At 64.9% G+C, this 451,290-nt stretch carries 429 protein-coding genes, 4 tRNA genes, 2 pseudogenes and 1 riboswitch (2 of these 436 running past the window's edge); of the genes and pseudogenes, 215 read left to right on the top strand and 220 right to left on the bottom strand.

The genetic code is table 11. The annotated features are described in order from the left end of the window. The 3 genes from P6U31_RS07705 to P6U31_RS07695 all read left to right on the top strand — a co-directional run. Window positions 1-431 carry the final stretch of a hypothetical protein gene (locus tag P6U31_RS07705; RefSeq protein WP_407187626.1) on the top strand. 688 nt of this gene lie to the left of the window's left edge, so the window shows 431 of its 1,119 coding nt (coding positions 689-1,119); the start codon falls outside the window, past its left edge; the stop codon is at window positions 429-431. Beyond that, window positions 428-1,924 carry a sugar ABC transporter ATP-binding protein gene (locus tag P6U31_RS07700; protein WP_407187625.1) on the top strand — a complete coding sequence of 499 codons (1,497 nt, stop codon included), beginning with the start codon at window positions 428-430 and terminating at the stop codon, window positions 1,922-1,924. Before P6U31_RS07705 ends, P6U31_RS07700 begins: the two co-directional genes overlap by 4 nt. Window positions 1,925-2,583: 659 nt before the next feature. Beyond that, window positions 2,584-2,859 (top strand): hypothetical protein, encoded by a 276-nt coding sequence (locus tag P6U31_RS07695; protein WP_407187624.1) that lies wholly within the window; start codon window positions 2,584-2,586, stop codon window positions 2,857-2,859. A 24-nt stretch (window positions 2,860-2,883) separates the two neighbouring features. Here the strand turns inward: P6U31_RS07695 and P6U31_RS07690 are convergent, their stop codons facing one another. The 5 genes from P6U31_RS07690 to P6U31_RS07670 form a co-directional block, all read right to left on the bottom strand. After that, complete coding sequence (locus P6U31_RS07690; RefSeq protein ID WP_407187623.1) at window positions 2,884-5,967, bottom strand: EAL domain-containing protein; 3,084 nt, start codon at window positions 5,965-5,967, stop codon at window positions 2,884-2,886. Between the two features lie 187 nt (window positions 5,968-6,154). After that, complete coding sequence (locus P6U31_RS07685) at window positions 6,155-6,949, bottom strand: adenylate/guanylate cyclase domain-containing protein (RefSeq protein ID WP_407187622.1); 795 nt, start codon at window positions 6,947-6,949, stop codon at window positions 6,155-6,157. 143 nt (window positions 6,950-7,092) lie between these two features. Continuing rightward, window positions 7,093-8,283: an adenylate/guanylate cyclase domain-containing protein gene (locus P6U31_RS07680; protein WP_407187621.1), complete on the bottom strand. Its 1,191-nt coding sequence runs from the start codon at window positions 8,281-8,283 to the stop codon at window positions 7,093-7,095. 109 nt (window positions 8,284-8,392) lie between these two features. Beyond that, window positions 8,393-8,977: a HutD family protein gene (locus P6U31_RS07675; protein ID WP_407187620.1), complete on the bottom strand. Its 585-nt coding sequence runs from the start codon at window positions 8,975-8,977 to the stop codon at window positions 8,393-8,395. Between the two features lie 58 nt (window positions 8,978-9,035). Continuing rightward, on the bottom strand, window positions 9,036-11,126 hold the full coding sequence (locus tag P6U31_RS07670; RefSeq protein ID WP_407187619.1) for an adenylate/guanylate cyclase domain-containing protein: 2,091 nt from the start codon (window positions 11,124-11,126) through the stop codon (window positions 9,036-9,038). Between the two features lie 309 nt (window positions 11,127-11,435). On the opposite strand from P6U31_RS07670, the gene P6U31_RS07665 reads away from it, so the two are divergent. From P6U31_RS07665 to P6U31_RS07650, 4 genes are read left to right on the top strand one after another with little or no spacing between them, the layout of a single operon-like run. Beyond that, on the top strand, window positions 11,436-11,741 hold the full coding sequence (locus P6U31_RS07665) for a DUF2282 domain-containing protein (protein WP_128918654.1): 306 nt from the start codon (window positions 11,436-11,438) through the stop codon (window positions 11,739-11,741). Window positions 11,742-11,784: 43 nt separating this feature from the next. Then, a complete protein-coding gene (locus P6U31_RS07660; protein ID WP_407187618.1) occupies window positions 11,785-12,702 on the top strand; it encodes a DUF692 domain-containing protein in 918 nt (305 codons plus the stop codon). Then, window positions 12,692-13,474 carry a DNA-binding domain-containing protein gene (locus P6U31_RS07655; protein ID WP_407187617.1) on the top strand — a complete coding sequence of 261 codons (783 nt, stop codon included), beginning with the start codon at window positions 12,692-12,694 and terminating at the stop codon, window positions 13,472-13,474. Before P6U31_RS07660 ends, P6U31_RS07655 begins: the two co-directional genes overlap by 11 nt. After that, entirely contained in the window at window positions 13,471-13,980 is a 510-nt protein-coding gene (locus tag P6U31_RS07650) for a DoxX family protein (protein WP_407187616.1), read from the top strand. Before P6U31_RS07655 ends, P6U31_RS07650 begins: the two co-directional genes overlap by 4 nt. Window positions 13,981-14,170: 190 nt before the next feature. Here P6U31_RS07650 and P6U31_RS07645 read toward each other — a convergent pair whose 3' ends face one another. The 3 genes from P6U31_RS07645 to P6U31_RS07635 are packed head-to-tail and all read right to left on the bottom strand — an operon-like array spanning window position 14,171 to window position 16,255. Beyond that, window positions 14,171-15,016 carry an SDR family NAD(P)-dependent oxidoreductase gene (locus P6U31_RS07645; RefSeq protein WP_407187615.1) on the bottom strand — a complete coding sequence of 282 codons (846 nt, stop codon included), beginning with the start codon at window positions 15,014-15,016 and terminating at the stop codon, window positions 14,171-14,173. A gap of 11 nt (window positions 15,017-15,027) precedes the next feature. Then, window positions 15,028-15,579, bottom strand: a complete 552-nt coding sequence (locus tag P6U31_RS07640; RefSeq protein WP_407187614.1) for a carboxymuconolactone decarboxylase family protein — start codon at window positions 15,577-15,579, stop codon at window positions 15,028-15,030. Then, complete coding sequence (locus P6U31_RS07635; protein WP_407187613.1) at window positions 15,557-16,255, bottom strand: TetR/AcrR family transcriptional regulator; 699 nt, start codon at window positions 16,253-16,255, stop codon at window positions 15,557-15,559. Before P6U31_RS07635 ends, P6U31_RS07640 begins: the two co-directional genes overlap by 23 nt. Window positions 16,256-16,419: 164 nt before the next feature. Here P6U31_RS07635 and P6U31_RS07630 point away from each other — a divergent pair, with 164 nt between their 5' ends. From P6U31_RS07630 to P6U31_RS07610, 5 genes are all read left to right on the top strand, one after another. Continuing rightward, window positions 16,420-17,631, top strand: a complete 1,212-nt coding sequence (locus P6U31_RS07630; RefSeq protein ID WP_407187612.1) for an ABC transporter substrate-binding protein — start codon at window positions 16,420-16,422, stop codon at window positions 17,629-17,631. A gap of 3 nt (window positions 17,632-17,634) precedes the next feature. Continuing rightward, the gene (locus P6U31_RS07625; protein WP_407187611.1) at window positions 17,635-18,528 is read left to right on the top strand and encodes an MBL fold metallo-hydrolase; all 894 of its coding nucleotides are present in this window, start codon (window positions 17,635-17,637) and stop codon (window positions 18,526-18,528) included. An 11-nt stretch (window positions 18,529-18,539) separates the two neighbouring features. Further along, a complete protein-coding gene (locus P6U31_RS07620; RefSeq protein WP_407187610.1) occupies window positions 18,540-19,508 on the top strand; it encodes a Bug family tripartite tricarboxylate transporter substrate binding protein in 969 nt (322 codons plus the stop codon). Between the two features lie 114 nt (window positions 19,509-19,622). After that, window positions 19,623-20,159: a VOC family protein gene (locus tag P6U31_RS07615; protein ID WP_407187609.1), complete on the top strand. Its 537-nt coding sequence runs from the start codon at window positions 19,623-19,625 to the stop codon at window positions 20,157-20,159. A gap of 135 nt (window positions 20,160-20,294) precedes the next feature. Continuing rightward, window positions 20,295-21,107: a class I SAM-dependent methyltransferase gene (locus tag P6U31_RS07610; protein WP_407187608.1), complete on the top strand. Its 813-nt coding sequence runs from the start codon at window positions 20,295-20,297 to the stop codon at window positions 21,105-21,107. Between the two features lie 220 nt (window positions 21,108-21,327). On the opposite strand, the gene P6U31_RS07605 is transcribed toward P6U31_RS07610, so the two are convergent. Then, window positions 21,328-22,884 (bottom strand): L,D-transpeptidase, encoded by a 1,557-nt coding sequence (locus P6U31_RS07605; protein WP_407187607.1) that lies wholly within the window; start codon window positions 22,882-22,884, stop codon window positions 21,328-21,330. Between the two features lie 240 nt (window positions 22,885-23,124). Continuing rightward, a complete protein-coding gene (locus P6U31_RS07600) occupies window positions 23,125-24,561 on the bottom strand; it encodes a lipopolysaccharide biosynthesis protein (protein WP_407187606.1) in 1,437 nt (478 codons plus the stop codon). 310 nt (window positions 24,562-24,871) lie between these two features. On the opposite strand from P6U31_RS07600, the gene P6U31_RS07595 reads away from it, so the two are divergent. Next, window positions 24,872-25,939 (top strand): endo-1,4-beta-xylanase, encoded by a 1,068-nt coding sequence (locus P6U31_RS07595; protein WP_407187605.1) that lies wholly within the window; start codon window positions 24,872-24,874, stop codon window positions 25,937-25,939. 12 nt (window positions 25,940-25,951) lie between these two features. Here P6U31_RS07595 and P6U31_RS07590 read toward each other — a convergent pair whose 3' ends face one another. Next, entirely contained in the window at window positions 25,952-26,902 is a 951-nt protein-coding gene (locus tag P6U31_RS07590; protein WP_407187604.1) for a DUF6492 family protein, read from the bottom strand. A gap of 726 nt (window positions 26,903-27,628) precedes the next feature. On the opposite strand from P6U31_RS07590, the gene P6U31_RS07585 reads away from it, so the two are divergent. After that, window positions 27,629-28,360, top strand: coding sequence for a 4'-phosphopantetheinyl transferase family protein (locus P6U31_RS07585; protein ID WP_407187603.1), 732 nt, complete (start codon window positions 27,629-27,631; stop codon window positions 28,358-28,360). 265 nt (window positions 28,361-28,625) lie between these two features. Here P6U31_RS07585 and P6U31_RS07580 read toward each other — a convergent pair whose 3' ends face one another. From P6U31_RS07580 to P6U31_RS07570, 3 genes are all read right to left on the bottom strand, one after another. Continuing rightward, window positions 28,626-29,651: a histone deacetylase family protein gene (locus P6U31_RS07580; RefSeq protein WP_407187602.1), complete on the bottom strand. Its 1,026-nt coding sequence runs from the start codon at window positions 29,649-29,651 to the stop codon at window positions 28,626-28,628. 287 nt (window positions 29,652-29,938) lie between these two features. After that, window positions 29,939-30,880 (bottom strand): SMP-30/gluconolactonase/LRE family protein, encoded by a 942-nt coding sequence (locus tag P6U31_RS07575; protein WP_407187601.1) that lies wholly within the window; start codon window positions 30,878-30,880, stop codon window positions 29,939-29,941. After that, window positions 30,837-32,729 (bottom strand): PQQ-dependent sugar dehydrogenase, encoded by a 1,893-nt coding sequence (locus P6U31_RS07570; protein ID WP_407187600.1) that lies wholly within the window; start codon window positions 32,727-32,729, stop codon window positions 30,837-30,839. Before P6U31_RS07570 ends, P6U31_RS07575 begins: the two co-directional genes overlap by 44 nt. 390 nt (window positions 32,730-33,119) lie before the next feature. Here P6U31_RS07570 and P6U31_RS07565 point away from each other — a divergent pair, with 390 nt between their 5' ends. Together P6U31_RS07565 and P6U31_RS07560 are read left to right on the top strand one after the other, a co-directional pair. Next, complete coding sequence (locus tag P6U31_RS07565) at window positions 33,120-33,353, top strand: DUF6894 family protein (RefSeq protein ID WP_407187599.1); 234 nt, start codon at window positions 33,120-33,122, stop codon at window positions 33,351-33,353. 9 nt (window positions 33,354-33,362) lie between these two features. Next, complete coding sequence (locus P6U31_RS07560) at window positions 33,363-33,539, top strand: hypothetical protein (RefSeq protein ID WP_407187598.1); 177 nt, start codon at window positions 33,363-33,365, stop codon at window positions 33,537-33,539. A 188-nt stretch (window positions 33,540-33,727) separates the two neighbouring features. Here the strand turns inward: P6U31_RS07560 and P6U31_RS07555 are convergent, their stop codons facing one another. Further along, window positions 33,728-34,501: an enoyl-CoA hydratase-related protein gene (locus tag P6U31_RS07555; protein WP_407187597.1), complete on the bottom strand. Its 774-nt coding sequence runs from the start codon at window positions 34,499-34,501 to the stop codon at window positions 33,728-33,730. 128 nt (window positions 34,502-34,629) lie between these two features. Here P6U31_RS07555 and P6U31_RS07550 point away from each other — a divergent pair, with 128 nt between their 5' ends. Both P6U31_RS07550 and P6U31_RS07545 read left to right on the top strand, forming a co-directional pair. Beyond that, the gene (locus P6U31_RS07550; RefSeq protein WP_407187596.1) at window positions 34,630-36,219 is read left to right on the top strand and encodes a gamma-glutamyltransferase family protein; all 1,590 of its coding nucleotides are present in this window, start codon (window positions 34,630-34,632) and stop codon (window positions 36,217-36,219) included. 149 nt (window positions 36,220-36,368) lie between these two features. Then, window positions 36,369-36,593 carry a hypothetical protein gene (locus P6U31_RS07545; protein ID WP_407187595.1) on the top strand — a complete coding sequence of 75 codons (225 nt, stop codon included), beginning with the start codon at window positions 36,369-36,371 and terminating at the stop codon, window positions 36,591-36,593. Between the two features lie 52 nt (window positions 36,594-36,645). Here P6U31_RS07545 and P6U31_RS07540 read toward each other — a convergent pair whose 3' ends face one another. The 4 genes from P6U31_RS07540 to P6U31_RS07525 are packed head-to-tail and all read right to left on the bottom strand — an operon-like array spanning window position 36,646 to window position 40,130. Then, window positions 36,646-37,932 (bottom strand): NAD(P)/FAD-dependent oxidoreductase, encoded by a 1,287-nt coding sequence (locus tag P6U31_RS07540; protein WP_407187594.1) that lies wholly within the window; start codon window positions 37,930-37,932, stop codon window positions 36,646-36,648. Window positions 37,933-37,944: 12 nt separating this feature from the next. Then, window positions 37,945-38,676: an amino acid ABC transporter ATP-binding protein gene (locus P6U31_RS07535; protein ID WP_407187593.1), complete on the bottom strand. Its 732-nt coding sequence runs from the start codon at window positions 38,674-38,676 to the stop codon at window positions 37,945-37,947. Further along, window positions 38,673-39,326 (bottom strand): amino acid ABC transporter permease, encoded by a 654-nt coding sequence (locus P6U31_RS07530; protein ID WP_407187592.1) that lies wholly within the window; start codon window positions 39,324-39,326, stop codon window positions 38,673-38,675. The genes P6U31_RS07535 and P6U31_RS07530 overlap by 4 nt, the downstream gene beginning before the upstream one ends. Window positions 39,327-39,371: 45 nt before the next feature. Further along, entirely contained in the window at window positions 39,372-40,130 is a 759-nt protein-coding gene (locus P6U31_RS07525; RefSeq protein WP_407187591.1) for an ABC transporter substrate-binding protein, read from the bottom strand. Between the two features lie 179 nt (window positions 40,131-40,309). On the opposite strand from P6U31_RS07525, the gene P6U31_RS07520 reads away from it, so the two are divergent. Next, window positions 40,310-40,951 (top strand): helix-turn-helix domain-containing protein, encoded by a 642-nt coding sequence (locus P6U31_RS07520; RefSeq protein ID WP_407187590.1) that lies wholly within the window; start codon window positions 40,310-40,312, stop codon window positions 40,949-40,951. A 162-nt stretch (window positions 40,952-41,113) separates the two neighbouring features. On the opposite strand, the gene P6U31_RS07515 is transcribed toward P6U31_RS07520, so the two are convergent. Both P6U31_RS07515 and P6U31_RS07510 read right to left on the bottom strand, forming a co-directional pair. Next, window positions 41,114-42,379, bottom strand: coding sequence for a D-amino acid dehydrogenase (locus P6U31_RS07515; protein WP_407187589.1), 1,266 nt, complete (start codon window positions 42,377-42,379; stop codon window positions 41,114-41,116). A 70-nt stretch (window positions 42,380-42,449) separates the two neighbouring features. Next, the gene (locus P6U31_RS07510; protein WP_407187588.1) at window positions 42,450-43,778 is read right to left on the bottom strand and encodes an aspartate aminotransferase family protein; all 1,329 of its coding nucleotides are present in this window, start codon (window positions 43,776-43,778) and stop codon (window positions 42,450-42,452) included. A 149-nt stretch (window positions 43,779-43,927) separates the two neighbouring features. On the opposite strand from P6U31_RS07510, the gene P6U31_RS07505 reads away from it, so the two are divergent. Together P6U31_RS07505 and P6U31_RS07500 are read left to right on the top strand one after the other, a co-directional pair. Further along, window positions 43,928-44,476, top strand: coding sequence for a cupin domain-containing protein (locus P6U31_RS07505; RefSeq protein WP_407187587.1), 549 nt, complete (start codon window positions 43,928-43,930; stop codon window positions 44,474-44,476). A gap of 201 nt (window positions 44,477-44,677) precedes the next feature. Next, window positions 44,678-44,830, top strand: a complete 153-nt coding sequence (locus P6U31_RS07500; RefSeq protein WP_407187586.1) for a hypothetical protein — start codon at window positions 44,678-44,680, stop codon at window positions 44,828-44,830. Window positions 44,831-45,262: 432 nt separating this feature from the next. On the opposite strand, the gene P6U31_RS07495 is transcribed toward P6U31_RS07500, so the two are convergent. From P6U31_RS07495 to P6U31_RS07485, 3 genes are read right to left on the bottom strand one after another with little or no spacing between them, the layout of a single operon-like run. Further along, window positions 45,263-47,524, bottom strand: a complete 2,262-nt coding sequence (locus tag P6U31_RS07495) for a xanthine dehydrogenase family protein molybdopterin-binding subunit (protein WP_407187585.1) — start codon at window positions 47,522-47,524, stop codon at window positions 45,263-45,265. Continuing rightward, window positions 47,517-48,572, bottom strand: coding sequence for an FAD binding domain-containing protein (locus tag P6U31_RS07490; protein ID WP_407187584.1), 1,056 nt, complete (start codon window positions 48,570-48,572; stop codon window positions 47,517-47,519). The genes P6U31_RS07495 and P6U31_RS07490 overlap by 8 nt, the downstream gene beginning before the upstream one ends. Further along, window positions 48,569-49,066, bottom strand: a complete 498-nt coding sequence (locus P6U31_RS07485) for a (2Fe-2S)-binding protein (protein ID WP_407187583.1) — start codon at window positions 49,064-49,066, stop codon at window positions 48,569-48,571. Before P6U31_RS07485 ends, P6U31_RS07490 begins: the two co-directional genes overlap by 4 nt. Before the next feature lie 251 nt (window positions 49,067-49,317). On the opposite strand from P6U31_RS07485, the gene P6U31_RS07480 reads away from it, so the two are divergent. Beyond that, the gene (locus tag P6U31_RS07480) at window positions 49,318-49,956 is read left to right on the top strand and encodes a TetR/AcrR family transcriptional regulator (protein ID WP_407189781.1); all 639 of its coding nucleotides are present in this window, start codon (window positions 49,318-49,320) and stop codon (window positions 49,954-49,956) included. 66 nt (window positions 49,957-50,022) lie between these two features. Next, window positions 50,023-50,430 carry a DUF4864 domain-containing protein gene (locus P6U31_RS07475; RefSeq protein ID WP_407187582.1) on the top strand — a complete coding sequence of 136 codons (408 nt, stop codon included), beginning with the start codon at window positions 50,023-50,025 and terminating at the stop codon, window positions 50,428-50,430. On the opposite strand, the gene P6U31_RS07470 is transcribed toward P6U31_RS07475, so the two are convergent. Continuing rightward, window positions 50,427-51,692: an MFS transporter gene (locus P6U31_RS07470; protein ID WP_407187581.1), complete on the bottom strand. Its 1,266-nt coding sequence runs from the start codon at window positions 51,690-51,692 to the stop codon at window positions 50,427-50,429. The two genes, P6U31_RS07475 and P6U31_RS07470, sit on opposite strands and share 4 nt — an antisense overlap. Window positions 51,693-51,867: 175 nt before the next feature. Between P6U31_RS07470 and P6U31_RS07465 the strand changes: the two genes are divergently transcribed. From P6U31_RS07465 to P6U31_RS07430, 8 genes are all read left to right on the top strand, one after another. After that, window positions 51,868-52,281 (top strand): hypothetical protein, encoded by a 414-nt coding sequence (locus P6U31_RS07465; RefSeq protein WP_407187580.1) that lies wholly within the window; start codon window positions 51,868-51,870, stop codon window positions 52,279-52,281. Between the two features lie 76 nt (window positions 52,282-52,357). After that, window positions 52,358-52,633, top strand: coding sequence for a hypothetical protein (locus P6U31_RS07460; RefSeq protein ID WP_407187579.1), 276 nt, complete (start codon window positions 52,358-52,360; stop codon window positions 52,631-52,633). 9 nt (window positions 52,634-52,642) lie between these two features. Beyond that, window positions 52,643-54,070, top strand: coding sequence for a TolC family protein (locus P6U31_RS07455; protein WP_407187578.1), 1,428 nt, complete (start codon window positions 52,643-52,645; stop codon window positions 54,068-54,070). Window positions 54,071-54,083: 13 nt separating this feature from the next. After that, window positions 54,084-55,415: a copper oxidase gene (locus tag P6U31_RS07450; RefSeq protein WP_407187577.1), complete on the top strand. Its 1,332-nt coding sequence runs from the start codon at window positions 54,084-54,086 to the stop codon at window positions 55,413-55,415. Window positions 55,416-55,447: 32 nt separating this feature from the next. Beyond that, on the top strand, window positions 55,448-55,900 hold the full coding sequence (locus tag P6U31_RS07445; RefSeq protein ID WP_407187576.1) for a cupredoxin domain-containing protein: 453 nt from the start codon (window positions 55,448-55,450) through the stop codon (window positions 55,898-55,900). Window positions 55,901-55,915: 15 nt separating this feature from the next. Beyond that, the gene (locus tag P6U31_RS07440; RefSeq protein WP_407187575.1) at window positions 55,916-56,215 is read left to right on the top strand and encodes a copper-binding protein; all 300 of its coding nucleotides are present in this window, start codon (window positions 55,916-55,918) and stop codon (window positions 56,213-56,215) included. Between the two features lie 353 nt (window positions 56,216-56,568). Next, the gene (gene flhA, locus P6U31_RS07435) at window positions 56,569-58,710 is read left to right on the top strand and encodes a flagellar biosynthesis protein FlhA (RefSeq protein ID WP_407187574.1); all 2,142 of its coding nucleotides are present in this window, start codon (window positions 56,569-56,571) and stop codon (window positions 58,708-58,710) included. A gap of 294 nt (window positions 58,711-59,004) precedes the next feature. Continuing rightward, window positions 59,005-59,205 (top strand): hypothetical protein, encoded by a 201-nt coding sequence (locus tag P6U31_RS07430; protein ID WP_407187573.1) that lies wholly within the window; start codon window positions 59,005-59,007, stop codon window positions 59,203-59,205. 1,447 nt (window positions 59,206-60,652) lie between these two features. Here the strand turns inward: P6U31_RS07430 and P6U31_RS07425 are convergent. Next, window positions 60,653-62,086, bottom strand: coding sequence for a DUF1254 domain-containing protein (locus P6U31_RS07425; RefSeq protein ID WP_407187572.1), 1,434 nt, complete (start codon window positions 62,084-62,086; stop codon window positions 60,653-60,655). Between the two features lie 336 nt (window positions 62,087-62,422). On the opposite strand from P6U31_RS07425, the gene P6U31_RS07420 reads away from it, so the two are divergent. Continuing rightward, entirely contained in the window at window positions 62,423-62,752 is a 330-nt protein-coding gene (locus P6U31_RS07420; protein ID WP_407187571.1) for a hypothetical protein, read from the top strand. A 320-nt stretch (window positions 62,753-63,072) separates the two neighbouring features. Here P6U31_RS07420 and P6U31_RS07415 read toward each other — a convergent pair whose 3' ends face one another. From P6U31_RS07415 to fliI, 6 genes are all read right to left on the bottom strand, one after another. After that, window positions 63,073-64,296 carry an NAD(P)/FAD-dependent oxidoreductase gene (locus P6U31_RS07415; protein WP_407187570.1) on the bottom strand — a complete coding sequence of 408 codons (1,224 nt, stop codon included), beginning with the start codon at window positions 64,294-64,296 and terminating at the stop codon, window positions 63,073-63,075. 114 nt (window positions 64,297-64,410) lie between these two features. Continuing rightward, window positions 64,411-65,370 (bottom strand): AraC family transcriptional regulator, encoded by a 960-nt coding sequence (locus P6U31_RS07410; RefSeq protein ID WP_407187569.1) that lies wholly within the window; start codon window positions 65,368-65,370, stop codon window positions 64,411-64,413. Window positions 65,371-65,550: 180 nt separating this feature from the next. After that, complete coding sequence (locus P6U31_RS07405; protein WP_407187568.1) at window positions 65,551-66,603, bottom strand: anti-sigma factor domain-containing protein; 1,053 nt, start codon at window positions 66,601-66,603, stop codon at window positions 65,551-65,553. A 206-nt stretch (window positions 66,604-66,809) separates the two neighbouring features. Continuing rightward, window positions 66,810-67,355, bottom strand: a complete 546-nt coding sequence (locus P6U31_RS07400) for a sigma-70 family RNA polymerase sigma factor (RefSeq protein WP_407187567.1) — start codon at window positions 67,353-67,355, stop codon at window positions 66,810-66,812. A 319-nt stretch (window positions 67,356-67,674) separates the two neighbouring features. Further along, window positions 67,675-68,094 carry a flagellar export protein FliJ gene (gene fliJ / locus P6U31_RS07395; RefSeq protein WP_407187566.1) on the bottom strand — a complete coding sequence of 140 codons (420 nt, stop codon included), beginning with the start codon at window positions 68,092-68,094 and terminating at the stop codon, window positions 67,675-67,677. 121 nt (window positions 68,095-68,215) lie between these two features. Next, window positions 68,216-69,541: a flagellar protein export ATPase FliI gene (gene fliI, locus P6U31_RS07390; protein ID WP_407187565.1), complete on the bottom strand. Its 1,326-nt coding sequence runs from the start codon at window positions 69,539-69,541 to the stop codon at window positions 68,216-68,218. Window positions 69,542-69,958: 417 nt separating this feature from the next. Here fliI and ctrA point away from each other — a divergent pair, with 417 nt between their 5' ends. The 4 genes from ctrA to P6U31_RS07370 all read left to right on the top strand — a co-directional run bounded on the left by ctrA (window position 69,959) and on the right by P6U31_RS07370 (window position 72,802). Next, the gene (gene ctrA, locus P6U31_RS07385; RefSeq protein ID WP_016848562.1) at window positions 69,959-70,660 is read left to right on the top strand and encodes a response regulator transcription factor CtrA; all 702 of its coding nucleotides are present in this window, start codon (window positions 69,959-69,961) and stop codon (window positions 70,658-70,660) included. Between the two features lie 173 nt (window positions 70,661-70,833). Continuing rightward, the gene (locus P6U31_RS07380) at window positions 70,834-71,238 is read left to right on the top strand and encodes a DUF350 domain-containing protein (RefSeq protein WP_407187564.1); all 405 of its coding nucleotides are present in this window, start codon (window positions 70,834-70,836) and stop codon (window positions 71,236-71,238) included. 1 nt (window position 71,239) lies between these two features. Beyond that, window positions 71,240-71,638, top strand: coding sequence for a hypothetical protein (locus P6U31_RS07375; protein ID WP_407187563.1), 399 nt, complete (start codon window positions 71,240-71,242; stop codon window positions 71,636-71,638). A gap of 3 nt (window positions 71,639-71,641) precedes the next feature. Next, window positions 71,642-72,802: a glutathionylspermidine synthase family protein gene (locus tag P6U31_RS07370; protein ID WP_407187562.1), complete on the top strand. Its 1,161-nt coding sequence runs from the start codon at window positions 71,642-71,644 to the stop codon at window positions 72,800-72,802. 54 nt (window positions 72,803-72,856) lie between these two features. Here the strand turns inward: P6U31_RS07370 and P6U31_RS07365 are convergent, their stop codons facing one another. The 7 genes and pseudogenes from P6U31_RS07365 to chpT all read right to left on the bottom strand — a co-directional run bounded on the left by P6U31_RS07365 (window position 72,857) and on the right by chpT (window position 80,359). Next, window positions 72,857-73,282, bottom strand: a complete 426-nt coding sequence (locus tag P6U31_RS07365; protein ID WP_407187561.1) for a hypothetical protein — start codon at window positions 73,280-73,282, stop codon at window positions 72,857-72,859. A 306-nt stretch (window positions 73,283-73,588) separates the two neighbouring features. Continuing rightward, window positions 73,589-74,461, bottom strand: coding sequence for a CheR family methyltransferase (locus tag P6U31_RS07360; RefSeq protein ID WP_407187560.1), 873 nt, complete (start codon window positions 74,459-74,461; stop codon window positions 73,589-73,591). Continuing rightward, window positions 74,458-75,654, bottom strand: a complete 1,197-nt coding sequence (locus P6U31_RS07355) for a chemotaxis response regulator protein-glutamate methylesterase (protein ID WP_407187559.1) — start codon at window positions 75,652-75,654, stop codon at window positions 74,458-74,460. Before P6U31_RS07355 ends, P6U31_RS07360 begins: the two co-directional genes overlap by 4 nt. Before the next feature lie 74 nt (window positions 75,655-75,728). After that, on the bottom strand, window positions 75,729-76,094 hold the full coding sequence (locus P6U31_RS07350) for a PleD family two-component system response regulator (RefSeq protein WP_007600538.1): 366 nt from the start codon (window positions 76,092-76,094) through the stop codon (window positions 75,729-75,731). 73 nt (window positions 76,095-76,167) lie between these two features. Next, window positions 76,168-76,642, bottom strand: a pseudogene (locus tag P6U31_RS07345) (chemotaxis protein CheW). A gap of 83 nt (window positions 76,643-76,725) precedes the next feature. Then, complete coding sequence (locus tag P6U31_RS07340; RefSeq protein WP_407187558.1) at window positions 76,726-79,509, bottom strand: chemotaxis protein CheW; 2,784 nt, start codon at window positions 79,507-79,509, stop codon at window positions 76,726-76,728. Between the two features lie 196 nt (window positions 79,510-79,705). Next, window positions 79,706-80,359 (bottom strand): histidine phosphotransferase ChpT, encoded by a 654-nt coding sequence (chpT, locus tag P6U31_RS07335; protein ID WP_407187557.1) that lies wholly within the window; start codon window positions 80,357-80,359, stop codon window positions 79,706-79,708. 199 nt (window positions 80,360-80,558) lie between these two features. Here chpT and cysQ point away from each other — a divergent pair, with 199 nt between their 5' ends. After that, window positions 80,559-81,389: a 3'(2'),5'-bisphosphate nucleotidase CysQ gene (gene cysQ / locus P6U31_RS07330; protein ID WP_407189780.1), complete on the top strand. Its 831-nt coding sequence runs from the start codon at window positions 80,559-80,561 to the stop codon at window positions 81,387-81,389. Here the strand turns inward: cysQ and P6U31_RS07325 are convergent. Continuing rightward, the gene (locus P6U31_RS07325; RefSeq protein ID WP_407187556.1) at window positions 81,383-81,868 is read right to left on the bottom strand and encodes a YHS domain-containing (seleno)protein; all 486 of its coding nucleotides are present in this window, start codon (window positions 81,866-81,868) and stop codon (window positions 81,383-81,385) included. The two genes, cysQ and P6U31_RS07325, sit on opposite strands and share 7 nt — an antisense overlap. A 139-nt stretch (window positions 81,869-82,007) precedes the next feature. Here P6U31_RS07325 and P6U31_RS07320 point away from each other — a divergent pair, with 139 nt between their 5' ends. The 3 genes from P6U31_RS07320 (at window position 82,008) to P6U31_RS07310 (ending at window position 84,261) form a co-directional block, all read left to right on the top strand. After that, window positions 82,008-82,613, top strand: coding sequence for a DUF1134 domain-containing protein (locus tag P6U31_RS07320; RefSeq protein ID WP_407187555.1), 606 nt, complete (start codon window positions 82,008-82,010; stop codon window positions 82,611-82,613). A gap of 120 nt (window positions 82,614-82,733) precedes the next feature. Beyond that, on the top strand, window positions 82,734-84,026 hold the full coding sequence (locus P6U31_RS07315) for a hypothetical protein (RefSeq protein WP_407187554.1): 1,293 nt from the start codon (window positions 82,734-82,736) through the stop codon (window positions 84,024-84,026). 160 nt (window positions 84,027-84,186) lie between these two features. Beyond that, window positions 84,187-84,261, top strand: a tRNA-Val gene (locus P6U31_RS07310). 304 nt (window positions 84,262-84,565) lie between these two features. Here the strand turns inward: P6U31_RS07310 and P6U31_RS07305 are convergent. From P6U31_RS07305 to P6U31_RS07295, 3 genes are all read right to left on the bottom strand, one after another. After that, window positions 84,566-85,405, bottom strand: a complete 840-nt coding sequence (locus P6U31_RS07305; RefSeq protein ID WP_407187553.1) for a universal stress protein — start codon at window positions 85,403-85,405, stop codon at window positions 84,566-84,568. Window positions 85,406-85,536: 131 nt separating this feature from the next. After that, entirely contained in the window at window positions 85,537-85,914 is a 378-nt protein-coding gene (locus P6U31_RS07300; RefSeq protein WP_407187552.1) for a response regulator, read from the bottom strand. Next, entirely contained in the window at window positions 85,911-89,504 is a 3,594-nt protein-coding gene (locus P6U31_RS07295; RefSeq protein ID WP_407187551.1) for a GAF domain-containing protein, read from the bottom strand. The genes P6U31_RS07300 and P6U31_RS07295 overlap by 4 nt, the downstream gene beginning before the upstream one ends. Window positions 89,505-89,845: 341 nt before the next feature. On the opposite strand from P6U31_RS07295, the gene P6U31_RS07290 reads away from it, so the two are divergent. Then, window positions 89,846-90,619 (top strand): SDR family NAD(P)-dependent oxidoreductase, encoded by a 774-nt coding sequence (locus tag P6U31_RS07290; protein ID WP_407187550.1) that lies wholly within the window; start codon window positions 89,846-89,848, stop codon window positions 90,617-90,619. Between the two features lie 21 nt (window positions 90,620-90,640). Here the strand turns inward: P6U31_RS07290 and P6U31_RS07285 are convergent, their stop codons facing one another. The 4 genes from P6U31_RS07285 to P6U31_RS07270 form a co-directional block, all read right to left on the bottom strand. After that, complete coding sequence (locus tag P6U31_RS07285; RefSeq protein WP_407187549.1) at window positions 90,641-91,318, bottom strand: hypothetical protein; 678 nt, start codon at window positions 91,316-91,318, stop codon at window positions 90,641-90,643. 57 nt (window positions 91,319-91,375) lie between these two features. Continuing rightward, the gene (gene greA, locus P6U31_RS07280; RefSeq protein WP_407187548.1) at window positions 91,376-91,858 is read right to left on the bottom strand and encodes a transcription elongation factor GreA; all 483 of its coding nucleotides are present in this window, start codon (window positions 91,856-91,858) and stop codon (window positions 91,376-91,378) included. 56 nt (window positions 91,859-91,914) lie between these two features. Beyond that, the gene (locus P6U31_RS07275; RefSeq protein ID WP_407187547.1) at window positions 91,915-92,394 is read right to left on the bottom strand and encodes a hypothetical protein; all 480 of its coding nucleotides are present in this window, start codon (window positions 92,392-92,394) and stop codon (window positions 91,915-91,917) included. 268 nt (window positions 92,395-92,662) lie between these two features. After that, on the bottom strand, window positions 92,663-92,998 hold the full coding sequence (locus tag P6U31_RS07270; RefSeq protein ID WP_407187546.1) for a hypothetical protein: 336 nt from the start codon (window positions 92,996-92,998) through the stop codon (window positions 92,663-92,665). 258 nt (window positions 92,999-93,256) lie between these two features. Here P6U31_RS07270 and P6U31_RS07265 point away from each other — a divergent pair, with 258 nt between their 5' ends. Then, window positions 93,257-93,496 (top strand): DUF3551 domain-containing protein, encoded by a 240-nt coding sequence (locus P6U31_RS07265; protein ID WP_407187545.1) that lies wholly within the window; start codon window positions 93,257-93,259, stop codon window positions 93,494-93,496. Window positions 93,497-93,638: 142 nt separating this feature from the next. On the opposite strand, the gene P6U31_RS07260 is transcribed toward P6U31_RS07265, so the two are convergent. Then, a complete protein-coding gene (locus P6U31_RS07260; protein WP_407187544.1) occupies window positions 93,639-94,157 on the bottom strand; it encodes a hypothetical protein in 519 nt (172 codons plus the stop codon). A 181-nt stretch (window positions 94,158-94,338) separates the two neighbouring features. Beyond that, window positions 94,339-95,886, bottom strand: coding sequence for an acetolactate synthase large subunit (locus tag P6U31_RS07255; RefSeq protein ID WP_407187543.1), 1,548 nt, complete (start codon window positions 95,884-95,886; stop codon window positions 94,339-94,341). Window positions 95,887-96,245: 359 nt separating this feature from the next. Between P6U31_RS07255 and P6U31_RS07250 the strand changes: the two genes are divergently transcribed. Both P6U31_RS07250 and P6U31_RS07245 read left to right on the top strand, forming a co-directional pair. Beyond that, window positions 96,246-96,824 carry a L,D-transpeptidase gene (locus P6U31_RS07250; RefSeq protein WP_407187542.1) on the top strand — a complete coding sequence of 193 codons (579 nt, stop codon included), beginning with the start codon at window positions 96,246-96,248 and terminating at the stop codon, window positions 96,822-96,824. A gap of 138 nt (window positions 96,825-96,962) precedes the next feature. After that, on the top strand, window positions 96,963-97,778 hold the full coding sequence (locus tag P6U31_RS07245) for a DUF2927 domain-containing protein (protein WP_407187541.1): 816 nt from the start codon (window positions 96,963-96,965) through the stop codon (window positions 97,776-97,778). Window positions 97,779-97,831: 53 nt separating this feature from the next. Here the strand turns inward: P6U31_RS07245 and P6U31_RS07240 are convergent, their stop codons facing one another. Then, window positions 97,832-98,956 (bottom strand): pyridoxal-phosphate dependent enzyme, encoded by a 1,125-nt coding sequence (locus P6U31_RS07240; protein WP_407187540.1) that lies wholly within the window; start codon window positions 98,954-98,956, stop codon window positions 97,832-97,834. Between the two features lie 312 nt (window positions 98,957-99,268). On the opposite strand from P6U31_RS07240, the gene P6U31_RS07235 reads away from it, so the two are divergent. From P6U31_RS07235 to P6U31_RS07220, 4 genes are all read left to right on the top strand, one after another. After that, window positions 99,269-100,525 (top strand): GTP cyclohydrolase II, encoded by a 1,257-nt coding sequence (locus P6U31_RS07235; protein ID WP_407187539.1) that lies wholly within the window; start codon window positions 99,269-99,271, stop codon window positions 100,523-100,525. A gap of 7 nt (window positions 100,526-100,532) precedes the next feature. Then, window positions 100,533-101,771 (top strand): URC4/urg3 family protein, encoded by a 1,239-nt coding sequence (locus P6U31_RS07230; protein ID WP_407187538.1) that lies wholly within the window; start codon window positions 100,533-100,535, stop codon window positions 101,769-101,771. 174 nt (window positions 101,772-101,945) lie between these two features. Further along, window positions 101,946-102,575, top strand: coding sequence for a uracil phosphoribosyltransferase (gene upp, locus P6U31_RS07225; RefSeq protein WP_407187537.1), 630 nt, complete (start codon window positions 101,946-101,948; stop codon window positions 102,573-102,575). A gap of 67 nt (window positions 102,576-102,642) precedes the next feature. After that, on the top strand, window positions 102,643-102,855 hold the full coding sequence (locus tag P6U31_RS07220; RefSeq protein WP_407187536.1) for a hypothetical protein: 213 nt from the start codon (window positions 102,643-102,645) through the stop codon (window positions 102,853-102,855). 12 nt (window positions 102,856-102,867) lie between these two features. On the opposite strand, the gene P6U31_RS07215 is transcribed toward P6U31_RS07220, so the two are convergent. Together P6U31_RS07215 and P6U31_RS07210 are read right to left on the bottom strand one after the other, a co-directional pair. Beyond that, the gene (locus P6U31_RS07215) at window positions 102,868-103,980 is read right to left on the bottom strand and encodes a M48 family metallopeptidase (RefSeq protein ID WP_407187535.1); all 1,113 of its coding nucleotides are present in this window, start codon (window positions 103,978-103,980) and stop codon (window positions 102,868-102,870) included. Window positions 103,981-103,983: 3 nt separating this feature from the next. Continuing rightward, window positions 103,984-105,129, bottom strand: a complete 1,146-nt coding sequence (locus tag P6U31_RS07210; protein WP_407187534.1) for a DUF898 family protein — start codon at window positions 105,127-105,129, stop codon at window positions 103,984-103,986. A 307-nt stretch (window positions 105,130-105,436) separates the two neighbouring features. On the opposite strand from P6U31_RS07210, the gene P6U31_RS07205 reads away from it, so the two are divergent. The 3 genes from P6U31_RS07205 (at window position 105,437) to P6U31_RS07195 (ending at window position 108,605) form a co-directional block, all read left to right on the top strand. Next, window positions 105,437-106,702: a cytochrome P450 gene (locus P6U31_RS07205; protein ID WP_407187533.1), complete on the top strand. Its 1,266-nt coding sequence runs from the start codon at window positions 105,437-105,439 to the stop codon at window positions 106,700-106,702. Between the two features lie 188 nt (window positions 106,703-106,890). Then, complete coding sequence (locus P6U31_RS07200; RefSeq protein WP_407187532.1) at window positions 106,891-108,165, top strand: cytochrome P450; 1,275 nt, start codon at window positions 106,891-106,893, stop codon at window positions 108,163-108,165. A gap of 5 nt (window positions 108,166-108,170) precedes the next feature. Beyond that, window positions 108,171-108,605: a PaaI family thioesterase gene (locus P6U31_RS07195; protein WP_407187531.1), complete on the top strand. Its 435-nt coding sequence runs from the start codon at window positions 108,171-108,173 to the stop codon at window positions 108,603-108,605. A gap of 107 nt (window positions 108,606-108,712) precedes the next feature. Here P6U31_RS07195 and P6U31_RS07190 read toward each other — a convergent pair whose 3' ends face one another. Then, window positions 108,713-109,633 (bottom strand): LysR substrate-binding domain-containing protein, encoded by a 921-nt coding sequence (locus P6U31_RS07190; protein ID WP_407187530.1) that lies wholly within the window; start codon window positions 109,631-109,633, stop codon window positions 108,713-108,715. 125 nt (window positions 109,634-109,758) lie between these two features. Here P6U31_RS07190 and P6U31_RS07185 point away from each other — a divergent pair, with 125 nt between their 5' ends. From P6U31_RS07185 to mdlC, 4 genes are all read left to right on the top strand, one after another. After that, entirely contained in the window at window positions 109,759-110,928 is a 1,170-nt protein-coding gene (locus P6U31_RS07185; protein ID WP_407187529.1) for an acyl-CoA dehydrogenase family protein, read from the top strand. A gap of 10 nt (window positions 110,929-110,938) precedes the next feature. Next, on the top strand, window positions 110,939-112,042 hold the full coding sequence (locus P6U31_RS07180; RefSeq protein WP_407187528.1) for a CaiB/BaiF CoA transferase family protein: 1,104 nt from the start codon (window positions 110,939-110,941) through the stop codon (window positions 112,040-112,042). Window positions 112,043-112,057: 15 nt separating this feature from the next. Continuing rightward, window positions 112,058-112,909 carry a MaoC family dehydratase N-terminal domain-containing protein gene (locus tag P6U31_RS07175; RefSeq protein WP_407187527.1) on the top strand — a complete coding sequence of 284 codons (852 nt, stop codon included), beginning with the start codon at window positions 112,058-112,060 and terminating at the stop codon, window positions 112,907-112,909. A gap of 139 nt (window positions 112,910-113,048) precedes the next feature. Then, a complete protein-coding gene (gene mdlC, locus P6U31_RS07170; RefSeq protein ID WP_407187526.1) occupies window positions 113,049-114,671 on the top strand; it encodes a benzoylformate decarboxylase in 1,623 nt (540 codons plus the stop codon). A gap of 48 nt (window positions 114,672-114,719) precedes the next feature. Here the strand turns inward: mdlC and P6U31_RS07165 are convergent, their stop codons facing one another. Beyond that, window positions 114,720-115,496 (bottom strand): SDR family NAD(P)-dependent oxidoreductase, encoded by a 777-nt coding sequence (locus P6U31_RS07165; RefSeq protein WP_407187525.1) that lies wholly within the window; start codon window positions 115,494-115,496, stop codon window positions 114,720-114,722. 77 nt (window positions 115,497-115,573) lie between these two features. Here P6U31_RS07165 and P6U31_RS07160 point away from each other — a divergent pair, with 77 nt between their 5' ends. Further along, on the top strand, window positions 115,574-116,026 hold the full coding sequence (locus P6U31_RS07160) for a MarR family winged helix-turn-helix transcriptional regulator (RefSeq protein ID WP_407187524.1): 453 nt from the start codon (window positions 115,574-115,576) through the stop codon (window positions 116,024-116,026). Window positions 116,027-116,213: 187 nt separating this feature from the next. Here P6U31_RS07160 and P6U31_RS07155 read toward each other — a convergent pair whose 3' ends face one another. Further along, window positions 116,214-117,008 (bottom strand): SDR family oxidoreductase, encoded by a 795-nt coding sequence (locus P6U31_RS07155; protein WP_407187523.1) that lies wholly within the window; start codon window positions 117,006-117,008, stop codon window positions 116,214-116,216. 68 nt (window positions 117,009-117,076) lie between these two features. Further along, window positions 117,077-117,772, bottom strand: coding sequence for a hemolysin III family protein (locus tag P6U31_RS07150; RefSeq protein WP_407187522.1), 696 nt, complete (start codon window positions 117,770-117,772; stop codon window positions 117,077-117,079). 178 nt (window positions 117,773-117,950) lie between these two features. Here P6U31_RS07150 and P6U31_RS07145 point away from each other — a divergent pair, with 178 nt between their 5' ends. Next, window positions 117,951-119,420: a YcjX family protein gene (locus tag P6U31_RS07145; protein ID WP_407187521.1), complete on the top strand. Its 1,470-nt coding sequence runs from the start codon at window positions 117,951-117,953 to the stop codon at window positions 119,418-119,420. After that, window positions 119,417-120,445 carry a YcjF family protein gene (locus P6U31_RS07140; RefSeq protein ID WP_407187520.1) on the top strand — a complete coding sequence of 343 codons (1,029 nt, stop codon included), beginning with the start codon at window positions 119,417-119,419 and terminating at the stop codon, window positions 120,443-120,445. The genes P6U31_RS07145 and P6U31_RS07140 overlap by 4 nt, the downstream gene beginning before the upstream one ends. A gap of 346 nt (window positions 120,446-120,791) precedes the next feature. On the opposite strand, the gene P6U31_RS07135 is transcribed toward P6U31_RS07140, so the two are convergent. Then, a complete protein-coding gene (locus P6U31_RS07135; RefSeq protein ID WP_407189779.1) occupies window positions 120,792-122,489 on the bottom strand; it encodes a glycosyltransferase family 39 protein in 1,698 nt (565 codons plus the stop codon). A 398-nt stretch (window positions 122,490-122,887) separates the two neighbouring features. Between P6U31_RS07135 and P6U31_RS07130 the strand changes: the two genes are divergently transcribed. The 4 genes from P6U31_RS07130 to P6U31_RS07115 all read left to right on the top strand — a co-directional run bounded on the left by P6U31_RS07130 (window position 122,888) and on the right by P6U31_RS07115 (window position 127,197). Continuing rightward, the gene (locus P6U31_RS07130) at window positions 122,888-124,621 is read left to right on the top strand and encodes an adenylate/guanylate cyclase domain-containing protein (protein ID WP_407187519.1); all 1,734 of its coding nucleotides are present in this window, start codon (window positions 122,888-122,890) and stop codon (window positions 124,619-124,621) included. A gap of 347 nt (window positions 124,622-124,968) precedes the next feature. Further along, entirely contained in the window at window positions 124,969-126,168 is a 1,200-nt protein-coding gene (locus P6U31_RS07125; RefSeq protein ID WP_407187518.1) for a molybdopterin-dependent oxidoreductase, read from the top strand. A 12-nt stretch (window positions 126,169-126,180) separates the two neighbouring features. Then, on the top strand, window positions 126,181-126,489 hold the full coding sequence (locus P6U31_RS07120) for a cytochrome c (protein WP_407187517.1): 309 nt from the start codon (window positions 126,181-126,183) through the stop codon (window positions 126,487-126,489). A 507-nt stretch (window positions 126,490-126,996) separates the two neighbouring features. Beyond that, the gene (locus tag P6U31_RS07115) at window positions 126,997-127,197 is read left to right on the top strand and encodes a cold-shock protein (protein WP_008563500.1); all 201 of its coding nucleotides are present in this window, start codon (window positions 126,997-126,999) and stop codon (window positions 127,195-127,197) included. Between the two features lie 171 nt (window positions 127,198-127,368). Here P6U31_RS07115 and P6U31_RS07110 read toward each other — a convergent pair whose 3' ends face one another. Next, window positions 127,369-127,830: an Lrp/AsnC ligand binding domain-containing protein gene (locus P6U31_RS07110; protein ID WP_018317238.1), complete on the bottom strand. Its 462-nt coding sequence runs from the start codon at window positions 127,828-127,830 to the stop codon at window positions 127,369-127,371. 114 nt (window positions 127,831-127,944) lie between these two features. Here P6U31_RS07110 and putA point away from each other — a divergent pair, with 114 nt between their 5' ends. Further along, a complete protein-coding gene (gene putA / locus P6U31_RS07105) occupies window positions 127,945-130,956 on the top strand; it encodes a bifunctional proline dehydrogenase/L-glutamate gamma-semialdehyde dehydrogenase PutA (RefSeq protein WP_407187516.1) in 3,012 nt (1,003 codons plus the stop codon). 116 nt (window positions 130,957-131,072) lie between these two features. Continuing rightward, window positions 131,073-132,278, top strand: coding sequence for a CaiB/BaiF CoA transferase family protein (locus P6U31_RS07100; RefSeq protein ID WP_407187515.1), 1,206 nt, complete (start codon window positions 131,073-131,075; stop codon window positions 132,276-132,278). A gap of 188 nt (window positions 132,279-132,466) precedes the next feature. Here the strand turns inward: P6U31_RS07100 and P6U31_RS07095 are convergent, their stop codons facing one another. The 6 genes from P6U31_RS07095 to P6U31_RS07070 form a co-directional block, all read right to left on the bottom strand. Further along, window positions 132,467-132,631, bottom strand: coding sequence for a hypothetical protein (locus tag P6U31_RS07095; protein WP_407187514.1), 165 nt, complete (start codon window positions 132,629-132,631; stop codon window positions 132,467-132,469). A gap of 56 nt (window positions 132,632-132,687) precedes the next feature. After that, on the bottom strand, window positions 132,688-134,226 hold the full coding sequence (locus P6U31_RS07090; protein ID WP_407187513.1) for a hypothetical protein: 1,539 nt from the start codon (window positions 134,224-134,226) through the stop codon (window positions 132,688-132,690). Window positions 134,227-134,319: 93 nt separating this feature from the next. Continuing rightward, a complete protein-coding gene (locus P6U31_RS07085; RefSeq protein ID WP_407187512.1) occupies window positions 134,320-135,309 on the bottom strand; it encodes a hypothetical protein in 990 nt (329 codons plus the stop codon). 394 nt (window positions 135,310-135,703) lie between these two features. Next, complete coding sequence (locus P6U31_RS07080; protein ID WP_407187511.1) at window positions 135,704-136,201, bottom strand: TPM domain-containing protein; 498 nt, start codon at window positions 136,199-136,201, stop codon at window positions 135,704-135,706. 3 nt (window positions 136,202-136,204) lie between these two features. Beyond that, window positions 136,205-137,122 (bottom strand): TPM domain-containing protein, encoded by a 918-nt coding sequence (locus P6U31_RS07075; RefSeq protein WP_407187510.1) that lies wholly within the window; start codon window positions 137,120-137,122, stop codon window positions 136,205-136,207. A 136-nt stretch (window positions 137,123-137,258) separates the two neighbouring features. Beyond that, a complete protein-coding gene (locus P6U31_RS07070; RefSeq protein WP_407187509.1) occupies window positions 137,259-137,867 on the bottom strand; it encodes a LemA family protein in 609 nt (202 codons plus the stop codon). A gap of 247 nt (window positions 137,868-138,114) precedes the next feature. Between P6U31_RS07070 and P6U31_RS07065 the strand changes: the two genes are divergently transcribed. Genes P6U31_RS07065 through P6U31_RS07055 form a run of 3 tightly spaced genes read left to right on the top strand, consistent with a single transcriptional unit; the run spans window position 138,115 to window position 141,326 of the window. Next, a complete protein-coding gene (locus P6U31_RS07065; RefSeq protein WP_407187508.1) occupies window positions 138,115-138,969 on the top strand; it encodes an enoyl-CoA hydratase in 855 nt (284 codons plus the stop codon). Window positions 138,970-138,974: 5 nt separating this feature from the next. Then, window positions 138,975-140,114 (top strand): acyl-CoA dehydrogenase family protein, encoded by a 1,140-nt coding sequence (locus P6U31_RS07060; protein ID WP_407187507.1) that lies wholly within the window; start codon window positions 138,975-138,977, stop codon window positions 140,112-140,114. Window positions 140,115-140,129: 15 nt separating this feature from the next. Next, complete coding sequence (locus P6U31_RS07055; protein WP_407187506.1) at window positions 140,130-141,326, top strand: acyl-CoA dehydrogenase family protein; 1,197 nt, start codon at window positions 140,130-140,132, stop codon at window positions 141,324-141,326. Window positions 141,327-141,430: 104 nt separating this feature from the next. Here the strand turns inward: P6U31_RS07055 and P6U31_RS07050 are convergent, their stop codons facing one another. Next, window positions 141,431-143,755: a xanthine dehydrogenase family protein molybdopterin-binding subunit gene (locus tag P6U31_RS07050; RefSeq protein ID WP_407187505.1), complete on the bottom strand. Its 2,325-nt coding sequence runs from the start codon at window positions 143,753-143,755 to the stop codon at window positions 141,431-141,433. Between the two features lie 220 nt (window positions 143,756-143,975). After that, window positions 143,976-144,851: a dihydrodipicolinate synthase family protein gene (locus P6U31_RS07045; protein WP_407187504.1), complete on the bottom strand. Its 876-nt coding sequence runs from the start codon at window positions 144,849-144,851 to the stop codon at window positions 143,976-143,978. Between the two features lie 197 nt (window positions 144,852-145,048). Here P6U31_RS07045 and P6U31_RS07040 point away from each other — a divergent pair, with 197 nt between their 5' ends. Continuing rightward, a complete protein-coding gene (locus P6U31_RS07040) occupies window positions 145,049-145,915 on the top strand; it encodes a S1C family serine protease (protein ID WP_407187503.1) in 867 nt (288 codons plus the stop codon). Further along, on the top strand, window positions 145,912-146,283 hold the full coding sequence (locus P6U31_RS07035) for a response regulator transcription factor (protein ID WP_407187502.1): 372 nt from the start codon (window positions 145,912-145,914) through the stop codon (window positions 146,281-146,283). Before P6U31_RS07040 ends, P6U31_RS07035 begins: the two co-directional genes overlap by 4 nt. On the opposite strand, the gene P6U31_RS07030 is transcribed toward P6U31_RS07035, so the two are convergent. From P6U31_RS07030 to P6U31_RS07015, 4 genes are all read right to left on the bottom strand, one after another. Then, window positions 146,278-147,348: a sensor histidine kinase gene (locus tag P6U31_RS07030; RefSeq protein WP_407187501.1), complete on the bottom strand. Its 1,071-nt coding sequence runs from the start codon at window positions 147,346-147,348 to the stop codon at window positions 146,278-146,280. The genes P6U31_RS07035 and P6U31_RS07030 overlap by 6 nt on opposite strands. Next, window positions 147,335-148,027, bottom strand: coding sequence for a response regulator transcription factor (locus P6U31_RS07025; RefSeq protein WP_407187500.1), 693 nt, complete (start codon window positions 148,025-148,027; stop codon window positions 147,335-147,337). Before P6U31_RS07025 ends, P6U31_RS07030 begins: the two co-directional genes overlap by 14 nt. Before the next feature lie 100 nt (window positions 148,028-148,127). After that, entirely contained in the window at window positions 148,128-148,559 is a 432-nt protein-coding gene (locus tag P6U31_RS07020; protein ID WP_407187499.1) for a hypothetical protein, read from the bottom strand. Between the two features lie 313 nt (window positions 148,560-148,872). Continuing rightward, window positions 148,873-151,212, bottom strand: coding sequence for a Tex family protein (locus tag P6U31_RS07015; protein ID WP_407187498.1), 2,340 nt, complete (start codon window positions 151,210-151,212; stop codon window positions 148,873-148,875). A 318-nt stretch (window positions 151,213-151,530) separates the two neighbouring features. On the opposite strand from P6U31_RS07015, the gene P6U31_RS07010 reads away from it, so the two are divergent. Both P6U31_RS07010 and P6U31_RS07005 read left to right on the top strand, forming a co-directional pair. Next, on the top strand, window positions 151,531-152,643 hold the full coding sequence (locus tag P6U31_RS07010) for a ring-opening amidohydrolase (RefSeq protein WP_407187497.1): 1,113 nt from the start codon (window positions 151,531-151,533) through the stop codon (window positions 152,641-152,643). Between the two features lie 127 nt (window positions 152,644-152,770). Continuing rightward, window positions 152,771-154,246, top strand: coding sequence for an amidase (locus P6U31_RS07005; protein ID WP_407187496.1), 1,476 nt, complete (start codon window positions 152,771-152,773; stop codon window positions 154,244-154,246). A gap of 120 nt (window positions 154,247-154,366) precedes the next feature. Here P6U31_RS07005 and P6U31_RS07000 read toward each other — a convergent pair whose 3' ends face one another. Both P6U31_RS07000 and P6U31_RS06995 read right to left on the bottom strand, forming a co-directional pair. Then, window positions 154,367-155,587, bottom strand: coding sequence for an LON peptidase substrate-binding domain-containing protein (locus P6U31_RS07000; RefSeq protein ID WP_407187495.1), 1,221 nt, complete (start codon window positions 155,585-155,587; stop codon window positions 154,367-154,369). Between the two features lie 183 nt (window positions 155,588-155,770). Continuing rightward, the gene (locus tag P6U31_RS06995) at window positions 155,771-156,091 is read right to left on the bottom strand and encodes a hypothetical protein (protein WP_172788450.1); all 321 of its coding nucleotides are present in this window, start codon (window positions 156,089-156,091) and stop codon (window positions 155,771-155,773) included. A 136-nt stretch (window positions 156,092-156,227) separates the two neighbouring features. Here P6U31_RS06995 and P6U31_RS06990 point away from each other — a divergent pair, with 136 nt between their 5' ends. Both P6U31_RS06990 and P6U31_RS06985 read left to right on the top strand, forming a co-directional pair. Continuing rightward, window positions 156,228-157,136: a PaaI family thioesterase gene (locus tag P6U31_RS06990; protein WP_407187494.1), complete on the top strand. Its 909-nt coding sequence runs from the start codon at window positions 156,228-156,230 to the stop codon at window positions 157,134-157,136. A gap of 67 nt (window positions 157,137-157,203) precedes the next feature. Next, entirely contained in the window at window positions 157,204-157,596 is a 393-nt protein-coding gene (locus P6U31_RS06985; protein WP_407187493.1) for a hypothetical protein, read from the top strand. A 76-nt stretch (window positions 157,597-157,672) separates the two neighbouring features. Here the strand turns inward: P6U31_RS06985 and poxB are convergent, their stop codons facing one another. From poxB to P6U31_RS06970, 3 genes are all read right to left on the bottom strand, one after another. Continuing rightward, a complete protein-coding gene (gene poxB / locus P6U31_RS06980) occupies window positions 157,673-159,409 on the bottom strand; it encodes a ubiquinone-dependent pyruvate dehydrogenase (RefSeq protein WP_407187492.1) in 1,737 nt (578 codons plus the stop codon). 108 nt (window positions 159,410-159,517) lie between these two features. Continuing rightward, window positions 159,518-160,150, bottom strand: coding sequence for a 2-dehydro-3-deoxy-6-phosphogalactonate aldolase (locus tag P6U31_RS06975; RefSeq protein WP_407187491.1), 633 nt, complete (start codon window positions 160,148-160,150; stop codon window positions 159,518-159,520). Window positions 160,151-160,163: 13 nt separating this feature from the next. Beyond that, complete coding sequence (locus tag P6U31_RS06970) at window positions 160,164-161,078, bottom strand: 2-dehydro-3-deoxygalactonokinase (protein ID WP_407187490.1); 915 nt, start codon at window positions 161,076-161,078, stop codon at window positions 160,164-160,166. 237 nt (window positions 161,079-161,315) lie between these two features. On the opposite strand from P6U31_RS06970, the gene P6U31_RS06965 reads away from it, so the two are divergent. Both P6U31_RS06965 and P6U31_RS06960 read left to right on the top strand, forming a co-directional pair. Further along, on the top strand, window positions 161,316-162,413 hold the full coding sequence (locus P6U31_RS06965) for an LLM class flavin-dependent oxidoreductase (protein WP_407187489.1): 1,098 nt from the start codon (window positions 161,316-161,318) through the stop codon (window positions 162,411-162,413). A 138-nt stretch (window positions 162,414-162,551) separates the two neighbouring features. After that, window positions 162,552-163,106 (top strand): flavin reductase family protein, encoded by a 555-nt coding sequence (locus P6U31_RS06960; RefSeq protein WP_407187488.1) that lies wholly within the window; start codon window positions 162,552-162,554, stop codon window positions 163,104-163,106. Between the two features lie 61 nt (window positions 163,107-163,167). Here P6U31_RS06960 and P6U31_RS06955 read toward each other — a convergent pair whose 3' ends face one another. The 4 genes from P6U31_RS06955 to P6U31_RS06940 all read right to left on the bottom strand — a co-directional run bounded on the left by P6U31_RS06955 (window position 163,168) and on the right by P6U31_RS06940 (window position 170,570). After that, entirely contained in the window at window positions 163,168-165,021 is a 1,854-nt protein-coding gene (locus P6U31_RS06955; protein WP_407187487.1) for a sigma-54-dependent Fis family transcriptional regulator, read from the bottom strand. A 205-nt stretch (window positions 165,022-165,226) separates the two neighbouring features. Further along, a complete protein-coding gene (locus P6U31_RS06950) occupies window positions 165,227-168,532 on the bottom strand; it encodes a carboxyl transferase domain-containing protein (RefSeq protein ID WP_407187486.1) in 3,306 nt (1,101 codons plus the stop codon). A 12-nt stretch (window positions 168,533-168,544) separates the two neighbouring features. Then, the gene (locus P6U31_RS06945) at window positions 168,545-170,266 is read right to left on the bottom strand and encodes an AMP-binding protein (RefSeq protein ID WP_407187485.1); all 1,722 of its coding nucleotides are present in this window, start codon (window positions 170,264-170,266) and stop codon (window positions 168,545-168,547) included. Window positions 170,267-170,327: 61 nt separating this feature from the next. Beyond that, complete coding sequence (locus P6U31_RS06940) at window positions 170,328-170,570, bottom strand: hypothetical protein (RefSeq protein ID WP_407187484.1); 243 nt, start codon at window positions 170,568-170,570, stop codon at window positions 170,328-170,330. 218 nt (window positions 170,571-170,788) lie between these two features. On the opposite strand from P6U31_RS06940, the gene P6U31_RS06935 reads away from it, so the two are divergent. Both P6U31_RS06935 and P6U31_RS06930 read left to right on the top strand, forming a co-directional pair. Beyond that, window positions 170,789-171,289, top strand: a complete 501-nt coding sequence (locus P6U31_RS06935) for a hypothetical protein (RefSeq protein ID WP_407187483.1) — start codon at window positions 170,789-170,791, stop codon at window positions 171,287-171,289. 10 nt (window positions 171,290-171,299) lie between these two features. Further along, window positions 171,300-171,773, top strand: a complete 474-nt coding sequence (locus tag P6U31_RS06930) for a hypothetical protein (RefSeq protein WP_407187482.1) — start codon at window positions 171,300-171,302, stop codon at window positions 171,771-171,773. A gap of 104 nt (window positions 171,774-171,877) precedes the next feature. Here the strand turns inward: P6U31_RS06930 and P6U31_RS06925 are convergent, their stop codons facing one another. Next, complete coding sequence (locus P6U31_RS06925) at window positions 171,878-172,477, bottom strand: TetR/AcrR family transcriptional regulator (RefSeq protein ID WP_407187481.1); 600 nt, start codon at window positions 172,475-172,477, stop codon at window positions 171,878-171,880. Window positions 172,478-172,647: 170 nt separating this feature from the next. Between P6U31_RS06925 and P6U31_RS06920 the strand changes: the two genes are divergently transcribed. The 4 genes from P6U31_RS06920 (at window position 172,648) to P6U31_RS06905 (ending at window position 175,065) form a co-directional block, all read left to right on the top strand. Next, window positions 172,648-173,025 (top strand): tautomerase family protein, encoded by a 378-nt coding sequence (locus P6U31_RS06920; protein WP_407187480.1) that lies wholly within the window; start codon window positions 172,648-172,650, stop codon window positions 173,023-173,025. Between the two features lie 100 nt (window positions 173,026-173,125). Further along, on the top strand, window positions 173,126-173,497 hold the full coding sequence (locus P6U31_RS06915; RefSeq protein WP_407187479.1) for a hypothetical protein: 372 nt from the start codon (window positions 173,126-173,128) through the stop codon (window positions 173,495-173,497). A 1-nt stretch (window position 173,498) separates the two neighbouring features. Further along, entirely contained in the window at window positions 173,499-173,894 is a 396-nt protein-coding gene (locus P6U31_RS06910; RefSeq protein ID WP_407187478.1) for a GFA family protein, read from the top strand. A 100-nt stretch (window positions 173,895-173,994) separates the two neighbouring features. Continuing rightward, window positions 173,995-175,065 carry a linear amide C-N hydrolase gene (locus P6U31_RS06905; protein WP_407187477.1) on the top strand — a complete coding sequence of 357 codons (1,071 nt, stop codon included), beginning with the start codon at window positions 173,995-173,997 and terminating at the stop codon, window positions 175,063-175,065. Window positions 175,066-175,113: 48 nt separating this feature from the next. On the opposite strand, the gene P6U31_RS06900 is transcribed toward P6U31_RS06905, so the two are convergent. Together P6U31_RS06900 and P6U31_RS06895 are read right to left on the bottom strand one after the other, a co-directional pair. After that, window positions 175,114-176,043 (bottom strand): CobW family GTP-binding protein, encoded by a 930-nt coding sequence (locus P6U31_RS06900; protein WP_407187476.1) that lies wholly within the window; start codon window positions 176,041-176,043, stop codon window positions 175,114-175,116. Between the two features lie 3 nt (window positions 176,044-176,046). Continuing rightward, window positions 176,047-177,537 (bottom strand): amidohydrolase family protein, encoded by a 1,491-nt coding sequence (locus P6U31_RS06895; protein WP_407187475.1) that lies wholly within the window; start codon window positions 177,535-177,537, stop codon window positions 176,047-176,049. Window positions 177,538-177,938: 401 nt separating this feature from the next. Here P6U31_RS06895 and P6U31_RS06890 point away from each other — a divergent pair, with 401 nt between their 5' ends. Both P6U31_RS06890 and P6U31_RS06885 read left to right on the top strand, forming a co-directional pair. Beyond that, window positions 177,939-179,069 (top strand): hypothetical protein, encoded by a 1,131-nt coding sequence (locus P6U31_RS06890; RefSeq protein WP_407187474.1) that lies wholly within the window; start codon window positions 177,939-177,941, stop codon window positions 179,067-179,069. 100 nt (window positions 179,070-179,169) lie between these two features. Then, window positions 179,170-180,192, top strand: coding sequence for an alpha/beta hydrolase (locus tag P6U31_RS06885; protein ID WP_407187473.1), 1,023 nt, complete (start codon window positions 179,170-179,172; stop codon window positions 180,190-180,192). Window positions 180,193-180,349: 157 nt separating this feature from the next. Here the strand turns inward: P6U31_RS06885 and P6U31_RS06880 are convergent, their stop codons facing one another. From P6U31_RS06880 to P6U31_RS06850, 7 genes are all read right to left on the bottom strand, one after another. Next, complete coding sequence (locus P6U31_RS06880; RefSeq protein WP_407187472.1) at window positions 180,350-180,643, bottom strand: HdeA/HdeB family chaperone; 294 nt, start codon at window positions 180,641-180,643, stop codon at window positions 180,350-180,352. 110 nt (window positions 180,644-180,753) lie between these two features. Next, window positions 180,754-181,332: a WcaF family extracellular polysaccharide biosynthesis acetyltransferase gene (locus P6U31_RS06875; RefSeq protein ID WP_407187471.1), complete on the bottom strand. Its 579-nt coding sequence runs from the start codon at window positions 181,330-181,332 to the stop codon at window positions 180,754-180,756. After that, on the bottom strand, window positions 181,329-182,495 hold the full coding sequence (locus tag P6U31_RS06870; protein WP_407187470.1) for a glycosyltransferase: 1,167 nt from the start codon (window positions 182,493-182,495) through the stop codon (window positions 181,329-181,331). Before P6U31_RS06870 ends, P6U31_RS06875 begins: the two co-directional genes overlap by 4 nt. 56 nt (window positions 182,496-182,551) lie before the next feature. After that, window positions 182,552-183,361: a glycosyltransferase family 4 protein gene (locus P6U31_RS06865; protein WP_407187469.1), complete on the bottom strand. Its 810-nt coding sequence runs from the start codon at window positions 183,359-183,361 to the stop codon at window positions 182,552-182,554. Between the two features lie 296 nt (window positions 183,362-183,657). Further along, window positions 183,658-185,208: an FAD/NAD(P)-binding protein gene (locus P6U31_RS06860; RefSeq protein WP_407187468.1), complete on the bottom strand. Its 1,551-nt coding sequence runs from the start codon at window positions 185,206-185,208 to the stop codon at window positions 183,658-183,660. An 809-nt stretch (window positions 185,209-186,017) separates the two neighbouring features. Further along, window positions 186,018-186,092, bottom strand: a tRNA-Glu gene (locus tag P6U31_RS06855). A 57-nt stretch (window positions 186,093-186,149) separates the two neighbouring features. Continuing rightward, window positions 186,150-186,494, bottom strand: a complete 345-nt coding sequence (locus P6U31_RS06850; RefSeq protein WP_407187467.1) for a hypothetical protein — start codon at window positions 186,492-186,494, stop codon at window positions 186,150-186,152. Between P6U31_RS06850 and P6U31_RS06845 the strand changes: the two genes are divergently transcribed. Both P6U31_RS06845 and rpoH read left to right on the top strand, forming a co-directional pair. Continuing rightward, complete coding sequence (locus P6U31_RS06845; protein ID WP_407187466.1) at window positions 186,493-187,500, top strand: RluA family pseudouridine synthase; 1,008 nt, start codon at window positions 186,493-186,495, stop codon at window positions 187,498-187,500. The genes P6U31_RS06850 and P6U31_RS06845 overlap by 2 nt on opposite strands. 218 nt (window positions 187,501-187,718) lie before the next feature. Beyond that, on the top strand, window positions 187,719-188,618 hold the full coding sequence (gene rpoH, locus P6U31_RS06840) for an RNA polymerase sigma factor RpoH (RefSeq protein WP_407187465.1): 900 nt from the start codon (window positions 187,719-187,721) through the stop codon (window positions 188,616-188,618). Window positions 188,619-188,779: 161 nt separating this feature from the next. Here the strand turns inward: rpoH and P6U31_RS06835 are convergent, their stop codons facing one another. The 4 genes from P6U31_RS06835 to P6U31_RS06820 all read right to left on the bottom strand — a co-directional run bounded on the left by P6U31_RS06835 (window position 188,780) and on the right by P6U31_RS06820 (window position 192,272). Beyond that, window positions 188,780-189,406: an N-acetylmuramoyl-L-alanine amidase gene (locus tag P6U31_RS06835; protein WP_407187464.1), complete on the bottom strand. Its 627-nt coding sequence runs from the start codon at window positions 189,404-189,406 to the stop codon at window positions 188,780-188,782. A 34-nt stretch (window positions 189,407-189,440) separates the two neighbouring features. Continuing rightward, entirely contained in the window at window positions 189,441-190,643 is a 1,203-nt protein-coding gene (locus P6U31_RS06830; protein ID WP_407189778.1) for a GGDEF domain-containing protein, read from the bottom strand. Window positions 190,644-191,220: 577 nt separating this feature from the next. Further along, complete coding sequence (locus tag P6U31_RS06825) at window positions 191,221-191,832, bottom strand: LysE family translocator (protein WP_407187463.1); 612 nt, start codon at window positions 191,830-191,832, stop codon at window positions 191,221-191,223. Window positions 191,833-191,897: 65 nt separating this feature from the next. After that, window positions 191,898-192,272 (bottom strand): response regulator, encoded by a 375-nt coding sequence (locus P6U31_RS06820; RefSeq protein ID WP_407187462.1) that lies wholly within the window; start codon window positions 192,270-192,272, stop codon window positions 191,898-191,900. Between the two features lie 118 nt (window positions 192,273-192,390). Here P6U31_RS06820 and P6U31_RS06815 point away from each other — a divergent pair, with 118 nt between their 5' ends. Continuing rightward, complete coding sequence (locus tag P6U31_RS06815; protein WP_407187461.1) at window positions 192,391-193,221, top strand: SDR family NAD(P)-dependent oxidoreductase; 831 nt, start codon at window positions 192,391-192,393, stop codon at window positions 193,219-193,221. 266 nt (window positions 193,222-193,487) lie between these two features. Here the strand turns inward: P6U31_RS06815 and P6U31_RS06810 are convergent, their stop codons facing one another. Continuing rightward, entirely contained in the window at window positions 193,488-194,294 is an 807-nt protein-coding gene (locus P6U31_RS06810) for a lytic transglycosylase domain-containing protein (RefSeq protein ID WP_407187460.1), read from the bottom strand. A 174-nt stretch (window positions 194,295-194,468) separates the two neighbouring features. Between P6U31_RS06810 and P6U31_RS06805 the strand changes: the two genes are divergently transcribed. From P6U31_RS06805 to P6U31_RS06795, 3 genes are all read left to right on the top strand, one after another. Next, on the top strand, window positions 194,469-194,978 hold the full coding sequence (locus P6U31_RS06805; RefSeq protein ID WP_407187459.1) for a hypothetical protein: 510 nt from the start codon (window positions 194,469-194,471) through the stop codon (window positions 194,976-194,978). A 211-nt stretch (window positions 194,979-195,189) separates the two neighbouring features. After that, window positions 195,190-195,531: a hypothetical protein gene (locus tag P6U31_RS06800; protein WP_407187458.1), complete on the top strand. Its 342-nt coding sequence runs from the start codon at window positions 195,190-195,192 to the stop codon at window positions 195,529-195,531. A gap of 833 nt (window positions 195,532-196,364) precedes the next feature. Continuing rightward, window positions 196,365-196,601 (top strand): hypothetical protein, encoded by a 237-nt coding sequence (locus tag P6U31_RS06795; RefSeq protein WP_036009587.1) that lies wholly within the window; start codon window positions 196,365-196,367, stop codon window positions 196,599-196,601. Window positions 196,602-196,716: 115 nt separating this feature from the next. On the opposite strand, the gene rpoD is transcribed toward P6U31_RS06795, so the two are convergent. After that, window positions 196,717-198,852: an RNA polymerase sigma factor RpoD gene (gene rpoD, locus P6U31_RS06790; RefSeq protein WP_407187457.1), complete on the bottom strand. Its 2,136-nt coding sequence runs from the start codon at window positions 198,850-198,852 to the stop codon at window positions 196,717-196,719. Between the two features lie 378 nt (window positions 198,853-199,230). After that, the gene (dnaG, locus tag P6U31_RS06785) at window positions 199,231-201,243 is read right to left on the bottom strand and encodes a DNA primase (RefSeq protein WP_407187456.1); all 2,013 of its coding nucleotides are present in this window, start codon (window positions 201,241-201,243) and stop codon (window positions 199,231-199,233) included. 257 nt (window positions 201,244-201,500) lie between these two features. Between dnaG and P6U31_RS06780 the strand changes: the two genes are divergently transcribed. After that, a complete protein-coding gene (locus P6U31_RS06780) occupies window positions 201,501-202,064 on the top strand; it encodes a chlorite dismutase family protein (RefSeq protein ID WP_407187455.1) in 564 nt (187 codons plus the stop codon). 56 nt (window positions 202,065-202,120) lie between these two features. Here the strand turns inward: P6U31_RS06780 and P6U31_RS06775 are convergent, their stop codons facing one another. Continuing rightward, entirely contained in the window at window positions 202,121-202,519 is a 399-nt protein-coding gene (locus P6U31_RS06775; RefSeq protein ID WP_407187454.1) for a gamma-glutamylcyclotransferase, read from the bottom strand. 76 nt (window positions 202,520-202,595) lie between these two features. Here P6U31_RS06775 and P6U31_RS06770 point away from each other — a divergent pair, with 76 nt between their 5' ends. Next, window positions 202,596-203,399, top strand: a complete 804-nt coding sequence (locus tag P6U31_RS06770) for an N-formylglutamate amidohydrolase (protein WP_407187453.1) — start codon at window positions 202,596-202,598, stop codon at window positions 203,397-203,399. A gap of 4 nt (window positions 203,400-203,403) precedes the next feature. Here P6U31_RS06770 and P6U31_RS06765 read toward each other — a convergent pair whose 3' ends face one another. Together P6U31_RS06765 and P6U31_RS06760 are read right to left on the bottom strand one after the other, a co-directional pair. Continuing rightward, the gene (locus tag P6U31_RS06765; protein ID WP_407187452.1) at window positions 203,404-204,024 is read right to left on the bottom strand and encodes a LysE family translocator; all 621 of its coding nucleotides are present in this window, start codon (window positions 204,022-204,024) and stop codon (window positions 203,404-203,406) included. A 289-nt stretch (window positions 204,025-204,313) separates the two neighbouring features. After that, window positions 204,314-205,759 (bottom strand): LVIVD repeat-containing protein, encoded by a 1,446-nt coding sequence (locus P6U31_RS06760; protein ID WP_407187451.1) that lies wholly within the window; start codon window positions 205,757-205,759, stop codon window positions 204,314-204,316. A gap of 115 nt (window positions 205,760-205,874) precedes the next feature. On the opposite strand from P6U31_RS06760, the gene P6U31_RS06755 reads away from it, so the two are divergent. The 3 genes from P6U31_RS06755 to P6U31_RS06745 are packed head-to-tail and all read left to right on the top strand — an operon-like array spanning window position 205,875 to window position 207,161. Then, complete coding sequence (locus tag P6U31_RS06755; protein ID WP_407187450.1) at window positions 205,875-206,189, top strand: ArsR/SmtB family transcription factor; 315 nt, start codon at window positions 205,875-205,877, stop codon at window positions 206,187-206,189. Then, window positions 206,182-206,652, top strand: coding sequence for an SRPBCC family protein (locus P6U31_RS06750; protein ID WP_407187449.1), 471 nt, complete (start codon window positions 206,182-206,184; stop codon window positions 206,650-206,652). The genes P6U31_RS06755 and P6U31_RS06750 overlap by 8 nt, the downstream gene beginning before the upstream one ends. Continuing rightward, window positions 206,649-207,161 carry an SRPBCC family protein gene (locus tag P6U31_RS06745; RefSeq protein ID WP_407187448.1) on the top strand — a complete coding sequence of 171 codons (513 nt, stop codon included), beginning with the start codon at window positions 206,649-206,651 and terminating at the stop codon, window positions 207,159-207,161. Before P6U31_RS06750 ends, P6U31_RS06745 begins: the two co-directional genes overlap by 4 nt. Before the next feature lie 187 nt (window positions 207,162-207,348). On the opposite strand, the gene P6U31_RS06740 is transcribed toward P6U31_RS06745, so the two are convergent. Further along, complete coding sequence (locus tag P6U31_RS06740; protein ID WP_407187447.1) at window positions 207,349-208,122, bottom strand: DUF2189 domain-containing protein; 774 nt, start codon at window positions 208,120-208,122, stop codon at window positions 207,349-207,351. A gap of 245 nt (window positions 208,123-208,367) precedes the next feature. Between P6U31_RS06740 and P6U31_RS06735 the strand changes: the two genes are divergently transcribed. Next, the gene (locus tag P6U31_RS06735) at window positions 208,368-210,596 is read left to right on the top strand and encodes an ATP-binding protein (RefSeq protein ID WP_407187446.1); all 2,229 of its coding nucleotides are present in this window, start codon (window positions 208,368-208,370) and stop codon (window positions 210,594-210,596) included. Between the two features lie 290 nt (window positions 210,597-210,886). On the opposite strand, the gene P6U31_RS06730 is transcribed toward P6U31_RS06735, so the two are convergent. From P6U31_RS06730 to P6U31_RS06715, 4 genes are all read right to left on the bottom strand, one after another. Beyond that, complete coding sequence (locus tag P6U31_RS06730) at window positions 210,887-212,497, bottom strand: acyl-CoA synthetase (protein WP_407187445.1); 1,611 nt, start codon at window positions 212,495-212,497, stop codon at window positions 210,887-210,889. Window positions 212,498-212,709: 212 nt separating this feature from the next. Then, a complete protein-coding gene (locus P6U31_RS06725) occupies window positions 212,710-213,846 on the bottom strand; it encodes an epoxide hydrolase family protein (protein ID WP_407187444.1) in 1,137 nt (378 codons plus the stop codon). 119 nt (window positions 213,847-213,965) lie between these two features. After that, window positions 213,966-214,421, bottom strand: a complete 456-nt coding sequence (locus tag P6U31_RS06720; protein ID WP_407187443.1) for a GatB/YqeY domain-containing protein — start codon at window positions 214,419-214,421, stop codon at window positions 213,966-213,968. Window positions 214,422-214,472: 51 nt separating this feature from the next. Further along, window positions 214,473-215,183 carry an alpha/beta fold hydrolase gene (locus P6U31_RS06715; RefSeq protein ID WP_407187442.1) on the bottom strand — a complete coding sequence of 237 codons (711 nt, stop codon included), beginning with the start codon at window positions 215,181-215,183 and terminating at the stop codon, window positions 214,473-214,475. A 146-nt stretch (window positions 215,184-215,329) separates the two neighbouring features. Between P6U31_RS06715 and carA the strand changes: the two genes are divergently transcribed. After that, a complete protein-coding gene (gene carA / locus P6U31_RS06710; RefSeq protein ID WP_407187441.1) occupies window positions 215,330-216,520 on the top strand; it encodes a glutamine-hydrolyzing carbamoyl-phosphate synthase small subunit in 1,191 nt (396 codons plus the stop codon). A 39-nt stretch (window positions 216,521-216,559) separates the two neighbouring features. Here carA and P6U31_RS06705 read toward each other — a convergent pair whose 3' ends face one another. Next, window positions 216,560-216,775, bottom strand: coding sequence for a hypothetical protein (locus P6U31_RS06705; protein WP_407187440.1), 216 nt, complete (start codon window positions 216,773-216,775; stop codon window positions 216,560-216,562). Between the two features lie 143 nt (window positions 216,776-216,918). Between P6U31_RS06705 and P6U31_RS06700 the strand changes: the two genes are divergently transcribed. Beyond that, the gene (locus P6U31_RS06700) at window positions 216,919-217,440 is read left to right on the top strand and encodes a cupin domain-containing protein (protein ID WP_407187439.1); all 522 of its coding nucleotides are present in this window, start codon (window positions 216,919-216,921) and stop codon (window positions 217,438-217,440) included. A 117-nt stretch (window positions 217,441-217,557) separates the two neighbouring features. Here P6U31_RS06700 and P6U31_RS06695 read toward each other — a convergent pair whose 3' ends face one another. Then, window positions 217,558-218,082, bottom strand: coding sequence for a Dps family protein (locus tag P6U31_RS06695; protein WP_407187438.1), 525 nt, complete (start codon window positions 218,080-218,082; stop codon window positions 217,558-217,560). Window positions 218,083-218,196: 114 nt separating this feature from the next. On the opposite strand from P6U31_RS06695, the gene P6U31_RS06690 reads away from it, so the two are divergent. After that, window positions 218,197-218,898, top strand: a complete 702-nt coding sequence (locus P6U31_RS06690; protein ID WP_407187437.1) for a class I SAM-dependent methyltransferase — start codon at window positions 218,197-218,199, stop codon at window positions 218,896-218,898. Window positions 218,899-218,952: 54 nt separating this feature from the next. Continuing rightward, window positions 218,953-219,028, top strand: a tRNA-OTHER gene (locus P6U31_RS06685). Window positions 219,029-219,203: 175 nt separating this feature from the next. Here P6U31_RS06685 and P6U31_RS06680 read toward each other — a convergent pair. After that, on the bottom strand, window positions 219,204-219,575 hold the full coding sequence (locus P6U31_RS06680; protein WP_407187436.1) for an ArsR/SmtB family transcription factor: 372 nt from the start codon (window positions 219,573-219,575) through the stop codon (window positions 219,204-219,206). Window positions 219,576-219,684: 109 nt separating this feature from the next. Between P6U31_RS06680 and P6U31_RS06675 the strand changes: the two genes are divergently transcribed. The 3 genes from P6U31_RS06675 (at window position 219,685) to greA (P6U31_RS06665) (ending at window position 225,153) form a co-directional block, all read left to right on the top strand. Then, entirely contained in the window at window positions 219,685-220,854 is a 1,170-nt protein-coding gene (locus tag P6U31_RS06675) for an MFS transporter (protein WP_407187435.1), read from the top strand. A gap of 149 nt (window positions 220,855-221,003) precedes the next feature. After that, window positions 221,004-224,468 (top strand): carbamoyl-phosphate synthase large subunit, encoded by a 3,465-nt coding sequence (carB, locus tag P6U31_RS06670; protein WP_407187434.1) that lies wholly within the window; start codon window positions 221,004-221,006, stop codon window positions 224,466-224,468. A gap of 211 nt (window positions 224,469-224,679) precedes the next feature. After that, a complete protein-coding gene (gene greA / locus P6U31_RS06665) occupies window positions 224,680-225,153 on the top strand; it encodes a transcription elongation factor GreA (RefSeq protein ID WP_018643807.1) in 474 nt (157 codons plus the stop codon). A gap of 237 nt (window positions 225,154-225,390) precedes the next feature. Here the strand turns inward: greA (P6U31_RS06665) and P6U31_RS06660 are convergent, their stop codons facing one another. After that, entirely contained in the window at window positions 225,391-225,870 is a 480-nt protein-coding gene (locus P6U31_RS06660) for an Lrp/AsnC family transcriptional regulator (protein ID WP_008135853.1), read from the bottom strand. Window positions 225,871-226,135: 265 nt separating this feature from the next. On the opposite strand from P6U31_RS06660, the gene trxB reads away from it, so the two are divergent. The 5 genes from trxB to P6U31_RS06635 all read left to right on the top strand — a co-directional run bounded on the left by trxB (window position 226,136) and on the right by P6U31_RS06635 (window position 230,035). Next, window positions 226,136-227,101 (top strand): thioredoxin-disulfide reductase, encoded by a 966-nt coding sequence (gene trxB, locus P6U31_RS06655; protein ID WP_407187433.1) that lies wholly within the window; start codon window positions 226,136-226,138, stop codon window positions 227,099-227,101. A 5-nt stretch (window positions 227,102-227,106) separates the two neighbouring features. Then, a complete protein-coding gene (locus P6U31_RS06650; RefSeq protein WP_027575284.1) occupies window positions 227,107-228,030 on the top strand; it encodes a LysR family transcriptional regulator in 924 nt (307 codons plus the stop codon). Window positions 228,031-228,477: 447 nt separating this feature from the next. After that, on the top strand, window positions 228,478-229,386 hold the full coding sequence (locus P6U31_RS06645; RefSeq protein ID WP_407187432.1) for a 4-hydroxy-tetrahydrodipicolinate synthase family protein: 909 nt from the start codon (window positions 228,478-228,480) through the stop codon (window positions 229,384-229,386). 205 nt (window positions 229,387-229,591) lie between these two features. Beyond that, window positions 229,592-229,738, top strand: a complete 147-nt coding sequence (locus P6U31_RS06640) for a hypothetical protein (protein ID WP_407187431.1) — start codon at window positions 229,592-229,594, stop codon at window positions 229,736-229,738. 132 nt (window positions 229,739-229,870) lie between these two features. Next, window positions 229,871-230,035 carry a hypothetical protein gene (locus P6U31_RS06635; protein ID WP_407187430.1) on the top strand — a complete coding sequence of 55 codons (165 nt, stop codon included), beginning with the start codon at window positions 229,871-229,873 and terminating at the stop codon, window positions 230,033-230,035. A 99-nt stretch (window positions 230,036-230,134) separates the two neighbouring features. Here P6U31_RS06635 and P6U31_RS06630 read toward each other — a convergent pair whose 3' ends face one another. After that, window positions 230,135-230,812 (bottom strand): ParA family protein, encoded by a 678-nt coding sequence (locus P6U31_RS06630; RefSeq protein ID WP_025032179.1) that lies wholly within the window; start codon window positions 230,810-230,812, stop codon window positions 230,135-230,137. A gap of 355 nt (window positions 230,813-231,167) precedes the next feature. Continuing rightward, window positions 231,168-231,509: a hypothetical protein gene (locus tag P6U31_RS06625; RefSeq protein WP_407187429.1), complete on the bottom strand. Its 342-nt coding sequence runs from the start codon at window positions 231,507-231,509 to the stop codon at window positions 231,168-231,170. A gap of 481 nt (window positions 231,510-231,990) precedes the next feature. On the opposite strand from P6U31_RS06625, the gene P6U31_RS06620 reads away from it, so the two are divergent. The 4 genes from P6U31_RS06620 (at window position 231,991) to P6U31_RS06605 (ending at window position 236,340) form a co-directional block, all read left to right on the top strand. Next, window positions 231,991-233,157, top strand: a complete 1,167-nt coding sequence (locus tag P6U31_RS06620; RefSeq protein WP_407187428.1) for a CaiB/BaiF CoA transferase family protein — start codon at window positions 231,991-231,993, stop codon at window positions 233,155-233,157. Then, window positions 233,157-234,083 carry an HpcH/HpaI aldolase/citrate lyase family protein gene (locus P6U31_RS06615; protein ID WP_407187427.1) on the top strand — a complete coding sequence of 309 codons (927 nt, stop codon included), beginning with the start codon at window positions 233,157-233,159 and terminating at the stop codon, window positions 234,081-234,083. The genes P6U31_RS06620 and P6U31_RS06615 overlap by 1 nt, the downstream gene beginning before the upstream one ends. A 6-nt stretch (window positions 234,084-234,089) precedes the next feature. Next, window positions 234,090-235,034, top strand: coding sequence for an AEC family transporter (locus tag P6U31_RS06610; protein WP_407187426.1), 945 nt, complete (start codon window positions 234,090-234,092; stop codon window positions 235,032-235,034). Between the two features lie 235 nt (window positions 235,035-235,269). Continuing rightward, entirely contained in the window at window positions 235,270-236,340 is a 1,071-nt protein-coding gene (locus P6U31_RS06605; RefSeq protein ID WP_407187425.1) for a hypothetical protein, read from the top strand. A gap of 173 nt (window positions 236,341-236,513) precedes the next feature. Here the strand turns inward: P6U31_RS06605 and P6U31_RS06600 are convergent, their stop codons facing one another. Beyond that, complete coding sequence (locus tag P6U31_RS06600) at window positions 236,514-236,810, bottom strand: hypothetical protein (RefSeq protein WP_407187424.1); 297 nt, start codon at window positions 236,808-236,810, stop codon at window positions 236,514-236,516. Between the two features lie 214 nt (window positions 236,811-237,024). Next, window positions 237,025-237,258, bottom strand: coding sequence for a hypothetical protein (locus P6U31_RS06595; protein WP_407187423.1), 234 nt, complete (start codon window positions 237,256-237,258; stop codon window positions 237,025-237,027). 613 nt (window positions 237,259-237,871) lie between these two features. On the opposite strand from P6U31_RS06595, the gene P6U31_RS06590 reads away from it, so the two are divergent. The 3 genes from P6U31_RS06590 (at window position 237,872) to P6U31_RS06580 (ending at window position 240,128) form a co-directional block, all read left to right on the top strand. After that, the gene (locus tag P6U31_RS06590) at window positions 237,872-238,264 is read left to right on the top strand and encodes a hypothetical protein (protein WP_407187422.1); all 393 of its coding nucleotides are present in this window, start codon (window positions 237,872-237,874) and stop codon (window positions 238,262-238,264) included. Window positions 238,265-238,388: 124 nt separating this feature from the next. After that, window positions 238,389-239,219 (top strand): hypothetical protein, encoded by an 831-nt coding sequence (locus P6U31_RS06585; RefSeq protein WP_407187421.1) that lies wholly within the window; start codon window positions 238,389-238,391, stop codon window positions 239,217-239,219. A gap of 120 nt (window positions 239,220-239,339) precedes the next feature. After that, window positions 239,340-240,128: an HTH domain-containing protein gene (locus P6U31_RS06580; RefSeq protein ID WP_407187420.1), complete on the top strand. Its 789-nt coding sequence runs from the start codon at window positions 239,340-239,342 to the stop codon at window positions 240,126-240,128. 136 nt (window positions 240,129-240,264) lie between these two features. Here P6U31_RS06580 and P6U31_RS06575 read toward each other — a convergent pair. Then, window positions 240,265-240,341 (bottom strand) — tRNA-His (locus P6U31_RS06575). A gap of 521 nt (window positions 240,342-240,862) precedes the next feature. Continuing rightward, window positions 240,863-241,297 carry a phasin gene (locus tag P6U31_RS06570; RefSeq protein WP_407187419.1) on the bottom strand — a complete coding sequence of 145 codons (435 nt, stop codon included), beginning with the start codon at window positions 241,295-241,297 and terminating at the stop codon, window positions 240,863-240,865. A gap of 714 nt (window positions 241,298-242,011) precedes the next feature. Between P6U31_RS06570 and P6U31_RS06565 the strand changes: the two genes are divergently transcribed. Then, window positions 242,012-245,428: a PAS domain-containing sensor histidine kinase gene (locus P6U31_RS06565; RefSeq protein ID WP_407187418.1), complete on the top strand. Its 3,417-nt coding sequence runs from the start codon at window positions 242,012-242,014 to the stop codon at window positions 245,426-245,428. Between the two features lie 98 nt (window positions 245,429-245,526). On the opposite strand, the gene P6U31_RS06560 is transcribed toward P6U31_RS06565, so the two are convergent. From P6U31_RS06560 to P6U31_RS06505, 12 genes are all read right to left on the bottom strand, one after another. Next, complete coding sequence (locus P6U31_RS06560; protein WP_407187417.1) at window positions 245,527-247,500, bottom strand: methyl-accepting chemotaxis protein; 1,974 nt, start codon at window positions 247,498-247,500, stop codon at window positions 245,527-245,529. Window positions 247,501-247,708: 208 nt separating this feature from the next. Then, window positions 247,709-248,881, bottom strand: a complete 1,173-nt coding sequence (locus tag P6U31_RS06555; RefSeq protein WP_407187416.1) for a thiolase family protein — start codon at window positions 248,879-248,881, stop codon at window positions 247,709-247,711. A gap of 244 nt (window positions 248,882-249,125) precedes the next feature. Next, window positions 249,126-250,715 carry a phosphoglycerate dehydrogenase gene (gene serA, locus P6U31_RS06550; protein WP_407187415.1) on the bottom strand — a complete coding sequence of 530 codons (1,590 nt, stop codon included), beginning with the start codon at window positions 250,713-250,715 and terminating at the stop codon, window positions 249,126-249,128. Between the two features lie 170 nt (window positions 250,716-250,885). After that, window positions 250,886-252,058 (bottom strand): phosphoserine transaminase, encoded by a 1,173-nt coding sequence (locus P6U31_RS06545; protein ID WP_407187414.1) that lies wholly within the window; start codon window positions 252,056-252,058, stop codon window positions 250,886-250,888. A gap of 79 nt (window positions 252,059-252,137) precedes the next feature. Then, window positions 252,138-252,344 (bottom strand): hypothetical protein, encoded by a 207-nt coding sequence (locus P6U31_RS06540; RefSeq protein ID WP_407187413.1) that lies wholly within the window; start codon window positions 252,342-252,344, stop codon window positions 252,138-252,140. Window positions 252,345-252,501: 157 nt separating this feature from the next. Beyond that, entirely contained in the window at window positions 252,502-252,966 is a 465-nt protein-coding gene (locus P6U31_RS06535) for a GNAT family N-acetyltransferase (protein WP_407187412.1), read from the bottom strand. Window positions 252,967-252,980: 14 nt separating this feature from the next. Then, on the bottom strand, window positions 252,981-253,571 hold the full coding sequence (locus P6U31_RS06530) for a glutathione S-transferase family protein (protein WP_407187411.1): 591 nt from the start codon (window positions 253,569-253,571) through the stop codon (window positions 252,981-252,983). Window positions 253,572-253,646: 75 nt separating this feature from the next. Further along, window positions 253,647-254,474, bottom strand: a complete 828-nt coding sequence (locus P6U31_RS06525) for an outer membrane protein (RefSeq protein ID WP_407187410.1) — start codon at window positions 254,472-254,474, stop codon at window positions 253,647-253,649. Between the two features lie 168 nt (window positions 254,475-254,642). Continuing rightward, a complete protein-coding gene (locus P6U31_RS06520; RefSeq protein ID WP_407187409.1) occupies window positions 254,643-255,491 on the bottom strand; it encodes an outer membrane protein in 849 nt (282 codons plus the stop codon). Window positions 255,492-255,717: 226 nt separating this feature from the next. Continuing rightward, window positions 255,718-256,968 carry an MFS transporter gene (locus P6U31_RS06515; protein WP_407187408.1) on the bottom strand — a complete coding sequence of 417 codons (1,251 nt, stop codon included), beginning with the start codon at window positions 256,966-256,968 and terminating at the stop codon, window positions 255,718-255,720. 307 nt (window positions 256,969-257,275) lie between these two features. Further along, window positions 257,276-258,619 carry a phosphoglucosamine mutase gene (gene glmM, locus P6U31_RS06510; protein WP_407187407.1) on the bottom strand — a complete coding sequence of 448 codons (1,344 nt, stop codon included), beginning with the start codon at window positions 258,617-258,619 and terminating at the stop codon, window positions 257,276-257,278. Window positions 258,620-258,843: 224 nt separating this feature from the next. After that, window positions 258,844-259,011, bottom strand: a complete 168-nt coding sequence (locus tag P6U31_RS06505; protein ID WP_407187406.1) for a hypothetical protein — start codon at window positions 259,009-259,011, stop codon at window positions 258,844-258,846. A 102-nt stretch (window positions 259,012-259,113) separates the two neighbouring features. On the opposite strand from P6U31_RS06505, the gene P6U31_RS06500 reads away from it, so the two are divergent. Further along, the gene (locus P6U31_RS06500; protein ID WP_407187405.1) at window positions 259,114-260,250 is read left to right on the top strand and encodes an L-lactate dehydrogenase; all 1,137 of its coding nucleotides are present in this window, start codon (window positions 259,114-259,116) and stop codon (window positions 260,248-260,250) included. A 25-nt stretch (window positions 260,251-260,275) separates the two neighbouring features. Here the strand turns inward: P6U31_RS06500 and P6U31_RS06495 are convergent, their stop codons facing one another. From P6U31_RS06495 to P6U31_RS06465, 7 genes are all read right to left on the bottom strand, one after another. Next, complete coding sequence (locus tag P6U31_RS06495; protein ID WP_407187404.1) at window positions 260,276-260,902, bottom strand: hypothetical protein; 627 nt, start codon at window positions 260,900-260,902, stop codon at window positions 260,276-260,278. 57 nt (window positions 260,903-260,959) lie between these two features. Further along, window positions 260,960-261,799, bottom strand: coding sequence for a shikimate dehydrogenase (locus P6U31_RS06490; RefSeq protein WP_407187403.1), 840 nt, complete (start codon window positions 261,797-261,799; stop codon window positions 260,960-260,962). Between the two features lie 98 nt (window positions 261,800-261,897). Continuing rightward, a complete protein-coding gene (locus tag P6U31_RS06485; protein ID WP_407187402.1) occupies window positions 261,898-263,640 on the bottom strand; it encodes a SulP family inorganic anion transporter in 1,743 nt (580 codons plus the stop codon). 112 nt (window positions 263,641-263,752) lie between these two features. Then, window positions 263,753-264,025, bottom strand: coding sequence for a helix-turn-helix domain-containing protein (locus P6U31_RS06480; protein ID WP_407187401.1), 273 nt, complete (start codon window positions 264,023-264,025; stop codon window positions 263,753-263,755). A 278-nt stretch (window positions 264,026-264,303) separates the two neighbouring features. Further along, window positions 264,304-266,352 (bottom strand): elongation factor G, encoded by a 2,049-nt coding sequence (locus P6U31_RS06475; RefSeq protein ID WP_407187400.1) that lies wholly within the window; start codon window positions 266,350-266,352, stop codon window positions 264,304-264,306. 210 nt (window positions 266,353-266,562) lie between these two features. Continuing rightward, window positions 266,563-267,045: a DUF992 domain-containing protein gene (locus P6U31_RS06470; RefSeq protein WP_407187399.1), complete on the bottom strand. Its 483-nt coding sequence runs from the start codon at window positions 267,043-267,045 to the stop codon at window positions 266,563-266,565. Between the two features lie 168 nt (window positions 267,046-267,213). Then, window positions 267,214-268,416, bottom strand: a complete 1,203-nt coding sequence (locus P6U31_RS06465; protein ID WP_128923638.1) for a pyridoxal phosphate-dependent aminotransferase — start codon at window positions 268,414-268,416, stop codon at window positions 267,214-267,216. Window positions 268,417-269,016: 600 nt separating this feature from the next. Here P6U31_RS06465 and P6U31_RS06460 point away from each other — a divergent pair. The 5 genes from P6U31_RS06460 (at window position 269,017) to P6U31_RS06440 (ending at window position 271,726) form a co-directional block, all read left to right on the top strand. After that, window positions 269,017-269,667, top strand: a complete 651-nt coding sequence (locus P6U31_RS06460; protein WP_128923637.1) for a glutathione S-transferase family protein — start codon at window positions 269,017-269,019, stop codon at window positions 269,665-269,667. A 186-nt stretch (window positions 269,668-269,853) separates the two neighbouring features. After that, the gene (locus P6U31_RS06455; RefSeq protein ID WP_407187398.1) at window positions 269,854-270,030 is read left to right on the top strand and encodes a hypothetical protein; all 177 of its coding nucleotides are present in this window, start codon (window positions 269,854-269,856) and stop codon (window positions 270,028-270,030) included. Between the two features lie 73 nt (window positions 270,031-270,103). Beyond that, window positions 270,104-270,262: a hypothetical protein gene (locus tag P6U31_RS06450; RefSeq protein ID WP_407187397.1), complete on the top strand. Its 159-nt coding sequence runs from the start codon at window positions 270,104-270,106 to the stop codon at window positions 270,260-270,262. A 127-nt stretch (window positions 270,263-270,389) separates the two neighbouring features. After that, a complete protein-coding gene (locus P6U31_RS06445) occupies window positions 270,390-271,199 on the top strand; it encodes a PAS-domain containing protein (RefSeq protein ID WP_407187396.1) in 810 nt (269 codons plus the stop codon). 71 nt (window positions 271,200-271,270) lie between these two features. Continuing rightward, complete coding sequence (locus P6U31_RS06440; protein WP_407187395.1) at window positions 271,271-271,726, top strand: GNAT family N-acetyltransferase; 456 nt, start codon at window positions 271,271-271,273, stop codon at window positions 271,724-271,726. Window positions 271,727-271,999: 273 nt separating this feature from the next. Here the strand turns inward: P6U31_RS06440 and P6U31_RS06435 are convergent, their stop codons facing one another. The 3 genes from P6U31_RS06435 to P6U31_RS06425 all read right to left on the bottom strand — a co-directional run bounded on the left by P6U31_RS06435 (window position 272,000) and on the right by P6U31_RS06425 (window position 275,176). Beyond that, window positions 272,000-272,323, bottom strand: a complete 324-nt coding sequence (locus P6U31_RS06435) for an antibiotic biosynthesis monooxygenase family protein (RefSeq protein WP_407187394.1) — start codon at window positions 272,321-272,323, stop codon at window positions 272,000-272,002. Window positions 272,324-272,411: 88 nt separating this feature from the next. Beyond that, entirely contained in the window at window positions 272,412-273,626 is a 1,215-nt protein-coding gene (locus P6U31_RS06430) for a DUF1501 domain-containing protein (RefSeq protein ID WP_407187393.1), read from the bottom strand. 2 nt (window positions 273,627-273,628) lie between these two features. Further along, window positions 273,629-275,176 (bottom strand): DUF1800 domain-containing protein, encoded by a 1,548-nt coding sequence (locus P6U31_RS06425; RefSeq protein ID WP_407187392.1) that lies wholly within the window; start codon window positions 275,174-275,176, stop codon window positions 273,629-273,631. Between the two features lie 114 nt (window positions 275,177-275,290). Here P6U31_RS06425 and P6U31_RS06420 point away from each other — a divergent pair, with 114 nt between their 5' ends. Next, window positions 275,291-275,503 carry a hypothetical protein gene (locus P6U31_RS06420; RefSeq protein WP_407187391.1) on the top strand — a complete coding sequence of 71 codons (213 nt, stop codon included), beginning with the start codon at window positions 275,291-275,293 and terminating at the stop codon, window positions 275,501-275,503. Window positions 275,504-275,518: 15 nt separating this feature from the next. On the opposite strand, the gene P6U31_RS06415 is transcribed toward P6U31_RS06420, so the two are convergent. From P6U31_RS06415 to P6U31_RS06405, 3 genes are all read right to left on the bottom strand, one after another. Next, window positions 275,519-276,217: a glutathione S-transferase family protein gene (locus P6U31_RS06415; protein WP_407187390.1), complete on the bottom strand. Its 699-nt coding sequence runs from the start codon at window positions 276,215-276,217 to the stop codon at window positions 275,519-275,521. A gap of 261 nt (window positions 276,218-276,478) precedes the next feature. Next, the gene (locus P6U31_RS06410) at window positions 276,479-276,709 is read right to left on the bottom strand and encodes a hypothetical protein (RefSeq protein ID WP_407187389.1); all 231 of its coding nucleotides are present in this window, start codon (window positions 276,707-276,709) and stop codon (window positions 276,479-276,481) included. Then, complete coding sequence (locus tag P6U31_RS06405) at window positions 276,706-277,485, bottom strand: TSUP family transporter (RefSeq protein ID WP_407187388.1); 780 nt, start codon at window positions 277,483-277,485, stop codon at window positions 276,706-276,708. Before P6U31_RS06405 ends, P6U31_RS06410 begins: the two co-directional genes overlap by 4 nt. A gap of 202 nt (window positions 277,486-277,687) precedes the next feature. On the opposite strand from P6U31_RS06405, the gene P6U31_RS06400 reads away from it, so the two are divergent. The 4 genes from P6U31_RS06400 to uvrB all read left to right on the top strand — a co-directional run bounded on the left by P6U31_RS06400 (window position 277,688) and on the right by uvrB (window position 282,358). Further along, on the top strand, window positions 277,688-278,602 hold the full coding sequence (locus P6U31_RS06400; protein ID WP_407187387.1) for a LysR substrate-binding domain-containing protein: 915 nt from the start codon (window positions 277,688-277,690) through the stop codon (window positions 278,600-278,602). A 174-nt stretch (window positions 278,603-278,776) separates the two neighbouring features. Then, window positions 278,777-279,001, top strand: a complete 225-nt coding sequence (locus tag P6U31_RS06395; protein WP_407187386.1) for a hypothetical protein — start codon at window positions 278,777-278,779, stop codon at window positions 278,999-279,001. Between the two features lie 57 nt (window positions 279,002-279,058). Further along, a complete protein-coding gene (locus tag P6U31_RS06390; RefSeq protein ID WP_407187385.1) occupies window positions 279,059-279,289 on the top strand; it encodes a hypothetical protein in 231 nt (76 codons plus the stop codon). 93 nt (window positions 279,290-279,382) lie between these two features. Further along, complete coding sequence (gene uvrB / locus P6U31_RS06385; RefSeq protein WP_407187384.1) at window positions 279,383-282,358, top strand: excinuclease ABC subunit UvrB; 2,976 nt, start codon at window positions 279,383-279,385, stop codon at window positions 282,356-282,358. 185 nt (window positions 282,359-282,543) lie between these two features. Here the strand turns inward: uvrB and P6U31_RS06380 are convergent, their stop codons facing one another. After that, window positions 282,544-282,783 carry a hypothetical protein gene (locus P6U31_RS06380; protein WP_407187383.1) on the bottom strand — a complete coding sequence of 80 codons (240 nt, stop codon included), beginning with the start codon at window positions 282,781-282,783 and terminating at the stop codon, window positions 282,544-282,546. A 280-nt stretch (window positions 282,784-283,063) separates the two neighbouring features. On the opposite strand from P6U31_RS06380, the gene P6U31_RS06375 reads away from it, so the two are divergent. From P6U31_RS06375 to P6U31_RS06355, 5 genes are all read left to right on the top strand, one after another. Beyond that, a complete protein-coding gene (locus P6U31_RS06375) occupies window positions 283,064-283,510 on the top strand; it encodes a nuclear transport factor 2 family protein (protein WP_407187382.1) in 447 nt (148 codons plus the stop codon). Window positions 283,511-283,708: 198 nt separating this feature from the next. Further along, window positions 283,709-284,149, top strand: a complete 441-nt coding sequence (locus P6U31_RS06370) for a nuclear transport factor 2 family protein (protein WP_407187381.1) — start codon at window positions 283,709-283,711, stop codon at window positions 284,147-284,149. A gap of 371 nt (window positions 284,150-284,520) precedes the next feature. Then, window positions 284,521-285,432: a hypothetical protein gene (locus tag P6U31_RS06365; RefSeq protein ID WP_407189777.1), complete on the top strand. Its 912-nt coding sequence runs from the start codon at window positions 284,521-284,523 to the stop codon at window positions 285,430-285,432. Between the two features lie 326 nt (window positions 285,433-285,758). Beyond that, a complete protein-coding gene (locus P6U31_RS06360) occupies window positions 285,759-286,181 on the top strand; it encodes a hypothetical protein (RefSeq protein ID WP_407187380.1) in 423 nt (140 codons plus the stop codon). A 211-nt stretch (window positions 286,182-286,392) separates the two neighbouring features. Further along, on the top strand, window positions 286,393-286,530 hold the full coding sequence (locus P6U31_RS06355; RefSeq protein WP_018648329.1) for a hypothetical protein: 138 nt from the start codon (window positions 286,393-286,395) through the stop codon (window positions 286,528-286,530). Between the two features lie 39 nt (window positions 286,531-286,569). Here the strand turns inward: P6U31_RS06355 and P6U31_RS06350 are convergent, their stop codons facing one another. The 3 genes from P6U31_RS06350 to P6U31_RS06340 all read right to left on the bottom strand — a co-directional run bounded on the left by P6U31_RS06350 (window position 286,570) and on the right by P6U31_RS06340 (window position 287,846). Next, a complete protein-coding gene (locus P6U31_RS06350) occupies window positions 286,570-286,716 on the bottom strand; it encodes a hypothetical protein (RefSeq protein ID WP_174719013.1) in 147 nt (48 codons plus the stop codon). A gap of 198 nt (window positions 286,717-286,914) precedes the next feature. Next, on the bottom strand, window positions 286,915-287,394 hold the full coding sequence (locus tag P6U31_RS06345) for a MaoC family dehydratase (RefSeq protein ID WP_407187379.1): 480 nt from the start codon (window positions 287,392-287,394) through the stop codon (window positions 286,915-286,917). Further along, window positions 287,394-287,846, bottom strand: a complete 453-nt coding sequence (locus tag P6U31_RS06340; RefSeq protein ID WP_407187378.1) for a MaoC family dehydratase — start codon at window positions 287,844-287,846, stop codon at window positions 287,394-287,396. Before P6U31_RS06340 ends, P6U31_RS06345 begins: the two co-directional genes overlap by 1 nt. A 204-nt stretch (window positions 287,847-288,050) precedes the next feature. Here P6U31_RS06340 and P6U31_RS06335 point away from each other — a divergent pair, with 204 nt between their 5' ends. Then, window positions 288,051-288,347 carry a DUF4282 domain-containing protein gene (locus tag P6U31_RS06335; RefSeq protein WP_128923616.1) on the top strand — a complete coding sequence of 99 codons (297 nt, stop codon included), beginning with the start codon at window positions 288,051-288,053 and terminating at the stop codon, window positions 288,345-288,347. Window positions 288,348-288,484: 137 nt separating this feature from the next. Here the strand turns inward: P6U31_RS06335 and ychF are convergent, their stop codons facing one another. From ychF to P6U31_RS06315, 4 genes are all read right to left on the bottom strand, one after another. Beyond that, a complete protein-coding gene (gene ychF / locus P6U31_RS06330) occupies window positions 288,485-289,582 on the bottom strand; it encodes a redox-regulated ATPase YchF (RefSeq protein ID WP_407187377.1) in 1,098 nt (365 codons plus the stop codon). A gap of 135 nt (window positions 289,583-289,717) precedes the next feature. Continuing rightward, a complete protein-coding gene (gene pth, locus P6U31_RS06325; protein WP_407187376.1) occupies window positions 289,718-290,329 on the bottom strand; it encodes an aminoacyl-tRNA hydrolase in 612 nt (203 codons plus the stop codon). 58 nt (window positions 290,330-290,387) lie between these two features. Further along, window positions 290,388-291,104: a 50S ribosomal protein L25/general stress protein Ctc gene (locus P6U31_RS06320; RefSeq protein ID WP_028134400.1), complete on the bottom strand. Its 717-nt coding sequence runs from the start codon at window positions 291,102-291,104 to the stop codon at window positions 290,388-290,390. 338 nt (window positions 291,105-291,442) lie between these two features. After that, window positions 291,443-291,694, bottom strand: coding sequence for an accessory factor UbiK family protein (locus P6U31_RS06315; RefSeq protein ID WP_027575783.1), 252 nt, complete (start codon window positions 291,692-291,694; stop codon window positions 291,443-291,445). 197 nt (window positions 291,695-291,891) lie between these two features. Here P6U31_RS06315 and lgt point away from each other — a divergent pair, with 197 nt between their 5' ends. From lgt to P6U31_RS06290, 5 genes are all read left to right on the top strand, one after another. Further along, a complete protein-coding gene (gene lgt / locus P6U31_RS06310; RefSeq protein ID WP_407187375.1) occupies window positions 291,892-292,737 on the top strand; it encodes a prolipoprotein diacylglyceryl transferase in 846 nt (281 codons plus the stop codon). A gap of 21 nt (window positions 292,738-292,758) precedes the next feature. Continuing rightward, a complete protein-coding gene (locus P6U31_RS06305; RefSeq protein ID WP_407187374.1) occupies window positions 292,759-293,874 on the top strand; it encodes a class I SAM-dependent methyltransferase in 1,116 nt (371 codons plus the stop codon). Then, complete coding sequence (gene pgeF / locus P6U31_RS06300) at window positions 293,874-294,641, top strand: peptidoglycan editing factor PgeF (RefSeq protein ID WP_407187373.1); 768 nt, start codon at window positions 293,874-293,876, stop codon at window positions 294,639-294,641. Before P6U31_RS06305 ends, pgeF begins: the two co-directional genes overlap by 1 nt. A gap of 188 nt (window positions 294,642-294,829) precedes the next feature. After that, window positions 294,830-295,459, top strand: coding sequence for a hypothetical protein (locus P6U31_RS06295; RefSeq protein ID WP_407187372.1), 630 nt, complete (start codon window positions 294,830-294,832; stop codon window positions 295,457-295,459). 192 nt (window positions 295,460-295,651) lie between these two features. Next, window positions 295,652-296,605 carry a ribose-phosphate pyrophosphokinase gene (locus P6U31_RS06290; protein ID WP_407187371.1) on the top strand — a complete coding sequence of 318 codons (954 nt, stop codon included), beginning with the start codon at window positions 295,652-295,654 and terminating at the stop codon, window positions 296,603-296,605. A 111-nt stretch (window positions 296,606-296,716) separates the two neighbouring features. On the opposite strand, the gene P6U31_RS06285 is transcribed toward P6U31_RS06290, so the two are convergent. Further along, window positions 296,717-297,274: a 6,7-dimethyl-8-ribityllumazine synthase gene (locus P6U31_RS06285; RefSeq protein ID WP_407187370.1), complete on the bottom strand. Its 558-nt coding sequence runs from the start codon at window positions 297,272-297,274 to the stop codon at window positions 296,717-296,719. Window positions 297,275-297,351: 77 nt separating this feature from the next. Further along, a riboswitch (FMN riboswitch) is annotated at window positions 297,352-297,510 on the bottom strand. Between the two features lie 405 nt (window positions 297,511-297,915). On the opposite strand from P6U31_RS06285, the gene P6U31_RS06280 reads away from it, so the two are divergent. Both P6U31_RS06280 and proC read left to right on the top strand, forming a co-directional pair. Further along, entirely contained in the window at window positions 297,916-298,416 is a 501-nt protein-coding gene (locus P6U31_RS06280) for a YbjN domain-containing protein (protein WP_128923607.1), read from the top strand. Window positions 298,417-298,647: 231 nt separating this feature from the next. Continuing rightward, window positions 298,648-299,475 (top strand): pyrroline-5-carboxylate reductase, encoded by an 828-nt coding sequence (proC, locus tag P6U31_RS06275; protein ID WP_407187369.1) that lies wholly within the window; start codon window positions 298,648-298,650, stop codon window positions 299,473-299,475. Between the two features lie 110 nt (window positions 299,476-299,585). Here proC and P6U31_RS06270 read toward each other — a convergent pair whose 3' ends face one another. The 4 genes from P6U31_RS06270 to P6U31_RS06255 form a co-directional block, all read right to left on the bottom strand. Then, a complete protein-coding gene (locus P6U31_RS06270) occupies window positions 299,586-299,978 on the bottom strand; it encodes a thioesterase family protein (RefSeq protein ID WP_407187368.1) in 393 nt (130 codons plus the stop codon). 133 nt (window positions 299,979-300,111) lie between these two features. Continuing rightward, window positions 300,112-300,315: a tautomerase family protein gene (locus P6U31_RS06265; RefSeq protein ID WP_025033847.1), complete on the bottom strand. Its 204-nt coding sequence runs from the start codon at window positions 300,313-300,315 to the stop codon at window positions 300,112-300,114. A 129-nt stretch (window positions 300,316-300,444) separates the two neighbouring features. Beyond that, window positions 300,445-301,965 (bottom strand): histidine--tRNA ligase, encoded by a 1,521-nt coding sequence (gene hisS, locus P6U31_RS06260; RefSeq protein ID WP_407187367.1) that lies wholly within the window; start codon window positions 301,963-301,965, stop codon window positions 300,445-300,447. 224 nt (window positions 301,966-302,189) lie between these two features. Next, window positions 302,190-303,272 (bottom strand): branched-chain amino acid aminotransferase, encoded by a 1,083-nt coding sequence (locus P6U31_RS06255; RefSeq protein WP_407187366.1) that lies wholly within the window; start codon window positions 303,270-303,272, stop codon window positions 302,190-302,192. A gap of 337 nt (window positions 303,273-303,609) precedes the next feature. Between P6U31_RS06255 and P6U31_RS06250 the strand changes: the two genes are divergently transcribed. From P6U31_RS06250 to P6U31_RS06240, 3 genes are read left to right on the top strand one after another with little or no spacing between them, the layout of a single operon-like run. Further along, window positions 303,610-304,152, top strand: coding sequence for a MarR family winged helix-turn-helix transcriptional regulator (locus P6U31_RS06250; RefSeq protein WP_407187365.1), 543 nt, complete (start codon window positions 303,610-303,612; stop codon window positions 304,150-304,152). Then, entirely contained in the window at window positions 304,149-304,880 is a 732-nt protein-coding gene (locus tag P6U31_RS06245) for a response regulator (protein ID WP_407187364.1), read from the top strand. The genes P6U31_RS06250 and P6U31_RS06245 overlap by 4 nt, the downstream gene beginning before the upstream one ends. A gap of 15 nt (window positions 304,881-304,895) precedes the next feature. Next, a complete protein-coding gene (locus P6U31_RS06240) occupies window positions 304,896-306,284 on the top strand; it encodes an ATP-binding protein (protein WP_407187363.1) in 1,389 nt (462 codons plus the stop codon). Between the two features lie 39 nt (window positions 306,285-306,323). Here the strand turns inward: P6U31_RS06240 and P6U31_RS06235 are convergent, their stop codons facing one another. Next, entirely contained in the window at window positions 306,324-306,854 is a 531-nt protein-coding gene (locus P6U31_RS06235; RefSeq protein ID WP_407187362.1) for a DUF3617 domain-containing protein, read from the bottom strand. Window positions 306,855-306,896: 42 nt separating this feature from the next. Then, window positions 306,897-307,190 (bottom strand): hypothetical protein, encoded by a 294-nt coding sequence (locus P6U31_RS06230; RefSeq protein WP_407187361.1) that lies wholly within the window; start codon window positions 307,188-307,190, stop codon window positions 306,897-306,899. A 185-nt stretch (window positions 307,191-307,375) separates the two neighbouring features. Between P6U31_RS06230 and P6U31_RS06225 the strand changes: the two genes are divergently transcribed. From P6U31_RS06225 to P6U31_RS06210, 4 genes are all read left to right on the top strand, one after another. Next, window positions 307,376-307,837: a hypothetical protein gene (locus tag P6U31_RS06225; RefSeq protein WP_407187360.1), complete on the top strand. Its 462-nt coding sequence runs from the start codon at window positions 307,376-307,378 to the stop codon at window positions 307,835-307,837. A 118-nt stretch (window positions 307,838-307,955) separates the two neighbouring features. Continuing rightward, window positions 307,956-308,660 (top strand): ribonuclease T2 family protein, encoded by a 705-nt coding sequence (locus P6U31_RS06220; RefSeq protein WP_407187359.1) that lies wholly within the window; start codon window positions 307,956-307,958, stop codon window positions 308,658-308,660. A 167-nt stretch (window positions 308,661-308,827) separates the two neighbouring features. Continuing rightward, window positions 308,828-309,688, top strand: a complete 861-nt coding sequence (locus P6U31_RS06215; protein ID WP_407187358.1) for a 23S rRNA (adenine(2030)-N(6))-methyltransferase RlmJ — start codon at window positions 308,828-308,830, stop codon at window positions 309,686-309,688. Between the two features lie 263 nt (window positions 309,689-309,951). Continuing rightward, window positions 309,952-310,167 carry a cold-shock protein gene (locus P6U31_RS06210; RefSeq protein ID WP_008544396.1) on the top strand — a complete coding sequence of 72 codons (216 nt, stop codon included), beginning with the start codon at window positions 309,952-309,954 and terminating at the stop codon, window positions 310,165-310,167. Window positions 310,168-310,278: 111 nt separating this feature from the next. On the opposite strand, the gene P6U31_RS06205 is transcribed toward P6U31_RS06210, so the two are convergent. Continuing rightward, window positions 310,279-310,902, bottom strand: coding sequence for an outer membrane protein (locus P6U31_RS06205; RefSeq protein ID WP_407187357.1), 624 nt, complete (start codon window positions 310,900-310,902; stop codon window positions 310,279-310,281). Window positions 310,903-311,152: 250 nt separating this feature from the next. Between P6U31_RS06205 and uvrC the strand changes: the two genes are divergently transcribed. From uvrC to P6U31_RS06170, 7 genes are all read left to right on the top strand, one after another. Then, a complete protein-coding gene (uvrC, locus tag P6U31_RS06200) occupies window positions 311,153-313,195 on the top strand; it encodes an excinuclease ABC subunit UvrC (protein WP_407187356.1) in 2,043 nt (680 codons plus the stop codon). Window positions 313,196-313,302: 107 nt separating this feature from the next. Continuing rightward, window positions 313,303-313,920: a CDP-diacylglycerol--glycerol-3-phosphate 3-phosphatidyltransferase gene (gene pgsA, locus P6U31_RS06195; protein WP_407187355.1), complete on the top strand. Its 618-nt coding sequence runs from the start codon at window positions 313,303-313,305 to the stop codon at window positions 313,918-313,920. Then, window positions 313,917-314,168 (top strand): molybdopterin converting factor subunit 1, encoded by a 252-nt coding sequence (gene moaD / locus P6U31_RS06190; RefSeq protein WP_027575806.1) that lies wholly within the window; start codon window positions 313,917-313,919, stop codon window positions 314,166-314,168. Before pgsA ends, moaD begins: the two co-directional genes overlap by 4 nt. A 3-nt stretch (window positions 314,169-314,171) precedes the next feature. Further along, on the top strand, window positions 314,172-314,654 hold the full coding sequence (locus P6U31_RS06185; RefSeq protein ID WP_407187354.1) for a molybdenum cofactor biosynthesis protein MoaE: 483 nt from the start codon (window positions 314,172-314,174) through the stop codon (window positions 314,652-314,654). After that, the gene (gene prmB / locus P6U31_RS06180; protein WP_407187353.1) at window positions 314,654-315,613 is read left to right on the top strand and encodes a 50S ribosomal protein L3 N(5)-glutamine methyltransferase; all 960 of its coding nucleotides are present in this window, start codon (window positions 314,654-314,656) and stop codon (window positions 315,611-315,613) included. Before P6U31_RS06185 ends, prmB begins: the two co-directional genes overlap by 1 nt. 84 nt (window positions 315,614-315,697) lie before the next feature. Next, entirely contained in the window at window positions 315,698-316,285 is a 588-nt protein-coding gene (locus P6U31_RS06175; RefSeq protein WP_407187352.1) for a phage holin family protein, read from the top strand. Continuing rightward, on the top strand, window positions 316,286-317,416 hold the full coding sequence (locus P6U31_RS06170; RefSeq protein ID WP_407187351.1) for a YihY/virulence factor BrkB family protein: 1,131 nt from the start codon (window positions 316,286-316,288) through the stop codon (window positions 317,414-317,416). Between the two features lie 50 nt (window positions 317,417-317,466). Here the strand turns inward: P6U31_RS06170 and P6U31_RS06165 are convergent, their stop codons facing one another. Then, window positions 317,467-318,306: a class I SAM-dependent methyltransferase gene (locus P6U31_RS06165; protein ID WP_407187350.1), complete on the bottom strand. Its 840-nt coding sequence runs from the start codon at window positions 318,304-318,306 to the stop codon at window positions 317,467-317,469. A 119-nt stretch (window positions 318,307-318,425) separates the two neighbouring features. On the opposite strand from P6U31_RS06165, the gene P6U31_RS06160 reads away from it, so the two are divergent. The 3 genes from P6U31_RS06160 (at window position 318,426) to P6U31_RS06150 (ending at window position 322,482) form a co-directional block, all read left to right on the top strand. Further along, window positions 318,426-319,988 (top strand): winged helix-turn-helix domain-containing tetratricopeptide repeat protein, encoded by a 1,563-nt coding sequence (locus P6U31_RS06160; RefSeq protein WP_407187349.1) that lies wholly within the window; start codon window positions 318,426-318,428, stop codon window positions 319,986-319,988. A 142-nt stretch (window positions 319,989-320,130) separates the two neighbouring features. Beyond that, window positions 320,131-321,612, top strand: coding sequence for an EAL domain-containing protein (locus P6U31_RS06155; RefSeq protein WP_407187348.1), 1,482 nt, complete (start codon window positions 320,131-320,133; stop codon window positions 321,610-321,612). A 15-nt stretch (window positions 321,613-321,627) separates the two neighbouring features. Then, window positions 321,628-322,482, top strand: a complete 855-nt coding sequence (locus P6U31_RS06150; protein WP_407187347.1) for a TIGR01459 family HAD-type hydrolase — start codon at window positions 321,628-321,630, stop codon at window positions 322,480-322,482. Window positions 322,483-322,636: 154 nt separating this feature from the next. On the opposite strand, the gene P6U31_RS06145 is transcribed toward P6U31_RS06150, so the two are convergent. Then, on the bottom strand, window positions 322,637-323,032 hold the full coding sequence (locus P6U31_RS06145) for a response regulator (RefSeq protein ID WP_008567674.1): 396 nt from the start codon (window positions 323,030-323,032) through the stop codon (window positions 322,637-322,639). 228 nt (window positions 323,033-323,260) lie between these two features. Here P6U31_RS06145 and P6U31_RS06140 point away from each other — a divergent pair, with 228 nt between their 5' ends. The 7 genes from P6U31_RS06140 (at window position 323,261) to arfB (ending at window position 332,312) form a co-directional block, all read left to right on the top strand. Beyond that, window positions 323,261-324,232 carry a bifunctional riboflavin kinase/FAD synthetase gene (locus P6U31_RS06140; protein ID WP_407187346.1) on the top strand — a complete coding sequence of 324 codons (972 nt, stop codon included), beginning with the start codon at window positions 323,261-323,263 and terminating at the stop codon, window positions 324,230-324,232. A gap of 230 nt (window positions 324,233-324,462) precedes the next feature. Further along, window positions 324,463-327,471 carry an isoleucine--tRNA ligase gene (ileS, locus tag P6U31_RS06135; RefSeq protein ID WP_407187345.1) on the top strand — a complete coding sequence of 1,003 codons (3,009 nt, stop codon included), beginning with the start codon at window positions 324,463-324,465 and terminating at the stop codon, window positions 327,469-327,471. Window positions 327,472-327,481: 10 nt separating this feature from the next. After that, a complete protein-coding gene (lspA, locus tag P6U31_RS06130; RefSeq protein WP_407187344.1) occupies window positions 327,482-327,976 on the top strand; it encodes a signal peptidase II in 495 nt (164 codons plus the stop codon). 96 nt (window positions 327,977-328,072) lie between these two features. Continuing rightward, window positions 328,073-328,798 carry a hypothetical protein gene (locus P6U31_RS06125; RefSeq protein ID WP_407187343.1) on the top strand — a complete coding sequence of 242 codons (726 nt, stop codon included), beginning with the start codon at window positions 328,073-328,075 and terminating at the stop codon, window positions 328,796-328,798. A gap of 182 nt (window positions 328,799-328,980) precedes the next feature. After that, window positions 328,981-330,375, top strand: coding sequence for a M16 family metallopeptidase (locus tag P6U31_RS06120; protein ID WP_407187342.1), 1,395 nt, complete (start codon window positions 328,981-328,983; stop codon window positions 330,373-330,375). After that, the gene (locus P6U31_RS06115; RefSeq protein ID WP_407187341.1) at window positions 330,372-331,736 is read left to right on the top strand and encodes a M16 family metallopeptidase; all 1,365 of its coding nucleotides are present in this window, start codon (window positions 330,372-330,374) and stop codon (window positions 331,734-331,736) included. Before P6U31_RS06120 ends, P6U31_RS06115 begins: the two co-directional genes overlap by 4 nt. A 159-nt stretch (window positions 331,737-331,895) precedes the next feature. Further along, a complete protein-coding gene (gene arfB / locus P6U31_RS06110) occupies window positions 331,896-332,312 on the top strand; it encodes an alternative ribosome rescue aminoacyl-tRNA hydrolase ArfB (protein ID WP_407187340.1) in 417 nt (138 codons plus the stop codon). Window positions 332,313-332,494: 182 nt separating this feature from the next. Here the strand turns inward: arfB and P6U31_RS06105 are convergent, their stop codons facing one another. Further along, window positions 332,495-332,803, bottom strand: a complete 309-nt coding sequence (locus tag P6U31_RS06105; protein ID WP_407187339.1) for a hypothetical protein — start codon at window positions 332,801-332,803, stop codon at window positions 332,495-332,497. Window positions 332,804-333,226: 423 nt separating this feature from the next. Here P6U31_RS06105 and P6U31_RS06100 point away from each other — a divergent pair, with 423 nt between their 5' ends. From P6U31_RS06100 to P6U31_RS06090, 3 genes are read left to right on the top strand one after another with little or no spacing between them, the layout of a single operon-like run. Further along, a complete protein-coding gene (locus P6U31_RS06100) occupies window positions 333,227-333,622 on the top strand; it encodes a VOC family protein (RefSeq protein WP_407187338.1) in 396 nt (131 codons plus the stop codon). Between the two features lie 36 nt (window positions 333,623-333,658). Then, window positions 333,659-334,207 carry a gluconate 2-dehydrogenase subunit 3 family protein gene (locus P6U31_RS06095; RefSeq protein WP_407187337.1) on the top strand — a complete coding sequence of 183 codons (549 nt, stop codon included), beginning with the start codon at window positions 333,659-333,661 and terminating at the stop codon, window positions 334,205-334,207. A 30-nt stretch (window positions 334,208-334,237) separates the two neighbouring features. Beyond that, window positions 334,238-335,806: a GMC family oxidoreductase gene (locus P6U31_RS06090; RefSeq protein ID WP_407187336.1), complete on the top strand. Its 1,569-nt coding sequence runs from the start codon at window positions 334,238-334,240 to the stop codon at window positions 335,804-335,806. Window positions 335,807-336,068: 262 nt separating this feature from the next. On the opposite strand, the gene P6U31_RS06085 is transcribed toward P6U31_RS06090, so the two are convergent. Continuing rightward, window positions 336,069-336,380 carry a ribbon-helix-helix domain-containing protein gene (locus P6U31_RS06085; RefSeq protein WP_407187335.1) on the bottom strand — a complete coding sequence of 104 codons (312 nt, stop codon included), beginning with the start codon at window positions 336,378-336,380 and terminating at the stop codon, window positions 336,069-336,071. A 240-nt stretch (window positions 336,381-336,620) separates the two neighbouring features. Here P6U31_RS06085 and mutL point away from each other — a divergent pair, with 240 nt between their 5' ends. Then, a complete protein-coding gene (gene mutL, locus P6U31_RS06080) occupies window positions 336,621-338,435 on the top strand; it encodes a DNA mismatch repair endonuclease MutL (RefSeq protein ID WP_407187334.1) in 1,815 nt (604 codons plus the stop codon). Window positions 338,436-338,516: 81 nt separating this feature from the next. On the opposite strand, the gene rsmD is transcribed toward mutL, so the two are convergent. After that, entirely contained in the window at window positions 338,517-339,086 is a 570-nt protein-coding gene (rsmD, locus tag P6U31_RS06075; protein WP_407187333.1) for a 16S rRNA (guanine(966)-N(2))-methyltransferase RsmD, read from the bottom strand. Window positions 339,087-339,225: 139 nt separating this feature from the next. Continuing rightward, window positions 339,226-341,217 (bottom strand): pseudouridine synthase, encoded by a 1,992-nt coding sequence (locus tag P6U31_RS06070; RefSeq protein ID WP_407187332.1) that lies wholly within the window; start codon window positions 341,215-341,217, stop codon window positions 339,226-339,228. A 118-nt stretch (window positions 341,218-341,335) separates the two neighbouring features. Here P6U31_RS06070 and P6U31_RS06065 point away from each other — a divergent pair, with 118 nt between their 5' ends. Continuing rightward, window positions 341,336-341,794, top strand: coding sequence for a nucleoside deaminase (locus tag P6U31_RS06065; protein ID WP_407189776.1), 459 nt, complete (start codon window positions 341,336-341,338; stop codon window positions 341,792-341,794). A gap of 140 nt (window positions 341,795-341,934) precedes the next feature. Here P6U31_RS06065 and P6U31_RS06060 read toward each other — a convergent pair whose 3' ends face one another. Both P6U31_RS06060 and purD read right to left on the bottom strand, forming a co-directional pair. Continuing rightward, window positions 341,935-342,837: an alpha/beta fold hydrolase gene (locus tag P6U31_RS06060; RefSeq protein ID WP_407187331.1), complete on the bottom strand. Its 903-nt coding sequence runs from the start codon at window positions 342,835-342,837 to the stop codon at window positions 341,935-341,937. 180 nt (window positions 342,838-343,017) lie between these two features. Next, window positions 343,018-344,301 carry a phosphoribosylamine--glycine ligase gene (gene purD / locus P6U31_RS06055; protein ID WP_407187330.1) on the bottom strand — a complete coding sequence of 428 codons (1,284 nt, stop codon included), beginning with the start codon at window positions 344,299-344,301 and terminating at the stop codon, window positions 343,018-343,020. 344 nt (window positions 344,302-344,645) lie between these two features. Here purD and P6U31_RS06050 point away from each other — a divergent pair, with 344 nt between their 5' ends. Both P6U31_RS06050 and P6U31_RS06045 read left to right on the top strand, forming a co-directional pair. Further along, window positions 344,646-346,181, top strand: a complete 1,536-nt coding sequence (locus P6U31_RS06050; protein WP_407187329.1) for a nucleotidyltransferase domain-containing protein — start codon at window positions 344,646-344,648, stop codon at window positions 346,179-346,181. 184 nt (window positions 346,182-346,365) lie between these two features. Further along, window positions 346,366-346,986 carry a DUF6680 family protein gene (locus P6U31_RS06045; protein ID WP_407187328.1) on the top strand — a complete coding sequence of 207 codons (621 nt, stop codon included), beginning with the start codon at window positions 346,366-346,368 and terminating at the stop codon, window positions 346,984-346,986. A gap of 301 nt (window positions 346,987-347,287) precedes the next feature. Here P6U31_RS06045 and P6U31_RS06040 read toward each other — a convergent pair. Beyond that, window positions 347,288-347,521: pseudogene (locus P6U31_RS06040) on the bottom strand (transcriptional regulator); the annotation flags it as partial. 118 nt (window positions 347,522-347,639) lie between these two features. On the opposite strand from P6U31_RS06040, the gene P6U31_RS06035 reads away from it, so the two are divergent. Then, window positions 347,640-348,407: an IclR family transcriptional regulator gene (locus tag P6U31_RS06035; RefSeq protein ID WP_407187327.1), complete on the top strand. Its 768-nt coding sequence runs from the start codon at window positions 347,640-347,642 to the stop codon at window positions 348,405-348,407. A gap of 112 nt (window positions 348,408-348,519) precedes the next feature. On the opposite strand, the gene P6U31_RS06030 is transcribed toward P6U31_RS06035, so the two are convergent. The 5 genes from P6U31_RS06030 to P6U31_RS06010 all read right to left on the bottom strand — a co-directional run bounded on the left by P6U31_RS06030 (window position 348,520) and on the right by P6U31_RS06010 (window position 352,424). Beyond that, the gene (locus tag P6U31_RS06030; RefSeq protein ID WP_407187326.1) at window positions 348,520-348,708 is read right to left on the bottom strand and encodes a hypothetical protein; all 189 of its coding nucleotides are present in this window, start codon (window positions 348,706-348,708) and stop codon (window positions 348,520-348,522) included. 130 nt (window positions 348,709-348,838) lie between these two features. Next, window positions 348,839-349,420 carry a DUF1349 domain-containing protein gene (locus tag P6U31_RS06025; RefSeq protein ID WP_407187325.1) on the bottom strand — a complete coding sequence of 194 codons (582 nt, stop codon included), beginning with the start codon at window positions 349,418-349,420 and terminating at the stop codon, window positions 348,839-348,841. A 121-nt stretch (window positions 349,421-349,541) separates the two neighbouring features. After that, on the bottom strand, window positions 349,542-350,267 hold the full coding sequence (locus tag P6U31_RS06020) for an SDR family NAD(P)-dependent oxidoreductase (protein WP_407189775.1): 726 nt from the start codon (window positions 350,265-350,267) through the stop codon (window positions 349,542-349,544). Between the two features lie 29 nt (window positions 350,268-350,296). Continuing rightward, on the bottom strand, window positions 350,297-351,472 hold the full coding sequence (locus tag P6U31_RS06015) for an ABC transporter substrate-binding protein (protein ID WP_407189774.1): 1,176 nt from the start codon (window positions 351,470-351,472) through the stop codon (window positions 350,297-350,299). Window positions 351,473-351,620: 148 nt separating this feature from the next. Continuing rightward, window positions 351,621-352,424: an acetoacetate decarboxylase family protein gene (locus tag P6U31_RS06010; RefSeq protein ID WP_407187324.1), complete on the bottom strand. Its 804-nt coding sequence runs from the start codon at window positions 352,422-352,424 to the stop codon at window positions 351,621-351,623. Window positions 352,425-352,595: 171 nt separating this feature from the next. On the opposite strand from P6U31_RS06010, the gene xseA reads away from it, so the two are divergent. After that, on the top strand, window positions 352,596-354,215 hold the full coding sequence (gene xseA / locus P6U31_RS06005) for an exodeoxyribonuclease VII large subunit (protein ID WP_407187323.1): 1,620 nt from the start codon (window positions 352,596-352,598) through the stop codon (window positions 354,213-354,215). A 190-nt stretch (window positions 354,216-354,405) separates the two neighbouring features. On the opposite strand, the gene P6U31_RS06000 is transcribed toward xseA, so the two are convergent. Beyond that, a complete protein-coding gene (locus P6U31_RS06000) occupies window positions 354,406-354,702 on the bottom strand; it encodes a hypothetical protein (RefSeq protein WP_407187322.1) in 297 nt (98 codons plus the stop codon). Window positions 354,703-354,758: 56 nt separating this feature from the next. After that, complete coding sequence (locus P6U31_RS05995) at window positions 354,759-355,583, bottom strand: dienelactone hydrolase family protein (protein WP_407187321.1); 825 nt, start codon at window positions 355,581-355,583, stop codon at window positions 354,759-354,761. Window positions 355,584-355,759: 176 nt separating this feature from the next. Between P6U31_RS05995 and P6U31_RS05990 the strand changes: the two genes are divergently transcribed. Next, a complete protein-coding gene (locus P6U31_RS05990) occupies window positions 355,760-355,984 on the top strand; it encodes a DUF2093 domain-containing protein (protein ID WP_407187320.1) in 225 nt (74 codons plus the stop codon). Window positions 355,985-356,105: 121 nt separating this feature from the next. Here the strand turns inward: P6U31_RS05990 and P6U31_RS05985 are convergent, their stop codons facing one another. After that, window positions 356,106-356,408, bottom strand: coding sequence for a hypothetical protein (locus tag P6U31_RS05985; protein WP_407187319.1), 303 nt, complete (start codon window positions 356,406-356,408; stop codon window positions 356,106-356,108). Between the two features lie 160 nt (window positions 356,409-356,568). Here P6U31_RS05985 and P6U31_RS05980 point away from each other — a divergent pair, with 160 nt between their 5' ends. From P6U31_RS05980 to P6U31_RS05970, 3 genes are read left to right on the top strand one after another with little or no spacing between them, the layout of a single operon-like run. After that, a complete protein-coding gene (locus P6U31_RS05980) occupies window positions 356,569-357,882 on the top strand; it encodes a pilus assembly protein TadG-related protein (RefSeq protein WP_407187318.1) in 1,314 nt (437 codons plus the stop codon). An 11-nt stretch (window positions 357,883-357,893) separates the two neighbouring features. Further along, window positions 357,894-358,397 (top strand): TadE/TadG family type IV pilus assembly protein, encoded by a 504-nt coding sequence (locus P6U31_RS05975; protein ID WP_407187317.1) that lies wholly within the window; start codon window positions 357,894-357,896, stop codon window positions 358,395-358,397. Next, window positions 358,394-358,771, top strand: coding sequence for a TadE/TadG family type IV pilus assembly protein (locus P6U31_RS05970; protein WP_407187316.1), 378 nt, complete (start codon window positions 358,394-358,396; stop codon window positions 358,769-358,771). The genes P6U31_RS05975 and P6U31_RS05970 overlap by 4 nt, the downstream gene beginning before the upstream one ends. Before the next feature lie 851 nt (window positions 358,772-359,622). Here the strand turns inward: P6U31_RS05970 and P6U31_RS05965 are convergent. The 7 genes from P6U31_RS05965 to P6U31_RS05935 form a co-directional block, all read right to left on the bottom strand. Further along, the gene (locus P6U31_RS05965) at window positions 359,623-359,958 is read right to left on the bottom strand and encodes a GYD domain-containing protein (protein WP_407187315.1); all 336 of its coding nucleotides are present in this window, start codon (window positions 359,956-359,958) and stop codon (window positions 359,623-359,625) included. 276 nt (window positions 359,959-360,234) lie between these two features. Next, window positions 360,235-361,251: a tetraacyldisaccharide 4'-kinase gene (lpxK, locus tag P6U31_RS05960; RefSeq protein WP_407187314.1), complete on the bottom strand. Its 1,017-nt coding sequence runs from the start codon at window positions 361,249-361,251 to the stop codon at window positions 360,235-360,237. Next, window positions 361,244-362,590, bottom strand: coding sequence for a 3-deoxy-D-manno-octulosonic acid transferase (locus P6U31_RS05955; protein WP_407187313.1), 1,347 nt, complete (start codon window positions 362,588-362,590; stop codon window positions 361,244-361,246). Before P6U31_RS05955 ends, lpxK begins: the two co-directional genes overlap by 8 nt. Beyond that, complete coding sequence (locus P6U31_RS05950) at window positions 362,553-363,266, bottom strand: lysophospholipid acyltransferase family protein (protein WP_407187312.1); 714 nt, start codon at window positions 363,264-363,266, stop codon at window positions 362,553-362,555. Before P6U31_RS05950 ends, P6U31_RS05955 begins: the two co-directional genes overlap by 38 nt. Further along, window positions 363,263-363,505: a DUF4170 domain-containing protein gene (locus P6U31_RS05945; protein ID WP_024337533.1), complete on the bottom strand. Its 243-nt coding sequence runs from the start codon at window positions 363,503-363,505 to the stop codon at window positions 363,263-363,265. Before P6U31_RS05945 ends, P6U31_RS05950 begins: the two co-directional genes overlap by 4 nt. Window positions 363,506-363,566: 61 nt before the next feature. Continuing rightward, complete coding sequence (locus P6U31_RS05940; protein WP_407187311.1) at window positions 363,567-364,376, bottom strand: 3'(2'),5'-bisphosphate nucleotidase CysQ; 810 nt, start codon at window positions 364,374-364,376, stop codon at window positions 363,567-363,569. Continuing rightward, window positions 364,363-365,766 carry a TldD/PmbA family protein gene (locus P6U31_RS05935; protein ID WP_407187310.1) on the bottom strand — a complete coding sequence of 468 codons (1,404 nt, stop codon included), beginning with the start codon at window positions 365,764-365,766 and terminating at the stop codon, window positions 364,363-364,365. Before P6U31_RS05935 ends, P6U31_RS05940 begins: the two co-directional genes overlap by 14 nt. A gap of 263 nt (window positions 365,767-366,029) precedes the next feature. Here P6U31_RS05935 and P6U31_RS05930 point away from each other — a divergent pair, with 263 nt between their 5' ends. Further along, window positions 366,030-366,548 carry a DUF6101 family protein gene (locus P6U31_RS05930; protein WP_407187309.1) on the top strand — a complete coding sequence of 173 codons (519 nt, stop codon included), beginning with the start codon at window positions 366,030-366,032 and terminating at the stop codon, window positions 366,546-366,548. Window positions 366,549-366,663: 115 nt separating this feature from the next. Here the strand turns inward: P6U31_RS05930 and ubiA are convergent, their stop codons facing one another. Together ubiA and P6U31_RS05920 are read right to left on the bottom strand one after the other, a co-directional pair. Continuing rightward, complete coding sequence (gene ubiA / locus P6U31_RS05925; RefSeq protein WP_407187308.1) at window positions 366,664-367,596, bottom strand: 4-hydroxybenzoate octaprenyltransferase; 933 nt, start codon at window positions 367,594-367,596, stop codon at window positions 366,664-366,666. Continuing rightward, the gene (locus P6U31_RS05920; protein WP_407187307.1) at window positions 367,593-368,255 is read right to left on the bottom strand and encodes a hypothetical protein; all 663 of its coding nucleotides are present in this window, start codon (window positions 368,253-368,255) and stop codon (window positions 367,593-367,595) included. Before P6U31_RS05920 ends, ubiA begins: the two co-directional genes overlap by 4 nt. A 211-nt stretch (window positions 368,256-368,466) precedes the next feature. On the opposite strand from P6U31_RS05920, the gene P6U31_RS05915 reads away from it, so the two are divergent. The 6 genes from P6U31_RS05915 to P6U31_RS05890 all read left to right on the top strand — a co-directional run bounded on the left by P6U31_RS05915 (window position 368,467) and on the right by P6U31_RS05890 (window position 374,406). Then, window positions 368,467-369,222: a 16S rRNA (uracil(1498)-N(3))-methyltransferase gene (locus P6U31_RS05915; RefSeq protein WP_407187306.1), complete on the top strand. Its 756-nt coding sequence runs from the start codon at window positions 368,467-368,469 to the stop codon at window positions 369,220-369,222. Between the two features lie 129 nt (window positions 369,223-369,351). Then, window positions 369,352-370,503 carry an ATP phosphoribosyltransferase regulatory subunit gene (locus P6U31_RS05910; RefSeq protein WP_407187305.1) on the top strand — a complete coding sequence of 384 codons (1,152 nt, stop codon included), beginning with the start codon at window positions 369,352-369,354 and terminating at the stop codon, window positions 370,501-370,503. A gap of 2 nt (window positions 370,504-370,505) precedes the next feature. Further along, on the top strand, window positions 370,506-371,483 hold the full coding sequence (gene hisG / locus P6U31_RS05905; protein ID WP_128923547.1) for an ATP phosphoribosyltransferase: 978 nt from the start codon (window positions 370,506-370,508) through the stop codon (window positions 371,481-371,483). 87 nt (window positions 371,484-371,570) lie between these two features. Beyond that, window positions 371,571-372,608 carry a glycosyltransferase family 2 protein gene (locus P6U31_RS05900; protein ID WP_407187304.1) on the top strand — a complete coding sequence of 346 codons (1,038 nt, stop codon included), beginning with the start codon at window positions 371,571-371,573 and terminating at the stop codon, window positions 372,606-372,608. Next, complete coding sequence (locus P6U31_RS05895; protein ID WP_407187303.1) at window positions 372,605-373,447, top strand: ChbG/HpnK family deacetylase; 843 nt, start codon at window positions 372,605-372,607, stop codon at window positions 373,445-373,447. Before P6U31_RS05900 ends, P6U31_RS05895 begins: the two co-directional genes overlap by 4 nt. Window positions 373,448-373,584: 137 nt before the next feature. Then, window positions 373,585-374,406, top strand: a complete 822-nt coding sequence (locus P6U31_RS05890) for a DUF2076 domain-containing protein (protein ID WP_407187302.1) — start codon at window positions 373,585-373,587, stop codon at window positions 374,404-374,406. Window positions 374,407-374,451: 45 nt separating this feature from the next. Here P6U31_RS05890 and P6U31_RS05885 read toward each other — a convergent pair whose 3' ends face one another. Further along, window positions 374,452-375,279, bottom strand: a complete 828-nt coding sequence (locus P6U31_RS05885) for a L,D-transpeptidase family protein (protein ID WP_407187301.1) — start codon at window positions 375,277-375,279, stop codon at window positions 374,452-374,454. Window positions 375,280-375,592: 313 nt separating this feature from the next. On the opposite strand from P6U31_RS05885, the gene P6U31_RS05880 reads away from it, so the two are divergent. Next, window positions 375,593-376,378, top strand: coding sequence for a protein phosphatase CheZ (locus P6U31_RS05880; RefSeq protein WP_407187300.1), 786 nt, complete (start codon window positions 375,593-375,595; stop codon window positions 376,376-376,378). A 162-nt stretch (window positions 376,379-376,540) separates the two neighbouring features. Here P6U31_RS05880 and P6U31_RS05875 read toward each other — a convergent pair whose 3' ends face one another. Next, entirely contained in the window at window positions 376,541-377,062 is a 522-nt protein-coding gene (locus tag P6U31_RS05875; protein ID WP_407187299.1) for a hypothetical protein, read from the bottom strand. 316 nt (window positions 377,063-377,378) lie between these two features. On the opposite strand from P6U31_RS05875, the gene groES reads away from it, so the two are divergent. The 3 genes from groES (at window position 377,379) to P6U31_RS05860 (ending at window position 380,914) form a co-directional block, all read left to right on the top strand. Then, complete coding sequence (gene groES, locus P6U31_RS05870) at window positions 377,379-377,675, top strand: co-chaperone GroES (protein WP_027525027.1); 297 nt, start codon at window positions 377,379-377,381, stop codon at window positions 377,673-377,675. A gap of 200 nt (window positions 377,676-377,875) precedes the next feature. After that, entirely contained in the window at window positions 377,876-379,507 is a 1,632-nt protein-coding gene (gene groL / locus P6U31_RS05865) for a chaperonin GroEL (RefSeq protein WP_407187298.1), read from the top strand. A 195-nt stretch (window positions 379,508-379,702) separates the two neighbouring features. Further along, window positions 379,703-380,914 carry a hypothetical protein gene (locus P6U31_RS05860; protein ID WP_407187297.1) on the top strand — a complete coding sequence of 404 codons (1,212 nt, stop codon included), beginning with the start codon at window positions 379,703-379,705 and terminating at the stop codon, window positions 380,912-380,914. 126 nt (window positions 380,915-381,040) lie between these two features. On the opposite strand, the gene P6U31_RS05855 is transcribed toward P6U31_RS05860, so the two are convergent. Beyond that, entirely contained in the window at window positions 381,041-381,439 is a 399-nt protein-coding gene (locus tag P6U31_RS05855) for an META domain-containing protein (RefSeq protein ID WP_407187296.1), read from the bottom strand. 239 nt (window positions 381,440-381,678) lie between these two features. After that, the gene (locus P6U31_RS05850) at window positions 381,679-383,343 is read right to left on the bottom strand and encodes an L-lactate permease (RefSeq protein WP_407187295.1); all 1,665 of its coding nucleotides are present in this window, start codon (window positions 383,341-383,343) and stop codon (window positions 381,679-381,681) included. Between the two features lie 314 nt (window positions 383,344-383,657). Here P6U31_RS05850 and P6U31_RS05845 point away from each other — a divergent pair, with 314 nt between their 5' ends. Further along, the gene (locus P6U31_RS05845; RefSeq protein ID WP_407187294.1) at window positions 383,658-385,418 is read left to right on the top strand and encodes an ABC transporter ATP-binding protein/permease; all 1,761 of its coding nucleotides are present in this window, start codon (window positions 383,658-383,660) and stop codon (window positions 385,416-385,418) included. 111 nt (window positions 385,419-385,529) lie between these two features. On the opposite strand, the gene P6U31_RS05840 is transcribed toward P6U31_RS05845, so the two are convergent. The 4 genes from P6U31_RS05840 to P6U31_RS05825 form a co-directional block, all read right to left on the bottom strand. Then, the gene (locus P6U31_RS05840) at window positions 385,530-386,543 is read right to left on the bottom strand and encodes a TorF family putative porin (protein ID WP_407187293.1); all 1,014 of its coding nucleotides are present in this window, start codon (window positions 386,541-386,543) and stop codon (window positions 385,530-385,532) included. A gap of 667 nt (window positions 386,544-387,210) precedes the next feature. Then, window positions 387,211-387,708: a hypothetical protein gene (locus tag P6U31_RS05835; RefSeq protein ID WP_407187292.1), complete on the bottom strand. Its 498-nt coding sequence runs from the start codon at window positions 387,706-387,708 to the stop codon at window positions 387,211-387,213. 15 nt (window positions 387,709-387,723) lie between these two features. Continuing rightward, window positions 387,724-389,046 carry a glycolate oxidase subunit GlcF gene (gene glcF / locus P6U31_RS05830; protein ID WP_407187291.1) on the bottom strand — a complete coding sequence of 441 codons (1,323 nt, stop codon included), beginning with the start codon at window positions 389,044-389,046 and terminating at the stop codon, window positions 387,724-387,726. Next, a complete protein-coding gene (locus P6U31_RS05825; RefSeq protein ID WP_407187290.1) occupies window positions 389,046-390,281 on the bottom strand; it encodes an FAD-binding protein in 1,236 nt (411 codons plus the stop codon). The genes glcF and P6U31_RS05825 overlap by 1 nt, the downstream gene beginning before the upstream one ends. A gap of 227 nt (window positions 390,282-390,508) precedes the next feature. Between P6U31_RS05825 and P6U31_RS05820 the strand changes: the two genes are divergently transcribed. Then, on the top strand, window positions 390,509-390,844 hold the full coding sequence (locus P6U31_RS05820) for a putative quinol monooxygenase (RefSeq protein ID WP_407187289.1): 336 nt from the start codon (window positions 390,509-390,511) through the stop codon (window positions 390,842-390,844). Between the two features lie 274 nt (window positions 390,845-391,118). On the opposite strand, the gene P6U31_RS05815 is transcribed toward P6U31_RS05820, so the two are convergent. Next, window positions 391,119-392,612: an FAD-linked oxidase C-terminal domain-containing protein gene (locus tag P6U31_RS05815; RefSeq protein WP_407187288.1), complete on the bottom strand. Its 1,494-nt coding sequence runs from the start codon at window positions 392,610-392,612 to the stop codon at window positions 391,119-391,121. 228 nt (window positions 392,613-392,840) lie between these two features. Between P6U31_RS05815 and cycA the strand changes: the two genes are divergently transcribed. Beyond that, a complete protein-coding gene (gene cycA / locus P6U31_RS05810) occupies window positions 392,841-393,236 on the top strand; it encodes a cytochrome c-550 CycA (RefSeq protein ID WP_407187287.1) in 396 nt (131 codons plus the stop codon). 117 nt (window positions 393,237-393,353) lie between these two features. Here the strand turns inward: cycA and P6U31_RS05805 are convergent, their stop codons facing one another. Then, window positions 393,354-394,310, bottom strand: coding sequence for an alpha/beta fold hydrolase (locus P6U31_RS05805; protein ID WP_407187286.1), 957 nt, complete (start codon window positions 394,308-394,310; stop codon window positions 393,354-393,356). A gap of 332 nt (window positions 394,311-394,642) precedes the next feature. Here P6U31_RS05805 and P6U31_RS05800 point away from each other — a divergent pair, with 332 nt between their 5' ends. Continuing rightward, window positions 394,643-394,825, top strand: coding sequence for a hypothetical protein (locus tag P6U31_RS05800; protein ID WP_097657477.1), 183 nt, complete (start codon window positions 394,643-394,645; stop codon window positions 394,823-394,825). Between the two features lie 7 nt (window positions 394,826-394,832). Here the strand turns inward: P6U31_RS05800 and P6U31_RS05795 are convergent, their stop codons facing one another. The 3 genes from P6U31_RS05795 to ykgO all read right to left on the bottom strand — a co-directional run bounded on the left by P6U31_RS05795 (window position 394,833) and on the right by ykgO (window position 396,084). Further along, complete coding sequence (locus P6U31_RS05795) at window positions 394,833-395,093, bottom strand: hypothetical protein (RefSeq protein ID WP_407189773.1); 261 nt, start codon at window positions 395,091-395,093, stop codon at window positions 394,833-394,835. A 125-nt stretch (window positions 395,094-395,218) separates the two neighbouring features. After that, window positions 395,219-395,851, bottom strand: a complete 633-nt coding sequence (locus P6U31_RS05790; protein WP_407187285.1) for a tetratricopeptide repeat protein — start codon at window positions 395,849-395,851, stop codon at window positions 395,219-395,221. A 107-nt stretch (window positions 395,852-395,958) separates the two neighbouring features. Next, entirely contained in the window at window positions 395,959-396,084 is a 126-nt protein-coding gene (ykgO, locus tag P6U31_RS05785) for a type B 50S ribosomal protein L36 (protein ID WP_006611362.1), read from the bottom strand. A 312-nt stretch (window positions 396,085-396,396) separates the two neighbouring features. Here ykgO and P6U31_RS05780 point away from each other — a divergent pair, with 312 nt between their 5' ends. After that, window positions 396,397-397,281, top strand: coding sequence for an amidohydrolase family protein (locus tag P6U31_RS05780; protein WP_407187284.1), 885 nt, complete (start codon window positions 396,397-396,399; stop codon window positions 397,279-397,281). 45 nt (window positions 397,282-397,326) lie between these two features. Here P6U31_RS05780 and P6U31_RS05775 read toward each other — a convergent pair whose 3' ends face one another. Next, window positions 397,327-398,061: an SDR family NAD(P)-dependent oxidoreductase gene (locus P6U31_RS05775; protein WP_407187283.1), complete on the bottom strand. Its 735-nt coding sequence runs from the start codon at window positions 398,059-398,061 to the stop codon at window positions 397,327-397,329. A gap of 148 nt (window positions 398,062-398,209) precedes the next feature. On the opposite strand from P6U31_RS05775, the gene P6U31_RS05770 reads away from it, so the two are divergent. Next, the gene (locus P6U31_RS05770) at window positions 398,210-398,581 is read left to right on the top strand and encodes a winged helix-turn-helix transcriptional regulator (protein ID WP_407189772.1); all 372 of its coding nucleotides are present in this window, start codon (window positions 398,210-398,212) and stop codon (window positions 398,579-398,581) included. Window positions 398,582-398,618: 37 nt separating this feature from the next. Here P6U31_RS05770 and P6U31_RS05765 read toward each other — a convergent pair whose 3' ends face one another. Next, a complete protein-coding gene (locus P6U31_RS05765; RefSeq protein ID WP_407187282.1) occupies window positions 398,619-399,845 on the bottom strand; it encodes a glycosyltransferase family 87 protein in 1,227 nt (408 codons plus the stop codon). Between the two features lie 278 nt (window positions 399,846-400,123). Between P6U31_RS05765 and P6U31_RS05760 the strand changes: the two genes are divergently transcribed. The 3 genes from P6U31_RS05760 to P6U31_RS05750 are packed head-to-tail and all read left to right on the top strand — an operon-like array spanning window position 400,124 to window position 402,251. Beyond that, window positions 400,124-400,855, top strand: coding sequence for a haloacid dehalogenase type II (locus tag P6U31_RS05760; protein WP_407187281.1), 732 nt, complete (start codon window positions 400,124-400,126; stop codon window positions 400,853-400,855). 37 nt (window positions 400,856-400,892) lie between these two features. Beyond that, on the top strand, window positions 400,893-401,360 hold the full coding sequence (locus P6U31_RS05755) for a YbaK/EbsC family protein (protein ID WP_407187280.1): 468 nt from the start codon (window positions 400,893-400,895) through the stop codon (window positions 401,358-401,360). A 60-nt stretch (window positions 401,361-401,420) separates the two neighbouring features. Then, window positions 401,421-402,251 (top strand): adenylate/guanylate cyclase domain-containing protein, encoded by an 831-nt coding sequence (locus P6U31_RS05750; protein WP_407189771.1) that lies wholly within the window; start codon window positions 401,421-401,423, stop codon window positions 402,249-402,251. A gap of 66 nt (window positions 402,252-402,317) precedes the next feature. On the opposite strand, the gene P6U31_RS05745 is transcribed toward P6U31_RS05750, so the two are convergent. Next, window positions 402,318-402,656 (bottom strand): hypothetical protein, encoded by a 339-nt coding sequence (locus tag P6U31_RS05745; RefSeq protein WP_407187279.1) that lies wholly within the window; start codon window positions 402,654-402,656, stop codon window positions 402,318-402,320. Between the two features lie 154 nt (window positions 402,657-402,810). Continuing rightward, window positions 402,811-403,797, bottom strand: a complete 987-nt coding sequence (locus P6U31_RS05740) for a Bug family tripartite tricarboxylate transporter substrate binding protein (protein ID WP_407187278.1) — start codon at window positions 403,795-403,797, stop codon at window positions 402,811-402,813. 250 nt (window positions 403,798-404,047) lie between these two features. Between P6U31_RS05740 and P6U31_RS05735 the strand changes: the two genes are divergently transcribed. Further along, window positions 404,048-404,305, top strand: a complete 258-nt coding sequence (locus P6U31_RS05735; RefSeq protein ID WP_407187277.1) for a hypothetical protein — start codon at window positions 404,048-404,050, stop codon at window positions 404,303-404,305. A gap of 50 nt (window positions 404,306-404,355) precedes the next feature. Here P6U31_RS05735 and P6U31_RS05730 read toward each other — a convergent pair whose 3' ends face one another. Next, window positions 404,356-405,291: a LysR family transcriptional regulator gene (locus P6U31_RS05730; protein ID WP_407187276.1), complete on the bottom strand. Its 936-nt coding sequence runs from the start codon at window positions 405,289-405,291 to the stop codon at window positions 404,356-404,358. A 119-nt stretch (window positions 405,292-405,410) separates the two neighbouring features. Between P6U31_RS05730 and P6U31_RS05725 the strand changes: the two genes are divergently transcribed. The 3 genes from P6U31_RS05725 (at window position 405,411) to wrbA (ending at window position 407,691) form a co-directional block, all read left to right on the top strand. Continuing rightward, a complete protein-coding gene (locus P6U31_RS05725) occupies window positions 405,411-406,163 on the top strand; it encodes an SDR family NAD(P)-dependent oxidoreductase (RefSeq protein ID WP_407187275.1) in 753 nt (250 codons plus the stop codon). Between the two features lie 38 nt (window positions 406,164-406,201). After that, window positions 406,202-406,900, top strand: coding sequence for a pirin family protein (locus P6U31_RS05720; protein ID WP_407187274.1), 699 nt, complete (start codon window positions 406,202-406,204; stop codon window positions 406,898-406,900). 191 nt (window positions 406,901-407,091) lie between these two features. After that, complete coding sequence (gene wrbA / locus P6U31_RS05715; RefSeq protein ID WP_407187273.1) at window positions 407,092-407,691, top strand: NAD(P)H:quinone oxidoreductase; 600 nt, start codon at window positions 407,092-407,094, stop codon at window positions 407,689-407,691. Between the two features lie 41 nt (window positions 407,692-407,732). Here wrbA and P6U31_RS05710 read toward each other — a convergent pair whose 3' ends face one another. The 3 genes from P6U31_RS05710 to P6U31_RS05700 are packed head-to-tail and all read right to left on the bottom strand — an operon-like array spanning window position 407,733 to window position 411,407. Then, window positions 407,733-408,869 carry a GNAT family N-acetyltransferase gene (locus P6U31_RS05710; protein ID WP_407187272.1) on the bottom strand — a complete coding sequence of 379 codons (1,137 nt, stop codon included), beginning with the start codon at window positions 408,867-408,869 and terminating at the stop codon, window positions 407,733-407,735. A gap of 15 nt (window positions 408,870-408,884) precedes the next feature. Beyond that, the gene (locus P6U31_RS05705) at window positions 408,885-410,291 is read right to left on the bottom strand and encodes an O-antigen ligase family protein (protein ID WP_407187271.1); all 1,407 of its coding nucleotides are present in this window, start codon (window positions 410,289-410,291) and stop codon (window positions 408,885-408,887) included. Window positions 410,292-410,306: 15 nt separating this feature from the next. After that, entirely contained in the window at window positions 410,307-411,407 is a 1,101-nt protein-coding gene (locus tag P6U31_RS05700) for a glycosyltransferase (RefSeq protein ID WP_407187270.1), read from the bottom strand. Between the two features lie 248 nt (window positions 411,408-411,655). Between P6U31_RS05700 and P6U31_RS05695 the strand changes: the two genes are divergently transcribed. Beyond that, entirely contained in the window at window positions 411,656-412,642 is a 987-nt protein-coding gene (locus P6U31_RS05695) for a glycosyltransferase (RefSeq protein ID WP_407187269.1), read from the top strand. Between the two features lie 15 nt (window positions 412,643-412,657). Here P6U31_RS05695 and P6U31_RS05690 read toward each other — a convergent pair whose 3' ends face one another. Together P6U31_RS05690 and P6U31_RS05685 are read right to left on the bottom strand one after the other, a co-directional pair. Next, window positions 412,658-413,686 (bottom strand): glycosyltransferase family 2 protein, encoded by a 1,029-nt coding sequence (locus P6U31_RS05690; protein WP_407187268.1) that lies wholly within the window; start codon window positions 413,684-413,686, stop codon window positions 412,658-412,660. Between the two features lie 40 nt (window positions 413,687-413,726). Further along, entirely contained in the window at window positions 413,727-413,939 is a 213-nt protein-coding gene (locus P6U31_RS05685; RefSeq protein ID WP_407187267.1) for a hypothetical protein, read from the bottom strand. Window positions 413,940-414,080: 141 nt separating this feature from the next. Between P6U31_RS05685 and P6U31_RS05680 the strand changes: the two genes are divergently transcribed. The 5 genes from P6U31_RS05680 (at window position 414,081) to P6U31_RS05660 (ending at window position 419,928) form a co-directional block, all read left to right on the top strand. Then, a complete protein-coding gene (locus P6U31_RS05680; protein WP_407187266.1) occupies window positions 414,081-414,881 on the top strand; it encodes a class I SAM-dependent methyltransferase in 801 nt (266 codons plus the stop codon). 291 nt (window positions 414,882-415,172) lie between these two features. Beyond that, window positions 415,173-417,548, top strand: a complete 2,376-nt coding sequence (locus tag P6U31_RS05675; RefSeq protein ID WP_407187265.1) for an exopolysaccharide transport family protein — start codon at window positions 415,173-415,175, stop codon at window positions 417,546-417,548. Next, a complete protein-coding gene (locus tag P6U31_RS05670) occupies window positions 417,541-418,344 on the top strand; it encodes a WecB/TagA/CpsF family glycosyltransferase (RefSeq protein ID WP_407187264.1) in 804 nt (267 codons plus the stop codon). The genes P6U31_RS05675 and P6U31_RS05670 overlap by 8 nt, the downstream gene beginning before the upstream one ends. Window positions 418,345-418,363: 19 nt before the next feature. Further along, window positions 418,364-419,356 (top strand): UDP-glucose 4-epimerase GalE, encoded by a 993-nt coding sequence (gene galE / locus P6U31_RS05665; protein WP_407187263.1) that lies wholly within the window; start codon window positions 418,364-418,366, stop codon window positions 419,354-419,356. A gap of 230 nt (window positions 419,357-419,586) precedes the next feature. Beyond that, window positions 419,587-419,928, top strand: a complete 342-nt coding sequence (locus P6U31_RS05660; protein ID WP_407187262.1) for a hypothetical protein — start codon at window positions 419,587-419,589, stop codon at window positions 419,926-419,928. Here the strand turns inward: P6U31_RS05660 and P6U31_RS05655 are convergent. After that, window positions 419,902-424,026 carry a GAF domain-containing protein gene (locus tag P6U31_RS05655; protein ID WP_407187261.1) on the bottom strand — a complete coding sequence of 1,375 codons (4,125 nt, stop codon included), beginning with the start codon at window positions 424,024-424,026 and terminating at the stop codon, window positions 419,902-419,904. The genes P6U31_RS05660 and P6U31_RS05655 overlap by 27 nt on opposite strands. 309 nt (window positions 424,027-424,335) lie before the next feature. On the opposite strand from P6U31_RS05655, the gene P6U31_RS05650 reads away from it, so the two are divergent. Genes P6U31_RS05650 through P6U31_RS05640 form a run of 3 tightly spaced genes read left to right on the top strand, consistent with a single transcriptional unit; the run spans window position 424,336 to window position 427,578 of the window. Beyond that, on the top strand, window positions 424,336-425,388 hold the full coding sequence (locus P6U31_RS05650) for an Ldh family oxidoreductase (RefSeq protein ID WP_407187260.1): 1,053 nt from the start codon (window positions 424,336-424,338) through the stop codon (window positions 425,386-425,388). A gap of 21 nt (window positions 425,389-425,409) precedes the next feature. Further along, the gene (locus P6U31_RS05645; RefSeq protein WP_407187259.1) at window positions 425,410-426,777 is read left to right on the top strand and encodes an LLM class flavin-dependent oxidoreductase; all 1,368 of its coding nucleotides are present in this window, start codon (window positions 425,410-425,412) and stop codon (window positions 426,775-426,777) included. A 15-nt stretch (window positions 426,778-426,792) separates the two neighbouring features. After that, window positions 426,793-427,578 carry a fumarylacetoacetate hydrolase family protein gene (locus tag P6U31_RS05640; protein ID WP_407187258.1) on the top strand — a complete coding sequence of 262 codons (786 nt, stop codon included), beginning with the start codon at window positions 426,793-426,795 and terminating at the stop codon, window positions 427,576-427,578. 134 nt (window positions 427,579-427,712) lie between these two features. Here the strand turns inward: P6U31_RS05640 and P6U31_RS05635 are convergent, their stop codons facing one another. After that, window positions 427,713-428,168: an Lrp/AsnC family transcriptional regulator gene (locus P6U31_RS05635; protein WP_407187257.1), complete on the bottom strand. Its 456-nt coding sequence runs from the start codon at window positions 428,166-428,168 to the stop codon at window positions 427,713-427,715. A 153-nt stretch (window positions 428,169-428,321) separates the two neighbouring features. On the opposite strand from P6U31_RS05635, the gene P6U31_RS05630 reads away from it, so the two are divergent. Then, window positions 428,322-431,771, top strand: coding sequence for an indolepyruvate ferredoxin oxidoreductase family protein (locus tag P6U31_RS05630; RefSeq protein WP_407187256.1), 3,450 nt, complete (start codon window positions 428,322-428,324; stop codon window positions 431,769-431,771). Window positions 431,772-431,800: 29 nt separating this feature from the next. Here the strand turns inward: P6U31_RS05630 and P6U31_RS05625 are convergent, their stop codons facing one another. Next, on the bottom strand, window positions 431,801-432,712 hold the full coding sequence (locus tag P6U31_RS05625; RefSeq protein WP_407187255.1) for a LysR family transcriptional regulator: 912 nt from the start codon (window positions 432,710-432,712) through the stop codon (window positions 431,801-431,803). A 213-nt stretch (window positions 432,713-432,925) separates the two neighbouring features. On the opposite strand from P6U31_RS05625, the gene P6U31_RS05620 reads away from it, so the two are divergent. The 3 genes from P6U31_RS05620 to P6U31_RS05610 are packed head-to-tail and all read left to right on the top strand — an operon-like array spanning window position 432,926 to window position 436,208. Continuing rightward, a complete protein-coding gene (locus P6U31_RS05620) occupies window positions 432,926-434,107 on the top strand; it encodes an HlyD family secretion protein (protein WP_407187254.1) in 1,182 nt (393 codons plus the stop codon). A 3-nt stretch (window positions 434,108-434,110) separates the two neighbouring features. Continuing rightward, entirely contained in the window at window positions 434,111-435,721 is a 1,611-nt protein-coding gene (locus P6U31_RS05615) for an MDR family MFS transporter (protein ID WP_407187253.1), read from the top strand. Between the two features lie 25 nt (window positions 435,722-435,746). Further along, complete coding sequence (locus P6U31_RS05610; RefSeq protein WP_407187252.1) at window positions 435,747-436,208, top strand: carboxymuconolactone decarboxylase family protein; 462 nt, start codon at window positions 435,747-435,749, stop codon at window positions 436,206-436,208. Between the two features lie 154 nt (window positions 436,209-436,362). Here P6U31_RS05610 and P6U31_RS05605 read toward each other — a convergent pair whose 3' ends face one another. The 6 genes from P6U31_RS05605 to P6U31_RS05580 form a co-directional block, all read right to left on the bottom strand. Beyond that, window positions 436,363-437,223, bottom strand: coding sequence for a D-amino-acid transaminase (locus P6U31_RS05605; RefSeq protein WP_407187251.1), 861 nt, complete (start codon window positions 437,221-437,223; stop codon window positions 436,363-436,365). Between the two features lie 159 nt (window positions 437,224-437,382). After that, complete coding sequence (locus tag P6U31_RS05600; RefSeq protein WP_407187250.1) at window positions 437,383-438,114, bottom strand: amino acid ABC transporter ATP-binding protein; 732 nt, start codon at window positions 438,112-438,114, stop codon at window positions 437,383-437,385. 189 nt (window positions 438,115-438,303) lie between these two features. After that, window positions 438,304-438,996 (bottom strand): amino acid ABC transporter permease, encoded by a 693-nt coding sequence (locus P6U31_RS05595; protein WP_407187249.1) that lies wholly within the window; start codon window positions 438,994-438,996, stop codon window positions 438,304-438,306. A gap of 3 nt (window positions 438,997-438,999) precedes the next feature. Further along, on the bottom strand, window positions 439,000-439,731 hold the full coding sequence (locus tag P6U31_RS05590; RefSeq protein ID WP_407187248.1) for an amino acid ABC transporter permease: 732 nt from the start codon (window positions 439,729-439,731) through the stop codon (window positions 439,000-439,002). A gap of 144 nt (window positions 439,732-439,875) precedes the next feature. After that, complete coding sequence (locus P6U31_RS05585; RefSeq protein ID WP_407187247.1) at window positions 439,876-440,787, bottom strand: amino acid ABC transporter substrate-binding protein; 912 nt, start codon at window positions 440,785-440,787, stop codon at window positions 439,876-439,878. Window positions 440,788-440,882: 95 nt separating this feature from the next. After that, window positions 440,883-442,280: a M20 family metallopeptidase gene (locus P6U31_RS05580; protein WP_407187246.1), complete on the bottom strand. Its 1,398-nt coding sequence runs from the start codon at window positions 442,278-442,280 to the stop codon at window positions 440,883-440,885. A 287-nt stretch (window positions 442,281-442,567) separates the two neighbouring features. Here P6U31_RS05580 and P6U31_RS05575 point away from each other — a divergent pair, with 287 nt between their 5' ends. Beyond that, a complete protein-coding gene (locus tag P6U31_RS05575) occupies window positions 442,568-443,947 on the top strand; it encodes an LLM class flavin-dependent oxidoreductase (protein WP_407187245.1) in 1,380 nt (459 codons plus the stop codon). A 115-nt stretch (window positions 443,948-444,062) separates the two neighbouring features. Here the strand turns inward: P6U31_RS05575 and P6U31_RS05570 are convergent, their stop codons facing one another. From P6U31_RS05570 to P6U31_RS05555, 4 genes are all read right to left on the bottom strand, one after another. Continuing rightward, window positions 444,063-445,724, bottom strand: a complete 1,662-nt coding sequence (locus tag P6U31_RS05570; RefSeq protein ID WP_407187244.1) for a thiamine pyrophosphate-binding protein — start codon at window positions 445,722-445,724, stop codon at window positions 444,063-444,065. 119 nt (window positions 445,725-445,843) lie between these two features. After that, window positions 445,844-446,347 (bottom strand): GFA family protein, encoded by a 504-nt coding sequence (locus P6U31_RS05565; RefSeq protein ID WP_407187243.1) that lies wholly within the window; start codon window positions 446,345-446,347, stop codon window positions 445,844-445,846. 164 nt (window positions 446,348-446,511) lie between these two features. Further along, window positions 446,512-447,639 (bottom strand): alkene reductase, encoded by a 1,128-nt coding sequence (locus P6U31_RS05560; protein WP_407187242.1) that lies wholly within the window; start codon window positions 447,637-447,639, stop codon window positions 446,512-446,514. 112 nt (window positions 447,640-447,751) lie between these two features. Next, window positions 447,752-449,248, bottom strand: a complete 1,497-nt coding sequence (locus tag P6U31_RS05555; RefSeq protein WP_407187241.1) for an aldehyde dehydrogenase family protein — start codon at window positions 449,246-449,248, stop codon at window positions 447,752-447,754. Window positions 449,249-449,439: 191 nt separating this feature from the next. Between P6U31_RS05555 and P6U31_RS05550 the strand changes: the two genes are divergently transcribed. Next, complete coding sequence (locus tag P6U31_RS05550; protein WP_407187240.1) at window positions 449,440-450,285, top strand: SDR family NAD(P)-dependent oxidoreductase; 846 nt, start codon at window positions 449,440-449,442, stop codon at window positions 450,283-450,285. Window positions 450,286-450,448: 163 nt separating this feature from the next. Here the strand turns inward: P6U31_RS05550 and P6U31_RS05545 are convergent, their stop codons facing one another. The 3 genes from P6U31_RS05545 to P6U31_RS05535 form a co-directional block, all read right to left on the bottom strand. Next, window positions 450,449-450,655: a hypothetical protein gene (locus tag P6U31_RS05545; RefSeq protein WP_024337446.1), complete on the bottom strand. Its 207-nt coding sequence runs from the start codon at window positions 450,653-450,655 to the stop codon at window positions 450,449-450,451. Between the two features lie 184 nt (window positions 450,656-450,839). After that, on the bottom strand, window positions 450,840-451,115 hold the full coding sequence (locus tag P6U31_RS05540) for a YiaA/YiaB family inner membrane protein (RefSeq protein ID WP_407187239.1): 276 nt from the start codon (window positions 451,113-451,115) through the stop codon (window positions 450,840-450,842). A gap of 40 nt (window positions 451,116-451,155) precedes the next feature. Next, a protein-coding gene (locus tag P6U31_RS05535; protein ID WP_407187238.1) for a PspA/IM30 family protein crosses the window boundary here: on the bottom strand, window positions 451,156-451,290 show its final stretch. Its footprint extends 561 nt past the window's final position; 135 of the gene's 696 nt are visible here — the last part of the coding sequence; its start codon lies off the right edge, out of view — the gene reads right to left on this strand; it ends in the stop codon at window positions 451,156-451,158.

Genomic DNA, 451,290 nt, shown 5'->3' with positions numbered 1-451,290 from the left:
GAAGCGGCGGCTTTTGGCTCACCGCTTTCACCGCGCGCACCCAGCTCGTCGAGTTCGTGCTGCGTGAGCCGGCCTATCGCCGCCGCATGATCGCGGAGATCGACCCGGAGTTCTGGGTCGCGCCGCGTCTGCGCTCCGGCAACTCCTTCAAGGAGCCGCTGCAGGGCGCGCACATCAAGACCATGGGCGTGATGAAGCCCTGGGCGCCGCCGCGATCATACGGCCTCGTGATCCGACTCGGGGCCGACGGCCTGCCACGCTACTCGCTACACAGCCGCGCAGATGGCATCAACCACGGCATCGTGGCCGCGGTCGAATTCGGAGGCGACCTCGTGATGATCGCCAAGGGACCCGGGCGCGTCATCAAATTGCCGCTGGCAACCCTTGAAACACCCCTTGGAACAGCCCTTGACGAGGAGGCCCGCGCATGAACGACCTCGTCCTGTCCCTGTCGAAGGCGACCAAGCTCTATGCCGGCGTGCCGGCCATCGACGGCGTCGATTTCGACCTTCGGCGCGGCGAGATCCACGCATTGGTCGGAGAAAACGGCGCGGGAAAATCGACGCTGACGAAGGTCATGGCCGGCGTCGTGACGCTGACGTCAGGCGGGATGAGCGTCGACGGCGTCGAGGTGACCCCGAGGACTCCGCTGGAGGCGCGCAACCTCGGCATCGCCATGGTATTCCAGGAGAACAGCCTGGTGCCGACCATGACGGTGGCGCAGAACCTGTTTCTCGGCCAGGAGAAGTTCTACAACCGCCTGCGCGGCATCTACATCGCGGCCCAGCAATTCCTGCAATCGCTCAATTTCGACGTGACGCCGACGGCGACGGTGAGCGGCCTCGGCGCGGCCAAGAAGCAGATGGTCGAGATCGCACGCGCGGTGCTGCACAAGGCGAAGGTGATCATCTTCGACGAGCCGACAGCAACGCTGACGCCGGAAGAGAAGAAGTACTTCTTCGATCTGGTCAAAGACCTCAAGAGGCGTGGGGTCTCCATCATCTTCATCTCGCACGCCCTCGAGGAAGCGCTGCTGCTCGCCGACCGCATCACCGTGCTGCGCGACGGCAAGCACGTCGTGACCGACGATGCCTCGAAGTTCGATCGGGCGCGCATCGTCCAGGCGATGGTGGGGCGGGATCTCTCCAACACGCTCTACGGCGCGCGCAAGACGCAGGTCCGCCCCTCGGGCAAGCGGGTGCTGACGGTGCAGAACCTGAAGATGGCGCCGATGGTGAAGAACAATTCGTTGTCGGTGTTTGCAGGCCAGATCACCGGCGTGTTCGGCCTGGTCGGCGCCGGGCGCACCGAGACGTTCAAGATCGTCGCAGGCGTCATGAAGCGCGACTTCTTCCACGGCGGCGAGGTGATCCTCGACGACAAGCCGGTGCGCTACCGCGTCCCAGCTCCGGCCGTGCAGGCGGGCATCGCCTACGTGACCGAGGATCGCAAGGTCGAAGGGTTCTTCGAGACCGCATCGATTGCACGCAACATCTATCTCGGCCTGCTCGCCAAATTTCCCAGGGGACGCGCTTGGCTGTCACGGCGTGAAAGCACAGCGGCCGGAAAGTCCTGGATCGAGCGCCTCAAGGTGCGCGCCATCGGCGACGAGGCCAAGGTCGTCGAGTTGTCCGGCGGCAACCAGCAGAAGGTCGTGATCGCGAAATCGCTAATCCAGGATCCGGAGCTGATCATATTCGACGAACCGACGCGGGGCGTCGATGTCGGAGCGATCGTCGAGATTCACGAGCTGATCAATTCGCTGGCCGACAAAGGCAAGGCGGTGGTCGTGATCTCCTCCTACCTGCCCGAGATCATGGCGCTGTCGGACCGCATCCTGGTTTGCAGGCAAGGCAAGGTCGTGGAGGAATTCTCGGCGTTGGAAGCGACCGAGGAAGCCATCATGTACGCTGCGATCCATTGAGCGCTCCACCCCGCGGCTTGGAGACGGGCTGTCCGGTTCGCTCGTTCAGCAGCCTGCCGGTCGTGCTGTTGACGAAGTGCAGCGACATGCACGCCGGGCACCTCACGACGACATAGCTGTCCGCCGACTCGCAGCTCACGGGCCGCTCGTCGTCGATCCGATGCTGGACGTTCATGCCGGTGCGCGGGCACCTGAATAGGATCTGGCGGTGCATGTCCTTCTACATGCTCCTGAACCGGCGCCGACGAAATTGCGGACGATTCCTTACGGGCCTTCCCTATGGTTTGCGATGGGTCAATTCGGATGGCCTGCCGCCCCCTATGCTCAATATGGGATCGGGCGCAAATCGCACCGATGCCGAACGAAGCCGAAGCCAGGGCTCCTAGGCGCTCCGGGCGCTGCTTCGAAGACAGGGTTCAGCCGACCGCGATCTGGGAGCTGGCTCGGATGAGCGGCTCTGCCTACGGGTTCGATGGAACGAAGGCGAGTACCGCGGGTTAAGTGGCAGCCCTGGACAGAGCAAAGCAATCGGCCCCGGTACTCTCCTGAAACCGGGGCTGATTGACATCGACTGACCGGCTCGACGCAGCCGCCCGGTGCGAACGGCTCGCTGCCGGCCACAGGCTACCATCGGGACCGCCTCGACCAGGAGAGCAGCCATGATGTCCACCGACCTCAAAGATCTGACCGAAGTCGTGCGCTACGCGCTCGAGACGACACGCGCGACCACGGTCTGTCCTTTCCACGACAAGGTGATCATTCGCGTGGGTGACGACGCGGCCGAGAGCCATGCTTACGAACGAGCCAAGCGCATCCTCAAGAGCGACGGCGCAGCCTTCGAGGCAGATGCTCTCAGGGCAGAAATTGGCCATCAGCTCGCGAGCGCCGCGGACGGGCGGTGCCCAAACTGCGACCGGACCGATCCGGCCCGCTAGAGCCCCTCGGCCTGCTTTCGACGTTCAGGAGACCGCTCGCCGGGACACGTTCTTGTGTGACCTCGAGGACAGGAGGCTCTGGGGTCGCCCGATCAGATATCCCTGCATCTCGTCGCAGCCTTCCTGGATCAGGACCGACATCTGCGTGTCGGTCTCAATGCCTTCCGCGAGGACTGGCACCCCAAGCCCGTGGGCGAGGCCGATCACGGCCCGTACGATGGCCAATGATCGCTCGCTCTGGCCGAGCGAGGCAACGAAGGATCGATCGATCTTGATGCGGTCGAGCGGAAACGCTTCGAGATACGACAGCGACGAGTATCCCGTCCCGAAATCGTCGAGTGCAATCAGGAGGCCGAGCGCCTTGAGCGATTGCATCGTCCGCTTGGCGCGCGGCATATCCTCGATCAGGACGCCCTCGGTGATCTCGAGCTCGAGACGCGCGGCCGCGAGCCCGCTGTCCTGTAGCGCCCGGCGGACCTGCCTGTCGAGATTCTCCCGGCGAAACTGCGCCGCAGAGACGTTGACGGCTACCCGGAGCGGCTGATCCCATGACGCCGCCTCCCTGCAAGCCTCCATCAGGACCCAATCGTCGATCAGCGCGATGGAGCCGCTTTGCTCCGCGATCGGGATGAACTCGCCCGGAGGAATGATGCCGCGTACCGGATGCCGCCAGCGCACCAGCGCTTCGTAGGCCATGAGCGTGCCGTCGCGGTGCTGCTGCGGCTGGTACTCCAGATAGAGCTCGCCGCGCTCGACGGCGTTGCGCAAGTCGTGCTCCAGCGCGCGGCGGTCCCGCAGCTGCTGGTCCATCGCGCTGGTGAACAGGCGGATGGCTCCCCTGCCCTCGTGCTTGGCGCGATACAGCGCCGCATCCGCATTCGCCAGCAGTGAAACGGAATTGTCGGCGTCTCTCGGATACAGCGCGACGCCGACGCAGAGATCGATCTTCAGCGCATGGCCGTCAACCTCGATCGGTCGCTGGAATTGAGCCCGCATCCTGGTGGCGAGCAGCTCTGCGGTTGCCGGCAGCGGCAGGCGATCGGTGATGCCGATGAATTCGTCACCGCCGACGCGGGCCACGTAGGATCCTTGCGCGGCTTCCTGCAGGCGCCGCGAAGCTTCGCGCAGCACGGCGTCGCCGACGGCATGGCCGAAACGGTCGTTGATCTCCTTGAAGTGATCGAGGTCGATGCAGAGCACCGCGAAGGCGCTGTCGGTGATCTCCGCCCGTTCGATTGCGGCACCGAGGTACTCGTCCAAGGCCGCCCGGTTGGGCAGTTCCGTGAGGGCGTCATGACGAGCCAGATAGCTCACCCTCTGCTGCGCCCGATTGCGTTCCGTCACGTCGAAGGCGACACAGACATGGGCAGACTGCCCTTCATAGACCAGCGGCCTCGACTCGATCACGACCTCGATCGCCTCGCCATCAGCAGTCCTGTGCAATTCGCAGTCACGTTCGGCTCGCGCTTGCTGCTCGCCATGGGCGAGCTGCTGTTCGGACATCGCGAGGAGATCCTGGCAGGAATAGCCGTAGTGCCGGCACATCGCGCCGTTTACGGCGATGAGTTGACGCGTCTTCGCATCGACCACCCACATCGGAAGCGGGTTCTCTTCGAATAATAGGCGGAAGGAAGCTTCCCGGCGCTTGAGATCGGTGATGTCGATCCTGACCCCGATGCTGCCTCCGTCGCTGGTTCGTCTTTCCTCGACGCGAATCCAGCGGTCATCCGACAGATGCTGCTCGTGCGAGTGGCACGGCAGCGCGTGGTGGGCCAGGCGCTCGGTGAGCCACGCCTCCTCGCGTCCCGCGGCCTCCGGGTACTGCCCAGCGGCCAATCCGGTTCGAAGAATGGTTTCGAACGGCGTGCCCGCCGCAAGGGCATCCCTGCTGGCGGTGTAGAACTCGGCGTATTGATGATTCCAGAGAACCAGACGATCGTCCTTGTCGAAGATGGCAAGACCTTCGGGGACTACGTCCAGGGCTTCGGTCAGGTGGCTGTGAGCGGCGCGCGCGGCAGCTTCGGCCTGCTCCGCCGCGAACTTGGCTTCCGCCAGCGCCATCTCGGTTCGATGGCGCTCGGTGATGTCCTCATGGGTCGCGACCCAGGCCTTCCCCTCCATCGGGCGATGCCGGATCCGCACGATCCGGCCGTTGGTCAATTCCACCGTCGTGTCCGAGTTTTCGGCGATCACCGGCGCGCTGTTGCGCCAAGCCAGGTAATCCTGCTTCGACATCCTCGGTGCGCTGCCGACCGAATATCTAAGCTCGACGATGTCGTCCAGCTTCATGCCCGGCCGGACCAGTTTCGGATCCAGATCGTAGACTTCGAGATATTGCCGATTGCAGACGATCAGGCGTTGATCGTCATCGAAGAAGCAAAGACCCTGCGACATGTTGTTGAGCGCCCTGTCGAAGCGCTCTGCGAACGCGGTCGCGGTCTGCTCTGCGGCCCGCGCGCGATCCCCCTCCCGGGTCAGCCGCTCGTGGGTTTCGACCAGCTTCACGAAGGAGCGGAAATTGGTGTTGATCATCCGGGCGAGCAGGATAAGCAGCGCCAGCAGATTGATCCCGACCGAGACCAGCATCCGGTCGCCGGAGAGCAGCAGGAGCGTGGCGATCGGTGCGCCGGCAATCAGCATCGTCAGCCGGGACGCCGGCGGCAAGCTGCCGAGGCAGTAGGCCGTCCCGACGCAGCCCATGAAGAGCAGCAAGGACACCGACACGCGCAGACCGGGATCGACCACCATGAACAGCGCCAGGATCCAGATCACGAAGCTGGAGCTGAGCACCACCGTGGCGAGACGAGCCCTTCCGAGCTCTCGGTACGCCTCCTCGGCGGTGAAATCGGCCTTCTTCAGCCGGAGCCACTGGGCCACCCGAAACAGACAGGCCGCCAGGAGGACGGCTGGCAGGGCAAATCGCAGCCATGCCGAGACCGTGTTCGGCAGGAGCAGGCCGACGCTGATGCTGTTCACCAGCAGCACGGCGTAAAGAACCGGAACCTGCTCGCGGAGCACGCGGAACTGCTCGACGAGCAGCGAGCGACCGATCGGATCGGTCGTGTCACCTATCGCGAAAGCGTCACGAATCCGCGCGAAGAAGCCCATCGAGATTGTCCCAGCCACGTCGTAGGCTAGGACAGAGAGGCGAAGGACCGGTAAAGGCGCTTGGTGTCTCCGGCCTTAACGGAACTGCTGCGAATGCGAAGAAGCCAATCCCGTCAATGAGTTCGGCGCGACGGCGCCTGCCGTCTCAAGGGCTATCAGGTTCCACCGCCCCTGTTCCACAATCCCGTCAACCCTCGACCCGGTAGAGCCGCCATCGCTCCGGCACGCCCTTGAGCTGATGCATGCCGTGATCCCTGAAGCGGATCTCCGACTGCGCCACCAGGTCCCTGACGGCGCTCGAGACCAGGACTTCGCCGGCTCGCGCCTTGGCCGCGACGCGCGTGCCGATGTGCAACGCGAGACCAACGATCTCGCCTTCGCTCACACTATATTCGCCCGCATGCAGCCCGACCCTGATGTCGAGCCCTAACGTGCGCACGGCTTTTTGGATCGCAGTCGCGCAACGGATGCCGGAAGCCGGCGCCTTGAATGTCGCGAGCACGCCGTCTCCCGTGGTCACCACCTCCTTGCCGCGGGAACTCTTCAGCTCCTTGCGCACGGCGGCGTAGTAATGGCCCATGATCTTGGTCCAGCGCGCGTCGCCGAGCTTGGCCGCCTTTTCGGTGGAGCGGACGATGTCGACGACCAGGATGGTTGCGAGAGCCTGCTTGAGTGCGGCCTCGACGACTGCGGATCGACGTCGCAGCACGATCGGTCCGGTCATCGGTTCGTAGCGATGGCTGCGTCGCCGCGCAATCGCGGCCTTGGTGTAGTCCTGGGCGCGCTGCGCCGTGCCGCAACGAACCGTCTTCTCCTGCGGCGACCGCGACCAGTAGACCTTGCGCCCATCGCCGGCGCCCTCGACCTCTACCGCGCCCCACTTCAGGAAAACCGCCGAGCCCACGCGCCTGACGCACCACGCCTTCGACGTGTATCCGGATACGTTGGACTGATGGACCCCGATGCGGAGGAATTTTGGCATGTACGTGCGGCCGATCGTAGGACCGTTTGGGCTACCGAACGCAAAGCGTAGTGGCCCGCTGCCGCGTTGGCAATACAGCAAGCCCCGGTTGCGAAGCTTGCCTTTGGCCCGCGGCTGCGGCCACCAGACCGCCTTCGTGGGCCTCACCCCTGATACGCAAACAGCTCGATCGGATCGCTGAAGCCGCGCACCTCATGCTTGCCGACATGCTCCAGCTCGAACTTCGGCTGCACCATCTCGGCGAAATCGCGTGACAGCAGCACCGTCTTGCCGAGCGTCTTGGTCAGCGCTTCGAGCCGGGAGGCCATGTTGACGGCAGGGCCGATCACGGTGAAGTCAAGCCGGCTGGTCGATCCGATATTGCCGTACATGACGTCGCCGACATGGACGCCGATGCCATAGTTCAGAGGCGCGCGGCCACTGCCGTTATTGCGCTCGTTCAGGGCGGCCATGGCCTGACGGGCCTCCGTCACGGCATGGAGCAGCTTTGCGCAGGCGTCCGGCGCTTGAAGCGGGAAGATGGCGAGCAGGCCGTCGCCGATGAATTTCAGGATCTCGCCGCCATGGCGCGCGATCGGCTCCGACATCGCGTCGAAATAGTCGTTGAGCAGGTCGATGACGTCGTCCCGCGGCCAATTGTCGGAAATCTTCGTGAAATCCCGCAAGTCGCAGATCATGATCGCGGCGCGCACCGTCGTGCCGCTGCCGCGCCTGGTGGCGCCGGCCAAGATCATCTCGCCGGCGTGCGAGCCGACATAGGTTTCCAGCAGCGTGCGCGCCAGCCGGTTCTTGACCCGGATCTCGCTGACCAGGGCCAGCACCGGCAACAGCTTCTTCAGGCTGGCGACATGCGCATCCATGAAACCGCCGGGCCGATCGGTTGCAAAAGTGACGATGTGCCGTTTGCCGAGCGTATGATAGAGCGGCCAGGCGACGTAGTCGGTGAGGCCCCTGGCCCGCATCTCGTCATAGAGCGCGTGCTTGCGGCCGAGGGATGGGTCCAGGTAGAGCCGCTCGCGCACCTCGGCGGCGCCGTCATGGATCTCGCTGGCGGAGCTGCCGATATATTCGGACCGCTCGCGAACGTCGTAGTCGACCAGCGCAATCTCCGCCTCGCGCATCCCGTCGGACCACATCATGCGGGCTCCCAGCCATTGCGGGTGATTGATCAGGATGTGAAGCGTCGCGCGCTTTACCGGAACGCCGGCCTGCTGCAGGCGGATGCACATCTGCGCGAAGATGTTGTCGATGAAGCGCTCGTCGCGCGTGCCGTTGGTCAGCCAATCGACGACGCCATCGGCTAGCGCGGGGGCATTGTTCTCTGGCGCGTTCATATCCTGCCCCTCAAGCTGTGGTCTGCATCGGGGCAGATATCGTGCCCCGGCTCCGCCGCGTCAACCTAGCCAGTTGCACGGATTGTACGCATCGCACGGTCGCCGCCGCCTAGCCGAGAAGCCGGATCGAGCCCAGCACCACCGGGCCGGACACGAGTGCGAGCTGCGAGGGCTCGGTCGATTCGACCTTCAGCGTGCCCTTCGCAGGAATGGCAAAATCCTCATCGTCGAGCCTGACGCGGCTATCGCCATGCGGTGCGTAAATCAGATGCGTGCCGGCGGCGAGCCGCCGGCCGCCGGGCTCCCGGAGCGCGAGAAGATCGATCTCCGCGGCACCGCGCCGCGCCATCAGGTTGACGACCTCCACCGGACCCTCCTCAAGCCCGGTCACGATCTCGAGCTCGCCTGTGAACCGTACCGTCGTAAAAGGTTCACGTTCGTCGAACTCCTGCGTGGGCGCCCTCAACACCAATCCCCGCCCGCCGACGACCATCTGCAGGCGATCGATGCCGGGCATGTAGGAAAACGGGCCGGGCGCCACGATCGGCGTCGAGGCAAAGCGCCACAGCAGGCTGTTCCAGTCCTTCTGCGGCCCACCGTCCCGATGAGCGTCGGCGATATCGGTAAAGATGCCGCCGCCGTTCCTCCACGGCGAGCGGGTGTAGTGTTCAGATCTAAGCAAGGTGACTTTCATGTTCGGCGATCGCCCGGGACGTTGAGGTTTGTACCCGATTGTAACCCGGATGATGTCGCTATTTGGACGCCAGTGCCGCCACAGGGCGCCAGGTGAGGTCGGGCGCAGCTGCAGCCAGACGACGGCAGCGGTCACGCATCAGCTCGGCCGGACGATCGTGGCCGCGCTGCTTGAGCACCGCCTCGAAATCGGCCAGCGCGTCGGCAAAGCGGCGGGCGCGATAGGCGGCGAGGCCGCGCTCGTAATCCGCGATCCAGCCGATGCGATCGACCGCCGTCTCGTTCACCATCCCGATCAACTCGTGAACGGAGAGTCCCTCCTCCCGTCCGTAGACCGCGATGCTGTCGACCTCCCGCGTGATGACGGCGCCGCGCGCCAGGCGCTCGGTGGTCTCGCCGATCAGGATCTGCGTGCCGTAGGATTTGTTGGCGCCTTCGAGCCGGCTGGCGACGTTCACGGCATCGCCGATCACGGTGTAGTTCAGCCGCAGCTCCGAGCCGATATTGCCGACCAGCATGCGGCCCGAATTGATGCCGATCCGGATATGAAGCGGCTGGCCGAGATCGTCGACCAGGCCGGACTCTTCGACGGCCCTGCGACAGGCGAGTGCGGCGCGGCAGCAGCGCGCGGCATGATCGTCCTGCGGCTGCGGCGCGCCCCAGAATGCCATCACGGCGTCGCCGATGAACTTGTCGATGGTGCCGCCATTGGCGACGATGATCTCCGAGGTGACGTCGAGATAGCGCGACAGCAGCGGCACCACGCGATCTCCGAGCCGCTCGGACAGCCCGGTGAAGCCGGCAATGTCGATGAACATCACGCTGAGCTCCTGGATGCTGCCGCCGGGCCGCGCCTCGACGCCCTGACGCAGCAGGCCGCGCACGAGATCGGCCGGGATAAACTTTCGGAATGCGGAGAGGCCGGCTGCCATCTCGGCGATCGCGCCCGACAGGCTCGCGATCTCCTTGAGCCGCGACGGATGGCGGCGGACCTGCTCGAGCGCGAAGGTTTCGACATGACGAAGCTCGCCGACGACGCGCGACAGCGGCGCGGCGATGACCGAACGCGCCAGCATCGCCGAGGCCAGCGCGGCGAGCACGGCGCCGATGGCAAGGCCAAGGATCAGGCGCCGCAGCGTCGTCTCGACCGGTCCGAGAAACTCGGCCTCGGGAATCACGGTCGCGAGCGACCAGCCTGGAAACGGCAGCGGCGTCAGCGCCACCTCATAGGCCGCACCGCCTGAGGTCAGCCGGCTTCGCCAGGCCTCCTTGCGGCCGGCCTCGCCGGCCTTGTCGAGCGCTGCGCGCGCCAGCGGCAGCAGCGTCGTGTCGCCGCGCGCCGGATGGAGCTCGTCGGCGTCCTTGTCCGGTGCTGCCACGAGCTCGCCGCTGCCATCGACGATGAAGGCGGTGCCGGTGCGCCCGACCTCGAGCTGCGAGAGGAAGCGCGCGAGCCTCGTGTATTCGATGATGACGGCCAAGACGCCTTGCCGCTCCTGGTAGACGTCGATCGGCCCGGCGAACGCGATCGACGGGCGCTCGCCGTTCGCGTGGTCCTCTACCCTGAACCATCGCGGGTCGTCCGCGTCCAGCCCGGCCTTGAACCAGGCCTGATCGGCGACGCGGAATGAGGTCGGCTCGAAGCGGCGATTGGCGAATTCGATGTCGCCGGGCACCACGTCATATTCATCGACGCGGCGCTGGCCTCGATGGTCCGTCAGCGAAATCTCCATCATCTCGAGGCGGCGATCGCCGAGCTTGTGCGCGGCGAAGAAGGAGCCGTCAGGCCAGCCGAAGGCGACCCAGGAGATGGTCGCCTGCGACTGCAATTGCGAGAGAAAGACGAATTCGCGCTTGTCGGCCTCGCGGGTGTCGAGCACGTTCTGGAGGAACAGCGTGCGGATCGCGGTATGCGCGGCGCGCGCTTCGTCGACGATGGCCGACACCTCCTTGCGCACCGCCGCCACGATCTGCTCGTTGATGGTCGAGGCGAGCTGCCGGCTGGTCGCCTCCGCGGTGCGCCACCAGAGCAGGCTGGAGAACGCAGCCGTCAGCAGGATCGCTGCCAACACCAGCGCGGACACCGCAAGGCGAATGCTGACCGTCATCCTCGCGATCGCATGAAGCCGTCGTTCGGGATCAACCTTCATCGCTGTCTTCGCCTGCCGATCCACCGAGCCATCGTCATGCTCTACGCCGCCCGCGCTCGCCCGTTACATCTGGCAGGAAAAGAATACCGGCCGCCAATGCCCGGTCGCTACTGTCTCGATAGACCCTAGGCATTGGCGTTGAGCCGAGGCTTGCCCGCTAATGCCGGACAAGCGCACCGGCTGTGCGCTCGATCCAATCGGTCTCACGGATTCGTGAGCAGCCTTGTGTAACGAAGGCTGCGCGCGCAACGAAGGAGACCATGCGCGCATCGCCTGCAAGGCGATGCCATCTCGAACAGGAGAATTTCGATGTCTGCCAAACATGCCGTCACCTCGCTCGTCCTCGCCGGCGCCGTATCGACCGCGCTGGCGACTCTCGCCGCCGCCGGCCCGCTGACCAAGGCCGAGGCCGAAGCTGCTGTCGCTGCCAAGAAGGAAAAGTGCTTCGGCGTCGCGCTGAAGGGCCAGAACGATTGCGCGGCGGGACCGGGCACGACCTGCCAGGGCACCTCGACCGTCGACTTCCAGGGCAACGCCTGGAAATTCGTGCAGGGCGGCACCTGCACCAGCATCGAGCTGCCGGGCGGCAAAAAGGGTTCGCTCAAGCCGGTCTGACGGCCGGCGCGACGTCGCCCGCAAGCCCGAACGGAGCAGCACGATGAGCACGGTGATGAAACCGATCCGACCAGCAGCCATGCCGCTTCGTTTCGGCCCCCCCATCGGCGGCGTCGCCGGGACGAGCTTCAAGCCCGAGCATCTCCCTGACATCATCGAGGCCGGACCTCGGCGTGGCTTCTTCGAGGTTCACGCCGAGAACCACATGGGCGATGGAGGTCCGCCACATCGCGCGCTGGAGGCGATCCGTCGCGACCATCCCTTGTCGCTGCATGGCGTCTGCATGTCGATCGGCGGACCCCGGCCGCTCGACAAGGCGCATCTGGCGCGCTTTCGCGGCCTGGTCGCGCGCTATCAGCCCGCGCTGGTCTCCGAGCATCTCGCCTGGTCGACCCATGAGACCAGCTTCTTCAACGATCTGTTGCCGCTGCCCTATACCGAAGCGACGCTGGCTTGCGTCTGCGACCATATCGACCAGGTCCAGGAAGCGATCCGCCGTCCGCTGCTGCTGGAAAACCCCTCGACCTATGTTGCCTTTCGCGAATCGTCGATGCGCGAGACCGAGTTCATCCGCGCCGTCGCCGAGCGCACCGGCTGCGGGCTGCTGCTCGACGTCAACAATGTGTTCGTCTCCGCGACCAATCACGGCTATTCGGCGCTGGATTATCTCGCGGATTTCCCGCTGTCGCGCGTCGGGGAGATTCACCTTGCCGGCCATGCCGAGCAGGCCGACGATGAAGGCGAGCTGCTGCTGATCGACAGCCATGACGGCCCGGTCGCGGATGCCGTCTGGAAGCTCTACGAGATCGTCATCGGCCGCCACGGTGCGGTGCCGACGTTGATCGAATGGGACAGCAACATTCCGGACTGGCCGGTGCTGCAGGCCGAAGCCGCTGCAGCACAGGCGATCCTCGACCGTCACCAGTCCACAGCAATGGCAGGAAGGCGCCATGCGGCCTGAGCCCGGCCTGTCTTTCGCTGCTGCGTTCGCGCCGGCGCTGCTGGATCCGGCACGCGAAACGCCTGCGGTCGTGACCGGCCCGAACGGCAAGGCCGCCGGCCGGCGCTACGACGTCTACCGCAACAACGTCACGGTCAGCCTGATCGACGCGCTGGCCGCGGTCTATCCGGCGGTGCAGCGCATCACCGGCACCGAGTTTTTCCGCGCCATGGCGCGCTTCCATGTGCGCAGCAATCCGCCGACCTCGCCGCTGCTATTCGAGTATGGCCGCGATTTTCCGGAATTCATCGAAACTTATGAGCATGCGCAAGATATGCCCTGGCTCGCCGACGTCGCGCGCATCGAGCGGGCCTGGCTCGATGCTTATCACGCCGCCGACACGGCGCCGCTGTCGCCGGCCCGGCTCGCGGCGGTGACACCCGATCGTCTGGCCGGTCTGGTGTTCGTTCCACACCCGGCCGCACGATGCCTGCGCTCGCCATACGCAGCCGTGACGATCTTTGCCGCCAACCGCGACGACGCGTCGGTGCCGCGCATCGATGCCTCCACGCCCGAGGATGCCCTGATCACACGGCCCGAATTCGAGGTCACCGTGCACTGCCTTCCGCCCGGCGGAGGGGTGTTCGCGGCCGGCCTGATCTCGGGACGGCCGCTCGGCGAGGCCGCGGCGGCAGCGCTGGAGGCTGCGTCCGACTTCGACATCGCCGCGAACATCGCCGGGCTGATCGAAGCCGGCGCCTTCATTTCGCTCGCCTGCGGAGACCCATCATGATCACGGACCAACACGTGACCACCGACAGCATGCTGCCGTCGCCCTGGTTACTCGTCGACAGGGCCAACCGCCTGATCCAGACGCTCGCCACGCCCACGCTCGTCCAGCTCGTGCTGCGCCTCGCGCTGGCGGTGCCGTTCTGGCGCTCGGGTCTGCTCAAATGGGGCGGCTTCCTCAAGCTCAACGACACCGCGGTGACGCTGTTCAGCGACGAGTTCATGCTGCATCTGCCGGGCGGGCCCTATCACTTTCCAGCGCCGACGGTGATGGCGTTCCTGTCGGGCTCCGGCGAGATCATGTTTCCGATCCTGCTGGTGCTCGGACTGGGCACCCGGCTGGCCGCGCTCGGGTTGCTCTTCATGACTGTCATCGTCGAGCTCACGGTGCCCGACGGCTGGCCCATCCACCTCACCTGGGCGGCGATGGCGCTCGGCATCATGGCAGGCGGCCCCGGCAACATCTCGCTCGATCATCTGCTCTGTCGCGTACGGTCGCACGGGAGATAGGCACGCACAATGCCTTGCATCCACACGCACGACCGTCATCCTGAGGTGCGCGCCCTTGCGCGCCTCGAAGGATGGGCCGCGGGCGCTTGTGGCCCATCCTTCGAGGCTCACCTTGCGATGCGAATGCATCGCAAGGTGAGCACCTCAGGATGACGTCAGCAGGTGTGGTCTGCAGTAGCCCAGAAAGCACTCACATCCCGCTCAAGCCGCTATCGACCGCGAGCGCCTGCGCGGTGACGTAGACGCTTTCGTCCGACAGGAAGAACAGCACGGCATAGGCTATCTCCCACGCCGTGGCCTGGCGGCCGAACGGGACGTGGCCCTTGCCGCGGTTGGGCCGGCCGGCGCCGGCTTCGCGGCCATTTGGCGTGTCGACAAGGCCGGGGTAGACGAGATTGGCGCGGACGCCGCGGCGCGCGCCGAGATGGGCGATGTTGCGCATCAGGCCGCCGAGCGCGGCTTTCGAGGAATCGTACACCGCCATTTGCGACCCCGCCTTCAGCGCCGCGATCGAGGAGATGAAGACGATGGCGCCGCCATTGTCGAACTTCGGCAGAGCGGCCCGGCAGCACAGCATGGGACCGCGGACATTGACGTCGTAGATCTTGTTCCACTCCTCGGTGCTGACGTTATCAAGTCCGGTCTTGCCGAACGTGCCGATGTTCAGCACCATGCCGTCGAGGCCACCCATGGCACGGTGCGCTTCGTCGATCATGCGCATCACGTCGGCCTCGGACGTGACGTCGGCGGCAATCGCGAAGGCCGCGCCGCCTTCGTCGGCGATACGCTTCACCGTCTGTTCGGCGGAACTGCGGTTGAGATCGGCGACCGCCACCCTCGCGCCCTCGCGGGCGCACAAGATGCTCATGGCGCGGCCGTTGCCGATTGGATCGGTCCCTGCGTCGAACACGCGCTGGCCTCCGCCGACGATGAGGATACGGCGCCCCTGCAGCCGCCCCCTGCCCGGCGCTTCGCCCAACGATTCCGCGCTCGGCGGACGGACATAACGTTCCGGCTTGCTTTCGGTCTCCGACATCTCCGGCCGTCTCACTTCCTGCCGCCGTCATAGACCGTCATGCCGGCGGCGGGATCGAGGTCGGTCTCGGTGGCTTCAGTCAGGCGCGCCATCATCATGTAGAAGCCGAGCGCGACGATGGCCTCAACGATCTCCTGACCGCTGAAATGGCGACGCATGGCAGCGAACGTCGCATCGCTCACGCGGACGTTCTCGACCACCTCGCGGCCGAACTTCAGCAGCGCGCGCTCGGCTTCGTTCAGCGCTTCCGCCTCGTAGTCGGAGCGCTCGACGGCATCGATCTGAGCCTGCGTGCAGCCGACGCCGAGCGCGATCGGGACGTGCTGGCGCCATTCATAGGCACCGCCCTCCAGTTGCGCAGCCTGGAGGATCAGAAGCTCGCGGTTGACCGCGCTGAGCTTCTGCTTGTGCAGGATCGAATTGCCGAGCCGCATCGCCGGGATCATGTTGGCCTCGGCATGGGCCATCATGCGGAAGATGTTGAGCTTGACCGGCATGCGGTCGAACGAGGCGCGGATGTCGCCGCTCGTCGTCTCCGGATCAATCAGGGGCAGCCTTGCCACGGTTCTCTCCCTTGGGCTTGCGTTTCTTGTTGTCGGTATCGTTGCCTGCCGCGATCAGCGATAGGAAGAATGCGAGATAGCGCTCGATCGCCTCGATCACCTTCGGCCGCGGCGAAGGCGTCGCCCCCATCACGTAATGCTCGAGCCGGATATAGATGAGCCCTGCCGCGAACAGCCGCGCGGTCTCGCGCGGATCGGGCGTCGACACCAGGCCAGCGAGCGCAAAGCCGCGGAAATAGTCCGTCATCAGGCTCTGCTCACGCGCGTAGAATTGGTCGGCGAATTTGGCGCGGATGCCGGGCACGCGGTTGCGTTCAGCCGTGATGACCTTCTGGAACTGATGCTCGCGCGGATCGGACCATTGCTCGACGAGATCGAGCGCGAACTGGCGGCAGAACGCGGCGGGCTGGCGGGCGAGTTGCTTGTAGCGCGGCTCCTCCAGCCGGCTCGCCGAGCTCGCAGGGCCGTGCTCGGCAACGATCGCCTCCAGGATCGCAGCCTTGCCGGGAAAGTGGTTGTAAAGGCTGCTCTCGCGGATGCCGACGCGCCGCGCGAGCTCGCGCATCGAGGCGCCGCCATAGCCGCTCTGTGCAAACAGGTTGAGCGCCTCGGTGAGGATGCGCTCGCGCGTCGTGGGCGCAGCCGCTTCTGCCGCGCTTGTGGTGTGGACAGCCATGACCGCTTGACTAACGAACGATCGTTCGCTAGTCAACCGTACGAACGATCGTTCGTCTGCCATTCTGGCGGCGATGGTCGCGGCCCGCAAGCCTGCTTCGGGCGCTGTTCTCGCGTTTCAACTCCGCTCCATCGAGAGGCGGAGAGCAATTTGGGAGACGACCCATGGCGCGCTTCGCCCGCCCCCGCCTTGCTGCGGCCTGCGTCCTGTTGCCGTTGCTCGCGGCCGGCGCCGCCTCTGCCCAAACGGCAAAATACGATCGCGGTGCCGACGACAAGACCATCAAGATCGGCACCACCGCGCCGCTGAGCGGCCCGGTGTCGGCGTTCGCGCAGATCGCGAAATCGGCGGAGGCCTATTTCCGCAAGGTGAACGACGAGGGCGGCGTCAACGGGCGCCGCATCCAGATGGTCATCGCGGATGATGCCTATAGCCCACCGAAGACGGTGGAGCAGACCCGCCGCCTGGTCGAGAGTGAGGAGGTGCTGCTGATCTTCGGCGGCGTCGGTACGCCGACCAACAGCGCCGTGCACAAATATCTCAACGACCGCAAGGTGCCGCAGCTCTTCCTCGGTTCGGGCGCGGCGAAGTGGGACGATCCGAAGAACTTTCCATGGACCGTCGGCTGGCAGCCGACCTATCGCGACGAGGCGATCGCCTATGCCAGATTCATCAAGGCGAGCCACCCCAATGCGAAGATCGGCGTGCTCTACCAGAACGACGATCTCGGCAAGGATTATCTGAAGGCGCTGGAGGAAGGGCTCGGCAGCGGCGAGGCGATCGTCGCCCGCGCGGCCTACGAGACCTCGGCGCCGACCGTCGACACGCAGATCCTGCAATTGAAGACCGCCGGCGCCGAAATCGTGCTGGCGGCGGCGACGCCGAAATTCGCGGCGCAGGCGATCCGCAAGATCGGCGAGATCGGCTGGAAGCCTGTCACCATCATCTCCAACGTCTCGGCTTCGATCAGCGGCGTGCTGGAGCCGGCCGGCAAGGACAATTCCATCGGGGTGATCTCCAGCCAGTATCTGAAGGACGCCACCGATCCAGAGTTGAAGGATGACGCCGGCTACAAGGAATGGCTCGCCTTCATGGACAAATACCTGCCGGACGCCAACAAGAGCGACTGGCTCAACGTCTACGGCTATACCATCGCGCAGACGCTGGTGACGGTGCTGAAGGCCTCCGGTCACGATCTCACCCGCGCCAACGTGATGAAGCAGGCGACGACCATGAAGGACGTACGCCTGCCGATGCTGATCAACGGCACGGCGGTGAACAATTCACCCGAGCGCTACACGCCGATGACGAGCCTTCAGCTGATCCGTTTCGATGGCACGCGCTGGGTGCCGTTCGGCGATCTCCTGAAGAACTAGAGCATGCGACAGGTCAGAATTGGCAGCATGCGGGTCGATCTCGTCAGCGAGATCCCCGCGCTTGCCTTCGACAAGACCTGGCTGTTCGCTAACGTCACCGACGAAGTGATCGCGCAGAACCGCAGCTGGCTCGATCATCGCTATATCGAGCCGGAGACCGGCCGCTTCATTCTCAGCCACCACTCCTATCTCGTCCGCACGCCGCGCTGGACCGCGATCGTCGACACCTGCTGCGGCAATCACAAGAGGCGGCCGCGCGTGCCGGCGTGGAACGAGCTCGACCAGCCTTATCTGGAGAACCTGCAGGCGCTGGGCGTTGCGCCCGAGCAGGTCGACTTCGTGATGTGCACCCATCTGCATGTCGATCATGTCGGCTGGAACACGCGTCTTCTCGATGGAAGCTGGGTACCGACCTTCCCCAACGCGCGCTATCTGATGGGGCGCGAGGAGTACCGGCATTTCGAGGCGGCGCACAATTCAGGGCCGAAGAGTCCGGTGAATCACGGCTCGTTCGAGGATTCGGTACTGCCGGTCGTCGCCGCCGGCCTCGCCGAATTCGTCGAGACCGATCACCGCCTGTTCAGCGATCGCGACGCGGCGTTGCGCTTCGCGCCGGCACCGGGCCACACCGCCGGCAACATGCAGATCCATCTCAACGGTGGTCACGATCACGCGGTGATGTCGGGCGACGTCATCCATCATCCGATCCAGTGTGCCGCGCCGTGGCTTTCGAATGCCGCCGACGTCGATCCGGCCGCGGCGGTCGCGACCCGCATGGCGCTGCTGGAGGAGCTAGCGGATACCCCGAGCTATCTGCTCACCGGCCATTTTCCGGCGCCGACCGCGGGCCGTGTGGTTCGGCACGGCGAGGCCTATCGATTTCGTTTCGAGGATTAGGGAATGCCATCATGATGCTGCGCACCGTCACGCTTTCGCTTCTCGCATTGATGTCGGCGACGCTGCCGTCGCACGCCGAGGATCCCGCCGCCTATCCCACGCGCAAGATCAGAATGCTGCTGCCCTACGCTGCCGGCGGCGGCGGCGATGTGGTTGGCCGGCTGCTCGCAGACAAGATGGGCAAGACGCTCGGGCAGAGCATCTATATCGAGAACCACACCGGCGCGGCCGGCACGCTCGGCACGCAGATGGTCGCGACGTCGCCGAATGACGGCTACACCATCACCGTCGGCGGCATGACCACGCATGTGCTGGCGCCTGCGATCTATCCAAAGCTTCCCTACGATTCGATCAAGGATTTCACGACGATCGGCCGCGTCGGCGTCTCCTCGATCATCCTGGTGGCGACCAAGGACTTCCCCGCCAATGATATCAAGGAGCTGATCGCGCTCGCGAAGAAGGGCCAGCCGATCCAGTATGGCAGCTGGGGCATCGGCTCGACCGGGCAGTTCTGCGCGGAGATCCTGATGCAGCAGACCGGCATCAAGATGGAGCACGTGCCGTTCAACGGCATCGCCAAGCTGGCTGGCGATCTGCTCGGCGGCCACATCTCGCTGGCCACGCTCGATGTCGCCACCGCAACGCCGCTGGTGAAGGATGGCTCGATCAAGGCGCTGGCGGCCTGCGGCGAGCGTTCGCCAAGCCTGCCTGATGTCGCCAGCTACAGGGAGCAGGGCGTTCCGTTCGACCGCAGCTTGTCCTGGGCCATGTATGCGCCGGCGGGCCTCGCTCCACCGATTGCGCAAAAGCTGTCGGTGGCCCTGAAGGACGCGCTCGGCGATGCAGAGGTGAAGCAGAAGCTGCTCGGCCTCGGCATCACCCCGCAATTTGTCCCCGGCGAGGAGCAGCGCGACATCAATGCCCGCGACATCGCGGCCTGGAAACAGGTTGCGAAGGACGCCGGGATCGAGGTGAAGTGAGCGCGAACGCGGCGGGCAGCTCGCGCGTGGCCATCCTTCGAGACGCCCGCCTGTGGCGGGCCCTCAGGATGAGGTCCGGACGGTCATGAATAGTTTGAGAGGAGGAGCGCGGGCATGAGCCGCATCTTCGGCGCGGTGCGCCAGAACGGATATGTGGTGCGGGACATCCAGGCCGCCATGAAGCACTGGATCGAGGTGATGGGCGTCGGTCCCTGGTACTACATGGACCGCGTCAAGACCGACTGGTTCCGCCATCGCGGCCGGGAGTCGGCCGTCGAGATGAGCATCGCGCTGGCCAATTCGGGAGATCTCCAGATCGAGCTGATCCAGCAGCGCAACGACGCACCTTCGCTCTACAAGGAATTCCTGGACTCCGGCCACGAAGGCCTCCAGCACATGTCCTATTGGAGCCATGACTACCAGGCGCTCTACGACAAGGCGATCGGGCTCGGCTACAGGATCGGCCATGAGGGCCAGATCGGCGGCGACAGGGGACGCTTTGCCTATTTCGACACGCAGGCGCATCCGGGCACGGTGATCGAGATCTCCGACGTCAGCGGCACCAAAGGGCCGTTCTTCGAGAAGGTCCGCCAGGCGGCGATGAACTGGGACGGCAGGCGACCGATCCGCGAGGTCGGCGGCCGATCTTAAGGGGTCGATCACCGGCTTGACCTCGCCCAGAGCGAGCGAGACGGTATGGAACGGCTTCAGGCAAATCGTTTCTGGCGCGACAGCGGCCAAACCATGCTAATTTGAGCCTCGTGTCCGAACCTTCAGCGAGGTAGCATGCCCGATACTGACAAGGTTTTCGCCGGCTCGATTCCGAAGATCTACGACGAATATCTCGTCCCGATGATCTTCTCCGTCTATGCGGAGGACATCGCAAAGCGCATCGCCGCGCGCTCTCCCTCCGTGCTGCTCGAGATCGCCGCCGGCACCGGCGCCGTGACGCGTGCCGTGGCGGCGGCGCTGCCGCGCGGCATTCGTTACGTTGCGACCGATCTCAACGAGCCCATGCTCGCCGTCGCCGCGCAGCGTCAGGCGGATGACGATCGCATCGTTTGGCGGCAGGCGGACGGGATGGCCCTGCCCTTCGGCAATGCCGAGTTCGACGTGGTCTGCTGCCAGTTCGGCGCGATGTTTTTTCCGGACCGTGTCAAGGCTTACGGAGAGGTCAAGCGCGTCCTGAAGCCGGACGGCACGTTCGTGTTCAACGTCTGGGATCGCATCGAGGACAATGTGCTCACGCACGAAGCGACACTCGCACTCGGCAAGCTGTTTCCCGACGACCCGCCACGTTTCATGATCCGCACGCCGCACGGTTATTACGACAAGGCCGTCATCAGAACCGATCTCGAACGTGCCGGCTTCCGCGATATCTCGATCGAGACGCGCGCTGAAATCAGCCGAGCGCCGTCGCCCGAATACGTCGCGCTCGCCCTCTGCCAGGGCACACCGCTGCGCAGCGAGATCGAGGCAAGGGATGCCAGCAAGCTTCAGGCTGCGACCGACGTCGTCGCCGAGGCGATCCGGACACGGCATGGAGCCGGACCCGTGGAAGGCAAGATTCAGGCTGTGGTGATCGAAGCGCGCCCGTAGCTGCTAGAGCGGACTCGCCGGCGGCTCGTTCACCTCTCCCGCTTGCGGGAGAGGTCGCGCCGAAGGCGCGGGTGAGGGCTTTCTCCTCTAGGGGATTGTCCCATTGCGGAGAAACCCTCTCCCCGACCCTCTCCCGCAAGCGGGCGAGGGAGCGCACCTGTGTCGTCGCAACGATCAAGCCTCATCCGGTCAGACTTCACGCCGCGCCACGCCCTGCGTCCTACCACCAGCTTCGCTGCATCGGCTGCGTCGACTGATAATATTGGTACTGGCCACGCTGCCGGCGCGGATTGACCGGCTGGACGTAGGGATCGCGCTGATAGAAGAAGCCGAAGCCGTTGCCGCCATTGTCCCAGCCGTCATCGCTCGCGATCATGGCAGGCGCGGTCGGCTTGCGCGTGATGAAGCCGCCTTGCGGCTCGTTGCTCAGCACCACGACGAACTCGGTCCGGTAGTTGGTCTCGCTGCTCAGCGGCTCGTCCGAGATGATGATCGACGAGCGCGGCAATGCGGTCGGCCCGATGCGATCCCACACGTCCTGCGGGATGGTGATGCGATCGAGCGCGTTGCGGGCCTCGTCGCCGTTTTCGATCGTGACCACGCTCCAGCGCAGGCCTGTGTCGGTCTTGGCCATCGCCGTGAAGATATGCGTGCCGAGCGGCTGGTCGGGATTGCGGATCGTGACGGGGACCTCGATGCTGGTGTCGAACACCTCCCCGCCGCCGTCGGGCGCAGGCTTGTGCGTGTTCCGCCGCACATAGAGCTTCTGCGTCGCGCGGCTGATGTAAACCGAGACCGGCTCGCCCGCGAGCTTTGCATCGGTCGCCGCCTTGACGGTCTCAGTCTTTCTGGCCGCAGCGGCCTTCGCAGCTTCCTTGGTTGCGGCCACGGCATCGCGCTTCGGCTGCGCGGCGGCCTTGGCGGTGTCGAGCTCCGTCGCCGCATCGGCGGCTTTGGCTGCTGCCTTCTGCTTCAACTCCTCGGCCTTGGCGCGGGCCTGATCGGTCTTGGCGTTCGCGAGCGTCTTGTCGGCGAAGGCGAGCTCGGCATCTGCGCGCGCCTTCTGCTGCTCCAGCTTGCGCAGCGCGGCAGGGAGCGCGGCAGCCTCCTTCGCGGCAGCGGAAGCAGCCTTCTTGGCCTCGTCCGCAACCCTGGTCGCCTCGTCGGCTTCGGCGGACAGTTTGCTGGCCCGGCTCGGCACCGCCGCGATGGCCTCCGGCTTCGGCACGAACAGCGAGGGGTGAGAGAAGTCGGTCGGGGCCGCGTCGGACGGCGAGATGATCACCCGCATTCCGATATTGGTCTTGTCGAACAGATCCTCGGCAAAGCCGAAGGGCATGCGCACGCAGCCGTGCGAGGCGGCATAGCCGGGCAGCGGCCCGCCATGCAGCGCGATGCCGTTCCAGGTGATGCGCTGCATGTTCGGCATCCAGGCATCGTCGTACATGGTCGAGCGATGGTCCTTGTCCTTCTCGACGATGGCGAAGACGCCGGCCGGCGTCTCGCGTCCCGTGGTGCCGGTCGATACCGGTGCGCGCAGGATCCAGCCGTCGGCATCGTAGAAAGTGACCTGCTGGCTCTTGATCGAGACGATCGCCATGATCGGCTCACCGGCCTGCCGCTGCGCCACCGCTTCGGTCACCTGGCGCGCCTGCTTGGCCGCGCTCGCCGGGACGACCGCCGCGAGGACGGCCATTGCCGCCAATGTCACAATTCCGGAAGGCCCCCGACGCCGCATCGCCTTGGTGGGTTGCGCCATCGTCAGTCGGTTTTTCATGCCATCCTCGGTCGAAATGCCGGCCCGCTCGTGCCGATCATGTATCAGATTGCTGCCATTCAATTAAGAAATCGCAGCCGCCTTACGTTCCGTCTGTGGCGATATTCGGCACGCCGGGCGTCAAATCCCTCATATACGAGGGTCCGACCGAGCGGAAGGTCGGTTGCAGCCGGGGCTGGTCCGAGGCTGGCGGCATTCACTGCGGCAGAATGTCCGCCTCTACCGGCGAGGATACGCCCGTCAGACGCCCAGCGCCTTGCGGTTGAAGCTTCGCAGGAAGCGTAGCGATAGCGTCCGGACATTTGCGACGTTGAGGAGCCAGGCCGTGGCGGCATAAGCCAGGCCGCCGGCGAAACTGACGATGGTGAGTGCGATGAAGCCGGTGCCGCCGACCTGCGAACGCGCAACGAGGATGGCGGCGGCCATCGCCGCGGCTGAAACTGCGACCCCGGCAAGCCGGTTGACGTCGAACGGGACCGGGTGGGCGCGATGCATCAGGACGACGGCGACAAGGAGGCCGATCGCCTCGGTCGCGAGCGTCGCCAGTGCCGCGCCATAGATGCCGTAGCCAGCGACCAGCACCACCATCAGGACCACGCTGACCACCAGCGTGAGAAAGGATTGCGCCGCAAGCATGAAAGGACGCTCGGCGAGCTGAAAGCTGATCTGCACGTAGAACTGGTTGGCAATCCCGAAGAAGCGCGCGAGCACCAGGGTCGGCAGCAATGCCGACACGCCGGCGCGGAAGTCGACGCCGACCAGCGTGCCGGCGACCTGATCCGCGGCGAGCGCGAGCCAGACCGCAACGGGCGTGACGACGACGAGCAGGAGCTCGAGGCTCTCGGTCAGCCGCTCCCGCGTCGTCTCATTGTTATTCTCCGACAATGACCGGAACACCAGCGGCACGGTGGCCGCGGCAACGCTGGACGCGATCATGACCATGAACTGGCGCGGCAGATCGGCGGCGACGCCGAAAATCCCGGCGGCATCCTTGCCGAGCAGATAGGCGACGATGAGCCGGTCACAGGCCGAATAGACCGCAACGGAGAGGCCCGCCAGCGTCAGCGGCAGGCCGTAGCGCGCCAGCTGCATGAACTGGCTGCGCTGAAAGCGTGCGATCCTGGTGCGGTCGCCGACGAGATTGAGAATGATACCGGTGAGCGAGCCCAGCCCGAACGCGGCGAGCAGTCCCAATCCACCCCAGCCGAGCCAGATGGTGAGCAGACCGAAGCCGACGCTCGACACGCTGCGCACGATCGAGATTGCGGCAAATCTGTACGGGCGCAGTTTCGCGCGCTCGAACTCCTGACCGACATCGACGGCGTTGGCCATGATGGCGACGAACATGCTGGCGAGCAGCAGCTCGACACTCACGTCGCTGCGGACGAGGAAGACCAGCGGGGTCGTAGCGCAGAGCACGGCAGAGGTGAGCGCAAAAGCCACCATCGCCGTGCCGCGAAAATCCACCTCTGCCGACATCGCCTGATAGCGGGACACCGACAGCTTGATCCAGGCGAAGAAGATCGCGCCCAGGATGCCGGCGAGGCTGATGCCGACGACATAGACGCCGTATTCCGCCGGCGTCAGCAGCCGCGTATAGGCTGTGACAGCGAAGAAGCCCACCGCCGCAGGCAGGATGTAGGCAACCAGATAGATCGAGAAATGGCGGTTCAGCATGCGAGTTCGGGACCGGCAGCGGTCTTGCGAGTATGACGGCCGTTGATCAATGGGGACCTTGGCTAGGCGAAGGAACTGGGCCGCAGCATCGCGCAAGAGTGTCACATAAGTCTGCAGATCGGCCGGGGAATGCGGCCTTGCAGCCGCTTTCGTGCGTTAGCGTTAAATTTGCCCTTCCGCGACCGGCAATGGGCGACCATGGAAGGAAACCATGACTTGCGGGCGGCAGAAGTTAACCCAACACGGTGAAAGCCCGGCGTCGCCGGGTGCCGCTTGGTACGATAATGCGTTGGTGCGAAAAAGGACTGCCGTGACCAGGCTCGACAGACGCGAATTTCTTCTTGGCGGCGCCGCCGCACTTGCGGTGGGCGCATCGGCATCCGCAGCGCCGGCATCGAAGTTCGCCCAGCGCCGTCCGGGTTTCGGTGCGGCGGCCACGCTCTGGGACCTGCAAGCCGATCCCCGGCTCGGTGAAGCCATCAGCACTTATTGCACGCAGGTGGTGCCGGTGCTCGAGCTGAAATGGCCGATGCTGCGACCGAACGCGCACACATTCAACTTCGAGCGCGCCGACGCGATTCTGGATTTTGCGCGGGACAATGACCTGACCATGCGCGGCCACGCGCTCGCCTGGTATCACGACATTCCCGACTGGACCAAGCAGATCAAGGACACCAAGGGCGTTGAGCGCGCCTATGTCGATCACATCGGCACCGTCGTCTCCTACTACAAGGACAAGCTGACCTCGTGGGACGTCGTCAACGAGCCGATCCCGGACAATCCCCGCAGCTCAAAGGACCGGCGCGACACCTTCTGGACGCAGCATCTTGGTCAGGGCTGGATTCCGCTGGCCTTCCGCACGGCGGCCGCGGCCGATCCCTTCGTCAAGCTCGCGATCAATGAATATGACATCGAGTCGGCCAAGGACTCGTTCATTGCCAAGCGCGCGGCCTATCGCAACCTGATCATGGAACTGCTCGACCAGGGCGTTCCGCTGCACGCTGTCGGCCTGCAATCGCATCTGCATGCCGAGCTCGAGATCGACACGCATGGCCTCGCCGAGTTCGCCACCGAGCTGCGCTCGTGGGGCCTGGAGGTGCTCGTCACCGAGCTCGACGTCGATGACCAAAAGCTGGCTGGAAGTCCGGCGCAGCGTGACGCCATCGTCGCCAAACGCGTCGACGATCTGCTGACGGCGGTCTCGGCCGGCGGCCCGGTGCGCTCGATCCTGACCTGGGGCCTCTCGGATCGCTACAGCTGGATCAACGGCACCTTCGCCCGCGCAGACAAGCAGCCGAACCGTCCCCTGCCGCTCGACGGCGACTTCAAGCCGAAGCCGTTCATGGACGTGATCAGCAAATTTACGAAAGACGCCTGACGGCGCCGAATCTCAGTGCGCCTTCGGCACGACGAATTCGGCCGCGTGATCGACGTGGTCGGGGACAAGGCCCGGCGCCCGGCGATCGCGCGAGGAGAGGCGGAACACGTCGCGGATATCGTCGACCGAGGTCGAAGAATAGGACTGGATGCAGAGCGCGACCTGCGCGGGCGATGCGGCGCGCATCATCGCTTCGATGGCCGGGCGATCCAACGGTGTGTCATCCCAATGCGAGACCGCAATGCTGTCTTCCGTGATCCGGTGGGTGGCCAGATGCGCGGGCGAGTTCGCGACGAAATGGCCGTACATCAAATATTCCGAGAACTTCTTCCTCCGGCAGAGCGCCAGGACCCAGTTCAGTCCGGTGACCGATTTGATGGCGGCGGTCATGGCGCGCGCGGTGTCCCTGTCCCACACCAGCGCATTGCCGACATAATCGTCGGCGGGGAAGGAGCGCTCCGTGATCCCGAGAAGCTGATCGACGGTGCGCAGCCACAGCCCATGCAACGGGTGGTCGGCGCCGATGTCCCGCGGCGTGACGAACAGCGGCGTCTTCTCGGCGCCGGCATATTGGCCGACGTCGAACTCGCGGAAGAACAGATTGTCCGAATCCAGAATGCAGACGCGCTGCTCGGGCGCGTTGAGGACGCCGGCGATCTTGAGGATCTGCTGGATGTGCCAGCCGTGCACTGGTGACGACAGCAGCGACAGCCAGACGCGCCGCTTGCTGATGAACTGCAGCGCCGGCGGCAGCGCGAACAGCCATTTCGGCAAATAGCGCGAGGCCGGAACGATCACCCGCTTGTCGGACGCGAAACGCTCGAACAGCGGCACATCCTCATCGTTAACGAGAACATAATGCCGCGTGTATCCGGTGAGCCAAGTGTCGATGCTTTCGCTGAGCAGCGAAAAGCGTTCGATATCTTTGGCATAGCTGGCAGTCAGCAGTGCAACGGAATGCATGGAGCGCGCTCGAATGGCCATCGAGCCGCACTCATAGCCGCGCCGGGAGACCGGGGAAACTGCCAAACGGAATCAAGGTAAAATGAAACGAAGGGTTAGTCATCCGGCGGCGAGCCCGTACCGCCCGAATCAAGCCTGCGCAGCCGTTCAGTCCGACGTTGGCGCAGCGCTGCCGTTCGATCTCCTGGCCGAGCTGCTCACATCCCGGATGACTACGGGTTCACTCGCCAAAGCTGTGAATGAGCCAGTTGCAGCTTGATTATTTGGTGCCACCGCGCAAGATGGTTCCCGCGTTTTGATTTGGGCGATTATTTTCAACGTGGGAGTGTTATGGGCGTTATCATATTTACCAAGGGTACCTCATTAAGCGGCAAGGACTACAAGATCCTCTAGAAGCCGGGTGCCGAGAAGACGAAGCTCAGTCCGCGCTGAAGGACGTCGATACCAGTCTTTCGGTGCTGGGCGGATCGAATAAAGCCAAGAAGAAGAAGTCGGATTCGTCGGCCGGGACGCCGTGCGAATCATCGCGCTTCCCTTTTCGGAGATGGGCCGCTTGCGTGCCGAGTTGGGGTCTCGCACAAGCTTGCGCCTGTAAACCGGCCTGCAAATCGACAAGAATTCGCCCCGGTGGACCGCTAGAAGCGGTCGGGTAGTTGATTCTTGCTCAGTTGTTTCTTCCGTCGGGACCGGGGATTTGCCCTCGATCTGACGCAAAAGGCCCAATTGATGGCGGACGACAGAATTGAACTCTTCGTCGGACTGATCGAGTCCATTGACGCGCCGGGCGCGGTCGAGACGTGCCGGCGGCTGCTCTCGGTCGACGAACGGGGCCGGGCCGATCGCTTCATGTTCGAGCGGCATCGACGGCAGTATATTTTCGCGCACGCCATGCTGCGCATGGCATTGTCGCAGGTCGCCTCCAATGTCGCACCGTCGGACTGGTCCTTTGGCGCCGGCCGGTACGGGCGTCCGTTTGTCGCAGCGCCCGCGACCTCGACGGCGCTGCACTTCAGCCTGTCTCATGCCGACGGCTGCGTCGCCTGCGTCGTGTCACGGCACGAGACCGTCGGCATCGACGTCGAAACCGTATCGCGGCGGGTGGCGCCGCTGTCCACCGCGCTTCGCTTCTTTGCACCGGAGGAGGTCGAGACGCTGCGGGGACTGCCGGAGCCCGCCGCGATCGAGCGCTTCTTCGACTATTGGACGCTCAAGGAGGCCTATTTGAAGGCCAGGGGCTTTGGCCTCAATTTGCCGCTCGACGCTTTCGCGATGCAGGTGTCGCGCGAGGCCATCGAGATCAGCTTCAAGCCCGATATCGCCGACGATCCCGACGGCTGGCGCTTCTCGCTGTGCTCGCCATCGCCCTCGCATCGTCTCGCGATCGCCGACGGCTCCCGCGCGAACGGAGGCCTTCCCATCAGCCGCAACGCCTGGCCGCTCCAGCAAGCGGCCGAATGACGCCCCGCGGCTGCGCCATCGTTCTCCAACGATGCTGAGATGCAGACCGTCCCGCGACGCTCAGAGCGCGCGCCTCGTCCTTCGAGACGACCGCTCCGCGGTCTCCTCAGGATGAGGCTAAGCAGCCATGGTGCCCGTTGAAACTGGTGTCGCGCACGCAGTCCTCATGAGGGCCCGCCAACGGCGGGCGTCTCAAAGGATGGCCGCAGGCGAAATCGTCCCATATGCTAATTCCCGTGCCGCAGGCGGGGAGAGGTCAAAAACATCACCTCGCCTCTTCGAATCCCGCCAGCACCGAGGTCAGGTTCGCGCCCAGAATGTCGGAGAGGTAACCGCCCTCCTGCACGAACACGGTCGGCAGACCCATCCTGGCAATGGCCTGGCCGATGCGGCGGAAGCCAGGCGTGGTGACGGCCAATCCCTTCAGCGGATCGTCCTCGGAGGCGTCTAAGCCGAGCGCGATGACGAGCGCGCCGGGAGCGAAAGATTCGATGGCCTTGCGCGCAAGGTCCAACGCCTGGATGTAGCCGTCATCGTCCGTGCCGATGGCGAGCGGAATGTTGAGATTGGTGCCGAGGCCCGGCCCTTCGCCGCGCTCATGGGCATAACCCCACACGAACGGATAATAAGCGGTCGGATCGGCATGGATCGAGATCGTGTACACGTCGGGCCGGGCGTAGAAGATGCCTTGCGTGCCATTGCCGTGATGGACGTCGACGTCGAGGATCACGACGCGCTCGTGCTTCTGCCGCAGATGCGCCGCGGCAATCGCACTGTTGTTGAGGAAGCAGAAGCCGCCGGCCATGTCGCGATAGGCGTGGTGACCGGGCGGACGGCAGAGCGCATAGGTTGCGTCCTCGCCGTCCATCACCATCTGCGCGGCGGTGACGGCGACGTCCGTCGCAGCGCAGGCCGCAGCCCAAGTGCCGGGACCGATCGGCGCCGCGGTGTCGGCGGTGTGCCAGCCGAGCTTGCCGACGATGTGGGTTGGATAGGTCGCGGCGTACCGCACCGGATGGATGTTGCCGATCATCTCCGGCCCGGAATCGCCGAGCGCGGTCCAGGCCTCCCAGGCTTCGCTCAGGAACGACAGATATTCCGGACTGTGAATGCGCGCGCGAGGCCCCTGGCCGAACTTGGTCGGCTCGACCAGCTGGTGCTTGCCGTCCCTCAGCCCCTTGAGCAGGCGGTCGGCGCGCTCCGGCTGCTCGGTGGTGCGCTTGACGACACCACGAACCAGGAAGAATTGCGGGTCGTGGCTGCGGTGCAGCTCGGTATGGACGGCTTTCACTCAAACTCTCCGTGCTCGCTCATGACGATGCCACAGATGTCTTGATCCCTGCGGCGGCAGGATGCAAGCAAGAAGAATGCGCACTTGTCGCGCGAGGCTGGATCGTTGCAACGAGCTCGGGTGCACTCCCTCTCCCGCTGCGGGAGAGGGTTGGGGAGAGGGTGTCTCTACAATGGGACAATCCCTAAAAAGAGAAAGCCCTCACCCGGCGCTTCGCGCCGACCTCTCCCGCAGGCGGGAGAGGTGAACCATCCGCGGCAACCGGTTCAACCCCAGGCGATCACGCTCTAGCAGCGCCCGCGCTGGAGACAGTGCTCGCGACCCGGCTGATCAGTGCGGAAGGCTTCGATGAAGCCGCCCTGACGCTGGGTGACGAAGACAGTCTTGCCGTCGCTGCCGCCGAAGGCGAGGTTGGTCGGCTCCTTGGCCTTCAACGCGATCTCGCGTTCGACCGCGCCATTGGGCTTCATCAGCGCAACCGTGCCCTTGAGAATACGCGCGACATAGAGACGGCCGGCAACGTCGGTGCGCAGCCCATCGATCGTGTCGGGCTGAAATGCCTTGACGAGCTTTGCGCTCGTCAGCCCGTTGCCGTTGATCGCATAGGACCAGATCTGACCGTTGCTGGATTCCCCGACATAGAGCGTCTTGCCGTCAGGGCTGAGGTCGATGCCGTTAGTGGTCCCCATAGCGCGCGGTGACGCCATCACCTGTCCCTGCACCGATCCGTCAGCGGCCTTCGCGATGCGCCAGATGTGACCTTCCCTGCCCTTCCAGTTCGGATCGCTCGCATAGATCGTGCCGTCGCGGGCAATCGTGATGTCGTTGGGCTGGTTCATCTCGTCGGAGTGAAACCAGACCATCGGCTCGGTCGCACCCTTGGGGATCGCGAAGATGTTGTGCTTCTTGTAGTCGGCGACGAACATGGTACCGCCGCGATCGAAGCGGATGGCATTGCCGACGCTGCCCTCGGGCAGTGCCGTGAACGGCTCCGACGCCGCGCCGCCCGCAGGCAGCCTGCCGATGGTGCCGGGCTTGCCGAGATTGACCACGAACAAATTGCCGTCGAGGTCCGCCGCAGGGCCCTCGATGCCGAAGGTATATTCCCCGGCGGGCGTCACCTGCGCGCTTTCGAACAGCTTCGTCTCCGCTTGGGCGGGCGCCGCCGCAACAACGAGGAGGACGCTACTGCACAGGCACCAGAAATTCCTGCCGGATGTAATAGCCATCGCCGTCGGTGCACTCGCCATTCAGATAGGGATCGGCCGGCCGGAAGAAGCGGCTGAAGCCGGGTTTGTCTACAGCGCTCCTTTGTGTCACGACAACGACCTTACCAGCCGGTATTTCGCCGCATTCCCCGTTGGTTTTGCCAAAGAACTTGCGCTGCGGCGGGCCTGGCTTGATCCGCATCCGCGTGCCCGGAACCATTTTCGCAACAAGCAGGTCCATCGTGTCGAGCAGGCGCGCGTAGCCGGGTTCAGTCTTCGGCAGGTTTTCGCCGCCCGGCGGCATCAGCTTCTCCGCGCCGATCCCACGCAGCCGCGTGCGCAGCTTGCCGGACGTAGGATCGCCCGGATAGATCCAGCCGTCCTGCGCCAGCATGAAACGGAGCACCGCCCTATCCTTCTCCGCGTCCGATTGACCTGCCTTCAGACCGAAATCCGAATGACAACCGACGCAGTGCTGCTCGACCAGGCCTTTGCGCAGCGTGGTTAGCCGAGCGCTGTTCTGCGCATCTGCGGCAACGAAGGCCGTGAGCTGATCGATCATCGCCTGGCTGCGCGTATCGCACGGCAGCGGCAGCGGCGAATCGCCTGCGGCACGGTCGATGCGGATCACGGTCTGGTTCTTGTCCTCGACCAGCCAGATCGCGCCATCCTCCGCCACCGTCATGCCGACCGGCGCGCCTTGCGGCCGCGCGCCATTGACGCGGTGCCAGCCCGCGATCAGCTCATCGAACGGCGCGGCAGCGACCTCGCCGGCCTCGGTCTGAAAGCTGCGCGTCGGCTCGGCCGCACAGCTGACGTGGTAGCGCACGGGCGGCGCACTCGGCTTGGGGAAACCGTGGTCATCGACGTCGTAGACGAGCAGGCGGCTGCCGGTCGGGCGATAGCCGTGCAGGCCGACCAGTAGCTTGCCCTCCAGCTCCGGAAACTTTTCGCCATGGTAATAGAGCATCGCCAGCGGCGCCCCGTGCGGCGGCATGAGCGTGAGCGGCGGCTTGTAGAGCGCGCCTGCCGTGCACAGCGATTTGTAGACTCCGCCTTGCAGCACGTTTCTGAATTCCGGACTGGGCGTCGACACATCGTAGCAATAGGGCCAGCCATAATGCCTGCCCTGCTCGATCGCGTTGATCTCCTCGTTCGGCTTGAAGACATCGGGCAAGTCGCGGCTGTTCTCGCCCTGCAGGAAAGCATAGCCGGCGTCGGGAAACCTGGGATGCAGCACCAGCGCCATCGAGTTGCGCAAGCCGCGCGCATAGACAATGTGCGGCGGATCGGCATCGCCCGGCTTCAGTGCCGGGAAGACACCGCTCGCGGGCGGCGCGAACAGCCAGATCGAAGCCATGGCGGAGGCGCCCTCCGCTGCCGCGCAGGGCTTTGTGATCGGCGCCGGCGTGATGCAGTCGTCGCTGTGCGAGCCGACATTGACGAACAGCCGCCCGCTCCTGTCGAACACGAACTGCTTGAGCGGATGCGCGCTCTCCTCGAGCCTGGTGCCGTCGGGCAGCGCGATCCGGCGCCCCGGCATATGGCGGATGACGGTTTCGACCGTACCGCGCGGATTGTCGGCGAGGGGATCGAACCGGAAGATCGTCTCGGCGGTCGAGGCGTAGAGCTTTTTGTCCGGACCGATCGCGAGGCCGAACGGATATTCGATGCCCGTCAGAAGCTCTTTGAGCCGCTGCCCTTGCGGCGCGCGCGGATCAAGCAGCAGCAGCCGTCCGTCGGTGTGGCCCCAGCCGCCCATGTCGGCCACCACGAACAGCTCGCGGCCCGGCAATTGGACGATCGACCGCGGAAATTTCAGGCGATCTTCTTCGCTGGCAACGAGCCCGGCGCAAAATCCAGCCTTCATGTCGATCTGAATCCTGGCAAACGCGAGATCGCCATTGCCGCAGGTTTCCGTGCCAATCGCATAGCCGCTCCGGCGGAGCGGCTCGGACGATGCCAACGAAGTGAGCGCCAAGACCCATGCCAGGATCGCCGCACATACGCGCAGCCTTCGGCGTTCGCGCTCCAATGTGAAACAGCTCACGGCGGACTCCCCCCAAACGTCCCGCGAGAATGTGTTCCATGCCGCTCGGACGCAGTCCAGTTGAACATCACCCGCCTGTGATTAAACCTGTAACGACCTTGGTGCCGACCAACCTCCGTAGATTCCCTTACCGGGCTCGACCCGAATGTTTCGCGAATGCTTCGGGTGGTATCGATTTGCCATCCCGGTTGCTCCCGCCAGGAGGCGCATATGGTCCAGGTCTATTTTCACTGCTCCAACACCGAGGGCACGCTGATCGACCACTACGGCGCCGCCGTCTCCAATCTCACCGAGGCGCGCGACCGTGCCGCCCAGATCATGCGGTCGATGATCCTGACGCCCAGCAACGAAGACTGGCGCGACTGGGTGATCCATGTCAGCGATGATGACGGCGAGGAGATTTTTGACCTCCCCTTCACCGCCATGCTCGGCAAGCCGCATTGAGGTGATGCCATGTTGATCGGTTCCCTCAGCCTGCTCCGCCATCCGCTGAGCTTCGTTGCCGCCAAATGGCAGACCCTGATCAGGGTCGCCGGCGATCCCTACCGCCCCGAGCTTCACTATATGCGCGGGCCTGGTCCGAAATGGCGCGCCAAGTACCAGGCGAGCCGGCTCAACCGCCCGCTCTGAGCGCGGGTCCGCCGCTTTCCCACCGATCTCGATCTATTCTTCGTCATAGCCGGGCTCGTCCCGCCTGCGCGGCCGAAGCCACTTCGGCGAGGCGAAGGCCCGGCCATCCACGTTCTTGCAGCCGGGTCCAAAGACGTGGATGCCCGGGTCAAGCCCGGGCATGACGAGCGGAAAAAGCGAGCCCCTTCTCACCTCCCGGTAAACCTCGCCTTGCGCTTCCCGACGAAGGCATTGCGGCCTTCGATCGCGTCGGCGCTCTTGCGGATGCTAGCCTGGAGCTCGATCTCGCGGCGGAACTGCGCCTCATAGGTGGCGTGCTCGCTCTCCTCGACAAGGGCGCGCGTTGCCACCAAAGCGCGCGTCGGGCCCTCGGCAAGCCGGCGCGCCAGCGTGAGCGCCTCGTCCATCAGCTTCGCATCGTCGACGACCTGCCGCACCAGGCCGATCTCCTGGGCACGCTCGGCCGTCAGCGGCTCGTTCAGCAGCATCAGCTCGAGCGCGCGCTGCCGGCCGATCAGCCGCGGCAACAGCCAGGTCGAGCCGAGATCCGGCACCAGCGCGATGCGGCTGAAGACCTGGATGAAGCTCGCCGATCGCGCCGCGACGATGATGTCGCCGGCCATGGCCAGGCTGAAGCCGCCGCCGGCCGCCACCCCGTTCACGGCGACCACCACAGGCACACGGCACTCGCGCAAGGCCTTGAAGGCCGGCCAGTAGAAGCGCATGACGCCGGCGGCGATATCCTCGCCCAGCGCTTCCGACGCCTTCAAATTCTGTCCTGAGCAAAAACCGCGCCCCGCGCCGGTGAGGATCAGGGCTCGAATACCCTCGTCCTGCGACATCTCGCCGATAGCGGCGGCGAGCGCGCCGAGCAGGTCCGGCGTCATCGCATTCAGGCTTGCCGGCTCGTCGAGCGTCAGGATCCCGACCGCGCCATCCCGCGCCTGTTTCACACCAGCCATGTCGCCGCTCCCTTTGGATGTTCTCGTTGGCCGCAATGTGCCATGGTCGACGCGCTCCGCCAATCGCGGAGCTTCGACGTTGGTGCAACGACGCCAAGACAACAGACCGCAAACATCAAGACGACATCATGCCTCACCAATTCAGCCTCAACCAAACCGTCCGCAAACCCGCCGTCACATCCAAGGGCGGCATCGTCGCCTCGCAATCGCGACGGGCGGCCGAGGTCGGGGCGCAGGTATTGGCCGCAGGTGGCGATTGCCTGGACGCGATCGTCGCGACCACTTTCGCCCTGAACGTCCTCGAGCCCTGGAATAGCGGCATCGGCGGCGGCGGCGCGATGGTGCTTTACCGCGCCAAGGAAAATCGCACCGAGGTGATCGACTACGGCATGTGTGCGCCGCAAAGCCTGCGCGCGGCCGACTATCCGCTCAGCGGCGAAGGCGCCGCCTCCGACCTGTTTCCCTGGCCAAGGGTGAAAGACGATCGCAACATTCACGGCCCCGGCTCCATCGCCGTGCCCGGTGTCGTCGCCGGAATGGAAGAGGCGCATCGCCGCTACGCCAAGATGCCTTGGAAGGATCTGGTCGCGCCGGCGGGCAGGCTCGCCGGCGAAGGACTGCTGGTCGATTGGTGGACCACGGCGACGATTGCGGGCTCGGCCGCTGATCTCAGGCGCTATCCGGCGAGCGCGGTCGCCTACCTCAAGGACGGCCTGCCGCCGACCGCGCCGTGGGGCATCAAGGCCGAGACGCGGCTGCCGCAGGACGCCCTGAAGGCGACGCTGTCACATCTCGCCGAGGCCGGCCCGCGCGATTTCTACCAGGGCGATCTCGCCAGGAGCATTGCGTCCGACATCAAGGCCGATGGCGGATCGCTGTCGGTGGAGGATCTCGCCGCCTTCCGCGCCCATTCGCGCGTGCCGCTGGCGATCCCCTATCGCGAGGGCAAGGTCTATGCGACGCCGGAGCTCACCGCGGGGCCGACGATGGCGCATGCGCTGCGCCTCTTGCAGCAGGGCTTGGCGCCCGCAGGCGCGCCGGATGCGGGCGCTTATGTCGAATACGCACTCGCATTGCAGGCCGCCTTCCGCGAGCGGCTCAAGGACATGGGCGATGCCGACGGCAAGCGCTCGCTCGGCGCAGAATATCTCGCGCCCGCCTGCACCACGCATTTCTCGGTGGTCGACCGTCACGGCAACATCGCGGCGGTGACGCAGACGCTGCTCTCGTCGTTCGGCTCGAGATATGTGACACCGCACACCGGCATCACCATGAACAACGGCATCATGTGGTTCGATCCGACGCCGGGCACCACCAACTCGCTTGCCCCCGGCAAGCGCTGTCTTTGCAATTACACGCCCGTCATCGCCGAGACCAAGGACGGCAAGCGCCTCGCGGTCGGCGCATCCGGCGGACGCCGCATCCTGCCCTCGGTGCTGCAGCTCGTATCCTTTGCAATGGACTTCGGCATGGACCTCGACGCTGCCATCCATCAGCCGCGCATCGACGCCAGCGAGGGCGCGGTGGTGATCGGCGACGCCCGCCTGCCCGCGGACGTGCGTAAAGCCCTGGCCGCGCGCTTCGATTATGAAGAGAGTCGCGTGCAGGCCCTGCCGCAGAAATTCGCCTGCCCGAGCGTGGTGATGCGCGAGGGCGACACCAATTCTGGCGCCGTCGAGATCTTCCAGCCCTGGGCCGACGCGGTGGCGGAAGCCTGAGCACACAGATCGAGTGCCAGCGCGCGTTGAGCCCTCGCGCGATTACGCATCCAGGCGAGCGTCACGACTCCTCCACATTCACAGGGAACTTACCCGCCCGGCGTTCGTTCACTGAACGGACAAATGCGCTCGCCCCAGTGGAGGACATCATGAAGAATTTTGCGCTCGCCGCGTCGCTGATCATTGCGGCCGGCCTCACATTTACCAGCCCTGCTCTGGCCAAGGGCGGCCATGGGGGCGGCCACGGTCATGGCTACGGTCATTCGATGGGCCATCATCACTATGGCACGCCGCCGGGATGGTCGCACGGACGAAAGGTCGGCTGGCGGGGTCACGGGTGCCCACCCGGCCTGTGGAAGCAAGGCCGCTGCTAAAAGCCATCGGCAACCCATGCAAGGCGCCGCTCCTGACCGGACGGCGCCTTCTTCAAATGCCGAGCCGGTCCCGTATACGCCCCGCGATCACCGCGGTCGTCACGCCCACCGGCCAGAACGCGTGCATCGGGATCGGCTTGATGCCCGTGATAGGCATGTCGATGTCAGCCTTGGCGCCGCCGATCAGACGGCGCGCGAGCTGAGCACCCATTGCGGTCGCGAGCGCAACGCCGCGGCCGTTGCAGCCGAGCGAGATCAGGATTCCCTCGGCGGGCTCATGCACATGCGGGTAATGATCCCCGGTGATGGCGAGCCGGCTGTTCCAGCCGTGAGTCCAGGAAGCGCCTTTCAGCTGCGGCCACAGCCGCTCGGCATAGCGGATGAGATAGGCGACGTCGTACGGCGACTTGATCCAGCGCATCGGCCCGCGGCCGCCCATCAACAAGCGATTCTGCTGATCGACACGATAATAGACGGTGATGTGGCCACTCTCGTAGAGCACGGGGCGCGTCGGCATGATCGATCGCGCGACCGCATCAGACAGGGGCGCGGTGGCGGCGATCGAGGAAAACACCGGCACGATGGTGCGGCGGAGCGCCGGCCAGAGATCACCGGTAAAGCCGTTGGTGGCGAGCAGAACCTTGTCGGCATGAACCACGGCCCGCGGCGTCTCGATGCGCCAGCGACTGCCATCGCGGCGCAGTGACAATGCCGGCGTCTCGCCATGCACCTTGGCGCCCGCCGAGATCGCGGCGCGCGCGAGGCCGCGGGCGTAACTGAGCGGATGCAGATCGCCGCCGCGCGCATCGAGCATGGCGCCGACATAGCGATCGGTGCCGGTCATCTCGCGGAGCTGCTCGCGGTTGAGATACCTCACCGGCATGCCGCGGCGGATGCATTGCTGCGCCGTCTTCTCGATCGCGGCAGCGCTGGCCTCGTGATAGGCCGCCCGCAGCGTGCCGTTCTGCCGGGCCTCGCACGGGATCTGATAGCGGCGGATCAGATCATGCGTGAAGTTGGTCGTGCCGTAGGAGAACTCGATCATGCGGCGGCCGAGCTCGGCGCCGAAATCAGCCTCGATCTGATCAGGATCGTGCTTCAGGCCGGGATTGGTGTGGCCGCCATTGTTGCCCGAGGCGCCCCAGCCCGGCTCCTGCGCCTCCAGCACCAGGGCTTCGACGCCCTGCTCCGCCAGATGCAACGCGGTGGAGAGGCCGGTGTAGCCGCCGCCGACGATGGCGACCGAAACGGCCTTGTCGACGTCGAGCGGCGGCGTGGCGGCCGGCGCGACGGCGGTGTCGGCATAGAGCGAGGGTGGCAGCGGCAGGCGCGCGGGCATGGCGAGGACCGGTCAGAGCGGGTGCAGCACGCGGCGCAGAAAATCCTGCGTGCGCGGATGCTGAGGTTGGTTGAGCAGCGCCTTGGCCGGCCCCTGCTCGACGATGACGCCGCCGTCGATGAACAGCACGCGATCGGCAACGTCGCGGGCAAAGCCCATCTCGTGGGTGACGACGACCATGGTCATGCCGTCGTCAGCGAGCTTGCGCATCACGCCGAGCACGTCGCCGACCAGTTCGGGGTCGAGCGCCGAGGTCGGCTCGTCGAACAGGATCGCCTTGGGCTGCATCGCGAGCGCACGCGCAATCGCGACGCGCTGTTGCTGGCCGCCGGAGAGCTGCGGCGGATGGGCGTCGGCCTTCTCCGCGAGCCCGACCTGGGCGAGCAGCGCGCGGCCACGCTCGAGCGCGGCGGCCCGCGATTCCTTCTTCACATAGAGCGGCCCTTCCACCACGTTCTCCAGCGCGGTGCGGTGCGGGAACAAGTTGAAGCGCTGGAACACCATCGAGACCTGGGTGCGGATATTCACGATCGACGGCGCATCGCGATCGACCTTCAGGCCTTCAACGCTGATCTCGCCACGGTCGTAGCTTTCGAGCCCGTTGATGCAGCGCAGAATGGTCGACTTGCCGGAGCCGGAGGGGCCGATGATGCAGACCACCTCGCCTTTCTGCACCGACGCATCGATGCCCTTGAGCACCTCGACCTTGCCGAAGCTCTTGTGGACGTCCTTGAGCTCGATCATCGCTTGCCGGCCCGCTTCTCGAAGTGGCGCACCAGCAGGATCAGCGGAATGCTCATGGTGAGATACATCAGCGCAACTAGCGTGAACACGCTGGTGTTCTTGAAGGTCGAGGACGCGATCAGCTTGCCCTGCAGCGCAAGCTCGGCGACCGTGATGGTGGACGCCTGCGAAGAATCCTTCAGCATCATGATCATGACGTTGCCGTAAGGCGGCAGCACGATGCGCACCGCCTGCGGCAGCACCACGCGGCGCATGGTCAGCCACCAGCCCATGCCGATCGACTGCGCCGCCTCGATCTGCCCCTTGTCGATGGCCTCGATGCCGGCGCGGAAGTTTTCCGCCTGGTAGGCCGAATAGGCGATGCCCAGCCCGAGGATGGCCGCCTGCAAGGCCGTCAGCGTGACGCCGAGATCCGGCATCACGAAATAGAGATAGAACAACAGCACGATGATCGGGATGCCGCGGATCACGTTGATCAGGCTGGCACTGAGCATCGACAGCGCCGTGATGCCGGAGACCCGCATCATGGCCCAGATCAGGCCCAGCACCGTCGACAGCAGCAGCGAGCCGATGGTGACGACGATCGTCAGGGCGACGCCGTTCATCAGGATCGGGAAGAACTCGACGGCGTCGCGCCAGAAGCCTTTCATCGGCAAGCCTTCACTAAAGAGCCTTCTTCGATCAGCCTCCCACGATCAGCCCTGCGCCTTCAGGCCCCATTTATCGAGGATCTTGTCGATGGTGCCGTTGGCCTTCAGCTTCGCCAGCGAGGCGTTGATCTTGCCGAGCAGCGCAGCTTCGCCCTTGCGGACTCCGATGCCGACCGAGCCGACGGTGACGGGCTTGTAGCCGTCGACGAGGCGCACCTCGGGGAAGCCGCCCTGCTTCAGATTGTAGGCGAGGATCGGATAATCGGCATAGCCGGCCTTGAGGCGACCGGTATTCACGTCGCGCAGGATATCCGGAATGGTGTCGTAGGCCTTGACGTCCGCGAACAGGCCGGACTTCTTCAGCGCGTCGACGAAGGCGGTGCCGACCTGGGCGCCGACCGTCTCGCCCTTCAGGTCCTCCTGCGTGGCGTAGGCCTTGGTATCGCTCTTCGGCACCACGAGACCCTCGCCATAGCTGTAGATCGGGTCGGAGAAGTCGACGACCTCCTTGCGCGGCGGCGTGATGAACATCGCGGCAGCGATGATGTCGATCTTGCTCGAAGTCAGCGACGGGATCAGTGCCGAGAACTGCATCGGCTCGATCTGGACGTTGAAGCCGGCATCCTTGCCGACCTCCGTGATGAGATCGACCATGATGCCCTGAATGGTGTTGGTCTTGGTGTCGAGGAAGGTGAAGGGAATGCCCGTCGGGGTCGAGCCGACCTTCAGCACCTGTTGCGCCGAGGCCGGCGTCACGACTGCCAGTGCGAGTGCCGCGACCGCGGCCTGAACAAAACGCTTCATCGCATCCCCCTTTCGGTCTGGCCGGTGGCGGCGGCCGCGCATGTCGCGATCAGACGTTGCGGGCCACGCCGTTTCGGCCTATTTTCACCAATATGAAAATTTGGTCACACTTTCGCAGACGATGCAAGCGGTTTTCATGCACATGAAGGAAGCGGTTTGACGTGAGCGGTGGCAAAAGAATGCGCAAACCGGCCGCCGCACGGCCTGCCAGGAAGACGAAAGCCAAAGCCGCCGCCAAGCCGGCGGAGCCGGCGATGGACGTTGCGGTCGGCCGCCGCATCAGGGATCTCAGGCGGGTCAGGCAATTCTCGCTGGAAACGGTCGCCGCGCGCACGGACCTGTCGATCGGCTTCCTCAGCCAGATCGAGCGCGGCCTGTCGTCGCCGTCGCTGCGCGTGCTGGCAACGCTCGCCGACGTGCTCGGCGTCGGCATCGCCGCGCTGTTTGGCGCAAGCCCGAGCGCCGACGGCGCCTCCGATCAGGTGGTGACGCGCGGGCTGCAGCGGCCCGAACTGAAGCTCTGGCGCACCGGCGTGTCGAAACAATTGCTGAGCCCGGCAAGCGGCGACAACAAGCTCAATCTGTTCCTGGTGCATCTTGAGCCCGGCGGCTCCACAGGCGACGAGCTCTACACCCATGACGGCGAGGAAGCCGGCCTCGTGCTCGAAGGCGAGATGATGCTGACGGTGGACAGCCGGACGTGGTCGCTGAAGACCGGCGACAGCTTCCGCTTTGCAAGCAGGCGGCCGCACCGGTTTTCCAATCCGGCGCAGGATGCGAAGGCCGTGGTGCTGTGGGTGAACTGCGTGACGGCGGCGTAAGCCTCTCTCTTCGCGCACACATTCTGGACCCGTCATCCTGGTGAGGCGCCGCTGCATCCACAGCGCCATTGCGAGCGAAGCGAAGCAATCCAGACTGCCTCAAAGGACAGAGTCTGGATTGCTTCGTCGCTGCGCTTCTCGCAATGACGAGGGGATAGAGCTTCACCCAAACCGGTGCTTGTACCGCTCGACCGTCAGCGCACTGACGTCGATCTCCGGCTTCTTGCCCGACAGCATGTCGGCGAGCACGCGCCCCGAACCGCAGGACATGGTCCAGCCGAGCGTGCCGTGGCCGGTGTTGAGGTGGAGGTTGGCGTACTGCGTCGGGCCGATCACGGGCGGGCCGTCCGGCGTCATCGGACGCAGGCCGCTCCAGAACGTCGCCTTGGCGAGATCGCCACCGCGCGGGAACAGGTCGGTCAGCGAATGATCGAGCGTGGCGCGGCGCGCATCGTAGAGCTTGCTCGAATAGCCGGAGATTTCGGCGGTGCCGCCGACGCGGATGCGATTGCCGAGGCGGGTGATCGCGACCTTGTAGCTCTCGTCCATCACGGTGGATTCCGGCGCGCCCGAGGCGTCCTTGATCGGCACCGTGATCGAATAGCCCTTCACCGGATAGACCGGCAGCGAGATGCCGAGCGGCGCGGCCATCTGCGACGAATAGCTTCCGAGCGCGAGCACGTAACTATCTGCCTGCAACAGGCCGGCACTGGTCGCGACGCCGCTGACGCGCGCGCCGTCGGTGACGATGCGGTCGATGCCAGTGTTGAACATGAAGCGGACGCCGAGCGCCTGGGCATGCTTGGCCAGCGCCTGCGTGAACATGTGACAGTCGCCGGTCTCGTCCTGCGGCAAGCGAAGCCCGCCGACGAACTTTTCCTTCACGCCTGATAGCGCCGGCTCCACCGCGATGCAGCCCTCTCGGCTCAGCACCTCGAAGGGCACGCCATATTGCTTGAGCACGGCGATGTCCTCGGCCGTGCCGTCGAGCTGAGCCTGATAGCGGAACAGCTGGAGCGTTCCTTGCGAGCGCTCGTCATATTGAATGCCGATGTCGCGGCGCAGATCGCGCAAGGCATCGCGGCTGTATTCCGCGATCGGGATCATCCGGCTCTTATTGACCGCATAGCGCTCGCTGGTGCAATTGCGCAGCATCTTGAGCAGCCAGACCCACATCACCGGATCGAGCTTCGGCCGGATCACCAGCGGGCCGTGCTTCATCAGGAGCCACTTCACCGCCTTCACCGGCACGCCGGGGCCGGCCCAAGGCGAGGAATAGCCGGGCGACACCTCGCCGGCATTGGCGAAAGAGGTCTCCAGCGCCGGCTCGGGCTGACGGTCGACAACCGTCACCTCATGACCAGCACGTGCGAGGTAGTAGGCAGAGGTGACACCGATGACACCGCTGCCGAGGATCAGAACTTTCACGCTTCGTCAAACTCCCGCGGCATCACGCTCGCCGCTGCAAGGAAACAACTCGCAACGGCGAGAGCAATTATCAGGCCACCTTCTTGATGGCGTCGCCCAGGATCGAGACCATCTGGTCGATGTGGCTCTTCTCGACGATGAGCGGAGGCGACATTGCGAAGCTGTCGCCGCTCATGCGCAGGTAAAGCCCGGTGTTGAAGCAGTCGACCATCACGTCATAGCCGCGCGCGCCGACGACGCCGTCCCGCGGCGCCAGCTCGACCGCGCCCATCAGGCCGCAATTGCGGATGTCGACGACGTTCGGCAGGCCTTTGAGCGAATGCAGCGCATCGCGCCAATATTCGGCCATCGATGCACCGCGCGTCAGCAGGCCTTCGTCCTTGTAGATGTCGAGCGTCGCGATGCCGGCTGCGCAGGCGGTCGGATGCGCCGAATAGGTGTAGCCGTGGAACAGCTCCATCTGGCTCTCCGGGCCGACCATCAGGCCGTCGTGCACCTTGCGGCTCGCGAACACGGCGCCGCAGGGAATGGTGCCGTTGGTGATGCCCTTGGCCGTGGTCATCAGGTCCGGCGTGACGCCGAAGAAGTTGGCGGCGAACGGCGTGCCGAGGCGGCCGAAGCCGGTGATGACCTCGTCGAAGATCAGGAGGATGCCGTGCTTGTCGCAGATCTCGCGCAGGCGCTGCAGATAGCCCTTCGGGGGCGGCAGCACCGCGGTCGAGCCCGGCACCGGCTCGACGATGACGGCCGCGATCGTCTCGGCGCCGTGCAGCGCGACCAGACGCTCCAGATCGTCGGCGAGCTCGGCGCCATGCTCCGGCTGGTCCTTGGCGAAAGCGTTGCGGGTGAGATCGTGGGTGTGGCGGATGTGGTCGACACCCGGCAGCAGGGTCGTGAAGGCGCGGCGGTTGGCGACCATGCCGCCGACCGATGTGCCGCCGAAGCCGACGCCGTGATAGCCGCGCTCGCGGCCGATCAGGCGGGTGCGGCTCGCCTGGCCGGTGGCGCGGTGATAGGCGAGCGCGATCTTCAGCGCGGTGTCGACCGACTCGGAGCCGGAATTGGTGAAGAAGACGCGATCGAGGCCATCAGGCGCGATCTCGGCGAGCCGCTCGGCGAAGTCGAATGCCAGCGGATGGCCCATCTGGAACGAGGGCGCGAAGTCGAGCGTCATCAGCTGGCGCTCGACCGCGGCGGCGATCTGCTTGCGGCCGTGGCCGGCATTGACGCACCACAGGCCGGCCGAGCCGTCGATCACCTTGCGGCCGTCGACGGTGGTGTAGTGCATGCCCTCGGCCGAGGAGAACAGGCGCGGCGCCTTCTTGAACTGTCGGTTGGCCGTGAACGGCATCCAGAACGAGTCGGTCTTGATAGTGTTCGGAATCTGATGAAGGGTCACGGCCGCGCTCCTTTGCTGACGCCATAGCTGAGCCACGGCTTGGAAAGCGCAACAAGTCCTTTTCTGCTCAGCCGCAACCCATTGATTTAACTGAGGCTGCCGGTCCATATTTGCGGGATCCGCAACACCTGCAACACGGGACCAGAGGCATGAGCGTCGACATCGGTGGACGGCTGCGATTCATCCGGGCGCGCCACAAGCTGTCGCAGCGCGAGCTGGCCAAGCGCGCCGGGGTCACCAATTCGACGATCTCGCTGATCGAATCCAACCAGATGAACCCCTCGGTCGGCGCCCTCAAGCGCATCCTCGACGGCATCCCGATGGGGCTTGCCGAGTTCTTCGCGCTGGAGCCAGAAACCCGGCGCAAGATCTTCTACCGCGCGGAGGAGCTGACCGAGGTCGGCAAGAAGCCGATCTCCTATCGGCAGGTCGGCGACAATCTGTTCGGCCGCAGCCTGCAGATCCTGAAGGAACGCTACGAGCCCGGCAGCGACACCGGGCGCGTGCACCTCGTTCATGACGGCGAGGAGGGCGGTATCGTGATCTCGGGCAAGCTCGAAGTCACCGTCGAGGATGAGCGCCGCATCCTCAATCCCGGCGATGCCTATTATTTCGAGAGCCGCCGCCCGCACCGATTCCGCTGCGTCGGCGGCAAACCATGCGAAGTGATATCGGCCTGCACGCCGCCGACGTTCTGAAGCGCGATCTGCCCATCCGCAATCCTACGGGCCACCGGCATCTTACGGGGCTTGAGCCACCTCAAATCCAACGAGCCGAACAGCTATATATTGGCGACGTAGCCGAGCAGCCTGGCGCAAAGGTGCTGGAAAGTGCGAAGCCGTTTTCCGAAAAGATCATGCGCGAACAACTCCGGGGTCGCTTCGTAACAGGGCTCGCAGATGAAGACCGCTCTCGCTGATGCAGAAGCCGCGCTCGAGGAAGTCCAGCGTGACACCGACAAGCTCCACTCGCAGGAGCTGCGCGCCGCCATCACGAAATACATCGAAGCGCAGAAAGAGCAGATCAAGGCTCTCCGCAGGAAGATGAACTGATCGGATCGGCGAGGCGATCGGCATCGCCAGGGCCGTCCTGAACCTCGGCGAGGCAGCACACAACCACGGGCAGGCACGATCCCGCTCCAGCCAAGGGCCGCCGATGTTCGTCCCTTCCGCTTCGCACTTCTCGGCTCGATCCGCTAACGGCACCGGGCGCGGCGCGGGGCAATCGCATGGAGTGAACGATGTGGCGGCATCGGCACTGGGCTCCCTCTCCCGCCTGCGGGGAGGGCTGGGGTGGGGGTGTGTCCGCGTCGGGATTGATTGAGGAGGATGTCCCTGCGTGGCGAGAGCCCTCACCCGTCGCGCTCTGCGAGCGCGTCGGCCTCTCCCGCAAGCGGGAGAGGCGGAGCAAGCCCGCAGACAGTCCTCGTCAAGCCCATATGCGATTGCCCTGGGGCGCGGCGCGGTCCGGTGCCGTGCGGCCGTTCAAGGCTGCGCCAGCAACGCCTCGATCCGGATCGGAAAGCGGCGGACGCGTATGCCGGTCGCATGCCAGACGGCGTTCGCGACCGCACCGGCGCTGCCGGTGATGCCGATCTCGCCGACGCCTTTGATGCCGAGCGCATTGACGTGCGGGTCGTGCTCTTCGACCGTGATCACGTCGAGCGGCGGCACGTCGGCATTCACGGGGACGTGGTACTCGCCGAGATTGGCGTTCATGATGCGGCCGGTACGGCGATCGGTGATCGCCTCCTCGTGCAGCGCGAAGGACATGCCCCAGATCATGCCGCCGAACAGCTGGCTCTTCACCAGATGCGGATTGACGATCCGGCCGGCGGCGAAGGCACCGACCATGCGGGTGACGCGGACCTGGCCGAGCTCGGGATCGACCTTCACCTCGGCGAACACCGCGCCATGGGCATGCATGGCATACTCCTCCATCGCTGCCGGGTTCGGCGCGCCGGTGCCGCGAGCCTCGACTTCGGCGACGCCGGCGCGCGCGAGGATCTCGGCGTAGCTTTCGCTGCGACTCTCATCGTCGCGTCGGACCAGCCTTCCCTCGCGCGCGATCACGCCGGCATTGCCGGCGCCGAACAGCGGCGAGCGCTCATCGTTGGTGGCGAGATCGGCCAGTTTTGCGATCACGGCCGCGCCGGCGCTGTGGATCGCAGCTCCCGCGGTTGCCGTGTGCGCGGAACCGCCGGCGATGCCTGCATCAGGCAAGTCGGACGTGCCGGCCTTGAATGCGACGCGTTCGATATCAAGACCAACAGCATCCGCCGCGATCTGCGCCAGCGCCGTCCAGGCGCCCTGTCCCATGTCGTGTGCCCCGATCTCCATCACGCCTGAGCCGTCGCGCCGGATCGCGGCGCGGGCTTCCGCCTGGAACATCAGCGCCGGGAAGGTTGCCGTGCCCATGCCCCAGCCGACCAGGAGGCCGGCATCGTCGCGCATCTGCCGCGGCTGCAGCGAACGCTTGGCCCAGCCGAAGCGCGCCGCACCCTGCTCGTAGCAGGCGCGCAGGGCTTTTGAAGAGAACGGCTTGCCGCTGATCGGCTCGACCTCGGCGTAGTTCTTCAGGCGGAAGGCGAGCGGATCCATGCCGCAGGCCCAGGCCATCTCGTCGATCGCACTTTCCAGCGCAATCGAGCCGGTCGCCTCGCCAGGCGCGCGCATGAACAGCGGCGTGCCGGTATTGACGCGTACGGCGTCATGCGAGGTGCGGATCGCGGGTGCCGCGTAGAGCGTGTGCGAGGCATCGGCAGCAGGCTCGTAGAAATCGTCGAACGTGCTCGACACGGTCCGCGCATGGTGATCGAGCGCGGTCAGCCGTCCCTCGCCGTCGGCACCGATGCGCAACCGCTGACGCGTCGGCGCGCGATGGCCGACCGGTCCGTACATCTGCTCACGGCGCAGCACCAGCTTGACCGGCCTGCCGACCAGCTTTGCGGCCATGATGCCGAGGACAGGCGGACCGCCCATGAGCCCCTTCGATCCGAAGCCGCCACCGAGGAACGGGCTGCGGATGTGAATCTTGTCGTGCGCAATGCCGAACAGCTCGGCGATGCGCGCGAGCGACAGCTTCAGGCCCTGGGTCGGCATGTCGAGGGACAGCTTGTCGCCATCCCAATGGGCGACGATTGCGTGCGGCTCCATGGCGTTGTGATATTGCGGCGGCGTCTCGTAAGTCGCGTCGATCCGCTTCTCGGCCGAGGCAAGGCCGGCCTCGACATCGCCGCGGTGAATTTCGGCGGGGTTGCCGACGCCGACGACAGGCGGCACGAAACTCTCGCCGGCGTCGAGGCCAACCAACGGAGGCAGCGTCTCGTAGCTCGGCGCCAGCAGTACCGCACCTTCCGTCGCCGCCTCCAGCGTTTCCGCAATCACGACGGCGATCGGCTGGTTGGCGTAGCGGACTTCATTGCTCTGCAACGCCTCCATTCGGAACACGAACGGATTGGTCTTGATCTCCGGATCGATCGCAAGCGGCGGCTTGTGCTCCGGCGTCATGACATCGACGACGCCGGGATGACGTTTCGCGGCAGCGACATCGAGCGACGCCACGCGTCCGCGCGCGATGCTGGAGGTCGCGATCACCGCGAACAGCATGCCGGGCGGATGATTGTCGGCGGCATAGGTCGCCTGGCCGGTGACCTTGAGGACGCCATCACGGCGGGTCAGCGACTGGCCGATGTTCGAGCCGTGGCGAAGATGGGCGGGTGCGCTGGTGAGATTGAGCTCAGGCATGAATGGCTCCGGACGTCGAGGCAAAGGGGGACGCCGGCAGCGCGGGCAGGCGCGCGGGCGTCCCGGCGGCGGCGAGGGTCAGCGCGCGCACGACGATGCGGCGCGCGAGCTCGATCTTGAAGGCGTTGTCGCCGGATGGTTTTGCGCCCTCGAGCGCGCGCCGGGCGGCATCCTGGAATGCTTCCGCCGTCGGCGCGACGTTCCTCAAAACGTCCTCCGCGGCGCGAGCGCGCCAGGGCTTTGCGGCGACGCCGCCGAGCCCGAGCCGCGCCTCCGCTATCGTGCCGTTCTCGATCCGCAACGCCGCCGCCGCCGAGACGACGGCAAAGGCATAGGACGTGCGCTCGCGGACCTTCAGATAGCGCGCATGGGCGGCGAAGCCGCTTGCCGCCGGCGGCAGGCGCACCGCGACAATGAGGTCGCCGGGCTCGAGCGCGGACTCCCGCGCCGGCGTGTCGCCGGGCAGACGATGCAACTCGTCAAGCGCGATCTCACGACGGCCGCCCCTACCCTCGACCTCGACCACGGCGTCGAGCGCCACCAGCGGCACGCAGAAATCGGACGGATGCGTGGCGATGCAGCTCTCGCTCCAGCCCAGCACGGCGTGGCTGCGGTTCTCGCCGTCGCGGGCATCGCAACCGCTGCCGGCCTCGCGCTTGTTGCAGCGGCTGGCGGTGTCGTAGAAATAGGCGCAACGCGTCCGCTGCAAGAGATTGCCACCGACGGTCGCGGCGTTGCGTAATTGGGCGGATGCACCTGAGAGCAGCGCTTCGGCGACGGCGGGATATGACCGTGCGAATTCCGGATCATGCGCAAGATCGGCGTTGCTGACGAGCGCGCCGACACGCAAAGACCCGTCGGCGAGATGCTCTATGCTATCGAGCCCTTCGAGATGGGTGACGTCGACCAGGCGATCCGGCCGGCTGACGCCGCCCTTCATCAGATCGAGCAGATTGGTGCCGGCGGCGAGATAGGTCGCGCCCGGCTGGGTGGCGGCGGCAACGGCCTCGGCCACCGTGGCGGGCCTGAAATAATCGAACGGTTTCATGCGGAGCGCCTCTGGTTAGTTTCGTCGGCGCGGCCTTGTGCGTCGAGCACGGCATCGACGATGCCGGCGTAGGCGCCGCAGCGGCACAGATTGCCGCTCATGCATTCGCGGATGCGTTCGGGATCGCTGCCGGCTTGGCCCTCGCGCATCATGCCGATCGCGCTCATGACCTGACCGGGCGTGCAGAAGCCGCACTGAAAGCCGTCATGGGCGATGAAGGCGGCCTGCACCGGGTGCAGCTGGTCGCCGCGTGCTACGCCCTCGATGGTGAGGATGTCGGCACCGTCATGGCTGATGGCGAGCGCGAGACAGGAATTGATACGCTTGCCGTCGACCAGGACGGTGCAGGCGCCGCACTGGCCGCGATCGCATCCCTTCTTGGTTCCGGTGAGATGGAGGCGCTCACGCAGGAGATCGAGCAGCGTGACGCGCGGATCGTCGAGGACGAAGTCGCGCCGCGCACCGTTCACGGTGAGGCTGATGGAGTGGTTCATACAAGGCTCCGATCAGATTTGGACATGAGTCATCGCGCAGCGCGCCACCGCCGTGGCCGCTGTCGAATACCGCCGCCCGACCACAATGCGGGCCGGCGCATGACCGAAGATACGGAGGCCCCCTCCGCTTAACAAGAGCAGCCGGAAAATATTTGGAATTGGTCAAAAGCCCCTGCGCCACCAACGCGATGCAGCCCTGCACGGGTCCGTCGAGGGTTCAATCTAACCAATTCGTGATCTACATTGCCGGCATGGACGACCACACCGACCAGATTCGGAAGCCCCGCGCCGATGCCGTGCGCAATCGCGAGCGCGTGCTCGAGGCCGCGAAACTCGTGTTCAACGCCGGCGGTCCCGAAGCGAGCCTGGAAGCGGTGGCCAAACGCGCCGGCGTCGGCATCGGCACGCTCTATCGGCATTTTCCGACGCGCGAAGATTTGTTCGAGGCCGTGTACCGGCGCGAGGTCGAGCAGCTCAGCGAGCTCGCAGAGCAGTTGAAGAATGCGAAGGACCCGGTGGACGCGCTCAGGCGCTGGCTGCGCTCGGGGGTCGAGTTTGTTGCGACCAAGAAGGGGATGATCGCCGCGCTGGCGCTCGCGGTGCAGAGCGGGTCGGAGCTGCATGCCTTCTCCTTCGAGCGCCTGACCAAGGCGATCGGCTCGCTGCTGGACCGGGCGGTCGCGGCCGGCCAGATGCGCGCCGACATCAACCCGGAGGATCTGCTGCGCGCCTTCTTCGGCATGTGCTACGTGCACGACCAGCCCGGCTGGCAGGCAACGGCGCTGCGCCTGCTCGATGTGTTCGTCGACGGCTTGCGCGTGCGGCCAGGCGCCACGGTCAAGGCACGAATCGCTAAGCCCGCGAAGCCGGCGGTGAAACGGAAGCGATAGCGCGCCCGTATCTCCCCGAGGTCATGCTAGGATCAGCATCGCCGGGATTTCAACGCGGAGCCTGTCATGCGCATTGCCGCCTTGCTCGTTGCTATCGGGATCATCTTTGGCTCGGCCGCAGCCCTCGCCGACGATGTCGCAGCGGCCCAGGGCGTCATCCGCGCCCAGGAGCAGGCCTTTGCACGGGGCGATGCAGCCGCGGCCTATTCCCATGCCGCGCCGGCGATCAAGGAGATCTTCCCCGCGCCCGACGTCTTCATGTCGATGGTGCAGAACGGCTACGCGCCGGTGTACCGGCACAAGAGTTTCGAGTTCGGCGACAGCAAGATCGAAGGCAGCTGGATCGCGCAGCGCGTCCACATCGTCGACGCCGATGGCGATGCCTGGGTCGCGCTCTACACGCTCGAGCAACAGGCAGATGGCAGCTACAAGATCACGGGCTGCTCGCTCCTGAAGGCGGGCCAGGCGGTTTAGGTCGCGAACCCCGGCCCGGTCCTGGTGGCGTTCATCCGCGACCGAATCAGCAGCAGCACGACGATGCCGATGTTGAGCGCATTCCACGCCACGCCGTTCGCGAACGCCGCGCCGTAGGAGCCGGTGGCATCGAAGATCACGCCCGACACCCAGCCGCCGAAGGACATGCCGAACACGGAGGCGAAGATCACGATGCCGACACGGGTCGCCGCCTCGCTCGCCGGCATCGCCTCGCGCACGATGATGGCGTAGCTCGGCACGATGCCACCCTGGAACAGGCCGAACATCGCGGAGATCAGATAGAGCGAGGCGAGGCTGTCGAAAAACAGATAGAACACCAGCGCAAACCCCTGCGCCAGCGACCCGACCAGCAGCGTGCGGATGCCGCCGATCTTGTCGGCGAGATAGCCCGAGCCGATCCGGCTGATAATGCCGCAGCCCATCATCAGCGACAGCATCTCCGCGCCGCGGGCCACGCCATAGCCGAGATCGCCGCAATAGGCCACGATATGCACCTGCGGCATCGCCATGGCGACGCAGCAGGAGATGCTGGCGATCGAGAGCAGTACGGTCAGCGTGTTGGTCGAAAGCTTGAGATCGACGCGCGGCGGCGGCGCATTGGCATGATCGCGAAGATGGTCGTTGCCCATCTGCGCGCGCAGGACGAGGACCAGAAGCGCCATCGTGCTCGCGCAGACGATGCCGATAGCGACATGCGTATGGCGCCAGCCGATCGTCTCCGTGCCCCAGCTCACGATCGGCGGCCACATCGTGCCGGCGACGTAATTGCCGCTGGCCACGATGGTCACGGCAAGCCCGCGATAGCGCTCGAACCAGTGCGAGGCTTCCGCCATCAGCGGCGCGAACGTCGCCGAGGTGCCGAGGCCGATCAGGAAATAGGCGGCCACGAATTGCCAGAGCTGGGTCGACAGCCCGGCGAGCACATTGGCGACGCCGAGAAACGCAATGCTGATCGCCATCGCGAGAACGATGCCGAAGCGGTCGGTGATCTTGCCGGCGATCACGCCGCCCAGCCCGAACCCGAACATCATCAGCGTGAAGGCCAGCGACACCGCACCGCGCGTGGCACCGAATTCGGTCTGAACGATGGGAATCACGACCACGACGGCCCACATGCCGACGGCGCCGATCGAGCCGATCACAAGTGCAATGACGAGCCGGATCCAAGCCTGACGGGAATCAGGGCTGAATGAACCAGGCGTTTGTCCGGAATGATTTGGTGCGTGCACGGGCAGGAACATGGCCCGCACATCGCCGGAGGGTCAAGCATCGTGGCGCGATATTGGGCATGCGCGGTGCACTGCGGTAAGAAGATGCTTGGCGAATGCAGCTTTTGCCACTAGTTTGCAATCAGCGTGCGCAACATTGCCGCGCGGGGAGCCTATCGGCGGAATGTTGTTGCGATTGTCGCGATCGATGCGGATCAGGGTGGGGCGCCTCGTTGCCCTCGCCTATCTGTTCTGCTTGCTCGCGCCGGCGGCAAGTCTCGCCTTGGGGAGCGGTCCTGCACCGTGCCTCGACGAATCTCTCCTTGCCGCCCTCGTCCCGGCGCATCACCAGAGGTCGGCCGGCCATGGCAGCACCTCGCATGAGCACGCCGGCTCGCATGCGCATCACCAGACCGCGGCGCAGGACGCGCCCACCGCGGATCATCATGGCGGCAAGGGAACGGTGGGACCGTGCTGTGCAATGATGTGCGTCAGCGCGTTGCCGGCCGATCTGCCGGTCGTCGCAACACCGCTCCAGCCGACATCCACCTGCGCGCCCGAGATCGCGGCAAGCCTGCACAGCACGGCGCCGCCCCAGCGCTACCGTCCTCCCATCGCCTGACCTGACACGACGATTTCGGGCCGAGCGCGCGCTCCTGCGCGCGCGGACCTGTGGTCCTTCAGATCAGGGATGAATCATGCTTGCGCTTTCCCAGGCGAAATCCGCCGCATCTGCGGTGGGTCACCGATATTTCAGTTGGCTGCTGCCGGCCTTTGCCGCGCTGGCGCTGTCCGGCTGCACGCCGGCAACGACACAGCTTGCCAGCGCCGATCCCGCCGATCCGGCGGCGAAGGTCGCCCCCGTCGGCTATCGCTCGACCATTGCGCCCTATACCAGCCTGCGGCCGGCGACGCCGGCGCCGTGGCGCAACCGCAACGAGGCGGTGACGCCGCAGCCGAAGCAAGACCGGTAGGAGCGCGCCATGATACGTCAGCTTGCGCGAAGCCTGCTCGTCCTCACTGCGCTCGGGCTTTCCGGCTGCGCCGCCTTCTCGCCCGACGGCGGCATGACTGATGTCTCGGATCTGACGAGCCGGACCATTCATAAAGATGTGGCCTTCGTGCGCTCGGCGGAAGGAGCCGCCGCGATCGATGCCCGCGTTCGCCAACTGCTGGCGCGCACACTGAGCGCAGACGCCGCCGTGCAGATCGCGCTGCTCAACAACAAGGGCTTGCAGGCCGCCTATAACGAGCTGGCCCTGGCCGAGACCGATCTGGTCGAGCAGAGCCTGCCGCCCAATCCCGTGTTCTCGCTCTCGCGGATCTCCGGCGACGGCGGCAGCGAGATCGAGCGCCAGGTGGTCGGCGACATCCTCGCGCTCGCCACCCTGCCGTTCCGTTCCGAGATCGCCCGGGAACGCTTCCGCGCAGCGCAGCTGCGCGCCGCGCTGGCGACGCTGCGGCTCGCCGCCGACGTGCGCCGCGCCTATCTGCGCAGTGTTGCCGGCAACGAGATGGTGGCGCTACTGACCGACGCGAAGGCGACGGCGGAATCGACCGCACAGCTCGCGCTCAAGCTCGGCGAGACCGGCTCGCTCAACAAGCTGGACCAAGCTCGCGAGCAGGTGTTTTATGCCGAGACCACCGCCGATCTCGCAACCGCGCGGCAGGCGGCAACGAGCGCACGCGAAAGGCTCGCGCGCCTGATGGGACTGTGGGACGGCGGTCTCGACTTCCGGCTGCCCAATCAACTGCCGCCCCTGCCACGCCGGCCGCAGTCACTGCCCTCGATCGAAACCGATGCTGTGGCCCATCGCATCGACCTGCAGATCGCGCGGCTGGAGCTGAACGCGCTGGCGAAGGCGCTGAATCTCACCGAGGCGACGCGCTTCGTGACCCTGCTCGATCTCGCCGGCATCTCCCGCCGCACCCAGGATCCGGAGGGCGCACCGTTCCGCGAACGTGGCTTCGACGTACAGTTCCAGATCCCGATCTTCGACGGCGGCGAGGTCCGCGCGCGGCAGGCGGCAGAGACCTACAATCTCGCCTTCAACCGCCTGACCGAGCGCGCGGTCAACGTGCGCTCCGAAGCGCGCGATGCCTACCGTGTCTATCGCTCCGCTTACGACATCGCCGGCCATTACCAGCGCGAGATCATCCCCTTGCGCAAGATCATCACCGAAGAGATGCAGCTGCGCTTCTCCAGCATGCAGGTCGACATCTTCGCGCTGCTCACCGAGGCGCGGCAGCGCCTGGCTGCGCTACGGGGCGCGATCGACGCCCGGCAGAGATTCTTCCTCGCCCAGGCCGATCTGCAGACCGCGATCAATGGCGGCGGCTCGCCTGCAGCCGGCGGCGACAATCCAACCACCATCGCCGCGGCAGCGCCTGCCGATGGCGGCGGCCACTGAGATGGAGGCCAACATGTTTTCCCGCCGAGGATTTTTGGGCAGCGCCGCTCTTGCCGGCGCGTCAGCCATCAGCGGCCGCCTCCAGGCCGCTTCGATTCCGGAAGCCCCTCACATGGACAAGGTGGTGATGCAGCCACCGCTGCATCCGATCGGCGGCCCGGACTATCGCCCCGTGGTGACGCTGAACGGCTGGTCGCTGCCGTTCCGCATGAACGGCGACTGGAAGGAATTCCATCTCGTCGCCGAGCCCGTGGTGCGCGAATTCGCCGAGGGCATGAAGGTGAATCTGTGGGGCTATAACGGCCAATCGCCGGGCCCGACCATCGAGGCGGTCGAGGGCGACAAGGTCCGCATCTTCGTCACCAATCGCTTGCCCGAATACACCACCGTGCACTGGCACGGCATGATCATCCCGAGCGGCATGGACGGCGTCGGTGGACTGAACCAGCCGCACATCGAGCCGGGCAAGACCTTCGTCTACGAGTTCGAGATGAAGAAGAGCGGAACCTTCATGTACCACCCGCATTCGGACGAGATGGTGCAGATGGCGATGGGCATGATGGGCATGGTCGTCGTGCACCCGCGCGATCCCAACTTCCGCGCCGTTGACCGCGACTTCGTGTTCGTGATGAGCACCTATCGCGTCGATCCCGGCACCTACCTGCCGCACGTCAACGAGATGACGGACTTCAACATGTGGACGTGGAATGCACGGGTGTTTCCCGGCATCGATCCGCTGCCGGTCCGAGTCGGCGACAAGGTGCGCGTGCGCATCGGCAATCTCAGCATGACCAACCATCCGATTCATTTGCATGGCCACAGCTTTGCGGTGACCTGCACCGATGGCGGCTGGATTCCGGAGAGCGCGCAGATTCCCGAAACGACCACCGACGTCCCGGTCGGCGCGGTCAGGGTGTTCGACGTGCTCGCCGACAATCCCGGCGACTGGGCGTTCCACTGCCACAAGTCACACCACACCATGAACGCGATGGGACACGACGTGCGCAACCTGATCGGCGTGTCGCGCAAGGATCTCGCCAAGGCCGTCGGCAAGCTCGCGCCTGATGGCATGGCGATGGGCTCGACCGGCATGGCAATGGGCAACATGGAGATGCCGGCGCCCGACAACACGCTGCCGATGATGACGGGGACCGGTCAGTTCGGGCCGATCGAGATGGGCGGGATGTTCACGGTGATGAAGATCCGCGAGGATCTCGCACGCGACGACTATCGCGATCCCGGCCCCTACAAATTCCCGCAGGGCACCGTCGCCTACGAGGTCGCGGCGCCCGATGCGGCACCAGTGCGGCAGCCCGGCCAGCCGGCACACAAAATGAAGATGTGAGCGTTTCGATGAACCACCAACTGGAGATGACGATGAAGACGATCAAACTCGGCCTCGCGCTGGCTGCGCTTTCGCTCGCGCCGGCCCTCGCCCATGACAAGCATGCTCACGCGGGCTTTTCGGCCGGCGAGCCCGGCGACCCCAACAAGCCGGCGCGCACGATCGAGATCCTGCTGAACGAGATGGACTACTCACCCGCCCGGATCGAGGTGAAGCAAGGCGAGCAGATCCGCTTCGTGCTGCGCAATGTCGGCAAGGAGGACCACGAATTTCTGCTCGCCACACCGAAGGAGAATCTCGCGCATGCAGTGGAGATGAAGAAGCATCCGCACATGGAGCATGACGACCCCAACGGCGTGCGCCTCGCCCCGAGCAAGACCGCCGAGATCCTCTGGAAGTTCAGCAAGCTCGGCACGTTCGAATATTCGTGCCTCATTCCCGACCACCGCGAGAACGGCATGATCGGCCACGTCACCGTCAAGTAACGCAGGGAGATTTTCATGAACCGCATCATCCGTATCATCGCCGCGCTGGCGCTGGCTTCGAGCGTTGTCACCGGCGCGCTGGCGGCCGGGGCCTCGATCAGTGGCGAGGTCAAGAAAATCGACGAGGGCGCCGGCAAGATCACGCTGAAGCACGGGCCGGCGAAAAGCCTCGGCATGGATGACCCCATGACCATGGTCTATCGCGTCAAGGACCCCGCCATGCTCAAGCAGGTGAAGGTCGGCGACAAGGTGACCTTCGAGGCCGAGGAGGCAGCTTCGGGGTACACGGTGACCAAGATGGATAAGGCGAAGTAGCACTGCTTCAACTGTCATTCCGGGGCGCACCCCTTGGCGCGAGCCCGGAATCCATGTCTCCACGGCACCTGCTGCACGATGGATTCCGGGTTCGATGCTTCGCATCGCCCCGGAATGACGACCGGGGCTCCGAAACACCCCTGTCCGACCCTCTCCCCACCCCCTCCGTTAACCCTTTGCTAACCATACACCGGGCAAAAATTGCCGGGTGAAGTCGAGTGTCGTCGGCCGCGTAGAACGGGAGGAACCCCGTGGACGCCAGTGCGGTGCCTCACTTTCGGAACGGCGGCCCCTCGGCCGCCGCGCAGACGTTTGGGGCGCGCGGACGGCAGTCGCGCGGGGAGGCAGCTACCATGGTCGACGTCACCGCAGGACAGGGCGTAGGCAACCCGAAGCCCGGCATCCCCTCCCTCAACGACATTGTCACGGTCCTCAAGCGCGGCGACATCGCGCTGGCGCTCGGCATCCTCACCATCCTGGTGGTGCTGATCCTGCCGCTGCCCGCGCTCGTGCTCGACCTGTTCCTGGCGATCTCGATCACGCTCTCGATCCTGATCCTGATGACCTCGCTGTTCATCCAGGCGCCGCTGGAATTCTCCGCCTTCCCGACCATCCTCCTGATCTCGACCATGCTGCGCCTGTCGCTCAACATGGCTTCGACCCGCCTGATCCTGTCGCACGGGCATGAAGGCACGGCTGCCGCCGGTCACGTCATCGAGGCCTTCGGCAGCTTCGTGATGGGCGGCAATTTCGTCATCGGCATCATCGTCTTCGCCATCCTGATCATCGTCAATTTCGTCGTCATCACCAAGGGTTCGGGCCGTATCGCGGAAGTCGCCGCCCGCTTCCACCTCGACGCCATGCCCGGCAAGCAGATGGCGATCGACGCCGATCTGTCCGCCGGCCTGATCGACGAGAAGGTCGCCAAGGAGCGTCGCAAGGAGCTGGAGGACGAGAGCGGCTTCTTCGGCGCCATGGACGGTGCCTCCAAGTTCGTCCGGGGCGATGCCATCGCCGGCCTTTTGATCGTCTTCATCAACGTGGTCGGCGGCATGATCATCGGCGTGGCGCAGCAGGGCATGTCCTTTGCCGATGCGGGGCGCAGCTACACGCTGCTGACCGTCGGTGACGGCCTCGTCACCCAGGTCCCGGCGCTGATCGTCTCGACCGCGGCCGGCCTGCTGGTGTCCAAGGCCGGCGTCTCCGGCGCCGCCGACAAGGCGCTGATGAAGCAGTTCTCGGGGTATCCGCAGGCGCTCGCGATGTCCTCGGCGGTCATGCTGGTGCTGGCGGCGCTGCCGGGCATTCCGACCATTCCCTTCCTGGCGCTCGGCGCCGGCGCCGGCGCGCTGGCCTGGCACGCCCGCAACCACAAGAAGACCGCCGTCAAGGCCGAGCAGGCTGCCATGGCCGCACCCGCTCCGGGGACGCCCGGCGCGCCGGGCGCTGCCGCGGCCGAAGAGCCGATCTCGGCCGCGCTCAAGATCGACGATCTCAAGATCGAGCTCGGCTATGCGCTGCTGCCGCTGGTCAACGGCCCCGACGGCACCGACCGCCTCACCGAGCAGATCAAGGCGCTGCGCCGCTCGCTCGCGATCGAGATGGGCTTCGTGATGCCCGCCGTGCGCATCCTCGACAACGTCCAGCTCGAAGCCAACACCTACATCATCAAGATCAAGGAGGTCGACGCCGGCACCGGCAAGATCTGGCCGAACCAGTTCATGGTCATGGACCCCGGCGGCAGCCAGGTGCAGGTGCCCGGCATCCATACCACCGAGCCGACCTTCGGCCTGCCCGCGACCTGGGTCGATGCCAGCCTCAAGGAGGAGGCCTCGCTCAAGGGCTACACCGTCGTCGACGCCGCGACCGTGCTCTCGACCCACCTCACCGAGCTGCTCAAGGCCAACATGTCGGACCTGCTCTCCTACGGCGAGGTGCAGAAGCTGCTCAAGGAGCTGCCGAAGGAGCAGAGCGAGCTGGTCAAGGACATCGTACCCGGACAGGTCACGGTCTCCGGCATCCAGCGCGTGCTGCAGCTCCTGCTCGCCGAGCGCATCTCGATCCGCGACCTCTCGACCATCCTCGAGGGCATCGCCGACTCGCTGGCCTTCTCGCGCAATCCCGCGACCATGGTCGAGCACGTCCGCGCCCGCCTGGCGCGGCAGATCTGCGCCCAAAACACCTCCTACGCCGGCTATCTGCCGCTGATCGCCCTGTCGGCGAAATGGGAGCAGGCCTTTGCCGAATCCATCATCGGCCAGGGCGAGGAGCGCAGCCTCGCCATGCAGCCCTCGAAACTGTCGGAGTTCATGACCGCCGTGCGCGAAGCGTTCGAGCGCGCCGCCCGCGAGGGCGAGGCGCCGGTGCTGGTCACCTCTGCGGCAATTCGTCCCTTCGTCCGGTCCCTGGTGGAGCGGTTCCGGGCCCAGACCACTGTGCTGTCGCAGGCCGAGATCCACCCTAGGGCGAGGCTCAAAACGGTCGGAAGCATCTGATTTGCCTTAAGAAGCCGTATGTTTTTCAGCCACAGGCAAATGGTTTTTGAGTTCCTGGCGCCTTGTGGACCAACCGCCGAAAAGGCGCTCGGGACGCAGATTAAACGCTTGAAATAATTATAAAAATGCACGATCAAGGGCTATTCTTGATCGCGACCGTTCACGTCCTGTCACGCTCTTGTGATGGCCTCTTGGGAACGAATCCCGCCAATATTAGGTTGTTGGGCACCGGAAGCATGAACCTGCCTGAACAGGCCGGCGACTACTTCGGGTAGATGGCGGCAGGAGGCTTCCATGAACCACTCGATCTACAGCGCAGATCGCGCGACCCATTTGAAAGTCGTGGTCGTCGCCCTCGTCGCAGGGATCGCGTTGGCAGGCTTCGGCATCACGGCACGCACGGGTTCGGACGATGGTCTGACCCAGACCGCCCGCGTCATCAAGGCCGGCAAGCCGGTCGTCATCACCAGTTCGAACGCGTCCCTCGTTCGCTAAGGGAGATCTAACGAGTTTTGTGAATTCACGCGGCTCTTTACCAGCCCCCCAAAGTCGCCACGTGGATATGTAGACGACCCCAACCCCAAGTCGACTACAGAAAGCGCCCGCCCCCCACGGGCGCTTTCTCATGTCTGGGGTGTCCCGTCATTGCAGACGTCTCTGTCTCCAACTCGTTATTGCGGAGTGCGTGGTGACGGCGTCGCTCCATTCATTCGCATCTTCATTGCAGACACGCCTTCGCATCCTCGCGGCTCATCTCGCCCGAGCTTTGCACGATCTCTTCATGAATGAATGGAGAGGGCGCAGGGAAGACCGGGTGCCGGCCGGGCACCCACGGTCCACTGTGCGAAAGATGGCAACAAGAATTTGCACAGCGGCATACAGGTGGGGCCAAACATCCGGCCTTCCCTGCGCAGTGGTTTTACGGCTTATGTCGCGCTCTCCTCGGGGAGCGATGCACTATTGCCCCCGTCGCCTTGCGGATGGCTGATGCGCTTGCCCGGTCGGGCACCCCACATCACCGCAACGCTTGACGCACAGACCCCGGGCGTCAGGACCACACGATTTTGCCGTACGCCGATCGCACCGGTCGTATGCGCGAGGCCCTTCGCTCACGGTTGCCCGCCCTACAAAGCCCTTCGCGCCGATGCAATCAGCGTCCACCGCCGCCCGGCCCGCGTTCGTGACGATCGCGATACGCCCCTCTTCCTTGGGCCGGGTTGCGATGACACATACGCCGTTTCCGAATTTCGGTAAAGCGGAATATTTTCGGCGAGCCGGGTTGACCCGATGATTGGGTGTTTTGCCGTCGAATGGCGCAAGGGCTTGTGTGACTTTCCCTGGGAACTGAGAGCAGCTCCGCGGCACCGCCACCACCGTGCGTGCTGCACGTTGTCAGATTACAAACCGAGAGCTGAGTCTGAGGGCGCGGGGCATCGACGTCAGCGAGTGCCGGCTCGTGGCTTCAGGTCCGGCGCTGTCTCGGCCGTGCGCGCCATCGGGCAGACATGGTAGCTCGCAATGCGTAGCCGCAGACGCCTCCAAGGAGAAATGAGGCGAGCTAATCCCGACCGCGAGATCGAGGTCCGTCCGCTTAAGTCTTGCTCGTATTTTCTGAGCTCGACCGAGCGCGTTGTTGCGAGGTGCCTTTCCTGGCAGTGCTCGGATGGGCAGGAACACCGTCCTTTCCCAAGAGGCGCTGCATTTCCTGTATCACGGCGAGCCGCCGTTCGACTTCGCCAATCGACCTAAGTTGGTCCCTTTGAAACAAAACCTGCGCCGGCTTCTTCATGGGCCCGCCCTCCAGATCGAGAGATTGCCAGATTTTCCCGGTTGCTGTCTCTAACCTAATTTAACGATATCGATTCCGAGAGGTTCGGCACGCTGGGTGGAGCGAACTCGAGAAGGTCTCGAGAAGACCCACCGACTGCATCAAGCAATAGAACTACTGCGTTGCAAGCCCCGGTACCGGCTGGGCACGCACGACTGGCGGCGGGTTCCACTTGCCGATGAGCGCGTCGGCCTGGGGCGCATACATTCGCATGGTCAAATTGAACGCCCCCTTCGGAGCGGGCAGCCAATTAGCCTCTTTCTCCGCGCCCGGGCTTTCGTTCTGGAAGTACAGGTCGAGCGATCCGTCGGAGTTATATTTGAAAGGCATCCAGCTCGAGACTGCAAACCGGTTGAGCGCGTTTGCGACCTGGAAGCCGTCAGTGTCGTAAAGCGTGATGGACCAGAAAGCAGTGACCGGCGGCAGCGCGGCTTTCTCGAAGTGCAAGGTGTATTTGCTTGTACCGTCGAGCGGCTTGCCGGTGTCGTCCCCAAGATTGGTCGGGTAGATAGCGTCCTCTGGCAGGTTGGCACCCAAGCCAAACTGTGCGACGATCGCACGCTTGAGATAGTAGTTGCCGTAGACGCCCATCGTGTCGGTGTTCATGGTCCAGCCGTTCACGACACGTGCGAGGGTCGGGTACTTCCATGCCATCAACTGCCGTCCGGTCTCGGGCGCGGTCGAGAGCGCTCTGCGCACGACGGGATCGGCCTTGGTCAGGTCAAAACTCTTGCCCGGCTCAATGCCGATCTTCTTCAGTTGCGCGAGCATCGGCTCATCAGTGATGTGCGGCGGGTTCACCTTGAGCAGCTCAGCCGCATAAGCGAAGTATTTTTCGGCCGGCATGGTATCGACCTGCGCCTTCGGCGGCGTCTTCATATCCACCGAGGGATCAATGACCACCTTTAGTGGGGCCGGATTCTTGCCCCATTCAGAGAGCGCCGTGATCCTGTATCCGGCCTGGATCTTGTGCACAGCATCGTAGTCCAGCGGGCCGTCGGTCTTTGTGCGGCCAATAATCCAGACGAACGGCGTCGGCGCACTGATGCGCGTCATGTCAGCCGGCACGGTTCCGGCCCAGCCGGGTGGGGTGAGCAGAAAATTGGCGATCTTGGTGCCGGTGGTGCGCCAGCCGGGCGAAGCAAACACGTCGCTCCACATATCCAACATCGGCAGCAGATAGAACCGGCCGTCCGTATCTGGCACGGAAACTACCATCGGCTCCTTCGTGAGATCGGCCCAGACGATGGAATAGAGCGTATCAAAATTGCTTCGCACCACGCCCTTGAAATCGGCTGGTGGATATTCGGGCACGCTGACGAACATGTTCATCGGACCCTTGCCGAACTCCTTCCCGGGCTCAACATTGGTGAACTGCCGCCGCGTGACGTCCATCGAGACCAGCGGATAAAAATAGAGATAGGCGTTGACGCCGATGGCGTGCGCCTCCTGCTCGGAGATTGAAGTCTGAGCGCTTACCGGCACCGCAGTAGCGAAAAGCAGGGATACCGCAGCTCCAAACAGCACCTGCGAGATTGGTCGTCTCATATGCAGACCTCCGTTCCAATAGAAGCTGCAGCAGGCACCGGCTCCCGACCGACTGCATTGAGAAAGATCAACGGAGTAGTCACTTCCATCCAGACCGGATCGCCGTTGTTCGGAATGGGCCACGCCGTCCCGTGTCCGCTCTGCCGTCGATAGCCGACAGCACGTCCGCAATACGGTGGTTCGCCTAAGGTCCCCAAAGCTGGGATTTAGTCGTTCAGGCATGTCCCGAGCCAATCCCTGTCTGATCGCAGCGCTCTTGAAAATAGCGATCGGAATCACGAACGTTGGGAAAAGTGGCGCGTTGAGCGGGATAGGACACTGCATTGGAGAAGAACCATGCGAACCGTAACTCTCGCGATGATTGTAGTTGCCGCAAGCGCAATTGCCTTCCAAGCAAATGCGCAACAGCAAAAGGCCGCGCCTAGCGAGCAAACCAAGGACGAGATGCATACTGACGTAGATAAAGCCCTCAAGACGAGCGAGCCTAACGAGCAGATGCAGCGCGACGCAGACAAAGGGGCCAAGACGCGCAATTCAGGCGCGTCCGGATACGTTGCCGACCAGGACAAGCCGGGCGCCTCTGCGCATCCGCCGGGCCAACCGGGGAGCGAGCAGACGACTGGTTCTGGCAGCCAGACTGGCCCTTCCAAACAAGGCCAGCAGTAATCGTTTGGCCGACCTCGCGCTCACCTTGCGCCACTCGTCATAAGGGAATGCCAAGGGCAGCGGCCGGTCAATTGCCGGCCTCTCGGCAGCAAGCGGCAAAGCGGGCCAAGGAGTCTCGGAGCGGACAAGGCTGGCAGCATCACCTGCAGCCGTTCGCCCCAAGCTCCAACATGTCGGGATGCTGTGGTTCTGAAAGCTTCACGCTCATCTGCCCGCGAGGCTGTTGCAGGGCGGGTGTTCTTCCGCGGTCGTGGCAATTTCAAACATGCGGGCCTGTCACCGCGTTTCACGTTCGGTTCGAAATGGATGCACCGGGCAGGTCAACGATGCGGTCCCCGGTATGTCGGCGGCGGCGCCTGCACCGTCGGCGCAGCCGCGGCGAACAGCTCGTCTCTGCTGCCGGTGAGCGGTGGATAGATGCGCTTGCGGTTGATGGTCTCTTTGGTCGCCTTTGCCGCGGCACCCGTGGCGCGCACCTCGCGATCCCAGCCTTCGGTGTAGAGCGCACCCCAGCCGCCGAGATCGAGCACGGTGACGTACCAGTCGATCCGCAGCGGCAGCATCGGCAAGCCGGCGAGATCGGCGACCACGTTGTGGCCGGCGAAGCGGCCCATGGGACGCGCGAACTGGCACGACATCACCGTCGGATGCAGCCCATCGACCACGCAGGAAGCAACGTCGCCGGCCGCGAACACGCCGCCGACATCCGCCACCCGCATCAAGGGATCGACGAGAAGGCGCCCGAGGCGATCGCGACCGCTCGGAAGGCTTGCGGCCAAAGGGCTTGCACGCATGCCCGCACACCAGATCACCGTCTGCACCGGAATGAACTCGCCCGTGTTCAGGCGCATACCGGCGGCCTCGATCGACGCGACACGCACGCCGAGCCGCGTCTCGACCTCGAGCGACGATAGTGCCGTCTCGATGACGGGCTGCGCATGCGCGCCGATGGTCGCGCCGACAACGGGATTGGGATCGACCAAAATGATGCGGCGGCTGCCGGTGATGCCGGCGCGCGCCAACCGGTCGGGCATCTCGGCCGCGACCTCAATGCCGGTGAAGCCGGCGCCGACCACCACCACCGTTGAACGTCCCGGCGACGGCGCGCTGCGTCCAAGCGAGACCAGATGATCTTCGAGGCGGCGCGCCGCGGCATAGGTGTCGACGTCGAAGGCGTGCTCGGCAAGGCCGGGAATGCCGGGGCGCATCACCTCGCTGCCGAGCGCCAGCACGAGGCGGTCATAGGCCAGCGTCTGATCGCCGCTGCTGGTGACCAGCGAAATTTCGCGCCGCGCGGAATCGATGGCCTCGACCTCGCCGATCCCATGACTGACGCCGACGGGTTCGAGCAATTGCGGCAGCGGTAGCGCGACCTCGCTGAGATCGGCCTCGTAATTGCGCACGCGGATATTGTGATAGGGATTGCGATCGACGAGGTGGATCTCGATGTCGCCGTTCGCGCCGATCTCATCGCGCTTGCGCGCAGCGCCGATGGCCGCCCACAGGCCTGCAAACCCGGCGCCGAGCACGACGATACGCGCCATCTCCGCCTACTGCACTTACCAGAGGAATCCTGAGCCTGCCCGCCCCGACAGATATAGCTCATTCAGCCGGGTCGACCAACTGCGCCACCGCCGCGCGCTGCACAAAATCGCAGCTCACGCCTCGCGCAGTTCCGACGGCGTCGCGCCGAAACGCTTGCGGAACGCACGGTTGAAATAGGACAAATCGGCGAAGCCCGAGGAATGCGCGATGTCGCTGATCTTGCGCGTCCTGGCGCGGGGATCGCTGAGCAGCTTGCGCGCCTGGAGCAGGCGCTGCTCCAGCACGAATTCGGTGAAGGTGGTGCCGGCCTGCTCGAACAGGCGTTGCGCCTGGCGCGGGCTCAAGCCCGAGCGCGACGCGATCTCGGACAGGCAGAGATCGTTGCGGCCGAGCCCAGCCATCACGTCGGCGCGCATGAGATCGAGGCGAGCCGCCGCATGTCCACGGCCGCGCGCAAGACTTGCATGCTCCGCGTCGGTGCCGAGCAGGAGGCCGACGAGATCGATCATATGCTGCGCGGTGAGGCGCTGGCCGACCGCGTCGAGATTCGGCGCGTGATTGGCGGCGAGCGCATGATAGCGGAAGACGGTCTCGGCGACCGCACCGTCGCTGAGGACTTGCGACAGCTTGTCCTCGGCGCGCGGATTGATGTCGAGCAGCGCGCGGCGCGGCATGCGGATGGTTGTGAAACGATCGTCATCGGTGTGGCCGACGGTGCCGGTGACGCCCATGTCGACGAGCACCATCTGCGCGGGCGCGAGTTCCACGGTGTGGCCGTTCTGCCCGACGCGAACGCGGCCTGCGCGCCCGGAGATCAGGACGAGGTCGTCGCTGCCGTCGGCGAGGTGGCTCTGGGTGCGGGAATATTGCGCGGACGCGCCTTCCGGAATGGCGAGCGTGATATTGTCGACCACGCTGACCTGGAGCCGGCAATCGATGGCGGCGCCGCGGCTCGGCCCGATATCGAGGCCGCAAGCTCCGAAGGCCCGCTCGCGCCACTGCTCGAACGCCAGGCCGTGTGGCAATCCCGTGTATTGGTGGAGGAAGATGCCCGGCGTTCTCGCTGCGTCCATTCCTAGCCCCTCATTCGGCTCCGCGATCGGCGGTGCCGACTGCAATTTCCGGGAATTTGACGCTCCGAATTGCGGCGAGGTTCAAATCGGGGGCGGATTCAGCTGGACTTGTCGGGATACGACGGGAAAATGGACCGTGGCGACAGTTTTAACGCGCTATAGCGCTTGTGGCCGACGGCATTACCGCTTCGCAGGCACCTGCGGCTCGGACGGCGGCACGGTCTCGATCAGCTTGCCGGAAAACACGGGGGACGAGGTCGGCTCGCCGTTCGGCGAGCCGCCGGCCTGCTCGACCGTAACGGCGTAGGTTGCACCGCTGACGACCTCGGCATCATAGGAGGCGAGCAGCGGACGGGCGGTGAAATCACCGGTGCCGATCACGCCGAGCGATCGCGGGCGCGGCAGCTTGTCGGAGATCAGCCAGAGCTCGAAGCTCTTGCCCGGCTCCGGCGTCGCACCGACCTTGCGCACCGTGAAATTGCGCGTCGCGCCGTCGACGGTGAGGATGAAGGCGGGGCCGCCAGCCTGGCCCTGCAGCAACGCAACATATTGCGCGGACGCTGCGAGCGGCGCCGCCGGTGTCTTCACTTCGACCGTCTGGATGCGCGGGGCGGGACGCAAGGCGCCCGGCAGCGCGTCGGGCAGGAAAATCTGGAGCGACAGCGTGACGAGCAGCGCGGCCGCGAGCGCGCCGGCGACGGACGCGACCGAGCGCCAGCGCTTCACGCGGCGCTGGAGACGAATCACGTCGCCGTCGTCGGCGGCCGGCGCCGGCGACGGGCGGACCACAGCCAGATCCGGCGCATGGACTTGCGGGATGAATTGCGGCGCGACGTCCGCAGGCGCGTCGGGGGCAGGACGCGAGATCTCCGGTGGCGCGGCCTCGGCAGGCGGTACGGCCGGGGACTGCGCGGCCTCCGTCGCCGGCTCCGCGGTCTCCAAAGCGGGCGGCTCCGGTGCCGGGGGCGGCGTTGCCTCGGCCACCGCGGGCGGCTGCTGCGCCAGCGCCGTAGCCGCGATCTCGGACCTGATGTTCTCCCACACGATCGGACGCGGCTCGACCGAGCCGACCATCTGATTGAGGCCGCCGAGCCGGAAGGACCAGGCCTGCACGATCGCGGCGAACGCCTCGTCCACCGCCATCATGGTCTCGACCTGCGCGCGCTCGTCGGCATCGAGCGTACCGAGCGCATATTCCGCGGCGAGCGCGATATGGTCCTCCGAGTAGGCCATCACATTCCTTCACCGCTCCCATAGGGAGAGGTCGATTTGCCCCGGGGGATGCGCAGCATCGTCCCGCGCAAATCAGGTGAGGGGCTCAGGTCCCATGAGAGAGCGTAACCCCTCACCCGGATTGCACCTTGCGATGCAATCCGACTTCTCCCTGCGGGAGAGGTGAAGCGAGACCGCTGCGCCAGCTTATACACTCTCATCATCCTCTAGAGTCCGAGGCACTCCCGGATCTCCAACATGCTGCGCCGGAGCCACGTCTTCACCGTGTTGACGGGGGCGGCGAATTTCTCGGCCAATTGCTCGCGGCTCCATCCGTTGTAATAGGCGAGGAGCACGAGCCGCTGACGGTCCGGCTCGAGCCGCCCGATGCATTCCAGCAGCCGCTTCAACTCTTCGGTCATCTCCCGGCGCGCCAGCGGGTCGGGACTGTCGGCCGCAACCTCCATCGCCTGAGGCTCTTCCTCGATGGAGAGTTCCGACTTCTTGCGCACGATGTCGATCGCACGGTTGCGCGCAATCGAGACCATCCACGTGATCGGCGACGACAGGGCCGGATTGAACTGGCCGGCGCCGTTCCAGATCTTGACGTAGGTCTCCTGAATGACCTCCTCTGCGAGATCCTGTCGACGCAAGATACGGAGCACGACGCCATAGAGTTTCGCGCGCGTGGCGGCGTAGAGGCGCTCGAACGCGGCCTGATCGCCCTTCGCCACCGCCTCGATCAACCCGACCAGCTCAGCTGGCGTCAGCATTCAGCCCCCTGACACGCGGTCCGCCGCTTGCCTTCACCTCTCCCCGACGGGGAGAGGTCGATTTGCGCAGCAAATCGGGTGAGGGGGCGCGAGGCTAACGGCGGACCGTCACCCCTCACCCGGCGCTCCGCGCCGACCTCTCCCAAGGGAGAGGTGGGCACCGCCGTCGCTGGCACAGCATTCAGCTCCACCACCATAGCGCGCGACAAAGCCGACCACCAAGGGGTGCGGCGCCACACTGTGGACAGCGCATACGAAAACCCGGGCCTTGCGGGCCCGGGTTTTGCGGATCTTTCGGTGGTCTGGCTTGCCGGCGCCGTCAGGCGACCGCACCGATGCGGGCGCGCATCAGGCCGATGCTGTCGAGGTCCGCCTGCTCGCGGGCGTTCTCTTCGGCGCGTTCGCGGGCCTGATCGCGCTCGTCGAGCAGCTCGACCTTCTTCAGCTCCTCGAAGGCCTCGGCCAGCGCAGCCTTGGCTTCGTCGAGCTGGCCCTTGAGCTCGTCGGCCGAGCGGGTCAGGTTCTCGCGGCGCTGGATCGCGGCCTTGGCATAGGTCGGATAGGCGAAGTGCGAGGGATCGTTGATCCCGGCACGCTCCTGCTCGGTCTGGATCTCGCGCTCGAGATCGACCGACATCCGCTGGAAATCGGCGATCATGGTCTCGATCTGGGCGACCCGGCGGCGCTTCTCGTCGACCTGAAACTTCTTCAGGCGAATGAGGGTATCTCGTGACTTCATCGACTCGTACTCCCCAGAAGTCCCCCCGCTGCACGTGGGACGACACCGGTCACCCCACAGGCCCGACGGGGGCCAAGACCGGCTCTGCTACTCTGTGGGATCGGATGATGACCTGACAAAGTTAGCGTTCCGTTTCCAAATTGCCGAGGATTTGCGCCAACTGGCGGTAGCCGTCCGCAAGTGATGCATTTTCGTCCTTGCGCTGGCGCAGGAAGGCCTCCAGCGGCTCGTGCAGGCGGATCGCCTCGTCGACCTCCGGGCTGGAGCCGGCCCGATAGGCGCCAAGGCGGATCAATTCCTCCATGTCGGCATAGGTTGCCATCACCTGGCGCGCCCGCTGAATGACCGGCCAGAACTGGGGATCGGCCGATTTCGGCATGGTCCGGGAGACGGATTTGAGGATGTTGATGGCGGGGTAGCGACCGCGCTCGGCGATCGAGCGCTGCATCACGATGTGGCCATCCAGGATGCCGCGCACGGCGTCGGCAATCGGCTCGTTATGATCGTCGCCGTCGACCAGCACCGTGAAGATGGCGGTGATGGCGCCCTCCCCGAGGCCGGGGCCGGCCCGCTCCAAGAGTTTCGGCAGCTCGGTGAAGACGGTCGGCGTGTAACCCTTGGCCGTCGGCGGCTCGCCGGCGGACAGGCCGATCTCGCGCTGGGCCATGGCAAAGCGCGTCACCGAGTCCATCAGGCACAGCACGTCCTTGTTCTCGTCGCGAAAATATTCGGCGATGGCGAGCGTCAGATACGCCGCCTGCCGGCGCATCAGCGCCGGCTCGTCGGAGGTCGCGACCACCACGACGGAGCGCGCCAGGCCCTCCTCGCCGAGATCGTCCTGCAGGAATTCCTGCACCTCGCGGCCGCGTTCGCCGATCAGCCCGATGACGCTGACGGCGGCATCGACGTTGCGCGCGAGCATCGACAGCAGCACCGATTTGCCGACGCCGGAGCCTGCGAAGATGCCCATGCGCTGGCCGCGGCAGCAGGTGAGGAACGTGTTCATCGCGCGCACGCCGAGATCGAGCGGAGCGCCGACACGCTTGCGCGAATGCGCCGGCGGCGGCGAATTGCGGAACGGCATCGGCGAGGCGCCCTGCGGCAGCGGCCCCTTGCCGTCGATCGGCTCGCCCAGCGCATTGACGACGCGGCCGAGCCAGGCCGAGGACGGTCGCACCAGATTGGCAGCATTGGCGATGACGGCCTTGCAGCCGCGGCGCACGCCGTCGAGGCCTGCGAACGGCATCACGACAGCATTGTTGCCCGAGAAGCCGATCACCTCGCAAGGAATCGAACGATTGGCGCCGGTTTCGATCACCAGCCGCGCGCCGACCGACATCGCATGGATCGGGCCTGCCACCTCGACCATCAGGCCGCGAACGCCGACCACGCGGCCATAGATATTGACGCCGTCGATGTCGCCGATCTGTTCGGCCAAAGCCTTCATCGGTGAGCCTTCATTGAGGGGCGTGCCTTGGCCGTCCGGGACTTCACGGTGAAAACCTTAAGTTTCGCCATATTTCTGAACGGAGCTTAACTTCGTGTTTACCCGCATCATTAATCATTGCGTCACTGTCTTTGAGACTGAGCGTGACTCCCCTTCAGAAGAAGGCTGAGTCGCGGGAGTCGGTTAGGCCCGTCTCTTAAAGTGGAACTTGAACGGAGCTGGGTGACGAAAGCTGCTTCACACGCAAGACCTTAGGGCGATTCGACGAAAATTGCACCGGTGGGGACTTGCGTTCCAGAATCAGATTTTGTTAACCATCTGTTGTCAGGATCCGAATCAGTTGTTCAAAGGCGTTTTGTTGAGTGCCGCGAATGCGGCCGACCTGACGCCCAGGAGCGGCGACTATGGGGAACTGGCATGCGCGTTTTGCTGATTGAAGATGACAGCGCCGTCGCGCAGTCGATCGAGCTGATGTTGAAGTCGGAAAGCTTCAACGTCTACACGACCGATTTGGGGGAGGAAGGCGTCGATCTCGGTAAACTATACGATTACGACATTATTCTCCTCGATCTCAACCTGCCCGACATGTCCGGCTACGACGTGCTCAAGCAGCTCCGGGTCTCCAAGATCAAGACACCGATTCTGATCCTCTCCGGCCTCGCCGGCATCGAGGACAAGGTCAAGGGTCTCGGCGTCGGCGCCGACGACTACATGACCAAGCCCTTCCACAAGGACGAGCTGGTGGCCCGCATCCACGCGATCGTGCGCCGCTCCAAGGGCCATGCCCAGTCGGTCATCCAGACCGGCGACCTCGTCGTCAACCTCGACACCAAGACGGTGGAAGTCGGCGGCCAGCGCGTGCATCTGACCGGCAAGGAATATCAGATGCTGGAGCTGCTCTCCTTGCGCAAGGGCACGACCCTCACCAAGGAAATGTTCCTCAACCATCTCTATGGCGGCATGGACGAGCCCGAGCTGAAGATCATCGACGTCTTCATCTGCAAGCTCCGCAAGAAGCTCGCCAACGCCTCCGAAGGCCGCAACTTCATCGAGACCGTGTGGGGCCGCGGCTACGTGCTGCGCGAGCCGCACGAGGCCGACGAGCGCATCCCCGCCTGATCCTTCCGTTTACGTCGCGAGCCCTCGGGGCTCGCTCCTCCCAGCCTGGACCCCGCCGCAAATGGCGGGGTTTTCGTTTTTCGGGGGACGACGGATGCGGCCTCGCGGTCGTTTGACCGTTGAACCGCTATCCTTCCCCCGCCGACGAATGGTCGCCACATGATGGGGGAACGATGATCCTGCAATCACTCGCCGGTCTGCCCGCCTTCCTGGTCTATTTCTGCACCGGGCTGATCGCGATCGTGGCCTATCTGCTGGTCTACACCCGCATCACCCCTCATAACGAGTTCCAGCTGATCCGGGACAACGAGCCGGCGGCGGCGATCGCGCTCGGCCTCAGCCTGCTCGGCTTCGTCGCACCGCTGGTCAGCGCCATCGCGCATTCGGCGAACGTGCTGGACTGCATGATCTGGGCGATCATCGCGCTGATCGTGCAGATCATCGTGCTGTTTCTGGTGCGGGTGCCGGTACCGAACCTGTCGGCGCGGATCGCCGCCGGCGAGCTGGCGCCGGCAATCTGGCTCGGGCTGTCCTCACTCGCCGCAGGCCTCCTCAACGCCGCCAGCATGATCTACTGAGATGGCCGACAAACCGTCCAAGAAGGAGTTCGGCAAGCGCCGGCCGCGCCAGCCGGCGGACCTGCCGCTGCCGCCGCGCGAGCCAGTCAAGCGCTCCGGCCATGTCGCGCTGCTGGTGATGGGCACGATCGCGGTCGGCACCACGGCCTACACCATGATGCCGCGGCAGACTTGCGAGCCCACGCCCGGCGCTGTGCCGGGACAGACGACCACAACCTGCACCAGCGGCAGCAGCAGTTCGTCTGGCGGCAGCAGCTCGCGCTGGTCGTCGCGATCGAGCTTCTTCAGCAGCGATTCCTCCAGCCATTCCTCGTCGGGAACCTCGTCCGATTCCGGCCATAGCAGCGTGAGCCGCGGCGGCTTCGGCTCGTTCGGCCACGGCTTCTCGGGCGGCGGCTGACCCATGCAGCGCATCACCTGTCTCGAGCGCGATGATTGGCAACAGACCGCAGCGCAATGCGGCTTCGTCTTCCACACCATCGACGGCGAACGCTATTGGGACGAGCGCGCCTATTACGGCTTCACGCTCGACGAGATCGAGCGCGGCATCGAGACGCCGACCGGCGAGATCGACGCGATGTGCCTTGAGCTCGTGGGCCGCGTCATCGGCGACGAGCGGCAGCTGCGACGACTGAAGATTCCGGAGGCGTTCTGGAGCCTGATCGCCGAGAGCTGGGCGCGCCGCGACCGCAGCCTCTACGGCCGGCTCGATCTGAGCTACGATGGCAGATCGCCGGCAAAACTACTCGAATACAATGCGGACACGCCGACCTCGATCTTCGAGGCCGCCGTATTTCAATGGACCTGGCTCGAACAGGCGATCGAGCGCCGCATCGTCCCTGTTCGCGCCGATCAATTCAACTCCATCCACGAGCGGCTGATCGCGGCGTGGAAGGAGATTGCAGCGGGCCGGCATGTTCATCTCACCGGTAGCACCGATAATACCGAGGATGCCGGCACGCTGGCTTATCTCGAGGACACCGCGCGCCAGGCCGGGCTCTCGACCAGGCTGCTCGACATCGAAGAGATCGGCTGGCGCGATGAGCCCGGCGGCTTCGTCGATCTCGACGAGAACGATATCGCCCTCGCCTTCAAGCTCTATCCCTGGGAATGGATGTTCCACGACGCCTTCGGCGCGAAGCTGAAGGACGCAGCCACGCGCTGGATCGAGCCGCCATGGAAGGCTGTGCTCTCCAACAAGAGCATTCTGCCGCTGCTCTGGGAGATGTTTCCGAACCACCCCAATCTGCTGCCGGCCTTCTTCGAGGACGATCCGCGCGCTGCGGAGCTCGGCACCTCCTATGTGCGCAAGCCGCTGTTGTCGCGCGAAGGCGCTAATGTCACGATCGTGTCCGGCGGCATGCCGCTCGACGAACAGACGGGGCCTTACGGGGCCGAAGGCTTCGTGCGGCAGGCGCTGGCGCCGCTACCGAATTTTTCGGGCTTCTATCCGGTGATTGGAAGCTGGCTGGTGAACCACGAACCCTGTGGCCTCTCGATCCGCGAGGACGAGAGCCCGATCACGGGCAACCACTCGCGGTTTCTGCCGCACGCGATTTTGTGAGACGCGCTCGCGCCCCGTCGGTGAGGGCGCGAGCGCGAATGTTATCGCGTCGGATCAGGGCGTCTTGACGATGAATCGCCCATCGTACAGGAAGGCACCCTTGAAGCCGCTTTGCGCACTTTCGAAACCGCCGGTGCCCGTCGCGTTGGCGTACATCCCGGTCCCAGACAGGATCGTATATTCGCCCTTCGCCTTGCCGTCCTTGATCGCGCCGGTGTAGCGCGCCGTGATGGAGGAGCCATCGTCGAAGGTGTAGGTGCTGTAACCGAACATCGGCCCCGAGCCTTTGAGCAAATCGCTGGAATTGACGAAATCCTTCACGGCAATGCGACCATCCTTGAAGATGGCGACGCCAAACATCTTGCCGGACATGACCGTCTGCCCCTCGACATTCGCGACCTCGGTGACCTTCACGTCCACCGGCTTGGTGACGAGCTTGAATTCGAGCACTTGCTCGCCGGCGCGAGCAGTGGCCGGCAACGAAACCGCAATCAATAGAAGGTACGAGGCACAAGACATTCGCATGGTATGCCCTCCTCAAATTCGTTCATGATGGAATGGAATCCCGCCGGCTGGGCGGGACCATCGGCAATATAGCACAACCTTTAGATGCTCATCAGGGCCGCAAGCATGTTGCATCGCGGCGCAAGCTCTGTTGCGCGGTAGCGGGGTAATTCGCGAGCGCTCGAACACGGCGTTCAGCGTCGCGCACAACGACTGAAGATATCCCGTCAGATATGCCGATCGTCCGCAAGGACGGCGCTCCCCCGAGCGCCGTTCGGCCACTCACCTCGCCGCGGCGAGCTTCAGCTGCTGCGGCATCAGCCCGCCCATCGGACGGCCGGAGCGCGCGGGGTTGAGCTGATAGAGCCCGCGGCGCTCCGCGATGGGACGGAACGCGTCGGTGATGCCGACGACGGATTCGGCGGCCCCCAGCAGCAACGTGCCGTCCGCCTCTATCCCCTTCGCCATGCGCTCGAAAATCACCGCCTTGGTATCCTGATCGAAATAGATCAGCACGTTGCGGCAGAAGATCACGTCGAACGTGCCGAGATGGGAGAAGTCCTGCAGCAGATTGAGCTGGCGGAACTGCACCATGGCGCGAATGTCGGCATTGAGCTGCCAGAGCTCGCCGGTCTGCTTGAAATACTTGACCAGCATCTGGATCGGCAGACCGCGCTGCACCTCGAACTGGCTGTAGACGCCGGCCTTCGATTTTTCCAGCACCTCCTGCGACAGATCGGTGGCGACGATCTCGATCCGCCAGCCGGCGAGCGCCGCACCCATCTCTCTCACGCACATCGCGATCGAATAGGGCTCCTGCCCCGTCGACGAGGCCGCCGACCAGATGCGAAGGGACTTGCGCGCCGCACGCGCCTGGATCAATCCCGGCAGGATGGTGTCGCGCAGATGATCGAACGGGATCTTGTCGCGGTAGAAGAAAGTCTCGTTGGTGGTCATTGCTTCGACCACGTCGGTCGCAAGCCGACCGTCGCCATTCCTGATCTTCAGCACGAGATCGGGAATGCCGGGAAGATTGGCCTTGCGGGCCAGCGGCAAGAGCCGGCTCTCGACCAGATATTGCTTGTCGGGCGACAGATCGAGGCCGGAGCGCTCTTTCAGGAACTTGCGCAGATAGTCGTAGTCGACGGGCGTCACGAGCGGTCCCCCGAGAACAGGCGGTTGACCTTGGCGCCGATCTGGTTGAGCGGCAGGATCGCCGAGCAGATGCCGGCATTGGCCGCCGCGCCCGGCATGCCCCAGACCACGCTGGAGGCTTCGTCTTGCGCAATGACGCTGCCGCCGGCGGCAACGATGTCCTTGCCGCCGCGCATGCCGTCCGACCCCATGCCCGTCAGGATCACGGAGAGAATGCCGCCGTGCCAGATGTCGATGGCGGAGGTGAAGAGCGGATCGACCGCGGGCTTGCAGAAATTGACGGCGGGACCGTCGTCGAGCGCGATCACGGTGTCGGCGCCGCTGCGCGCCACGCGCATGTGCTTGCCGCCGGGCGCGAGATAAATCCGTCCCGGCTTCACCGGCTCGCCATCGACCGCCTCGGCTGCCGGCCGGCGGCTCGAGCGCGCCAGATGCTCGGCCAGGATGGTCGTGAAGGTCGGTGGCATGTGCTGGGTGATCAGCACAGGGAAGCGGTCGATCACCGGACCGAGCTCGGTGACGAGCGCCATCAGCGCCTGTGGGCCACCGGTCGAGGAGCCGATCAGCAGCACCTTGGGTGCCTGATTGGAGAACGGCCGCGTCGCCAGCGATCCCGACGACGGAGCCTGCACCACGGGTGCGGGCGCGGCGGGCCGCGCCACGGGAACGGGACCACGCGGGGCCGGCGTCAGGCTCGCCGGCGCCAGCGGCGGACTCGCAATCGCGGACTTGCGTCGCAGCCGCGCGCCGAGATGGCGGATCTTCTGGATCAGGTCGTGATGGAAGATGTCGGCGGCTGAAGCCTCGCGCGTCGATTCCGGCTTCGGAATGTAATCGGCCGCGCCGAGCGACAGCGCCTTGAAGCTGATCTCTGCGTTGCGGCGGGTCAGCGTCGAGGCCATGATGATGACGAGATCACGCTTCTTCGCCAACAGCTGCGGCAACGCCGAGATGCCGTCGAGCTCGGGCATTTCGATGTCGAGCACGGCGACGTCAGGGTTGATGCGTTCGAGCTGGTTGACCGCCTCGAGCCCGGTGCGCAGCGAGGCTGCGACCTCCATGTCGTGTTCGGCACCGACCCAGCGCGAAATCAGACCGCGGATGACGACGGAGTCATCGACGATCATCACGCGCAGCGGCCCGGCTTCGCGCGACGAGCCCGTGGTCGAATTCCCTGCGAACGCAACACTCATTACTCACCAACTCAGACTGAAAGGGTACGTTGAAAACGGGCGCCGAAGAATCCGCACGTCCTTCGGCCGATCGCTCAGATCAGGCCGACTTCCTGGAACTTCGCCGTCACGATGTCCTTGTCGAACGGCTTCATGATGTATTCGTTGGCGCCGGCATGCAGCGCACGCGCGATATGCGCGACGTCGTTCTCGGTGGTGCAGAACACCACCTTGGGCTGGTCGCCGCCGGGCATCCGCCGGAGATGGCCGAGGAACTCGTAGCCATCCATCACGGGCATGTTCCAGTCGAGCAGCACCGCATCGGGCAAGCCGCGCTTGCAGGCTTCCAGCGCCTTCTCACCGTCCTCGGCTTCGAGAATCTGGAAGTCGAGGCCCTCCAGGATCCGGCGCGCAACCTTGCGGATGACGCTGGAATCATCAACGACGAGACAAGTGCGCATGTGAACCTCTGCTTCCTCCCCCTTTGCGGGGGGCACTTCCAAATACTGGCACGTCGGCGGCAAAGCCGCCGTATCAGGCTGCCATCATCTCGGGCGCGAGCTCGAGGACACGGTCGACGTCGAGGACGACCATGAGCTGTCCGTCGAGGCGGTGGACGCCGCCGGCGAGCTTGGCCATGCGGGGATCGAGGTTGACGGGGTTTTCTTCCTTGCCGTCCTCGGGCAGGCGCAGCACCTCGCCGATCTGGTCGATCAGGAGGCCATAGGATTCGCCGCGCAGATCGACGCCGACCGCCATCGCCGTCTTGCCGTCCTCGGCCTTGGGCAGCCGAGCCGAGCCGGGCGCGCATGTCGACCACGGTGACGATGCGGCCGCGCAGATTGAGCACGCCGGCGATCTCGCGCGAGGCCAGCGGCACGCGGGTGACGCGCTCGGGCATGAACACGTCCTGGACGCGCGAGATCGGCAGGCCGAACAGCTGGCCGCCGATCATCGCGGTGACGTATTCGACCATGGCGCCTTCGCTGGATTGGGTCTTGCTGGTCATCGATCCATCTCCTGATCGCGAACACTGTTCTGTTTGAGCATGATCTTGGCGGAAAGCCGCTTCACACTTTTCCGGATCATGCTCTACGCCGCTGCCCGGCTCAGCTCGGAGGCGCCGGCGGCGCTCGCGGTCTGCTCCTTCAGCGCCGCAATCAGACCGGGACGGTCGAACTTGGCGACATAATCGTGGAAGCCGGCCTGGCGGCCGCGCTCGATCGCCGCCGGCGACACCAGCGCGGACAGGCCGATGATCGGCGTCGCGGCGAGGTTGTTGTCGGCGCGGATAACTTCCGCGAACTCGAACCCGTTCATGTCGGGCATCTCGATGTCGGTCAGGATCACGTCGAAGCTCTGGGCCCGCAGCGCCGCCAGGCCCTCCTGCGCGGTCGGCGCGGTGCGGACGCGGTAGCCGGCGGCCTTGAGCACCGGCGCCAGCATGTTGCGGAAGAACGCACTATCGTCGACCAGGAGCACCGACTGCGCGTGCAGCGACGGCTTCATCTCCTTGCGGGTGAACCAGTCGGAGAACGCCATCGGCAGGAAGTGGCCAACGTCGATCACCTCGGTGGCCTGGCCCTTGATCACGGCCGAGCCGAGAATGCCGCTGGAGGAGCCGCCGACCTCGATGTTGAGCCGTTCCTCGACGATGTCGATGATCTCGTCGACCACGAGGCCCATGGAGCGGCCGTCATCGGCGAACACCAGGATCGGCTGGGCGCCCTGGCTCGCGATGGTGACGCCTTCCATGGCCACCAGCGGCATCAGCTGCTCGCGGTACTGCACCATGTAGCGGCCGTTGCTGAACTCGATCTTGTCGGCGGGGAGCTCTTCCAGGCGCGTGACGAGCCCGAGCGGGACCGCCTTGGGCTGGGACGAGCCGGCGCGGAACACCAGGAGCGAGGTGGTCTGCTCGCCCGAGCCGATGTGATGGGCGCCATTCTCGTCGCCCATGTCATGGGCCGAGGAGCCGGCGGCGCCGAGCGCCTTGGCAATGCCGTTGGGGTCGATGATCATGATGACCGCGCCATCGCCCAGAATGGTGTTGCCGGAGAACATGTCGATGTGACGCAGTTTGGTCGACATCGGCTTCACCACGATCTCTTCCGTGTGGAAGACCCCGTCGACGACGATGCCAAAGGTCTGGCTGCCGACCTGGGTGACCACGATGAAGCCGTTCTCGGGATCGCTAGCCGCGCCGTCGTCGATCTTGAGCAGCTTCTTCAGATGGATCAGCGGCAAGAGCTTGTTGCGTAGGCGCAACACCGCGGTGTCCTTGATGCGCTCGATGCGGTGCTCGGAGTTGGCGCGGGCCCGCACCAGCTCGACCACCGAGAGCTGCGGGATCGCAAAACGGTCGCCGGCGGCCTCGACGATCAGGGCCGAGACGATGGCGAGCGTCAGCGGGATCTTGATGGTGACGGAAGAACCTTCGCCGGCCACGCTCTTGATGTCGATGGTGCCGCCGATCTGGTCGATATTGGTGCGCACCACGTCCATGCCGACGCCGCGGCCCGAGACCGAGGTGATGGCGGCAGCAGTGGAGAAGCCCGGCGCGAAGATGAACTTATGGATCTGGGCTTCGCTCATCTTCTCGAGCTCAGCCTCGGTGACGAGGCCTGACGAGAGCGCCTTGGCCTTGATCTTCTCGGTGTTGAGGCCGCGGCCGTTGTCGGCGATGCAGATGATGATGTGGCCGCCCTCGTGATAGGCGGACAGGCGAATGGTGCCCTGCTCGCCCTTGCCGCTCGCCAAGCGCTCGGCGGGGGTCTCCAGGCCATGATCGGCGGAGTTGCGCACCATGTGGGTGAGCGGGTCCTTGATCAGGTCGAGCACCTGGCGGTCGAGCTCGGTGTCGGCGCCGTGCATCTCCAATTCGATCTGCTTGCCGAGTTCGCTCGAGAGGTCGCGGACGATGCGGGGCAGCTTCTGCCAGGCATTGCCGATCGGCTGCATGCGCGTCTTCATGACGCCTTCCTGCAGCTCGGCGGTGACGTTGGAGAGGCGCTGCAACGGCACCTTGAACTCGGTGTCCTCGTTGCGGCGGGAGATCTCCAGCAGCTGGTTGCGGGTCAAGACCAGCTCGGAGACCATGGTCATCAGGTGCTCCAGCGTATCCACGTTGACGCGGATCGACTGGTTGGCGATGCGGTCGCCCTCGCCGGCGCCCTCGTCGGCCATCGACTTCTTCGGTGCGGCCTTCTCCTTGGCGGCGGGCTTTGCGGCTTCCTTCGCCGCGGGCGCCTCAGCAGCCGGCGCGGGGGCGGCCTTTGCTTCGGCCTTGGCCACAGGCACCGGCGCTTCGATCGCGGTCTCGCGGAAGGCGCGCTCGAGCTCGTCGAGCGAGACCTCGCCCGGACGCAAGGGGCGCTCCAGCGTCTGCTCGATCAGCGAGCCCGTGGTCATCTCCTTGGCGGGTGCAGCGGCGGCCGGGGCTTCCGGCACTAGCGGCGGGGCCTCAGCAACGGGAGCGGCTCCAGCGGCCATTGCCGCCATGCCCTGCTCCACCATCGCTTCCAGCTTGTCGATGAGGTCGCGGTCGTTGCCCTCGGGCTCGGCTTCGGTCGCTTCGAGCCCGGCCAAAATCTCCTTGATGCGGTCGATCGAGGACAGGATCACCGTCACCGCCTGCCCGGTCACCGGCATGCCGTCACGGAACTTGCCCATCAAGGTCTCGCCGGCATGGGCCAGCGCTTCGAGCCGGGGCAGGCCGAGGAAGCCGCAGGTGCCCTTGATGGTGTGAACCAGGCGGAAGATGTTATCGAGAATCTTGGCGTTGTTCGGCTCCTGCTCGAACTTCACCAATTGATTGTCCACGGTGTCCAGGCTCTCGCTGGTCTCCGTCAAAAACTCCCGCAACAGATCATCCATGAAAACAGGCCTTCATACAGGAAGGGCGCGCACGAGGTGCGATGCGCCATTTCGGAATGGGGCCAGCTTCACCGCAAAGCGTTTAATATTGGTTGAGTATGTGCAAAAGAACGGAACCAACAAAGAGATAAGGCGCTCCGGACAAGCCGAAGCGCCTTGTAAAGATTCGCTTAAGAAGCCGAGCGCGACGCGCCGTTTACGAAGCGGTAACGATGATGGCTTCGCCTTCCGGCGCGAGCTTCACGGTGAGCCCGCAGGCCTGCGCCAGCAGCCGCGTATAGTAAGGCTGGATCGCGTGCGCATCTGCGGCTGGTCCCCGCTCGCCGCTCAGCAGCTCGGAGATGTTCTGCGGCAGGCGTGCGTTATGGCCGGTCGCGGTGATGCGGAAGCTCATCGTCTCGCCCTCGCCGATCGGGTCGACCGTCAGCATGCCGCCGCGCGGGATCGTATGCTGGGCGACGACCAGCATGTTGAGGAGCAGCTTGACCCGGTTCTTCGGCAAGAGGAGCCGCGGCAGATTCCAGGTGATCGAGCACTTGCCGTCCTCGATGTGCCCGCGCGCCATGGTCTGGGCATCGCCGAGATCGATCTGCGCACCGGAAGAGCCGGCCGCGCCGAAGGCGAGACGGCAGAACTGGAGCCGGGCGGAAGCCGTCTTGGCACTCTTGCGGATCAGGTCGAGCGCGAACTCGCGGTCTTCGGGCTTGGGATCGTCGTCGAGCACTTCGAGCCCGTTGACGATGGCGCCGACAGGGCTGATGAGATCGTGGCAGACCCGCGAGCACAGCAGCGCGGCGAGTTCGAGCATATCGGGAGCAGTAGTGGTCGCGGGCGACGAGGCGTCAGACATATAAAGGGGTCCTGGAGGGTTCCTGGAATTGCACGGCGCGGGACGCCGCGAATCACGCATGCTTGACGGATGCTGCGGGTTCTAACATTCGCCAGCCCGCTGCAGCTAGCTTGCGATCACGGCACGGCGGTCATAAAGGCCCAATCGAATGAATCGAGGCGAATCAGTCGAGAAGGAACGAATTGCCGATGATTGAGGCATCCAGGTGAAGCGGATCATCGACGCCGCGGCCGCATCCGGGCTGTTGGAGCCATTGACGGTGCTGGTGGTGAAGGCGGGCGAGGCGATCCTTGCCGTCAACCGCGCGGCGATGCGGGTCGACGGCAAGCAGGACGGCTCGCCGGTAACCGAGGCCGACCTCGCCGCCGACCGCATCATCGCCGACGGCCTGGCGCAGCTCGCAGGCGACATCCCGACGCTCTCAGAAGAGCGGACCCAGTTCGCCTCGCCGCCGTTTCAGGGCAGCTTCTTCCTGATCGATCCGCTCGACGGCACCAAGGAGTTCGTCGCCGGCCGCGACGAGTTCACCGTCAATCTCGCCCTCGTGACGTCAGGCGTGCCGCTGCTGGGCATCGTCAGCGCGCCCGCGCTCGGCGTCCTCTGGCGCGGCGTCGTCGGCCACGGCGCCGAGCGCGTGAGGCTCGACGGCGCCAGCATCGGCGCGGCGGAGCCGATCCGCACCCGCAAGCTGCCGGCGCGCGGCGAGCCGTGGGTCGCGGCAGTGAGCCGCTCGCACGGGGATCCCAGGAGCGAGGCCTTTATCGACGGCCGGCCCAATGCGGTGAGGAAGACCTGCGGCTCAGCCGTGAAATTCGGCCGGATCGCCGAGGGCAGCGCCGACATCTACCCCCGCTTCGGCCCCACCTGTGAATGGGACGTCGGAGCCGGCTCTGCGGTCGTGACGGCGGCCGGCGGCCGGGTGACCGACGGCAACGGCGGCGAGCTGCGCTTCGGCGAGCGGCAGGATCGAGGCTTCATCATCCCGGACTTCATTGCCTGGGGCGACCCGCAGGCGGTAGGCTGCTACTGACCGAGCTGTTCCAGGAGGGCCGGCCAGCGCTTGCCCACTTCATGCAGGAACCGCTCGGGATCGGCGGCAAAGGCGTCGCGATTGGCTTCCCGGCTGAACAGATAAAGCCGCTGCGCGACGATCGCGAAGAAATGGGGATTACCGGCGATGGTGACGCCGCGGGCGATGTCGGCGGGATCGTAGCCGCCGAATTGCGGCCCATAGATCTCGGGATGGGCCAGGAAGGAGGCGCGGTTGCCCTCATTGCGAAAGCGCCAGACCGCGCCCCAGAGGTTGGCCTCGAACTCTGCCGTCCCTTGCACGGCCCGGCCATCGACGAAATAGGCGACGGGGTCGAAGCCCTCGATGGCGACGCCGCTGAAGCGGTTGACGACGATGCGCTCGGTGGTGGCCGCCTCGGCCGGTGCCCCAGGACCGACGATCCATATGCCCGACAGCAGGCAGAGGACGAGCCCGATCAAGGCAATTCCGGGGCGCAAAGGGCTATCTTCCTGCCGTTGTGCCGTCATAGTTGCTGCGGATAACATCCGAGTCGAGGGGACATCCGGCGCAACCTAGGGCCGCGCCTGTTGGCGCCAGGTTAAGGAAGCGACCGGTTTCGGTACCAGGGGTTCTTTTATGACTTTCGCATCACGCCTTGCTGCGCTCGCGCTTGCCGCGATGGTGGGCTGGATCGTGCCGGCCTCCGCCCAGCAGGCGCCGCCGCCCAATCTGCCGCCGCCACAGCGGACCCCGACGCCCAACACCTACGGGCCGGACGAGCTCGTCACCGCGGGCCACCGCTTCTTCGGCAACGTCTCGCGCGGGCTCGCCTCGATCATCGAGAAGGCGGTCAGCCAGTGGGGCCTGCCGAACGGCTACATCCTCGGTGAGGAAGGTTCCGGCGCCTTCGTCGCCGGCCTGCGCTATGGCGAGGGCACGCTCTACACCAAGAACGCCGGCGACCTGCGCGTCTACTGGCAGGGCCCCTCCCTCGGCTTCGACTGGGGCGGCGATGGCGCGCGCACCATGACGCTGGTCTACAACCTGCCCGCCACCAACGCGATCTACCAGCGCTTCGCCGGCATCGACGGCTCGGCCTACATCATCGGCGGCTTCGGCATGACGGCGCTCACCGCCAACAACATCGTGCTGGTGCCGATCCGCTCCGGGCTCGGCCTGCGGCTAGGCGCCAATATCGGCTATCTCAAATACACGCCGCGGGCGACCTGGAACCCATTCTAGAGTCCCCTCCTCCCTCCGCCTCACGGATCAAGGTTAACGACAGGGCGGGGCTGGCTTTTTGCCGGCCCGCCATGGCATGGTCGTTGGTAACTTTTTCCTAAGCTTTGGGAGTTCTGGCCCATGGTCGAACCGATCATGTACCTGGCGATCGGTTTCCTGCTTTCGATGCTGTGCGGGCTCGCCATCGTGCCGCTGGTGCATAACCGCGCCGTGCGCCTGACCACGCGCCGGCTCGAAGCCGCAACGCCGCTGTCGATGGCCGAGATCCAGGCCGACAAGGACCAGCTCCGCGCCGAATTCGCCATGTCGGCGCGGCGGCTCGAGATGAGCGTCGAGCAGCTCAAGAACAAAACTACGAGCCAGCTCGCCGAACTCGGCAAAAAGAGCGACGCCATCAACCGCATGAAGATCGAGCTCGGCGAGAAGAACGCCACGATCTTCGCCCTCGAGGCGCGCGAGAAGGCGGTCAAGGAGCAGCTCCGCGCCACCGAGGAAGAATTCAACGCCAAGACCGAAGCCTTGCGCGCGGCCGAGAACGCGCTGACCGACAAGCAGAACGAGCTCGCCAAGATCAACTCCGAACTGTCCGACCGCTCGATGATGGCCGAGAGCCGCCAGGTCGAGCTGATCGCGGTGCGCGCGCAGATCGAAGAGCTGAAGAACCGGGTCGGCGACGCCGAGAAGGAGTTTGCCGCCACCCAAGCGCGGCTGGCGCAGGAGCGCACCGAATCCGAGACCGCCTCGCGCGAGCTCGCCGATGCCCGCGGCCGGGTCGAGAATCTGAGCCAGCGCGTCACCGAGCTCGATCGTCAGCTGATCGTGCAGGTCAAGGAAGCCGAGATGCTGTCGGCCCGCGTCGCCGACCTCGAGGGCCGGCTCGCCACGCAGGGCAAGCTGCTCGCCGAGCGCGACTACGAGAACAACCAGCTCCGTCAGGCCAATGAAGGGGCCGAGCGCACCATCAAGGAGCTGCGCGTCGAGATCGCGGGCCTGAGCGGCGGCAAGTCTTCTGCCGCGATGGAGCAGTTGCGCGCGGAAAAGACCGCGCTGGAGGAGCAGCTGCGCACCGCCCGCGACGAACGCGCAAAACTGCAGCGCGACATCAACGCGATCCAGCAGCAGGCCGAGAGCTCCTGGGCGACCGAGCGCATGGAGAATGCGCTGCTGCGCGAGCGCATCAACGACATCGCCGCGGAAGTCGCCAAGCTCGCGATGCAGCTCGAAGGCCCGAACTCGCCGATCGAGGCGCTGCTCGCGGCCGAGGCCGGCCAGCCGCCGAAGCCGGCGCCGCGCCCGGCCAACGACGCCGCGACCAATGGCACGCCGAACCTGCCCGAAGGGGGTGGGACGCTGGCCGAGCGCATCCGGGCGCTGCAGGCCCACGCCTCCCGCGCCCGCCAGCAGGGCGCATAAGGGTCCCGAAATCGCCTCTCGGCCGCAAATGGCGTGACCGAGGCAAGGTTTTCGGGCTCCCCGGCGCCTGGAAACTTGACACCTCAAGCCCGCACTTCTAAATCGCGGGCTCCAATGCATCGGCCGGCCGAACAGGTCCGGCCGTCTGCATGATGGTCCCGGGCGCATAGCTCAGCGGGAGAGCGTTCCCTTCACACGGGAGAGGTCCAAGGTTCGATCCCTTGTGCGCCCACCACGCTTCGCCAAAAGGCTTCGCGTGGCGCAGCCACGCCCCATGATGGCGAAGCGTGTCCGGCGTAGCTCGAAGAGCGTAGACGGATTGGGGCGTCTTGTTCCCGCTCTTCAAAATGTCGAAAACAACCCCATGCACAGTAGCCGACACCAGTCGGATCAATGGGTTACGGCTTTCCCGAATCCACCTGCTTGCTCCGCCGGGCAAAACAGCGGCAGGATGGCATCATCCCGCGAGCGGCCAGCGTGCGGCTCTAAAGCATGATCCGGACAAAGGGGAAGCCGATTCATCCAGATCCCATCGCGCTTCAATGAGCCATCAGGACGGGCAAATCCGCGTGTTCCATGATATGGCTGGTCGCCCCACCGAATATCATTTGCCGCAGCCGAGTGCGGGTAAAGGCTCCCTTGATCAAGAGGTCGCAGCCTTGAGCTCTGGCCGCATCGAGGACCGCCGCTCCGGTGTCGCGATTCTCCAGTTCAACCCTTGTCGCATGGGCTGCGATGTCATTGTATCTCAGCTGCTGGACGATCTGATCGGCAGATGGTCCTGGTACCGCTTGGCCACCAATAACGGTCAGCACCGATACTCTTTCGGCGGAACGAAGCAAAGGCATGGCGAATGCGTTTGCCCGAGCCTGCTCGGTACTACCATTCCAGTGGATCATCACGTTTGTCGCGATGCGTCTTGGTGCCCTTGGCGGCACCAGTAGAACGGGCTTGCCGCTCTCAAACAGCGCGGATTCAATCGCGCGTCGGTGAGGGCCCGCAGCATCGACGTCAGACCGTGCCATGACAATCAGATCGAAGGCGCGACCATGATTCCCGACAAAATCTTCGCCCTCAGGCGCGGTCTCCAGCCAGCTGAAACATGGTCGACCCAACCCGGCAGTGGATTGGGGAACATCGTGCCTCTGCATGAACGCTTCGAAAAAGTCGCGCATGTTGTTCAATTCGGCTTCGCTCTTTGCTTCATGCGAATCCAAGAGAATGCCGGTCGCCAGTTCCGCGGCTAGATATTGAGGGATGCCGAACCGGAGCGGGAAACCTTCAATATAGGCGCCGGTACGTTGCGCGAGTCGCACGGCGACATCGAGCGTAGATGTCATCATCGGAATATTTTGAAGCGGGACCAAGAGCGTCTTCATTTTGAACCCCGGTGTTTTCGGTGAGCAGTGACGCTGGAGACCTATTTTTCGCTCGGGATGACGCCTACGAGAATTTCCACTTCGCGCCGTTCCGGCTTGTCATCAACAATGCTTGCAGTCATGCGACCTGCTCAAAGCCTCGCATCGATCTCCTGGCGAAGCGCCGCAAAATCGATTGGCTTGGTCAACAGGTCGGCTGCGCCGTTCGCCAGCGCCTTGCGCTTGGTTTCGGCGTCACCATAGGCTGTAATCATGATGACCGGTACATCGGGTCGGGTCGAGCGCACGATAGGCAGCATCTCCAGCCCGCTCATTCCGGGCATGTTGATATCGGACAGGATCAGTATCAGGGTGGCATCCTCGATCTTGGCCGCGCGCTGCAATGCCGCCGGTGCCGACGTTACGAACTCCATGAAAAAACGACCGGCGCGCAGATCGCGCCGAAACTGCTGGCGGAATAGCGCCTCGACATCGGGCTCGTCGTCGACCACCATTATAAAGACGCTCAACGTCTGCCTCCGGTCTGCAACGGTGCCGCCAATGTACGCGGCAGTCTAATGATGAACTCGGTATAATCGCCAGGCTCGGTATCGACCTCGATGCTGCCGCCGTGCTGCTTCACGACTATGTCGTGGCAGATTGAAAGGCCCAGGCCAGTTCCTTCGCCCGCGGGCTTGGTTGTGAAGAAGGGGTTGAATATTTTTCCTCTCACATCGGCCGGGATGCCGGCGCCATTGTCGCGAATCCGGATTTCGACGGCGCCGCCGAGGTTTGTGGTCGTCGCGCGCAGCTTGGGCTCAAAGCCGTCACCGGCGGCGTCCTTTTGTTTGCTAGCCGCGTAGAAGCCATTTGAAACGAGATTGAGGAACACCCGCGTGATTTCCTGCGGATACAGCTCGAGCGCCCCTGCAGACGGATCGAGATTCCTTTCAAGCGTGATATTGAAGCCCGCCTTTTCAGCGCGCGCCCCGTGATAGGCGAGATTGAGACTTTCTTCGACGAGGGCGTTGATATCGGCCGAGCGGCGCTCGCCGGAACCCTCGCGAGAGTGCAGAAGCATATTTTTGACAATGGAATCGGCGCGCCTTCCGTGTTGCACGATCTTTTCCAGATTGCCTTGCAGCATTTCCGTCAGAGCGTCGATCTCCTCCCTTGCTGCCTCGGCAAGTGCGACTGAGCGGAGCTCGGCGCCGAGCTCGTCGATCAGTTCGGAGGAAAGCGCGGCAAAATTATTGATGAAGTTGAGCGGGTTCTTGATCTCATGCGCAATGCCGGCGGTGAGCTGCCCGAGCGAGGCAAGCTTCTCCGTCTGGATCAACCGATCCTGCGCATTTCGCAATTCCTCGAGCGATTGCGACAGTTCCATAGTCCGCTCGCGCAGCTCGTTCAGCAGGCGTGCATTCTCGATCGCAATCACGCCCTGATGTGCGAAATTCGATACGAGTTCGATCTGCTTGTCAGTGAATGGCTTCACTTCCTGGCGGAAAATCGTGATGGCGCCAATCAGCTCGTCTTCCCTGAGCATCGGCACGATGACGAGGGTCCGTGCGCCGGCAAGGTCGGCAAGCGCACGAACGTTCGGGTTACCTTCGACGTAGGGCGGCTGAGTCCTGATATCGTCGATATGAACCGTCTGATGGGTTTTCTCGACGGTGCCGAGCCCGCTCGCCGGATGTGGGCGAATGCTCTGGTATAGCCGGGTATCGACATAAGCTTGAGGCGCGTTGTGAAGCGCGACCGTGCGAAAGCCGCCGTCCTCGTAGAGATTCATGGTGCCGAACCCAGCGCCGCAGATCCGCGTCGCATTCTCCAGCATCTTGGAAAAAACCGGTGTCAAGGCGCCCGACGAAGCGCTTATGATTTCCAGCACCTCCGACGTTGCGGTCTGCCGCTCCAGCGACTCGTTCAATTGCTCGAACAGACGCGCGTTGCCGATGGCGATAACGGCCTGATCCGCAAAGGTCTGCAGCAGGTTGATCTGCTTCTCGCCGAATGGGCGTACCTCCGTACGGCGCAGCACGATCGCCCCCATGCTCTCGCCTTCGCGCAAAAGCGGCACACTCAGAACGGTCCGAACGTTGGAGCGAAGCGCAAAGTCCCGTCCGGTCGGGAAATCGTCCCCTTCTGGCCCGAGCAAGTCGTGCACATGAACGGTGCGGCGGTCGATAATGGCCCGGCCACTCGGCGATTTGACATTGATCGATCGCCGGCTCCACACCACGGGAACTTGTCCATGGTGCGCCTGGGCGACGATCTCGCCGCCATCCCTCAGAACGACCAACGCATCATATGCCTCGCAAAGTCCGCAGGCGCTTTCCACGATGGCCTTGAGCACCGGACCGACCTCAGTCGGCGAGGACGCGATAACGCGCAGGATATTGGCGCTGCCGGTCTGGTACGTCAGCGCCTCCGACAAGTCCCGGGTCCTGGTCTGCAATTGTTCGAAGAGCCGTACATTCTCGATGGCGATCACGGCCTGGTCGGCAAACGTCGCGACGAGTTCGATCTGTTTTTCGGTGAAAGGCTGCACACGCCTGCGAGCGATCACGATCGCGCCGATGGGCTCATTCTCGCGCAGGAGGGGAACACCCAGCGCCGTGCGCTGACCGGCCAGGGTAACGGACTCGCGCAGGCCGTATTCGGGATCGGCCGCGACATCGAGGATTTGCACCGGACGACGCTCGAGCACGGCCCGACCTGTGACCGTGCTCTGTCCGGGGGCAATGGGGTGCTCCCGCAGAAACTCGATGTAGTCCTCGGAGAACCCTACCGCTGCTCCCGCCAGATATTCATCACCCTCGCGGCGCATGATGAATGCCATCTCCGCTTCGCACAGCCGCGCCGCGGAATCGACCAGCGTATTGAGCACGGTCTGCAGATCGAAGGTCGAGCGGCTGATCACCTTCAGCACATCGGCAGTCGCGGTTTGCTGCTGAAGCGATTCGGCGAGATCGCGCGTCTTCGCCTGGACCTCGTCGAACAGCCGGACATTCTCAATCGCGATCACGGCCTGATCGGCGAAAGTAGAGACCAGGTCGATCTGTTTGTCCGTGAACGAGTTCACGATCTTGCGACCCAGGAACAGCACGCCGATCGTTTCCCCGGACCGAAGCAAGGGTACGCCCAGGAGGGTGCGATAACCGCCGGCCCTCTGCTGCTCGGGATAGGCGTATTCGGGATCGACCAGGACATCCTGGATCTGGACGGCTTTGCCGCACAGCAGGACGCGCCCGACGACGCTGCCGCGTCCGGCATTGAGTCGAATGCCAGACGACACCTTGGCCCACTCGGGTGAGAAATTGTACTGAGTTGCATGAGAGTACGTGCCGTCGGTGTCCTGCCGGACGATTGCAGCCATATCGGCACCACACAGCCACGCCGCCGATTCCGTGAGCGTGTCGAGAACCTTTTGCAGATCGAACGTCGACCGGCTGATCACCTTCAGCACATCGGCGGTCGCGGTCTGCTGCTTCAGAGCCTCACTCAAATCGTTGGTGCGTTGCTGAACCTGATTGAACAGCCGCGCATTCTCAATGGCGATAACGGCCTGATCGGCGAAGGTCTGCAGTAGTTGCACATGATGTGGAGCGAAGGTCCCGGGCTCGACCCGCGTTACGCTGATCATGCCGATCACCACGCCGCCGGTCGTGAGCGGAACGAACAACATGCTGCGAAAGCCGCGGGCACGCGCGACAAATTTGATGTCGTTTGTCAGCGCTTCAGTGTCGGGGGTCGGCACCACCTTACCTGCCTGCGCTTGTCCAAAGCTCTCAAAATCCGCGATCGGCCTCGGAAACGTATTCTTCAGAGCCTCATCGGCGGCAGAATTCGTCGGCGTGAATGCAACCAAATGCGCAGTGCCGTCGATGAAACGGAATACAGTCGTCGAAAAGCCGCCGAGCAAGGCATTGGCCCGGTTCGCGATTGCATCGAACACCGGCTTCACCTCTGATGGCGAACTGGCGATGATTTTGAGAATGTCCGCGGTGGCGCTCTCGCGATCTTGTGCGGCGCGCAGTTCGGCCAGGAGCCGCGCGTTCTCTTGCTGCAAATCCGCCACCACGTCCCGATGAAGCGCGGCCATGATGAAAATCCACATCGCCGGCCGATCCGGGCCGACTTAAAATCTGATCAAGAAAGCGTCGGAATTATTCCACCATCAGGTGCTTCCCACCAGATGTATTGTTGGTTGATTTTCAATTGACTACGCGTCAACGCGCCTCCGCGATCCGCCGAAGCGGCGAGTTCCACAATGGCGAATGCAGGCCGCATTTCGTGGCGCATAGGAGCAGGCTTTGAGGAGTAGCGGCGCCCAAGTGCCAACAAGCTCGATGCCCCGTCCTCGAGATGCCGCGGGCAACAACGTGGATCCACTGGACAGCGTCGAAAAATGACGTGAGGGCGCTGTACACTGCGCGTGAAACATCGAGGGAAGCACACATGGCAACCATCTTCATCACCGGCAGCACCGACGGCCTCGGGCGCGCGGCGGCGCAATCGCTGCTCGATCAAGGACACCGTGTGGTGCTGCACGCGCGCTCGGCCGAACGCGTCGACGCCCTTGGCGAGCTGAAGTCGCGCGCCGCGGGGATCGTGATCGGCGATCTCAGAAGCGCAGCAGAGACGAGGGATATCGCCGATCAAGTCAACGCGATCGGGCGGATGGATGCGATCATTCACAATGCCGGCGTCTACACACGGCCCGGCCGTGGCGCGACGCCGGAAGGACATGCCGAAACGCTCGCCATCAACACGCTCGCGCCGTACATGCTGACGGCGCTGATCCAGCGGCCGGGCCGGCTGGTGTATCTCAGCAGCGGATTGCATCGCGGCGGAGAGGGCTCGCTCGACGATCTCGATTGGACGAAGCGGACCTGGAATTCGGCCCAGGCCTACGCCGAGAGCAAGCTGCATGTCGTCGCGCTGGCCTTCGCGCTGGCGCGGCGCTGGCCCAAGGTGCTGAGCAACGCCGTCGATCCCGGATGGGTCCGGACCAGGATGGGCGGCTCCAGCGCTCCGGTCGATATCGACACTGGACAACGGACCCAAACCTGGCTGGCCGTCAGCAATGATCCCGCTGCGCTGGTGAGCGGACGCTACTGGCATCATCTCGAGCAACAGCAGCCGGCCAGCGAAGCGACCGATCCAAAATTTCAGGACGCGCTCATCGCCGAATTGAGCAAGCTGACGGGAGTTGAGCTGCCGGCGGTGTAACGCGCGATCAGGGAGCAAACCTCACGCGGCCCGCTCCGGCCGCCACGCCGTGTAGAGACCGACGAGAGTCCCGATCGCGGCCAGCGCGGCTGCCAGCAGCACCTGCAATTCGCCGTCGTCGGCGGGCCCGACGGACAACACGAGCCTGGTCACGATGACGAACAGAATGCCGACGGCGGCTGCGGCACCTGCGCAGAGATAGGCAAGCTCTCGCGTCAGGCTGCGGCCGAGGAGTCCGAGCGCCGTGAAATACATCGCGCAGGCGTTGGGATGCACGAACAAGGCGATGCGCGCGTAAGCGCCGTAGGCGTCGAACAAGGACTCACATCGCCTCAGTGCCGCCCTCGAGGCCACCCGCTGCAGAAACGGTCTGAAGAAACGAGCCTGCCCGTAGCTCAAGACGGCGCCCATGATGATGGCGAGCCACGACACGACAAAGACGGAAGCATCCGCGGATTTGGGGCTGAGCGCCACGGACATCAGGATGAGGGCCGTTCCGGGAAAATAGCCGAAATACGGGAACACCGACTCCAGCAGCACGCAGACGAACATGAAGGCCGGAAACCACCAGGAAGCGGTCGCCTCCTGGACAATGGCGTTCAAATCGAACAGGCTCGTCCTGTACAGAACGAGATACATGCACATCGCAAGTGCAGCCAGCGCGTAGAACGGCAACGCCCCCGACAGAAATCGCTTCATTCGATCATCGCGCTTTATTTTGCGGAGACGACGGCCTCGCGCTGTTCCGGATCATGCTTAGGCGATCGACAGGATCTCGATCTCCTGCGCGCCTGATCCTGCGACATCGCCGACCGATTTGCCCATCAGCGACCGTGCCACCGGCGAGACGAAGGAGATCGTCCCCGCCTTCGGATCGGCTTCGTCCTCGCCGACGATGCGGTAGGTTTGCACGCGGCCATCGGCGCGGCTGAAGGTCACCGTGCTGCCGAAGGCGACGACATCGGTCGCGACAGGATCGGGCACGAGCTGAGCGGTGCGCAAGCGTTCCGTCAGATAGCGGGCGTCGCGCAGGGGCACGGCGGATTGCCGGCGCTTCTCGTTGACGTCCTCGATGGCTTGCGCGGCTTCATAGGCTTCACGGGCCTCCTGCAGCTGCGTCTGCAACGCCTTGAGGCCGGTTTCGGTCACGAGGTTGGGATGCGGCGAGATCGAGCGGTCCGGCAACAGCGTCTCGGACGCGGTTTCGGCGCTTTCTTCCTTGGTAAAGGCGACGCTCAATTCAAGAATCCTGTCGAACTGTTCGGGGGCGGCGCCAGGGCGCCGGTTTTGCCGGATTATATCTTAAGTTCGACGAAACGACGGAGCTTGAAGACGATATCCGGCACGGCCTGGCGGAACCGCGTCGCATTCTGGAAATTGGTCGAGAACGGCGCGAAGGTGATCATCGCGTTCCAATGCCGGTAACCATAGACCGTTACCGAGGCGCCGCTCGCCGGAAAATCCTCCAGCTTGCGCAATTCGCCGAGCACGAGATCGGCGATCGCTTCAGCCGGCAGCAGCTGCCTGCCATTCCGCGTGGTGACGATTTTTGCAGGCTGCTCGATCGGCTCCACGCTCGCCGGCGCCGCGTCCGGCACGTCCGCTTGCGAGGGCGGCTCGGCGGCCGGCGCCGCATCTACCTCCGCTCCGTTCGACGGCGCTGTCGGCGGACCCTCGGTGAACGGCGGCGGTGCAACACTGTCTGCGCGCTTGTTGCCTCCGAGGATGCTGCTGATCATGGCCACGAGGCCAGCATCCTTCACGTCGTCACTCATCATTCCTCCCGGCCCAGGGCATTTTCCGTTCTGATCGAATCAGAACCGAAGCTCTGGATTCTTTTTCTGACGCGTTTTCTTCACGCGAGAAGGTGACCACTTCGCTCGAAAACAATCTAGTCTAGCATTGCGCTAGCAGACCGCCACCGGGGATGTGTGGCGGGAGCCCGCCCGGTGGAGGCGGTTCGTCGCAGGCCGTTCGTAAGGACCCGTTGTTCGAAAGCACCGGCGGCGCGAAGCCGAACACCCGACGCGACCGCGCCATCCGTCACTGCTTCTCGAACGGAATATATTGCTGGTATCGCCTGGGGACCGAGCTGCGATAACGGGCGGGCACGGTGCCGGTGTCGATGGCGTGATCGATTTCCTGCCGCCGCGTCATCTTCTTTTTCGGCGGCTTCTTCGACGCGCTCTTCCTGGAGTCGGTCGGCTGGCTCGAGCTCTCGGTGGTGGCGGCCGGCGCCGCCGTCGCCGCCGGCGCAGTGGATGTCGCCGCAGGCGCCGCGGTTCCGCCGGCAGCCGGCGCGGTCTGGGCCAGCGCAAGCGGTGTTTGCAAAATGAGCGCCAGCGCCGCCGTCGCGGCCAGCAAATATGACTTTTGCATCAGAATCTCCAAAATTGCCTGATCCGAACGAGGCCGAAACCTAGGCCTGCGCCATCGAGGCGGGCAAGTCCGTCAACATTGGGTCCGACCCCACACGAGAACTGTGGCCGAGATCACATTGCCCGGCGCCGGCGTTGCGATGGACCTCGCCTCGAACGCATTCGGCGTCGCGGAGACTAACACAATATGACCGTGCGTCAGACAAGCCACGGGAACGCCGCCGAGGCGCGGCCGTTCCCACCTTCGAAGGAGACTGAAATGCGTCGCACCATCCTCACGTTTGCATCGTTCGCGACCTTGATCGCCGTGTCGTTGTCGGCGGTCCCGGCCCAGGCCCAGGCCGGAAACGACCGGTACTGCCTGCAAGGCCGCATCTGGGGCTATCCCGGCAACTGCCAGTTCGCCAGCTATCAGCAATGTGTCGCCACGGCCTCGGGAACGTCGGCCTATTGCGGCATCAACCCGCGCTACGCCTACTCGCAGCCCTACTACCGCTGACAACATTGTGGCGTGCGCAACGGTCGCGCACGCCGCGCGGCTCTCAAACGCGACGAGATTTGGCTCAACGTCATCGCGCTTTGGGTTGTTGTTTGCGCATGATCTGTCCGGGAAACCGCTTCGGGCTTTTCCGGATCATGCGTCAGGCGCGAGCTCCGAGGCCGATCTCCTCCAGCCGCAACGCGAACCAGCGCGACAGCGCTTGGTCGACGGCGCCGCTGACATAGACCTCCGACATCGTCACCCGATCCTTGTCCAGCACCAGCAGCACGCCGATCCAGTAGGGAAACCAGACATGGACATCGGTCAGCGCCCGCAGCTTGTGCTGATCGTGCTCCAGCGGCGTGTGATTGCTCGCCTTGCGGATCTCCACGCTAAGCAGATTGTTCGGGATCTCACGCTGATGCACCACGACATCGGGATAGATCGACTTGCCGAGATGGTCGTCGGTCGAGATGATGGTGCCGTGCGGCAGATGTAGCGTGCGCTCGCCGAGCCGGTCGTAATTGCAGTCGACCGACCAGCCGGAGAACTGCTTCTCCAGATACACGGCGAAGCGGTGGGTGACCGCGCGCTCGCCGATGTCCTTCTCGAACAGGAAGCCTTCGTGGGCGTAGAAGTCCCGCAGCGCAGCGATCACCTTGTTCAGCTCGGTCTGCATCGTGCCTCCGCGGCGGCCACGCGCACTCATTTGCGCCGCTATCAGACCCTCATGGTGAGGAGCGCGGAACGCGCGTCTCGAACCATGAAGGCCCGTATCCCACTTGCAAGCATCCTTCGAGACGCCCACTCACGCGGGCTCCTCAGGATGAGGACTGAACTCGCGGCGCGACCGGCCAGACCTACATCTGGACTTCGATCAGCCGCGGCCCGGGCTCGGCGACGGCTTCGGCCAGCGCCTTGTTGAACTCGTCGGCATTGGTGACGGCGCGACCGGGCACTCCCATGCCCTTGGCCAGCGCCACGAAATCCAGTGTCGGCCGGTCGAGCCGGAGCATGTCGTTGGCGCGCTGGCCGGGCTCGCCGGCACCGACATTGTCGAACTCGCCGCGCAGGATCTGGTAGATGCGGTTGGCGAACACGATGGTGACGATGTCGAGGTTCTCTCGCGCCTGCGTCCACAGCGACTGGATCGTGTACATTGCGCTGCCATCGCCGACCATGGTGATCACCTTGCGGTCGGGGCAGGCGATCGCCGCGCCGATCGACAGCGGCGTCGAGAAGCCGATCGAGCCGCCCATGTTCTGCAACCAGTCGTGCGGCGCGGCGGCGGCGGTCGGCGGGAAGAAGGCCCGGCCGGTGGTCAGCGATTCGTCGACCAGGATCGCATTCTCGGGGATCGCATAGGCGATCGACTGCGCGATCGAGGCGTGGGTCAGTGCGCCGGTCGGCTTCACCAGCTCCTGCAAGGCCTGCGGCTTGACATCCTTGGCGCTGGCCTTCACCGCGCCGGCGAGCGCTTCGAGCGCTGCGACCGAATTCTCGCCCCAGGAGGTCATGCGATGCACCTCGCAGCCTTGCGGCTTGAGCATGCTCGGCTTGTTCGGATAGGCGAAGAACGCCACGGGATCGTCGGCCTCGACCAGCACGATGTGACGGAATTTTGCCAGCATCGGCAGCGCCTGCTCGATGACGTAGTGGATGCGGTCGATCGAATAGCGGCCGCGGCCGCGCGCCATCTTGGGACGGAAGGTCGGACCCATCACGGTGCAGCCGGTCCTGTTCGCGATGCGCTCGGCAAGCGCCAGGCCCTGCTCGCTCAGCGCACTGCCGGTCATCAGGAGCAGCGTGCCCTCGCCGTCGCCGTGCAGGATCTTCGCGGCCTGCTCCACCGCCTGCGGCGAATAGCTCGCGCGCTGCTGCTCGGCCGGAACCTCGGCGATGCCGTCGGCCTCGTTCCAGGCGGTGTCGGCCGGCAGGATCAGGGTCGCGATCTGCGGCGGCGCGCTTTTCGCGGCGGCGATGGCCGCGGCGCCGTCGGCGGCGACCGATTTGGCATCCGGCGAGGTGCGGACCCAGGACGACATCGGCCGGGCCAGGCCCTCGATGTCGGAGGTCAGCGGCGCGTTGTAGCCGATGTGGTAGACGGCATGCTGGCCGACGATGTTGACGATGCCGGAATTGGCCTTCTTGGCGTTGTGCAGATTGGCAAGGCCGTTGGCGAGACCGGGGCCGAGATGCAGCAGGGTCGAGGCCGGCGTGCCCTTCATGCGGAAATAGCCGTCCGCGGCACCGGTCACCACGCCCTCGAACAGGCCGAGCACGCAGCGCATGCCGGGCACGCGGTCGAGCGCTGCGACAAAATGCATCTCGGAGGTGCCTGGGTTGGTGAAGCAGACATCCACCCCACCCTTGACCATCGTCCGCACCAGGCTTTCCGCACCGTTCATCCCAAGCTCCCGCAACCGGCCATGTCCAGATATCCGTTCGAGCAATCATTGTTCGCGCGTTGCGTCAAAGCAATAGCCGCCATCGCGGCCCTGCCCCGCGCCACGATGCGCCGGCTCGGCTAATGCCCCGTTCCGGTAGAATCGGAACGGGGCATTAGATTCTTGTTTTGACGCGTTTTCGTTACGCGAACCGGTATCCACTTCGCTTGAAAACGCTCTGGTGCTTTTCGGCACGCCGGCATGGTTGCCGATTTGATAACGCCGGTCCTGGAACGATGCCCTCACGGGGCCGTGGCTTGCGGAAAGCCGGCAAATATGGCCTGTGGCCTTTGTTGAATCTTTTTTTGCTGGGGGAGACAATGATTCGGTTTTTTGCCGCGCCGATTGCCGCCATTGCACTGCTGTCGGCTGCGGCGGGCGGCGCGCTCGCCGAGGAGTACGACTCACGCGACATCATGGGCGGCGGCCCGAACTTCTTCCGCGGCGGCGCCAGCCCGATCCCCCGCACCACCGTCATCTATAACGGCAACTACGCCCCCGGCACGATCGTGGTGAACACCAGCGAGCGGCGGCTGTATCTCGTCCTGCAGAACGGCCAGGCGCTGCGCTACGGCATCGGGGTCGGCCGCGACGGCTTCCGCTGGGGCGGGGTCCACAAGATCACCGCCAAGAAGGAATGGCCGGACTGGACACCACCCTCGCAGATGCTGGCCCGCCGGCCCGACCTGCCGCGCCACATGAAGGGCGGCATCGAGAACCCGCTCGGCGCACGCGCGATGTATCTGGGCTCGACGCTCTACCGCATCCACGGCTCCAACGAGCCGGAGACGATCGGCCAGGCCGTGTCCTCGGGCTGCTTCCGCATGACCAATGACGACGTCACCGACCTCTACAGCCGCGTCTCGGTCGGTACCACCGTGGTGGTGCTCAACAACTAGCGCGCCGTTACCTCCTCGCAGGAGGTGCGCGTCCTCTCCCGCTCGCTTGCGGGAGAGGTCAAGAACAGCCGGAACCCGCCGAACGCGTGAATTTGCCGACTTGTGCGCGGGACGCGAATACGGCAGCGTCGCACGACGATGAGCGCATTGAACCCGTCCCCGGCTGTCCTTCGCTGCGCCCTGCTGGCGCTCGCGGCGCTCACATGCGCGCTCGACCTCGCGCCCCCCGCCGCCGCGGGCGAACTGCCCGCGATCTCCTCGCGCCAGCGCTCCGAGAAAAAGAGCTTTACCGACGGCGAGATCGTCGACGGCTTCCTGAAGACGGCGTTCGGGGCCGAATATCACCTCGCCGGCCGGGTCGACCGCATCCGCAAGTTCGACGGTCCGGTGCGCGTATACGCCGAGAGCGACCGCGCCGATCGCAAGGCACAGCTTGCAAAAGTCGTGGCCGACATCGGCAGGCGCGTGCAGCACCTCGACATCGCCATGATCGAAACCAGCGAAGCGGCGAACGTGCGGGTGAAGCTGGTGCGCGACCGCGACCTGTTCCGCACCATCTCGAGCTTCTACGGCGCGGAGAAGGCGCGCGAGATCCGCTCCTCGCTCGACCCGCAATGCCTGTCCGGCTTCCGCAAGAACGACAATTTCGAGATCGAGCATTCCGACGTCATCCTCACCGTCGACAACGGCGATTTCGTCTTTCTCGACTGCGCCTATGAGGAATTGCTGCAATCGCTCGGGCCCATCAACGACACCACAAGCGTGCCCTGGACCATGTTCAACGACAACGTCTCGATGGGCTATTTCGACGTCTACGACCAGTACATCCTCAATCTGCTGTACGATCCCCGCATCAAGGCGGGCATGACGGTCGCCGAGGTCAAGGCGGTGCTGCCCGCCGTGCTCACCGACGTGCGCGCCTGGGTGAAGCGCGTGAACGATCTAAAGGAGTGAGGTGATCTTACCCTGCCCCTCCAGGGGAGGGTAAGCGCAGTGCCATTTCCGTCCTACTGCACCAGATCGGCGACGGTGGTCGCCGCCTTGAGGCCAGTGCCGGTGAGGACCGCCACGGTGGTCTCATTCGCCTTGATGGCGCCGGCTGCGGCGAGCTTGTCCAGCGCCGCCGCCGCGCTGGCGCTGGTCGGCTCGGCGAACAGGCCCTGGCGCGCGAGACGGCGCAGGGCGGCGACGAGTTCCTCCTCGGCAAGCGCGATGGTGCCGCCGCCGCTCTCGCGCAGCGCCGCGATGATCTCGCGCAGGCGCAGCGGATGCTTGATGGCGGTGCCCTCGGCGATGGTCTTGCTCACCTCGCGCGCGACGGGCGTATCGACGCCAGCCTTGAAGCTCGCATCGATCGGCGAGCAATTGAGCGGCTGCGCCGCGAACAGGCGCGGCAGCTTCGATATCTGCCCGGCTTTCTTGAGCTCGCGGAAGCCGAAGGCGCAGCCGAGCAGGCTGCTGCCAGCACCGACGGGAACGATGACGTTGTCGGGCGCGCGAAAGCCGAGGTCCTCCCAGATCTCGTAGGCGAGCGACTTGGTGCCTTCGAGGAAGAACGGCTGCCAGTTGTGGCTGGCGTAGAACGTCTGGCTCGACTGACGGATCGCCTCGGCTTCCGATTCCTCGCGCGGGCCCTCGACCAGCTGCACCGTCGCGCCGTAAGCGCGCACCTGCGCGATCTTGGCGGGCGAGGTCGAGGCAGGTGCAAGAATCTTCACGCGCATGCCGCCGGCGGCCCCCAGTCCGGCCATCGACGAGCCGCCGTTGCCTGAGGAGTCTTCCAGGATGGCGTCGACGCCGATCTGCCGCAGGAAGGACAGCATCACCGCGGAGCCACGATCCTTGAAGCTGCCGGTCGGGTTGAACCATTCGAGCTTGAACAACGGGCGCAGGTCGCCCCAGTCCTGCTGCACCAGCGGTGTGCAGCCTTCGCCGAGCGTGATCGGAGTCTTGATCTCGACCGGCAGCGCCGCCCGGTAACGCCACAGCGAGCGGGTCCGGCCTTCGATGTCCTCGCGCGAGATCCCTGCCCCCGGCGTCACCAGCAGCGGCGTCCGCTCGTCCGAGCACCAGCGCGGCTGGTCGAGCGGGTAGAGCCGTCCGTTGCGGGGATCGATGTAGCTGGCGGGCATGAGAGTCTCCGGGGCAGAGCCGATCCGGTCGATATGTCCGAATATGCAGGTTTTATCCAGTCGCTAGCGGAGGCCCCTGGGCCCCTTCAAAAACACGAATGATTACATAGATATAGATGGAATTGCGGCGCCGTTCGCCGATCGGAGGCGTGCTGGGCAGGTCTCTTGAGCCGCCGCGCACGATTAACTTGTCTGTCGCGAGCTGCCGCTACAATATGTTGGATTGAGCTTGCGTCGCCGTTCCGAAAGCCGTGCCGCAAGCGAGCCAGGCCCGTCCGAGCGGCGGGCCGTTGGCGTTTTGGGAGCCTGGACATGAGCCGCGCGAACCGTACTGACCACATCCGCCTGACCTCCCATCCGGAGCCGGGCCGGACCTCCGCCTTTCCGATCCACTGGGGCGCCAGTGAGGCGCGAGCCCGTGGACCGATCATCGGCACGGTGTCCCGCGCAGGCGATCGCAACGTGATCGGCAGCCATGGCGGCTCCTATGCGATGTACCGCGCGCTCGCGGTGTCGGCGGGCGCGCTCGACCCGATCAGGCGTCCCGACCTCACCAACACGTTTCCGGCCGCGACCATCGGCCCGTTCCCGCAATGGAGCGATCCCACCAAGATCGTCGCGCTCGATCCCTGGGGGCACCTCGTCGCGGAAAACTTCCGTCAGGAGATCGCCGAGGGCGCCGACATCCGCCCGAGCATTGCGGTGACGCGGGCGCGGCTGGACCTGCCGGAAATCCGCGAGGCGCTCGCCGCAAAACGCTTACGCGCCGACGGCGAGGTCGTGCACGCCAACGGCAGCGTGTCGGTGGTGAAGATCGCGATCGATCCGGTCTGGTACCTGCCCGGCCTAGCGGCACGCTTCGGCACCGGTGAGACCGAGCTGCGGCGCACGCTGTTCGAGCAGACCGCCGGCATGTTCCCCGAGCTGGTGACCCGGCCCGACATGAAGGTGTTCCTGCCGCCGATCGGCGGCACCACGGTCTACCTGTTCGGCGACGTCACCAAGCTGCCGGATCATCGCACCAGAATCACCTGCCGCGTGCATGACGAGTGCAACGGCTCCGACGTGTTCGGCTCCGACATCTGCACCTGCCGCCCCTATTTGATCCACGGCATCGAGGAATCCGCGCGCGGCGCGCAGGAGGGCGGGCTCGGGCTCGTCGTCTACAACCGGAAAGAGGGCCGCGCGCTCGGCGAGGTCACCAAATTCCTGGTCTACAATGCCCGCAAGCGCCAGGAGGATGGCGACGCGGCCGCCGCCTATTTCGAGCGCACCGAATGCGTCGCCGGCGTCCAGGACGCGCGCTTCCAGCAATTGATGCCGGATACGATCCACTGGCTCGGCCTGAAGCGGATCGACCGTTTCCTGTCCATGAGCGACATGAAATACGACGCGCTGACCTCGCAAGGCATCGACATCGTCGAGCGCGTGCCGATCCCGCCGGAGCTGATCCCGGCCGACGCCTATGTCGAGATCGCCGCGAAGAAGGCCGCCGGCTATTACTCGACCGACATCGCGCCGGAGAAGGACGTGGGCGGCGTCGTCGGTCGTTCGCTGGAAAAATACTGATCGCGTGATGGCGGACGTCCTGGAACGAGAGGCACGCGCGCTGCTCACCGCACAGGCGGTTCGCACGTGCGCCCGACACATGCTCGAGATCGGCCTCGCCGGCGGCCTGAGCCATTTCACCATCGATCTCGACCGCATGGACGATGTCGCAGAAGCCGTGCTCGCGATCACGCGACAGGCGTATCCAACGCTGGAGATTCCCTTCCATGCGCGCTGGCGGCACTTCGTGATCGGCGGCGTCGATCGCTGGGCGGTCCTTGCGGATGCCGCGTCCTGGCCGGATCGCGCGGCGCGGGCGCGCGCGGAGTTCGACCTCGCGATCGTCAGCGTGCTGCTCGACGCCGGCGCCGGCGCAGCGTGGCGATATCGCGATGCGACCAGCGGCGAAAGCATCGGTCGATCCGAGGGGCTCGCGATCGCGAGCCTCGACATGTTTGCGGTCGGCCTTTTCTCGGGCGAGGCCCGCGCGCCGTTCAGGGCCGATGCGGACGTGCTGGCAAAACTGCCGCTCGCCTCCCTCACCTCTGCCTTTCAGGTCCGCGAGGCCAATCCGCTGCTCGGCCTTGAAGGACGCACCGATCTGCTGCGCCGTCTGGGCAAGCAGGTTTCGGGGCACGCGGAGGTGTTCGGCCTGTGCGACACGCCACGGCCGGGCGGACTGTTCGATCATATCGCGGCGCAAGCCAATGGCGGCGCCATTGCCGCCCCCACCATCCTGTCGGCGGTGCTGAACCAGCTCGGACCGATCTGGCCGTCGCGGCTCGAGCTCGCCGGCGTCCCGCTCGGCGATTGCTGGCGCCATCCCGCGCTCAAGGCCGATGACGGAACGGGCGGCCTCGTGCCGCTGCACAAGCTGTCGCAATGGCTGAGCTATTCGCTGATCGAGCCGCTGCAGCGCGCCGGCCTCGACGTCACCGACATCGACGGCCTGACCGGCCTTGCCGAATACCGCAATGGCGGCCTGTTCGTCGATCACGGGGTGCTGCGCCTGCGCGATGCCGCCGATTCGGACCGCGCGCATGCGGTGGATTCCCTGCTCGTCCTCGAGTGGCGCGCGCTGACGGTTGCGCTGCTGGATCGTCTTGCCGATTTGGTTCGCGCCAAGCTCGGCCGCACGGCGGAGACATTGCCGCTCGCCAGCATCCTGGAAGGCGGCAGCTGGGCCGCCGGCCGCGCCATTGCCCTTGCGCGCCGTCCCGACGGCTCGCCGCCGCTGAAGGTGATCAGCGACGGCACGGTTTTCTGACCCTCTCCCCTTGTGGGAGAGGGTGGAGCAATCGCGCAAAGCGCGATTGAGACGGGTGAGGGGTTGCCTCCGCGGGCATATCTCTCGCTTGAGTTCGTTGAAGCAGACCCCTCATCCGGCGCTTCGCGCCACCTTCTCCCACAAGGGGAGAAGGGAAGAAGAGAGCATCTCATCATGGAAGGCGTCACGATCGTCGATCATCCGCTGGTGCAGCACAAGCTGACCCTGGTGCGGGACAAGTCCATCTCGACCAAGTCATTCCGCGAGCTGATCAAGGAGATCGGCATGCTGCTCTGCTACGAGGTGACGCGCGATCTGCCGCTCGCCGATACCGTCATCGAGACGCCGCTGGCGACGATGCATTCGGCCAAGATCGCCGGCAAGAAGCTGGTGTTCGTGCCGATGCTGCGTGCCGGCACGACCTTCGTCGAGGGCATGATGGACCTGGTGCCGACCGCGCGCATCGCGCATATCGGTCTCTACCGCGAGCCGCACAGCTTTGCCGCGGTCGAGTATTTCTTCAAATCGCCGTCCGATCTCAGCGAGCGCCTCGCCATCGTGGTGACGTCGGTGGTCGCCACCGCCAACACGGCTGTCGCCGCCATCGATCGGCTCAAGGAGCGCGGCGCCAGGGACATTCGCCTGGCCTGCCTGATCGCCGCTCCGGAAGGACTGGAGCGCCTGCGCGGATTTCATCCTGACGTGCCGGTCTGGACCGCGGCGGTGGATGAAGGCCTCGACCAAAACGGCTTCATCCTGCCGGGCCTTGGCGATGCCGGCGATCGCGCCTACGGGACCCGGTAGATGCTGCGCGCGTTTTAGGAACAGCTTCGACCGCGCGAGGTTCTCCTGCTCTAACATGGAGAGCACGATGACCTATCAGAATGACGACCGCAGCACTGACCGTGCACGCCGCAACAGCCCGGTGGGCTGGGCGATCGGCGCGATCTTCGTGATCGCGGTGGTGGCCGCCGTCTTCTTCTACAATGGGCGTGAGGTGGGGCCGCAGACCACCACCTCGAATCCGAACACGGCGCCGAACGTCACCACCGGATCGAATCCGCCGGCTGCGCCGGCGAAGTGATCGGCGGCTGCTCTAAACCTTGCCGCTGCCGCAAATCCCCTTCAGCGCCTGCCACTCCTTGTCCGTCAGCAGCGGCGGCCCGGAAGCCGGGCGATCTTCCCTCGTCATGCGCGCGAGGCGGTCCTCGGTCAGCGGGTGGCTGGCGAGGATCGTCGTGAGCGTGGAGCCGCCTTCCTTGCCGGTGATGCGGAACATCAGTTCGGCAGCGGGCTTGGGCGAGCGGCCGAGCTTGTGCATGACCTCGATCGCGAAAGTGTCGGCACCGGTCTCGGCCTCGCGCGAATAGGACGCCTCGACCAGATTGCGTGAGGCGAAGATCACCGCGCCCGAACCGGTGACGTCTCCGAACAACAGGCCGATCAGGAACGAGGTGCCACCGTTGTAGATCAGGCCGCGCATGTTGTCGTAGTGCTTGAGATGGCCGAGCTCGTGGGCGAGGACGCCGGCGAGTTCGTCCGGGTTCTCGGCCTTGTCGAGCAGCCCCTTCAGCACGTAGACCTTGCCGCCGGGCAGCGCGAACGCATTCGGCACCGCGGTCGGCAGCACGCCGGCCGTCATGGATTCATCGTCGAGGCCAGCGGCATCGCGCAGGCGGTTGACGAGCTTCGTGAAGGCGGCCTTGCCTGCGGGATCTTCGCATACGCTACGGCCGAAGATGGTTTTCATCTGCACCTCGGCAGCGTCGCCGATGCGCCGTTCCACGGGTTTCGGCACCAGCGGCGCGAGACGGTCGGCCGCGAGCGGCACGCCGAACAGAACCACGCAGACGATGGAGACGGCGGCCGCCACCGACCAGCCGACGATCTTTGCCACGCCGCGACGCGAGGTCCGGTGCTCATCGAGCCGCAGGCAGCGAGCGGTCACATCTGCCGCGAGCGCGGCGTTGCGGATTTCCAGCCGCGACAATGGCGGCGCGCTGGTGCACGCGAGGCGCAGCATCCCGGGCGGACTGTCGGCGCGGCGCAGGTCGGCATAGGCCCAGCGAACCGGTGTTCCGCCCGCTTCGGAAATCTCGAGCGCATCGCCGAGCGTCAGCGTCACCTGCCGTCTGCGGTTCGAGACGCCGTCGAAGAAGATCGTCGGCTTGGTCGACTGCGCCGGGCTGTCGGCGAACACATCACTCACGTCTCAAAATCCCGCAACATCGAGGCCGTCGGCAAAACCTTCGCCGAGCGCGCTGGCGAGCTCGCCGCTGCCACGCACATCCGCCGCGGCCGCGATGTCGTGCACCTCGACCGTTTCCAGCACCTTGGCCCAGAGATCGCGCTGGAGATAGACGCGCATGACGATGTTGATCGCGAGCGCGAGGGCGAAATAGCCGATCACCATCATCACCACCATCGGGATGCTCTTGGCGGCATTATCGCCGCCGAACACCTGATCGGCCGGAACGCCGCTCAGCTGCACGAGCAGCAGAACGCCACCGCCCACATAGACAGCGAAGGCGATCGTGAGCAGCAGCCACCAGCCGATCACCTTCCAGTACAGGCCATAGAAGGCCTCGTGAGGCAGGTCCGAGGACAGGCTGACGCCGCCGATGCGAATGCCGTCGAGCCACCAGCGCCATTCGCGCGCCTTGAACTCGGCATAGAGGAAAGGCGCGAGCGGGGAAATCAAGAGCGCGATCGGGCTGAGCAGCCACAGCCACCAGGCACGCTTGAAGAAGGTCCAGCCGTCGCCCACGAAATCGCCGCGCAGATCGCCATAATGGCTGTGCTGCATCTTGTAGCGTTCGAGCGCCGCCGCGCGCCATGGCAGCGCCAGGCCGAGCGTGAGAAGCACGAGCAGGCCCCACGCCATGGCGCGGAACGCATAGGCCCAGCCGGAGCCGTCCATCCAGAACCGCACGCCGCGCCAGACCGTGCGCGTCAACCGGTATCGCCGCGCGCGAAAGATCGCGAACTGGCCGAAGGCATAGAAGCCGATGAACAGCGGCGTCGAGGCAAAGCCTTGCCAGCGCTCGAACTCGATGCCGATCAGGAAGTAGGCGAGGTAGATCGGCACCAGGATCGCGAGCGCGAACAGGAAGCCGACCAGAAGCTCCTTGGCCCGCCCGGTATATTCGGCGGCATCGCCGCCGATCGCGGTGTTCGCCCACAGATGACGGCGGATGTCGGTGACGAGCCAGAACCGGTAGAAGCCGAAGGTGACGAGCTCCAGCATGGCACCCTTGGTGACCATTTTCCGGAACTCGGCGCGGTTACCGCTGAACTCGACCCGCGTCGGCGGCAGCGGCGGCGGAATGGGCTCGGAGCCGATGGGGGGCCATTGCATGTCGTTCACGGCGGCAACCTCGGGATGCGGTCTTGATCCGGTCAAACTATAGATCAGAGGTTAGTCGGCGCCTAAGATGGCCGGGTTCGATTTACCTCGATTCCAGCCCGCTTTCTGGCACCATTTCACGACAAACAGCGTGCGGAGGATCACGCTGGTCGCTGTCGCTTAGCCCAATCCTCTCGCAAGGGTTGGGTGTGGCAAAACTCTCCCTTGCTCCGGCGCAGACAACCGGCTGTAATTGCAAATCAAATACCGCAGCGCAGAATTCAACGAGAACGCGCGGTTCATGCCAGGGAGAGCGGTCATGCATGGGACCATCGAGAGCGCAGCCAAGCTCGACGCATTGCGCGAGCGCGCCAATTCACTTCCGCTGGAGCAGTTCGATCCCGGCGATCCGGAATTGTTCAGGACCGACACGTTCTGGCCCTATTTCGATCGGTTGCGCCGGGAAGATCCCGTGCACTACTGCAAGGACTCGATGTTCGGGCCGTACTGGTCGGTGACGCGCTATAATGACATCATGGAGATCGAGACGAACCATGCGGTGTTCTCCTCGGCCTCCGCACTCGGCGGCATCACCATCCGCGACATCGATCCGGACCTGCGCCGCGAAAGCTTCATCTCGATGGACCCGCCGCGCCATGCCGCGCAGCGCAAGACCGTTGCGCCGATGTTCACGCCGACGCACCTGGACAATCTCGCGCTCAACATCCGCAAGCGCTCGGCCGAGTGCCTGGACAATCTGCCTCGCGGCGAGGTGTTCGACTGGGTCGACCGCGTCTCGATCGAGCTCACAACGCAGATGCTGGCGGTGCTGTTCGACTTTCCCTGGGAGGACCGCCGCAAGCTGACGCGCTGGTCCGACATCGCCACCACGATTCCCGGGCCCGACGGCCTCGTCGCCACCGAGGATGAGCGCCAGGCCGAGCTGACGGAATGCGCGACCTACTTCGCCCGGCTCTGGAAGGAACGCATCGCGCAGCCGCCGAAAAGCGACCTGCTCTCGATGATGGCGCACGGCGCCGCAACCCGCGACATGGACGCCAAGAACTTCCTCGGCAATCTCATTCTGTTGATCGTCGGCGGCAACGACACGACGCGCAACACCATGTCGGGCTCGCTGCTCGCGCTGAGCCAGCATCCTGAGCAATACCGCAAGCTGCGCGACAACCCCGCTCTGCTCGACAGTTTCGTCCCCGAGGTGATCCGCTGGCAGACGCCGCTGGCGCATATGCGGCGCACCGCGCTCTCCGACTTTGAGTTCCGCGGCAAGCAGATCAAGAAAGGTGACAAGGTCGTGATGTGGTACGTCTCGGGCAACCGCGACGAAGAGGTGATCGAGAAGCCCTACGATTTCATCATCGACCGCGCCCGCCCGCGCACGCACCTGTCCTTCGGTTTCGGCATCCACCGCTGCGTGGGATTGCGGCTGGCCGAGCTCCAGCTCAAGATTATTTGGGAAGAAATTCTCAGGCGGTTCGACCATATTGACGTGGTCGGCGAACCCAGGCGAGTCTATTCCAGCTTCGTGAAGGGTTTGGAAGAGCTGCCGGTGAAGATTGCGGCGTAGGGCGGCAGCAAGATGAATCCGGACTGCACCCACGAGCGAGTTGCGCCCCCTCTCCCGCTTGCGGGAGAGGGTTGGGGAGAGGGTGTCACCACAATCGGACAGCCCCCGAGAGGATAGAACCCTCACCCGCGCTTCGCGCGACCTCTCCCGCAAGCGGGAGAGGTAAGACAACAACTGGAGCAACCATTATGAACATCCAAGCGCCGGTTAAGGTGGACAAGGCCGAACGCATGCGCAGGGCTCGCGAGGAGGCCTATGCGACGCCGTTGTCGCAATTCCATCCCGGCGCGCCCAGGCTGTTCCAGGACGACACCTTGTGGCCCTGGTTCGAGCGGCTGCGCAAGGAAGAACCGGTGCATTACTGCACCAACGCGCCGATCGAGCCGTACTGGTCGGTGGTGAAGTACAACGACATCATGCATGTCGACACCAATCACGGCATCTTCTCCTCGGATTCCAAGCTCGGCGGCATCTCGATCCGCGACGTGCCGGAAGGCTACGACTATCCGAGCTTCATCGCGATGGACCAGCCCCGGCATTCGGCGCAGCGCAAGACGGTGTCGCCGATGTTCACGCCGACACATCTCGACGAGCTCGCGAAGCTGATCCGCCAGCGCTCGCAGACCGTCCTCGACAATCTGCCGCGCAACGAGACCTTCAACTTCGTCGAGCGCGTCTCGATCGAATTGACGACGCAGATGCTGGCCACCCTGTTCGACTTTCCCTGGGAGGAGCGGCGCAAGCTGACGCGCTGGTCGGACGTATCGACCGCATTGCCCAAGAGTGGCATCGTCGCCTCCGCCGAGGAGCGCCGCCGCGAGATGGACGAGTGCTACGCCTACATGTCGAAGCTGTGGAACGAGCGCGTCAACTCGGCGCCGCGCAACGATCTGCTGTCGCTGATGGCCCATAACGACGCCACCCGCCACATGGACCCCGACAACCTCATGGGCAATATCATCCTGCTCATCGTCGGCGGCAACGATACCACGCGCAACACCATGACCGGCTCGGTGCTGGCGCTGAACGAGAACCCGGAGCAGTACGACAAGCTGCGCGCCAATCCGGCGCTGATCGATTCCATGGTGCCGGAGGTGATCCGCTGGCAGACGCCGCTGGCGCATATGCGGCGCACCGCGCTGCAGGACACCGAGATCGGCGGCAAGCACATCAGGAAAGGCGACCGCGTCGTGATGTGGTACGTCTCGGGCAACCGCGACGAGGAGATGTTCGAGAAGCCGAACGAGTTCATCATCGACCGCCCGCGCCCGCGCACCCACCTGTCCTTCGGCTTCGGCATCCACCGCTGCGTCGGCATGCGCCTCGCGGAGCTGCAGCTGCGGATCATCTGGGAGGAGATGCTGAAGCGCTTCGACCGCATCGAGGTGGTCGGCGAGCCCAAGCGGATCTATTCCAGCTTCATCAAGGGGTATGAGTCGCTGCCGGTGCGGATTCCGGGCTGACCGCTATGGCAGAGACCAACTCGATCGACATGCTCTCGGACACCATGGCGATGTCGGGCTTCCCGCACGCCTCGGGCATGCGCGTTGTTGCCGCCGAGCCTGGCAAGGTCGCGCTGGCCCTCACCAAGAAACCGGAGCTGTCGCAATTCTTCGGCCATTTCCACGGCGGCGTGATCACGGGCCTCGCCGACCAGGCCGCCGGCGCAGCGGTCAGCACCGCGCTCCCGAAGGGCCGCATCGCCGTCACGATCGAGATCAAGATCAACTTCCTGGGACCTGCCGACGGCGAAGAAATCATCGCGAGCGCCGAAGCAATCCAGGTTGGCGGCTCGATCGGGGTCGCCAAGGTGGAGGTGGTTTCGGAGTCGAAGGGAAACCGGCGCGTCTGCGCCTTTGGGCTCGCGACCATGCGCGCGGTCGAGATGCCGGCGCTGCCCTGACGTGCGGGCTATAGAATCCTGGCATGACTGCTCAAACAAAATGAGAAGGGAACGCCACCTTTTCGGGGCCTAAGCACGGGATGACGGCCGGTCAGGCCGCAGACCGTTCAGGCCAGCTTGATGTCCCAGATGCCTTCCTTGCGGCAGGCCGCGATTTCCTCACGAAGCAGCGCCGTCACGGCGGCGGTCGCTGTCGTCACCGGGCGCTCGATCGGAGAGGCCACGATGAGCTCGCGCGACATTGGCTTCGAAATCGGCGCGGCTTCCAGCCGACCGTCCGCGACCTCGGCATGCACCGAAGACGGTGGCAGCAGTGCGAAGCCGAGCCCCTCCTCGACGAGACTCGTGAGCACCCTGAACGAGTCGGCTTCGAGCTGCACGTCGAGTTTGATGCGCTTGCGCGCCGCCGCGTGCTCGATCAGCGCGCGGAGGCCGTGGGAGTGAGAGGGCAGCACCAGCCGCTGCCGCAGCAGCCAGCCGATATCGACGCTCTTCTTGCGCGCCAGTCCGCAGCCGCGCGGACCGACTGCGACGATGTTGTCGCGCCCCAGGCTCTGCACGTTGAGATGCAAATCGGCCGAGCGGCCATAGAGGATGGCGAGGTCCATCTCGCCGCGATGCAGCCATTCGACGAGATGGCCGCTGTAGCTCTCGACGATGCGCAGCGAAATCCCGGGAAATTTTTCGACGCAGCGCCGCGCAAAGCGCGCCGACAGCACGCAGCTCACGGTCGGAACCAGACCGAGCACGACTTGTCCGGACGGCGGGCCCTTCACCGACTGGATGTCGTCGCGGATCTGGTCGATCTGCCGCACGATGCCGGAGGTGCGCGCCAAGAGCAGGCGGCCGGCCTCGGTCAGCACCATGCCGCGGCCGTTGCGCGTGAACAGCTCGGTGCGCAGCTCGTGTTCCAAAAGCTTGATTTGCCTCGAGAGCGCCGGCTGCGCCACGCGCAACATGTCGGACGCCTTGGAGAGGCTGCCGAGCTCCGCCACGCAACTGAAGGTCCTGAGCTGCCGGAAATCCATGCTTGCCAATCCTGGAAGGCTACTTCATACGCTATAACAAATGAGCATAGGGGGCTGGCATTGTTTTCACAACGCCAGGGGATAGGCCGGCGTTATCTTAACTGCCGCCAAGAACTGGAAACGTCATGAGTCAAGAACACCACACCGAGGATTATGCCGACATCCGCGAAGCCGTCGCCAAGCTGTGCGCGCAGTTTCCGGGCGAATATTGGCGCAAGCTCGATCGCGAGATGGCCTACCCCAAGGCCTTCGTCGATGCGCTGACCGAGGCCGGCTATCTCTCGGTGCTGATCCCCGAGGAATATGGCGGCGCGGGTCTGAAGCTGTCCGCAGCAGCGGCGATCCTGGAGGAGATCCAGCGCGCGGGCTGCAACGGCGGCGGCTGCCATGCCCAGATGTACACGATGGGCACGGTGCTCAGGCACGGCAATGCCGAGCAGAAGGCGAAATACCTGCCGAAGATCGCGAGCGGCGAGTTGCGCCTGCAGGCGTTCGGAGTCACCGAGCCGACCAGCGGCACCGACACCTCCTCGCTGAAGACGTTCGCGCGCAAGGAGGGCAACGACAGCTACATCGTCAACGGCCAGAAGATCTGGACCAGCCGCGCCGAGCATTCCGACCTGATGGTGCTGCTGGCGCGGACCACGCCGAAGGACCAGGTCAAGAAGCGCACCGATGGTCTTTCCGTGTTCATCGTCGACATGCGCGAGGCCAAGGGCAACGGCCTCGAGATCCGCCCGATCCGCACCATGATGAACCACGCCACCACAGAAGTGTTCTTCACCGACATGAAGGTGCCGGCGGAGAATCTGATCGGCGAGGAAGGCAAGGGTTTCCGCTACATCCTCTCCGGCATGAATGCCGAGCGCATCCTGATCGCGGCCGAATGCGTCGGCGACGCCAAATGGTTCATCGCCAAGGCCACCAACTACGCCAAGGAGCGCGCGGTGTTCGGTCGTCCGATCGGTCAGAACCAGGGCATCCAGTTCCCGATCGCCAAGGCCTACGCCTCGATGCGCGCGGCCGAATTGATGGTGAAGGAAGCGACACGCAAATACGAAGCCGGGCTCGACTGCGGCGCGGAGGCCAACATGGCCAAGATGCTGGCGGCGGACGCGTCCTGGGAAGCAGCGAATGCCTGCATCCAGACCCATGGCGGCTTCGGCTTTGCGGAGGAATACGACGTCGAGCGCAAGTTCCGCGAGACGCGGCTCTATCAGGTGGCGCCGATCTCGACCAACCTCGTGCTGTCCTTCGTCGCCGAGCATGTGCTCGGCATGCCCCGCTCGTACTGAGGCAGCCATCATGGGAGCACTTGACGGGATCAGGGTGGTTGCGGTCGAGCAGGCGGTGGCGGCGCCGTTCTGCTCCTCACGGCTGGCGGATGCCGGCGCCGAGGTGATCAAGATCGAGCGGCCCGAGGGCGATTTCGCCCGCGGCTATGACGCGGCGGCCAAGGGCCAGAGCAGCTATTTCGTCTGGCTCAATCGCGGCAAGCAATCGGCGGTGGTCGATCTCACCACGACGGAAGGCCGCGCCGAGCTGGAGACGCTGATCGCCAGCGCCGACGTGCTGATCCAGAACCTCAAGCCCGGCTCGATGGATAAGCTCGGCTTCTCGCGCGAGCGGCTCTTGAAGGAATATCCAAGACTGATCTCGTGCACCATCACCGGTTATGGCGACGAGGGCCCCTATGCCCATCGCAAGGCCTATGATCTCCTGATCCAGGCCGAGAGCGGGCTTGCCTCGATCACCGGCAATCCCGATGGCGCCTCGCGCGTCGGCATGTCGATCGTCGACGTCGCGACCGGCGCCACCGCGCATGCGGCGATCCTGGAAGCGCTGATCGGGCGCGGGCGCACCGGCAAGGGTGCCGACATCCGCATCTCCATGTTCGACGTGATGGCGGACTGGTGCACGGTGCCGCTGCTCAACGCGGAAGCCGGCAATCCGCCCAAGCGCATGGGCCTCCGTCATCCCTCGATCGCGCCCTATGGCGTGTTCACCTCCAGGGACGGCAAGGACATATTGATCTCGATCCAGAGCGAGCGCGAGTGGAAGACGCTGTGCGCAAAGGTGCTGGACCAGCCGGACCTGCCGGCCGATCCCCGCGTCGCCAACATGGTCGAGCGCGTGCGCAACCGCGACTTCACCGACAAGACGGTTGCGGACAGCTTCGGCAGAATGACGCGCGACGAGCTCTTGAAGCGGCTGTCGGACGCCGATATCGCCTTCGCCGAGGTCAACACCATGGCCGACCTCACCAGGCATCCCCATCTGCGGCGGATCGAGGTCGACACGCCGAACGGCCGTGTCAGCTATCCCGCGCCGGCACCGATCATCGTCGGTGAGACGCGCAGCTACGGCGCTGTGCCCGCCATCGGCGAACGTCCCCAGACAAAGAAGTAACAAGAGCGAGGCGTCATGACCGAGAAGCTCGACATCGATCATCTGCGGCAATGGATCGGCCGCAGCACCGAGGCCACCGACATCGTCACGGCGCAGCTCGTCATGGGTCTGCGCGCGACGCTGTTCCAGGAGGTCGGCGCGCCGAAGACGGGTGACGCCGCGCCGTTCACGGTGCATTGGTGCCTGGCGCAGCCGGTGTTCCCGATGTCGATGCTCGGTCCCGATGGCCACCCGACCCGTGGCGGCTTCCTGCCGCCGGTGCCGCTGCCGCGACGGATGTGGGCCGGCGGCGAGATCGAGTTTCTGCAGCCGCTCCAGGTCGGCGATGAATCGACCCGGACGTCGCGCATCGCCGACGTGCAGGTGAAATCAGGCTCAACCGGCACGCTCTGCTTCGTCTCGGTCGAGCACAGCATCTCCTGCCCGCGCGGTGTGGCCATCCGCGAGCGCCAGGACATCGTCTATCGCGAGATGACGAGCGGCGCGCCGGCGACCGCCAAGGCCCCGCCTCCGCCGCCGAAGGCGCAGCACCGCGAGACCCACCTCTCCGATCCCGTGCTGCTGTTCCGCTACTCCGCGCTGACCTTCAACGGCCACCGCATCCATTACGACCGCGACTACGTCACCAAGGTCGAAGGCTATCCGGGCCTGATCTTCCACGGCCCGCTGCAGGCAGCGCTGATCATCGAGATGGCGGCGCGCTTGCGCGGCGGCAAGGCGCCGAAGAAATTCACCTATCGCGGGGTTCAGCCGCTGTTCGAGGGCACGGAATTTTCCGTCAATGCCAACGAGCTGGAGGCGGGCATGGAGCTGTGGACCGCGAACGCGGAAGGGCAGCCGACGATGAAGGGCACGGCGGTGTGGTAATCACGCGCTATTAGACCCTCACCCTGAGGAGCCGCGCAGCGGCGTCTCGAAGGCGAGGCCACCAGCCGGGCCTTCATCCTTCGAGACGCGCGCGAAGACGCGCTCCTCAGGATGAGGAATTAGAAGGGGACGGAAACCAATGGCCAAGAACGGCAAGACCGGCAGCAAGTCCGTCACCGTGAAGCAGGCGACGCTCGACCTGTTGCGCGCTTTCGGCATCACAAAAGTGTTCGGCAATCCGGGCTCGACCGAGCTGCCATTCCTGAGCGACTGGCCCGACGACATCGACTACGTGCTGGCGCTGCAGGAAGCATCCGCGGTCGGCATGGCCGATGGCTATGCGCAGGCAACCCGCAATGCGGGCTTCGTCAATCTGCATTCGGCGGCCGGCGTCGGCAACGCGCTCGGCAACATCTACACCGCGCACCGCAACCAGACGCCGCTCGTGATCACGGCAGGCCAGCAGGCGCGCTCGATCCTGCCGCTGCAGGCATTCCTCTATGCCGAGCGCGCCTCCGAATTCCCGCGACCTTACGTCAAATACAGCGTCGAGCCGGCGCGGCCCGAGGACGTGCCGGCCGCGATCGCGCGCGCCTATTACACCGCAATGCAGCCGCCGTGCGGGCCGACCTTCGTGTCGATCCCGATCGACGATTGGGCGCATGCCTGCGCGCCGATCGAAGCGCGGACAGTGAGCCGCGAGATCGGCCCCGAGCCGGAGGCGATGAAGGCGCTGGCCGCCGCGCTCGGATCGGCAAAACACCCCGCCCTCGTCGTCGGCCCGGGCATCGACCGCGCCGGCGCGGTCGATCTGATGGTGCGCGTCGCGGAGAAGGCGAAGGCCAGCGTCTGGGTCAGCCCGTTCTCGGCCCGCTGCTCCTTTCCCGAGCGTCATCCGCAATTCGCAGGCTTCCTGCACGCTTCTCCGGCGCAGCTCTCCGACGCGCTGCGCGCGCATGACCTCGTCGTCGTCATCGGCGCGCCGGTCTTCACCTTCCATGTCGAAGGCCACGCCGCGATCTTCGACGGCGGGGCGACGATCTTCCAGATCACCGACGACGCCGATGCCGCGGCGGTGACGCCCGTGGGCACCAGCATCATCGCCACGATGAAGCCGGCGCTCAGCCTGCTGCTCGAGCTGCTGCCGGAGAGCAAGCGCGCCACGCCGAAAGGCCGCACGCTGCCGCCGCCACCACAGGCGGCCGATCCGCTGCCGGTCGAATATCTGCTGCATTCGCTGTCGCAGGCGATGCCCGACGGCGCATCACTGGTCGAGGAAGTGCCCTCGCACCGGCCGGCGATGCAAAAATTCCTGCCGATGCCCGGCCAGGACAGCTTCTACACCATGGCGAGCGGCGGCCTCGGCTACTCACTGCCCGCCGCGGTCGGCATGGCGCTCGGCAAGCCGAGCAGCCGCACGGTCTGCCTGATCGGTGACGGCTCGGCGATGTATTCGATCCAGGCGCTGTGGACCGCCGCGCAGCGCAAGCTGCCGCTCACCATTGTCGTCATCAACAATTCCGGCTACGGCGCGATGCGCTCGTTCAGCCAGGTGATGCAGGTGCGGAACGTGCCGGGGCTGGAGCTGCCGGGGATCGATTTCGTCCGGCTCGCCGAGGGCATGGGCTGCCATGCGGTGCGGGTGACGAAGGCGGCAGAGCTGGGCGAGGCGCTGAAGCGCGGCATGGCGCATGCAGGCACCAGCCTCGTCGAGGTCGTCGTGGATTCAGCGGTGCCGGTGCTGTACGGACAGAAGCATTGAAGATGTCGTCCCTGCGTTCGCAGGGTATTTGACGCGAGCGCGCACCCACTACGACGCGAGGAATCCCCCGTCCGCCGCCAGCACGTGTCCAACCACGTAGGACGACGCATCCGACGACAGCCACACCACGGCTTCCGCCACCTCCTCCGGGCTGCCCATCCGCCGCAGCGGCAATCCCGCACCCACCGTCGCGATATCGCCGACGCCGGCGCGCAGCATCATGTCGGTGACGACGCGGCCAGGCGCGATGGCGTTGATGCGGATTCCGCGCGGGGCGTTCTCCAACGCCACCGAGCGCGTCAGGGAGATCGCGGCCGCCTTGGACGCCGAGTAGAGCGAGAAGCCCGGATTGGGATTGCGCATCCCGCTGACGGAGGCATTGACGACGATGCTGCCCCGTCCCTGCGCCAGCATGACAGGCAATTGGTGACGCAGGCACAGGAATAGCGCCCGGACATTGGTGTCGAACACACTGTCGTAGATATCGGTGCCCTGCTGCTCCAGCGGCGCGCGGCGCTCCTGGAAGCCGGCATTGTTGAACGCGACGTCGAGCCGGCTGCAACGTTGATTTGCGGTGCGAACCAGCCGCTCGACCTCGTCCTCGCGTGTGATGTCGGTCTTGAGCGCGATCGCTTCCGTGCCGAGCTCGCGGCACGAAGCGGCAGTCGCCTCGATCTCGGCCTCGCGGCGGCCCGCGACGATGATCGCATCCGCCCCTTCAGACGCCATCTGCAACGCGGTGGCGCGGCCGATGCCGCTGCCACCACCGGTTACCAGGCAGACCTTGCCCCGCATCCGCATCCCCGTCGGCAAAGCTCCGCTCATGGGCCACTCCAAAACGCTTGCGCGCGCCGTTGCGCGCATATAGTTGTATGATACAACTATACGCCGGGAGTCAAGGGATGGCCGAGCTTTCGCTGATCGACGACATCCGCGCCGCCTCGCGCCTGATGGTGCGCGAGCTCGGCTTCATGGATGCGACCGTTGCGGCCTCGGACTATCCGCCGTCGGCCGTGCACACCATCCTCGAGATCGGCATCCGCGGTCCCATGACGTCAGGCGAGCTTGGCGGTTTCCTGCTGCTCGAAAAATCCAGCGTCAGCCGCCTGGTGCGCAAGCTGGTCGATTGCGGCGAGCTCAAGGAGACGCCGGATGAGACGGACGCCCGCAGCAAGCTGTTGTCGCTGACGGCGAAGGGCCGGCGCACCCTGCAGGCGCTGCATGCCTTCGGCCGCCAGCAGGTGCGCGGCGCGCTGGCGACGCTGACGGAAGCCGAGCAGCGCAAGGTGCGCGAGGGCATGATGCTCTATGCACGGGCGCTGCGGGCGAGCCGGGTGGAGGAGGAGGTCGCGTAACACAGGTGTCGTCCCCGCGAACGCGGGACCCATACCGCGTGATTTCTCGATGAAGCGCAGGTGTCAGTACCGCGCGCAAGAACAACTACCGGTCTTCGCCAAACTCCTTGATGTGGTTATGGGTCCCTGCGTCCGCAGGGACGACAGCGAGTGTTTGGCGTGCGCTTACAGTCAGCACGCCATCCGGTCACTTCCCGAACTCCTCCCGCATCTTGGCCTGGATCTTGGCCATGCCGCCGATCCAGCGGTCGTAATTCTCGGTCTTCTTGCGCATGTAGCCGAGCACCTGGGGGTGCGGGAGAATCAGGAAGGTCTCCTGCTCGAGACCGGCGAGCACGTCCTTGGCGACCTGCTCGGGTGTCAGATCGCCGTCGCCGGATTGCGGGCCCTTCGGGATAGAGCGCAGCATGTTGGTGTCGACGCCCTGCGGACAGAGGATCGAGACCTTGATGTTGTGCGCCTTGTGCGAGATCGCGAGATTCTCGGCAAAGCCGACCGCGGCGTGCTTGGTGGTCGAATAGGCCGGGCTGCCGACTTGCGACAACAGGCCTGCGGCCGAGATGGTGTTGAGGAAATACCCGCCGCCGCGCGCCTTCATGCGGGGAATCAGATGCCGCGCGGCATAGACATGGGCCATCACGTGGATCGCCCAGCTGCGCTGCCACGGCTCGTCGGAGGCGCCGCCGGCATTCTCCGACATCGGATCGAAGCCGCCGCCGATGCCGGCATTGGAGCAGAACAGGGCGATGGGACCGAACTGGCGCTCGGTCTCCTCGATGACGTGCGCAATGTCCTTCTCCTGCGCGACGTCGCATTTGAAGGCGGCGCCATCCACCATGGCGGCGACTGCCCTTGCATTGGCGACGTCCATATCGGCGACCACGACCTTGGCCGCGCCCGCATTGTGAAAGGCCTCGCACAGCGCCTTGCCGATGCCGTTTGCGCCGCCCGTGACGACCACGACCTTGCCGGTCACCTGCATGCGACGTCTCCCCTTGTCTCTTATACCGCTGTTGCGCCACGCCCCTTATTCCGCGGCGTGGAGCCTGCTCAGCTCAACACGAGGTCGAGCACCGCGGTATAATGGCATGCCGCGCCGGCCAAGACAAAGCCGTGCCAGATCGCATTCTGGAAGCGCAGGCGCCGCCAGGCGTGAAAAATAACGCCGAAGCTGTAGAGCAGGCCGCCGGCCAGGATGAATCCGAGCACCAGCGCCGGCAGCGCCTGGACCACGGCGTCGTAGAGCATCACGCCGCTCCAGCCCATCGCGAGATAGATGCCGACCGAGACGCGGTCGAACCGGCCGGGGTAGAGCAGCTTCAGCACGATACCGAGGATGGCAACGCACCAGACGCCGGCGAGCAGCACCAGCGCGAAGCCGCTGTCCTTCACCTCCAGAATGAACGGCGTGTAGGTCGCCGCGATCAGGAGATAGATCGCCGAATGGTCGAACCGCCGCAGCAGCCATTTGGCCGGCGACACCGGCCAGAGATTATAGGTCGCCGACAACACCAGCATCGAGAGCAGGCCGGCGACGTAGATCGAGACGCCGATGACGTCGGTCGCATCGGCGTAGATCGCCGTCAGCACCACCAGCACGGTTGCCGCGACGACGCCGGAGAGCACACCGATCGCGTGGATAATGCCATCGGCGATGAGCTCGGCGCGGTCGTAATCCCAGCCGATCACGTCGGCGGCAGCATGAACGGACGTCGATGCAAGCTGTTTCAGTTGGAAGACGGTCATGGCAATCCGCAAGATCAGGTAATGCTCTCTTCTATGGGTCTTTCGGGATCGGCGCGTCGTTCAAACGGCTGATTTCCCGATAAAGGCGGTGGAAGTATGGAGCTTGATTTTCCTCACGCAATTGCCACTTTTGTGAACGGACACACATCCCGCCCGACCCAGATCCATTAACGTTCATATGGCATTCAGTTTCCAGGATATGGTCGAAGAAGCGCGGCTGTCGGCGCGGGCGCTGATCGACTATGGCGAGCACTTCTTTAACCCGACGGTGCGGCTCGGCGTCACCGGTCTGTCGCGGGCCGGCAAGACCGTGTTCATCACGGCGCTGATCCACGGCCTCACCCGCGGCGGACGGTTTCCGGTGTTCGAAGCCTATGCATCGGGCCGGATTGCGCGGGCGCATCTGGCACCGCAGCCCGATGATGCCGTGCCGCGGTTTGCCTATGAGGGCCATCTGCACGCGCTGGTCGAGGAGCGACGCTGGCCGAATTCGACAGTCGACATCAGCGAGCTCAGGCTCGTCATCGACTATCAACGCCATAACGGCGCCGACCGCACGCTGACGCTCGACATCGTCGACTATCCCGGCGAATGGCTGCTCGACCTGCCGCTGCTGCAAAAGAGCTTCGAGCAATGGTCGGCGGAGAGTCTTGCGCTGTCACGCGAGGCGCCGCGCGCGCATCTCGCCGCCGAGTGGCACGCGCATCTCGCAACGCTCAAGCCCGCCTCGCGCGAGGACGAGCAGTCAACGCTGACGGCTGCAAGGCTCTTCACCGATTATTTGCGGGCCTGCCGCGACGAGCGCTTTGCGATGAGCCTCTTGCCGCCCGGCCGGTTCCTGATGCCCGGCAATCTCGCAGGCTCGCCGGCGCTGACTTTCGCACCGCTCGACGTGCCCCCCGGCGGGCAGGCGCCGGAGGGATCGCTCTGGGCGATGATGGTGCGCCGCTTCGAGGCCTACAAGGACGTCGTGGTGCGGCCGTTCTTCCGCGATCATTTCGCCCGGCTCGACCGCCAGATCGTGCTGGCCGATGCGCTTTCTGCGTTCAACTCCGGTCCCGAGGCGCTGCACGACCTCGAAGCCGCCCTCGCCGGCATTCTCGAGTGCTTCAACATAGGCCGCAGCACGATTCTCTCCAGCCTGTTCCGGCCGCGCATCGACCGTATCCTGTTCGCGGCAACCAAGGCGGACCATCTGCACCATTCCAGCCACGACCGGCTCGAGGCGGTGCTGCGCCGCGCCGTCTCGGGCGCTGTCGCGCGCGCGGAAAATACCGGCGCGGCGATCGACGTCGTGGCGCTCGCCGCCGTGCGCGCCACAAGAGAGGCTCAAGTCGCCCGCGGCCGCGACAAATTGCCGTCGATCCTGGGAACGCCGGCCGCAGGCGAAAGCGCCGGGGGCGAGTTTTTCGATGGCAACACGGAAGTGGCGACCTTTCCGGGCGATCTTCCGCTGGATCCCGAGCCGCTGTTCAACGGCACCGATGCGTTCCGCGGTCTCGCGACCGAGGTCGCCGAGAAGAGCGATTTCCGCTTCCTGCGCTTCCGCCCGCCCAGGCTCGAACACGAAGGCACTGAAGCGCCCGCGCTGCCACATATCCGCCTCGACCGTGCCTTGCAGTTCCTGATCGGAGACAAGCTCGCATGAACGACCGATCGAAGCCACGGCGGCCGGCAACGTTCCGGCTCGACGATCCCGGCGTCGTCGTCACCGAGGCCGATGAGACGGCGCGGCTCGGCCGCGCCACCATCCAGATCACGCCGGAGCCCGATCCGGCCATGCTGCCGGTGCCGATCGAGGCCGCGCTGCCGGCGCGGCGCGGCTTTCCCTGGGGCACGCTGTTCTGGTCGGGCCTCGCCGGGCTGACGCTGCTCGGCACCGGGCTCGGCGTCGTCCATCTGGTCGAGGATTTGTTCGCGCGCAGCGAAACGCTCGGCTTCGTCGGTCTTGCCTTCGCCGTCGTCACCGCGCTGGCACTTGCCGTCGTGATCGGACGCGAGGCGTTCGGGCTCGCGCGCCTTGCGACGATCGAGAAGCTGCATGCGCGAGCGGCCGCGGTGCTTGCCAGTGACGACCGCAAGGAGAGCCGCGTCATCGTCCAGGACCTGCTCAAGATCGCGCACCAGAACCCGCAGCTTGCGCGCGCACGCGCCACCCTGGAGAGCCACGCTGGCGAGATCATCGACGGTGCCGACATGATCCGGCTCGCCGAGCGCGAGCTGATGTCGCCGCTGGACGCGGAGGCGCGGCGGCTGGTGTCGTCGGCCGCGCAAAAAGTCTCGATCGTCACCGCTGTCTCGCCGCGCGCGGCGATCGACGTGCTGTTCGTGTTCGTCGCCGCGCTGCGCCTGATCCGCCAGCTGGCCTATCTCTATGGCGGCCGCCCCGGCGCGCTCGGCATGATCCGCCTGCTCCGCCACGTCATCACCCATCTCGCCATCACCGGCGGCATGGCCGCGAGTGACAGCCTGGTGCAACAGATGCTGGGACACGGGATCGCGGCGAAGCTGTCGCAGCGGCTCGGCGAAGGCGTGCTGAACGGGCTGCTGACCGCGCGGCTGGGATTGGCCGCGATCGAGGTGACGCGGCCATTGCCGTTCGCGGCACTGCCGTCTCCGAAACTGTCGGATCTTGCGACGGATTTGTTGCGGAAGAAGGACGACGAGGCGTAGCGGCTCTTCTTACCCTCCCCTCGAGGCAGGGCAATCGCGTATGGTGTGCACGATGCGGCGGCAGTGGCAGTCGGCTCCCTCTCCCGCTTGCGGGGGAGGGCTGGGGTGGGGGCTGTCTCCGCATCGGGATTGCTAGAAATTGCGGAAGATACCCCCGAGTGGCGAAAACCCTCACCCGCCGCGCTCTGCGAGCGCGTCGGCCTCTCCCGCAAGCGGGAGAGGCGGAGCAAGCCGGCGGTCCTCGCGAAATCCATATGCGATTGCCCTGCCTGGAGGGGGAGGGCTAACGCATATGAGTGCGGTTGCCTGTGGCGCATCCTTCGAGACGCCCGCCCTTGGCGGGCCCTCAGGATGAGGACGGAGTCCACGGCAGCACTTCCAACGGACACCGATACAGTTCAGCCTCATCCTGAGGAGACCGCGAAGCGGGCGTCTCGAAGGAGAGGCGCTTGCTCGAGCCCCGCCACAAAGCCATTGCGATAGCCCTGCCCCTCCAGGGGAGGGTAAGAGAAGCCGAGCTCCCGCTTCTCGACTCCCCCGCCAGCACCTTCCATGGGAACAGCGGCGAATCCTTCGGCGGTGAGAGCTCGGGGGTCCAGCCGGTGAGCTTTTCGATCACATAGGTATCCGCCAAAACGCCGCGCCAGCGGCGTTCGACCTGGCCGAGCTGTTCGCGTTTCGCCGGAATGTTCTGCCACAGCGACGACCGGTTGTCCGGCTCGCGGCCGACATAGATGCCGGCGTGGCCCGTGATCTTGTCCATGCCGGGATCGCGGAAATCCTGGAAGCGGCCGCGCTCGTTGATCTCGATGACGGGCACGCGGCCTCGGAATAGCCAGCGCATCATGGCGTAGGTGCGGTAGTCCGTGGTCGCGATCCAGGTCGCGCCGGTCTCGTCGAGCGCGGCTTGGGCACGCGCGGCGACCTGCTCGTAACCCGCCTCGGCGCCGATCGGATCGATCCTGCCGAGCAGATTCCAGGGCGCGGCGACGTAGTAGAGGAACACGATGACGACGAAGGCGATGCCGGAGATGACCGCTGTCCTGGCCCAGAACAGCGACGATCGGAGCATGCGCGCCGACCATCCCTCCTTCATCATCGTCGCAAGGTTCACAGCGGCTGCCGCGAAGCCGACCGGCCACATGAACATCGGCCAGGTGTCGCCGACCCGGAGCGTCATCGACTTGGCGAAGAAATAGCAGAACGGCACCAGCACCGCGGTCGACAGCAGGATCGCAACCGGCTCGCGCGTGCGATAGCCGCGCCATGCCGTCAGCACCAGCCCGGTCAGCACCACCGGCAACATGACGAAGCCGACCAGGCCGAATTGCAGGCCGATGTAATCGCCGATGGTGCGCAGCGAGATGCCGTAATTGGCGGTGGCGCGCACACCCTGGAAGCGGAACGAGGCCCAATCGTGCTGCGCGTTCCAGATCAGCACCGGCGAGAACACGACAGCCGCAACCAGCACGGCGAGATAAGGATAGGGGCTGCGCAGCCAGCGCCAGCGCCAGTCCGGCACCAGCAGAAAGGCGGCAATCGCCGGCGCGAACATGATCGCGGTGAATTTCGACAGCATCGACAGGCCGGCGAACAGGCCGGCCGCCAGCCACCAGCGTCCGTCGCCGCTTTGCGCCAGCCGCACCAGCGACCACATCATTGCCATCGCGAACGGGATCATCGCGACGTCGGGCGCGACCTTGGCCATCAGCAGGCCGTAATAGAGCGCGGCCTCCGGCATCAGCACCGCGAACATGACCGCGCGCGCATCATGGGTGAGGCGGCGAACGATGTCGGCGAGCAGCAGTTGTGTCAGCAGCATCGCGACGATGCCGCCGAAGCGAACGCCAAGCACGGTATCGCCGAAGATCGCGGTGCCGAAGCGGATCAGCCAGGCGATTCCCGGAGGATGATCGAGGAAGCTGAGCGCGCTCTCCTTGGACCAGGTCCAGTAATAGGCCTCATCGGTGCGCAGCTCGATGGCGGAGGCATAGACGATGCGGAGCAGCGTCATCGCGCCGATGACGAGCGCGGCAATAAGCATGAGACGGCGTTCGTTGCCGTCTGGCTTCACAGAGATGTCGGGAGCGGTCGTCACGACCGCGCTTTTCCCCAAATTAGGAGAGGGAGTCAATGCGGGGGACGGCGCTCCAAATGCCGACGTCGTCCCGGGCAAGCGTCAGCGCAGACCCGGGACCCATCACCACAGGAAGGAATTTGACGAAGACCCGGAGTTGCCGGCTCGCCCATCACCACTCCCCGTGGGTATGGGTCCGGATCGGCGCGCGCCTGACGTCGCGCTTGTCCGGGACGACAGCGGTGGGCGCGCGCCTTTGCCTACGATTTCGTAACCTTGCCGCGCATGTGATCCCGCAACCTGTCCACATCGGGAATTAACCGCTACGCTGGCTGTTCTCCTTGGTGAACTGGTACAATCGAATCATGGCCATCGCTCCCGCACACATGTCCGAGCTCGTCCGCGCGACCAGCGTGCGGCAGGTACGGCTCGTCTGCGGTGTGATCCTGTTCTGTTATGTGATCAGCCATTTCCTCAACCATGCGCTCGGCAATATCTCGGTCGAGGCCATGGAGGCCGGGGTCTACTACCACACCCTGTTCTGGCAGTTCCTCCCCATTTCGATCCTGTTCTACACGGCGGCGCTCACCCATATGGGGCTCGGCATCTATGCGCTGTATCAGCGCCGCCAGTTCCGCTGGCGGACGATCGAGCCGCTTCAGCTCGTGCTTGGTCTGAGCATCCCGGCGCTGGTCATGGGGCATGTGATCGGCGTGCGGCTCGGCTACACGCTGTACGGTCATCACAAGCTCTATCCGCAGGAGCTGTATCTGTTCTTCGTCGCCGCGCCCGGCCGGCTCTGGCAGATGACGATCCTGATTCTGATCGCCTGGGTGCACGGCTGCATCGGCATCTTCTTCTGGCTGCGCCTCAAGCCGTTCTTCACGCGCGCCGCCCCCTATCTGCTGGCCGCCGCCGTGCTGATCCCGACATTGTCGCTGCTCGGCATCTACCAGGGCGGCCGCAGCGTCGCGCTGGAGGCCGATGACGGGGAATGGCGCACGCATAATCTCACCCGCCGCCAGGTCGGCACGGTCGCCGAAGGCAATACGCTCGACCGCATCGCCGGCAATCTCACCGTCGGTTATTTCGGTTTGCTGGGATTGGCGCTGGCGGCGCGCGGCGTGCGGGCCCTGCGCGAGCGGCGCGGCGGCATGATCGCGCTGTCCTACGGCAACGGCAAGACGGTGCGGGTCCCCAAGGGCCTCTCCGTGCTGGAAGCGAGCCTGCGGCACAATCTGCCCCATGCCAGCGTCTGCGGCGGCCGCGCCCGCTGCTCGACCTGCCGCATCCGCATCATCGGCGATCATGCCGCCCTGCCCGAGCCGTCACAGCGCGAAGCTTTCGTGCTCACCCGTGTCGGCACCAGCGATCCCTCGATCAGGCTGGCCTGCCAGCTGCGGCCGACATCCGACCTCTCCTTCTTCCAGCTCTTCACCCCGCAAACGTCGTCGGCGGCCGCGCATGCCTCGGCGCCGGCGAGCATCGGCCAGGAGCGCTATCTCGTCAGCCTGTTCGTGGACATGCGTGGCTCGACGCAGCTCGCCGAGAAACGGCTGCCGTTCGACACCGTCTTCATCGTCAACCGCTTCCTCGGCGCGGTGTCCCAGGCGGTCATCGAGAATGGCGGCCAGCCGAACCAGTTCGTCGGCGACGGCATGCTGGCGCTGTTCGGACTCACGGCCGATCCGGAAACCGCCTGCCGGCAAGCGCTGAAGGCAGCCTCCGGCATCGCCACCCATATCGACGAGCTGAACCAGCTTCTGAGCCATGACCTTCGCCAGCCGATCCGCTTCGGCATCGGCATTCACGGCGGCGAGGTCATCATCGGCGACATCGGCTATCGCGATCACATCGTCTTCACGGCGCTCGGGGATGCCGTCAACGTCGCCGCCCGTCTCCAGGACATGACCAAGTCCCTGGCCTGCGAGGCGATCGTCTCGGATGAAATCCGCCGCACCGCAGGCCTTGCCGACGACGGATTGCCGCAGCAGGAGGTCGCGATCCGCGGCCGTGACGAGCCGATGGCTGTGCGGGTGATTGCGAATGTGCGGGAGCTGGCGGCGTTGGTCGATCGCAACGAGCGCGTCGCGGCGTAAGGCAGCCGCGGCGGCAGTGCGCTCCCTCTCCCGCTTGCGGGAGAGGGTTGGGGAGAGGGTCTCTCCATCATGGGACAATCCCCTAGAGGAGAAAACCCTCACCCGCGCGCGGGACGATGCTTCGCATCGCCCGGGGCGCGACCTCTCCCGCAAGCGGGAGAGGTGCATCGAGACTGCAGTTGCAGCCCGGCTCAAATTCACCACGGACGCAACACCGGCCTGCTGCAATGCGGCGGCATGGGCCTGCTGCGAAAGCACGAATTGACTTCGTTCAAATCGTTGCGGCAGATGAGCGCAGGTCGGCGGTGATGACCGCCGGCAGAAGAAGGCTCCGGGAGGGGACGAGAATGTTCGATCGACGTGACCTGCTCAAGGGAGCGGGCTTCACCGCACTTGCGGCCACACTGAATTCCACCAAAGCGCTGGCGCTCGACACGGTCACGCTCCCGTTCGCCAATGGCGAACGGCCGCTGGTGAAATATCCGCAGAAGCGGCCGATGATCGGCCTGACCAGCCGGCCGCCGCAGCTCGAGACGCCGTTTGCGATTTTCAACGACGGTCCGATCACGCCGAACAATGCGTTCTTCGTGCGCTATCACCTCTCCGACCTGCCCTACGATCTCGACCCCGACAAGTTCACGCTGGAGGTCAAGGGCAAGGTCGACAAGCCGCTGAAGCTGTCGCTGAAGGACATCAGGAAGATGAAGGCGACGGAGATCGCCGCCGTCGCGCAATGCTCCGGCAACAGCCGCGGCTTCTTCGAGCCGCGCGTGGCCGGCGGCCAGCTCGCCAACGGCGCCATGGGCTGCGCGCGCTGGCGCGGCGTGCCGCTGAAGGCGGTGCTGGAGATGGCCGGTGTGCAGGCCGGCGCCAAGCAGGTCACCTTCAACGGCATGGACGGCCCGGTCAGCGACAAGACGCCGGATTTCGTCAAGGCCCTCGATCTCGATCATGCCCGTGACGGCGAGGTGATGCTGGCCTATGGCATGAACGGCGAGGACCTGCCGTTCCTCAACGGCTTTCCGCTGCGCCTGATCGTGCCCGGCTATTACGGCACCTACTGGGTCAAGCACCTCAACGAGATCACCGTCATCGACAATGTCTATGACGGCTTCTGGATGAAGTCGGCCTATCGGATTCCGGACACCCCGAACAACGCGGTCGAGCCCGGCACCGCGCCGAAGGCAACGATCCCGATCAACCGCTTCACCATCCGCTCCTTCATCACCAGCGTGCCTGACGGCGCCAAGCTGAAGGCGGGCGCCGTGACCCTGCGCGGCATCGCCTTCGACGGCGGCAAGGGCATCAAGGAGGTCGAGGTCTCCACCGACGGCGGCAAGACCTGGGTCAGCGCCAAGCTCGGCAAGGATCTCGGCAAATACGCCTTCCGCGAATGGAAGCTGCCGGTGAAGCTCGCGGCCGGCAGTCACGAGCTCAAGGTGCGCGCCACCGGCAATGGCGGCGAGACGCAGCCGGACACACCGCGCTGGAACCCGGCGGGTTATTTGCGCAACGTCGTCGAAACCGTCCGCGTGACCGTGGCCTGAAGGAGAATGATCATGCAGCGCACCGTTCTCCTCGCAGTCTCGATCGGCCTCGCCACGATGGTGGGATCGGCCCTCGCAGCGCCGGTCAATTACAAGACCCCCGATGAGGTCGCAACATTCAAGCCGGGCCCCGACCTCGAGGTCGTCAAGGGCAATTGCAGCGCCTGCCACTCGGCCGACTACATCAAAACGCAGCCGCCGATGAAGGACAAGAAAGGCTTCTGGCAGGCCGAGGTGACCAAGATGATCAAGGTCTATGGCGCGCCGATCGACAATGCCGATATCGGCAAGATCGTCGATTATCTGGCCGCGACTTACTGACACGCGACTTCTCTTACCCTCCCCTGAAGGGGCAGGGCTATCGCATATGAGAGTGATGTCGCGTGCGGCCATCCTTCGAGACGCCCGCCGTTGGCGGCCCCTCAGGGTGAGGACCGAGCGCGTTTCGCTGGTTTCGACGGGCTCCGATGCCGCTTAGCCTCATCTTGAGGAGACCGCGAAGCGGTCGTCTCGAAGGACGAGGCGTGCACTCAGCTCGTGCAAAGAGCCACATGCGATTCCTCAGCCTGAACGGGGAGGGTAAGGAAGAAGGGCCGGCAGCGTCAGCACCGCGACCTCTTGACTGAGCGCGCGCCGCTCCTGCCATTTGACCGCGAAACGGGCAAAACCGGCAAAAGCGCCGCGAAGTTGAGCGGAATTCGGCGAAATCCGGATGTGGTTTGAGCTACCAAGCCCGCCACATTCCGCGTATCCTGTTAGGACCGAACCGGCCGGTTGGCGGGGACTGGCGGTTCGAGATCTCGGAGGAAGACCCGCGGAGAAGTCGTGATGGCTAAAGGTACGGTCAAGTGGTTCAACCCGACGAAGGGTTATGGATTTATCCAGCCTGCGTCGGGTGGCAAGGATGTGTTCGTGCATATCTCGGCAGTGCAGAAAGCCGGTCTGTCGACCCTGAACGAGGGACAGACGGTGGAATACGAAGAGATCGCAAACCGGGGCAAGACTTCCGCAGAGAACCTCAAAGTATAGCCCGCCAGCCTTTGCTGCCTCCCGGATCACCTTCCGGGAGCGGGCCAAGAAAATTTCAGAAGACGGCAAGTGCATTCGACGACAGGCGTTGCGACTGCACACGGATAGCTATTTTTCCTGCGAAGACCGCTCATTCAACGCCACAGCAATGACAATCGCGACGACAGGTCGTCAGCCCACCGGCAACGGTGCGTCGCGCTTGATCTCCTCCATCACCGCATAGGTCCGCGTCTCGCGCACGCCCGGCATCGACAACAGGGTCTCGCCGAGAAAGCGTCGATAGGCGGCCATGTCGGCAAGCCGCGCCTTCACAAGATAGTCGAAGCCGCCGGCAACCATGTGACACTCCAGAACTTCAGGCGCGAGCTTCACCGCGCGCGCAAACCGCTCGAAATTGTCCGGCGTGGTCTTGTCGAGCAGCACCTCGACGAACACCAGGAGACCGAGGCCGAGCCGGTGCGGGTTGAGCCGTGCGCCATAGCCCTCGACAAACCCCTCGCGCTGCAGCCGCTTCAGCCGCTCGCCGATTGACGTCGGCGACAGCCCGATCCGCTCGGCGAGCTCGACATTGGCGATTCGCCCATCCTCTTGCAAAATCGAGAGGATCTTCCGGTCGATTCGATCCAGTTCCATACTTTCTGAGGCCAACCCGCTTCTTATCTTCGTTTTCTAAGGTAAATCGGCTAGATTGTCTATCGAACTACGGTCATGCGGGCCTTATCCTGGATTTCAGCCACAGGACACGCCATGCCGAACATCCCACCGCCCTTCACCGCCCCTTACGCGCCCGATGACGCCGAGATCGCCGCACGCCTCTTGCCGGTGTCGCATCTCGGTCCATCACAGGAGGCGCGGATCGACCGCACCGCGACGCGGCTGATCGAGGCGATCCGCAAGCGCGACGACCGGCTTGGAGGTAGTCTTGGCGGGGTCGAGGACATGCTGCGGGAGTTCGCGCTGTCGACCAAGGAGGGCCTCGCGCTGATGGTGCTGGCCGAGGCGCTGCTGCGCGTGCCCGATGCGCGCACTGCCGACCAGTTCATCGAGGACAAGCTCGGCGAGGGCGGCTTCATCCACCACGAGACCAAGTCCACCGCCTTCCTGGTCAACGCCTCGGCCTGGGCGCTGGGCCTGTCGGCGCGGGTGATCCAGCCCGGCGAAACGCCCGACGGCACCATCGGCCGTCTCGTCAAGCGGCTCGGCGCGCCGGCTGTGCGCACCGCGACGCGCCAGGCGATGCGGCTGATGGGCAATCATTTCGTGCTTGGCGAGACCATCGAGCAGGCGCTGGAGCGGGGCCGGCCGCGCTCCGGCCAGAAGCCGCGCTATTCCTTCGACATGCTCGGCGAGGGCGCACGCACGGCGGCGGACGCAAAACGCTATTTCGACGCCTATGCCAGCGCCATTGAGACCATCGGCAAGGCGGCAGGCTCCCATCCCCTGCCCGACCGGCCCGGCATCTCGGTCAAGCTCTCGGCGCTGCATCCGCGCTTCGAGGCGGTCAGCCGCGAGCGGGTGATGGCCGAGCTGGTGCCGCTGCTGATCGATCTCGCGCGCCGGGCCAAGACCTATGACCTCAACTTCACCGTCGATGCCGAGGAGGCCGACCGGCTCGAGCTGTCGCTCGACGTGATCGCGGCGACGCTCGCCGATCCCTCGCTCAAGGGCTGGGACGGATTTGGCCTTGCGATCCAGGCCTATCAGAAACGCGCGAGCGCGGTGATCGACTATGTCGATGCGCTGGCCCGCGCGCATGACCGCAAGCTGATGGTGCGCCTCGTCAAGGGCGCCTATTGGGACACCGAGATCAAGCGCGCGCAGGAGCGCGGGCTCGACGGCTATCCCGTGTTCACGCGCAAGGCGATGACGGATCTGAACTACGTCGCCTGCGCGGCGAAGCTGCTGGCCTTGCGGCCACGCATCTTCCCGCAATTCGCCACCCACAACGCGCTGACGGTCGCGACCATGCTGGAGCTCGCAGCTGACGGCGGTGGCTTCGAGTTCCAGCGCCTGCACGGCATGGGCGAGGCGCTGTACGAGCAGCTCGCCAAGGATCACCCCGAGATCGCCTACCGCACCTATGCGCCGGTCGGCAGCCATCGCGATCTGCTGGCCTATCTGGTGCGGCGTCTCCTGGAGAACGGTGCCAACTCCTCGTTCGTGGCGCAGGCCGCCGATTATCGCGTGCCTGTTACGGCGCTGCTGCAGCGTCCGGCGGATGCGATCCTCCGGCCGCAAGCGGCGGCCCATCCCAAGATTCCGTTGCCGGGCGATCTGTTCGGGCCGGAGCGCCGCAATTCGCGCGGCGTCGAATTCGGCGCACGCGTGGCGCTCGACCAATTGCTGGCAAATGTCAAAGCCGAGACGGTCGACCTGAAGCCGATCGCCGACGCAACGCCGGATCAGGCCAGCGCGGCAGTGGCAGCAAGCCGTGCGGGCTTTGCCGCCTGGAGCCGGACGCCGGCAGCCATCCGCGCCGCAGCGCTGGAGCAGGCCGCGCATCTGCTGGAAAGCCGCGGCGCACATTTCATCGCGTTGCTCCAACGCGAAGGCGGCAAGACGCTCGACGATGCGCTGTCGGAGCTGCGTGAGGCAGCGGATTTCTGCCGCTATTATGCCGCGCAAGGCCGCAAGCTGTTCGGCAGCGAGATGGCCATGCCCGGCCCGACCGGCGAGAGCAATGCGCTCGCCATGCGCGGCCGCGGCGTCTTCGTGGCGATCTCGCCCTGGAACTTTCCGCTGGCGATCTTCCTGGGCCAGGTCACGGCGGCCCTGATGGCCGGCAATACCGTGGTGGCAAAACCGGCCGAGCAGACGCCGCGCATCGCGCGTGAGGCCGTCGCCCTGCTGCACGAGGCCGGCATCCCCGGAAGCGCGCTGCACCTCGTCACTGGCGACGGCAAGATCGGTGCGGTGCTGACGGCCCACCCCGACATCGCCGGCGTCGTCTTCACCGGATCGACCGAAGTGGCACGGGCGATCAACCGGACGCTTGCCGCCAAGGACGGGCCGATCGTGCCGCTGATCGCGGAGACAGGCGGCATCAACGCCATGATCGCCGATGCTACCGCGCTGCCCGAGCAGGTCGCCGATGACGTCGTGACCTCCGCCTTCCGTTCCGCCGGCCAGCGCTGCTCGGCGCTGCGGCTGTTGTTCGTGCAGCAGGAGGTCGCCGACCGCATGATCGAGATGATCGCGGGCGCGGCGCGCGAGCTCAAGATCGGCGACCCTTCCGATGTCGCGACCCATGTCGGTCCCGTGATCGACATGGAGGCCAAGCAGCGCCTCGATGCGCATATCGCGCGGATGAAGAACGAGGCGCGGCTTCACTTTGCGGGCCATGCGCCTGACGGCTGCTTCGTCGCGCCGCACATCTTCGAACTCAGGGAGGCCGGCCAGCTCACCGAGGAGATCTTCGGCCCGATCCTGCATGTCGTGCGCTACCGCGCCGAGACTCTCGAACGCGTGCTGCAGGCCATCGAACGCACCGGCTACGGGCTCACGCTCGGCATTCATTCGCGCATCGACGACACGATCGAGGCCATCATCGATCGCGCCCAGATCGGCAACATCTACGTCAACCGCAACATGATCGGCGCAGTGGTCGGCGTGCAGCCGTTCGGCGGCAACGGCCTCTCCGGAACCGGCCCCAAGGCCGGCGGCCCGCACTACCTCGCGCGCTTCGCCACCGAGCAGACCGTGACCATCAACACGGCGGCGGCCGGCGGCAACGCAACACTGCTGGCAGGAGAGGAATAACGCCCTGCGCCAGGCGCCGTTGCATCCCGGCAAGACATCGGTCTAACTGCTCCCATCATCTATCCGCGCCAATTCCAGCGCGCGGGAAACGACAAGAGCGAGGGAGCGACGCTGCGATGGAAAAAGGCATCTTTTCAGGCCTGAAGGTTCTGGACTGCGCGAGCTTCATCGCAGCGCCCGCGGCCGCGACCGTGCTGTCGGATTTCGGCGCCGACGTCATCAAGATCGAGCCGCCCGGCGCCGGCGACCCCTATCGCAACCTGCCCAATTTGCCGGGCTATCCCACCGGCGAGCACAATTTCGCCTGGCTGCTCGAAGCCCGCAACAAGAAGAGCATCGCGCTCGACCTCGCCAAGCCCGAGGCGCAGGCGGTGCTCTACAGACTGGTCGAAGAGGCCGACGTCTTCATCACCAACATGCCGCCGCCGGTGCGCGCCAAGCTCGGCATCACCTATGACCATCTCGCCCATCTCAACGACCGGCTGATCTACGCCTCCTTCACCGGCTATGGCGAGAAGGGCGAAGAGGCCAACAAGCCCGGCTTCGACAGCAACGCCTATTGGGCGCGCTCCGGCCTGATGGACCTCGTCCGCGCCGACACCAACACCACGCCGGCGCGCTCCGTCGCCGGCATGGGCGATCACCCCTGCGCCATGGCGTTCTACGGTGCCATCGTCACCGCGCTGTATCAGCGCGAGAAGACCGGCAAGGGCTCGCATGTCGCCTCCAACCTGATGGCGAACGGCGTGTGGGCGGCGAGCGTGCTGGCGCAGGCCAAGCTCTGCGGCGCCAAGTTCGGTGAGCGGCGCCCGCGCGAGCGCGCGCTCAACGCGGTCGCCAATCATTACCAGTGCAAGGACGGCCGCTGGTTGATCCTGTCGCTGCTGAGCGAGGAGAAGCAGTTTCCGACGCTGGCCAAATGCCTCGGACGCGAGGACCTGATCAACGACCCCCGCTTCGCCACCAAGGCCGACCGCCACGCCCGCTCGGTCGAGCTGATCAGGATTCTGGACGAAACCTTCGCCACGAAGGACCTCGCCGAATGGCGCAGGATCCTCGACGGCAACGGCCTCGTGTTCGGCGTCGTTGCCATTCTGGACGACATCCCGAACGACAAGCAGATGCTCGACAACGAGGTGCTGGTGCCGTTCGAGAACGACACCATGCTGACCATCAACAGCCCGATCTGGATCGATGGCGCCAAGAAGGTGCAGCCGCGCAAGCCGCCTGCGGTGGGCGAGCACAGTGACGAGATTTTGCGTGGCGCGGGATACGATCAAGCCGCGATCAAGCAGCTGAGGTCGTCGGGGGCGGTCGGTTAGGAGCACGCCGTTCTAACCCCGTCATTGCGAACGCACCGAAGCAATCCAGAATCCCACCGCGGATGCATTGCTGGATTGCTTCGCGGGAAGCCGGCCTACGAGCTGCTGCCTGGCAAGCGGATGACGAATTACGCGAAGTGAGGATTCTTCGCCCTCTCTCCGCATGCGGGGACACGGGAAAGGCAAAACTACCTCATCGACAGCCAGCCGAGCGTGAACAGAATGCCGCCGATGATGACGGCCACCGCAATCGCCCAGATGCTGACGCGGGCGCTGCCAGTGACCTGCTTGGCTTCCTCATTCCGCGCGATCTCGCGATTGCGCGCCTTGTTGGCGTTGCCGGTATCCGTCATGGGTCATCCAAATCGATCGAGCTTTATCCTGCCCGTGACCCTTTCCGGATCACGCACTAACGCGTCTTGATGAAGCACATGCCGATGCGGCGCGAAGCCGCGGCAGCCTGACAGCTGAGACCGTTAGCACAGCTCCATGACGTAAAACTCTCATCTCGCGTTCCCGATCCCGCGTCTTGCAGGGAACAATGCGCGCCCCAGCCGTCCTGATATTCGCTGCCGGCCAGCTCCTTACCTCCGCGGGTCTGCGGCCGGCTGGCAAATCCGCGTGAGAAATCAGGGCGTTTGCCCGCGGCGAACGCGGTCAGGATGTCGCGGCGGCGGAGCTGGTCGCCGACGAAATGCGGCGAAGCCGGCACGATGGTGGAATTGGACGGCTTGTCGGCGAGCCAGTCGACACCAGGGAAGTGGAAGCCGCCGATGCCGCGGGTCTGGTGGCAGCCGGCGCAGGTGACATCGTTGAGACGGCGCTGGAAGCCCGCGACCGAGCGGATGTTCTGCATCTCGCCGCGCGCGGCGGCCTGCTTCAATGCGCCGACCACGTCGTCGTCGGTGAAGACCGGATCGCCGCTCCCCTCGCCTTTTCTCTCTCCCTGCATCATGCCGAACTCGGGCTGCAGTGCGGAGGCATCGAGGCCGGCGGGTGTCGGCAGCACCGCAGCCCTGGCCAGGAATCTGTCCGGGATCAGCACCGTGCCGCGATCGAACTCTCGCAGGTTCTCGGGCGCGAGCAGCCAGGCCTTGAAGTCGCGCCGGAGCGCATCGTCGGCGAGGATGCGATCACGGTCGATCTGGTTTTCCAGCGCCGCCTCCTCGAACTGCTTCGCGTCCGCGTTGTACTTGAACACCTTGAGCAGATAGTCGGAGCGGAAATCATGCAGCGCCGATTTCGGCGCGACGGAGAGCTGGATGTTGGTCTCGATGCGATCGAGCATGGCATCGTCTCGCCCCCGGATCAGCTCCTGCCAATTGCCGTTGTCGAGCCAGCGCCGCGCGATCTCGGCGCAGCTGACCGGCTTGACGTTCTCGGCCGTCTGCCGTGCATCGCGCGCCTTCATCACCAGATTGAGTGTCATCGGCAGCCGCGTCGCGGCCTTGCCGCCGCCGGGCTTGGTGTCGAAACGCGCGAGGCGGTAGATCAGCCGGATCTCGCCGCAGGACTCTTCGGCGACATAGGCGCGGTCCATGCGGTTGACGATGCCGGCCAGCACGAAGCGGGTGTCGGCGGATGTCAGATTGGCGCGGTCGAACAGCTGCACATCAAAGCCCTCGCCGACGCCGATGGTCTCGGTCGGATAGGCCGCCTTCTGCCGCGCAATGTAGCGGTCGAGTTCCGCGTCGATCGCGGGCGGAATTGAGGCAAGCTGCGGCAGCCGCGAGAACATGAGGTCATTGGTCAGCGGAGCCTCGGCCGTCCGGTCGGGCTGCAACAGGTGCGACAGCGTGAGGGCGTCGCTCTGGTCAAGGTTGCGCAGAAGATCGGGATCGGTGATCGCCGTTCCGCGCAAAAGCTGCGCGGTCTCCGCTGCCGACAGCGAGGCGGCACCGCCGAACAACACGGCGGCCATGACGAGAATTCGCAACGCGAGGCTCATGCCTGAGGTAACACCGCGGCCGGAGGCCTATTCAAGTAAAAAGGCGCCTCACGCGGTGGTGAAGCGCCCCTTTGGAAGTCGGACGTCGATTGCTCAGCGCGCGACGATCAGGCCCCTGCTGGTGACGACCACCCAGCGGCCGTCCTGGCGGCGGATGGCATCGACACGGCCCACCCCCGGAATGGGGTCGCCGGGATAGACCTCATACAGGCCGTCGCGGCCCTCGATCAGCGCGCCGCCATTGGCGGCGTTGCGCAGCCGCCAGCCCTCGACCGTCGGCAGACGGCCGACGTCGGTCTTGGGCGCGGCTGCGACCGGCGCCGGTGCGGCTGCGGCGGTGGCAAGCTGGGTCGGCGCGATCGAGCCGGTGGTCTCCTTCGTGGGCGCGGCAGCCGCAGCCTGCGCAGGGGCTGCCGGCGGCGTGGCACGGAGCTTGTCGACGGTCTCGGACAGCTTGGCGATCTTGGCCATCGGCTCGGCCTGCGCCTTCTCGAGCTTGTCGAGGCGGTCATTGGTCCGGTTGATCTGGCTGACGCCGGTCTTCGAGCTCTGCTCGACATTGGCCTTCAGCGCGACCAGATCGGCATCGATCCGCGCGACGGACGCATCGAGCGCGCTGGTGTCGGCGACCTGGACCGGCGCCTGGGCCGGGCTTGCGAAATGCATCATGCCGGCGGTTGCGAGCGCGCCGCTGATCGCGCCGACGCCGGCGGCGATCGCCACCACCGCGGCCATGGCCGAGAGCCGGCGCCTGCTTCCGGCCTCGCGCGGCTCGTCCGCCTTCACATGCGGAGCGAAATCGTCGCGGTTCCTAGAGTCGTTCCATGCGCGATCCGAGGGCGCCATGACGATGAGCTTGCCCGGCTTCGGCTCGGGCTTGATCTCGGCTTTGGCCTCGACCTGCGGCACCTCGATCTTCGAAGCCTCGATCTTCGGCGGCTCGACCTTCACCGGATCCGGCTTGGGCGGCGCCTCGTGGTCGGGCGCGATCGAGGGGGCGTCGATCCCGGCAGCCTCGACAGCCTGCGGCGCGGTCGTCCCGGCTTCGACGACGCTCTTATCCTGGGCAGCCTGCTCAGCCATTGGTTCGCTCACAGTTCAAATACTCCGCTCTGGATTGACCTTTTGGTAACTTTCATTGCTTGCGAAATCCTTACCTGAGGACCCGCTTACCGAAATTTTAGGAAGTTATCCGGGGCCGAATTGAGCCGGGAAGATGGAACCGGTGTGGCGGGCGTGAAACAATTCGTAACCGGGCCAAGATGAACGGCGGCGGAATGCGTAAAGCCCGGCACAACTCCCCACCCGTCATCCTGAGGTGCGAGGCGTGCGCTGCGAAGCAGTGCGCGCGGAGCCTCGAAGGATGAACGGCCAAGCTGCCGCAGCCGGGCCGTCGCCCTTCGAGGCTCGCCGAAGAGGCGAGCACCTCAGGGTGACGGTCAGAGAGCAATAACGGAGCACGCGACGCGCGCTCCGGTCACATCACGACGGGCGCATCCGGCAGCTCGTTCGCATGCGGTCCCTGCGGCGGGAAGTGCTTTGCCAGCTCGCGCGACACCGCCGCGATGCCAGCAATCACGCCGCGCTCGAACTGGTTCGAGCTGAACTCGGCTTCCATGGCGCGGCAGATGCTCTCCCAGCCCGCAGCGCCCACCTTCGCATCGATGCCGCGGTCGGCAATGATCTCGACGTCGTGGTCGGCGAGCAGGAGATAGATCAGGACGCCGTTGTTGTGTGCGGTGTCCCAGATGCGCAAATGCGAGAACACGTCGAGCGCGCGCGCTCGCGCCGGCTGGTTGCGAAACAGCGGCGCACCGTCGAGTGAACCTTCAACCACGAAGCGGACCTGGCCCGAATGAGTGGCTTCGCCTTGCTTGATCGCCTGCTCGATGCGGTCGAGCACGGCTTGCGGGAAAATCTGCTTCGCCCGCCAATGATGCTGCACGAGATGCCTGGCAATGCGCTTGATGCTCATGTCCTACCAGCTCCCCGAAGCACCGCCGCCGCCAAAACTGCCGCCGCCGCCGCTGAAGCCGCCGCTGTCGCTGGACGATCCGCTGCTCCAGCCGCCTCCCGACGAGCCGCTCGACCAGGAGCCGCCGCGCGAGCGGCCCGTGCCTGGCGTGATCGCCGAAAACAGATCAGCGATGAATCCGATGATGAAGCCGAGCACGCCGACGGCCGCGGCGAGCGCCGCGGAGCCGAGGATGAACCAGGTCACCGCCGCGATGATGCCGCCGGTCACCAACGAGCCGAGCAACCGTCCCAGAATGGCGCGGAAGAACCCGCCGACGCCGATCGAGGCGAACAGCGCCACGGCAAAGACCGGGGCGAGGTCGTCCAGATTGTGCGCGAAGTTGACGCTGCGCGACGGTGACGGCAGCGGCTCGCCGTCGATCACCCGCATCATGCGGTCGACACCCGCGCCGATGCCGGCGGCGAAATCGCCGCTCCTGAACTTGGGCGTGATGTCCTCGTCGATGATGCGCCGCGAGGTGACGTCGGTGAGCGCGCCCTCGAGGCCGTAGCCGACCTCGATGCGCAAATGCCGGTCGTTCTTCGCGACGACGAGGATCGCGCCATCGTCGACCTTCTTGCGCCCGATCTTCCAGGCCTCCGCGACGCGGAGCGAGAACTGCTCGATCGTCTCCGGCTGGGTCGTCGGCACGATTAGCACGGCGATCTGGCTGCCCTTGCGCGCCTCGAAGTCACGCAATCTCTGCGACAGCGAGGCGATGTCGCTGCTCGACAGCGTGCCGGTCTGATCGACCACGCGGCCGGTGAGCTGGGGGACGGCGACGTCGGCGTGGGTGGGAATGACGCAGGCCAAGACGATTGCAACGGCGAGAACAAACGACGAGAAGGCCGAACAAGCACGCGACCCCCTAGCCGTCATCGCCCGGCTCGACCGGGCGATCCAGTATTCCAGAGACGTCAGTGGCATACGGAGAAGCCGCGGCGTACTGGATTCCCCGCTTTCGCGGGGAATGACAGTGGTGGGTGGGGTTGAGGGCATTCGCGAAATGACGCGCTTATTTCGACGGCGCCGGCGCCGCGTTAAAGTCCACCTTCGGCGCGGTCGAGATCGCCTTCTCGTTGTCGACCGAGAAGTTCGGCTTCTCCTTGTAGCCGAACATCATCGCGGTGAGGTTGCTCGGGAAGGAACGGATGGTGACGTTATAGTCCTGCACCGATTTGATGTAGCGGTTGCGCGCCACCGTGATGCGGTTCTCGGTGCCCTCGAGCTGCGACATCAAATCCTTGAACAATGCATCCGACTTCAGCTGCGGGTAGTTCTCGGTGACGACCAGCAGGCGCGAAAGTGCGCTGGAGAGCTCGCCCTGGGCGGCCTGGAATTTCTGAAAGGCCGCCGGATCGTTCAGCACTTCCGGTGTCGCCTGGATGCTGCCGACCTTGGCGCGCGCATTGGTGACGCCGAGCAGCACGTCCTTCTCCTGCTGCGCAAAGCCCTTCACCGAGTTGACGAGATTGGGCACGAGGTCGGCACGACGCTGATACTGGTTCACGACCTCGGACCAGTTGGCCTTGATCTGCTCGTCCTCGCTCTGGATCGCGTTGTAGCCGCAATTGGTGAGGCTCAGCGAGGCCAGCGCCGCCAGCACGGTCAGGATCTTGCGCATTAAATTTCTCCCGGTGGAATCTGGCGCAAACTACCAGATGGGACACGCAGGACACCAGCTTGCCGATGTCATTCCGGGGCGCGAAGCGCACCCGGAATCTCGAGATTCCGGGTCTGGTCCTTCGGACCATCCCGGAATGACTGCGGTGGATGGGGCGCTCCAGCCGGCTGACGCAAGCCTCTTGCCTATCCCGTACCGACATAGTCAACTCGGCGAAACAATAAGACAGAACACCGGGGGGACCGTCATGACCTCGTTCGAGACCATCCTCGTGGAGAGGCCTGAGCCTGACATCGCCCGCGTCGTGATGAACCGGCCCGAGGCTCGCAACGCGCAGAACCTGCAAATGACCTACGACCTCAACGCCGCCTTCGATGCGGCGGTGCAGGACGATGCGGTCAAGGTGATCATTCTCGCCGGGAACGGACCACACTTCTCCTCCGGCCACGACCTGCGTCCCGGCGGCAAGAACGCCGCCGGCGTCGATTTTCCACCGATCGGAAATTGGGGCGGATTCGCCGAGCCGAATGCGCACGGCCGCTTCGCGCGCGAGCAGGAAATTTATCTCCAGATCACGCGGCGCTGGCGCAATCTGGCAAAACCGACCATTGCCGAGGTGCACGGCAAGTGCATCGCCGGCGGGCTGATGCTGGCCTGGGCCTGCGACCTCATCGTCGCCAGCGACGACGCCCAGTTCTGCGACCCCGTCGTCACCATGGGCGTCTGCGGCGTCGAATGGTTCGTGCACCCCTGGGAGCTTGGTGCGCGCAAGGCCAAGGAGTTCCTGTTCACGGCCGACAGCTGGAGCGCGCTCGAAGCGCACCAGCTCGGAATGGTCAATCAGGTCGTGCCGCGCGCGGAACTGTCCTTGCGCGTGCTGGAGCTGGCACGCCGGATCGCGTCGAAGCCGTCCTTCGCACTCAAGCTAACCAAGGAAGCGGTGAACCGCTCGGTCGACGTGATGGGCCAGCCCGCCGCGATCGACCAGGCCTTCGCCCTGCACCAGCTTTGCCATGCCCATAATCTTCAGGAGTTCGGCATGATCGTCGATCCATCCGGCCTGCATCCTTCCGTGCGCAAGCCGCCGACGGCGGCGGAGTAGACGAGATGGATCTCAATCTCAGCGACGAGCAGAAGCTGCTGCGCGACAGCGCGGAGCGCTTCGTGGCGGGCAGCTATGATGCCGATCACCGCCGCAAGATGGCGAACGATCCGCTTGGCTTCAGCCCCGCGGTGTGGAAGCAATTCGCCGAGCTCGGCTGGCTGGCGCTGCCGCTGCCCGAAGAGTTCGGCGGCCTCGGCGGCGGCGCGGTCGAGATCGGCATCCTGATGGAGGCCTTCGGCCGCGGGCTGGTGACGGAGCCCTATGTTGCGACCGTGGTGCTGGGAGCGGCATTGATCGCGAGATGCGGCACCGCGGAGCAGAAGGAAGGGAGCCTGCCCAAGGTCGCGGACGGGTCACTGAAGCTTGCGTTTGCACATTCCGAGCGCGCGGCAAGGTTCGATCTCGCCAAGGTCGCAACCAGCGCCAACAAGACGGCGCAAGGCTGGCGCCTGTCCGGCAGCAAGATCGCGGTGCTCGACGGCCACGCCGCCGATGAGATCATCGTCTCCGCAACTCTGCACGATCACCACGGGCCCTCGGGGCGGATCGGCCTGTTCGTGATGCCGGCCACGGCGCCGGGTCTCGGCATCTCCGACTACGCCCGCCTCGGCGGCGGGCACGCCTGCAACATCGAGCTGTCCGACGTGCATCTGCCCGAGGACGCGCTGCTCGGCGATGGCCACGATGCGCTGCCGGCGATCGAATGGACGATTGATCGTGCCATGGCGGCGTTAGGGGCGGAAGCCGTCGGCATCATGCAGACGCTGCTGGAGACCACGCTCGAATACACCAAGATCAGAAAGCAGTTCGGCCGGCCGCTCTCGGCCAACCAGGTGATCCGCCATCGCCTCGCCGACATGGCGATGCAGGTCGACGAGGCCCGCTCGATGGCGCTGCGGGCTGCGCTGAAGGTGGATGCTGCGCCGATCGAGCGGGCCCGTTCGGCTTCGGGCGCGAAGGCGAAGATCGGCAAATGCGCACGCTTCGTCGGCGAACAGTCGATCCAACTTCACGGCGGCATGGGCGTCACCGAGGAGCTGGAGGTCGGCGCCTATTTCAAGCGGCTGGTCGCCTTCGACACGCTGTTCGGCGGCAGCGCGCATCACTATGCCCGCCACGCCGAACTTGGCCGCAGGGCCTGACACCGGGAGAGCCTCATGGACCTGTCGTTCAATGCCGAGGAGCGCGCCTTCCAGAGCGAGGTGCGCGGCTTCATCGCCAGGAATCTCACCGAAGAGATGAAGCGCGCGACCGCGCTGACGCCGTCGGTGTTCTCCGATCCAGACATCGGCATGGCCTGGCAGCGTGCGCTGCACGCCAACGGCTGGGGCGCGCCAGGCTGGCCGGTCGAATATGGCGGCCCGGACTGGACGCCGGCGCAGCGCTGGATCTTCGAAACCGAATGCGCCCGCGCCGGCGTGCCCAATGTCAACGTCATGGGCGTGAAGATGGTCGGGCCCGTCATCATCGGTTTCGGCTCGCCGGAGCAGAAGAATTTCTACCTGCCGCGGATTCTTTCCGGTGAGGATTATTGGTGCCAGGGCTATTCCGAACCGGGCTCCGGCTCCGATCTCTCCTCGCTGAAGACGCGCGCGGTGCGCGATGGCGACGATTACATCATCAACGGCACCAAGATCTGGACCACGCATGCGCACCATGCCAACCGCATGTTCGCGCTGGTGCGCACCAGCGACGGACCGCGGCAGCAGGACGGCATCAGCTTCATCCTGATCGACATGAAGACGCCGGGCATCACCACGCGCCCGATCCTCACCATCGGCGGCGACCACGAGGTCAACCAGGTGTTCTTCGACGATGTGCGCGTGCCCGTGGCCAACCGCGTCGGCGACGAAGGCAAGGGGTGGACCTACGGCAAATATCTGCTCGAGTTCGAACGCGGCTCGGGCATTGCCTCGGCCAAGCTGCGCGAAGGCCTGAAGGCGATCGCCGATCTTGCCGAGTCCGATTTGACGGGCCGCGCCATCGACAGTCCCGATATCGCAGCGCGCATCTCCGAGGTCGAGGTCGACATCGACGCGCTGGAGATGACCGAACTGCGCGTGCTCTCGGCACTGCAGACGGGGCAGAATCCCGGCGCAGTGTCGTCGATCCTGAAGCTGCGCAATAGCGAGATCCGCCAGGCCGTGACGCGGCTGGGTGTCGACGTGATCGGCCACGACGCGCTCGCCGTCGAGCCGATGCGCCCGCTCTACAAGCTCAACCACGAGCCGGCGGTCCCTGAGGAGATGCTGACGGTGGTGCCGGAGTATCTCAACGGCCGCGCCTACACCATCTTCGGCGGCACCTCGGAGATCCAGCGCGACATCATCGCGAAGATGATGCTGGGGATTTGAGGGGCTCTCTCCCCGTCATTGCGAGGAGTTCTTGCGACGAAGCAATCCAGGCTTTCTCCGCGGAGATATTCCTGGATTGCTTCGCTGCGCTCGCAATGACGGTGCTAACCCGCAGCCTTCGCGTCCCGGATCGCCTGCCAGACCTTCTGCGGCGTCAGCGGCGTATTGAGCTGGGTGATGCCGAGCTCGGCGAGCGCGTCCATCACGCCGTTGGTGACGCAGGGTGGGCCGCCGATGGCGCCGGATTCGCCGCAGCCCTTGGCGCCGAGCGGATTGGTGCGGCAGGGCGCGGAATCGTCCAGCGTCACCACGATCGGGGGGACGTCGTCGGCGCGCGGGATGCAGTAGTCCTGGTAGCTCGCGGTCAGCAGCTGGCCGTCGGCGTCATACGACACGCCCTCATACAGCGCCTGGCCGATGCCTTGCGCGACGCCGCCATGGATCTGGCCGGTGACCAGCATCGGGTTCACGGCGACGCCGACGTCGTCGACCGTGGTGTAGCGCACGACCTTGGTGACGCCGGTCTCCGGATCGATCTCGACCTCGCAGATATGCGTACCGTTCGGCCAGCTGGGACCGTCGACCTCGCCTTCGGAATCGACGCTGAGCTTGGCACCACTCTCCTTCTCGGCGAGATCGAACAGGCTGATGCGGCGGTCGGTGCCGACCACGGTGAGCATGCCGCCCTGATACTCGATGTCCTCGATCGAGGTCTCCAGCACGTTCGCCGCCTTCTCGCGCGCCTTCTGGATCAGATCGTTGGAAGAGACCGCGACCGCGGTGCCGCCCACGAACAGCGAGCGCGAGCCGACGCTGCCGAAACCCATGGCAAGATCAGTGTCGCCCTGCACGACGTCGATCTTGTCCATGGGGATGCCGAGCGTGTCGGAGATCATCTGGGTGTAGGTGGTCTGCAAGCCCTGTCCCATCGCCATGGTGCCGGAATGCAGCACGACACGGCCTTGCGAGGTCGCGTGCAGGCTGACCTTCTCGGTATGGGCACGGCCGCCGGTCCATTCGATGTAGGAGGTGAGGCCGCGGCCGTAGAGCAGGCCCTTCTTCTTCGCCGCCTTCTTGCGCGCGGCAAAGCCGTCCCAGTCGGCGAGCTTCACGGCGCGGTCGAGCATGTGCGCGAAGGCGCCGGAATCGTAAACCTGCCCGGCCGCATTGGTGTAGGGCAGCTGCGCCGGCTTGATATAGTTCGCTTTCCGGATCGCACGCGGATCCATGCCGATTTTTCGCGCAGCAGCGTCGAACAGGCGTTCGACGATGAATACCGCCTCGGGGCGGCCCGCGCCGCGATAGGCGCCGACCGGCGCGGTGTGGGTCATCACCGACTTCACCTCGAAATGCACCAGCGGCAGGTCGTAGACGCCGGTCTGCACGAACGGCCCGAGCACCAGCGGGATGATGTTGGCCGCTCCCGAGGAATAGGCGCCGGTGCAACCGATCGACTTGACGCGATAGGCCAGCACCTTGCCCTTCTCGTCCAGCGCGAATGAGGCCGTGGAGGTGAGATCGCGGCCGTGAGTGCCGCCGACGAATTCGTCGGTGCGGTCACCGCGCCAGCGGATCTTCTTGTTCAGCTTGGTCGCGGCGTAGGCGACGATGCCGTCCTCGGGATAGAGATTGGTCTTCTGGCCGAAGCCGCCGCCGATGTCACCGACCAGCACGCGGACGCTGTCCTTGGGACGCTTCAGCACGGCCTCCGCCAGCACGTCGCGGGTCGAGGCCGGCGTCTGCGACTGGACGTGCAGCAGGAGGCGGCCGGACTTCTTGTCGATCTCGGCAATGGTCGAGCGCGGCTCCATCGCGGAGGGAACGAGGCGCTGGCTGACGAGGTCGAGCTCGACCGTATGCGCGGCCTTGGCGAAGGCTTCGTCCACCTTGGCGGCATCACCGTAAGCCATCGCGCCGACGATGTTGTCGGGCGCCTCCGGCCAGACCACGGGCGCGCCGGGCTTGACGGCTTCGACGGGATCGACCACCGCGGGCAGCACGTCATATTCGACGACGATCGCCTCGGCCGCGCTTTGCGCTTCCGCGCGGGAAGCCGCCACCACGGCAGCCACCGCTTCGCCGGCGTAGCGCACGACCTCATGGGCCAGCAGGCGGCGCGGCGGCACCGTCATCGGCTTGCCGTCGGGACGCTTGAATATGCTGAGGGTCGGGATGCTGCCGATGTCGTCCTTGACGAGGTCGGCCCCGGTGTAGATCGCGGCAACGCCCGGCATCGACGCCGCAGCGCTGGTGTCGATCGAGGCGATTTTCGCATGCGCGTGCGGGGAGCGCAGCACGTGCAGCCACAGCGCCCCGTCCGCCGGCTTGTCGTCGATGAACTGCCCCTTCCCGGTGAGCAGCCGCTGGTCTTCCAAACGCTTGACGGGCTGCCCCGCTCCGAAACGCAAATTGCCGGGAAGAATGTTCATTCCGTGGGATCCTCAGGGTCTTTTCGAAACTGCGGGCAGCCTTTTAGCGGATCGACCAACGGCGCACCAGCCGCGGTTTTGGGCGGGATATCCACGATTTCGGCATGTCCCCAAAGCCACCGTCATTCCGGGGCGATGCGCAGCATCCAATTAGGTGCGCAATTGCGCACCTGAGAATCTCGAGATTCCGGGTCGTCCTTCGGACGCCCCGGAATGACAGCTACGCCAGCTCCCGCAGCGCTGCTTCCACCACCTTGCGCGCGTCCGCCGTCAGCGGGGCCTGCGGCGGAACGGGATCGCCGACCTCGTAGCCCTGGATCGCAAGCCCCGCCTTGATGCAGGCGGCAAGGTTGAAGCGGGCGAAGGCTTCGTTGATGCGCCAGAGCCGGCGCTGGAGCACCATGGCCTCGTCCCAGCGGCCGGCCTTGCAGAGCTCGTAGAGCGCAACGCTCTGGCGCGGGATGATGCAGGCAGGTCCGGCCATCCAGCCGAGCCCGCCGATCAGCATCACCGCCGCGGGGATATGGGCCGAGGCGGAGAACACGCGCAAGGCATCGCCGCAGCGGTTCATGATCGAGAGCAGCCGGCCGGTGTTGGTCGAGGCATCCTTGATATAGCCGATGCGCGGATGCTCGGCGAGCCGTGCGATCACGTCGAGTGTGAGGTCGGAGCGCTGGAATTGCGGGTTGGTGTAGATGACGACGGGAATGTCGACGGCGTCCGCAATGGCGCGGAAATAGGATTCGACCTGGGCGTCGGCGAGCGGGAAATACGCTTCCAGGATTGCGAGGATGCCGTCGGCGCCGAGCCTCTGGTACGCTTTCGCCTGCGCCACCGCATCCGCCGTCGAGGTCGAGGCGACGCCCGCCACAACAGGCACGCGGCCCTTCGCGGCCGCGATCGTGGTCTGTACGATGGTGCTGCGTTGCGCCGCATCGAGATAGGCGAATTCGCCGGTCGAGCCGAGCGGCGTCAGCCCATGCACCCCGGCGCCGATCAAATCGTCGCAGAGCTTGCCGAGGACTTCGGTGCGCACGATGCCGTCGGCATCGACGGGTGAGACGAGATAGGGAAAGACGCCGTGGAATTCGGACATGTCGTGGGGCCCTGGGCTTGCGCTTGAGGCGTATTACCAATGCCGGCGCCGGCGATCAAACCCCGGAGCAGCCGAGCCCGCGCGCCCACAGATTCCGTGAGCCGAATTCATATCCATCGACCACCCTGGCCACCCGACCAGTTTCGCAATCCGCTGCGACATCCCAGATTGAGGACAGCTTACAGGAGCCGCCCGATATGACCGAATCAACTCCACTGTCTTCATTGTCGTCCGCGTTCGCGGATGTGGTGGCGCGTGCCGTGCCTTCGATCGTTTCCGTGCATTCGCACCGATTCCGCGCCAGCGGCTTCCTCTGGAAGCCGGGCCTCATTGTCACCGCCGACGAAGCGCTCGCCGACGAGGGCGAGGTCGAGATCGGCCTTCCAGACGGCCGCACGTGCCCCGCCACGATCGCTGGCCGCGACCACACGACCGATATCGCGCTGCTCCGCGCCGAGGTCGACATCGCCCCCGTCAAGCTGGCGGCAACCGTCCCCGCCCTCGGCACGCTGTCCGTCGTCGTCGCCACCAACCGCGACGCACCGAGCGCGGCGCTGGGGATGGTGTCGGCGTCCGGCAAGAGCTGGCGCTCCTTGCGCGGCGGCGAGATCGACGCGCGGATCGAGCTCGACGTCCGCCTGCGCGAAAGCCAGCAGGGCGGCCTGGCGCTCGATGCATCGGGTGGCGCCTTCGGCATGGCCGTGCTCGGTCCGCGGCGCGTGCTGGTGATCCCGACGGCAACGATCGAGCGCGTTGCGGCCCAGCTGGAGACGCGTGGCCGCATCGCGCGCGGATATCTCGGCCTCGGACTGCAGCCGGTCAGACTCGACGACGGCGTCGGCGCGATGGTCATGAATGTCGACAAGGCCGGGCCGTCGGCCGCGGCCGGCATCCGCCAGGGTGACGTGATCGTTGGGGTCAACGACCAGAAGCTGTCCGGCGTGCGCGCGCTGTCGCGCTCCCTGGGTCCTGCGAGCGTCGGCACGGTCGTCGACGTCGCGGCGCGCCGCGGCGGCGAGCCGGTCAGCTTCAAGGTCACGATCGGCGAGAGGCCGGAGGCGTGAGCGCGGACAAGACGCCGGAGATCGTGCTCGCCCTGGAGGTCGACGATCCCGCCCTCGCCGACCGCCTGGCGGCGCTGCTCGGCAATGTCGCCGGGCTGCGTCTCGCCAGGCCCGGCGAGCAGGCCACCGCGACGATCATCGCCCGCGACCCGCGTGTCAGCCCTGCGGACATCGCGCTGACGCAGCGCGAGCTCGACGTGCTGGCGCTGATGGCCGAGGGCGCCTCCAACAAGATGATCGCGCGGCGGCTCGGCATCTCCGTGCACACCGTCAAATTCCATGTCGGCTCGCTGCTCGACAAGCTGGACGCCACCGGCCGCACCGATGCGGTGGCACATGCCGCGCGCCGCGGCGTCATCGAGCTATGACGTCGCGGGGAAGCTGAGCTCGACCGTCAGCCCCGGCGCGTTGTCGCGCAACGCGATCTCGGCGCCATGAAGGCGCACGACCGCGGCGACGAGACTGAGGCCAAGTCCGTTGCCCGGCGTATAGCGGCTCTGCTCGAGTCGGTAGAAGCGCTTGAAGACGTGATCCTGCTGGTCGGCCGGAATGCCCGGACCGTCATCGGCGATGGCGATCACCGCGCCGCCATCAATGCTGCGGCACGTCACGATCACCTGCCCGCCTTTGCGACCGTGCTTGATCGAATTGTCGACGAGATTGGCAATGGCATCGAACAGCAGGTCGCGATCGCCCGTGACCGCCACCCGGCGGTCTCCGGCAAGGCTGAGCCTTGTCGCAACCTGCTCGGCGGCGGCGTCGTAGAGCTCGACCACCTCGCCGGCAATCTCAGCAAGGTCGAGCGCGCGGAAGGCGCCGGTGCGGGCGCGGGTCTCGATCTCGGAGATTCGGGTGATCGACGCGAACATGCCGAGCACGGCGTCGAGATCGGCGATGGTGTCGCCGATCAGCGCGGCATCGGCCTCGCTGTTACGCTCGTGGTGATAGGCCTTTTCCAGCCGGCCGCGCATCCGCGTCAGCGGCGTGCGCAGATCGTGGGCGACGTTGTCGCTGACCTGCTTGACCTCGCCCATCAGCGTCTCGATGCGATCGAGCATCTGGTTGAGGTTTTCGGCGACACGGTCCCACTCGTCGTTGCTGCCGCGCAAGGGGATGCGCCGGTCGAGGCCGGAGAGCATGATGGCGCGGCTGGTGGCATTGATCTCCTCGATCCGCCCCACCGTGCGCCGGGTCACCAGCACGGCCGCAAGGCCAGCGAGCACCAGCAGCAGCCCGGCGACGGCGGCCATCGCGAGCTCGATCGTGCCGATGAAGCCGTCGTGATCGACCGCGCTGCCGAGCCGGCTCTCCACATAAGCCAGCGTGCCGAAATAGACATAGGCCATGATCGCCGCGACGATCAGCCCGAATGCCGCGATCGCGATCAGCGCCAGACGGAAGGTCGAGGAGCGGAGCGTCTTAGCCAGGAGCACGGAGGCAATATCCGATGCCGCGGATGGTGTGGATCAAGGGATAGGCCTGGGCATCGTCGACCTTGCGGCGCACGCGCCCGACATAGACGTCGATGATGTTGGTGGAGGGATCGAAATGCAGGTCCCAGACGTGCTGGAGCAACATCGCACGGGAAATGACCCTGCCCTCGTTGCGGGCGAGATATTCGAGCAGCTGGAATTCGCGCGGCAGCAGCGAAATCTTGCGGCCGCGGCGGAAGGCAGCCCGCGCGATCAGGTCGATGGCGAGATCGCCGACCCGCAGCAACGTCTCCTTGGCGATGGTCTCGCTGCGGCGGCCGAGCGCTTCGAGCCGTGCCAGCAATTCGGTGAAGGAGAACGGCTTGACGAGATAGTCGTCGCCGCCGGCGCGCAGGCCGCGCACGCGGTCATCGACCTCGCCGAGCGCGGAAATGATCAGGAACGGCGCGGCGACGCCGTCGTCGCGCAATTGCCGCATCACGCTGATGCCGTCGATGTCGGGCAGCATGCGGTCGATCGTGATCACGGCATAATGGCGCGCGGCGCCGTGGCTCAGGGCTTCGCGGCCGCTCGCTGCAAGATCGACGTCGTAGCCCGAGGTCGTCAATTCCTCGACGAGCTGGCCTGCGGTTTCCGGATCGTCCTCGACGACCAGGATGCGGCGGTGACCTCCGGTCATGCAAAACTCCGCGCGACGATCGCCACCAGACTATCCCGTTCCGGGGCTGGACGGAACCGCCCGGTGGCGACCGCGACAATGGTGCGGTACGGCGATGCGACTACCAATAGTCTCCGCACACATTGACCCATTGCCACCCGTAGGGCGTCCAGCTCCGGCGCCAGCAACCATCGTTGTAGCCGGCGTAGAAATAGGGCGCGCCGAAGAGGGCGAAATGGCGGAAATGATGGTGATGATGGAAGCCATGATGGCCCTGCCAGCCTGCGCCGGCGAAGCGCGGCCCGATCGCCGCGTGCGCGAAGCGGGCCCCGCCGAAGGCCGGCCCGCCGACATGGGCGAAGCGTGCACCGCCCATGCCGCCGGCCCGCATGCCGCCAAATCCGCCTGCGTGCATGCCGCCGCCGAAATGACCGCCACCGCCAAAGCCGCCATGGCCACCGCCACCGCCACCGCGCGCAAGCGCCGGTGGCGCGACCGCCATCATGGCTGCGATCACGGTCGCCGTGAGGCCTTTGAGAAGCCTGTTGTTCATGGGAACGTCCTCCTTGCAGTGCGGCGGTCCTGGCGCCGCACGAGGACGATCAGATGAGAGCAAGGTGCCGGCACCTTCAACTTACAAAGGCGCCAGATTCTGACGCCGGTGTTAGGGAGGCAGCGCTCTCTCTCCCGTCATTGCGAGGAGCCCTTGCGACGAAGCAATCCAGAATCCCTCCGCGGAGACAGTCTGGACTGCTTCGCGGAGCCTGTCATCGGGCCGCGCTTCGCGCGGACCCATTGGCTCGCAATGACGGGGATAGAGTTTGATCAGGCCTCTCCTCGCTCTCCTGCGGGGAGAGGTAAGGACCTCACGCGCGCTTGCCGCCGCTCTTTTCCGCGGCGCGGCGCAGCGCTTCGGCGAGGGCGCCGCCACCGGAAGACGACTCCTGCTTGCGCGGCGCGGACGAGGTCATGCGGCTCGCGTTGCGCTGATTGTTGTCGCGCTGCATGCCGGGGGCGTCCTTCTTAGGCCCGACTTCGTCGTCGAGGCGCAGCGTCAGCGAGATGCGCTTGCGCGCGACCTCGAAGTCCAGCACCTTGACCTTGACGATGTCGCCGGGCTTCACCACCTCACGCGGATCCTTGATGTAGGACTTGGACATGGCCGAGATGTGCACGAGGCCGTCCTGGTGCACGCCGATGTCGACGAAGGCGCCGAAGGCGGCGACGTTGGTCACGGTGCCCTCGAGGATCATGCCCTTCTTGAGATCCTTGATCTCCTCGACGCCCTCCTTGAACACCGCAGCCTTGAACGCCGGACGCGGGTCGCGGCCGGGCTTTTCCAATTCCTTCAGGATGTCGGTGACGGTCGGCAGGCCGAAGGTCTCGTCGACGAAATCCTTCGGCTTCAAGGTGCGCACGATCTCGCTGGAGCCGATCAGCGCCTTGATGTCGCTCTTGGTCGCCGCGAGGATGCGCCGCACGACCGGATAGGCTTCCGGATGCACGCCCGAGGCATCGAGCGGGTCCTCGCCGCCGAGAATGCGCAAGAAGCCGGCGCACTGTTCGAACGCCTTTGGCCCGAGCCGCGGCACGTCCTTCAACGCCTTGCGCGACTTGAACGGGCCGTTGGCGTCGCGGTGCGCCACGATGCTCTGCGCAAGGCCGGAGCCGACGCCCGAGACGCGGGCGAGCAGCGGCGCCGAGGCGGTGTTGACGTCGACACCGACGGCGTTCACGCAGTCCTCGACCACCGCATCGAGCGATTTCGCCAGCTTGGCCTGGCCGAGGTCATGCTGATATTGGCCGACGCCGATCGCCTTGGGCTCGATCTTGACGAGCTCGGCGAGCGGATCCTGGAGCCGCCGCGCGATCGAGACCGCGCCGCGCAGGGTGACGTCCAGGCCCGGCAGCTCTTCCGAGGCGAAGGCGGAGGCCGAATAGACCGACGCCCCGGCTTCGGACACCACGATCTTGGACATCTTCAGTTCCGGCAGGCCCTTGACGAGTTCGGCCGCGAGCTTGTCGGTCTCGCGCGAGGCGGTGCCGTTGCCGATCGCGATCAGCTCGACCTTGTGCTTCAGCGCGAGCCGGCCGAGAGTTGCGAGCGACTCGTTCCACTGCCGCTGCGGCTCGTGCGGATAGATCGCAGTGGTGTCGACCACCTTGCCGGTCGCATCGACCACCGCGACCTTGACGCCGGTGCGGTAGCCGGGGTCAAGCCCCATGGTGACGCGGGTGCCGGCCGGCGCGGCCAGCAGGAGGTCACGCAAATTGGAGGCGAACACGCGCACTGCCTCGGTCTCGGCCGCGTTCCACAGCCGCATGCGCAGATCGATGTTAAGATGCACCTGGATCTTGGTGCGCCAGGCCCAGCGCACGGTATCGATCAGCCAGCGATCACCGGCGCGCTTGAGATCGGCGATGCCGAACCGCTTCATGATCTTCAATTCATAGGCGCTGGGCACGCCCGGCGGCGGCGCTTCGGCCTCGGCCTGGATTTGCAGATCGAGGATCTCCTCCTTCTCGCCGCGGAACATCGCGAGGATGCGGTGCGAGGGCAGCTTGGTCAGCGGCTCGGAGAAATCGAAATAGTCGGCGAATTTTTCGCCCTCGGTCTTCTTGCCGTCGCGCACCTTGGAAGCCATGCGCGCGTTGGTCCACATCTCCTCGCGCAAGGCGCCGATCAGGTCGGCGTCCTCGTCGAAGCGTTCGACCAAGATGGCGCGGGCACCGTCGAGCGCGGCGGCGGCGTCAGCGACGCCCTTCTCGGCGTTGACGAAGCCTTCCGCCACGACCTTCGGATCGTTGCCGGGCTCGGCGAGCAACTGGTTAGCGAGCGGCTCAAGGCCCGCCTCCTTGGCGATCTCCGCCTTGGTGCGGCGCTTCGGCTTGAACGGCAGATAGATGTCCTCCAGGCGCGCCTTGCTGTCCGCGGCCATGATCGAGGCCTCGAGCGCGGCATCGAGCTTGCCCTGCTCGCGGACCGATTCGAGGATGGCCTTGCGGCGGTCCTCGAGCTCGCGCAGGTAAACCAGGCGCTCCTCCAGCGTGCGCAATTGCGCGTCGTCGAGCGCACCGGTCGCTTCCTTGCGGTAGCGCGCGATGAAGGGAACCGTGGCGCCGCCATCGAGCAACGTCACCGCCGCCTCGACCTGCTCGGCCCGAACCCCAAGCTCCTGCGCAATTTTCTGGTTGATATTTGCCACGCGAGAATCCCTCTATCCTAGCACGCGGGCGCAGAGGCGAACCACCGGCCGCGGGACGCCGCTTATGGACCAACCAAGGTTGATTCATCAAGGTGCGGGGCGCAACCGTCGACAGAGGATTTTTTTTGCTGAAGCGATGCGATCTCGCCACATTCGTGGGGCTGGCGGGCTGTTCATGATACGAAGACCTTATCGTCTCGTCGTCCTGCGAAAGGCAGGACGACGAGTATGGCGCACAGGGCGCCGGGGCATCTTGACAGCCGCCCCATTACCCAGGCTGTTTGCACTGCCGGGCTACCGAATTCCCAAGGACCAATCATGCGTACGACATCCGTCGGCGTCTTCAAGGTCGCCACCACGGGCCCCGGTGACGTCTCCGGCCTGATGGACTTGATCGGCTCCGGCGCGATCGATCCCACATCGATCCTCGCCATTCTCGGCAAGACCGAGGGCAATGGCGGCGTCAACGATTTTACCCGGGAGTACGCGGTGGCCGCGCTGTGCACGGCGCTGGCACCCAAGCTCGGCCTGTCGCCAAAGGCAGTCGAGCAACGCATCGCCTTCGTGATGTCCGGCGGCACCGAGGGCGTGCTCAGCCCGCACATCACGGTCTTCACGCGCCGGACGCTCGATTCCCATCCTGCGGATCGCTGCGGCAAGCGCCTCAGCATCGGCATGGCGCACACGCGGGACTTCCTGCCTGAGGAGCTCGGCCGCGCCGCGCAGATCACCGAGACGGCCAAGGCCCTGCAAGCCGCGATGGCAGATGCCGGCATCACCGATCCCGCCGACGTCCATTTCGTGCAGATCAAGTGCCCGCTCCTGACCAGCGAGCGTGTCGCGGCGGCGAGCGCGCGCGGCAACAAGACGGCGACGACGAACGCTTACAGCTCGATGGCCTATTCGCGTGGCGCCTCCGCGCTCGGCGTTGCGGTCGCGCTCGGCGAGATCGGCTCCGATGTCCGCGACGAGGATGTGCTGCGACGCTACGATCTTTTCTCCAAGGTGGCCTCGACCTCGTCCGGGATCGAGCTGATGCATAATGTGGTCATCGTGCTCGGCAATTCGGCCTCGTCGGCAAGCGAGTTCGTGATCGGGCATGCCGTGATGGAGGATGCCATCGACGCCGCAGCGGTGGTATCGGCATTGAACAGCGTCGGGCTTGGCGTGGCCCCGCAGAGCATCGCGGGCCGCGAGCTCGTCAATATCTTCGCCAAGGCGGAGGCCTCGCCTGATGGCAGCGTGCGCGGCTTCCGCCACACCATGCTCGAAGACACCGACATCAGCTCGACACGCCACGCCCGCGCAGCGGTCGGCGGCCTGATCGCGGGCCTTGCCGGCACTGGCGCAGTCTACGTGTCCGGTGGCGCCGAGCATCAGGGACCGGCCGGCGGCGGCCCGGTTGCAGTGATCGCGCAACTGTCGGATTGATAGGCTCGGCATTCCGAATCGTCCGACCCCTCCGCCCGGCGCAACCCTGCCCCTCGCGCCGGCTCAGTTGATTCAGGCGGTCCCTTGCGAAAAAGGTGGCGCCACTATCTGAGGGGATTTTGATTTCATGACCTTGCCGATGAGCTGGAGTGAATGGGCGCAGCACGACGGCGTCGCGCTGGCGGGGCGTGTCCGCAAGGGCGAGCTGACGGCGAAGGAGCTGGCGCGCCAGGCTGCCGCGGGCGTTGCCAAGGTCAATCCGGCGCTGTCGGGCGTGGTCGAGCTGTTCGAGGACGTGATCGCCGATCCCGCCAAGGACGGCGCCAATCTCGCAGGTCCCTTCGCCGGCCTGCCTTTCCTGATGAAGGATCTCGGGCCGACCATGAAGGGCCGGCTGCAGGAAATGGGCTCGCTGCTGATGCGCGGCAATCGCGCCGCGGCCGATACGTTCCTCACCGGAAAATTCCGCCAGGCGGGGCTCAATCTGATCGGACGCACCACCACGCCGGAATTCGGCGTGTGCTCTTCGGCCGACAATCCCGCCGTCTACGTCACGCGCAATCCCTGGAATACCGACTACACCACCTGCGGCTCCTCGGCGGGCAGCGCCGCGATGGTCGCCGCCGGCGTGGTGCCGATCGCGCATGCGACCGACGGCGGCGGCTCGATCCGCATTCCCGCCGGTGTCAACGGCAATATCGGCCTGAAGGTCTCGCGCGGCGTGTTCTCGCTCGCTCCCCACATGTCCGACCTCACCGGCCTCGTCTCGATCCAAGGCTGCCAGTCGCGCAGCGTGCGCGACACCGCCGCCTTCGTCGATCACGCGCGCGGGCCTGCGCCCGGCGAGTTCATGCCGTTCTGGACCACCGCGCAGCCCTATTCCGAGATGATCAAGCGCGATCCGTCGAAGCTGCGCATCGCTTTGTCCCACACCTGGGGCAACTACACCGCGACGCCCGAGATCGCAGCCGAGCTGGAGAAGGCCGGACGCTTCCTCGAGGGCCTCGGCCATCACGTCGACTACGCGCTGCCGGAGATCGACCTTCCCGCCGCGTTCGAGGCGCAGACAACCTGCTACATCTCGAATTTCGCGGTGGTGATCTCCAACATGCTCGCCGCGCGCGGACTGGAGCAGCCGCCGGAGGGCCTGATCGAGCCCATGAACATCCGCATCTGGGAAGCCGGCCGCCACACCAGCTTCGCCGAGCGGGCGAAGATGCAGGGCGTCTTCAACACCACCTCGCGCGGCTTCGGCGCGTTCTTCGAGCAATGGGACGTCATCCTGACGCCGATCACGGCGCTACCGACGCCGAAGGTCGGCACCAGGGAATATCTCACCATCTCCGACAATCCTGATGTGCGCGACTGGTTCGACAATCTGTGGCGCTTCTTCGCCTTCACGCCGCTCGCCAATCTCTGCGGCATGCCGGCGATCTCGATGCCCATGGCAGCGCAAGATCACGGCCTGCCGCTCGGCATCCAGGCCATCGCCAAGCAGGCCAATGACGGCCTGTTGCTGCAGCTCGCCGCCCAGGTCGAGCGCGCGCTCGACGGCAAGTGGAATGGCGGCAAGACCGCGAAGGTGCATGTGACCAAGGCGTGAGCTGCCGCCGCGTCCTTCCTTAAAGCGCGATGCGATGATGATGAACCGTCATCGCGCTTTAGGTTGTTGTTTGAGCATGATCTTTTCGGAAAACCGCTGCGCACTTTTCCGGATCATGCTCTAGCCCTTGTCCTTGGCGCTCGCTTTCGCGATGGCCTTGTCCACGCGCCAGCGCGATACGTCTTGCTCGCCGAGGAAGCGCACCGCGGGACTTCGTGTCTCCGGAAACAGAGCGACGAGTGCATTGGCGCCGGTCACCGCGGGATTGCCGACCTCCTGGGCAAGCACCGCGGCCCGGCGATCGACGCGCTGGAAAGCGGCGGTCGGCGCCGCTGCTCCCGTCTCGATCACCGTGTGCGCGAGCTCCTTGTCGAGATAGTCAGCGAGGTTCCGCCTGAGCAGGCCGAGGTCGACGTTGCAGGCTTGTAAGAGAGGTGCCGCATCACCGTCTTCGGTCAGCGCCAGCAACAGGTGCTCCAGCGTTGCAAACTGATGGCGGCGCTGATCGGCGAGAGCCAGCGCTCGGCGTCGGGTCGCAGCATAGGCTGCGCCGAATGGACGGGACGATACGTCCAGCAGCCCGTCGATCTTCTCCAGTCGCTTCACGGGATCGAGCATGGCCAGTAGCTCGTACTTGTCCTTGACCGGCAACTTCATGCGCATCGCCATCGTATCGGCGATGCGGCCAACGTCGCGCGCCTGATCGAAGAACAACCAGATGTCCGGCATCAGCAAGCCGTGGGCGGCTGCGTAATCCTCAAAACGCTGAATGGCCCGGCGGATCAGTTCGGGCGAGTCGACCGGCGCTCCCTCAGGCAGTTCGGATGCCTCCGACCGATACCCACTCGATAGCGCTGCGAAGCTGCGGATCGCGACGCGGCGGAGGACACGCGTCAGCACCCTGATCGAACCGTCTTGGAGTCGTTCGAGCTCGACCAATTGCACGAGCACGCCGATCTCATAGAGGTCGGCAAATCGCGGCTCGTCGGCGGCCGCGTCGCGCTGGATCGCACAGACCATCTCGCGTGCGCCCTCAAACGCATGGTTGAGCGCCAGCACCGTATTCTCGCGACCGACGAACAGCGGAAAGGTCGCGCCCGGGAACGGCACGAAATCGCGCAACGGGACCGCCGGGTAGACCGCACTCGGGCTAATGGGCTTCGGCACAGGCGTGTCGCGACGCCCGGTCTGAAGCATTGCCGACAATGTATTCCAGTCGGCAACGCCCAGCATTCTCGACACCAGTTCGAGGCTTTCGCTGTGACTGATGGTGACGGCCTTGGTGGTCAGGGATTCGCGCAGGGTCTGCGCCATAGCCTTGGCATCGCGAAAATCGCGCATCGGTTCGTCCTCTGCATGAGCGATCCAGATGTATCAGACGGTTGCGTTGCTGACCGGACGCTCGGGCAAAGGGGAGGCCGATGAAGGCTCGATACGTTCACCATTCCACGAAGGGTGCAACCGGCAGGTCGTATCAACCTGCACGAAAGGTGGCGCAAAGATAAATCGCTGTCAATTGCGATCTCAGTTCTTCACCGCCGGGATCTCCTCGGCGACCGGCTGCTTCTGGCCCTGCTGGTACATCGCCAGCGCCTTGTCGAGGGCTTCGCGCAGCGCCAGCGCCGCGGCCACGCTGCAACGCAGGTGCGCGGTCTGGACCACGTCGACCCTGACGGCGGCACCGACCGGCATCAACAGGTTCGCGGCAAGCTCGATCTGGATCGCGCCGTTGTGATGACCGAAGCAGGACGCGCCGTCGAAATAGATGATCGGCGCCCGCTCCGAGCTGGAGCTGGAAATGGTGACGGGCCCCTGATTGGTGGCGGGCGTTTCGGGGTCGGCCATGGGCGCTCCTTGCAGTTCATCGACGAACGAGGCGCCCACCATCGGCGCTTCGGCGCGCCCTGTCGAGGCCAAACCGCCCCGCTCGGGCCCGGTTCGGGGTTTTGCGCGAGGCCCGACACTGGTCTAGAACGTGCCCATGAGCACCACACCGACCACGCTTGCCTTCGAGGAACTCGCCGAGGCGATCAAGGGACGCCGTTCCGACTACGGCCATATCAGCGGGCTCCAGCTCGATCGCTTCGCGCCCGCGGAGGCCTGGTCGAGCCTGCCCTACCGACCCGTCTTCGTCGGCGATACCGAGACCGGCGTGCTGCATGGCGGCGTCGTCACCGCGATGCTGGACGAGAGCTGCGGCATGGCGGTGCAACTTGCGCTCGACGGCACCCGCGCGATCGCGACCCTCGACCTGCGCATCGACTATCAGAAGCCGGCAACGCCCGGCCTGGACATCAAGGCGCATTCGGTCTGCTACCGCACCACGCGCTCGATCGCCTTCGTGCGCTCCACGGCCTATCAGGAATCCGAGGACGATCCCGTCGCGACCGCGACCGCCTGCTTCATGATCGGCGCCAACCGCACCAACATGCTGGCCGACCGCCGGGTGGAGGAACTGGGCATCCCGACGCTGGAGGCGCCGGAGGATCCGGACGGGCCGTTCGCGCGCAGCCCGTTCGCGCGCTGGCTCGGCATCCGCGTCAACGACGACGGCACGCTGACGATGCCGTTCTCGCCAAAGATCATCGGCAACCCGATCCTGCCTGCGATCCATGGCGGCATGACCGGAGCCTTCCTCGAGACCACGGCGATCGTCGGCGTAGCGCGCGAGCTCGGCATCTCCGCGCCGCCCAAGCCGATCGGCCTCACCGTCAACTATTTGCGTTCCGGCCGCGCGCTCGACAGCTTTGCCGACGTCTCGATCGTGAAGCAGGGTCGGCGCATCGTCGCGTTCGAGGCGCGCGCCTGGCAGGAGGATACTACGAGGCCGATCGCGACCGCCTTCGGTCATTTCATGCTGCGCCCGGCGCCGGGAGGCGACGAGGAATAGGCTCATTTTGACTTGACGGCCGCAGCTCCGGCCACAACGATAGCCCGTCCCCGCGAGAGGTATTGGATTGCGGCATCCGCTCGACATCGTCGCCATGTTCGCCGCGCTCTGGCTGCTGGCCTCGATGATGCTCGACGCGTTGACGCCGAAGGAGTTGACCGCAATCATGATCGGTGTCGCGATCGGGCCCGCGATCGTCATCACCGCCGTGTTCTACTATCTCCGCTGCCCGCGCACGGATTTTGCGGTGATGTTCGCGGCGCTCTGGCTGATCTCCGACATCGCCATCGCCTTCATCTCGCCGAAGGAGCTGCCGCACTTCCTGATCGTGCTCGGCTTCGTGCCGGCCGTGCTGATCGGCATCGTGCTGCACTGGCAGGCTTTCACCTCTCCCCGCCGGGGAGAGGTCGGATTGCGCAGCAATCCGGGTGAGGGGCCGCAGCACCCGGCGAGACCTTAACCCCTCACCCGGCTCGCATTTTCAATGCGATCCGACCTCTCCCTTCGGGAGAGGTGAATCGCCGCGCCAGCTGATATCACCGCGGCAGCAGGTTCGTCTTTGCAAGGTCCAGCACCTCGTCGCCGCGGCCGTTCATCACTGCGCGCAAGACCCAGAGGCTGAAGCCTTTGACCTGCTCGGCGGTGATGGTCGGCGGCATCGACAGCTCCTGCTTGGCGGTGATGACGTCGAGCAGCGCCGGTCCGTCATGCGCGAGCATTTCCTGCACCGCACCGCGAAGCTCGCCGGGATCTTCGACGCGTTTGGCAAAGATGCCCATCGCGCGCGCCATCGCGGCAAAGTCCGGGTTCTCCAGGTCGACATTGGTGTCGACGAAGCCGGCGGCCTTCATCTCCAGCGCGACGAAGCCGAGCACGCCGTTGTTGAAGACCACCACCTTCACCGGCAGCTTCATTTGCGTCAGCGTGATCAGGTCGCCCATCAGCATGGTGAAGCCGCCGTCGCCGGATAGCGAGATGACCTGGCGGCCGGGCCGGGCGGCCTGCGCGCCGATCGCCTGCGGCATGGCGTTCGCCATCGAGCCGTGCACGAAGGAGCCGATCAGGCGACGGCGGCCGTTCATGTCGAGATAGCGCGCCGCCCACACCGTGGGCGTGCCGACATCGGCGGTGAACACCGCGTCAGCGGAGGCATGGTCGCTGATCACCTTGGCGAGATATTGTGGATGGATCGGCTTGCTTCCCGGCGTACCCTTCGCAAGCGAGTCCAGCCCCTCGCGCGCCTTCCTGTAATGCGCAACGGCGCCGTCGAGATGTTTGCGCTGCGTCTTGGCCTTCAGCAGCGGCATCAGCGCCTCGATGGTGAGCTTGACGTCGCCCACGAGGCCGAGATCGATCCTGCACCGCCGTCCGAGATTTTCGGGGCGGATGTCGATCTGCGCGACCTTCGCATCATCAGGGAAGAACTGCTTGTAGGGAAAATCGGTGCCGAGCATCACCAGCGCGTCGCAAGCGTGCATGGCGGCGTAGCCCGAGGAGAAACCGATGAAGCCGGTCATGCCGACGTCGTACGGGTTGTCGTATTCGACATGCTCCTTGCCGCCCAGCGCGTGCACGATCGGGCTCTTCAGCGTCTCGGCGAGCTGCATCAAGGGCGCATGCGCGCCGGCGCAGCCGCGGCCGCAGAACAGCGTGATGCGCTCGGCACCGTTGAGGAGATCGGCCAGCGCCTGCAGCTCGTCGGCCTGCGGCACCACCTGCGGCGGAGACAGCGCAAGCCCGCGCGAAACCGTCAGTGCGCGCTTGGGCGCAGCGCGAAAGGCAATGTCGCCGGGCATGGCGACGACGGCGACACCGCGCAGGCCCACCGCCGCGCGGATCGCATTCTCCAGCACGAACGGAAGCTGGCTTTCATCCGCGACCAGCTCGCAATAATGGCTGCATTCGCGGAACAGGTTCTGCGGATGCGTCTCCTGGAAATAGCCGCCGCCGATCTCGGACGAGGGGATCTGCGCCGCGATCGCCAGCACGGGAACGCGGCTGCGATGCGCGTCGAACAGGCCGTTGATCAGATGCAGATTGCCGGGGCCGCAGGAGCCCGCGCACACCGCGAGGTTCCCGGTCATCTCGGCTTCGCCGGCGGCGGCAAAGGCTGCGACCTCCTCGTGGCGGACATGGACCCATTCGATCGTGCCGCGGCGGCGCAGTGCTTCGGTCAGGGCGTTCAAGCTGTCGCCGACGATGCCGTAGATGCGCTTGACGCCGGCCTGTTCGAGCGTTGCCACGAACAGATCGGCCACGTTGTTGATCGCCATGTCGGTCTCCTGCTGCGCCGGTCACACTGCGCGATGCATCAACATCAGCATCGCGGCAATATGAGGCACAATAAGCGACGTCAGGATCACGGCTAGTTTATTGTCTGTTCAATCTTTCTGAATCGCCCGATCGTAGGCCGCGACGGTCGCCTTCGCGCGCGCCTCGACATCGGCGGCGCTCATGCCGGGCTTGTAGAGGCTGGAGCCGAGCCCGAAGGCGGTCACCCCGCCCTTGATGTACTCGGCAAAATTCTGGTCGGAAACGCCGCCGACGGCCGCGATCATCACACCCGACGGCAGCACGGCGCGGATCGCGGCGATGCCGGATGCGCCGAGCACGCTCGCCGGAAAGAATTTCAGGCCCGACGCGCCGGAGCGCGCGGCAAGCAGCGCCTCGGTCGGCGAGAACACGCCCGGCAATGTCACCATGCCATGCTGATGCGCGCGCGCCAGCACCTCGGTGTCGACGTTCGGCGAGACCATGAGCTTGCCGCCGACATCGTTGAGACGATCGACGTCCGCTGCGGTCAGCACCGTGCCGGCGCCGATCAGCACGCCGGCGGGCGCGAGCTCCACCGCCGTTGCAATGGAGCGGAACGGATCGGGCGAGTTCAAGGGGATCTCGATCGCGGTCATGCCGGTCTCGATCAGCACGCCGACGATGGCCTCGGTCTCCTCGGGCTTGACCCCGCGCAGGATCGCGACCAGCGGCCGCTGCATCGGCGGAAAAGGAGTGCTCATCTCAAGAGTCCTTCTACTTCGTCCAGATCGCGGCAGCTGCCATCGACAGGCCGCGGCGGACGGCTTCATCCGCATCGACCGGCCTGACCGTCACCGACAACGCCTCGAAAGCCTGCCGGTACAGCATCGCAAGCCGGCCCGAGGCAATCAGCGTAACAGCTTCTTTCGGCACCGCACCGGAGAGGCCCGCCGCCAGCTCGGCCCCGATCAACGTGCCGGACAGCGTTTCGCGCGCCGCGGCCGGCGTGCCGCCGAAAAGCAATTGGCGCGAGCGCGCGGTGAACAGGAGATTGGCAGCGAAGGCAGGCGCTTCGTGCGCCGCTTGCACTGCTGCCTTGAAGCTCGCGACGTCCTCGGCCTCATCGGCGCCCGCGACCGCGAGCGAGAGGATGGTTTCGCGCGAGACCACGCTGAACAGCTCACCAGTCATGAAGGTGGAGAAACGTTCCACGACGCCATCCTTCACCCGCACCCATTTCGAATGGGTGCCGGGCATGCAGACCCGCGCGTCGCCCGCCGCAGCGAGGCCGAGTGCGCCGAGCAGCTGGGTCTCCTCGCCGCGCATCACGTCCGGCGCGCTTTCGTCGCGCTGCGCAATGCCCGGCAGGATGCGGATGTCGCGCGCTTGGCCAGGGACGCGCACGGCCTGCTTCAGGATCGCCGAGAGCTGTGCCGGCGTGTCGACATAGCCCGCCTCGACCCAGCCGGTCTTGGCGCCGGCCATGCCGCAGACCAGAACCGGCAGATGATCGGGTGCCTCGACCGCCGCAAGATGCGCTTGCAGCACGGCGGGAAAGCCGACCTTTGCCGCCGCCAACATGCCTTCATCGCTGCGGCGCTCAGCCAGCGCCTGACCGGAGCGGTCAACCAACCACAGGCGAAAACTGCTGGTGCCCCAGTCCACCGCGACATAAGCGGGTTCGGTCATGCGAAACTGTCCTCGTCTCACGGCCAAGACGTCGTCTCGCGACGATGAGACGACCCCTTGCGGATCTTCGTCGAGATACCGGCAATTGCGCGGGCAAACCAGCCCTTTCTCTCCGATTTGAGGCTTCGTCGCGCCGGCACACCGCTTGCTCAAACGCTGGCACAGCGCTTGCTGAAGCAGCCCTACTCACATCCGTGAACCGCGCAACAAGACGCGTCAATTGTGGAGAGGAAACCCATGGAGATTGGCTATTTCACGATGCCTTCGCATCCGCCGGAGTGCGGCCTGAAGGAAGGGAACGACTGGGACCTGCAGGTCATGCGCTGGCTCGACGAGCTCGGCTACCAGGAGGCCTGGGTCGGCGAGCACCACACCGCGCCCTGGGAACCCAATCCGACCCCGGATCTCTTGATCGCGCAGGCCTTGATGCAGACCAAGAAGCTTCGCATCGGGCCGGGCGGTTTCCTCTTGCCCTATCATCATCCGGCCGAGCTCGCCAACCGCGTCGCGATGCTGGACCATCTCTCCGAGGGCCGACTCAATTTCGGCGTCGCCGCGAGCGGCCTGCCGAGCGACTGGGCGATGTTCAACGTCGACGGCATGAGCGGGCAGAACCGCGACATGACGCGCGAGGCGCTGGAGATCATTCTCAAGCTGTGGACCGAGCCTGCGCCCTTCACCCACAAGGGCAAGTTCTGGACGGTGAGCAAGCCGGACACGATGTTCGACTTCCTCAAGCCCCACATCAAGCCGCTCCAGGCGCCGCATCCGCCGATCGGCGTCGCCGGCCTGTCCAAGAACTCGGACACGCTGAAGCTCGCCGGCGAGCGCGGCTTCATCCCGATGAGCCTCAACCTCAACCCGGCCTATGTCTCGAGCCATTGGGACTCCGTCGAGATCGGGGCGGCCAAGACCGGCCGCAAGCCGAACCGGCAGGACTGGCGTCTCGTGCGCGAGGTGTTCGTCGCCGATACCGATGAGGAGGCGTGGCGGCTCTCGACCGGCGACATGATGGGCCGGATGATGAGCGAGTACTTCCTGCCGCTGCTCGGCCATTTCGGCTTCAAGGACTATCTCAAGCATGCCCCCGATGTGCCCGACAGCGACGTCACGGTCGAATATTGCGCCAAGCGGAACTGGATCGTCGGATCGCCCGCAACCGTCGCCGAGAAGATCGAAAAGATCTACGACGAGGTCGGCGGCTTCGGCGTGCTCCTGGTGTTCGGCTTCGACTACAAGCACAAGGCTGAAGCCTGGCACCATTCGCTCTCGCTGCTGAAGAACGAGGTGATGCCGCGCCTTGCGCATCTCGGCTCCGCGAAGAAGGCGGCTTGACTCCACCTCTCCCACAGGGAGAGGTCGGCGCGTAGCGCCGGGTGAGGGGTTTCGGTCCAGCGTGATGCGCGACCCCTCACCCGAATTGCTTCGCAGTTCGACCTCTCCCCGTCGGGGAGAGGTGACTCGGAGAATGGCATGAGCGTTGACGCCCAGGATTTCAAGCAGGCGATGCGCCAATGCGCCGGTGCCGTGGCGCTGGTGACGGTAGGCGCCGAGCACGGCAAGCGCACCGGGCTGACGGTGACCTCGGCCTGCTCGCTGTCGGACAAGCCGCCCTCGCTGATCGTCTGCGTCAACCGCAACGCCAGCGCTCATGCGCGCATCCGGGAGGAAGGCGCGTTTGCGATCAATTTCCTGCACGAAGACCACGCGCTGCTCGCGCTCACCTTCAGCGGCCAGAAGGGCGTCAACGGCGACGACCGCTTTGCGTTCGGGCAATGGACGCGCGGCGCGACGGGCGCCCCGGTGCTGACCGATGCGGTCGCCGCATTCGATTGCGTGCTCGCGCAGGAGTTCGAGACCACGACGCATTCGATCTTCGTCGGCGAAGTCCGCAGCGCCTCGCATTCCGCCGCAGCCACGCCGCTGGTGTATCTGCGCAGCAATTTCCACACGCCGCGCGAGATCCGCGAGAACGTGACGATTGGCGACCTCGATGCACGCCATCTGAGCTGGACCGATTTTTCGTAGGAGCAGCACCAGCAGTGCACACCCTCGCCCCGCTTGCGTGGAGAGGCCCGGCGGCTCGGCGCTACTGCGCCGTCGCGATCTTCAGCTGCTTGATCTTCCGGTACAACGTCGCACGGCTGAGCTTGAGCGTACGCGCCGCCTCGGTGACGCGGCCGCCGTGCTTGCGCAGTGCCTCCACGATCGTAGCGCGCTCGGCTGCTTCGAGATCGGGCTCGGTCCGCCCTCCGAACGGCGGCAGATCGAGATCTGCATCCGTGATGAGGCCGTTCTCCGCGGTGCAACCGGCGAGCCGCAGCACGTGGCGAAGCTGGCGCATGTTGCCGGGATAGGGATAGGCCGACAACAGCGCCCAGGCCTGCTCTGAAAGCCTGCAGCCCGGCGCTTCCTCGCGCGCGATCTGGCGGATGATATCGTCGCGGTCGGCCCGCTCGCGCAGGGCCGGCAGCCGCACCGCGATCCCGCGCAGGCGGAAATAGAGATCGGCGCGGAAGGCGCCCTCCTCGGCCATGCGGCCGAGATCGCGATGGGTGGCGCTGATCAGGCGGATGTCGACCGCCACAGGCTTGAGCGCGCCGAGCGGCCAGACCTCGCGGTTTTCCAGAACCCGCAACAGGCGCGTCTGCAGCGCAATCGGCATGTCGCCGATCTCGTCCAGGAACAGCGTGCCGCCATGGGCCTGCACGATCAGGCCCTTCGAGCCGTCGCGGCGCGCGCCGGTGAAGGCGCCGGCCTCGTAGCCGAACAACTCGGCGTCGATCAGGCTCTCGGGCATCGCCGCGCAGTTCAGCGCGACATAATTGTTGCGCGCCCGGTTGCTCGCTGCATGAATGGCGCGCGCGAACACGTCCTTGCCGACGCCGGTCTCGCCCTGCAGCAGCACCGGTAGATCGCGATCGATGACGGCGCCGAGCCGCTTCACGCTCTTGACCATTTCGGGATCGCGGCCCGCGAGCCGATGCAGCGCATCGAAGCGATCAACGGGCGCGTCACGATGCGGCGCATGCGATCTCGCACGTACGGGCGGAGCAACATGCCCCTGCCCCAACGGACGGCCATCGCCATGGCGCAGCTCGACGATCTCGCCGGTGCCAAGCGCAGCGTGACGATCGAACTTGATGTAGCGCGAAAGGTCGATGCCGGAGGCGATCATGTCGTCAGTGAGGCCGAGCAGCGCACGCGCCGAGCGGCAGGCGCCGACGATGCGGCGGTCGTCGTCATAGGCGACGAGGCCGCTGCCGCCATCATCGGGCACGGTCGCGATCCAGGCATTGCGGAAATGCCCGCGAAAGATCGCACCCTCCATTCGCCGCGTTGCCTCCATCGTCACCGCGAGCGCAAGCTGATGCGCGGCGCGCTCCAGGTCCTCGCGACAGGAGGTGATGTTGACGGCACCGGCGAGCCGGCCGGCCTGATCGAACAGGGGTGCCACCGCGCACGAGAACATGTGCCATTGCGCGCGAAAATGCTCGTCGCGATGCACCAGGATCGGCTTCTCCTCCGCAAGCGCGGTGCCGAGCCCATTGGTGCCCTCGCAAGCCTCGGCGAAGTTGGAGCCGGTGTAGATCTTCCAGTCCAGAAACATCCTTGCGTCGGCTTCGCCCGGCAGGCGACTGAACAACATGGTCGCGTTTGCGTCAGCGAAATTGACGCAATAGCCGGCATCGCGCAGCACGCGAGCGAGATCGTCGAGTTCGGGCGTGACGAGCCGGATCGTCTCCTCCATAGGCTCGGCGACGTGGCGGATCTCGGCTTCGGTGAGGGTCTGCGGCGGGCCTTGCCGGGCGGGATCGAGCTTGTGGCTGATCAGGGAGCGCCGCCAGGAATTGGCAATTCGCGAAGAGGCATCGACGTCGGCCACATGATTGGCGACGGACAAGACACGGGCGACATGGTTCGAGGCCGAAAGGCTGGCCATCGCGGACGTCTCCACCCTGTATTATTGTGCAAAGTCTGGCACCACAGGCGGGGATGTCAATCGGGAACCGGGAAGCATGCGCGGCGCGATGCTTCCGTCGCGTCATTCTGGGGCGCGTAAGTGCGGAGCCGGACTCTCGAGATTCCGGGTTCGATGCTTCGCATCGCCCCGGAATGACGGCATCATTGGATTTGCTGCACCGCCCTCACCACGTGTCGATGCACGGCCGCTTCTTCGCCGTCCGCGCCGGCGGCTTTGGCACCGAACGGAGGCCGGCCATGATCCAGCGCCGCGTTTCGGCGGGGTCGATGACGTTGTCGATCTCGAACACCGAGGCGATCGAGACCGCCTTGCCGTTGGCGTAGAGCTCGGCGACCTTGTTGCGGTAATAGGTCTCGCGCTCCTCGGGGTCGGCGATCGCCTCCATCTCCTTGCGGAAGCCGAGCCGGACATAGCCTTCGAGCCCCATGCCGCCGAACTCGCCGGTCGGCCAGGCCGCGGTGAAGAACGAGGCGTGAAAGCCGCCGCCGATCATCGACTGCGCGCCGAGACCATAGCCCTTGCGCAGCACGATGCCGAACAGCGGAACCGTGAGGCTGGCGCCGGTCACGAACATGCGGGAGACATGGCGCACGATTGCGGTCTTCTCGGCTTCCGGACCGACCATGAAACCGGGCGTGTCGCAGAGCGAGACGATCGGCAGATCGAACGCGTCGCAGAGCTGGAGAAAACGCGCAGCCTTGTCGCCGGCGTCGGCGTCGATCGCGCCGCCGAGATGGCGCGGATTGTTGGCGATCAGGCCGAACGGCTTGCCTTCGATGCGAATCAGCGCGGTGATCATGCCGACGCCGTAGTCGCGCCGCAGCTCCAACACGCTGTTCTTGTCGGCGACGAGGTCGATTACGCTGCGGATGTCGTAGACGCGCAGGCGGTTCTCGGGAATGGCGCGGCGCAGCAGGCGCTGGTCGGCGGCCTCCCAATTCGTCACCGCGCCCTGGAAATAGGACAGATACTTCTGCGCATCCCTTGTCGCCTCCTCCTCATCCTCGACCAGGATATCGATGACGCCGTTCGGCGACTGGAACGAAGCCGGGCCGACCTCGGCCGGATGATAGACGCCGAGGCCGCCGCCCTCGATCATGGCGGGACCGCCCATGCCGATCGAGGCGTTCTTGGTCGCGATGATGACGTCGCAGCAGCCGAGCATCGCGGCGTTGCCGGCGAAGCAATAGCCGGAGACGACGCCGACCACCGGCACGAGGCCGGAGAGCCGTGCGAACTGCACGAAGGACGGGCCGTCGAGGCCGGTCATGCCGAGACGATCGGTATCGCCAGGCCGGCCGCCGCCACCTTCGGCATAGAACACCAGCGGCACGCGCCAGTCTTCCGCCAGCGTCAGCATACGGTCGATCTTCTTCTGGTTCATGTGGCCCTGCGTGCCCGCGAGCACGGTGTAGTCATAGGCCACGACGATGCAGCGCGCGCCTTCGGGCCCGAACTTCTCGGCGTTCACCGTGGCGACGCCCATGACGAGGCCGTCGGCCGGCGTGTTCTTGATGAGGTCGTCGAGCTTGCGCCGGCGGCGCTGCGCCGCGATCGCAAGGCTGCCGTATTCCATGAACGAGCCGTCGTCGACGAGCTGCGCGACGTTCTCGCGCGCGGTGCGCTGGTTGGTGTTGCGGCGCCGCTCGACCGAGGCCGGGCGGTTTTCGTCAAGCGTGTTGGCCTGGCGTGCGATCAGCTCGGCGAGATCGGGACGGATGTAGTCGAGATCGATGTCAACTTCCTGCGCCGCGCTATCGGCTGCGACATCGAGCGGCTCGAGATACATGATCGCTTCGCCATGCAGCAGCGTGTCGCCGTCGCCGGCGACGAGTTTTGTCACCCGCCCGCCCTGCTCGGCCATCACCAGATGCTCCATCTTCATGGACTCGATCACGGCAAGCTGCTGGCCCGGGCGTACGATCTCGCCTTCCTTCACCTGGATGGTGACGATGGTTCCCTGCAAGGGCGCCGCAACCATCACCGCACCTTCCGGCACGACCTGTGCGGCATGCGCTTCGGTGTCGTGCGCGTTGCCCCGCTCCGTCGCGGCAAAATAGAGCGGCTTGGCCGCGCCATCGGCGGCCTCGACGAGCTTTGCGATATTACGATCGATGAAGTCGGTTGCGATGCGGTTGGTCCTGAAATCGGGATGCGCGAGCACCGCCTGAAGGAAGGCGATGTTGGTGACGACGCCGTCGATCCGGAATTCGCGCAAGGCACGCGAGGCCTTGGCGACGACATCGTGCCAGGCCTCGCCCGGCGTATGCACGATCACCTTGGCCAGCAGCGAGTCGAAGGCAGCGCTGGTCTTGTAGCCGGCATAGCCAAAGCTATCGACGCGAACGCCGGGGCCCGACGGCGGCTCGAACACGGCGAGCACGCCGCCGGTCGGATGCGTCGTACCCGTCTCGTCCAGCGTCTCCATGTTGACGCGAAGCTGCATGGCATGGCCGCGCGGCTTCGGGATCGAGCCCTGCGCAAGACCCAGCGAAGCCAGCGTGCTGCCTGCGGCGACCGCGAGCTGGGCGCGAACGAGGTCGACGCCGAGCACCTCTTCGGTCACGGTGTGCTCGACCTGCAGCCGAGGGTTGGCCTCGATGAAGGCGAAGCTGTCCTCGGCGGTGCCGTCGACCAGGAACTCGAATGTGCCGAGATTGTCGTAGGAGGCGGCCGTCGCAAGCTGCTTCGCTGCATCGATGATGCGGCCGCGCAAGGGATCGCTCAAGGACGGGCTCGGCGCCACCTCGACCAGCTTCTGATGCCGGCGCTGGATGGTGCATTCGCGTTCCCAGAGGTGGGAAATCGCGCCATGACGGTCGCCGATGATCTGCACCTCGATATGGCGCGCCTGCCGGATCAGCCGCTCGGCATAGACGCCGTCGAAGCCGAAGGCCGCCTTGGCCTCGGACTGGCAGCGCGCATAGGCCTCGGCGAGATCGGCCGCATTCTCGACCACGCGCATGCCGCGCCCGCCGCCGCCAGCCATCGCCTTGATCACGATCGCCGCATTGCTGCCGAGCGAGGCAAAGAACGCCGTGATCTCCTCCAGCGAGGAAGGCCCGCTGGTGCCTGCGATGATCGGAACGCCGCAACGTTTTGCCAATTGCCGCGCTGCGACCTTGTCGCCGAACAGTTCGAGGGCGGCCGGTTTGGGCCCGACGAAGGCGATGCCTGCATCGGCGCAGGCCTTGGCGAATGCCGCATTCTCGCTGAGGAAACCGTAGCCGGGATGCACGGCATCACAGCCCGTGCTCTTCGCCGCCTTCACCACCGCATCGATGTCGAGATAGGCCCGGGCGCCCCGACCGGGGATTTCGACCGCCTCGTCGGCAACACGCACGTGCAGCGACATCGCGTCGTCGGCGGGATGGATCGCGACGGTTGCAATGCCGGCGTCGGCCGCCGCGCGCGCGATGCGGATGGCGATCTCGCCGCGATTGGCGATCATGAGCTTTTTGAACGACATCGTCTCTCTCATTCAGACAGCAGCAGGCAGATTTGGATCGAGGTCCTGCTTCTTCACCTTGCCCGTCGCCGTCAGCGGCAGGGCCTCGATAAGGCGCACTTCCGGAATCTTGTAGACGGCCATGCGCTCGGCGCACCAGGCGCGCAGGTCCGCCGCGGAGATGGTGCCGACCGCCTCGGGCTTGAGCTGGATATAGGCCACCGGCACCTGGCCCTTGTTCGGATCGTCGCGCCCGACGACGCCGGAGCCCAGCACCTTCGGATGCTGGCCGAGCAGCGCCTCGATCTCCGGCGGAAACACGCTCATGCCCTTGACCTTCAGCATCTCCTTGCGGCGGCCGAGGAAGTGCAGGAAGCCGTCCTTGTCGATAGTGCCGATGTCGCCGGTGCGCAGCCAGCCGTCGATCAGCGACTCCGCGGTCGCCTCCGGCTTGTTCCAGTAGCTCTTGAGCAGCGAGGGCGTGCGCACGCGGATCTCGCCTTCGGCGCCGAGCGGCAATAGCGCACCGGTCTCGAAATCGGTGATCTTGAACTCGGCGCCGGGCACCGGAAGGCCGACGAAGATCGGCTGATTGTTGAGATCGAAATCATCGTCCTGGAAGCCTGATGTGAACGTGTTGGAGGTGTGGGTCTCGGTCATGCCCCAGGCCGCCTCCATCAAGATCGTGCCGGTGAGATCCTTCCAGCGCCTGCGATAATCGGCATTGAGCTTCTTGACGAAGGAGACGACGCGCACCTGCTTCAAGGACGACAGGTCGAATTCGCTCCAACGCGGATGATCCATCAACTCGACCGCGCCGTCGACCGGCATCGCGGTGATGGTGACCTTGTACTTGTCGATCGCCGCCATCGCGCCGACGGCATCCCAGCGCGCGAGCAACACCAGCGTCCCGCCGGAGAACAGTGGGAAGATCAGGCCAAAATTCTCGCCAGCGATCCAGAACTCGGGAAAGAACGACAGGAACACGCTGCTCTCGTCCGAGAGCACAGAGATGCCGTAATTGGCGGCGGCCGTGTAGACCATGTCACGATGGGTATGGACGCAGCCCTTGGGCATGCCGGTGGTGCCGCCGGTGTAATTGAGTGCGGCGACGTCATCGAGCCCGGGCGGCGGTAGCGGCATGGGCGCGGGCATTGCCGCGAGCGCGGGCAACAGATCGGTCGCGGCTGGCACCGCGATTCGCGGCATGCGGATCGAGTCCGGTGCGGGAAATGCCGGCGCAGCAGGAACGACGTCGGCGAAGCTGGTAACGATGATCTCGCGCAGGCGCACCTCGCCGCGGACCTGCTCGACGACCGGCATGAGCTGGTCGAGGGCAACGATCACCTCGGCCTGGGTGTCGTTGAGCTCGTAGGACAGCTCGAACGCGCGCGACAACGGACTGACCGGGACGTGGATCGCGCCGAGCTTCAGGATGCCGAAGAACACGATGTGGAATTGCGGGCAGTTCGGCAAGAACACCGCAACGCGATCGCCCTTGCCCACGCCCTTCGCCGCCAGCAGCGCTGCAAAGCGGTCGCTCTGCCGGTCGAGATCCGCATAGGTCGTGACGTGGCCGTAAAAGATCACCACAGGACGCTCGGGGCTGCGCTTCGCCCAGGCGCGCAGATATTCCGTCAAGGGAACTTCGCCGTGCAGATAGTTCGGCGAACGCGGCAGGCCTTTCGGCCAGGCCTTGTCCCACAGGCTACGCAAGGTTGCGAGGTAGTCCTTCTCGTCGAGGCCCGCGTTCATGACGTCCTTCCCGTGCTGCTCTTCTTATCGCGAGGCACGCCCATGCCGTCGCGCGACGTCGTTACAGGTCGAGCACGGCAGAGTTCATGTCAAGGAAAACAGTTTTCCGCATCACGGTCGATGCCGCGACGCGGAAATACCAAGTGTCTTGCAGCGCGTTTCGTAACGCTGCCCGCATGCCAGCGACGAAGACGCTGACCTCGTCTTCGAGCAATTGCAGCTTCTGCGTCAGCCCGCGGCTCGATCGCAGCACAAGGCCGGCGGCCCGGCCGGTCTCAGCGGCCGCCTCGGGCGCGCGCTTCATGGCATCTGCGGCAACACGGGTGCGCTTCGAAGGATTCAAGATTGGATTTGTTTGAGGTATTCTTGCGGGGGCTTGCCAGGCCGGCTGCGGCGCGAGCTTCCGAGTGCATTCTAGAAGACCTCGATATCGCGCGTGCGAGCGTTGACTTGGGACACGCTCTGGCAGAACGATCGGCACAGATCAGAGGCGGCGTGCACGCCACAGACGCCGGAGGCGCCATGCATCAATCGACACATCGGGAATCGTTGGCCCTGCCGGCGCTGAGCGCCGCCGAGCGACTCTTCATCTGGGGATTCCGGGCCAAGGCGCGCAGCGGAGGCGCGGTTCCGACCGCAGCCAACATCCAGGAAGTATACGACCATTTCCGCGTCGGCGATGCCGTGCCATCGCTGGAATCAATCATCGAGATCTTCGCCTGCACGGCCCATACGGCCATCGAGGTGCACTGCCCGACCTGCCCCCGCATGTCGGACAGCGAGCAGGAAATCCTGCACGCCATCGCCGCGGCACAACAGGATCGCATCGATGTCGCGCGCGAACGGTTCGAGAGCTGGCTGCCGCCGGTCGGCGCCGATTGGGCGCTCGCGCCCGTGCGGGGATTGGCGACGATCTTCCGCATGGCGGGTCTCATCCTGCCAAACCGGCATCTGCGGTCCCTCGACCATGACCTGACCATGGCGATGAAGAGCTGGCTGGTCGGAAGCCCGACGTTGCACTGACGAGGCGTTCATGCCCCCGGATATTTGCGGCTCTGTGGCGGCGCCGGACGCCGGTCAGCCGCAGCTCTGTCCGCTCCAGCCCGCGCTCGCGGCACGCCCCAGCGTCGAAAGCTATGATGATTTCTGCCGCGTCGCGCTGTCGCTGTTCCGCTTCATCGGGGCGGCCTACACGACCGGCGCGTCCGATTGCTGGGAGGCGGCCTATCGCTTCGCCGACGAGGCGCCGGGCATCTCCGACAGTCCGCTGCTGGTGGCGCGGGCCGCCGCGCTCGTCAGGATCCTGCGCAGCGGCCGGCCCTGCGAGCTGTGCTTCATGCCACCGTCCTGCCGACGCCTGTCGAAGGACGAAGCCGGATTGATGCAATTGCTGGCGGTCGCGCGCCGCAAGCAGCCGGGCGAACTCGAATCCATCGTCGGCCAGCTCGTCGGCTCCGGCAAGGAAGATGCGGCGACACGGGCCGTCAACGCGCTCGCATTGTGCTGACACCTAAAGCGCGATGAGATTTGGATGAATCGTCATCGCGCTTTCGGTTGTTGCTTACGCATGATCTTTGCGGAAAACCGCTTCGTACTTTTCCGAATCATGCTTTAACCGCTTTTCCTGCCGAGCACGAGGTCGATCGTGTGCGCGGCGATCTTGCGCAATTGCGGCTCGTCGCCGAAGGCACGTTCGAGCACGGCGAGGCCGCGCGTCACGGTGATGATGTGCAGCGCGGTGGCCGCGGGATTGCCTTTGAACTCGCCGCGCTCCGCGCCATCTGACAACGTGTCCTGAACCAGTGCGGTGATGCGCGAGATGAGGCCCGCAAAGGCCTGGCGCGCTTCTTCATCGAGCCCCTCGCCTTCGGCGGCGCCGAGCTCCATCAAACCGCGTGTGGTCGGGCAGCCGCGGGGCGGCGAGCCGGAGCGGAAATTGGTGATGGTGAGATCGAAGAACGCGGTGAGGCGCTTTCGCAAGCTGCCGTTACCGAGCGCCTTTTGAAGCCCCATCAGATACTCGCCTGCGTAACGTTCATAGGCCTGCAGGAAGAGCGCTTCCTTGCTGCCGAAGGCGTTGTAGAGGCTGCCGCGCTGGACGCCGGCGTCGCGCGCGATGTCGGACAGCGAGGTGCCGCGAACGCCCTTGCGCCAGAACTGGTCGAACGCGATGCGCAGGACCTCGTTGTAATCGAATTCGCGCGGCCTCAAACCCTGCCCTCCAAAATATTTGACACGGTGTCAAGAACATGCTTTCTAGACATCGTGTCAAAAATTGACCGGGATTGATAGCCCGTTTCCTCATCCATTTCAGCAACCGGCCAAGCCGGCGGCGTCCACGTTCGCCTCGCCGGTCAGGCCCGCACGCAAAGGGACGCGCGATGCCCCTCCTCCATATCTCGATGCGCGCCGGCAAGCCTCAAGCCTACCGGCAGGCGGTTCTCGATGGCCTTTACCGCGCCATGCGCGAGGCGCTGAACGTACCCGAGAACGATGCGTTCATGGCCATCACCGAGCATGAGCCGGCCAATTTCCGCTGCGGCAATGCTTACGGCGTCGAGCGCAGCGACGACGCGGTGCTGATCCAGATCACCGTGTTCGCCTCGCGCACGCCAGAACAGAAGAAAGCGCTGTATCGCCGGATCGCGGACCTTCTCGGCGAAAGCCCCGGCATCCGCCCCGAGGACGTGTTCGTGAACGTGCTCGATGCCACCAAGGAGAACTGGTCCGTCGGTCACGGCATCGCGCAGTTCGCGTGAGCCTGGCGGATCTGCCGATCCCCTCTTGAGAATTTTCGGCCGGAAGGGTCTGATAGGCTGCGGAGCAAACCTCCAGCGAGCTGAGCTCAGGACGAACGGCATGACCATGTCGGTCGAGCAATTGTGGAGCCTGCCGGAAACGGCGCTCATTGGCGCCTATGCGGAGGCGCGACGGCGCTATGCGGAAAAGAAGTTCGAGCGCGACACCCAGCGGGCGCGGCTCGAATGGATCCGCGCGAAGCTGTTCGTCAACAGCCAGGGCAACGTGACCGAACGCAAGATGGCAGTCGACGTTTCCGAGGAGCTGGCGCGCAAGGGCCAGGAGGTGCGCGAGATGACGCGCGACCTCGACATGCTGAAGATCGAGGTGGACGTGATCGACACCATGATCCGGCTCCGCGGGGCGCACGGGGCGCAACCCGTCCACGTGGAAGAAGCCGTCGACAAGCCTGCAGAGCCGGAGGGGGAGTGAGATGACGGCATTCCGCGGAAGCTGCCTGTGCGGCGAGGTCGCGTTCGAGGTCGAGGGTCCGTTCGAGCGCTTCCTCAACTGCCATTGCTCGCGCTGCCGCAAGGCGACCGGGACGGCGCATTCCTGCGAAGTGATCGTGAGGGCGGGGGCGCTGCACTGGTTGCGCGGCGAAGCTTCCGTCGCGCGCTTCGACCTGCCCGGCGCGCGCAGCTTTGCGACCGCTTTCTGCAAGATCTGCGGCAGCCCGATGCCGCACCTCACGCGCAGCGGACGCGAAGCGATCATCCATGCCGGCGCGTTCGACGAGAAGCTGGATGCGACGCCCGACCGGCATGTGCATTGGACGTCGCGCGCCGCATGGTACAACCATGGCGACGGCTTGCCGGTTGAGGATTAGACAAAAAACAACCTCCATGTTGACACGGATCAATGGCGCTCACGCGCCGCCGGCCCAGGATTTATTCGGCTGGTAATCAACATGAAGGACAGATGACGCCATGATGCAGACCTGTTTGCGCAGCCGCGCTCTCGCGCTGGCAGCGACATTGATGTTTGCGGGCACCGGATTCGCCGCGGCCTGCTCGCGCGTGCTCTGGGCCGACAATGGCCAAGCCGCCGTGGTCACCCGCAACCTCGATTGGGTTGAGGACATGCGCTCCAACCTGTGGGCCTTTCCACGTGGTATTACGCGCAGCGGGCTCAGCGGCGACGACAATTCGATCAACTGGACATCCAAATATGGCAGCGTCGCCGCTTCCTCTTACGACGTCGGAACGGCCGACGGCATCAACGAGAAGGGCTTGATCGCCAACGCGTTGTGGCTGGCCGCCTCCGACTACGGCAAACGCGATCAGCGCGTGCCGGGACTGTCGCTCAGCCTGTGGACGCAGTACATGCTCGACAATTTCGCCACGGTCGCCGAGGCCGTGGCCGCGACCGAGAAGCGCGATTTCCAGATCGTCCCCACGTCCTTCGTGGTCGCCGGCGCCGACATGGCCGTGACCATTCACCTGTCGCTGGCGGACGCGAGGGGCGATTCTGCGATCATCGAGATCACGGGCGGCACGCCTCATGTCTATCACGACCGCTCCTACACGGTCATGACCAACGACCCGCCCTTCGCCGAGCAACTGAAGAACCTGCAGCGCTATCAGGGCTTCGGCGGCACAGAACGATTGCCTGGCACGACCGAGGCAGCCGACCGGTTCGTTCGCGCGGCCTATTATCGACAGCACCTGCCCAAGCCGAGCAATTACCGCGAGACCGTCGCTGGCGTGCTCTCCATCGCGCGCAACGTGGCGCAGCCGTTGGGCAGTTCGGACGCCCGCCATCCGGATTTGTCGCACACCATCTGGCGCACGGTCGCCGACGCCACCGACCGCATCTATTTCTTCGAGTCGGTGCTCAGCCCCAACATCGTATGGGTCCGCCTCGATGGCTTGGACTTTGCCGCAGGAGCTCCGGTGCGCAAGCTCGACCTCGTGCACGAGAGCGGCGACCTCGTCGGCGACGTGACAGGGGCGTTCACGCCGAGCGAGCCGCTTGTGTTCCGCAAAGGAGGATTGTGACCCGGCAGGCGTCTGCAAAAGACCGATTTTGTGACGTGCACTGTGGCTTCACCCGGTCACTAAGCTTGTTGCCATGATGCTGTCGAGCTCGGCCTTCGAGAGAACGCCGAGTTCGGCGATGAACACGATCCGGGCGCGCGGCACGTCCGGTGTCGACGCCTCACCCGGGGCCAGCGTGGCGCGGCCGGCGGCGAATTGAAACACCATCTGGCGGCCGGGCTGCTCGACCGTCTCGAACAGGCCTTTTGCGCGCGCCAGCTTCGGTGCCAGCTGGCCGATCGCCTGCTGCAGGCGCGGCAGCGAGAGCGGGTGGTCCGACGTCCAGCTCAGCGTTTCGAAGCGCTCCTCTGCCGGGCGTTTCGGTCCCGGCGCGCGCGGCGCGGGCGCGCGATCGACATGCGCGGGGAACAGCAGCGCAGACGGAATCTCGCCGTGTGTCGCATCGACGATTACGGCGGGCACGCGCTGTGCGCGAATCGCCGCGCGCATCCGCGCACCCGCGCCTGCGTCCGCCAGATCCAGCTTGCTCAGCGCCACGATATCGGCAACCCGCAATTGGGAACGGTGGAGGGCATCGTCCAGCGCGGCCGGCGGCGTGCCGGCGTCCATCACGCAAAGCACCGTCTCCAGCTGCGCCTCGCGCAGGATCACGGGATCCATCAGATTGCGGACGATGTCGGCGGGGTCGGCGACGCCGCTGGTCTCGATGACGATGTATTCGGGCTTCGGATCGCGCCGCAGCAGCGTCGAGAGCGTGCGCAGCAGATCGCCTTCGAGCGAGCAGCAGATGCAGCCATTGACGAGGCTCACCACGCCGTCGCTGGCTCCCGCGATCAGCTCCGCATCGATGTTGATGGCGCCGAAATCGTTGACCACGGCGGCGATGCGCCGTCCCTCCGCATGCGCCAGCAGATGGTTCACGACCGTGGTCTTGCCCGCCCCCAGAAAGCCCGTGACCAGGAGAATCGGGACCGGCATGGCTCAGCCCTCGACGACGGGACGGCGCACCGGCTTGCCCGGCCGCGCCGTCACATCGAGCACGCCGTCGCTGATCAACGGCTGGCCGCTGACCACGAGATGCCGCACCCCTTCCGACGGGCGGTTCATCGCCGTGAAGGTGGCGCGGTCGGACAGTTTTTCATAGTCGAACACGACGATGTCGGCATCGGCGTCCTTGGCGAGCCGTCCCTTGGCGCGCATCGCCGGCGTGCTCTGCGACAAGATCTCGGCCGGGATCAGCGCGCATTTGCGCACGCCTTCCAGCAGCGATACCGCCTTTCGCTCGCGCACCCATTCGCGGATGAACTTCGTGAAGCAGCCGGCCGAGCGCGGATGCGAGGTGGCGTCGTCCGGCAGCGGCCAGGCATCGCCGGTGTAGGTCTTGCCGTCCGACGTCGTCCACGGCATCGCATCGGAGGCGATGGCGCCACCGGGATACAGCACCGACATGTCGAGCAGGTCGCGGTGATGCGCATTGTTCTCGGTGTCGAGGATGTGCCAGAGCACCAGCGAGGACGGCTCCTCGGCCTGCGCCTTCAAGAGCTCCTCGCGGTCGTGAAAGCGATAGCCGTCGGTGACGCGCTGCACGGAATCGTATCCGGTGCCGTTGCGCTCGACGAATTCGGGGTCGCTGAAGAAGGCGGCGGCCAGCACGGTCGAACCGGTGCCATAAGGATAGGCTTCCACCGTGATCGGCAGGCCCTGCGCCTGCGCTTTGGCGATCAGCACGCGGCAGCGCTCGACGTCGGTCTTGCTCGACGAGTTGAAATGGCAGATGTGCATGTGCGCGCCGGTGGCGCCGGCATAGCCGATCAGGCGGATATAGGCTTCCACTGCGCTCTCTGGGTCGATCCGCGACATAAAGGCGACGTGGGTGAAGGTCGGCACGTCCTTGGCAGCGGCGAGCTGGCAGACCGCAGTCAGCTCCTGCACGCCGGCGCCCGGCGCATAAGCATTGAGGATGCCGATGCCGATGCCGCCCTCGTTGAGGCCGCGGCCGAGACGTTCGAGAATGCCCGCGATTTCCGCATCGGTCGCCACATTGTCCATCCAGCGGCGGTCGCGCATGGCATTGCCGAACGCCTCCAGTGAGCTCTCGGCGTTGGAGCCCGTCATCGCGCCGATGCGTGCGAACGCCCAATTGGTGGCGGCGCCGTAGTTCAGCACGCGGCCTTTCCTGGCCTGGCGCTCATACCAGGACCCGACCGGCAGCACGCCGGCCTCGAGATCGAGCGTGGTCGTGACGCCGTCGAACGCCTGCATGCGGTCGGCCGGGATCGACTGGCCATGGGCGTGCAAATCGATGAAGCCGGGCGCGACCACGAGCCCTGTGGCATCGATCACCCGCTCGGCGCCGCCGAGGCCCGTGCCGACTGCGGCGATCCTGCCGTCCACCACCGCCACGTCGCCGATGGCGTCCATCCCACTCGCGGGATCCACCACCCGGCCGCCAGAGATCACCAAACCGCTCATATCGTCACTCCGAAAAGCTGAAAGCCAAAAGCCCCCGAAGTCCCGGCAGCTTCGGAGGATGAGACCGGCCACGTCGCGGGACCGTCCCGGCGCGCATGATGCAGATTCTGGAGGGAAGGACCACCGCTGCGGATGCGGATGCTGCATGCGTGTTGCCGCGCAGCGACCGTGAAAGGGTGCCGGCAGGATGCAGTCTCGGGTTGCAAGTTGGCCAGGGTCAAGCTATGGGATGCGCGCAATTCCAATTTCTGGAGGCGACAATGTCGACGACTGTCCGCTTCCCGGGTTCGCCGCGCGATACCTAGCGCGTCCCCCGGGATCGATTCCCCGGGTGAGATCACAAACCCCATATCAGATCGAATTTGCCGCGGCCTGTCGGCGCGCGATTGCGAACCTGTGTCATGACACTCAATATCCTGCCGGCGCCTTGTCAGGTGGCCGGACGTTCCGAGCTGCTCGAACGGCGGCTTCGGCGATATCATCCGCGCTTCCAGAACGCCGCACGTGCCCTGGCCGCGCGGCACCCGCGCCTGGCCGACCTCGCCGCGAGCTTTCCCGCGCTCCTCTTCGCGCTGGCCGTTCCGCGGGCAGGGCTCGATCCGTCACGCGCGATAGCATGCGTGGTCGACGGCGCTCCCCTCGCGCAAGCCGCCGCGCCTGCCGATCTGCCCCTGTGGCTGCGCAGGCTGCCGCCGGAGGCATTCGTGTGCCCGGTCCCACGCCTGCCTGACGGCGAGCTGTTTCGCCGACAGATCGCGAACCACCTTCCGCGCTCGCTCAAGCTCGCGCCATGCTGGCTTCAGCTGGTCGCCGACACCGCCGAGCTCGCGCATGAGCCGATGGCTGTGTGGATCGCGCGTGAATTCGTCCGCGAGCCGCGACGTGTTCGGACTGCGCGATTGCGGCTGATCTGTCTCTGGGCGTGGTTTTGCTCTCAGCCGGCGACATTGGGGCACGATCTGATCGAGAGGCCGTGGACGCCGGACCTGCGGATCGATGCCGCACGTTCGGCCGCAGAGGATTGGCAAACGGTCATTGCCTTGCAAACCAATCTCGGCCGCCGGCCGATCGCCGACATGTGGCTGCGGCCCGGCCGGATCGCAGGCTATGAATTCGTGCCGCTGGATTGCATGGCCGCCGTCATCGCAGAGGCGAAGGCGATGAAGAACTGCCTCAACTCGTATGGCGCCGATCTCGCCCACAATCGATCGCGGCTCTGGAGCATTCGGAAGGAGGGAGAAAGGGTCGCCACGTTGCGGATCGCGCGCCGCTACCGCGATCCGCTGCCGAACATCGTCGAGCTCGAAGGTCCCGGCAATGCGACGGCATCGCAGGAGCTGTGGTGGGCGGCTCGTCAATGGCTGCACAAGCACGACTTGTCGCAGATCGACATGAGGCAACGTACTGGGGAAAGCGCGCCGCTGGATCGCGAAAGCTGGATGTCGCTGTGGCGGCCGTACTGGCTCGCCAAGCGCCGCATTCCGGACTGGTTGCCAATGGCGCCGTCGCGCAAGGCCCTCGAAGCACTGTGAGTTGAAATGGAAGGGGGCTCCGCCGTCTTCTCGCCTCCATTGTCATTCAGGGAGCTGGGCGGGGCGGCGTTACGGTGGGCAAGGTTCCTCGAGGTTCCGTGTGATCGTCCGACGTTTTCTGCAACGAAACTCGCATTCCGTTTCGCGCCGCACTTTTCTCGGCGGGCTTCTGTCGGCAGGCAGCGCGCTCGCGCTCGGCGGATGCGCTGGCCTCGGTGCGACCGGCGCGCGCTTCGACGCCTCGTCGCTCTCGCTCGACCCGACGTTGCTGGTCGTCACCACGCGCAAGCCCGTGAACGGCGCCCGCGCGAAGCCTTGGTTTGGGCCGGAGCGCGCGACCAACATGAGGGTGGCGCAGGCACATTTGGTGGCCCCGGATGAGAGCCGTCTCTCTCTCGCCTCGGTCGGCCTCGGCGATTGGCGCCTTGACCGGGTCGAACCGGTGTCAGCCGAAATTGGCGATCTGGCTGCGCAGGCCGGCGGAGGCGACGTGCTGATCTATGTGCACGGCTTCAAGCAGACGTTCGAGACGGCGGTGCTGGACGGCGCCCATCTCTCCGATGGAATCAAGTTCCGCGGCCGGACCCTGGTGTTCTCCTGGCCTTCCAAGGCAGGACTGTTCGACTACGCCTACGACCGCGACAGCGCGATGTGGTCGCGCGACAATTTCGAGCGCATGCTCTCCGCGCTGGTCTCGGCACCGGGCGGCGGACGTGTGCACATCGTCGCGCACAGCATGGGGACGATGCTGACGCTGGAAAGCCTGCGTCAGCTCCATGCGCGATACGGTGACACGGTCACGAGCAAGATCGGCGCGGTGGTGTTCGCCGCGCCCGACATCGACATGGACGTGTTCTCGTCGGCGATTCAGCGCATCGGCCCGCTAGCCGGCAAGATCACCGTGATCGCATCGACCAACGATCGCGCACTGGCGCTGTCGGGACAGATCGCAGGTGGAATGACGCGGGTCGGCGCGGCCGAGAAAGCCGCCATCGCGCGGCTCGGTGTGCGCGTGGTCGATGCCTCCCAGGAAGGCTGGGGCCTCATCAACCACGACCTGTTCCTATCGAATACGGAAGTGCAGCAGGTGATCCGCCGCTCGATCGACGGCACGACGGCGTGAGGGAGCCTCGGCGGCGTCATGGAGACAGCCACTCCAGGCCATAATCGTTCCGGCTTCGAGGGAACTTGATCGGCTATCGGGCGGCGGCCCTGATCGAAATGGCCGCTCTCTGGGGGATGTCCCCGGGACTCGACGGCATGCCAACAGGTTGAGACTCTTACTTTTGAAGACTGGCTTCCACGGCCTGCATTAGCGTGACATTTCGATTCTTGTCGCAATATCGCGTCACTTTTCCGGCGTTTCGTTCAACCGCCTGAGTGTCCACAACCGGGTCGTTTCTTTGACCGGCGCGATAGCCGCTGAGCCAGATCGCGACCGTTCGATTGCTCGCTACCTTGTTGTGCAGAAATTGCTCGCAAGTGATCTTCGAGACGTCGATGGTGACTTGCGAATATGCTGCGGAGGTCGACAGACATGCAAACAGCACCCAAACTAGCCCAAATCTCGACATTCGCGTTCTCCCTGCGGATCCTATCCAATGGTGAGGGGCCGAAGCTAATAAGGATTGATCTGAATCAAGCAAATCACGAGGGCACCGCGCCAATCTGGGCAGCATGAATCTTACGTCGTTGCCGCAAGGTCTCTGTCTCGGTTCTTTCGAACACCTATCGGACGTGCAGGATTTCCAGCCGTCACAACTCCCTCAGGTACATTTGCGAGAACTACAGAACAAGCACCAATCACGGCGCCGTCCTCGATAAGAACTCCGGGTCCAACAAAGGCGCGTGCAGCGACCCAGCACTCCGACCCTATTTTTATGCCCGGTGCTTGGATCGGAAATGAAAGATCCAGATGATCATGCGTAGCTGAACTTAAATAGACTTCTGGAGAGACCACGGTGTGCTCTCCAATTGTAATTCTCTCTATGCTATCGAGAACAACATTTTCACCAATCCACGAATTTTCGCCGATCTCGACCTTCCACGGATATGTGGCGCGTACGCCAGGGCGAATAATGACGTTGCGGCCGATTCTCGCTCCGAACAGCCGCCATGCAAATCTTCGCCACCCATAGAATACTTGTGGCATCGGGCGGATAAGACAGGCGTCGAATATCCACCAAAACTGAACGAACCAAGCCGGCCTACCGCGAATGCCAGGCGGACGAACAAAGATGGAAAGGTCTTGGTAACGCCTCATAGCAAGCACTCCCGGTAACAAGCGAGAAGATGACGGGCGGATCGTTCCCAAGTCAGTCTTGCTCGGCCGAAGTTCTCGCCGCGACGACCCATTGCGTCCCTTAACGACGAATCTTGTAATAAGAGAACGACGCTCTGTCTTAGAGAAGAGATTGAGAGCTCCTCGCCCACCACCAAACCGGCGCCTGCGCTCAATACGTATGGCCAGGAATTCACATTCCTACTGACAATAAGAGGAATTCCGCTTTGCATCGCCTCTGCGACTGTTATCGCGAAGTTTTCTTGCTCGGAGGGCAGTAAGAAGATTTCAGCTGATGCATATGCCCCCCATTTTTCGGAGCCCTGCAGCCAGCCCGTCATCAGCACATGATGCTGCAGCTCGTACTTCTCTACGAGTTGCTGGAGCCGGTGCTCGTAGGATGCCGCCCCTCTGCCGACGATCGTTAGGAGCACATCAGGAAATGCTTGGACGACGGCTGGCAGCATCGAAATTATGTGCTCGAGCCCCTTCTTATGATCCAGCCTCCCCAGAAAGAGAAGTTGGCGCCGGCCTCTAGCCATTGGAAAGCGAGTCAGGAAGGCCGATCCGAGACGCGATCTGCGATCGCCAGTTGGGGCATCCGCTCCCAGAGGCACGATGAAGCTTTTCGTTGGCATCCCCAATTGAGAGTTTGCCAGATCCCTCTCTTCTCTTGTTGTGTATACTACTCCCGCCGCTCCAGCGATAATCTTGGCCTCGACCAGCGGAAGGTAGATTGCCTTCCGCCATCGCTTTGTCCGCAAAGAATATGGGTCCAAGTACCCATGTGGCATCACGCAGTACGGCTTTCGCAGTCGAAGACATATGCGCCAGAGCAAAACATTCAGAGCCCCCCATAAAGTATGAAGATGAACAAGGTCGGCTCGCCTAACAGCTGCGACAATCTTCCTTCTTGTGGATCCGCTGGAGAGTAGAGAAAGTCTCGACTCAGGAAGCACCGTCGAAGGCGCAAGCCGGTCCAGATCTGCTCTGAAAGCACTCTCGTCTTTCTCGCAGAACATTGTGGTCGTAATGATTTCAGCCGTGTGTTCGTAACGCTCGAGCTCACGGATGAAATGGCGAATGGCAACCGGCGGTCCACCGGCGTGAGGATGCATATATGGAATCACATGCAGGATTCGCATGCCATCTCCGCTTCTGTTCGCCTGAGCCCCGCCGCCAACGACCATAGCGACGACGCCTATTCGGCTGCATGCGGCTCCATCTGATTAAGGCGTTCGAAGACGTGCAGCCATTCTTGAGCTCCGCGTTGTGGCGTCAATTTCCTGGCTTTGCTCCTTGACGACGATCCGAACGGCTGGATAGCAACTGGATTCTTCACGAACCACTCCATAGCTTCCCGCAGCCGGATCGGATCTCCTGCGGGGACCACAAAGCCGTTTACGCCGTTCATGACCAACTCAGCCCCCGCCCCGACCTGGTCTGAGCATATGATTGGCATTCCGGCTGCAAGTGCTTGGTTTATGACAACACCCCAGCCATCGTAACGACTCGGCAGCACAAACACATCAGCTTCACCGAAGAATCGCGCCAGCTGATCGGGCGGCTGAAACCCGAGGTACCGAATCTTGCGGCGAGCGTCGGGGGATACAGCGGATATAAAACTGCCGAGCTCGGCTTCTCTCCCCAAGAGCAGAAGCTGTGCGCGCGAGCCGCAGCTGACCAATTGATCGAACGCCTTAAAAAGCAAATCTATACCCTTGCGATGGATCATCTGACCGCAAAACAGAAAGGTTAAGTGGGGCCCGCAAGGCGAACTTCGGCGCAGCTTGAAGAAAGCAGACAGATCGCAACAATAGGGAATGGAAAAGTGCGGGGCCAAAGGAAATCGCGCCGCGAAGTCCAATTCTGCTCGCCGGCCTATTCCGACAACTGCGGTGGCGCGCAGTATGGGCGCAGTCAGGACGCGCTGTGCGTGGGCTTCCCATCCGAGGCGTTTTTCGAAGCGTTCTCCCCAATAGAGCCAGCGAAGACCTTTGAGGCCGCGCATCAGCCGTTGTCCCGTCCAAGAGGAGACGAAGGTGCTTAGGACCACATAATCCGATGTTGAAAGGTCTGGAAGCCCCCAGTTTACGTAGACCCGTCTGCCCAGCAACGGGAGAAAAAATCCGGGCAGGATTCTTTCATATGGCCGAAGCTGTTCTGCAGGCCAAGGATTATCGGGCGAAGTGCCGTCAATATACAAGACCCGCAAACTAAGCTCGCCACGAGATGCAAGCGCATCGAATAGGTCTCGCTGATAAGGCGCGGGAACGATCGATACGAAAGTTACGTCCAATCGCCGCGTCATGACACCAGAAGCGTCTGCCCTAGATGATGAGCCAAGAGGGTTGCTGCAGGGCGAATCCGACGTGCCGTTTCGAAATGCCACCCCCTCAATCTACTGGTATAAGCGCCGGCAAGCAGCGGTCCGACGACATAGAATCTCTCAGAGGCCTCCAACTGCTCATTGACACGAAAACCTCTCCCCGAGTCGTTAACCGTACAAAGGCCTTTCGAAATCAAATCCCTGATAATCTTCGAATTCGATCGAATCGACGGTTCTTCGAAACCTCTACAGTTTACCACGACAGGAAATGGCGTCGGGTGCGTGAAGACTTGCTCGTTAGAACCGACGTATTGAGCGCAAGCAAAGGCCTCGCATGTTGGTTTGAGATGGACCAACTCCCCCTTACAAATCGATAGCTTTCCTTCAGCAAGAAGTCGTTGAGGAACATCCAAATATTCGTGCCCCGCTCGTCGTATGAGCTTTGTAAAGGCGCCGCCCCATCTATTCTGGAAAACTACTTGCTCAGCGTCTGGAAGGAGCTTTGTCAATTCGGGCACTAGGTGCACGATATGGCTAAGACCAGATCGACCTCGCTCCCGGAATGCTTCGAGGTCCTTGAGAAGAGCGTCCATGATATCGCGCGCTTGCAAGTCAGCTTTGTGTCGTGTGGCAGCTAGATGCTCTGGGTACGGATCGCATGCATCAGACTTGCCGAGATGCTCAGGCAATGTCCCCCCGCGCGAGATGATAACGAGTTGGTCTAGCGCCACAGCAGAGTTGCTCGCCAGATGGTAGATCACCTCTAGCGCAGTGGCGTTAGAGCCTACGACCAGGATGTTGCGCTTTCCCGCAGGGGCAGTCGAGAGGCCTTTGTTGATGCGAGATAGGCTGCAGGTTATCGATGGTTCATAGGGATGATCCACGATGGTCGCGGAGAACGCTTGGCCATCGATAAATGGTTCTAATGACGAATATTGCGGGTTACCAACAGCCAAGACAACTGCGTAGGATGTGAGGGTATGCGCTCCAGTGCTTGCGCTGATGGTGAGCTCCCAAGAGGCATCGCACCTCCTGGTCTGTATCGCCTCGCCGGCGATCTGAGATACTCGTGCGATGCCATTCGCGCGAGCCGTCGCGATAGCATCGACGACTTTCGCCCTCGTATAGTCCCCAAACAATTGCCGCGGGAGAAAAATTGAGCCCCACTTTTGACGTTCAATCAGATTGCAGTTTCTTTCGAACCATCGTGCGGCTAGATCGCCTCCCTCTGCAATTATCTCCTTCCAGTTGAGCTTGTTCAGCCAGGAAAAGAAGCCATCCTTGTCTTCGAGCGGAAGGAAATCATCCAAGTTCGTGATCATCAAGGAATTGAACGACGAACGCGTTCCGCAGCTAACGCCCGTCCAGAACATCGCGTCCTTCTCGATAACCGCAATTGAGACGGTTCGGGCAACGCAGCGGGATTTCAGCTCTTCCAGAAGCGCGAGCAGTGTGTAGCAGCAAGAAAGACCGCTTCCAACGATGGTCAGATCAAATCTGTTTTCTGACCGAATTGATCGTACGCTCAAAGAACGCTTCCGAGTTCAAAATGCAACAGATCGAGAAATGACGCGATGTTACATTCCGTAGCGCTTCTTGTCCAGGAGAAGGCGAGCCCGGCTTAGATACGACTTTTGGTTGAGGTGCGGCTTTCTCGATCGACTGCATGGTTTGCAGCGCACTCGAGGACTGTACAACGCCACAAGCTTCCGACCAGAATTAGTGCTGGAGTTTGTCGAATCTCTCAGATTTCGGATCTCGTCTGACGGAAGCTTATCTCGAGCCCCGTCCAGCTTCTGGAGGTTCGCAAAGCGACCGCGAGAATCGAATTGCTGATGCGCGAAAGTGGCGTGCAACTTTGGCCGGAGGCTGACAGGCCGAGCTATATCTTCAGCCATATGGGCGGCAGCTCACTAGATCCTTGAGCTTTCTCAGGGCTGTTCTTACTGGAAGGAGCGTGAACAGGCGGGCGGTAGAGAACCACCACAAAGCCCTCTGCGCCTTCCTTTCGTGACCAACTTACCGACGGGCGATTAGCGAAAATGCCCCCTCATCTCGGGCTCGGCAGCTTGCTCCATTTGCTCCGGGACTGGATTGCTGGATTTCAGCAACGCTTTTAATTCGCAGCTGATTCCGGTGGGCCTGTCACATACAATGCGGCCTTTGTGCACTGGCCTGAAGGGACCTTTTCCCTTTGGCGCTGCAAACGCCGCTCGATGCCAGCTTTCACTTACCCGAACAAGGCCTCTCGTCCACCAAACGTTGCCTTCCGATTTACGGTCTCTAATTGATCGGAAGAGGGAGAGGACAGACAGGAGCGCAGATCGACTGAAGTTTCTGGCGCTCCCTAGGGGAATCGAACCCCTGTTTCAGCCTTGAGAGGGCCGCGTCCTAACCGCTAGACGAAGGGAGCGTGAGGGCTAGCCAATAGCCTCGAAATTTGTCCGCCGCAAGGACCCCGATGGGCCTTTTACGGCTCATTGGCGAATTTCAGCCGCCCGGCGGGCTTCAGGGTGTGGGCGTCGAAGGTGCGGATCTCGATGACTCCGCCGAGATCCAGCGTAACCACGAGGCGGTCGCCGGCAACCCCGGTCGAGACGATCCTGGCGCCCTTCGGCAGCGTGGCGGTGACATCCCCGGCCGCCTCCGTCGCCCTTCCCTCCGACTTGAAAAGGCGGTAGCCCACCGCGATCAGAACGGCGCAGATCGCCAGCGCCGTGGTCAACCCCGCGATCAGCATCATCCGCCGCACCCGCGCGAACAGCGCGGCCTGCTCGGGGGTCGGTTCGGGAACAGCGGTTTCAGACGTCGTCATGGAAAGCCTGGGTTCAGCGCAAAGGTTGGAGGTCGTGGTCGCCGGCGACGAGGGCTCGGCCCGGCTCGACCGCGTGCTGGCGGCGCGCCTGCCGGAGCTGTCGCGATCGAGGCTGAAAGCCCTGATCCTGGCGGGCGCAGTGCAGCTGAAGGCCGCCGCGGTCCGCGACCCCGCTTATCACGTCGCATCCGGCGATACGATCATTATCGACGTGCCGGAGGCGGCTCCGCCGGAGCCGAAGGGAGAGGATATCGCCCTCGACATCGTGTTCGAGGACGACGACATCGTCGTCCTCAACAAGCCGAAGGGGCTGGTGGTGCATCCCGCCGCCGGCCACGAGACCGGCACGCTGGTGAATGCACTGATCGCCCATTGCGGCACTTCGCTCTCCGGCATCGGCGGGGTGCGCCGGCCCGGCATCGTGCACCGGCTGGACAAGGACACGACCGGGCTGATGGTGGTCGCCAAGAACGACCTCGCCCATGCCTCGCTGACCGCCCAATTCGCCGATCACGGCCGCACCGGCGAGATGCGGCGCGGCTACATGGCCTTTGCCTGGGGCGTGCCGGGCCGGCATCGCGGCACCGTCGATGCGCCGATCGACCGCCATCCGCATGCGCGCGAGAAGATGGCGGTGCGCCAGGGCGGCCGCGAAGCGATCACCCATTGGGAAATCCTGGAGAGCTTTGCCGGGCGCGACGGCAAGCCGGTCGCGGCCCTGCTCGCCTGCGAGCTCGAGACCGGGCGCACCCACCAGATCCGCGTCCACCTCGCCCATATCGGCCATCCCCTGATGGGCGATGCGGTCTACGGCCCGCACTTCAAGACCAAGGCGAACCAGCTCGGCCCCGAGTCGCAGCGCGCCCTCGCCGCACTCGGAAGGCAGGCCCTCCATGCTTACCTGCTGGTATTGGAGCACCCGAGGACAGGAGAATTACTCCACTGGGAGGCGCCGCTGCCGGAGGATTTGCTTCTTCTCCAGCGCACCCTGAAAGCGGCGCTATGACGCAGACCGTTTAAGAAAGCCGTTACATTACAAAAGATTATAGCTGCCACACGGGGACGTGACGTCAGCAATCCTTCCCTTTTTGCCCCCCCATGGGGTATATTGCGCATGCGTTGGAAATGACCAGCGCGGAACATCGCAGCTACGGCCGGCTTTAACACAGCGGTCGTCTGCCTGGCCCGCCGCTATCGGGGGCCTGAACCTTTGGAGGGCGCACTATGGCCCGTACCGCTGCTTTGCCGGTCCTTAATGGAGAATCCGGCCTTTCTCGCTACCTCGCCGAGATCCGCAAGTTCCCGATGCTGGAACCCCAGCAGGAATACATGCTCGCCAAGCGTTGGCGCGAGCATGACGATCGCGACGCGGCGCACCAACTCGTCACCAGCCACCTCCGGCTCGTTGCCAAGATCGCCATGGGCTATCGCGGCTACGGCTTGCCGATCTCCGAGGTCGTCTCGGAAGGCAATGTCGGCCTGATGCAGGCGGTGAAGCGTTTCGAACCCGAGAAGGGGTTCCGTCTCGCCACCTACGCGATGTGGTGGATCAAGGCGTCGATTCAAGAATACATCCTGCGTTCCTGGTCCCTCGTGAAGATGGGCACCACCGCGAACCAGAAGAAGCTGTTCTTCAACCTGCGCAAGGCGAAGAGCAAGATCAACGCGCTGGACGAAGGCGATCTCCGCCCCGACCAGGTGCAGATGATCGCCAAGCGCCTCGGCGTCACCGATCAGGACGTGATCGACATGAACCGCCGCCTCGGCGGCGACGCGTCGCTCAACGCTCCGATCCGCGACGACGGCGAAGCCGGCGAATGGCAGGACTGGCTGGTCGACAACACGCCCAACCAGGAAGCCATGATGGCGGAGCACGAGGAATATGATCACCGCCGTGACGCCCTGAACGGCGCCATGGGCGTGCTCAACCCGCGCGAACGCCGCATCTTCGAGGCGCGCCGCCTCGCCGATGAGCCGATGACGCTGGAAGACCTCGCTGCCGAGTTCGGCGTGTCACGCGAGCGCGTCCGCCAGATCGAGGTCCGCGCCTTCGAGAAGGTGCAGACCGCGGTCAAGGGCACGATCGCAAAGGCCGAACAGGCCGCACTGGAAGCCGCGCACTAAGCGGAGCTTCGCTGCAAAGAGATATTGGCGGATCGAAAGACAGAAAGCCGGCGGTGACGCCGGCTTTTTTGTTGGTGTGATTCGGCTGGATGGCGCAGGCGGTGCAAGCTCGCTGTCATTCCGAGGCGCGCGGAGGGCGAGCCCGGAATGACGGAAGGAGACTACTCCCCCCACATCCGCGCCAGGGTCGCGAGCCAGCAGCCTTCGCAATAGCGCGCGTCCTTGTAGTCGATCCAGTTGTGCGCATAGACGCGGTCGAGCGGGATATCGTAGCGCGCGCGCAGCACCTTGACGAGGACTTGCCACGCGGCGACCTGCGCCGCGGTCGGTCCGGTCGTGACATCCGGAAAGTTGCCGGCGAACTCGACGCCGATCGAATTGTCGCGCACGACCTGGCGATAGGTCGCGCTGTTGTCGATGTACTTGTTGTCGTTGCGGTTGGCGCCGTCGCCATGCGTCGGCACCAGGTTTTCGGCGACCGCCCAATAGACCGTGCCGTCGGTCTCGACCCACACCGTGACACCGCGCCGCGTCGGGGTCTTGGCCTGCGCTTGCGCGCCGCCGCGCGCCGAGCCCGCCGGCCCCTCGGTCTGGTGCACGATGATGTTGCGCCAGGGTCTCGCATTGCGGAGGTCGCCCCATGGCGCCAGCCAAACGATCTTAAGGCCGGGAATCTCGGGCGTGCCGGAGGCGTGCGCGAGCTTGGCGAGCTCGGCATCCGCAGCGGCGGCGGAGACGATCGGAAGCAGAGCGGCCAGGACGGCCGCGAGCAGGCGAAACATCATCATGCAAGGTCCAGTGCGACCCCGACCCTAACAGGCTTTACGCGAATGTCCTCACCGCCCCGGCAGACTCGGGCGACAGCGGCGGGGCGGGGTCATAGACCGCAAAGTCGTTCTTGCCGTTCTTCTTGGCTGCGTAAAGGGCGTGGTCGGCATTGGCCATCAGGCGGTCCGGGAATTCCCCGATGTCGCGATCCCACTGCGCGACCCCGATCGAGATCGCGATCGGGATGTCGTCGCCGCGGCAGGCAGCAGCATCCTGACGGCAGACCTCGAGCACGCGGCGCGCGATGGTGGCAGCCTCGCGCAAGGACGAGGACGGCAGCACGACGCAGAACTCGTCGCCGCCGGTGCGGGCGAGCATGTCGCCAGGCCGCAGCCGCGTCTGCGCCATCAGGGTGAAGTGCTTGAGGCAGGCATCGCCCGCGGCATGGCCGTGGGTGTCGTTGATAGTCTTGAAGCCGTCGAGGTCGATCACCAGCAGCGAGAACGGTGCGTTGCTCCGCTCCGAGCGGGCGCATTCCTCGGCGAGGCGCTGCAAGAGATGTCGCCGGTTGGCGACGCCGGTGAGATCGTCGAGCAGCGCGAGGTCGGCCACCTCGCCCCGTAGCCGGTCCATCGCCATCAGCAGGAAGCCGAAATTGAGCGTCATCGACAGGAACAGCAGCCCGAGCACCATGATGGCGTGGTTCTGAGCGCCGGCCACAGCCGAGAAATCATAGTCGAGCAGATTGCCAACGACGCGCGCGCAGAACGTCGCGACCATGGCGACGATGACGATGCCGGACAGCCGGGCGCCCGGGCTGGCTCGCCCTTCCGGCGGAGACAGCAACAAGTCCAGCGAGCGCAACAGCGGCAAGGACTGGCCGAGCGTGTAGCAGAGCATCCGCAACGGCATGTGATCGAAGCCGAACTTGAACAGACCGACTCCGCTGAGACTCAAGACCCCCGTCGCGACCATGAACCGCCAGGACACCGGCCGATCATAGAAGCGTTCGATGCCCATTGCGGCAAAGCAGCTCGCCCCGATAATACCGGCACCGGCGATCAGAAGCGGCACAGGAGACATGGCCGAAAGGCCAATCAGGGCGACCACCGCTCCGCCCGAACCAACGAAGGCCGAGGCCATCCAGAACCGCGCAGCCGCGAAATTCGGATAGGAGCGCGTCACGTAGGCCCAGATCACGCCGAGCGCCAGAAAGTTGACGACGAAGACCGTCCACAATGTCGGCACGTTCAGCATGGCGCGTACAGCACGCGCAGCGTCCCGCTCCCCCTTCCCGGCAGCCGTCCGTCCATGACCCATCCCCGTCTTCTTGCGGAGGACCATGCGACGGTCGCGCTTAATGGAGTCTCACCGCAGTCGCACAAACTCGGTCGTTGGTTTTGGATTGATGAATCCCGCAAACGGATTTGCGGAATCGTTAAGCAACGCGCAGCGAGCCGGGGGCGCGCGTGAAGCGGATTCGCGCAGCAAAATCACCCGAAAAAGCATCTGAGCTGTGGATAACGTGATGACGCCGATGTGACAGCGCGGGGCATCCGGCTCCGAATCTGCTGAGTTTGTCGTCGAGGATGTTGCGAGGCTGGCCCTCCGCCGAGCATCCCTCGTGTCGCGTTCCACCATTAACCCTTAAGAGGATCCTATGGCTAAGAAAGCGAAGAAGGCGGCGAAGAAGAAGGCGAAAAAGGCCAAGAAGGCGAAGAAGAAGTAACGAGGCTTGTTCTTTGCCCGGGTGGAGCCTCGCTCCGCCCGGGCGTCGGGTCGAGCGTTTGAAGGTGGCGGGCGCAAGGCCCGCTTTTTTATTGGGTGGAGAAGGCTATCTCTCGGCAAACGCCAGCTTGGCGCCGAGGGCCGCGAAGCCTGCCGCGAAGCTGCGGCGCAGCCACGCCATGACGCGCGGGCGGGAGATGACGCGCTCGCGCACCGAGGCGGCACACAGGCCGTAGACCACGAACACCGCAAAGGTCATCGCCATGAACGCGCCGCTCAATTCCAGCATGCGCGCCAGCACATGGGCCTCGTCCGCGGCGATGAATTGCGGCAGGAAGGCGAGGAAGAAGATCGACAGCTTGGGATTGAGGATGTTGATCAGAAAGCCGGTGATGATGATACGGCCGCTCGAACGTTCGCGGATGTTGCCCTCGACCGAAAGCGCGCCGCTCTCGCGCAGCGCCTGCCAGGACATGTAGAGCAGATAGGCGACGCCGCCCCATTTCAGCGCGGCGAAGGCGAGCGCGCTGGTGTGGAGCACGGCGGCGAGCCCGAGCATTGCCGCCACCATGTGCGGCACGATCCCAAGCGTGCAACCGAACGCGGCGGCGAGGCCGGCGCGCGAGCCGCGCGTCAGCGCCGCGGCCAGCGTGTAGAGCACGCCGGTACCGGGCGAGGCGACGACGATGAGCGAGGTGAGCAGGAAGGACCAGGTCATGAACGGACCCTATCACCGCCCCTCACGGCGAGGAAGCCTGCGCGCCAGGAAGCGCACTCCTGCGCTCAAGACAGCTGCGCGATCTCGGCCTCACGCAACACGTCGAGCGGCGCCCACGGCTTTGCCCAGAACTTAGCCCCGTCGGGCAAGGGCTGCCGCAATGGGCGGCCGGAGGTGACGACGACGTCGAGCTTGGGATTGCGGTGCTTGGCGAGGTGGGCGAGCTCGACGCCGTTCATGCGGCCGGCCAGCTGGACGTCGGTCAGCATCAGAGAGAGCGCACCGGCGCTCTTGTCGAGCACGCGCTCGGCGGCCTCGGCGCTTTCGCACTGGATGACCTGGTAGCCGCTCTCCTCCAGCAGAACACACAACATCTCCCGCTGCATGACGTCGTCTTCAACGATCAGCGCTGTCGCGCGAAACGGTATTGATTGTCCCATCTGCGGCTCCAATGCATGCCTCCATAACGCATGTTAAAAGCTCAACTCGCCTGCAGTTCAGTTCCATTGTGAAAAAATGTAAATCATAGTTCCATTTGCGGGATTGACGGGGGACATCATGACGACGATTCGCGGCGCTGCCGCTATCACGGGAGCCGCCAGCGGCATCGGCCGGGCGCTGGCCATCGAGCTTGCGCAGCGCGGCTGCGATCTCGCACTGGCCGATCGCGACGAGGCCGGGCTGAAGGCGCTGGCTGGGAAGATCGGCCGAGACCGCAAGATCAGCCTGCATCGCGTCGACGTCGGCGATGCCAGCGACATCGCGCAGTTCGCGACCGAGGCGACCTCCGCGCATCCCGCGCTCGGCATCGTCGTCAACAATGCCGGCGTGGCGCTGATGGGCTCGTTCGAGGAGATCGACCAGGCTCAGATGGACTGGCTGTTCGACATCAATTTCTGGGGCGTGGTGCACGGCACGCGGGCCTTCCTGCCGCATCTGAAGACGAGGGCCGAGGCGCACATCGTCAACCTCTCCTCGATCTTCGGCATCATCGCACCGCCCGGCCAATCGGCCTATGCGGCGGCGAAGTTCGCGGTGCGCGGTTTTTCCGAGAGCGTGCGGCATGAGCTCGCGGTGGCGGGAAGCTCGGTGAAGTTGTCGGTCGTGCATCCCGGCGGCGTCGCCACCGCGATCGCGCGCAACGCCCGCACCGGCGTCGGCGTCACCGACAATGCCCGCCGCGCGCAGTCGATCGAGCGGTTCGAGAACGCGGCGAAGACCACGCCGAAGGACGCCGCGCTGCGCATCATCCGGGGCATCGAGAAGAACGAGCCGCGCATCCTGATCGGCAATGACGCCCGCTTCATGGACCTCTTGCAGCGCTTCCGGCCGGCGACATATTGGGCGCCGCTGCAGCGGCGGCTGGAGAAGATGGCGAAGGGGACGTGATCGTTGCTTCTCTCGACCCTCCCCCCTCCAGGGCAGGGCTATCGCGTACGGTTTTGTGGCGCGGCCCGAGCAAGCGCCTCCTTCGTTCGAGACGCCCGCTTCGCGGTCTCCTCAGGATGAGGCTGAACTGTATCGCTGTCCGTTGAGAGTGCTGCCGCCGACTCCGTCCTCATCCTGAGGGCCCGCCAAAGGCGGGCGTCTCGAAGGATGCGCCACAGGCAACCCCACTCATATGCGATAGCCCTGCCCTCCAGGGGAGGGTGAGGTCACTGCCCCGCCAGCCGATCCGCGAAATAGCCGATCGTCTTGCGATAGACCACCGCCCTGTTCCACTCGCGCATCGCCTCGAAATTGGCGGTGCCTTCGCCATAGGGCTGGCCCATCTTGAATCCGCTCATGTGCAGGAGGTTCGCAGTCGAGGCGAGCACGTCGGGGACGCTGTGGCGGAGGTCGACATGGCCGTCGCCGTCGAAATCGACGCCGTATTTGATGTAGGACGACGGCAGGAACTGGGTCTGGCCGATCTCGCCGGCAAAGGCGCCGATGAGGTCGCGCAGCGGCAGGTCGCCGCGCTGAACGATCTTGAGAGCGGCAAGCAGCTCGCCCTGGAACAGATCGGTGCGGCGGCAGTCATGCGCGAGTGTCGCCAGCGTGCGGATCACCGGCATCTTGCCCATGTCGCCCTTGCCGAAATCGCTCTCCAGGCCCCAGATCGCGACCAGGATGTAACGCGGCACGCCGAACTGCTGCTCGATGCGGGAGAGCAGCGCGGCGTGCCGCTGCAGAAGCGCGCGGCCGCCATTGATGCGGCCCGGGCCGACGCGGGTCGAGACGTACTGCTCAAAGCTCTTGTTGAAGGTGTGGCGCTGGCGCCGGTCGAAGGCGAGCACCGCGCTATCCGGGGTCACGCCGCTGAGCGCCGCACTGGTCACGCTGGCCGAGACGCCGGCCGCCTGAGCTTCCTGCGCCATGGTGGCGACGAACGCGTTGAAATCGCCGCCGCAGCGCGCGGCCTGCGCCGACCCGCCGGCCAGACAGAGGACGGACGCGGCGGCGAGAAGCAGTCTCAGCATGTGGAGCAATCCCCCAAAAACACCTTGCTGCGAAGCAGCGCGCGGATCATGCCCGGGAAAGAGGCAAGCGTCAAAGCACAAGGCTTCAAGCTCAAGGCTTGATCCGCATCAAACTGTCTCACGCCCTGCTTTCTAGATTGAAGCAATCAGGAGAGCCGCCCAGGAGATGCGTCCATGACCGGAATAACCTTGACCGCCGAGCAGATCCGCAATGCCCCCGCAGCGGTGCGGCAATGGATCGAGCAGGAGGTGATCACCTCGCTCGGCCTTGCGCCGCCCCGCACGCCCACGGCCGCCCCGCCCCAGGCGTCCCATCTCGTCGCCTGCAGCGTGGAGGACGCCGCCGGCCTGCTCGAGCATATCAGGGGCGTGCTTCCGGCGGTCAACGTGCTGTTCGAGCTCGGCCGTCCCGGCATCAGCTTCGGCCAGCCCGCGGTCATGACGTTCCGCTTGATGGACATCCTGCATCACACCCGCCTGCACGACGTTGGCGAGGTCATCACGTGCCTGGAAATGATCAACCAGGCGCTGATCGAGGTGAAGAAGGATCCATCGGTGCGGTTCTGCGGCTTCGACAATGAAGGCCACTGCCTCATCGCACCGCAGACGCAAGCGAGCATCGCAACGCTGTGGCAGACCATGATGGAGCGCCAGCAGGCGGCGCGGGCCGTGCCGGCGGCGTGAGGTGGGCTACGCCAAAGATCGCCCCTCGACATTCCGGGGCGCGCGTAGCGCGAACTATGGTGCGCAATCGCGCACCTGAGAATCCATCGAGCGTCAGCGACGGTGGATGAATGGATTCCGGGCCCGCGCTACGCGCCCCGGAATGACGGATGACAGAGTTGGCGCTATGATATCGTTGCTTGCGCCGCACTGAGCCAGCATGAAACGAGCCATGCCTCACCACCTGCCACCTCGACCCCGCCCCGCCCTCCTCCGCATCCCGCTGTTCCGCCTGCTCGCCATCAATCTTGCGATCGGCGCCTGCGCCGCGACGATCCTCGTCGGTGGGCTGCTCTGGCTCAATCCTGGACATCTGCGCGAGCTGATCTTCGCCGACCGTTCGCCCGGCATCGCGCTCGCGCTGCTGCTGGCGTCGTTCCTCATCACCTTCGGCTCGGCTGCGATGGGCAGCGCGATCATGGCGCAGGGGCGCAAGGAGGACGGCGGCAAAGACGGCGGACACGGATCGCGGCCCGCGGTGCAGGAAGTGCCGCAGCGCACCTGGGCAAAATGATGCGCATCGCGCAAAGCACGCGCGCACTGAGGGGTTGGCATCACACCATCTGCACGCAGGCGGGAAGATGTGCAGCCCGGTGCAACTTCCGACACAACGCGTCACGCGCGCTGCATCGCGAAACTTGTGAGGATGAACAAAGTAGTTCGATGATCCAAACAATTGCTTCGATCCGTGTGGGAACCGCTGATCGCAACCGGCGCATATCTGATGCGCTCGGTGCGACATCAACGCCACCACGATTTACCTTGCCATCACAGCGCGGCTTCTATAGCCTTCTATTTTAGGTTGTCGCCCCGCCAGCCCCGGGTGACACTGAAGACCAAAATAAACGGCGGGCCTCGGCCCGCCGTTTATGCGGCGAGGTTTTTGCGAAGGAACGTCGCGGACGGCATCAGCCTCTGGCATCGGGTTCCGCAGCCCCCTCCCGCAGCAGATATCAATCAGCCGCATGGCCCCGCCGCTCGGGCCGCAACGAGAGCGGAATGCTTCAGGTCGGCCTGCGTCCGCGGTTCGTTCAGCTCTCGCTTGCGGTCAGGGCAAGCGCATATAGGGCGATCTCGCCTGTGGCCATCCTTCGAGACGCCCGCCGTTGGCCGGCCCTCAGGATGAGGACTGAAGTCGTGGCGGCCGTTTCAACGAGCACGCATACTGTTTAGCCTCATCCTGAGGAGACCGCAGCGGTGGTCTCGAAGGACGAGGCGTGTGCAGCGGCTGACGCTACAAGTCATATGCGCTCGCCCTGCGCTCGCGGGAGAGGAGTGCACCGCCATTTGAGCAATCAACCCGCCAAAGTCATTTGACTGCGGCCCTGCAATCGACGACAAGCCGCCATGGCCAAGAAACCCGGAACCAATCCCAAAGGCGAGTTCGCCTTCTTCAACGTCGTCTACGAGGACGATTCCCAGCGCTCCAACCGCCGCGTCCCCTCCGAGCTGCTCGGCGGCCTCGACGGCGACGAACCGGCGCGTAACTTCATCATGGAGCAGGACCGCGAGATCGCAGAGAAGAGCGGCCGCCCGGCGCTGGAGATCAAGCGGATCGAGCGGGTCGGGGCGAAGAAGAAGTAAGCTGGCGCGCCAATGAGAGGCGCGAAGCGTCGGCACAAATGAGAAAGGCGGGCTTTCGGCCCGCCGTTTTCGTTTGGATGGATGCCCGGGTCGAGCCCGGGCATGACGATCCGAATTAATTGTCCAAGAAGCTCCGCAGCTTCCGCGACCGCGACGGATGCTTCAGCTTGCGCAGCGCCTTGGCTTCGATCTGGCGGATGCGCTCGCGCGTCACCGAGAACTGCTGGCCGACTTCTTCCAGCGTGTGGTCGGTGTTCATGCCGATGCCGAAGCGCATGCGCAGCACGCGCTCTTCGCGCGGGGTGAGCGAGGCCAAGACGCGCGTGGTGGTTTCGCGCAGGTTGGACTGGATCGCGGCGTCGATCGGCAGGATCGCGTTCTTGTCCTCGATGAAATCGCCGAGGTGTGAATCCTCTTCGTCACCGACGGGGGTTTCGAGCGAGAGCGGCTCCTTGGCGATCTTGAGGACCTTGCGGACCTTCTCCAGGGGCATGCCGAGCTTTTCGGCCAGCTCCTCCGGGGTCGGCTCGCGGCCGATCTCGTTGAGCATCTGACGGCTCGTGCGCACGATCTTGTTGATCGTCTCGATCATGTGCACGGGGATGCGGATGGTGCGGGCCTGGTCCGCGATCGAACGCGTGATCGCCTGCCGGATCCACCACGTGGCGTAGGTCGAGAACTTGTAGCCGCGGCGGTACTCGAACTTGTCGACCGCCTTCATCAGGCCGATGTTGCCCTCCTGGATCAGGTCGAGGAACTGCAGGCCGCGGTTGGTGTACTTCTTGGCGATCGAGATCACGAGACGGAGGTTGGCTTCCACCATCTCCTTCTTGGCCTGGCGGGCCTCGCGCTCGCCCTTCTGCACGGAGTGCACGATCTTGCGGAACTCGACGATCTCGAGGCCGGTCAGGGCCGCGAGCTGATGCACCTCGTGACGGAGGTCCTTGATGCGGTCCTTCTCGTGGTGGACGAAGTTCTTCCAGCCCTTGGCCGAGAGCTTCGAGACACGGTTGAGCCAGCGCGGATCGAGCTCCGAGCCTGTGTAGTTGCGCAGAAAATCCTCGCGCGCGACGCCGTGGCTGTCGGCGAGGCGCATCAGGCGGCCCTCATGCGAGACGAGGCGCTTGTTGATGTCGTAGAGCTGCTCGACAAGTGAATCGATACGCGCCTGGTTGAGGCGCAGCGACTTCACCTCGACGATGATCTCGTCCTTGAGCTTCTTGTACTTGCGCTCCTGGTGCGGCGAGAGCGACTCGTTCTGGAGCTGGTTCTGGATGTCCTGCTCCTGAAGCTTGCGCAGCTTCTTGTAGCTGTCGGCGATCTTGTCGAAGATTTCGACCACCTTCGGCTTGAGCTCGGCCTCGATCGCCGCCAGCGACATCTGGTTCTCGAACTCGTCGTCGTCCATGTCGGCTTCGGCGGCGGCCTCGCCGGGATCCTTCTCCTCGCCTTCGGCGGCGCCGGGCGCAGGCGCGGCGCGGAACGGGGTCGGCGACGGCGGCGCGGCGGGCGGGGCGACATGGGCGGGCGCAGCCGCAGCCACAGCTTCGCCGCCCTCGGCCGCGGCTTCGCCGTTCTCACTGGCAGGACCGGCGATCATCGCGGTGTTCATGCCGCCCTTGGCATCGGGACCGGCATAGGTGGCTTCGAGATCGATGATGTCGCGGAGGAAGATCTTGCCTTCGTTGAGCTCGTCGCGCCAGATGATGATGGCCTGGAAGGTCAGCGGGCTTTCGCAGAGGCCCGCGATCATCGCCTCGCGGCCGGCCTCGATGCGCTTCGCGATCGCGATTTCGCCTTCGCGGGAGAGCAGCTCGACCGTGCCCATCTCGCGCAGATACATGCGCACGGGATCGTCGGTGCGCTCGCCCGGCTCGCTCTTCTTGACCTCGGTGACGGCCTTCTGGGTGACCTCGACGAGCTCGTTATCGGTCTCGTCGTCGCCCTCGTCCTTCTCGTCCTCGCCTTCGGAGTCGTCGGCTTCGGTGACGTTGATGCCCATGTCCGAGAGCATCGACATGATGTCCTCGATCTGTTCGGGCGAGGTCTGGTCCGACGGCAAGACTTCGTTGAGCTGATCGAAGGTCACGAAGCCGCGCTTCTTGGCCTGCTTGATCATCTTCTTCACTGCCGCGTCGGACAGATCGAGCAAGGGCGAGGGCGCGTCCTGGGAATCCTTCTCCGGCGCGTCCGCTGCCTTGTCGTCTTTTTCCTTGTCCTTCGCCTGCAGCGTCTTTGCCTTGGTGGCCATCCATTGCTCCTAAACGCGCTTCATGCGAGGCGCTTGCCCGCGCCTTGCGTGAATTCACTTGAACCTGTTGCTCGACGCTCTCGCTTCGGCAGCTCTCGACACGGAAAGGGCGGCGCACAATTCTCTCGCCACCCCCAACTTTCTCTCGCCGGAATTGCCTAACGCTTCGTCAGCCTCTTTGCCGCAGCGGATGCAGGTGTAGTGCCAACAGCGATTGCGCGGATTCATTCCTGACGCGTCTGTTCTGCCTGCGGCCGCCTGGTGGCCAAAGTGCTACAAGACCGTTAAGCCTCGATTAACCCTGTTTTTGCCGCCAAACCCAGGATTTGGCGAGTCTTTTAGCGGTTCCGGCCCCGGCCGTCCGCATGATTCTTTTCATCACATGCTCTTCTGAAGCCGGCCCGACAGCTCGCCAAACCCCTCGATGAGGGCCTCGGTGCCGTCGACTTCGCCTATCCGAGCCTTGACGTCACGCAGCCACGCCAAATTGGCCTCGCTGGGGTCCTCCCCCAAGGCCAGCTCGGCGTCCTTCAGCTCTCTAAGTAGTGAATGCCATTGCCGATGCAAGGCAACCAGCTGATGCCAAGTGGCAAGAACGTCGTCCCGCGCCGCACCCTCGCGCGCGCCCCACACCGCCGCAGTGGTGATGCCGCTCTCAACTCTTTGAAGAACTTGCGAAAATCCGCCCCGCTCGAGGTCGCCGCGCATCTTCTCGGCCTGCTCCTCGGGGTCCGGGGAATGGTGATGATCGTTGGCGAAGGCGGCGATAACGGCGGCTCTGAGCTTGTGGACGTCGGGGTGAACGAACTCCAGCGCCGCCGCTTCCTCAAGGTGGTCGTGCAGGAGCCAGGGGTGATTGATCAGGCATTGCAGGATCAGGGCCTCGCGGCGGGAGATGGCGCTGCGCTGACCCTTCATGATCGGGCTGGCCGCCAGCTGCGGGCTGGCCGCCTGGTAAGGGCCTGACGGTAGCATGGTGGGGCCAGGAGCGCCGCGGCGCCCTCCGCCGAATCCCTGACCGCCGAATCGATTCGCTCCCCCGCCCCTCGGCTGGAACGAGCGGCCGCCCCCGCCTTGACCCTGGCGGAAATTGCCCCGGCCGCCAAAACCGCGCCCGCCGTCGGGAGCAAAGGTGCGCTGCAGCCGCTCGATGAACTCGTCGCGATAATAGCGCCGCACCACCTCGTCCCGGATGCCGTTCGTGAGCTCCCTGATGCGCGCCTCCAGCGCGGCGCGCCGCTCGGGCGTGGCGAAATTGCCGCCTTCGAGCTCACGCGACCAGATCATGTCGGCGAGCGGACGGGCCGCTCCGATCACCTCCTCGATCGCGCCGCGGCCGCCGGAGCGCGCGAGATCGTCGGGATCCTGCCCCTCCGGCAGCAGTGCGAAGCGAAGGCTCTTTCCCGGCGCGAGGAAGGGCAGCGCGAGATCAGCGGCACGATAGGCCGCCTTCTGGCCGGCGCGGTCGCCATCGAAGCAGAGGATCGGCTCGTCCGCCATCTTCCAGAGCAGCGCAAGCTGGCTCTCGGTGAGCGCGGTGCCGAGCGGCGCGACGCTGCCGGGAAAGCCCGCGGTCACCATGGCGATGACGTCGACATAGCCTTCGACCACGATCAGCGCACTGCCGTCATGGGTGGCTTTGCGCGCAGTCTGGTGGTTGTAGAGATTGTCGCCTTTGTGGAACAGCGGCGTCTCCGGCGAGTTCAGGTATTTTGCCGGAACGTCCTTCTCCAGCGCGCGCCCGCCGAAGGCGATGACGCGGCCGCGCAAATCCGTGATCGGAAACATCACGCGATCGCGGAAGCGGTCATACGGCACGGGGATATCGTCGCCGCCGATCAAGAGGCCGGTTTCGACCATGTCCTCGACGGAGATACCGAGCTTGCCGAGATGCTCCTTCAGCGCGAAGCGATCGGGCGAGGCATAGCCGAGGCGGAACTGCAATTGCGTCGCCGGCGAGATGGCGCGATCGGCGAGATAGCCGCGCGCCTTGGCACCCTGGCGCGAGGCCAGCGTCTCCGCGAAATAGGTCGCTGCGAGATCCATGACGTCATGCAGCGTGCGGCGGCGCTGCTCCTCACGGGCGGCGTTGGGCGTCACCGCCGGCAGCGGCAGGCCCGCCATGCCCGCGAGGCGCTCCACGGCTTCCGCGAACGGCAGGCCCTCGGTCTCCATCACGAAGCTGATGATGTCGCCATGCTTGCCGGAGGAGAAGTCGTGGTAAAAACCCTTCTGGTCGTTGACGTAGAAGGACGGCGTCTTCTCCTGCTGGAACGGCGACAGCCCCTTCCACTCCCGCCCTGCCTTCTTCAGCTTGACGCGCTTGCCCACGACTTCGGAGACCGAAAGCCGGGCACGAAGCTCGTCGAGGAACTGGGGCGTGAAGCGCATGGGCTGTGTCTAGCGCGAAACCGGGTGAGTCGGGCGAAGGATCAGGGATATAGGGACGGCGGGCCCAAAAGTCAGGTTTATCGGGATTATGCGCGCTGTTCACAGCCCGCTCCGTCATTCCGGGGCGCGCGAAGCGCGAGCCCGGAATCCATCAGGCCACCGGAATGCTGGGAGAAATGGATTCCGGGTTCGCTCGACGGGCGCCCCGGAATGACGAGCCCCTTGAACCCGGCCCGGTTCCACGCTTCCATATCGCCATGTTCAGGACGTTTCGAGGTGGCCAGAGCGGGGGCTGGCGCGTGACCTCGATCGAACCGGTGACGGGCGAGCCCCTGCCCTTCGTCCCTGCGCTGTCGGTGACCGACAGCGAGGCCGTCTCGTTGCCGCTGGTGCCCTCGCGAAATGCCTGGCGGCTGGTCGGCGTTGCCAGCAGCCTGCGCTACACCGAGCGGGCCGAGAAGGAGCAACTCGTGGCGGTGCAGGCCGGGCTCGGGCGGCTGGAGGCGACCAGCGCGGCGCTGATCCCGATCCGCAAGTCGCAGGCCTGGTGGCATCTGACGCAGGAAGAGCGCCGCAAGATCTTCGAGGACAAGTCGCATCACATCGCCAGCAGCCTTCGTTTCCTGCCCGCGATTGCGCGCCAGCTCTATCACTGCCGCGACCTCGGCGGCCCCTTCGACTTCCTGACCTGGTTCGAATTCGCCCCCGCGCACGCCTCGCTATTCGAGGAGATGGTGGCGATGCTGCGGCGGACCGAGGAGTGGACCTATGTCGAGCGCGAGGTCGACGTGCGCGTGGTGAAGGAAGTGCTGTCGGCTTGAAGCATGATCCGGAAAAGTGCGCAGCGGTTTTCCGAGAAGATCATGCTCGAAAACAATCAGTGCTCGAGAAAGCGCCCGGACTCGATACGTGGCAGATCGGTGACCGGCCAGTTGTACACGTAGGTCCACGCCTTCTCCGTGGTGCCGTCGGCGCGCGTCACGTCGACCAGCTGGCGCAGATATTCGGTCGGCTCCGGAAAGCCCTCGCCGCAGGCCTCGTACATGTCGAGCTCGCTCAAGAGCTCGGCCGGCACGCGCATCCGAAAGAGCTCGCCATGGACGAGGTCGGTGGCCGCATCCGACAGCAGCAATCCCGGATAATGCTTCACCAGGACGAGTCGGCCGCGGCAGGTCGCTTCGCCGAGGAATTCCGCATGGCCCGCGAGCAGCCGTGCCATCGGATGGTCGAAGCCGCGCATCAGGGTGCCGTAAACGAAGAGGCGATCGGAGGTCATGGTGTTCCAACGTTGCGGTGCCGGTGCGATACCGCTACTCCGTTTACACAGTTTGTCATTCCATAGGCAAATCAGGATGGCTTTGGAAATAGCCGACGTATCAGATCAACTTCTCGGCGAGGGCGACATTCCGCCGGTGCATGAGGTGAATACGGCTGGGACATCGCCGTTCCTGCTCACCGCAGACCATTACGGACGGGTGCTGCCGCGCGCGCTCGGCAATCTCGGCGTCGCCGAGGTCGAGTTGACGCGGCACATCGCCTGGGACATCGGCATTGCCGGCGTCGCCGAGCGGCTCGCCGAGATGCTCGATGCGCATCTGATCGCGCAGCGCTATTCGCGCCTGGTGATCGATTGCAACCGCCCGCCGGGCGTCGCAAGCTCGATTCCCGTGATCTCGGAGGCAACCGCCATCCCCGGCAATGAGGAGCTCTCGGCCGCGGCCAAGGAGATGCGCCGCCACGAGATCTTCGAGCCCTATCACCGCCGGATTGGCGCTGCGATCGATGCGCGCATCCGGGCTGGCAAGCCGACGGTGCTGGTGGCATTGCACAGCTTCACGCCGGTCTATTACGGCGAGCCGCGGCCCTGGCACATCGGCACGCTCTATCACCGCGACACGGTGCTGCCGCGGCTGATGCTGCAGCATTTGCGAGGCGAGAGCGAACTCGTCGTCGGCGACAACCAGCCTTACGCGGTGAGCGACATCACCGACTACACCATCCCCGTCCACGGCGAGGCGCGTGGCCTCGTCAACACCGGCATCGAAATCCGCCAGGACCTGATCGCCGACGAAAGCGGGCAGCAGCAATGGGCCGAGCGGCTGGCGCGGATTCTGCGCGAGATTGAGGTCACGCTGCGCAAACAGGGAATGGCTTGAGCGGTCACTTCGCCCGCGTCAGCGCCAGCCAGATGCCGCCGCCGATCATGAAGCCGCCGGAGATGCGCGACATCATCCGGGTGCGGCGGGCCGAGAAGAATTTTCGCGCGCGGCCTGCTGCGATGGCGTAGAGCGCGTCCGTCATCACCGCGGTGACCATGAAGGTGGCGCCCAGGAGGGCGACCTGCGGAAAGTGCGGCTGGTTCATGTCCATGAATTGCGGAATGAAGGCGCCGAAGAATACCAGCACTTTCGGGTTGGACAGCAGCACCAGGAACCCTTGCAGGAAGAAGCCGCCGCGCGGCGGCGGAGGCGGCGCGTCGAGCTCGACGCCCTCGACCGGGGCCCAGATCAGCTTGATGCCGAGCCAGACCAGATAGGCAGCGCCGGCAAAGCGCACCCAGTCGAACCAGTAGCCCATGGTCGCCATCAGCGAGGTCAGGCCGATCGCGACGACGCCGATGACGATGGCAAGCCCGGCTTGCGCACCGGCGACGTTGATGAGCGCTGCGCGCGTGCCGTGGCGCAGTCCGTTGGCGATGACGAGGGTCACGATCGGCCCCGGCAGCAGCGCCAGCGCAATGCAGGCGGCGACGAAGGCGAGATAGGCTTGCATGGACATCATGAGAGGGACTCGGCTGAAAGCGTTAGCGATATTAATGCACGGGACGGGCGTGAACGGAAGCGCGCTTATTCCCGTACGCGACAGTAGTCGAAACCGCGCGCGCCTCTCCTTCGAGACGACCGCTTCGCGGTCTCCTCAGGACGAGGCTAAGCAACACCGTTGCTCGTTGAAACTGATGCCGCACGCTCGATCCTCATCCTGAGGGCCCGCCAACGGCGGGCGTCTCGAAGGATGGCCGCAGGCGCAATCGCTTCCACATGAAATTGCCCGATCACCTGTACTCGCATCGTCAGTTCTTCGGCAGACCCGCAACGGCACGCGCGGGGCCGGTCAGTTCGAGAATGTGCAGGCCGGTATTGGCACGATCGACGATGTAGATGTAGCCGCGGTCGTCGGTCTCGACATTGTTGGTCTGGATCGCGACCTTGCAACGCTCGCCGCCCTCGACAGGAATGCAGCGCTTGTCGGTCGCAGCCGTGATCGGCGGAATGAAGTAGCCGACTTCCCGGGGGTGATAGGGATCGCGGACGTCGAGCGCACGCACGCCGGCATTGAAGAAGGCGATGAAGGCCATCTTCTTGTAATAGACCGGCGCCATGCTCTCGTTGGAGGAATGCGCACCGAAGCGGCCGCCGCGCTGGCAGAACTGCCCGCTGGCTTCGGGCACGGTGTAGCTCGAGATCACCATCGGCCGCGTCTCGGTGGTGACGTCGGCGAACCACACCATCTGCCGCGCCTCGCCGCATTCGTTGAGGATCGCCTCGTCCACGATCATGACGATGTCGCGGGTCTTGCCATCCTTGTCCTCGGAAAACTCCGCGATGGGCATGTCGAGCATCGGAAAGGTCGTATGCGCGCCGTTGAAGGCCGACATCGGCATCCGTGCAATCTCGGGATAGCGCAGATTGTCCGGCGTCGGCTCCTTTGGCCCGTTCAGGAGCTTGTCACGATCGACGATCTGCAGGATGCCGCCCTTGTTGGTGCCGTAGCCGAAATAGACGCGGTTGCCATTGGGTCCGGTCGAGATCGGCCCGTGCAGCTCGGTCGGCACCGCGCCGGTCGAGCCGGGCTCCTGACCCGGCAAACCAAAGTCGCGGATCTTCTGCGGATGCGCGGGATCGGACAGATCGTAGATCTGCGTCATGCGCCGCGTGCGCCAGTCCGGCGCGCCGGAGACGAGATAGGCGATGCCGGTGTCGCATTCCCACCAGCTCTTGTGCGTGTCCTTCAAGCCGCCGATGCGCGTGATGAGGACGGGGCTGGCGGGATCGGTGACATTCCAGATCTCATGCGCCTCGCTGCCGAAGGTCCTGAGCATGTACACCGCGTTGGGATCGCCCTTCGGCAACGCCTTGCCGTCGCAGACCCGCACCATCTGCGCGCCGCCGGATTCGTACTTGCCCTCCTGCCCCGGCAGATGCCGCAGATATTTCGGACGGGCGGGATCGGTGACGTCCACGATCGACGTTCCGTTCGGCTCGGCCTTACCCGTCATCGGGTTGACGGGAGCGGGTATGTCCTCGGTGCCGCCGTGATGGCCGATATAGGCGATCCAGCGATCGCCCTGGTGATGGATGGTCGGCTGATAGGCGCTGCGGGCCTGCAGGTCGCTCGTGCCGACGAGCTTCATGTTGGATGCTTCAGGCGGGGCGCCGATGGTCTGCTTCTGGGCGTGGACCGCGGTGCCGCAAGCGAAGAGGACGAGGCTTGCGGCAGTCAAGACGCAACGGAACATGAAGATCCTCCCGGAACCAATCTGCGTTGGCTGAACGCCGACGCTACCATGGCCGATCCCGCGCGCCAAAGACACATCTTGACATGCAACCTTTTGGTTGCCTATTATCCTTGCCATGGATGAGGTCTTCAAAGCGCTCGCCGACGCATCACGACGCTCGCTCTTGGACAGGCTTCACGCCAGGAACGGCCAGACGCTGAACGAACTCTGCGAGGGCCTTGCGATGACACGCCAGGCCGTGACCAAGCACCTTGGGATTCTGGAGGAAGCCAATCTCGTCACGACCATCAGGCATGGCCGCGAGAAGCTGCACTACCTCAACCCGGTGCCGATCCATCAGATCGGCGAACGCTGGATCAAGAAATTCGAGCGCGGCAAGCTCGCCGCGCTCGGTGAGTTGAAACGTCAGTTGGAGAAGCGCGATGAGTAAGCCGGAATTCGTCTACGTCACCTACATCGAAACCACGCCGGAAAAGCTGTGGGAGGCGCTGACCTCGAGCGCGTTCACGCGCCAGTACTGGTTCGGCGCCGAGGTTCGCTCGGACTGGAAGCTCGGCTCCCCCTTCGCGCTTCTGCTCGACGGCGAAGTCACCGATTCCGGGGAGATCCTGGAATCCGATCCGCCGCGCCGGCTGTCCTACAGCTTCAAGCACCACAAGTTCGAGGAGCTCCGCGGCGAACCGGTCTCACGCGTCGTCTTCACCATCGAACCTTTCGGCTCGCTCGTGCGTTTGACCGTGCTGCATGACGGCTTCGTCGAGGGCGGCAAATATCTCGGCGCCGTCTCCAACGGTTGGCCGGCGATCCTGTCCGGGCTCAAGAGCCTGTTGGAGCGAGGCCACGTCCTCGCCATTCCGCGCGCGGCGCTGAACAAGGGATTCGACGCAAAATGAAGCTCGATCAATTCAAGCCGCTGACTGTCTACACCATCTACATCGCTTCCACGCCGGAGAAGGTGTGGGAGGCGCTGACCTCGGCGGAGTTCAGCAAGCAATATTTCTTCGGCAACGCCGTGGAGGTCGAGCCGCGCCTCGGCGGCGCGTTCATCGTGCGGACGCCCGATGGCGCGCTGCACATCAGCGGCGAGGTTCTCGCCTACGAACCGCCGCGAAAGCTGGCGGTGACGTTCAACGTCAACTGGCCCGAGCTGATCGAGAAGCTCGGGCCGACGCTCGTGACCTACGAGATCGAACAGGTCGGCGATGCGGTCCGCCTCACCATGAGCGAACGCCACGATCGGCCGCTCAGCGACGATATCCTCGAAGGGGGACGGCAAGGCTGGCCCGCGATTCTTTCCAGTCTCAAGAGCGTGCTCGAGACCGGCAAGCCGCTGGTGGTGAAGATGGGCCCGCCGCAGCGAATGCTCGATGCGCTGAAGGCGATGGGAATCAAGACGCCGTAAAGCGCGACGATCTCCGTTGTCGTCCCGGACAAGCGCGCCTCAAGCGTGCGCCGATCCTGGACCCATAGCCACAGGGTGAAGTTTGGCGAAGACTCGTGGCAGCGACTTCGCACGACAACTTCTTCTTGGGATTATGGGCCCCGGATCGGCGCTCTGCTTCGCTCGCTTGTCCGGGACGACACCGAGATTAAGGCACCGGCGCCACCAGCCGCCGATACAGATGCCAGGTCGCATGCCCGAGCACCGGCAGCGTCACGATCAGCCCGAGGAAGTAAGGCAGCGCCGAGACGATCAGCAGCATGACGATCACGGCGGCCCATGAAATCATCGGCAGCGGGCTCGTCACCACCGCGCGCACGCTCGTCACCATCGCCGTGACGAAATCGACCTCGCGGTCGAGCAGCAGCGGAAACGACACCACGGTCAGCGAGAACAGGATCAGTGACAGCACGGCACCGACCGCATTGCCGATGCCGAGGAACAGCAGACCCTCATTGGTCGTCAGCACCACCGTCATGAACTCCTGAAGGCTGGAGAAGGAGGCGTGCAGGCCGAGCAGCAGCGCGATCAGGAGCCGCACCTGGTACATCCAGACCACGAAGACGAACAGCGTGACGAATGCCATCCAGCCGATCTCGCTGCGCGAGCGCACGGCCGACCAGATGGCGCCGAAGGAGACCGGCTCACCGCGCTCGCGGCGGCGGCTGACCTCGTAGAGGCCGATCGCGACGAACGGCCCGATCAGCGCGAAGCCTGCCGCCAGGGGATAGACGAGATAGACCATGCCGAAGGCGGTGAGGCACAGCATGATGAGGATGCCGCCGGCGGCGTAGAGCGCGCCGAAGCAGAGACCGTAAAGCGGCAGCGCCTGGAAATCACGCAGACCCTCGACCAGCGCCTCCGCGATGTCGGTCGCCGCGACGGGACGCACCACCGGATCGACCTTGCCCGAGATGGACATCAGCTTCCTCCGCAGATCGGGCGCGATCTTCGTCGCGCGCAGGTTGAGCGCAATATTAGCGCCGCCGCGCGCCGGCGCAACTCGATGCTGGCCGGCGCGAAGAGCAGCGGCGACGCAGCAATGCTTGCGATGCGAAATCTTTAGCCTTTGGTGCGATTTTCACGCCTATGGCTATGGACGGGGCAGATGATCGTGCCTCAAATTGTACCTCCGAGCACCGTCGCCCGAGAGCGGATCGTTCACCGATGAGCCTGCGTACCCGGTTACTGATCCTCGTCATCGCGGCGATGCTCGTGCCGGCGATCCTGGTGGGGCTGCGGTTCGTGCAGAACCGGACCAGCGAAGTCGACGCGGCGCTGGCCAATCTGGCCGCAACCGCCGACGACATTGCGAACGATCTGGGCGAGAAGATCCAGGGCACCGCCCAGCTTCATTATGGGCTCGCCCGTGCCCGCGACCTCGACACCCGCGACAAGGCGGCCTGCTCGGCGTTTCTGTCGGATGTCCGCGAAGAATATCCGCAGTTCACGGGCATCCTGACCATCGATCCCGACGGCAGCCTGTTCTGCGACTCGCTGCGGACCAACCGCACGCTCGACCTGAACGACCGCGGCTACTTCAAGGAGGTCAAGAATCTTCAGGGCGTCGTCGCGGTCGAGCCGGTATTTGGCCGCCTCACCGGACTTTCGGTGCTGCAGATCGCCTATCCCGTGCGATCGGATACGGGCGCGCTGAAATTCGTGCTGCTTGCGTCCTTCAACTTGAACAAATTTGCGGAGTTTCACCACAGGCGGCTGCTCGGCGAGAAGGAGATCCTCTTCGTCGATGCCAAGGGTACGGTCCTGGTCGCCCCCAAGGGTGGCGGCTGGAGCGAGCCCGTCGGCGGGTCCATTGCCGGCTCCGACCTGTTCCGCTTCGCGGCAGCGCCCGATGGCGAACCGTTCCGGGAGATCACCGATGGCGGCGGCCGCACGCAGATCTGGGGCGTTGCCCGCTCGCCCTCGATCCGCAAGGTCGGCCTCACCATCATGGTCGGACGCTCCAAGGACGGACTTGTCGCGGCGGCGAACCACCGGCTTTACGAGGACCTGACAATTCTCGCGGTGGCCTCGCTGCTGCTCCTGGGCGGCTTATGGATCCTCACGACCGTGAGCATCGGGCGACAGGTCGGGCGGCTCGCCACGATGGCGAAGAGCCTCGGACGCGGCGATCTCGGCGCGCGCATTCCCGAGCCCCATCCGGGCGGCGAACTCGGCGGATTGATGACCCTGCTCAACGGCACCGCCGAGTCGCTCGAGCATCAGCGCGCCGCCATCGCGGATCTCAGCCACAAGCTCAGCCAATCCCAGAAGATGGAAGCCATGGGCCAGCTCACCGGCGGCGTGGCGCACGATTTCAACAATCTCCTGACCGTCATTCTGGGCAATTCGGAGCACCTGGCCGACAGGCTTGCAGGCAACAAGGAATTGCAGCGGATCGCCGGCGACATTGCGACCGCAGCCGAGCGTGGGTCCGACCTGACACGGAGCCTGCTCGCCTTCGCACGCAAGCAGCCGTTGCGGCCACGAGAGATCGACATCGCCGAGCAGGTGATCGGCATGGAGCAGCTGCTACGCCGGACTCTCGGCGAGCACATCGAGTGCCGCTTCGCGTTCGGACCGGATCTGTGGCCAGTCAGCGTCGATCCCGGTCAATTGACGACGGCGCTGCTCAACCTCGTGCTCAACGCCCGCGACGCGATGCCGGAAGGCGGCAAGCTGACGGTCGAGGTCCACAACAGCTCGCTCGGTGAATCCGACCTCGACGTCAACGGCGAGCCGCGGCCCGGGAACTACGTCATGGTGGCCGTGACGGACACCGGCAGCGGCATGACCACCGAGGTCGCGGGTCGCGCATTCGAGCCGTTCTTCACCACCAAGGAGGTCGGCAAGGGAACCGGCCTTGGCCTCAGCATGGTCTACGGATTTGCGCAGCAGTCCGGCGGGCTCGTGCAGATGCAATCCGAACCGGGACAAGGCAGTGCCGTCAGGCTGTTCTTTCCCCGTCTTGCAACGCAGTCGAGCGAGGCTCCGCCGCCTGCGGAGCGGACCGTCGCACCGGCGGGACACGAGACCATTCTCCTCGTCGAAGACGACGACATGGTGCGCGCCTATGTCGAGAACGAGCTCAGGACGCTCGGCTACCGCGTCATCACCGCGTCGAACGGACCCGCAGCGTTGGAATTGCTGCGCAGGCCCGGGGACATCCAGTTGCTGTTCACCGATGTCGTGATGCCTGGCGGCATGTTCGGACCCGAGCTCGCAAGGCAAGCGACGGCGCTGCGGCCCGATCTCAAGGTGCTCTTCACCTCCGGCCACAGCCAGGATCCCGTCAAGACGCCGGACGGGATCAACGCACGCATTCTGACAAAGCCGTTTCGAAGGCAGGATCTTGCCGCAATGCTGCGGTCCGCGCTGTCCTCGGGATCGCGGTAGTCAGCCGCGCGCTGCGAGCACAAGCGCCACTGCGAGATTGGCCGCGAACAGGCCCGCATCGATGACGAAGATCCGGAGCATCGGGCCGTTCAACACCGGCCAGTAAGCCATCCCGACCCGTCCGCCCCGCATCAGCAAGGTAGGCGTCGGGCTCCAACGTCATCCCGCGCCAGCCGTAATACATGAGCTCGAGCGCCGCATCCAGATCGTGCAGCTTCTCGAGCGAAGCGCGGTGAAGTCCCGTGGCTTGAGACGTCTTTGCCATCGTCAGAAGTCAGCCTTGAAAGCGGTCAGCCCTTGGCCCGCAGCTCGCGCCGCAGCACCTTGCCCGTCGCCGTCATCGGCAGCGTCTCGGCGAATTCGACGAAGCGCGGATATTCGTGCGCGGCGAGCTGCACCTTGACGAACTCCTGGATCTCGCGCGCCAGCGCATCGCCCGGCGCAAATCCGGGCCGCAGGACGATCCACGCCTTGATCGATTCGGTGCGGATCGGATCGGGAATGCCGACCACCGCGGCCATCGCCACCGCGGGATGCTTCATCAGCGTATGCTCGATCTCGGAGGGACCGACGCGATAGCCGGCGGTGGTGATGACGTCGTCCTCGCGGCTGACGTACCAGAAATAACCGTCCTCGTCCTGTACGCCGAGATCGCCGGTGAGCAGGAATTCGCCGGCATATTTCTTCGCTGTCGCCTCCGGATTGCGCCAATATTCGAGCATGGTGACGGGGCACGGCTGGCGCACGCCGATGATGCCGCGCTCTCCGCGCTGCTGCTCTTCGCCCTTGTCGTTGACGATGCGGACATCGAAGCCCGGCGTTGCCTTGCCCATCGAACCCGGGCGGATCGGAAACAAATTGGAGTTGCTGCCGATCACGAGATTGCACTCGGTCTGGCCGAACACCTCATGCGCATCGATACCGAAGGTCTCGCGCACCCAGCCGAGCAGCTCGCCGCCGAGCGATTCCCCGCCGGTGAAGATGCTGCGCAGCTTGACGCCTGCGTGCTTCACGCCGGCCTGCCGCATCAGCTTGAGCGCGGTCGGCGGCAGGAAGACGTTGCGGACGCCGAGATCGGCCATCATCTGCATCGCCGCCTGCGGTTCGAACTTTCGCGCACGATGGCCGACCAGGGGAATGCCGTGATACCAGAACGCAAGCAGGCCGTTGACGAGGCCGCCGATCCAGGCCCAATCCGCCGGCGTCCACATCAGGTCGCCGGGCCTGGGGAGGAAGTTGTGACACATCTCCACATTCGGAAGATGGCCGAGCACGACGCGGTGCGCATGCAGCGCGCCCTTCGGGTTACCTGTCGTGCCCGACGTGTAGATGATCAGCGCGGGATCGTCGGCCGAGGTGTCGACGTTTGCAAAATCCTCGGATGCGGTTTCGATCGCTGACCAGAACGGCTTTGCGCCGGCGTGGACGGCGCCGCTCGTGACATAGATATCCTGCAGATAGGGCAGCCGATCGCGGATTTTCGTCAGCTTCTCCCAGCCAGCCTCATCGGTGATGATGGCTCTGGCTTGCGAATTCGACAGGCGGAATTCCAGCGCGTCCTCACCGAACAGCGCGAACAGCGGGATCGAGATCAGGCCGGAGCGGAACGCCGCCATATGCGCGATCGGCAACTCCAGCGACTGCGACAGGAACACCGCGACACGGTCGCCGCGCGCGAGCCCATCCGCCTTCAGCACATTGGCGAAGCGGCGCGACATTTCCGCGACCTCGTCGAAGGAGGTGCGCGTCGTGGCGCCGTTCTCGTCGACATAGATCAGCGCGAGCCGGCCGGTGCCGTCGGCATGGCCATCGCAGCACGCCTGCGCGATGTTGAAGCGCGCGGGGATGTCCCAGCGGAAGTTGCGATAGAGCTCGTCATAGGTCTTGGCTTCGGTCAGCATGGCTCGGCGTTCCACGGTCACGGCGTTATGGCCGGACGAATTCCGGCCATCCACGCTCTTCTTGCTTGCAGCCAGTTTAAGGCGGTGGATGCCGGGGACAAGCCCGGGCATCACGGTGCGGCGACATTCCGGGGCGGTCCGCAGACCGAACCCGGAATCTCGAGATTCCGGCTTCGACGCTGGCGCGTCGCCCCGGAACGACAGCAAGAGAGCTACCGCACCGTCGCGAAGAACTTCTTGACATCGCGCACGAACAGCTCCGGCTGCTCGAAGGCGGCGAAATGGCCGCCTTTCTCCATCTCGCTCCAATGCGTGATGTCATGAAAATTCGGCTCCATCCAGCGCCGCACCGGCGTGATGATCTCCTTCGGGAACACCGCGACACCTGTCGGCACCTTCACCACCGGCGTCGTGCGCCGCTTGCCAAAACTTTCCCAGTAGAGCCGTGCCGAGGAGGTCGCCGTCTCCGTCGCCCAATAGAGCATGACGTTGTCGAGCAACTCATCCTTGGTGAAGATGTTCTCGGGGTGTCCGTCGCAATCGGTCCAGGCCCAGAATTTTTCCAGGATCCAGGCAGCCTGCCCGCTCGGGGAATCCGCGAGGCCATAGCCGAGCGTCTGGGGGCGCGTCGATTGCTGTTTGGAGTAGCCGGAGTCGAGATCGATATAATGCTTGAGGCCGGCCAGCGCGCGCTTCTCTTCCGCCGTCGGTTCACCCTCGACCTTCGGTGCGGCGTTGAAGGCGAGCGTGATGTGGATGCCGGCGCAGTGCGCCGCATCCTGCGCGGCGAGCGACGTCGTCACCGCCGAGCCCCAGTCGCCGCCTTGCGCGCCGTAGCGCGTGTAACCCAGCCGCTCCATCAGCTTCGCCCAGGTCGCAGCGATGCGGTCGACGCCCCAGCCGGTCGCCTTGGGCTTGGCCGAGAAGCCGAAGCCCGGCAGCGAGGGACAGACGACATGAAACGCATCCGCGGCATTGCCGCCATGCGCGACGGGATCGACCAGCGGCGCGATCACCTTCTGGAATTCGACGATCGAGCCGGGCCAGCCATGGGTGATGATCAGCGGCAGCGCCGACGGTTCCTTCGAGCGCACGTGGATGAAGTGGATGTCGAGCCCGTCGATCTCGGTGGTGAACTGGTCGAAGCGATTGAGCTTTGCTTCACGCGCCCGCCAGTCGTAACCGTTTGCCCAATAGGCGCAGATCTCCTGAATCCATCGCAGCGGCGCGCCCTGGCTCCAGTCGTCGACCAGTTCGGCATCCGGCCAGCGCGTGCGGGCAAGGCGTGACTTGAGGTCGGCGAGGACGTCGTCGCCGATGGCGATGCGAAACGGCTTGATGGCGGTCATCGTGCCTCCCCTTGTTGTCATTCCGGGGCGCGCGCAGCGCGAGCCCGGAATCCATTGATCAACAGATTTGGCGGCCCGATAGATTCCGGGGTCGTGCTCCGCACGCCCGGGAATGACGGCTAGCCCGAGAGCGCGGCCTTCACCAGGCCCGAGGCCTTGCCAAAATCCATCTGCCCGGCGTATTTCGCGCGCAGCACGGCGATCACCTTGCCCATGTCCTTCATGCCGCTGGCGCCGGTCTCGCCGATAGCGTCTGCGATCGCCTTCTTCACCTCGTCCTCGGCCATCTGCTTCGGCAGGTACGCCGAGATCACCGCGATCTCCTCGCGCTCCTGCGCTGCGAGCTCGGCGCGGCCGCCCCTGTCGTAAAGCTCGACCGCCTCCTGGCGCTGCTTGATCATCTTCTGCAGCACGGCGAGCAGGTCGGCGTCCGAGAGCGGCGGCTTGCCCTGCCCGCGCGCATCGATGTCGGCGTTCTTAATGGTGGAGTTGACCATGCGCAGCGTGGACAGCTTGCGCTCGTCCTTGGCCTTCATGGCCTCCTTGACCGCATTGTTGATGTCGTCGCGCAGCATGATCGGGATCCCTTTGAATCTATGACGCCTGATCTAGGCCGTTCGCGGCCTCTAGACAACCTCGGTTCCGAGCCATTCGGTCAGCGCCTGCACTGTCGCCTCCGGCTGTTCGGCTTGCGGCAGGTGCCCACAGCGATCGAGGATCACGAGCCTCGCGCCGGCGATGCCCTCGGCCATTTCCTTCGACAGCGCATTCGGGATGGTGTTGTCGGTATCGCCCGTCAGCACCAGCGTCGGGCATTTGATCGTCGCCAAGGTCGGCCGCGAATCCACCCGGGCGATGATCGCGGTCTGCTGCCGCAGATAGCCTTCGACGCCGACGTCCTCGTCCTGCGCATGCACGAGCTTCAGAATATCAGCATCGTCGCGCCGCGACGGATGCACGAGCTCCGGAAAGCTCTCCTCGCGGACGGCGCGGAGCTCGCCGCGCCTGGCGCGCTCCATCAGGCCGCGGCGCCGCGCGGTCGCCTCCGGCGTATCGGGCCGCGCCTGGGTGTTGATCAGGGCAAGCATCGCCACCCGCTCGGGCGCCTGGCGCATGATCTCGAGCGCGATATAGCCTCCCATGGAATCGCCGGCGAGCGCGAAGCGCGGCGGCGCCTCGCGCAGCACCCGCGCGGCAATCGCCGCCATGCTGTCGTCGCGGATATGGTTGGCGATCATCACCGGGCCGAACCGCCACAGCGCCGGGATAACCGGGGCATAGATCCGGGCCGAGGAGGCCAGCCCCGGAACCAGCACAATCGGGGTGGTCTGATCCATTATTGCCTCGTAAGCCCAGGAAATTGCCGGAAATTGTGCGGCCGAGCTTACGGGCGGCAGGAGGCCTGTCAAATATGCAAAAACGCATGTGAATCCGGCCTCTCCCGCTTTGACGGGCGGGCGCGGGGGGACTATGAAACGCGCTCATGACACAACATGACAATGATCCCGCCTGGCCGGACCACAAACCGACCGCGCTCCTCGTGCTTGCCGATGGCACAGTGCTGGAGGGCTTTGGTCTCGGCGCCGAAGGCCACGCCGTCGGTGAGGTCTGCTTCAACACCGCGATGACCGGCTATGAGGAGATCCTCACCGATCCCTCCTATGCCGGCCAGCTCATCACCTTCACCTTCCCGCATATCGGCAATGTCGGCACCAACGAGGACGACATCGAGACGGTGAACATGGCCGCGACGCCCGGCGCGCGCGGCGTGATCCTGCGCACCGCGATCACCGATCCCTCGAACTACCGCGCCACCAAGCACCTCGACCAGTGGCTGAAGGCCCGCGGCATCATCGGTCTCTCCGGCATCGACACCCGCGCGCTGACCGCGCTGATCCGCAGCAAGGGCATGCCCAACGCCGTGATCGCGCATTCCAGGACCGGCGAGTTCGACCTGCACGGCCTCAAGGAAGAGGCGCGCGAATGGCCGGGCCTCGAAGGCATGGACCTCGTGCCGATGGTCACCAGCGGCCAGCGCTTCACCTGGGACGAGACGCCCTGGCTGTGGGACAAGGGCTTTGGCCGCCAGGACAAGCCCGAGTTCAATGTCGTCGCCATTGACTACGGCATCAAGCGCAACATCCTGCGCCTGCTCGCGGGCGTCGGCTGCAAGGTGACGGTGGTGCCGGCGACGACCTCGGCCGAAGACATCCTGGCGATGAAGCCGGACGGCGTGTTCCTGTCGAACGGCCCGGGCGATCCGGCTGCGACCGGCAAATATGCCGTGCCGGTGATACGGGACGTGATCAAGTCGGGCACGCCGACTTTCGGCATCTGCCTCGGCCACCAGATGCTGGGCCTCGCCGTCGGTGCCAGGACGAAGAAGATGCATCAGGGCCATCACGGCGCCAATCATCCGGTCAAGGACGAGACCACCGGCAAGGTCGAGATCACCTCGATGAACCACGGCTTTGCCGTGGACGAGACGACGCTGCCGAAGGGTGCAACGCAGACCCACATCTCGCTGTTCGACGGCTCCAATTGCGGCATCCAGCTCGACGGCAAGCCGGTGTTCTCGGTGCAGTACCACCCCGAGGCCTCGCCGGGCCCACGCGACTCGCATTATCTTTTTCAGCGCTTTGCCGATCTGATGCGGCAGAAGAAGAGCGCGTAAATCGCAAAGACGCCGGCGGACGAGACCGCCGGCTATCCGTCACGGACGCATGAACATGAAGTCCGTGTCGGGGTCGCAGTTCTCGGCGATGAAGCGCAGCTCGGCCTGGATATCGGCGACGGACCTCGTCTCCAGATATTTGGAGATCACGAGACCCAGCAAGGCGCGGCAGACGGCTTCGTGCCCGAGGCCGGATCTCTCCGCCTCGTCGACGGCCGCCGAGAAATGACGCTGCGCAACGTCGGATGCGTACATGGCGTTCCCTCTCCTTCTTTGATCTGCGTGCCCGCCAATGGCCACCAGCGCCTTGATCTCCGTCAAGCCGGCGCAGACCGGCGCAGGAACAAGGAGACGAGCATCGTCTTGATCCCAAAGCTGTTATTACACGGAGCCCCGCCATGTCCGTCGTCCGCGACAAGGCCGAGCCGCTCGCCATCGTGTTCGAGGATGACGGGCTCGTGCCGAACAACATCCGTCCGTTCCTGGTCTACCAGGCCGCGGTGAAGCTCGATCCGAAGCAGCCGGAAGCGACCATCGAAAAGCTGTTCGAGGCGAATGGCTGGGGCGGCACGTGGCGCAACGGCGTCTACGACTATCTGCATTATCACGCGACGGTGCATGAGGTGCTTGGCGTCGCGCGCGGAAGCGCACGGGTTCGCTTCGGCGGCGATCACGGCCAGGAGCTGGACATCAAGGCCGGCGACGTCGCGATCCTGCCCGCCGGCACAGGACATCAATGCATCACGGCCAGCGACGATTTCTGCGTGATCGGCGCCTATCCGCCAGGCGCGAAGATGGAGATCACGCGCGCAACGCCGGAGAACCACGCCAAGGCGCTGAAGACGATTCCGAGCGTCGCGCTGCCGCCGGCTGATCCCGTGACCGGCAAGGATGGAGCATTGATGAGGCTGTGGCGGTAGCCGCAAGCGCGGAGCAGCAGGATGGGCAAAGGCGCGCCCTTGCGCGCCGTGCCACCACTCCATCCGTACAGTCCTGCTGTTGGGCGCGCCTCGTTTTGCCCCTTGCGAAAGCTCGGCCTACGCCGCGTTGCTGCCCTCTTGCCGTGTCGCCTCGAACAGGAACCAGGTGCGGCGCTCGGTCTCGTCGATGAAGTTTTCCAAAATGCTGGCGCTGGCGACGTCGCCGGCCTCGTCGCAGACGTCGTGCGCCTTGCGCATCGCTGCTGCGACATGCTTGTTGTCCTGCATCAGCTCGCGCAGCATCTCGCGCGGCGGGACGTAGTCCTCGTTGTTGTCCTTGATGGTCTGGAGCTTGGCGACCTGGCCGATCGACTTCAGCGTGGTGCCGCCGATCTTGCGGACGCGCTCGGCAAGCTGGTCGGTGGTGGCGAAGATCTGGTCCGACTGTTCGTCGAGCAAAAGATGGTAGTCCCGGAAATGCCGCCCGCTGATGTGCCAGTGGAAGTTCTTGGTCTTCAGATACAGCGCGAAGGCGTCGGCCAGAAGCACGTTGAGCGCCTCCGACACCTTCTTGACTCCATCGGGCGACAGATCGGTGGGGGTATCGAGATCGGGCGAGATCTTGTTGTTGGTTTTGCTCACGGGAAACCTTCCTGTTAGGACGCGGACATTGACGGCGCGCCGTCGCACCCCTAACGCAAGGCGGGCAGCGCCGGTTCCTCCATCGGAACCGTTTGGCCGGGACCTTCGAATACCATGGACGATTGGATCGATTATTACGACTCGACGCACACGATCTATGTCAGCAAGCTGCATCGCGACTTGCACTTCCAGATCATTGCGCGGGACATCGTCGGCTACATCTCCTCGCCGGACGCGACGGTGCTGGACTATGCCTGCGGCGAGGCGCTGTCGGCCAACCAGGTGGCCGCCAGTTGCGGCAAGCTGATCCTGGCCGAGCCCGCACCCGGCGTGCGCGGCCGGCTGATCGCCCGGTTTGCCCCGAACACCAAGATCCGCGTCCGCTCGCTCGACGACGTCCGCAAGATGCAGGACCAGTCGATCGACCTCGTCGTCATGAACTCGGTCGCCCAATACATGACGCCGGACGAGCTCGATGCCGCGCTGCTCAACATCCGCCGCATCCTGAAGCCTTCCGGCAAGCTGGTGCTGGGAGACATCCTGCAACCCAATGTCGGCATGTTCAGGGACGTCATGGCGCTGCTCGGCTTCGGCCTCCGCCACGGCTTCCTGAAGGATGCGCTGATCGGGCTGATCAGCACCGCATTGTCGGACTACCGTCATCTGCGCACCCGCATCGGGCTGCAGCGCTACAGCGAGGACGAGATCACCGCCAAGCTGAGGGCGGCCGGGTTTGCGGTCCAGCGCGCCCACACCAATATCGGCCACAATCGCTGGCGCATGACCTTCGTCGCCAGGCCGCCTCTGGTTCGTTAAGCATAACAATTAGCCGCCGTAGCTTGTCGCAGTGCAATCGGTCATGATCGCCGCGGCCCGGTGGCGGAAGCGTCTACGCGAGGGCGGTGCAACGCTCTTCATCCTGGTTCAAATCCAGGCCGGGTCTCCAGCCTTCGCGGGCTGACGCCGCTTCGGCTGGGCAAGCCATGTCGTGGCGAAGGCTGCCTCGGCGAAGCCCGAAGGGCGAAGACGGGCGTGGCGCAGCCACGCTTTGGCCCGCAGGGGCGAAGCGTGTCCGGCGTAGCTGGAGCGAAGCGCAAGCGAAGACGGACTATATCCGCAGCTTATTCCACCTTCACCACGTCACATCCGCCCAGCAGCTGCAGCCGCTCCGCATCCTTCGCGGCGGATTTGATCACGGCATCGAGCAGGCCGGGAAAACGCGCGTCGAGGTCCTCGCGGCGCAGTCGCATGAAGCGGTTGGTGCCGGCCACGCGCGTCTGCATCAGGCCGCATTCGCGCAGCTTGGCGAAGTGATAGGTGAGGTTCGACTTGGCCCCGAGCCCGCTGAAATCGCCGCAGCAGAGCTCGCTGCTGACACGTTCTTGCTTCGCGAGCTGGTAGACGATCGCAAGCCGGATCGGATCGCTCAGGCAGTCCAGGACCATCGGCAGCTCGATTTGCTCGCGGGTGGGGTGAAGCGGGGTACGGCTCATGGACAAACCATAGCGATTCTGCGCCAATGTTCAATAGTTCTTGAACTAATTGACTCCTGATCTGCCAATGCCAATAGTTCAATAAACGTTGAACATAGGGATTTCACCAATGAGCGTGTTCTGGCTGGCCCTGGCGGCCTTCGCGATCGGCACTGAAGGCTTTGTGATCGCAGGGCTTTTGCCCGGGATCGCCGCCGACTTGCAGATTTCGGTCTCTGCCGCCGGCCAATTGGTCACCGCCTACGCCCTTACCTACGCCGTTGGCTCGCCCATCCTGGCGGTCGCACTGAACAATATCGACCGGCGCACCGTCCTGGCCTTGGCACTGTCGACCTTCATCGCCGGAAACATCGCGGCGATGCTGGCCTCCAATTACGCCCTGCTGCTCGCCTCCCGGATGCTGATGGCCCTCGGCTCGGGTCTGTGCATGCCGACGGCCCTCGCCGTGTCGGTCGCCGTCGCCTCGCCCGAGCGGCGAGGCCGCGCCGTGGCGCTGGTGACCTCGGGCCTTACGGTTGCGACCGTCATCGGCGTGCCCCTCGGCAATCTCGTCGGCAGCCTGCTCGGCTGGCGCGCGACCTTTGCCATGGTCGCCCTGATCGGCACCGTCGCGCTCGCCGGCCTCCTGCTCGGCCTGCCCCGCGGCCTGCCGCGTAACACGGCGTCGCTCAGCGAGCGGCTCGCCGTGGCGCGCCACGGCCAGGTCATGGTGGCGCTATTGATCACGATTCTATGGGCGCTCGGCGGCTTCACGGTCTTCACTTATTTCGCGGTTCCACTGCGCAGTCTCGGCTTCGAGGCCTCGCAGATCAGCCTTGCGCTATTGGTGTTCGGCGGCGCGGCTGCGATCGGCAACATGCTCGGCGGCGTGCTGGCCGACCGGCTGGGCACGCTGACCACCGCCGCGCTCGGGCTCGCCGGCATGGCGAGCGCCCTGATCCTGCATTCGCTGGTCCTGAAGCTGATGCCCGGCCAGGCCCATTACGCCGTGCTGGGCGCGATCTTCCTCTGGGGCATCTCCGGCTGGGCGTTCTATCCGGCCCAGATCGCCAGCATCATCCGGATCGAGCCGCAGGCCTCGATGATCGCGCTCTCGCTCAACGCCTCCGCGATGTATCTCGGCTTTGCCATCGGCGGGGCACTCGGCGGACTGGTGCTGGCCACCCTCTCGCCGAACGACCTCGGCTGGATCGGTGGGTCGAGCGTTGCAGCCTCGCTTCTGGTGCACCTTGCCCGTGGCTGGCAGGCGCGGCCAAAACCGGTCAAAATTGCCGGTTGATGGGCATTTTTCGGGGTTTCGCCGCCCCGAAAACTGGTCTAAGACCCACCCGCGCGCGAGGGAAGACCCCGCGCTCTCGCACAAGGGGACGCGCGGCAAGCGCGCCCTTTTTTTGTGCCCAAATTCCACTTCGACTTCGGCGAGAGTTGATGCCCAAACGTACAGACATCACCACCATCCTGATCATCGGCGCCGGTCCCATCGTGATCGGCCAGGCCTGCGAGTTCGATTATTCGGGCACCCAGGCGGTGAAGACGCTGAAGGAAGAGGGCTATCGCATCGTCCTCGTCAATTCCAATCCGGCCACAATCATGACCGATCCGGAATTGGCCGATGCGACCTATATCGAGCCGATCACGCCCGAGATCGTGGCCAAGATCATCGAGAAGGAACGTCATGTCATTCCCGGCGGCTTCGCGCTGCTGCCGACCATGGGCGGACAGACCGCGCTGAACTGCGCACTGTCGCTGCGCCGCCAGGGCACGCTGGAGAAGTTCGACGTCGAGATGATCGGCGCCACCGCCGACGCCATCGACAAGGCGGAGGACCGCCAGCTGTTCCGCAATGCCATGGAGAAGATCGGGCTGCAGACGCCGAAGTCGCGGCTTGCCAACGCCTCGGAGCTGAAGAAGTCGTTCCGCGACAAATATCTCGCCGAACGCGAGAAGCTGTCTGGCGCGGCGCTCGAAGAACTCGATCGGCAATGGACCCTCGGCGAGGGCGACCGCCGCAAGCGCTACCAGGAATATGCGCTCGGACAGGCGATGATGGCGCTGTCCGAGATCGGCCTGCCCGCGATCATCCGCCCCTCCTTCACCATGGGCGGCACCGGCGGCGGCATCGCCTACAACAAGGAAGAATTCCTCGACATCATCGAGCGCGGCCTGGATGCGTCTCCCACCAACGAAGTGCTGATCGAAGAATCCGTGCTCGGCTGGAAAGAGTACGAGATGGAGGTGGTGCGCGACAAGAATGACAATTGCATCATCGTCTGCTCGATCGAGAACCTCGATCCGATGGGCGTGCACACCGGCGATTCCATCACGGTGGCGCCGGCGCTGACGCTGACGGACAAGGAATACCAGATCATGCGCGACGCCTCGTTGGCGGTGCTGCGCGAGATCGGGGTGGAGACCGGCGGCTCCAACGTGCAGTTCGGCGTCAATCCCGAGGACGGCCGCATGGTCGTCATCGAGATGAATCCGCGCGTGTCGCGCTCCTCCGCGCTGGCGTCCAAGGCCACCGGCTTTCCGATCGCCAAGGTCGCGGCCAAGCTCGCGGTCGGCTACACCCTCGACGAGATCGCTAACGACATCACCGGCGGCGCCACACCGGCCTCGTTCGAGCCGACCATCGACTATGTCGTCACCAAGGTGCCGCGCTTCGCCTTCGAGAAATTCCCCGGCGCCTCCACCACGCTGACCACGTCGATGAAATCGGTCGGCGAAGTCATGGCGATCGGCCGCACTTTCCAGGAGAGCCTGCAGAAGGCCCTGCGCGGGCTCGAGACCGGCCTCACCGGTCTCGACGAGATCGAGATCGAGGGTCTCGGCCGCGACGACGACAAGAACGCGATCCGTGCCGCACTCGGCACGCCGACGCCGAACCGCATTCTTCAGGTCGCCCAGGCCATGCGGCTCGGCTGGTCGAACGATGACATCTTCAAATCCTGCAAGATCGACCCGTGGTTCCTCGGCGAGATGCGTGGCATCGTCGACATGGAGGAGAAGGTCCGGAAGAACGGCCTGCCAAACAACGCCTTCGGCATGCGCACGCTGAAGAGCATGGGCTTCTCCGACGCACGACTTGCGGTGCTGGCCGAGACGACGGAAGCCGAGGTGACCGCGAAGCGCCATGCGCTCGGCGTTCGCCCGGTCTACAAGCGCATCGACACCTGCGCGGCCGAATTCGCCTCGCCCACCGCCTACATGTATTCGACCTACGAGGCGCCGTTCGCAGGCGCGCCGGCGGACGAGAGCACCCCGTCCGACAAGAAGAAGGTCATCATTCTCGGCGGCGGCCCGAACCGCATCGGTCAGGGCATCGAGTTCGACTATTGCTGCTGTCACGCCTGCTTCGCGCTGCATGACGCCGGCTACGAATCCATCATGGTCAACTGCAATCCGGAGACGGTGTCGACCGACTACGACACCGCCGACCGGCTCTATTTCGAGCCGCTCACCGCCGAGGACGTGCTGGAGATCATCGCCAAGGAGCGCAGCAAGGGCACGCTGCACGGCGTGATCGTGCAGTTCGGCGGTCAGACCCCGCTGAAGCTGGCGCGCGCGCTGGAAGCCGCCGAAGTGCCGATCCTCGGCACCTCGCCCGACGCGATCGATCTCGCCGAGGACCGCGACCGCTTCAAGCGCGTGCTCGACAAGCTGCGGCTCAAGCAGCCGAAGAACGGCATCGCCTATTCGGTCGAGCAGGCAAGGCTCGTCTCGGCCGATCTCGGCCTGCCGCTGGTGGTGCGCCCGTCCTACGTGCTCGGCGGCCGCGCGATGCAGATCATCCGCGAGGAGAACCAGCTCAACGACTATCTGCTCGGCACGCTGCCGGAGCTGGTGCCCGCCGACGTCAAGGCACGCTATCCGAACGACAAGACCGGGCAGATCAACACCGTGCTCGGCAAGAACCCGCTGCTGTTCGACCGCTACCTGTCGGATGCCACCGAGGTCGACGTCGACTGTCTCTGCGACGGCAAGGACACTTTCATCGTCGGCATCATGGAGCACATCGAGGAGGCCGGCATCCATTCCGGCGACAGCGCCTGCTCGCTGCCGCCGCACTCGCTCGAGCCTGAGATGATCGAGGAGCTGGAGCGGCAGACCCGCGAGCTCGCGCTCGGCCTCGACGTCGTCGGACTGATGAACGTGCAATACGCCATCAAGGACGGCGAGATCTACGTGCTCGAGGTCAATCCGCGCGCCTCGCGCACCGTGCCGTTCGTCGCCAAGGTGATCGGCACCCCGGTCGCGAAGATCGCCGCGCGCATCATGGCGGGCGAGAAGCTCGCCGATTTCAAGCTGAAGAAGGCCAAGCTCAAGCACGTCGGCGTCAAGGAATCGGTATTCCCGTTCGCGCGCTTCCCCGGCGTCGACACGGTGCTCGGCCCCGAGATGCGCTCGACCGGCGAGGTCATGGGCATCGACCGCAACTTCGAGGTCGCCTTCGCCAAGAGCCAGCTCGGCGGCGGCACGCGAGTGCCGCGCAAGGGGACGGTGTTCGTCTCGGTGCGCGAGAGCGACAAGACGCGGATCGCGGAAGCCGTGCGCGAACTGCATTCGCTCGGCTTCAAGGTGCTGGCAACCTCGGGCACGCAGCGCTTCCTGACCGACCAGGGCATTCCGACCGAGAAGGTGAACAAGGTGCTGGAAGGACGCCCGCACATCGTCGATGCCATCACCAATGGCGACGTCCAGCTCGTCTTCAACACCACGGAAGGCCCGCAGGCGCTTGCCGACAGCCGTTCGCTGCGGCGCGCGGCCCTCTTGCATAAAGTGCCGTATTACACCACTCTTTCCGGGGCCGTGGCGGCCGCGCAGGGCATCCGCGCCTATCTGGGCGGGGACCTTGAGGTTCGTACCCTGCAGAGCTACTTTTCGGAAACCTGATCGCTAGCGGCGGCGACGCCTCCGCTAAGTGATTGGCAATGAAGCCACAATGGCCGGAGGAACCGATCCGGCCAGGTGGTGGTTCTGTTCCGGCGCCAGACCTACATAAGACCCCCCGGTGGGCGCGTGTTCAGCCGGGGAATACCGACGAATCAAGGTTGCCGCGCCCCCCGTTTTTGTCGGGCGCGCCAGCTGAAGGACGAGAAAAGAGATGGAAAAGGTTCCGATGACCCAGGCCGGCTTTGTCGCGCTCGGGGAAGAATTGAAGAAGCGCCAGTCGGAAGATCGTCCGCGCATCATCGAGCATATCGCGGAGGCGCGCTCGCACGGAGACCTGTCGGAGAACGCGGAATATCATGCCGCGAAGGAAGAGCAGTCCCACAATGAAGGCCGCATCGCCGAGCTCGAGGACAAGCTCGCGCGCGCCGACATCATCGACATCTCGAAGCTCTCCGGCGACACCATCAAGTTCGGCGCCACCGTGACGCTGGTCGACGAGGACACCGAGAAGAAGACGGTGTGGCAGATCGTCGGCGAGGTCGAGGCCGACGCCAAGAAGGGCCGCATCTCCATCACCTCGCCGCTCGCGCGCGCGCTGATCGGCAAGAAGAAGGGATCGACCGTCGAGGTCAATGCACCCGGCGGCGCCAAGGCCTATGAGATCACCAAGGTGGAGTGGCGCTAAGGATTTGCCGCTGCGCCTGTTGACGTTTCGAAAGGGCCGCGCAGTGCGCGGCCTTTTTTTGTTGTTTCGGCATAGTGCTGGAGTTGCGGTGAATATCCGCCCTCACCACTCGTCATTGCGAGCAGCGAAGCAATCCAGGCTGCCGCCGCGGAAAGACTCTGGATGGGCTCGCGGAGCCTGTCATCAGGCCGCGCTTTGCGCGGACCCGGTGGCTCGCAATCAATGACGGGAGAAGATCTACCTTCTTCCCTTCACCTCGAGCGGCACGGCAGCCTCGTATTTCGAATTATGCAGCACCAGCGAGGTCCGCACGTTGCGGACGTGGGGCGCGGCGGTGAGATGCGTGACGAAATCCTGGAAGGTCGCCATGTCCGGGGCGACGCATTTGAGGATGAAATCGACCTCGCCCGACAGCATCCAGCACTCCCGCACCAGCGGCTCGGCGCGGACGAACTCCTCGAAAGCACGCAAATCCGCCTCGGCCTGGCTGGACAGGTGCACGGCGGCGAACACGGTAACGTCGAAGCCGAGCTTGCGGGCATCGAGCAGGCCGCGATAGCCGTGGATGTAGCCCTCCTCCTCCAGAGCCCGAACGCGGCGCAGGCAGGGCGGCGGCGAGATGCCGACCCGCTTGGCCAGCTCGACATTCGTGATTCGACCGTCGGCCTGGATCTCGGTGAGAATCTTCAGGTCGATCTCGTCTAGGTTCCGCGACACGTGATTGGAACTCCTGGCCGTTGCGGCGGTATTGGGTGGCTTGTCGCAATCCTCATACCCAGTCTCCACGACCAGCGCAATTTTATTGCGCGTGCAGCGCAATCGACTTTTGTTCCTTGTTGGAAAAATCCGCCGAGAGGGAATGCAATTCTTGCATAGCTCACCAGAAGGCTTAGATTAGCTCTGACATTTCAGCGCCTCCGCGAGGCCTCCCGGCATGTTCCGCGCCCGCGCTGCAAATCCCCCGTGAAAGGCGTCCATCGAAATGTCCGCTCCTGTTCATGCAAAGGTCGTCATTATCGGCTCCGGCCCCGCCGGATACACCGCCGCGATCTACGCCGCGCGCGCGATGCTGGAGCCGATCCTGATCCAGGGCATGCAGGCCGGCGGCCAGCTCACCATCACCACCGACGTCGAGAACTATCCGGGCTTCGCCGACGTCATCCAGGGCCCCTGGCTGATGGAGCAGATGGAGAAGCAGGCGGTCCATGTCGGCACCAAGATCGTCACCGACCTGGTCGTCAAGTTGGAGACGGCGCAGCGGCCGTTCCGCCTCACCTGCGACTCTGGCGACATCTATCTCGCCGACACCGTGATCCTGGCCACCGGCGCGCAGGCGCGCTGGCTCGGGCTGCCGTCGGAGGCCAAGTTCCAGGGTGGCGGCGTGTCCGCCTGCGCCACCTGCGACGGCTTCTTCTACCGCAACAAGGAGGTCGTGGTGGTTGGCGGCGGCAATACTGCGGTCGAGGAGGCCCTCTACCTCACGAACCATGCCTCGCAGGTCACCATCGTGCATCGCCGCGATCATTTCCGCGCCGAGCGCATCCTGCAGGAGCGCTTGTTCAAGCATCCGAAGATCAAAGTGATCTGGGACTCCGCCGTCGACGAGATCTGCGGCAGCGAGAATCCCAACAAGGTCACCCATGTGCGCCTGAAGAACGTCAAGACCGGCGCGCTGTCGGACCTGAAGACCGACGGCGTCTTCATCGCCATCGGCCACGCGCCGGCGACCGAGCTCGTGAAAGACCAGATCAAGCTGAAACCGTCGGGCTATGTCGAGACCGCCCCGAACTCGACCGCCACCTCGGTCCCCGGCCTGTTCGCCGCCGGCGATGTCGCCGACGAGACCTATCGCCAGGCCGTAACGGCCGCAGGCCTCGGCTGCATGGCAGCGCTCGAGGCGGAACGTTTCTTGGCCTTACGCGCCAGCGAGCGCGCGGCAGCGGAATAAAGATCATGCCTCGAACACGCGACGGATTTACGGATATGGACTGGGACAAGCTGAAGGTGTTTCACGCAGCGGCGGAAGCGGGCAGCTTCACGCATGCGGGCGAGCAGCTCGGCCTGTCGCAATCGGCGGTCTCCCGCCAGGTCTCGGCGCTGGAGCAGGAGCTTTCGGTTTCGCTGTTCCACCGCCACGCCCGCGGCCTGATCCTCACCGAGCAGGGCGACCTGCTGTTCCGCACCGCGCATGACGTGTTCATGCAGCTCCAGGCGGCGCGCGCCAAGCTGACCGACAGCCGCGAGCGGCCGAGCGGCGACCTCAAGATCACCACCACGCCGGGCGTCGGCATCAACTGGCTGATCCCGCGGCTCGGCGAGTTCACCGCGCTCTATCCCGAGATCCGGATCTCGCTGATCGTCACCGACGAGGAGCTCGATCTGTCGATGCGCGAGGCGGACGTTGCGATCCGCACCCGCAAGCCGACGCAGCCGGACCTGATCCAGCGCAAGCTGTTCGCGATGGGCTTCCACGCCTATTGCTCGCCGGAATACATCAAGCGCTTCGGCACGCCGCGCACGCTGGAGGAGCTCGACTCCCACCGCATCATCACGCTCGCCGACGGCAACTTCGCGCCGCATCTGCAGAACCGCAACTGGCTGGTCGAAGCCGGCCGCAACGGCTCGGGTCCGCGCGAGGCCTATTTCAAGGTCAACAACATCCTCGGTCTGGTGCGCGCCTGTCAGCAGGGCCTCGGCATCGCCGCCCTGCCCGACTACCTCGTCGAGGAACAGAGCAAACTCGTGCAGCTGTTCGGCGAGTCGGATTCGATCCAGCTCGACACCTACTTCGTCTATCCCGAGGAGTTGAAGACCGTGGCGCGCGTGCAGGTGTTCCGCGACTTCGTGGTCAGCAAGGCGCAGCGCTGGCCTTCCTGATTTCCGCATGACTGACATGCGGCCTCGGCTGTTGCTGCAGGACGCTCGTCAAGCCCATACTGTTTGCACGCTGAGCCTTCGCGTTGCGCATTTGTCCCCCTCCTCCAGTGGCGCGGGAGTTCAGTAATCCCTCTTGGAAGGTGATTGTGTCGGCCTCACGTGGCCAATACCTTAAGCCGGGCTCTTTGGGCCCGGCTTTTTTTCTGTCAAATCGGCCTTCGCCCTCCGCGTGTATTGACAGTTCCAGGCATACCTCGCATCATTTGCACATGATCACGAAGTCGTGCGCAGCAATCTCGAAAAAAGGTCCCCATCCCGGGGCCTCGGATTTTTGCGCGCACTAGCTGACTTCGTCATCGCTGCAAATCTTCGAAAACCCCGCCGCCTGGACGGGGTTTTTTCATGTGCCTCCGTCTCAGGCTCTTTTCCCGAGAAGGAGATGGAAACATGACCGGTCTACAGGAACAATTGCACGGGCTGTGGCTGCCGTTGGTGACGCCGTTCCAGGGCGGCGCGCTCGACGAGCGGTCGTTGCGGCGCCTGACGCGGCGTTACAGCGCGCAAGGCATCGACGGCTTCATCCTGGGGGCGACCTCCGGTGAAGGCATGACGCTGCGCGAGGCCGAGCTCGAACGCCTCGTCGCCATCGTGCGGGACGAGCTGGCGGCCGGCCGCCGCACCTTGCCGATCTGCCTCGGGCTGTCGGGCGCCGACACCTCGCGCCTGCAGGAGCGTCTCGACGAGACTGCGGACTGGCCGATCGACGGCTATCTGATCGCAAGCCCCTATTATGTGCGGCCCTCGCAGCGCGGCCTCCTGGCGCATTTCGAGGCGCTCGCCGATCACGCCGCCTGGCCGCTCGCGCTCTACAACATCCCCTATCGCACCTCGGTGAACATCACCAACCAGACCATGCTGCGGCTCGCCGAGCACAGGAACATCGTGGGCCTGAAGGATTGCGGCGCGAGCCGCGAGCAATCCATCGCGCTGCTGCGCGATCGCCCGAAGGACTTTCGCGTGCTCACCGGCGAGGACGCGAACTATTTCGAGGCGCTCACCGACGGCGCCGACGGCGGCATCGTGCTGTCCGCCCATGTCGAGACCGCGACGTTTGCGGCCATCTATGCCGAGCACAAGCGCGGCAACCACGAGGCGGCGCAGGCGCGCTGGCATGAGGTCGCCGAGCTGACGCGGCTGCTGTTCACCGAGCCGAGCCCGGCGCCGGCCAAGTATTGGCTGTGGCGGTGTGGCCTGATCGACAGCCCCGAAGTGCGCCTGCCGATGGTGGAGGTGAGCAGCGAGCTCGCCGCCACGATCGATCGCGAGATCGAGCGACGGACGAAGGTCGCGGCATAGCGGCCTTCGCTTCACGCCACCGCCGTGTCATTCCGGGCGCAGGCAGCGCGATCCCGGAAATGACGGTGGTGGCAGCGACGGGGCGTGCGCCCGTGGTTAACCGCGCACCAACGCCCTTCGCGCTTGCCGCATTCGGCATCCACGTCTCGTTTACGCTCCGGTGCCTATCGTTGCCCTCCCAAGAGCTTCCAGAGGGGGAATGACCATGGGGCATCGCACCCGGCCTACAGCCGCGCGGCAATTCGCGCCGGCCGATCTTTTGCAGGGAATTCTCGTCGTCTCGTCGTTCGGATTCTGGGCGTTGATGCTCGGCCTGGTGCCGGTGCTGCTGTTTCGGATCTGGCTCGCTTGACGGCGTCCCCTACGCGGATGGTTAAACGGCCGTCACAAATGCGTTCAAAATACGAGCGGCGGCGCAAGCCGGAATCTTAAAACATCCCGGATATCGTCCACGCCCATAAGCGAAGAAATCGCGGGGGCGTTTGTGAATAGTCATAATGAGTTGGCGCCGCATTACGGCGCCGGACAGGACACGCTGTCCACCGAGCAGGCCTTTACCACCGAGGACATTCTCTGGGCCGCCGGCATCTGGTCGGTGATCCTGACGCTGTCGCCGGTCATCCTGTTCTATCTGCTGATGGTGGCGTAGCCTTCTCGTCATTCCGACCTGGCATGACGAGCGAGACCCGAAAACGCAAAACGCGCGGACATCCGCGCGTTTGTCGTCCGGGGAATGATCAATAAAAAATTATGCTGCCTGCTTGTGCATTGCGCCGGATGCCGACGCCGTGCCGCGGATGGCCTTCACTGAACGCTCGATCGCCGCCCACAGCCTTGCAATTTCCTGAGCCGCGCGGCTCTCGGCCTGGTACTCCCGCGCGCCTTCGCCATGGCTCAGCGCCATCAGCAAATCCGAACGGTTGGTGATCTGGCCGCCCCACACCGGCGCACGGAATTTCGCCAGGGCTTCGCGGGCGATGGTGACGATCGGGCTTTCCGCTTCGTCGCGCTTGGCCGGCGCACCGTTGAGCACGACGGCGTAGGGCTTGCGCGCGGCGCGGCACATCTGGATGGTCTCCTGCACCGCGTTGACGTCGAACACGCCGGGACGGGCGGGGATCACCACCATGGTGGCGTTCTTGATCGCGTCGTCGACGACGGCCGAGAGGTTCGGCGGCGTGTCGATCAACACCCATTCATAACCATCGCGCTTGGCAGCGGAGACGATGCCGCTGACGGAGTTCACAGCCGCCTTGATCGGCGGCTCGTTGGTGCCACGCAGCTTGTGCCACAGCGTGAGCGAGCCCTGCGGGTCCGCATCCACGAGCATGACCTGCTTGCTCGCCTTGATCTGCGCGGCGAGATGTGCAGCGAGGGTACTCTTGCCCGAGCCGCCTTTACGCGATGCAAAAACAATAACGTTCATACCTTCGGCCTCCAGATTGACCCCAGGCCGCGAAAATGAATCACCGCGCTGATTCGTGAAAGAAAAATTTATCGGGGGTTGCGTTAGGGCCACGAAATAACAAGGCGTGTTGGCTTTTGAGTCACACTGCGATGTGTGAGGTGCGACACGAACTGTCGGAAAACACAGGCTTGTGTGCGTTTTTTGAGCAGTCCGTCGGGATAAAGCGGAATGCAACTTCGCCGCGCAAACCGGCGCCCGACTCTTTTCCGTCTCGCCTTGCGCGGCATGATCGCAAAGGCCCGCGCCATCGGCGCGAACAAAAGGAGTCCGTCACCTTACGAGGTTTCGAAACAGGAACGCGGCCCTGGCCCGCTCAGCCGTCGCTGGTCTTCTTCTTCTTGCTCTTCTTCGCGGTCGTTGAGGTCTTCTTGGGCGCGATGTTGGTCGGCCTGCCGGCGCGAGCCTCTCCGGGCTCGGGTCCGCGGCGGAAGAACACCGCACATTGCGGCGAGAGCTGCGCCTTCTTCTTGATCATGCAGGCAGTGATGGCATCGACGTTCGGAACGAACTCGCTGCACAGCCGCATCGCATCCGGCGTGCAGGCCTGCTGCTCTTCCTGGGTGTAGGCGAAGCCGGCACCGGGCAGGACCAGAACGGCCAGGGCGATCCCGAGGGTGGCAGCAGCCAAGGATGTCTTGAAGCGAAGCGCCGGCATCTATTCCCCCCACATGTCGAGTCGCAGCGGATAGTGGGTGAACGGCGGTTCGTTGGCAACGAGGGGAGACGCGAAAGCCGCAACCTGTGCGGTCTCGGCAACAGGGCGATCAAGCTTCACCCGCAATCATCCGGAAACCCGCTTGGCTCGCCGAACTGTCCACGACGTCATGGCCGGGCTTGTCCCGGCCATCCACGCCTTGCCACGCGGCAGAGAGAACGTGGATGCCCGGGACGAGCCCGGGCATGACGACACATGAGGGCGCGGGGCATCCCCTCAAACAAAAACTGCGAAAACAACCCCATGCACAGTAGCCAAGCCACGGTAATCCCAGCACATTTCATCTCTTAGGATTTGGCGAAACCCGGTTTGACTCGTCGGGCAAATCAGGGGCATCATGTCAGCATCAAGAAGATGCGCGTGGGGTGGCGACCTGTCTCCTGCGCTGGGTCGACAAAGCGCACACGAGGAGGATAGTCGCATGACGGGAAATGAGGCGGAGCTGCCGCTTTCGGGCGTGACGGTGGTCTCGCTGGAGCAGGCGATCGCGGCGCCGCTGGCGAGCCGGCACCTTGCGGATTGGGGCGCGCGGGTGATCAAGATCGAGCGGCCGGGCGCTGGCGATTTCTGCCGGGACTACGACCACGTGATGAACGGCATGTCGAGCCAGTTCGTCTGGACCAATCGCTCCAAGGAGAGCCTCGCCATCGACATCAAGAGCGAGGACGGCCGCAAGGTGCTCGACGCCCTGCTGCCGCAGGCCGATGTGTTCATCCAGAATCTCGCGCCGGGCGCGGCGGAGCGGCTCGGCCTCGATGCCGCATCGCTCCTCCAAAAACATCCGCGCATCATCGCCTGCGACGTCTCGGGCTATGGCACGGGCGGCCCCTATAGCGACAAGAAGGCCTATGATCTCTTGGTGCAGTGCGAGGCCGGCGTGCTCGCCATCAACGGCACCGAGGCGGAGCCGGCCAAGGTCGGGCTGTCGGTGGTCGATATCGCCACGGGCATGTACATCCTCAACGGCGTCCTGATGGCGCTGTATCGCCGCGAGCGGACCGGCAAGGGTACGGCCTTCCAGGCCTCGCTGTTCGATTCCATCACGGACTGGATGAGCTATCCCGCCTTCTACACCAACAGCACCGGCCGGCCGCTGCCGCGCACCGGCGCCAGGCACGCGACGATCGCACCCTACGGCCCGTTCCGGGTCGGCGACGGCACGACCGTCTTCTTCGGCATCCAGAACGATCGGGAATGGCGATCGCTGTGCCGCATCGTGCTCGGCGATGCCGGCTTCGCCGACCATCCGAACTTCAGCACCAATCCGCTGCGCATGCAGAACCGCGACGAGCTGCAATCGCATATCGAGCAGCGCTTTGCATCGATGACCAGTGAGGAGGTGTTGCGGTTGCTGGATGAAGCCTCGATTGCCAATGCGCATCTGAATTCGGTCGAGGCGTTCCTGGAGCATGAGCAGCTCCACGCGCGCGGCCGGGTGCAAAGCGTCGACTCGCCCTGCGGCCCGCTGATGAGCTTCCTGCCCGCGCTGACCATTCCCGGCCTGACCCCGCGGATGGATGCGGTGCCGGCTGTCGGCCAGCACAACGAGGCCATCCTCGGCGAACTCGGTCTTGCGAAGGAGGCGTGATGATGGTGTCGCTGCGTCCAACGCGGGCCTACCTCGCCGTCCCCGCGCATCGCGCCCGTCTCGTCGCCAAGGCAGCGAGCTCGGCGGCGGATGCGGTGTTCATGGATCTCGAGGACGCGGTGCCGCCGTCGGAGAAGAGCCTTGCGCTGGAGGAAGCCGTCCGCGCCCTCGCCTCGCTCGACTGGGGCAACAAGCGCGTCACGGTCAGGATCAACGCCACTGGCAGCCCGTCTATCGCTGAGGAGATCCGCGCGCTGGCGGCGCTGCCGCGGCTCGATGCCTTGATCGTGCCCAAGGCGGAGCGCGCCGGCGACATCGTTGCGATTGCCGATCGCTTGCGCGCCGCCGCGCCGGATCGCGCCGCGCCGGTGGCGCTGGAACTGCTGATCGAGACCGCGCTCGGCCTCGTCAATGTCGATGCGCTCGCCGCATGTCACGCCAGCGTCGCCGCGCTGCATCTCGGCGTCGGCGACTTCGCAGCATCGATCGGCGCCCGCTCCTCCGACATCGGCGTGTCGCCGGATGGCTATCGCCACGTCGGATCGGCGCAGAGCGGCTACGCCGCTGCCCCGCTCGACCTGTTCGCCTATCCCATGATGCGCGTTCTGTTGGCCGCCCGCGCGTGCGGCCTCATCGCGATCGACGGCCCCTGCGGCGCGTTCCGCGATGCCAAGTTAACCGAAAGCAGCGCGCAGAAGGCCGCGGCGATGGGCTTTGACGGCAAGCAGGTGATCCACCCCGACCAGATCGCGCCGACGCTGCGCGCCTTCATGCCGTCGGAGCAGGAGCTGGCCCAGGCGCGGCGGATCGTCGAGGCCATGGAGCAGGCCGAGGCGCAGGGCCAGGGCGCGGTGACGCTGGACGGCAAGATGATCGACTATGCCAATGTCCGCATGGCGCGCCGGATCATCGCCCTGGGATCGTAGCGGCGCATGGCCACGCTCTTGATCGTCGCGCCGGTGTTTGCGCTGATCGCGGCCGGCTATGCCGCGGTGCTGTTTCGCTTCGTTTCGGAGAGCGCGCATAAGGGCATCAGCGAATTCGCGTTCAGCATCGCGATCCCTGCGCTCTTATTCCGCACCATCGTCGTCTCGGAATTTCCCGATGTCAGCCCCTACCGGATGTGGGGCGCCTATTACGGCGCGCTGGCGCTGATCTGGATCGCGGCGCTCGTGATCTCGGCGCTCTTGCGCGCGCGTCGCGAGGACCGCGAGGACGGCGTCGTGTTCGCGATCGGCTCGGTCTACGGCAACATCGTGATGCTCGGCATTCCTCTCGTGCTCTCCGCACTCGGCAACGAGGCCGCAGGGCCGATGGCGCTGATCCTGTCGGTGAACACACCGCTGCTCTGGCTCTGCGGCATTCTGCAAATGGAGCTGGTCAGCCGCAAGCGCACCGGCTCGGCACTGTCGGTGATCCGGCCCGTGCTCGCCGACCTCGCCCGCAATCCGCTGATGCTGGCGATCGGCTTTGGCGTGGTCTGGCGTTTCACGGGCCTCGGCCTCAATCCGGTCGTCGACAAGACGATCGGGCTGCTGGCGCAGGCGGGCTCGCCGACAGCGCTGATCGCGCTCGGCATCAATCTGTTCCGCTTCGAAGTGAAGGGCGAGAAGCTGAGCATTCTGGTGATGTGCGCGCTGAAGCTGGCGGCGATGCCGGCGGCCGCATTCGTGCTGGCCAAGCTGCTGGGCCTGCCGCCGTTAGCTGCCGGCGTCATCGTGCTGTTCGCGGCAATGCCGACCGGCGCGAATGCGTACATCTTCGCGGTGCAGTATCAGCGGCTGGTGAACCCGGTGTCGGGCGCGGTGGCACTGGGCACGCTGCTGGCCGCGGTAACGTTGCCGGTGGTTGTGTGGGTGGTCAAGGGATTGAGATAGGCTCCGCGTGATAACTCGCCGTCTGGACGAAGCCTTCTTCGAAATCATCCAGCTGCTCGGCATCAAACACAATCCGCACATCAGAGTTCGTGGCGACATCTTGTCGTCGCAGTCCAAGGCACGTGCCATCCGCGTGGAACCGTGACGCAGACTCGCGAGAAATCCATTTCGGCGCATTGAACCCGTCCAAACGATCGACTGACCAAGAGGAGTTCTGCATTGTAGGAGCAGTTCCATGGGCATTCCCAAGGATGGGACGCTTTCGGTCCGCATCACATGCGTCGGTCACGCCAGCCGGCGCTGGCGAAGTGCCCGCACGAAGGCGGCCGCTTCCGCACTGAATCAACGCCTGTCGGAATTCAGGGCGAAAACGATCTTCGACCAGGTCGATCCCATCGTCAAAATGCAGCTGCCGGGATTGCCCATCGCCCTTGACCAGAAGGCAGTCGGGAGCTCGGAACCGTTTCCGACGGCCGGCGAAGATAACGCCGCCGTCGATCGCAGTGTCGTGCTCATGGTCGACCTGGTTTGGACAGGCACGGGCGGTTACAAGAAGGTGCATCGTCCGCCCCGGCTGGTTTATGCGCCGAGTACTTTCTGGGAGATGAAAATCGCGGCGCTCTTTGGTGCCTCAGGTATCGGCGTCAAATCGAGCTTGCTGCGCGTGAAGATCAAGAACTTGAATACGGGGCGCGAACTGTCGCTCTTTGGGCCGATTTTCGGCGGCGATCTGACCATCGGAGCCGGCATGTTCAAGAAGGTGCCCAAGGTCTCGCCGGTCAGCTTCGACAAGATAGATCCCAAACAGTTGCGGGATGCGCAAGTGGGCAAGCCGGTGGTGTTCACGACACCGCTCATGGACTTCGAAGACTGGATCAACGGATCGGAAGGCCAGCTCGTGCGGCTCGTTCACGCTCATCTCAAGACCGGCGTGACCAAGTCGCAAACCAGCTTCCTCCAGTTCGTCAACGTCGATACTCATCCCGGCTCATTGGTGTTCGATCTGACGGCGCTCGGTTTCTCGCTGGGTATTCCCGAAGTATCCGATCAGGTGCAGGCCGGAAAACTCACCGCCGAAAACCATCCGTCGGACCAGTATCTCGTCGACACCCCTGACGACATTGTTCCTGTCCAGGTCGCACAGCACCGCAGCGAAGGCCTTCTGATCAGCTTCCCCACTGAAAAACACAAATGGACGGACTTGAGCCCGAGCCAGCAGGAGGAAGTGAAGCGATTTGTGCTGAACAGAACGGCAGCCATTCGCGCTTTGTCTGACTTCAAGGATGTGGTCGCCCCGACGCCGTGATGGGGCGGCCGCTGGCAGACTGCTCTCCCCGACGGAGCTGTGGCTTTGAGCTTCGAAGGGCGAGACGCTCAGCATTCTGGTGATTCGCGCGCCGCTTGCGCATGGCCTATCCAAACGCCTGCGGCGCGACCGAGACCGGCCGCGCCGCTCTGCGCAAGAGCGCTACGTTCTAGTTACCAGTAATCCGGCTCATAGGCCGGTGCTCCCCAGCCCGGCTCGGCGTAGCGATACGCATAGCCTGGGGTCCGGTAGCTGTAGGTCTGGTGATAGCTTCCAAGGCGGCGGCACTGGCCGACGCCGGCTGCCAGTTGGCCGCCGTTCATGGCAGGGCCCGCGGCTCCAACGGCGCTTTCGCTGCTGGGCGTGCACCAGCCGGGTCCACGGCCCGCGGCGAGACTCGGGCTTGATGCGGCGAGCGGCAAGATCGCGGCCATCGCGGCAGCCACGCTCAGTCGTTTCAAGTGTGTCATCGTCTCCTCCATCGTTGCGATGAACACTCGATCAATACCTGCCGCCGAGGGTCGTTCCGCCTGCACCGCTCGCGTTTGCGCGAGCCTACGAAGGTTTCAATGTTTCGGGGAACGCTGCCGCTCAGTTCCTTGATCTGTTCAGGAGGAACACCGGTTGAATGGACGAGGCCGCAGCTGACAAAAAGAGGGCTCCCCTTCGGGAGCCCTCTTCCGGTTAGTCCCAATCGTAGTGATGGTGTCGCCTGATCACGACCGTCCGATCGGCGTCGCGATCATACCAGCCACGATGCCAGCCGCGGTCATGCCCATAGAATTCCGCACGCGGTCCATAATGGTAGTAGCCGTGATCGCTTCCGATGCGGACTCCAAACTCTTCTGCGCTCGCGATGGTCGGCACCGCAACCGCAACGGTCGCTAACGCGGCGAGAACGTAAGACAGTTTCTTCATGTTCCCTCTCCAGTGTCAGTTACCCCTCGGCGAAAAAACAAATCGCTCATGACGACGTTCCGACTTCCGTCGCGAAACTTTCTTGAACGGATATTCAGGTCGTTCCGCATTCGAACTTGTGGCGCGTTGTATCGCGTTCTCACCGTCATCGTCCCGGCTTGAGCAATGATGGCGACAGTGCACCGATTGGTGTCACCGAGGGTCTTGGAATTTCGTGCATCTCCGCCGGCATTCTCATGTGTATGCGACTGCTGCTCGCCCTGACGTACTCTCTGTTACGGCGACATTGCACGAAATTGTCGGGGACCAGCCTCGCGATGCAGCGACCCGCACGATAGCGAAGTTTGTGCACTGTCACCGAAATCCCTACACTCCGACGGATCTGGCGGCCCAAGTGTTGGCTTCTTCCGCCCGCAGAAGGTTAAAGATAGAATAATGCACGCTGCCCGATAATTGGTGATTCTACCGCTAGAGCTTGCCATGCAGTTTCTCAAATTCATTGGCCACGTAGCCGATATTGCAAGCGTGGTTTCTTTTCCTCTGCTGATCGTGCCAGCCATCTTTTATCTGATCTGGACACTGGCGTGGCGACATCCAGCAAAAATACAAAATCATGCTGGTGATCGCCTTTGCAGGCGGATTAATTGCCTATGTGATTGATTTGGCAGATCGCTTTGTTCTGGTCAATCCGACGACACGTCTCCGTTTGCATTACACCGCTGATCGGCCTGACCCTGAGGTACTTTCTCAAGAGAACGTCTTCACCCATTATTCCTTTCAGTTCGCAGATGACGGCACGGATGCGTCAGATCCAAGACGCACAAAATGGACAATTCTGGTAATCGTATTCAACAAGCCGCTTTCGTCTGCAACACCGCGCGCTCGCATTTTTTTCGAAGGACCGAGCCTACGTCACGAACTGAGAAATCCGACGGCTCGCAGCGTGCAAATTCGCTTTGACGGCTCCATGGGAACTAGAGTTGTCGATATTGAAATGCAGACATAAGGCTATGATGACGTTTTGACGGTGCCGCGCCGTCAAATTGCTCTGGCGTCGGATTGCAACAAAGTGCATTGGAATCATCGCTATGCCTCGGGTATTTCAAGAACTATACGACGAGCCGACGCAAATGATGCGGTTGGTCAGAGATACGCGGTCCGTTCTGATCGGCGGCATTTCCGCCTTCAGTACCCGCCTAACTGATGCTCAGCTTGCCTCCTATGCTGAGCTTATGGCCAGGCGGTCCTCCGAGGCAGAGCAGGAGACATTCCAAATTGCACCCGCTTTGACGCTGTCAGATTTCTCTGATCGCTCGACTGAACCGCTTTACAAGTACGTGTCGGATGACACATGGCAACGATACATCAGCAAAGGGTCCATCCAACTTGGGACAGCGAGCTATTATCGCACAACTCCAAATATGAACATTCGCGATCGTCGCGAGGGTGCCTCGACGTTCCATTTGCTCGCCGACGATTTCACATTCAACGTTGATATGATGATTGGAGATAACTGCGCAGTTTTTTGTGGCACCGCTCAGATGGAAGGCCCTGATCACGAGCTCATGCGATCCCGTTTCGGCGAGCGACGAATCAAGATAGATCCTTTGCCTGACTTCATCGCCTTCATTTCCGAGCGTACCAAGGCGTTTCGGACGAGAGTCTTCGACGTTCGCTACACAGACCTCAAGCACTTTGTTGCTGAAGATTTGGAGATTACCCGCTATTTTCAAACCGTCGGTAAAGGCGACCTGGATGCGGCGGCATTGCGGAAACTGAACGAGAACTACTTCGATATATTTCACGACTATGCGTTCTTGCCCAGCCTCTTTTCCAAGCCGCTTGCTTATGCGGATGAGAGGGAGCGAAGGATCGTATTTGAACTCACCGACGATATCAGCGCGCCGATCAATATCAATGACGAAGCTCTGCTGAAGTTTATTACACCGGTAGGTACCTAGGCGTGGGGAATACTCCAATGAGAGCGGTCTTAGCGACCACGTTTGTCGTACCCTGATCAGAACTTCAGATTGCGCGCTGTGCAGAGATAGCACCGCAATTCGGGGCGAGGGAGGCTGGAGATGGAATGGAAGCAGGCCGTTTTGACAGTATTACAAGGTGCCAGCGAGCCGATGCACTACACCGATATTGCTGAAGAAGTTGCGCGCCGAGGTTTGAGAGAGCCAGGCGAGCTTGGCGCAACTCCCGCCAATACTATCGCTACTACCATCGGGAATTCATTCCGCCAGGAAGGTGATAACTCCCCATTCGTACGGGTATCGCCTGGCTACTACGCACTGCGGAGCGCGCCAATAGCGACTCCTACGCCGGAAGAGTCTGAGGAGAGTTCCGCCTCCACTCGTTTTGGAATCATCAATGCGCTCGGAATGTTCTGGTTACGGTCAAATGTGATGTGGAAGAAAGCAGAGCCTGTCTTGCTCGGAAAGCAACAGCAGGACTCCAATCCCGTCGACTTCTCAAAGCAGATTGGCGTGTATTTCCTGCACGATAATCAAGGCGTGGTCTACGTGGGGCGAGCTATCGATCAGCCGATCGGCAAGCGATTGCAGCAGCACACAGTCGACAGACTCAATGGACGCTGGGATAGATTCTCTTGGTTTGGAATCTACCCAGTTGAGAGCAACGGAAATCTTCGCACCAGCGTAGATCTATCTCAGATTGGAATTGATACCGTTGTTTCTACCCTTGAGGCGGTCTTAATAGAAGGCCTTGAGCCACGTCAGAATAGGCGTCGTGGCGACGACTTCAATGCGATCGAATTCTTGCAGGTCGAAGACCCAGCTATCGAGCAGGGTCGTCGGCAGGCTCTTCTTGCAGGGTTAGCAGCTCAACTCGGAGTAACGATCTAATCAATCGATGTTTGCGAAGCGAGGCTGAAAGTTCATCTCAAGCCGCTTCAACGCGTCTGACAAGGACAGCGCTAGCTGAGCGGGAGCCACGGCTAGTTCTCGATTTGGGCGATCTTGACTACTTACCTGATCCCGCTGGTACAGTTGGGTGGGCTCGAACCACCGACCTCCTGTTCCACAGACAGGCGCTCTAACCAACTGAGCTACAACTGCATCCTTGCGAGCCGCGCCTTGGGCTGCCTGAAAAGGCCTGTTGCCGAGGGGGGCTGGACGGGGCGGAAACTAGGTGCAACGGCCGGGTTTGGCAAGGCCGCAAAACCCGATATTTGCCTTTCGACAGCGTGAGAAAGCGGTCGATCGGCTGGGCGTGTTCACCTCTCCCCAGCGGGGAGAGGTCGGATTGCGCGGGCGCGCAAATGCGCGCCTGGGCAATCCGGGTGAGGGGGCGCGGCGGGCAGTGAGACCTGAGCCCCTCACCCGGATCGCGTCTCGACGCGATCCGACCTCTCCCTATGGGAGAGGTGGTCCGAGTCCTGGGCGCCGAAGCTTCCACATCGTCATGGCCGGGCTTGTCCCGGCGATCCACGCCTTCGCTCGCCGTACGAACGTGGATGCCCGGGACAAGCCCGGGCATGGCGACCTTCTCGGCTGCGAGAACACCCTAGCGGGAGAGGCGACGAAAAAACCCGAGCCGTTCGGCCCGGGTTTCTCGCATTCAAACCTGCCCCACCGCTTCAGGCGGCGGACGGGTAGTACTTCGAGGCGCTGGCCTTGATCGGCTCGGCGGTCTCGGCGGCGACGCGCTGGCTGAGCTCGACCAGCTCCTTGGCCTGGGCCTGGAAGGTCTCGAACTGCTTGCGGGTGTGGCCGGTCCACAGCTCCAGCGCTTCCGACGGCGACTTGGCGCCGAACAGCTGCTGGGCGAAGTCCAGCTGGGCGTTGGAGTTGGCCTTCATGAACTCGACCAGCTTGGCGGTGTACTCGCTCGCGCCCTTGGAGGCGCAGGTGAACACGGCCTCGACGGTGCCGTTGTGGGTCTCGGCCGCGTCCTTGAACTTGGCGTAGCTTTCGCGGGCCTGCGACACGCCCTTCTCGGCGAACGCACGCATCTGCTCGGGAACCTCGAACGGAATGATCGAGGCAGAAAACGGATCAGTCGCACCTGTCATGGTCGTCCCTCACGATAATGAAAAAATGCAGTGAGCCTTCTGGCGCGCCCGCCGGCCCCCGACCCGGGCCTGAATTAGCGGTGCGAAGACTGGAAACGCGATACAACGAGATGGCTCGCCCAGCGCCCAGCTTTATGGCTGCCTATCATGTCAACATTGTGCATCGCAACGCGCCAGACGGGTGCGTTGCGAAATTTAATCTCGGTGGGAGTGAGGTTCCGGTATGGTGGAACCGTTGGTTGAGTGGGGATGGCGACGAATTTGGCTGCAAGCGCCGCTCTTTCCGCTCCCTCCCCCGTTTTGGGCGGGGAATCGCATGTGGCTCTTTGCACGAGCTGAGTGCGCGCCTCGTCCTTCGAGACGACCGCTTTCAGCGGTCTCCTCAAGATGAGGCTAAGCGGCGTCGGCCCCCGTCGACCAGCGAACGCACTCGGTCCTCATCCTGAGGGCCCGCCGACGGGAGGGAACGCACCTTTTTTCCGACGCGCGTGTCGCCTCCATAGGCCGGCGATGAGCCTCCTGCCTTCGAATCCCTTGGATGCGGCCGGGCTGCGGCTTGCGGGGGTGGCCGGATTAAGGTTATCGCGGCTTAGGGGCGCGCCCGATGGGCCGGAGCCGTGGACCTGCGCGAAGACGCGGGCAATACTAACCTTTTCTTAAGGCTGCCATTCCGGGCAGCCTCAGGCGTCAAAGCGTGAGACTAAAGCCGGTCGGATGACGAGTTCGGATTTCCAGTTGCGAGGCGTGGGCGATCCCCGGCTGGCCGTGCATGCGACCTCGCAGCTGCCCACCTGGCTGTGGTCGATCGACGGCGCGCGCGTGCTGTGGGCCAATCCGGTCGGCGCAAGATTGTTCGGCGCGGCGCATAGCGCAGCGCTCGCGGACAAGGTGTTCGGCCCGGCGGATCCGCATCGCCGCCAGGTGGCCCGGCTCGCCCGCCAGCTGCCGGCGAACGGCAGCGTGCGGCTCCAGCGGCTGCGCGGCTTCGGCGCCCGGCTCGGCACGCTGATGACCTGCGCCTGCGCAAGGCTCGACTTCGCCGATGGCGGACATGCCGTGCTGGTCACCGCGATGGACCCGTCGCTGCGCGGCATGCCGCTGATCGAGCGGCTGCATCGCCTGGTCGAAGGCGCCAAGATGCCGATGGCGGCGTTCGCGCCGGACGGCCTGTTCGTCGGCGCCAGCGACGCCGCCCGCGCCCTGCTCGGCTTTCGCGATCTGTTCGAGGCCGGCCTCGACCGCGCCCGCAGCGATGCGCTGCGCGAGGGCCGTGCCGAGACGCCGATCGGGATCGGCCAGATGGTGCTGCAACGGGTCGGCCGCGGGGCCGATATCGGCCTGGTCGCGCTGATCGAGCCGGCTGCAGCTGGGCGTGCCAGACCGGCCAAGCCCGCCCCTGCCCCCGCGGCAATGCCAAGCGAGCCGCCGCCCAACGACGCGCCTACAGGCATCGCGATGTTCGACGCCTTCGCCGAGCCGGTCGAGGCGCCCACGACCAGCGAGACGAGCACACCCGAGCCGCAGCAAGACGCGGCCGCTCAGGACGCGGACGCGGAGACCGGTCGAGATCGCGCGCAGGAGCTGGCCGAGCCGGCCGCGGAAGCGGCGGCGGAAACTCCGGTTGAAAACCCGGCGGAAGCCATTGTGTCGCCGCAGGCGGCGCCGATTACTGCCGGCATGGTCGAGCCGCCGTCGCAGGAGTCGTCGCGCCAACCGCCGTCGGGCCAACAGGCCCCCGCACCGCGCCAGCATCCGCTGCGCTTCCTCTGGCAGACGGATGCAGAGGGACGCTTTGCGCTCCTCTCGGACGACTTCATCGACTTGATCGGCGCGCGCACGGCGGCAAGCTTCGGCCGCCCTTGGCGCGAGATCGCGGAAACGTTCGCGCTCGATCCCGACGGCCGCGTCGCGCAGGCGCTCGCAAGCCGCGACACCTGGGCCGGGATCACCGTGAACTGGCCGACCGACGGCGGCGCGCCGCTGCCGGTCGAGCTCGCCGGCCTGCCGGTCTACGACCAGTCGCGCAATTTTGCCGGCTTCAAGGGCTTTGGCGTCTGCCGCGATCTCGACGCCCTCAACCGGCTCGATGCGCTCCGCCGCTTCGCGCTGGTCGCGGAGCCGCCGGCCGCGGAGGAATTGTCCGTTGACGAGGCCAATCCCGAGACGGAGCCGAGGGCGGCAGCAGAGCCCGAGCCGCTCGCCGAGGCGCCGCCGATCGAGCCCCCTGCAGCCGAGCCTGAGCCTGAGCCGACAGCCGCACCCGAACTGCCAGACCCCACCAGCGCCGCGCCTTCACATCCAACCGATCCGGAAACGTCCGTGGAGACGCCCTTGGAGACTTCCGTGGAAACCCCACCCAATGTCGTGCCGTTCCGCCCGCCCGGCGACCCGCGATCGCCGACGCTGACGCCGGTCGAGAACAGCGCGTTCAACGAGCTCGCCCGGCAATTGTCCGAGCGTCTCGAACGCGAGCGCGAGGTGATCGCGGCAGACGCTTCCGAGCCTGTGGCGGAGCTCGGCATCGAGCCGCCGGCGCCGGAGCCCGCGCCGCCGCAAGCCGAATGGCTGACCGAGCCCGCAGCCCCGCCGCGCGGCGCCAGCGCGCGCGACCGCGCGCTGCTCGACCTGTTGCCATCAGGCATCTTGATCTACCGGCTCGATCGCCTGCTCTACGCCAACCCCGCCTTCCTGGCGCGCATGGGCTATGCCAGCATCCATGCGCTGGAGGATGCCGGCGGGCTGGATGCGCTCTATGTCGAACCGGGCGTGTCCTCGGCGAGCAGCACCTCGCAAGGCGGCACGCCGGTGACGATCAGCACAACGCTCGCGAACGGCGAGGCGCCGCCGGCGACGACGGATGCGCATCTGCACACGATCGACTGGGACGGCGAGAGCGCGCATGCGCTGATCTGCGCGCTGCCGCAGGCATCTGTCGTGGCCGTAGCCGCGGTCGCGGCTGAAATTGCCGAGCCGATCGTCGAGGAATCCTTTCCGTTCGCGCCCGAGCTGGAGTCCCAGGCCGGCGATGCCGACGGGGAGGATCTCGCCGCGATCCTCGACACCACGGCCGAGGGCATCGTCATGTTCGATGCCGAAGGCAACATCCACGCCTGCAACCGCAGCGCCGAGGCGCTGTTCGGCTATGACGGAGCGGCGCTGCTCGAGCAGAACCTGCTGACGCTGTTCGCGCCCGAGAGCCGGCAGGTCGTCGTCGACTATCTCGAAAGCCTCAAGAACCAGGACATCGCCAGCCTGCTCGACCACGGCCGCGAGGTGCTGGGGCGCGAGAGCAAGGGAGGCGTCATTCCGCTCGCGATGATCATGGGCCGCACCCGGCCCGACGGCCCCAACTTCTTCGCCGTGTTCCGCGACCTCTCGCAGAGCAAGAAGGGCGAGAGCGAGCTGACGCAGGCGCGCCACCTCGTCCACGATGCCGCCAATGCCAAGGCCGACATGCTGGCGCGGATCAGCCACGAGATCCGCACGCCGCTCAACGCCATCATCGGCTTTGCCGAGGTGATGATCTCCGAACGTTTCGGCGCGCTCGGCAACGAGCGCTACGGCGAATACATGAAGGACATCCGCGCCTCCGGCGAGCGCGTCATCGCCATCATCGACGACCTCCTGGAGCTGTCGCGGATCGAGACCGGCAAGCTCGACCTCAACTTCGCCAAGCTCAACCTCAACGACCTGGTCGAGGCCTGCGTGACGGTGATGCAGCCGCAGGCCAATCGCGAGCGCATCATCATCCGCACCTCGCTGGCGCATGCGCTGCCGCAGGTGAGCGTGGACGCGCGCGCGATGCGGCAGATCACCATGAACCTGATCTCGAACTCGATCCGGCTCGCGAGCGCCGGCGGCCAGGTCATCGTCTCCACCGCCACGACCGACCGCGGCGAGATCGCGCTGCGCATCCGCGACACCGGCCACGGCCTTTCCGAGCGCGAGGTCGCCGCCGCGATGGAGCCGTTCCGCACCCCGCCGCCGGGGGACGCCGCCGACAATTCGGCGCTCAACCTGTCGCTGACCAAGGCCCTGGTCGAGGCCAACCACGCCCGCTTCAACATCAAGAGCGCAGGCCACGGCACGCTGATCGAAGTGGTGTTCGCGCCGGCGCTGGCGGGGGCGTAGGTAGCTGCAGGACCCGGCACTCCGTGCCAACCTCTCCCGCAAGCGGGAGAGGTTGAACCGCGGCGCGATCAGTCTAACTCACGGGCGCCCTTCCGCCGTCACGCCGCGCGCACCGTCTCCAGGAATTTGCTCACCTCGATCTTCAGCCGGTTGCTGTCGTTCGACAGCGACTGTGCCGCGGACAGCACCTGCGAGGAGGCGGAGCCGGTTTCTGTCGCGCCCTGGCGCACGGCGGCGATGTTGGCGCTGACCTGCGTGGTGCCGGCGGCGGCGTTCTGGACGTTGCGCGAGATCTCGCCGGTCGCCGCGCCCTGCTCTTCCACCGCGGCCGCGATGGTGGAGGAGATTTCGGACAGGCGCTCGATGGTGCCGCCGATGGTCTTGATCGCGCCGACGGAATCCGCCGTCGCGGCCTGGATGCTCGAGATCTGCTGACCGATGTCGCCGGTCGCCTTGGCGGTCTGCTCGGCCAGCGCCTTCACTTCCGAGGCGACCACGGCAAAGCCGCGGCCGGCATCGCCGGCGCGCGCCGCCTCGATGGTGGCGTTCAGCGCGAGCAGGTTGGTCTGGCCCGCGATGGCGTTGATGAGCTCGACCACGTCGCCGATGCGCGCGGCGGCCTTGGACAATTCGCTGACGCGCTCGTTGGTCTGCCCGGCCTGGCTGACGGCCTCGCTGGCCATGCGCGCGGAGGCCTGCACCTGGCGGCTGATCTCGTTGACGGAAGCCGAGAGCTCCTCCGCCGCCGAAGCGACCGACTGAACGTTGGTCGCGGCCTCTTCCGAGGCCGCCTCGACCAGCGTGGCAAGCTCGGTCGACCGGCCCGCGGTCGTGGTCAGCGACGTGGCGGAGGCTTCGAGCTCGTTCGCGGCCGACGACACGGTCTCGACGATCTCGCCGACCGCGCCTTCGAAATCGTCGGCCATGCGGATCATGTCGGCGCGGCGGCGCTCGGCGGCGAGCTTGTCCTGCCGTATCTTCTCCTCCGCCTCCTGCTGCGCCTTCCGCTCGGCATTGACCTTGAACCTCTCGACGGCTTGCGCGATCTCGCCAATCTCGTCGGGACGGCCGAGCCCGGGAAGCACGATGGCGAAATTGCCGTTGGCGAGCTCGATCATTGCCGCGCGCATCGCGGTCAGCGGCTTCGAGACCGAGCGTCCGATGAAGATGCCGAGACCAAGCACGCTCGTCGCAATCAGCGCGATCGCGACCGCAATCCAGAACTGGATGTTGGCGCGCTCGGCCTCGTTGAGCCGGTCGGCCTCGATGCGGATCTGGTCGACCGCCTTCGAGACCTGCGCGATGACGGGCTCGACCGAGGCGAAGGCTTCGGACATCGCCTTCAGCTCGGCCGCGAGCTTCAGCGCAGTCTCCATCCAGGCGGCGAAATCGCGCTGGTAATCGGCGAGCTTCTGGCGGAGCTCGGCCTTAGTGGCATCGGGAATGGCGGCTGCGCCGAGATTGCTTGAGAATTCAGCCGCGCGCTTCTTGATGTCCTCGCCATATTTGGCGTCGCGGCGCAGCATGAAATCCTTCTCGTGCCGGCGCATCATCAGCATGATCACCTTGAGCGAGGAGTCCTGGAGCTGATCGACCTGGCTCTCGATGCCGTGGACCGAGGCACGCAGGCGTCCTTCGAGGCCGGACTTCTCGTCGAGGCCGAGCCGCTGCCGCTCCTCGACCACCGCGGCAAAGCGCGCCTGATAGGTCTTCAAGGATGCGTTCATCGCCTCGATCATCGCGGCGAGCTCCGGCTTGCCGAAGGCCGCGATCTTGCCGCGAAGCATCTCGATGTCGAGCGCCACCTGGCGGCCGATCTCGGCCTGCTGCCGGGCCTTGGCCGGATCGCTGCGCAGAAGGAAATCCTTTTCGGCCCGGCGCGCCTCCAGCAGCTCGACCGCGATCCTGTTGTTGAGCTCGAAGACGGTGCGCGCCTCCTCGGCGGCGTTGCGATAGACGCTCATCGCCTTCTCACCATAGAGGTGAATGCCGCCGATCAGGACGACGCCAACGACGCCGATCACGCCGATGGCCGTGATCTTGTGGGTGAGACGAAGGGAAAGAAGCCGCATCTGACGGAGACTCGATGGTGAACAGATACGGTTGATGAAGCGCTGATGCGTCAAAACTTCCGTTAATTTACGAGTACGTACTAGTACGAGCATTTCGCCCCAAATGCTCGCGTGTATGCACGCTGAGGTGCGTAGGGTTCCTCAAACAAAACACGGCGCCGTTTGGCGCCGTGTCCTGATACGTCGAAGCTTCGCAAACGGCTGCGGATCAGCTGTAGATCTCGAACAGGCCGGCGCCGCCCTGCCCGCCGCCGATGCACATCGTCACCACGCCCCACTTGGCCTTACGCCGCGCGCCTTCCTGCAGCAGATGGCCGGTGAGACGGGCGCCGGTCATGCCGAAGGGATGGCCAATCGCGATCGAGCCGCCGTTGACATTGTACTTGGCCGGATCGATCTCGAGCTTGTCGCGGCAATACAGGCACTGGCTGGCGAAGGCTTCATTGAGCTCCCACAGATCGATGTCGTCGATCTTCAGGCCGGTGCGCTTCAAGAGCTTCGGAATCGCGAACACCGGACCGATGCCCATCTCGTCGGGCTCGCAGCCGGCGGTCGCCCAGGCGACGAAGCGGCCGAGCGGCTTGAGGCCGCGCTTCTCGGCGTCCTTGGCTTCCATCAGCACCACGGCGGCGGCGCCGTCCGAAAGCTGGCTGGCATTGCCGGCGGTGACGTATTTGCCGGGTCCCTTCACCGGCTCGAGTTTTGCCAAGCCTTCCATCGTCGTGTCCGGACGATTGCATTCGTCGCGGTCGACGACGTAGTCGACGATGCTCTCGGCCTTGGTCTGCTTGTCGACGACCTTCATCTTGGTCTTCATCGGGACGATCTCGTCCTTGAACTTGTTCGCCTGCTGCGCTGCCGCCATGCGGCGCTGCGATTCCAGCGAGAACTCGTCCTGATATTCGCGGCTGAGCTTGTAGCGCTCGGCGACGATGTCGGCGGTGTCGATCATCGCCATGAAGATGTCGGGCGCGACCTTGAGCAGTTCGGGATCGATCGATTCCTTCGGCGAGCCGCCGCCCGGAATCGAGATGCTCTCGACACCGCCGGCGACGATGCAGTCGGCGCCGTCCGAGCGGATCGAGTTGGCGGCCATCGCGATGGTCTGCAGCCCCGAGGAGCAGAAGCGGTTCACCGAGACGCCGGCGGTGGTCTTCGGCAGGCCGGCGAGCAGCGCCGCCTGGCGGCCGATGTTCGGCGCGCCATGGGCGCAATTGCCGAGATAGCAGTCCTCGACATAGTCCTTGTCGACGCCGGCCCGGTCCACGGCGTGCTTGATGGCGTGCGCCGCAAGCGACATCGGCGGCGTGATGTTGAACCCGCCGCGGCCGGATTTCGCCAGGCCCGTGCGCGCATAGGAAACGATGACGGCTTCACGCATTGTCTTCTCCCTTATCGAATGGTCTTGAACGGAGCGTCTTTACGAGGCGTTCTGGGCGCCATTGGTACACAAAGTCAGGAGGTCGCGGGGGAAAATAAAACGCCGCCCTCCATTGACGGAGGCGGCGTTGTTCCGCGGGTCGGAATATGATGGCCGTCATTCCGGGGCGATGCGCAAGCATCGAACCCGGAATCTCGAGACTCCGGGTTCGGCTCTGCGAGTCGACCCGGAATGGCGGTGGACCTCAGAACGTCAGCGCCTTGGCCTGCTTGACCTGCGGCAGCGCCTGCACCTTGGCGAGCAGGTCCGCCGGCACCGCGCCATCGACCTCGACCAGCGCGATGGCATCGCTGCCGGGTGCGACGCGGCCGAGATGGAAGGTGGCGATGTTGATCTTGGCATCGCCGAGCAGGCTCGCGAACCTGCCGATGAAGCCCGGCTTGTCCTCGTTGGTCACGTAGATCATCGACTTGCCGAATTCGGCGTCGACCCGGATACCCTTGATGTCGACGAGGCGCGGCTTGCCGTCGGCATAGACGGTGCCCGAGACCGACCGCTCCTGCCGCTCGGTGGTGACAGTGACGGTGATCAGGCTTTCATAGTCGCTCTGGGCGGCGCGGACGATCTCGTCCACCACCATGCCGCGCTCCTTGGCGACGACGGGCGCGGACACGACGTTGACCTCGCCCAGCATCGGGCGCAGCAGGCCCGACAGCACGGCCGAGGTGATCGCCTTGATCTTCATCTCGGCGACGTGGCCCTCATAGGTGATCTCGACCTTCAGAATGCCGCTCTCGGTAAGCTGGCCGGCGAACGAGCCGAGCTTCTCGGCGAGCGAGATGAACGGCTTCAGCTTCGGCGCTTCTTCCGCCGTGATCGAGGGGAAGTTGACCGCGTTCGAGATCGCGCCGGTGAGCAGATAATCCGACATCTGCTCGGCGACCTGGAGCGCGACATTCTCCTGCGCTTCGGTGGTGGAGGCGCCGAGATGCGGGGTGCAGATCACGTTGGGGTGGCCGAACAGGACGTTCTTGGTCGCGGGCTCCTCGACGAAGACGTCGAAGGCGGCGCCGGCGATATGCTTGGCGTTGAGCGCATCGACCACCGCCTGCTCGTCGACGAGACCGCCGCGGGCGCAGTTGATCAGGCGCACGCCCTTCTTCATCTTGGCGATCGCAGCCGCATCGATGATGTTCTTGGTCTTCTCGGTCAGCGGCGTGTGCAGCGTGATGAAGTCGGCGCGCCTGAGCAGGTCGTCGAGTTCGACCTTCTCGACGCCGATATCCTTGGCGCGCTCCGGCGACAGGAAGGGATCGAACGCGATGACCTTCATGCGCAGACCGAGCGCGCGGTCGGCGACAATCGAGCCGATATTGCCGCAGCCGACCACACCGAGAACCTTGCCGGTGATCTCGACGCCCATGAAGCGGTTCTTCTCCCACTTGCCGGCCTGGGTCGAGGCGTCGGCCTGCGGGATCTCGCGGGCGAGCGCCAGCATCAGGGTGATGGCGTGCTCGGCGGTCGTGATCGAATTGCCGAACGGCGTGTTCATCACGATGATGCCCTTGGCCGTCGCGGCCGGGATCTCGACGTTGTCGACCCCGATGCCGGCGCGGCCGATCACCTTCAGCCTGGTCGCCTTCTCGAGGATCTTGGCCGTCGCCTTGGTCGCGGAGCGGATCGCAAGGCCGTCGTAATTGCCGATGATCTCGGCGAGCTTGTCCTTGTCCTTGCCGAGGTTGGGCTGGAAGTCGACCTCGACACCGCGGTCCTTGAAGATCTGCACGGCAGCGGGCGAGAGCGCGTCGGAAATGAGAACTTTGGGTTTGGTCATGAGGATGTGTCCTTCACACCCTCCCCTGGAGGGGGAGGGTCGGCGCGAAGCGCCGGGGTGGGGTGAAGCTGCAACAAAGAAAATCGCCGGTGCGCCGTGTGGAGAGATCACCCCACCCCGTCGCACCTGACGGTGCGTCGACCCTCCCCCTCCAGGGAAGGGTCAGAAGATCAGGCCGCCTTGGCCAGCGTGGCCTTGGTTTCGGCGAAGGCCCAGTCGATCCACTGCGTCAGCAGCTCGACGTCCTTGGCTTCCACCGTAGCGCCGCACCAGATGCGCAAGCCGGCGGGCGCATCGCGGTAATAGGCGAAGTCGTAGCCGGCGCCTTCCTTCTCGACCAGCGCGACCAGCTTCTTCGAGAACTCGGCCTGCGCGTCCTCGGACAGCGAGGTGATCGCGGGGTCGGTGAACTTGAGGCACACCGACGTGTTGGAGCGGATCGAAGCGTCCTTGGCCAGGAAGTCGATCCAGGGCGTCTTCGCCTTCCAGTCGGCCAGCACCTTGGTGTTGGCGTCGGCACGTGCGATCAGCGCCTTGAGGCCGCCGATCGACTTGGCCCAGTTCAGCGCGTCGAGATAATCCTCGACGCAGAGCATCGACGGCGTGTTGATGGTCTCGCCGACGAAGATGCCTTCGTTGAGCTTGCCGCCCTTGGTCATGCGGAAGATCTTCGGCAGCGGCCAGGCCGGCTTGTAGGTCTCGAGCCGCTCCACCGCGCGGGGCGACAGGATCAGCATGCCGTGCGCGGCCTCGCCGCCGAGCGCCTTCTGCCAGGAGAAGGTGACGACATCGAGCTTGGCCCAGTCGAGGGGCTGCGCAAACGCTGCGGAGGTCGCGTCGCAGATGGTCAGGCCTTGCCGGGTCGCGCTGATCCAGTCGGCGTTCGGCACGCGCACGCCGGAGGTGGTGCCGTTCCAGGTGAAGACGACGTCGCTGTTGGGATCGACCTTCGAAAGATCGGGAATCTCACCATAAGCCGCGTTCAGCTTGGTGACGTCCTTGAGCTTCAATTCCTTGACGATGTCGCTGACCCAGCCTTCGCCGAAGGACTCCCAGGCGAGCGTGGTGACCGGCCGTGCGCCGAGCAGCGACCACAGCGCCATCTCGACGGCGCCGGTATCGGAGGCCGGCACGATGCCGATGCGATAATCGGCGGGCACCTCGAGCACTTCGCGCGTCAGATCGATCGCAAGCTTGAGCTTGGTCTTGCCGATCTTGGCGCGATGCGAGCGACCGAGCGCTGCGTCCTTGAGATTTTGGGCATTCCAGCCGGGGCGCTTGGCGCAGGGGCCGGAGGAAAAATGCGGCACGTTCGGCCGCGAAGCGGGCTTCGCTACAGTCATAATCTACCCTTCCAGATAGTAAGCCTCCCGTTGGGGGGAGGTGTCCCGCCGCGGCTGATACGGGAATCGGGCAGACCAGTCAAGGAAGTTCCGGGGTCTCACGGGGGATTGAAGGCGCCTTCGGCGCGAGATCAGGGGATTCGACCACCGCGAGCGCATTCAGCAAGTCCGTGGCCTCGCTGATCAATTGCGCAGCCCGGCGGCGGCTGCCGACTTTCAAAATGCATTTGTCATTGGCCTGCACGACGTAGTCGTTGCCGACCTTGATGATGGAATAGCTTGTCATCGAAATCCCCGAACCGATCGAGCTCGGTGCCTGACGCTGGGTAGCACCGTTCGTTCCTTCATCAACGTGAACGACGGCTGGGTAGTTTACCGGCTCTTAACATGAACGAACGCGCGATCCGATTTCGCTGATTGCGCAACGGCTGCGTGGTGCTGGATCAAAAGCGGACAGTCATACCGACGTGGCTCGCTGTGAATCCGAGCCGCTTGTAGAAGCGCTGCGCATCCGTTCTCGTCTGATGCGTCAACAGCTCGACCAGATTGCAGCCGCGCGCCTTTGCTTCCGTCACCGCCCATTGCACCAGCTGCTCGCCGATACCGCGGCTGCGACAATCGGAAGCAACGCGCACGTCTTCGAGCAGGCCGCGAATGCCGCCTTGCGAGCTGATGCCCGGCAGGATCGCCAGTTGCAGGCAGCCGACCACCCTGCCCTCGCTCTCGGCCACGATCAGCGTGAGATTCGGATCGCGTTCGACCCGCGCGAATGCCTCGTCATAGACCGCGGGCAACGGATCCTCGACGCGCTCGCGCGCGCGGCCGAGATGATCGTCGGCCAGCATCGCCACGATCGCGGCAACGTCGTCGCGGCGCGCGCGGCGGATGGAGACGGATTCGGCGCTCATATCGAAAACTCAACTCAGCGCGCCGGCGGAAGGCCGAGAAACGCTTCGACTTCGCCGATCCAGCGGAGGACGGACGCATAACGGCCGAGGTCGAAGCCGCCTTCATGCGCCACGCGGGTATAAGCGAGCAGCGAGACATCGGCTAGCGAAACGTCTTCGCCGGCAAAGAAACGGCCGGCCGCCAGATGCTGCTCCATGCGGTCGAGCGCCGCATAGCCGCGCTTGACCTTCTCGGGATCGAGCTCGGATACGTCCTTGCCGAGATAGACCAGGAGGAAGCGGCACACCGCGATATAAGGCTCGTGGCTGTACTGTTCCCAGAACAGCCATTCGTCCATCTTGGCCGCCGTAAAGGCGTCGCGCGGAACGAGCGCGTTGTCGCGGGCGAGATAGCGGATGATCGCATTGGATTGCGCCAGCGTGCGGCCGTCGTCGAATGCGACGGTGGGCACCTGGCCGGCGCCGTTCATCTTCAGGAATTGCGGCGTGCGCGTCTCGCCCTTGCGCGTGTCGATCTCGATCCACCGGTAGGGCAATGCGAGCTTGTCGCAGACCCACTTTACCTTCAGACAGTTTCCGGAATTGCTGTCGCCGTAGATCTTCATCGCTGCCGCCCCGCCATGGAACGACAGAGCATCAGGCCCGAGAAGAGCTGTCAACCGCGGCGCGGCAAAGCCGCGTCAGAACTTGTAGCCGAGGCCAGCGCGGACCGTGTTGATGCTGGTGTCGACCTGAGAGGTAAAGCGAATGTATTCGTACTCCGCACGCATGAACAAGCCGCCGACCAGGTTGACGTCGACGCCAACACCGGCCGTGTAGCCGTAGATCAGGTGATTGTGCTGGGCGTCGGTCGAACTCAACGGCGCCAGCGGCGTGTAGGCCCCGAACTGGGTCGCGCTGACGCGATCCTGCACGGTGGCGGTACGCACGATATCCGCATTGCCGAGCGCGAGACCGCCGAACATGTAGGGCAGGAAGCAGCCCCATGCGTAAGCGGCGCGGCCGCGGAACGTTCCGATGTCGCTGATGCTGATCGAAGATGTCGAGGTCGCCGTGACATCATGGAAATTGCCGTCGGACAATGCCGTGGGGGAGACGCGCCTCTCGCTGGCCGACGACATGCCTCCGAACGTGCCGTGCAGCCAGCTCACTTCGAGACCCAAGACGACGTCGTCCCATTGCTCGTTGTAGCCGACGAAGGCGCCGTAACCGGTCGTGCGCTGCGAGGCCTTGCCCAATCCGAGATTCCACTGGGACACGCCCATCGAACTCTCGATCAACGTGTCCGCCAGCAAGGCAGCCATCATGTTGCTGGTCGAGCCGTTGAAGTTCTCGTCGGACGAGCCATAGCCGGCCTGCGCTCCGATATACGAGCCCTGCCAGTTGACGCTGGACCTCGTCAGGCCATCGGTGAAGCTGCCGCGCAGGATCGGCAGGTCGGGCATATCGGCCGCGTGCGCGGCTGACACCGTTCCCAACATCGCCGCCGCCACCATCAGCCTACGCATCGAAACGCTCCATCCGACTCGAACAGTTGCGATCATCATCGCCTATTAACCTTAACTAATGGTTGCGCCAGGCGCGCTCGTCGGTGTCGGACCATGAAAAATACGCAAAGCAAAACGGCGCGGGATGATCCCGCGCCGTTAAGAGACGTTAAGCGATGGAGCTGCCGATCAGCCCTTGGTGACGAGCGGCGGCGGCGCATAGACCGGCGGGCTGTCGAGATTCCAGCGCACGCCGAGCTTGAGGTCGTGCGAGGTGATGTCCTTGAACTTGAAGACATTGTTGGTCGTCGCACCGGTGTAGTCCGACAGAATCCCGGTTTGCCCCGGGCCCAGATCGACATAGCTGTAGGCGAGTTCGAGGACGAGGTTCGGATTGACCTTATACGCAAGGCCCGCATGAGCGGCCCAGGCGAAATTCCACTTCGAGCTGGTCGGAGCGGTGGCAAAGCTCGTGGTGGAGAACGGCAGGCTGTTGGTGCCCGTATCGGAGAAGTTCGCGATCGAGACCCGTGCGCCGCCGACGCCGGCGCCAATGAACGGCGTGATGCACCACCACGTACCGAGATCGACATACGCGTTGGCCAGGACCAGCCATTCGGACTTGCTGGCGCTGTAATTGTCGATGCCGTTGTAGGCCACGCCACCGGCAGTGCCCGTGAAGCGATCCGTGCCCTTGAAGTTCGAGTTGCCGCGATATTGTCCGGTCACGTCGGCGCGGAACCAGTTGTTGAACCGGTAGCCGACGCCGAGGCCATAGATGCCGGCGGTGTCGAACGAGGTCTTCTGATCGAACGAAGTGAGCTGCGAATACGCGGACTCGCGGCTGTAGTGGAGATCACTGGTCTTCTGGTTGCTGAAGCCAATGTCGCCGCGGAGATACCAGCCGCCGAAATCGGCGGGCGGAGCCGGCGGCGCGTACATGGGAGGGGGCGCCGCGATCGGCATATCGGCGGCGAACGCCATCGACGAGATCAGGGTTGCCGCACCCGCGGCAAGCAGAGACTTAACGCTACGCATTGGCTTCGTCCTTATGGCCGGTGAGGCAAAAATACGAGCGCCTCACTTCTGGAAACTCACGGGGGGACGATGGCAGCAAATGCTTAAGCGCCACTTAACCCTAATTTTTAAGGTTGATTTTTTCTGACCGCTCGCGCGTGCGGGCAGGAAGCGTTGCAAAAACGCATCGCCTTGCGCCGCAATTGCTAACGATGTGTGAAGCTGCGCTGCAGCGAGAGAGGAAGCGTTAACGCGTGTGTCGCGGCAGCTTGGGCAGGAACACCGCAAGCAGGCCGATCGCCGGCAGATAGGCGCAGACCTGGTAGACGAACTCGATCGAGGTGTGGTCGGCGAGCTTGCCGAGCACGGCGGCCCCCAAGCCGCCGATGCCGAAGGCGACGCCGAAGAATACGCCGGAGATCATGCCGAATCTGTGTGGCACCAGCTCCTGCGCGAACACGATGATCGACGACGTCGTCGAGGAGATGATCAGGCCGATGACGATGCTGAGCACCGCGCTGCCGACGAGCCCGGCATAAGGCAGCGCCAGCGTGAACGGCAGCGCGCCCAGGATCGAAATCCAGATCACGATCTTGCGGCCGAAGCGGTCGCCCAGGGGACCGCCCAGAAACGCGCCGACCGCGTTCGCCGCGAGGAAGATGAAGAGATAGATCTGCGCCGCCTGCGTCGACACCCCGAACCGGTCGATCAGATAGAAGATGTAATAGCTCGACAGGCTGGAGACGTAGAGCTGCTTGGAAAACAGCAGCGCGACCAGCACGAGCAGCGCGACCGCGACACGGCGCGAGCTCGGCGCGTCGGGATGGGCTTGAACGGCCGAAGTCTTCTTCGCCTTGATTTGCGGCGCGTACCAGCGGCCGATGCGCCAGAGGATGAGGATCGCGAGGAACGCGATCGAGGAGAACCAGGCGATGCTGCCCTGCCCGAACGGCACCACGATCAGCGCCGCCAACACCGGCCCCATCGAGGTGCCGAAACTGCCGCCGAGCTGGAATACCGATTGCGCAAAGCCGTAGCGGCCGCCGGAGGCGAGCCGCGCGATGCGCGCGGACTCCGGGTGAAACACCGCCGAGCCGAGACCGACCAGCGCGGCGGCGACGAGGATGACGAGATATTGCTGCGCGGCGCTGAGCAGCAAGAGGCCGAAGAAGGTCGAGGCCATGCCGATCGCCAGCGAATAGGGCTGCGCCTTCTTGTCGGTGTAGTGCCCGACCACCGGCTGCAGCAGCGAAGCCGTGAACTGGAACGCCAGCGTGATCATGCCGATCTGCGCGAAGTCGAGCGCGTAGGTGTCCTTCAGGATCGGATACACCGAGGCGATCAGCGACTGCATGGTGTCGTTGAGGAAGTGCGAGAAGCTGATGCCGGCGAGCACGACGTAAGCCGGCCCCGCGCTCGGCCTGGCAGCCGCCGCGACCTCGGCGACGACGACGGGCTCGGTCAGCGTTTCCTCTGAGACGACGACAGGCTTGTTCAATGCAGCAATCCCGGCGCGGCCGTTTGCCGCGACCTGCTCATTACGATGCAAGCATTGGTGGAACCACCGCCAATCGCAAATGGCTGGGATGCGCCTTTCACCCTCTCCCCTTGTGGGAGAGGGTGGCATAGGCGGCCTCCGGCCGCCGTTCTTAAGAACGCCGATGCTTTGCATCGGCTATGGCGAAGCGGCGAGACGGGTGAGGGGTCTCTCTCCGCCCGTGAGCCTCTCACGATTTGAACTCGCAGAGGCAACTCCTCATCGGGCGCTTCGCGCCACCTTCTCCCACAAGGGGAGAAGGAAGATCTCAGGCCGCCGCTTGCCCGAGGGCCGAGACGATGGTGTCGACGACGTCCTCGACCAGGATGCGGTCTTCGCCCTCGCCCATGACGCGGATCACGGGCTCGGTGCCGGAGGAGCGGATCAGGAGGCGACCGTGGCCGTTGAGCCGCTTCTCGCCGTCGGAGATCGCCGATTTGACGTCGGAATCGTCGAGCGGCTTGCCGCCCTTGTGGCGGACATTCTTGAGGATCTGCGGCAGCGGATCGAAGCGGTGGCAGACCTCGGATACCGGGCGGCGCATCTTCTGCACCACCGCCAGCACCTGCAATGCGGCCACGAAGCCGTCGCCGGTGGTGGCGTAGTCGGACAGGATGATGTGGCCGGACTGCTCGCCGCCGAGATTGTAGCCGCCGCTCAGCATCTGTTCGAGCACGTAGCGGTCGCCGACCGGCGTGCGCACCAGATCGAGCCCCTGCCCGTTCAGGAAGCGCTCGAGCCCGAGATTGGACATCACCGTGGCGACGATGCCCGGCCGCGACAGCCGACCGTCTTCCTTCCAGCTCTGTGCGATCACCGCGAGCAGCTGGTCGCCGTCGACGATGTGGCCGCGCTCGTCGACCAGGATGACGCGATCGGCATCACCGTCGAGCGCGATGCCGATGTCGGCGCGCATCTCGCGGACCTTCCTGGACAGCGCTTCCGGCGAGGTCGAGCCGCATTCCTTGTTGATGTTGAAGCCATCGGGCTCGACACCGATCGGCACGACGTCGGCGCCCAACTCCCACAGCGCTTCCGGCACCACCTTGTAGGCGGCACCGTTGGCACAATCGATCACGACGCGCAGGCCGTCGAGCGACAGGTCGCGCGGCAGCGTGCGCTTGGCGAACTCGATGTAGCGGTCGTGCACGCCGTCGATACGGCGGGCGCGGCCCAAGCTTGCGCTCTGCGCAAGCCTCTTCTCGATGGGCTCGTCGAGCAGCTGCTCGATCTGCCGCTCGACGTCGTCGGAGAGCTTGAAGCCCTGCGGGCCGAACAGCTTGATGCCGTTGTCCTCGAACAGATTGTGCGAGGCGGAGATCATGACGCCGAGATCGGCGCGCATCGACTTGGTCAGCATCGCGACCGCCGGCGTCGGCATCGGGCCGACCAGCAGCACGTCCATGCCGACCGAGGTGAAGCCTGCGACCATGGCGTATTCGATCATGTAGCCGGACAGGCGGGTGTCCTTGCCGATCACGACACGGTGGCGGTGGTCGCCGCGCTGAAACGCAAGGCCCGCAGCCTGGCCGACCTTGAGCGCGAGCTCCGGCGTGATCAGTCCGTTGGCGCGGCCCCGAATCCCGTCCGTCCCGAAATATTTGCGGCTCATATCGTCCCCCAACGCAACAACCAGGGAATCCCCTCGACAACCGCGGGCAGGCCCGAACAGGCCCCGCATCCCTGATTTGCTGGGGTCTTATAATGCTTGTGCGGCTAACTTGGCTTCAAAAAATATGATGAATCATTACGGAACCGGGCGGATCGCGCCACCGGTAACGCCTTGTTAACACTATCATTCCGGCCGGACCTGGAGCGCGGGGCGGAACTTGCGCCCTATTCGCGGCGCTTCACGTGGCCGTCCCCGCGGCTCGGCGCCGGCTGGGTGACGTTGACGGGATCGGAGGCCGGGAAGGTCTCTTCCAGCCCCTCCTCCAGCGCCTCCTCGAGATCATGCTTCTCCTTGATCTCTTCCGGGGAAGGACCAGCGTGCGGCTTCGTCATGGCGCCCTCCTGCAGAACGTTCTGCAAACGATTTGGCTGTGCATCCAACCATGCTAGATGACCTCGAAATCATCCGATGCAAGATGGGCCGGGGACATGAGCATGAAGCATATCACCTGTATCGACGATCTTCGCGCCCTGCATAAGCGGCGCGTGCCGAAGGCGTTCTTCGATTATTGCGACCGCGGCTCCTATGCCGAGGAGACGCTGCGCGCCAACCGCGAGGACATGCAGGCGATCAAGTTCCGCCAGCGCATCCTGGTCGACGTCTCCAAGCGCGACACCTCGACCACGATCCTTGGCGAGCCCTCGACCATGCCCCTGATGCTCGCGCCGGTCGGCCTGCTCGGCATGCAGCATGGCGACGGCGAGATCCACGCCTGCCGCGCCGCGCAGGCCGCCGGCATCCCGTTCACGCAGTCGACCATGTCGATCTGCTCGATCGAGGACATCGCCGCCAATGTCGAGAAGCCGTTCTGGTTCCAGCTCTACGTGATGAGGGACCGCGGCTTCATCAAGGAGCTGATCCAGCGCGCGATCGCGGCCAAGTGCAGCGCACTCGTGCTCACGGTCGACCTGCAGGTGATCGGCCAGCGCCACGCCGACATCAAGAACGGCATGACGGTGCCGCCGGAATGGTCGCTGTCGAAGCTCTTGGATTTCGCCAGCAAGCCGGCCTGGGTCTCCGGCGTGCTGCGAGGCAAGCGTCGCACCTTCGGCAACATCGCCGGTCACGTGAAGAACACCGAGGATCTCAACCGCCTCGCCGAATGGACCGCCTCGCAGTTCGACACGTCGCTGAACTGGAAGGACGTCGAGTGGGTCCGCAGCATCTGGCCGGGCAAGCTGATCATCAAGGGCATCCTCGACGTCGAGGACGCCGAGGAAGCCGCCAAGACCGGCGCGCAGGCCCTCGTCGTGTCCAATCATGGCGGCCGGCAGCTCGACGGCGCGCCGTCCTCGATCGAGGTGCTGCCCGAGATTGCCGATGCGGTCGGCCACAAGATGGAGATCATGTTCGACGGCGGCATCCGCTCCGGCCAGGACGTGATGCGCGCGCTCGCGCTCGGCGCGAAATCCTGCATGATCGGCCGCGCCTACGCCTATGGCCTTGGCGCCGGCGGCCAGGCCGGCGTCGCCAAGGCGATCGACATCATCCGGAAGGAGCTGCTCACCACCATGGGCCTGTGCGGCGTCAACCGGATCGACGAGATCGACGATCATATCATTGCGATGTGAGGCAGTGAGGCGCGAACAGCGCGCCTCACATCGGCGGCGTCAGGCCGTCGCGGCCGACGCTGACGCGGCTGGCCTCGAACGAGCCGTCCGGCAATTGCTTCATGAAGGCGACGACCTTGGCGCCCGGCTTCAACTCGGACTTGTCGCCCGGCACGAAGGTCACCACCGGCGTGTTGTCGGCGACGAACACCTTCTTCTCGCCGTCCTTGTACTTGACCAGCAGCGTATGACCGTCGTTGCCGACGACGCTTTCCGCCACGGTCGCATTGGTCATGGTGGAGTTGGGCTTGAGGTCCCAGGGCCGCGAGCCCTCGCCGGTGCCGCGCATGCTCTCCGGAAACACGTGCACCTCGACGGCGTTCTGGCCGCCGTCGGGTCCCGGCACGGTGGTCGCGCCGATGAACGAACCCGGCTTGATGTCGGCGAGCGAGATCTTCGTGACGCCGGATACATTCACGTCAGGGGCGATGCGAAGCTTGATGTCTTCGCCACTGCGTGACTTGACCTGCATGGTTTCACCATTGACGCTCTCGATCGTGCCACGCACGCGCGTCGGTACCGGCGCCCTTTGGGCGAAGGCGCAATAAGTCGAGACGGCCACCATCGCGACGGCGATCAGCGGACGTGTGAAAGTTGCACGTTGAACAGACATGACGGTCTCCGATTGTCCCCACGGATAGAGAACTCCGAAGCGCCCGGTGCTATTCTCTCAAGTCTTTGTGAGATCGGCCTCGACCAATGCGCGCAGCTCGGCCGTGACCTCCGGCCGCCGGCCGAACCACAGCTCGAAGCCGCGCACGGCCTGATGCAGCAGCATGCCGAGCCCGTCGGCGGTCTTCAGGCCGCGCGCCTTCGCCGCGGCGAGCAGCGGCGTCACCAGCGGGACATAGACGAGGTCGGCAACGACCGCCGATTGCGGCAGGCGTGCGACGTCGACATCGAGCGGCGGCTGGCCGTGCATGCCGAGCGAGGTCGTGTTCACGAGAAGTCTTGCGCGCGGCAGCACGTCGTTGATCTCCTGCCACGGCAACGGATGCACGCTCGGCCCGAACTGCTTGGCGAGCGTCTCGGCGCGCGCGATGGTGCGGTTGGCCAGATGCACGCGCTTGATGCCGCGTTCGAGCAGCCCGAACACGACCGCGCGCGAGGAACCGCCGGCGCCCAGCACCAGCGCCTCCTCGGCCGCGTCCCAGCCGGGCGCGCTGGCGTCGAGATTGCTGATGAAACCTTCGACGTCGGTATTGGTCGAGCGCAGCTCGCCATCGGCAAACCACAGCGTGTTGGCCGCGCCCACCGCCTTGGCGCGGGCATCGGGCGTCGACAGCGCCAGCACGCCTTCCTTGTGCGGGATGGTGACATTGGCCCCGACGAAGCCGCGCAGCGACAGCCGCAGCACGAAATCGCGCAGGTCTTCGGGCGGCACCGCCTCGATGACGTAGCCGCCGTCGATGCCCAGCGTGCGCAGCCAGTAGTGATGGATCAGCGGCGAGCGCGAATGCGCGGCCGGCCATCCGATCAGACAGGCTGCAGGCATTTTGGGCGCGGTCATCTTTCCCTCGGGGTCGTATCCGAGGCGATCCATTTCGCGTCGCGCCCGCTCTGTCAAGCGCGCGGGCGCCGCGGCGTCGGCGAGGCCGGCCGGCATCGTCAGCGGGCGGCAGCCTCTTCGTCCGCGCCGCCCTTGATGTCGGCAATCGCGCGATCGAGGCTCTGGCGGTAGCGCGCGCGCGGCGGCGTCACGCCATGGGTGAGCAGCGCGCGGCGGACCGCGGGCGAAGCTCCCGTGATGAACAGGCGGATGCCCTGGCGGTGCGCCTTGGCGGCGACGCGGCCGAGCACGTTGGCCGCCGTCGAATCCAGGAACGGCACCGCGGCGAAATCGACCACGAAGGCCTTGCGCCTGTCGGCGACCTCGTCGAGCACGCTGCCGATGGCGGAGGCGGCGCCGAAGAAGAACGCGCCGGTGATGCGATAGACCAGCACGTCGCGATCGACCGCCAGCGCGGAATCGTAGGGAACGCGATCGCCGTTGCTGTCATCGGGGCGGTCGGGGACCACCAGCGGCGAGCGTTCCTCGATGCCCGTCATCTCCGCCATGCGATGGATGAACAGCACCGCGCCGAGCGCGAAGCCGACCAGGATGCCTTCGGTCAGGTCGCGGAAGATCGTCAGCAGGAAGGTCGCAAGCAGCACGACGGCATCGCCCCATGACGAGCGCACCAGCGTGGCGAATTCTTGCTTCTCCGCCATGGTCCAGGCCACTACGACCAGCACCGAGGCGAGCGCGGCGAGCGGGATGTAGCTTGCCAGCGGCGCCGCGATCAGCATGAACAGCAGCAGGAAGACCGAATGCAGCATGCCCGCGAGCGGCCCCCGGGCGCCGGCGCGGATGTTGGTCGCGGTGCGCGCGATCAGGCCGGTGACGCAGATGCCGCCGAACAGCGCCGAGCCGATATTGGCCGCGCCTTGCGCCACCAGTTCGCAATTGGAGCGGTGACGGCGGCCGGTCATGCCGTCGGCGACCACCGCCGACAGCAGCGATTCGATGGCGGCCAGCAGCGCGAAGGCGATTGCATCCGGCAGCACTGCCTGTGCCTTCGCCAGCGAGAACGCCGGCAATGCCGGCGACGGCAATTCGCGCGGAATGCCGCCGAAGCGCGAGCCGATGGTTTCGACCGGCAGCGAGAACACCGCGGTCGCCACCGCGGCAAAGGCCACCGCGATCAGGATGCCGGGCCAGGACGGCCGCCACACCCGCAAGGCCGCGATGATGGCGACGCTGACGATCGCGACCATCACCGCGGATGGATTGATCGTGTTGAGGCCGCCGGCGAGCGCGACGAGCTTCGGCACGAACTCGCTGGGTTCTTTCCCCGCGAGCGTGATGCCTGCGAGATCGCGGAGCTGGCTGGCGAAGATGATCACGGCGATGCCGGCGGTGAAGCCGACCGTCACTGGATAGGGAATGAACTTGATGTAGGTGCCGACCCGCAACAGGCCCGCAGCGATCAGGAACAGGCCCGCCATCATGGTGGCGAGAATGACGCCGTCGACGCCGTGACGCTCTGCGGTCGCCGCGACCAGGACAATGAACGCACCCGCCGGTCCGCCGATCTGGAACCGGCTGCCGCCGAGCAGGGAGGCGATGAAGCCGCCGGCGACTGCGGTGTAAAGGCCGCGGTCCGGCGTCACGCCCGAGGCGATCGCGATCGCCATCGACAGCGGCAGCGCCACGATCGCAACGGTCAGGCCCGCGAAGACGTCGGCGCGGAAATCCGCCATGCCATAGCCTTCACGCCAAACGGTGACGAGCTTTGGCAGATACAGTTCGGCAAAGGTCGGCTGGCGCAGCTGGTGCAGCCGGCCTGCCTGTTCGCTTGTAATGCTCATTCCAGCCAAGTGCTCCGCTGCCCCACAACGCTCCGAAGCATCGTGCGTCCCGTGTGGCCGAGGTGCGACGATGCGCTAGCCCATCTTGGTCCCGGGCATGATCAACGCGCGATCACGCTCCGACCCGACGCGGCGGCCCCGGCGCCTTCAGGCGAACGCCACGTCCGCCGCCGTCGCTGCGGACTTGTTCGCCGATCAGCTCGACGCCGGCCCGGTCGAACGCCTCGACCACCTTAATCAGGGTCTCGACCACGCCACGCACGTTGCCGGTCGAGGCCTCCATCCGCTGGATGGTCGGCAACGACACACCGGCAAGCTCGGCCAGGGTTTTCTGGTCAATGCCGAGCAGCGCGCGGGCTGCCCGCATCTGGAATGACGTGATCACCTTGGCCTCACTTGCCAGCGCCTATAAATGATATTTAGAACATATACAATGATGTAAAATACATCATCGTGTGGCCTAGTGCAAGTGCCTCCTGCGTCATTGCGAGCCAACGGGTCCGCGCGAAGCGCGGCCCCGTTGGCTCGCAATGACGGAGAGGAGGCGACTGCGCGCGTCCAACTCTCACCCTCAGCGTGGGATACAGCCCCTCCATTCCCTCTCCCCGTCAGAACGAGGAGAGAGAATGAGAGAGCGCGTCCCTCACCGCGCGAGAGACAGACTCACGCCGCGTGTTGATGTGCAGCGATGATCTGGTCGGCGGCGCGGCCGGTGACCTCGGCCATGTGGTCGAACTGGCGGGTGAAGCTGCCGGCGCCGGCCGTGGCCGAGCGCAATTCCACGATCAGTTCGCCGATCTCGGCTTCCGGCATCATGGCGCGGACGCAGTCCCAGCCACTCCAGCCGTCGCGGGTGTCGAAGCCGAGGATCTGGCCGCGCCGCGCCGACAGGATCGCATTGATCTTGGCGGTGGCATCGGTCGGGCAGACGATCTCGACCACGTGGATCGGCTCCAGCAGCACCGGCTGGCATTGCGGCAGGCCTTCATTGAGCCCGATCCGCGCAGCGGTGCGGAAGGCGAGATCGGAGGAGTCGACGCTGTGATAGGAGCCGTCGGTCAGCGTCACCTGCACGTCGGTGACGGGGAAGCCGAGCGGACCGCGCGCGAGGCCATCGACAACACCTTCTTCGACGGCGGGAATGTAGTTGCGCGGCACGGCGCCGCCCACCACCTTCTCGGCGAATTTGAAGCCGTCGCCGCGCGGCAGCGGCTTGATGTCGAGCACGACGTCGCCGAACTGGCCGTGGCCGCCGGACTGCTTCTTGTGCCGCCCGCGCTGGACGATCGGCTTGCGGATGGTCTCCTGGTAGCCGATCGCGGGCGGATGCGAGGCGACCTTGACGCCGAACCGATCGCGCAGCCGTTCGCCGGCGACGCGCAAATGCATCTCGCCCTGTCCCCATAACACGGTGTCGTGGGTCTTGGCATTCTGCACGACCACCAGCGAGGGATCCTCCTCGTGCAGTCGCGCCATCGCCTGGCCGAGCTTGACGTCGTCCTTGCGATCGGTGGCCGCGATCGAGATCGCGAGCACCGGCGGTGTCGGCTCGATGGCGATCAACGCCGCAGGTGCCGTCTTGCCACTCGAGATCGTGTCGCCGGTCTTGACGGATTCGAGCTTGGCAAGCGCCACCGTGTCGCCGGCATCTGCCGCGGCGCGCTTGGTGTCGTAGGCACCGTTGACGGCGAGGATGCCTGAGATGCGCCCCGCGCCACCGGAGGACGATTGCAGCGTCGCGCCGTCGTCGAGATGGCCGGAAAGCAGCCGCGTCAGCGACAGCTTGCCGCCATGCTGCGAATGCAGCGTCTTGAAGACGTAGCCGAGCGCATCCTTAGTCTCGGGCACGCCGAGACGTTTTGCGGTCTCCGCGACGCCCGGCGCCTCGTGACGCAGCGCCTTCATCAGGCGCAGCACGCCGTTCTCGCGCGCCGCGGCGCCCAGCAGCACCGGGCAGATCAGTCCTTCGCGCAACTCGCGGGCGAGGTCGTCGAACACGGCATCGCGCGGCGGCTGGATGTCTTCGAGCAACTGCTCCATCAGCGCATCGTCGTGATCGGCGAGCTTCTCTAGCATCGAGAAGCGGGCTTCCTTCTCGCGATCGAGATCGCCGCCTTCCAGCGCGACCACCTCGGAGGCCTTGTGCTCGCGATAGATGAAGGCGCGTTCCAGCGCCAGATCGACGAAGCCCTCGATCAGCTCGCCCTTCCAGATCGGGATCTGGCGCAGCACCAGCGGCACGCGAGAGGCGGGCTGCAGCATTGCGAGCGTCTCGCGGATGCGCTGGCTCGCGCGGTCGATCTTGTTGAGAAACAGAAAACGCGGAATGTTCAGCTCCTCCAGCTCGCGCAGGATGATCTGAAGCTGCGGCAGCTTCTTCTCGTCGGCCTCGCAGACCACGATCGCCGCATCGACCGCAGGCAGCGCGGCGCGCATGTCGTGGGCGAATTCGACGGAACCTGGACAATCGAGGAAGGTGTAGCTGTCGCCCATGAAACTCGTGGTGGCGGCAGTCAGCCCGACAGTCATCTTGTGATGACGGGCCTCTGGCGTGGCATCGCCGACGGAAGTTCCGGCATCGACGCTGCCGGCACGCGGGATTGCGCCCGTTCGTGCCAGTATTGCTTCGAGAAGTGTGGTTTTACCGCTTTGGAAAGGGCCCACCAGCGCGATGCACCGTGGACCTCGGGGACTTCTGACGTCTTGTCCCATTCGCCGCCTCCTTGGTGTGGAGCTCGGCCCGTGATTGGGTCGGCAAACGCAGATGCTCTGCCCCTCCCTTAGATTTGGCAAGCATCAAACGTCGCTGCGGTGCGTCGTCAGTTAGATCAAGTCTTATAATTCAGTAATTCCAAGACTGCCCCTCGGTGTTCCACCTCTCCCGCTGGGGAGAGGTGAGGAGGGCGCCTCATCTGCAAGGCCTTAGCGGCCCGGACGGAGTTCCAAGCTCTCGAGGCCGGCGGCAACGTTGAGGCCGACCTGGCCCTGCACACTCAGCGGCTGGAGCGCGATCGAATTGTTCGAGCCGCCGACCAGCACATTGCCGCCAAGGCCGATGCCGACCGAGGCGCTGCCCTGCGCGCCGGCATAATTGCCGGAGAGGTCGCCCGGGCCGAGCCGGTCCACCGGTGCGAACACACCCCACGCCAAAGTCGTCTCCTGGGTGATGCCGATGTCGAGACCCACTTTCCGGATCGTCGCGACGTAGCGATCGTCAGGCGAGCCGTCGGCGCGCAGCACGCAGCCGAGATGGGTCACCGATCCCACGATGAAGCCGACGCTGGCGCCGCCACGGCATTCGAGCACGCCGACCCGCGCCATCCGCGGCTGCTGCGCGCTGCCGCCCACGCTGGAGGCAACGAGGCTGGCGACTGCAAGCCCGGCGAAGATGAATGAACGGCGCATGAAATATCTCCGGCGATGATGTGATGCGAGCAGAGAGAGCGCTCCACCCGTGTTGCGCGTCTATGCCACAACAGCCTCGGCCGTGCCAGATCGCGCGCGGCGATAAGCGTGCAAACAATAAAAGGCCCGCCGGTGGCGGGCCTTTGCGATCGTGCATTCGCGACAGGCTTACCGCAGATTGCCGCAGAAACGCTGGATGCGCTTGCAGGCGTCTTCGAGATCCGAGGTCTTGGTCGCATAGGAGATGCGGAACGCAGGTCCGAGGCCGAAAGCGGACCCCTGCACCACGGCGACGCCTTCGGTCTCCAGGAGCTCGGTGACGAACTGCTCGTCGTTCGAGATTACGTTGCCCGACGGCGCTTTCTTGCCGATGGTGCCGGCGCAGGACGGATAGACATAGAACGCACCCTCGGGGCGCGGACACTCGATGCCGTTCGCCTGGTTGAGCATGGAGACGACGAGGTCGCGGCGCTCCTTGAAGACCTTGTTGTTGGCGGGAATGAACTCCTGCGGACCGTTCAGCGCCTCCACCGAAGCCCATTGCGCGATCGAGCACGGGTTCGAGGTCGACTGCGACTGGATCGTCGACATCGCCTTGATGAGCTGGGCGGGGCCGCCGGCATAGCCGATGCGCCAACCGGTCATGCAATAGGCCTTGGAGACGCCGTTCACGGTGAGCGTGCGGTCGTAGAGACCAGGCTCGACCTGCGCGACCGTGGTGAACTGGAAGTCGTCATAGACGAGGTGCTCATACATGTCGTCGGTCATCACCCAGACATGGGGATGCTTCATCAGCACGTCGGTGAGCGCCTTCAGTTCCGAACGCGTGTAGGCGGCTCCGGTCGGGTTGGACGGCGAGCACAGGATCACCCATTTCGTCTTCGGCGTGATCGCGCGCTCGAGCGCCTCGGCCTGGAGCTTGAAGCCGGTCGCCGCGGTGCAGACCACCGGCACCGGCTCGCCGCCGGCGAGCGCCACCATCTCAGGGTAGCTGACCCAGTACGGCGCGGGAATGATCACCTCGTCGCCCGGATTGATGGTCGCCATCAGCGCGTTGTACAGCACCTGCTTGCCGCCGGTGCCGACGATGATCTGGTTCGGCTTGTAGGCGACGCCGTTCTCGCGCTGAAACTTGGCGATGATGGCGTCCTTCAGCTCGGGAATGCCGTCGACCGCGGTGTACTTGGTCTTGCCGGCTTCGATGGCGCGGATCGCCGCCAGCTTGATGTTGGCGGGCGTGTCGAAGTCGGGCTCGCCGGCCCCGAGGCCGATGACGTTACGACCCGCCGCTTTCAGCGCGCGTGCTTTATCCGTGACCGCGATGGTCGCGGACGGCTTCACACGGTCGAGCGCAGCAGCAAGGAAGGCCATCGTCATCTCCTGACAAGTGTCGTGAACCCAAGCATCGTGAACTGGGTCGTCACGACTCTGATTGTGGGAATGGAGCCACCCTAAAACGTGTGCCGCTGCGCCGCAAGAAACTTCGGCCCGATCCCGGAAAAACTTACGGATTTCGAGGAGTTTCAAGCCGTGATTTCCCGCAATTTTCCGCAACTTTGCCTCCGGAATTGCTCATATCCGACAAGGCATGTCCTCGGAGCAATTTTGCGTGTTTTGCGAGTCAGTTCTTCTCCGTCATGGCCGGGCTTGTCCCGGCCATCCACGTGTGGCCGCGCAGCACGAAGAACGTGGATGCCCGGGACAAGCCCGGGCATGACGACGCGGGAGCGCGCGCGACCTCCGCCAACTTGACGGATACCCCACGCACACCGCCTCCACACGTTGACGTAGACGTGATCTGATTTGCCTCGTCGCGCGGAAATGATCTTCCGCAGCATTGCAGTGCGGTAGGGTTTTCGAGTTTTTCTATGGGCTGGCCCTTGCGGCGGATTCGCATCGGCATCATTGTTTAGCCGCGTCGCGGGGCAACCGAGCGTCGCGCTGTCCCGTCCTCGGATTCGAACTCCCAGAATGTACAAGCTCTACTCGATGCAACGCTCGGGCAACAGCTACAAGGTCCGCCTTGCGCTGGCGCTGCTCAACGTGCCGTACGAAGCGATCGAGGTTGACATTCTGCGCGGCGAGAGCCGCACGCCGGACTTTTTGAGCAAGAACCCGTCGGGGCAGGTGCCGCTGCTCGAGGTCGGCGAGGACCGCTATCTCGCCGAGTCCAACGCCATCCTCTGGTACGTCGCCGTCGGCACGCCGCTTGCGCCCGAGAACCGTATCGACCGCGCCGAGGCGCTGCAATGGATGTTCTTCGAGCAGCACGCGCTCGAGCCGAACATCGGTGCGGCCTATTTCTGGCTGTCGCTGGTCAAGGGCGGGCGCGACCTGCAGACCCATTCGCTGGAGGACTGGATGGAGCGCGGCTATGGCGCGCTGCAGGTGATGGAGAACCACCTCAAGGCCAACGCCTATTTCGCCGCGCGCCAGCTCACGGTCGCCGACATCGCGCTGTACGGCTACACCCATTTGGCCGACCGCTGCGACTTCGACCTCGAGGCCTTCCCGGCGATCCGGGACTGGCTGAAGCGGGTGGAAGCCGCGCCCGGTTTCGTGTCGATGGACTGGCGGCCGGCCGACGTCGACGACCCCGCCAGCATCGCCGCTGGCGCATGACGGAACCCTGCTCCAGGCCTGGGGAATAGCGGGAATAGCGGGAATAGCGGGAATAGCGGGAATAGCGGTAGCACTTGCCGCAATGTCGCCATTTTCAACGCGATGCCCGCCGCAATCTTGCCGGTTGAAACTGGGAAATTGTGGAAAGTCGCGGGTGATTCGCCCGCGTGTTGAAGGATTTAGACCATGACACGGGCGTCCGGCACGGCAGGCTTTAAGGGCCATCCCGCTACCGTCGCGTCTCCCCGGCTGACCAACGCGGTCGCGGCTTCGCTTGCCGTCGCCGCGCTCTCGCTGTGCCTGATCGTCACCCTGACGGTGCTGTCGACCAAGGCGACCATGGCGATGGGCCTGCCGGTCTGATTCCCGTTTCATCCGGATCGAGCCTTCAAGGCGAAGCATGCCCCGCGCCTTCAGGCATCGCGACAGGACGTCGATGAAATCACCTGTGCTCGTCGTTGCAATCACGCTGACTGCGGCCATCCTGGTCGCGGCATCGCTGTTGATTGTCGTCGGCACCCGCAAGGGCCCGGGGATTTCGACGCTGAATGCGCCTGCGCTGCAACAGCAGCGCAAGCACGCGCACCTGGTCTAAAATCATCCGAAAGCCTTACGCGTCTGCGCAAGCGCGCCTTAAGCACACCGCTGGAAAACGCATCGCGGTGGCGCAACGATCAGCCAATGTGGCGACGTTACCTCCTTCGAGAGGGCGAGACTGGTCCATGCGATTCGGATGGCGTGCGATCTCCGGTCCGGTGCTGACGGCAGCAACCCTGCTGCTGACGATGCTCTTCGATCGCTTTATCCCCGCTCTCTCGCCCGCGCCGCTGCTTATCGGCATCGTGGCGCTTGCCGGCGCATGGTCGGGTCTCGGTTCCGCCATGACCAGCGCGGCCGTCGCCGTGATCGGTACGGGACTGCTCTCGCTCAGCCGCCACGGCATGTCCATCTCCTTTGCCGATCTGCTCCAGTTCGGCCTCCTTGTCATCGCGGCAGCCGGTACCGCCGGCGTCACCGGCCTGATGCGCCAGCGGCTGCTGGGCACGTTTGCGGCCGAGCGCCGCAGCCACGCCACCGCCGCGCGGCTGTCGGCCGCGCTCGACCAGGTCGACATCGGCATCGTGCTGCTCGACGCCGAGACACGGGCCGAGTTCATCAACCGCGCATTCTGCGATTATTTCGCGTTGCCGGACGAGATCGCCGACGGCAAGCCGCCCTTCATCGCGCTGATGTATCACGGCCGCGACACCGGCGCGTTCGAGCTGCCCGAAGACGAGCTCGGCACCTTTATCGCGCAGCGCATGGAGACGGTGCGGGCCGGCGACGCCACGCCGATCAACATCGCCTTGCGCACCGGCGAAGTGCTGCGCTTCGTCTGCACGGCGCTGCCCGACGGCGGACGAATGCTCAGCTACACCCCGGTGACCGATCTCGTGCGCCACACCGACGCGCCGTCGCGCGCCGACTACTACCGCTCGCTGCGCGATCCTGCGGGCCGCAGGCTGATCCGCTACCTGCGCGTCGCGGAGTGAACCAACGGCGCGATTGATCGCTGCACCCATCATCCCGTATGAAAGACGCTTCGTCGATCGCGGGACTCCACATGTCGCTCATCATTCGCTCCGTCACCAGGCAGGATTACGATCAATGGCTGCCGCTGTGGGACGGCTACAACGCCTTCTACGGCCGCTCCGGCCCGACTGCGCTCGCGCCAGAGATCACGCGCATGACGTGGCAGCGGTTCTTCGATGCCTATGAGCCGATGCATGCCCTGGTGGCCGAGAGCGAGGGCAGACTGCTTGGGCTGACGCATTATCTGTTTCATCGCAGCACCACCGCGATCGAGCCGTCCTGCTACCTGCAGGACCTGTTCACGCTGGACGCCGCGCGCGGCAAGGGCGTCGGCTCGGCGCTGATCCACGGCGTCTACGACCGCGCGAAGCTGGCAGGATCGCCGCGCGTCTATTGGCAGACGCACGAGACCAATCTCACCGCGCAGCGCCTCTACGACAAGGTCGCGGAGCGGTCCGGCTTCATCGTCTATCGCAAGCTGTTCTGATCCCCGCGCGCATCCTGTGGATAAGTCCTGCTGTCACCCGCGCGTAACACAGCGAGGCTACGCTGCAGCTGCGTCTGATCAGGCCCCCGTCACCGATCAAGCGCCCCAAGCGGTCCCCGTCAGTCGCCGCGTCTGACAGGGGCCGCATTTTTTTGCCCGCCTTGTCAGCACGGCACGCGAAGGCCGGAGGCGGCGAGATTTCGGGTTTTCACTCAGCGCCGAGGAGATGGCGGATCGACGGGATCACGCTGGGCTGACGTTTGAAGCGCGGTGCTATTTCGCGCCACGTCCCACGGTCTGCATCACCTCAAAACCCTCGAACTGGGGATGGCCGAGATAGAGCGGCTTGTTGTCGCCGGCGCGCTGATGCGCAGCGCGGAACGCCTCCGACTTGGTCCAGGCTTCGAATGCCGCATGGTTCGCCCAGACGGTGTGCGAGGCGTAGAGCGTGTGGTCCTCGGCTTCCGGCCCGCGCAGCAGATGGAATTCGACGAAGCCCGGCACCTTGTCCAGATGGGTGTCGCGCGTGAGCCAGACCTGCTCGAAGGCGGTCTCGGAGCCCTTGGCGACGCGGAAGCGGTTCATGGCGATGTACATGGGGGATGGTTCTCCTGATGCTCGGATCATCATGTCGTCATTCCGGGACGCGCTGCAAGGAGCGGGCGCGGAATGACGAAGGCGGTTGTTACGCCACCAATCCCTGCATCGGCCTCGCGCCCGCGCTATCCGGGAACACCGTCTCCGCCAGCACGCGATCGGACAGGCCGAATTGGTCGTGCAGCACGCCCTTGATGACCGCGCGCAGGTCCGTGGTCGGCTTGAGGTCGCGCCCTTCGTGGAGGTTGGCGAGCTTGAGACCCGGCCAGTCAGCAATGACGCGGCCGCCCTTCACGGCACCGCCGGCAAGCAGCGCGATCGTTCCCGTGCCGTGATCGGTGCCGTCGGTGCCGTTGATGCGCGCGGTGCGGCCGAATTCGGTGGCGACGATGACGACGGTGTCGCGCCAGCGCGCTCCCAAGCCGCTTTCGAATTCGGCGAGTGCGCCGTCGAGCCCGCCGAGCAGGAAGGCGAGACGGCCGACCGGGCCGCCTTCATTGGCATGCGTGTCCCAGCCGTCGAAAGCGAGCGCCGCAATGCGCGGGCCGTCATCCGCCGCCATCAACTTGGCCGCGCCACGCGCGACCTGGCGCATCTGCGCCACCGCATCGCCAGGCTTGCGTTTCATATCGTCGCCGCTCGCGGCCTTCTCGAGCTGGAGGCCCTGCGACAGCGCCATCGCCAGCGCCGGATCGCGGTGCCGGTAGAGATCGACGAGGCGCATCGCGGTGTCGTCGTCGGCCTGCGGCAGCGCCACCGGCGCCCAGCCGACGGTCGGCGCATTGCCGCGCAGCACCAGCGGCGTGGTGGGGCCGACCGCAAGACCGCTCGAGACGCGCTGGCCCCGCGGCAGCGCCTCCAGCGCGCGGTTGAGCCAGCCGGACTGCACGCGGCCCGGCCCGGCATAGCCGCTCTCCAGCACGTCCTGGCCGTCGAAATGCGAGCGGTCGCGATAGGGCGTCGCCACCGCATGAATCACCGCGGCATGGCGATCGCGGTACATGCGTGCGAACTCCGGCATCGCCGGATGCAGCGCGAAGAAGGAATCGAGCGCGATCGCAGGATGCGCGCCATCGCTCGCGAGCGCGATCGAGCCGTGCAGGCCGGCATAGTCGGGGTCGCCGATCGGCGCGACGGTCGAAAGGCCGTCGAGCGCGCCGCGCAGGATCACCACGATCAGCCTGGGATCGCGGCCATCGGACGCGCGGGCGAATTTCGGCAAATAGGCCCAGGCCGCGAACGAGGCGCCGCCGAGCAGGACATTGCGGCGCGAGGTGAGCAGCCGGTTCTCGGTGCAGTCCATCGTCACCTCCTCTGCATTTCCGGCGACATCAAGAGCAGCGTCAGCGCCTGCTGGCGCGATTCCGCGCGCTCGACGGTTCGCCGCGTTTCGATCGAGGCCGCATCGGCCGCAGCGAATTCCAAGAGATCAAGTGGATCGATGTTGTTGCCGAGCCGCGCGCCGAGCTGCGCCGCGATATCGAGCCTGAGCTTCATCCCTTCGGGCGCGGCCCAGGCGGCACTGGTATCCGGAAAACCGTTCGGCCCGGCCGGCGACCACAGCGGCTGTCCCAGCAGATTGAGACCGTTCAGATACGCGCCGGGATCCTCCGGCACGCGCGCCAGCAGCCGGCCGCTCGCGACCAGGAAATCGTAAGGGCTGCGCATCTTGGTCAGCGGCGCGCGCCAGGCCTCGTCGGAATCGACTAGCGTCGTCGCCAGCGCCTTGAGATCGCCGTCGGTCCTGATGAAGACATCGCGCAGGCGCGCAACCAGCGCCGGCGGCGGATCGTCGGCAACGAAATGGCGGACGAATTTGGTGGCGATGAAATTGGCGGTCGAGGGGTGCCGCGCGATGTCGGCGAGCGCCGCCTCGCCCTGTGCAAGGCCCGCCGGCTCGTAGGTCTTGCCGAGCAGCATTTGCGCTCCCGGCTGGTGCGCGTTGGCGTTGAACACGAAGGAGCCGGGGGCCCCCAGCTGCCCCTGCCTTCCGGCGAAGGTCCAGCCGGTGATGATGCGCGCGAGCGAGGTGACATCGTCCTGCGTATAGCCGCCGCCGACGCCGAGCGTATGCAGCTCCATGATTTCGCGCGCGAGATTTTCGTTCAGGCCGCGCTTGCGGTTCTGGCCAGCGCGCGAGTCCGGGCCGAGCGATTGCTGGTTGTCGAGGAAGAACAGCATCGCCGGATGCTGCTCGACCGCCTTCAGCATGTCGGCGAAGCGGCCGAGCACGTGCGGCCGGATCGCCTCGCGCTCGAACGCGCCGGCCCAGATCCGCGCGAGTTCACCCTTGCTCGCGGAGATGCAGAAATGATTGGACCAGAACACGACAAGCCGCTCGGTGAAGCCGCAGGTGACCAGCGTCGCGCGCTGAAGGCGCGCCAGCGCTTCGGCGCGGAAGGTCTTTTGAATCACGTTGAGCGGCTGCGCCGCCGGCTTTGCGGCCGGCGCGGCAGCGCCCGGCTGCATGGTCTCAGGCTTCGATGCAGTGTCGGCCGGTTTCGCTTCGGTCATCTGGCCGGCGATCTCCGTCGCGGCCGCGTTCAGCGAGAGATTGCGGCGGAGGGCGGGCTTCTGCTCGCTCGACGCCGGCGTCTCCGCGGGCGCGGCGGTCTTCGCCGCTTCGCGCGCCTGCTTGACCTGATCCTGGTAGGCGAACACGGCCTGGCCGAGTTGCTGCGTCGACTGCAGGCCGGGTGCCTCGAGCAACACGCCGCTCGGACGGGTGAGCTCCGCCTTGACGAAACCGCGCGGATCGGAGCTTGCGTTGATGAGATCGCCCGAGGCGCCGCCACGGGCGCCGAAGCCAAAACGGTTGAGCGCGACGAGCGCAGCTTGCGAATCGCGGGCCATCGATTTGTCCTTCGCGTGCCGGGAGCCGCTTTCCGTATCCGCGCGCGTTGCCTAATATAGTGCAATGACCGATGAACCCGACATGAAAATCACGGCGAAGCTTCGGCGCAAATCATGACAAATCGGAAAGAATCCTCATCGCCGGAACCGCGCCGCCTCGCCTGCGCTCGCTGCGGCACCGAGTTTGGTTGCGCGCTCTCAGGCGATTGCTGGTGCGCCGAGGAAGCCGCGAAGCTGCCGATGCCCGTCGCGGGCGAGGACTGCCTGTGCCGGGCGTGTTTGCGCAAGGCGGCGGCAGCCCGTAACCCCGATGGAGCGCGAGCGTAATCCGGGCGACGAAGTTTACACCTCATACCCCGGCGACTTCCGCGCCATGGCATCGAACGCATCGAGCAGCTTCTCCCGCCAGGCGTAGACCGGATCGTCCGCCTCCAGCAGCTTGAACGGGCTGACCACGCGCGCCCATTGGAAACCGCCGAACACGATATAGTCGGCGTAGTTCGGCGCCTCGCCGCCGAGATAAGGCTGCTTCTTCAGGGTCTGCCGCATGATTTCCAGCGACTTGCGAAAGGCGATCACGCCGGTGTCGCGGCTTGCCATGACCTCTTCCAGAGTCTTGCCGCCGAAGCGCGCCTCACGCGACTTGCGGAAATAGGCAGCGTCGATTTCGGCGAGATTGTTCGGGATATCGGCAACAATGAGCGGAAAGATGCCGCCGACGATGGCGATGTCGCCGAAGGCATTGATCATGCGCGCCATGGCGCGGCCGCCCTCGCCGCCGAACAGCGACGGACGGTCCGGAAAACTGTCCTCGAGATAGGTCGCGATGGTCCAGGAATCCACCACGGGCTTGTCATGGTGCAGCAGCACCGGCACCTTCTCCGAGCCGTGCGGCGCGATCGCGCTCTTCTCGGTGAAGCGCCAGGGCAGCGATTCCGCCGCAAGGCGCTTGTGCGCCAGCGCCATCCGCGTGCGCCAGCAATACGGGCTGAAGGGGCGCGCGGGATCGGTGCCGACGAGTTCGTAGAGCTTGAGTGACATGGTTGGCGGCCTCCTCATGCTCCGTCATTGCGAGGAGCCCTTGCGACGAAGCAATCCAGACTGCTTCCGCGGAGACATTCTGGATTGCTTCGCTTGCGCTCGCAATGACGATGTGGAGCGAGGTGCGCACACCAACATCCGTCGTCATGCCCCGCGAAGGCGGGGCATCCAGCGGCAGTCGTGTAACACGCCGTCGCTGGTGATTACTGGATCATCCGCCTTCGCGGATGATGACCGCGAGGACGCGGGAGAGGCGAAGAACTACCGCCCGTTCGCGCGCAACAGCCTCTGGCCGCCTTCCGTCACCGCGATCACCAGTCCGAGACCCGCGATGGTTTCGCGTGCGACGTAGCCGCGGTCCGCGGCGTCCTCCCAGATGGTGAGACGCGGGCACGAGGTCTTCCAGGTCGCGATCACCTCGGCATAGGCGCGTGGCTCGCGCGCGACCCATTCGACGAAGTCCAGCACCAGCGGATCGGCGGTCTCGCTCATTGCAACCCTCCCTTGTCGAAGGCGGCCAGAACCGGCGCACGAAGCAACAGCCAGCCGCCATGGACGATGTAGTAGCAGGCAATGGTGGTGATCAGCTTGTTCGACCAGGCGATGAACTGCTGGTCCGTCATGGCTTCGAGGATGCGCCGCGCCAGCGTGGTGCCGAGCATCGAGGCTGCAACCGCGACGCCGGCGAGCACGGGATCGAGGCTCGCGGCCTGGTCGATGATGCCGCCGAAATAAATCAGCTTGGTGAAATGGCTGACGAGCTGGCACATCGCCTTGGTCGCCACCTTCTCGCGCCGTCCGAAATCGCCACCGAGGAAGAAGGTGTCGAGCAGCGGACCGGAGACGCCGGTCATCAGCATCAGCCCCATGCAGATCGTGCCGTAGACCGTGCCCTGCCAGAGGCGGTCGGGATCCGGCTTGATGCTGGCCGGCAGGAGCCGCGCCATGAACGGGGTGATGCCGAGCAGCAGCAACGCCATCGGCTTGTCCGGAACGTAGCGGGTGAGAGACCAGGCCGCGAGCGCGACGGCGGCGCCGACCATGTAGTTTGCGACCGGCCGCCAGCGGATATGCGCCCGCCACAGCAACGCGCGCCAGCCGTTCGAAGCCATCTGCGTGATCGCATGCAGCACCATCGCGGTCGGCAGCGGCATCAGGGCCAGCAGCACGCCGATCAGGATCAGCCCGCCCGCCATGCCGAACAGCCCCGACAGGAACGCGGTGGCGACCATCAGCAATCCGAGGGCAGCGATCATAATGGGCGTCAAGTGGGTGGGCTCCTGCGGTGGCTAACGTAAGGGACGAAGGCTGAATCACTCCCTCGCCGCGCTTCCTGGGAGCACTGCCTTCGCGTCGACAAATCAGCATGAATTACGCTGATATTTCTGCCTCGCTTGCCCGTTCTCCGCAAACTGAGTTATCTTGGCCTGGCCTCAGCTTTCCTGAGGGTAGTGCAAAAGGGTGTTGCATTTGCGGCGGCTGCTGTTTCTCAACGGCATCAAGGCATTCGAGGCGGCGGCGCGGACCGGCAGCTTTGCTGCGGCCGGGCTCGAGCTGAGCGTGTCGGCGGCCGCCGTCAGCCGCATGGTGCATCTGCTCGAGGAGCGGCTCGGTGTTGCGCTGTTCGAGCGCAAGGCCAACCGCCTGGTGCTGACGCAGGCCGGCCGCGCCTATCAAGGCGGGCTGACGCCGATCTTCGATGCGCTGGCCAGCCTCACCGCGCAGGTGACGGCGCCGGCCAGCGTCCGCGTGCTCACCATCGGCGTCGGCCATACCTTTGCGATGCGCTGGCTGATCCCGCGCCTGTCGGAGTTTCGCAGTGAGGAGCCCGACATCGAAGTGCGCTTCACCACCGGCGGCGCGGCGGTGCCGTTCGGCGAGGACTGGAGCTGTGGCATCAAGCTCGGCACCGGCGACTGGCCCGGCCTCGTCGCCGAGCCACTGTTCGCCGGCGACCTTACCCCGGTCTGCGTGCCCCGCATTGCGACCGGCCTGAAACGTCCGGCCGATCTGAAGGGACCGAGCCTGATCCGTGTCGCGCACTCACCCGAGGACTGGCCGATCTGGCTGAAGGCCGCGGGCGTGGCGCGGATCAATGCGCGCGGGCCGGAGTTCCAGTTCTACGGCCAGGCGCTGCAGGCCGCCGCCGACGGGCTCGGCATCGCCATGGGCATTCGCCCCTATATCGACGACGACCTCGCCGCCGGCCGGCTGGTCGCGCCGTTCGACCTGTCGGTGCCCAAGGGCATGCGCTGGTACCTGCTTTATCGCAGCTTCCAGACCGAGCAGCGCGACTTTGCCGCGTTCCGCCGCTGGATCATGCGCGCCGCAGCCGAGCCCGCCGCCCGCCCGCGTCGGATCGGCCGCGCCGGCGCGCGGAACTGAGCGCCAGCCACCCACACCCGGAAACCTCTTCGGGGCGGGAGCGCGGGACGGTGCGGAACCGGATGCCTGTCATGTGTCAGGCAAAAAAGCAGCCGCCGTGTGAACGGCTTCACATCCTGAAAGCCCCAATCGTGATTCCCTGACTCTCCGACAAGAAAAGTGGGACCTACACTCATGACGACCCTCTACGACGGCTTTGACATCGAATCTTTCGAGGCCGGCAAAGGCCTTTGGCACGCCCGCATCCGCCGCGCCGACCTCAGCCCCGTCGCCATCGACGGCGTGCTGTTTCCGGCCATGGAAGTCGGTTTCGCTTGGCCCGATCAGAACGCCGCGATCGCCGATGCCAAGCACCACATCGACCGCTTCCGCCGCCGGGCCGACAGCAACGACGAATGAGCTGACAGGGCGACAAGGGAACCAGGGACAGCGCAGGTTAAGAGGGGGCAACCGGTCATGTCAGTGATCGACTTCGAAGACACGTCGCGGCCGAGGATCTACGCCCGCAAGGTGTTGGCAACCTGCCCCGACTGCGACACCGATCTCACGGTGCTCCGCGTGATCGGCGGCCGCGCCGGATGCGAGTACTGGACCATGCGCTGCACTGATTGCGGCGGCATCCATCTCGACATCCTGCAGCCCTATCAGGCGAGCGAGGACGGCGAGGGTCCACTGCCGGCGGCGTGAGGCCAAAGGCTGCTGCCAACCTGCTGTCAGCAGGCTGCATGGCGCGGGGCATTCGCCCTTTATTGCGGGGCGGACTCGTCCCATATTCGCCCCATGGCGAAGAAACCTGCATCCTCCGAAAAACCCGGCAAAACTCCCAAAACCAAGGCCCCGAACTCGAAGGCGCACCGCCCTGACGTGCAGCCGATCGGGCCGGCGCTGGCCGAGTTGCTCAATCCCGCGATCAATCGCGGCGACGCCGGGCTAGGATCGGGCACCGGCCTGCAGCCGCCGCCGGACAATTCGCGCGACCGCCGCGCCGGGGGCGAGGCCGCCGCGCATCGCGCGCGGGCTTCGACGCCGAAGGAATTCCCGCAGGATGTGGCGCGGCCGATGCCGCTACGCCCAAATCCGCAGCCGCCGGGCGCCCGTCAGTCCAGTGAGCTTGCTGGACTGGAGGAGGCGCCGCAGGCCAATTACGGAACCGCGGCCACCATCCCGACGCTCGATCCGGAACTGGCGCGGCAGCTCGGCTTGCCCACCGAGGAGGACGATGCGGAGGCGCTGGCGCGTCCGCCACGCAGCAAGATGGAGGCACTCGGCGTCAAGGCCACCGCGGACGCGCTGGAATCGCTGATCCGGGAGGGCCGGCCGGAGTTTCGCAAGAACGACGGCTCGATGAAGGTGTGGACGCCGCACCGGCCGCCGCGCCCGGAGAAGTCCGAAGGCGGCGTGCGCTTCGAGATCAAGTCGTCCTACGAACCCAAGGGCGACCAGCCGACCGCGATCGCCGAGCTCGTCGAGGGCATCAACCGCAACGATCGCTCTCAGGTGCTGCTAGGGGTCACCGGCTCCGGCAAGACCTATACCATGGCCAAGGTGATCGAGGCGACGCAGCGCCCTGCCCTGATCCTGGCGCCGAACAAGACGCTGGCCGCCCAGCTCTATGGCGAGTTCAAGAACTTCTTCCCTGACAACGCGGTCGAATATTTCGTCAGCTATTACGACTACTACCAGCCGGAAGCCTACGTCCCGCGCACCGACACCTATATCGAGAAGGATTCCTCGATCAACGAGCAGATCGACCGCATGCGCCACTCGGCGACGCGTGCGCTGCTCGAGCGCGACGACGTCATCATCGTCGCCTCGGTGTCCTGCATCTACGGTATCGGCTCGGTCGAGACCTACACCGCGATGACCTTCGCGCTGAAGAAGGGCGAGCGCATCGACCAGCGCCAGCTGATCGCCGATCTCGTCGCGCTGCAATACAAGCGCACCCAGGCCGATTTCACCCGCGGCACGTTTCGCGTGCGCGGCGACGTCATCGACATCTTCCCGGCGCACTATGAAGACCGCGCCTGGCGCGTGAACCTGTTCGGCGACACCATCGAGACCATCGAGGAGTTCGACCCGCTCACCGGCCACAAGCAGGACGAGCTCGAATTCATCAAGATGTACGCCAACTCGCACTATGTGACGCCGCGCCCGACACTGGTGCAGGCGATCAAGTCGATCAAGTCGGAGTTGAAGCAGCGGCTCGACCAGCTCAACAACCAGGGCCGCCTTTTGGAGGCGCAGCGGCTGGAGCAGCGCACCACTTTCGACCTCGAGATGATGGAGGCGACGGGAAGCTGCGCCGGCATCGAGAACTATTCGCGCTATCTCACCGGCCGCCGCCCCGGCGAGCCGCCGCCGACGCTGTTCGAATACGTGCCCGACAACGCGCTGATCTTCGCCGACGAAAGCCACGTCACCATCCCGCAGATCGGCGCCATGTTCCGCGGCGACTTCCGCCGCAAGGCGACGCTGGCCGAATACGGCTTCCGTCTGCCCTCCTGCATGGACAACCGTCCACTCCGCTTCGAAGAATGGGACATGATGCGGCCGCAGACCATCGCGGTGTCGGCGACGCCGGGCGGCTGGGAGCTGAACGAGAGCGGCGGCGTGTTCGTCGAGCAGGTCATTCGCCCCACCGGGCTGATCGATCCGCCCGTCGACATCCGCCCGGCCCGCACGCAGGTCGACGATCTCGTCGGCGAGGTCCGCGCCACCGCGCAGGCCGGCTATCGCTCGTTGATCACCGTGCTGACCAAGCGGATGGCCGAGGACCTCACCGAATATCTGCACGAGCAGGGCATTCGCGTCCGCTACATGCACTCGGATATCGACACCATCGAGCGCATCGAGATCATCAGGGATCTTCGCTTGGGTGCGTTCGACGCGCTGGTCGGCATCAACCTGCTGCGCGAGGGCCTCGACATTCCCGAATGCGCGCTGGTCGCAATTCTCGATGCCGACAAGGAAGGGTTCCTGCGCAGCGAGACCTCGCTGATCCAGACCATTGGCCGCGCCGCGCGCAATGTCGACGGCAAGGTGATCCTCTACGCCGACCAGATGACGGGCTCGATGGAGCGCGCCATCGCCGAGACCAACCGCCGCCGCGAGAAGCAGGTCGAGTACAACACCGCCAACGGCATCACGCCGGAGAGCGTGAAGAAGCAGATCGGCGACATCCTCAACTCCGTCTACGAGCGCGACCACGTGCTGGTCGAGGTCGGCGGCCACGACATGACGGACGACGTGATCTCGATCGGCCACAATTTCGAAGCCGTGCTCGCCGATTTGGAAACGCGGATGCGCGAGGCCGCTGCCGATCTGAACTTCGAGGAAGCCGCGCGCCTGCGCGACGAGGTCAAGCGCCTGCGCGCCACCGAGCTCGCAGTGGTCGACGACCCCACCGCCAAGCAGCGCGCCGTCGCGGGCAAGGCCGGCGCCTATGCGGGGGCGAAGAAATACGGCGATGCCGCCAACCTCCCCGTCAGCGCCATGAAGAAGAAAACCGTGGGCTCCGCGCTGAAAGCCAGCGGCGGTGGCAGCGGCTCGAAGGTGCACAAGCCGCATCTCGACGAGATGCATGGCCCGGAATCCCTGCCCTTCCGCGAGAACCGCGCGCTGCCGTCCAAGCCGTTCGGCAGCACCAGCCGCATCATCCAACCGACGGATTCAAGGCAGTCGGGTCCGGAGTTCGGGCCGGCGCCGAAGTCGACCGGCGGCGCGCCGGGCCGACGCGGGGGGTGGAAGAAGAGGTAGGCGGCGAAGGTTCGGCCGCGCTTGTCTGGGCTATTGGTTCTCAGATGCGCAGTTGCGCATCGTAGCTCCGCCTTCGCGCTTCGCGGAGCGGTGATGTGAGATGAATCACGCCCCTCTCGAGCGCAACGCGGGGGCCGAATGGATTTCCGGGCTCGCGGCTTCGTCGCAGCCCGGAATGACGAAGGCTACAGCTTCCCCTGCCCGTTGATCTGGCTTTGCTGTTGCTGCTGCCGCTGCTTCTCCTGCTCCTTGGCGTGGTGGCGGCCGTAGAGGCAGCCGGCTGCGGCGCCCAGCACGCCGTGATGACCGGCATAGTGGCCGGCGACGCCGCCGACGACGGCGCCCTTGATGCAGCCCTTGGCGTTGGCCGCGGTGGTCGCGCTGCACATGAGCAGCACGGTGGCGATGGCGACGAGAGATTTCATGGATCGATGCTCCGGATACAATATTGGGCTTTCAACGAGCACGGCTGGGTTCGGGTTCCAGCACCTGAGCAAGACGCGTCGCGCGAATAGGCGTGCGGCGTCATCACAAGGTGCAAAACACCGCATGCAGACAGCACACAACCGGAACTTGCACCCCATGAACGCGGCATGGCGCTCGCGCGACTTAGTTGGCAAGCACCTCTTTGTTTTTGGCGGATTGGTGGAGCCGCGAGGCGCACGGTAGCGTTTGCAATCCACGGCCGATGGTGGCGGGAGCAGCATGACGGTTGAATCGCTGAACAGGCAACGCGTGCTGCATCTGCTCGACGCCTTCACGCGTGGCGATCTCGAAGCCGCGCTGGCGTGCTGCACCGAGGATATCGACTTCCTCACCCATGCGCCGATCGACGTGCTGCCGCATATGGTGCCGCGCCACGGCAAGCAGGAGCTGCGCGAGCTCTGGGAGACGGTGTGGTCGCGCTATTCGGAGATCCGCTACAAGGCGCCGCACATCGTCGCCGAAGGCGAGGCGGTCGCGACCTACATGCACACCTATTTCAAGAAGCGCAGCAACGACCGCATCGTGCAGTTCGACATGGCCGTGTTCTACACCTTCCGCGGCGGGCTGGTGGCCGAGATCCGCGAGATCATCGATTCCTACGATCTGGTGCAGCAGGTGCTGGAGCGCGAGATCGGGCCGTTGATCACGGGCGCGCGGTTGGACTGAGCGGGGAGACCCGGACAAATACGGGGCCCTATTGCAAATCTCACAAAGAACGATCAATTGTGCATTGCGAAAACGTGAATTGCGTTTTGGCCGAAACCTGCTAATTTGTTCGCATACAAATGAATTGGGCCCCGGCGCTTGACTGCGCATGGGGTTGTTTTCCGTTTCTCCGTGAAGCCAGCTTCAGGACTGCCCAAAATGACAGAGCACAGCCTCTGGCGTTTCTCGCGCGCGTTGCACCGCGCGATCAACGACCGGCATTTCGAGGATGTCGAGGCCCTGATCGACGAAGACGTCGAGTGGGCGCTCTACGGCCCTATCGACATGTTTCCGTTCCTCGGCGCGCGCCAGGGCAAGCACGCCGTGCTCGACGTCATCCGCCAGCTCGCCGACAACTTCCAGGTCCGCCGCTTCGACCGCGAGAGCATCATGCTGGGCGTCGATTCCGCGGCCTCGATGCTGCGCTATTCGCTGACCGCACTGGATTCCAACAAGCCGATCAGCTTGCGGGTCGCGCAGTTCGCCCAGTTCAGGGCGGGCAAGCTCGTCAGCATGCGCGTCCTGGTCGACACGTTCGATCTGGTCGAGCAGGCACTCGGCCGCGCCATTCATCTGCCGAAGATGACCCGCGTCGGCTAACGCATGATCCGGAGCCGAAGGGCCGCGTTTGCGCAAAGTGCGAAGCGGTTTTCCGAAAAGATCATGCGCAAACATCAACCTGAAGCGCGATGAAAATCATTGCGCTTTAGGGGGGACGCCAACGGGCCCCGCTGTCCGGGACCGATGACAATGCCGCCTGCGACGTCCTGGCCTCCAGCCCCGCCGGATGCCGTCGCGTCACGAGCTCGTCATCGGGCGCGCGCCTTTCGCGCGGCCCGTTGGTTCGCGTCCTCTTGCGAACCGCCACAATTCCGCAACGATGCATCGGCACTTTCAGCGCCGGAATGGCGCATGGCCTACGGCCGATCTATATGATCGGGCAGCATGCGCTGGGGCTCGCGGGCAGGACGATGGAATTCTCGACAGGTTTTGGCTGGATCCGGCTGCCAGTGCTGGCGGCCGCATTCATTTTGGGCTCGGTGCTGACCGTGTCGGCACAGATCATCCCGCCGGCAGCGGCGGCGCCTGACGACAAGGCCGAAACCGAGACGGCAGAGGCTCCCGACGTCAACGACGCCGACGTGCTCAAAGGCATCGACGTCGACAAGCTCGACTGGAGCCAACTCGCGGTCGACGCCGGGACCGGCATTGATCCCATGGCTGCCAAGAAGCGCGCCCAGGCCGCCGCCAAGGACGGGCTGGACTGGTCGTCGAACGCCAATACCAACGGCTCCTCGGCGGTGACGGTGAAGCAGTCGGTGTTCTCGTTCTGGGATACCCGGATCGGCGCCGACATGACGGTGGCGAGCGAGCCGCGGACGATGTCCGAGCTCTTGGCGCAGAAGGCCACCAACGGCGGCAACCTGCCGCAATCCTCGGGCAGCGCCTGGGCGACCGCAACCGCGCCCGGCGCGGGGTCGATCTGGGACAAGACCGCGGTGGAAGCCCGCGTTGATCCCGGCGCCGAGCACAGCAAGATCGGGGCCTCGCTGAGCAAGTCCGTGCCGCTGTCGAGCGACACCTCGCTGACGCTGCAGAACGGCTACAGCGTCAATCAGCAGGGCACCACGGCCGTGCCCGGCATCGGCGGCCACGTCACGCGCAATTACGAGACCGACCAGTCCGCCAAGGTCACCCTCACCGACACCGGTACCAGCATCGTCGCCGGGCAGACGCTGTCGACCACCGACGACAAATGGCTGCGCAAGGTCGGCGCCGAGCAAAAGCTGTTCGACAACGTCACGGTCTCCGGCTCGGTCGGCGAGACCTCGCAAGGCGTGGTCAACAAGAGCCTGTCGGCGGGATTCAAAAAGAGCTGGTAGACCGAGCCTCCACTCTTTCTCCTCATCCTGAGGGCGCTCCGAAGGAGCGCGTCTCGAAGGATCGAGGCCCGCGCTGCCCTAGTGGCCTGCATGGTTCGAGACGCGCGCGAAGGGCGCGCTCCTCACCATGAGGGGATGGGTTCCGATGCGCGTTGGGCCATTCACACTTCCCTAACCATACGCCACGGCAATACCCCCGAATGGTCCGCCCTTGCCGCATCTCGGCCCATTTGCGGTCAAAATCGGACGCCCTGATAGGGAAGCCTCACAGACGTCGTCGTGCGGGGGACACTCGCGCTGCGCTCAACGCGAACAGGGGAACAACGATGAACGCCATGCGTCCGGAAAAGATCGAAACCACCGAGACCGAGACGGTCGATACCAACCTCGCCGCCGTGACCGAAGTGGAAGCCGGCATCCGTGACTTCGTCCGCAACGATATCGCCTATCTGCGCCGTCCGGCATCGAGCACGACCGATGCTCCCCCGCTCGATCCGAGCGCGGAAGCCACCGTCAACAACGTCAACTCGCTGATCCAGCGCGTGGCCGGCACCTCGCTCGCCGAGATCGAGAACCTGATCTCGGAGCTCGAGAGCCTGCGCGACCTGCTCCATGCCGAAGGCCAGCGCGTCCAGCGCGAGATCTCCGGCTATGCGCAGCTCAGCCAGGCCGCGATGAAGTCGACCCGCATGATCGCCGACAACGTGGCGCAGTGGAAACGCGCCGCCGACGGCCTGCGCAACAGCTGATCCCTGCCACGCCGCATCATCGGCCGCCGCGTTCCCGAAGGGAAGCGCGGCGGTTTTGATTCTTGCACGTCTCGAGCCTCTGCTCAGCGCAGCAGCATTGCACGCTACGGCGCGTCCGGGACACGAGCATGCATTTTTGAACCGGCAGCCGTTTCCCGGCGACCAATGCCAAGCGCCTGCAGCCTTACGGCCGGGCTTGGGGACATTTCAGATGGAAAGCATTCGGCCCGATACCACGGACCCGATTCCGTTGCGGCCCGCGCCGAACCAATTCGGCACGATCATGCTGCGCTTTGTCGGGCTGCTGGCGGTTGCGATCGCCGTCCTGGCGTTCGTCTATAGCCGCTGAGGCGCGGCCGGATGCCGGCCGCAAAGCGTTAACGAACCCTTACCGGCTCGCGTCGGCAGCCGAGGCTTCCAGGGTGTAGGCGCCATCGGCATAGCCCTTCACCACCATGCCGGCGACCAGCATCACGGCCAGCGTCGCGGTTGCGAAGATAAATCCAACAAACTTGAGTGCGCCGCGATCTGCCATGGTCCTCGTCCCCTGTCGTCCGCCCAATTCGTTTCAAATAGACAGCGACAGGTTCATAATTAGTTAGCAACTCACTGGTTCCGCCAAACTGCTTTGCGGTCACCATGTTGCGCAGGCTTATGGCAGCCGCCCTGAAACGCGTCCATAGCGCGCGGGCAACACTCGCGCGCTCATTTGTCCGTTCATCTTGGAACGGATCTAGCCGCTCTTGCGCAGCGGCACGAAGGCGGAAGCGGTGATGGAATAGACCTCCTCGCCGCGCTGGTTGGTGCCGGTGGTGCGGGCGGTCAGGATGCCCCAGCCGGGACGCGAGGCGGAGGTGCGCTTGTCGATGACGACATTGACGTAAGCGATGGTGTCACCGGCAAGCACCGGCCTGATCCAGCGCAGGTCGCGAAAGCCCGGGGACGGGCCCCACACCGCGACCTCCTCGCCGCGCGAGGCCGCCTCGCGCGCCAGACGCTGGCCGTCGGCGACGAGCAGGCTCATGCAGGCAGAGCCGACATGCCAGCCCGAGGCGGCGAGCCCGCCGAACAGCGAGTTCTTGCCCTCTTCCTCGTCGAGATGAAAGCGCTGCGGATCGAACTTGGCGGCGAATGTCTTGATGGCCTCCGCCGTGAACGTGTAGCTGCCGATCTCGCGGCGCTGGCCGATCTCGATGTCTTCGAAGAACCGCATCAGGCCGCCCCCTCGCGCCGCTTGATCAGGATCGGCGAGGTCATTTCGGCGAGCGCTTGCCCCGCCGCATTGCGCGCGGTGCATTTGAACTTGACGATGCCGAGCTCGGGCCGGCTCTTCGAGACTCGCGCCTCCAGCACGTCGACATCGAGCATGAGGTCGTCGCCGGGCCGCAGCGGCGAGAGCCAACGCACCTCGTCGACACCCGGAGAGCCCAGGGATGCGGCGCGGATGATGAAGCCATCGGCCATCATCCGCATCATCAGCGAGCAGAGGTGCCAGCCGGAGCCGGACAGGCCGCGCAGCATGCTCTTGGCTGCGGCCTCCTCGTCCAGATGCATGGGCTGCGGATCGAACTCGGCGGCAAAGGCCACAATCTCGTCACGGGTGACGTGGCGCGGGCCGAACGTGCCGAACCGGCCGAGCGGGAAATCTTCGAAGGTCAGGGTCATCTTGGGAAAGCTTTGCGGGAATGACAGATTGTGGCCGCACTTTGCGGCAATCTCAACCCGCCGGCCCGCATGGCTCGTGCTACATATCACGCGGCGGCTTTGGTCTGAGTCGGATCAGCCGCGGGCCGGGATCCTGTGCCGCGGTCCGACTTGACGTCCCGATTTGCCTTGGAATCTACCTTGGAATTTGCCTTGGGGAGAGCAATGTTTTCATTCAGCGACCTGTTTCAATGGGACCGCTTCATCACGCCGACGATCATCAAGACCTTCTATTGGCTGGTGATCGCGCTGATCTGCCTGTTCGGCCTCTCCGGCATCTTCTCAGGGCTCGCCGCGATGGCGATCAGCCCGTTCGGCGGCTTCCTGATGCTGCTGTCGTCGATCGCGAGCGTCGTCGTCGGCGTCGTGTTCTCGCGCATCCTGGCGGAGCTGATCCTGATCGTCTTCCGCATCAACGAGCATCTCGGCGCGATCAGGGACCAGGGATCAGGGATGCGATAGCCCGTCATTCCGCGGCGCGCGTAGCGCGAACCATGGTGCGCAATTGCGCACCTGAGCATCCATCGAGCCTCAGAACAATTGGATGAATGGATTCCGGGTTCGCGCCAAGAGGCGCGCCCCGGAATGACAGTTCCGGCTTACGTATTGAACCGGAAATGCATCACGTCGCCGTCGGCGACGACGTATTCCTTGCCTTCGAGGCGGAGCTTGCCGGCATCGCGGGCGCCGGCCTCGCCGCCCAGCGCGACGTAGTCCTCATACGCGATGGTCTCGGCGCGGATGAAGCCTTTCTCGAAGTCGGTGTGAATCACACCGGCCGCCGCCGGCGCCTTGGTGCCGCGGTGGATGGTCCAGGCGCGAGCTTCCTTCGGCCCTACCGTGAAATAGGTGATGAGGTCGAGCAGCGTGTAGCCGGCGCGGATCAGGCGATCGAGGCCGGCCTCTTCGAGACCGAGCGTCTCCAGGAAGTCGGCGCGCTCCTCACGTGACAATGTCGCGATCTCCGACTCGATCTTGGCCGAGATGACGACGGCGACCGCACCTTCCTTCGCCGCCTGCTCCTCAACCGCCTTGGAGAAGGCGTTGCCGGTCGCGGCCGAGCTTTCCTCGACGTTACAGACATAGAGCACGGGCTTGGACGACAGGAGGCCGAGCATCGAGAACGCGCGCTCTTCTTCCGCCTTGCGCTCGACGAGGCGCGCGGGCTTGCCCTCGCGCAGCAGCACCAGGGTGCGGTTGACGAGGTCGAGCTGTTCCTTGGCGTCCTTGTCGTTGCCCTTGGCCTTCTTGGTGAGGTTGTCGACGCGCTTTTCGAGGCTGTCGAGATCGGCGAGCATCAGCTCGGTCTCGATGGTCTCGATGTCGGCGAGCGGGGCGATCTTGCCCTCGACATGGGTGATGTCGGAGTCTTCAAAGCAGCGCACGACATGCGCGATCGCGTCGACCTCGCGGATATTGGCGAGGAACTGGTTGCCGAGGCCTTCACCCTTGGAGGCGCCGCGGACGAGGCCTGCGATGTCGACGAAGGTCAGCCGGGTCGGGATGATCTGACCGGACTTGGCGATCGCGGCAAGCTTGTCGAGCCTGGGATCGGGCACGGCGACCTCGCCGACATTCGGCTCGATGGTGCAGAACGGATAGTTGGCGGCCTGCGCCGCGGCCGTCTCGGTCAGCGCATTGAACAAGGTCGACTTGCCGACATTGGGCAATCCGACGATCCCGCATTTGAATCCCATGGTCTCTTCCAGTCTTCGCGCCACGGGCGCGTGCGTTCGTTGAAGTCGTCATGCCCGGCCTTATGCCGGGCATCCACGTCCTTCGGAGAAAGAAGACGTGGATGGCCGGGTCAAGCCGGCCATGACGGAGAGAGATCAGTTCGATTTCTCTCCGTTCTCGTCCTTGGTCAAAAATCCCTTCGCCTGCATGGCGAGATGGACCCTGTTGGCGAAGGTCGCATCCGAGCCCTTGGCGATCAATGCGGCGTGCTCGGCGACCGCGTCGCAGAGCGTCGCCACCCAGTCATTGTCGGCCTTGGCGAAGTCCGACAGCACGTGGCCGTGCACCAGTTCCTTGACACCGGGATGACCGATGCCGAGCCGCACGCGGCGATAGTCGTTGCCGATATGCGCCGAGATCGAGCGCAGGCCGTTATGGCCGGCGATGCCGCCGCCGATCTTCACCCGAACCTTGCCCGGCGGCAGCTCGAGCTCGTCGTGGAACACCGTGGTGTCGCCAGGTGCGATCTTGAAGAAGTTCGCCGCGTCTTGAACGCTGCGGCCGGAATCGTTCATGTAGGTCGTGGGCTTGAGCAGGATCACGCGCTCTGATCCAAGCGTGCCTTCCGAGGTCTCGCCCTGAAAGCGACGGCGCCATGGTGCGAAACCATGACGCCGCGCGATCTCGTCGACGGCCATGAAGCCGATATTGTGCCGGTTACGTGCGTATTTCGCGCCGGGATTGCCGAGCCCAACAAAGAGTCGCATGACGCGGCGCGCCCCTCGCTCGGCGCGCGATCAGGGACCGCGCGCCAGCTTTGAGAGATTACTTCTTCTTGTCGCCGCCGGCGGGAGCCTTGGCAGCAGCGGCAGGTGCAGCAGCGCCCGCAGCCGGAGCCGCAGCGCCAGCCGCCGGAGCAGCGGCAGCCGCGCCAGGAGCGGCAGCCGCAGCCGCGGCCTTCTGCTCTTCGGCGTAGCCGGACGGCGGCACGATGGTGACGAGGGTCGCGTCCTCGCGGGTCAGCGCCTTCACGCCGGCCGGCAGCTTGACGTCGGACAGATGCAGCGAGTGACCGATTTCCAGCGCGCCGACATCGGCCTCGATGTACTGCGGAATGCTCTCGACACCGCATTCGAGCTCGATCGCGTGGGCGACGATGTTGACCGTGCCGCCGCGCTTCACGCCCGGGGACGTTTCCGCCTTCACCACATGCAGGGGCACGCTGATGCGGATGGTGGCGCCTTCGCCGAGCCGCATGAAGTCGACATGGATCGGGAAGTCCTTGACCGGATCGAGGTGATAGTCGCGCGGAATCACGCGGTGCTTCTTGCCCTCGAGATCGATGTCGACCAGCGTGGTCAGGAACCGGCCGGCGAGGATGCGCTGGCGCAGTTCACGATCTTCGATCGAGATCGTCACCGGGGGCTGGTTGTTGCCATAGATCACTCCGGGCACTCTCCCGGCGCGACGCTCAGCCCGGGCGGCCCCCTTGCCGCTCTTCGGACGTGCGGTCGCCTTCAATTCCTTGACGGTCGTCGCCATGTCGTTAAGTCCTTGTTTTTGCAAAAGTTAATGGGCCGCAGCGCGGCCCATGGCATAGCTCGCAGCAAGCCTCCAGGGGTGCGGGGGCCACGAACGTGGCCGGCTTTTAGCCGGAAGATGCGGAAATGACAAGGAGAATGGGCGGCCAGCCCGGATTCCTACCCGGACCCTTACCCTCCCCTGGAGGGGGAGGGTCGGCTCACATTGAGCGTAGCGAAATGTGAGACGGGGTGGGGTGATCTCTCCCCACGGGCACTATTCGATACGGAGAGACTGTCACCCCACCCCGCTCGCGCTAGGCGCGATCGACCCTCCCCCTCCAGGGGAGGGTAAGAGCCCTACCCGCCGAGCTTGGCCTCCAGCGCCGCGATCCGCGCTTTCAGCGCCTCGTTCTCCTCGCGGGCGAGGCGCGCCATGTCCTTGACCGCCTCGAACTCCTCGCGTTTGACCAGATCCATGTCGCGCAGGAATTTTTCCGCCTGGCTGCGCATCACCGTGTCGAACTCGCGCTTGACGCCCTGGGCGGCCCCCGCGGCGTCATTCATCAGGCGGCCGATCTCGTCGAAAAACCGGTTGCTGGTCTGGGTCATTTCGGCCTCCGATAACTTTGCGCGAACTCTCGAAAAGACAATGGCAATCCGGATCGAACGGTTCAAGAGCCGACCGCCGGTATCCTTGTCATCAACCGGTTTCCTTGCAATCGTATTCAACATCCCTGCATAACGGGAATCAGACGGCGTCTGCTGGCGCTCGATCGCCGCAATCTCGCTTGGATATAGAAGGCGCGATGCCCTTTCTGCTCATCGACTTCCCGGCCTTCAAGCCGATCGCGTTCGAGATCGGCCCGTTCGCGATCCGCTGGTATGCGCTAGCCTATATCTGCGGCATCGTGTTCGGCTGGCTCTATGCGCGCTCGCTGTTGAAGAACGAGCGCCTGTGGGGCGGCCCTGCGCCGATCTCGCTGCTCCAGGTCGACGACTTCATCCTGTGGGTCACGCTCGGCATCATCCTGGGCGGCCGCACCGGCTATGTGCTGTTCTACAATCTGCCGTTCTTCATCGATCATCCCGCCGCGATTTTCAAATTGTGGGAGGGCGGCATGTCCTTCCATGGTGGCTTCCTCGGCTGTGTCGTCGCGGTGATGGGGTTTGCCTACCGCAACGGCATCTCGATCCTGTCGCTCGGCGACATCACCACCGCGGTTGCGCCGGTCGGGCTGCTGCTCGGGCGGATCGCCAACTTCATCAACGGCGAATTGTGGGGCCGCGCCACCGATGCGAGCCTGCCCTGGGCGATGATCTTCCCCAACGATCCGACGCAGCTGCCGCGTCATCCGAGCCAGCTCTACGAAGCCGGCATGGAAGGCGTCCTGCTGTTCACGGTGCTCGCGATCATGATCCGGCTCGGCGCCCTGAAGCGGCCCGGCATGATCCTCGGCGCCTTCATCCTGATCTATGGTCTGACCCGCATCGCCGGCGAGCATTTCCGCGAACCGGACGCGCAGCTCGGTTTCCTCTGGGGCGGATTAACCATGGGCATGCTGCTGTCGATCCCGATGCTTATCGCAGGCCTCGTACTTATTGTATTGGCAGTCAGGCGCGCGGCGCCGAAGCCCGCAGGGGCCATTCGTTAATTCATTTCGGGAAAGCACGCCGTGACCGACCAGCCGCTGCTCAACGAGATCAAGGCGCTGATCAAATCCTCGGGCCCCATGCCGGTCTGGCGGTTCATGGAACTGTGCCTGATGCATCCGCGCCATGGCTACTACGTCTCGCGTGATCCGCTCGGGCGCGAGGGCGACTTCACGACCGCGCCCGAGGTCAGCCAGATGTTCGGCGAACTCCTGGGCCTGTGGACTGCCTCGGTGTGGAAGCAGATGGGCTCGCCGCAATTCTTACGGCTGATCGAGCTTGGGCCGGGCCGCGGCACCATGATGGCGGACGCGCTGCGCGCGCTCCGCGTGCTGCCGCCGCTCTACCAGGCGCTTCATATCCACATGGTCGAGGTCAATCCGGTCCTGCGCGAACGGCAGGCCGCGACGCTGTCCGCCATCCGCAACATCAGCTGGCACGACAGCATCGACGACGTGCCGGAAGGCCCATCCGTCATCCTCGCCAATGAATATTTCGACGTGCTGCCGATCCACCAGATGGTCCGCTACGAGAACGGCTGGCACGAGCGCGTGATCGAGATCGACGACAACGGAAAGCTGCAATTCGGCGCGGCGCCGGAGCCGACGCCGCGCTTCGACGTGCTGCTGCCGCCCCCGGTGCGCGCTGCCCCGATCGGCGCCGTGTTCGAATGGCGGCCTGACGGCGAGATCATGAAGCTCGCCACGCGCGTGCGCGACCAGGACGGCGCGGCGCTGATCATCGACTACGGCCACCTCCGCAGCGATGCCGGCGACACCTTCCAGGCGATTGCACGCCACACCTTCGCCGACCCCTTGAAGGCGCCGGGCCAGGCCGACGTCACCGCCCATGTCGACTTCCAGGCGCTGGCGCGCGCAGCCGAGGATGTCGGCGCCCGCGTGCACGGGCCGGTGACGCAAGGCGACTTCCTCAAGCGCATCGGCATCGACACGAGGGCCGCTGCCTTGATGCAGAAGGCAACGCCGGAAGTGGCCACCGACATTTCGATCGCCCACAAGCGCCTGACGGACACAGGACGCAGCGGCATGGGCGCGATGTTCAAGGTGCTCGGAATTTCCGAGCCGCGGCTGACAGGCATTGCCGGCCTCAGCGATCTCGAACAGGCCGGAGGCAATTGATGACGATCACGTCCTCGCTGCTGGCAGCGGTGCCCGGCCTGCGCCACGCCTTCTTCACCCGCGAAGGCGGCGTCTCCAGCGGCATCTATTCCGCGCTGAACGGTGGGCTCGGCTCCAACGACGACCAAGGCCTTGTCGCGGAGAACCGCCGCCGCATGGCCGAACATGTCGGCGTCGCAGCCGACCGGCTCGTCAGTCTGCACCAGATCCACTCGCCCGACGTGCTCGTGGCCGAGGCTCCGTGGCCGAGCGGACCGCGGCCGAAGGGCGATGCGCTCGTGACGAAAACGCCCGGCATTGCGCTCGGCGTCTCCACCGCCGATTGCGGACCGGTGCTGTTCGTCGATCCCCATGCGCGCGTGATCGGCGGCGCGCATGCCGGCTGGAAGGGCGCGCTGACCGGCGTGCTGGAGGCGACGATCTCGGCGATGGAGAAGGTCGGCGCCACGCGCGGCAGCATCATCGCCGCGATCGGGCCGCTGATCCGCCAGGACAGCTACGAGGTCGGCAACGAGTTCGTGGCGCGCTTCATCGAGGCGGATGCGGACAACGCTGTGTTCTTCATCCCGTCGGTGCGCGAGGGCCATGCGATGTTCGATCTCGCCGGCTTCATCCGCAAGCGCCTGGACGCCGCCGGCATCCTGATGATCGACGACCTCGGTCTCGACACCTATGCCGACGAGCGCTTCTTCAGCTATCGCCGCTCGGTGCATCGCAAGGAGCCGGATTACGGCCGCCACGTCCACGCCATCGCGCTCGAGGCGTGAACACACGGGCAACACACCGTGTCATTCCGGGGCTCGCGCAGCGAGAACCCGGAATCCATCGTGCAGCAATTCATGCGGCGAAATGGATTCCGGGCTCGCGCCAAGGGGCGCGCCCCGGAATGACGGTGGGGATGTGGCTCGCCCGCCCTAGACGTTAATGCGTTTTAACGATATCGCTGCCCTCCATAATGAGGGACGCGTCATTCATCCTGGGCCGTGCGGGTTCGCGCGTGCTGGCGGTGCTGCTGCTGGCCGCGGCGACGGCGCTTGGCGGCTGCGCCGGCGGTGGCGGCAGTGCCGCCAATTCCTATGCGATGGCGCCGAGCGCCGGCAGCGGGGCCACGGTCGCCTTCGAATCGATCGACGGCCCACCGCCGCAGGTGTTCGACCGCATGGTCGGCGTGCTCGACAGCGAATCCAAGCTGCGCAGCCTGTCCGTCGTCTCCCGCGAGGGGACAGCTGCCTATCGCGTGCGCAGCTACCTCTCCGCCCAGGTGGTGCGCGGCAAGACCGTGATCGCCTGGGTCTGGGACGTCTACGACGCCAACCAGCAGCGCGCGCTGCGCCTGTCCGGCGAGGAACTGACCTCGGCCAAGGCTGGCCGCGACGCGACACGTGACGCCTGGGCGGCCGCCGACGACCTCGTGCTTCGGAAGATCGCCCAGGCCGGATTCAGCGGACTTTCCAACATGATCAACGGCACGCCGGATGCCCCGAGCACCGCTCCCGGCCTGCGCGGCCCCGCGGTGGCGAGCGCGATCCCGGAGGCTCCGGTAGCCGGGATGCCGGCCTCGGCGCTGGGCTATGCCGCGCGATAACCCCCGCTAAACCACGGCCTCAACTTGGCGCCAAGCCGTTGGCCCGACTCGGGATTTTCAAAGGGAAAACGTAGCATCCCGGGTTGCCATTGCAGCCTCTCGCCTGATATTTCCTCGCCCGTCGTAACCGTGCTTCCAGTGGGATCTGAGATGTTGAACGTCGTATCCAGCAAAGCGCGGGAGGAAGCGTCCATGTCGGCCAAAAACGGCTCCATCAAGCTCGTCGCCGGCAACTCCAATCCGGCTCTCGCCCAGGCCATCGCACAGGGCCTCGATCTGCCGCTGACCAAGGCGGTGGTCCGGCGCTTCGCCGACATGGAGATCTTCGTCGAGATCCAGGAGAACGTCCGCGGCTCGGATGCCTTCATCATTCAGTCGACCTCGTTCCCGGCGAACGATCATCTGATGGAATTGCTGATCATCACCGACGCGCTGCGCCGCTCCTCGGCGCGCCGCATCACTGCGGTGCTGCCCTATTTCGGCTACGCCCGACAGGATCGCAAATCCGGCTCGCGCACGCCGATCTCGGCCAAGCTCGTCGCCAATCTGATCACGCAGGCCGGCGTCGACCGCGTCATGACGCTCGACCTGCATGCCGGCCAGATCCAGGGCTTCTTCGACATCCCGACCGACAATCTCTACGCAGCGCCGCTGATGGTGCGCGACATCAAGGAGAAGTTCGACCTCTCCAAGGTGATGGTGATCTCGCCCGACGTCGGCGGCGTGGCGCGCGCGCGCGGCCTGGCCAAGCGCATCAACACCCCGCTCGCCATCGTCGACAAGCGCCGCGAGCGCCCGGGCGAGTCCGAGGTCATGAACGTGATCGGCGACGTCGCCGGCTACACCTGCATCCTCGTCGACGATATCGTGGACTCCGGCGGCACGCTGGTGAATGCGGCCGATGCGCTGATCGCCAAGGGCGCCAAGGACGTCTACGCCTACATCACCCACGGCGTGCTCTCCGGCGGCGCGGCCGCCCGCATCGCCGGCTCGAAGCTGAAAGAGCTCGTCATCACCGACTCGATCCTGCCGACCGAGGCCGTGACCAAGGCGCCGAACATCCGGACCCTGCCGATCGCCAGCCTGATCTCGGATGCGATCGCGCGCACCGCGGCGGAAGAGTCGGTGTCGAGCCTGTTCGACTAGGGATCGTCATTCCAGGGCGGCGCATAGCGCCGAACCCGGAATCTCGAGATTCTCAGGTGCACAATTGCGCACCATAGTTTTCGCTGCGCGAACCCCGGAATGACGTCGATCCTACCCCACGATGCCCGCCGCGACCTGGCCGCGCAGACGCTCCAGGCCGAGCAGCGTCTCGGCACAGGCGGCCGCGACTTCGATGCCCTTGATGGCGAAGTGCTTGCGGAAGAAGTCGTAATGCACCTCGGTCTCGTGGAATTGCTGCGGCGTCAGCACGGCTGAGAACACCGGCACCTCGGTGCGCAGCTGCACGTCCATCAAGGCCTTGATCACGGTGTCGGCGACGAACTCGTGGCGGTAGATGCCGCCGTCGACGACGAGGCCGGCCGCGACGATCGCGGTGTAGCGCCGCGTCTTGGCGAGGACCTGCGCGTGCAGCGGGATCTCGAACGAGCCCGGCACCTCGAACACGTCGACATGCGTGAGGTGCCGCAGCGCTGCCTCCTTCAGGAAGGCGATGCGGGCCTCCTCGACCACGTCGCGGTGCCAGCAGGCCTGCACGAAGGCCACCCGCTGCGGCTTGGCGAAGCGCGGATGGTCGGGCGCGGCCCCCGGCGGAACCGGGGGTTGGGGGACTTCAGTTTCGGTCTGGGGATCTTGCAACATCTGATTCATGGCTTTCCTCGGTTTAAGGACCAGAATCAGGGCACACGGAACGACAAACAGCCGCACCTTGCGATGCGTCTGTCACCGACCGTTCTCTTTCATCCGGACTTTAACCGTCGGCTTCGGAGTTGCACCGAATCTGCTGACCCTTCCGTTCGGGAGAACCCTCACGGAAGGCGCTCGCGGGCTTAGGCCTGTCGGCCCTTACCGCCGGTGGGGACTTTCACCCCGCCCTGAGAACATCGGCCGTTCGGAATGAACGACCTAGCCGGAAATATGCCGCCGGCGGACCGGCGCCGCAAGCGCGTTCCGCATGGGCAAAGCGCATGGTCCCATGCCGGTGCGACGACCCAGCCCTTGCCGGACGGAATTAACGATGGGCCCCCTTCCAAATCCGATTCCGGTTTGTTCTCCGCGTTAATAATTGTGGCGGAGATGAGCTGTGGACGAACGAGTCCTGGCTTGTGGACGGACTCGGGACCCCGTTGCGCAGATTCCGCAAATCACATCACTTGATCCGCGAAAGGCCCGCGCTGATCCCTGGGGATTGCGAGAGCGACTCCAGGGATCGCGGTAGCGTCTAGGGAGCGCGCGCCGGGCCCAAGCGCGTGCGTATCAAGGACAACAAGAAGGCAAGAGGTCGAGACGGCATGTCCCTGCTCGAAGGCACTATCGATTCCAGAAGCCATCCGCTCGCGGTGGTCGAGGATATCGCTGCCAGCAACAACTGGCCGTTCGAACGCTCCGGCGAAGACGAACTCACGATTGTCTCGAAGGGACAATGGACCGACTACCAGCTCTCCTTCACCTGGATGGGCGAGATCGAGGCGCTGCATCTGGCCTGCGCCTTCGACATGAAGATTCCGCTCGCGCGCCGCGGCGAGGTGCAGCGGCTCGTCGCTGCCGTCAACGAGCAGCTGTGGGTCGGTCATTTCGATTTGTGGACCAACACCGGCATGGTGATGCACCGCCAGGCCCTGGTGCTGCCGGGCGGGCTGACCGCCTCGACCGCGCAATGCGAGGCCATGCTCGCCGGCGCCATCCATGCCTGCGAACGCTATTTTCCGGCCTTCCAGTTCGTGGTGTGGGCCGGCAAGACCACCGCGCAAGCGATGGACGCGGCGATGTTCGATACGGTGGGCGAGGCGTAGGGCCTCAAGAAAGTGAGGGAGCCACAACTCCCTCCCCACGTCGTCCCGGACAAGCGCAGCGAAGCGGAACGCCGATCCGGGACCCATACCACGTGATGCCCCCTTGTGGCACAACGCTTGTTGCTCTGCTTTCCATCCACTAGAACCCCCTGTGGTGACGCGACGAGCGCAAGCGCTCGCGCGGGGGTCCCTGCGTTCGCAGGGACGACACCATCTGCTTGGGTGATCGCAGTGGCAAACAAAAGCACTCTCCAAAACATCACCGGCACCATTCTCCTCGCCGGCGCCGGCAAGATGGGCGGCGCGATGCTGACCGGATGGTTGGCCGGCGGGCTCGATCCGCGCCGCGTCGCGGTGGTCGATCCGCATCTTGCGCCCGAGATCACCGCGCTGGCCGCCAAGGGCGTCGCGCTCAATCCCGACGCGACGAGGGCCGGTCAGGTCGAGACGCTGGTCGTCGCGGTGAAGCCGCAGATGTTCCGCGAGGCCGGCGCTAGGCTGAAAGCGTTCGTCTCCGACAAGACCTCGGTGGTGTCGATCATGGCGGGAACCACCATCGCCTCGCTTGAAGAGGTCTGCGGCGGCGCCGTGGTTCGTGCGATGCCGAACACGCCGGCCGCGATCGGCCGCGGCATCACCGTCGCGGTCGCGGCGAACAACGTCAGCCCCACGCAGCGCGCGGTGGCCGATGCGCTGCTGCGCGCCACAGGCTCGGTCGAATGGGTCGAGGATGAAGGCCTGTTGGACGCGGTGACCGCTGTCTCCGGCTCAGGGCCGGCCTATGTGTTCCTGCTCGCCGAGGAGTTGGCGCGGGCCGGCGTCGAAGCCGGCCTGCCCGAAGCGCTGGCGACGAAGCTTGCGCGCGAGACGGTCGCGGGCTCCGGCGAGCTCTTGCACCAGTCGGAGCTTCCCTCCGCCACGTTGCGCCAGAACGTCACCTCGCCCGGCGGCACCACTGCCGCCGCGCTCGGCGTGCTGATGGGCGAGCCTGGCTTGCGCGATCTCATGATCCGCGCGATCGCCGCGGCGACGCAGCGGTCGAAGGAATTGGCGAAGTAGATGGTGCGTAGGGTGGGTTAGGCGAAGCCGTAACCCACCATGGCCTCAGCGATGGCGGAACGAAGTTGGTGGATTACGCCTTCGGCTAATCCACCCTACGAAACCCGCGGCTACGCCCCGAGCCGCTTGTTGAACATCTCGACGTTGACGAGCCCGCGCGCGTGGCGGCCTTCGCCGAGCTTGCGCGTGCCCTCGAACGCCTCGACCTCGAAGCGGATGACGCGGCGCTCGACCGCGACCACCCTTGCTGTGGTCCGCACCGTCGCGCCGACGAGAGCGGCTGCGAGATGGCGGATATCGACTTCGGTGCCGACGGTGACCCAGCCCGGCTGGAGCGCGGCGCGGATCGCATCGCCCGCCGTCATCTCCATCTCCAGAATCATCATCGGCGTCGCGTAGACAAAAGGCATACCGGGCACGAAATGCCCGACCGTGCGCTCGGCCGGCACCACCAGCGTGCGCTCGGCGCTCATGCCGATTGTGATGAACTCGCGTGCGTCCATGGTGCTTGCTCGTCATTCCGGGGGGCGCGAAGCACGAACTATGGTGCGCGGTTGCGCACCAGAGAATCCAGAGATTGCCGATCGAGATTCCGGGTTCAGCCCTGACGGGCTGCCCCGGAATGACGCGGACAGGTCACTTCTTCGCCGCCGCCGCGCGCTCAACAAACGTCTTGCCGCCCTTCATCTTGTGACGGAGCGGGGCTTCGTTGATCTGGATGACGACGGCATCGGCATCGACGCCGAGATTCTTCACCAGCGCCTGGGTGATGTCGCGCATCATGCCGGCCTTCTGCTCGTCGGTGCGGCCCTCGGCCATGCTGATGGTGATCTCAGGCATTTTCCTCTCCCTGCTGCTCTTCTGCTGCTGCCGTCATGGCCGGGCTTGTCCCGGCCATCTACGTTCTTTTCCATCAAACAAGACGTGGATGCCCGGGACAAGCCCGGGCATGACGACCTGTCGGAATGGCTAGCCCCAGCTCACGTCATGGCGGGCCAGAACCTCGCGCACTTTCGCGACGAGATCGGCTTCGCTGCACGAGAACTGCGCCGGCCGGCTCTCGCGCCATTCCTGGTTGGACGCAATCGCGGCCGCCGCTTTGGCGCCTTCGATCAGGTCCTTCACCTGCACCTCGCCGCGCGCCTTTTCATCCGAGCCCTGGATGATGACGCAAGGTGAGTTGCGGCGGTCGGCATATTTAAGCTGATTGCCCATGTTCTTGGGATTGCCGAGATAGAGCTCGGCGCGGATGCCGTCGGTGCGCAAGCGTGCCACGATCTTCTGGTAGTCGGCGACGCGGTCGCGGTCGAACACGGTGACGACGACAGGGCCGAATTCCGGCTTGGTGTCGAGCTTGCCAAGCAAGGTGAGCGCAGCCTGAAGCCGCGAGACGCCGATCGAGAAACCGGTTGCCGGCACCGGCTCGCCACGGAAGCGCGAGACCAGGCCGTCATAGCGGCCACCGCCGCCGACCGAGCCGAACCGCACCGGGCGTCCCTTCTCGTCCCTGGTCTCGAGCAGCAGCTCGACCTCGTAGACGGGACCGGTGTAATATTCGAGGCCGCGTACGACGGAGGGATCGATCTTGATGCGATCCGCAGCGTAACCCGACGCCGTCACCAGTTTTGCAATTTCTTCCAGCTCGCTCACGCCGGCCTGGCCGATCTCGCTCTTGGCGAGGTAGGTTTCTGCGGCGGCAATGGCGTCTTTCCAATCGTCCCGCGGCTTGGTGATGGCGAGAACGACGTCGGCCTCGGCCGCACTCAGATTGGCGCCTTTCGTAAAGTCGCCCTTGCCTTCTTCGCCGCCATCCCATCGACCGGGCCCGAGCAGCTTGCGCACCTCGTCCGCGGAAAACTTGTCGAGCTTGTCGATCGCGCGCAGCACGATCAGCCTGCGTGCAGCATTCTCGTCACCGCCGAGCCCGATGGCTTCCAGCACGCCGTCGAGCACCTTGCGGTTGTTCACCTTCACGACGTACTGGCCGCGCGCGATGCCGAGTGCCTCCATCGTGTCCGCCGCCATCATGCAGATCTCGGCGTCCGCCGCCGGCGTCGCCGAACCGACCGTGTCGGCGTCGAACTGCATGAACTGCCGGAAGCGGCCGGGGCCGGGCTTCTCGTTGCGGAACACGTAGCCGACGCGATAGCTGCGATAGGGCAGGACCAGGGCGTCGGTGCCGTAGCGTTCACCGACGTAGCGGGCGAGCGGCGCGGTCAAATCGTAGCGCAGGCTGATCCACTGCTCGTCGTCGTCCTGGAACGAGAACACGCCCTCGTTCGGACGATCCTGGTCGGGCAGGAACTTGCCGAGCGCGTCGGTATATTCCATCGCCGGTGTCTCCACCGGCTCGAAACCGTAGAGCTCGTAGACGGTGCGGATCTTCTCGACCATCTCGCGCGTCGCCCGGATCGCGGCGGGATCGCGATCCTCCAGCCCGCGCGGCAGGCGCGCCTTCAGCTTCTGGGGTTTTTTGGGTTTCTCGGCCATGTCGTCACTCTGTAAGTCAACGCTGACTTACAGCAAAAACGGTGACTGACAACCCGCAAACGCGCCTTTTCGCCTCTCCCCGCTTGCGGGGAGAGGCCGAAATTCACGCCGAAGGCGGGAATTTCGGGTGAGGGGGACTCTCCGCGAGTCCAACTGTCACCGTCCCCGCAGGAGACTCCCCCTCACCCCAACCCTCTCCCCGCAAGCGGGGAGAGGGAGAAATCTCAAAACACCTTGCGGATCCAATTGTGCGGATCGTTGGTGCGGCCGTACTGGATGTCGACGAGCTGCTTGCGCAGGCCCATGGCGACGGGGCCGGCGGCGCCGCCGGAGATCTCGAAATCGCCGCTGACCGAGCGCACCTTGCCGATCGGCGAGATCACGGCCGCGGTGCCGCAGGCGAAGGCTTCCTTCAACTTGCCGCTCGCCGCATCCTTGCGCCACTGGTCGAGCGAATAGGGCTCCTCGCGCACGGTCTTGCCGGCATCCTTGGCGAGCGTGATGATGGAGTCGCGGGTAATGCCGGGCAGGATCGTGCCGAGCGGCGGCGTCAACAGCGAACCGTCGTCGAACACGAAGAACACGTTCATGCCGCCGAGCTCCTCGATGTAGCGGCGCTCCACCGCGTCGAGGAAGACGACCTGATCGCAGCCATGCTGGATCGCCTCGGCCTGAGCCCGCAGGCTCGCCGCATAATTGCCGCCGCATTTGACCGCGCCGGTGCCGCCGATCGCCGCGCGGGTGTAGTTCTCGGAGACCCAGATCGAGACCGGGGCAGGACCGCCCTTGAAATAGGAGCCGACCGGCGAGGCGATCACCGCAAAAATGTATTCGGACGACGGCTTGACGCCGAGGAAGGTTTCGCTCGCGATCATGAAGGGCCGCAAATAGAGGCTGCCCTCGCCGCCCGGCATCCAGGCGCGGTCGATGCGCACGACCTGCTCGACCGCCTCGATGAAGACGTCTTCGGGCAGCTGTGCCATGGCCATGCGATCCGCCGAGTCCCTGAAGCGCCGCGCATTGGCGTCGGGGCGGAACAGGTTCACGCCGCCGTCGTCGCGCTTGTAGGCCTTGAGGCCCTCGAAGATCTCCTGCGCGTAGTGCAGCACGGCCCCGGCGGGATCCATCTGGAAGTTGGCACGTGCCTCGATCTTCGCCTCATACCAGCCGCCCTTGGCCTGGCTGTAGCGCACGATCGCCATGTGATCGGTGAAGATCCGTCCGAAGCCGGGGTCCACCAGCTTGGCGACGCGGTCCTTCTCAGGGGTCGGATTGGATGCGGGCTGGATGTCGAATTTCATACTCATGTCCTTGCCTCCCGCTGCCGATGGCGGCGCTGTTCTGGCGCCGGCCTGCCCGTCCGGGCTCGGCTGGCTTGATTGGTTTCAGGCCGGACCACCGTCAGCCTTGTTAAGGCCGGTTTCCCGTGACCAGCATGCCGCCGAGGACATGCTTTTGCGGAAGGCGGAAGTCCAGTATGTTTTGCCGAAATGCCGCTCGACAATCGCACGGTAGATCTGATCCGGCCGTCGTCGCCTGTCCGGCTCCTTCCGCCGTCCCTGCTTCGACGCCGCCCGCCGCGAAACGATCTAAAATTTCGTGCAGGCTGATCGTTTTGTAACATTGAACCCAAGATACGTCAATATGCCTGACATAAATTTCGCGAGTCCCGCCCAAGACGCCGCCGAGCCGCGGCCGGCCGCAGGCGATGGAGGCAATTTGCGCTGGGATATCATCGAGCTGCTGTTCTTCGCCTATCGCGATTTCGTCGGCGATCCCGACCAGGAGCTGGAGGCTTTCGGCTTCGGCCGAGCCCATCACCGGGTCATGCACTTCGTTTATCGTTATCCCGGCCTGAAGGTCGCCGATCTGCTCGACGTCCTGCGCATCACAAAACAGTCGCTCGGCCGCGTGCTCAAGCAGCTCCTGGACGAGGGCTACATCGTGCAGAAGACCGGCGACAACGACCGCCGCCAGCGCCTGCTCTACGCGACGCCGAAAGGCGAGGCGCTGGTGCAGAAGCTTGCAGGTCTGCAGACCACGCGGATCACCCGAGCGCTCGCAGAGATGGGTCCGCAGGATGCCGAGACCGTCAAGCGCTTCCTGCGCGCGATGATCGATCGGGACGATCCGGACAAGGTGCTCGAGACGATCTTCGCTTCCGTCAACCAAGACGCCAAGGAGTGATTGTGCCGCTCGCTGCCACTCTCGCCCGCCCGCCGGCGCGCCCGGCCGATGACGCGCCGCATCTGCTGCTCGTCGACGACGATCGCCGCATCCGCGATCTGCTCTCGCGCTTCCTCGCCAGCGAGGGCTATCGCGTCACCACCGCCGCCAGCGCCGGCGATGCACGATCGAAACTGCTCGGTCTGCATTTCGACCTCTTGATCCTCGACGTGATGATGCCCGGCGAGACCGGCTTCGATCTCGCCCGCTTCATCCGGACATCCTCCTCGGTGCCGATCGTGATGCTGACGGCGCGGCACGAGGCGGAAGCCCGCATCGAGGGCCTGCAAATCGGCGCCGACGATTATGTGGCAAAACCGTTCGAGCCGCGCGAGCTGGCGCTGCGCATCAACAACATCCTCAAGCGCGCCGCCCCGCCGCCGCAGGCCACGACGATCGAGAAGATCGCCTTCGGTCCCTATGTCTACCATCTCGACCGCGGCGAATTGCGCCAGGGCGAGGAAGTCATCCATCTCACCGACCGCGAGCGCGAGATGTTGCGCATCCTCTCGGAGACGCCGGGCGAGACCGTGCCGCGCAGCGCGCTGACCGGCAATGGCAGCGTCAACGAGCGCGCCGTCGACGTGCAGATCAACCGCCTCAGGCGCAAGATCGAGACCGATCCCGCCAATCCGTTGTTCCTGCAGGCGGTGCGCGGTATCGGCTACCGGCTGGTTGCCTCGCCATAAATTGAAGCGCGCCAGATGAGCACGATCGATACCGGCCTGACGCTTTTGAAGAGCGCTGCCGGCCGCGTCTCCGCCGCCAATGGCTGGATGGGCAATGCGTTCAAGGGCTGGATGCCGACCGGCCTCTATGCCCGCGCGCTCCTCATCATGATCGTGCCGATGGTGGTGCTGCAATCGGTCGTCGCCTTCGTATTCATGGAGCGGCACTGGAACACGGTGACGCGTCGCCTGTCCGCCGCAGTGGTGCAGGACATCGCCGCGCTGATCGACGTCTACAAGGGCTATCCGCAGGACAAAGATCGCGACCAGATCCGCCGCATCGCGCAGCAGCGCCTCGGCCTCGTCGTCGATTTCCTGCCCGCCGGCGACATGCCGCCGCCGGGACCGAAGCCGTTCTTCTCGCTGCTCGACCAGACGCTGTCGGTGCAGCTCGGCCGCCAGATCGGCCGCGCGTTCTGGATCGACACGGTCGGCCGCTCCAATCTCGTCGAGATCCGCATCCAGCTCGACGATGCCGTGATGCGCGTGTTCGCGCAGCGCAGCGCCGCCTATGCCTCCAACTCGGAGATCTTCCTGTTCTGGATGGTCGGCACGTCCTCGATCCTCCTGATCGTCGCGGTGCTGTTCCTGCGCAACCAGATCAAGCCGATCCTGCGCCTCGCCGACGCCGCCGAAAGCTTCGGCAAGGGCCGCGAGGCGCCGAACTTCCGCCCGCGCGGCGCGCGCGAGGTGCGGCGCGCGGCGGTCGCCTTCCTCGAGATGAAATCGCGTATCGAGCGCACGATGGAGCAGCGCACCGCGATGCTCGCCGGCGTCAGCCACGATCTGCGCACCATCCTGACCCGCTTCAAGCTCGAGCTTGCCCTGATCGGCGACAGCCCGGAGCTCGAGGGCATGCGCAAGGACGTCGACGAGATGTCGATGATGCTGGAGGATTACCTTGCGTTTGCGCGCGGCGATTCCGGCGAGCAGTCGCAGCCGACCGACATGGCGCAGGCGCTCGAGGAGCTGCGCAGCGACGCCGAGCGCCATGGCCACACCGCGACCGTCGCCTTCCACGGCCTGCCCGTGGTGACGGTCAAACCGGCCTCGTTCAAGCGCTGCCTCGCCAACCTCGTCACCAACGCGGCGCGCTACGGCAAAAGCATCGCCATCACCGGCCAGCGCGATCACCGTTATTTGACCGTGACGGTCGACGACGACGGCCCCGGCATTCCCACGCATTTGCGCGAAGAGGTGTTCAAGCCGTTCCTGCGGCTGGACAACGCCCGCAATCAGGACGAAGGCGGCACCGGCCTCGGCCTTGCCATCGCCCGCGATATCGCCCGCTCGCATGGCGGCGACATCACCCTCGGCGACAGCCCGATGGGAGGATTGAGGGCGAGCGTGAGGATTCCGGTGTAGCTCCTCTCTTCTTCCCATGTGGGAGAAGAGGGCGACAACTCACTTCGGCAGCAGCGCCTTCAGCTTGTCCATGTCGCGCACGTTCATCTTGAAGCCGCCGGGCATCACGATGTCGCCGGGCTTCTGGTCCGGCTTGCACGCACCGAGCCATTTGGCTTGCAGCGTCATGGTCGTATCGCGCCCCGCAGCACCGGCGACGCCGCCTTGCGCGTGCGAGGAGGTCTTCACCGTATAGGCCGAGTTGAAATCGCCCGTGATCTCGGCATGCGACGTCGTGTTCACGCCGGCGACGCTGCACTCGGAATCGCTGACATAGCCGGTCGCCGTCTTCTTGATCTCCTGCTTGGCGCAGATCTGCTTGGCCATCGGCGAGACGTTGTTGCTCATCTCCCTGTCGACGGTCTCGTCGGTGCAGTGCTGCATGGTCATCTCGGGCACGGGCGAGCCTGATGTGACCAGCTTCATTTCCCAAAGGCCGGCCTTGCGCACCGGCAGATCGTCGGCGCTGGCGCTGCCGGCCGGCACCACAAGGCAAAGCGTCGAGCCGAGCAAAGCAAGTTTGCGCGTCATGCGAGAATCTCCAGGCAGAGATCGCGGCGTTACGACAACGCCTCAGTAGAGCGTGCGGATCGGCTGATTGGCGGCGCCATAGGGTACCCAGCGGCAGGAGAACGAGATGTAGCCGCCCTCATAGGCCTGCATCGCCAGGAATTTGACCACCTTGCCATAACGCGCGCAGTGATCGACGGCGACCTGCCGCGCATCGACCTGGGTGGCCATCGAATAGGCGATGATGCCGCCGGTATCGTTGCCCTTGAACGGCGGTACCGGAAGGATATCCGCGCGCGCCGGCTGGCTCGCCATCAACCCCAAGGCAAGAAGGCTCGCGGCCGCAATGATTCGCATTCCCGTCACTCCAATTGGCTGGCCGCCAGTTTACGGTGCCGGGATGGAAGTGAAAAGAACCGAAGCCCTGCCGGCTGCGACGTTGTGGTCAACTCCTGGCGAAGTGTTGCCGCGCTGCACTTGACCTCCCCCGGCCTTCGCGGCACCGTCCGAACCTCGCAAGACCTTAGCTGTCCGGATTGACCATGCGCGCCCCCTCCCCGAAATCGCTCCGCTTTGCCGCCGTGCTCGGCCTCATGTTCGGAGCGCTGTCGCTCGGCGAAGCCAGGGCGGCCAATCCGCTCGAGATGAATTTCTGGCTGAGCGGGCCGCGCTATGACGGCGCGGTGGCCGATTGCGACAGGGCGCTGCCGACGATCGCCACCCAGTTCTGGGAAAAGGAAAGCTCGTTCTGGAATTCCTCCCTGAGGATCACCGGCTTCTCCGCCGTCCGCGAGACCGCGTTTCGTCCCTGGCAGTCCGACAACATCCCGCGCCGCTATTGCACCGCGGACGCCATGCTCAACGACGGCAAGGTGCGCAAGGTGCACTTCTCGCTGATCGAGGATGGCGGCTTCGCCGGCTATGGCAACGGCGTCGAATGGTGCGTGGTCGGCCTCGACCGCAACTGGGCCTACAATCCGGCCTGCCGCGCCGCCAAGCCCTGATTCGAAGAGCCTGATTCGGGGTCAGTCAGCGGCCAAACGGTTGCCGCCTGAATTTTGTTCTTGAAATGTTCTTCTCGGCTGCTAGGCTTCCCGCACAGTCTAGTTGAGGGGCGTCGCCATGTTTCATTCCAGATTGCATTCATTGTCTCGCTTGGTGATCTCGCTGGCCCTTTCCCTGATCCTCGCCGCGGGCTTGGCCTCGGTCGCCGGCGAGGCGAAGGCGCAGGACAAGCGGCAGAACACGCCCGGCGAGTTCGACTTCTATGTGCTGTCGCTGTCGTGGTCGCCCTCGTTTTGCGAGGAGGCGGCCGAGCGTGGCGGCCGCTCCCAAATCCAGTGCAGCGGACGGCCCTATGCCTTCGTGGTGCATGGCCTGTGGCCGCAATATGAGAACGGCTTCCCGGAATATTGCCAGCGGCCCGCGCCGCGCCTGAACCGCAGCATCGTCTCCTCGATGCTCGATCTGATGCCGGCGCCGGGACTGATCTTCAACGAGTGGGACAAGCACGGCACCTGCTCGGGCCTCGCCGATCGCAGCTATTTCGAGACGATCCGCAAAGCGCGCGCCGCGATCAAGATACCGGCCGAATATCTCGATTTGTCACAGACCAAGACGGTGGCGCCGGCGGAGGTCGAGGAAGCCTTCATCAAGGCCAATCCGGGGCTGAGCAGTGCCGCCGTCTCGGTTACCTGCAACCGGACCAGGCTCTCCGAGGTCCGCATCTGCCTCAGCAAGGACCTGCAATTCCGGGCCTGCGAGGAGATCGAACGCCGCGCCTGCCGCCGCGATCAGGTCACCATGCCGCCGATCAGGGGCGGCTAGTTCCTCCAGCCTTCGTTATTGCGAGGAGCCCGCGACAAAAATTGCAAAGCAATTTTGCGCTGGCGACGAAGCAATCCAGACTGCCGCCGCGGATGGATTCCGGATTGCTTCGCTGCGCTCGCAATGACAAGGGGTTAGGATCGCGCAAGACAACGTAGTCCGATCCCATGAACTACCGCCACGCCTTCCACGCCGGCAATTTCGCCGATGTCATCAAGCACATCGTGCTGGCGCGCATCATCACCTATTTGCAGGAGAAGCCGGGGGCGTTCCGCGTCATCGACACCCATGCCGGGGCCGGCCTCTACGACCTCGACAGCGACGAAGCGCGCCGGGGCGGCGAATGGCTGACCGGCATCGCGCGGCTGATGCAGGCGCGCCTGTCGAACGAGAGCGCGGCGCTGACCAAGCCCTATCTCGACATCGTCCGCGCCTTCAATCCGAAGGGCGAGCTCAAGGCCTATCCCGGCTCGCCATTGATCGCGCGCGGCCTGCTGAGGCCGCAGGACCGGCTCGTCGCCTGCGAGCTCGAGCCGAAGGCGCGGAAAGCGCTGATCGACGTGCTGCGCCGCGACGAACAGGCCCGCGTGGTCGGTCTCGACGGCTGGGTGGCGCTGCCGGCCTTCGTGCCGCCAAAGGAGCGGCGCGGCCTCGTGCTGATCGATCCGCCCTTCGAGGCCAAGGACGAGTTCGAGCGGCTGAGCGAGGCCTTCTCCACCGCCTTCGCCAAATGGCCCACCGGTATTTATGTGATCTGGTATCCGGCCAAGAACCGGCGCGCCACCGACGCGCTGGCCCAAACGGTCGCCCGGCTCGCAGCTGCAGCAAAACCACCGGGAAAATGTCTGCGCCTCGAGTTCAGCGTCGCGCCCCAGCTCGACGGCGGCGCCCTTGCCTCCACCGGGCTCCTGATCGTCAATCCGCCCTACACGCTGCAGGGCGAGCTCAAGACGATCCTGCCCGAGCTGGAAATGCCGCTCGGCCAGGGCGGCGCTGCCAGATTCCGATTGGAGGTCCCCAAGCCTTAAAGCCAAGCCGTAACACTCCGGCATTCTTGGGAAAAATATGCAGGAGCGGTAGTCAATCCGCAGAGAACCGTATTATGCTGTTTCTGTGACTGGCTTTACGTTCCGCTTCCGCGAATGGTTGCGGCGGAGTGAAGGCCTAAGAAAGATCCGGCCGGACCATCAGGTTCGCCCAAGGATGGCCAGCTCCCGGGCTTCGTAACGTCCGGTCATGTCGTGACGTGAGTCTGCGTCGCGGCGGAGGAGCAATGAGGGGGAGTTTCCCGATGGCCATGACGGGAACGGTTAAGTTTTTCAACGGCGAACGCGGCTACGGTTTCATCAAGCCTGACGACGGCGGCCGCGACGTCTTCGTGCACATTACTGCTGTGGAGCGGGCCGGACTGAAGGACCTTGCGGAAGGACAGCGTATTACTTTCGAAGTCGAGCCCGACAAGAAGGGGAAGGGACCAAAGGCGGTCAACCTGGTCATCCTCTCCTAGAGGGCCTGACGCAACACATTCGGCGCAATACTCGGCGCAGAAATACTTGGCAAAAAAATCCCGGCCGCGAGCGGCCGGGAAGTTGTGGTCCGGTATTTTCTTCTTCAGCTATCAGAAGTGATAGTTCACGCCCGCGCGAACAACGCTGGCGCTATAGCCGTTTGACACGCCCGTGATTGCGAACTGGCTCGTCGACAGATCGATGTAGAGATATTCGAGCTTGGCGCTCCAGTTCGGAGCCAGGCCGACCTCCGCACCGGCGCCGATGGTCCAGCCGGCGGTGGTGTGCGATTCCGCCCAGCCGAAGGTCTGCCCACGCAGCTCGCCAAAGGCGAGGCCGGCGGTGCCGTAGAACATCACGTTGCTGAAGGCATAGCCGGCGCGGCCGCGCAGGGTGCCGAACCAGGGATTGGAGAACTTCCACGGCGCGAAGGTGTCGTCGGCGCCAGTGGCCTGGATGTCGCCCTCGACGCCAAACACCCATGGTCCGTTCTGGAAATTGTAGCCGGCCTGCACGCCGCCGACGAAGCCCGACGGCTTCGAGGGATTGTTGTCCACCGAGCCCCATTCGTAGCCGATGTTGCCGCCGAGATAGGGACCGGCCCAGCTATACGCATTGAGCGGCTGGTTGACGGTATAGGGCGCACGCTGCCCGTAATTGAGATCGGCGGCCTCTGCCGAAGCTGTCCAGCCGGCCGCAACCAGCGCGGCCGCGCCCACAACGAGCCTCTTCATCACACACTCCAACGCAACTGCCGTCACCGGATGCGGCGCCGCGCCGCCGCGCGAGGCAAAGCCACATGGTGAGGGAACCACCACTCTTTCGCGTAAGATTTATCGAGAGTTTTAAGTTAAAGGGCTGTTAAGCCGGGTTACCGCGCGCTTAACAGACTTAAGGAAGCGTTACCTGGAACTGCGCCGCCGTCCTGTGCGTGCCGCACGGCCGGAACTTCAAATCGGCACCCCCAGCGCCTAAATTCGCTCCATGGTTCACGATTCCACCGACAATCCGGACGACCGTGCGCGGAAATCGCCGCGGGCTACGGCGAGCGACACCCCGCCCGACCTCGATCCCGCCACAACCGGCGGCGACGACGAGGACGATGCGCGGCTGCCGGATATCCTCGAGGAGAGCGGCGCCGTCGGCGAGGAGCCGCTGGCAACCGGCCACGAGGCGATCGAACGCGCGGTCCGGCTTGCCCCGACCTCGCCCGGCGTCTATCGCATGCTCAGTGCGAATGCCGACGTGCTCTATGTCGGCAAGGCCAAGAACGTCAAAAAGCGCCTGTCCAGCTATGCGCGGCAAAGCGCGCCGCTGCCCGCCCGCATCCTGCGCATGATCGCCGCCACCGTGACCGTGGAGATCGTCTCGACCAACACCGAGACCGAGGCGCTGCTGCTGGAAGCCAATCTGATCAAGCAGCTGCGGCCGCGCTTCAACGTGCAGCTGCGCGACGACAAGTCGTTTCCCTATATCCTGATCACCGGCGACCATTGGGCGCCGCAGATCCTGAAACATCGCGGCGCGCAGAGCCGGCCCGGACGCTATTTCGGTCCGTTCGCCTCGGCCGGCGCGGTCAACCGCACCATCACGGCGCTGCAGCGCGCGTTCCTGATCCGCTCCTGCACCGATTCCTTCTTCGAGAGCCGCACCCGGCCCTGCCTGCTCTACCAGATCCGCCGCTGCGCCGGCCCCTGCACCCGCGAGATCGACTTCGGCGGCTACACGACGCTGGTGCGCGAGGCGAGCGACTTCCTGTCCGGCAAGAGCCATGCGGTGAAGCAGGAGCTTGCCGGCGAGATGGAGAAGGCGGCCGGCGAGCTCGAGTTCGAGCGCGCCGCGCTGTACCGCGACCGCCTCGCCGCGCTGTCGGCGATCCAGTCGCAGCAGGGCATCAATCCGCGCACGGTCGAGGAAGCCGACGTGTTCGCCATCCATCAGGAGGGCGGCTTCTCCTGCGTCGAGGTGTTCTTCTTCCGCACCGGCCAGAACTGGGGCAACCGCGCCTATTTTCCGCGCGCGGAGAAGACGTTCACCCCGGAGGAGGTGCTCGGCTCCTTCCTCGCCCAGTTCTACGACGACAAGCCGCCGCCGAGGAACATCCTGCTCTCGCACGAGATCGAGGAGAGCGAGCTGCTCGCCAATGCGCTGGCGATCAAGGCCGGTCACAAGGTCGAGGTCACCGCGCCCAAGCGCGGCGAGAAGAAGGAGCTGGTCGCCCACGCGCTGACCAATGCGCGCGAGGCGCTCGGCCGCAAGCTCGCCGACACCGCCACGCAAAGTCGCCTGCTCGATGCCATGGCCGCGACGCTGAGCCTGCCGCATCCGCCCAAGCGCATCGAGGTCTACGACAACAGCCACATTCAGGGCACCAACGCAGTCGGCGCCATGATCGTCGCCGGCCCGGACGGCTTCGTGAAGAACCAGTACCGCAAGTTCAACATCAAGTCGGAAGGGATCACGCCCGGCGACGACTTCGCCATGATGCGCGAGGTGCTGGAGCGCCGATTCAAGCGCCTGATCAACCCGCCCGAGGACGCCGGTACCAAGGCCAAGGACGACGATTTCCCGCAATGGCCCGACCTCGTCATCATCGACGGCGGCCGCGGCCAGCTCAACGCCGTCCGCGAGATCTTCGCAAATCTCGGCCTGACCCAGGTCTCGCTGATGTCAGTTGCCAAGGGGCCGGACCGGGATGCCGGCCGCGAGACCCTGTTCATGCCGGAACGCGAGGCCATCAAGCTGGAGCCGCGCGACCCCGTGCTCTATTTCATCCAGCGCCTGCGCGACGAAGCCCACCGCTTCGTCATCGGCTCGCACCGCAAGCTGCGCAAGAAGGACATCCGCGAGGCCGGTTTGCAGGAAATTCCGGGCATCGGCCCGTCGCGCAAACGTGCCTTGCTGCATCATTTCGGGACCCTGAAGGAGATCGAACGCGCCTCGATCGCCGATCTCGGCAAGGTTCCGGGGGTGAGCGCCGAAAGCGCCCGCAGGATTTTCGAGTATTTCCATCCCCAGCCGGGATGAACTAAAGGGGGCGCAAAGGGAGCCCTGGTCATATGGTCGTCGTATCCCACACCCATCTGGTGAGCGGAACGGTTGACCTTCGGCCACGAGCGGTATTGGTAGGACGGATGAACATCGCCACGACACGAGGGACGACCAGCCGCGCGATGTCCCTCCCGAACCTGCTGACCTATGGCCGGATCGCCGCGATCCCGGTCGTGGTCGGATGCATCTATGCGCAATCGATTCTGGATCAGCCGCTCTGGTTGCGCTGGGTCGCGGTCGCCATTTTCATTGCCGCAGGGGTGACGGACTACCTCGACGGCTATTATGCGCGGATCTGGAATCAGCAATCGGCATTCGGCCGGATGCTCGATCCGATCGCCGACAAGCTGCTGGTCGCCTCGTGCCTGCTGATGCTGGCCGCCGACGGCATCATTCATGGCTGGTCGTTGTGGGCCGCCATCGTGATCCTGTGCCGCGAGATCCTGGTCTCGGGCCTGCGCGAATATCTCGCCGCGCTCCGCGTCAGCGTGCCGGTGACCAAGCTTGCGAAGTGGAAGACCACGGTCCAGCTCGTTGCGATCGGCTTCCTGCTTGCGGGACCTGCCGGCGACGAGGTGGTGCCCGTGGTCTCGATGATCGGATTGGCGCTGCTGTGGGCCTCGGCCATCCTGACCATCTACACCGGATACGATTATTTCCGCGCCGGCATCCATCACCTCATCAAGGAGGACGAGGGATGAAGGTGAAGTATTTCGCCTGGGTACGCGAGCGCGTCGGCAAGGCGGAGGAGACCATCGAGCCGCCCGCGAGCGTGCGCACCGTCGAGGAGCTGATCGCCTGGCTGTCCGGCCAAAGCGAGGCCTATGCCTACGCATTCGAGAAGCCGAAGGTGATCCGCACCGCCATCGACCACGCCCACGTCAAGTCGGACGCTGCGATCGCGGGCGCCCGCGAGATCGCGTTTTTCCCGCCGATGACCGGCGGCTAGGCCATGATCTCTCCTGTCCCAGCCTGCCCCGTCGCCATCCGCATTCAGGAGGACGATTTCGACATTGCGCGCGAGATCGCGGTCCTGACCGGCAGCCGCACCGACATCGGTGCCGTCGTGAGCTTTTCCGGCATCTGCCGCGCCGACGAGGACAGCGCCAAGATTTCGGCGCTCACGCTCGAGCATTATCCGGGCATGGCCGAAGAAGAGATCGGGCGTCATGTCAATGAGGCGACCTCGCGCTGGCCGCTGAACGGCGTCACCGTGATCCACCGCGTCGGCCGCTTCATGCCGGGCCAGAACATCGTGCTGGTGCTGACCGCCTCACAGCATCGCCAGGCCGCGTTCCAAGCGGCCGAGTTCCTGATGGACTACCTCAAGACCAACGCGCCGTTCTGGAAGAAGGAAGAGAGCGCCAGCGGCACCGGCTGGGTCGAGGCCCAGGCCCGTGACGATGAGGCCGCCGCACGCTGGACCAAATCCTGATGGCAAGAGCATCCAAAAAGACCGCGCGCGGCCGCGCCGCGCCGAAGCCTGCGAAAGTGGGGCCCGGCGAGCTTCTCACGCTGCTCGATTTCCTCCGCTATGCGGTGAGCCGCTTTGTCGAGGCCAAGCTAGTCTTTGCCCACGGCACGACCGAGCCGGTCACGGAAGCCGCCTTCCTGATTGGCGAAGCGCTGCATCTCGATCCCGAGCAGTTCAAGGGCTTTCTCCACGCCCGTATCACCGCCGCAGAAGCCAAGACCGTCCTCGACCTCATCAATCGGCGCATCACAACACGCAAGCCGGCTGCCTATCTCGTCAACAAGATCTACATGCGCGGCCTGCCCTTCTATGTCGACGAGCGCGTCATCGTTCCGCGTTCCTTCATCGGCGAGCTCCTGGATTCGCATTTCGGCGGCGACGGCGAGGCCGGATCGCTGATCGACGATCCCACCGCCGTCGGCCGGGTGCTCGACCTCTGCACGGGATCGGGCTGTCTCGCCATCCTCGCCGCGCACCACTTCCCGAACGCGACGGTCGATGCCGTCGACATCTCCAAGGGCGCGCTCGAAGTCGCCGCACGAAATGTCGGGGAGTTCGGGCTCGAGGACCGGATCAGCCTCTATCGCGGTGACCTGTTCGCCCCGCTCGGCGACAGCAGATATGATCTGATCATCGCCAACCCGCCCTATGTCGACGCCGAAGGCATGGCCGCGCTGCCGCCGGAGTGCCGGGCCGAACCGAAGCTCGCCTTCGACGGCGGCCCGGACGGCCTCGATGTGGTGCGCCGGATCCTGGCTGAGGCGTCCGACCACCTGACTGGCGAAGGCGGGCTGATCTGTGAGATCGGCCGCGGCCGGGAATTGGTCGACGAGGCCTTTCCGGACCTGCCGCTGCTCTGGCTCGATACTGAGGACTCCGAGGGCGAGGTGTTCTGGATTTCGGCCGCCGATCTCGGCTGATTCACCGCCACGGACGGCGCTCCGTCGGAACAAGTCAATTTCCGCCACGTTCATCCCCCGAACAAATTCTCGGAGGATGTCCGCATGCTCGCGCCATCGGGCGAATTGCTGCGCGCCGGCCTGGCGCTGAAACTCAACCATGTCAAACGCGCCGCTCGATCCTATCTGCGCGACCAGACCAGCCAGGCAACCGGCAAGGTGACGTCGTATGCGGTGGCCGGCGGGTTGTTCGCGGTCGCGGGTCTGCTCGTCATGGCGGCCTTCTTCGTCGGATTGATCGCCCTGTACCGCTTTGTCGCCATCACCCACGGGCAGTTCTGGGGGTTCGGTGCCGTCGGCGGATTGCTGCTGGTGCTGGCGGCGGTCTGCGCCGGCGTGGCTATGGCGCAGATGAAGCGCAAGGCCAAGCCGGTCGTGCCACTTGCCAGCCGGCTGCGTGTTGCGATCGCAACCCCGCGGATTCCGCGTGGAACGGTCAAAGAAGCCGTGAAGGAGGTCGCGACCACGATTCCGCTTGCGCCGCTCGCGCCTGGCGAGCGCCGCCATGGGGCGACAGCTTGGCCTGTGCGCGGCAACCGACCCGTGCAGCTTGGCCTGATGCTCGCCGCGATCGGATTGGCGGGGTTCACGGCGGCGCGCCGCAGGCGTCACGGCCACAGATTGGACGCCTAAATGCTGATGCGGCGCACCGAACAGATCGACTCCTGGCTGCTGGTGGCGGCGACGGCCGTCTTCGTGTTGACGGCAGAGCGCTATTTTCAGGACAGGGACCTGGACCCATCGGGGCCACCGCCGGACCATCGCAAAGCCGAGGCGAATTCACCGGAAACGCACCCCGCGCGCGCCGCCGCGCAGTCCGGCCATGGCCGCCGCGCCAAGACCCCGTTCGAGATCCCCTGGAAGGGCTGGAAGGATATCTTCTGGCGGACCTATCAGCGCATCGATGAGGATCGCCTGCTTGCGACCGCGGGCGGCGTCGTGTTCTTCGGGCTGCTTGCGATCTTTCCCGCGGTTACGGCGCTGGTCTCGTCCTATGGTCTGTTCGCCGATCCCAAGACAATCAGCGCCAATCTCCAGACGCTCGCGACGATGCTGCCCGAGGGCTCGTTCCAAATCGTCGAGGAGCAGGTGGCGCGCGTGGTCTCGCATGGCAATACCACGCTCGGTGCCACGTTCCTGCTCGGCCTTCTGCTGGCGATCTGGAGCGCCAATGCCGGCGTCAAGGCGATCTTCGATGCGCTCAATGTCGCTTATGAGGAGCGCGAGAAGCGCAGCTTCATCAAGCTCAACATGGTCTCGCTGGCCTTCACGGTCGGCGGCATCGTGGCACTGTTGGTGATGGTGGGCGTCGTCGTGGCGTTCCCGCTGGCGCTCAATCATCTCGGCATGGCGCCTGAAAGCAAGCTGATCGTGGCGCTGGCACGATGGCCGCTGATGTTCCTCATCCTGCTGGTGGCGCTTGCGATCCTCTACCGCTTCGCGCCCAGCCGCGATGCGCCCCGCTGGCAATGGCTGAGCCTCGGCGCGGTGATCGCCGCCGTCCTCTGGATCGCAGGCTCGGCGCTGCTCTCCTTGTATCTCTCGGAATTTGCCAACTACAATGCGACCTACGGCTCGCTTGGTGCGGCGATCGGCCTGATGATGTGGATGTGGATGTCCGCGATCGTTATCATGTTCGGCGCCGAGCTGAATTCGGAGATCGAACGGCAGACGCTGAGGGACACGACCGAGGGACAACCCAAGCCGCTCGGCACCCGAGAAGCCGTCTCGGCTGACACCGTCGGTGCCGCCGCGCCATTCTAGCCAATGACGACGATCGGGCCGAAACTCATCCGGCCCGATCGAGCCGCATCTCAGCGCTTGGTGATCACCGCTTCCAGATATTCGCTGTGCACGACGATGGTGCCGTCATCGGCATGGTTGTACTCACCGAGCAGCGCCAGGAGATCGCGCCGCAGCGCGGCCTGGCCGCTCTCGTCGAGCGCGGCAAACGCCTTCAGCGTCGGCCCGTAGAAGGTCTTGAAGACATCGAGCCAGTGCTCGGGCGAGCGATAGCGAAACACGAACATTCGCGGCTCGGCCGATATGTCCGAGGCCTGGCCTGCGAACATCTCCTCGAGCCGCGCCCGCGTGCCCCACAGCGCCGGAGACTTCACGCCGGCCGGCGGCGGCAGATGCTTGCCGATGGTCTTGAACAGCTGGCCGATGAAGCCCTGCGGGGTCCAGTTGGCGAGGCCGATCTTGCCGCCGGATTTGCAGACGCGGGCAAGCTCGGAGGCCGCCTTGTCCTGGTCCGGTGTGAACATCACGCCGAAGGTCGAGAGCACGACGTCGTAGCTCGCGTCCGCAAACGGCAGCGCTTCGGCATCAGCCTCGCGAAACTCGACCGTCAAATGGTCCGCCGCCGCACGCTCCTGTCCGCGCTTGAGCAGCGCCGGCACATAGTCGGTGGATGTGACGTCACACCAGCGCCGTGCCGCGGCCAGCGTCGCGTTGCCGTTGCCCGCGGCGACGTCCAGCACCTTGCTGCCGGCGCGTAGGTCCAGGGCTTCACAGAGTTGCTCGCCGACGATCTGCAATGTGGTGCCGACCACGGCATAGTCGCCGGAAGACCACGCGCCGTGCTGGCGCTGCTTGACGGCGGCGAGATCGGGCTCGGCGGGAGCCTGTTTGTGCGCGGCAGATGTCGACATGGCAATTCTCCGGGTTTGAAAACGCCGGGACGATAAGGCGCACGCGGCCCGCTGGCCTTGAGAGCGGCATTATTTTACGCTGAGAGCATCTTGATTTCCGAGCCGGACCCGAGGCTGGCGTGGCGTTTCATTTCGAGGATTTCGTGCTCGATGCCGAGCGGCGCGAATTGCGGCGCGCGAAGACGCTGATCGCGCTCGAGCCTCAGGTGTTTGATCTTCTGCTCCATCTCGTTCGCAACCGTGAACGCGTGGTGACGCGGGACAATCTGCTCGACGCGGTCTGGAACGGCCGCGTCGTCTCGGAATCGACGCTCACCAGCCGGATCAACGCCGCGCGGCGCGCGGTCGACGACAATGGCGGGGAGCAACGGCTGATCCGCACCATCGCGCGCAAGGGCGTCCGGTTTGTCGGCGAGGTCACCGAGCTCGCCGAGGCGGCGACGCCGGCAGCGGCGAGCCGGCCCGCCGCCGCTCCACCGGCAGGCTTGCCGCTGCCCGATCGGCCTGCCATCGCGGTGCTGCCATTCGTCAATATGAGCGGCGAGGCCGAGCAGGATTATTTCTCCGACGGCATCAGCGAGGACATCATCACCGCGCTGTCGAAGCTGCGCTGGTTCTTCGTGATCGCGCGCAACTCCTCGTTCATCTACAAGGGCCGCGCGGTTCATCTGCGTGAGATCGCCGAGGAGCTCGGCGTTCGTTACGTGGTCGAGGGCAGCGTCCGCAAGGACGGTGACCGCGTGCGCATCACCGCGCAGCTGAACGATGTCGCCACCGGCAGTCATCTCTGGGCCGAACGCTACGATCGCGAGCTTGCCGACGTCTTTGCCGTGCAGGACGAGATCACCGAAGCGATCGTCGCGGCGATCGAGCCGCAGCTCTATGCAGCGGAGAGCTTTCGCGCCCAACGCAAGCCGCCGGACAGCATGGATGCCTGGGACCTCGTGATGCGAGCGCTGTCGCATTACTGGCGTGTGACCCGGCAGGACCATGTCGTCGCGCAGGCCCTGCTCGAAAAGGCCATCGCGCTCGACCCGAACTACGGCAAGGCGCTCGGGCTGCTCGGCACCAGCTACATGTTCACGGCACATATGGGCTGGATGGACATGGCGAGCGCAATCACTAGCGCCGAACGCGCCGCGCGGGCCGCCATCCGCGCCGACAACGAGGACGCCTGGGCTCACAACGCGCTCGGCCACGTCAATTTGTTTGCACGCCGGTTCGAGGATTCTCTGGCCGAATTCGAGACCGCACTGCGGCTCAATCCGAATTTCGCCCTGGCGCAGGGTTATTATGGTCTGGCGCTCGGCTATTGCGGCCGCTGGCGCGATGCCGACGAGGCCGCGCGGCGGGCGATCCGCCTCAGCCCGCGCGATCCCTATGCCCCCGTTTATTTCGGTATCGCGGCCTATGCCCGCTTCCTCGGCGGCGATGACACGGAGGCGATCCGCCTCGCCCAGGAAGCCCTGCGCCAGCGCAGCGATTTCGTCGGCGCGCATCGGGTGCTGACGGCGGCAGCCGGCATGGCCGGGCAGATGGATCTCGCCCACGCGGCACTGAAGGAGCTCCGCCGTGCCCAGCCGAACATCTCGCTCGCCTGGCTCGGCGAGTTCATGCCGGTCAAGCTTGCAAGCGACCGCGAACGCTACCTCGAAGGCTTCCGCCGGGCCGGATTGACTTGAGCCTCGGCGAGGCCGCTATCCCCTCGAATCAACAATGATGTTAAGCTCATGCGGCTTGGGGGAGCATGCGGCGGGACGCAATCGTGATGCGGCCCGTGTTTTCCCGGGTGAGACAGTCAGCTCTTGAGGCATAACGCGCGACATGATTCGCATTTCGACGATCTTCATCGCCATCTGCATGGTTCTGGTCGCAGCCTCGCTCGGGCTTGTCCTTTACGCCGTCGCCGGCATCAGCGGAACCGAATCCGCGATCGTGGCGCTGACCGCGCTGACCTTCCTGATCCTCTACAACGCGGTGTCGATGCGGCTGCGTGACCGCAGCGACGTCGGCGGCCAGATCGCCGATCTGTCGCGGGGCACCGCCGACCTCGCGCGCCAGGTGGCCGAGTTCGGCCGCCGGTTGGCCGCGATCGAGGGCCGCATCGCCTCGTCCAATTCGACCAACTCGGACCGCATCCAGTCGGTGGTCGGCGAGATCAACGAGCTCGGCGGATTGGTCAGGCAGCTCGCCACCACCGTGTCGGCTCACGAAGACCTCTTGGCCGGCGCCGCGCCGACGCCCGCTCCGGTCGTCCCATCCGAGCCTGAGGCCCCGGTCGATCTGGCGGCGCCGTTCGAGGACCGACCGGTCGCCCCTGCCTCGCCCTCCGCAGCACCTCCGCCCCCGGTGGCGCGGCCGGCGCCGGCGGTCCAGGCTAAGACCGCGAACCCGATTCAGACCGCCGCCGGACGCAACCAGACTCAGTTGCTGGCGACGCTGCGCAACGCCATCGACGAGAATCGCGTCGACATCTTCCTGCAGCCGATGGTGACCTTGCCGCAGCGCAAGGTGCGGTTCTATGAGGCGGTGACGCGCGTGCGCGACGAGCGCGATCAGCTGATCGCAGCCGAGGAGTTCATCAGCATCGCGGAAGCTTCCGGGCTGATCGGGCGCATCGACAACATGGTGATGCTGCGCTGTGTGCAGGTGCTGCGACGCCTGATGGTGCGCAACAAGGACGTCGGCGTGTTCTGCAACGTCGCAGCTTCCACGCTCGGCAATTCCACCACCTTCGCGCAATGCCTCGACTTCCTCGAAGCCAACCGGGCGTTGGCGCCCTCGCTGGTGCTGGAGTTCAAGCAATCGACCTTCCGCAGTCTCGGCCCGGCCGAGACCGAGAATCTCGCCGCGCTCGCCCAGCGCGGCTTCCGCTTCTCGATCGACCATGTCACCGATCTCAGGATCGAGCCGCGCGAGCTCGCCGACCGCGGCGTGCGCTTCATCAAGGTGCCGGCAGCGCTGCTGCTCGACCCCAGGCAGGCCTCGACTTCCGACATCCACCCTTCCGATCTCTCCGACCTGCTGGGCCGCTTCGGCATCGACCTGATCGCAGAGCGGATCGAGGGCGAGCGCGCCGTGGTCGATCTGCTCGATTACGACGTGCGGTTCGGCCAGGGGTTCCTGTTCGCACCGCCCCGGCCATTGCGGCCAGAGGGGGCATCTGCTACCGGCGGGGCCGCGCCGAACCAGGCGCAGGACATTCAGGGACCCAATGGCTCCGGCACACAAAGCTCAGGCGCGACGTCTTCGGCGCCTCCGCCACAGCGTATCACCGGCAACGCGGCGCTCGCGCGCCGCATCTGACCGGCCGCACGTATCATGACCACGCTGCATTTCGCCGAAAGCCTGCGCGAGCTCGTGGGCGGCGTGGAGGTCGTGCTCAGCGACATCTGGGGCGTCGTGCATAACGGCCTCGAATCCTTCCCCGAGGCCTGCGAGGCCTTGCATACGTATCGCAGCCGCGGCGGTACGGTGATCCTGATCACCAACGCACCGCGGCCGGCCGACAGCGTGCAGCGGCAGTTGCGCAAGCTCGGCGTCGCCGACGAGACCTACGACGCGATCGTGTCGTCCGGAGACCTGACGCGGCTTTATGTCGCCGAGCATCCCGGCCGCAAGATGTTCTGGCTCGGCCCCGAGCGCGACAATTCGATCTATCGCGGCCTCGATGCGCGAACCGCACCACTGGAAGAAGCCGACTACATCGTCTGCACCGGCCTCTACGACGACGAGACCGAGACGGCCGAGGATTATCGCGGCATGATGCTGAAGGCGCGCGAGCGCAAGCTGACGCTGGTCTGCGCCAATCCCGATATCGTGGTGGAACGCGGCGACCGGTTGATCTATTGCGCCGGCGCCATCGCCGAGCTCTATCGCGAGCTCGGCGGCGAGGTGATCTTCTACGGCAAGCCGCACCGGCCGATCTATGAGCGCGCCATGATGCTCGCCGGTGAGCGCCAGGGCCACCAGATCGACCGGAAAAAGGTGCTGGCGATCGGGGATTCCGTCCGCACCGACTTAACGGGGGCCCGTGAATTCGGCATCGACTGCCTGTTCGTCACCCGCGGCATCCATGCCGAGGAGTTCGAGGGCCTCGACCAGCTCGACCCGGCGTCGGTGACGGAATTGTTCGGCCACCCGCCGAAGGCCTTGATGCGCGAATTGAAGTGGTAGTGATTTGATCGTCATTCCGGGGCGCGCGAAGCGCGAACCCGGAATCTCTAGATTCCGGGTTCGGTGCTGCGCACCGCCCCGGAATGACAGAAAAACGCAGAAAGCCCGGGACGTGCCCGGGCCTTCCGAATTCGCCTGATGGCTTCGAGCGCTCTTACGCGCTCGCCATGTCCGGGAAGACCGCCTCGATCTTGGTCTTCAGCGTCGCCGCATTGAACGGCTTGACGATGTAGTTGTTCACGCCGGCCTTCTTGGCCGCGATCACGTTCTCGGTCTTGGATTCCGCCGTGATCATGATGAAGGGCGTGGTAGCGAGGTTCGGATCCGCGCGCACTTCGCGCAGCAGGTCGTAACCCGTCATCGGCTCCATGTTCCAGTCGGAGATCACGAGTCCGTACTTCTTGCCGCGCATCTTGTTCAGCGCTGCCGAACCGTCGCTGGCATCATCGATGTTCTCGAAGCCAAGCTGCTTCAGCAGATTCCGGATGATACGGATCATGGTGCTGTAGTCATCCACCACCAGAACCGGCATCGACAAATCAACCGCCATCTCGACTCCCCCAACGCATACCCAGGAATATTACGATCGGACCGCCGGGCCGGAGCCCGCCTGTTCCAGATGCAAGGACTAGCACCAAGGCGTTAAACAGCGCGTTAATCGGGGGCGGCCCGAAAGAACTGAAATTGGGTTCGACAGGGTTGCCCCCCTTCCGCTTGACTTCGCCGGGCCGGTCACGCCACCGTCCCGGCCGGTCCCGCCGGTTCGAGAATTCCCCTGATGGCCCCGCATTTTACCGTTATCCGCGACACCACGCCGGTTTCCGCGATTCCAAGGGGCGCCGTGGTCGCCATGGGCAATTTCGACGGGGTCCATCTGGGTCACCGCGCCGTGATCGCCGCTGCCCTGGAAATGGGCCGGGCGCATGGCCGCCCTGCGCTGGCGCTGACCTTCGAGCCGCATCCGCGGCGGTTTTTCAGTCCCAATACCCCGCAATTCCGCCTGACGGACGAGCGCGCCAAGCTGCGGCTCTTGGCCGGCACCGGGCTCGCCGGCGCCGTGGTCATGACTTTCGACAAGGCGCGGGCCGGAACCAGTGCGCAAGATTTCATTCACCATGACCTGATCGGACGGCTCGGCGTCAGCGGGATCGCGGTCGGCTACGACTTCCATTTCGGCAAGGGGCGGGTCGGCTCCCCCAGTCTTCTGGTCAACGAGGCGCCCCGGCTCGGTATCGAGGTCGACGTGCAGCCGCATGTCGACATCGACGAGCGGCCGGTCTCCTCCAGCGCCATCCGGATTGCCCTCGCCGAGGGCCAGCTCGACGAAGCTACGACCATGCTTGGCGCGCCCTGGTTCGTCACCGGCGAGGTCATCCACGGCGAAAAGCGGGGCCGCGACCTCGGCTATCCCACCGCCAACATCCGCCTCGACGCCAATTGCGGCCTCAAGCACGGCATCTATGCGGTGCGGGTCGGCCGCGGCTCTCAGCGGCTGGACGGCGTGGCCAGCTTCGGCCGCCGCCCGACCTTCGACAATGGCGCCCCTCTGCTCGAGATCTTCCTGTTCGACTTCAAGGGCGACCTCTACGGGCAGGTGCTGGACTGCGCCTTCGTCGGGTTCATCCGCGAGGAGCTGAAATTCGATGGTCTAGAGGCCCTGATCCGGCAGATGGACGACGATTCCGCCCGCGCCCGTGCCATGCTGGCCGCCGCCCCGGGCGCGTTTCCGCGGCTCGGCGCCATCGATTGAGCCCCGAATCCGGCCTGCCCTAACCTTTGCGCTTCCCTTTTGCGCTTCTCTTTTGCGCTTCTCCTGGCCCCCTGCTATGGAGTGCCCATGTTTGCGCGGCGCATCATAGGGATTAGCGGCCCGGCTTCCGCCTGAGCCTGAAGGCTCGGCGCAAGACCGGGATTTCGTCGTTTCACCCCGCGATTCCGCATCGCTATCCGTTCCCGCGCCATTCCGAGCTAGTCAGCCTCATGTCCGAAAAGCCGCAAAAGTCCCAGAAGCCTGAAGTCAAAGACTATTCGAAGACCCTGTTCCTGCCGCAGACCGAATTCCCGATGCGCGCCGGCCTGCCGCAGCGCGAGCCGGAGATCCTCAAGCGCTGGTATGAGATCGGCCTCTACGAGAAGCTGCGCCAATCCGCGAAGGGCCGCGCCAAGTTCGTGCTGCATGACGGCCCGCCCTATGCCAACGGCAACATCCATATCGGCACGGCGCTGAACAAGATCCTCAAGGATCTCGTCACCAAGAGCCAGCAGATGCTCGGCTTCGATTCCAACTACGTGCCCGGCTGGGACTGCCACGGCCTGCCGATCGAGTGGAAGGTCGAGGAAGAGCATTATCGCAAGAAGGGCAAGCAGAAGCCCGACTTCCGCGACAGCGCCGCGATGATCGACTTCCGCCGGGAGTGCCGCGCCTACGCCACGCATTGGCTCGGCGTGCAGCGCGAGGAGTTCAAGCGCCTCGGCGTCATCGGCGATTGGGATCATCCCTATGCCACCATGAGCTATCCGGCCGAAGCCCAGATCGCGCGCGAGCTGATGAAGTTCGCCGCCAACGGCACGCTCTATCGCGGCTCCAAGCCGGTGATGTGGAGCGTGGTCGAGAAGACCGCGCTGGCCGAAGCCGAGGTGGAGTACGAGGACTACACCTCCGATACGGTGTGGGTGAAATTCCCGGTGACCTCGCCCGCGCATGGTGCACTCGCCTCCGCAAGCGTCGTGATCTGGACCACCACGCCCTGGACGCTGCCGGGCAATCGCGCCATCTCATTCTCGCCGAAAATCGCCTATGGCCTGTACAAGGTCACGGACGCACCCGCCGACAATTGGACCAAAACCGGCGATCTCCTGATCCTCGCCGACGCGCTCGCCGAAGAGGTCTTCAAGCAGGCGCGGGTGACTGGTTACGAGAAGGTCCGCGACGTCCCCGGCGATACCATGGACGCGATCGAATGCGCCCATCCGCTCAAGGGCCTTGCGGGCGGCTACGACTTCATCGTGCCGCTATTGCCCGGCGATCACGTCACCGACGACACCGGTACCGGCTTCGTGCACACCGCGCCCGGCCATGGCCGCGAGGACTTCGATGCCTGGATGGCACAGGCGCGCGACCTCGATGCGCGCGGCATCAACACGGCGATTCCCTATACCGTCGACGAGAACGGCGCCTACACCGATCATGCGCCGGGCTTTGCCGGCAAGCGCGTCATCAACGACAAGGGCGAGAAGGGCGACGCCAACGAGGCCGTGATCAAGGCGCTCGTCGAAAGAGGCATGCTGCTCGCGCGCGGCCGGTTCAAGCATCAATATCCGCACTCCTGGCGCTCCAAGAAGCCGGTAATCTTCCGCAACACGCCGCAATGGTTCATCGCGATGGACAAGGACGTGGCGCAGGGTGGCAAAGCCAAGAGCGGCGACACGCTGCGCGCCCGCGCGCTGCACGCGATCTCGGTGACGCAATGGGTTCCGCCGTCGGGCGAGAACCGCATCAACGGCATGATCGAGGCCCGCCCCGACTGGGTGATCTCGCGTCAGCGCGCCTGGGGCGTGCCGATCGCCGTGTTCGTGCGCGAGAAGGGCGACGGCTCTGCCGAGATCCTGCAGGACGAGGCCGTCAATACCCGGATCGGCGAAGCTTTTGAGAAGGAAGGCGCCGACGCCTGGTACGCGAAGGGAGCGCGTGAACGCTTCCTCGGGCCACGCGCGAGCGAGGACTGGCAGAAGGTCGACGACATTCTCGACGTCTGGTTCGATTCCGGCTCGACCCACGCTTTCGTGCTCGAAGATCCCGTGCAGTTTCCCGGGCTCGCCGGCATCAAGCGCAAGGTCGATGGCGGCGCCGACACGGTGATGTATCTGGAAGGCTCGGACCAGCATCGCGGCTGGTTCCACTCCTCGCTGCTTGAAAGCTGCGGCACGCGCGGTCGGGCTCCTTACGACATCGTGCTGACCCACGGCTTCACCCAGGCCGAGGACGGCCGCAAGATGTCGAAGTCACTCGGCAACACCATCGAGCCGCAGGCCGTCATCAAGGAATCCGGTGCCGACATTCTGCGGCTCTGGGTCGCCTCCTGCGACTACACGGACGATCAGCGCATCGGTCCCGAAATCCTGAAGAACACCGTCGAGACCTACCGCAAGCTGCGCAACACGGTGCGCTGGATGCTCGGCACGCTGCATCATTACAAGCCGACGGAGGCGGTCGCGCCGGCCGATATGCCCGAGCTCGAGCGGCTGATGCTGCACGAGCTCGCGATGCGCGCCGCCGCCATCGACAAGGCCTATCGGGAGTTCGACTACAAGACCGTGGTCGCAACCCTCTCAGCCTTCTTGAACAGCGAGCTCTCGGCGTTCTATTTCGACATCCGCAAGGATACGCTGTATTGCGATCCGCCGTCCTCGCTGACGCGCAAGGCGGCGCTGACGACGATCGACCTGTTGTGCGCCTCGATCCTGAAATGGCTGGCGCCGATCCTCAGCTTCACTGCCGAGGAGGCGTGGCGCATGTACAGGCCAGACGCCGAACCGTCGGTGCATCTGACGCTATTCCCCGCCGATCTCGAAGCCCTGCGCGACGATAAGCTCGCCGCGAAATGGGAGACGATCCGCAATGTCCGCCGCGTCGTCACCGGCGCACTCGAGCTCGAACGCGCCGCCAAGAACATCGGCTCGTCGCTGGAGGCATCGCCGGTGATCTATGTCGCCGACCGCGCCATGCTGGCGACGCTGTTCGACGTCGATCTCGCCGAGATCTGCATCACCTCGAATTACGAGGTGCGTGAGGGCGAGGCGCCGGCTGCTGCGTTCCGTCTCGATGCCGTGCCCGGCGTCGCGGTCGTGGTGGAGAAGGCCGTCGGCACCAAATGCGCCCGCTCCTGGAAGATCTCGCCGCTGGTCGGCGAAGACGCCGAATATCCCGACGTCACCCCGCGCGATGCGAAGGCGCTGCGCGAATGGAAGGCGTTGGGAGTGGCGGTCTGACCCGCCAGCCATGACCCCGCTCCGCGTCGGCATCCTCACGGCCTTGGTCACCCTGGTGGCCGACCAGGCCTCGAAGCTCTGGCTGCTGAACGTGTTCGACATCGCCCGCCGCGGCGCGGTGAAGGTGACGCCGTTCTTCGACCTGGTGCTGGCCTGGAATATCGGCATCAGCTTCGGCTGGCTCCAGAACGACAGCCAGGCGGCGCAGCTCGCGCTGATGGCGGTCAAGGCCATCGCCGTGGTGGCGCTGGCGATCTGGATGGCCCGCTCGCACACCCGGCTGGCCACGGTCGCCCTCGGCCTGATCATCGGCGGGGCGATCGGCAACGGCATCGACCGCCTGGCCTATGGCGCGGTGGTCGATTTCGCCCTGTTCCACATCGAGATCGGCGGAAATACCTATAATTGGTATGTGTTTAACCTCGCGGATGTAGCCATCGTTGCTGGGGTGGCGGCGCTATTGTATGATTCCTTCCTGGGGATACCCGCCGCAAAAGCGCCCTGATCCCGGCCGATACGACCGGCAGGTGGAACCCCGGCTTTTGCGAGGGCTGAGCCGCGTTTGAGCGGCGATCTGCCACAATATGGAACAGGTACGGTAATGCGCAGCGCGAAGACCAGCGTTTCCATGGTTCGAGATCCCCGGTGGGGGCTTTGGCGGGCGTTGAAATTATCCGCTGCCGCGCTCGGCATCGGCCTCGTCCTGTCGGCTGGCGCGGCCCGCGCCGGTGATGACGACGATGACGATGACGGCATGACCTTCGAAGAGAAGATCATCGACAATCTGATGTCCGGCATCGGCGCCAAGAGCATGGAGAAGAGGGGCATCGAATACCGCGAGCGCTCGCCGCTGGTCGTGCCGCCCAAGCTCGATCTGCCGCCGCCTGCGACCGAAGCCAAGGCTGCGCCCAACTGGCCCAAGGACCCCGAGGAAAAGCGCCGCAAGGAAGCCATCGCCGCGCGCAAGAAGGCGACCAAGGAAACCGAGAACTGGCAGGCCGCCCGGCCGCTGACGCCCGCCGAGATGAAGGCCGGTCAGGTCGCCGCGGCCCCTCGTACCAGCAATGACCCGATCCAGCCGGGCACCAACGGCAATCCGTCGCTCAGCCCCGCCGAGCTCGGCTTCTCCGGCGGCCTGTGGAACATGATGAAGGGTGGCAACGCCACCGAAGAGAAGAAGTTCGTCAGCGAGCCGCCGCGCCAGTCGCTGGTCGAGCCGCCCCCGGGCTATCAGACGCCTTCGCCGAACTACGCCTATGGCGCCGGACCGGACAAGTCACGGCGGACCTATTTCGACATCATGTCGGGCAAGGACAAGGAACAATAACGTTCCAGTTCATTTGAAGCGGACCCGGCGTCTTGTGCACGCCGGCCGCGGCCAATAATTGCCTATCAGTAACTTGCCACCGCGTTGAGTTCTCTGCTTCGTGACGCGAAGCCTCAGCCGCACGGTGTAGCATGCCGTGCCTTCCGAGCCGGAAATCCGGACCTCGGCTTGTCAAAAGGATCATGATGTCCTCATACCGATCGGCTGCCTGCCTCTTTGCCGCGCTGCTTTCGACCAGCGTCCTCTCGGCCGGCGCGGCCGTTGCCCAGACCACCGTTACATCCGCCCCGCCCGCCAGTTTCACGCTCAGCAACGGCATGCAGGTCGTGGTGATCCCAGATCATCGCACGCCCGTGGTCACGGAGATGATCTGGTACAAGGTCGGCTCGGCCGATGAGACGCCCGGCAAGTCCGGGCTCGCGCACTTCCTCGAGCACCTGATGTTCAAGGGCACCTCGAAGCATCCGGTCGGCGAATTCTCCCAGACCGTGCTGCGCGTCGGCGGCAACGAGAACGCCTCGACCTCGGTCGACTACACCAACTACTACCAGCGGGTGCCGAAAGAGCAGCTGCCGACCATGATGGAGTTCGAGGCCGACCGCATGGCCGGCCTCGTGCTCAAGGACGAGAACGTGCTGCCCGAGCGCGACGTCGTGCTCGAAGAGTACAACATGCGCGTCGCCAACAATCCGGACGCGCGGTTGAACGAGCAGATCATGGCCACGCTCTATCTCAATCATCCCTATGGCCGCCCCGTGATCGGCTGGCACCAGGAGATCGAGAAGCTCGATCGCGAGGATGCGCTCGCCTTCTACCGCCGCTTCTACGCGCCCAACAACGCGATCCTGGTCATTGCCGGCGACGTCGACGCCGCCGACATCCGCCCGCTGGTCGAGCGCAATTTCGGCTCGATCCCAGCCCAGCCCGCGATTCCGGCGCGGCGTGTCCGCCCGCAGGAGCCGGAGCCGGCCGCGCCGCGCACCGTGACGCTCGCCGATCCGCGCGTCGAGCAGCCGAACATGCGGCGCTATTATCTCGTGCCCTCTGCAACGACCGCTGCAGCCGGCGAGAGCGCGGCACTGGACGTGCTGGCGCAGCTGATGGGCAGCGGCAACAACTCCTATCTCTACCGCGCGCTCGTGGTCGACAAGCCGCTCGCGGTCTCCGCCAGCGCCAGCTATTCGAGCATCTCGCTCGACCCGACCCAGTTCGCGATCTCGGCCGCACCGAAGCCCGGCGTCAGCTTTGCCGAGGTCGAGCAGGCGGTCGACGCCGTCATCGCCAATGTCGCGCAGAACCCGATCCGCGCCGAGGATCTGGAGCGCGTCAAGACCCAGCTTATCGCAGAAGCGATCTACGCCCAGGACAACCAGGCGGTGCTGGCGCGCTGGTATGGCGGCGCGCTGACCACCGGCCTGTCGATCGAGGACATCCGGAGCTGGCCCGACCGCATCCGCGCGGTCACCGCCGAGCAGGTCCGCGCCGCAGCTCAGAAATGGCTCGAGAAGAAACGCTCGGTGACGGGCTATCTGATCAAGGACATCGCGGCGACCAAGCGCGAGGAGAAGCGTTCGTGACCTATCCCTTCCTTCGACGCGTTGCATTCTCGCTTGCCACTGGCGCGGCGCTCGCGCTCGCTACCGTCACCCCGTCGCAGGCCGCGGCCAAGATCCAGCGCCTAGTCTCGCCCGGCGGCATCGAGGCCTGGTTCGTGCAGGACGCGACCGTGCCGCTGATCGCCATGGAATATTCGTTCGCCGGCGGCTCGGCCCAGGATCCCAAGGACAAGTCGGGCGTCGCCAATCTGGTCGGCGACCTCCTCGACGAGGGCTCCGGCGATCTCGATTCCAAGACCTTCCACGAGCGGCTCGACCGCCGCGCCATCGAGCTGTCCTTCAGCGCCACCCGCGACACCTTCCGCGGCAGCCTGCGCATGCTGCGCGACAACAAGGACGAAGCCTTCGACCTGCTCAGGAGCGCGCTGACCTCGCCGCATTTCGACGCCGCCGACGTCGAGCGCATCCGCTCGCAGGTCATCTCGGGCCTGCGCCGCGAGACCACCAACCCGACCTCGCTGGCGAGCCGCAAGTTCCTCGAAGTCGCCTTCGGCGATCACCCCTATGGCCGGCAGACCAACGGCAACCTCGACAGCGTGCCGACCATCACGGTCGCCGACATGAAGGACTATGTCGGCCGCGTGCTGGCGAAGGACGGGCTGAAGGTCGCTGTCGTCGGCGACGTCGATCCGGCGACGCTCGGCAAGCTGCTCGACCACACGTTCGGCAGCCTGCCCGCCAAGGCCAATCTGACGCCAGTCCCCGACATCGACGCCGCAAAGCCGCCGCAACGCGCCTTCGTGACCCTCGATGTGCCGCAGACCGTGATCACCTTCGGCGGCCCCGGGGTGAAGCGCAGCGATCCCAATTTCATGGCGGCCTATGTCGTCAACCACATACTCGGCGGCGGCGGACTATCCTCGCGGCTCTATCGCGAGGTCCGCGAGAAGCGCGGGCTGGCCTATTCGGTGTTCGAATCGCTGCTCTGGATGGAGCATTCGGCGGTGTTCATCGGCAACACCGGGACGCGTGCCGACCGCGCCGGCGACACCATCGATGCGATCGAGAAGGAAGTGCGCCGCATCGCCGAGGAGGGCCCGACGCAGAAGGAGCTCGACGAGGCCAAGTCTTACCTCAAGGGCTCGCAGATGCTGGCGCTCGACACCTCCTCCAAGCTGGCCCAGGCGCTGCTGCAATACCAGCAGGACAAGCTGCCGATCGACTATATCGAGAAGCGCAACGCCATCGTCGATGCCGTGACGCTGGACGACGCCAAGGCCGCCGCCCAGCGCCTCTGGGGCCAGGGCCTCCTGACCGTCGTCGTCGGCCGCACCCCGCAGGCCGCGGCACAGCCGGCGGCACCCGCGACGAAGCCGAATTGAACCGACCTGTCATTCCGGGGCGATGCAGAACATCGAGCCCGGAATCTCGAGATTCTCTGGTGCGCAAGGGCGCACCAGAGTTCGCCCTCGGCGGCCCGGAATGACGACCCCCGTCCAAAACCGCTATTATGCGCACCCGAATCTCTTTCTGGTGCCATCATGCTGCGGATATCCCGCGATCTCGTCATCGACGAGGACGACATCGAGATCGGCTTTGTCCGTGCCTCCGGCCCGGGTGGGCAGAACGTCAACAAGGTCGCGACCTCGGCACAGCTGCGCTTCGACACGCGCAAGCTGACCCTGCCGGAGGACGCGACGATCCGGCTCGACCGCATCGCCGGCCAGCGCATGACCAAGGACGGCGTCATCGTGATCCAGGCGCAGCGCTTCCGCACCCAGGAGCGCAACCGGCAGGACGCCATCGACCGCCTCGTCGAGATGCTCAAGGAGGCCATGGTGCGGCCGACACCGCGCCGCGCAACGCGGCCGACCTTCGCCTCCAAGCAGCGCCGGCTGGAAGGCAAGAAGCGCCGTAGCGACATCAAGGCCGGACGCGGCGGCCGCTTCGACGACTGACAGACGCAGCCGAAGAACTCCGGCCGCAGAGCGACCGGAGTTTTGTCGTTTCGCCCGAGACTAAAGCGCGATGAGATTTAGATGAATCGTCATCGCTCTTCAGGTTGTCGTTTGCGCATGATCATTCCGGAAAGCCGCGTCGCACCTTGCGCTAACGCGGCCCTCCGGGTCCGGATCATGCCTTAGTAGCGCTTGGACGGGGCCGCGCCGCCCGTCGCGGCATCGTCGGCGGTCCCCTTGTGCGCCGCGCTGCCCGTGGTGCCGACCGTGCCCCTGGTGCCTTTGGTCGACTTCATGCCGGTCTTCTCGCCAGCTGCGCCCGGCTGAGCATTCATCTCCTCGTCGTCGCTGCCCATGGTGCTGCCTTGCACGGGTTTGCCTTGCACGGTGCCGCCTGGCTTGGCGGTGGGGGGCGCGCTTTGCGCGAGGACGGGTGTCGCAATGAGGGCCGACAGAGCGCAGGCGATCATCGAGGTCTTCACCAGCTTCATCCATTTCTCCTGGATTGTTTCGCGATGAATGGTTCGGCGGCTCGTTGCGCCGCTCGTCTGCACCGGACCATTGCATCGCGTAAAGAGTTCAAGCGGCGCGACGTCATGCAATGCGCATCGTGTGGTGATCGTTTAGGGATTTGACGGCGGTTTCGCGGAATTGTGCTCCGCATATAAGGCGGCCTGGAACACCACCGCCCCCATGACCATCTCTGCGCGCGGCAAAATAGCCCGCTACTACCACCGCCCATCCGGCGCCGCTTAGAGTTTGCGCACTCTGGTCTTGATGTGAACGGGCGGCTCCTTGACGATGCGCGCGATCGTGCTGGGATTGTGCACCGCGATGGTGCTGGCGGTGCGGATAGGCAGGCCAAGCCGGAGACCCGCGCTGCGATCATCACCTATCTGAAGGAGCAGAACTGAATGGCAAAGCCCGTTCATTCCATGATCCGCGTGCGCGACGAGGCGCGCTCGCTCGACTTCTACAGGCGCGCCTTCGGCCTCGAAGTGTCCGACCATCTGAAATTCGCGGACTTCGCCCTGATCTATCTGCGTCACCCCTCCTCACCTTTCGAGGTCGAGCTAACCGTGAATTTCGACCGCAAGGAGCCCTACACGCTCGGCGACGGCTACGGCCACCTCGCCGTGGTGGTCGAGGATCTCGACGCCGAACATGCCCGGTTCGAACGCGAGCAGCTGGCACCTGGCCCCTTGCGCGACTTCAAGCACGACGGCAGGACGCTGGCGCGCTTCTTCTTCGTCAGCGACCCCGACGGCTACAAGATCGAGGTGATCCAGCGGGGCGGACGTTTCAACTGATCCGATCACAAAATCAAAATTGACGGGAGGAATGCCATGAGAGAAGTCGATCGTCGAAGCAAGCACAGCCGCCGCGTCTTTCTCAAAGGCGCGGCGACCGCCGTGCCGGTCGTGGCTGTCGCGACCAGTACCGCCGTGAGCATCGAAGATGCCTGGGCCGATGACGCCACCGCGCTGTCGCCCGCGACGATGAAGACGCTGCTGAAGGTCGCGCGCGACATCTATCCGCACGACGTTCTCGGTGACAGCTACTACATCACTGCGATCAAGCCGTGGGACGGCAAAGCAGCCAAGGACCCCGCCGTCAAGTCGCTGATCAGCGACGGCATCACGCGGCTCGATCAGAACGCGCGGGATCGCCACAAGGTGCCTTATGCCGAAGTGCCATGGGAAGCCGACCGCGTGGTTCTCTTGAAGGAGATCGAGGGAAGCGCCTTCTTCCAGAAGGTGCGCGGCGACCTCATCGTCTCGCTCTACAACCAGAAAGAGGTCTGGCCGCGGTTCGGCTACGAAGGCTCCTCGGCCGAGTACGGCGGCTACATCAACCGCGGCTTCGCCGACATCGACTGGCTGCCGAAGGCTTGAGTCCTCGCCCAACGGTTCAGGAGAACGCATATGGCAAAATTCGATCTGAACGACTCCAGCGTTGTGGTGATCGTCGGCTCCGGTGCGGGTGGCGGCACGCTGGGTAACGAGCTCGCGCAGAAGGGCGTCAAGGTGGTCATCCTCGAAGCAGGCCCCCGCATCGAGAACCACGATTTCATCAACGACGAGTGGGAGAGCTTTTCCCAGCTCGCCTGGACCGATGCCCGCACCACATCGGGCAGCTGGCGCGTCGCCAAGGATTTTTCCGGCCTGCCCGCGTGGATCGTCAAGGCCGTCGGCGGCTCGACCACGCACTGGGCCGGCGCCTCGCTGCGCTTCGACGAGCACGAGTTCAGGGTGAAGAGCACCTACGGCAACATTCCCGGCGCCAACCTTCTGGACTGGCCGATCACGCTCGCCGAGATGGAGCCGTGGTACGCCAAGGCCGAGAACAAGATGGGCGTGACCCGCACCAACGGGATTCCCGGACTTCCCGGCAACAATAATTTCAAGGTGCTCGAGGCCGGCGCCAAGAAGCTCGGCTACAAGACCGTGCACACCGGCAACATGGCGATCAACAGCCAACCGCGCGACGGGCGCGGCTCCTGCCAGCAGATCGGCTTCTGCTTCCAGGGCTGCAAATCCGGCGCGAAATGGTCGACGCTCTACACCGAGATCCCCAAGGGTGAGGCGACCGGCAATCTCGAAGTGCGGCCGAGCAGCATGGCGGTGAAGATCGAGCACGACGCCGGCGGCAAGGTGACCGGGGTCGTCTATGCCGACGAGAGCGGCGCGATGCAGCGCCAGAAGGCGCGTATCGTCGCGGTCGCCGGCAACTCGATCGAGAGCCCGCGGCTGCTGCTCAACAGCGCCTCGAGCATGTTCCCGGACGGCCTTGGCAATTCATCGGGCCAGGTCGGCCGCAACTATATGCGGCACATGACCGGCAGCGTCTACGCCGTGTTCGAGAAATCGGTGCACATGTATCGCGGCACCACCATGGCCGGCATCATCCGCGATGAAGCGGTCAACAATCCGAAGCGCGGCTTCGTCGGCGGCTACGAGATGGAGACGCTGTCGATCGGCCTGCCCTTCATGGCGGCCTTCCTCAATCCCGGTGCCTGGGGCCGTTCGTTCACGTCGGCGCTCGACGGCTATCCCCGGATGGCCGGCATGTGGCTGGTCGGCGAGGACATGCCGCAGGAGACCAACCGCATCACGCTCGATCCCGTCGTCAAGGACAAGTTCGGCCAGCCGGTCGCGAGCGTGCATTTCGACGATCACCCCAACGACGTCGCGATGCGCGCCCACGCCTACAAGCAGGGCGCGGCGGTTTACGACGCCGTCGGCGCCACGGTGACCTATCCGACACCGCCCTATCCGAGCACGCACAATCTCGGCACCAACAGGATGAGCGAGAAGCCGAAGGACGGCGTCGTCAACAAGTTCGGACAGAGCCATGACATCAAGAACCTGTTCGTCTCCGACGGCAGCCAGTTCACCAGCGGGGCTGCCTGCAACCCGACGCTGACCATCGTTGCGCTTGCGATCCGGCAGGCGGACTACATCGCGGCGGCGATGCAGAAGAGGGAGATTTGAGGTCAGATAGGTAGGCCGCTCTCTCCTCGGTCATTGCGAGCAGCGAAACAATCCAGAATCCCTCCGCGGAAAAACTCTGGATTGCTTCGCGGAGCCTGTCATCGGGCCGCGCTTTGCGCGGACCCGTTGGCTCGCAATGACGAGATGGAGAGATCTCGTAGCCTGGATGGAGCGGAGCGCAATCCGGGGCCGTCGTTGCTCGTGGCACGAATCCCGGATTGCGCTGCGCTCCATCCGGGCTACGCACTTTTTGTCGGAAAGGTTATTCCGCCGCGTCGAGAATGGGCGCCACGCTTGCCTTAAACTCCTGCGCCGTCGACTTGGAGCGATAGATCAAACACGAGCACCGCAGCAGCGAAGCAAAATTGTTGACCTCGCCGTGATGGTCGAGCACCTCGTTGTAGAGCGTGGTCAGGAACTTGCCGAGGCTCATGCTCTCCTTGGCCGCGATCTCCTCCAGCGTGTCCCAGAACGCCATCTCGAGCCGGATCGAGGTGCAATGGCCGTCGATCCGCAACGAGCGGGTCTGCGATTCGTAGTCGCGTTGGGGCTGGTGCGCGAAGAGATGGCACATGGCGTCCTCCCGTCCTGTTGCCGTTTTTTCACGATGCTACACCGCGGCCCGGCACCCCACAATCAGAACGGTCAGCGGAAGTTGCTTCATCCGGGGTGTACGATTTTCTCGAACGGCCAATGTCTTCAATGTGATAGACATCCGCCGTCCCCAGCCCGCGACGTTCCTGTTGCCCAACACATGCTTTTGACGCAACACGGCCTAGAATAGCGCTGCCGCCGAATCCATACCTAAAGTCCCATGCCCGTCCGCCAGCTTCCAGAGCAAGTCGTCAACCGCATCGCTGCCGGAGAGGTGGTCGAGCGCCCGGCGAGCGTCGTCAAGGAGTTGGTCGAGAACGCGATCGATGCCGGTGCGAGCCGGATCGACGTCTTCACCGACGGCGGCGGGCGGCGCCGGATCGGCATCACCGACGACGGCAGTGGCATGACGGCGAAGGATCTGGCGCTCGCGGTCGAGCGCCATGCGACCTCCAAGCTCGACGACGAGGATCTGCTCCAGATCCGCACCCTCGGGTTCCGCGGCGAGGCCCTGCCCTCGATCGGCTCGGTGGCGCGCCTCTCCATCACCACCCGCCATGCCAGCGAGCCGCATGCCTGGGCGCTGTCGGTCGAGGGCGGCGAGAAGTCCGAGATCATGCCGGCGGCGCTGGCGCATGGCACCCGCGTCGAGGTTGGCGACCTCTTCTATGCGACGCCGGCGCGGCTGAAATTCCTGAAGACCGACCGCACGGAAGCCGAGGCGATCCGCGAGGTGGTGCGGCGCCTCGCCATGGCGCGGCCCGATATCGCCTTCACGCTCGCCGGCGAGGAGCGCGCGCCGGTGACCTGGGCTGCGGCGCTGCCCGGCGCGGCCGGACGGCTGACCCGGCTCGGCGACATCCTCGGCGCGGAATTCCGCAGCCACGCCATCGAGGTCCATGCCGAGCGCGAGGGTGTCGTCGTCGCCGGCTATGCCGCGGCTCCCGCCCTGACCAAGGCCAACGCGCTCGGCCAGTACCTCTTCGTCAACGGCCGCCCGGTGCGCGACAAGCTGATCCTCGGCGCCGTGCGCGCGGCCTATTCCGATTATTTGCCGCGCGACCGCCACCCGCTGCTGGCGCTGTTCGTCACGCTCGATCCGCGCGAGGTCGACGCCAACGTGCATCCGGCCAAGACCGAGGTGCGCTTCCGCAACGCCGGTCTCGTCCGCGCGCTGATCGTGCACGGACTGAAGGAAGCGCTGGCACGCGAAGGTCGCCGCACCGCGGCCAACAGCGGCGAGAGCGCCCTGTCCTCGTTCCGCCCCGCCTTCACGCCGCCGCGCCCTGCGAGCTGGGACTGGCGCGCCTCGCCATCCGCTCCTGTCGCGCCGATGCCGTCATTCGAAGGCTCGGCCGTGCCCGCCTTTGCCGAGCGCGCGCAGGCTGCGTTCGAGGTCGGCGCGCCCAGCGCGGACGTGCGGATCGAGAGCCAACCCGCCGGCGATCTCGTTGACCGCCCGCTTGGCGCGGCGCGCACGCAGATCCACGAGACCTACATCGTCTCGCAGACTCGCGACGGCCTGATCATCGTCGATCAGCATGCCGCGCATGAGCGCATCGTCTATGAGCGGCTGAAGGCCTCGCTGGCTGCGAACGGCGTGCAGCGACAGATCCTGCTCATTCCCGAGATCGTCGAGATGGACGAGGCGACGGTGGAGCGCCTGCTGGAGCGCAGCGAGGAGCTCGCATCGTTCGGCCTCGCCATCGAATCCTTCGGCCCCGGCGCGGTCGCGGTGCGCGAGACGCCGTCGCTGCTCGGCAAAACCAATGCGGGCGGCCTCCTGCGCGATCTCTCCGAGCACATGGCCGAATGGGACGAGGCACTGCCGCTCGAACGCCGCCTGATGCACGTCGCCGCCACCATGGCCTGCCACGGCTCGGTGCGCGCCGGCCGCCGCTTACGGCCGGAAGAGATGAACGCCCTGCTCCGCGAGATGGAGGAGACGCCGAACTCCGGCCAGTGCAATCACGGCCGGCCGACCTATGTCGAGCTGAAGCTGAGCGATGTGGAGAAACTGTTCGGACGGCGGTGACGTGTCGTAGGGTGGATCAGCCGAAGGCGTAATCCACCTCTTCTGCTTCCGCGGTGAGAGCCAGCGGCGGATTACGCTTCGCTAATCCGCCCTACGCAAAGATTTCCGCAAAAACACGAACTCCGTGTCGTCATACGCCCGCCGCTCCAGCTCCTCAAAACCTTCCGGCGTGACGAACTGCGCCCCCTTCGCCTCCTCCACCACCAGCAGCGCGCCCGGCGTCAGCCAGCCGCCATCGCGCAAGGAGGCCAGCGCCTTCTCGGCAAAGCCCTTGCCATAGGGCGGATCGAGAAACACCAGCGAGAACGGCTCGACGGGATGCGCAGGCCCGAGATCGGTCGCGTCGCGGCGATAGACTTTCGTGACGCCGCCGAGGCCGAGCGCCTCGACGTTGTTGCGCAAGAGCGCCCGCGCTTCCGCGCCATTGTCGACGAACAGCGTGAACCTCGCCCCGCGTGACGACGCCTCGATACCGAGCGCGCCGGTGCCGGCGAAGAGATCGAGCACGCGCGCATCGGAAATCGGATCGTCATAGGCGTGCACGAGGATGTTGAACACGGACTCGCGCAAGCGGTCCGCGGTGGGGCGGATGTCGCGCGAGGAAGGTGAGGCGAGATTGCGCCCCTTCAACCTGCCGCCGACGACGCGCATCACACCACTCCGTCATGCCCGGGCTTGACCCGGGCATCCACGTTCTTCAGCCGTGGGCGCAAGCAAGGCGTGGATGGCCGGGTCAAGTCCGGCCATGACGACCAGTTGCGCGGTGCCAGGCTCGTTCCACCCATTGGACCTACTCGCCGTCTCGCGGCGTCAAATCACGCTTGCCGTGATAGCCGCGCTTGGGACGGCGCGGCGGGCCGTAGCCGCTCGCCTCAGCCTCGTTGCGCTCGCGGGCCTCCTCGCTGCCGGTGCGCTGAACCAGCACGCGACGGCCCTTGCGGTCGTTGATGACGGCGCGCTTGCTGGCAGGCTTCTTCTCGCTCGGCGCGTCGTCGACGCGCGAAGATGATTTCGAGGGCACGTCGAACTGTGCGCCCGACTTCTCGATCACCTTGTCGCCCAGCTGCTCGCGCAGCACGCGCGACCTGATCTCCTCGACCTGGCCTTCGGGGATCTCGCCGAGCTGGAACGGGCCGTAGGAGACGCGGATCAGCCGGTTCACCTCGAGCCCGAGATGGGCGCAGACGTTGCGGACCTCGCGGTTCTTGCCTTCCCGGATCGCGAACACCAGCCAGACATTGGCGCCCTGGTCGCGCTCCAGCGTCGCCTCGATCGGACCGTATTTGACGCCGTCGACCTCGATGCCGTTCTTGAGGGCGTCGAGCTGCGCCTGGGTAATGTCGCCATGGGCGCGGACGCGGTAGCGGCGCAACCAGCCGGTGTCGGGCAGCTCGAGCGTGCGCGCGAGCCCGCCGTCATTGGTGAGCAGCAAGAGGCCTTCAGTGTTGAAGTCGAGCCGGCCGACGCTGATCAGGCGCGGAAGGCCTTCCGGCAGATTGTCGAACACGGTCGGACGCCCCTCGGGGTCGTCATGCGTCGTCATCAGTCCGCGCGGCTTGTGATAGAGGAACAGCCGCGTGCGCTCGCGCTCCGGTAACGGCTTGCCGTCGACCAGAACGACGTCGTTCTTGGTGATGTCGAGCGCGGGCGAATTGATCACGCGGCCGTTGACGGTGACGCGGCCCTGCGTGACCATCTCCTCGGCATCGCGGCGCGAAGCAAGGCCCGCACGCGCCAATACTTTGGCGATGCGCTCGCCGGCCTTCTTCGGCTTCGGCGCGTCGTCACGGCGCGGCCGGCCTTCGAAATCGCGATCGCGGTCGCGGTAGGCACCGCGGCCACCAAAGGCCGGGCGCTTCTCGAAAATCCTGCTGTCGTCCTCGTTGTCGCGGCGCGGACGATCGCGAAAGCGGCCCTCGCTGCGCGGATGCTCCTGCCAGTCCATCCGGCCTTCGGGCCGCCCCTCGCGCGAGCGATTGAAGCGGGGGCGATCGTCACCGGACCGTTCTTCGCGCGGGCGCGAGAAACGCGGGCGATCGTCACCTTCGTCACGGCGGCGCTGGAAGCGCGGACGGTCGTCGCCGCCACGGCCACCGTCGCGCTGGCGCCACGGCTTCTCGTCACCGCGATCACGGCCGCCGAAATCCTTGTCGAAGCTCTTGCGCGGACGGTCGCCGCGCGGCGCGCGATCACCGCGATCGAAATTCGGGCGGTCTCCGCGTGGCTTGAAGCTGCGCTCGCCACGATCCTCACGCGGCCCGCGATCCCCACGGTCGCGTTGGCGATCCCCACGGTCGCGGTCGCGATCCCCACGGTCGCGGTCGCGATCCGGCCCGCCCCGTGAAAATTTCCGCTCGCCGTCGAACTTGCGCTCCGGGCGGGCGCCGCGCGGCGCGTAGGGCTTCTTGTCGCCGAACTTCCGGTCGCTGGAGCGCCCGGGCGAGCGGGCATCGTCGCGATCCCTGCGCGGCGGACGATCATCACGGCCGTAGGAGGGGCGATCACCGCGCGGCTTGAAGCTGCGCTCGCCGCGGCCTTCACTGTCGCGGTCGTTGCGCTTGAAGCGCGGGCGGTCACTGAAGTCGCGGCGCGGGGCATCGCCCTCCTCGCGGCGGCGAAAGCTGCGGCCCTCGCGCGGCGGGCGGCTGTCGCGGTCGCCCTTGGCCTCGAAGCCGCGCTTGGCGAACTTCTTCTCGGGGCCGCGCGCCTTGCCGCTGCGGCCGCCTTTGGGGGGGCCTCGCCGGCCGCGGGAATCGTTGTCTTTGTCGCTGTCGCGAGGCATGAATAATCTCACTTCGGGGTGGCCGTTGAGCATTGTGCGCGCTCGGTCCGAGCCGCATGCTCTGGCAAAATCGGTATCCACTCTTGCTGAAGGCGGAGCTACTAGCAGGTTTCTTCGGATGATACGAGGCTTGAAAGCCCCCTCTTTCATGGATTTGGCGCTCAAAACGGCCGAAAATGCCGGAAAAGCGGGCGAAGTTCCGATCGGGTGCGTGGTGGTCCGCAATTGCGAGGTCATCGCCACCGCCGCCAACCGGACGCTGACCGACCACGACCCGACGGGCCATGCCGAGATCATTGCTCTGCGCGAGGCGGCGAAGAAGATCGGCAGCGAGCGCCTCGTCGACTGCGACCTTTACGTGACCTTGGAGCCCTGCACCATGTGTGCGGGCGCGATCTCCTTTGCAAGGGTCAGGCGGCTTTATTACGGCGCCGCCGACCCCAAGGGCGGCGCGGTGGAATCAGGCGTGCGCTTCTTTGCTTCCCCGACCTGCCACCACACGCCGGACGTCTATTCCGGCGTCGGCGAGAGCGAGGCGGCGCGGCTGCTGAAGGAGTTCTTCCGGGAGCGAAGGTAGGCCCCTCCTCCGTCATTGCGAGCCAACGGGTCCGCGCGAAGCGCGGCCCGATGACAGGCTCGGCGAAGCAATCCAGAGTCCCTCCGCGGAGACACTCTGGATTGCTTCGTCGCAAGGGCTCCTCGCAATGACGGTGTGGCCTAGGCCAAGAAGAACTCCAGCAGCGCCTTCGCGGTCACGTCGGGGTTCTCTTCAGTGAGAAAGTGGCCGGACTCCACGGGCATGCCGACCACGTTGGTGGCCCATTGCCGCCAGGTATCGAGCGGCGTGGCCGCGGCCCGGGCGACGCCAGCATTGCCCCACAACGCCAGCATCGGCACCGTGATCTTCTTGCCGGCCTCGAAATCGGCCTTGTCGAGGTCGTAGTCGAAATAGGCGCCGGCGCGATAGTCCTCGCACATCGCATGGATGCGGGCGGGATCGCGGAACGGGGCGAGGTAGTGCTCGAGCGCGCGCGGATCGATCGCATCCAGCGTCTTCGATCGGGTCTGGCTCGCCATCTTGAAACGCAGGAAGAACTCGCCGCTGCTGGCGATCAGCGTCTCCGGCAGCGGATAGGGCTGCGCCAGGAAGGTCCAGTGCCAGATCTTCAACGCGTAGGCGCGGTTCATCCGCTCCCAGTAATTATAGGTCGGCAGGATATCGAGCACGGCGAGCTTCGACAGCCGGCCGGGATGATCGAGCGCGAGCCGGTACGACACGCGGCCGCCGCGGTCGTGGCCGGCGAGCGCGAAGTGGACGTGGCCGAGCCGCTCCATCATTTCGACCATGGCTTTCGCCATCGCGCGCTTGCTGTAGGGGATATGCAGCGCATCGCTCTCGGGCATGTCGGACCAGCCGTAGCCCGGCAGGTCGGCGATGATCAGCGTGAAGGCTTCCGCAAGCTCGGGCGCGACCTGGTGCCACATCACATGGGTCTCGGAGAAGCCGTGCAGGAGCAGCAGCGGCGGGCCCTTGCCGCCGACGCGGGCGAAGACGCGGCCGAACGCGGTATTGACCCATTCAGAGGCAAAACCCGGATAGAGGTCGGCGAGATCGGACATCTTTTTGTATCCTTGTCGGTCGGGCCGGCTCTCGACACCAAAAAGTGTGAAAACAACCCCATGCACAGTACCGGTATGATGTTCGGGGCTGATAACCCCACATACCGATTGCACATTCTGGAATGCGGTTGTGGCGACGCGGTGACAGGGAGCGCGCGATCGCAGGCTTTTTCAGGCGTTTCAGCCCTTGGCCTTCTCGGCCTCCACCGCCTGCCAGCCGATGTCACGGCGGCAGAAGCCTTCCGGCCAGCGGATGCGGTCGACGGCCTGATAGGCGCGCGCCTGCGCTTCCGTCACGGTCGCCCCCAGCGCGCAGACATTGAGCACGCGGCCGCCATTGGCGAGGATGGCGCCATCCTTCGCCACCGTGCCGGCGTGGAAGATCTCGACGGTGTCGACCTTGGCCGCGTCGTCGAGCCCCTCGATGCGCGTCCCTTTTTGATAGTCGCCGGGATAGCCCTTCGCCGCCATCACCACGGTGAGCGCGGATTCCTTGTGCCAGCGCAGATCGAAATTCTTCAACTGCCCGTCGCAGGCGGCGAGCAGCGCCGGCACGAGGTCACTCATCATGCGCAGCATCAGCACCTGGCATTCAGGGTCGCCGAAACGGACGTTGAACTCGAACAGTTTCGGGCCCTGCGTCGTCAGCATGATGCCGGCATAGAGCACGCCGCGGAACGGCGTGCCGCGCTGCTTCATGCCTGCGACCGTCGGCAGGATGATCCTGGCCATGATCGCGTCATGGATCTGAGGCGTCACCAGCGGCGTCGGCGAGTAGGCGCCCATGCCGCCGGTGTTGGGGCCGACATCGTGGTCGAACACGCGCTTGTGGTCCTGCGCGGAGGCCAGCGGGATCGCGGTCTCGCCGTCGCACAGCGCGAAGAAGCTGATCTCCCGGCCGGGCAAGAACTCCTCGATCACGACCTCGGCGCCGGCCTCGCCGAAGGCGCCCTCGAACATCATGGCGATGGCGTCCTCGGCCTCGCGCACGGTCTTGGCGACGACGACGCCCTTGCCGGCGGCAAGCCCGTCGGCCTTGACCACGATCGGCGCGCCCTGGCTCTGCACATAGGCGCGCGCGTCATTTGGGTTGGTGAACCGCTTGTAGGCGCCGGTCGGGATGCCGAACTCGGTGCACAGCGCCTTGGTGAACCCCTTGGAGCTTTCGAGCTGGGCCGCCACCCTGCTCGGCCCGAACGCCTTGATGCCGGCGGCGCTGAGATCATCGACGATGCCGGCCGCCAGCGGCGTTTCCGGCCCGACCACCACGAGCTCGACCGCGTTCTTCTTGCAGAAGTCGATCACGGCCGCATGGTCGGCGACATCGAGGCCCACGCATTCCGCCTCCTTGGCGATCCCGGCATTGCCGGGCGCGCACCAGAATTTGGTCACCAGGGGAGAGGCCGCGATCTTCCACGCCAGGGCATGTTCGCGGCCGCCGGAACCGAGCAGGAGAATGTGCATCGAAGGCTCAGGATGAGGGGTTTTGCTGGGGCCGGAGGTCGCACGAATCGGGGTGGGGCTCAAGGGGGTGTTGGGCGGCACGCCCCGTCATTCCGGGGATGCGGCGAAGTCGTGAGCCCGGGATGATCGGGCCGCTATGCCTGAGCGGACGGCGAGGATCAGGAATCTACCTCTGCGTTCGGCTGAATGGGGAACATGCCGATGCTGAACTCGCAACGGGCGTTAAGTCTAATTGGTGACAAGCCACGATTTCGTGGAGCTCAGGCGTTTTAGAAATGCAGGGATTCCATTTTGCATACCTGTTCGTGTAATTAGACCCCCGACGATGCGAACGGAAATTCCCCATGATGACTGCGACCTCACTCGTTTCTGACGTGAAGCAGCGGCTTACCGCCTGGGCCAAGAGCGTCGCCGATGATATCGGCACGGCGGGTGTCTATTTGTTTGGCAGCCTCGTGTATCGTGGAGGCGCACAATTTGGGCCAGCAAGCGATGTTGATCTAGTCGTCTGTTTCCCGAACGACTGTAACGATGAACTGGCGCGCTGGAATTGGGAGAAAGAACTGCATGACCGCAAGGTGCAGCTAGAGGCCGACCTTGCAACGGTGCTGACTGGCTCCGATCCCAAAAAGCCGATCTGTAGCGTCGTTGTGCCAACCGCGCTTGAGATTGAAGCGGACGTCCACAAGGATGGCGCTCGCGGCTTCTTCAAGGAAAACGCATTCCTCAATCTGCTCGATGGTAGCCAAACGCGCGGCCTGCCGAATGCGGGAAGCAGGCCCCTCAAGGACCGCCTGACAATTGAGGTACTCCGCTTCGCCCAAAAGAAGCGGAATCAATTTTTCGCTGTGAACGCAGGCGGCGAAGGTGGTCTTGCTCCGTATGAAGGCGCCGATGCCGCTCCAAAAGACGTGATGCGATACGCCGCAATGGCTGCGCATCCAAACGATTCACACGCTGAGCCGGGCGCCGAATACGATACGCAAGCGGGCTTAGACTTCTTGAGCAACCGCCTTTATGAAAATCGGAATAAGGATGCTGCTTTTGGTGAGTTGCACCATTGGCTTTCAATCCGCCGCAATGCGCGGGGCGAGGTGGGGCCCCTCACACCAAGTGCGCATCTTCTGTTCGCAGAGATCATTGCCAGCGTCGCTATTGCGCGGCTGCCAGCCCGTGCTCCGGCGGATCCGACGTTGCGCGGTCAGCACAGCACTGTGTGGTTTGACGAACGTTTCGCCCAAGCGTTTCCGGGGGTCCGTGGCGTGCAGTGGTACGACGACGCTCAACAGATCAAAACAAGGCTTTGCAAGCTGCTAGAGCCGCCTCTTGCATATGCAGAATCCGAGCCTGCATGGTGGTTCAGAGGCCAGAGCAACTGTCCAATTCGGGCCTTCAAACACGTTCAAGACGACGCTTACCAAATGGATGTGTACGAATTTCGTGTCCGGCGCATTGCAGCAATAAACTTAGGTCAGTATTTCCGGGATTTCGTGTACGTAGAAGCTGCTGCGTTGCCGCCGACTGGTCTCTACGCATCTACCAGCGAGCGGATAGCTGAGGAGGTTTCGGGCAACGGGCTGTACGGCTACTACACAGAGGAATACGGAATCGTTGATGGCACCCACCATATTACGCGCACTCAGCACGATGATGGCGCCGCAGAGATAGCTGGACAGCTCCAAGATGTGCGCGGCAGAAGTGAGCTTCGGGTTCGCTACGTGAGCCCGTACAACTTTGTCATTGCTGCCAACGGCTCGGCACTCAACAATCCCGATTTTGATGAGGTCCTGGAGCAATTTCTTGATGCGATGCTGCGGGGCAAAGATTTGCTGGATCAACTTGCCGCTGTCGTTCAACGCCTGCCGAAACGGCATCGCTGAGCTGTGCGCGCTCGGGGCCGGACCAAAGCCACAGCATTAGCTGACATACGCCACAACTATCGGAATTTGGCGATCAAGATGACTTGCCTGTGAATAACCGGGAGAAGCGCCCCAAATCTCATCTCGCTACCCTGCATTGTGCCATCGTTTGTACTCTCGATTCGCAAACCGGGGCGTTAATCTTATGGCTGAGGCGGTTGAGACCTTGCGGCTAACCGACTGGGTGATTGCTGGCTGCACGCTGGCTGGACCAGTTCTAGCAGTTCAAGCACAAAAGTGGATCGAGGGCTTTCGCGAAAAACGCGCTCGGCGGCTGACTATCTTCCGCACGTTGATGGGCACGCGCGCGATGACTTTGAGCCCTGCCCACGTCGAAGCTCTCAACGCGGTGCCGATTGATTTTTACAAAGACAAGCCGGTGATAGATGCGTGGGAAGAATATCTCTTGCATCTGGGCACGGAAAATAATCCGGCATGGGACACAAAGCGCATCGATCTTTTTGTCAAACTTCTCGCGTTGATTGGCGGAAAGGTTGGCTACGATTTCAACGTCGCTCAGATGAACCGCATCTATTTCCCGAGAGCGCACGGCGAGATTGACGCTGAGCAGGAGATAATTCGCAAAGGTGTGGTTGCGGTCTTGAAGGGAGACATATCCTTGCCAATCGAAATAAAGGCCGCACCCGCAAGTGCGGAGACTGCTGCGCTACAGAAGGAGTTAACTTCAAAAATGTCGAAGGCATACAATGACGACGGCTCGCTCAAAGTTACCATTGTTGAGCAGCGCAGCGTTCGTCAGCGCTGAGTGAGATGATGGTAAAAATTACAGTGACAGTGCACAAAATTTCGAAGCCTAGGCATTCGTTGCCCGCGTTTAGTGTGCTGCCACCGTAACTCCCACTCCCCATCATTCCGAGGCGCGGCGCTGCCTTCCCTTCTCCCTTGTGGGAGAAGGTGGCGCGAAGCGCCCGATGAGGGGTCTGCATCCGCGGACTCAGGTGGAAGTGGGACTCGCGGATAGAACCCCTCACCCGAGTGAGCCTGCGACTCCCGTCCTCGCTGCCCTCTCCCGCAAGGGGCGAGGGCACAGCAATCGGCATCGCAGGCTACCCCTGCCTCCCCCGAAATGATCTCTGCAACGTCGCCACATGCCGCGCCAACGCGCCGCGCCCCGCCGCAGTGGAGGTCACCGTCGTCTGCGGCTTCTTGCCGACGAAGGCCTTATCCACCGAGACGTACCCCGCCTTGGCCAGCGACTCGATATGGGCGCCGAGATTGCCGTCGGTGGTGCCGGTGCGCTCCTTCCGCCCTGCGAATTCCAGGCGACCTGCGCCAGCAGGACATTCACCTCGGACAGGCGTTCACTCGCGAACGGCTTTTCGGCCCTTGGGCGATCGGGTACACGAAAGCGCACTGCCAATTTGTGCTCCCGGCAGTGCATTCTCAAAGGCCTGATCGATGAACCCAGAGAAGCCGCAAGCAGGCGCGCCCGCCCTGGAGAAGGGACTGGACCTCCTGGAGGCGCTGGCGGGCGCCGCACGGGGCCTCAGCCAGAAGCAGCTCGCCGAACGCGTCGGCCGCTCCGTGAGCGAGATCTTCCGGATGCTGGTGGCGCTGGAGCGCCGTGGCTATGTCGCACGCGACCCCGCAACCGGCGAATACACCCTGACGCTGAAACTGTTCCGGATCGCCTCGCAATTCCCGCCGACCGAGCGGCTGCTGAAGGCGGCGCTGCCGGTGATGGAGCAGCTCGCCTCGCGCGTCCAATTGTCCTGCCACCTGACGGTGCTGCACGGCGAGCAGTTCATGGTGATCGCCCGGATCGAGCCGGAATGGTTGATGGGCTGGTCGGTCAAGGTCGGCGCGGTGTTTCCGCTCACCCAGCAATACGCGTCAGCGAAGGTTCTGGCGGCCTTTCAGCTCGAGGGCCGGCGCCAGGAGCTTGCGCAGGTCATCGCGACCAATGACCGGATCAGCATCAAGAAGGCGCTTGCCGCGCTCGACCGCATTTCGGCGGAGGGAGGAAACTTCTCCAATGACGACGGCTATACCCGCATCCTTGCCTATAGCTGCCCGATCATCGAAGTCTCCGGCCGCGCCGTGGCCGCGATGACCGTCCCGCTGGTGAGGCAGGATCAAATCCCCGCCGCGGAAGCCAGCGCCATCGCCGCCGAGCTGCGCAGCGCGGCGAGGACCGTCTCCGAGAAGATCGGCGGCGTTGCCTGACGGACGTTGGAATCAGGCTGCATAAGGGAGCGAGAACCAGCGCGGGCCGATCTACCGGTCGTGCTCAAGGCCTTGGAGACTTAGGAGGCCGCGACGGGCCTGCTGCCTGGATTCACCGTTTTTGTTTCTCCTCTGCGCTTTTCCCATCGGAGCTTTTCGAGCGTTCTTCGAAACGATCAGCCCCGTTGGCTAGATCGTGCCCCATCCTGCTCTCGGTCTTCGCTTCGTCCCTGGAAGTCGCTTCCCGCAAGCCTTCAGCGGCCTGTTGCCCCGCCTTTGATGATTTTCGTTCGTCATCCATTGGTGGCTCCTCCTGATAAGACGCCTCCCGGGAAGCTCGCTGGTCTATCCCGGATGGAGCGTACCAACGTTCCAATCAGGTCGCCTCGGCATTGTTCCCAATTCCGTTGACGCTCCTTGGCCGGTGCTCCTCACCCGAGATCATGAAGCTCCTTGCCAAGCGGTGGCGTCAGCCGGAAATCGGAAAAGGCGACCTCAAGCCCGGACCGCTCCGGCGTGCAGGCCATAGGTCCGACAAGATAGGAAGAGCTCCGGGGGAATGGCGCAAGCCGCATCAGCGGCCATGTCTTTCCATCGCTGGAGGCCTGCAAGCGCAGGACGCCCTGCGCGATCGTGACACGCAGTCGAAGGTCACCGGGGTCGTGCTCATAGGGTGCCGTTGCCCAGTCCGATTGCCCGGCAGTCAGCACGCTGGACAGCATGGCGCGCCCGTCCGAAAACTCTATTCCAGCCTTCAGCCAGCACCGTTCATTGATACGCACCATCAAGCCCGCTTGATCGTACAGCGCCTTGAAATTGCTCCGGACGCGAAGCTCGGCCGTGAACGCATCTCCCGCCTGAAAAGCGAGGAAGTGTCCGCTATCGCGGATGAAGCCGTAATGAGTTTCGCGCCAGAAATCGGTGGCCTGGTCCGTTTCCAGCCAGAGGTAATTGTCCTTTTCGGACCACTTCCTCGGCTCGTTCAACCAAACGCCGCCGGACTTGCCAAACATTCCACACGCTCCATTCGAACGCCAATGCACCTGCTGAGCACAACTCGTCTGTCCGCTCTCAGGTCCGCCTTGGAGGTTGAACCGGACCCGCGGCAAGCGATTCTACCCAAAGCCATTCGCTTCAGGCGATGGTCATTCCGCCGTCCACGACCCAGGCCGCGCCATTCACGTGGGCAGCCTCGTCGGAGGCAAGGAAAGCAACGACGTTCGCGACATCCTGCTGCCGCCCGTGCACGGTCGCAACGTTTCGGCGCAAGGCAATGGCGCTGTCGCGCGCCTGGCCTTCCAATTCCCGGACCATGCGCGATTCGATCGGTCCGGGCAGAACGGCGTTGATCCTGATCCTCGTCCCTGCCACATCGAGCGCTGCCGTGCGTGTCAGCCCGAGCACGGCATGTTTCGAGGCGACATAGCCAGCGAGTCCTGCGCGCCCCCGGATCGCGGACGTCGACGCAGTGTTGATGATCGCGCCCGTCCCACGCTGCATCATCCTTGCGATGACGTGCTTGAGGCCGAGGAAAACCCCCTTCACGTTCACCTGCAGCAATCGATCGAAGGTGTCGTCGGGGTATTCGTGAAGAGGAGCGACGACACCCTCGATGCCCGCATTGTTGGCAAAGATGCCAATCGGCCCCAGGCGCGCCTCGGTCGCCTCGACGAAGGCGACCGTATCCCGGGCGCTCGAGACATCGGCGCGGATGGCGAGCGCCCTCACCCCGGTCTCCTCGACCAGCCGGGCAGTGGCATTGGCAGCCGCTTCATCGCGATCGACGACCGCGACCGCATCGCTCATGCGCGCCAATCTCAGCGCAATGGCGCGTCCGATATCGCCCCCGCCGCCGGTCACCAGCGCGACCGGGGGCCGATCGTTCTCGGTCACGACTTCAGGAATTCGCAGCCGCCATCCGCCAGAGGCCGCCAGGCCTCGGACGGCGCGATGGTCTTGACCAGCTTGTAATAGTCCCAGGGATATTTGGAATCTCCGGGGGTTTTCACCTCGAACAGATACATGTTGTGCAGCTTTCGACCGTCCGCGCGCACGCTGCCCTTGCCGAACAGGGGATCATCGGTCGGCAGCTTCTTCATCTGCTCGACGACGGCCTTGCCGTCGCTGGAGGCGCCGAGCGCATCGACGGACTTGAGATAGTGCAGGGTGGTGGCATAGGCCCCCGCATGCAGCGCGGTCGGATAGCGGCCGTTGTTGCGCGGGGCGAAGCGCTTGGTCCAGGCGCGCGTGTCGTCATTCAAATCCCAGTAGAAGGATTCGGTGAACTGCAGCCCTTGCGCAATCTTCAGGCCGAGCGAATGGACGTCGCTGAGATACAGCACCGTCGCCACCACGCGCTCACCGCCCTGGGGAATGCCGAATTCGACCGCCTGCTTGATGGAATTGATGGTGTCGCCGCCGGCATTGACCAGCGCGATGATTTCCGCCTTCGAGGACTGGGCCTGCAAGAGGAAGGAGGAGAAGTCCTGCGTGTTGATCGGCGTGCGCACGCCGCCGAGAACCTTGCCGCCGAATTTCTGCACGACAGTCTTGATGTCGCCTTCCATGGCATGGCCGAAGGCGTAGTCGGCGGTGAGCAGGAACCAGCTCTTGCCGCCGCTCTCGACGACGGCGCGCGCGACGCCCGACGACAGCGCGTAGGTGTCGTAGGTCCAGTGCACGAGATTGGGCGAGCAGGACTTGCCGGTCAGATCCGAGGAGGAGGCACCCGAGACCAGCAGGGTCTTGTTGTTCTGCTGCACGATGTTGCGGACCGCAAGCGCGACGGCCGAATTCGGCGCATCGACAATGACATCGACGCCCTGCCGATCGATCCATTCCCGCGCGATGTTGGCACCCACATCGGCCTTGTTCATGTGGTCGCCGCTGATGATCTCGATCGGCCGGGTCATCTTAGGAGCCGACGCCTGGAAATCCTCGACCGCCATTCTTGCAGCCAGGAGCGAGCCGGGCCCGGTCACATCGGCATAGAGGCTGGACATGTCCGTCAGCACGCCGATGCGGAGCGGCTTTGCGTCCTGCGCCCGTGCACCGAGCCGCATCATGCCCAGCGCCAATCCGCCGGCGCCCGCCAGCAGCCGGCGGCGGCTCACCCGAACTCGTCCTGCCATGTGCAGACCCTCCTTTGCCTTGTGCGTGTTTCTTCCCAATGTTTGCCGCCCGCATGTACATGACGCAGGCTGATCTTGCCGCTCAGGGCGTGAGGCGCTCAATGAGCCTGCGGTCCTCGACCTCAAATCCGCCGCCATAGACGTCCGACACCATGAAATGCGCGCCGAGAATTTCCGGCTCGAGCTCGGCAATCGGATCGTACGCGCTGGCGTGCAGCGTCATCGCGGCACGGCCCGGGACCGGCTTGGAGTATTTCAACGGCGTGCGGCGATAGGCGATGTCCGCATAGGCCGTGCCGAGCCGCTCAGGATGCGGCAAGCGGCGCACATGGATCTCGCCGGCCGGCAGCTCGCCGCCATCGACGATGCGGACGACGGGTGCGGACGCATCCGGCGTGAAAGCGAAATCGGCCAGTGGAATTCCGCGGCGCCGGACCCATCCGGTGATCGAGCCGTCCGGGTGCTCGTCGAAGGCGTAATGCGCATCCTTCTTGGTGTAGCCGAACACCTCGCGCCCGGCACAGATCCCCATGGGATCGCTGCAATACATGAAGATATGCGTCTCGGTGAACAGCCCCTTGTAGCGCACCGGCACCGAGATCATCAGATCGAACATCTCGCCCGCGTGCACGGCGAGGGAATGGCCAGGGGACCGCATGAAGCGGAAGGCGACGCGGTCGCTGGCGATTTCGAACGGAGTCTCGGCGAGCAGTGTCGCGACCTTGCCGGGCGCGACGCGGGTCATGATCTCGACGGTCCGCAAGGTGCAGCCCCACTCCACCGGATAAGCCGGCGAATAGGGTGGATTGACCCCACTGTTCGGCTTGAGCTGGTACTGCCCGAACATGCGTCCGCGCGGGTCGTCGGGATCGGTCACCACGGTCATCAGGGCCGCTTCCTCCTACTTCATATATGATTTCTAATTTTCATATATGAAATCATGGGTGAGTCAAGCCGCCTCCCCAGGGCGGTTCCTGGGGGCCATCGAATCGATTGGCGCCGCGCCGCGAAAATCCTTAAACGTGGGTCTGACCCCCAATGCCGAATCGTTTGCTCAATGCCGCCTGCGGAACAACTCAACAACGCCTTCGAATTCACCGTCTCCGAGCTGTCCCAGTCCCTGAAGCGGACGGTGGAGGACACCTACGGCCATGTCCGGGTCCGCGGCGAGATCTCGGGATTCCGCGGCGCCCATTCCTCCGGCCATTGCTATTTCGCGCTCAAGGACGAGAGCGCCAAGATCGAGGCGGTGATCTGGAAAGGCGTGCACGGCCGCATGCGCTTCAAGCCCCAGGAAGGGCTCGAGGTGATCGCCACCGGCAAGCTGACGACCTATCCGGGCTCCTCGAAATACCAGATCGTGATCGAGGCGCTGGAGCCGGCCGGCATCGGCGCGCTGATGGCGCTGATGGAGGAGCGCAAAAAGAAGCTCGCCGCCGAGGGCCTGTTCGACGAGGCGCGCAAGCAGCTCCTGCCCTGGCTGCCCGAGGTGATCGGCGTCGTCACCTCGCCGACCGGCGCGGTGATCCGCGACATCCTGCACCGGCTGGAGGACCGCTTTCCCCGCCGCGTGCTGGTGTGGCCGGTCAAGGTGCAGGGCGAAGGCTCGGCCGAGCAGGTCGCGGCCGCGATCCGCGGCTTCAACGCGTTGCCGGAGGGCGGCAGGATTCCGCGCCCCGATGTGCTCATCGTCGCGCGCGGCGGCGGCTCGCTGGAGGATCTCTGGTCGTTCAACGAGGAGATCGTGGTCCGCGCCGCAGCCGAGAGCATGATCCCGCTGATCTCGGCGGTGGGGCACGAGACCGACATCACGCTGATCGACTTCGTCGCCGACAAGCGCGCGCCGACGCCGACGGCCGCGGCCGAGATGGCGGTGCCGGTGCGCAGCGACCTCTTCGTCGAGGTCGCCGATCTCGGCCGCCGTACCCGCGCCTGTTGGCAGCGCGCCCAGGAGAGGCGCCGCAGCGAGCTGCGCGCCGCCGCCCGCGCGCTGCCGGGGGCCGGCGATGTGCTGGCGATCCCGCGGCAGCGGCTGGATTCGGCGGGCGCGTCCCTGCCGCGCTGTCTCAAGGCCAACACGCACGCGCATTTCCGCAGGTTCACCGCGGCGAGTGCAAAACTGACGCTGCGGGTGCTGCACGGGCAGATCTCGCAGGCGGATCATCGGCTCACGGTGTGCGGCGAGCGGCTCGGCCTGTCCGCGCGCTCGCTCTTGCGGCGGCGGCGCGACCGCTTTGCGGGATTGGAGGTGCGGCTGCGCGCCTCAAAGCTCTCCAACGCGCAGGCGCAGCGCAACGCGATTGCCCGCCAGCGCGAGCGCACGCAACGGCTGAGCGAGCGCGCCGGCCGCGCGCTTGTCACGCTGCTGCAGCGGCTGGAGGCGCGGGTCGAGAACAGCGGCAAGCTGCTCTCGGCGCTGTCCTATCGTAGCGTGCTCGCGCGCGGCTTTGCGCTGGTGCGCGACGAGGCCGGACATCCCGTGCATGCGGCGGACGCGATCGGCCCCGGCGCGCGTGTCGAGATCGAGTTCGCCGATGGCCGCGTCGGCGCGACCGCGGATGCGGATCGCCCGGCAGCTGCGGCCAAGCGCGCGCCAGCACAGGCCAAGCCGGCCGCGGAGACGAAGCCAGCACTGAGGCGCCTGGCCAAGCCGGTGGATCAGGGCAGCCTGTTCTGAGGCTGGTCGCGCCTCTGCTATCGCGGCAGTCCGAGTGTCAGCCCGTCATCCTGAGGTGCGAGGCTTGCGATGCCGCGCATCGCAAGGTGAGCCTCGAAGGATGAGCGGCCGAGATGCAGCTGGGCCGTCGCCCTTCGAGGCTCGCCGAAGAGGCGAGCACCTCAGGGTGACGGGATCAATAGAGGCGTGCCTACCTACACGACAATCCCGCGTCGATCGTGGTCCAGAAGCCGCAATGGTCCGGCGCGCGGTGGGACGTGCCGGCCTGGGCTTCGAACAGCAGGATCGCGACGGTGAAGACGATCAGGGCGGACGCAAAGAGGGTGATGCGGTTGCGCATGGGTTTGCGTTTAATCGACATCGTGGTCGAATGATGGCGCCGACACGTGCTGAAACCGCATCCATGCGCGATCCGTATATTCCCGGTAGGCCATTTTCCGTGCAGGGCGGTGGTCGATGCGGGGCCGTCCGCCTGAATTTGTTCCACGGGCGGCCCCGCCTTCGCTCTTCCGAACTACGGCGCGGCGAGCCCGCTGATCCGATCTATCGCGCCAGCCATTCCGCAACCTCTTTCTGCGAGGCCGCGCGCGCGACCGCATCGGTGCCGAGATGACCGAGCTCGGGCGCGGCGGCATCGTTGCTACCGCCAGCTGCCTGCAGCGGCGTGTTGGCGCGGTCGAAATCGTGATTGGCGCCGGGATAGACCACGATGCGCGCGAGCGCGCTGCGGCCGTGCGCGCCCTCGACCATCTGGCGGCAGGCCGGCGGAGACGAGACGTCGTCGTCGGAGCCGATCAGCACCAAGGTCGGCACCCGCGTGCTCCAGCCGAGGCCGGCGGAAATCCGGCAATCGGGATAGAACGCGATCGCCGCGCGGAAATCCGGAGCCAAATCCCGCGCGGCACTCTGCGGACGCACGGCCCAGAGCAGCGCGCTGGCGCCATTGGCCCAGCCCACCAGGCTGACGCGGTCGTGCGCCACCCAGCTCTGCTTCATCAGCCAGGCCCGTGAGGCCGCGATGTCGGCCACGCGTTCGCGCCGCGCCTTGACGTGCATCTCCTTGACGCGGCATTGCGGCCCGAGCTCGCGCGAGCCGTAGCTGTCAGGCAGCAGGACGGCATTGCCGCCCCTGAGCAGGCGCTCGGCCCAGTCGCGATAGCGCGGCAGCACGGCGTCGGAATGGCCACCGAGCCCGCCGCAGCCATGCAGCGCGATCACGGCCGGAAACGGGCCTAGTCCCTCGGGCTTGTAGAGCTGCGCATGGAGCACGCCCGACGCCAGCGGAATCTCGACCGGCTGCGGCGCCGGCGCGGCGGGCGCGGCCGACATCGACAGCATCAGGAACAGGGCGGTTAACGCTGGGCGCATCGGGCTCTGCCGCGGGATCCTTCGGCTCAGCACTATCATGCGGAAACGGCGGCAAAACATCACAAACCGGTGGGTTTACCGGGCGGACAAGCCACCCTATCTGTGCTACATCGCGTCCACCACAACGTGCCCTCCCGGAATGTCCACGGAGCGGCCTTCCACGGAGACTTTCGGCCGTGCTGAACAAGTTCGGGCCCTCGGGCCATGGCGAAGCGCAGGTGCAATATCTCGACGGCGATTTCCGCGTGATCTCGCCGGGGACCTTCGTGCGCTGCGCGATCACCGACGCCCGCATCCCGCTCGACGAATTGAAGTACTGGAGCGTGGATCTGCAGGAGGCCTACGCTACGCCGGCCGCCGTGCTGCAGCGGCATTTTCCGGGCGCGCTGAAGCAAGCGTGATCGCGTCAGGTGGACAAAGGCGCCTCGCGCCGAGGCCACCAGCTCCTTGCGATCGCGGGCAACATGGTGGGCATGCGTTGCATTGCCGACTCTACGGCACTGACTTCCATCCAGCGCTCGGCTATTGCGGGTCAGGACCATCGCTGCCCACGCAGGTCTTGACGAAACTCTTCCGCTCTTCCCCGACGACCTTCTGATCGATCGCCTGCTTCAGGCAATCGAGCCGCGCCTGCGCCATGCAGAGCTGCAGCTGGTCGCGCCTGTCCTGTCCCTTCAGATTTTGCGTCGTCGCAAGACACGTGACCCGCTTGGTCGCGGGAACCGGCACGGTGCCGGTCGGAGCGGCAGGCGAGGGCTGAGCAAGGGCGGGCAAAACCGGCAGACATATGAGGCCGGCGGCAACGATCGCGGACCGCAGTTTCATCGTACTCTCCTGGGCGGAGATGTACCGATACGAGCGCGGCCATGAATGCCGGCTGAATGTCGGTGATCTCTAAAATTGTCCCGCTCCCGTTGAGGCTGATTTAAGGCGGCCGGCACCACACTTCCGAACGGGAAAAAGTGGCAATCGGGCAGGAACGCGCATGAAAACCCGGAAATCTTACAGCCGTCGGTTCGATGCAACATCGTGCCCAGCTCGTCGGCACGAAGGAAAGGTCGGCCTGCTCGACCGATTCGCTCGAGACCAGTCCGGAAGCTACGTGATCATTTCGGCGTTGCTGATGCCGGTCCTGGTCGGGACCGCAGGCCTCGGAACCGAAGTGGGCTGGTGGTACTACAAACACAAGAACATGCAGAGCGCGGCAGATTCCGGCGCGGTCAGCGCTGCGACCGCCGCGAGCGCAGGGACGGACCCGTCGTCCGAAGCCAAAGCGGTGACGGCAAGCTACGGCTATCCCAGCGGGTTGAACAACGTGACGGTCACGGTGAACCAGCCACCGAAGTCCGGTAATTACGCATCGAACTTGCAGGCCATCGAAGTCATCGTGAGTCAGCCGCAGCAGCGGCTGCTGTCAGCCTTGTTCGGCTCGGATCCTGTCCTCATTTCCGCCCGCTCAGTCGCCATGCCGAATTCCGGCACAGGCTGCGTCCTTGCGCTCAACTCAGGCGCAAGTCCCGCCGTCAACGTCAGCGGCGGCAACCAGCTGAACCTGATCAAGTGCAACCTGTACAGCAACTCAAATGCCAGCCCCTCGCTCAACGTGGCCGGCAGCGCCGCGGTCGCCGCAAATCAGGTCGGGGTGGTCGGGGACGTCTCCGGCGCGAGCAGCATTACAGCCAGCAACGGAATCAAGACGCACATTGCGGCTGTCGCCGATCCCTACGCCAACGTCTCTCCGCCGGCGAAGCCGAGTTGCACCAATGCCAAGATCACGGTCAACGCCAATGGAAAAACCAACTCGCTCGACCCCGGCTGCTACACGGGCAGCATCACGGTCAATGCCGGCGCAGTCCTGAACCTGAATCCAGGCATCTACTATCTGGATGGGGCCAACTTGAGCGTGGCCGGAAATGCCACCATTACCGGCAGCGGCGTGACCCTGGTGTTCACGGGCTCTGGAAGCAACTGGGGCACGGCTTCAATCGGCTCCAATGCGACCATCGATCTGACCGCACCGACCAGCGGCCCCACAAAGGGCATCGTCATGTACGGCGACCGCAACATGCCGGCCGGGACGGCCTTCAATCTGACCGGCGGCAGCACACAGAATTTCGGCGGCGCCATCTACCTGCCCAAGGCCAACCTCAGCTTCAGCGGCGGCAACGGCACGAGCACGTCCTGCACCAAGATCGTCGCGGATACTCTGACCTTCACCGGCACGTCGAACCTTCAGGTCAACTGCACTGCGCTCGGCACCGCGACCATAGGTTCGCAAACCGCGCAGCTCATCGAATGAGGATCGGAGCGATGCAAGTCCAGAGCTTCTCATCTAAGCACCGTCGTCGAATGCTCGGTTCTCTGGCGCGGCACCTGCGCGCCGCTGCCTGCGACGAACGGGGCGTCGCGGCCGCCGAATTCGGCATCCTGATCCCGCTGCTGTCGTTGATGATCGTTTCGGTCACAGATGTCGGGCTTGCACTCTATCGCAAGATGCAGGTCGAAAATGCCGCACAAGCGGGAGCGCAATACGCAATTGCGCGCGGCTTCGACACGAGCGGCATCTCGAACGCGGTAGCAAGCGCCACCAACGCCACGGGCATCACTGCTTCGCCGCCGCCCGTGCAATTCTGCGGATGCCCGACCACTGCGGGAGTCAGCACCGTCACGTGCGGGACAGTTTGCGCCGGCGGCGCGCAGGCTGGGACCTATACGACGGTTTCGGCGCGGGCGACATACTATACGCTAATCGATTATCAGATCGTGGCGGCCACTTACACGTATACCGCACAGTCCACTGCGAGGCTGCAGTGAAGCTCACCGCTCTATGGCGAGACATTCGGGGGGCGTCAGCGCTGGAATTTGCGCTGACCGCTCCCGCATTCTTCCTATTCATCTTTGGGATCATCGAATGCGGACTGCTGTTCTGGACGCAGCTGGGAATCCAGCATGCGAGCGAAATGGCGGCGCGCTGCGCAACGGTCAACACCACGCTCTGTTCAAATAGCAACACGATCGTGAGCTACGCTGCCCAGCAGGCCTTCGGCCTCACTCTGCCTGCGGGGACATTCACCTTTGCCACGGCGGCATGCGGCAACCAGGTCAGCGCGAGTTATCCATTTGAGTTTCCGCACATCCTCAATCTGTCCCCGATGACGCTGACCGCCCGGGCATGCTTCCCGAGCTGAGTGCACGATGGCGCCGCTCGGCCGCTCTAACAATGTAGTACGCGTGCGCGGACGCACTTTGCCGATTCCCAGCAAAATGATCTCTGTCGCTGCTCTGCTTGCATTGAAGCTTGCCTGCAGCCTCTGATGAGTCATTTCGCGTTGTGGTTGGATTCTGCGCCGCGATTCGGCGCCCTTAAGTTGTTTGACGAAGTCCTCGTGAAACACAAGGCCGCTAAACTGGGCGTCAATTAACCTGGCCTTGCCCCTTTTTGTCGCGCCGTCAATCAAGCAAGCACAGTCGTCGAGTTCTGGAATTGGCGCAGTGTGTGAACGGGCTCATATCGAAGAGCCGTCCGGCGGGCTACGATCACCTCGGAAATTCGCGGTGGGACATCTGTAGATCGAAAGTCAACGATGGGGGTGATCATGCCCGCCATACTGGACCGACTCTATCGTGAATATTGCCGCGCCCGTCTCGCTGAAATGCGGAAGCAGCTTCTGACCGCAACTAAGCGCTCTGAAGCGCACGAAGCGCATCATCACTCAGTCGGTCAGGGTGAGGATGAGAGAATTGACGTCCACGGAGATCCCGGTCGCGACGCGCGGAATTGAAGCGGCAGCAAGGCCGCTAACATCCCCACAGGTAGCAGTGACCAAGCGTTTCGCAACAGTTTGGGAGCCGCCGATGAATACGCCGGAATGTTATACTGTCGTGGTGGCCTGCGTCTCGTGCCTGACCATTATCGGATTAATGGCTGTCGGGGCATGGTGAGCATGCCCCTCGCCGCGTCGCAGACATGGTTCTGAGTTTGAGATGAGAGCAGCCGCCGCGTCGTCCGACTGCGGCGGCTGCGCCTTGAATCCGGATATCAGCTTCCGGGCGGCGAATACGAAGAACGCAGCTTCACCGCGTTCTGGCGAACCTGCTTGATCTCGTCTTGCGTGAACAACCGAACCAGCTTCACGTTCTGCAGCGTGCCCGCCGTGACGGTCAGGCCTGAAATGGCGGGAGCCGCACTGGGATCAGGCACATCGAAAATCACCAGGACGCCTGGGCCGTCGGTCGCGACGCTGTACATCGAGACCAGCTTTCCGCCGGCCGCCTCGACGAGTTTTCGGGCCGCCTCCTGGCGATTGGTTGCGGGATTCTCCAAAATGGCATTGAGAGCGCGTGGCGTATATTGTCCGGTGAGGCAAAAATGCATGGCATGCTCTCCTCTGAACTGTTGGCAATAACTCTCCGTGCCGTTCCGATCTGATCGTTACGGCCGCTGCACTTGATATGCGAAGATTCATCGCCCGCCGTGGGCATCAACGCCGCCGATAATTGCCGGGAGTTCGGCACGTCCCGGTGACGGCTCTCATGCGAGGCTACATCAACTCGCGAAGGCGCGGAAGTGGATTCGCCAGCAGGCGTGACTCTGACTTTGGCTGGAGCGCATCCGAATGGGCATAAGCGCAAGCGTGCTCGCGCTCCGAGATCAACGCCGGGAGAACCTGCGCTCGCGCGCCTTGTAGAGGTGGTCGCTGATCAATTGTCGCAGCTTTGCCGGTTCATCGAACGCGAGCTGGACGGCGAACGGCACGATGTTTTCAGGCACGCCCTTGCTGCCGCGCAGACGCGCGAGGTCCTTTTCCGTCGTCACCAGCGTCAGTTGCTCGCGCTGTGCCTCGGCCGCGAGCGCGGCGAGCTCGTCGGTCGAGAACATGTGGTGGTCGGCGAAGGGCCGCGTGCGCGCGACGTCGATGCCGCTCGCGCGAAGGGTGCGGAAGAAGCGCTCGGGATCGCCGATGCCGGCGAAGGCGAGAACTGGCCTGCCGAGGAGCTGCGCGACCGTTTTCGCATCCGGCTTCAGGCGCGCGCGCAGCTCGGGTCTGTTGCGCTTGGCAAGCTCTGCCGCGACATCGTTGGCCGCGCGGCCATCGCCGATCAGCACCAGCGCGTCGGTGCGCGCGAGCTGAGCCTGCAGCGGAGCGCGCAAGGGGCCGGCGGGAAACACCTCGCCGTTGCCGAGGCCGCGCTCGCTGTCGATCACGATCAGCGAAGCATCCTTGACCAGGCGCGGGTTCTGGAAACCGTCGTCCATCAGGATCACGGTGGCGCCTTGCGACGTCGCCAACGCGACGCCGTCGAGGCGATCGCGTGCGACCGCGACGGGGACATCGCGCGCCATCATCAGCGGCTCGTCGCCGACGTCCGAGGCGGTGTGACGTTCGCGATCGACCATGACAGGGCCTTGCAAGCGACCGCCATAGCCGCGGCTGAGCACCACCGGCGTCTCGCCGAGCTCGCGCAGGAGCTTGGTCAGCGCCAGCACGGTCGGCGTCTTGCCGGCGCCGCCAACATGGTAATTGCCGACGCAGATCACGGGAATGCCGGCGTCCACGCCCTTACGCAGCATGCGCCGCCCGGTGATCGCGCCGTAGAGCGCACCGAGCGGCCATAACGCATAGGATTGGGGGGAGCGTGACCGGTACCAGAAGGCCGGCTCACGCATTGGCGGCTCCCATTTCGATTCGCAATTGCAACAGATAAGGCTCGAGCGCGGTCATGGTGCGATCGAGCGCACCTCCGAGCTGCTCCACCACGCCCGCGCCGGCCCGCTGCATCTTGTCGCGCATGACTGGGTCGGCCAGCAATTGGCCGAGCTGCTTGACCAACGCCTCCTGCGTATCGGCCTGGCGCGCCGCACCACTGCCGTCGAGCGCCTCATAGACGTCGGCAAAGTTGAAGACGTGCGGGCCATGAACGATCGCGGCGCCCAGCTTGATCGCCTCGATCGGATTCTGCCCGCCGTGATGGACCAGCGACCCGCCCATGAACACGATCGGCGAGAGACGATAGAACAGGCCGAGCTCGCCCATGGTGTCGGCGACATAGATGTCGGTCGTCGCGGTCGGCAGCTCCTCGCGCGAGCGCAACGCCGGCGTCAAGCCCGAGGCGGTGATCAAGCCCGCTATCGAAGAGCCGCGATCGGGATGTCGCGGCACGATCACGGTGAGGAGCTGCGGGAAGAATCCGACCAGGCTGCGATGCGCCGCGACTAGCATCTCGTCCTCGCCGGGATGGGTCGAGGCCGCGACGATGACCGGCCGCCCACGCGTCATCGCGATCAGCCGCTCGAGCTTGGCGGAATCGGCCGGCGGCGCCGGCACGTCGAGCTTGAGATTGCCTGTCGTGACCACGTCGCGGCCGCCGAGCGCAGAGAAGCGCTCGGCATCGGTCTTCGATTGCGCCAGGCAAATGTCGAACCGCGACAGCAGTGCCGAGATGGTGCTGTGCATGCGCCGCCAGCGCGGGAACGAGCGCGGCGACATCCGCCCGTTGATCAGCACCATCGGCACCCGGCGCGCTGCGCCGGCGAGGATGAGGTTCGGCCACAGATCGGATTCGATGAACAGCGCCAGCGACGGCTTCCAATGGTCGAGGAAGCGCGCGACATAGCGCGGCGAATCATAGGGCACGTATTGATGGATGACATCGGGCGGGAAGCGCTTCGCGACCACCGCGGCCGAGGTGACGGTGCCCGATGTGAGCAGGATGCGCAGATTGAGATCGCGCAGGCGCTCGATCAGCGCCGCCGCGGCCAGCACCTCGCCGACGCTGGCGCCGTGGATCCAGACCAGCGGGCCGTGCGGCCGCACGTCGCGGGACAGGCCGCGCCGCTCGCCGACGCGCGCGGGGTCTTCCTTGCCCTGCCTCAGCCGCCGCTTGATCAGCGCGGGCGCAAGCGGCACCAGGCCGGAAGCCAGGCGCCGGTACATCCGCAGCGTGATCGGCAGCGCAATGGGCAGCGATTTAGCCATCTTGGGGTCCCGGACGGCCAAGTTGCGCATAGGCGCGGCGGGTCGCCTCGTTCAAGGTTTCTTCCAGCTCCAGCCGCAGTGCTTCCATCGTGTCGGCGTCGGCATCCGGCGGAACGTGGATTTCCTTGATGCCGACCAGTGCGCCCCGCCCGAAGGGCAAATTGATGGTGGTGCGGTCCCAGTTCTTCAGCCGGATGAAGCGGCTGGTCGCCATCGCGAAAGGCATGATCGGCCGCCCCGATTCCCTTGCCAGCATGATGATGCCGAGCCCGGCCACGCGCGCACGCTTGGGGACATCGGCGGTCAGCGCGACATTACAACCGTCCTGCAGCGTCCGCACCATTTCCTTGAACGCGCCGACCCCGCCCTTGCGGTGGAACGCGCCGCCGTGATCGCCGGAACCGCGGATCAGGCCGATGCCGAGCCGCTCCACCGCGATGGCGTTGAACTCGCCGTCGCGGTGACGGGAGATCAGGACCTTCGCCCGATAGGAGTCCTTGTTCTTGATGAAGGGGGTGAGGAAATGCTGGCCGTGCCAGAAGGCGAAGATCGCCGGGATTTGCGGCTCGACGATGTCGTAGACGTCTGGCGGATCGAACGTGAACTTGTTGGTCCGCCAGACCAGACGCAGATATTCGGCCGCCAGGACCCCGACGGCACGCTGAAACCAGCTGCTTCGCAGCGTATTGCGAAGCAGTCTTTTCAACGCGCCGGTTCTTGATTTGGATCGAGCAGCCGATGCAGGTGGACGATAAAGTAGCGCATCTGCGCGTTGTCGACCGTGCTCTGCGCCTTGGCCCGCCAGGCGGCATGGGCGGCGGCATAGTTCGGATACAGGCCGACGATGTCGACGTCGTCCAGATTCTTGAAGGTGTTGTGCTCGAGATCGACGAGCTCGCCGCCGATGACAAGGTGAAGCAGTTGTTGCGGGGCACTATCTGGCATGAGTTCTGTTCCTAACGGGCTGCCCGGCAAAGCAGTGATCGACAAGCACGACGAAAGCGCTTCAGGCCAAGGGGCGGTTTCGAAAATGCGCGACTATGCCCGCATGACGATCGCGCCCCGCTGCCACCAGCACCCCGTGCGCCACTTCCCGGCGGTTATAGAGGATGGGTTCTCCGGAGAGGTCGCTCATCCTACCATCGGCTTCCTGCACGATCAAATCGGCCGCCGCAAGGTCCCAATCATGGCTGTTGCCCCCCGCAAAAGCCGCATCCAGCGCACCATGGGCGACCCGGCACAGGCGCAGCGCGAGCGAGCCGATTCGCGGATGCAGCTTGATGTCGCCGAGTGACGGCTTCAACCGCTCGACCAGAGGTTTTGGGCCGGCGACGCGGGCAAAGTCCAGCTCGGCTCCTGAGCTCGCCCGCACCGGGACGTCGTTGAGCGTCGTGCCGCGTCCGCGCGCGGCGAAGAAGAACTCGCCGCTCGTCGGCGCGAACACCGCGGCCAGCACCGGCGCCGCATCCTCGACCAGCGCGACGCTGACGCACCAATCGTCATGGCCGTTGAGGTAATTGCGCGTCCCGTCGATGGGATCGACGATCCAGGTCAGCCGACGCGACAGCCGGGTCGCGTCGTCGACGCTCTCCTCCGAGAGCCAGCCATAATCCGGCGTCGCACTGCGCAGGCGCGTTTCGAGCAGGTCGTTGACGGCCATGTCGGCTTCCGACACCGGCGAGGAGGCGCCCTTGGTCCACTTCTTCAGCTCGGTGCGGAACATCGACTGCGCCAGCGCACCCGCTTCCCGCACCGTGTCTTGCAGCAGCGCAGCATCGCGCGTCAGGATGGTGTCGTTCGCGTCAGCGTCCGCCAAGCGTCAAACCCTCGATGCGCACCGTCGGCGCATTGATGCCGTAGCGGAATTCGAGATTGTTCGCCGGCTGCATCGACTTGAAGATCTCGAACAGGTGGCCGGCGATCGTCACCTCGCTGACGGGATAGGTGATCTGGCCGTTCTCGATCCAGAAGCCGGAAGCGCCGCGGCTGTAATCGCCGGTGACGCCGTTGACGCCGGAGCCGATCAGATCGGTGACGTAGAAGCCTTGGCTGATGTCGGAGATCAACTCGGCGGGCGTCGGCGTGCCGGCTTCGAGATGCAGATTATACGGTCCCGGCGAGGGCGAGGACGACACCCCGCGATGGGCATGGCCGGTGGTGACGAGGCCGAGCTCGCGCGCGGTGGCGCAGTCGAGCAGCCAGGTCGTCAGCACGCCCTCGTCGATCAGCGCGGTCTTCTTCACGGCTACGCCCTCGGCGTCGAAGGTCTGCGAGCGCAGGCCGCGCCGGCGCAGGGGATCGTCGATGATGCGGATGTTCTTGGCGAACAGCTGCTGGCCGAGCTTGTCCTTTAGGAAGCTGGTTTTGCGCGCGATCGAGGCGCCGTTGATGGCGCCGACGAGGTGGCCGACCAGCGAGCCGGCAACGCGCGGATCGAACACCACCGGCACCTTGCAGGTCTCGACCTTGCGCGGATTGTAGCGCGCCACGGTGCGCTCGCCGGCAGAACGGCCGACGGCCTCCGGCGACAATAGATCGGCGGCATGCGGCGCCGAGGTGAAGTCGTAGTCGCGCTCCATGCTGGTGCCTTCGCCCGAGATGGCGGTGGCCGAGATGCCCTGGCTGGAGCGCAAGTAAGAACCGTGGAAGCCGGTCGAGGTGACGAGCACCATGCCGCCGATGCCGGCGGAGGCCGAGGCGCCGCCGGACTTGGTCACGCCTTTGACGCCGAGTGCCGCAGCTTCGGCCGCGAGCGCGCGGCGCTCGAGCTCGCTCGTCGTGGGCACATCGGGGTCGAGCAGGTCGAGGTCCGGGAAATCGCGCGCGAGCAGCGCGGGATCGGCGAGGCCGACATATTTGTCGTCGGGCGCGACGCGCGCCATCGCTACCGCGCGTTCGGCAAGCTTGGTCACCGCATCGCCGCTGACGTCGTTGGTTGAGACCACCGCCTGGCGTTGGCCGACCAGCACCCGGAGGCCGACATCGTCGCCCTCGGAGCGCTCGGATTCCTCGACGCGCCCATCCCGCACCTCGACACCTTGCGAGACGCCGCGCACCGCGACCGCATCGGCCGCATCGGCGCCGGCGCGCTTAGCCGCCTCCACCAGGCGCTGCGCGAGGTCCGACAGCGCAGACTGGTCGAACAGGTCGCGATTGGCCCCGGAAGATTTTTGGGTCGAAGACGTCGAGCTTGGTGAAGAGTTCACGAACGAAATCCTGTTGGGGCGGGGCGCGGGACTGGAACCCACAGATGTGCCCTGATCGCGCGGACTTCAAGCATTTTCAGCCCGCCAAAAGCTCAGATTCGCACCATCGGCGCAACGTCTCGTCAATCATGCGTGCCAAGGTCTTGTCAATCATGAGTGGTAGTGACGGTGGGTTAACCAGCCTTTTTAAGCGGTATTGGAGCGGCGCGCGCTAAGGTCCTCGCATCGACCGGGAACATAATCCCGGCGGGGAGACTAAAGCCTTGAGGCGTCAAACAGCAACATGCGGGGTCAACCCCGCCGGGTCGGGCCGCTCGCTGCGGCTCGACCCTCTTTCCCTTCCGGTCCGCTTCGATGCGCATGATCCGCGCGCCGACGGATACACAAGGCAGATCGAGCTTCATCGCGAGCGTGTGGTGCTGCGCCGTGCCGTGCGCGGTATGCAGATGGCGATCAACGTCCGCGTCAGCGACTTCACCGGCGTCGCGCTGCGCGGCAACGACGAAGCGCAGACCCTCGTCCTCGTGCATCGCGATCCCTCGCTCTCCGTTCCGCTGCTGATCAGCGCCGATGCTGACGAGATCGCGCAGGCCTGGGCGATCTGGAGCGAGATTTTCGCGCTGCCTCAGCTCGACGAGGGCGCCCGCAAGCCCGCATCGCGTCGTCGCCGCGCCAACGCGATCCGCGCCCGCCGCCCGAAATTCCTGATGCGCCGGCGTGTTGCGATGGCGCGCGAGCTGGCTGTGCATCAGGGCGAACGCGAGATCATCGCGCGGAATTAGGCGGCCATCACAGCTGCCGTAGGGCGGGTCAGCCGAAGGCGTAACCCGCCTCTTTGCCTTCCACTTCGACAGAAGGCGGATTACGCTTCGCTAATCCACCCTACGCATTTTTGCGTCACGCCGCCCGCATCACCGCGTCCGCGAGCAATCCCGCAAACAGCAGCAAGCCCGCATGCTTGTTCGACTTGAACAGGCGCAGACACAGCTCGGGATCGTCGATCCGCAGGCGCGCGATCTGCCAGGCCAGATGCGCTGCGAAGCCTGCGAGCCCGAGCCAGGCCGGCCAGCGCGCATCACCTGAGGCCAGCGCGACGCCGATCAGCATCACCGCAAGCCCGTAGAACAGGATCAGCGCCTGGTGCGTGTGCGCGCCGAACAGGCGCGCGGTCGACCTGATGCCGATCAGCGCGTCGTCCTCGGCGTCCTGATGCGCGTAGATCGTGTCATAGCCGATCACCCAGGAAATCGCGCCGGCATAGAGCACCAGCGCCGTGACATCGATGCGGCCGAAGGTGACGGCAAAGCCCATCAGCGCGCCCCAGGAGAAGGCAAGCCCCAACACGATCTGCGGCCACCAGGTGATGCGCTTCATGAAGGGATAGATCGCAACGATCAGGAGCGAGGCGATGCCGGTCGCGATCGCGAAGCGGTTGAACTGCAGCAGCACCAGAAGGCCGATCAGCGCCTGCACGACCATGAAGGCCAGCGCCTGCTTGGTGCTCACCTGTCCCGACGGCAGCGGCCGCGAGCGCGTGCGCTCGACCTTGTCGTCGAGGTCGCGGTCGGTGATGTCGTTCCAGGTGCAACCCGCGCCGCGCATGACGAAGGCGCCGACGAAAAACAGCACGATGGTGAGCGGCAGTCCGCGGACATCATGAGCCATGGCGGCGGCGAGCGCCGCCGACCACCAGCATGGCATCAACAGCAGCCAGGAGCCGATCGGACGATCGAAGCGGGACAGGCGGAGGTAGGGCCGCGCCCATGGCGGCGCCAGCGTATCGACCCAGTTGCCGGTGGAATCGGCAACGCGGGCGGATGTGTCGCTCATCTTGTGAGGACGTTGCCGTTGAGCGTGTCAAAGGTGCTGCCACCCTTCTTGCCGGCATTGGCCTCAGGCGCCGAGCCCGAGCCCAGCACCTCGCTCAGCGACGGACCTGCGGGGCGTGCCTGCTGTTGCTGCATCTGCAGCGCGACATTGCAGACCTTCGTCGCCATCGCCTCGGTGTTCTTGTGACCGTCCTTCATCTGCGCACCGACCTGCGGCGGGATTCCGCATTTGGCAGCGTGGGTCTCGATGTACTTGATCATCTTGGTCTCGGCCTGGCTGAAATTACGGATCAGCTTGCAGGCCTCGTCCGGGGGCGCGTGACGGTCGCTTGCCGCCTTGATCAGCTTGCCGCGCTTCTCGGCTTCCTCGCGCAGGGGCATGAACGCCTTCATGCAGTCCTCGCCGGGACCGGCCTGCGTCGGCGGAGCCGCACCGAAAGCGCCGGGGCCGCCGATCGGCGCGGCGCCGTTCACGGGAAAGGACGATTGCGGAGCGGTGCCGACGGAGGCGACCGGCGCCGAGCCGTTCACGGACGGAAACGGGGAGCTGGTCGGAGCCTGACCGGGCAGCGGCGCCGGGAAGGCGCTCTGCGCATGAGCGCCCGCAGCGCCCAGCGTGACCATGGCGGCAGTGATCGGAACCATCAAATGACGGATCATCAAGAAAGTCTCTCCGGCAGGAGCTTACGGGGTCCAGCGTCTTCCCAATTGAAGCGCAACCAGCGTGCTCGCGATTTTACGATTCCCGCCGGCGCTTAACAACCCGCCGAATAGGGCAAGAGCGCGGCGCGCCGACGCACTGATTTGGCAATATTTACCCCCGAAACGCCGGCTTTCGGTTAATAACGGCGCCAAATTGGACTTTTGGACGATGCCCTCGCACGATTTTCGCGCCCCCCGCCTGTTCGTCGATGCCCCCCTGGCCCAGGACGCCAGGGTCGCGCTCGACCGCGACCAGAGCAATTATCTGGGCAATGTGCTGCGGCTTGCCGCCGGGGGCGAGGTTCTGGCGTTCAACGGCCGCGACGGCGAGTGGCAGGCCGCCATCGAAGGCCGCAAGCGGCCCGATGGGCTCGTCATCCTGCAGCAGACCCGGCCGCAGGATCGGCTTGCCGACCTCGCTTACGTCTTCGCCCCGCTCAAGCATGCCCGGCTCGACTACATGGTCCAGAAGGCGATCGAGATGGGCGCCGCCGCGCTGCATCCGGTTCTGACCCGGTTCACTCAGGCCTCCCGGGTCAACACCGAGCGGATGCGGGCCAATGTCGTCGAGGCCGCCGAGCAATGCGGCATCCTCAGCATCGCCACCGTGACCGAGCCGGTGCCGCTGGAGCGATACCTCAGCCAGCGCCCCGCCGGTCGCCTGCTGATCTTCTGCGACGAGGCGGCGGAGCTCGAAAACCCAGTTCAAAGCCTGCAAGCCGCCCGCGCAGCCGGACACGGTATCGACGTGCTGATCGGGCCCGAAGGCGGCTTTGCCGAGGAAGAGCGAGCCCTGCTGCTGCGGCAGCCCAAGATCCTGCGGCTGGCCCTGGGTCCCCGGATCATGCGCGCCGACACGGCCGCGGTGGCGGCGCTGGCGCTGGTGCAGGCGGTGCTGGGCGATTGGGGCGGCCGATCCGCCTGATGCCGGCATTGCCCGCGCGTTAAGCGATTGATCCTTTGGAGGTCGAAACCGCGCATCGGCCATGCTAAGGGCTGCGCCAATTCGCCTCCCTTGCCCTGCCCGGTTCCACCGGGACGATGGACCCCTGTCATGACCGCGACTGCCACCTCAAATGCTGCCGGCTCCGCCGCCTGGGCGGATACGCTGCTCTTGTCGTTCACGCAGGCCGGCTATGTCAGGGCCGAGCCCGCGATCCTGCAGCCGGCCGAGCCGTTCCTGGACCTCTCCGGCGAGGACATCCGCAAGAGCCTGTACCTGACCACGGACCTCTCCGGCGAGGAGCTCTGCCTGCGCCCCGACCTGACCATTCCGGTGGCGCGCGACTACCTCGCCTCGTCCCGCGCGGGCCAGCCGGCGGGGTTCAGCTATCTCGGGCCGGTGTTTCGTTACCGCAGCGGCCAGACCAGCGAATTCCTGCAGGCCGGCATCGAATCGTTCGGCCGTCAGGACCGTGCCGCGGCTGACGCCGAGATGCTGGCGCTGGCGCTGGAGGCGACGGCGGCCTTCGGCGTCCGCGACGTCGAGATCCGCACCGGTGACGTCGCGCTGTTCAACGCCCTGCTCGATGCGCTCGACCTCTATCCGGTCTGGCGCCGCCGCCTGGTCAAGGACTTCAACCGCAAGATCAGCCTGGAGCAGGATCTGGAGCGGCTGGCGGCCGCGACCACCGCGGCCCGCAGCGAATATGAGGGCGTGCTCGCCGCGCTCGCCGGCTCCGACCGCAAGGCGGCGCTGGCCTTCGTCACCGACCTGATGTCGATCGCCGGCACCACCAATGTCGGCGGCCGTACCACGGCCGAGATCGCCGACCGTTTCCTCGAGCAATCGACACTGAAGGGCGGTGCCCTGTCGCGCGAGGCGATCGCCGTGCTCAAGCGCTTCCTCGGCGTATCGGGCAATCCCGACGATGCGATCGCCGAACTGCGCGCGCTCACCGCCGATGCCAGACTCGACCTTGGGGCGGCCATCGACCAGTTCGAGAGCCGCGTCGGCTTCATGGCGGCACGCGGCATCGACGTGAAGCAGACGCGCTTCTCCAGCGCCTTCGGACGCGGCCTCGATTACTACACCGGCTTCGAATTCGAGCTGCATCACCGCGGCAACGGGGCCGAGCCGCTGGTCGCGGGCGGCCGCTATGACGGGCTGATGACCCAGCTCGGATCGGCCGAGCCGATCCCCGCAGTGGGCTTCTCGGTCTGGGTGGATGCGCTGACCAAGATCGGCCGCAAGGGGGGAGCTTAATCATGAGCGCGCCGTTCGTTCTGGCCGTTCCCTCCAAGGGCCGCCTGCAGGAAAATACCGAAGCCTTCTTCGCCCGTGCGGGCCTGAAGCTGTCGAAGGCCGGCGGCGCGCGCGACTATCGCGGCACCATCGCAGGGCTCGACAATGTCGAGGTCGCCTATCTCTCGGCGAGCGAGATCGCATCGCAACTGTCGCGCGGCTTCGCCCATCTCGGTGTCACCGGCGAGGACCTGGTGCGCGAGAACATCGCCGACGCCGATAAGCGCGTGTCGCTGATCGAGGGCCTCGGCTTCGGCTATGCCGACGTCGTGGTCGCGGTGCCGCAGGCCTGGATCGACGTCCGCACCATGGCCGATCTCGACGACGTCACCACCGGCTTCCGCGAGCAGCATCACATGCGGATGCGGGTCGCCACGAAGTTCGTCAACCTCACCCGCGCGTTCTTCCAGAGCCACGGCATCACCGATTACCGCATCGTCGAAAGCGCAGGGGCGACCGAAGGCGCGCCGGCGGCCGGCAGTGCCGAGCTGATCGTCGATATCACCACCACCGGCGCGACGCTCGCCGCCAACGGCTTGCGCGTGCTCGACGACGGCGTGATCCTGCGCAGCCAGGCCAATCTCGTGGCGTCGAAAGATGCCGATTGGTCGCCGCAGGCGCGGGAGACCGCGCGCGTCATCCTCGACCACATCGCGGCAAGGGCGCGGGCCAACAAATACCGCGAGGTCCGCACCCGCTTCCGGCAGTGCGATGCCGCCCTGCTCGGCGAAGCCCACAGCCGGTACGGCGTCGAGGCGCCGTTCGGCGGGCCGACCTCGTCAGGCATGCTGACATTGCACTGCCCGCCGGGGCAGCTCTACGCGCTGGCGAGCTTCCTGCGCGAGCATGGCGCCGAGACCGTCTCGGTGGTTTCGCTCGACTACGTGTTCGACCGGGAGAACCCGCTGTTCGCCAAGCTGGAGGCGTTCCTGCGGCGGTGAGTCCCAGGTCCATTCAGCTTTGCGACAGCAAACGGCGGCTACCATATGCTGTTGAGATGACTTTGAACGCCTCTGGAACCTCGATCGATGACGCTGGGCTCTGACGTTTCCGGCATGACCACCACCGCAGGCAGTGCTGCCGCGAAGGGACTGTCGATAGTCGTCCCCCTCTACAACGAGGCGGCGGGCCTCGCCGCCCTGCATCAGCGCATCTGCGATCTCGCCAAGACCGTGCGGCAGCGCTATCGGCTGTCTTGCGAGGTCGTCTATGTCGACGACGGCAGCAAGGATTCAACGCTGGCGATCGCCCGTTCGCTGCCGGCCGACGCGATCGACGTCCAAGTGGTGTCGCTGTCGCGCAATTTCGGCAAGGAGGCGGCGCTGATGGCCGGCCTCGACCATGCCCGGCTCGGCGCCGTCATGTTCATGGACGGCGACGGCCAGCACCCGCCGGCCCTGATCGAGCAGCTGGTGCGACACTGGATCGATGACGGCTACGACGTCGTCTATACCGCCAAGGCGCATCGCGACAACGAGAGCTTCCTGCGCCGGATCTCCGTGCACGGCTTCTACGCGCTGATCAACTGGGGCGCCCGCCAGAAGATTCCGGAGGACGCCGGCGACTTCCGCCTGCTGTCGCCGCGCGCGGTCGCAGCCCTCAGGCAATTGCCCGAGCGCAACCGCTTCTTCAAGGGCCTGGCAAGCTGGATCGGCTTCCGCCAGATCCGCGTCGACTACGAGCCTGCGGCGCGCGCGCATGGTGTCACCACCTTCAACGCCGCAAGCCTGCTTGGCCTTTCGATCGAGGGCCTGACCTCGTTTTCGGTGGCGCCCCTGCGCTTCGCCAGCCTGCTCGGCGTCATTCTCGCCGGAGGCGCATTCCTGTTCGGCCTTTCGATCCTCTGGGAGGTGTTCACGACCGGCAAGCAGGTGCCCGGCTATCCCTCGCTCGTGATCGGCCTGATGACGATCGGCGGCGTGCAGCTGATCATGATCGGCATCGTCGGCGAATATATCGGCAAGATCCTCTCCGAGCTGAAGGCGCGTCCGATCTACTTCGTCGCCGAACACAGCGAAAAGCACTTCGAGGCCGACGACGCCGCGAACAGGACAGCGGCCGAATGAGCGCGGCGCCGCTGCGGCGGATCTGGCTCTGCGCCGATGATTACGGCATCAGCCCGAGCGTCAACCGCGCCATCCGCGACCTGATCGAACGCGGCCGCCTCAACGCCACCTCGGTGATGATGGTGGGCCCGGCGATCGAGCGCGGCGAGATCGAAGCGCTGCAGGCTTCGGCGACACCGAGCCCGCGCTGCGCGATCGGATTGCACGTGACGCTGTCGGCGCCGTTCCGCCCCCTCACCATGCATTTCCATCCGCTCGACGGCGACATGTTCATGCCGTTTCCGAAACTGCTGCGCGCCGGATTGATGCGTCGGCTCGACCGCGAATTCGTCCGCAACGAGGTCAAGGCGCAGCTCGCCGCCTTCATGGACGCGTTCGGCCGCGCGCCCGACTTCGTCGACGGCCATCAGCATGTGCAGCTCTATCCGCAGGTGCGCGACGGCTTTGTCGACGCGGTCAGCGAAGGCGCGCCAAACGCCTGGGTGCGCCAGGGCGGCCGCGACCTGCCGCTGAAGCAGCGGCTGGCCTCGCCCAAGGCCATGGTGCTCGACATCTTCAGCGCGCAATTCCGTCGCCGCGCCGGCAGTGCCGGCCTCAGCTTCAATCCCGGATTTGCCGGCGCCTATGACTTCACGCGCGCGGCCGATTTCGGCGAATTGATGCGGCAATTCCTGCAAGGCCTGCCGGATGGCGGCCTCGTGATGTGCCATCCCGGCTTCGTCGACGACGTTCTCACCAACCTCGACCCGATGACCGACGTCCGCGAGCGCGAGCACGCCTATCTCAAGAGCGATGCCTTCGCCCGCCTGCTGGCGGACAGCAACGTGACACTGGCATGAACCGCCGAAAAGCGGGCCAAGGAGCAGCTAAGGGGCAGCTTGTCGCATACCGAAATTTAATCCGGCCGGCACTGTTGGGGCCACAATGGAACCCTACATCTGCTCTCGCGCTTGGTTTTGCGCGAAGGAGACAGATCATGACGCCGCAGGAACGCCAGCTCGTCGACGACCTTTTCGACCGGCTTTCAAAGCTGGAAAATGCACCGCGCGATCCAGACGCGATCGCCGCGATCTCCGATGGGCTGCGCAAGGCGCCCGGCGCGGTCTACGCGCTGGTGCAGACCACGCTGGTGCAGGATGAAGCGCTGAAGCGCGCCAATGCCCGCATCCAGGAGCTGGAGGCGGCCCATACGCCCGAGCAGGCCCAGTCCGGCGGCTTCCTCGATACCATGCGCGACACGCTGTTCGGATCGAGCCCGTCGCGTGGTTCGGTCCCGAACGTGCCGCCGCGTGAGCAGCGACCGGTGTGGAACAGCGGCCAGGCGATGCAGCAGTCGCAGCCGGGTTACGGCGCGCCGCCTCCCTACGGGCAGGCTTACGGTCAAGGCCCGGGTCAGGGCTATGGCGCCCCGCCGGTCGGCGGTGGCGGCGGCTCGTTCCTCGGCACGGCGGCGGCTGCCGCGGCCGGCGTGGTCGGCGGCTCACTGCTGCTCTCGAGCATCCGCGGCATGATGGGCGGTGCCCACCAGCAGGCCTTCGGCGACACCACGATCATCGAGGAGCGCGGTGGCGGCAGTCCGTGGGGCGGCAGCGATCAGTCCGGCGGCTCGCTCGCGCGCGATGCCGGCCTCAACGACATCGGCTCGAATCGCGATTCCCGTCAGGGCTTCTTCGATCAGGCCTCGAACGATCGGGACAATAGCGATCAGAGCTACGACGACGATCGCGACGACAACATGGACATGGCCGACGACAGCGATTTCGGCGGCGGCGATGATGGCGGCAGCGATTACGCGTGACTCTTTCGCCTCTCCCCGTTTGCGGGGAGAGGCGAAGCATCCACATCACATCACCACGACCTTGGTGCCGACATTGACGCGGCCGTAGAGGTCGATGACGTCCTCGTTGCGCATGCGGATGCAGCCGGAGGAGACGTTGGTGCCGATGGTCCAGGGCTCGTTGGAGCCATGGATGCGATAGAGCGTCGAGCCGAGATACATCGCGCGGGCACCAAGCGGATTTTCCGGGCCGCCTTCCATGTGCCGGGGCAAATCGGGCCGGCGCGCGAGCATTTCGGCCGGCGGCGTCCAGTCCGGCCATTCGCGCTTGGCCGTAATCGACTTCACGCCCGACCAGGTGAAGCCGGGACGGCCGACACCGATGCCGTAACGCATCGCCCTGCCATTGCCCTCGACGAGGTAAAGGAACTTGTTCGGCGTATCGACCACGATCGTGCCGGGACTTTCGTTGCCGCTATAGTCAACGAGTTGTTTCTCGAATTTCGGATCGAACGGGCGCTGCCGGGGATCGACCGCGTCCTGCTGGAGTGCGCCCTGCTGATATCCGCCTGGTTGATATCCGCCTTGCATCTGCGGCTCACCCATCGGCGGCAGGCGGCGCTGATCGTAATAGGCCGGCTGCTGCTGATACACCGGCCGCTCGGGCGCGTAGACCGGACCGCGACCGGGACCGTCGCCGAACAGAAACTCGATGAAGCCGCCGCCCATGTTCGAATTGGAGGCGACGCGGACCGGCGCCGGCGGCACCTGCGGTGCATAGAGCACCGCCGGCGGATCGTTCGGCACCGTGTTGTCGAAGGCGCTGGCGCTATTCCCGCCGGCCAAAAAGGTGCAAGCGCTGCCGAGCAGCGCGACAGACATTCTCTTGAACATCGACGTACTCTGTACTGTTTCGTCTAGATCACATGCGCCGCGGAGCTGATGGCTGGTCCGCCCCCTCGACGTGGTCAATAAAAGGCAAAAGCCGTTTTGTTTGGTAAACGAACGCGGCGTTTGGATTCACCACGTCGCGAATGACGCGGCAATTTGGCGATCAGCGTTTATTTTCGATGAACGCAGCGCGGTGATGGTTAATCGCCTCTTTGCAGGGCGTCGCGCGACGCCGCACAACAGTTCCGGCTGTGAACTTCGTGTTAAATCGCTTCTGCCTACAAAGACGCGTGAGTGAGGTGGGGGGAGTATCCTGATGGCTGTTCACCGCAAGCGTTTTCGCGTCGAGGATATCGTCAGCGGCGAGATGCCGATAATGGACGTTACTGAAGAGGCCGGCCCGATGCATAGCGAGATCATGGCTGAGCTGCGCGCGATCCGCGCCCAGATGGCGAAGGGCGTCACCGCGGCGCCGCTGTCGGGCAGCGCGGCCATGGCGGCGATCGACGCCTCCACGGCCCACGAACTTGCCGAAGCGCGCACCATGCTCGAGACCTATCGGGCGCAGATCGAGCAGTGCGAGAAGCTGAAGGTTGAACTCGACCTGATCCACGACGCCATCGACCGCACCAAGCGCGAAATCGCGACGCTGCACGGCAAGAGCTTCGACGGCGGCGAAATGGCCAAGGTCAACGGCGAGCTCGGCGCGGTGGTCGGCGGCACCGAGCAGGCGACCCAGCAGATTCTCGAAGCCGCGGAATCGATCGACCAGGCCGCCAGCGCCATGTCCAAGGTGGACTCGATCGACCAGCAGAAGCGGCTCGCCGACGACATCCAGGAACGCGTCATCTCGATCTTCGAAGCCTGCAACTTCCAGGACCTGACCGGCCAGCGCATCAGCAAGGTCATGACCACGATGAAGTTCATCGAGCAGCACATCAATGCGATGATGGACATCTGGGGCGGCGTCGACGCGATCAAGGCTCACGTGCCGGCGCAGGTCGACAATCGCAGCGAGGACGAGAAGCTCCTCAACGGCCCCAAGCTCGCCGGCGACGTCGGCCACGCCTCGCAGGACGACATCGACGCGCTGTTCGACTGAGCGGACGCGGATACAGAGAAAAACAAAACGCCGGCCCTTGGGCCGGCGTTTTCTTTTGGGATTCATCTCACTCCGTCATTCCGGGACGGTCCGCAGGACCGAACCCAGAATCTCGAGGTTCCGGGTTCACGCTTCGCGTGCCCCGGAACGACGGAAGGTACATCACGCCCTTGGTGCGCAGCGGACGTAGACCATGTTGCCGTAGCGCGTGGCGGCATCCTTGTCGATGAAGCGGGTGATCAGGACGCGGCCGTCAAAGGAGACGATCTCGCGGTCCTGCTCGCCGGGGGTCGGACCGGCCGGGCCGATATAGTTCTTGCCGCTCGGCGAGCCCTTCAGCCGCAGCTCCTGCGGTGTCGCCTGGTCGGCCAGATGCATGATCACGCCGCCGGAGGAGCCGGCGGTGATCACGTAGGGATTCTTGCACTGGGCCCGGGCGGCAGCCTCGGTGCGGGCGCGGTCGGCCGGGTTCTGGAACGAGGCCAGGCCCCAGCGGCCCACGATCTCGTCGGCGCGAATGGTCGCAGGCATTTCGGGCGCGACGCCGGGCTCGGTCTCAGGCGGCGGCGAGGACGACGAGAAAGACGGCAGGCTCATACCGCCGCCGCAAGCGCCCAGCAGCAACGCCAGACCAGAAGCGGCGGCCAGATTGGCGACCGTGCGCGCGTGAGCTGAACTGATCATGGCATTCCCCCGAACAAGACCATGGCCGCACCCCTCTCGCAGCCAAGCGCAAAACCGCTGCCGGAGCAATGACGTCCTTTGATACGCCGGCGCCCCGAACAAGTTTCCAATGCCACCATCCTATATCCGCCTCACCAATCGCTTAACCACCTTTGCTTGACAGGATCGCGGCCAAGCCATATTTCCGGGCCCACTATTAGCACTCGGAAAGCCCGATTGCTAAGCGCGCCGTTCGATCCCCGGGATAGGGGTTGGACGGAAGCGCCGCCCCACCCACTTCCACTACTTCCGAAGCGAGCCTCCAAAGGGAAACGTCATGGCTAAATCCAAATTTCGTCCGCTGCATGACCGTGTCGTGGTCAAACGTATCGACGCCGAGGAAAAGACCAAGGGCGGCATCATCATTCCCGACACCGCCAAGGAAAAGCCGTCCCAGGGCGAAATCGTCGCCGTCGGTCCAGGCGGCCGCGACGAGGCCGGCAAGCTGATCCCGATCGACCTCAAGGTCGGCGACCGCGTGCTGTTCGGCAAGTGGTCGGGCACCGAGGTCAAGATCGACAATGAAGACCTCCTGATCATGAAGGAGTCGGACATCATGGGCGTTCTGGCCTAAGGCCGTCCGCCTGAACGGCCGCTGAATACACACTGTCATGCCCGGGCAGAAGCGCGAAGCGCGTCTTCGCGCGAGGTGACCCGGGCATCCATCATTGTTCGCAAGATGATGGATTGCCGGGTCGAGCCCGGCAATGACAAAGAGAGCACGGCGACACAGCTCAAAACAAGACACATCACGATAGACGAGGGACTGCAGACATGGCTGCCAAAGACGTCAAGTTTTCCGGAGACGCGCGCGATCGCATGCTGCGCGGCGTCGACGTTCTCGCCAACGCCGTCAAGGTGACGCTCGGCCCGAAGGGCCGCAACGTCGTCATCGAGAAGTCGTTCGGCGCGCCCCGCATCACCAAGGACGGCGTCACCGTCGCCAAGGAGATCGAGCTCGAGGACAAGTTCGAGAATATGGGCGCCCAGATGGTGCGTGAGGTCGCCTCCAAGACCAACGACCTCGCCGGCGACGGCACCACCACCGCGACCGTGCTGGCCCAGGCCATCGTACGCGAAGGCGCCAAGGCCGTGGCCGCCGGCATGAACCCGATGGACCTCAAGCGCGGCATCGACACCGCGGTGGCCGCCGTCATCAAGGACATCGAGAAGCGCGCCAAGCCCGTCGCCGCCTCCTCCGAGGTCGCCCAGGTCGGCACCATCTCCGCCAACGGCGATGCCGCCATCGGCAAGATGATCGCCCAGGCGATGCAGAAGGTCGGCAACGAGGGCGTCATCACCGTCGAAGAGAACAAGTCGCTCGACACCGAGGTCGACATCGTCGAGGGCATGAAGTTCGACCGCGGCTATCTCAGCCCCTACTTCGTCACCAACGCCGAGAAGATGACCGCCGAGCTCGAGGACGCCTACATCCTCCTGCATGAGAAGAAGCTGTCGGGCCTGCAGGCCATGCTGCCGGTGCTGGAAGCCGTGGTGCAGTCGGGCAAGCCGCTCGTCATCATCGCCGAGGACGTCGAGGGCGAGGCGCTGGCTACCCTGGTCGTCAACCGGCTCCGTGGCGGCCTGAAGGTGGCCGCGGTGAAGGCGCCGGGCTTCGGCGACCGCCGCAAGGCCATGCTCGAGGACATCGCGATCCTGACCGGCGGCCAGCTGATCTCCGAGGAGCTCGGCATCAAGCTCGAGAACGTCACGGTGAAGATGCTCGGCCGCGCCAAGAAGGTGGTGATCGACAAGGAAAACACCACCATCGTCAACGGCGCCGGCAAGAAGCCCGACATCGAGGCCCGCGTCGGCCAGATCAAGGCTCAGATCGAGGAGACCACCTCGGACTACGACCGCGAGAAGCTGCAGGAGCGTCTCGCCAAGCTGGCCGGCGGCGTTGCGGTGATCCGCGTCGGCGGCGCCACCGAGATCGAGGTCAAGGAGAAGAAGGACCGCGTCGAGGACGCACTCAACGCCACCCGCGCTGCGGTGCAGGAAGGCATCGTCCCCGGCGGTGGCGTCGCGCTGCTCCGTGCCAAGAAGGCGGTCGGCCGTCTGTCCAACGACAATGACGACGTCCAAGCCGGCATCAACATCGTGCTGAAGGCGCTGGAGGCCCCGATTCGCCAGATCTCCGAGAATGCGGGCGTGGAAGGCTCGATCGTGGTCGGCAAGATCCTGGAGAACAAATCCGAGACCTTCGGCTTCGACGCCCAGAACGAGGACTATGTCGACATGGTCGAGAAGGGCATCATCGACCCCGCCAAGGTGGTGCGCACCGCCCTGCAGGACGCCTCCTCCGTGGCCGGCCTGCTGGTCACCACCGAGGCCATGGTCGCCGAGATGCCGAAGAAGGAAGCCCCGCCCGCCATGCCAGCCGGCGGCGGGATGGGCGGCTTCTGAGCCTCCGACTCATGATGACGTTACGAAGGCCGCCTCCGGGCGGCCTTCTTTTTGCCGACGATGGGCTCCGCTTTCCGATTCAATCCACGGCCAAAACCAACTACGGTTGCGTCGATTCTATTGTTTGAGCGTGATCTTTTCGGAAAACCGCTTCGCACTTTTCCGGATCATGCTCATTGCTCGAGGATTTCGTCGATGCGCGCGCTTCTGGTTTGTTCGACAGCCCTGTTGGCAGTTCTGCTGGCCGCCTCGCCGGAGGTTGCCTCCGCCCAGATGAAGCTGTCCCCCAAGGCCGCGGCGCCCGGGGGCGTGGAGACGCGCTATTTCACCTCGATCGACGGGCTGATGGACGGCAATGCCGACGTGATCCTGAAGGAAACGCGCCAGGGCAAGACGGTCACGGCGGCCGTGCTCGACGTCTGTTACCCCATCGCGAAGAATTCCGACCGCAAGGACCGTTTCGTCGTCAATCTCCAGGTCGCGGGCCAGACCCTGACCGGCACCACGCAGAGCATCGGCGAGAAAGCGCCGGTCAGCGTCAAGCTGCTGCGCAAGCAGAGCGGCGACACGTTCGAATTCCGCGGCCAGATCAGCATCGGCCAAGCGGTGACCGAGGTGACCTCGCCGGACAATTCCGATCTCAGCGAGAAGGAATTCCTGGACAACCAGGTCTCCGATGACGGCATCACGCCGCAGCCGAAGGATTTCACCGACGTCTCGCCGGAGGCGATCGCAGTCAAGGTCAAGCTGGATGCGGCGACCGACTTCCTGAAGAGCCTGAAGGGCCAGGAGGTCGAGGTGACGCTGACGAGCCTCACCGTCGGCTGCGATGCGCTGCGAGCAGGCGAGCAGACCATCAACATGTCGGTCGATCCGGAGCGGGCCGGCGCGCTGCTGACGAAATTCAAGGCGATGCCCGGCGTCACTGCCGCGGGCTGGACGGCGGGCATGACCGAGATGGACCGCACCATCCGCTTCGCTGCGGCCGACTGGCGCGAGGGCGACAAGATCAACCGCAACAAGCTCGCGACCACCGTTGCGAACGTGTTGAGCCGGACGCTCGCGGCAAAGCCGGTCTCGCAAACCTTCAACCCGGCCACGGGCAAGCTCAAGCTGGTCTTCAAGCGGCCGAACCAGGATTTTCCGGCGCTCGAGCTGACCGACACGATCGAGGTTGCGGGCCTCGTCTCGCCCGACAAGCCCGGCACCACCGACAAGCTCATGCTCTGGATCGGCAGCCCTGTGACGACGACGGCCGACGAGAGCAGCGGCGCCAAGCTCAACCTCTCCGACGACGCCTCCGTCGACGAGGAAGGCGAGCAGCCGGACGACAACGGTTCGATCGAGGCGCTGGCCAAGGAGCTCAAGGGCCAGCGCTGGGATGCCGACAAGTCGGTGTGGAAGTGAGGTAGTCACCAACTCCGCTGTCATCGTCCGGCTTGACCGGACGATCCAGTACTCCGAGACAGCAGTGATAGATTCGATGGGCTGCGGCGTACTGGATGCCCCGCCTTCGCGGGGCATGACAAAAACCTAATTGCCGGTCGTGCGAAACCGCAACGGCTTCGGGCCGATCAGCGTCAGCACGTCGCCCTGGCGCTTCCAGGTTTCGACGCTGCTCAGGGCTGCGACGAGATCGTCGTCGGCCTGCGCCTTGGCCGGCGGGCAGGAACGGTCCTGGATCTGCCCGGGAACGAATATCACGGTGTTGCCCGCCACCGAAAACTGGCCCTTGCCGCCCTTGCACCAGAGTTCCAGCACGACCTCGCCATGGTCGCCGATCTCGATGTTCGGAATTCGCTTAGAGCCGGCTTGCGGCAACGCTTCCAGCGTCATCTCGGTGCCGAACGGAAAACCGTCCTCGGCACGCGCGAGCGTGGACATCGTCAGCATTGCAACCGCTGCACACACCAACCGCTTGAACGAAACCATGAAACCTCTCGACCGACCTGATTTGCGGCACGTTCTATAAGACGGCGGCGCCATTGAGAAGGTTCGCGCAACATGGGCGCGATCAGATTCCGATGAATCGTCATCGCGCTCCAGGTCGTTGTTTGCGCATGATCTTTCCGGAAAACCGCGTCGCACTTTTCCGGATCATGCTTTGGACGCAAAAAATCCCCGCGAGAACGAATCTCGCGGGGACCTGGGTCGAAACCGGGCGTGGCCTGCTACTTCAGGACCAGCGCCGTGAACGGATAGACATAGGCCTGCAACGTCACGAGCACGCCGACCAGACAAGCCAGCACGATCGAGTGCCAGAACACGAAGCGCAGGATGGTGCCTTCGTGGCCGTACCAGTTGGTGGCGGTGGAGGCGACCACGATCGACTGCGCGTCGATCATCTTACCCATTACGCCGCCGGACGAGTTCGCCGCGCCCATCAGGATCGGTGACAGGCCGAGCTGCTCGGAGGTGATCCTCTGCAGGTTTCCGAACAGCACGTTGGAGGCGGTGTCCGATCCCGTCAGCGCGACGCCGAGCCAGCCGAGCAGCGTGCCGAAGAAGGGATAGAGCACGCCGGTTGCGGCGAACGCCAGACCAAGCGTGGCGTCGACGCCGGAGAGCCGCGTCAAGGTGCCGATCGCGAGCATCGCCGAGATCGTGATCAGCGAGATGGCGCACAGGCGGATGGTGCGGCCGTATTCGGTCACCAGCCTGCCGGGGCCCACGCCCATCAGGAAGCCCGAGATGATCGCCGCGATCAGCATGCCCGTGCCGGTGAAGGACAGGTAGGTGAAGCTGAACACCGCAGCCTCCTTGGTCGGCCCTGGCGCCACCGGCGGCATCTTGTTGATCATCTGATGCAGCTCGGGCACCGGATAGTTCCAGACGAAGATCGAGTTCGCCCAGGCCTTGAAGGCACCGTTGCCCCAGATCAGCATCACGATGCAGACGATGACCCACGGCAGCAGCGCGCTGAACAGCTCGCTCTGCGTCAGCGGCGTCTTGTCGAGCGGCTTTGCCGCCGCCATCGTCGCCGCCGATTCGTCGCGGCCGCGGAGCGCCGGCGACAGCCAGAGCTGCTTCGGCTGCCAGACCTTCAGGAACAGGATCAGCGCGCCCATCGAGATCAGCGACGCGCCGATGTCGACGATCCAGGGATTGATGTGGTTCGAGATCACGTATTGCGGGATCGCGAACGACACGCCGGTGACGAGGATCGCCGGCCAGACGTCCTTCATGCCCTTCCAGCCCGCGAACGCCCACACCACCCAGAACGGCACGATCAGCGAGAAGAACGGCAATTGCCGGCCGACCATCGCGCCGAGGATGTAGGGATCGAGCCCGGTGACCGAGGCGAGGCCCTGGATCGGGGTGCCGAGCGCGCCGTAGGCGACCGGCGCGGTGTTGGCGATCAGCGAGAGGCCGGATGCCGCGAGCGGCGAGAAGCCGAGACCGATCAGCACGGCGCCGGTGATCGCGACCGGTGTGCCGAAGCCCGAGGCGCCCTCGAAGAACGCGCCGAACGAGAACGCGATCAGCAGCAATTGCAGCCGGCGGTCCTCGGTGACGCCGCCGACCGCGCGCTTGAGCAGTTCGAAGCGCCCGGTGCTCACCGTCACCTGGTAGAGGAAGATGACGTTGAGGACGATCCAGCCGATGGGGAAGAAGCCGGTGACGATGCCCAGCACAGATGCGCGGATCGACATGTTCGCCGGCATGGTGAAGACGAAGATCGTGATCAGGTTGGTCACGATCACGGCGATGACGGCCGCGATATGGGCCTGGACCCGGCCGCTCGCAATCAGCACCAGCAGCGTGACGACTGGCACCGCCGCTGCGATCGTCGACAGCACCGGGCTGTGCAGCGGGTCATAGATTTGATTCCACATGATCTTCCTCCCCCACGCATGTTTGCGGCAGGCGGCGCGCGTGGACAGCCGAACCTGCTTGACGCTGGAAGCGATAACCCCCGAGCTGGACGCGAATTCCTCGCGAATGCAGCGGTTCCCGTCCGCTCACAAGCTCGCGAAATCCCGGAGCACCCCACCCCGCGCCGTCGAACCCCATGCTAGGGTTGCAAGCTGCGACAAGCCAACGCAAATTACAGACCTTGCGACTTTAGTCTAAGCGCGCCCATTTCCGCCATTGCCTCAGGTCGTTGGCTCCGGGCATTTGTGCACACCCCCTGAGGAGACTCTGCTCTGTGAAGAACATCAGCGCCACGCTCGCGATCGTCTGGCGAATCGCCGCCCCTTATTTCCGGTCGGAGGACAAATGGGCGGGCCGCGGCCTGCTTGCCGTCGTCGTCGCCATGGAGCTGGTGCTGGTCGCGATCAATGTGCTGCTCAATCAATGGCAGAACCGGTTCTACAGCGCGCTGCAGGCCTACGATCTGCCCGAGTTCATCAAGGAAGTCTGGATCTTCCTTGGCCTTGCCTTCACCTTCGTCGCACTGGCCGTCTACAAGCTCTACCTCAACCAGTGGCTCCAGATCCGCTGGCGGCAATGGCTGACGCAACATTATCTCGGCGAATGGCTCGACGGCGCCACGCATTACCGCATGCAGCTCAAGGGCGACGCCGCCGACAATCCGGACCAGCGTGTCACCGAGGACGTCAAGACCTTCGTCGAACAGACGCTGACCATCGGTCTTGGCCTTCTGTCCTCGGTCGTGACGCTGGCCTCGTTCGTCGTCATCCTCTGGGGCCTGTCCTACAAGGCGCCCTTGTATCTCTACGGCACCGATATCGTCGTCCCCGGTTTTCTGGTCTGGTGCGCGGTGGCCTACGCGATCGCAGGTACCGCGCTGACCCACTGGATCGGTTCTCCCCTCATCAATCTCAATTTCGAGCAGCAGCGCTTCGAAGCCGATTTCCGCTTCAACCTGATCCGCGTGCGCGAGAATTCCGAGCAGATCGCGCTTCTGAAGGGCGAGAACGCCGAGCGCGGGCGTCTGCTGCAGCGCTTCGGCTTCGTTATCAGCAATTGGTACGAGATCATGCGCCGGACCAAGCGCCTGACCGCCTTCACCGCGAGCTACGGTCAGGCCGCCACGATCTTTCCCTATGTGGTGGTGGCGCCTGCCTACTTCGCCAAGCGCATCCAGCTCGGCGACATGATGCAGACCGGCTCGGCGTTCGGCAGCGTGCAGGACGCGCTGTCCTTCTTCGTCACCGCCTATCGATCGCTCGCCGAATGGCGCGCGGTGATTGCCCGCCTCGACGGCTTCGAGATGTCGGTCAGCTCCGCCGCGCGCGGCGCGGCGCTCGAACCCTCCATCGACGTCGCGCCATCGAAGGGCAAGGCCATCGCCCTCGAGCAATTGCTGGTCAAGCTGCCGAACGGCACGCCTCTGGTCGCAGCTGATGCCTTCACGATCCAGCCGTCGGAGCGGGTTCTGGTGACGGGCGCGTCGGGCTCCGGCAAGTCGACGCTATTCCGGGCCATTGCCGGCGTCTGGCCGTTCGGCACCGGCACGATCGCGATTCCCGAGAAGTCGAAGCTGATGATGCTGCCGCAGCGGCCGTATTTCCCGATCGGCCCGCTCGGCGATGCCGTGATCTACCCGGCCGAGCACGGCTCCATCCCGCCCGAGAAGATCCGCGACGCGCTGATTGCGGTCGGCCTGCCGCGGCTGGCGGACCGGCTCGACGAGGACGGTCACTGGAACCGGACCTTGTCGCTCGGCGAGCAGCAACGCCTTGGGCTCGCGCGCGCGCTACTGCACCTGCCGGACTATCTCTTCCTCGATGAGGCGACTGCCTCGCTGGACGAGCCATCCGAGGACCGGCTCTATCGGCTGCTGACGGAGAAACTGCCCCAGGCCACCATCGTCTCGATCGGCCACCGCTCGACGCTGGACGCCTTTCACACCCGCAAGGTGGGGTTGGTGGAGGACGGCGAGATCCGCGTCCTCGGCAAGGCCGGAGCGCCGGCCGAGAAGGAGCCGACGGCGGCGCGTTGAGCGAGCAGCGAACGGCGCGCCGAACGCCACAGCCTTGGGCCCCGGCCCGGCCCCAAAGCAAAAGGGCGGCAGGTTGCCCTGTCGCCCTCGCGAAGTCCTTCGGGAAGAAGCTTACTTCAGATTGGTCATCGCCGTCAGGTCGAAGGAGAGCTTGGCGACGCCGGCCGCGCTGCACCAATTGGAGCCGAAACCGCCCGGGTTGATGGCGGTGAAGCTGCCGGTGAACTTCGCGGTGTGATCGCTGGTGAAGGCGTTGCAGTCGCCCTTGCTCAGGTCGGTGTCGTAGTAACGCAGATCGAGCGTGAACACCTTGTAGGTGAAGCCGACGCCGACGTTCCAGGTGTTATAGCTCGGCTCCTTGATGCCGTTCGCGTACACCGGATCGCCCGCGATGCCGTAGAAGATGTCGGAGGTGCCGAACCACTGACGGCCGAACTCACCCGACACATACATGCCGACGCCGCTGGCACCGAAGGTCGTGCTCGGCGCGGTCCACTTGGCGGTGATCGAGGCGTAGTTGCCCCAGGCGCCGAGGTTCAGGAAGTTCGGCGAATAGTACTCGTTGAAGCCGACGGTCCACTGATCGTTGATGGTGACGTTCAGCTTGGCATAGCCTTCGTAGAAGCTCGCGTTCTTCTTGGCGAAGTTGCCGTTGATGGGAAGGCCGATCGCGCCCTGCGAGTAGTCGATGTCGCTACCGCAATTGCCCTGCAGCAGGGTACCCTGCGAGCCGAAGCATTGTCCGCCCGGATAGAGGTAGCCCCAGACACCGAAGTCGAAGGCGAACATGCCGAAGGTCGGGCGGATACCGCCGTAGATATCGACTTCCGCCGCGGCGCGGTTCGGGAACGAAATGCTCTCAGCGGACGCACCGATGTAGAGCTGGAGGTCCTTGTTGACGTTGTAGCGCGGCTCGAAATAGGCCGTGACCGACGGCTTATGGTTCGACTGGGTGATACCGCGGAAGATGTAATCGCTCATGATGCCGCCGCCGAAGGCGATATCCCAGGGATCGAAGGCCGGGGGCGGCGGGGCCTTCAATGCCTTCACGTGCAGATCCGCTGCGAAAGCCGAGCCCGTCGTCACCATTGCCAGCGCCGTTGCCAACAAAGCCACTTTTTTCATTTCGATCCCCATCACCAGTTCTTATCCAGTCGGATCCCGGAAGCCCCCCGGAGCAAACGACTTGCGTGCAAAATTGCGTTACTGCGACAATCTGGATCGAGCGATGAGGGCCGTGAAGCAAAAAACACGTGCATCTGCTGACTTTTTAGGCGTTTTGGCGATTCCACGGAAGGTTGTCGGCCTGTGTGTCTTCTCGATCACATTTTTTGCATTGCAAAGTGAACGGAGGGACCGTGCATGTACGGGGAGGCAGCTAGCGTGGCAGCCGGGGTACGAATCATCCTGGCGCTGAACAGCGACGGCTTCCGCAGGTACCTTTGGCGATGCAAAAAGGCCGCAGCGTCACCGCGGCCTTCCTGTTGGCGATCGCAGCCTGGGGCTGGGACCTAAAACAGGTTGAGTTTGCTTGAATCGATATGCGCTCAGGGCTCGATTCACCTCTCCCGCAGGGAGAGGTCGGAGCGCATCGAAGATGCGGTCCGCGTGAGGGGATCTGGTCTCGTTGAGTGCCGCGGCCCCTCACCCGGATTGCGCTGGACGATGCTTCGCATCGCCAGGGCAATCCGACCTCTCCCCGTCGGGGAGAGGTGAATCACCGGCAGCCCGCCGAATCTGATTTCATCATGCTCTAAAGCGCGATGAGATTTAGATGAATCGTCATCGCGCTTTAGGTTGTTGTTTGCGCATCATCTTTCCGGAAAACCGCTTCGCACTTTTCCGGATCACGCTTTAGCCTTGCCCCTCGGCCGGTGCAGCTTCCGCAGAAGACGAAGGCATCGCCCAGCTTGTCTCGGCTGCCGGCTCGGGAGCCGGGGCCGCCGGCGGTGCTGACGGCTTCGGCGCGGGAGCTGCCTTCGCCTTCTTCGGTGCCGCCTTCTTCGCGGCCTTCTTCGGCGCGGCCGCCTTGGCGGCCTTCTTGGCCGACGCCTTCACGGCCTTCTTGGCCCCCTTCTTCGGGGCGGCTTTCTTCGAAGCTTTCTTCGATGCTTTCTTGGCAGACTTCTTCGATTTTTTCGCAGACGTCTTGGCTGCCTTCTTCGCGGACTTCTTCGCCGCTACAGCCTTCTTTGCCTTTTTGGCCTTCTTGCTTTTCTTCTTCGCTTTCGCCATCGTGGTCCTCCTGTTGCCGCCGAACAATGGTCGATCGGGCGTCTTCAGCCGTCACCCCGGGGAGGAAAGCTCAGCTCGACGTGTTGAGTGCCGGCCGCGACCCGCCCGTAGCCCAATCGAGAAGCTCAATCGTGTGTACGACCGGAACTGACGTGCCACTGGCAATCTGCACCATGCAGCCGATATTGCCCGCGGCAATCATGTCCGGCTTGACGCTTGCGATGTTGGCAACCTTGCGATCGCGCAACCGGCCCGCAAGCTCGGGCTGGAGAATGTTGTAGGTCCCCGCCGAGCCGCAACACAAATGGCTCTCCGGCACATCTTTCACCACGAATCCATTCTTGGAAAGCAATTCTTTCGGAAGACCCGTGATTTTCTGCCCATGCTGCAACGAACATGCGGAGTGATAGGCAACGACGATGTTGTCCTGTCGCGCGGTCGGCTCGAGTTCGAGGCCTGCGATGTATTCGGTGATGTCCTTGGCGAGCGCGGACACCTTGGCCGCGTCGGCGGCGAACGCAGCATCCTCCCGCAGGAGATAGCCGTAATCCTTGATCACCGTGCCGCAGCCGGACGTGGTCACCAGGATGGCGTCGAGCCCCTCGCCGGCCGCCTCCTTCCGCCACGCCGCGACGTTGGCCCGCGCCCGCGCCAAGGCATCGTGGTCGTTGCCGAGATGATGGGTCAGCGCCCCGCAGCACTGCTCGTCCCGAACCAGGACAACCTCGATGCCGTGGCGGGTGAGAAGGCTGATGGCCGCCTGGTTGATGCGCGGTGCCAGCACTTGCTGGGCGCAGCCCTGCAGCAATGCGACCCGGCCGCGCTTCTTGCCCAGCGCCGCGAACACGCTGCCGCCGGCAGGCCCCGGCGGCGGCAGCCGGTTCGGAGCCAGCGCCAGCATCGCCTTGATACGCTGGATCAGGCCGGGCGTGGCCGAGGGCGGCGGCGTCGGCAGGAATACGGCAAGCGGGCGGGCGAGCCGGGCCAGCCACATGCTGGCGCGAAAACGCTGCGGGTCCGGCAGCACGAAGGCGAGCACCTGGCGCAGCAGCCGCTCGGCCAGAGGGCGCTGATAGCGCTGCTCGATCCTGACCCGGGCCTGGTCGACGAGGTGCATGTAGTTCACCCCTGACGGACAGGTCGTCATGCAGGCCAGGCACGACAGGCAGCGGTCGACATGCTTGACCACCTCGGCGGTCGGCGCCTGATCCTTCTCCAGCATCTCCTTGATCAGATAGATGCGGCCGCGTGGGCTATCGAGCTCGTCGCCGAGCAGCACATAGGTCGGACAGGTCGCGGTGCAGAAGCCGCAATGGACGCAGGCGCGCAGGATCTTGTCGGCTTCCGCGATGTCGGGGTCGGCGAGCTGCGCCAGTGAGAATTCGGTCTTCATCAGCCAGCGCTCCGCGTGAGCCGCCCCCGGTTGAGAATGGTGTTCGGATCGAAGCTGGCGCGCACGCGCTCGCTCAACGCGGCGATGCCAGGCGCCTGCGGATGGAACACGTCGACGCCGCGCCTGACATGCTCGGCCGCCCGGATCAACGTGGCGTGCCCTCCGACCGCGTTCGCACGCGCGCGCACGGCCGGGGCATGTGCGTCTGGCTTCGGCGGGAGCGCCGCCCAGATCAGGCCGCCACCCCAATCGTAGATCACATCGCCCCCCGTCTCGCCCGCCAGCTGCGTGCCGAGCGCCGCGCCCGAGGCCGGCGGGCAGACGATCCGCCAGACCGGCCAGGCGCCGAGCGCGCCGCTGGCCGCAAACGGCAGCACGTCGCGGATCGCGGCCCAAAGCGACGCGGAGGCGGCGTCCTCGATCAGTGTCGCGGCTCCGAACGGGGCCAGCAATTCGCGCAGCGAGCCGGCGCGGTGGGCGGCGGAAGCGGTGATGCCCTCGAGCCGCAGCGCGGTCAGCGCCTCGCCCTCGCCCGCGAGATTGCCAAGCCCCTCGGTGTTGGCCCGGAACGGCGATTTCGGCAGATGCGCGGCACCGGAGACGTCGAAGGGCGAGCCGAGCGCCGCGGTCATGGCCTTGTTGGCGGCGGCATCATCTAGCCCGCGCAGCAGCAGCGTCCGCTCGGCCTCGGGCTTGGGCATCACCTTCAGCGTGACCTCGGTCATCACCGACAGCGTGCCCCAAGACCCCGCCAGCAGCTTGCAGAGGTCGTAGCCCGTGACGTTCTTCACCACCTTGCCGCCGGTCTTGAAGCTGTCGCCGAAACCCGAGACCGCATGCGCCCCCAGGAGATGATCACGGGCGCCGCCCGCCCTGATCCGGCGCGGCCCGGCGAGCCCGGCCGCAATCATGCCGCCGATGGTGCCTGCAACCGGCGCACCGAGCAGCGGCGCGGTATCCATCGGCTCGAAGGCGAATTGCTGGTTCTTGGCGTCGATCAGCGCCAGCACGTCGCCCAGCGGCGCGCCGGCCTGGAGGGTAATGATGAGCTCGTTCGGCTCGTAGGAGGTGACGGCACTCAGCGCCGAGAGGTCGAGCACGGCGTTGGTCGCCATCGCATGGCCGATGCTGCGCTTGGAGCCATGGCCGACGATCTCGAGCGGCTGCTCATTGGCAATCGCCGCGCGCACCACCTCTTCGACGTCTTTGGCGTCTCTGACCCTGAGCGTATCCACGGGAAAAGGCGGTAGCGAAATTCGTCGCCAAAATCAAATGCGGCGTGACGCTTGCGAGGATGATCGCCGGTGCAGTCGGGGACCATTCACGGGCGACATCGACACTTCGGTCAAAGCCGAAGCGTTCACGACATCGACACTTCGATCACCGGCGAACCAAAACCGGCAGGCCCTCGCTACAAATCTGCACCGATCGCGGTCGAGACCAGCCGATGGAGACAGACATCATGAACCATTATGCCACGCAGAAATCTCTCAGCGATGCGGTGGACGGCGGCGGCCTGCTCGTCGTCGCGCAATGGGAAGCAAAGCCTGATGAGGCGGACAGGGTTGCAGGGATTCTCAACCGTTTCCTGCCGGAGGCGCAGCGCGAGCAGGGCGTCAAGCTGTTCCTGATCTCGCGGGCGAAGGACAATCCGGCCCAGTTCCTGTTCTACGAGCTGTTCCGCGACGAAGCCGCTTTCAAGGCGCGCCAGGAGAGTGCGCATTTCAAGACCTTCATCGCCGGCGAAGCCCTGGCGTTGCTGGCGAAACGCGAACGCGCGCAATACGAATTGCTGTGAGGGCTCTTCTTACCTCTCCCCTTGCCAGTCAGGGCTATCGCATATGAGTGCGGTTGCCGTGGCGCACCCTTCGAGACGCCCGCCGTTGGCGGGCCCTCAGGATGAGGACGGAGTGCGCGGCAGCGCTTTCAACGGACGCCGATACAGTTCAGCCTCATTCTGAGGAGACCGCGAAGCGGGCGTCTCGAAGGAGAGGCGCTTGCTCGGGCCCCGCCACAAAGCCACATGCGATAGCCCTGCCTTGCAGGGGGAGAGGGTGCTCCGCCACAGTGGACTAGAACCGCGGCAAATCCGGGAATGCCAGCTTGCCGGCATGCACATGCATGCGGCCGAGCTCGGCGCAGCGGTGCAGGGTCGGAAATACTTTTCCCGGGTTGAGCAGGCCCTGCGCGTCGAAGGCGCATTTCAGACGCTGCTGCTGGGTGAGGTCGATCTCGCTGAACATGTCGGGCATCAGGTCGCGCTTCTCGATGCCGACGCCGTGCTCGCCGGTGAGCACGCCGCCGAACTCGACGCAGGCGCGCAGGATGTCGGCGCCGAACGCTTCGGCGCGCTCGATCTCGCCGGGCTTGTTGGCATCGTAGAGGATCAAGGGGTGCAGATTGCCGTCGCCGGCATGGAACACGTTGGCGCAGCCGAGCTGGTACTTTTCCGAGAGCTCGCGGATGCGCGCCAGCGCCTTCGGCAGCGCGCCGCGCGGGATCGTGCCGTCCATGCAGAGATAGTCGGGCGAGATGCGGCCGACGGCGGGGAATGCAGCCTTGCGGCCGGCCCAGAACAGATTGCGCTCGGCCTCCGAGGTCGAAATCTGGCAGGTGGTCGAGCCGCAGCCGTTGGCGATGGTCTCGACCCGCGTGATCAGCTCGTCGACCTCGATCTTGGGCCCGTCGAGCTCGATGATGAGCAGCGCATCCACATCGAGCGGGTAGCGGGCATGCACGAAGGCCTCCGCGGCATGGATCGCGGGCTTGTCCATCATCTCCATGCCGCCGGGAATGATGCCGGCGCCGATGATGCGCGCCACGCATTCGCCGGCGGCCTCGACCTCGGCAAAGCCCACCATCAGCGCGCGGGCCGTCTCCGGCTTTTGCAGGATGCGCACCGTGATCTCGGTGATGACGCCGAGCAGGCCCTCGGAACCGGTGATGACACCCATCAAATCATAGCCTGCATTCTCGGCGGACTTGCCACCGATGCGCAGGATCTCCCCGCTCATCAACACGATCTCGCAGCCGAGCACGTTATTGGTGGTCATGCCATATTTCAGGCAGTGCACGCCGCCGGAATTCTCCGCGACATTGCCGCCGATCGAGCAGGCGATCTGCGAGGACGGATCGGGCGCGTAGTAGAAGCCGGCATGGGCGACCGCCTGGCTGATCGCGAGGTTGGTGACGCCGGGCTCGGTGACGACGACGCGATTGTCGAAATCGATCTCGCGGATTCGCTTGAACTTGCCGAGGCCGAGCAGAACGCCGTCCTCCAGCGGCAGCGCGCCGCCGGACAACGAGGTGCCCGAGCCGCGTGGCACCACCTTGATGCCTTGCTCTGCACAATATTTCAGGATGAGCGAGACCTGCTCGGTCGTGTCGGGCAGCACGACGACCATCGGCGGTTGCCGATAGGCCGTGAGCCCATCGGACTCATAGGCGCGCATCTCGGCAGGCGTATCCATCACGCCTTCGCCGGGCACGATTCTACGCAATGCAGCAACGATCTCAGCGCGGCGCGCGAGCACGGCCTGGTCGCTCGCAGGCATCATGATGGCCATCTTACGAAGCTTTCGTCCACGGACGGAATTGTCCCGGCAAATCAATCATGTCTTGCCGTCTTTGGGTAGGTCCTCCGAAGGTCGCATTGCTTTGTTGCAGCGCAAGTTCTCTCTGGGGCAAGTCTGCTACCAGGAAACCTGTCAAGGTTTCGCGGCTTGTCCACTTGCACCGGACCTGCCAAAACCACGATCACCCATCTGACCCGGGAAGAGACGAAGAGCACACTTATGACAAAATTGACTTTCGGCGCGCTGACGATCCTCACCGTGATTGCCACCGCACCCGCCGCGATGGCGCAGGATGTTGCGGCCGGCAAGACATCGTTCAACAAATGCCTGGCCTGCCACGCGATCGGCGAAGGCGCCAAGAACAAGGTCGGCCCCGAGCTCAACGGCCTCGATGGCCGCAAGTCCGGCACGGTTGAGGGCTATAGCTACTCGGACGCGAACAAGAATTCCGGCATTACCTGGGGCGAGGCCGTGTTCAAGGAATACATCAAGGACCCCAAGGCCAAGATCCCCGGCACCAAGATGGCGTTCGCCGGCATCAAGAACGAGACCGAGGTCAACAATCTCTGGGCCTACGTCTCCCAGTTCGACAAGGACGGGAAGATCAAGCAGTAAGCGCGCAAGCAGGCCGCCAAAGCATGATCCGGAAAAGTGCGAGGCGGTTTTCCGGAAAGATGATGCGCAAACACCAACCTAAAGCGCGATCACGATTCATCTAAATCTCATCGCGCTTTAGTCGGCGGCGGCTTGGGCCGGGACGATTCTGCCGATCATCGTCTCGATCTCCGCCCTGACGCGGTCCGGCACGGCGTTCTGCACCATGTGGCCGAGATCGGGCAGCACGATCAGCTTCGTATTCGGCACCATGGCCGCGAACGGGCGGGCGTGGATGCTGGTCCTCACCGTCTTGTCCGGCTCGCCGGCGATGATCGTAACCGGGGCCTTGATTTCGCCGTAGCGCGGAACTTGTGCGGCGACGGCGTCCTTCAGCGTCACCAGGTCATAGGCATTGGCGATGAATTCGCGCGGACGCAGCAGCAGCGGCGTCGCGGAATCCTGCACGAAGCCGTCCGGCATCGTCTGCGGCAGAAAGACGCTGCGCGCGCCGGGTTCGGCGAGAAAATAACCGAGCGGCAGGGTGATGGTGTAGGCGAGCAGCGGACCGATCATCGGCGTCGCGATGATCTCGTTGTAGCGGCCGACCCCGCCGCGCCACGGATGGGTGACGGGCGCAAGCATGACGAGGCCCGCGACGCGGCCGGGATGATCGAGCGCAAGCCGCGCGCCGAGCGCGCCGCTCCAGGAATGCACGACGAAGACCGCACGCTCGATCCCGAGCTTGCGAAGCGCCTCGTCGATCATCCGCGCCTGGATCTGCGGCGTGGAATCCTCGCGCCGCGCGCGCGTGCTCCAGCCGTGGCCGGGACGGTCGAACAGAATGACGCGACGGTCCTTGGCGAGCAGGTCGCCGAGCGGGCGCCGCATCGCTTCCAGATTGGAGCTCGCGCCGTGCAGCATCACGATCGGCAAGCCCGCATGGCGCGGGCCGATGTCGACGACGTGAAGCGTGGCGCCGTCGACCTCGACCATCGCGCCCTGCGGCGGAAAGGCGCGCTGAACGGCGAGGATTCCGGCCTGCGTGACCAGCGCCAGCAGAACCAGCGCCGTCACGACTGACATCACGATCATGGAGACAATCCGGGAGATCCAGGGCACAGGGCAGCTACGGGTCTGAGAGGCGGCAGTTTCGCACCGCTGGCCTTCCGTGCGTCCACTGAAAAGTCCGGGGCTGTGGATATGTGCACAATTCCAGAACGTAAAAACCCAATGGAATCAACAATATTCCTTGGAGACCCGCAAGCCTCGGAACGGCTTCATGCAGCCGTCATCGCGGCCTCCATATAATCGCCATGGTCGGTTCCGCCATCTAGGCGCGGGTGGGCGCCGATCCTCCTCGCAGGCCTCAGGGGATGTGGGAAAGACCGGCAGAATTGTCCTGGTTTGAACCGGAGGATTTTTCGATGAGCTTCAGATCGAACGACACTGCGATCGACGAGATCGTCGCGAGCTGCAACGGCGACCTGCGCGGTGCCGTGCGGGCGCTGCTCCTGATCAACGAGCATCTCGAGACGGAGCTGGCAAAGGCCTACGCCGCGGCCGCCGATCGCGGCCTCGTCGAGCGCGGCGGCAGCGCGCTGCATTGAGCGCGGGCTAGTTCGTCCCGTCCTCTTCTTTTTCCTCCTCGGGCGTGAGTTCCGGACAGGCGCGGATCGTCGAGCGGGCGAGCTTGGCATCGGCCCTGGACTTGTAGGGACCGTCGCCGAACCAGATATCGCCGATGATGACCGGATTGCTGGTCACGATATCGCATTTTCCGGTGGCGCGATTGCCGACCACCCAGAACAGTCCGTCGGCGAAGCTCAACGTCCCCGACGCGAGCAGCAAGCATCCTGCAAGACTCAAACGCTTCATGGCTTTCGCTCCTGCCATGGAGGTAGGCCTGCGGCGGCGCCGACAATAGCCCTCATGCGGCCGCGCTTCCGATCGTGGTTAATCCGAAGACGCCGCGTTCCCTCAAGAAATGATCGAGTTCTAGGCTAGATGTCGCGACCTTCGACCTTCTCGGTCAGCGCCTTGACCTGGTCCGGGATCTTTTCGAGATGCGGATTGACGGCGAGCGCCTTGCGATAGGCCTCGAGCGCGCGCTTCTCGTCGCCGACCTCCTGCATGATCATGCCGAGGCCCGCGAGCGCGCCGAAATGGCGCGGCTCCCGGATCAGCACTTGCTGGATGTCCGCGAGCGACCGGCCATAGTCGTTCTGCATGTAGTAAAGCGTGGCGCGCCGGTTCCAGGCCTCGATATAGTCGGGCCTGAGCTTGATGACCGAATCCAAGAGCTTGATCGCGACGTCGATCTTCTTCGCATCGACCGCGGTCTTGGCGCGCGACATCAACAGCGCCGCGGTGTCGCTGGGGGTCTGCAGCCAAATCGCCCAGATCCGCGCCTCGACATGCTTGGCGCTGATTTCGTCGGGCGCCGCCTTCAAGGCGCCGAACAGGAAATCGAGATTCTTGGTGCGATCGACCTTGGGCAGCTTGGCCGGCGCCTCGGGAAGCGCCTTCTGCTTGCCGGACGGCTCGACCTGCTGCGCCCAGGCTGGCGCGAGGCCAACGGTTCCCAGCACGACGGCCAGACACAAAGTGCAAGCGAAAGGGAATCTCACTGCCATGGACAAAGTCTAAACGCGCAAAGCCGCCCTTGCAAAGCAAAGGCGGCGTCAAACAAGTGTGAGCCGTGGTCTTGCGGGGCGCGCGAAGGGCGACCGGCAGGGCGAGATCAGCCCTGGCGAGCCTTGAAGCGGCGCTGCACCTTGTTGATCACATAGACCCGGCCCTTGCGGCGGACCAGGCGGTTGGCGCGATGGCGACCGCGCAGCGATTTCAGCGAGTTACGGACCTTCATGGCGGAATCCTGAACGTTCGAAAGGCCGTTTTCGGCACTACCGTTGCGGCACGCGCGAATGTGGCAAAATGAGATCTTTCCCGCTGGCGGACCGACCGCCCGGGACGGGGCGGTTCTTAAGGCATGGCGGGCGGTGATGTCAATGTTAACTGCCCCGTTCCGAACCGGCAAATTCGCGAAAACAACCCCATGCACAGTAGAAGCGGCCGGATCGGCCCGATTTATCATCAGGGAAATCAGAGCCTTTCGAGGACGCCTTGCCAAGTTCGTTATATCATATAATCAATTCGGCAACCCGTCGGGAGGAAACCCATGCCGAAGCTGAAGCTGCCTGATATCGACAATGTCGTCGCGATCGACATCCACACCCATGCCGAGGAGCCCTGCGGCACCCATCCTGACGATGGCTATGACGACTTCCAGGCGCAGATGGCGGAGTATTTCAAGTCGCCGCACAAGCATCCGCCGACCGTGCCGGAGACCGCGGCCTATTACCGCTCCAAGAACATCGCCGCGGTGATCTTCCCGGTCGATGCCGAGCGCGAGACCGGCTTCCGCCGCTACAAGAATGAGGAGATGCTGGAGATCGCCTCGGAGCATCTCGACGTCCTCATCCCCTTCGTCTCGATCGACCCGCACAAAGGCAAGCTCGGGGCGCGCGAAGCACGCAAGCTGATCGAGGAATACGGCGTGCGCGGCTTCAAATTCCATCCGACCATGCAGGGCTTCTATGCCAACGACCGCATGGCCTACCCGCTCTATGAAGAGATCAACAATGGCGGCGCGATCGCGCTGTTTCATACCGGGCAGACCGGCGTCGGCTCGGGCATGCCGGGCGGCATGGGCATGCGGCTGAAATATTCCAACCCGATGTACATGGATGACGTCGCGGCCGATTTCCCCGACCTCAAGATCATCCTCGCCCACCCCTCCTTCCCCTGGCAGGAAGAGGCGCTATCGGTCGCAACCCACAAGCCGAACGTCTACATCGACCTCTCGGGCTGGTCGCCGAAATATTTTCCGCCGATCCTGGTGCGCTACATCAACTCGATCCTGCAGGACAAGATGCTGTTCGGCTCGGACTGGCCGGTGATCACCCCGGACCGCTGGCTGTCCGACTTTGCCAAGATCGACATCCGCGACGAGATCCGGCCGAAGGTGCTGAAGGCGAACGCGCGCAAGCTGCTGGGGATCTGACGCGCATCGAGGGCTTCGGGTGACCGAAGCCCTCATGCTCAGATCTCAAACTTGCGCCAGACCGCCGTCGACGAAGACCTCGCCGCCGGTCATGTAGCTGCTGTCCGAGGACGCCAGGAATGCGGCCACCCCCCCGGTCTCGCTCGGGTCGCCCACGCGTCCGAGCGGAGTCGAGCTGCCGAGCGCATCAAACGCCTCCTCGCCGACGATCTCCAATGCCAGCTCCGTCTTGGTCGGCCCCGGTGACAGCACGTTGACGCGGATGCCGGTGCCGCGCAGGTCCAGCGCCCAGCTCCGCGCCAGATTGCGGATCGCGGCCTTGGTCGCGCTGTAGATGCTGAATTGCGGCGTCCCCATCACGCCCGTGCTCGAGCCGGTGAGGATGATCGATGCCCCCTTCCCCATCAGCGGCAGAGCTTTCTGCACCGTGAACACGGTCCCCTTCACATTGACGTCGAAGATATGATCGTAGTGGTCGGGCGTGATCTCGCCGAGCGGCGCAAACAACCCGGTCCCGGCATTGGCGAACAGGATGTCGAGCCCGCCTCGTTCGGCCTTCACCGTCGCGTAGAGCCGGTCCAGGTCAGACAGATCGGTGACCGAGCCCCTCACCGCTCGTGCCGAAGAACCGAGCTTCGCCACGGCCGCATCGAGCTGCTGCTGTCGCCGTCCGAACAGATAGACGAACGCGCCTTCGTCGACGAACCGTTTCGCCGCGCCAAATCCGATCCCGGTGCCGCCGCCGGTCACCACCGCGGTCTTGCCTTGTAGTCTGCTCATGATGTGCTCCTTCATTGAGGTTGCACTGAGCTGGCGGCGTACCCACCTGACGACAAGTATGCACCTTTTGGTAAGTACCCAAAAAATGTCAGACACGACTTTCCCCCCTGCACAGGCTCCGACACCGGTCCAGAGTTGCACGCCGACTTTGCCCGGCTTCACCTGCGGCTTAGATGCGACCCTGCGGGTCATCGCCGGCAAGTGGAAGCCGCTGATCCTTTACTTCCTCGCCCAGGACGGACCGACGCGTTACGGCGAGCTCCGGCGCGCCATACGCGACGTCAGCGACAAGGTGCTGATCCAGCAGCTGAAGGAGCTGGAGGCCGATGGCCTCGTGAAGCGGACCGACTACAAGGAGGTGCCGCCGCGGGTGGACTATAGCCTCACTTCCCTGGGTCACAGCCTCGCCCAAGCCCTCGTGCCGCTCTGCGCGTGGGGCACTGAACACATGGCCGAGGTCAGCCAGGTGTTCGCGGAGCGAGCGACCTGGACGCGGCGAGGACGTCAGCCGACCGCCTAGCCTGCGCTGCAACTCGCCTTTGGAGGAATGTCGCCGCTCAAGGTGAAGCCGGCACCGTGGCCAACGAGGCTTGGTTGGACGTATCGGCCAGCCGCCACAGAAGGCGAGCGGCGAACAACGGCAGGATCAGTCCAGCAATGGGAATTTGTGCGAAGCCAAATGGAAACATCAGAATGGGCAACATCCATAACGCCAGCGAAAGAGCTTGATCGGCAAACGTTTCGTTGTCGCGCTGATGCAGCAGCCCGACAATCCATCCGAACACGACCATGTCGTAGTTCATGATCCAGGGCGAAAACAAGAAGGTCGCGGTCACGAAGAGCGCCATGGAGAGTACTGGATCGCGCTTGCGCCAGAACGTCCAAACCACCGCACCAACGGCAAAGGCCGACGCCACCCCTTGCACCACCCAGGCCAGATCAGCCGATGCACCCGCGAGGCGCGCGTTGATCAGGGCTGAAGCAACGATCGGCCAACGCATGGCACCTGCCACCTCGAGCAATTCGTGCTGATGCGGCATGACTTTGCGCCAATAGTCCATCCAGATTTCCGGGCCGAACCACGCTGCCGTCGCTGCGACAAGCAACGCTGTTGTCACGACGGCAGAGCCAATGACCCGCCAGTGCCCTCGCAGCACCAACAAGATCGGAAGCAGGAGCCCGAGCTGCGGCTTGATCGTCAAGATACCGAACAAGATTCCGGCCAGTATCGGTCGCCGATCGAGATTTGCCAGACCGCCGATGAGGAGCACAGCGGTCAAAAAGCCATTCTGGCCCAGGAAGACGTTGACGGTAACGGCCGGTGCGACCGCCAGAAACAGCCAGTATCTTCGTTCGACACCGCACGATATTGCCGCCCAAACATAGAGTGCGAGCCCGGCGACGCACCACACGATGTACGACGGCAGGAAGCCAAGCAGGCCAAAGGGCCAAATAAGGAACAGAAGGTGCGGCGGATACGACCAATACATGGGTGCCAGACCGGGGATGCCGGTCACCTTCGCCAATGCAGCCATGTAGACGTCGTAATCAAACCAGTCCGCAGGCCCCCCGGAAAAGGCGGACCGGCCGCCCATCCAAGTGTTCAGAAAATCACGACCGACCGGAAAACCACCGGGGTCGAGCACAAAGGATGGGAATGACTGGGCTGCCGCCAATTGGAAGTCCAGCACGACGACCGCCAGCAGAATCGCCGCAGCCACCACGGTGAAGGCGGCATAGATCCTGACTGATGCCGAGGGGAACGCCTGCGCCAAGCTTGTCATGGTTCATTATGCAGCTCAAAGGGTAAAGCCTCAGTTCACGGGGAGTCGGCGCAAGTACAGGGCAGCGGGGGCTTGGTCAAATCCTATCGGGCTGATGTGCGGGACGTTCGATGTGAAAGTGTGCACACAAGCCCTGCCGTTTCGGATCCCGCGGCTCGGGCATTGTCCGCAGGCCGCCGATCACACGTGCAGACGTCCGCTTTGCTCTGGTAAGCTGGCGGTTGTACGTACGCCCCAAGCCGCATTCTCGCGGCGACAATTGTCTGGAAGGACAGCCGATGAGCATCAACGCCGTCGTCTTCGATGCCTACGGAACGCTCTACGACATCCAGTCGGTCGCCGAGATCACCGAAGATGCGTTTCCGGGCTATGGCGAGATCATCACGCAGGTCTGGCGGATCAAGCAGCTCGAATACACCTGGCTGCGCTCGCTGATGCGGCGGTACCAGGATTTTGCGGCCGTGACGCGGGACTCGCTGGCCTATACGCTGCGCATGCTCGGGCTCGACTACGAGCAGGAGGCATTCGAGCGCGTCATCGAGAAGTACCTGCATCTTGATCTTTATCCGGATGCGACCGCCGCGCTCACGGCGCTGAAACCGCGAAAGCTTGCCATTCTCTCCAATGGCAGTCCGGACATGCTGAATGCGCTGGTGCGCAACAGCAAGCTCGACCGCCTGCTCGATGCGACCATCAGCGTGGACGCAAAGAAGATCTTCAAGCCGAGCCCGGCGGCCTATGAGCTGATCGGCGAGGAGCTCGGCACCGCGCCTGAAGAGGTGCTGTTCGTGTCCTCCAATCCCTGGGACGTGGCGGGGGCAAAGTCGTTCGGGCTGAATGTCGCCTGGATCGAGCGGGTGACGCCGGAAGCCATGGCGCTGGCTTGCGTCGAGACCGAACTCGTGGCACCGCTCACGATGTTCAAGGCGATCCGCACCCAGATGGACGAGCTTGGCTTTGCGCCGGATTATCGTGTCCGCGCGCTCGCCGAGCTGCCGATGATTGCTTAGCCATCGCCGCCCGCAAGTCTGACATGAGCTGCCTGGAATGAGCCTGGAATCCGTTCGCGCCTTCTTTGCCGAGAAAGCCCCCGACATCACCGTCATCGAATCCCCGGTCAGCTCGGCCACCGTGCTGCTGGCGGCCGAAGCCTATGGCGTCGAGCCCGGAATGATCGCGAAGACCCTGAGCTTGCGCGTCGGCGAACGCGTGATCCTGATCGTCGCCGCCGGCACCTCGCGGATGGACAACAAGAAGGTCAAAGCGCAGTTCGGCGGCAAGCCGAAGATGCTGGGGCTGGAGGAGGTCGCCGACATCACCGGACACGAGGTCGGCGGCGTCTGCCCGTTCGGGCTGAAGTCACCGCTGCCGGTCTATTGTGACATCTCGCTGAAGGCCTTCGATGTCGTGGTGCCGGCCGCGGGCTCGACCCACAGCGCGGTGCGCATCACCCCCGATCGCATGGCCGAGTTGACTGCGGCCGAATGGGTCGATGTCTGCGAGGCCAGGACTTAAAGGCAGCACCGGCTACGATACCTGATGCATTTGCGGGTCAGGGAGGCTAGCATGGCGACGATGACGGACGACAAGGTAAAGCGACGACTCACCACCGTGCTGTGCGCTGACGTGTACGGCTATTCTCGCCTCATGGAAGCGGACGAGACCGGAACGTTGGAGACGCTTCGCCGCTACCGGACGGCCATTGCGCGATTGGTCGAGCGTCATGACGGCCGCATCGTGAATACCTGGGGCGATGCCGTGATCGCCGAGTTCGCCAGCGTCGTCGAGGCCGTGCAATGCGCGGTCGAGATCCAGCAGGAGATCTCCAGCCAGGCGTCGACTTCGCCTCAGGCGAGCCCGATGCAGTTTCGTATCGGCATCAACCTCGGCGACGTGATGGTGGACGGCACCGACATCTATGGCGACGGGGTCAATATCGCGTCGCGCCTGCAAGAGCTCGCCGAACCCGGCGGTGTCGTGATCTCGAGCTCCGTCTACGATCAGGTGCACAACAAGCTGTCCGTCGGCTTCGACTGCCTCGGCCAGCGCCCGATGAAGAACATTGCCCCCCTGACCAGCTATCGGCTGACCCTGGCTGGCCAGGCCGCCGCGTCAGGGAGCTTCCCGAGCGAGCAACGCGCAACTTCCCCGGAGAGGCCGCGGGCTCCGCGGTTGGACGACAGGCGCGTGCCGTCTCCGCCGACGAATGTCGTCTCGGATTGGCTTACGAGGCTGCCGCGCCCGGTTGTGGCGGCCCTCACGGTCTCGGCGTTCCTGATCCTGATCAATCTGTTCACCAGCCACAGGATCTGGTTTCATTGGCCGGTCGCAGCCATTCTGTTCGGTGTCGTCTTGCGGATGACGCTTGGACACCGAGCTGAATCGGACAGTCGGACAGAGCGCTGAACGCGGCGGTACGACATCGTCTCGCCTGCCGCTGCGCAGTTCTCCGGATCATGCGCTCGTCAGCGCCTAATCGTCGTTATCATAGGGACGCGGGGGTGGCGGCGGCGCAGTGTTGTAGCGCGGCGGCGCGGCGCGGTTGCGCGGGACCTGCTGCTGCGGCGGCATCTGGTTGTTGGACTGGAACACGGCACGGCAGCCGCTCGACAGCTGCGGCGTGTTTTGCTGCAGGCAAGCCGTGATGCGGCTCACGTCCGGAATCTGGTCGCTGCACAGCCGCCAGACGTCCGGTGTGCAGGCCATCTGCTGCTCCATGGTCCCGCGATATTCTTCGGCGAATGCTGCGCCCGGCGAGACGATGCCGCCGATCGCGAGCACGACACCCAGCGCAATCCGCTCTGTTCGCATGTCCCGATCCTTCTCGATTCCCTTCGATTTTCATCAATCAATGAGGCGGGAGCCGGTTCTGGACCAACAACAAAATGTGAAAACGCCGCTGGAACTCCTGCAGCTCTCGCGGACGCTTGAGTCCCTGGCGCCCCGCACCAGGACGCCGCGCCGCCTACTCGACCTTGCCGATCTTCTTCACCGCTGCGATCAGCCGCGCGCTATCGGTCGCGACGAATTGGGCGAAGGCCGGCGCGTCCTGATAGGCGACGAGACTGCCCGACGTTTCGAAGGCCTTGAGCACGTCGGGACTCGTCATCACCTGCGCCATCGCCTCGCGCAGGCGCGTCGCGATCGGCGCGGGAAGTGAACTCTGAGCGAACAGCCCGGCCCAGATGTACATCTCGACGTCCTTGTAGCCGAGCTCCTGGAAGGTCGGCACGTCCGGGAAGCTCGCAATGCGCTGCGCGCCGCAATTGCCGAGCACGCGCAGCTTACCGTCGTCCACCTGCGGCTTCAGCGTTCCCGGTGCGGCAGCGATGGCCTGCACCGTGCCGCTGAGGATGGCGGTGAGCGCGGGACCTGCGCCGCGGAAGGGCACGTGCAGCAGCTTGATGCCGGCGCTGCTGGCGAACATCTCCATCGCCACATGCAGCGTGCCGTAGGGCCCGGACGAGCCGTAGGTGATCTGGCCCGGGCGCTTCTTCGCATCTTCAACGAAATCCTGCGCCGTCTTCCACGGCGCCGACGCCGGCACCGCCAGCAGCGTGGGATCGGCGAGCACGCGTGCGATCGGCATGAATTGCGAGACCTCATAGGCGACCGGACGGTCGAACAGACGGTCGGCCTCAGGAAGCACCGCGAGCGAGGACAGCGTCATCAGCAGCGTGTAGCCGTCGGGTTCGGCGCGCGCTGCCGCGGCATTGCCGACCGAGCCGCCGCCGCCTCCGGCACGGTTGTCGACCACCACGGTCTTGCCGAGAATGCGCTCCAGCGCCATCGCCACCGGGCGCGCGGCAAGATCGGCCTGCCCGCCGGCCGGGAACGGCACGATCATGGTGATGTTGCGCAGCGGATAGGCCTGGGCGAAGGCCGGATCCGGCAGAGCCGCCCGCAACAGCGGCCATGCCGCAGCCGCACGCAAGAGATCGCGTCGATCCATGATGGGCCCTCTCCCGATTTTCTTGTTTCGTTGCCAGCCTAGAGCATTTTCGGTTCTGATTGAATCAGAACCGAAGCTCTAGATTCTTGTTTTGACGCGTTTTCTTCACGCGAACCGGTGTCCACTTCGCTCGAAAACGCTCTAGCGCGCCAAGGGGCAAGAACAAGACGTTTACGAAGCATTAGCCATGTCCGGCTCCGGCAGGAACGCATGTCTGGACCCGCTGTTGCCCTCTCAGGGAGAGTGAGTGATGCGGAATCTGGCGACCATCGACGTCGCGCTCGACGAGATGCTGGTGAATCTCGCGGCGATCGTGTTGCGGCTGTCAAAGCCCGAATTGACGCGGACGCCGGAAGCGCGGCGCGCCTTGGCGCAATCCGTGCACCAATACGGCCTGTGCGCCGCGCGGTCGAGCGACCCGCGCGTTCATGAATTGAAGACACGGCTCGACGAGACGCTGAAGCCGACCTTGCGCATCGTCGCGATCGACGGCGCCAAGGTGTCGTAGTCGGCACCGTCATTGCGCGCGCAATGACGGGATTGTTGAAACAGCCCGCTCTAGGCTCCCTTGACCTTCCGGCGCGGCCGCCGCTTGCATGTGCCCGGCAGCTTCGCTGCGAGGAAATCGCCGAGCGCCTCGACGCGCGCTGGCCTGGGGCCACCGGGCGGGGTGACGAGGTGCACGGCGCCCTCGGCCTGCTTCCAGTCCTTCAGGATCACTTCGACCGCGCCGGAGGAAATGGCTTCGCCCACGATGAACTCGGGGAGCTCGGCGATGCCCAGTCCCGCGATCAGCGCCGGCATCACGGCTTCGCCATTGTTGACGCGGAGCTGCCCGCCCGGACGCACGCTGGCCTGCTCACCGGCCGCGTTGGTGTAGTGCCAGATGTTGGGTGTCGACATGTAGGCGTAGCTGAAGCATTTATGCTCGGCCAGATGCATCGGATGCGTCGGCCGGCCATGGCGCTTGAGATAGGACGGCGCGGCCACGGTGAAGCGCGGCATGGTGAAGAGCCGCCGTGCGATCAGCGAGGAGTCCGGCAGCCGCGCGATCCGCACCGCCATGTCGAAACCCTCGCCGATCAGGTCGACGGTCGCATCGCTCAGATGCAGATCGACAGAGACCTCGGGATAAGCCTCGAAGAATTCCGGCAGCAGCGGCGCCACTGCCTTGATGCCGAACGTCATGGGCACGGCGAGCCGCACCAGGCCGCGCGGCGCCACCGATTGCGCCAGCGCCTCGTTCTCCGCGGCTTCGCCGTCGGCCAGAAGACGCGTCGCGCGCTCGGCGAGCTTGTGCCCGGCGTCGGTCAGCGCAAGCCGGCGCGAGGTGCGGTTGAACAGCCGGGCACCGAGCCGCTCCTCCAGACGCGTGACGGCCTTGGAGACCGTGGCCTTGGACATCGCCAGCTCGCTTGCGGCCCCCGCAAACGACCGTAATTCCACGACTTTTGCGAAAATCGCGAGCGCCTCGAAATCCGGGAGTTTTGCCATGGAGCCGATCCCATCAGTAACTTTCTGGAAACAATGTGTTTCAACAGTTTCTATTTTTATACCACGGCCTGAGGCTTATCCAAGAGGTCAATCGCAAACTCAGGGAATGGAGCAATCCAATGACCAAGAAGCTCTCAGGCAAGGTTGCCCTCGTCACCGGCGGCTCGCGCGGGATCGGCGCAGCAAGCGCCCGCGCCCTCGCCGAGGAAGGCGCTGACGTCGCCATCAGCTATGTCGCCTCGCCGGAAAAGGCGGAAGCGGTCGTGACCGAGCTGAAGGCCAAGGGCGTCAAGGCCCGCGCCTTCAAGGCCGACCAGGCCTCGGCGAAGGAGGTGACACAACTGGTCAACGACGTCGCCAAGGAATTCGGCCATCTCGACATCCTCGTCAACAATGCCGGCGTCGCCGCCGGCGGCGCCATCGACGACGCCAACGCGAATACGGATGCGCTCGCGCGCCAGGATCAGATCAATGTGCACGGCGTGATCGCGGCGATCCGCGCCGCCGCGCAGCTGATGGGTGAAGGCGGCCGCATCGTCACCGTCGGCTCGATGCTCGCCGACCGCGCCTCGTTCCCGGGCCTTGCCGATTACGTCGCCACCAAGGCGGCCGTGGTCGGCTACACCAAGGGCGCGGCCCGCGACCTCGGCCCGCGCGGCATCACCGTGAACGTGGTGCAGCCCGGCTCGATCGACACCGACATGAACCCGAAGGATGGCGGCGAGTTCGCCGAGGCCCAGCGCAAGCAGCATGCGCTGCAACGCTTCGGCCGGCCCGAGGAAGTCGCCGCCGGAATCGTGTTCCTCGCAAGCCCGGACGCCTCCTTCGTCACCGGCACCGTGCTCAACGTCGACGGCGGGTTCGGCGCCTGACCGAGGCGCCACTCGTCAAACCCAAGGGAATTACGCAGATGATCGAACTCAGACCTTTCGACAAGCTCGGCGGCGTCGATCACGGCTGGCTGAAGGCAAAACATCATTTCTCCTTCGCCAGCCATTATGATCCGAACAACATGGGTCACGGCGCATTGCGCGTGTGGAACGACGACGAGATCGCGCCGAACACCGGCTTCCCCGCCCATCCCCACGCCAACATGGAGATCATCACCTATGTACGCGAAGGCGCGATCACCCATCAGGACAGCCTCGGCAACGAGGGTCGCACTGAAGCCGGCGACGTGCAGGTGATGAGCGCCGGCAGCGGCATCCGTCACTCCGAGTACAATCTGGAGCCGACCAGGACGCGAATCTTCCAGATCTGGATCGAGCCGACGCAGCGCGGCGGCCAGCCGACCTGGGGCTCGAAGCCGTTCCCCAAGGCCGACCGCTCCGGCAAGCTCGTCACCATCGCCAGCGGCCTTGCGGGTGACACCGACGCGCTGCCGATCCGCGCGGATGCGCGGGTGCTCGCCACCACGCTGAAAGCCGGCGAGACCGCGGAGTACGCACCGCAGACGTCACGGCACCTCTATCTGGTGCCCGCGGCAGGCGCCGTCGAGATCAACGGGGTGCGCGTCAATGCGCGCGACGGCGCCGCGATCCGCGACGAGGCGCGGCTGACAATCACGGCGCTGGAAGATTCCGAGCTCGTGCTCGTGGACGCAGCGTAGAGCGCCACACCCACAAACTCGTCATGCCCGGGCCTGCCCCGGGCATCCATCACCTTCGCAAGGAGCTTTTCGACGGGCGATGGGTTGCCGGCCTACGCCACGCCGAAGAGGCTTCGGCCTCGCAGGCGGGTCAAGCCCGGCAACGACAGCGAACAAGCAAGTCATCCTTCCCAATCCCAACGGAGACCACCATGACCAAAGTTCTCGTCCTCTATTATTCCGCCTATGGCCATATCGAAGCGATGGCGAATGCCGTCGCCGAAGGCGCGCGCGAGGCCGGCGCGACCGTCGACATCAAGCGAGTGCCGGAGCTGGTGCCGGCCGAGGTCGCCAAGGCGTCCCATTACAAGCTCGATCAGGCTGCACCGGTGGCCAAGATCGAGGACCTCGCCAATTACGACGCGATCATCGTCGGCACCGGCACCCGCTTCGGCCGCATGGCCTCGCAGATGGCGAACTTCCTCGACCAGGCTGGCGGGCTCTGGGCCAAGGGCGCGCTGCACGGCAAGGTCGGCGGCGCCTTTACCTCGACTGCGACCCAGCATGGCGGCCAGGAGACGACGCTGTTCTCGATCATCACCAACCTCTTGCATTTCGGCATGGTCGTGGTCGGCATGAACTACGGTTTCGCCGGCCAGATGAAGCTCGACGAGGTCACGGGCGGCGCGCCCTACGGCGCCACCACGATCACCGGCGGCGACGGCAGCCGCCAGCCCAGCGCCAACGAGCTCGCCGGCGCGCGCTATCAGGGACGCCAGATCGCGGAGACCGCCAAGCAGCTCCATGGCTGAGATGGCCTGCGATCGCGGCATTCCCGTTCGGGAATGCCGCTTCAACGTCGGCCTTTGCCCATGGCCCGCGCCGCAAGGGCGGCCACCGCGGGATAGCGACGCAGGCCTTGCGCGACGTGGTCGCGCCACGCGAAAGGGGCGCCGCGCCAGGTCAGCGCGACCGTGACATCGGTCAGCGGCACTCGCTCGGCGCCGAAGCGCCGCTTGTAATCCAGATTGCCGATGCCGAGGTCGAAACGGCGCACGCCCTCGGCATGCAGCGCCGCCATGGTGCGTTCGGCGACGAGCAGCCCCGGCGAGCAGCTCGACCATGCGTCGCCGCCGTGGCTGATGCGCAGCAGGTAATAGGTCGTGCCCAGCCTGACGCCGAATGAGGTGCCGACGACACCCTCGTCGCAGACCAGGGCCGAAACGACGACATAGCCTTCTGCGACGCCCCGGCGGGCGACCTCGCGATAGAATCGTGCGTGAGCCTCGTCGTTGAGGACGAACCGCGAGCCGAGCTTTCGCATGCGCGCCTGCTGCTGGACATCCATCACGTCCATCAGTTCATGCGCGCGCGCAACATCCGTGGCGATCTCGAACCGCGCGCCCCGGTGCCGGCTGAATACGCGCCAGCAACGCGGCATCTGCATGCGCTTGATCGATGTCTGATAGCCCGCATAGTCGTCACCCATCAGTACGAGATTGCCGTTGAGCGAGGAGCATCCGATCCGGCCGCGCGACACCAGCGGGTTCGGCTTGCCGCCGACCTGGGCCGGCATCTTCCGCATTCGGAGCAGATCGAAACCTTCGGGCAGCGCGCGCAGCGCATCGATCAGCGCCGTGTTGATCGCCGTCGCGTCCAGCGCAGCGTCGGGCGCCAGGATCGGCGCGTTGTTGTCGGAGACGCCGAGATCGGCGAATTCGACGATGCGGATGCCGCGCCTGACATGGCTGATCATCGGCACCACCGCGATGACCTTGCCGCTGGCGGCCTCGGAGATCACGGCAATCAACGGCGCGGCATCCTGGAACGCCTGGTACCAGGGGCCGAGCCAATAGTCGTGCTGGAAAGCGGTGCGATGCCCGGCGTTCAGGCGCAAGGCGGCCTGACGCCAGTCACGCGCGAAATCGACCGCGATTTTCGGCGTGCTGGACGCAAGACCATCCGATTGCTCGACGCTGAGAGACGTCATCCGCGGGACATACGACTACTGAATGTTTCCAGATAGACTCTGTTTTGTCGCAGACCAACGCGAACGGCGCTCATCGTTCGGCTCTGCTTGCGCAACGCACTGGAACCTCGCCAGGAAATGCAGACCGGACACCGCCAGGGCGAACATGAACCAGATCGGGTTCTGCCGTTCGAGCAGGAAGGTCTCGGTTGCTCCATAATAAAGGCCGAACAGCCACACGGTGAGGAACAGCTTCGCCATCGCGCCACTGCGGTTGTGGATCCGGGCTGACTGGAAATTGCCGAGCGGCGCGAGCACGAAGACGAGGATCACCAGCAGTAGCCCGGGCAGGCCGATGGTGACGGCGAGGTCGAGATAGCTGTTGTGGCTGTGCGCCGCGGACGTCGCCCATTCCGCGCCTTGTGCGGTCTGCCGTGCCGTGACGTCGTCCCAGAAGGCCGCATAGCCGTGGCCGATGATCGGCTTCTCGGCCACGGCCGCCAACGCGAACTCCCAGATGTCGGAACGGCCCGTGAAGGTGGGATCGAGCGGAAGCAGCCGCGTCATGGCCCCGAGCGCCGGGCTCAGGACACTGCCGACGGTGAGCAGGTTCATCACGACCAGCGGCACGAAGCACATGATCCGTTTCAGCCACAGACCTGGGGTGACATAGACCAGCGAGGCGAGCGCGTAGATCGCAAGGCACAGCACCGACGAGGTCTTGCCACCGGTGAAGACCAGGAAGACGCCGGCCAGCGCGGCAATCGCGGGTCCCATCACGAACGAGCCGACCGCGGACAAATAGATCCCGACATAGACCAGGATGGTCATCACCGGCGAGGCGATGTTCTTATGACCAAAACTGCCGCGCCAGTCGCCGGCGAGCTGCGGCTCGGTGATGTCGAGCGCGGTGTGCATCGAATATTGCGGCGCCAGGAACACACCGAGATAGCAAAGCGCGAGCAGCACCAGCGCGGCGCCGCCAAGGCACATATTGAAGCTGCGCTGCGTCGGCGGCAGCAATGGCATCAGGACGGCGAGCGACGTCACGCTGACGAGCAGGACGAAGCGCTGCAGCGACACGCCGGCGTTCTGCGAGAGGACGATGTTGATCAGCAGCCAGCCCATAAGGCAGAGATGCAGCGGTGTCAGCAGGGTCTTCAGCGCGGGCGCATCCCTGGCAGCGACGAACAGCACCGCGGCCGCCGCCAACAGCCCCCAGGCGAGATAGGTCGCCGCCATTCGTCCGCCGACGACGGTGGTGACGTCGGGATTGCGCAGATCCGGGAACGGATCGAGCGTCACCAGCACCAGCAGCAGCGACGCGACGGCGATCAGACAGCGCGCAGCTTGCGCGGCGCTCAGCTCCGCCAGGCCATCGCGCAGGACACGGCCCAACGATTGGGCCTCGATCCCGGTCACGTCGGCGGCGCTGCGGTCCATGCTGCGGTCCACGGCTCAAGACACTTGATGACGCCGGCGACGCTCGAGGTCCTGGCTCGGCCCTGTCATGCGTCCGTCCGCCGGCACGCTTGAGGCTTGCGCCGCCGGCTGCCGCACGATGCTCCGCGCGATCTCGTAATATTGCAGCGCCCGCTGCTCGAGCGTGAGGCTGTCCAGGATATAGCCGCGCGGATCGAACACGCCCGCGGTACAGCCGGCCCAGAAATTGTCCCAACCCGCCTCGAACCCCGCGAGGTCGACGAACTTGGCGCCGCAGCGTTCGTCCCAATACGGCACCGACGACACTGGCGCGAACCGCACACGGTGCGGATAGTAATCGGGGTCTCGCCACGGACCGCCCGGATCCCAGGCGAAAACAGGCACGCCGCAGGACAAGGCCTGTTGATAGGCGATACCCTGGCTCTCGTTCTGGCACAGGAAGATCATCGCACGCGAGGCCGCCAGCGCGGCCTGATACTCGTCCTCCTTGTAGCGGCCGTAGCGCAGCTCCGTGAACGAGCGTCCCTCCTTGACGAGCCGGGCGCGGACGGACGCGATCAGCTCCGGCTCATGGCGCTCGCGGTCCCAGTGGACCTTGTCGTAGATCAGCACATCGACGGCCTTTTGCGAGGCTTGCGACGGTGCCCAGAGATCGGTGTCGATGCCGACAGGCCAGGCCTCGGTGTCGGGCCAGTACGGCCGGTACATGTCGACGTACCAGGGGCCGGGCACCACGACCTTCTTCACCGGCAGGCGCTTGAACAGATCGGGATCGTCGAGTGGATGATTGTGCGCGGCGACACCGAGCAGGATCGGATTCTTCCAGGCGAACTTGTCGAGCAGGAAGGTGCGGCCGATGATGCAGGCGAGCTCCTCGGGATGCTGCGCGATGTAGGCGTAGTCGTTGACGCGGTAGCGGATACCGAGCCGGTCGAGACCCGCACAGAGGTTGAGGAAGACGCGGAGCTGGCCGCTCATGCGCGGTTCGCCGAGCAGCAGGCGGCGTGCCATGCGCCGCAGATGCCGGTCGCCGGGAAACCAGCGGTCGTCCTTGTCCTCATAAAAGAGGTTGAGGATCATCGCGTCGGGGTCGTGTTCGAATGTCTTTGTGGGCACGGGATCCATCCGCGGCAACCAGATGCGCATTCTCGCATGGGACCGGCTGTCGCACTCTTCCAAATTTGCCACAGGCTTAATGCCAGCGGCTTAACGCTATTCTACGAAACCAGCGCCGCGCACGCCTTGCTGCCAACCATTCGCCTGCAATGCGAGTATCATCCGCCGGCAGCCGAGGTTGCGATCGGCAGCGTTGCCGCTCCGGCAGATGCGCCCTGGTTAACAGATCATTAACGACGAGCCGCAGCTTGATCACCGCCGAAGACGTTCTCGAACTGCCGGCCGCCTCGCGCGCGGCACCGGCAGCGCGCCTGCCGCTGCCGGCGAAGCCGGCCGCGTCGGTCTCCGTGGTGATTCCCGCCAAGAACGCCGCGGCCTATGTCGGCGAGACCATCGCGAGCGCGCTCGCACAGGCAGACGTTACCGAGGTGATCGTCGTAGACGATGGCTCGACCGACGACACTCTTGCGATCGTCCGCGCCATCCGCGACCCGCGGCTACGCCTGATCTACAACGATTCCGCCGGCGTATCAGCGGCGCGCAATCTCGGCGCGCGGTACGCGAGCAGCGAGTGGCTGCTCTTCCTCGATGCCGACGACCGCCTGCGCCCCGGCGCTGTGGCGGCGCTGCTGGCGGCAGCGCATGGCGCTCCGCGCGCAGTCCTCGTCTACGGCGACTACAATACGATCGACAGCGAGGGACGGCAGATTGGCCGTCGTGACCTGCTGAAGGGCCGCCGCAAGCCGTCCGGCGATGTGCTGTCGCGGCTCGCGGCCGGCAATTTCATCGTCAACGGCGGTATCGCGCTCGCACGCGCCGCGGCCTTCCGCGCCGTCGGCGGCTTCGACACCTCTCTCAGATATTGCGAGGACTGGCATTGCTGGTGCCGTCTTGCCGCGATCGGCGAATTCGAGTTCGCTCCTGCGCTGCTGCTCGACTATCGCCTGCACACGGCCAACACCATGAACGCGGCGGTGCGGACGCCCAGGGATTTCTTCCCGGCTATCGCGCGGGTGTTCGACGACGGGTTGATCCTGGCCAGATTGCCCGAGGGCACGGCGCCCGGGCTGCGCCTCGCCGCGGAACTTCATCTCATCACCTATGCGGCGATGCAGGCGGTTCGCTTCGGCCGATATCGCCAGGCATTCGGCTATCTCGCGATGGTCGGCCGCCGTTCGCTGAAGGCGCTGCCACGCGCCGCAGCCAGGACTACCCTCGCCCGTTTCGGGATCTGACCGCCGGCTCCAGTGTCAGGACACGATCTGCGAGGCCTCGTAAGGCTTCGGCTCGACACCGAACGCCGCCAGCGCAGCACCGAACGCGACCATCATCGGGTGCATCGCGACGACGGCTTTCGACGAGGTCAGCAAGGATGCGGAGCGAACCAGCGACAGCGGCAGGCGCCCCAGCATCTGCGCGAACACCCGCGCCCGCGCCGCCATACTCTGCGCGGCCTTGTACTGCACGCGATAATTGATCGCGCCGATGCGCAGGCCGCGCTTTGCGATCCAGCCGAGACTGGTGCGGCTCGCGGGCACCGTCTCGGTGATGACGGCCTCCGCGGTCCAATGGAAGATCATGCCGGCATCGCGGCACCGGACGAAGAAGTCGCAATCGCCGCCGCCGAGAAAGTTGAAGCGCAGGTCGAACGCCGGACGATCGAACCGCTCGAAGACGGACCGCGTAATCAGGCAATTGCCGCAGCCATAGATCAGCGGCACCGCGCCGGTGTAGTCGTATGTGGGGCAGAAGGCCGGATGACGCGAAAGCCAGGGCTTGCTGTCGTCTTCGAACACCGGCAGCACCGGCCCGCCGACCACGTCGGCGCCGGTCGCGTCCGCGGTACGGACCATCAGTTCGAGCCAGTCGAGTGAGGCGATCTCGTCGTCGTCGATCATCAGGAAGCGGGTCGCGGCAGGAAACAGCGCCTGCGCCGTCTCGAACGCAGCGTTGATCGCCTGGCAATTGCCCTGCCGCTTCTCGACAAGACAGACACCCTGCAGCCTGCCGGCAGCCAGGAACTCGGCGGCGACCGGCGCGCTTTCGCGCCGCACAGCGTCGTTCTCGACCATCACGACGGCAAAGGAGCGCGGGGTCCGCTGGCTCGCCAGGGAGCCCAGGGTCAGCCGCAGGTGATGCGGACGGCGGAAGCAGGGAATGCAGACGACGATGCCGACCGACAGGTCGATGACGCGGGAGCTCGCCACGATCTCCCGGTTGGGATCGCGTACGGCATTCGAGATCCGCGTGGCGGACAGATCTGTCGGGATCAATGTCATGACGTTCTAGATGTCCGAGATATGTTGAAAAAGCCCTGCTTCAATCACGCATCCCACGACGGCACATCGCCGCGGGACAGATGCGTCCCGAAATGAACAGCTCTACCGGAATGGCGCGCCAGCGCCATGCTCCGATCTTCCGGCCATTCCGAGACAATGCCTTGCGCTTAACCGCTTTCGCCTGTTTCTCACGCGAATTCATGCGCGCGTGATACTGCAATTCGCGGTCCATGCGCCGACGACGACCGAACATGAACAATGCCGTAGTTAACGCATATGCGCATTAACCGGGCCGTAAGCACTGCAAGCGGTGAGACGGCGCGGCATCAGATTTGCTCTTCGGGCACGTGAGATATTTCCTGTAATTTGAATAGAACAAGCGCGGTCAAACAACATGAACAAGCCAGCCACGATCGACTTCGCGACAGCCACGGCGATCCGGATCCCCGCGGCCGGTGCACCCGTCCAAGCCCTGCATGATCTTGTCCCCGGCGAAGCCCGCGACAGCCTGCTTGCCGTTCACGAGTTGCTGCGGCGCGAATTGCCGAAAGGTCAGCTTGCCATCTACGAAGCCGGCGGCGGCTCGTGCAGCGTTCTGCCACCGGAATTGCTCAACCGCAGCAAGGTCACCGTCGTCGACATCGACGCGGACCAGGTCCGCAACAACACATACGCGGACGAAGCCATTCTCGGTGACGTGCAGACCTATTGCTTCGGGCGCGAGACCTTCGATCTCGTGATCTGCTACAACGTGATCGAGCACCTGCCCCATGTCGACGCCGCGCTCTTGAACTTTCGCGATGCGCTCAAGCGCGGCGGCATGATCCTGATCGGCGCGCCCAATCCCCGCTCGCTGTCCGGCGTCGTCACCAAATATTCGCCGCACTGGTTTCACGTCTGGTTCTACCGGCACATCCGCGGCATCAAGGACGCCGGCATGCCCGGCGAGCCGCCGTTCCCGACCTTCTTTCACCCGCTGGTGACGCTACCCCGGCTCGAAGCGTTCGCGGCCGCCAACGGCCTCGAGATGGTGTACCGCCGAGAGGTCGAGAGCCCGCGCTATCCCGAGATGCGTCGGCGCAAGCCGCTGTTCGCGGCTCTCGTGGACGCCGGCGCTGCCGTGCTGAACGCCGTGCTTCCGCGCGGCATCGATGTCCGCCGCGGCGACTATCACGTCATCCTGCGCAAGAGCTGACGATCATGGCGCGCGCGCGGCGCATCGCGGAACAGGCGGAGCCTCGCGGCCGGGCCCCGCGCGGTAACGAACCATTAATCTCCAGGGAGTCTCCGCATGTCGGGCGTCACGAGGACGCACCGCGGAGTGGCACGCGCTTAAACGCTTTGTTTGCCATTTCGGTGAATAGTCCCTCAATGAGTATGGTTAATTTTCCCTGTTGTGTTGATTGGGCGCCTATATCCCGGGTGCGTGGCGTAGAGCGAAGAGTAACCCCTCAGCCTGCGGCATTTGGAATGAAAGCTGGGGATCATGCTTGACTATGACCAGCCGATAGATCGGGCGAAATCCGCGCCCCTGCACCAGAGCTCGTCGGCCGGCTTCAACGTGCTGGAGCTCGCCAATCTGCTCTGGCGGCGCAAAATCGCGATTGCCGCGGCCGCCCTGCTCGGCGCCACGCTTGCCGTCACCATTGGCAAGAGCCTGACGCCTCGCTACACCGCCACCGCCCAGCTCTATGTCGATCCCCGCGAGCTTCAGCTCGTCGATCGCGAGCTCACGCCGCGTGCGCAGGACGTCTCCGGCATGTCCATGGTGGTGGAGAGCCAGGCGCGCCTGATCACCTCCAACAGCGTGCTGCTGCAGGTGATCCAGCAGGCCGGTCTCGACAAGGATCCGGAATTCGGCGGCGGCGCCGACAGCAGGAGCCTGGCGTCGTCGCTGCTCGGCCTGCTCGGACTTCAGCCTCCCGCGCCCACCGCCGCGGAGAAGAGGGAAGTGCAGCTTGCGGCGCTCGACGCGCTGAACCGGCACATCACCATCCGCAAGACCGAGAAGAGCTTCATCGTCGACATCGAAGTCTGGTCGACCGATCCGGCGAAAGCGGCGATGCTGGCCAACACGCTGACCAGCGTCTACCTCGCCGAATCCCGCAACTCGCAAGCCTCGGCCGCACGACGCGCCACCAACGATCTCTCCAGCCGCCTGAAGGAGCTGCGCGAGCGGCTGCGCAACGCCGAGACGGCGCTCGCCACCTACAAGGCCCAGAACAATTTCGTCGGCACCCAGGATGCGCTGATCAGCGATCAGCAACTCTCCGCCAGCAACCAGCGGCTTTCCGCAGCCCGTGCGGCGACGATGGATGCCCAGGCGCGGCTCGACCAGATCGAGGCCAGCCGCCGGACCGCGGCCGATGCCGGCGCCATACCGGAAGCGCTGCAATCACCGACGATCGCGAATTTGCGTGCGCAATACGCCGATGCGCGCAAGAAATATGCGGAGCAGGCCGGTGAGCTCGGCCCGCGCCATCCAGCGCTGCGCCAGACCGAGAAGCAGGTCGAGGACCTCAAGCGCACCATCAACGAAGAGATCGACCGCTTCGCCCAGTCCGCCAAGAACGATCTGACACGCGCCCGCGACTTCGAAGCCTCGCTGAACCGGGCGTTGGAAGCGCAGAAGCGGCAAAGCGTCCAGCTCAGCCAGGCCGCCGTGCGCCTGCGCGAGCTCGAGCGCGAAGCCGATGCCAGCCGCGATGTCTACCAGTCCTTCCTCAAGCGCTCGCGCGAGACCGAGGAGCAGGAGAGCCTGAACACCTCGGCCGCCCGCGTCATCGGCGAGGCGACCGTGCCGCAGCGGCGCTCGTTCCCGCCCGCCATGAGCCTTTTCGCCATGATCGGCTTCATCTTCGGCGCGCTCGCAGCAGCGAGCTGGTTCGTCGCGGCCGAACTCCTGTTCGCCGGCGCAACGGCGCCGCTGCCCGCGCCGGCGCGCCGGGAGCGCAAGCGGGCGCCGGAGCCAACGCACGCTGCCGAGGTCGTGGCGTCCGCTGAGGCTGCGCAGCCTTTGCAGGTCTCGCGGGCGCCGGAAGTGGCGCAGGCCCTGCCCGAACTTGTCGCGCCATCGCTGCAGCCTGCGATGGTCGAAAAGTCCGTGATCGAAAAGCCGCTGATCGCGCGCCTGCAGGAGGCCGACGTCATCCACACGCTCGGCGCCATTCTCGCGACCGGCGGCGGCGTCGACCTGACGCGGCTGGGCTGGCCGACGCTGCGGCCCGGCTTTCCCCTGACCAAGCTGCTCAACGCCTGGCGCGACATGCGCGCTGCCGTGGCGCGACGCGCCGGCGACAAGGCGATGCCCGTCATTGCGCTCGTCGGCGCCGGCGAGACCATCGGGCGCAGCGTGAGCGCGCTGAACTTCGCGCTCGCGGCCGCGCGCGACGGCGCCCGCGTGCTGATGATCGACGCCGACCATCAGGCCCACGCGCTCTCGAACAAGGTCAGCCGCCCCGGCAAGAGCGAGCCGAGCCGGCTCGGCTGGCTCTCGATCGGCAGCAAGGCCGAACGCGAGATCAAGACAGTCAACGGCATTTCGGTGCTGCCGGCCGGCGAGAGCGATGCGGGCAAGGCTGCCGACGCGATCCGCAAGGCGATTGCGCAGGCGCGCGCTGCGGGTGGCTATGACCTCGTGATCCTCGACGGCCCCGCGATGCCGCTCGCGGCCGGCAGCCGCAAGCTGCTCGATGACACCGACGCGCTGGTGGCGGTGCTGCCGACCAGCCTCGACATCAACGACAGCCTGGAAGAGATCCTGACCGCGCTCGGCCGCGCCGAACGCAAGCTCGTCGGCGTCGTGCTCGACGAGCTCACCCCTGCAGCCGAAGCGCGCCAGCGAGGCCGACAATATGCTTGAACGCCGCGTCAACCTCGACGGACGGGCAGCAACTGCCGACGTGCCGCGGATCACCCTCGGCGGGCTGCGCATGGCCGCGCTCGACCTGGAAGCCACCGCCGATTTCATGATCGAGGCGACCGATCCCGACAATCGCATCGGCCGTCCGCTGTTCCTGACCTCGGCCAATGGCGAGGTGCTGGCGCGCTGCTCGACCGAGCCACAGACCGAGCGCCTGTTCCGCGCCGCCGATCTGATCAATGCCGACGGCCAGCCGCTGGTGGCGGCCTCGAAGCTGCAATCCTGGTTTCCGCTGCCCGAGCGCGTGGCGACCACCGACCTGTTCCACGTCGTCGCGCGCAAGGCGGAAGCGATCGGCCGCACCTTCTACATGTTCGGCGCCAGCGAAGCCGAGAACCTCGCGGCCGTCAAAAACGTGCAGAAGATGTATCCGAACCTCAAGATCGTCGGATACAGCCACGGCTATCTGCGCGGCGAGGCGCTCCGCGCGAAGGTCGAGGAGATCAACGCGCTTGCGCCGGATTATCTGTGGATCGCGCTCGGCGTGCCCAACGAGCAGGCATTCGTGCAGGAATTCACGCCGCATCTCACCAATGTTGGCGTTATCAAGACATCCGGCGGGTTGTTCAACTTTTTGTCCGGAAGCCGTTCCCGCGCGCCGCGATGGATGCAGCAGGTTGGGCTCGAATGGGTCTGGCGCACGTTGCTCGAGCCGCGCCGCCTGTTCTGGCGCTATTTGACCACCAACCCCCGCGCGCTCTATCTTCTCTTCAGCCGCAGACGAACCCTCCGCTAAGAGAAGAGCAGAAGACGACATGACAGACCGACCGACCGTCCTCGTCACCGGAGGCGCGGGCTATATTGGCTCGCATGCCTGCCGCGCATTGATCGCCGCCGGCTACGAGCCCGTCGTTTATGACAATCTCTCGACTGGCCATCGCAGCTTCGTCGCCGGTCCTCTGGTGACAGGCGACCTGCTCGACGGCGCGGCGCTGGCACGCGCCTTCGCCGATCACAAGATCTCAGCGGTGATGCATTTCGCGGCGGCGAGCCTGGTCGGCGAGTCCATGGCCGATCCGCAGAAATACTATGTCAACAATGTGCAGGGGACGCTGTCGCTGTTGCAGGTGATGCGCAACGCGAATTGTCACCGCATCGTGTTCTCCTCGACCGGCGCCGTCTACGGCAATGCCGATTCCAGGGAACTGCCGGAAGACTTCCCCTGCGTGCCGATCAACCCCTACGGCGCATCGAAATGGATGATCGAGCGGATGCTCGCTGACTTCCGCTCGGCCTATGGCTTCGGCGCATTCTGCCTGCGCTATTTCAATGCCAGCGGCGCCGATCCGGCCGGCGGCATCGGCGAGCTGCGCGACAACGAAACCCATCTCATTCCGCGCGCCATGATGGCGCTGCAGGGTCATGTCGATTTCGCCGTATTCGGCGACGACTACGACACGCCGGACGGAACCGCGATCCGCGACTACATTCACGTCACCGACCTTGCGGCGGCACATGTCGCGGCTTTGAAGCTTCTGGAAGACGGACATGCCGGTGGCAGCTTCAATCTCGGCACCGGTTCCGGCTTTTCCGTGCGCCAGATCCTCAACGCGATCAAGCAGGAGACCGGACGCGAGGTGCCGCACACCGTCAAGCCCCGCCGCGCCGGCGATCCCACCTACCTGGTCGCCGACCCCTCGGCCGCGCGAAAAGTCCTGAACTTCGTGCCGCGTCACTCCGACCTCGCCACAATCATCCGGACCGCCTGGGCCTGGCACCAGACGGCGCATCCGTTCAGGTCGCGTTAGGCAACCCTAACCTCCGTAACTTGCCTGCCATGCGTCCAACCGGCTAGAATGTGCACTCGTTGCCGCCGTTGGCCTATCGCCGACGGCCGCATTTTGCGGCATCGCCGACGACGAGGTCGCGATGCCTGGCTCTGCCGGCTGCGAGAGCCGATTTTTCCTGATGTCAGGACCACCATCGAATCCGCTCAGCGATCCGTCATCGGGTGCGGATTCAAGGGAGTATCGACCGAATGCATCAGGCTGCACGCCTGGAGTTCGAACGCGTGATGGAGGAGTTCGTCCGCTGGCAGCTCGTGCCCACGGACGAGCGTTCGCCTGCGCCTGCCTGGTGGTGGGGGCCTGCGATAACCGTGGTCGACGATCAGGAAGCGATGAACTTCGCGTGGTGCCGCGAACTCGGCTTGCACAAAGGCACCAGCTTTGCCGAGGGTGCGCGGACAATTCTCGCGCTGTTCGTCGAGCAGACCTCGCTGACGGGGCCGCAGGATTTTCCGAGCAAGGCCGAGGGCGACGAGCACGAGGTCCGCGAGCTGCATCCGCAGCCGTCAGACGACAGCGCGTTTCAGCCGTGATGCCGCGGCTTCCGTGGCTTCCTTGACGGCAACGTCCGGCTCCGGCTGGAGCGGCGGGGCGATCGGCAGCGTCATCGGCCGCAGCAGCTCCGCCATCTGTCGCGCCGGCAAGGGCTTTGAGATGAGGAAGCCCTGCATCTCATCGCAGCCATGGGTGCGCAGGAACGCCTCCTGCTCGGCGTTCTCGACGCCTTCGGCGACGACAGTCATGCCGAGCGCCTTGCCCATGCTGATGATCGCCTGCGCGATCGCCTGGTCCTCGGAATCCTGCGGCAGGTCCCGCACGAAGGAGCGATCGATCTTGATGGTGTCGATCGGGAAGTGCTTCATCAGCGACATCGACGAATAGCCGGTGCCGAAATCGTCGATGGCAAGGCGAATGCCGCGGCTCTGGATGGCGTCGAGCACCTTGAGCGCGCGACCGACATTGCGCATCATCATGCTCTCGGTGACTTCGAGCTGGAGCAGCACCGGCGACATGCCGCTGGCCGCGAGCGCCTCGTCGACGTCCTGCAACAGGTGCTCGTCGGCGAACTGCCGCGGCGACAGATTGACCGCCATCGACAGCGGCAGCAGGCCGCGGCGCTGCCAAGCCATCGCCTGCGCGCAGGCTTCGTTGAGCACCCAGCGGCCGATCGGCACGATCAGCCCGGTTTCCTCCGCGAGCGGAATGAACTGCGCCGGGGAGACGTTGCCGAGCTCGGGATGGGTCCAGCGCAGCAGCGCCTCCACGCCGGTGATCTGGCCCGTCTCCATCTCCACCTTGGGCTGGTAGTTCAGCGAAAACTGCTCGCGCTCCAGCGCCCGGCGCAGCGCGCTCTCCAGCGACAGCCGCTCGATCGACTGCGTCTTCACTTCCTTGGAGAAGAAACGATAGCCGTTCTTGCCGTCCTCCTTGGCGAGATACATCGCCATGTCGGCGTTCTTGGTCAACGTCTGGGCGTCGGAGCCGTTGGCCGGATACATCGCGATGCCGATCGAAGCCGTGGTATGGCACTCGTGGCCGGCCAGTTCCATGGGTTGGGCGAGCGCAGTCAAGAGCTCGGTCGCGATGCGCTGGACGTCGTCGATCTCGCCGCACTGGTCGAGGATCACCACGAACTCGTCGCCGCCGAGCCGCGCCACCACGTCGCTTGCCCGCAGCGCGCCGCGCAAGCGGTTCGCCACCTCGAGCAGGAGCAGGTCGCCGGCCTCGTGACCCAGAGAATCGTTGATGACCTTGAAGCGGTCGAGGTCGATGAACAGCACGGCAAAGCGGTGATCGTGGCGCTCTGCCGTGTCGATCGCCTCGCGCAAGAGCCCGTTGAAGGTCTCGCGGTTCGGAAGGTCCGTCAGGCTGTCATGCGAGGCGAGGTACTCGATCCGCTCGTCCGCCTGGTTCTTGGCGTCGGCGCGATCGAAATTCTCCATCGCAAAGGAGACGTTGTCGGCGAGACGCTGCAACAGCTCGACGAACTCGGCCGCAAAGGTGGCCGGTTCGGTCGACATGTAGATCATGACGCCGACCGCTTGGTCGCGCACGACGAGCGGAAACGCCGCGCCCGATCGCGCGCCGTCGCCGCGCACGATGGCGTGGAAGGCGCTCACGCGCTGGTCGTTGAGATAGTCGTTGCTGATGCAGGGCTGGCGCGTGCGGAACGCCGTTCCGCTCATTCCGCGCCCTTCGGGGCGTTCGGGATCGATGGAGAGACGGACGTTGCGCGTGGTGTCGGCGGACGGGCCTGCGCTCGCCACGATCTCCAGCTGATCGCTGTCGGCCTTGGCCAGCGCGATCGTGGTCGAGGTGAACTTGGCGCCGTTCGAGGCCGCGAGACACACGAGGTCGAACAGCTCGGCGCGCGACTTCGCCCGCATGATCGCCTCATTGGTGGCGCTCAGGGCCGCGAACATGCGCGTCAGCCGCTCCTTCTGCGCCTCGGTGCGGGCCTTCTCCTCGGCACGATCGAAATTGTCGAGCGCAAAGGAGACGTTTTCGGCGAGGCGTCCGAGCAATTCGACCAGGTCGGGCGTGAAGGTGTTCTCTTCGGGCGCAAGGAACAGCAAGATGCCGATCGGCTCCCGGCCTGCCTTCAGAAGCGGGAAGCTGGCGGCAGCCCGCGTTCCATCCTCGACCGCCTTCGTCCGCCAATACATCGATCGCGGCTCGTTCAGATAGTCATTCATGACGCTCGGCCGGCGGGTCCGCAGCGAGGTCCCGATGATGCCCTGGCCCTCGGGATGGTCGGCGGAAATATTGCAGGTCCGTTCCGCCATCCGCTCCTGTAGACGCCCCTTCACCGCGACGACACGAACGAGCTCGTTGTCCTTGTCGATCAGGCCAATCGTGGCCGAGGCGAACACGTCGCCGAGGACGGCAGCCTGGCAGGCAGCCTCGAACAACTCCTCGCGCGTCTTGGCGCGGATGATGGCTTCATTGGTTGCGCTCAGCGCCTCGAACATTCCGCTCAGGCGATTGCGCTGCTTGTCCGCCTGCGCCTTCTCATCGGCGCGATCGAAGCTTTCCAGCGCGAAGGCGACGTTGGCCTGAAGCTTGCTCAGCAGCTCGACGAATTCATCCGTGAAGGTGCCGCGCTCCGGAGAGTTGAACAGGAACACGCCCTCGACCCGGTCGCCGCAGAACAGCGGCAAGGCCGCGGAGGAGACGATGCCGTTCCGGCGGGCACTGGCGTGCCACGGCGCGATGCGGTCGTCCGCGAGCACGTCGTTGCTGACCGCGGGCTGGCGCGTCCGGTAGGCGGTGCCCGTCAGTCCGCGACCTTCCGGCACGTCGGCGGAGATGGAGAACTTGAAATTGCGGACTTCGCTCGCATTCGGCCCGTAACAGGCGACGACGCGCAGCAGCTCAGCCTCGCGGTCGACCAGCGCGATGTTGGCCGAGGTGAACTTGGCGCCCTTGGCCGTTGCCTCGCAGACGAGGTCGAACAACTCGGTGCGCGAGCGGGCGCGCAAAATGGCCTCGTTGGTTGCGCTGAGCGCGGCATACATGCGCGCCAGCCGCTCCTCCTCAGCCGCAATTCTCGCCTTCTCGGACTCGCGGTCGAAATTCTCGATCGCGAACGAGACGTTCTCCGCCATGCGCAGCAGCAGCGCGACGATCTCCTCGTCCTTGGCCCAGGACCGGCTGATGAAGAACAGGAGCACGCCGACGCTTTCGCCGCGCTTGATCAGCGGCGCGACCACGCAGGCGGCCACGCCGGTGTTGACGTTGGCCTGCTCCCACGGCGAGCCTTTGGTACGGCTGGCGAGATCGGCCTCGACGACGGCTTTCTGCGTCCGGAACACCTCGCCGGAGAGGCCCTTGCCGTAGGGATTTTCCGGGTCGACCGAATAGCGCGCCTGGGTGACGAGCTCGAGGTTCTGCCCGGTGGCCGCGACAGGCTTCATCCAGTGCGAATCCGGCTCACGCAGCAGCACGATGGTCGCCAGCGATTTGCCCCCGTGAACGGAGGCATCGCAGACGAGCTGGTACAGCTCCTGCTCGGTCTTGGCGCGCAAGATGGCTTCGTTGGTGGCGCTGAGGGCACCGAACATGCGATTGAGCCGCCGCGTTGCCCGCTCGCTGGTCTGCTGCGCGGCCTCACGCGCAAAGTTGTCCAGTGCATAGGAAATGTTGGCCGACATGCGCTCGAACAGCGAGACCATCTGGTCGTTGAGCGAATTGGCCTCGCGACGGGTCACCAGCAACACGCCGACACTTTTGCCGTTACAAAGCAGCGGCAGCGCCGCAGCCGCGCCAATATGGGCCGCGGCTGCACCCTCGCGCCAAGCCAGGGAGCGCGGATCATTGAGATAGTCGTTGCTGATGCACAGCTTCTGATCGCGAAACGCCTCGCCCCCGACACCCGATCCTTCGGGTGTGCCGGCTTCCGTCGTGATCACGATCGAGCGCAGTCGCGGAATGTCGTCGCCGGAGCCGGCCGCGAATCGCAATCGGCGCCCGTCCGGTTCGACCAGGAACACGGCGACGGCCAGGAAGTCCCCGCTGGAAAACCCGGCGTCGCAGACCTTCTGGTACAGCTCGTCCGGCGATTTCGCATAGAGGATCGCTTCGTTGATGGCGCTCAACGCCGCAAAGGTGCGCGCGAGTGTCGTCGGCACGATCTCAGCTCCCGGGCATTTCTGCCTATTTCTCCCGGGTGCCTTTATGAATGGCCATCGCCTAAGTGGTCGTTATTGCGTGCTGCAAACCCGCGATCAAAGTGAACGAGCTGCGAATAAGAGGACGCCAAACTGTCGAAAATACCGCCACGCGGGACGAGCCTCCGACGAAACGCACGCTTTCTTTACGAATTTGCAGCCCTGTATTGGTTTACAGGAGATTGATATCGCAGCTGCGCTTTGAGACGATGGCACCCAACGAGCAGCCCGTTAAGGGCACCGAGCCGAGGAAACGCCAAGGGGAACGCCATGCCGATCGTCAAGGCCGATCGCCTCACGCGCATCAGCGCCGCCCTGCTCCGCGCCGCCGGAGCCTCCGAGGAAGAGGCTGACGCCGTTGCGATCGGCTGCGTCAACGCCAATCTTGCCGGCCACGATTCCCACGGGGTGATTGCCGTTCCAACCTACATCGACCGCATCAAGGCCGGCCACATCGTGCCCGGCGCCGAATGGTCCATCGTCCGGGAATCGCCGACCACGACCGTGATCGACGGCCATTGGGGCTTTGGTTTCCACGTCAACGCCAAGGCGATGGCGCTCACGATCGAGAAGGCAAGGACGGCGAATGTCGCGGCGTGCACGGTGTTCCGCCAGAGCCATGTCGGTCGCCTTGCCGCCTATCCCCTGATGGCGATGCGCGAGGGCATGATCGGGATCGCGACGGCGGATTCGGGCCGCTCGCCGAAGCACGTGGCGCCGTTCGGCGGCAGGGAGGCCCGGCTCGGCACCAACCCGATCTCGATCGCCGTGCCGTCCGATCTCGACGCGCCGTTCTATCTGGACATGGCGACCTCGGCGGTTGCGGCCGGCAAGATCCAGCTCGCGGTCGCACGCGGCGAGGAGATTCCGACGGGATGGATCATCGACGCCGAAGGACGGCACACCACCGATCCCACGCAATATCGCAAGGGCGGCGCGCTGCTGCCGCTCGGCGGCACCGAGGGCTACAAGGGCAGCGGCCTCGCCGCCATGGTCGAGGTGCTGTGCGGCCTGCTCACCGGTCTCGGCTTCGGCGTCGAGCCGACGGGGCGGCACAATGACGGCTGCTTCATGGCGGTGTTCAACGTCGCCGCGTTCCAGCCGCTGAAGGAGTTCAAGCGAGAGGTCGCGGAGTTCGCGCGCTATCTGAAATCGACGCCGCCCTCCGAGGGCAGCACAGGCGTCTACTATCCCGGCGAGATCGAGGGCCTGCGCGAGCAACAGCGCCTGCGCGACGGCATCGAGATCGAGGATGCCACCTGGGAGAAATTGCGCGCGCTGGCGCGGGAGTACCGGCTCGACACGGTGCTCGATCTGGCCTGACGGAATGTGGAGAGCAGCAGCATGACGCGACAGATGGTCCTGGTCGGCTTCCTTCAGGCGCAGAATTGCACCAACCTGCCGAGCTCATGGCGGCATCCGGACTCGCGCGACGATTCAATGTCCGCCGATTACTATCAGGAGATCGCCAGAATCCTGGAAGCCGGCAAGTTCCACATGGCGTTCTTCGACGATCGCCTGGCCATGCCGGACCGCTACGGCAACGATCACGCCCACACCGTCGAATACGGCATCCGCTGCGTGAAGATGGATCCGCTGATCGTGCTGACCACGATGGGCATGGTGACCGAGAAGCTCGGTCTCGGCGCGACCTGCTCGACCACCTATTACGAGCCGTTCGACGTCGCCCGCCGCTTCGCGACGCTCGATCTGATGTCGGGCGGACGCGCCGCCTGGAACGTCGTCACCTCGCTCAATGACGGCGAGGCTCTCAACATGGGCCGGGATTCGCATCCCGAACACGACTCTCGCTACGACCGCGCCGACGAGTTCATGGAGGTGGTGCTCGGCCATTGGGACACCTGGGAGGATGGTGCCCTCATCATGGACAAGACAAGCGGCCGCTTTGCCGATCCCACCAAGGTGAAACGGCTCGATCACAATGGGCCGGCCTTCAAGTCGCGCGGGCCGTTCACCGTGCCGCGCTCGCAACAGGGCCATCCCGTGATCATCCAGGCCGGTGCATCCGGTCGCGGCCAGCGCTTCGCCGGCCGCTGGGGCGAGGTGATCTTCACCGCTGCGCGCAATCTCACTGCTGCCAAGGAGGGCTATGCGGCCGTGCGCAACCAGGCGGCCAAAGCCGGCCGCGATCCCGACCAGATGTTCCTCTGCAATCTGACGACGCCGGTCTGCGCCGCGACCAAGGCCGAGGCCGAGGACAAGATGGCGCTGATCAACAAGCTGCCGCTTCAGATCGACGCCCTGTCGCTGCTCGCCGAAGCCCTCAACTATGACTTCGCCTCCAAGGACCTCGACGAACCGTTGACGACCGAAGAGCTGAAGAGCATGCAGGGCATTCTGGGCATCCGCGACGGCGTGCTGAAGATTTCGGGCAAGAGCAACCCGAGCGCCCGCGACTTCGTCACCTTTTCCGGCCGCGGCCAGGTCCAGGACGCGATGGTCGGCGGACCCAAGGAGATTGCGGACAAGTTGGAGGAGATGTTCGTCGAGCGCGGCTGCGACGGATTTGTCATCGCTGCAACCTACGTCCCCGGCTCCTACGCTGATTTCGTCCAGCATGTCGTGCCGGAGCTGCAGCGCCGCGGCCTGTTCCAGAAGGACTATCGCGGCAAGACGCTGCGCGAAAACCTCGGTCTGAGACGGCCCGCAGCCGGCGACTGGAAGGTGCAGCCGCGCGATGCTGCGGAATGATGGCGGGAACACAACATGCGCTGGCTTAAATTCACTGAGACGGGCAAGACCTCGTGGGGGATCATCGAGGACGATAGGGTCATCGCGGTCGAGGGCGACCCCTTCGGCGAATGGCAGCGCACCTCGCGCACGCATGCGCTTAGCGACGTGAAGATCGAGCTGCCGCTGATCCCCCGCACCTTCTATTGCGTCGGCTTGAACTACCTCAAGCACCTGAAGGAAGCCGCCGACAAGGCCGGCACCGTGCCGGCCGTGCCAGACCGGCCCGAGATCGGCTATCGTGCCCAGAATGCGCTGATTGCGCATGACGAGGACGTCGTCATCCCCTCCTTCGCGACGGACAAGATTCATTACGAGGGCGAGCTCGTCGTCGTCATCGGCAAGAAGGGGAAGCACCTCACCGAGCAGAATGCGATGGATTGCGTGTTCGGCTACACCATCGGCAACGATGTCAGCGAGCGAAGCTGGCAGAAGGCCGACCGCAGCCTGTGGCGCTCGAAGAACGCCGACACGTTCAAGCCGATGGGCCCCTGGATCGAGACCGAGGGCGATCTCGACACAATGGAAACGGTCGTTCGGGTCAACGGCCGGGAGACCAACCGCTTTCACACGAACGACATGATCTTCGGCGTGGTGCCGTTCCTGGTCGAGCTGACCAAATATTTCACGCTGTGGCCTGGCGACGTGATCTGGATGGGCACCGATGGCGCCTCGCCCGATATCAAGCACGGCGATGTCGTGGAGATCGACATCACCGGTGTGGGCACATTGCGCAATCGTTTTGTGCGCGAGGGGCGATAGCTCGCGATCCTCGCCTTCAGGGCTTGCGAAGCAAGCGTCTCGAGGATGAGGGCCCGGCTCTCGGCCTCGCCCTGCGAGACGGTCGCTGTGCGGCCTCCTCGGGGTGAGCGGATAGAACTGTACAAGCTGCTCGATCAAAACGGCAGCGCGACGCCGGTCTTGATCTCCTTCAGCACCACGTTGCTGCGGACATAGCGGATGCCCGGGATGCGGAACATGAACTCGTCGAGGAAGCGGTTGTAGGCAGCCATGTCCTGCACGACGACGCGCAGGTGATAATCGGCATCGCCCGTGGTCGCAAAGCACTCGAGCACCTCGCGTCGCCTGGTCACCCGCGCGACGAACTCGTCGACGAATTTGGCGTCATGCCGTTCAAGCGAGACGTGGAGAATGGCCGACATCGTAAATCCCGCCTGCTCGCGCGCGACCAGCGCTGCATAGCCGCGGATGACGCCGCTATCCTCCAGCGCGCGCACCCGGCGCCAGCAGGCTGAGGTGGACATGCCGACCTCGTCGGCCAACTGCTGGTTGGTGGCGCGGCCATCCTTCTGAAGATGGGCGAGTATTCGCGCGTCCTGTTCTTCAATCATGGAAGCCTCCCAAGTCGGGAACCTCTACCAAATAGGCCGCATGATGCAAAACTCTACCGATTTCATGGCATATCAGGGACGAATAGGTAAGACCTACCAGCCTCACAGGCATAACCTTCCATCACTGGGACAGGGTGCCGCGCGAGGTCCGCCATGGACGCCATTCCGTCGCTCGACGTTTATGAACTCTCCGACCGCTACGAACGCGAAGAGGGCCGCGTCTTCCTCACGGGAACGCAGGCCATTGTCCGCATCGCGCTCGATCAGATCAGGCGCGACCGTGCAGCCGGCCTCAACACCGCCGGCTTCATCTCCGGCTACCGGGGCTCGCCGCTCGGTGGCATCGATCTCGAACTCTGGCGCATCCAGGAGCGGCTGAAGCGGGACCGCATCGAATTCCTCCCCGCCGTCAACGAGGACCTCGCGGCGACAGCGGTGCTCGGCTCGCAGCAGGTCGAGACGCAAGGCGACCGCGAGGTCGATGGCGTGTTCGGACTCTGGTACGGCAAGGGCCCCGGCGTCGATCGTTCCGGCGATGCGCTCAAGCACGGCAACGCCTATGGCTCCTCGCCACATGGCGGCGTGCTCGTCGTCGCCGGCGACGACCATGGTTGCGTCTCATCCTCGATGCCGCACCAGTCCGACGTCGCCTTCATGAGCTGGTTCATGCCGACGCTGCATCCGGCCGATGTCGGCGAATATCTCGCATTCGGAGAGTATGGCTACGCGCTGAGCCGCTTCTCCGGCATGTGGGTCGGCTTCAAGGCGATCTCGGAGATCGTGGAGTCCGGCGCCTCCGTCGCGCTCCGCCCGCCCCGCAGCTTCCGCACACCTGACTTCACACCGCCGCCAGGCGGCCTGCACTATCGCTGGCCCGATTTGCCGGGCCCGCAGATCGAAGAGCGGCTGGAGGCGAAGAAGCACGCGGTCTACGCCTTCGCAAAGGCCAATCCGATCGATCGTCACATCTACGACATTCCCGACGCCACCTACGGCATCGTCACCACAGGCAAGGCACATCTCGATCTGATGGAGGCGCTGCGATTGATGGGGCTCGATGAGGCCGCCTGCCGCAGCATCGGGATCGACGTCTACAAGGTCGGCATGGTCTGGCCGCTGGCGCTGCACGACGCCATGGCCTTCGTGAAAGGCAAGCGCGAGATCCTCGTGGTCGAGGAGAAACGCGGCATCATCGAAAGCCAGTTCAAGGAGTATTTTTACGACTATCCCGGCAGCAAGCCCGAGCGCATGGTCGGCAAGCACGACGAAACCGGAGCACGGCTGATTTCCTGGATCGGCGAATTGTCGCCGCGTGCCCTCGCCGGAGTGCTGGCGCGCCGGCTCGACCCGATCTTCCCGGGCCTCAATCTCGCCGCGCGCGCGGCCGCCCTGATGCCGGAGGCGGCACGCACGATCAACGTCTCCGGCGCAACGCGCACGCCCTATTTCTGCTCGGGATGCCCGCACAACATCTCGACGAAGGTGCCCGAGGGATCGAAGGCGCTGGCCGGCATCGGCTGCCATTTCATGGCGAGCTGGATGGACCGGGAGACCTCCTCGCTGATCCAGATGGGCGGCGAAGGCGTGAACTGGGCGGCGTCGTCGCGATTTACCGGGCACAAGCACGTCTTCCAGAACCTCGGCGAAGGCACCTACTACCACTCCGGCTCGATGGCGATCCGGCAGGCGATCGCGGCCAGGGCCAATATCACCTACAAGATCCTGTTCAACGATGCCGTGGCGATGACCGGCGGTCAGCCGGTCGACGGTCCCATCAGCGTCCATGCGATTGCGCACAGCGTTCGCGCCGAAGGGGTGACGCGCATCGCGCTGGTGTCGGATGATCCCGCGCAGTTCTCGCCGTCCGACCTGCCGGCCGGCGTCACCATCCATCCGCGCGAGGAGATGGATGCCGTACAGCGCGAGCTGCGCACGATCCCCGGCGTCTCGGTCCTCATCTACCAGCAGACCTGCGCCACGGAGAAGCGACGCCGGCGCAAGCGTGGGCAGATGCCCGACCCCAAGCGCTTCGCCACCATCAACGATCTCGTCTGCGAAGGCTGCGGCGACTGCTCGGTGGAATCCAACTGCCTCAGCGTCGAGCCAAAGGAGACGCCGTTCGGCCGCAAGCGGCAGATCAATCTGTCGGCCTGCAACAAGGATTTCTCCTGTCTCAACGGCTTCTGCCCAAGCTTCGTCACCATCGAAGGCGCGGTGCGCCGGAAGAAGGCTGCGAGCCAGATCGACGCACTCGGTCGCGCCGCCACGCTTCCGCTGCCCTCCTTCCTATCGCTCGACCGCCCCTATGACCTGCTCGTGACCGGGGTCGGCGGCACCGGCGTGATCACGGTCGGCGCACTGATCGGCATGGCCGCGCACCTCGAACGTCGTGGCGTCTCGGTGCTCGACTTCACCGGCTTTGCGCAGAAGTTCGGACCCGTGCTGAGCTACATCCGCCTCGCACCAATCCCCGAGGCCCTGCATCAGGTGCGCATCGACCAGGGCGCAGCCGACGCGCTGATCGGCTGCGATCTGGTCGTCAGCTCATCACCGAAGGCGTCCGGAACCTATCGCCGTGGCACGCGCGCCGCCGTCAACACCGCGGAGATGCCGACCGGCGACGTCGTCCGTTTCCGCGATGCCGACCTCGCCTCCTCCGCTCGCCTGCGCGCGATCGGCCAGATCGTCGGCGAGCACAATCTCGGCACCATCAATGCCAACACGCTGGCCGAACGGCTGCTCGGCGACGCCGTCTATGCCAACATCATCATGCTCGGCTTCGCCTGGCAGCGCGGGCTCGTGCCGATCTCGCTTGCAGCGCTAGAGCGCGCGATCGAGCTCAACGGCGTCACGGTCGAGCGCAACAAGCAGGCCTTTGCCTGGGGCCGGATTGCGGCTTCCGATCCCGACGTCCTGCCTAAGGCGAGCGAAGTGCCTGAGGTCGAGACGCTCGACCAGATCATCGACCGTCGCGCCGACTTTCTCACCGCCTATCAGGACAGCCGCTATGCGGCACGTTATCGAGCCACCGTCGCAAGGATTCGCCATGCCGAAGCTGCCCTGAATAGCGAGGCTTTGACCGAGGCGGTCGCACGCGCCCTGTTCAAGCTGATGGCCTACAAGGACGAGTATGAGGTGGCGCGGCTGCACATGCAAGGCGGCTTCCACGACGAGCTGAAGCGCGAATTCGAGGATGGCTTCAAGATCCAGTACCACCTCGCGCCGCCGTTCCTGCCGTCGCGGCGCGACGCGCGCGGACGTCCGCGCAAACGCGCTTTCGGCCAGTGGATCCAGATGCCGCTCGCCATGCTTGCGCGCCTGAAGCGGCTGCGCGGTACGCCGTTCGACCCGTTCGGCTACACCTCCGAACGGCGCGCCGAGCGCGAATTGATCGCGTGGTATGAAGCTCTGATCGAACGGATGCTCGGCGACCTCGACATGGCGCATCTTGCGGATCTGGTCGAGATCGCAAAGGCGCCGATGGAGATCCGCGGCTACGGCCCGGTCAAGGACGCGGCGATCGTGACGACGAAGGCAGAGGTCGGACGGCTCCTTGATCAACTCCGCACCCGCACGCCGGTCGGGATGCGCGCCACGGGTTGACGCACATGGAACGCGGCCGGTGAAAGGTCTTATGAATACGGATTGATCAGCTTCTGCTGCTCGGCACTGTGGTGCGCGAGCAGATCGATGAAGGTCCTGACCTTCGCCGACAGGTGATGCCGATGCGGATAGACCGCGTTCATCGACAGCTCGACCGTCCGGTATTCCGGCAACAGGCGCACGAGGCGGCCGGCTTCGAGATCGTCCTGAATGAGAAACCCTGCCATCAGGCACACGGCCGCCCCCTCCAGCGCGACCTTCCGCAGCGCTTCACCGCTGTTGGTGACGAAGCTGCCGGAGATGCGTACCGAAGCCGGCGCGCCCTTGCGATCGAGGAAGCGCCACTCGTCGCCAAAAGGATAGTTCAGGTGACGACCGCAGTTATGCGCGGTGAGCTCGTCCAGCTTCTGCACCCGGCCGTGCTTCTCGATGTAATCATGGGAGCAGCACAGCACGTGACGCCAGGTGGCGAGACTGCGCACGATCAGGCTCGAATCCGGTGGCGGTGTCATGCGCAGGGCGACATCGTAGCCTTCCTCGATGAGATCGACGTCGGCCTCGCCCATGCGCAGATCGATCTTGAGCTCCGGATAGGTCGATAGCAGCCTCGCCACCACCGGCGTCACGAACGGCACCATGTGGGTAGCGACATGGATGCGCAGTGTGCCACGGGGCACCGACTGCAGTTCGCTCGCGATATCGTCGGCCTGTTCGAGATCGGCCAGGATCTGGACGCAGCGATCGTAATAGGCCTTGCCGATTTCGGTCAGGTTGACCTTGCGCGTGGTGCGGTGGAGCAACCTGACTCCGAGCCGGTCTTCCAATGCCTGCACGTGATTGCTCACCATGGTGGTCGACATGTTGAGCTTGCGGGCTGCTGCGGAGAAGCCGCCGGTCTCGACCACCCGGCTGAACACTTCGAGGCTGGTCAGTCGATCCATAGGTTTCCTTGCACGAGGATGAGCGCCTTAGCCGCAATCGCGCGACAGAGGCGGCAATCGCTCTGGGGCAGTCCCGGCTCTGACCCGGTAGACATCAAGACTGAACTGATGGCCCCGATTATCCACCCCTAATGGATAATCCTTCCGGAATTTAGCCAATTATCACTGGAGCCGGCAAGACCGATAGTCTCAGCGAGCCGACAGGAGACCGCAATGTCCGAGATGCCCCGCACCGAGACCTTCCAGCAAGCAACTGAAATCACACGTGATTATGCCAAGGCGCGGCCGGCTGTCCCGGTCCGGAACAGGATCCGGCGCGGGGCCCTGATGCTCGCGCTCCTCGCAGGCACGGCAACCATGGTCTATTACGGCCACGATTACTGGACCAACGGCCGCTACCTGGAATCCACCGACGACGCCTATGTGAAGGCGGATTCCACGGTCATCGCGCCAAAGGTCTCCGGCTATATCGCCACGGTGCTGGTCGGCGACAACGAGAAGGTCAGAGCGGGCCAGCTCCTCGCCAAGATCGACGACCGCGACTTCAGGGCTGCGCTCGACCAGTCCCGTGCCGATGTTGCCGCCGCCGAAGCCTCGCTGCGCAACATCGATGCCCAGCTCGACCTGCAGCAGCCGGTCATCGCGCAGAGCATGGCCGACGTCGCGGCCGCAGACGCCAACCTGAAATTCGCGCAGGAAGAGCGCGCCCGCTACGACGACCTCATGAAGTCGGGCTCCGGCACGATCCAGCGCGCGCAGCAATCCGACGCGGCGCTGCGCGCCAGCAGCGCGCAATTGCAGCACGCCAAGTCCGGCCTCGTCGCCGCGCAGCGCAAGGTCGATGTGCTCACCACTCAGCGCGCCCAGGCCGCAGCCCAGCTCGACCGCGCCCGTGCGGTCGCACAGCAGGCGGCGCTGAACCTGTCCTATACCGAGATCACCGCGCCGGTCGACGGCACGGTCGGTGCTCGTAGCCTGCGGGTCGGTCAATACGTCCAGGCCGGCACGCAATTGATGGCGGTGGTGCCGCTCGATGCGGTCTACGTCGTTGCGAACTTCAAGGAGACCCAGCTGACGCATGTGCGCCCCGGCCAGCCGGTCGAGCTGCACGTCGACAGCTTCCGCAACACGACCCTGCGCGGCCATGTCGACAGCCTGTCGCCGGCCAGTGGGCTCGAATTTGCGCTGCTGCCGCCGGACAACGCCACCGGCAATTTCACCAAGATCGTGCAGCGCGTTCCCGTGAAGATCGTGCTCGACGACCACAGCCTCACCGGCCTGCTGCGCCCCGGCATGTCGGCCGTGCCGACCGTGGACACCAAGCAGACGGTGCTGGCCGAGCGCGAGACGGCCAGGCGCCTTGCCGACAACACCTCCCGCGCGAATGGCGGCTGAGCCATGAGCACGCTCCAACCGACCGTCAACTCCGCCGCCAGTCTCCCCGCGCCCGCGGCACCCGCCGCGCCGGCGGTATCCGCAAGAACCTGGATCGCGGTGATCGGCGCCACCCTCGGCGCCTTCATGGCGGTGCTGAACATCCAGATCGTCAACGCCTCGCTCGCCGACATCCAGGGCGCGATCGGCGCCGGCATCGACGACGGCGGCTGGATCTCGACCTCTTATCTCGTCGCCGAGATCGTGGTGATCCCGCTCTCCGGCTGGCTCGCGCAGGTATTCTCGATCCGGATTTATCTTCTGACCAACGCGGTCCTGTTTCTGCTGCTGTCGGCGGCATGCGCGCTCGCCCAGGACCTGCCGCAGATGATCGTGCTGCGCGCGGTGCAAGGCTTCACCGGCGGCGTCCTGATTCCGATGGCATTCACGCTGATCATCACGCTGCTGCCGCGCGGAAAGCAGCCGGTCGGTCTTGCGCTGTTCGCGCTGTCCGCGACCTTCGCCCCCGCAATCGGCCCGACCATCGGCGGCTATCTCACCGAGAATTTCGGCTGGGAGTACATCTTCTACGTCAACCTCGTCCCCGGTGCGATCATGGTCGGCATGCTCTGGTACGCACTCGAGACCAAGCCCATGAAGCTCGCGCTGTTGCGCGAAGGCGACTGGGCCGGCATCATCACCATGGCAATCGGCCTCTCCGCGCTGCAGACCGTGCTGGAGGAAGGCAACAAGGACGACTGGTTCGGCTCATCCTTCATCGTCAAGCTCTCGATCATCGCGGCGGTCGCGCTGACCGCCTTCCTGATCATCGAGCTGACCGTGAAGAAGCCGCTGCTCAATCTGCGCCTGCTGCTCCGCCGTAATTTCGGCTTCGGCATGCTCGCGAACTTCCTGCTCGGCATCGCGCTGTACGGCTCGGTCTTCATCCTGCCGCAATATCTGTCGCGCATCCAGGGCTACAACGCTGAGCAGATCGGCATGGTGCTGGCCTGGACCGGATTGCCGCAGCTCGTGCTGATCCCGCTGGTGCCCCGCCTGATGCAGAAACTCGACGCGCGGCTCGTGATCGGCGTCGGCTTCGTTCTGTTCGCGGCATCCAACTTCATGAACATCTATATGAGCAACGACTACGCCGCCGACCAGCTGTTGTGGCCCAACGTCGTTCGCGCCATCGGCCAGGCACTGGTGATGGCGCCGCTGTCGGCGGTCGCAACCGCAGGCATCGAACCGGAGAATGCGGGCTCGGCCTCCGGCCTGTTCAACATGATGCGCAATCTCGGCGGCGCCGTCGGCATCGCGCTGCTGCAAACGGCCCTGACCAAGCGCGAGCAATATCACTCCAACGTGCTCATGCAGTCGGTCTCGGTGTTCGAGCAGGCGACGCGGACGCGACTGGAACAACTGACGCAATATTTCGTCAATCACGGCATTCTAGACCGTGCGGATGCCGCGCATCGCGCCTATGTGGCGATCGGCCATACCGTGCAGAAGCAGGCCTATATCCTCGCCTTCAGCGACACCTTCTACCTGCTCGGCATGGCGCTGATCGTGGCGCTCGCCGCGGTCCTGTTCCTGAAGAAGCCCGGCCAGAGCTCGGCCGGTGGCGCCCATTGACGTCACCCAGCAAAGGAGAACGACGATGAAACCCCGCATGAACTTCTACCAGGCTGCCCCCGATACGGTGAAAGCGCTGATGGCGCTGGAGGAACAGATCCAGTCGACCGGCCTGGAAAAATCGCTGATCGAGCTGGTCAAGATCCGGGCATCGCAGATCAACGGCTGCGCCTTCTGCATCAACATGCACAGCGAGGACGCCCGCAAGCGCGGTGAGACCGAGCAGCGCATCTACCTGCTCAATGCCTGGCGCGAATCCCCGCTCTATTCCGACCGCGAGCGCGCGGCGCTGGCCTGGGCGGAATCGGTGACGCTGATCTCACAGACGCACGCGCCGGACGAGGTCTACGAACTGGTCCGCGCCCAGTTCTCCGACGAGGAAACGGTGAACCTGACCATGCTGATCGGCGCCATCAATGCCTGGAACAGGATCGCGATTGCGTTCCGCGCGGTACATCCGGTGAAGGTCAAGGCGTCGGCGGCGTGAGGGGGCGATAGAGCCAAATGCGCCTCCACGCATTCAACTGTCATGCCCCGCGAAATCGGGGCATCCAGTACGCCGCGGCCTCCCGATTAAATCACTGATGGCACGGAGTACTGGATCGCCCGGTCAAGCCGGGCGATGACGGCTGTGGGTTGGCTCAGACCGCCGTCGCCTTGGCAAACTCCACATAGATCTCGCGAAGCCGCGTTGCCATCGGGCCGGGCTTGCCGTCGCCGATCTTCTTGCCGTCGATTGCGATCACCGGCTGCACGAAGGACGAGGCCGAGGTGATGAAGGCTTCCTTGGCGGCGAGCGCCTCGGCGACGGTGAAGGAACGCTCCTCGACGCGGAGCTGGCGCTCCTCCGCAAGCGCGATCACGGCCTTGCGAGTGCAGCCGGGCAGGATCGCGTTGGAGTTCTTGCGCGTGACGATGACGTCGTCCTTGGTCAGGATGAACGCCGACGAAGAACCACCTTCGGTGACGTAGCCATCCTGCAGCATCCAAGCCTCGCCGGCGCCGGCTTCCGCCGCGGCCTGCTTTGCCAGCACCTGCGCCAGCAAGGCTACGCTCTTGATGTCGCGGCGCTCCCAGCGGATGTCGGGCACGGTGATCACGTTGATGCCGGTCTTTGCCACCGGGGCGTTGATGATATCCTTCTCCGAGGTGAACATCACCAGGCTCGGCTTGACGTCGGCCTTGGGGAACGGAAAGTCGCGGCCCTTGTCGGCACCGCGGGTCACCTGGAGATAGACGAGGCCGTTCACGACGTTGTTGCGCGCGATCAGCTCCTTCTGGAGCTCGGTCATGCGCTCGACCGTCTCCGGCAGCTTGAGCTTGATTTCGCCGACCGAGCGCTCCAGCCGCGCCAGATGCGAGGCGTTGTCGACCAGCTTGCCGTCGAGCACGGCCGAGACCTCATAGATGCCATCGGCGAACAGGAAGCCGCGATCGAGGATCGAGATCTTGGCGTCCGAGAGCGGGACGAATGAGCCGTTGACGTAGGCGAGCGGATCCAAGGCAGGTCTCCTGGAGGGGAAGGGGATTTGCTGTACGGTATAGGAGATTTGCCGGAGCCGATAAACCCTCGATCAGTCATTCCGGGGCATTCACGGCGCGAATGAACCCGGAATCTCGCGATTCCGGGTTCGCGCTACGCGCGCTCCGGAATGACAGGGCTAGTGCGACAGAATCTTCGACAAGAACTTCTGTGCGCGGTCGCTGCGCGGCTTGCCGAAGAAGTCGTCCTTCGGGGCGTCCTCGACGATCTCGCCGCGGTCCATGAAGATGACGCGGTTGGCGACCTTGCGGGCGAAGCCCATCTCGTGGGTTACCACCATCATGGTCATACCCTCGCGGGCGAGATCGACCATGACGTCGAGGACCTCGCTGACCATTTCCGGATCGAGCGCGGAGGTCGGCTCGTCGAACAGCATGACGATCGGGTCCATCGCGAGCGCACGGGCGATGGCGACGCGCTGCTGCTGGCCGCCCGAGAGCTGCGCCGGATATTTCTGCGCCTGCTCCTTCAGGCCGACGCGCTCCAGGAGCTGCATGCCCTTGGTGACCGATTTGTCGTGCCCGCGGCCCAGCACCTTCTCCTGCGCGAGGCAGAGATTGTCGATGATCTTCAGGTGCGGAAACAGCTCGAAATGCTGGAACACCATGCCCACGCGCGAGCGCAGCTTCGGCAGATCGGTCTTGGGATCGTTGACTTTGGTGCCGTCGACCAGGATGTCGCCGCTCTGGAACGGCTCCAGCGCATTGACGCATTTGATCAGCGTCGACTTGCCCGAGCCCGAGGGGCCGCAGACCACCACGACCTCGCCCTTGGTGACGCTGGTGGTGCAGTCGGTCAGCACCTGGAAGGTCGGGCTGTACCATTTGTTGACGTGGCTGATTTCGATCATGTTTCTCAAGCCCTGCGGCAGACGGGGTTCACCTCTCCCACAGGGAGAGGTCGGCGCGAAGCGCCGGGTGAGGGGTTCAGATCTATCGGTGGAGTAAAACCCCTCATCCGGATCGCTGACGCGATCCGACCTCTCCCTATGGGAGAGGTAAGGGACACCACGTGTCGAGCACCCAGATCCAAGTTCAACCTACCGAATGATGGCGATGCGCGCCTGCAGGCGGCGAACGCCGAAGGACGCGATACAGGAAATGGTGAAGTAGACGACGGCTGCGAACAGATACATTTCGACGAGGCGCCCGTCGCGCTGCGCCACCTTGCTGGCCGCTCCCAGGAAGTCCGTGATCGACAGGACGTAGACCAGCGAAGTGTCCTGGAACAGAACGATGGTCTGCGTGATCAGGACCGGCAGCATGTTGCGGAACGCCTGCGGCAGCACGACGTAGCGCATGGTCTGCGCATAGGTCAGCCCCAGCGCGCTGGCTGCGGCCGGCTGCCCGCGCGAGATCGACTGGATGCCGGCGCGCATGATCTCTGAGAAATACGCCGCCTCGAACATGACGAAGGTGATGAGCGAGGAAGCGAACGCGCCGACGCTGATCGGGCGCGAGGCGCCGGTCAGCCATTGCCCGATATAGGGCACCAGGAAGTAGAACCAGAAGATGACCAGCACCAGCGGCAGCGAGCGCATGAAGTCGACATAGAGGCCGGCGATGCGCCCGAGGGTCTTGTAGCCTGACAGGCGCATCAGGGCGAGCGCCGTGCCGAAGATGAGGCCGCCGAGCGCCGCGAGCGCCGTCAGCGTCAGTGTGAACGTCATGCCCTCATAGAACAGATAGGGCAGTGCGCGGCGGATGACGTCGAAATCGAAATTGCCGAGCATCGCTTACTTCCCCGTGATGTAGCCGGGGATCGCGACCCAGCGCTCGAGGAATCGCATCGCGGTCACGACGACGGCGTTGACGAGGAGATAGAGGATGGTCGCGGCGGTGAAGGCCTCGAACACCTGGAACGAGAATTCCTGCATGGAGCGCGCCTGTCCGGTCAGCTCGAGCAGGCCGATGGTGATGGCCACAGCCGTGTTCTTGATGGTGTTGAGGAATTCGGACGTCAGCGGCGGCAGGATGATGCGGAACGCCATCGGCAGCAGCACGTAGCGATAGCCCTGCACGGTGGTGAGGCCGAGCGCAGTCGCCGCCATCTTCTGCCCACGCGGCAGCGACGCGATGCCGGCCTGCAGCTGCACCGCGACACGCGCCGACATGAACAGACCGACGCCGATCGAGGCGGTCCAGAACGGCGCGTTGGGCAATTGCTTCAGCCACAAGCCGGCGGCCCTTGGCAGGATTTCCGGCAGCACGAAGAACCACAGGAAGAGCTGCACCAGCAGCGGCATGTTGCGGAAGAATTCGACGTAAGCGAAGCCGAACCAGGTGGCGCCCCGGGACGGCAGCGTGCGCATCACGCCGACGACCGAGCCGGCGATCAGTGCGATGATCCAGGCCAAGACCGCTGTCTTGAGGGTCAGCGCCAGGCCCGACAACAGCATGTCGAGATAGGTGCCGGTCCCCATCGGGTTCGGCTGGAAAAAGATTCCCCAGTTCCAGTTGTAGTTCACGTGTCCCCCGCGCGAACGCGCCCGTCACCGGGCGTCTTTAGAGAAGTCTCGCTTAGACAAGTCTTCGGCGCCTATGCAAATGTCCGGCCACTCTGGTGTCAAGAGTGGCCGGACATGATCGGATCGAAAGATCGCGGTTTTATCTTACTTGTAGTCGTCCGGGTTCGGCGAGTCCGTCGGCTTGGCGAACTCGTTCTTCAGCTCGGCCGAGATCGGCGTGTTGAGGTTGAGCCCCTTCGGCGGGATCTTCTGCGTGAACCACTTGTCGTAGATCTTCTGGGCCTCGCCCGAGGTGTAGAGCGCCGCAGTCGCAGCATCCACCACCTTCTTGAAGGCGGCATCGTCCTTGCGCAGCATGATGCCGTAGGGCTCGGGCTTGGAGAACGCGTCCTTGGAGATTTCATAATCGCCCGGCGACTTGGAGCCGGCGACGAGGCTCGCGAGCAGGATGTCGTCCATGACGAAGGCGACCGCGCGGTCGGTCTCGACCATCAGGAACGCCTCGGCGTGATCCTTGGCCGGGATGATGTTGGCGCCGAGGCCCTTCGCGACGTTGGCTTCGGTGAGCTGCTTGATGTTGGTGGTGCCGGCGGTCGAGACCACGGTCTTGCCCTTGAGGTCGTCGATCGACTTAAGGCCGCTCGACTTCTTGAAGACGTAGCGGCTGGCGGTCAGGAAGTGCGTATTGGTGAAAGCGACCTGCTTCTGGCGCTCGGCATTGTTGGTGGTCGAGCCGCATTCGAGATCGATGGTGCCGTTCGCCATCAGCGGGATGCGGGTCGCCGAGGTCACCGGGTTGAGCTTGACCTCGAGCTTGTCGAGCTTGAGCTCCTTCTTCACGGCGTCGACGATCTTGTAGCAGATGTCCATCGCGAAGCCGACGGGCTTCTGGTTGTCATCGAGATAGGAGAACGGGATCGAGGAGTCGCGGAAGCCCAGCGTGATGGCGCCGGTGTCCTTGATGTTCTTCAGCGTGCCGGTCAGTTCCTGGGCCCCGGCCTGGCTGACGGCGAAGGTCGCGGCGAGCGCGAGCCCAATGCTACGGAAATGTTTCACTTTTTTCCCCTTTCGGATGATGCGGCCGGATGCAAGCACAAATCGGCCCGGATTAGAATGTGACTTTCGGCTGGATCGAGGCTCAGGTTAACGGCTCAATTTCGCGGTCTCGAGAGTGGTCCTGGCAATTGGCCGAGATCCCAGAACAGCCCGGCCATCACCGTCAAGGCCTCTTCGGTCAGAGGCAGCAGGATGTGCTCATTGGGCGCATGCTGGGAGCAGCCGGGATAGGAGTGCGGGACCCAGATCGTCGGCAGGCCCAGGATCTCGGAAAACACGTCGTTGGGCAGCGAGCCGCCGAAATTCGGCAGCACCGCGGGCGCCTTGCCGGTGGTCTCTTTCACCGAATCCGCCGCCCATTTGATCCAGGGGCTGTCGAAATCGGTGCGCGATGCAGCAAAACTCTGCGCCGCCCGCACCTCGACCATCGGAAAACCGCGTTCAACCAGGTGCGCGCGGATGGCTTCGATCAGGCCGTCGATCTTGGTGCCGACCACGAAACGCAGCTGCAGCACGGCATTGGCTTGCCCCGGAATGGCGTTGGCGGGCTTCTCGATATTGCCCGAGGACATCGCCAGCACTTCCAGCGTATTCCAGGCGTAGAGCCGTTCGGCGGGCGAAAGACCCTCCTCGCCCCAGTTCTCCGCAAGCGCGGGCTCGTCCGCAGTCGGCACCACTTGCACATCGGCCAGATAGGAGCGGATCTGATTGGTGAGCCGCGGCGGCTTCAGGGCGTCGAGCTGAAGGCGGCCGTGGCCGTCGACCAGTGTCGAGATTGCATTGACCAGAATCGTCGCGGGATTGGCCAGCACGCCGCCCCAATTGCCGGAATGATGGCCGCCGTCTCGCAGATTCACATCCAGATGAATGCGGATGCCGCCGCGACAGCCGAGGAACAGCGTCGGACGGTCTGCGGACAGACGCGGCCCATCGGAGGCCATGAACAGATCTGCCTTCAGCGCGTCGCGATTGAGATCGCAGACCTTGCCGAGATCGGGCGAGCCGATCTCCTCGCCCATCTCGATGATGAATTTGGCGTTGAAGCCGAGCTTGCCGCCGCGGGCATCGCGCACCGCGCGAAGGGCCGCCATGTTGATGCTGTGCTGACCCTTGTTGTCGGCGGTGCCGCGGCCGTAGAGCCGCGTGCCCGCAACCGTGGTGCGCCAGGGGTCGCGTCCGTCACGCCACTCGCCTTCCATGCCGTCGACGACATCGCCATGGCCGTAGATCAGCACGGTCGGCACTGAAGCACTCTCGTGATGCTCGGCGAACAGGAACGGCGCCTTGCCGCTGGGGGACTCGACGATCCGGCTGGTGAAATCCAGCGCAGCAAATGCCGGCTGCATCTCCTGCTCCAGATAGGCGCGCAGCTCGGGGCCGCGAGACGGGTTCTGGCTTTCGGTCTTGAAGGCGACGCGGCGGTCGAGCTCGGCAAGAAATGCGCCGGATTTGAAATCCTCACGGGCGCGGGCGATGGCGTCGGCTCTGGTCATACTTGCTTTTCGAGACTTTGAGACGAAGGACCTTACCCGACCTGGGTTGGCCTTCGAAAGTGGCGGGGACTTGGATAGTGCTTGTAGTTCTCTTGTACTTCTCTTGTAGTTCTCTTGGGATTTCGTTCTTGCTTCCTTGAGATTGGCTTGCCAAGCGCAGCTGCGACGCTGACTTTGGCCTTGCCAAGCGCAAGCGATATGCAAGAACTTCGCCAAGTTCGGGCGTCAAGTTCGGGCGCACGTCTACCATTCGAAGAGCGCCCAGTACAGAGCGCCGGGGAACCAGCATGGCCAAAGAGATCAGGCTCAACGCATTTGCGATGAATTGCGTCGCACACCAGTCACCGGGCCTGTGGACCCATCCGCGGGACCGCACCGCCGAGTACAACCGCCTGCCCTACTGGATCGATCTCGCCAGGACGCTGGAGCGCGGCCGTTTCGACGGGTTGTTCCTGGCCGACGTGCTCGGGGTCTACGACGTCTATGGCAACAGCCCTGACGCGGCCTTGCGCAACGCGGCACAGACGCCGTCAAACGAGCCGCTGCTGCTGCTCTCGGCGATGGCCGCGGTGACGCAAAACCTCGGCTTCGGCGTCACCAGCAATCTCTCTTTCGAGCCGCCCTACCCGTTCGCGCGGCGGATGTCGACGCTCGATCATCTCACCGAGGGGCGGATCGGCTGGAACGTCGTCACCGGCTACCTCGACAGCGCCGCGCGCGGCGCGGGCAAGGACAAGCAGACCGGGCACGACGACCGCTACGACATCGCCGACGAATATATGGAGGTGGTCTACAAGCTCTGGGAAGGTAGCTGGGAGGACGACGCCGTGCTGCGCGACCGCAAGCGCGGCATCTTCACCGATCCCACAAAGGTGCATCGCGTCAACCACGAGGGGCCGAACTACCGCATCAACAACACCATTCACCTCAGCGAGCCCTCGCCGCAGCGCACGCCCGTGCTGTACCAGGCCGGCACCTCACCGCGCGGCCGGCAGTTCGCGGCGCGACATGCCGAATGCGTGTTCATGTCTGGACCGTCGGCCAAGGTAATCGGGCCCCGCGTCTCCGCGATCCGTGAGGAGGCCGCCGCGATCGGCCGCAACCCCGCCGAGATCCTGATGTTCTCGATGATGACGATCATCCTCGGCCGGACCGAAGCCGAGGCGAAGGAAAAATACGCCGACTACCGGCGCCATATCAGCCCCGAAGGAGCGCTTGCGCTGATGTCGGGATGGACCGGCGTCGACTTCTCCGGCTACGACCTCGACCAGCAGGTGCGGCACGTCCAGAACGATGCCGGCCGCAGCGCCATGGACAATGTCACCCGCGCCGACCCCGATCGGGTCTGGACCGTGCGCGACGTCATCGAACATGTCGGCATCGGCGGCGCCGGCCCTGTCGTGGTCGGCACGCCCGAGAGCGTCGCTGACAAGATCGAGGACTGGTTCGAGAAGACCGACGTCGACGGGCTCAATGTCGCGTTCGCGATCTCGCCGGGCGATTTCGAGGATATCGCCGACATGCTGGTGCCGGAGCTGACGCGGCGCGGACGCTACAAGTCCGAATATGCGAAAGGCACGTTGCGCGAAAAACTGTTCGGCGCCGGCCGCGCGCGGCTCGACGCGCCGCATCCGGCGGCGGGGTATCGGGTGGGGAAGAAGGGGTAGGAGCCTCCTCCTCGTCATTGCGAGCGCAGCGAAGCAATCCAGAATCCCTCGGCGAAGGCAGGCTGGATTGCTTCGTCGCAAGTGCTCCTCGCAATGACGGTGGAAGCAGTGTGCCCTACACCTTCCCGTCCACCATCACCTCGATCAGCTTCGTCCCCGGCCGGTTGAACGCTGACGCGAGCGTCGCCTTCAGTTCGCGGGGATCACTGACTTTGATCGCTTCGCAGCCGAGCGCCTTGGCGACGCCGGCGAAATCCACGGGCGGATCGACGAAATCCATGCCGACGTAATTGTCGTCGCCGTGGAAGGCGAGCAGGCGCTGCTTGATGATGCGGTAGCCGCCATTGTTGGCGATGACGACATTGAGCGGCAGCTTGTGATGCGCCGCGGTCCACAGCGATTGGATCGAATACATCGCGCTGCCATCGCCGGAGAAGCACACGACCGGACGATCCGGATTGGCGATGCTGGCGCCGACCGAGGCCGGCAGGCCCCAGCCGATCCCGCCGGAGGCAAGGCCATGATAGCCGTAGCGGTCGCGATGCGGCCGCAGCGCCGTGACCTGGCGGCTGGAGGTGAGGCCTTCATCGACCAGGATGGCGTTGTCAGGCATTGCCTCGACCATCTGCAGCACCAGATAGTCGGGATCGATGGGGCTGCGGCCCGCGCTCTTGCTGATCTGCTCGACCAGAGCAGCGCGCCGCGCGGTCCAGTTCTTCGGCGCGAGCTCGGCGAGACGCTGTTTTGCGCGGCCCGAGAGAGCCGTGCCGCCCATTTCTTTCAAGACGGGGATCAGCGCGCGCAGCGTTTCCTTCACATCGGCCTTCAGCGCGATCTCGTCACCGTAGTTCTTGGCGATCTCCCAATCGACGAGGCCGATCTGCACGATGCCGAGCCCGTCGGGCAGCGCATCGACCTCGCTATAGACCGACATGCGCAAGGGATCGCCGCCGAGCGCGATCAGGAGGTCGTAGGGCGCCAGCGTATCGCGCGCGACCTTCTGCACGCGCGCGAGCGTGCCGACGAAGCTCGGGCTCTCGGACAGAAAGTGCGCACCATAAGGCGTCGAGGATTGGTAGGCGGCAGCACCGAGCAGCTCGGCGAGTTCAGCCGCCTCCTTCAACGCGTCGCTCTTGACCACCTCGTCCATGGTGACGATGACGGGACGCTCGGCCTTCAGCAACCGCGCGGCGAAGGCCCTCAGCGCCTCATCCGACGGCTTCGTGCGGGCGTCGATCCGGGTGGAGCGGCCGAGATCGATGCCGGCCTCGCTGTTCAGGATGTCCCCGGGCAGCGAAATGAACACCGGCCCGGTCGGCGGCGTCGTCGCGACCTTGGCGGCGCGGCGGACGATGCGCGGCAGATCCTCCAGCCGCGTCACCTCGACCGCCCATTTCACCAGCGGTTCGGCCATCCGCACCAGGGGGCCATAGAGCACCGGCTCCATCAGCCCGTGGCCCTGCTCCTGCTGGCCGGCGGTCAGGATCATCGGTGTGCCCGTGAACTGGGCGTTGTAGAGCGAGCCCATGGCGTTGCCGAGGCCGGGCGCGACGTGGACGTTGCAGGCGACGAGCTTTCCCGAGGCGCGGCTGTAGCCATCCGCAATTGCGACCACCAGGCTCTCCTGCATCGCCATTACATAGGTGAGATCAGGGTGGTCCTTCAGCGCATGCATGATCGGCAGCTCGGTGGTGCCGGGGTTGCCGAACAAATGCGTGATGCCCTCGTCCTTGAGCAGCGCGAGAAAAGCGGAGCGGCCGGTGATCTTGTTCTTCATGTTTCCTCCAGGGAGCGGACGCTGCCGCAAGGACGAAAGGCATGATGGCCGAATTCTTGGGAGGCGTGCAAGGAAGCGCGGTCATGGCTGCGTTGCGCGAGAGCAACGCAAATGGTCCGTTACATCTCCTCGCGCCCCAGCTCGAACGGATTCTCGCCGCCGGCGCGCTTCTTCTTTTTCGAGCGCTGCCAGACCACGCCGGGAAAGCCCTTCAGCGGCACCAAGGGCTCACCGGTATAGGCCCATTCCTGCAGCTCCTCGATCGCGATGTGATAGAGCGGCTGGCGGCCGGTGCGCTCGTTGAACAGCGCACGCGGGATGTTGACCATATGCGGCCCGCGCGGGCGCTCATAGGCGATCGGCGTGCCGCAATGCGAGCAGAAGCTGCGGGCCGTCTTCGTGGCCTTGTCCTCGTAGCGGGTCAGCGCGGTCTTGCCCGATGTGATGCGAAACCGCTTCTTCCAGCTTCCGACGTAGGTCGCGTAGGCGGCGCCATGGGCGCGGCGGCTGGCGGCGGAGTGATCATGCCACGCCCAGCGCGCGGGGACGTCGATCTCGAAGGTGACCTTGCCACAGAGGCATTGGCCGGTGGCTATCCCTGCGGCGACTGCGGCTTTGGCCATGGACGTCTCTCCGTCGTCATTGTGGCTGACGGTTGCGCGACATTCCAACTCGTCATTCCGGGGCGATGCAAAGCATCGAGCCCGGAATCCATCTCACCTCCCGGTATGCAGCCCGATGGATTCCGGGTTCGCGACTTCGTCGCGCGCCGGAATGACAGAGGTGGTCACGCCGGCGTCAGCTCGTCATAGACAGGATAATCCGTATATCCCTTCTCCTCGCCGCCGTAGAACGTCGCACGGTTGTACGGCGTGATCGGGTAACCGTGCTGCAGGCGGCGCGGCAGGTCGGGATTGGAGATGAAGATGCGGCCGAAGGCGATGATGTCGGCATGGCCGTCGGCGATCGCCGCGTTTGCGGTCTCGCCGGTAAACCCGCCTGCGGTCATCAGCACGCCGCTGTAGAGCGGGCGGAACAGCACCATCGCCGATGGCACGTTCTCCCAATGGACGTCGGCTCGGCCGGCGCCGCTGGAGCGCGGCTCGATGAAGTGCAGATACGCCAGGCCGAGCTTGTCCAGCGCCTTCACCACATGGGTGTAGAGCGGCATCGGATCGGGCTCACCAGAATCATTGGCGATGCCATGGGGCGAGAGCCGCACGCCGACGCGATTCGCACCCCAGACGTCGATCGCCGCCTGCGTGACCTCGAGCAGCAGCCGCGCGCGGTTTTCGATCGAGCCGCCATATTGGTCGGTGCGCTGATTGCTGCGCGACTGCAGAAACTGCTCGAGCAGATAGCCGTTGGCGCCGTGGATCTCGACACCGTCGAAACCGGCCGCGAGCGCATTCTTCGCACCCTGCCGGAAGGCCTCGACAATACCCTTGACCTCATCGGTCTCAAGCGCGCGCGGCGTCTCATAATCCGAGATCTTCCCGTCGGCGGTCATCGCCTTCATCCCGTCCGCCCTGATCGGGATCGCCGAGGCCGAGACCGGCAGCTCGCCGCCGTGGAACGAGGAATGCGAGACGCGGCCGACATGCCAGAGCTGGAGGAAAATGATGCCGCCTTTGGCATGCACGGCCTCCGTCACCTTGCGCCAGCCAGCGATCTGCGCCTCGGTATAAATGCCGGGCGTCGCCGGATTGCCGCGACCGTGCGAGAGCACCGGTGAAGCTTCGGCGATGATCAGACCGCCTTGCGTGGCGCGCTGGCCGTAATATTCGGCGTTGAGCGGTCGCGGCGAAAAGCTTTCGCGCTCGGCCCGCATGCGCGTCAACGGCGCCATGGCGACGCGATGCGCAAGCTTGTACGGACCGACCTGCAACGGCCTAAACAACGCTTCGAATTTCATGTGGTCCCCGGATGTCAATGAAAGGATGCGGATGATATAGCGAGGGGCGGCACCGGAAAAGGCGCCGCCCCCAAGCAGATATTCTCTCTCACGGAACGCGGCAGAGCACGTCTTACGCCGTCTTGATCCAGACCGCCTTCACGTTGAGGTATTCCTCGACATGCTGCTTACCGGACTCGCGGCCATAGCCGCTCATCTTGTAGCCGCCGAAGGGCACGGCCGGATCCATGGCCTGGTAGCAGTTCACCCACACCGAACCGGCGCGCAGCGATTTTGCGACCGCATGCGCCTTGCTGACGTCGCGCGTCCACAGGCCCGAACCGAGGCCGAAGGTGGTGTTGTTGGCCCGCTTGACGAGCTCGTCCATGTCCTTGAACGCGATCGCGGAGATGACGGGACCAAAAATCTCCTCTTGCGCGATGCGCATGTTGTCCTGAACACCCGCGAACACCGTCGGCGAGACGAAGAAGCCCTTCGAGAGCGCGCCCTCGGTGACGCGGCCGCCGCCGGCGAGCGCCTTGGCGCCTTCCTTCTGGCCGATGTCGAGATAGCCGGTGACGCGTTCGAGCTGCTGCTCGGACACCAGCGGCCCGATCTGGACATTGGGATCAAGACCGTTGCCGACCTGCAGCTTCTTGCCGAACTCGGCGACGCGGCCGACGAACTCCTCGTAGATCGACTGCTCGACGAACAGGCGCGTACCGGCGCTGCAGATCTGGCCTGAGTTGGCGAACACCGCCATTGCCGCGCCCGGCACGGCGGCATCGAGATCGGCGTCCGCAAACACGATGTCCGGCGATTTGCCGCCGAGCTCGAGCGAGACGCGCTTGAGGTTGCCGGCGGAGGCGCGGATGATCGACTGGCCCGTGACATGCGAGCCGGTGAAGGCGACCTTGTCGACGTCGTGATGCGAGGCGAGCGCAGCGCCCGCGGTCTCGCCATAGCCGGGCACGACATTGACAACGCCGGGCGGAATGCCCGCCTCCATCGCCAGCTCCGCGATGCGCAGCGACGTCAGCGGCGCCTCTTCAGCCGGCTTGAGCACCACGGTGCAGCCGGTCGCGATCGCCGGTCCGATCTTCCAGATCGTCGCCGTGAGCGGCCCGTTCCAGGGGATGATCGCGCCGACGACACCGATCGGCTCCTTCAGCGTGTAGGAGAAGATTTCGCCCGGCAGCGAGTTCTCGATGGTCTCGCCGTGGATCGCCGTGGTCTGGCCGGCATAGTAGCGCAGCATGCCGACGGCGCGCAGGCGATAGGCGCGGGTGCGGCTGAGCGGCGCGCCCATGTCGAGCGTGTCGAGCTGCGACAATTCGTCGAAATTCTTCTCGACGAGGTCGGCAAGCTTCAACAGCAGGTTCTGCCGCTCGAACGGCTTGACCTTGCTCCAGGGTCCTTCGAAGGCTCGGCGGGCGGCGGCAACCGCGCGATCAATGTCTTCCTTGTCACCCTCGGCGACGGTGGCGAGCAGCTCGCCGGTTGCGGGATTGCGGGTCTCGAAGCGCTTGCCCGAGGCTGCATCGACCCACTTGCCGTCGATCAGCATCTGCTTGTAGGACCCGTTCGCGAACGGATGGCGCGTGATTGGAATAGCCTGCGACACAGCCATGGCTGCACTCCCTGTCAGGTGATTGATTGGGGTCGATCTGGGCGGGATCGTTGGTTGGATAAAGTACAACCCGGCCGGAGGGGCGTAAAGCCGGCGCGGAGCGAAGACCTCCCATGCCGACTTGTGCAGGGTCGGACGAAGCGCATGCTATAACGCGACCGAGCGCAACGCAGCTTCGCCGGAGTCCAGCCATGTCGCATCCCGCCATCGTCAAAGACAACGTTGCCGTCGTCACGGGTGGCGCATCCGGAATCGGATTTGCCGCCGCCGCGGCGTTTGCGCGCAGCGGCATGAAGGTGTGCATCGCGGATATCGATCAGGCACGCCTGGCCGCGGCCGCAACAAAACTGTCATCCATCGCCGGTGCCGCGAACGTGATGGCCGCAGTGGTCGATGTCAGCAAGACAGAAAGCCTGACGGAACTGGAGCGCGCCGTCCGCGAGCGGTTCGGCGGTACCGACATTCTCATGAATAATGCCGGCATCCAGCCCGGCAGCACGTTCTTCGGCGAGCCTGATCACTGGCAGCGCATCATCGGCGTCAACATGTGGGGCATCATCAACGGCTCACGCATCTTCGCACCCGCCATGATCGCACGCGGCAAGTGCGGCCTCATCATCAACACCGGCTCGAAGCAGGGGATCACGACGCCGCCGGGTGATCCCGCCTACAATGTCTCCAAGGCCGGCGTGAAGGCTTTTACGGAAGCGCTCCAGCACGAGCTGCGCAATACCAGGGATTGCCGCATCACGGCACACCTGCTGATTCCGGGCTTCGTCTTCACCGGCCTCACCGCCAAGGGCCGCACCGAGAAGCCGGCGGGCGCCTGGACGCCGGAGCAGACCATCGATTTCATGCTGGCGCGCCTGGAGGCCGGCGATTTCTACATCCTGTGCCCGGACAACGACGTGCCGCGCGCGCTCGATGAAAAGCGCATGCTGTGGGCGGCCCGCGACATCATCGAGAACCGCCCGCCGCTGTCGCGCTGGCATCCGGACTACGCGGATGCATTCACGAAGTTCGTGGAGGGGAAGTGACTACCTGATCCTCATGGTGAGGAGCGCGCCCTTGCGCGCGTCTCGAACCATGCAGGCCCGGCTGCGACAGCCCGGCCTCGATCCTTCGAGACGCCCGCTTACAGCGGGCTCCTCAGGATGAGGAGTTGGAGTATTCGCGGCGCGGCAGGTTCACGCGAGCGCCCTACAGCGTCTCCTGCTTGTGCCCGCAATTCTTGCAGGCGAACTTGACGCGGCTCTGGCCCTTCTCAGCCTGGACCCGGTTCGGCGCGCCACACTTGCCGCAGATCGCCTCGATGCGAGTCGTGCCCTGCTTGACCACGATCGTCTTCTTTTCCATCGATTCGCGGATCAGGCGCTCGGCCTCCTCACGCAGCGATTGTTTCGACAAAGCTCGTCTCCGCCTCTGAAAAGCGCGAGAGCCATATCGCACCTGCCGTCGAAGCACAATGCAGGATGCGGATCGCCAGCGCCCGATCAAGACGTCATTGCCGCTGGTCGCGGGCGCGAGAGCCGCGGCAGCGCTGCCGCGCGGCTCTCTTGCTTGTCGTCCGGATCGGCTCAAGGCGCTGCCTTCAAGCGGCCTTGGAAACCTCCATCAGCAGCCGCTCGGCCTTGGCGTCCTCGATGCGATTCACCAGCCGGCTGCTCTCGTGATTGTCGCGCACGGTCTTGGTGAGAGTGATGCAGGTCTGGATCAGCATAACGATGCCCATGGTGAGATAGCCCTTCATCCAGAGATCGATCGGCAGGAAGAAGATGCCGATCGCAACCAGGAAGGCGGAAGCTGCAAAGGACGCGTATGTGAAGCTCACCCAGGCGCTGCTGTGGGGCTGGCCGCTCTGATTCATGATGGTCTCCTGTGAGTTCGAATGATGATGAGATGTAGGCTCAGGCAGTCGGCGCGCGCCTGGACGTCAACCGCGCCAGCACGTCGTCTGCTGTGGTCTTGAGGCGGGGCCCGAAGCCCTGTTCGGCGAGCCGCTCGGCGGTGGCGAGGGGACCCGTGGCCGCATCGAGCTCGAC

The organism is Bradyrhizobium centrosematis (genome assembly GCF_045571495.1).
GTDB classification, from domain to species: domain Bacteria; phylum Pseudomonadota; class Alphaproteobacteria; order Rhizobiales; family Xanthobacteraceae; genus Bradyrhizobium; species Bradyrhizobium centrosematis.
The sequence above is the reverse complement of the archived record's forward strand: the minus strand, read 5'-3'. Positions and strand labels throughout refer to the sequence as shown.

Excerpts from the sequence above, each read along its gene's own strand:
- P6U31_RS06595 (WP_407187423.1), bottom strand. The coding sequence starts at position 237,258 with ATGAAGAAACTGTCTTACGTTCTCGCCGCGTTAGCGACCGTTGCGGTT.
- P6U31_RS06540 (WP_407187413.1), bottom strand. The coding sequence starts at position 252,344 with ATGACAAGCTATTCCATCATCAAGGTCGGCAACGACTACGTCGTGCAG.
- P6U31_RS07155 (WP_407187523.1), bottom strand. The coding sequence starts at position 117,008 with ATGCAGGTGACCGGCAAGGTCGTGGTCGTCACGGGCGGCGCAAACGGC.
- P6U31_RS05945 (WP_024337533.1), bottom strand. The coding sequence starts at position 363,505 with ATGCCAGATAGTGCCCCGCAACAACTGCTTCACCTTGTCATCGGCGGC.
- P6U31_RS06835 (WP_407187464.1), bottom strand. The coding sequence starts at position 189,406 with ATGATGATGTTTCGCCTGCTCGCGGCCGTCCTGGCCGCTCTGCTTCCG.
- P6U31_RS07425 (WP_407187572.1), bottom strand. The coding sequence starts at position 62,086 with ATGAGACGACCAATCTCGCAGGTGCTGTTTGGAGCTGCGGTATCCCTG.
- prmB (WP_407187353.1), top strand. The coding sequence starts at position 314,654 with ATGGCAAGAGCATCCAAAAAGACCGCGCGCGGCCGCGCCGCGCCGAAG.
- cycA (WP_407187287.1), top strand. The coding sequence starts at position 392,841 with ATGACAAAATTGACTTTCGGCGCGCTGACGATCCTCACCGTGATTGCC.
- P6U31_RS06140 (WP_407187346.1), top strand. The coding sequence starts at position 323,261 with ATGGCCCCGCATTTTACCGTTATCCGCGACACCACGCCGGTTTCCGCG.
- P6U31_RS07090 (WP_407187513.1), bottom strand. The coding sequence starts at position 134,226 with ATGAGCCTCGCGTTGCGAATTCTCGTCATGGCCGCCGTGTTGTTCGGC.
- P6U31_RS06570 (WP_407187419.1), bottom strand. The coding sequence starts at position 241,297 with ATGACAGGTGCGACTGATCCGTTTTCTGCCTCGATCATTCCGTTCGAG.
- P6U31_RS07055 (WP_407187506.1), top strand. The coding sequence starts at position 140,130 with ATGGACCTGTCGTTCAATGCCGAGGAGCGCGCCTTCCAGAGCGAGGTG.
- P6U31_RS07550 (WP_407187596.1), top strand. The coding sequence starts at position 34,630 with ATGCCTCACCAATTCAGCCTCAACCAAACCGTCCGCAAACCCGCCGTC.
- P6U31_RS05915 (WP_407187306.1), top strand. The coding sequence starts at position 368,467 with ATGCCCTCGCACGATTTTCGCGCCCCCCGCCTGTTCGTCGATGCCCCC.
- P6U31_RS05820 (WP_407187289.1), top strand. The coding sequence starts at position 390,509 with ATGAACCATTATGCCACGCAGAAATCTCTCAGCGATGCGGTGGACGGC.
- P6U31_RS06060 (WP_407187331.1), bottom strand. The coding sequence starts at position 342,837 with ATGTCCGATCTCGCCGACCTCTATCCGGGTTTTGCCTCTGAATGGGTC.
- P6U31_RS07610 (WP_407187608.1), top strand. The coding sequence starts at position 20,295 with ATGCCCGATACTGACAAGGTTTTCGCCGGCTCGATTCCGAAGATCTAC.
- P6U31_RS07095 (WP_407187514.1), bottom strand. The coding sequence starts at position 132,631 with ATGACGGATACCGGCAACGCCAACAAGGCGCGCAATCGCGAGATCGCG.
- P6U31_RS06485 (WP_407187402.1), bottom strand. The coding sequence starts at position 263,640 with ATGAGCATTACAAGCGAACAGGCAGGCCGGCTGCACCAGCTGCGCCAG.
- P6U31_RS06205 (WP_407187357.1), bottom strand. The coding sequence starts at position 310,902 with ATGAAGAGGCTCGTTGTGGGCGCGGCCGCGCTGGTTGCGGCCGGCTGG.
- P6U31_RS07585 (WP_407187603.1), top strand. The coding sequence starts at position 27,629 with ATGGCGGACGACAGAATTGAACTCTTCGTCGGACTGATCGAGTCCATT.
- P6U31_RS07520 (WP_407187590.1), top strand. The coding sequence starts at position 40,310 with ATGCGCAAACCGGCCGCCGCACGGCCTGCCAGGAAGACGAAAGCCAAA.
- P6U31_RS06420 (WP_407187391.1), top strand. The coding sequence starts at position 275,291 with ATGACAAATCGGAAAGAATCCTCATCGCCGGAACCGCGCCGCCTCGCC.
- P6U31_RS07370 (WP_407187562.1), top strand. The coding sequence starts at position 71,642 with ATGCAGCGCATCACCTGTCTCGAGCGCGATGATTGGCAACAGACCGCA.
- P6U31_RS07350 (WP_007600538.1), bottom strand. The coding sequence starts at position 76,094 with ATGCGCACTTGTCTCGTCGTTGATGATTCCAGCGTCATCCGCAAGGTT.
- P6U31_RS07485 (WP_407187583.1), bottom strand. The coding sequence starts at position 49,066 with ATGAACCACTCCATCAGCCTCACCGTGAACGGTGCGCGGCGCGACTTC.
- P6U31_RS05675 (WP_407187265.1), top strand. The coding sequence starts at position 415,173 with ATGCTTGACTATGACCAGCCGATAGATCGGGCGAAATCCGCGCCCCTG.
- P6U31_RS05840 (WP_407187293.1), bottom strand. The coding sequence starts at position 386,543 with ATGAAAAAAGTGGCTTTGTTGGCAACGGCGCTGGCAATGGTGACGACG.
- P6U31_RS06335 (WP_128923616.1), top strand. The coding sequence starts at position 288,051 with ATGTTTTCATTCAGCGACCTGTTTCAATGGGACCGCTTCATCACGCCG.
- P6U31_RS07575 (WP_407187601.1), bottom strand. The coding sequence starts at position 30,880 with ATGGCTATTACATCCGGCAGGAATTTCTGGTGCCTGTGCAGTAGCGTC.
- P6U31_RS06315 (WP_027575783.1), bottom strand. The coding sequence starts at position 291,694 with ATGACCCAGACCAGCAACCGGTTTTTCGACGAGATCGGCCGCCTGATG.
- P6U31_RS06470 (WP_407187399.1), bottom strand. The coding sequence starts at position 267,045 with ATGCGCCGTTCATTCATCTTCGCCGGGCTTGCAGTCGCCAGCCTCGTT.
- P6U31_RS06250 (WP_407187365.1), top strand. The coding sequence starts at position 303,610 with ATGCCTGACATAAATTTCGCGAGTCCCGCCCAAGACGCCGCCGAGCCG.
- P6U31_RS07070 (WP_407187509.1), bottom strand. The coding sequence starts at position 137,867 with ATGCGCAAGATCCTGACCGTGCTGGCGGCGCTGGCCTCGCTGAGCCTC.
- P6U31_RS07470 (WP_407187581.1), bottom strand. The coding sequence starts at position 51,692 with ATGTTCCTGCCCGTGCACGCACCAAATCATTCCGGACAAACGCCTGGT.
- P6U31_RS07290 (WP_407187550.1), top strand. The coding sequence starts at position 89,846 with ATGGCAACCATCTTCATCACCGGCAGCACCGACGGCCTCGGGCGCGCG.
- P6U31_RS05620 (WP_407187254.1), top strand. The coding sequence starts at position 432,926 with ATGTCCGAGATGCCCCGCACCGAGACCTTCCAGCAAGCAACTGAAATC.
- P6U31_RS06960 (WP_407187488.1), top strand. The coding sequence starts at position 162,552 with ATGAGCGTTGACGCCCAGGATTTCAAGCAGGCGATGCGCCAATGCGCC.
- P6U31_RS07220 (WP_407187536.1), top strand. The coding sequence starts at position 102,643 with ATGACCTATCAGAATGACGACCGCAGCACTGACCGTGCACGCCGCAAC.
- P6U31_RS06340 (WP_407187378.1), bottom strand. The coding sequence starts at position 287,846 with ATGACCCTGACCTTCGAAGATTTCCCGCTCGGCCGGTTCGGCACGTTC.
- P6U31_RS07110 (WP_018317238.1), bottom strand. The coding sequence starts at position 127,830 with ATGGAACTGGATCGAATCGACCGGAAGATCCTCTCGATTTTGCAAGAG.
- P6U31_RS05640 (WP_407187258.1), top strand. The coding sequence starts at position 426,793 with ATGCGCTGGCTTAAATTCACTGAGACGGGCAAGACCTCGTGGGGGATC.
- P6U31_RS06675 (WP_407187435.1), top strand. The coding sequence starts at position 219,685 with ATGAGCGTGTTCTGGCTGGCCCTGGCGGCCTTCGCGATCGGCACTGAA.
- P6U31_RS05650 (WP_407187260.1), top strand. The coding sequence starts at position 424,336 with ATGCCGATCGTCAAGGCCGATCGCCTCACGCGCATCAGCGCCGCCCTG.
- P6U31_RS06395 (WP_407187386.1), top strand. The coding sequence starts at position 278,777 with ATGACGACCCTCTACGACGGCTTTGACATCGAATCTTTCGAGGCCGGC.
- P6U31_RS06995 (WP_172788450.1), bottom strand. The coding sequence starts at position 156,091 with ATGGCCGACCCCGAAACGCCCGCCACCAATCAGGGGCCCGTCACCATT.
- P6U31_RS07045 (WP_407187504.1), bottom strand. The coding sequence starts at position 144,851 with ATGTCCGAATTCCACGGCGTCTTTCCCTATCTCGTCTCACCCGTCGAT.
- P6U31_RS07690 (WP_407187623.1), bottom strand. The coding sequence starts at position 5,967 with ATGGGCTTCTTCGCGCGGATTCGTGACGCTTTCGCGATAGGTGACACG.
- arfB (WP_407187340.1), top strand. The coding sequence starts at position 331,896 with ATGCTGCGGATATCCCGCGATCTCGTCATCGACGAGGACGACATCGAG.
- P6U31_RS06320 (WP_028134400.1), bottom strand. The coding sequence starts at position 291,104 with ATGGCGACGACCGTCAAGGAATTGAAGGCGACCGCACGTCCGAAGAGC.
- P6U31_RS06265 (WP_025033847.1), bottom strand. The coding sequence starts at position 300,315 with ATGCCTGAGATCACCATCAGCATGGCCGAGGGCCGCACCGACGAGCAG.
- P6U31_RS06815 (WP_407187461.1), top strand. The coding sequence starts at position 192,391 with ATGACGACGATTCGCGGCGCTGCCGCTATCACGGGAGCCGCCAGCGGC.
- P6U31_RS06425 (WP_407187392.1), bottom strand. The coding sequence starts at position 275,176 with ATGGCCCGCGATTCGCAAGCTGCGCTCGTCGCGCTCAACCGTTTTGGC.
- P6U31_RS05885 (WP_407187301.1), bottom strand. The coding sequence starts at position 375,279 with ATGTTCAAGAGAATGTCTGTCGCGCTGCTCGGCAGCGCTTGCACCTTT.
- P6U31_RS06990 (WP_407187494.1), top strand. The coding sequence starts at position 156,228 with ATGAGCACCACACCGACCACGCTTGCCTTCGAGGAACTCGCCGAGGCG.
- P6U31_RS06705 (WP_407187440.1), bottom strand. The coding sequence starts at position 216,775 with ATGTACGCATCCGACGTTGCGCAGCGTCATTTCTCGGCGGCCGTCGAC.
- ileS (WP_407187345.1), top strand. The coding sequence starts at position 324,463 with ATGTCCGAAAAGCCGCAAAAGTCCCAGAAGCCTGAAGTCAAAGACTAT.
- P6U31_RS06380 (WP_407187383.1), bottom strand. The coding sequence starts at position 282,783 with ATGAAATCTCTCGTCGCCATCGCCACCGTGCTGCTCATGTGCAGCGCG.
- P6U31_RS06650 (WP_027575284.1), top strand. The coding sequence starts at position 227,107 with ATGCCTCGAACACGCGACGGATTTACGGATATGGACTGGGACAAGCTG.
- P6U31_RS07120 (WP_407187517.1), top strand. The coding sequence starts at position 126,181 with ATGCAGCGCACCGTTCTCCTCGCAGTCTCGATCGGCCTCGCCACGATG.
- P6U31_RS07210 (WP_407187534.1), bottom strand. The coding sequence starts at position 105,129 with ATGCAATGGCCCCCCATCGGCTCCGAGCCCATTCCGCCGCCGCTGCCG.
- P6U31_RS07670 (WP_407187619.1), bottom strand. The coding sequence starts at position 11,126 with ATGAAGGTTGATCCCGAACGACGGCTTCATGCGATCGCGAGGATGACG.
- P6U31_RS07150 (WP_407187522.1), bottom strand. The coding sequence starts at position 117,772 with ATGACCGTCTTCCAACTGAAACAGCTTGCATCGACGTCCGTTCATGCT.
- P6U31_RS06100 (WP_407187338.1), top strand. The coding sequence starts at position 333,227 with ATGGCAAAGCCCGTTCATTCCATGATCCGCGTGCGCGACGAGGCGCGC.
- P6U31_RS07175 (WP_407187527.1), top strand. The coding sequence starts at position 112,058 with ATGACCGAGAAGCTCGACATCGATCATCTGCGGCAATGGATCGGCCGC.
- P6U31_RS06715 (WP_407187442.1), bottom strand. The coding sequence starts at position 215,183 with ATGGATCAGACCACCCCGATTGTGCTGGTTCCGGGGCTGGCCTCCTCG.
- P6U31_RS05565 (WP_407187243.1), bottom strand. The coding sequence starts at position 446,347 with ATGGCCAAAGCCGCAGTCGCCGCAGGGATAGCCACCGGCCAATGCCTC.
- P6U31_RS06940 (WP_407187484.1), bottom strand. The coding sequence starts at position 170,570 with ATGAAGCGCGCGCCCGAGGCGGCCGCTGAGACCGGCCGGGCCGCCGGC.
- P6U31_RS07295 (WP_407187551.1), bottom strand. The coding sequence starts at position 89,504 with ATGTGGATTTTCATCATGGCCGCGCTTCATCGGGACGTGGTGGCGGAT.
- P6U31_RS07430 (WP_407187573.1), top strand. The coding sequence starts at position 59,005 with ATGAACCACTCGATCTACAGCGCAGATCGCGCGACCCATTTGAAAGTC.
- P6U31_RS06350 (WP_174719013.1), bottom strand. The coding sequence starts at position 286,716 with ATGGCAGATCGCGGCGCACTCAAGTTTGTTGGATTTATCTTCGCAACC.
- P6U31_RS05560 (WP_407187242.1), bottom strand. The coding sequence starts at position 447,639 with ATGAAATTCGAAGCGTTGTTTAGGCCGTTGCAGGTCGGTCCGTACAAG.
- P6U31_RS06745 (WP_407187448.1), top strand. The coding sequence starts at position 206,649 with ATGAAGCTCGATCAATTCAAGCCGCTGACTGTCTACACCATCTACATC.
- P6U31_RS05575 (WP_407187245.1), top strand. The coding sequence starts at position 442,568 with ATGGCCAAAGAGATCAGGCTCAACGCATTTGCGATGAATTGCGTCGCA.
- P6U31_RS07410 (WP_407187569.1), bottom strand. The coding sequence starts at position 65,370 with ATGGACGCAGCGAGAACGCCGGGCATCTTCCTCCACCAATACACGGGA.
- P6U31_RS06220 (WP_407187359.1), top strand. The coding sequence starts at position 307,956 with ATGTTTCATTCCAGATTGCATTCATTGTCTCGCTTGGTGATCTCGCTG.
- P6U31_RS05780 (WP_407187284.1), top strand. The coding sequence starts at position 396,397 with ATGCCGAAGCTGAAGCTGCCTGATATCGACAATGTCGTCGCGATCGAC.
- P6U31_RS07100 (WP_407187515.1), top strand. The coding sequence starts at position 131,073 with ATGGAAAAAGGCATCTTTTCAGGCCTGAAGGTTCTGGACTGCGCGAGC.
- P6U31_RS07375 (WP_407187563.1), top strand. The coding sequence starts at position 71,240 with ATGGCCGACAAACCGTCCAAGAAGGAGTTCGGCAAGCGCCGGCCGCGC.
- P6U31_RS06950 (WP_407187486.1), bottom strand. The coding sequence starts at position 168,532 with ATGTCGTTCAAAAAGCTCATGATCGCCAATCGCGGCGAGATCGCCATC.
- P6U31_RS06490 (WP_407187403.1), bottom strand. The coding sequence starts at position 261,799 with ATGACCGCGCCCAAAATGCCTGCAGCCTGTCTGATCGGATGGCCGGCC.
- P6U31_RS07440 (WP_407187575.1), top strand. The coding sequence starts at position 55,916 with ATGAACCGCATCATCCGTATCATCGCCGCGCTGGCGCTGGCTTCGAGC.
- P6U31_RS07340 (WP_407187558.1), bottom strand. The coding sequence starts at position 79,509 with ATGGATGATCTGTTGCGGGAGTTTTTGACGGAGACCAGCGAGAGCCTG.
- P6U31_RS05855 (WP_407187296.1), bottom strand. The coding sequence starts at position 381,439 with ATGGTTTCGTTCAAGCGGTTGGTGTGTGCAGCGGTTGCAATGCTGACG.
- P6U31_RS05720 (WP_407187274.1), top strand. The coding sequence starts at position 406,202 with ATGATCGAACTCAGACCTTTCGACAAGCTCGGCGGCGTCGATCACGGC.
- P6U31_RS07405 (WP_407187568.1), bottom strand. The coding sequence starts at position 66,603 with ATGGCCTACTCGGAGGACCATATCGCGCTCGCCGCGGAATATGCGCTC.
- P6U31_RS05645 (WP_407187259.1), top strand. The coding sequence starts at position 425,410 with ATGACGCGACAGATGGTCCTGGTCGGCTTCCTTCAGGCGCAGAATTGC.
- P6U31_RS06210 (WP_008544396.1), top strand. The coding sequence starts at position 309,952 with ATGGCCATGACGGGAACGGTTAAGTTTTTCAACGGCGAACGCGGCTAC.
- P6U31_RS06035 (WP_407187327.1), top strand. The coding sequence starts at position 347,640 with ATGAACCCAGAGAAGCCGCAAGCAGGCGCGCCCGCCCTGGAGAAGGGA.
- P6U31_RS07000 (WP_407187495.1), bottom strand. The coding sequence starts at position 155,587 with ATGCGCGATTTTCGCGATGCCAAGGCTATGGCGCAGACCCTGCGCGAA.
- P6U31_RS05600 (WP_407187250.1), bottom strand. The coding sequence starts at position 438,114 with ATGATCGAAATCAGCCACGTCAACAAATGGTACAGCCCGACCTTCCAG.
- P6U31_RS06230 (WP_407187361.1), bottom strand. The coding sequence starts at position 307,190 with ATGCGAATCATTGCGGCCGCGAGCCTTCTTGCCTTGGGGTTGATGGCG.
- P6U31_RS06760 (WP_407187451.1), bottom strand. The coding sequence starts at position 205,759 with ATGTTCCGTTGCGTCTTGACTGCCGCAAGCCTCGTCCTCTTCGCTTGC.
- glcF (WP_407187291.1), bottom strand. The coding sequence starts at position 389,046 with ATGAAGACCGAATTCTCACTGGCGCAGCTCGCCGACCCCGACATCGCG.
- P6U31_RS07255 (WP_407187543.1), bottom strand. The coding sequence starts at position 95,886 with ATGAACGGTGCGGAAAGCCTGGTGCGGACGATGGTCAAGGGTGGGGTG.
- P6U31_RS06120 (WP_407187342.1), top strand. The coding sequence starts at position 328,981 with ATGATGTCCTCATACCGATCGGCTGCCTGCCTCTTTGCCGCGCTGCTT.
- P6U31_RS06390 (WP_407187385.1), top strand. The coding sequence starts at position 279,059 with ATGTCAGTGATCGACTTCGAAGACACGTCGCGGCCGAGGATCTACGCC.
- P6U31_RS06970 (WP_407187490.1), bottom strand. The coding sequence starts at position 161,078 with ATGACCGAACCCGCTTATGTCGCGGTGGACTGGGGCACCAGCAGTTTT.
- P6U31_RS05705 (WP_407187271.1), bottom strand. The coding sequence starts at position 410,291 with ATGGACCGCAGCGCCGCCGACGTGACCGGGATCGAGGCCCAATCGTTG.
- P6U31_RS05800 (WP_097657477.1), top strand. The coding sequence starts at position 394,643 with ATGAGCTTCAGATCGAACGACACTGCGATCGACGAGATCGTCGCGAGC.
- P6U31_RS07200 (WP_407187532.1), top strand. The coding sequence starts at position 106,891 with ATGAACATCCAAGCGCCGGTTAAGGTGGACAAGGCCGAACGCATGCGC.
- P6U31_RS07270 (WP_407187546.1), bottom strand. The coding sequence starts at position 92,998 with ATGCAAAAGTCATATTTGCTGGCCGCGACGGCGGCGCTGGCGCTCATT.
- P6U31_RS05685 (WP_407187267.1), bottom strand. The coding sequence starts at position 413,939 with ATGTTCGGTCGTCGTCGGCGCATGGACCGCGAATTGCAGTATCACGCG.
- P6U31_RS06600 (WP_407187424.1), bottom strand. The coding sequence starts at position 236,810 with ATGACACACTTGAAACGACTGAGCGTGGCTGCCGCGATGGCCGCGATC.
- P6U31_RS06545 (WP_407187414.1), bottom strand. The coding sequence starts at position 252,058 with ATGACTGTAGCGAAGCCCGCTTCGCGGCCGAACGTGCCGCATTTTTCC.
- P6U31_RS07665 (WP_128918654.1), top strand. The coding sequence starts at position 11,436 with ATGTCTGCCAAACATGCCGTCACCTCGCTCGTCCTCGCCGGCGCCGTA.
- chpT (WP_407187557.1), bottom strand. The coding sequence starts at position 80,359 with ATGTCTGACGCCTCGTCGCCCGCGACCACTACTGCTCCCGATATGCTC.
- P6U31_RS07135 (WP_407189779.1), bottom strand. The coding sequence starts at position 122,489 with ATGCTTATTGCCGCGCTCGTCATCGGCGCGATGACGCTGCTCCGCATC.
- P6U31_RS06690 (WP_407187437.1), top strand. The coding sequence starts at position 218,197 with ATGGACGATTGGATCGATTATTACGACTCGACGCACACGATCTATGTC.
- carA (WP_407187441.1), top strand. The coding sequence starts at position 215,330 with ATGACACAACATGACAATGATCCCGCCTGGCCGGACCACAAACCGACC.
- trxB (WP_407187433.1), top strand. The coding sequence starts at position 226,136 with ATGTCCGCTCCTGTTCATGCAAAGGTCGTCATTATCGGCTCCGGCCCC.
- ychF (WP_407187377.1), bottom strand. The coding sequence starts at position 289,582 with ATGGGATTCAAATGCGGGATCGTCGGATTGCCCAATGTCGGCAAGTCG.
- P6U31_RS07475 (WP_407187582.1), top strand. The coding sequence starts at position 50,023 with ATGCGCATTGCCGCCTTGCTCGTTGCTATCGGGATCATCTTTGGCTCG.
- P6U31_RS07600 (WP_407187606.1), bottom strand. The coding sequence starts at position 24,561 with ATGCTGAACCGCCATTTCTCGATCTATCTGGTTGCCTACATCCTGCCT.
- P6U31_RS06025 (WP_407187325.1), bottom strand. The coding sequence starts at position 349,420 with ATGTTTGGCAAGTCCGGCGGCGTTTGGTTGAACGAGCCGAGGAAGTGG.
- P6U31_RS06375 (WP_407187382.1), top strand. The coding sequence starts at position 283,064 with ATGACGGTTGAATCGCTGAACAGGCAACGCGTGCTGCATCTGCTCGAC.
- rpoD (WP_407187457.1), bottom strand. The coding sequence starts at position 198,852 with ATGGCCACCAAGGCAAAGACGCTGCAGGCGAAGGACAAGGAAAAAGAC.
- P6U31_RS07455 (WP_407187578.1), top strand. The coding sequence starts at position 52,643 with ATGATACGTCAGCTTGCGCGAAGCCTGCTCGTCCTCACTGCGCTCGGG.
- P6U31_RS07025 (WP_407187500.1), bottom strand. The coding sequence starts at position 148,027 with ATGACCGGAGGTCACCGCCGCATCCTGGTCGTCGAGGACGATCCGGAA.
- P6U31_RS05725 (WP_407187275.1), top strand. The coding sequence starts at position 405,411 with ATGACCAAGAAGCTCTCAGGCAAGGTTGCCCTCGTCACCGGCGGCTCG.
- xseA (WP_407187323.1), top strand. The coding sequence starts at position 352,596 with ATGCCGCCTGCGGAACAACTCAACAACGCCTTCGAATTCACCGTCTCC.
- P6U31_RS06170 (WP_407187351.1), top strand. The coding sequence starts at position 316,286 with ATGCTGATGCGGCGCACCGAACAGATCGACTCCTGGCTGCTGGTGGCG.
- P6U31_RS06560 (WP_407187417.1), bottom strand. The coding sequence starts at position 247,500 with ATGCGGCTTCTTTCCCTTCGTCTCACCCACAAGATCACGGCCATCGGC.
- P6U31_RS07285 (WP_407187549.1), bottom strand. The coding sequence starts at position 91,318 with ATGAAGCGATTTCTGTCGGGGGCGTTGCCGTTCTACGCGCTGGCTGCA.
- P6U31_RS06935 (WP_407187483.1), top strand. The coding sequence starts at position 170,789 with ATGCATCAATCGACACATCGGGAATCGTTGGCCCTGCCGGCGCTGAGC.
- P6U31_RS05670 (WP_407187264.1), top strand. The coding sequence starts at position 417,541 with ATGCTTGAACGCCGCGTCAACCTCGACGGACGGGCAGCAACTGCCGAC.
- P6U31_RS06500 (WP_407187405.1), top strand. The coding sequence starts at position 259,114 with ATGAAGCATATCACCTGTATCGACGATCTTCGCGCCCTGCATAAGCGG.
- P6U31_RS05775 (WP_407187283.1), bottom strand. The coding sequence starts at position 398,061 with ATGAGCAGACTACAAGGCAAGACCGCGGTGGTGACCGGCGGCGGCACC.
- P6U31_RS05995 (WP_407187321.1), bottom strand. The coding sequence starts at position 355,583 with ATGCGCCCAGCGTTAACCGCCCTGTTCCTGATGCTGTCGATGTCGGCC.
- P6U31_RS05850 (WP_407187295.1), bottom strand. The coding sequence starts at position 383,343 with ATGTGGAATCAAATCTATGACCCGCTGCACAGCCCGGTGCTGTCGACG.
- P6U31_RS07400 (WP_407187567.1), bottom strand. The coding sequence starts at position 67,355 with ATGCTGACGCCAGCTGAGCTGGTCGGGTTGATCGAGGCGGTGGCGAAG.
- P6U31_RS05860 (WP_407187297.1), top strand. The coding sequence starts at position 379,703 with ATGCGCGCGCTTCTGGTTTGTTCGACAGCCCTGTTGGCAGTTCTGCTG.
- P6U31_RS05610 (WP_407187252.1), top strand. The coding sequence starts at position 435,747 with ATGAAACCCCGCATGAACTTCTACCAGGCTGCCCCCGATACGGTGAAA.
- P6U31_RS06720 (WP_407187443.1), bottom strand. The coding sequence starts at position 214,421 with ATGCTGCGCGACGACATCAACAATGCGGTCAAGGAGGCCATGAAGGCC.
- P6U31_RS07230 (WP_407187538.1), top strand. The coding sequence starts at position 100,533 with ATGGCGGACGTCCTGGAACGAGAGGCACGCGCGCTGCTCACCGCACAG.
- P6U31_RS05580 (WP_407187246.1), bottom strand. The coding sequence starts at position 442,280 with ATGACCAGAGCCGACGCCATCGCCCGCGCCCGTGAGGATTTCAAATCC.
- P6U31_RS07415 (WP_407187570.1), bottom strand. The coding sequence starts at position 64,296 with ATGGCGCGTATCGTCGTGCTCGGCGCCGGGTTTGCAGGCCTGTGGGCG.
- poxB (WP_407187492.1), bottom strand. The coding sequence starts at position 159,409 with ATGGCGATCAACAACGTGGCCGATCTGTTCGTGGCAACGCTCGAACAG.
- P6U31_RS07180 (WP_407187528.1), top strand. The coding sequence starts at position 110,939 with ATGGGAGCACTTGACGGGATCAGGGTGGTTGCGGTCGAGCAGGCGGTG.
- P6U31_RS06895 (WP_407187475.1), bottom strand. The coding sequence starts at position 177,537 with ATGAGCGGTTTGGTGATCTCTGGCGGCCGGGTGGTGGATCCCGCGAGT.
- P6U31_RS06155 (WP_407187348.1), top strand. The coding sequence starts at position 320,131 with ATGATTCGCATTTCGACGATCTTCATCGCCATCTGCATGGTTCTGGTC.
- P6U31_RS07505 (WP_407187587.1), top strand. The coding sequence starts at position 43,928 with ATGAGCGTCGACATCGGTGGACGGCTGCGATTCATCCGGGCGCGCCAC.
- P6U31_RS06065 (WP_407189776.1), top strand. The coding sequence starts at position 341,336 with ATGATACGAGGCTTGAAAGCCCCCTCTTTCATGGATTTGGCGCTCAAA.
- P6U31_RS06555 (WP_407187416.1), bottom strand. The coding sequence starts at position 248,881 with ATGCGTGAAGCCGTCATCGTTTCCTATGCGCGCACGGGCCTGGCGAAA.
- P6U31_RS06460 (WP_128923637.1), top strand. The coding sequence starts at position 269,017 with ATGTACAAGCTCTACTCGATGCAACGCTCGGGCAACAGCTACAAGGTC.
- P6U31_RS06225 (WP_407187360.1), top strand. The coding sequence starts at position 307,376 with ATGCGCGCCCCCTCCCCGAAATCGCTCCGCTTTGCCGCCGTGCTCGGC.
- P6U31_RS07315 (WP_407187554.1), top strand. The coding sequence starts at position 82,734 with ATGGTCGAACCGATCATGTACCTGGCGATCGGTTTCCTGCTTTCGATG.
- P6U31_RS05595 (WP_407187249.1), bottom strand. The coding sequence starts at position 438,996 with ATGCTCGGCAATTTCGATTTCGACGTCATCCGCCGCGCACTGCCCTAT.
- P6U31_RS06090 (WP_407187336.1), top strand. The coding sequence starts at position 334,238 with ATGGCAAAATTCGATCTGAACGACTCCAGCGTTGTGGTGATCGTCGGC.
- P6U31_RS06030 (WP_407187326.1), bottom strand. The coding sequence starts at position 348,708 with ATGGATGACGAACGAAAATCATCAAAGGCGGGGCAACAGGCCGCTGAA.
- P6U31_RS07605 (WP_407187607.1), bottom strand. The coding sequence starts at position 22,884 with ATGAAAAACCGACTGACGATGGCGCAACCCACCAAGGCGATGCGGCGT.
- fliJ (WP_407187566.1), bottom strand. The coding sequence starts at position 68,094 with ATGAAGTCACGAGATACCCTCATTCGCCTGAAGAAGTTTCAGGTCGAC.
- P6U31_RS06150 (WP_407187347.1), top strand. The coding sequence starts at position 321,628 with ATGACCACGCTGCATTTCGCCGAAAGCCTGCGCGAGCTCGTGGGCGGC.
- P6U31_RS07020 (WP_407187499.1), bottom strand. The coding sequence starts at position 148,559 with ATGAACAACAGGCTTCTCAAAGGCCTCACGGCGACCGTGATCGCAGCC.
- P6U31_RS06185 (WP_407187354.1), top strand. The coding sequence starts at position 314,172 with ATGATCTCTCCTGTCCCAGCCTGCCCCGTCGCCATCCGCATTCAGGAG.
- P6U31_RS05540 (WP_407187239.1), bottom strand. The coding sequence starts at position 451,115 with ATGAATCAGAGCGGCCAGCCCCACAGCAGCGCCTGGGTGAGCTTCACA.
- P6U31_RS06920 (WP_407187480.1), top strand. The coding sequence starts at position 172,648 with ATGCCCCTCCTCCATATCTCGATGCGCGCCGGCAAGCCTCAAGCCTAC.
- P6U31_RS07680 (WP_407187621.1), bottom strand. The coding sequence starts at position 8,283 with ATGAACGCGCCAGAGAACAATGCCCCCGCGCTAGCCGATGGCGTCGTC.
- P6U31_RS07445 (WP_407187576.1), top strand. The coding sequence starts at position 55,448 with ATGAAGACGATCAAACTCGGCCTCGCGCTGGCTGCGCTTTCGCTCGCG.
- P6U31_RS06465 (WP_128923638.1), bottom strand. The coding sequence starts at position 268,416 with ATGGCCTTCCTTGCTGCTGCGCTCGACCGTGTGAAGCCGTCCGCGACC.
- P6U31_RS07080 (WP_407187511.1), bottom strand. The coding sequence starts at position 136,201 with ATGAGCATCAAGCGCATTGCCAGGCATCTCGTGCAGCATCATTGGCGG.
- pth (WP_407187376.1), bottom strand. The coding sequence starts at position 290,329 with ATGCGACTCTTTGTTGGGCTCGGCAATCCCGGCGCGAAATACGCACGT.
- P6U31_RS05625 (WP_407187255.1), bottom strand. The coding sequence starts at position 432,712 with ATGGATCGACTGACCAGCCTCGAAGTGTTCAGCCGGGTGGTCGAGACC.
- ykgO (WP_006611362.1), bottom strand. The coding sequence starts at position 396,084 with ATGAAGGTCCGTAACTCGCTGAAATCGCTGCGCGGTCGCCATCGCGCC.
- rpoH (WP_407187465.1), top strand. The coding sequence starts at position 187,719 with ATGGCCCGTACCGCTGCTTTGCCGGTCCTTAATGGAGAATCCGGCCTT.
- P6U31_RS07555 (WP_407187597.1), bottom strand. The coding sequence starts at position 34,501 with ATGGCTGGTGTGAAACAGGCGCGGGATGGCGCGGTCGGGATCCTGACG.
- galE (WP_407187263.1), top strand. The coding sequence starts at position 418,364 with ATGACAGACCGACCGACCGTCCTCGTCACCGGAGGCGCGGGCTATATT.
- ctrA (WP_016848562.1), top strand. The coding sequence starts at position 69,959 with ATGCGCGTTTTGCTGATTGAAGATGACAGCGCCGTCGCGCAGTCGATC.
- P6U31_RS07305 (WP_407187553.1), bottom strand. The coding sequence starts at position 85,405 with ATGAAGACGCTCTTGGTCCCGCTTCAAAATATTCCGATGATGACATCT.
- P6U31_RS07660 (WP_407187618.1), top strand. The coding sequence starts at position 11,785 with ATGAGCACGGTGATGAAACCGATCCGACCAGCAGCCATGCCGCTTCGT.
- P6U31_RS06095 (WP_407187337.1), top strand. The coding sequence starts at position 333,659 with ATGAGAGAAGTCGATCGTCGAAGCAAGCACAGCCGCCGCGTCTTTCTC.
- P6U31_RS06235 (WP_407187362.1), bottom strand. The coding sequence starts at position 306,854 with ATGACGCGCAAACTTGCTTTGCTCGGCTCGACGCTTTGCCTTGTGGTG.
- P6U31_RS07265 (WP_407187545.1), top strand. The coding sequence starts at position 93,257 with ATGCGTCGCACCATCCTCACGTTTGCATCGTTCGCGACCTTGATCGCC.
- hisG (WP_128923547.1), top strand. The coding sequence starts at position 370,506 with ATGAGCGCGCCGTTCGTTCTGGCCGTTCCCTCCAAGGGCCGCCTGCAG.
- groL (WP_407187298.1), top strand. The coding sequence starts at position 377,876 with ATGGCTGCCAAAGACGTCAAGTTTTCCGGAGACGCGCGCGATCGCATG.
- P6U31_RS06620 (WP_407187428.1), top strand. The coding sequence starts at position 231,991 with ATGACGGGAAATGAGGCGGAGCTGCCGCTTTCGGGCGTGACGGTGGTC.
- mdlC (WP_407187526.1), top strand. The coding sequence starts at position 113,049 with ATGGCCAAGAACGGCAAGACCGGCAGCAAGTCCGTCACCGTGAAGCAG.
- P6U31_RS06955 (WP_407187487.1), bottom strand. The coding sequence starts at position 165,021 with ATGGCCAGCCTTTCGGCCTCGAACCATGTCGCCCGTGTCTTGTCCGTC.
- P6U31_RS06640 (WP_407187431.1), top strand. The coding sequence starts at position 229,592 with ATGGGGCATCGCACCCGGCCTACAGCCGCGCGGCAATTCGCGCCGGCC.
- P6U31_RS06890 (WP_407187474.1), top strand. The coding sequence starts at position 177,939 with ATGACACTCAATATCCTGCCGGCGCCTTGTCAGGTGGCCGGACGTTCC.
- putA (WP_407187516.1), top strand. The coding sequence starts at position 127,945 with ATGCCGAACATCCCACCGCCCTTCACCGCCCCTTACGCGCCCGATGAC.
- P6U31_RS07005 (WP_407187496.1), top strand. The coding sequence starts at position 152,771 with ATGACCTTGCCGATGAGCTGGAGTGAATGGGCGCAGCACGACGGCGTC.
- P6U31_RS07590 (WP_407187604.1), bottom strand. The coding sequence starts at position 26,902 with ATGCATTCCGTTGCACTGCTGACTGCCAGCTATGCCAAAGATATCGAA.
- P6U31_RS07040 (WP_407187503.1), top strand. The coding sequence starts at position 145,049 with ATGACCGAATCAACTCCACTGTCTTCATTGTCGTCCGCGTTCGCGGAT.
- P6U31_RS07560 (WP_407187598.1), top strand. The coding sequence starts at position 33,363 with ATGTTGATCGGTTCCCTCAGCCTGCTCCGCCATCCGCTGAGCTTCGTT.
- P6U31_RS06530 (WP_407187411.1), bottom strand. The coding sequence starts at position 253,571 with ATGAAGATCTACGGCGACAGCAATTCCGGAAACTGTCTGAAGGTAAAG.
- P6U31_RS06145 (WP_008567674.1), bottom strand. The coding sequence starts at position 323,032 with ATGGCGGTTGATTTGTCGATGCCGGTTCTGGTGGTGGATGACTACAGC.
- P6U31_RS06870 (WP_407187470.1), bottom strand. The coding sequence starts at position 182,495 with ATGCGAATCCTGCATGTGATTCCATATATGCATCCTCACGCCGGTGGA.
- P6U31_RS07625 (WP_407187611.1), top strand. The coding sequence starts at position 17,635 with ATGCGACAGGTCAGAATTGGCAGCATGCGGGTCGATCTCGTCAGCGAG.
- P6U31_RS06810 (WP_407187460.1), bottom strand. The coding sequence starts at position 194,294 with ATGCTGAGACTGCTTCTCGCCGCCGCGTCCGTCCTCTGTCTGGCCGGC.
- P6U31_RS06965 (WP_407187489.1), top strand. The coding sequence starts at position 161,316 with ATGGAGATTGGCTATTTCACGATGCCTTCGCATCCGCCGGAGTGCGGC.
- upp (WP_407187537.1), top strand. The coding sequence starts at position 101,946 with ATGGAAGGCGTCACGATCGTCGATCATCCGCTGGTGCAGCACAAGCTG.
- P6U31_RS07240 (WP_407187540.1), bottom strand. The coding sequence starts at position 98,956 with ATGCCCGCCAGCTACATCGATCCCCGCAACGGACGGCTCTACCCGCTC.
- greA (WP_018643807.1), top strand. The coding sequence starts at position 224,680 with ATGGAAAAGGTTCCGATGACCCAGGCCGGCTTTGTCGCGCTCGGGGAA.
- P6U31_RS05555 (WP_407187241.1), bottom strand. The coding sequence starts at position 449,248 with ATGGCTGTGTCGCAGGCTATTCCAATCACGCGCCATCCGTTCGCGAAC.
- P6U31_RS06625 (WP_407187429.1), bottom strand. The coding sequence starts at position 231,509 with ATGCCGGCGCTTCGCTTCAAGACATCCTTGGCTGCTGCCACCCTCGGG.
- P6U31_RS06765 (WP_407187452.1), bottom strand. The coding sequence starts at position 204,024 with ATGATGTCCATGCAAGCCTATCTCGCCTTCGTCGCCGCCTGCATTGCG.
- P6U31_RS06010 (WP_407187324.1), bottom strand. The coding sequence starts at position 352,424 with ATGACCGTGGTGACCGATCCCGACGACCCGCGCGGACGCATGTTCGGG.
- P6U31_RS07480 (WP_407189781.1), top strand. The coding sequence starts at position 49,318 with ATGGACGACCACACCGACCAGATTCGGAAGCCCCGCGCCGATGCCGTG.
- P6U31_RS06175 (WP_407187352.1), top strand. The coding sequence starts at position 315,698 with ATGCTCGCGCCATCGGGCGAATTGCTGCGCGCCGGCCTGGCGCTGAAA.
- fliI (WP_407187565.1), bottom strand. The coding sequence starts at position 69,541 with ATGAAGGCTTTGGCCGAACAGATCGGCGACATCGACGGCGTCAATATC.
- P6U31_RS07065 (WP_407187508.1), top strand. The coding sequence starts at position 138,115 with ATGACCTCGTTCGAGACCATCCTCGTGGAGAGGCCTGAGCCTGACATC.
- P6U31_RS07450 (WP_407187577.1), top strand. The coding sequence starts at position 54,084 with ATGTTTTCCCGCCGAGGATTTTTGGGCAGCGCCGCTCTTGCCGGCGCG.
- P6U31_RS06900 (WP_407187476.1), bottom strand. The coding sequence starts at position 176,043 with ATGCCGGTCCCGATTCTCCTGGTCACGGGCTTTCTGGGGGCGGGCAAG.
- P6U31_RS07205 (WP_407187533.1), top strand. The coding sequence starts at position 105,437 with ATGCATGGGACCATCGAGAGCGCAGCCAAGCTCGACGCATTGCGCGAG.
- P6U31_RS06295 (WP_407187372.1), top strand. The coding sequence starts at position 294,830 with ATGAGGGACGCGTCATTCATCCTGGGCCGTGCGGGTTCGCGCGTGCTG.
- P6U31_RS07570 (WP_407187600.1), bottom strand. The coding sequence starts at position 32,729 with ATGAAGGCTGGATTTTGCGCCGGGCTCGTTGCCAGCGAAGAAGATCGC.
- lgt (WP_407187375.1), top strand. The coding sequence starts at position 291,892 with ATGCCCTTTCTGCTCATCGACTTCCCGGCCTTCAAGCCGATCGCGTTC.
- P6U31_RS07075 (WP_407187510.1), bottom strand. The coding sequence starts at position 137,122 with ATGACGGCTAGGGGGTCGCGTGCTTGTTCGGCCTTCTCGTCGTTTGTT.
- P6U31_RS05740 (WP_407187278.1), bottom strand. The coding sequence starts at position 403,797 with ATGGATCGACGCGATCTCTTGCGTGCGGCTGCGGCATGGCCGCTGTTG.
- rsmD (WP_407187333.1), bottom strand. The coding sequence starts at position 339,086 with ATGCGCGTCGTCGGCGGCAGGTTGAAGGGGCGCAATCTCGCCTCACCT.
- P6U31_RS07160 (WP_407187524.1), top strand. The coding sequence starts at position 115,574 with ATGGCCGAGCTTTCGCTGATCGACGACATCCGCGCCGCCTCGCGCCTG.
- P6U31_RS06255 (WP_407187366.1), bottom strand. The coding sequence starts at position 303,272 with ATGAGTATGAAATTCGACATCCAGCCCGCATCCAATCCGACCCCTGAG.
- P6U31_RS06930 (WP_407187482.1), top strand. The coding sequence starts at position 171,300 with ATGCCCCCGGATATTTGCGGCTCTGTGGCGGCGCCGGACGCCGGTCAG.
- P6U31_RS05875 (WP_407187299.1), bottom strand. The coding sequence starts at position 377,062 with ATGATCAGTTCAGCTCACGCGCGCACGGTCGCCAATCTGGCCGCCGCT.
- carB (WP_407187434.1), top strand. The coding sequence starts at position 221,004 with ATGCCCAAACGTACAGACATCACCACCATCCTGATCATCGGCGCCGGT.
- P6U31_RS05735 (WP_407187277.1), top strand. The coding sequence starts at position 404,048 with ATGCGGAATCTGGCGACCATCGACGTCGCGCTCGACGAGATGCTGGTG.
- P6U31_RS06630 (WP_025032179.1), bottom strand. The coding sequence starts at position 230,812 with ATGAACGTTATTGTTTTTGCATCGCGTAAAGGCGGCTCGGGCAAGAGT.
- lspA (WP_407187344.1), top strand. The coding sequence starts at position 327,482 with ATGACCCCGCTCCGCGTCGGCATCCTCACGGCCTTGGTCACCCTGGTG.
- P6U31_RS06415 (WP_407187390.1), bottom strand. The coding sequence starts at position 276,217 with ATGTCACTCAAGCTCTACGAACTCGTCGGCACCGATCCCGCGCGCCCC.
- P6U31_RS07635 (WP_407187613.1), bottom strand. The coding sequence starts at position 16,255 with ATGGCTGTCCACACCACAAGCGCGGCAGAAGCGGCTGCGCCCACGACG.
- P6U31_RS06615 (WP_407187427.1), top strand. The coding sequence starts at position 233,157 with ATGATGGTGTCGCTGCGTCCAACGCGGGCCTACCTCGCCGTCCCCGCG.
- P6U31_RS07695 (WP_407187624.1), top strand. The coding sequence starts at position 2,584 with ATGATGTCCACCGACCTCAAAGATCTGACCGAAGTCGTGCGCTACGCG.
- P6U31_RS05980 (WP_407187318.1), top strand. The coding sequence starts at position 356,569 with ATGAAAACCCGGAAATCTTACAGCCGTCGGTTCGATGCAACATCGTGC.
- P6U31_RS06770 (WP_407187453.1), top strand. The coding sequence starts at position 202,596 with ATGGCTTTGGAAATAGCCGACGTATCAGATCAACTTCTCGGCGAGGGC.
- P6U31_RS07615 (WP_407187609.1), top strand. The coding sequence starts at position 19,623 with ATGAGCCGCATCTTCGGCGCGGTGCGCCAGAACGGATATGTGGTGCGG.
- P6U31_RS07355 (WP_407187559.1), bottom strand. The coding sequence starts at position 75,654 with ATGAGTGTTGCGTTCGCAGGGAATTCGACCACGGGCTCGTCGCGCGAA.
- P6U31_RS05965 (WP_407187315.1), bottom strand. The coding sequence starts at position 359,958 with ATGCATTTTTGCCTCACCGGACAATATACGCCACGCGCTCTCAATGCC.
- P6U31_RS06700 (WP_407187439.1), top strand. The coding sequence starts at position 216,919 with ATGTCCGTCGTCCGCGACAAGGCCGAGCCGCTCGCCATCGTGTTCGAG.
- dnaG (WP_407187456.1), bottom strand. The coding sequence starts at position 201,243 with ATGCGCTTCACGCCCCAGTTCCTCGACGAGCTTCGTGCCCGGCTTTCG.
- P6U31_RS07525 (WP_407187591.1), bottom strand. The coding sequence starts at position 40,130 with ATGAAGCGTTTTGTTCAGGCCGCGGTCGCGGCACTCGCACTGGCAGTC.
- P6U31_RS07115 (WP_008563500.1), top strand. The coding sequence starts at position 126,997 with ATGGCTAAAGGTACGGTCAAGTGGTTCAACCCGACGAAGGGTTATGGA.
- P6U31_RS07645 (WP_407187615.1), bottom strand. The coding sequence starts at position 15,016 with ATGTCGGAGACCGAAAGCAAGCCGGAACGTTATGTCCGTCCGCCGAGC.
- P6U31_RS05660 (WP_407187262.1), top strand. The coding sequence starts at position 419,587 with ATGCATCAGGCTGCACGCCTGGAGTTCGAACGCGTGATGGAGGAGTTC.
- P6U31_RS06070 (WP_407187332.1), bottom strand. The coding sequence starts at position 341,217 with ATGCCTCGCGACAGCGACAAAGACAACGATTCCCGCGGCCGGCGAGGC.
- P6U31_RS06915 (WP_407187479.1), top strand. The coding sequence starts at position 173,126 with ATGACCATGTCGGTCGAGCAATTGTGGAGCCTGCCGGAAACGGCGCTC.
- P6U31_RS07050 (WP_407187505.1), bottom strand. The coding sequence starts at position 143,755 with ATGAACATTCTTCCCGGCAATTTGCGTTTCGGAGCGGGGCAGCCCGTC.
- P6U31_RS05570 (WP_407187244.1), bottom strand. The coding sequence starts at position 445,724 with ATGAAGAACAAGATCACCGGCCGCTCCGCTTTTCTCGCGCTGCTCAAG.
- P6U31_RS07460 (WP_407187579.1), top strand. The coding sequence starts at position 52,358 with ATGCTTGCGCTTTCCCAGGCGAAATCCGCCGCATCTGCGGTGGGTCAC.
- P6U31_RS06085 (WP_407187335.1), bottom strand. The coding sequence starts at position 336,380 with ATGTGCCATCTCTTCGCGCACCAGCCCCAACGCGACTACGAATCGCAG.
- P6U31_RS06875 (WP_407187471.1), bottom strand. The coding sequence starts at position 181,332 with ATGAGGCGTTACCAAGACCTTTCCATCTTTGTTCGTCCGCCTGGCATT.
- P6U31_RS06820 (WP_407187462.1), bottom strand. The coding sequence starts at position 192,272 with ATGGGACAATCAATACCGTTTCGCGCGACAGCGCTGATCGTTGAAGAC.
- P6U31_RS05790 (WP_407187285.1), bottom strand. The coding sequence starts at position 395,851 with ATGGCAGTGAGATTCCCTTTCGCTTGCACTTTGTGTCTGGCCGTCGTG.
- P6U31_RS06215 (WP_407187358.1), top strand. The coding sequence starts at position 308,828 with ATGAACTACCGCCACGCCTTCCACGCCGGCAATTTCGCCGATGTCATC.
- P6U31_RS05750 (WP_407189771.1), top strand. The coding sequence starts at position 401,421 with ATGACGGACGACAAGGTAAAGCGACGACTCACCACCGTGCTGTGCGCT.
- P6U31_RS07145 (WP_407187521.1), top strand. The coding sequence starts at position 117,951 with ATGGCATTCAGTTTCCAGGATATGGTCGAAGAAGCGCGGCTGTCGGCG.
- P6U31_RS06645 (WP_407187432.1), top strand. The coding sequence starts at position 228,478 with ATGACCGGTCTACAGGAACAATTGCACGGGCTGTGGCTGCCGTTGGTG.
- flhA (WP_407187574.1), top strand. The coding sequence starts at position 56,569 with ATGGTCGACGTCACCGCAGGACAGGGCGTAGGCAACCCGAAGCCCGGC.
- P6U31_RS06535 (WP_407187412.1), bottom strand. The coding sequence starts at position 252,966 with ATGAGCGCCGAATCCGTCTCCATCCGCCGCGCGCGCCGCGACGACGTT.
- P6U31_RS05890 (WP_407187302.1), top strand. The coding sequence starts at position 373,585 with ATGACGCCGCAGGAACGCCAGCTCGTCGACGACCTTTTCGACCGGCTT.
- P6U31_RS07650 (WP_407187616.1), top strand. The coding sequence starts at position 13,471 with ATGATCACGGACCAACACGTGACCACCGACAGCATGCTGCCGTCGCCC.
- P6U31_RS06105 (WP_407187339.1), bottom strand. The coding sequence starts at position 332,803 with ATGAAGCTGGTGAAGACCTCGATGATCGCCTGCGCTCTGTCGGCCCTC.
- P6U31_RS06410 (WP_407187389.1), bottom strand. The coding sequence starts at position 276,709 with ATGAGCGAGACCGCCGATCCGCTGGTGCTGGACTTCGTCGAATGGGTC.
- P6U31_RS07140 (WP_407187520.1), top strand. The coding sequence starts at position 119,417 with ATGAACGACCGATCGAAGCCACGGCGGCCGGCAACGTTCCGGCTCGAC.
- P6U31_RS06750 (WP_407187449.1), top strand. The coding sequence starts at position 206,182 with ATGAGTAAGCCGGAATTCGTCTACGTCACCTACATCGAAACCACGCCG.
- P6U31_RS05985 (WP_407187319.1), bottom strand. The coding sequence starts at position 356,408 with ATGAAACTGCGGTCCGCGATCGTTGCCGCCGGCCTCATATGTCTGCCG.
- P6U31_RS07535 (WP_407187593.1), bottom strand. The coding sequence starts at position 38,676 with ATGATCGAGCTCAAGGACGTCCACAAGAGCTTCGGCAAGGTCGAGGTG.
- P6U31_RS06355 (WP_018648329.1), top strand. The coding sequence starts at position 286,393 with ATGGAAAGCATTCGGCCCGATACCACGGACCCGATTCCGTTGCGGCCC.
- P6U31_RS05690 (WP_407187268.1), bottom strand. The coding sequence starts at position 413,686 with ATGACATTGATCCCGACAGATCTGTCCGCCACGCGGATCTCGAATGCC.
- P6U31_RS06850 (WP_407187467.1), bottom strand. The coding sequence starts at position 186,494 with ATGACGACGTCTGAAACCGCTGTTCCCGAACCGACCCCCGAGCAGGCC.
- P6U31_RS06270 (WP_407187368.1), bottom strand. The coding sequence starts at position 299,978 with ATGGACGCACGCGAGTTCATCACAATCGGCATGAGCGCCGAGCGCACG.
- P6U31_RS06740 (WP_407187447.1), bottom strand. The coding sequence starts at position 208,122 with ATGTCCATCTCGGGCAAGGTCGATCCGGTGGTGCGTCCCGTCGCGGCG.
- P6U31_RS06495 (WP_407187404.1), bottom strand. The coding sequence starts at position 260,902 with ATGTCTGTTCAACGTGCAACTTTCACACGTCCGCTGATCGCCGTCGCG.
- P6U31_RS06880 (WP_407187472.1), bottom strand. The coding sequence starts at position 180,643 with ATGTCGAGATTTGGGCTAGTTTGGGTGCTGTTTGCATGTCTGTCGACC.
- P6U31_RS05710 (WP_407187272.1), bottom strand. The coding sequence starts at position 408,869 with ATGACGTCTCTCAGCGTCGAGCAATCGGATGGTCTTGCGTCCAGCACG.
- P6U31_RS07490 (WP_407187584.1), bottom strand. The coding sequence starts at position 48,572 with ATGAAACCGTTCGATTATTTCAGGCCCGCCACGGTGGCCGAGGCCGTT.
- P6U31_RS06795 (WP_036009587.1), top strand. The coding sequence starts at position 196,365 with ATGGCCAAGAAACCCGGAACCAATCCCAAAGGCGAGTTCGCCTTCTTC.
- serA (WP_407187415.1), bottom strand. The coding sequence starts at position 250,715 with ATGACCAAACCCAAAGTTCTCATTTCCGACGCGCTCTCGCCCGCTGCC.
- P6U31_RS06240 (WP_407187363.1), top strand. The coding sequence starts at position 304,896 with ATGAGCACGATCGATACCGGCCTGACGCTTTTGAAGAGCGCTGCCGGC.
- P6U31_RS07500 (WP_407187586.1), top strand. The coding sequence starts at position 44,678 with ATGAAGACCGCTCTCGCTGATGCAGAAGCCGCGCTCGAGGAAGTCCAG.
- P6U31_RS07275 (WP_407187547.1), bottom strand. The coding sequence starts at position 92,394 with ATGAGTGACGACGTGAAGGATGCTGGCCTCGTGGCCATGATCAGCAGC.
- P6U31_RS07380 (WP_407187564.1), top strand. The coding sequence starts at position 70,834 with ATGATCCTGCAATCACTCGCCGGTCTGCCCGCCTTCCTGGTCTATTTC.
- P6U31_RS06805 (WP_407187459.1), top strand. The coding sequence starts at position 194,469 with ATGACCGGAATAACCTTGACCGCCGAGCAGATCCGCAATGCCCCCGCA.
- uvrC (WP_407187356.1), top strand. The coding sequence starts at position 311,153 with ATGGTTCACGATTCCACCGACAATCCGGACGACCGTGCGCGGAAATCG.
- lpxK (WP_407187314.1), bottom strand. The coding sequence starts at position 361,251 with ATGCGTGAGCCGGCCTTCTGGTACCGGTCACGCTCCCCCCAATCCTAT.
- P6U31_RS07540 (WP_407187594.1), bottom strand. The coding sequence starts at position 37,932 with ATGCCCGCGCGCCTGCCGCTGCCACCCTCGCTCTATGCCGACACCGCC.
- P6U31_RS07235 (WP_407187539.1), top strand. The coding sequence starts at position 99,269 with ATGAGCCGCGCGAACCGTACTGACCACATCCGCCTGACCTCCCATCCG.
- P6U31_RS05755 (WP_407187280.1), top strand. The coding sequence starts at position 400,893 with ATGAGCCTGGAATCCGTTCGCGCCTTCTTTGCCGAGAAAGCCCCCGAC.
- P6U31_RS06975 (WP_407187491.1), bottom strand. The coding sequence starts at position 160,150 with ATGAGCACTCCTTTTCCGCCGATGCAGCGGCCGCTGGTCGCGATCCTG.
- P6U31_RS06755 (WP_407187450.1), top strand. The coding sequence starts at position 205,875 with ATGGATGAGGTCTTCAAAGCGCTCGCCGACGCATCACGACGCTCGCTC.
- P6U31_RS05975 (WP_407187317.1), top strand. The coding sequence starts at position 357,894 with ATGCAAGTCCAGAGCTTCTCATCTAAGCACCGTCGTCGAATGCTCGGT.
- P6U31_RS06430 (WP_407187393.1), bottom strand. The coding sequence starts at position 273,626 with ATGGACTGCACCGAGAACCGGCTGCTCACCTCGCGCCGCAATGTCCTG.
- P6U31_RS06730 (WP_407187445.1), bottom strand. The coding sequence starts at position 212,497 with ATGCTGACCGAAGCCAAGACCTATGACGAGCTCTATCGCAACTTCCGC.
- P6U31_RS06365 (WP_407189777.1), top strand. The coding sequence starts at position 284,521 with ATGGAATTCTCGACAGGTTTTGGCTGGATCCGGCTGCCAGTGCTGGCG.
- P6U31_RS06735 (WP_407187446.1), top strand. The coding sequence starts at position 208,368 with ATGAGCCTGCGTACCCGGTTACTGATCCTCGTCATCGCGGCGATGCTC.
- P6U31_RS06435 (WP_407187394.1), bottom strand. The coding sequence starts at position 272,323 with ATGTACATCGCCATGAACCGCTTCCGCGTCGCCAAGGGCTCCGAGACC.
- P6U31_RS05895 (WP_407187303.1), top strand. The coding sequence starts at position 372,605 with ATGAGCGCGGCGCCGCTGCGGCGGATCTGGCTCTGCGCCGATGATTAC.
- P6U31_RS06905 (WP_407187477.1), top strand. The coding sequence starts at position 173,995 with ATGATGCAGACCTGTTTGCGCAGCCGCGCTCTCGCGCTGGCAGCGACA.
- P6U31_RS06360 (WP_407187380.1), top strand. The coding sequence starts at position 285,759 with ATGAACGCCATGCGTCCGGAAAAGATCGAAACCACCGAGACCGAGACG.
- P6U31_RS06285 (WP_407187370.1), bottom strand. The coding sequence starts at position 297,274 with ATGAATCAGATGTTGCAAGATCCCCAGACCGAAACTGAAGTCCCCCAA.
- moaD (WP_027575806.1), top strand. The coding sequence starts at position 313,917 with ATGAAGGTGAAGTATTTCGCCTGGGTACGCGAGCGCGTCGGCAAGGCG.
- ubiA (WP_407187308.1), bottom strand. The coding sequence starts at position 367,596 with ATGAGCGACACATCCGCCCGCGTTGCCGATTCCACCGGCAACTGGGTC.
- P6U31_RS05910 (WP_407187305.1), top strand. The coding sequence starts at position 369,352 with ATGACCGCGACTGCCACCTCAAATGCTGCCGGCTCCGCCGCCTGGGCG.
- P6U31_RS06455 (WP_407187398.1), top strand. The coding sequence starts at position 269,854 with ATGACACGGGCGTCCGGCACGGCAGGCTTTAAGGGCCATCCCGCTACC.
- P6U31_RS06345 (WP_407187379.1), bottom strand. The coding sequence starts at position 287,394 with ATGCGGTTCTTCGAAGACATCGAGATCGGCCAGCGCCGCGAGATCGGC.
- P6U31_RS06800 (WP_407187458.1), top strand. The coding sequence starts at position 195,190 with ATGCCTCACCACCTGCCACCTCGACCCCGCCCCGCCCTCCTCCGCATC.
- P6U31_RS07545 (WP_407187595.1), top strand. The coding sequence starts at position 36,369 with ATGAAGAATTTTGCGCTCGCCGCGTCGCTGATCATTGCGGCCGGCCTC.
- P6U31_RS07530 (WP_407187592.1), bottom strand. The coding sequence starts at position 39,326 with ATGAAAGGCTTCTGGCGCGACGCCGTCGAGTTCTTCCCGATCCTGATG.
- P6U31_RS05880 (WP_407187300.1), top strand. The coding sequence starts at position 375,593 with ATGGCTGTTCACCGCAAGCGTTTTCGCGTCGAGGATATCGTCAGCGGC.
- P6U31_RS06780 (WP_407187455.1), top strand. The coding sequence starts at position 201,501 with ATGTTCAGGACGTTTCGAGGTGGCCAGAGCGGGGGCTGGCGCGTGACC.
- P6U31_RS06440 (WP_407187395.1), top strand. The coding sequence starts at position 271,271 with ATGTCGCTCATCATTCGCTCCGTCACCAGGCAGGATTACGATCAATGG.
- P6U31_RS07190 (WP_407187530.1), bottom strand. The coding sequence starts at position 109,633 with ATGGATTTCCGGCAGCTCAGGACCTTCAGTTGCGTGGCGGAGCTCGGC.
- P6U31_RS06045 (WP_407187328.1), top strand. The coding sequence starts at position 346,366 with ATGGCTGAGGCGGTTGAGACCTTGCGGCTAACCGACTGGGTGATTGCT.
- P6U31_RS05795 (WP_407189773.1), bottom strand. The coding sequence starts at position 395,093 with ATGAAGCGTTTGAGTCTTGCAGGATGCTTGCTGCTCGCGTCGGGGACG.
- P6U31_RS05745 (WP_407187279.1), bottom strand. The coding sequence starts at position 402,656 with ATGCGAACAGAGCGGATTGCGCTGGGTGTCGTGCTCGCGATCGGCGGC.
- P6U31_RS05900 (WP_407187304.1), top strand. The coding sequence starts at position 371,571 with ATGACGCTGGGCTCTGACGTTTCCGGCATGACCACCACCGCAGGCAGT.
- P6U31_RS06845 (WP_407187466.1), top strand. The coding sequence starts at position 186,493 with ATGGAAAGCCTGGGTTCAGCGCAAAGGTTGGAGGTCGTGGTCGCCGGC.
- wrbA (WP_407187273.1), top strand. The coding sequence starts at position 407,092 with ATGACCAAAGTTCTCGTCCTCTATTATTCCGCCTATGGCCATATCGAA.
- P6U31_RS07320 (WP_407187555.1), top strand. The coding sequence starts at position 82,008 with ATGACTTTCGCATCACGCCTTGCTGCGCTCGCGCTTGCCGCGATGGTG.
- P6U31_RS07260 (WP_407187544.1), bottom strand. The coding sequence starts at position 94,157 with ATGCAGACCGAGCTGAACAAGGTGATCGCTGCGCTGCGGGACTTCTAC.
- P6U31_RS06865 (WP_407187469.1), bottom strand. The coding sequence starts at position 183,361 with ATGCGCGGCCTCAAAGGTCTTCGCTGGCTCTATTGGGGAGAACGCTTC.
- P6U31_RS07565 (WP_407187599.1), top strand. The coding sequence starts at position 33,120 with ATGGTCCAGGTCTATTTTCACTGCTCCAACACCGAGGGCACGCTGATC.
- P6U31_RS06585 (WP_407187421.1), top strand. The coding sequence starts at position 238,389 with ATGATGCGGTTGGTCAGAGATACGCGGTCCGTTCTGATCGGCGGCATT.
- P6U31_RS06680 (WP_407187436.1), bottom strand. The coding sequence starts at position 219,575 with ATGAGCCGTACCCCGCTTCACCCCACCCGCGAGCAAATCGAGCTGCCG.
- pgsA (WP_407187355.1), top strand. The coding sequence starts at position 313,303 with ATGAACATCGCCACGACACGAGGGACGACCAGCCGCGCGATGTCCCTC.
- P6U31_RS06050 (WP_407187329.1), top strand. The coding sequence starts at position 344,646 with ATGATGACTGCGACCTCACTCGTTTCTGACGTGAAGCAGCGGCTTACC.
- P6U31_RS06280 (WP_128923607.1), top strand. The coding sequence starts at position 297,916 with ATGTCCCTGCTCGAAGGCACTATCGATTCCAGAAGCCATCCGCTCGCG.
- P6U31_RS07685 (WP_407187622.1), bottom strand. The coding sequence starts at position 6,949 with ATGCCAAAATTCCTCCGCATCGGGGTCCATCAGTCCAACGTATCCGGA.
- P6U31_RS06015 (WP_407189774.1), bottom strand. The coding sequence starts at position 351,472 with ATGATGCGGCTCGGTGCACGGGCGCAGGACGCAAAGCCGCTCCGCATC.
- purD (WP_407187330.1), bottom strand. The coding sequence starts at position 344,301 with ATGCACATTCTCCTGCTCGGTTCCGGCGGCCGCGAACATGCCCTGGCG.
- P6U31_RS05765 (WP_407187282.1), bottom strand. The coding sequence starts at position 399,845 with ATGACAAGCTTGGCGCAGGCGTTCCCCTCGGCATCAGTCAGGATCTAT.
- P6U31_RS06825 (WP_407187463.1), bottom strand. The coding sequence starts at position 191,832 with ATGACCTGGTCCTTCCTGCTCACCTCGCTCATCGTCGTCGCCTCGCCC.
- mutL (WP_407187334.1), top strand. The coding sequence starts at position 336,621 with ATGCCCGTCCGCCAGCTTCCAGAGCAAGTCGTCAACCGCATCGCTGCC.
- P6U31_RS07420 (WP_407187571.1), top strand. The coding sequence starts at position 62,423 with ATGCGAACCGTAACTCTCGCGATGATTGTAGTTGCCGCAAGCGCAATT.
- groES (WP_027525027.1), top strand. The coding sequence starts at position 377,379 with ATGGCTAAATCCAAATTTCGTCCGCTGCATGACCGTGTCGTGGTCAAA.
- P6U31_RS05815 (WP_407187288.1), bottom strand. The coding sequence starts at position 392,612 with ATGGCCATCATGATGCCTGCGAGCGACCAGGCCGTGCTCGCGCGCCGC.
- P6U31_RS06445 (WP_407187396.1), top strand. The coding sequence starts at position 270,390 with ATGCGATTCGGATGGCGTGCGATCTCCGGTCCGGTGCTGACGGCAGCA.
- P6U31_RS05550 (WP_407187240.1), top strand. The coding sequence starts at position 449,440 with ATGTCGCATCCCGCCATCGTCAAAGACAACGTTGCCGTCGTCACGGGT.
- P6U31_RS07125 (WP_407187518.1), top strand. The coding sequence starts at position 124,969 with ATGTTCGATCGACGTGACCTGCTCAAGGGAGCGGGCTTCACCGCACTT.
- P6U31_RS06590 (WP_407187422.1), top strand. The coding sequence starts at position 237,872 with ATGCTGGTGATCGCCTTTGCAGGCGGATTAATTGCCTATGTGATTGAT.
- P6U31_RS07700 (WP_407187625.1), top strand. The coding sequence starts at position 428 with ATGAACGACCTCGTCCTGTCCCTGTCGAAGGCGACCAAGCTCTATGCC.
- P6U31_RS07465 (WP_407187580.1), top strand. The coding sequence starts at position 51,868 with ATGCGGATCAGGGTGGGGCGCCTCGTTGCCCTCGCCTATCTGTTCTGC.
- glmM (WP_407187407.1), bottom strand. The coding sequence starts at position 258,619 with ATGAGCCGCAAATATTTCGGGACGGACGGGATTCGGGGCCGCGCCAAC.
- P6U31_RS06610 (WP_407187426.1), top strand. The coding sequence starts at position 234,090 with ATGGCCACGCTCTTGATCGTCGCGCCGGTGTTTGCGCTGATCGCGGCC.
- hisS (WP_407187367.1), bottom strand. The coding sequence starts at position 301,965 with ATGGCCGAGAAACCCAAAAAACCCCAGAAGCTGAAGGCGCGCCTGCCG.
- P6U31_RS06370 (WP_407187381.1), top strand. The coding sequence starts at position 283,709 with ATGACAGAGCACAGCCTCTGGCGTTTCTCGCGCGCGTTGCACCGCGCG.
- P6U31_RS06775 (WP_407187454.1), bottom strand. The coding sequence starts at position 202,519 with ATGACCTCCGATCGCCTCTTCGTTTACGGCACCCTGATGCGCGGCTTC.
- P6U31_RS07185 (WP_407187529.1), top strand. The coding sequence starts at position 109,759 with ATGAGTCAAGAACACCACACCGAGGATTATGCCGACATCCGCGAAGCC.
- P6U31_RS05680 (WP_407187266.1), top strand. The coding sequence starts at position 414,081 with ATGAACAAGCCAGCCACGATCGACTTCGCGACAGCCACGGCGATCCGG.
- P6U31_RS06505 (WP_407187406.1), bottom strand. The coding sequence starts at position 259,011 with ATGACGAAGCCGCACGCTGGTCCTTCCCCGGAAGAGATCAAGGAGAAG.
- P6U31_RS06525 (WP_407187410.1), bottom strand. The coding sequence starts at position 254,474 with ATGCGTAGGCTGATGGTGGCGGCGGCGATGTTGGGAACGGTGTCAGCC.
- P6U31_RS07495 (WP_407187585.1), bottom strand. The coding sequence starts at position 47,524 with ATGCCTGAGCTCAATCTCACCAGCGCACCCGCCCATCTTCGCCACGGC.
- P6U31_RS06945 (WP_407187485.1), bottom strand. The coding sequence starts at position 170,266 with ATGAACGCGGGCCTCGACGAGAAGGACTACCTCGCAACCTTGCGTAGC.
- P6U31_RS06830 (WP_407189778.1), bottom strand. The coding sequence starts at position 190,643 with ATGCTGAACGTGCCGACATTGTGGACGGTCTTCGTCGTCAACTTTCTG.
- P6U31_RS06450 (WP_407187397.1), top strand. The coding sequence starts at position 270,104 with ATGAAATCACCTGTGCTCGTCGTTGCAATCACGCTGACTGCGGCCATC.
- P6U31_RS07675 (WP_407187620.1), bottom strand. The coding sequence starts at position 8,977 with ATGAAAGTCACCTTGCTTAGATCTGAACACTACACCCGCTCGCCGTGG.
- P6U31_RS06165 (WP_407187350.1), bottom strand. The coding sequence starts at position 318,306 with ATGTCGACATCTGCCGCGCACAAACAGGCTCCCGCCGAGCCCGATCTC.
- uvrB (WP_407187384.1), top strand. The coding sequence starts at position 279,383 with ATGGCGAAGAAACCTGCATCCTCCGAAAAACCCGGCAAAACTCCCAAA.
- P6U31_RS05635 (WP_407187257.1), bottom strand. The coding sequence starts at position 428,168 with ATGATTGAAGAACAGGACGCGCGAATACTCGCCCATCTTCAGAAGGAT.
- P6U31_RS06125 (WP_407187343.1), top strand. The coding sequence starts at position 328,073 with ATGCGCAGCGCGAAGACCAGCGTTTCCATGGTTCGAGATCCCCGGTGG.
- P6U31_RS07060 (WP_407187507.1), top strand. The coding sequence starts at position 138,975 with ATGGATCTCAATCTCAGCGACGAGCAGAAGCTGCTGCGCGACAGCGCG.
- P6U31_RS07655 (WP_407187617.1), top strand. The coding sequence starts at position 12,692 with ATGCGGCCTGAGCCCGGCCTGTCTTTCGCTGCTGCGTTCGCGCCGGCG.
- P6U31_RS05615 (WP_407187253.1), top strand. The coding sequence starts at position 434,111 with ATGAGCACGCTCCAACCGACCGTCAACTCCGCCGCCAGTCTCCCCGCG.
- P6U31_RS06475 (WP_407187400.1), bottom strand. The coding sequence starts at position 266,352 with ATGGGACAAGACGTCAGAAGTCCCCGAGGTCCACGGTGCATCGCGCTG.
- P6U31_RS07130 (WP_407187519.1), top strand. The coding sequence starts at position 122,888 with ATGGCCATCGCTCCCGCACACATGTCCGAGCTCGTCCGCGCGACCAGC.
- P6U31_RS05630 (WP_407187256.1), top strand. The coding sequence starts at position 428,322 with ATGGACGCCATTCCGTCGCTCGACGTTTATGAACTCTCCGACCGCTAC.
- P6U31_RS07630 (WP_407187612.1), top strand. The coding sequence starts at position 16,420 with ATGGCGCGCTTCGCCCGCCCCCGCCTTGCTGCGGCCTGCGTCCTGTTG.
- P6U31_RS05920 (WP_407187307.1), bottom strand. The coding sequence starts at position 368,255 with ATGATCCGTCATTTGATGGTTCCGATCACTGCCGCCATGGTCACGCTG.
- P6U31_RS07010 (WP_407187497.1), top strand. The coding sequence starts at position 151,531 with ATGCGTACGACATCCGTCGGCGTCTTCAAGGTCGCCACCACGGGCCCC.
- P6U31_RS07245 (WP_407187541.1), top strand. The coding sequence starts at position 96,963 with ATGAGCGCATTGAACCCGTCCCCGGCTGTCCTTCGCTGCGCCCTGCTG.
- P6U31_RS06605 (WP_407187425.1), top strand. The coding sequence starts at position 235,270 with ATGGGCATTCCCAAGGATGGGACGCTTTCGGTCCGCATCACATGCGTC.
- P6U31_RS05955 (WP_407187313.1), bottom strand. The coding sequence starts at position 362,590 with ATGCGCAACTTGGCCGTCCGGGACCCCAAGATGGCTAAATCGCTGCCC.
- pgeF (WP_407187373.1), top strand. The coding sequence starts at position 293,874 with ATGACGATCACGTCCTCGCTGCTGGCAGCGGTGCCCGGCCTGCGCCAC.
- P6U31_RS05805 (WP_407187286.1), bottom strand. The coding sequence starts at position 394,310 with ATGATCGTGATGTCAGTCGTGACGGCGCTGGTTCTGCTGGCGCTGGTC.
- P6U31_RS07195 (WP_407187531.1), top strand. The coding sequence starts at position 108,171 with ATGGCAGAGACCAACTCGATCGACATGCTCTCGGACACCATGGCGATG.
- P6U31_RS07620 (WP_407187610.1), top strand. The coding sequence starts at position 18,540 with ATGATGCTGCGCACCGTCACGCTTTCGCTTCTCGCATTGATGTCGGCG.
- P6U31_RS06290 (WP_407187371.1), top strand. The coding sequence starts at position 295,652 with ATGTCGGCCAAAAACGGCTCCATCAAGCTCGTCGCCGGCAACTCCAAT.
- P6U31_RS05730 (WP_407187276.1), bottom strand. The coding sequence starts at position 405,291 with ATGGCAAAACTCCCGGATTTCGAGGCGCTCGCGATTTTCGCAAAAGTC.
- P6U31_RS05760 (WP_407187281.1), top strand. The coding sequence starts at position 400,124 with ATGAGCATCAACGCCGTCGTCTTCGATGCCTACGGAACGCTCTACGAC.
- P6U31_RS07250 (WP_407187542.1), top strand. The coding sequence starts at position 96,246 with ATGATTCGGTTTTTTGCCGCGCCGATTGCCGCCATTGCACTGCTGTCG.
- P6U31_RS06910 (WP_407187478.1), top strand. The coding sequence starts at position 173,499 with ATGACGGCATTCCGCGGAAGCTGCCTGTGCGGCGAGGTCGCGTTCGAG.
- P6U31_RS06520 (WP_407187409.1), bottom strand. The coding sequence starts at position 255,491 with ATGCGTAGCGTTAAGTCTCTGCTTGCCGCGGGTGCGGCAACCCTGATC.
- P6U31_RS07085 (WP_407187512.1), bottom strand. The coding sequence starts at position 135,309 with ATGGCTGAGCAGGCTGCCCAGGATAAGAGCGTCGTCGAAGCCGGGACG.
- P6U31_RS07165 (WP_407187525.1), bottom strand. The coding sequence starts at position 115,496 with ATGAGCGGAGCTTTGCCGACGGGGATGCGGATGCGGGGCAAGGTCTGC.
- P6U31_RS06725 (WP_407187444.1), bottom strand. The coding sequence starts at position 213,846 with ATGACCGCCATCAAGCCGTTTCGCATCGCCATCGGCGACGACGTCCTC.
- P6U31_RS06580 (WP_407187420.1), top strand. The coding sequence starts at position 239,340 with ATGGAATGGAAGCAGGCCGTTTTGACAGTATTACAAGGTGCCAGCGAG.
- P6U31_RS06565 (WP_407187418.1), top strand. The coding sequence starts at position 242,012 with ATGACGAGTTCGGATTTCCAGTTGCGAGGCGTGGGCGATCCCCGGCTG.